Origin of the sequence: Bradyrhizobium sp. AUGA SZCCT0158 (assembly GCF_018130065.1) — a bacterium.
Lineage (GTDB): Bacteria > Pseudomonadota > Alphaproteobacteria > Rhizobiales > Xanthobacteraceae > Bradyrhizobium.
In genome coordinates, this window is the sequence record NZ_JAFCME010000001.1 from 227,333 (window position 1) to 629,030 (window position 401,698).

Genomic DNA, 401,698 nt, shown 5'->3' on the forward strand with positions numbered 1-401,698 from the left:
GACGCTGGGTTCCGTGCCATCGGCGTCCTCTATCAGGAGTTCGTTGTCCGCTGCCGAATAGAGGGCCTCGGTTCGGCTGTGCCGGACCTGGGTGACTTCCGTCGCATGCTGACGCGCGCCCGCGCCGGGCTCGGCTCCGATATGGCTGACGATGACGGCTGGCAGGATGTCTCGGTCCGCGCCTCCCTTCTGCCGGAGGATATGCAGGGCGTCTTCATGATGATCGCCCGCGCCGCGAAGGCAGGTTGGCCCTGCCCGGGCGATGCAGCGATTGCCCGCGCCTATGGCTCACATTCGTTGCGCCGTGCGCGGCGTCTGCTGACCTACATCGAGGAGCAGGGCCTCATCGTTTGCCAGCTCGATGGTGCAGGTCGGCGGATTGTGACGCTCGTCGAACTGGCCTGGGCGACGGCACCGGGCGACCCCAATGCCGAGGAACTGCCGGCGGAGCAAGGCTGCAGCCCGGCGCTATGATGTGACGGTCAAGCGCGCACTTAGAAGATACCAAGCCGTGGCGATCTCTTAAATCACACCGGCGATCCGTAACTCTTCGATTTCTGCGCTGCTTAATTCGAGCAGACCTTTGTAGATATCCTCGTTTTGGGCACCCAGCCCTGCGCCAAGCCAGCGGATCTCGCCGGGCGTTTCCGACAGCCGTGGCACGACGCCGGGAACCGCAATCTCGCCGGCGCGCGAGTCCGTCATTTGGATGTTACCCCGGGCGCGGTATTGCGGGTCTTCGAAAATATCCGCGATGCTGAAGATCAGACTGGCCGGCACGCCTCCCCTCGAACAAAGCGCAAGGACGCTATCGAGGTCGAGCGAGGCGACCCATTCGGCGACGATGCGGTTGACCTCGTCGCGGGCCGCCAGCCGCAGCGTCTGCGGACCATATCGCTCCGCCGAGGCCAGTTCCGGTTGCCCCATCGCTTCCGCCAGCCGCGCGAACATCTGGTCACTGGTGCAGGCGATCGCGATCCATTTGCCGTCCCTGGTCTGGTAGTGGCTGTGCGGGCAGACATTGACCGCGTCCGCGCCCATTCGCTCGCGCACATAGCCGAACTTCTGATAGGCAGGCGCAATCTCGTCGAGCACGCGAAACACCGATTCGTACAGTGCGAGATCAACGCATTGCCCCTCGCCGGTCGTTTTACGGGCTTGCAGCGCGACCAGTGCGCCGATGGCGCCGTACATGCCCGACATGTAATCGGCCAGCGAGGTCGAACCTGGAACAACGGGAATACCGCCGGGCTCACCGGCAAGGTAGGTCAGGCCGGAAAACGCGTGCGCGATGCGGGCAAAGCCCGGCTGCGTCCGCATCGGTCCATCCTGCCCATAGGCCGAGATGCGCACCAGGATCGCACCGGGATTGATCTTCTTGAGCTCGTCATAGCCGAGCCCCCATTTTTCCAACGTGCCGGGCCGAAAATTCTCGACGATGATGTCGCATTTCGCGGCGAGGCGCTTCAGCAGTTCCCGTCCGCGCCCGCTCCCGAGATCCAGCGTCACGCATTTTTTGTTGCGGGCTTCGGAGAGCCAAACCAGCGTATCGCCGCATTCGGTATTGGTTCCAAGACGCCGAAGCGAGTCGCCGGTCTTTGGCGGCTCGATCTTGATAACCTCCGCGCCGAATTCGCCGAGAATGGTGGCGCAATGCGGCCCCGCGATGAACGTGCCGAGGTCGAGGTCCCGGATCCCCTCAAGTGCGCTCACGGCTTTCGCCCGATGCTGGCTGCCCGGTCGAGCAGTTTCCTCGCCAACTTGATGTGCATGAGAGCAACCATCTCACCGCTCTTGGCCTTGAGCGCCGCGCGCCCTTCGTTCAACCGCCGCCATCACTTCAATGACCTCGTTGGCCCAGGCGATCTGTCCGGCGGTTGACGTCAGCATCTTGTGGCTCCAATCCATCATGGGGGCGCCGGAGAAGGGATAATTTTGATTTCTCGACAGCTTACATTACTCTTCAAAATTTCTCCAAATGGCCGATGGACATGGCGCTATCCGACGACGCGGGAAAGGACAAACTCGCAATATCGCTAACGTCGGCCAATGCACGAGATACCGTCGCCTGGTCTATCGCAACCAAATGCAGAATTCCGCAAGAAGAACTGTGTGTGCGATGGCTGACCAGTCCGGGCATCTCAGGCCTGACCGAGCAGCTTAGATCGGAGGACATCGCTTTCTGGCTCGCGGCAGTACATCCCCCTCATGACCAATGCACCGATGGATTGGGCACACTCAGCTTCGAGCAAGCTGCCGCGGTGCTCGACGGCGAGGAAGCCAGCCGCATGGTGCGCTTCGTGCACATTGAGGATCGAAACAGCTACCTCGCCGCACATGCCGGCGTCCGCCTTTTGCTGGGGAGCATTGTCGGGCAGGCCGCCGACGCCTTGCGGTTTCGACCGTCCGAGCACGGCAAGCCGATGCTCGTCAATGACGCGCCGAACATCGACTTCAGCCTCAGTCACGCAAGAGGTGTGGTCGCTGTCGCTGCTGCGCGTTCGCCGGTCGGTGTCGATGTCGAGCCATTGCGGGAAATTCCCGATCTGGATTCCGTGAGTGAAATCGTCCTGGCTCGCGAAGAGCGTGAGGTCCTGTGGAGTACCCCTGCCGCATTCCGGTCGCGGCTGTTTCTTCGCTACTGGACCCTCAAGGAATCCATACTTAAGGCAGCCGCGCTTGGATTCATCATTCCACCGCACTCGGTGATCATCGACGCAGGCCCATCACCCGCCGTTCTTTCGCTGCCAGCAGCGCTCGGGCCTGTCTCGCAATGGCGGCTGATAGCTCCCGCCGCCGAAGGCTAAGCTATCAGCTCGCGGCGCGAGATCGTCAAAAGCAGCGACTCGGCGATTTCCTGCGAACGGTTGGCCAGAACGGAGAGCAACGTGTCGCTCAGGCCGTGAGAGGCCTCGGAATATCCCTGGAGATGGATTTGCGGCCGAAACGCCGGGCTCGTGGCGAGCCTGTAATTGCGGTCGACAACGTCGTCATGGATATAGCGCCGTATCGGCTCCAGAAACGCGTGTGGCGTTTCCCTGTCATAGCCGGTCGCGAGGATAACGGCATCGTAGCAGGAGCGGCGGTCCCGACCGTCGAACTTATCGACCGTTCGGATTTCAATGCCTTCAACGGCCGCCAGCACTTTGGTGATTTCGCTGCGCGGATGCAATTCGATGCCCGTCGTGCCGCTGACGCGTTGCTGGTAGAGCAATCGATACAGCTGATCGAGCAGATCGGAATCGACCACGGCATAGTTGGTATTTCGAAAATTGCGAACGATCGCATCTCGGCGCTCGTCCGGCTGGGCATAGATAAAATCCGTGTAATCCGGGTTGAAGATTTCGTTGACGAACGGGCTGCTGTCGGACGGCTTCAACGCATGGCCACGAAAAATCAGGTCAATGTTCGCGTGCGGAAAACGGTTTCGAAGATCGACCGTCACCTCGACCGCGCTCTGCCCTCCACCGATTACGGCCACGCATGCCGCCTTGCCGCCGAGGCCGGCGGACTCGACCGTATCGAGGTAGCGGCTTGAGTGAAATAATCTGGAATCATCGGCGATTTTCGCGAAGACCTGCGGGATATTGGGCTTACCTCCCGCCGCCACGACCAGGTTCTTCGCAAGCCGCACCGTTTCACCGCCGGCGAAGTTGCGTGAATAGACCCGCAATGATGTCACCGACTGCCCCGCAGTTACGGGTTCGATGGCAACGACGGCTTCGCCGTAAGCCGCTTGTGATTTGAACTGCGCTGCCACCCACCGCAGGTAATCGTTGAATTCCGTCCTGCTCGGATAGAACGTCCGGCAGTTGATGAAATCCTGCAAGCGGCCGTGCTTGTGCAGATAGTTCACAAAGGTGAACGGACTGGTCGGATCACGCAACGAGACCAGATCCTTGAGAAACGAGATCTGCATATCGCTGCCCGGCAAAAGCATGCCGCCATGCCAGGTAAATTGGCGCTGCCTCTCGACAAAAAGAGGAGCGCATTTCAGGCGTGACCTTCTGGCGCACTCGTCCAGCGCGATCGCAAGCGCGAGATTGGACGGCCCGAATCCGACGCCAATGACGTCGTGCTCGATGGCAAGCTGGTGAGACATAAAGCTGCGCTCCGTTCGCGCGTTAGGCTGTGGGTGCCGGACCGGCCATAGCCGGTAGCCACAGCCGGTCACCAAAGAAGCGCTCGCGCTGCAGCATGACCAGGGTGGCCCGCTTGTGTGGGAAATCGAAATTCTTGATCTTCGCGAATCCCGAGAGTTCGAGGTTGCGGAGTTGTTGCGAATGCGCCGCCGCCGGCTCGCCGACGATCCGCTGCGTACGGCAATCATCCAGGAACATGTAGTGCATCAGCGACGGCAGCCACGCGCTGATGTAGCGGCGACCACGATAGGCGTCCTCTCCGACGACAACGTGCCAGCCGCGATCATAATCATCGGCATCGTAAAACGGCGCGATACGGTTTTCCTTGGCCCAATAGACCTCGAAATAGCCGAACGGCGCGTCGCCGAAGCAGCCGATCAGCGGCAGCATGTGCGGATCAGCCAGGATAGTGGACAGATACTTCCGATGCTTTTCGAGATCGCCGGCTTCGTCCCAGAAGGCGTCGACGCGAGGATCGTTCATCCAACGGTGCAGCAAATGAAGATCATCATTCAGATCCGCAACACGGAACGAGATGACCTCGGCGAGCCAGGGAATGAAGCGGGCATACACCATCCCCACCGGTTTTTGCGGACGTCGCGGATGCCGTTTGCCGTCCGTCATGACGTGCAGTTGCGGCATTGGCGGCCGCTCGGCATCGACCAGCCAGTTGTCACGACGCTGCATGACCAAATCCGGAAGCAGCACGAGGTTGCTTCCAGCCACGACAGCGATGCCATGGTCCAGCAGTTCACGCGCAATCGGTTCCGGGACCGAATCCAGAAAAACACGGTCGAGACCCGGGCGCCATCCGAACATTGCCTCTGCAGCCGCTGAAACCGCCCGCACCGCAAGTCGCGGATCGTCGGGAGCATCGAGCATCTTCAGATGATCCAGCTGCTCATCGAGACGCAGACGCATCATCGTGGCGCCACCAGCGACGACCTGCAGGTCCGCACCGTCTTGAAGGACTGTCGCGGCGGCGCGTGGCCCGACCGGAAACGCATGAGGATCTTTCGCGGAGCTCGACGCTTTGTTCATCCGGCACTCGTATTGACGTGATTGCTTTAAACAAGACGCGATCTTCGCTCACGCACGCGATGTAAATCACTCCCGTGCAGGATGACAAGGAATGCCAACGCACCCAGTTTAGATTCCTTACAAAACCAATGAATGACCAGGCCGGGACGTGGCATGCCTTGTTCAAGGCCAGCGCCGGTGGCGCCGAACTTAGATTCAAATTTTCCGAGAGAATAAATAGGTCTAAAGAGGCGCACCGGTTGGAACAGATGACGGCTCCATGACGTTATGGGCCTTCGCCTCGCCAGCGACAATCTTGCCATGCCGGAGCCGCACAAGGTGGTCCGCCGCGCCAAAATAACGGTCGTCATGTGAGATCACGATGATTGTCTTGCCCAGGCGCTTCAGGTCGGGCAGCAGTTCGGTGTAGAAGATGTGCCGGAACGCCGGATCCTGATCCGCCGCCCACTCATCGAACACCAGGACCGGCCGCTCCTCGAGCCAGGCATTCATCAGAGCCAGCCGCTTGCGCTGGCCAGTGGACAGATCCGTCGTCGTGAATACGCCATTTTCAACCGAAACCTTGTGCGCGACCTCCAATCGCTCAAGATACCGCTCCGCGATATCGGGCACCATTCCCGCTCCCTGCAAAAGATCTTCAAACAGGTAGTAGTCGGAAAAGATTGTCGTGAAGAGCTGCCGGTAGTCATCGCGGGTTTCCGTTACGACCGACAGGCCATCGCGAAGCACCGCGCCGCTCTGCGGGGCATAAAGGCCCAGCAGCAGCTTGATGAGCGTGGTTTTTCCGCTGCCATTTTCGCCGACAATGAAAACGATGTCCCCCTGTCGGATATGCAGGTCAATCGGCCCAAGCACGAAAGGATTGCTGCCGGGCACGGTGCGGAAGGCGTACGACACCCCACGGAGTTCGATTGATTTGATCCTGGCCGATGCTTCCGGTGCGGTCGAAGGCGCAGCCAGCAAATCCTGTTCAGGCGTGGAAAACTGTTCCGAGAGTTCGGCGATGCGGCGCATCGCCACCTGTGCGCGGCCGAGCGCGGGCAGAATGCCTATCACCTGGTCGATAGGACCTCGCATATAGAGCAGCACCAGCACAAAACCGCTGGAGACCGAGGCCGGACTGTCCGGCCAAAGGAATGGCCGCAGGGTCAGCGCCACGCCGATCACCACGAAGAACAGCATCGTACCGAAGGCCCGTGCGGTGACGAAAAGATTGATCGACTTGATCTGCACCGCGCTGATCTGGTCGACGGTACGCTGTAGCTTGTCGACGTACACGCGCTGCCGGCGTATGCGGTTCAGGCGCAATTCCTTCGCGCCCTCCGCGATCGCCCGGTAGTGCTTCTGCAACTCATCTTCCGAGTCGCGGGCGGCATTGAAGCCCCGAACCCCTCGCGTTCGCGCAAAGGCATGCACCAGCGAACCCAGGATGATGACCAATCCCGTGATCAGAAACAGCGGCCACGACAATACCGCCAGGTAGACCATGCAGCCGAAAGTGATGACGACAGACACGAAGAAGGACGAAAAGAAGAACGCGAAATCGCTGATCGTGTCTACGTCCTGGGTGAGAACCGGGATCAGGCGATGGGTGCGGTAAATCTCGAGTTGGTCGATCGGCGCCGCCAGAATCTTGGCCGCAAGCGACTTCCGCAGCTCGGCAATGATCCGCTGTCCGACATAGTTGGCGCTTATATCGGAACCGATCGAGCCAATCAGGATCAGCGAGCACAGGCCCGCAAAGGCAAAAAGCAGCGTCGCGACATCGCTCTGCGACGCATAGAGGCCGCGATTGACGACCGCTAGCAGCCCCGCAACGCTGCCGCCGCCGACAATACCGAGGACGACGCCGCCGAGCACGATCGGCCAATACGGCCGCAGGAGATGCAGTATCTGCGCGGTCAGGCCGCTTGGTGGGATCATCATGAGTGCCGCGCTGAATTAATGCTGGAGCGAACCTACACGGCCCGTGGTGGCACGGACAGCCGTGCCCGAGTGATGCGAATACATGATGGCAGCACCGCTATTCCAGTGCTTATTTTCCGGCCTTTTTCGATTGATTCTAATTTGTCATCGGTCACTCATTTAATAAAATGCGCGGGTAGTACTCCCTTTGCATCGCAGCCGAAGAGCGCGTAGGACATAGATCCGGCCGTCGTATCGGACCGCGATACCCGGAAAATCGAGCGCTCGCAGGCCAGCATCGGGCAGGCCCGACTGGAGCAGGCCCGACTGGAGAATAACTTTGGATTCGCTCGTTTCCGAAACCCGCATCCAGCTTGTCGATGCCGCCGGTCTCGCTGCCCGAATGATCGATCATTTGGCCGAGCATGACATCGCCTTCGAGGATAAGGGCGGCCTGATGGTGGCGAAACTGCCGTTTGGAACCAGCTCGCTCGCCGTCGAGGCCGAGACACTCAGGATACGCGTCGAGGCCAACGACAAGGGTCACCTCGAAATGCTGCGTTCGGTCGTAGCATCCCACGTCATCGAGTTCGCAGGCGATGAGGCACCGACGATCGTCTGGTCCGGCCATGAATCCGATGGCGGCACGTTGGCCAATTTCCGCGAGGTACGGCTCAAGGCGGCGATCGATCTCACGCCCCGCATGCGCCGGCTGACGTTCACCGGGGACGACATCGCACGTTTCCTGGATGACGATGACCTCCACGTCCGGCTGTATTTTCCACCGGAAGGCCTCGCCAAGCCTGAATGGCCGTGGCCTGCCGCGGACGGACGTATCATGTGGCCCGAACCGGACCGCAGGCCTCTCACCCGCTACTACACGCTCCGTCGCATCGATCTGCAGACCCGCGAGATCGACATCGATTTTGTGGTTCACGACCATGCCGGACCTGGCTCAGCATTCGGGCTCAATGCGCAAGCCGGCGCCATTTGCGGCATGGCCGGTCCTCTCGGGCGAGGTATTCGTCCGGCGCGCTGGTTTATGCTGGCGGGCGACGAAACCGCCCTGCCCGCCATCGCGCGCATCCTCGAAACACTGCCGGCGACGGCAACGGGCGAGGTCTTTGTCGAAGTCGCCGACCAACTCGAGGAAGTTCCGCTGGTCGCGCCAGCCGGCATGTCGGTTCGTTGGCTGCATCGCGGCGACCGTCCGGCCGGGACAACGCAATTGCTGGTCGATGCCGTCAAGGCCCTGCGATGGCCCGATCATCGCGAGGTCTTTGCATGGGTCGCCTGCGAAGCGCAGGCGCTGAAGGCGCTGCGAAACCATTTACGCGATGAGCGAAAGCTTTCCCGCGAGCAGCATCTTGCGGTCGCGTATTGGAGCCTGCGTCAGCCATGACATCCCGGCGTCCGATACGTGGACCGGCCGGGCTGCGTTCTCCTTGCATCACATAGTTTCCACCGGGCGCTTCCATGCACGCAGTTCTGCCAACCGAAACCGCCCCGGCGACGCGCGACGCGGCCATGCCCTTGTTCGAACTGGACCAGGTCAGCTTCGCGGTGGCGGGCCGCGCATTGCTCGAACCGCTGACTCTGACCCTTCCCGCCCGCAGCGTCGTCGGCCTGATCGGACACAATGGTTCCGGCAAATCGACCTTGCTGAAGATGCTGGCGCGGCAGCAGCCAAATTCCTCCGGTACGATCCGCTTTGAAGGGCGTCCATTGCGGGAATGGAGCGATCGCGAATACGCGCGAAAGGTAGCGTACCTGCCCCAGCAGACCCCGCCTGCCGCCGGCATGCTGGTCAAGGAGCTGGTCGCGCTGGGCCGTTATCCCTGGCATGGCGCGCTCGGCCGATTTGGCGAGACCGACCGCAAAAAGGTCGCGGAAGCCATGGCGCTCACCCACATCGAGGCGTTTGCGGACCGGCTCGTCGACACACTGTCAGGCGGCGAGCGCCAGCGGGTCTGGATCGCCATGCTGGTGGCGCAGGACGCCGAGTGCCTGCTGCTCGACGAGCCGATTTCAGCGCTCGACATAGCCCATCAGATCGAGGTTCTGTCGCTGGTGCAGAAGCTTGCCCGCGAGCGCAACCTCGGAATTGTCGTCGTTCTCCACGACGTCAACATGGCGGCCCGCTTCTGCGACGAGATCATCGCGCTGCATTCCGGCAAGTTGATAACCCGGGGCACGCCTGACAAGATCATGACGCCGGCCGAACTCGAAACCATCTACGGCATCCCCATGGGGGTGATGCCGGCTCCGGATCAAAGCCACCTCATCAGCTTCGCGCGATGAAGGGCCAGATCATCCGCCTTTGCATCGCAGCAGATCACGCGCGCCGCGGGCGCAATAGCCACACCAGATAAGGACCAGCGAGCATCATCGCGAAGATGCCGGCCGGCATCTGGAACGGGAATATCACCATCCGCCCTGCCCAGTCCGCGAACACCATCAGAGTGGCGCCAATCAGCGCAGCCAGCGCCACCTGATGCAGCGCGCGTTGCGCCCCCATCATCCGCGCCATATGCGGCGCGATGAAGCCGACCAGGCTTAGGAGCCCGACCATCAGGGTCGCGGTCGCGGTCAACAGCGCGGTCAGCAGCATGATGATGATTCGGCTCCGCGCCATGGATACGCCCACCGAACGCGAGGCCGCCAGACCGAGCGGCAGGATATCGAGCCAGCGCGACAACATCGGCACCATCGCCAGCAGGATGATCGCGGCGACGGCCAGTATCGCAGCCTCGGTCGGACCGATCTGATAGAGCGATCCCGCCAGCAACGACAGAAGCATGCCGATGCGCGGATCACCGGTCGCAAGCACCATGGCCATGATCGCGCCGAACGCCGCGCTCATGGCGACGCCGGCCAGCAGCACACGCTCCGGACTGAATTCGGACCGCCGGCTGAACAGCAGAACCAGCCCGAGCACACTGAAAGCACCGATCGCGCCGGCGGCAATCTGCGCCGCGCGGGTGTGGGAAGGCATCGCGTACAGGAGAACGAGCACACCCATCGCAGCGCCGTAGCTGATCCCCATCACCTCTGGAGCCGCCATCGGATTTCCGGTCATGCGTTGCAGCAGCGTACCAGCTACCGCCAGCGTGGCCCCCGCAGCCAAGGCCGACACCACGCGTGGCCAGCGCCACGGCAGAAATTCCTGGATGCCGGCCAGACCGCTCCAACCCCAGCCTTCTGAACCGACCCCGACGGCAAGCGCGATCCAGACCACGAGCAACAACAAGACCAGGCCGTACAAGATCACCCGCCAGGGATGTTCCAGCCGTGGTGGAACGGAGGGCGTCAGATTCCCGACCGGCGCGGTGGCCCGAAGCCGCGGCAGCAACAACAATAGCATTGGTGCGCCGATCAGAGCCGTGGCGGCGCCGGCCGGCATTTCGCGATAGCCGGGCGGGATCAGCAACACCAGTTCATCCGTCAGCCACAGCAGCAGCGCGCCGCAAAGCGGCGCCCAAATCAGCCGGTCGCGAAAACGGCGCGCGCCTGACAGCATAACGATGGCCGGCGCCGAAAGGCCCACGAAGCCCATTACGCCGACCACGCTTACAACTGAGGCGCTGAGCGCGATCGCGATGCCCAGCGCGCAGACCCGCGCGCCGGTCAAGCCGAGGCCGAGATTGCGCGCGGTCTCGTCATCGAAGCCAAGCAAGGTCAGCGGGCGCACCATCGCCGCGATCATGGCGAAGGAAATGATGAAACGCGGCGCCAGGAACAGGACGTTGTTCCAGTCCTGCTGATTGAGGAAACCCGCGCCCCAGATGAACAGGCCGATTAAATATTCGTGGTTGAGCAATATCAGGGCCTGGGTCGTCACCGCGCAATAATAAGCAACGATCAGCCCGGCAAGCACCAGCACGACCGGTGATAGCGCACGGCGCCAGGTGAGACCGAACACGCACAGAAACGCAGCGAACCCGCCCAGCAACGCAATCCATTCGCGGCCGAAGGTGAGCAGCGACGGCGCCCACAGGGTTGTCACGGACAGCGCGAGATAGGCGCCGTTCAGGACACCGAGGGTGCTCGGTTCGGCCAGCGGATTGCGCAGCACCTGCTGACACACCGTTCCTGCCAGACCCAGCGCTGCGCCAGCCAGCAGCGCCACCGCGATGCGCGGAAAGACCGTGTAATGCACCAGCATCTGCTGCGGATCGTTGATTTCGGGACGCCACAGCACCGGCAACCAAGCGCCCGCCGGCAGAAACCCCGATAGATGCCGCCATGTCAGCGCAGCCGCTGCCGCAAACAGCAATCCGATCAGCACCGCCGGATGCATCGCGCTCCCGGAGCGGGCGGGCAGCGCCTCAACCTTGCTCATTTTTTTCCTGCGGCAGACGTTCGGCGAGAAGGCGGGCGAAGCGCTCAGCTGCCGGCACGCCGCCATAGAAGAATTGATTTCCCAGCACCGTCAACCGACCCGACCGGAGGAACGGCAGGGTTCGCAACACCGGACTCGACGTGAGCAGAGCTTCGATATCTGCGACCCGTGAACTCATCAGGATCAGCCGCGCGTCCGGAACCGCCGCGAGCACCTCAAGGCCGACGTTGGTATGTCCCCACGGACCGCTCTGCCCGGTCCAAGCGTTCTTCAATCCGAACTGGTTCAGCACCTCCTGATAGAGGCTGTTCGGACCGAACACCAGCGCACGGTTGCGCGCGATCTCGCTGACGAGATACAACGGTTTTCCGCCGCGATTGCGAAGCTGCTCACCATACCTTGTCATCGCCGCATCGAAACGCGCCAGATAGGCTTCGCATGCGGCCTGCATGCCGATCCGCTGTGCGAGCTCCATCGTCGAACTGCGCGCTGTTTCCAGAGGATGCCGGCCGGGTTTGAAAATCGTGAAGATCTCGACCGGTGCGATCAGCTTGAGCCGGGGTATTGCGGCAGTGATACTGGGATCGATGATGATGATATCGGGCGCGAAACTCTGCAGCAGCTCGAGATTTGGCTCCGAGCGCAGGCCGATTTCCTGAACGCTTGACGGGACAGCCGGCTCGACGACGAGCCTGCCGTAGCGCTCGATCTCCGGGACCACGAGCGGCACGACCCCGAGCGCCAGCAGCGTCTGCGCACAGGCCCAGCCGAGCGCCGCAACGCGCGGCGCGGCCTGTGATGTTGCAGCTTGCGTTGCGCAAAGCGGCCAGTTGCCGAGCAGCACGCCCGCGCCAAGGCTCGCGCCGGCGGTGAGAACGGCGCGGCGTGACGGCCGGCGATCGGAGACATCTACAGACTTTTTGCTCATGGAAATTGGCTCAAAGAGCTCTTGCGGCCAAGGCCAGGGGACAGAAGACCATTATGACATACCTTCAACCGTCCTGTCCGTCCAAGCCCTGCCGCTGGGGCGCGAAACGCGTTTGCCAAGGCCTGCCCGATCGCAGCCTGCGCCTGCAAGGCATCGGCGACGACATTCCCCATCCGCAGAAATTCATGGATCATGCCCGGATAGATCTGGAGATCGACGGAAACGCCAGCGGCGCGAAGCCGTGCCGCATAGTCGCGCCCCTCATCGACCAGCGGATCATACTCGGCAAGCACGAAAAGCGCCGGCGCCAGCCCAGAGAGATCATGCGCGGCCAGCGGCGCAAAGCGCCAATCGTCGCGGTCGGAATCGTCACGGAGATATTGCCGGAAGAACCAATCGACGGTGTCTCGCTCGAGCAGAAAGCCAGATCCATACCGGTTATAGGAATCCGAATCTTGCCGCGAGCTCAGGCCTGGGTAGGCGAGAACCTGCAGGACGGGCTGCGGCAAACTCGGCTCGCCCTTGGCTGCGATTGCAAGTGCTGCGGCAAGCGTTCCACCGGCGCTATCGCCGCCAACAGCAACGCGGCCCGCGTCCAGCCCGGCCGCCTCCCCCTCGCGACCGAGCCAGGCCAGCGCATCGACCGCATCCTCGAACGCCTTCGGGAATTTATGCTCCGGGGCAAGCCGATAGCCAATCGACAGCACCGCCGCACCGCTAGCGACGGCGAGGCCGCGGCACAAGGGTTGGTGCGAATCTAGACTTCCGACGACAAAGCCGCCGCCGTGCATGTAAAGCAGAACGGCCGTGGGATTTTTCGCGTCCGGCTCCCGCGGGGCGTAGAGCCGCGCGGCGATGGCATCCCCATCGCGCGTCGGCAGGGAGAGCTGGCGTTCGAACGCCAGCGCCGGAGGGTCGACGTCGAGCAACGGCGAAGAAGCGTCGAAATCCGCGCGTGCCTGTATGGCGGTCAGTTGCGGAAACGGAACGCGTGCACCGCTTTCGGTCCCAAGCTGGACCATCTCGAGGAGCGCTGCGATATCGGGATCAAGGCTCATGCGATCGTTCACTCCGCCGGTTCCGGCACCTGGTCCTGCGACGTTGTCGATGTCGCCTCCGGAGCCAGCAGCGCGCAGATCTCATCGAGAAAATCGGCATCCCTGAGGATCGTAAAATGGTCGTCCCCAACAATGCCGCGGTCAACGGCGTTCGGGAGCTGCGCCTCCAGCCGATCACGCTGCGCAAGACGGCCTGACGTCCACCAGCACAATGGCGCGGCCGCGAGACGGTGCGGCGGTGCTGCGTTTTGGGTCAGGGTTTTCAGATGCCGCCCGACAGCGAAGGCGCTGGACAGGTCGTCGACGCCGAGCAGTGTGTCGTCCGGCAATGGTCCCTGCACCGCTTCCAGTACCTGTGCGGCCAGACGCCGGACGTTTTCGGACGTCTCCGGCATGCCGGCGCGTTTCGCCGCTTCCACATGCGGACGGATGCGGCCCGATGCAGCGTTCGGAACAACGGCCGACAGTAATCCCGCGAGATCATCGGCCCAGTGGTCAACGGTATCCTGCCGATCCGATCCGCCGTGTGTCCGCAGCACGAAGCTGTCGACCAAGGCAAGACGAACCACACGCTCACCGCTTCGTTCGAGTTCGGCCGCAACGAGCGTGACGAGAAGTCCTCCCAGCGACCAACCGATCAGGCTGTACGGACCGCGGGGCTGCACCTGCCTGATCTCGCGCGCATAATCCGCCGCCATCGCCTCGAGCGACCGGTCGCTCCACGAACTGTCGACAAGCATCCGCGATTGCAGCCCGATCACCTGCCGGCGTCCCTGGAGGCGCCGCGCCAGCGGTCCATAATCGAAGACGGTACCGAAACCGCCATGCACGCAGAACACCGGCTGCGTTCCAGAAACCGCAACGTTCAGTGGCAGCAACGCCGACGGCGCTGCTGCAGCGGCGGCACTGGTATCAGCCAGCAGCGCATGGATCGTCGGTTTTTGCAGGAGATCGCGAAGCTTGATCTCGATGCCAAAACTCTTGTCCTGACGGAGCCGGGCAACGACCTTGAGACTAAGGATCGAGTTGCCGCCAAGTTCGAAGAAATTGTCGGTGACGCCGACTTGCGGCAGCTTGAGTATATCGGCCCACAGACGGGCCATCGCGGTTTCCACCGCCCCCTGCGGGGCAACGAAGCTTCGCGCCGCGGTGTCGGGCGCCGGCAGCGCGCGCCGGTCGATCTTTCCGCTCGACATGACCGGCAGGCGGTCCAGCACCATGATCCGTGCCGGCACCATGTAGACCGGCAATGTCCGCCTCAGGAATTCGGTCAATCTGTCGACCAGCGCTTCGGCAGGCGCTCCCGACGCGTCCTTTGCCGCCTTCGGCGCGACATAGGCAACGAGCTGGCTTCCGGCAGCGCCCGGCAGCGCCACCACCGCCGCCTGCTCGATCTCCTCGTGACGAAGAAGCGAGGTCTGGATCTCGCCAAGCTCGATCCGGAAGCCGTTGATCTTGACCTGGTCGTCGCTGCGGCCGAGATACTCGATGGTGCCGTCCTCACACCATCGCGCCAGGTCGCCGGTGCGGTACAGCCGGGCGCCGGGCGCCGCTGCGAACGGGTCGGGCACGAAACGCTCGGCCGTCATGCCCGCTTTGCCGTGATAACCACGCGCCAGCCCAAGGCCTCCGAGATAGAGCTCTCCTGCGACGCCGGCGGGAATGATATTGAGCGAGCCATCGAGAATGTAGGCGCTGCGATCACCGACCGGCAGACCGATCGGCACGTAGGGCGTATCGCATTCGGCGTCGCCATCAACCTTCCAGACCAGCGGCGTGACCACGGTTTCGGTCGGACCGTAACCGTTGATCAGGATGCGCGGTTTCAGGACGCGCTTGACCTTGTCGAAACCCGCCTTCGGCATCGCCTCGCCGCCGAAGGAATACAGTTTGACCGGGGGCGGGTTGGCCGCCTGCTCGACCCACTCCGCGACCTGCTGAAGGTAGGCGGGCGGCAGGCCGATATGGCTGACGCCATGGGCGTGCAAAGCTTCGACGGTTTGCTCCGGCGTCCACAACTCCGCGTCACGCATCAGGAGCCGCGCGCCGTGCGACAGCACCGTCAACCAGCGCTCATGCGCGCCGTCGAAAGCCAGCGACAGGAAATGCAATTCGCACGAGTCCTCGTCGATCTCGTAGAGGCTTCCCGTGACGTGACAGTGCATCGCGAGCGGCCCGTGGGCAACCGCCACACCTTTTGGTGTTCCGGTCGAACCGGAGGTGTAGATCAGATAAGCGAGGTTTTCGGAGCTCAAATCCGGTTGCGGCGCATGGTCCGGACCCGCACCGAAATCGAATGTGGAAAGAGAAATCCTTTCGACATCGTCCAGGTCCTCTTCGAGCTGCCCCGTCAGCAGGAACGAAATCCCGGCATCGCGCATCACAAACCTGCGGCGCTCGGGCGGGAGCTCCGGATCGAGCGGAACGTACGCGCCGCCCGCCTTGAGGACGGCGAGCAGCGCGACCATCGTGGCTTCGGTTCGTTCGACCACGACGCCGACGCGCTGCTCGGGCTTGAGCCCGCGGCCAATCAGGTGATGGGCAAGACGATTGGCTTTGGTGTCGAGCGCTCCGAACGAGAGCACCTTGCCGCCGATGGTAAGAGCGGTTCGTTCCGGGTGACGCCTCGCATGTGCGCTGATCGCCTCATGCACCAGCGGCAACGCGACGGCAGACACCGCGTGGCGATTGCAGTTGTCGGCAAGACCGGCATCGACCGTCGTGACCGGATCGATGCTGCCGAGCAGCACCGACGCGTCCCGCGTCAGCGCCGCCAGCAGATGCTCGAACTGCAGCCTGAGCTGCTCGGCCTGCGCTGCCGTAAAATGGCTCGGCATATAGGTGTATTCGACCTGAAGCGTTTCCTCGACGAGCACCGACAGGTCCATCGGATAGTTCGTCACGTCGACATTCTTCAGGCCACCGAACTGCAGCGAGCCATCCCCCTTCTGCAGCATGCCGCGTTCAATCGGATAGTTCTCGAATACGATGATGCTGTCGAACATCGTCTGACCGCCGCGTCCGGCCCAGCTCTGAATGTCGTAGAGCGGCGTGTGCTCGAAATCCCTGATCGCGAGGTTACGATCCTGAAGCGCCCGCAACCATTCTCCGACCGTGCTTGCGTGCGACGGCGATTCGATCACGGGCAACGTGTTGATGAAGAGACCGAGCATCTGCTGCGATCCATCGAGGCCGGCCGGGCGACCGGCGACGGTGACGCCGAAAGTCACGGTCTGCTGACCCGTATAACGCTGCAGCAACAAGGCCCACACACCCTGGACAATGGTATTAAGCGTGATCCGCTCACGGCGAGCAAACGCCTTCAACTGCGCGGTCGCCGTCGCGCCGAGCCGCGTGTAACAGCGCGCGTGGCCGGAAGCCGGATGACGGCGAGAACCGAAGGCATCGGCGAGTTGCGTCGGCTCGTCAAAGGACTTGAGTTGTTCGCGCCAGAAGCCTTCGGCCGCTTGCGCGTCCTGCGCCACCAGCCACGCGATATAGTCGCGGTAATGCGTCGGGTTCGCCGCGGGCGACCCGCCGTAATAGCGCTCCAGCACCTCGCCGACAAAGCGCGCCGAGCTCCAGCCGTCCATCAGGATGTGATGATAGGTCCAGATCAAGCGATAGAAGTCGTCCTCGAGGCGCAGCAGCCGGACCCTTTGCAGGGGCGGCGCCGAGAGGTCAAATTCGGCAGCACGCTCGCCGGCCAGAGCCGCCGCAATGCGTTCGTCGGTAACGATTTGCCCGCGCCAGTCTTCCTGTTCGAACGGCGCGGCGGCGTCGCGATAGACGGCTTGCAGCGGCGATCCGGATAGCTCGCGCCACAGGAATCCGGTCCGAAGCATCGGATGACGCGCGGTCACCTCGCGCCATGCAGACCGGAAGCGTTCGGAGTCGAGCCCACGGATTTCAACACTGACCTGATTGACGTAAACGCCACTGCCGGCGTCGCGCAGGCTGTGGAACAGCATGCCCTGCTGCATCGGCGATAACGGGTAGGTGTCCTCGATCCGGCTCCAGTCGAGACCGAGCTTTTCGAGCTGTTCGCTGGTCAGGCCCGAGAGTGAGCCCCGCACCGGCGCCGGCGCTTCCATTGGTGGCCGGACTTGCCGGGAGACCGCTGCAAGCGTTTCGATCGTTTGATGCTGAAAGCAGTCCCGCGGCTCAATCAAGACGCCTTCGCGGCGTGCGCGGCTGACCATTTGCAGGGAAATGATCGAGTCCCCGCCGAGCTCAAAGAAGTTGTCTGTCACACCGATGTTGGGTTGGCGCAGCAGATCGGCCCAGATCGCGGCCAGCGTCGCCTCGGTTGGCGTGCGCGGCGCCACATGCTCGGCGGTGGCGAGCTGATCCGGCGCCGGCAGCGCCTTGCGGTCGATCTTGCCGTTCGGCGTCAGCGGCAATCGATCCAGTACCACAATCCGCGCCGGGACCATGTAATCCGGCAGCACCGATGACAGCGCGGTCTTGAGCGTCGATCCGTCCAGCGACGCCCCGCCGCTAACATAGCCTACGAGCTGGCGACCCGCGCCAGCCTCACGCGCCACCACCACGGCTGAGCGCACGGCGGCCTGCTCCATCAGCCGCGCCTCGATCTCGCCGAGCTCGACCCGGAAACCGCGGATTTTTACCTGGTGATCGGAGCGGCCGATATATTCAATCACGCCGTCGGCGCGCCACCGCGCCACGTCGCCGGTGCGGTACAGCCGTGCACCGGCAGGGCCAAACGGATCGGGAATAAAACGTTCCGCCGTCAGCGCGCCGCGCTGCCAGTAGCCCCGCGCAAGACCCTCGCCGCCGATATAGAGTTCGCCGGCAACCCCGACCGGCGCAAGGTTGAGATCGTTGTCCAGGATGCGCAGCGTGGTGTTGCCGATCGGTCCGCCCAGCATCGGACGGTCGTCCTGCGCATCGAGGCGGTGGCGGGCCGACCACACCGTCGTCTCGGTCGGACCGTACAGGTTCCAGACCTCGCCGGCCTGCGCCACCAGCCTTCGCGAAAGATCCGGCGGCAGCGCCTCGCCGCCGCACAGCACGCGGCAGCTTTTCGGAAGCTGTGGCCCGTCATGATCGAGCAGCATGCGCCAGGTCGACGGCGTCGCCTGAATCATCGTCACGCCTTGGGCTGTCACCAGCGCCTTCAGTTGACCCGGATCATGCGCGGCGGCACGATCCGCCAGCACCACGCGCGCCCCCAGCGTGAGCGGCAGCCATAGTTCCAGCACCGCTATGTCGAACGACAGCGAGGTCAGGCCGAGCACGCGGTCCTGCGGCGTCATTCCCGGCTGTTCCGCCATCGTCGCCAGAAAGTTCGTCACCGCATCGTGGCGGACCATCACGCCCTTGGGCAGGCCGGTCGAGCCTGAGGTGTAGATCACATAGGCCAGGCTCTCAGGGTGGACAGCGATATCGAGATTGCCGGCATCACGGTCCCCGCCTCTATCCTCCTCGTCGAGCAGCCACGCCTCGGCGCCGGTCTCCTTCAGCACTGGCGAAAACTGATCCAGCAACGACGTCTGCGTCAGCACCAGTCCTGCGCCGCTGTCGCGCAGCATGTGCGAAAGCCGCCCCGGCGGGTAATCCGGATCGAGCGGCAGATACGCCCCGCCGGCCTTCAGCACCGCCAGCAACGCTACCATCATTGCGACGCCGCGCTCCAGCGCCAGACCGACCACCACGTCCGTCCCGACACCGTAACCCCGCAACCCCCGCGCCAGCCTGTTGGCCCGCTTGTTCAGCTCGCCATAGCTCAGCTCCTCATCGCCAAACACCAGCGCGATCGAAGCCGGGGACCGGCGAACCTGCTCTTCGAACTGCGCGACAATTCCCCGGCGTGGTCGATCACGACGGGTACTGTTCATGCGCAAAAGCAGCGCCTCATCCGCAGGATCGTTCGCCGCGATCATGCCGGACGGTCGATCCGCATCGGCGCTCAACGCCTCCAGTAACCGCACGAAGGCGGCCTGCAGCCGCGCCACCTGGGCCTCATCAAAATGCTTGCGCTGATAGTTGAGCACCAGCCGCAGCCGCTCGTCGAGACCGACGCTCGCGAACAGCGGATAGTTGCTGGTCTCGGTGATCCTTGTCTCGCCGACACGGACGCGCTGGTTCTTCTCCTTCAGCGCGCTGTCGACCGGATAATTCTCGAACACCAGGATGCTGTCGAACAGCGGCCGTCCGGGTCGTCCCGCCAGGCGCTGGATTTCATAGAGCGGCGTCCAGCCGAATTCGCGCATGGTCAGATTGCGATCCTGCAGCTCGCGCAACCATGCGCCGACTTTCTGCTGCGGAGCGACGCTGTCGACGACCGGCAAGGTGTTGATGAACAGGCCCACCATGTCCTCGGAGCCTGCCAGTTCCGACGGCCGGCCCGACACGGTGACGCCGAAGCAGACCGTGCCCTGCCCGGTATGCTGGCGCAGCAATTGCGCCCATGCCGCCTGCACCAAAGTGTTCAGCGTCACGCGCTCGCGCGCCGCGAATTGCTGCAGCCGCCCGGTCAGCGCGACGTCCATTTCCAGCGCCAGCGCACCGTGACCCGTTGCTTCTCCGCTCGACCGCTCCGCCGAGCCATCCGAGAGGAAGCCCGCCTCGCCCCGCTCCGCCATCGCGTTCCGCCAGAAGATGGCTGCGGCGTCACGATCCCTGCTCTGCAGCCAGCCGATGTAATCCCGATAGCGGCGCTGCAAGGCAGGCAACCGGCCGTCGCCGCTATACTTCAACACTTCGGCGATCAGTCGCGCCGAACTCCATCCGTCGAGCAGGATGTGATGATGGGTCCAGATCAGCCAGTGACGGTCTTCGCCAAGACGGATCAGCCGGACCCGCTGCAACGGCGGCCGCGACAGGTCAAAGCCTTCGAGGCGTTCCTGGCACGAGACGTCCGTCAGGGCTGCATCCAGTGCGGATGGCTCCAGCACCGCAAGGCGCGCGCGCCAATCCTCCTCGATGAACGGCACCTCGGCGTGGCGATAGACCACCTGTTGCGCCGAACCCGACAGGTCACGCCAGACAAACCCGGTGCGCAGCACCGCATGGCGGTCGCTGACCGCCTGCCAGGCCAGACGAAGCTTGCCGGCATCAAGGCCGTGTATCTCGGCAGCGACCTGGTTGACATAAAGCCCGCTCTCGCCGTCGTGCATCGCATGGAACAGCATGCCCTGCTGCATCGGCGACAACGGATAGACATCCTCGATCTGGCGCCAGTCGAGCTCGAGCCGGTCGAGATCGGTCTGGCTGAGCCCGGACAACGCCACATCGGACGGCGTGATTCCGCAAACACCACTCGAGCAGTGATCGACCAGTTCCCGCAGCGCCGCGTTATACAACACGGCCAGCCGTTCGACCGTCTCGCGCCGATAGCGCTTGCGGCCGAAGCCGAATGACAGCCGCAACTGGCCCTCGCGCACCGTGCCGTTGACGCTGAGCCAGCGCCGCAGAGGGCTCGATGCACTCCGCGAGGAGCCCGCGCTTTCCGGCGCCATGGCGAACGCCTCTCCGGCGCCGCCGTCGATCTGGCCAAGATAATTGAACGTGATCTTCGGCTCGATCGCTCTCGACAGGGCCATGCGTTGCTCTTCCGAGCCGAGATAGCGCAACACGCCGTAGCCCAGCCCGCGGCCGGGAATGGCGCGAAGTTCTTCTTTTACGGTCTTGATCAACGACGACGGATCCTGCGAGCCGCCGGCCAGACGCACAGGAAACGCGGTCGTAAACCAGCCGACCGTGCGCGAGATATCGATATCGCCGAACAAATCCTCGCGGCCGTGACCTTCCAGCTCCACCAGGACATCGTCCTGACCGCTCCATCGCCAAACGGCGCGCGCAAGGCCGGCGAGGAGAAGGTCGTTTACTTGCGTGCGATAGGCGGAAGGCGCGTCCGTCAGCAGGCGTTGCGTCAGTTCAGCCTCGAACGACAGCGAGATTTCATCGGCGTCGGCGATGGTGTCGACACCGCCATGATCGTCGTCGCACGGAAAATCCGTAACTCCGCTGCGCTCCACCCAATAGGGCAGTTCTGCCGCGAGCTCGGACGACGCTGCGTAAGCATCGAGCCGGGCCCCCCACAGGGAATAGGCATGGCTCTTCGGCGGAAGCGCAACCGCGTTGCCTTGCGTCAACTGGCTGTACGCCGCCGCGACGTCTTCCAGCAGCACCCGCCACGACACGCCGTCGACCACGAGATGATGAATCGCGATCAGCAAACGTTGGCTGCCGTCGGCAACATCGATCCCGACCGCACGCAGCAGCGGACCATTGGCCAGCGACAGGCTCGCCTGCGCCGACGATGCAAGAGCCGTGACGGCTTCGCCATCAACAGCGCTTCGGACCCACAACAACTCAGCCATGTCAGGCGCAGCGCGGTGCTCCGCGCGCCACACGCCGTCCCTCGCTTCGAAGCGAAGCCGCAACGCGTCGTGATGGGCCAGCACGGCCGCTATCGCGCGTCCCATGACCTGCCAATCAACCCGGTCTTTTGGCCGTAACAGCACCGCCTGGTTCCAGTGATCGCGTTCTCCAACATCCTCTGCAAAGAACCGCATCTGGATCGGCAGCAATGGATGTGCGCCGACAATCAACCCTTGCTCGGCCCGCGTCTCGCTCAGTTGCTCGGCACGTGCCGCATACGCCAGGGCTTCCAGCGTCTGATGCTGAAACACATCGCGCGGTTCGATCAGGTAACCGGCGCGTCGGGCCCGGCTCACCATCTGCAGCGAGATGATCGAATCGCCGCCGAGTTCGAAGAAATTGTCGGATAGGCCCACAACAGGCCGGCCGAGCAGTTCGGCCCAGATCGCCGCGAGCGCCATTTCCGCCTGGATACGCGGCGCCTGGTGCTCCGAGCCGGTGCCGATCGTATCCGGTTCCGGGAGCGCACGGCGGTTGACCTTGCCGTTCGGCGCCAGCGGCAGCCGATCCAGCGTCAGGATTCGCGATGGCACCATGTAGTCAGGCAGCACGGACGACAGCGCCGCGCGCAAAACCGTCCCGTCAAGTTCGTCCGCCCCGCAAACATAGCCGAAGAGCTGACGCCCCAGTCCCACCTCGCGCGCAACCACCACCGCGGAACGTACGCCGGGCTGCTCCAGCAGCCGCGCTTCGATTTCTCCAAGCTCGATGCGGAAGCCGCGGATCTTGATCTGGTGGTCGGATCGCCCGACATACTCGACGGCACCGTCCGGGCGCCAGCGCGCCAGATCCCCCGTCCGGTACAGCCGCTCACCGGGACCGCCGAACGGATCCGGGATGAACCGCTCCGCCGTCAGGCCCTGGCGCTGCCAATAGCCGCGCGCCAGCCCGACGCCGCCGATGAACAACTCGCCCGTCACCCCGGCCGAAACCAGATTCAGCCCGGCGTCAAGGATGCGAATGGCCGTGCCCGGAATCGGTCGTCCGATCGGCACGCGTGCAGAGCCATCGTCACGGCAATTCCAGAACGTCGCGTTGATCAGGGCCTCGGTCGGACCATAGCGGTTGTCGAAGCGAACCCTGGGGAAGGCCGCGAGCACGCGCGCCTTCAACTCCGCCGACAAGGCTTCACCACCGGCAAACAGCCGCTTGAGTGTCACGCAGCGTTGCACCTCCGGCTCTGCGATAAAATGCTCGAGCATCGGCGGTACGAAATGCAGCGTGGTTACATCGTGGGCAACCACTGCGTTGATGAGAAGCCGCGGTTCGCGATGCGCACCCGGCGCGGCGATCGCAAGGCGAGCGCCAACGGTGAGCGGCCACAAGATTTCCCACACCGAGACGTCGAAGCTGAACGGCGTTTTCTGCAGCAGGGTTTCGTTGGCAACGAGGCGATACTCCGCCTGCATCCAGCCGAGCCGTGCGGCCAGCGCGCCATGCGAGCAGGCAACGCCCTTTGGCATGCCCGTCGATCCCGACGTGTACATCACATAGGCGAGACCGGCTGGATCAAGCGCAATGTCGAGATTGCCCTGCTCCGCTGCCCCGGCCTTATTCTCGGCGTCGATCGTCCATGCCTCCGCGGTCGCTTCGGCAATCACGGGCGCGAGGCGTTCAAGCAGCCGGCTTTGAGTCAGCACCAGCCTGGCGCCACTGTCCCGCAGCATATGCAGCAGCCGGTCAACCGGATAATCCGGGTCGAGCGGCAAATAGGCTGCACCCGCCTTCAGCGCCGCGAGAACGCCGACGATCAGCTCGACGCTGCGCTCCAGCGCGACACCGACCAGTTGGTCGCGACCGATACCGCGGTCCCGCAATTGTCGCGCCAGACGATTGGCGCGAGCGTTCAACTCGCCATAGCTGACCAGTTGATCGCCGAACATCAATGCGATCGAGGACGGCAAAGCAGCCGCGCACGCCTCGATCCGGCTGACGATCCCGCCGCCAAAATCCAGACTCTTGTCCAGCTCGATTGCGCCTTCACCCCAGGCCAGCACTTGCCGGGCCTCATCGGCATCGAGCCCGGTGAGTTCGCTAAGCGGTGCCGCGGCATCCGTCACGATCTGCGCGAGCAGGCGCGACAAACAGGCTTGCAAATATCTTATCTGGCCTTGGTCGAACCGGCCGCGGTCATACCGGAAACCGAGATTAATGCCGTCGGTCTTGGCGAATACCGCGACCGTAAGCGCATAATTGGTGATCGAGACCTGCTCGACCCGACCGAAGCGGGAGCCGCTTTCATTCTCGCCGCGCAGGGCCTCATCGATCGGATAGTTCTCGAACACCAGGATGCTGTCGAACAGCGGCCGGCCGGATCGTCCCGCCAGACGCTGAATCTCGTAGAGCGGCATCCAGCCATGGTCGCGCAAGTCAATGTTGCGCTCCTGCAGGTCGCGAAGCCAAGAACCGATTTCGGCTTGCGGATGTGCCTGATCGACCACCGGCAGAGTGTTGATGAACAGGCCGACCATGTCTTCGGACCCGGCGATCTCCGCAGGCCTGCCCGACACGGTCGCTCCGAAACACACAACGCGCTGCCCGGTATGACGCCGCAACAGATGCGCCCAGGCGCCCTGCAGGAGCGTGTTCAGCGTCACGCGCTCGCGCCTGGCAAACGCCTGCAATCCTGCGGTCAGATCAGCGGTGAGAAACAGTTCCAGCGAACCGTGGCCGGATGCGCCTGTGCTCGAAGGCCCCCCCAGCACATCCGCCAGGAAGGTCGGCTCGTCCAGCTCGGCCAAGGCGGTACGCCAAAACGCCGCCGACGCGTCACGATTTTGCCTTTGCAGCCAGCCGATATAGTCGCGATACCGTCCGCGCACCGCAGGCAATCGGCTGCCGCGTTCGTGCTGCAGTATCTCGGCCACCAGCCGCGCCGAGCTCCAGCCGTCGAGCAGAATGTGGTGATGCGTCCAAATCAGCCAGTGGCGGTCTTCCCCTAGTCTGATCAGCCGCACCCGCTGCAGGGGCGCATGCGATAGATCGAAACCCTTGATACGCTCGGTTTGCGACGCCTGTGCCAGCGCGGCCTCGAGTTCGCTGTGGTTCATGCTGGACGTCTGCTCGCGCCAGTCTTCTTCGACGAACGGCAACGTCACATGACGATACACCACCTGCTGCGCCGCGCCCGACAGTTCGCGCCAGGCGAAGCCGGTCCGCAGCACCGCATGCCGGGCGCTCACTTCCTGCCAGGCCGCTCGCAGCCTACCGGAATCGATGCCGCGGATTTCCAGGCCGACCTGGTTGACATAGTTTCCGCTTTCGCCATCGCGCAACGCATGGAACAGCATGCCCTGCTGCATCGGCGACAGCGGATAGATGTCCTCGATCTCTCGGCAATCGATCGTCGCACTGAGAATGTCGAGATCAACCTGGCTCAAACCGGAGAGTTCGACGTCCGACGGCGTAATCCCGCGCGCGCCCCCGGTGCAATGGTCCACCAGCTCACGCAAGGCTGCCGCATAGTGCTCTGCGAGGCGTTCCACCGTCGCACGCTGGTAGCGCTTGCGACCGAAACTGAACGACAGCCGCAACAGGCCATCCCGCACCTGGCCGTTGATGCTCAGCCAGCGGCCGAGAGGCGCGCTCGCACTGCGTGCGGCGCCGGCGCTCTCGGGCGCAACCTTGAACGACGCTCCCTCACCCAGGCTCGCATCGAACTGGCCGAGGTAATTGAAAACGATACGCGGCTCGGGGATTGCGGAAAGCGCGTGGCGCTGCGCTTCGGTGCCGAGATAGCGCAGAATGCCGTAGCCCAGCCCGCGCGCGGGGATCGCCCGCAGCTCTTCCTTAACGGCCTTGATGATCAGCGCAGCGTCGTCGTCCGAACCTCTAGGCAGGCGAACAGGGAACGCCGTGGTGAACCAGCCCACCGTACGTGAAATCTCTGTGCCCGCGAAAATATCTTCCCGGCCATGGCCTTCGAGTTCGACAAGAACATCGTCAATCCCGCTCCAGCACGATACCGCGCGCGCCAACGCCGCCAGCAGCAGATCGTTGACCTGGGTGCGGTAGGCCGACGGCGCCTCCTTGAGTAGCCGCGTCGTCAGGCCCGCGTCGAATGTCAGCGAGATTTCCTCGCCCTCGGCAACCCGATCGACGTCGCCGTGATCGTTGTCGCAGGGCAGATCGGCGTTGGGCTTGCGTTCGATCCAATACGGCAGCTCGGCAGCCAGCTCGGCGCTGTCTGCATGTGCTTTCAAGCGTGCGGCCCAGGACAAATAGGATTGGCTCTTTGGCGCCAATGCAACCGAGGCCGCGCCCTGTGCCATCTGGCCGTAAACTGATGCGACGTCTTCCAGCAGGACCCGCCACGACACGCCATCGATGACGAGATGATGCACCGATATCAGCAGCCGCTGGCTGCCGTCGGCAAGGTCCATTCCGACCACGCGCAACAGCGGTCCTTGCAATGACAGGCTCGCCTGAGCCGCTGACGCCAGCGCCGTCACCTCGGCCGCATCGCGTATGCCGCTCCGAATCCAGAATAGTTCCGAGGCTGGAGGCGCGGTATCATAGGCGGCCCGCCAGACATCGTCGATCTCTTCGAAGCGAAGGCGCAGCGCATCGTGATGGGCCACGATAGCGGCGACCGTGCGCTCCACGACCGCCCAATCCAGCCGCGACTGCGGCATCAGCAATACGGCTTGGTTCCAGTGATGACGTTCGCCGGCATCCTCGCCGAAGAACCGAGCTTGAATAGGCAACAGCGGTTGCTCGCTGCCCGCCAGATCCTTCTCGGGTTCGGTGGCCGGCATGGTCTGTTCCGTGCGCGCCGCCAACGCCAGTTCCTGCAATGTCTGGTGCCGGAAAACATCACGCGGCTCGATCAGCAGGCCGGCCTGCCGGGCGCGACCTACCATCTGCAGCGAGATGATCGAATCGCCGCCAAGTTCGAAGAAGTTGTCGTCGACGCCAATCAGGGGCTGGCCAAGGAGCTCCGCCCAGATCGCGGCAAGCGTCGTCTCCGTCGCGGTGCGCGGCGCGACGTGTGCGGCGGCGGCGTGCATTTCGGGGGCCGGCAAGGCCTCACGATCCACCTTGCCATGCGTGGTGAGCGGCAGACTTTCAAGTCTGATGATGCGAGCCGGCACCATGTAGTCCGGCAGCCCGTCCGAGAGTGCGCTGAGGATTGTCGTCTCGTCGGACGCGCCTTCACCACAGACATAACCGACCAGTTGCTGGCTTGCGCCGGCGTCGCGGGCAACAACGACGGCCGATTGCACGCCGGGCTGACGCATCAGCCACGCCTCGATTTCGCCGAGCTCAATCCGGAAACCGCGGATCTTGACCTGATGATCGGAGCGACCGAGATATTCGATCACGCCATCCGCGCGCCACCGCGCCAGATCGCCGGTGCGGTACAGCCGCATGCCCGGCGCGCCAAACGGATCGGGGATGAACCGCTCCGCCGTCAGCGCGCCGCGCCGCCAGTAGCCCCGCGCCAACCCTTCGCCGCCGATGAACAGTTCGCCGGTCACGCCGACCGGTACAATGTTCAGATCGGCATCGAGGACATAGGCCGACCGTCGGCCGACCGGGCGACCGATAGGCGCATAATTGCCCTCAATCTGTTCGCTGGCATCGACCTTCCACACCAGCGGCGTTATGACGGTTTCCGTCGGGCCGTAACCATTGATCAACGTCCTCGGCTTGAGCGCGCGCTTGACCTTGTCGAAGCCAGCTTTCGGCATCGCCTCGCCGCCGAAGGAATAGAGCGAGACCGGCGGTGGATCGCCGCGCCACTCAGCAAATTCGGCGAGCTGCTGCAGGTAAGCCGGTGGAAAGCCGGCGTTGGTGACGCGCTGCGTGCGCATGACGTCGAGCGTCTGCTCGGCTGACCATAGATTCTCGTCTCGCATCACCAGCGTGGCGCCGCAGGTCAGCGCGGTCCAGAGCCGTTCATGCGCACCGTCGAACGTGAAGGACAGGAAATGCAGTTCGCGGGAATGCCGGTCCATGTCGTAGAGCCCGGCGGTCAGCTCGCAATGCATCGCGAATGGCCCATGCTCGACCGCGACGCCCTTCGGCATTCCGGTCGAACCCGACGTATAGATCACATAGGCGAGGCTTTGCGCTGCCACGTCGATCGCAGGATCGCTCTCCAGATTCTGGTCAGGATCGTCGGCGTCAAGCAGCACAACTTCGACCCCGGATGGTTGCGAGGTCAGCACCCCGGCCGCATCCGTCAGCACAAAACGCACGCCGGCGTCGCGCATAGTGGCGAGCTGCCGCTTGACCGGGTGGTCGGGATCGAGCGGCAGATAGGCGGCGCCCGTCTTCAGCACGGCCAGCAGCGCCACGACGAGAGATGGCGAACGTTGCGCCGACAGGCCGACCAGATCGGAACCGACGACACCAAGACGGATCAGGCGGTGCGCAAGGCGGTTGGCGCGACGGTTGAGCTCGTCATACGGGATGACGTCGTCGCCAAAGACAAGCGCTGGCGCATCAGGTGTTTGCGCGGCGAAGCGGGCCACCGTCTGATGCACCGGTGTGAACGGGGGCGCCGAACCGGCATCTGCTCCGTTCCAACTCCTGATTTGAGTCAGCTCCTGCTCGCAAAGCAGCGCGATTCTGGCGATGCACTGAGAAGGTTTCTGAGCCATCGTCTCGAGGAGCGTGGTCCAATGCGCCGCAAGGCGTTCGATCGTCGCCGCTTCGAACAGAGCCGTCGCATAGGTGAAGATCGCCCGTATCTCCCCTGACGGCCCCTCCTCGCTATCGAGCGCCAGATCGAACTTGACGGTGTCGACATGGGGCTCGGTTTTCTCGATCTGCAGGCCGGTCAAGCCGAGCAAATTGTCCGATGCCCGGCGACGCTGGTGATTGTAGAGCACCTGGAAGAGAGTATTTTGGTTCAGGCTGCGCTTCGGCTGCAGCACCTCCAACAGCCGTTCGAACGGAAGATCCTGGTTCTCCTGGGCTTCGATCGTGGCTGCATGGACGGATACGATGAAGTCCGCGATTGTCGCGCGCCCATCGAGCTGCGTGCGCAGCACCTGGGTGTTGACGAACAGGCCGATCATCCCCCGGGTCTCGTCCCGGTGGCGATTGGCGACCGGCACGCCAACGCTGATGTCGGTTTGTCCAGTGTAACGATAGAGCAGCAGCTTGAAGCTCGCCAGCAGGACGGCGAACAGCGTCGTCTTTTGCGTACGCGCCAAAGCACGCAGGGCATCGGCGAGCGCCGGATCAAGCTCCATGCGAATTGCTGCCCCGGCGAGGTCGGGCTCCGCCGGCCGCGCCCGATCGATGGGAAGCTGCAGCACCGCAGGATGCTTGAGACGCGTCGTCCAGTAGTCGATCTGCCGGTCGCCGTCGACCGCGCTCATCCAGAGTCGTTGCCATTCGGCATAGTCGATATATTCAACATCGAGCTCCGGCAGCGCCGGCGCCCCGCCTCGCGCAACGGCCGCATACAGCTGCCAGAACTCGTCGACCAGCACCGCCATCGACCAGCCATCGGCGACGATATGGTGCAGGCTGACCACGACAAACCTGTCGTCTTCTTCCAGCGTCAGCACTACGACCCGCATGAGCGGGCCGGCCTCGAGATCGAAGGGTCGTGCGGCTTCCTCGCGCGCCAGCGGGTGAGCCTGCTGTTCGCGATCATGGCCATCCACCTTGACGTGCCTGATCTCGACCGGCTGCGGATCGAGCAGGATCTGCTCGGCTTCCCTGCCCTCCTGCCGAAACACCGTGCGAAGCGCGCTGTGCCTGATAACCAGCCTGTCGAAGGCCTGCTGCATCGCATGCACATCGAGTTTACCGCGCACCCGCACGGTCGCCGAGATGTTGTAGGCGGCGCTGTCCGGATCCATTCGCCACAGGAACCAGAGGCGCGACTGCGCAAAGGAAAGCGGTGCGCGCGTCCGTTGCTGGCGCGCAATCGGCAGCATGGCGAGGTTAACGCCCTTGGCTGCGAGCTGCGTCAGGAACGCATGCTGCTTGTTCGCATCCATGCGCATCAATCGCCGTGAGATGTCGGCAAGCTGCTGCTTCTGCGTGGTGGCGGGATCACTCATCGGAAAATTCGACTTCCTTCAACATGTCGAGCATCGCGGCGATGTCATCGCCGCGCTTGTCGACCTGAATCTCCGGGGCGAGGCCAGCCGCCATCGTCTCAACGGTCGTCATTTCAAACAGGCGGTTCAGCGGCAGATCATGGCCGAGATCGCGCTTGATGCGGCTGATGAGCTGGACGGCGGTGAGAGAATCCCCACCGAGCTCGAAGAAGTTGTCGGTCACGCCTATATTGGGCTGGCGCAGCAGATCGGCCCAGATCGCAGCCAGCGCCGCCTCGGTTGGCGTGCGCGGCGCGACATGCTCGGCAGTCGCAAGCTGGTCCGGCGCCGGCAGCGCCTTGCGGTCGATCTTGCCGTTCGGCGTCAGCGGCAGCCGGTCCAGCACCACGATGCGCGCCGGCACCATGTAATCCGGCAGCACCGATGACAGCGCGGTCTTGAGCGCTGAGCCATCCAGCGACGCCTCGCCGCTGACATAGGCCACCAACTGGCGGCCAGCGCCGACCTCGCGCGCCACCACAATGGCTGCGCGCACTGCGGCCTGTTCCATCAGCCGTGCCTCGATCTCGCCAAGCTCGATCCGGAAGCCGCGGATCTTCACCTGGTGATCCGAGCGGCCGATATATTCGATCACACCGTCGGATCGCCACCGCGCCACATCGCCGGTGCGGTACAGCCGTGCACCGGCAGGGCCAAACGGATCGGGAATAAAACGTTCCGCCGTCAGCGCGCCGCGCTGCCAATAGCCGCGCGCCAATCCCTCGCCGCCGATATAGAGTTCGCCGGCAACCCCGACCGGCGCGAGATTGAGATCATTATCCAGGATGTGCAGCGTGGTCTTGCCGATCGGACCGCCCAGCATCGGGCGGTCATCCTGCGCGTCGAGGCGATGGCGGGCTGACCACACGGTGGTCTCGGTCGGGCCGTACAGGTTCCAGAGCTCGCCGGCCTGCGTCACCAGCCGCCGCGAAAGGTCCGGCGGCAGCGCCTCGCCGCCGCACAGCACCCGGCAGCTTTGCGGAAGCGGTGGCCCATCGTGATCGAGCAGCATCCGCCAGGTCGACGGCGTCGCCTGAATCATCGTCACGCCTTGGGCTGTCACCAGCGCCTTCAGTTGACCCGGATCATGCGCGGCGGCGCGATCCGCCAGCACGACGCGGGCGCCCAGCGTGAGCGGCAACCACAATTCCAGCACCGCAATGTCGAACGACAGCGAGGTCAGGCCGAGCACGCGGTCCTGCGGCGTCATCCCCGGCTGTTCCGCCATCGTCGCCAAAAAATTCGTCACTGCGTCGTGGCGGACCATCACGCCCTTGGGCAGGCCGGTCGAACCCGACGTGTAGATCACATAGGCCAGACTCTCGGGGTGGATGGCGACGTCGAGATTACCAGCGCCATGATCCCCGCCTCTATCCGCCTCATCGAGCAGCCACGCTTCGGCGCCGGTCTCCTTCAGCACCGGGGCAAACTGCTCCAGCAGCGACGTCTGCGTCAGCACCAGTCCTGCGCCGCTGTCGCGCAGCATGTGGAAAAGCCGCTCCGCCGGATAATCCGGATCGAGCGGCAGATACGTCCCGCCGGCCTTCAGCACCGCCAGCAACGCCACCATCATCGCGACGCCGCGCTCCAGCGCCAGACCGACCACGACGTCCGTCCCGACGCCGTAATCCCGCAAGCCTCGAGCCAGTCTGTTGGCTCGCTGGTTCAGCTCGCCATAGCTCAGCGCCGCATCGCCAAACACCAGCGCGATCGAATCCGGGGACCGGCGCACCTGCTCTTCGAACTGGGCGTGAAGGCAACGGTCTCGCGGATACCCGGCGTCCGCCCGATTCCACGTATCGAGCAGGAGTTCGCGCTCCTCAGGCGGCAAAATGTCGAGTTGCCGGACGGGAAACTGCGGCCGTCGCTCCAGATTATCGGCCAGTTGCTCGAGCGCATGCTGCATCAACGCACAGACGCGTTCGGGCGACAGCGGATGGATCACTTGCGCCGTCAGACCCAGTGCCTGACCGTAATCCTCGACGGACAGCATCAAGGGATAGTTGGTGCGCTCTTCGCCGCCGAGCCACTCGATTCCGTCCACGCCCACGGCGGACTCACCCACGCATGAGTCGGCCGGCATGGCGTTATGGCGGTAGTTCAGGATCGAACTGAACAAGGGGGCCGGCGCCGCAACCTTGCTGCACCTTTGGGCAAGCGCCAGCGAGGCATGCTCATGCGCCATCAGTTCGGTGAGCCGGGCGTGCGCACGGCGAACGCTGTCTTCGACCGCGGTGCCATCGAGGTCGAGCCGCAGCGGCAATGTGTTGATGAATAATCCCATGGTGCGATCACCACCGGCGCCGGCATGCATGCGGCCAAACAACACCGTGCCGAACACGACGCGCTCGCGTCCGCTGCTCCGCGCCACCACCTGGCCCCAGGCGAGATGGCAGAGACTGGCTAGACTCACGCCCAGACGCCGCGCCTGAACCCGCAGCCGTCCGTTGAGCGATTGCGACAGCGTTCGCCGGGCTTCCGACACGCCACGGCCGTCGCCGTGCACCCTGTCCAAACCAAACGGCGTGGTCGGTTCATCGACATCTGACAGCATGCCGCGGAAAAAGCGCTCATGCCCGGCCGTCGCTTCCGCTCCCCGCGTCTGAGCCACGAGATTTCGGAACGGATACGGAGCCGGCAACTCATGACCACGCCCGGCCAATATCTGTCGAACTTCGTCATGCATCACTTCCAGCGTGGAATGATCGCCGATCAGGTGATGCAGCAGCACCAGCAGCAGCCAGCGATCCTTGCCGGGATCGCGGGCCACCGCAAAGCGCAACAGCGGCGCCTGGCCAAGATCGATCCTGCTCCGCCGCGGATCAAAACGCTGCGCAAGCTGTTCGTGCGCCGGGCTTTGGGAGTCCAGTTCGACCTCGGTGACAACAAGGAGAGCCTGTCGCCATACCACCTGCGCTGGCGTGGACAAGCCCTCCCATGCAATGGAGGTGCGGAGAATGTCGTGACGATCGATCACCTGCCGAACGGCTGCGAGATAGCGGTCGAGCAAATCGCGGTTTGCAAACGCCATCTGCCCGACCAGCAGATAAGGGTCGCCCTCCGCTGCCAGCAGATGGTGAAACAGTATGCCGTCCTGCAGCGGCGATAATCCGTAGATGTCCTGGATGTTGGCAACGCCACCGGGAACGTTCGCCGCGATGCGGTCGATGTCCGATTGCTCCAACGCGATCAGCGGCAACATGTCGGACGTGATCGCCGTCGCCTGCATCGGGATCACGTTGGCCGGCACGTCGGCCACGCCGCCGCCATCGAGGCTCGCGGCGAAATCAGCCAGCACCGGCCGGGCAAACAGCGTACGCACGTCCGCGCTGAGCGAATGCCGCTGCAACCGCTCCAGCATGCGGACTGCGAGCAGCGAGTGACCGCCGAGTTCAAAGAAATGATCGTTGCGCCCAATGCGCTCGACGCCAAGCAGTTCGGTCCAGGCCTTCGCAACGATTTCTTCGCGTTCGCCTAGCGGCGCTTCATAGTCGCGGCGCACGAAGGCATCGTCCTCGGGCGACGGCAATGCCTTTCGATCGATCTTGCCGTTCGGCGTGAGCGGCAACGCTTCCAAACGCACGAAAGCCGACGGCACCATGTATTCCGGCAAGCCGGCGCGGAGGTGGGCGCGCAGCGCAGCCGCCAATTCACCACCGTCATCATGCTGCGCTGCCGGCACCACATAGGCGACCAGCCGCTGGTCGCCGCCATGATCGTGGCGCGCCAGCACCACCGCATCAGCAACACCGGGGTGCCCGTTCAGCCGGAACTCGATCTCGCCTAATTCAATGCGGAAGCCACGGATCTTGACCTGATGGTCATTGCGGCCGAGGAACTCGATATTGCCGTCCGGCAAATAGCGCCCGAGATCGCCGGTGCGGTACATCCGCGCCTCTGCGTCACCGCTGAAGGGATCGAATACGAAGCGTTCCGCCGTCAGATCGGCGCGATTGAGATATCCGCGAGCGACCCCTGCTCCGCCGACATAAATCTCACCGATCGCCCCAAGCGGAACCGGCGCACCGAACCTATCCAGCAGGTAAACCTGCGTGTTCGGGAGCGGGCGACCGATCGGGATGACGCCGCCTTCGAAGTCCATCGGCCGCAACCAGGTTGTGGCGCAGACGGTTGTCTCCGTGGGACCGTAGCCGTTGAAAACGGCCACGCCCGAAGGAACGCCCTTGATCAGCTCGGCCCTGGGCAGTTCACCGGCGAGGACAAGCACCCGAAGTGATGCCAGACGATCAAGGTCCGTGCGCCCCTGCAGCAAGGCGGGCGGCAGGGTTGCGTGTGTAATGCCGTTGTGTGCCAGATAGTCCAGCAGTTCCGCCGCGTTGCGATGCTCTCGCGGGCCGAGCAGAAACAATTCGGCCCCGGAGCACAGGGCCATGACGACTTCCCAGGTGCTGGCGTCAAAGCTGAAGGAAGCGAACTGAACGACGCGGCTGCGCGCGGAAACTTCAAACAGCCCCCGTTGGGCCAGCGCCAGGTTCACCGCGCCGCGATGCTCGACCATCACGCCTTTGGGCGTGCCGGTAGAACCCGACGTATAGATAGTGTAGGCGAGATGACGCGATGTCAGGCCCACGACCTCCGGATTTGACTTCGCCAACCCGGCAATAACAGGCGCCCCCGCTTCCAGATCAACGATCTCGCACGCCGTTCCCGCGAGCGCCGCGCACCCGGCGTCGTCGCAAATCAACAGCTTTGGTTTTGCGTCATCGACGATCTCCCGCAGCCGTTCGGCGGGATAGGCGGGATCGAGCGGCAGATAGGCGCCGCCTGCCTTAAGTACGGCCAGCAGGCTGACGATCATCGCGATGCCGCGTTCGAGGCAGATCGCGACCGGCTGGTCCGGACCCACGCCCCGCCCGATCAGGTAACGCGCGAGCTGGTTGGCCCTCGCATCCAGTTCGCCATAACTTAGACGAATATCCTCGTGCACCAGCGCAGTCGCTTCAGGTGCCTTTCGGGCCTGCTCCGCAAACAGTTCATGGATACAATGTTCGGACGGGAACGGCGCAGCGGTCTGGTTCCAGCTCTTCAGAACGAGTTCGCGCTCACTGGCATCAGTCACATCGATCCGGTCGACGACCTGATCTGAATCGGCAACCATGGCTCGCAGTACGGCGAGAAGATAGTCGCGATGACGCTTGATGGTTGCTTCATCAAACAGGGCTGTCGCGTAATTCAGAGCCCCGATGATGCGGCCGCCGGCCTCGCCCAGGTTGAGCTCAAGATCGAACTTGACCTTGTTGAGCACCGTATCCGTGATTTCGGCTCTCAGGCCCGGCAGTTCAAACGCCGCCGACTCGTTGTTCTGCCAGGCGAACACGACTTGAAACACCGGGGCATGATCCAGACGCCGCGGCGGCTGGATGATCTCGACGAGTTGCTCGAACGGCAGATCCTGGTGATCCTGAGCCGCCAGCGCCGCACCGCGCACGCGGCTCAGTAGCTCCGCCACATCAGGCTCACCCGACAGATCGACGCGAAGCGCCAGCATGTTGACGAAGAAGCCGACCAGACCTTCGATTTCCCGCCGGTTGCGGTTGGCCGTCGGCGTACCGATCACGACATCGTTCTGACCCGATAGCCTCGACAGCACGGCCGCCCATGCCGCCAGCACTGTCATGAATACGGTCGCGCGATGAGACTGGCTTAGCCGCTTGATGCCATGCGCAAGTCCCGCGTCGATCTCGATCGGCAAGGACGCGCCGGCGATAGACTTGTTCGGTTGCCGCAGCCGATCGGTGGGCAGCTCGAGCAGCGCCGGAGCGCCCGCCAGCGCCTGCCGCCAGTGATCGACCTGCCGCTGCAATCGCTCACCCGCCAGCCACTGCCGTTGCCAGGCGGCATAGTCCGGATACTGAATCGGCAGCGCCGGCAGTGGATCGCCCTCGCCGGCCATGAAGGCGCGATACAAGGCGCCCAGCTCGCGCACGAGCACAGCAATGGACCAGCCGTCGGAAACGATATGATGCTGGGTCAGCAGGAACAGATATTCGCTCTCCGCGGTCCGGATGAGGCGACCGCGGATCAACGGCCCCTGGGAGAGATCGAAGGACGTATTCGCCTCATCGCGGCTCAGCCGCACAAGCACCTGCTCGCGCGCCGGATCGGCCCGTAAATCATGTACGAGCAAAGGCACGCCCTGGCCGGCAGGCAGCAGCTCGACGCTGGGCTGTCCGTCGACAACGCGAAAAATGCTTCGCAGGGATTCGTGACGCGCAAACAGCTGGTCCAGACTGCGACGCCAGGCGATGACGTCGAGATCGCCAACAAGGCGCAACGCGCCGCGAATGTGATAGTTGGTGCTGCTGCCCTCGAGCTGCGTCAGCAGCCAAAGCCGCTGTTGCGCAAAGGACAATGCCAAAGGCCCGTCGCGTGGCACCGCCGGTATCGCGACGGGTTCGCCCCTGTTGGCGTTCCGGCTCCGGTCCTTGGCCAACGCCAGGAGTTTTCTCAACCCTTCTGCATCCAGCTCCCGCAAATCGGGTTTCAATGAATCCGCCATTGTCACAGTCCCGATGCGATCAGATCGTGAAGTTCTTTTGCATCGAACTCGCGTTCGATCAGCCTGATCGAAACGATCCGGGCGAACTGGGCGAGTTCCGGATGAACGAACAGATCCGAAATCTGGATCGACACGCCGAGATCCTGCGACACCCGGCTGAGCAGCCGCACCGCAAGCAATGAGTGTCCGCCGAGCTCGAAGAAATGGTCATTGCGTCCAATCCGCTCGACGCCCAGCAACTCGCTCCAGATCTTCGCCAGCGCGATCTCGATTTCGTCCTCGGGCGCCGCATAGCGGCGCGCCGCTGCGTCCTCGTCTGGCGGCGGCAGTGCTCGCCGATCGATCTTGCCATTCGGGGTCAGCGGCAGTTGCTCGAGAACCACGATTACCGCGGGAACCATGTAGTCGGGCAGCATGGCGGACAACGCCTGGCGCAGCGCCTGGCGGTCCAACGCCCGCTCGCCGCTGGCGTAGGCGATCAGCTGACGTCCCGCCCTCGTCTCGCGTGTCACCACGACGGCGGCGCTTACGCCGCGCTGCTCCAGCAAGCGCGATTCGATCTCCCCCAATTCGATCCGGAAACCGCGAATCTTCACTTGATGGTCCGCGCGCCCGACATATTCGATCACGCCGTCAGCCCGCCACCGTGCCAGATCGCCGGTCCGATAGAGCCGCCCACCATTGCCGCCGAACGGATCCGGAATGAACCGCTCCGCCGTCAGCGCACCGCGCTTGAGATAGCCGCGCGCCAGCCCCACACCACCGATGAACAACTCTCCCGTTACGCCGGCGGGGACCATGTTGAGTTCAGCGTCGAGAATGTAGGCGGACCGGAGACCAACGGGCCGTCCGATCGGCGCGTATTGACCCGGCGTCAACGCAGCCTCGTCGACAGTCCATGCCGTCGGCGCGATCACGGTCTCGGTCGGACCATAGGCGTTGATCAGAAGACCGACATTGACGGCCCGACGAAACGCTTTGATTCCCGTATCCGACCAGGCCTCGCCGCCCACGATGCAGACTCTCAGCGAAAGGCGTCGGCCGCTATGCCGCAACGCTTCACTCAACTGGTCGACATAGGCCGGAGGCAGGAAGAGTACCGTGACCGAATGACGCTCGATTTCGCCAACCAGGTCGTCGATCAGCAGACCTGGCCTGGACGGCAAGACGAGCGACCCGCCTGTCATCAGCGGCACCAGCCACCTTTCGTGGGCAATGTCGAAATTGATCGAAGCCGACTGAAACTCCCGATCGCCCGAGTTCATGCCATACAGCCGGCCGATCGCCTCGCAATGCATGGCGAGCGGACCGTGCGAGACCGTCACGCCCTTCGGTGTTCCCGTCGAACCCGAGGTGTAGATCACATAGGCCAGGCTGTCCGGATGGATTTCGACATCGAGGTTGCTGACGTCATCACCGGCGCGCCACTGCTGCGGCTCATCGAGGCGCAAGGCCTCGACCCCGGTGTTGCGGAGCACCGGCGCAAGACGCTTGAGCGGCGCGCTTTCCGTCAATACCAACTTGGTCGCACTGTCGCGCAGCATGTGGGCGAGGCGATCGTCCGGATAGTCCGGATCGAGCGGAAGATAGGCGCCGCCGGCCTTCAGGACAGCCAGCAGCGCGACCATCATGTCCGGGCTGCGGGCCAGCGCCAGGCCGACCAGGCGATCCGGACCGATGCCCCACCGGCGAAGCCGTCGCGCCAGCCGGTTCGCGCGGGCGTTCAACTCACCATAGCTGACGGACGTCTCGCCCCACGCCAGCGCAACCGACGAAGGCGCCTGCGCGGCCCGCGCCTCGATCTGCGCGACGACGCCGATATGGGACGGCCGCGATGCCGCCAAGTTCGCGACGCCGCTCCAGTCCAGCAGCCGCCTTGCTTCATCGTTGTCGGGCAATCCGATATCACCCACCGGCCGCCCGGCATCGGCCACAACCTGCTCCAGCAATCCGTATAAGCCGTCTCGTAGACGCTGGATGCCGGCGCCGTCGAAACGGGCCCGGTCGTAGTTGAGCTCCAGATTGAGCGCATCCGCTCCGGCGAACACGGCAACCGCCAGCGCATAGTTCGTGGGCGTGACGTGCTCCACGCGTCCGAGACGAGGACCGTCCTCGCCGGTCTTCCGCAACGCCTCGTCGATCGGATAGTTTTCGAACACCAGGATGCTGTCGAACAGGGTCTGCCCGGCATGACCGGCCAGTCGCTGGATCTCGTATAGCGGCGTCCAGCCATGCTCGCGCAAGACCAGGTTCTGCTCCTGCAACTGACGCAGCCAATCGCCGACGCTGGCTTCCGGGCTTGGTGCGTCGACGATCGGCAGCGTGTTGATGAACAGGCCGACCATCTCCTCGGAGCCTGCCAGTTCCGCCGGACGGCCCGATACGGTCACCCCGAACGAGATTGCGCCTTGCCGCGAATGCCGCCGCAACAGTTGCGCCCACGCACCCTGAAGGAGCGTGTTGAGCGTCACCCGTTCCCGCTTCGCAAATGACTTCAGCCGTTCGGTCAGCTCGGCGCTTACCGCGAGCGCGATGCTGGCATGACCTGCGGCCTCCGGCACCATGCCGTTCGATGGCAGTGCATTCGCCAGCAAGGTCGGCGTATCCAGCTTTCCCAGCGCACCACGCCAGAACCTGGCTGCCGCTGCATGATCCCTGCCCTGCAGCCACGAGATGTAGTCGCGATAGTTGCCCTGCACCGTCGGCAGCGCGCCGCCGCTCATGTGCTGCAGCACCTCCGCAACCAGTCTCGCCGAGCTCCAGCCGTCGATAAAGATGTGATGATGGGTCCAGATCAGCCAGTGCCTGGCGTCATCGAGCCGGATCAAACGCACCCCCTGCAGCGGGGGGCGGGAGATATCAAAACCGCTTTCGCGCTCCCGGCGTGACGCGTCGGCCAGCGCGATTTCAAGCCGGCCGCTGCGCTCCAACGCCACCGCCCGATCGCGCCAATCCTCCTCGACAAAAGGCACCACCACATGACGGTGCACGACTTGTTGGGCCGCGCCCGACAGCTGCTCCCAGACGAAGCCCGTGCGCAACGCGGCGTGGCGGTCGCTCACTGCCTGCCACGCCGCTTTCAGCTTGCCGGCATCGAAGCCGAACAATTCGAGACCGACCTGGTTGACATAGACGTCGTCGACGCCGTCGCGGAGCGCGTGGAACAGCATGCCCTGCTGCATCGGCGAAAGCGGATAGATGTCCTCGATGCCGCGCAGATCCAGCGTCGTGCCCAGCCGGTCGAGATCGACTTGATTCAGGCCGGACAGCGCGACATCGGACGGCGTGAGTGCGGACGCACCGCTGCAGCAATGCGTCACCAGTTCGCGCAAAGCGGTCTCGTACATGTGCGCCAGCCGCTCGACCGTCTCCCGCCGATAACGTTTGCGCCCGTATCCAAAGGATAGAAGCAGACGTCCCTCACGCACCTGCGCCGTGATGTTCAGCCAGCCCCTGAGGCGAGCGGCATCACTTCGCGCCGCACCCGAACTCTCTGGTGCAAAGTCGAAGAGCGAGGAAGCACCCATGCTGCCGTCGAATCGGCCGAGATAGTTGAACACGATCTGCGGCCCGGCCAGCCGGCCCAGAGCGTGGCGTTGCTCCTCGGAACCGAGATAGCGCAACACGCCGTAGCCAATTCCACGGTTCGGGATGGCGCGAAGGTCTTCCTTGACCGATTTGATCAGCGCGGCGTCGTCGCGTGATCCATCATGGAGTCGCACCGGGAACGCTGTTGTAAACCAGCCCACCGTGCGGGAAACATCCGTCCCGGGAAAAATGTCCTCACGGCCGTGGCCCTCGAGTTCGACCGTCAACTCGTCGAGCCCGCCCCAGCGCGAGACGGCGCGCGCCAGGCTCGCCAGCAGCAGATCGTTGACCTGCGTCCGATAGGCGGATGGCGCTTCCTGCAGCAGCCTCGACGTCAATCCTACGTCGAGGACCAGCGACACCTCCTCCCCGTCCCTGACGAGGTCCGGACCACCATGATCATGATCGCATAACAGGTCGGCACCCGCTCCGCTCGTCAGCCAGAACGGCATTTCACCTGCAAGCGCCGGGGTGGCCGCATAGGCGTGCAGCCGCTCTCCCCACGACGCGTAGGATTCGCTCTTCGGCGGCAGCGAAACAGTGACCGCGCCATGCTTCAGCTGACCGTAAGCTGCGGCCAAATCTTCCAGCAAAACCCGCCACGACACGCCGTCAACTGCCAGATGATGAATCGCGATCAGCAATCGTTGACTGCCGTCGGCGAGATCCATGGCTGCCGCGCGCAACAAGGGACCGGATGACAGCGACAGACTCGCCTGCGCGGCGGACGCAATCGCCGCGACCTTCGCGGCGGCGTCGACATCCGTGCGAACCCACAGCAAGTCTGACGGCGCCGGCGCTGCGCCATATTCTGCCCGCCACGCGCGGTCTACCTGCTCGAAGCGCAAGCGCAACGCGTCGTGGTGATCCACGACCGCAACGAGCGCACGTCGCAGCACCTCCCAATCCAGCCGCGACTGCGGGACCAGCAGCACGGCCTGGTTCCAATGATTCCGGTTGCCGGCGTCCTCATCGAAGAAGCGGGTCTGGATCGGCAGGAGGCAGTGCCCGCCGGTTACCCGGTCGCTCCCCGCGCTGGGCTCCGCCTTCGACTTCTCACTCCTTGCGACAGGCACCGCTGTGATCGTCGCTACCGTCGCCAGGCGTGCGATGGCTTGCTGTCCAAAGACCTGTTTCGGCGTCAGACGAATGCCGCGCTTGCGGAGCCGCGCGATGATCTGCAGGCTGAGAATTGAATCGCCGCCGAGTTCAAAGAAATTGTCGTTGCGGCCGATTTGCTCTCGGCCGAGCACCTCGCGCCAGACCGCCGCGATCGCCTCTTCGGTCGCTCCCTCGGGGGCCGCGTAGTTCGCGACATCAGTGTCTTGATCCGGCTCCGGCAGCGCCTTGCGATCCGCCTTGCCGTTTGGCGTCAGCGGCAGGCGCTCCAGCAGAACGACCCGCGACGGCACCATGTATTCCGGCAGGACGGCCGCCAGTTGCTGCTTGATCGCCTCCGCCGTCGGCGCCGTGCCGGACCGGGGCACGCAGTACGCAACCAGTTCCTGCCGTTCGGCGCCTGCCCCGATGGCCCGGGCAATTACCACCGCGTCATCGATCTCGTGCAACACCTTGACCGCGCGCGCCACTTCGTCAAGCTCGATGCGGTAGCCGCGCAACTTGATCTGATCGTCGCCACGGCCGACGAACATCAACCGCCCCGACTGATCGCAGCGAACCCGATCCCCCGTCCTGTACAGCAGTTCCCCAGCCTGCCCGAACGGATTCGGCACGAAGCGTTCGGCGGTCAGGCCTGGCTGGCCACGATAGCCCCGCGCCAGCCCGGTACCTCCGAGATAGAGTTCACCGGTGGCCCCGATCGGCACCTCGTTCAGCGCATCGTCCAACACATGAGCGCGCAGATTGGCGAGCGGCAAGCCAATGGGAACTGGGCCCGTCTCACATGCAGGCTCGCATTCATGGGTAACCGCACCGACCGTCGTTTCTGTCGGACCATAGTGATTGAGAATTCGACATTGCGGCCGCAATTGACGGATTTCGCTCAGCAGCGCTGCGTCGCAGGCCTCCCCGCCGAGAATGAGGACATCGCGCGGCAGCAAATCGGCCGAGCGTGACGCCTGCAGCAGCCCGCGCAGATGGCTGGGCACGATCTTGAGAATGCCAACGTTGCCATCCCGCATCGCTTTCGCAAACAAATCCGCATCGAGGATGGCTTCCGGAGCCAATAGATTCAGCGTCGCCCCGGAGGCAAGCGCACCGAACAGCACGGTGTGACCGAGATCGGCCGCGACGGTAGAAACCATCGCCATGCTTGCACTCGGCGGCGGCTGCACGCGTTGCAGCAGGGCCTGGACATAATTGGCCAGCGCACCGTGCGAAACCGCCACCCCTTTGGGGGTCCCTGTCGAACCGGACGTGTAAATCACATACGCGGTCTGCGCCGGATGGATCGCACGATCCGGAAGCGCGCTCGGAAACTCTTCAGAGCTCGCCTCGGCGTCCGCCTCGAGCACGAGGCAATCGAGCGTAAGCGCCACGGCCCGCTTCTCACCAGCCGCCAACACGATCTCGATCCCGCCATCCGCCAGGATGCCTCGTACCCGTTCCACCGGCCATTTCGGATCAAACGGCACATAGGCTCCGCCGGCCTTGAGCACGCCGAGCAGCGCCGCCACGAAGGCCGGCGAACGCTCGATCCAGAGCCCAACAGGCGTTTCCCGTGTCACGCCCTCTGCAACGAGCATGCGCGCGATACCCTCCGACTTCCGCTCGAGGTCCGCGAAAGTCAATCTCTCGCTGCCGCATTGGACGGCAACCGCGGTCTGCCGATCGGCTGTCGACGCGCGATAAAGACTGATCACATCGATGAACCGGAACGCAGCAATCTGGCTTGGCACCACCTGCCGGTTCGCATCGTCGATGACGAAGTCCGACACAAGGCGTTCTGCGTCTTCCGCGATCTGGCGGAGCAGCGAGCCGAACTGTGTCGCCAGCCGCGAGATCGTCGCAGCGTCGAAGAGATCGGTGGCGTAGTTGAAGGTCGCCTTCATGCCATTGGCACCATCGACGATATCAAGTGCGACATCGAAGTGCGAGCCCGCGAGGTCCAGGATGTCGATCTCGGCGACCAGCCCTTCGACGCCCTCAAATCCGCCGGGCGCCTTCATATAGTTGAACTTCGCCTGGAACAGCGGGTTGTGACCGCCGCTGCGTTCGGGCCGCAGGCCGTCGACCAGCATCTCGAACGGAAGATCCTGATGGGAGAGCGCGTCGATTACCGCTCCCTTGACCTGTTGGAGCATGTTCGGGAACGTCGCTCCATCGACGATCTCGGAACGCAGCACCAGCGTATTGACGAAGCAACCGATCAAACGTTCGAGTTGTGCGTGGCGGCGTCCCGCGACGGGCACGCCGACGCGCAGATCGCTCTGGCCCGTATAACGGTACAGCAGCGCCTGATACGCCGCGAGCAGCAGCATGAAGACGCTCGCGCGATGTTTTCCCGCGATCTCGCGGAGCCGGGAGGCCAGCGCGCCGTCGATCGCAAGGCCGATCGTATCTCCGCCATGGCTTTGCGCCGCCAGCCGCGGCCGGTCATGGGGCAGGCCGAGCACCGGGTGCGTGTCACCCAGCTTTGAGCGCCAATAAGCCAGCTGCCGGTCCGCCTCACCTCCCGCAAGCCAATCACGTTGCCAGCCTGCGAAATCCGCATACTGAATCATCGGCACTGGCGGTGGACCGACGTCCTTCTGGATGAAGCTGCGATAAAGTCCAGCCAACTCCTGGAGCATCACGTCGAGCGACCAGCCATCGACGACAATATGATGGGCAAGCAGCAACAACTCGTGCGCGTCGTCTGCGAGCTGCAACAGAGCCGCCCGCAACAGCGGTCCATTGACGAGATCGAACGGTTTGGCGAGTTCGGATTGACCGATCCCCGCGGCATGTTCGGCGCGGTCGCCCGCGGGATATGAACGGAGATCCTCGTGCCGGATGCCAACACTCAGGGACTCGTGAACTACCTGTCTTGCGCGGCCTTCGTGCGCGACGAACGTGGTGCGCAAGACCTCATGGCGCTGAACGATTTCCGCAATCGCCCGCGACAAGGCGGCATGATCGAGCTTTCCTTTCAAACGGACCGTGCTGGCAACCGTGTAGGCCGTTCCGCCCGGGTCCATATTCCAGAGAAACCACAGCCGTTCCTGGGCATGGGACAAGATCCTGCGGCTTGCCGGCGCCGCCCGCTGGATCGGAGGGAGAGCCCGCCCCGCGCCCTCACCCACCAGAGTATCGATCCGCTCTGCGAAGGCTGCGAGCGTCGGCGCGTCGAAGAAGCTGCGCAATTCCAGCTCTACGCCGAAACGTTCGCGGATCGCGGCGGCTGTCTGTCCGGCCGTGATCGAGTTTCCGCCCAATACGAAGAAATCGTCTTCCCGGTGGACCGCCTGCAGGCCGAGCGCGTCGCGCCAGATCGACGCCAGGGCATGCTCGGTATCGCCCGCCGGCGCCGTCAATATGGTGCCATCGCGACGACGCCCTCTTTCGAAGACCATGAAACTGTCGAGCGTGTTGTCGGCCCAACGCGCGCTGCAGGCCGAACGCTGCAGCTTCCCGCTGGTCGTCAGTGGCATCCCCTGCGGATTCAACAGGATGATGACAGCCGGATATTCCTGAGCCTGTCGAAGCACAGCCTCGCCGATGGCCTGAGCAAGAGCCTCGGGATCGCTGCGCTTGAGAACGACACGGCTGAACTCGGCCGCGACACCAATGCTTTCCCGTCCGTCGATCTGGACCGCAAAAGCAGCCACCCGGCCGCTGCGAACCGACTCGACGTCGGCCTCCACCGCCTGCTCGACGTCCGTCGGATAGACGTTCTGACCGCGAACGATCAGGAGATCCTTGAGGCGGCCGGTGACGACCAGCGTGCCGTCTCGAATGAAGCCGAGATCTCCGGTGCGCAGCCAGCGCGTGCCATCCCGCTCGACGAATGCCTTGGACGTGGCTTCCGGATTATTCCAGTATCCGAGCGCTATGCTGGGGCCGGCGACCCAGATCTCGCCGACCTCGTCAGTCTCTGTGACCGCCGATCCATCCGTGCGCATGATGCACGTGACGTGATCACCAACCGTTTGACCGCAGGCTACGAGATCGGTGCCTTCATCGGCGGTCGCAATGCGACCTGCCGCGAGTGCCTCGGTATCGAGCGTATAGCTGACGGCTTTGGTCGCTCGGTTGCCTGCCGTCACCAGCAGCGTCGCCTCAGCCAGACCGTAGCAGGCGGTCAACGCGCGTCGATCGAAGCCGGCACGCTCAAATCGTTCACCGAATCTCTGAAGCGTGGTCTTGCGGACAAACTCGGAGCCGGAGAACGCGAATCTCCAACGGCCCAGGTCGAGCCGTCCGATCGTTTCATCGGAAACGCGGTCGGCACACAACGCGTAGGCGAAATCGGGCCCACCGCTGATCGTTCCACCGTGACGATCGATAGCCTCAAGCCAGCGTCGCGGCCGCTCGAGAAAATTGCGCGGCGACATCAAGACAGCTGTAAAGCCGGTGAACAGTGGATTCAGCAATCCACCGATCAGCCCCATGTCGTGATAGAACGGCAGCCAGCTGACGAACACGTCGTCAAGCGTTCCTGCTACGACGGCCTGGATGGCCTTCTCGTTAGCCGTTAAATTGGCGTGCGAGACGCAAACCCCCTTCGGTTGCGACGTTGACCCCGACGTGTATTGCAGGAACGCGACAGCATCCGCTGCTGGACTTGTCTCTCGCCATTCCGCAGCGAGTTCAGACGAAATCGCATCAACCTCGATAATCCAGACATTGGTCGGATCGGGGAGCGCCGCTTCCACGACATCACGCAGATTTGTTTCCGTCAGAATGAAGCGCGGCGTCGCGTCGCCCAGAATCCCGTTGAGGCGACCCGCATAACGATCGGCAGCACCCTCAGGCGGATACGCCGGAACCGCGATCGCACCCGCATACAGACAGGCATAGAATGCCACGGCATAGTCGAGCCCGCTGGGCAGGAGGATGACTGCCCGCTCGCCCGCGCAGCCCAATTGTTGCAATCGGGACGCGACGGCGCGAATCCTTGTATCGAGGGCGGCGAAAGTCAATTCGCCGGCGACATCATCCCCTTCGAGAAAGCGCAACGCCACCCGATCCGGACGCAACGCCGCGTGGCCGCGTAGACGTTCGACGAGATTGTCTTGATACATTGTCTCGAAATCCAGTCCGGAAATCCTCGCCTCGTGGGCAGCAAGGGACGATCAGCTCTGCCGATGCGCTTCGGCCATGGCGACGATCACCTTGCGCGGCCCCTTGAACGGCGCGCGCGCATGGGCGGTGAGCATGTTGTCGAGCATGACGACATCGCCGGCCTGCCAGGGGAAGCTGATCTTGTGCGCCTCCAGCACGTTGCGCACGGTGGTCAGCGTCTCGTCGTCGATTGGCGTCCCGTCGCCGTAGAACACGTTGCGCGGCAGTTCGACCTCGTCGCCGACGACGTCGAGCAAGCTCTCACGCACCTCCGGCTCGAGATTCGAGACGTGAAACAAATGCGCCTGATTGAACCAGACCCAGTCGCCCGTTACGGGGTGACGCGCCGTGCCCTGGCAGATCTGACGCGTCCGCAGCTCGCCGTCTTGCTTCCATTCACAGTCGATGTCATGGCGGGCGCAATAGGCCTCAACCTCCGACCTGGACTCGGTGCCGAACACCTGCTGCCAGTCGACATCGAGCCCGTTGCCGTAATTGCGGACATACATCACGCCCTTTTCGGCGAAACGCTCCCGAATGGCTGACGGCATGGCGCGATGGATCGCGCGGCTGTCGGCGATCGGCGTCTCGCCGCCCTCTTGTGCCCGCTGCATGCAATAGAACCAGATCTTCATCGGCCAATCCCTTGTATAGGCCTGCTCGTTATGCAGCGGAATATGCTGGTGCGGCGGGTATTCGGTGGACGTGTAGACGCCGGAAGTGACCTGCGAGCGCGGCGTCGATCCGAACTCGTAGCTGAGCAGCGGGTGGCCGAAATCGGCCGCGAAAGCCCGAAACGCGTCCGGGCCATCGAGGGAGAAGTCACGAAAGACGATGCCGCCGCAATCGGTCAAATGCCGGTCGACGGTATCGCGCAGCATCGGAAGCGCCGCGCCGAGCGGCTGCCCGGCCTTGTCGGCCTTCAGCAACAACGGAAGGCTCTTGCCCTCAACGAGTGGCAGGACGGAGAATGCGCTCATGATCCTTGCTCCAATGCGAACCCATCGACCGTCCGGATTGCCGGGCCAGGGCCGATCCGACCAGGTCGAGCAGTTCGGCTTGCTGCGTGTGAATGAAGAAGTGATGCCCCGGCAGCATGTCGAGCGCGAATTCGCCTGAGGTCTCCTGCTGCCAGGCTTCCAGCGATGTGCGGCTGGTCTCGTCGTCGATGCCGCCGAAGATGTGGACGGGACACGGCAGCGGACGCCGTGACCGATAGGTGTAGGCGCCACACATCAGGAAATCGGCGCGCAGCACCGGCAACGCCGACCGCATGAGTTCCGCATTCGCCAGCGCTTCGTCTGATGTCCCCTGAAGATTGCGCAGTTCGTTCAGCAGCGCTTCGTCGCTCAGCGGCAGGCGCCACTTGCTGCCGTCCCGAACGGCCGGCGCCTCCGTGCCCGATCCGAAGAAAATGGTCGGCGCCGGTGCGCCGCGATCGAGCAGACTGTGGGTGACCTCAAACCCAATCAACGCGCCGAGGCTGTGCCCGAACAACGCATAAGGACCATCAAGCCGGGCATGGATCTCCGCGGCCAGTTGCGAGGCGAGTGCGCGGGGATCCGTCGCCAATGGCTCGTCCATGCGCGCGCCGCGTCCGGGCCACTCGACCGGCCGGACGTCGATCCACGCCGGCAGCAGCGTGCGCCACCGTGCATAGAACATGGCGCTGCCGCCGGAGTAAGGCAGACAAAAAAGCCGCATCGGAAGACGGGCTCCGTTTGCTCAAGCCGACTTCTGCGGAGGAGCCGTTTCATCCATGAACTTGCGCAGCGTCAGCGGACGCATGTCGGTCCACACCTGCTCGATGTGGTCGAGGCATTCCTTCTTGGTGCCGGTCTTGCCGACTACCGTCCAGCCGTTCGGAATGTCCTTGAACGTCGGCCAGATCGAATATTGCTCTTCGTGATTGATGACGACGGTCAAGGTGACGTCGTCTCTGTCAAAAACCATCATGGCCGGCACCTTTCAGAAAAACGAAGCAACGGCGTCTGACTAGGTCAGAAGCAAATGATGGTCAAAGCAATATCGGCGACGCAGTTTTTAATAGCTCCAAAGTGGAGCGTTAGCGAAAAATACAACCTCCGCGCCGAGGATGAGCGCGTTCAACAACCGACTGATTTGCAAGGCGATCCCTATTTTTTGAATTCTAATCTTCCAAGCTGGAACATATTTCGTTCTTAAACGCGCGCGAACTCTCGGTATTTTCATCACCTTGTCATCAACTCCGCTGAATGCGAATGGGCAACATCCGAACAGGAAAATGCCGCCGCGGATGGGGTCCGCGACGGCACTTGTTGTCGGCGATGAGGGGCGACGCAGCGCTCAGAAGTTGAACGTCGTTGACAGGAGATAGGTACGCGGAGCCCCGAGGGATACGGCGCTGCTCACCGTGCGATAGGAGTTCCAGTACGCCTCGTTGAAGACGTTCTCGACATTGGCTCGAATGACGATCGGCTTGCCGTTCCAGGGAGACAGGAACGTGTAGCGCGCACCAAGGTCAACCCGCGTCCATGCCGGCAACTCCTGCGTATTCGCATCGTTGGCGAAACTCTCGCTGGTATAGATGACCCGACTCGTCAGCGTGAGCCCGTTCAGGAAGGGTGTGTCCCATTCGGTGCCGAAATTGATATTGACCGCCGACACACCGACCGGTCTTTTGCCATTATAGTTGAAGATAAATGCTCCGACCGAGGTCGATTGCCTGACCACTTCGCCGTCGATCAAGGTCACGCCACCCAGCACGCGGATAGCGGGCGTCACTTCACCGAAGACATAGAGCTCCATGCCGCGATTGCGCTGCTCGCCGGACAATTGCCTGGCAGGTAGGCGCCCCGGAACGGGAACCGCTATCGCGTTCGGGCTGGTGATATCGAACACGCTCGCCGTGGCGGTGATGCGGCCCATATCGATCTTGACGCCGGCCTCCATCTGCTTGGTCTGAGCGGGCGGGAGGATATCGCCGACGTTCGAGTAAGTCTGGGATCCAACGACGACTTCCGGCGCCTTAAGTCCTTCGATGTAGTTGGCGTACAGCGCGATGTTTTCCAGCGGCTTCACAATGACTGCATAGCCGGGACTCCAGGTCGGAACTTCAACGCTTGATGGGATGCCTGTTAGGCGGTTTAGACTGTCCGCGCCCGCCGTCTGCCGCCTGGCCCCAACGATGAACTGAAGCCTGTTGTTGAACATCGACATCGTATCGGCGATGCCGACGCTGGAGAGCTTGGTCTGGCTTTCCAGGTTCTGCGCGACGGTAGTGAAGTTCGGGTACGGGATCGCGACCGGGTTATACAGGTTTGAATTGACCGCTGCGCCCGCCCTGCCGAACGAGCTGTAGTCGCGCTCGAAGGCGGAGTAGTTTACCGTCACGAGGTGGTTCACGGGACCGGTGTCGACCGAAGCGCGAACCCCGACCTCGCCCGCATAATTGTCATAGACATCGCGTCCATTGAAGGGTGCGGCCGTCCAGGCGCCGTTGGCGGCCGTGATGCGCGGCGACGGATAGGTGTAGTCGATCTCGCTCTTGTGATAGCCAATTGCGCCATATGCGGTGACCGACTCGGTCAGGTCGGCTTCACCGCGCGCCATCGCGAACGCATCCCTGGGCTTCCATGTCGCCCAATCCGGCATGTAATTGGTGCCGGGCTTTGGTAATGCTGGAACCGGAATGGTGGTCGCAAACGGAGGGCTGGTAGTGAACGTCAGGAACCGCAGCGGCGGGTTCAGATTTTCGGCCTGATAACCGAGATCCGTGGAGAAGCGCACACGCTCGCCACGGTAATCCATATTGAGCACGGCATTGCCGACCTGGTCGGTCTGCCGGTCGAACGCGGTCTGTCCGCCTCCTCCACCGCCATTGAATCTGATTCCGAACTCCTTGTTTTCGCCGTAGCGCCGCGCCACATCGACCAGCGCTCCGACTTGAGACTTGGATATGTATCTGGTTGTCAGCTGCGTGATGTCGTAGTCGGGAGCGCTCTTCGTCACCAGGTTGATGCTTCCTCCGACGGCTCCTGCGGGCGGCATGCCGTTGAGCAGTACGCCCGGCCCCTTCAGAACCTCGACACGCTCAAGGTAATTCGCCGACGTTGAATAGAACGGCGCCAACCCATAGAGGCCGTCCATGGAATAGTCGCCGCTGTCGTAGTAGAAACCGCGAATATAGGCGCCGTCGATGCCGTTGCCGCTCGGCGTCTTCATCCGGACCGAGGGATCGTTGAGCAGGACGTCGCCGACAGTGCGCGCCTGCTGGTTCTGTATCGTCTGCGCGGTATAGCTGGTCTGGTTGAACGGCGTGTTCATGACGCCGCGATTGCCCAAAAATCCGAGTTGCGATCCCGTCGCCACCTGCCCGCCCGCATAGGGGGCTGGAGGTGCACCGAGAGCTCCGGTCGAAGGTGTCGGATACGGAACCGGTTCGACGCGGCGAGGCGCCGGCGCGGCGACGCGGCGTTGCACGCGCGACGTGGACGGTTGCGTTCTCCGTGCCGCGGGCCGCGCTCGCTGCTGCTGAGTCGGGGCATCCACCGTGACAGGCGGCAAGCTCTGCGCGAACGCTTTCTGACCACTGGCAAAATCGAGAGAAAGAGCAAGATAACTTACCGCGCCCAACGAAACAGCGCGCACAACATTTCTGGCCGCAATCTTATACGTCATACTTCCACCCCAAAGCCCATAAGCAGGTCCCTGAGGCCGTTCTATCTTCGCGAGTGGAAACAGCGAGTAGAAGCTATCTAAGGTAATGCTACGTGCGCACAACGGATTGCATCAGTGGCGATCGAGCAACACCGAATATTTTCGAGTCGTTCTAAACAATCGCACTGAGATTTTTTAACCGTTCTAAACTTGCAAGCTGCGCGCGAAGTCGAATGAAACAGTCGGACGTCGTCTCATCATCTCATCCCAACAAATTACGTAACGCACGGATGAAGACCCGCGAGCCGATTTCAATCAACTCGTCCGGAAAATCATAGTCCGGCTGATGCAGGCCGGGATGCCGCGTGCCCGCCCCCAGGAAAAACATCGCGGCCTTTGACCGGTAGTTGAAACGTCCAAAATCCTCCGACCCCCGCATCGGCAGCCCCTGCCCGGAATATTGCACGCCTTCTGCATCCAGCGCATTCCGGAGATGGACGACGGCCTCCGCGTCATTGATGCAATGATTGAACACGTCGCGATAGGAAATTTCCGCCTTCAGTCCTTCGCTTGCCGCGACGTCCCGGACCAGGCTTTCGGCCTGCGCGCGAAGAGCGTCCATTTTCGAATCGGTCAGCGTCCTGAGTGTCGCCCAGACCTCGGCCTGACCGGGCGAGATGCCGAACGCCGGTTCGCCCAACCTCGCATGGGTGACCGTCACCATTGAGAACTCCTCGTCGAGCGCCCCGCCCCGACCGAGCGCGCCGATCTCGCCCAATAGTCTGGCGATTGCGGCTTGCGGTGAAACACCGAGTTCGGGGCTCGACGCATGCGAGGTTCGCCCGGACAGTTTGATCTGCATACCGCGAGAGGCGCAGTTGACCAGCCCCTCGGCGATCGAAACTTGCCCGAGGGGAAGTCCCGGCAGATTGTGCAACGAGAACACAAAATCGGGCTGCACCTGCTCAAATTTCTCGTCGGCGAGGACGGCAGCGGCGCCAGACCCATCCTCTTCCGCCGGCTGGAACCCCGCGCCGGGTCCCAGATCGCGATATCCGCATCGGCGCCAACCGCGATCGAGCCCTTGCGCGGATGCAGATTGTAGATCTTTGCGGGCGCCGTCGCGGTGAGGTCGACGAACTTTTCGATTCCGAGGCGCCCCCTGGAAACCATGGCGTCAAACAGCAGCGGCAACCGGACTTCAAGGCCCGGCAAACCGTTCGCCACTTGTTTGAAATTCGGATTGGGGCCGGCCTGCAGTTTACCGGTTTCGTCGAACCGGTACGGCGCGTGGTCGGACGACACGGTCTGGAGATCGCCAAGCGCCAGCGCCTGCCACAGTGCTTCCTGGTCGGCGGCGCGGCGCGGCGGCGGGCTGCACATCCATTTGGCGCCCTCCACGCCGGGCTTGTCGAGATCATCGGCAGTGAGAAACAGATATTGCGGGCAGGTTTCCGCGAACACCTTCAGCCCCTGCCCGCGCGCATCGCGGATGACCTTGGCGCCTTCCGCCGTCGAGACGTGGAAGATCATGATCGGCTGGTCGATCAACGCAGCCATGCCAATCAACCGCGTGAACGCCTCCGCTTCGGAAACGCGGGCATGGCTGATAGCGTGATATTTCGGATGGGTATAACCGCGCGCGAGCAGCCGCTTCACCATCCAGGAAATGATCCCGTGGTTCTCGGCATGGGCGCAGAGCATCGCACCGCCGTCACGCGCCGCCAGCAGAATGTCGAGCAGCGGCTCGTCATCGATCTTCAGGCGATCATAGGTCATGAAGATCTTGATCGAGCCATGGCCCTGCTTGATCAATGCCGGCAGGTCCGTCTCCAGCGTTTCCTTTGTCGGATCGGCGATGATCATGTGAAAGGCGTAGTCGATCACCGCGCCCTTTCTAGCCAGCGCGTGATAGTCCTCCAGCACCTGCGGCAGTTTCATGCCGACGTGCTGGGCCGCGAACGAGATCACACTCGTGGTGCCGCCGAAGGCGGCCGAGACCGTCGCGCTCTCGAATGTATCGGCGTTCATGATGCCCGCGGCTGAAAGCTGTTCGATATGGGCGTGGCTGTCGACACCGCCGGGCAGCACCAGCTTGCCGCTCGCATCGATCTCGCGTCGCCCGGCCGGCAGCCCGCAGCCGACCGCGACGATCGTCTCGCCGGAAATGGCGACGTCGGCCTCGAACACGTCGCTGACGGTCGCGACGCGTCCGCCGCGAATAAGGAGGTCGTAGGCGGGCTCGGTCATGGCAAACTCTCCAGCAATTAAGTCCTTCAAATCCTAGGCCTTGCGCTCACCCCATAAAAGCATGGATCGTACCGTTACGCTGCCTTGCGCTTTCGCAGCAGACGGTAGACCATGCATCGCTGGATGGCATGGTCATTGCTTCCATTGTCATCCTGTTGCGCCGATCTCGCGGTATCAACGGACGCGTCACCCGCAGGAAAATACCATGTCCCGGCCCCGCATTCTCGTCATCAATCCCAATTCCAACCAGCTCGTGACACAAGGCCTGGAGCAAGCCTTGAAGCCACTCGACTTTGAAGGCGGACCGGAGATCGTCTGCGAGACCCTGGCCGAGGGCCCCTACGGGATCGAGAGCCAGGCCGACGTCGATAGCGTGGCGATGCCGCTGCGCCGGCTTGTCGAAGGCGACAACAGTTCGGCCGCCTTTGTCATTGCCTGCTACAGCGATCCGGGCCTGCATGTCTGCCGCGAAGCGACGGACCGGCCCGTTTTCGGCATCGCCGAATGCGGCGTGCTGACGGCGCTTGCGCGCGCCGAAACCTTCGGCGTCATTGCGATCGCACCGCGCTCGATTCGCCGCCACGTCCGCTACCTCAGGCAGATGGGATTGATGGATCGCCTGACGCGGGAGCGTCCGCTCAACATGAGCGTGGCGGAGACGGCGTCGGGCGAAGGAACGCTCGCGAAGATGATCGAGGTCGGGCGCGCGCTCAAGGACGAGGACGGATCCGGCGCCATCGTGATGGGCTGTGCCGGCATGGCGCGTCACCGAAGGCCGCTGGAACAAGCGCTCGGGATTCCCGTGATCGATCCGACGCAGGCGGCTGTGACCATGGCATTGGGTACGGTGCAGTTCTCGCATCAATGAGTTTAGTTCGACAGCTCACCGTTACGTGCAAGCCACCGCGCGGAGATGCCCGACATCTAGTTTTCCGGCGGCGGCACCGCGCCGGTGCGGCTGGTGATCAGGCCATAATGCTCAATGCGGCGGTGGTTGGCGAAGTTGAAGATGGTCTTCTTGCCGAAATCGGTGGCATCGAGGTCGCAAGGATACACCAGCAATTCATCTTCTTCGGTTTTCGCCTCGAGGACGATCTCTCCGTCCGGGTTGACGATCAGGCTGCCGCCGATCAAGGGGTGGCCATCCTCGACGCCGGCCTTGGCGACGCATACGACCCAGGTAGAGTTCTGGTAGGCACCAGCCTGTGCGGACAGCCGGTTGTGGAAGAGCCGCTTCTCGGGCCCCTCCTCGCGCTTCTCGGCATTGACCGAGGGTGTGTTGTAGCCGATCAGCACCATCTCGACGCCCTGCAGACCCATCACGCGGTAGGTTTCCGGCCAGCGCCGGTCGTTGCAGACAGCCATGCCGAAGATTCCGCCGAGCGCACGCCAGACGTTGAAACCGAGATCGCCGGGCTCGAAGTAGCGCTTCTCCAGATGCTGGAACGCGCGCTTCGTGTCGAACTCCGAATGACCGGGCAGATGGACCTTGCGGTATTTGCCGACAATTGTTCCGGACTTGTCGGTGAGGATGCAGGTGTTGAAATGATGCCCATCCGGCGTCAGTTCGGCGTAGCCAAAATTCATTGCGATCTTGTGGTGGGCCGCCCGTTCAAACAAGGGCTTTGTCGCCGCGTTCGGCATCTCGCGTTCGAACCAGGTGTCGATCTCAGCCTGGACCTCCATGTACCAGCGTGGAAAGAACGAGGTGAGGGCAAGCTCCGGATAGACGATCAGATCGGCGCCCCTCGCCTTGGCTTCATCCATCAGCGCGATCATGCGTTTGACGACGGTTTCGCGGCTGTCGGCTTTCTGGATCGGACCCAACTGGGCGGCGGCAACAGTGATGACGCGCATGGATACCTTTCTGAGCGCTTCCATTTAAGGCGGCGCTTGCATGAACATGAAGCAGCCTGTGAAGCTCGGAGTCCTATCCGGCTCAATCGAGCCATCAGTTAAAGTTTTGGTTCACACGAAGTCAATTCCGGAGACAGTCCTCGTGATGCACGTCAGTTCTGCGTTTCTGCTCGCCGCCCCCGCGACGCGCGCCAGCGCATGGTCGAGCGTGCCGTCACGGATCGGCGCCGGCTGCGTTCAGGCCGGTCGGGTCATGAAGCCGTCGAAGAATGTCGTGAGCGGCCCGTAGCCATCGAGCGGCAGAACGTGCGCCACGTACTGGTCTGGCCGTACGACCACGATGCATCCCTGTTCGCGATCGATGCCGCGCATCGTGAAGATGTCGTTGCCGCCTGTCAGGTCGGCGCAGAACATTTTTTCGTAGTCGCGAAGTCCATAACGCCCCTTCGCCGGCAGCAGGAAGGACGGCATCGCCTCGATGGCGAGCGCATGATGATCCTGCTGGAAAACCGCGCGAACATCGATCACCGAGTCGATGTCCTCGTTATCAGGGGTGAATTTCCGCACAGGAGAGTCCTGCGCCTCGGCGAGGAAGTCGCACAGGGCCCGGATGCCGGAGTTGGACGCGGCGGGATCCTCCGCGCCGGCAAAGGCAAAAATGCGCCAGCGGCCGTCCGCCCTGACCGTGTGGCCGAGGTGAACCGGCTTGGCGTCGGCCACACGGATGACCGGCGCCGAATGAAAGCGCATGCCAATCGTCAGCCCCTCGGCCAGATGCTGATGGGTTGGCTCGCCGGTCAGGATCGAGGGCCGGTAACGGGCCGCGGTTCCCGCGGTGTAGCGCCCGTGCCTCACGAAATAGCTCTGCGTCTCGGCCGGATCGAACCCCTTGCTCGACGCGAGCAAGGCGGCCCATTCGCGGTCGAAGTCGATCAGTTCCTTGGCGATAGCCTGGCGTTCGGCCGAATAGCTGTGCAGGAGGCTGGGTGCGCAGCGTTGCCGCAAGACCGAGGCCAGCTTCCATCCGAGATTGAAGCCGTCCTGCATCGACACGTTCATGCCCTGGCCCGCTTTCGGGCTGTGGGTGTGGCAGGCGTCGCCGGCGATGAACACACGCGGCAGACGTTTCGCAACCTCCGCTTCCGGCACGTCATCGAACTTGTCGCACAGGCGCTGGCCGATCTCATAGACCGACCACCACGGAATCTCCTTCACGTCGAGCGAATAGGGATTGAAAATGCGCCGCGCCGCCGCGATCAGGTCATCGGCCGTGATATTGCGGCTGGAAACCCGCTCCCCGGCATCGAGCTTGTCGAGTTCGATATACAGCCTGAAAAGATAGCCGCCTTCCCGCGGGATGATGATGATGCTGCCGTGGTTGGCGGACTGTATCAATGACTTGAAGCGGACATCGGGAAAGTCGGTGACGGCCAGCACGTCCATGACGCCCCAGGCATGGTTGGCGGAGTCGCCGCGCAGCGTGCGCCCGATGCTCGTGCGCACCGTGCTGCGCGCGCCGTCGCAGCCCACCACGTAGCGCGCCTTGATGGTCTCAATCTGTCCTTCGTGCGCCGAATCGAGCCGTTCGAATCTCGCGCTCACCTGATGGGGACCGGCATCGTCGCCGGAGGTGACCGCAGGGTCGACCTGAAGATCGAGCAGGCGCCGCGCATAATATGGCTCAAGCCGCGACGGCGATTTGCGCATGACATCAAGGTAGAAATCATGCACCCGCGCCTGGTTCAGGACGACATGCGGAAACTCCGACAGCCCGTCTTCGGTGTCCTGCACCCGTCCGCTGCGGACGATGTTGTCGGGCTGCGCGGGGTCGGGTTTCCAGAAGGTCGTCTCGTTGATCCAGCAGGCTTCCTTCAGCACACGCTCGCTGAAGCCATAGGCTTCGAACATCTCCATCGTGCGGCAGGCAACGCCATCGGCCTGGCCGCGGAGCAAAGGGCCCGGCTTCTGTTCGACGATGCAGGTCTTGATGTCGGGAAAGGCGGACAGTTGAGCCGCCAGCGTCAGCCCGGCCGGACCGCAGCCGACGATGAGGATGTCGACCTCCGCCGGAATGGCGCCGGCAGATCCTGACGCGACAACCCGTTGTGCCGGATCTTGAATCTCGGGGTCGCCGGGTTCGAATCCGTTAAGATGGAATTGCACAAAACCCTCCCCGCGCCTGACGCGACTTCCGGGCCGTTAGCTTGCCGGGCTCCAAAAAGCCGTTGCCGAATTTAATCAGTATGCTTATTATCAGTATACTTGTCAAGCGAGCGACCTGGAGGGTTTGGGTGACCGAGAACGACGACAAGCCGGGGCACCTGGCGCGCCGGTTCCAACAGATCGCGGTGGCGATCTTCCACGCCGCGGTCGAGGAAGCCGGCTATGACCTCACCCCCGTTCAATACGCAGCGCTCAGCACCATCGGGACGCAACCGGGAATCGATCAGGCGACGCTTGCCGGGTTGATCGCCTATGACCGGACGACCATCACCGGCGTTGTGGATCGGCTGGTGCAGAAAGGCTTGCTGGTTCGGCAGGCCAGCCGCACCGACAGGCGCGCCCACGCGTTGCAGATCACCGATGAAGGACATCGGACCCTCGACGGGATAGAGCCGGCCGTCGAAGCGGCGCAGCGAATCATATTGGCTGGCCTGTCCAATGCCGAGGCCGCGACACTCATGCGGCTCTTGCGCAAGGCCATCGCGGCCGGCAACGAATTAAGCCGCGCGCCGCAGCAAACGGCTTTGAGCGGTGCCGCCAGAAAGAAATAGCTTTCGTTCGTGAGGCGGCGCCGACGGGAAGCTCAGCTCCGCAATGCTGCTCACGGTGCCATTGCGGTCGAAGATCAGGCAGATTAATCGACGCCGGTCCTGAGGATCGCCAGCGCGAGGGCCTGGGCGCGAGGGACGATGCTGTCGAGCTCGAGATATTCCTGCGCGGTGTGGGCATTGCCGCCGACCGGGCCGACACCGCAAATCGTCGGGGTGCCGACGCTCGCGGTGAAGCCGGAATCGGCGCAACCGCCGGCGAATTCGCCAGCGACGTTGGGCAGGCCTGCGTCCTTCGCCGCCGCGCGGTAGCCATCGAACAGGATTTTCGACGTCTCACTCTGCACCACCGGCAGGAATTCGCCGTTGATGTGCAGCTTCGCCGTCGTGCCCGGCACCGTCGACGTGGCGATAATGGCCTCGATCGCCGCCAGCGTGGTGGCGCGATCGGCGGGATCGATGTAGCGCATGTCGATCTGACCCTCGGCATGCGGCGCGGTCGTGTTGACCGACTGGCCGCCAGCAACCAACCCGACATTGAGGGTGATGCCTTTTGCAAGGTCGGTCAAAGCATGGATCTGCACGATCTTGTGCGCGAGCTCGCCAATCGCGCTGATGCCTTCCGCAAAATTGCCGCCGGAATGCGCGGCCTTGCCCGATATCTCGAAGCGCATGAACACGCCGCCCTTGCGACTGGTGACCACGTTGCCGGTCGGCCGGCCGGGCTCGGAATTATACACCGCACGCGCCGCACGGCCTTCGCGCTCGATCACCGGGCGCGACGACGGCGAGGCGATCTCCTCGTCGGCGGTGAGCAGCAGCTTGATCGGGCACGGCGCGCCGCCGAATTTGTGGAATGCCGCGGCGACAAAGGCGTTGATCACCAGACCGGCCTTCATGTCGGCAACCCCGGGCCCATAAGCCCTGCCGCCCTCGATGGTGAACGGCCGGCGCGCCACCTCACCCTTGGGAAACACCGTGTCGCGATGGCCCATCAACAAGACAGGCTTTTCGTTGCTGCCCGGCTTCGTCACCAGCGCATGGACGGCATCGCCGAACACGTCATGAGGTTCGCGCCACGCCTCGATACCGTGCGCCGCAAAATGCTGCTCGAACCGTGCGCCCACCGCATCGACGCCCGCCTTGTCGTAGGAACCGGAATCGATGTTCACGGCGTCGCGCAGCAGATCGATCATGGATTGCTTTTGCGACGCGATCCATTCGGTGATCTGCGCTTCGGTGCTGGCGAGCATGGCAGTTCCTTCCAAGTTTCTTATAGCGCCATGGCGGCGGCGGCGTTCGACACGTCCGTCTTCCGCATCATCATCCGCGCAATCGCCTCGCCAATCACCACCGTGGTGAAATGGGTATTGGCGCGGCAATCGGACGGCATGATCGAGGCGTCCGCCACACGCAGCGCGGCGATGCCCTTCACGGTACCATCCGGATTCACAACGCCATTGGCGTCGTTGAAATCAGCCATGCGACAGGAACCGGCCGCATGCTGAATGTCGCCGGTGTCGCGACGGAGCAGCGCTTCGAGCTCCCCATTCGGCAGCGCCGCGGCCTGCGGCAGCGTGAGATCGGTGTCGATCAGGCGAATCCACTCGGCGATGTCGGCCAGCGCCGGCTGGGTGGTAAGCACGGCCAGCCGCTTCACGGCATCGACCATGCGCAGCAGGTCGCGGTCATCGGCGAGCATGTTTTCCTCGACGATCGGGTCGATCGACGGGTCGGTCGAAGCCAGCCTCAAATTGCCGCGCGAATAGGCGTTGAACAGCCCCGCACCGATGGCGCCGGGGTTGCCGATGCCGCGATGGTTGAAGGCGATCAGGATCATGTCGCGCTTGCCGCCATCCGCAAGCCCGGATGAATAGGTCACGCAGCAATTGGTATGACGCGTATCCGGGTCTGTCGGCCGAACTTCCTCGCGCAGCTTGATGGTGGCGCGAAACAGCGGATGGTCGAAGAAATGCTTGCCGACCGGCAGGTCGCGCTCGACCGCGATGCCCATCGCCTTCAGCTCGTCGGCCGGGCCGATGCCCGAACGCAGCAAGATCGCCGGGCTGTGAATGGCGCCGGCGCACAGCACGATCTCGCGTGCGCTGATTTCCAAACTGCCCTGCCCTTCGACGTGAACCAGCACGCCGGTTGCCTGGCCGTCCCTGATCAGGAGCCGATCGACCAGCGCATGCCCGCGAATTTCCAGATTGGCGCGGCCGCGCGCCGGCTCCAGATAGGCCTCATTGGTGGTGATGCGGCGGCTGTCGCGGCTGTTGATCGGATAGCAGGCGACGCCCTCGCCATCCGGTCCGTTGAGATCGGCACACCACGGATATCCCGATGCCAGCGCGGCGTCACGGAGTCCACGATCGATCGCCCCCCACTTCTCCGGCGGCGCGCGATAGACCGGCAACGGTCCGCCGCGGCCATGGCCTGCGCGGTCGCCGAACTCGAAATCGTCCTCGATGACCGAGAACAGCGGCATGACCTCTTTTGCGGACCAGCCGGTGCAGCCACCGGCCGCCCATTCGTCGAACGCGTCAGCCACACCGCGGATGGCGATCTGGCCGTTCATCATCGAACTGCCGCCGAGTCCCTTACCGCGCCAATAGAAGCGTGCCTCCTGCCCCGCCACCCGGCGCGTCAGCAGATTAGGCCACTGCCATTTCTCCTGATATTCGCGCTGGTGAATGATCGGAATTGGGTTCGGCGTCCGGACTTCCCAGGGCGCCTCATCGGCACGCCAGTCGAGGCCCGCTTCCAGCAGCAGCACGCGCCTGGCAGGATCCTCGGAGAGCCGGGCGGCAACCGCGGCACCGGCAGAACCGCCGCCGACTACAATGACGTCATACATGGCGTTACTTCTCGATGTTCCAGAAAATCGCAATCGCGGAGGGTACAAACCGCAGACTGACACGATAGCGGCGCTAAGCGAACTGTGCCACCTCAGCGTCGCTGGTTATAGACGTCAAGACATACCGCGCCCAGCAACACGAGGCCCTTGATCACCTGCTGGTAGTCGATCCCGATGCCGAGGATCGACATGCCATTGTTCATCACCCCCATGATCAGCGCGCCGATCACGGCGCCGGCGACCCGCCCGACGCCGCCATAGGCCGAGGCCCCGCCGATGAAGCATGCGGCGATCACGTCGAGCTCGAAGCCGACCCCGGCCTTTGGTGTCGCGGTGTTGAGCCTTGCTGCGAACACCAGGCCGGCGAGCGCCGCCAGCACACCCATGTTGACGAAGGTGAGGAAGGTCAGCCGTTCGGTCTTGATGCCGGAAAGCTTGGCCGCCTTTTCATTGCCGCCGACGGCATAGATCTGCCGGCCAATGGTGGTTCGCGCGGTGACGAAACCATAGAGCGCGATCAGCGCGATCATGATCACCAGTACGTTGGGGAGACCACGATGCGAAGCGATCAGATAGGTAAAATACATCACCACGCCGAACAGGACTGCGTTCTTGAGCGCAAAGAAAGCGGTGGGCTCGACCTCGACACCATGGCTGGCCCGGCGGGCGCGCGTCGTGACGCTGACGTATACCAGGCCAAGCGCCAGCACGGCGCCGATCAATAGCGAGGTCGGGTTGAGCGAGCCGGCGCCGGGGAACAGTTCAGGAATGAACCCGGAGGAAAGTTTCTGGAACGTCGGTGAAAACGGGCCGACCGATTGGCCTTGCAACACCGCCAGCGCCAGCCCCTTGAACACCAGCATGCCGGCCAGCGTGACGATAAAGGACGGAATCTTGAAATAGGCCACCCAGTAACCCTGTGCCGCACCGATCAGCCCACCGAGCGCGAGGCAGATGATCGCGGCTGGAATGAAATGCATGCCGTAACGTACCATCAGCACCGCGGCGATCGCGCCGATGAAGCCCGCGACCGATCCGACCGACAGATCGATGTGCCCGGTGACGATGACCAGCAGCATGCCGAGCGCCATGATCACGATATAGCTGTTCTGCAGCACCAGATTGGTGAGGTTGAGCGGGCGCAGCAGCGTGCCGTCGGTAACGACCTCGAAGAACAGCATGATCGCGAACAGCGACAACAACATGCCGTATTCGCGCAAATTGGCCTTGAGAAAGCCCGCATGCTTGCGCGCCTCGGGAAGCATCACGGTGTTATCGCTCATGGATGCGCCTCTCCCAATAACTTCTCTTCCAGTTTTCGTTCCAGGTCTCTGTCGACCAGTTGCTCGCCCTTGCGCACGATGACCCGCATGATTTTTTCCTGCGTCGCCTCGGCGTGATCGAACTCGCCGACAAAGGCCCCACCGTTCATGACGCAGATGCGGTCACAGATCCCGAGCAATTCCGGCATTTCCGACGAGATCACGATGACGGCCTTGCCGGCATCGGCCAGCTCGTTGATGATGCAATAGATCTCATACTTGGCGCCGATGTCGATACCGCGGGTCGGCTCGTCCAGGATCAGGATTTCCGGATCGGTGAACAGCCATTTCGACAGCACCACCTTTTGCTGGTTGCCGCCGGACAGGTTGCCGGACGTCTGATAGACATCGGAACAGCGGATGCGCATGCGGTTGCGATAATCGCTCGCCACCTGCAACTCCTTGATGTCGTCGATGACGCGGCCGGCTGCGACGCTATCGAGATTGGCAAGCGTGATGTTCTTGCGCACGTCTTCAGCGAGCAGCAGGCCGAGCTGCTTGCGATCCTCGGTGACGTAGGCGAGGCCAGCGTCGATGGCGCGGCTCACGGTCGAGAGGTCGATCTCGCGACCATGCAGCAAGGCGCGACCCGTGATGTTGCGGCCCCAGGAACGGCCGAACAGGCTCATGGCGAATTCGGTGCGCCCTGCGCCCATCAAACCGGCGATACCGACGATCTCGCCGCGGCGAACCTGAAAGTCCACATTCTTGATGACCTGCCGGTCGGCATGCTGGGGATGATAGACCGACCAATTCTCGACCTTGAACACCACCTCGCCGATGTCAGGCTCCCGCTTCGGAAAGCGATGCTCGAGGTCGCGATCCACCATCTTGCGGATGATGCGATCCTCCTCGACCGCACCCTGCTCACAATCCAGCGTATCGACAGTACGGCCATCGCGCAGCACCGTAATGCGGTCGGCGACGCGGGCCACCTCGTTGAGCTTGTGCGAGATCAGGACCGCGGACATGCCATGGGAGCGAAACTCGAGCAGAAGGTCGAGCAGCGCCGCGCTGTCGCTTTCGTTCAGGCTGGCGGTCGGCTCGTCGAGAATCAGAAGGCGCACTTCCTTGGACAGCGCCTTGGCGATCTCGACCAGTTGCTGCTTGCCGACGCCGATATCGGTGACCAGCGTATCCGGCGCCTCATTGAGCCCCACTTTCGCCAGCAGCTGCTGCGACCGCCTGTAGACCGCGTCGCGATCGATCATGCCGAAGCGCGACGGCGGATTGGCAATGAAGATGTTCTCCGCGATCGAGAGCAGCGGGATCAACGCAAGCTCCTGATGAATGATGATGATGCCAAGCGCCTCGGAATCGTTGATGTCGCGGAAGTGGCGCACCTGGCCGTCATAGATGATGCTGCCGTCATAGCTGCCATCGGGATAGACGCCGCTCAGCACCTTCATCAAGGTCGATTTGCCGGCGCCGTTCTCGCCCACCAGCGCGTGGATCTCGCCCTGCCTTACGGTGAAATTGACGTCGTCGAGCGCTTTGACGCCGGCGAAGGCTTTGCCGATACCGCGCATTTCAAGCAATGTGGTCATTCAAATTCCCTGGAACCGGCAGGAAGTAAGGGATGGCCGCGGCGTATGCCACGAAGACGCGCTTCGCGCTTTTGCCACGGCCATCCGCTTTGTCACAACTCGTCTTAGTTGATTTGCGCCTTCTTGTAATAACCGCCGTCGATCAGGACTTTCTCCCAATTGGTCTTGTCGACGACGACAGGCTTGAGCAAATAGGACGGCACGACCTTGACACCATTCTTGTAGGTGGTGGTGTCGTTGACCGTTACGGTCTTGCCGCTCAACGCCGCGTCCACCATGTCGGCGGTGACCTTGGCAAGGTCGCGGGTATCCTTGAAGATCGTGGAGTATTGCTCGCCGCGCAGCATCGATTTGATGGAAGGCACTTCGGCGTCCTGACCGCTCACGATCGGCATCGGCATATTGCCGCTGCCGTAGCCGACGCCCTTGAGCGACGACAGGATGCCGATCGAAAGGCCGTCATAGGGCGAAAGCACCGCGTCGACCCGTTTGGTGGTGTAGAACGCGCTGAGCAGATTATCCATCCGGGCCTGCGCCGTGGCGCCGTCCCAGCGCAGCGTCGAGACCTTGTCCATTCCCATCTGCTTGCTCACGACCACGAGCTTGCCGCTGTCGATATAGGGCTGCAGCACCGACATCGCGCCGTTGTAGAAGAAATAGGCGTTGTTGTCGTCGGGTGAGCCGCCGAACAGCTCGATGTTGAACGGGCCCTTGCCTTCCTTCAGCTTCAGCCCCTGCTCGATCGACTGCGCCTGCTGCACGCCGACCTGGAAATTGTCGAACGTCGCATAATAGTCGACGTTGGGGGTGTCGCGGATCAGCCGGTCATAGGCGATCACGGTAATGCCCTTGTCCTTGGCCTGCTTGAGTACATCGGACAGGGTGGTGCCGTCGATCGAAGCAATCACCAGTACCTTGGCGCCCTTGGTCACCATGTTCTCGATCTGGGAAAGCTGGTTTGGAATGTCGTCTTCGGCGTATTGCAGGTCGGTATTGTAACCGCGCTCCTTCAGCACCTTGACGATATTGTTGCCGTCATCGATCCAGCGCGCCGAAGCCTTGGTGGGCATGGCGATGCCTACAGTGGGCTTGGTTTGCGCGAGCGCGGGTTGCGCAAGGGCGACCGCGCCGAGCAAGACGGCCGATAGAGCAGATTTGAGTAGTTTCATGTTTTCACTCCCAGGTGTTGAGCGTTAATCGCCGCGTTATCAGCGGTTTGCTTTTGGCGCCGGTAACGTCTCGGCGCATCATTGGGGAACGTCGGGTCGGCGGAGACGTGAACGGATGATCGGTCACACCTTGTGGTTCCGCAAGTACATGCAGCGCTCATGCGCCGTATTGTGAAGCGACCCATCATGTGTGACCGAGCCTGATGCGAGGTTCCGGCCGCCCCCGTGCGCCGACGTCGAGAACGAAGGTTTGGCCGTGGTGCGGGTCGGCAGCCCTGGCATGCTCGTCCATGCCCTCCCAGGCCGTGGTGACCAGCAGCGAAGCGAAACTGCGTCCGACAAAGACCGGGCAACTCGGCTGCTTCGCCGGAATCCTGATGGTGCGGACCCGATCGCCCTCCGGGGTATAGACATCGATGCAGGATCCGCCCCAGCGCGCATTCCAGATCAACCCCTCGGCGTCGACCACGGCGCCATCCAGGCCGCCTACCCCGCCGCTGTTATCATAGAGTGTCTCGGGCTCTCCGATCGGCACCGCATTCGCCGGGTCGACGGCGACGCGGTAAAGGACGCCCTCGCTGCTATCGGTGAAATAGGCCGTGGCACCGTCGGGCGAAAAGCAGATCGCGTTCGGGATGGTAATGTCACCATAGAGCCGAAGCAGCTCGCCGCGGTAGAAGCGATAGATCGCCCCGGCTCCCTTTTCGGCGTTGAGGCCCATGGTCCCGATCCAGAGCGCGCCGCAGGGATGCACGCGTCCATCGTTGGAGCGGGTTGCCGCATTGTCCGCTTCGAGCGGCATATGAAGCGTGAGGCGGCCATCCGCGATATCGCGGACATAGAGGCCGTTTTCGGTCGCAAGCAACTGGCGCTGGTCGTCGATGAACGCCAGCACGCTGGCCATCAGCGGAAGCGCGTGCGAAGTGACCACGCCGGATGCAAGGTCGGCCCGAAACAATTGGCGCTCGATGATATCGAACCACCATGCGGTATCGGTCGCCGCATCATAGGCGCAGCCCTCGCCGAGATGACAATGCCAATCGCTCAGGATGCTGGTGCCGACTTCTTCCACGCGAGCTCCCTTATTCCCCTGCAACCTTACTCACCGAGAATCGATACAGCGACGTGTGACGATAGGTCTGCCCGGGATCGAGCCGCGCCGATGGAAAGTCGGGACGGTTTGGCGTGTCGGGATAGACCTGTGGTTCCAGGCAGAGCGCGTCGTACTGTCGGTGAATGCGGCCATACTTGCCGGTCACGGACCCGTCGAGAAAATTGCCGGAATAGAACTGGACGCCCGGCTGGTTGGTCCAGAGTTCGAGAACCCGGCCCGACTTCGGGTCTTCCACGCGGGCGGCAAAGCGCGGCTCGGTGGTCGCGCCGCCGGGCAGACAGAAATTGTGGTCGTAGCCTTGCCGAATCTGAACCTGTTCGGTCGCATCGCGCAGGCGGGCGCCGACCGGACAGGATTTGCGAAAATCAAACGGCGTTGCATCGACCTTGCCTGGCGCGCCCAACGGAATGCCGGCGGCACTGATCGGCAGATAGGAGTCCGCCGCGATCGTCAGATGATGATCGAGCACGTCGCCACTGGACTCGACACCTGCGAGATTGAAGAAGCTGTGGTTGGTCAGATTGACGTTCGTCGGCTTGTCGGTCACCCCTGAGAATTCGAGCGCGAGCTCGCTGCCACCGGAAATGCGATAGGTGGTCTCGGTTTTCAGCGTTTCGGGATAGCCTTCCTCGCCATCAGGACTGACATAGGACAGCGTCACGTAAGGCGCCGGGTCTTCACCCATTGCCGTGATGGTCCATGGTTTGCGATCGAAGCCTTGCAGCCCACCATGCAGCGCGTTGGCTCCGTCGTTGGTGGGCAACTGAAAGCGTTCGCCATCGAGTTCGAAGGTGCCGCCCGCGATCCGGTTGGCATAGCGCCCGACCGTGGCGCCGAGGAAACGCCGAACCGCGAGATAGCCTGCAAGATCATCGCGGCCAAGGACCACATCGGCAAGGCGCCCGGCCCGGTCAGGTACGAAGATGGACTGCAGCGCCGCACCATAGGTGATGAGGCGCACCTCGAAACCATCCGCACCGCGCAGCCGCACCATTTCGATCGCGGTGCCGTCCGGAAGATGCCCGAATATCTCGCGAACAGTCTTCGCTGTCTGTGATTGGCCTGTCTGCGTCACGTCATACCTCGATGAATGGTTCGACGTCGCGGCGCCGGCCGAGCATGAAGGCATCGGCGACATGGACCAACGGCGACAGATCGACATCGGACGCACCGCTTGCGATCAGTTCGACGAAGCGCCGATAGATGCCGAGATACTCCGCCTGCTGCTCGTCAACCAGGATATGGCCATCATGCGAGAGATGGCTGCCGCCGGAAGCGAGCGTCAACCACCCGGCGTCCGTCTCGACCCGGATATCCCAGATCTGCGGACCGGTCTGGCGCCAGTCGAATTCCGCCCGGATCGGAATCCCCGTCTCGTCCGAAAAGACGAGATCGGCCGCAATCGGCGCCGCGCGATTGCGCGGGAAGGACAACTCGGCTTCCGTCAGAAAGAACGGCCGCGGCAGGATGCGGGTCAGGATCGAAAGCGCGTTGATGCCGGGATCGAATACGCCAAGCCCGCCCGGCTCCCAGATCCAAGCCTGGCCGGGATGCCATACCCTGACATCCTCCTTCCATTCGACGACCACCGACTTGATCTGTCGAGCGCTGAGAAAATTTCTTGCGGGTTCGACGGCCGGCGCAAAACGCGAATGCCAGGTTGCAAACAGCGTTCGTCCGGTTTGCCTAGCCGCAGCGACCAGAGGATCGAGTTCACTGACGGTGGCGCCCGGCGGCTTCTCGAGCAGCACGTGCTTGCCGGCCTTCAGCGCAGCCGCCGCCTGCACATGGCGCACCTGGGGCGGCGTGCAGAGCGCAACGGCATCAATGTCGGGCCTGGCACCCAGCAGTTCGTCAAGCGTCGTAAAATGCGCGATCCCGTCGATCGAAGCATTGCGGCTGGCGATCGCCGCAAGTTCGATGCCGTCAGTGCCTGATATCGCGGGAATATGCTGATCCCTGGCGATCTTGCCGAGGCCGACGATGGCAATGCGAATGGTGGTCACGTCAGTTCTTCCCGACGTTCGAGGAACGATGTCAGCGGCTCACTTGCCCCAGCGCAGCACCAGCGGACTCAGCCGGTTCGCGATTTCCATCAGGCCCGCCCGCACGGCCGGATGCAGCGGTTGAAGCGGAAGACGAACGGTCTCGTGCCTGATGACGCCGCCTTCCTTCATCAGCGCCTTGCAGGCGATCAGGCCGCACTGGCGGTTTTCATAGTTGATCAGCGGCAGCCAGCGTTCATAGGCCGCAACCGCCTCGGCGCGGCGGCCGGCGAAATACGGATCGGTGATTTGGCGAATGCCGTCGGGATAACCGCCGCCGGTCATGGCGCCGGTCGCGCCGGCATCAAGGTCGGCCATCAGCGTAATCGCCTCCTCGCCGTCCCACGGACCTTCGATCGCCGCGCCGCCGAGCGCGATCAACTCGCGCAGCTTGGCGGCAGCCTGGGGCGTCTCGATCTTGAAATAGGCGATGTTCGCAAGCTCGCGCGCCATGCGGGCGAGAAAGGCCGCTGACAGGGCCGTGCCGGCGACCGGCGCATCCTGGATCATGATCGGAATCGAGATCGCATCCGAAACGGTGCGGAAAAACTCGTAGATGGCGTTTTCCCCGACCCGGATGGTCGCGCCATGATAGGGCGGCATCACCATCACCATCGCGGCGCCGGCCTGCTGGGCTCGCCGCGAACGTTCAGCACAGATGTGCGAAGCAAAATGCGTGGTCGTGACGATGACGGGGACGCGTCCCGCGACGTGGGTCAATACGGCGTCGAGCACCGTGTCGCGCTCGGCGTCGGTCAACACGAACTGCTCGGAGAAGTTGGCGAGGATGCACAGTCCCTGCGAGCCGGCATCGATCATGCAATCGACGGCACGTTTCTGTCCATCGAGATCGAGCCGGCCGTCGCCGTCAAACACCGTCGGCACGACTGGAAACACGCCCTTATAAGGTCGTTCGACGGTGGAAGCTGCCATGACCATTCTCCGCTTTCGCCTTAACCAGCCGCGCCGTGGCGGCGCAGGCCGTTGAAGATAACTTCCTTCATCGCCGCAGAGGCCGCCTCGGCATTCCGCTCGGCGATTGCGTCGACAATTCGTTCGTGGGCTGCGATGGTGAGTTCGCGCTCGCGCTCCTCGGTCGGCGCGCTCAGCCGAAACGACGCGCGCAATGCCGCCTCGATCACGGCGCCGATCGATCGCATGAACGGGTTGGCCGAACTGGTCGCGATGTCGAGGTGCAGCCGAAGATCGGCATCGGCGAATTCAATTGAATCAGAAGCAAAGCTGCGCATTTTTGCGATGCTGTCGCGCAGTTGAGCGACCACATCATCCGCCCGTCGCCCGGCGGCAAGGGCTGCGGCATGCGGCTCGACGGCGAGGCGGATGTCGGCCAGATCACGAAGAAACCGCTTGTCGATCCCGGCTTCGAGGTGCCAGCCGAGCACGTCGGAATCGAACATGTTCCAGGCCGAACGTTCCCTGACCCGCGTGCCGACGCCCGCCTTGGCGTTGAGCAATCCCTTGGCGGACAACGTCTTGACGCTTTCACGCAATACGGTGCGCGAGACGTCGAACATGGCAGTCAGCTCCGCATCGCGCGGCAGACTGGCGCCTTCCGGATAGCGGCCGACAATGATGTCGATCCCGATCGTCCGGGTCACTTCCACCTGGCTGAAATGACCGCGGCCCGGCGCAATCACAACCCGGTCGGACCTCATGACAGGTCTCGTGGAGTCATGGCTGGTTTCGCTCCCTAATCGTTGCGGACCGTCCCGCCTCTTCGGGCGAGATCAAGCTGTCGCGATGTCCCCCATGCCACAACCCCCGGGCCTTGTATAGCATATTATCATATTAGTATGACTTTCTTTGATCCCCTCTGTATCCGCAAGACCTCCGGTCCCTGTCACGGCCTTGCGCAAAGGTGCGCCGTTGGCGCCATGCCATGTCAACAGTTTCCACATCGTGGGTAAAAACTGAAAACTGTAGACACTGTAGCGGTGAACCGGTATGAACAGCGACCTGCGGGCAACCGCATCGTCGGTCGAAAAAAGCGTTTCGAACGCCCGCGCCGGACACCTGGCGCCACCGATGTCTTCAGCCAAAACACTGTGCGCCGTTGCATTTTTTCACGGCCAAACCGGCTTTCATCACTCCGAGGGAATCGACAGTGGACATTTGGAGCAGATCCATGCGCCGTACCGTGCTTGCGTTCGCAACGCTTCTTGCCGTGTGCGGCGTCGCAACGGCAGAAACATACCCCTCCCGTCGGATCACCGTGATCGTGCCGTTCGGCGCGGGCAGCGGCACGGACGGCGTGGCTCGGATTGTCACGCAACGGCTCGCCGAAATGCTCAAGACGACCATCGTGGTGGAAAACCGCGCCGGCGCGAGCGGCGCGATCGGTGCGGTCGCGACCGCGCGCTCCGCGCCGGACGGTTACACGCTGATGTTCGGCGGATCATCCACGCATGCCGCCAACCCCAGTCTGCTCAAATCCATCCAGTATTCCCCCAAGGACGACTTTGCGCCCGTCTCCCGTGTCGGCCTGTTCCCCTATATCCTCGTCGTCAATCCCGGGATCGAGGCCAAAAGCGTCGGCGAGCTGATCGCGCTTGCAAAGCAGAAGCCCGGCTCGATGTCGTTTGCCTATTCGAATGCGCTGGGCCAGCTTGCCGGCGAAATGTTCAAACGTCGCGCCGGTATCGATGTCCAGGCTGTGCCGTACAAGAGCAGTCCGGAGGCCATTACGGACGTCATTGCCGGTCGCGTTTCCCTGATGTTCAACGATGTGACTTCTACCCTGCCGCTGGCGCGATCGGGCCAGCTTCGCGCGCTCGTGACCATCACCAAGGACCGGACCAAGCTGCTCTCCGAACTGCCGACCGTACAGGAGCAGGGAGTTGATTTAGGAAATCTCTCCGCGTGGACCGGGGTGTTCGCCCCCAAGGGGACCCCGCCGGAGGTGGTTGAACAGCTGTCGGGGGCGCTCCGAGAAATTCTGGACGAACCCGCAGTCCGCCAACGCCTCGCCGAAATCGGCTTCGAAGCGCAGTGGCTCTCGCCGAAACAATTCGCCGAGCACGTGGCTGCCGACATCGAGCGTTGGGCAACGCTGACCAAAGAAGCCGGCATCGTACCTCAGTGAAGCCGACGATTCCGGTTATGACGGTAAGCCAGGCAGATCGAGACCGTTGGTCCTTGCACACTCGATCGCGGTCTCATAGCCCGCATCCGCATGGCGCATGACCCCCGTCGCCGGGTCATTCCAAAGCACCCGCTCGAGGCGGCGCGCGGCCTCCGGCGTTCCGTCAGCGACAATCACCATGCCGGCGTGCTGCGAATAGCCGATACCGACGCCGCCGCCGTGGTGCAGCGAGACCCACGTGGCCCCGCTCGCACAATTGAGCAGCGCATTGAGCAGCGGCCAGTCCGACACCGCGTCCGAGCCGTCGCGCATCGCTTCGGTCTCGCGGTTCGGGCTCGCCACCGAGCCGCTGTCGAGATGATCGCGACCGATCACGATCGGCGCCTTCAGTTCGCCGCGCGCCACCATTTCGTTGAACGCCAGGCCCAACCTGTGGCGATCGCCAAGGCCGACCCAACAGATCCGCGCCGGCAGCCCCTGGAACTTGATCCTCGCGCGGGCCATGTCGAGCCAGTTGTGCAGATGCTTGTCGTCAGGCATCAGCTCCTTGACCTTGGCATCGGTGCGGAAAATGTCTTCAGGATCCCCCGATAGCGCGGCCCACCGGAATGGCCCGACGCCGCGGCAGAACAGCGGACGGATATAGGCCGGGACGAAGCCGGGGAAATCGAACGCGTTCTTCAATCCCATGTCCTTCGCCATCTGGCGGATGTTGTTGCCGTAGTCGAGCGTCGGAATGCCCTGGGCGTGGAAATCCAGCATGGCCTGGACGTGGCCGACCATGGAAGTCTTCGCCGCCGCCTCAACTGCTTTCGGATCGGCCTCGCGCCTGGACGTCCACTCGGCAAGCGTCCATCCCTTCGGCAGATAGCCGTTGATCGGATCGTGCGCGCTGGTCTGGTCGGTGACGATGTCGGGCCTGACACCACGGCGCACCAGCTCGGGAAAAATATCGGCGGCGTTGCCGAGCAGGCCGACCGAGACGGGCTTGTTGCTCTGCGCCGCCTCCGCCATGATCGCGAGCGCCTCATCGAGCGTGCTGGCCTGACGGTCGAGGTAACCCGTGCGCAGCCGCATCTCGATGCGGCTCGGCTGGCATTCGACCGCGAGCATCGACGCACCGGCCATCGTCGCGGCAAGCGGTTGCGCGCCGCCCATGCCTCCGAGCCCTGCGGTCAGGATCCACTTGCCCGCGAGGCTGCCGCCGTAATGACGGCGACCCACCTCGACGAACGTTTCGTACGTCCCCTGCACGATGCCCTGGCTGCCGATGTAGATCCAGGAGCCGGCCGTCATCTGCCCGAACATCATCAAGCCCTGCTTGTCGAGCTCATTGAAGTGATCGAGCGTCGCCCAGTGCGGTACCAGGTTCGAATTCGCGATCAGCACGCGCGGCGCATCGGGATGGGTGCGGAAAATTCCGACCGGCTTGCCCGACTGAACCACCAGCGTCTGGTCGGCTTCGAGCTTGCGCAGTGACGCAACGATGCGATCGAAACTGTCCCAGTCGCGGGCTGCGCGGCCAATGCCGCCATAGACGACGAGTTCGCTCGGTCGTTCCGCAACATCAGGATCGAGATTGTTCATCAGCATTCGGAGCGGCGCTTCGGTGAGCCAGCTCTTGGCGCTGATCTCGGACCCCTGCGGCGATCGGATGACGCGGTCGTTGTCCAGTCGGCGGTTCATGACAGATGACCTTTCTCGGCAAGTCTTGTTCAGGCAAGTCTTGTTCAGCAAGTCTTGTTCAGGCAAGCATTGGAAACGGGTTGTTCTTGAGCACCGAAATCGCGGCTGATGGCAATGCACCGGCTGCGACCAGCGCTGTTGCTTTCGCAATGTCGTCGGCCATGTAGCGATCGCCACCGAGCGCCGGTACTTGCTCACGCAGCGTAGCAATCACCGCAGCAAGTGCCGGGCTGGTCGTATGCGGCGCGCGCAGCCCGATGCCCTGCGCCGCCACCAGCAGCTCGATGCCGAGAATGGTCGCAAGATTATCCGCCATGTCAGACAACCGGCGCGCGGCATGCGCGGCCATCGACACATGGTCTTCCTGGTTGGCGCTGGTCGGTGTCGAATCGATCGAGCAGGCCGCGGCACGTTGCTTGTTCTCGGCATAGAGCGCGGCCGCCGTCACTTCGGCAATCATGAAGCCGGAATTGATGCCGGGCTCCGGTGTGAGGAATGGCGGCAGACCAAAGTTCAACGCGGGATCGACCAGTGTCGCAATGCGCCGCTCGCTGATGGCGCCGATCTCGGACAAGGCCAGCGCGATCTGGTCGGCGGCAAAGGCAACCGGCTCGGCGTGAAAATTTCCACCCGAGACGATCTCTCCGGTCTCTACCAGCACCAGCGGATTGTCGGTGACCGCGTTGGCCTCGATCGTCAATGTGCGGGCGGCTTGCGTCAGCAGGTCAAGTACGGCGCCGGCCACCTGCGGCTGGCAACGCAGGCAATACGGATCCTGCACCCGCTCGTCGCCCTCCAGATGCGAGTTCCTGATGTCACTGCCCTCCAGCAACGCTGTCAGCGCCGCCCCGGCGGCGATCTGCCCGGCATGCCCTCGCAACTGCTGGATCTCGGCGCGAAACGGCGCTGTCGAAGCCATCGCCGCATCGACCGACAAGGCGCCGGTCACCAGCGTCGCGCAGAGCAGGCCGTGCGCGCGCAACAGACCCGAAATCGCATAGGCCGTCGAAAACTGCGTGCCGTTGATCAAGGCGAGCCCTTCCTTCGGCCCGAGCGTCACCGGCGCGAGGCCGGCGGAAGCCAGCGCATCAAGGCCCGGCATGACCTTGCCATCAATCAGCGCCTGCCCCTCACCGATCATGACGGCTGTCATATGCGCCAGCGGCGCCAGATCGCCCGACGCGCCCACCGATCCCTGCTGCGGCACCAGCGGATAAATACCGCGCGCCAGCATGGCCTGCAGTTGCTCGATGATGTCGCGGCGAACACCTGACGCGCCCCGCCCCAGGGAGACGATCTTCAGCGCCATCATGAGGCGCACGATCGGCTCCGGCGTCGGCGGCCCTACGCCACAACAATGCGACACGATCAGGTTTCGTTGCAGCAGCGTCGTCTGGTCCGGTGGAATTCGCTTCGACGCCAGTTTTCCGAACCCCGTATTGATGCCGTAAGCCGGAACATCAGCGCCCGCGGCCTTCGCAACGATGGCCGCAGCCGCCTCGACGCGCGGCAGAAAGGATGGATCGAGCGCGACGGCCTCGCCCGCAAGCACCTGCGCCAGTTCATCGAGGCCAACCATTCCCGGCGAAACAACAATGGATGCGACGCGGTCGCTCATCGTCCCCTCCACACCCTCGAATGCAACGGGTTGAAGCCCATCCGGTAGACGAGTTCGGCGGGCCGCTCGATATCCCAGATCGCCAGATCGCACCATTTGCCTGTTACGAGCGTGCCGGTCTCGCCGAGAATGCCGAGTGCGCGCGCCCCTTCCCGCGTCACACCGGCCAGGCATTCGGCAACATTCATCCGGAACAGCGTCGCGCCCATATTCATGGCCAGTAGAAGCGACGTCAGCGGCGAACTGCCGGGATTGCAATCGGTCGCGAGCGCCATGTTGACGCCGTGGGCACGGAACAGTTCGACGGGCGGTTTTGTGATTTCGCGAATGAAATAGAACGCGCCCGGCAACAGCACGGCCACCGTGCCAGCCCGCGCCATGGCCGAGGCGCCGGCTTCATCCGTGTGTTCCAGGTGATCAGCGGATAGAGCAGAGAATTCCGCAGCAAGGGCCGCTCCGCCGAGGTTCGACAATTGATCCGCATGCAGTTTGACCGGCAATCCCAGTGCCTTGGCCGCGCGAAACACCTGCGCCGTTTGATCGTCTGAAAAGGCGATGCCTTCCATGAAGGCGTCGACAGCGTCCGCAAGCCCGGCCTGCGCCACGGCCGGCAGCATCTCGCGGCAAACAAGCTCGATGTAGCGATCCTTGTCGCCATCGGCCTCCGGCGGCAACGCATGCGCGCCAAGAAAGCTGGTTCGGACGCTGACCCGGCGGTCGCGGCCCAACGCACGCGCGGCGGACAGCTGTCGCATCTCGGTCTCGGTGTTGAGCCCATAGCCGGACTTGATCTCCACTGTCGTCACGCCCTCGCCGATCAGCGAATCTAACCGCGGCAGCGCGCCGGCAACGAGGTCGGCTTCGCTGGAGGCCCGCGTCGCGGCAACCGTTGAGACGATGCCGCCGCCCGCCCGCGCGATCTCCTCATAGCTGGCGCCCTGCAGCCGCAGCTCGAACTCGTGCGCGCGGTTTCCGCCGAACACCAGATGGGTATGACAATCGATCAGTCCCGGCGTGATCCACCGCCCCTCGCAATCGATCCGCTCACTCGTGTCGGCGTCAGACGGAAAATCGGAACGGCTGCCGGCGAAGACGATGCGGCCATCCCGCGCGGCGATCACGCCGTGCTCGATCACGCCGAGGTCGGGCAGATCCTCCCTGATGGTGGCGAGTCGGGCATTATGCCAAATTCGATCAAAACGCTCGGCCATGCAGCATTCCCTCAAAGGCAGAAGCTTGACGGGACGATATGTCTATACATATTATCGTGCCGGTGTTCTGTCCAGCCGGTTTGGAAAACATGTCCACTCTGCATTTCGCGTCAGCGCTGCTCCCGTCCGGGTGGGCCGATGACGTGCAGGTGGTTGTGGCCGATGGGATCATCACCAGGATTACCGTCGGCGCGGCGCCGGAGGCCGACGACGAACGCCACCAGCTGGCCATCCCGGGAATAGCGAGCCTGCACAGTCACGCGTTCCAGCGTGGCATGGCGGGGCTTGCCGAAACACGCGGTAATACCGCCGATACCTTCTGGACATGGCGCGAGACGATGTATCGCTTCGCGCTTGATATGACGCCCGAAGACACCGAAGCCGTCGCAACGTTGCTCTATGTCGAGATGCTCGAGCAAGGTTTCACGCGCGTCGGGGAATTCCACTATCTCCATCACGACCACGACGGCACGCCCTATGCCAATCCGGCCGAGATGGCGACGCGAATTGCGCAAGCCGCCGAGGCCACCGGCATCGGGCTAACGCTGCTGCCGAGTTTCTACGCGCACGGCTCCTTTGGTGGCGCCGCGCCCCATGCCGGCCAGCGCCGCTTCATCTGTTCAGTCGACCAGTTCGCCAAACTGATTGCCGCCACAAGGCTGGCCGTCCGTGCGTTGCCCGGCGCCAATGTCGGCATCGCCCCGCACAGCCTGCGCGCCGTGACGCCGGACGAACTGGCGGCCATCGTGCCGTTGGCCGAAGGCGGGCCGATCCATATCCATGCCGCCGAACAGACCAGGGAAGTCGAGGAGTGCCTCGCATGGTCGGGCCGGCGGCCGGTCGAGTGGCTGCTCGAACAAGCGCCCGTCGATCGGCGCTGGTGCCTGATCCATGCGACGCACACCACCGCAACCGAGATCGCCGCGCTTGCCAAAAGCCGCGCCGTCGCGGGCCTCTGCCCGGTTACCGAAGCAAGCCTTGGCGACGGTACTTTTCCGGCGCGCGAATTCCTCGACGCCGGCGGCCGGTTCGGCGTGGGCACTGATTCCAATGTCCTCATCGGCGTCGCCGATGAACTGCGCCAGCTCGAATATGGCCAGCGGCTCAAACACCGCGAGCGCAATGTGTTGTCCGGCGGTCCCGGTATTTCGACCGGACGGGCGTTGTTCGACGCCGCGCTGGCCGGCGGCACCCAGGCGCTCGCACAGCCGACCACAGGAATCCAGGCAGGCGCACGCGCCGATATCGTCACGCTCGACACCGCGCATCCGTCGCTCGCCGGGCGCCATCGGGATGCGGTCATCGACGGTTGGATTTTTGCGGCCAATGCGGGGGCTATCGACTGCGTCTGGGCAGGCGGCAGCAAGGTCGTTGAAGGCGGGCGGCACCGGCTCCGCCAGAAGGCGCGCGAGACATTCAACGTTGCCGTGCGAAGGCTCGTCGCATGAGCCTCTCGATCGACCGCGACAAACACCAGACAGCCGACAAGCCGACGCTGTACAAGCAGATACGCCTCGACATCGAACGTCGCATCCTGACCGGTGAATGGCCGCCGGGTCACCGCATCCCGTTCGAACACGAACTCATGGCGCGCTATGGCTGCGCGCGAATGACCGTGAGCAAGGCGCTGTCGGAACTGGCGCAAGCCGATCTCATCGAGCGGCGGCGGCGGGCCGGCACCTTTGTGCGCCGTCCCAAATTTCTGTCAGCAGTCCTGACAATTCCCGACATCCGCGCGGAGATCACCGCGCTCGGCCGCAGCTATGGCTATCAGCTGATCCAGTGCTCGCGCCGCACTGCAAATGCCGCCGACCGCGCGCGTCTTGGTGTGCGGAAAACCGGGAAAGTGATCGCCATTGCCTGTCGCCACAGCGCCGATGGCGTGCCGTTCGCGATCGAGGACAGGCTGATCGATCTCGACGCGGTGCCCGAAGCCGCCACGGCCGATTTTGCGGTCGAACCGCCCGGCACGTGGTTGCTTCACCATGTCCCATGGACGGAAGCAGAGCATTCGATCAGCGCTATCGTGGCCGACGACAAGGCCGCAGCCGCACTGGACATTGCGATCGGTGCGCCCTGCCTCGTGATCGACCGCCACACCTGGCGCAGTGCACGGACACTGACGGCCGTGAGGCTCGTTTATCCGGGCGAGTCCCACAAACTGGTTGCCCGCTTCAAGGGCGGCTGAGAGGGATATCAATGCGCAGAAGGTCCGGCACAATTTATGCAACGCAAGTTACAAAGCAGGAATTACAAAAGCAGCAACGCTGCCGAACAGGTGAGCAAGACGCAATCCATGAACCAGAAAAGGGATACAGCCATGCTTAGTTTTAGAGTATTCGCCGCAACCGCGGCACTCCTGGTGTCCGCACCAGCCGTCGCACAGGACGTAAAGGTCGGCATCGGTATCTCCGGCTGGACCGGCTTTGCACCGCTCACGCTCGCAAACCAGGCGGGCATCTTCAAGAAGAACGGCCTCGACGTGACGATCAAGAAGATCCCGCAAAAAGATCGCCATCTGGCCATTGCGTCAGGTGACATTCAGTGCGCGGCGACCACGGTGGAAACCTGGATTTCCTGGAATGCCAATGGCGTCGCGACCAAGCAGATCTTCCAGCTCGACAAGAGCTACGGCGCCGACGGCATGGCAACACGAAACGACGTCGCCGCGATCAAGGATCTGAAGGGCAAGACGGTCGCCGCGTCCGCCCCCGGCACCGCCCCCTATTTCACCCTGGCCTGGATGCTCAAGAAGAACGGTCTCACGGTCAAGGACGTGACCGTGGTGAACCTGGAGCCCGCCGCGGCCGCGCAGGCCTTCGTGGCCGGCCAGAACGATGCGGCCATGACCTATGAGCCTTACCTCTCGACGGTGCGTGCCGCGCCGGACAAGGGCAAGATCATCGCCACCACGCTCGACTATCCGATGATCATGGACACGTTCGGCTGCACGCCGAAATTCCTGACCGAGAATCCAAAGGCCGCGCAAGCGCTGGCCGACAGTTATTTCGAGGCGGTGGCCCTGATCGAAAAGGATAAGGCCAAATCTTACGAGATCATGGGATCCGACGTGAAGCAGTCCGGCGAGCAGTTCGGCAATTCGGCAAAGTATCTGCGCTGGCAGGACAAGGCCGCGAACCAGAAATTCTTCGCGGGCGAGTTCCAGGCTTTCACCAAGGAAGCTGGAGAGCTGCTGCTCGAGATCGGCATCATCAAATCGATCCCGAAGACCGAAGACCTCTTCGACGCGAGCTTCATCAAGTAGACCAGGCGACGCCGCGACGGTCCCGCTTCACGAATTTGAAGCGGGACATTTCGCGCTCTGCGCTCCGCCTTGAGGATTAGCCTTTGATAAGACCCCTCGATCCCGTGACGTCGAAGCAGCGCGTGGCCTACGGCTTCGCGTTCTTCGTACTGTTCGTTGCCCTTTGGGCATGGGCCACGCTTGGCGGCTACGTGTCAAAAACGTTTCTCGCCAACCCGCTGACCATGCTGCAGGAAGGCTGGGAACTGCTGGTCAAGCATGGCTTCCTGTACGATATCGGCATGACGATATGGCGGGTGATCGGCGGCTTCGTGCTGGCGGCCATCATCGCGGTGCCGCTCGGCGTTCTGATGGGGGCTTACAAACCGATCGAGGCTTTTCTCGAACCGTTCGTCTCGTTCGCCCGTTACCTGCCCGCCTCGGCCTTCATCCCGCTGTTGATCCTCTGGGCCGGCATCGGCGAACTGCAAAAGCTGCTGGTGATTTTCATCGGCTCGATATTCCAGATCATCCTGATGATCGCCGTGAACGTCGGCAACACGAGGCGCGATCTCGTTGAAGCCGCCTACACTCTTGGCGCCGGCGACAGCGGTATCATCCGCCGCGTGCTGTTGCCCTCGTCTGCCCCCGAGATCGCGGAAATCCTTCGGCTCGTCCTGGGTTGGGCGTGGACCTATGTCATTGTCGCCGAACTGATCGGCTCATCCTCGGGCATCGGCCACATGATCACCGACAGCCAGGCGCTGCTCAACACCGGGCAGATCATTTTCGGCATCATCGTCATCGGGCTGATCGGCCTCGTGTCCGACTTCCTGTTCAAGGCGTTCAACGCCTGGCTGTTTCCATGGAGACTAGCGTGACCACGCTCAAGATCGATCAGGTCTCGCGCACGTTCCCTGCGCGCCAGGGCAATGCGCCGACGCGCGCACTGGAGCCGACCAATCTTGATGTCGGCAACAACGACTTCGTCACCATCCTTGGGCCATCGGGCTGCGGAAAATCCACGCTGCTGCGCATCATCGCCGGGCTCGACCGGCCGACCAGCGGTCGCGTCATTCTCGACGGGCAGGAGGTAACGCGCCCCGGCGCGGATCGCGGCATGGTGTTTCAGTCCTACACGTTATTCCCGTGGCTGACGGTGCGGGAAAACATCGCGTTCGGGCTGCGCGAGCGCGGCGTGTCTGAAGCGGAACGCGGCAAGATCGCCGATGGCTTCATCCAACGGGTTGGTTTGTCCGGCTTCGAAAATCACTGGCCAAAGCAGCTCTCCGGCGGCATGCAGCAACGCACGGCGATCGCGCGTGCGCTTGCCAACGATCCCAAGATTCTGCTGCTCGACGAGCCGTTCGGCGCACTCGATAACCAGACCCGCGTGCTGATGCAGGAAATGCTGCTCGGCATCTGGGAGCGCGACCAGAAAACCGTGTTGTTCGTCACCCACGACATCGAGGAAGCCATCTTCCTCGGCAGCCGCGTCATCGTCATGAGCGCCCGCCCCGGCCGCATCAAGGCCGAGATCGCGGTCGATCTGCCCCACCCGCGATCCTACAAGATCAAGACCGCGCCCGAATTCGTCCAGCTGAAGGAACGGCTGGTGGAGGAGATCCGTGCCGAGGCCTTGAAGGTGGCGGTTGATGCCTAGTATTCGCACCGTATCGCGTCATCCTGAGGTGCGCTCGGCGGCGCAATTGCGCCGCTGGCTTGCGCGCCTCGAAGAATGAGAAGCGCCCGCAGCCCATCCTTCGAGGCTCGCCCAGCGGTGCAAATGCACCGCAGGGCTCGCACCTCCAGCGACAACGGCGAAGCCGTTGCGCGGGGATGACGTGTACCGGACCGATCCAAAAGTTATTCCACCTCAACTGTCTTGATCCAGCCCAGCGCCGGCGCAACTTTTTCGGCGATCAGCTCGATCGATCGCAGAACGAATGGGTGCGGCGGGTCGACCGAATGCGCCTGAAACACAAGATCGGTCACCCGCTCCAAAATGCTGTCGGCGCGCAGCGAGGCGATGACATCATTAGGCGTCCCGACATGGGTATCGAATGCGGTGATCATGTCGCTCAACGCTCCCCCCGGCGGGGCATGGCCGCCGGCGATGAAGCTCGCGCGCGCACGCCGCAATCCGATGTCGGCCAGCCGCAGCGCCTCCTTGCGATCGTCGGCGGCGAAGATGCTGCGCGATGCCATGATCCGCGGCTCGCGCCCGGGCGGCAGTCCGGCGAGATAGGCGTCGATGATGGGGTTCTGAATTTCGGCGAGCGTCGCGTGCGGCGCTTCCCTTGATCGTGGCTGTGTTCGCGACAACAGCAAACCGTCGCCCGCTTTGCCGGCCCTCGTCCCGCCGCTGACGGAAAAGGTCGCCTGCCAGATCCGGTCGCACAGTTGCGGCCCCGGTGGATAGAGCCTATCGCCGCCGGCCAGCGGCCCGCCGGTCAAGGCGTTGCGGACGATGTCGAGATTGTCAGCAAAAATCTCCGCGCGTTGTCCACTGTCCAGCCCAAAGGCGGCAAAGGCTGACGGGTTTCCGCCGGTGCCGACACCAAGCTCAAAACGGCCGTTTGATAACAGGTCGAGGACCGCGGCGTCCTCCGCCACTCTTACGGGATTTTCCAGCGGCAGGGTAACGATGCCGGTACCGAGACGAATGCGGGATGTCTGTGCCGCGACGAAGCCGAGAAAAGCGAAGGGCGCCGGAAGCCCGCCCTCGCTTTCATGAAAATGGTGCTGCGCGATCCACGCGGAATCAAGACCTGCTGTTTCCGCGTGGACGATCTGCGCTGCCGCGAGGCGATATCGTTCCGCCGGACCCACGTCGTCGAGCAGCCGCGTGAAAAAACCCAATCGCTTCAAATTTGGCAGATGATTCATGAAGCCCTTCGAAGCGATCAGACCGGCAGCGCGTCGAGATGACACGCGGCCCACTGGTCGTCGGCAACCGCGCGAAGTTTCGGCTCCTCGGTCCGGCAGCGATCGAACACGTAGGGGCACCTGGTGTGGAATCGACAACCGCTCGGCGGATTGATCGGGCTCGGCACGTCGCCCTTCAGGATGATCGGGTTGCGGATCGCCCCGGGCTCCGGCACCGGCACCGCCGACAGCAACGCTCTGGTATAGGGATGCCTGGGCGCGGTGAAGATCTGCTGCCTGGGCGCCATCTCGACGATCTTGCCGAGATACATCACGGCGACACGGTGCGTCATGTGCTCGACGATCGCCAGATCGTGGCTGATGAAGAGCAACGCGAGGCCGAACTCGCGCTGCAGATCCTGCAGCAGGTTGACGATCTGCGCCTTGACCGAGACGTCGAGCGCCGAGACCGCTTCGTCGCAGACGATCAGTTCGGGCTCCGCCGCCAATGCCCGGGCGATACCGATGCGCTGGCGCTGGCCGCCCGAGAATTCGTGCGGCCGGCGGCCCAGCGCGTCACGCGGCAGGCGCACGGTGTCCATCAGCGCTGCAACCTTGGCGTCGAGTTCGGCGGAGGATTTGGCGAGACCAAAATTGCGGATCGGCTCAGCCAGGATGTCGCGCACGCGCATGCGCGGATTGAGGCTGGAGAACGGATCCTGGAACACCACCTGCACACGGCGGCGCATGCTGCGCAGGGCTGCGGGTGAAGCATCGTCGATGCGCTGGCCGTCGAGCACCACCTGGCCTGCCGTGATGTCGAACAGGCGCAGAATCGCGCGACCGACCGTCGACTTGCCGCAACCGGACTCGCCGACCAGCGACAGCGTCTCGCCGCGCGCGACCTCAAAGGACACGCCGTCCACCGCATAGACCCACTTGGATTTGCGGCTGAACAAGCCACCGCGGACCGGAAAATGCTTCTTGAGATCGTTGACCTGCAGCAACGGGACTTGCAGAGGGACTTGGAGCAGTGGCGCGTTCATGCTGCAGCCGCCTCCTTGGCGGCATAGTGGCAGGCAGCGATATGGCGGGGGCCCTTCTCTTCAAGACCTGGCGCGACCTGCCGGCAGAGATCGGTCGCCAGCGCGCACCGCCCCGCGAACACACAGCCCTCGATCCGTCCTTTGAGGCTGGGCACCTGGCCCGGGATTTCGGCGAGACGCCGCGCGGCCCCTGTCAACGAAGAGCCGAGCTTCGGCACCGCGCCGAGCAGACCCTGCGTATAGGGATGACGCGGCGAGCGGAACAGCTCGGCCACCGGCGCCTCCTCGACCTTGCGGCCGGCATACATCACCATGACGCGCTCGGCGATTTCGGCGACCACGCCGAGATCATGGGTGACCAGAATGATCGCCGCACCGACCCGACGCTTGAGGTCCAGCATCAACTGCAGGATCTGCGCCTGGATCGTGACGTCGAGCGCCGTGGTCGGCTCGTCGGCAATCAGAAGTTTTGGGTTGCAGGCCAGCGCCATCGCGATCATCACGCGCTGGCGCATTCCGCCGGAAAGCTGATGCGGATATTCGCGCACGCGCCGCACCGACTCCGGGATGCCGACCAGATTCAGCATCTCGACGGCGCGGGCCTCGGCGGCCTGCTTGTCGAGCCCCTGATGCATGCGCAGCGTCTCGCCGATCTGGCGGCCGACGGTCAGCACCGGATTGAGGCTCGTCATCGGCTCCTGGAAGATCATCGAAATGTCGTTGCCACGGATGTCGCGCATTTCGCGCTCGGAGAGTTGCAGCAAATTCTTGCCCTGGAAGCGGATCGAGCCTGCGATCTTGCCCGGAGGTTCGGGGATCAAACGCATCAACGACATCGAGGTGACCGACTTGCCGCAACCGGATTCGCCGACGATGGCCAGCGTCTCGCCTTCATTGACATGGAAGGAAACACCGTCGACGGCGCGGTTGATGCCCTCGGGGGTCCGGAAATGGGTCTGCAGATTTTCGACTTCGAGCAATGCCATTACAGGCTCTCTACAGGCTCTTGGCCATTCGCGGATCGAGCGCGTCACGCAGCCCGTCGCCAAGCAGGTTGACGGCAAGCACGGTGACGGACAGGAACGCAGCGGGAAAGAATACGATGTAGGGTTTGACCTGCCACAGCGCCCTGCCCTCGGCCATGATGTTGCCCCAGGACGGAATGGTGGGTGGTGTGCCGGCGCCGATGAAGGAGAGAATGGATTCCACGATCATGGCGCTGGCGCAGATATAAGTCGCCTGGACCAACATCGGCGCCAGCGTGTTGGGCAGGATGTGGCGCAGGATGATCATCGGCGTTCGTGTGCCGGAAGCTATCGCGGCGTCCACATAGGGCTGCTCGCGCAGCGACAGCACGACGCTGCGCACCAGGCGCGAGACGCGGGGGATTTCCGCTACCGTGATCGCCAAAATCACGTTGCCGACGCTGGCGCGCGTCAGCGCCATCAGCGCAACCGCAAGCAGGATCGGCGGGATCGACATCAGCCCGTCCATGAACCGCATGATGATGCCGTCGGCCCATCGTACGAACCCGGAGACAAGGCCGATGGCGAGACCGGCCAGCGAGGCCAGCACCGCCACCGAAAGACCGACCGTAAGCGAGACCCGCGCCCCGTAGATCACGCGTGAATAGATGTCGCGGCCGAGCAAGTCAGTCCCGAACCAGTAGTCCGCGGAAGGCATGCGCGTACGCTTGGCGGGCGCGATCGCGGTCGGATCGACGGTCCCAAGCCAGGGCGCCAGCACTCCGACCAGGACGAGACAGAGCAGCAAAGCACTGCCGATCGCCACCGTCGGATGGTTGCGCAGGAAGCCGAGCACGCCGCGCCGAATTTTGACCGGCGCCAGCAGGTCCGGCAATTGCGGCGCGACCACAAGGCCCGGCGGTATCCGTACCGTGCTGGTTTCCAGGACGGTCAATAGCGGATCCTCGGGTCAACCAGGGTGTAGGTGACGTCGACCATCAGATTGACCAGCACATAGAGGAAACTGAACAGCAGCACGATGCCCTGGATGACAGGGTAGTCGCGGCGCAGGATCGCGTCGATCGTGAGCCGGCCGAGGCCCGGAATGGCGAACACGCTTTCGGTGACCACCGCGCCGCCGATCAAAAGCGCGATGCCGATACCGATCACCGTCACGATCGGAACCGCCGCGTTCTTCAGCGCGTGAACGAACAAGATGCTGCGCTGGTCAAGGCCTTTGGCGCGGGCGGTGCGGACATAGTCCTGCTGCAGCACCTCGAGCATCGACGCCCGGGTAATGCGCGCGATCAGCGCGATGTAGACGCTGCCAAGCGCGAGCGACGGCAGGATCAGGTTCTGGAACCATGGCCAGACGCCATTGGACAGCGGCGTATAGCCCTGCACCGGAAGCCATTCGAACTGCAGCGCGAACACGTAGGCGAGGACATAGCCGACGACAAAGACGGGAAGCGAGAAGGCGAACACGGCAAAGGCCATGATGGTGCGATCGATCCAGCTTCCCGCCTTCCATGCCGCCATCACGCCGAGCGGCACCGCGACAAGGATGGTCAGGACAAGCGTAATCGCCATCAGCGAGAGTGTCGGCTCGATGCGCTGCGCGATCATCTTGGAGACCGGCAAATTGGTGAAGATCGAGGTGCCGAGATTCCCGTGCAAGATGTCCCATAGCCAGCTGCCGAACTGGACAAGGAACGGCCGGTCGAGGCCGAGGCTTTGGCGTATCCGCTCAACGTCGGCGGGGCTCGCCTGGTCGCCTGCAATCACCGCGGCGGGATCGCCCGGCGCGATATAAAGCAGGCTGAAGACGAACAGCGCGACGATCCCCATCACGGGCAAGGTCGAGAGAATGCGCCGCAGGATATACGAGAGCATGTCGGATTACCGCGCCGTCATGCGGTCTTCGACACGCCCCAGAAGAACGGCAGCGGCCCCTTAGCGATACCGGAGACGTTCTTGCGCCAGGCCGTATAGGTCAGGAAGAAGCCGGTCGGCGCATACACGACGTCCTCGAGCGCTGCGCGATTGAGACGACCGACCGCAGCCTTCTCGTCGTCGAGACTCTTGGCATCGAACCAGTTCGTGACTTCCTTTTCCACGTTCGGGCTCGTCGGCCAGCCGAACCAGGCCTTTTCGCCATTGGCGCGGATGGCAGTGTAGGCGGAGGGATTGATGCAGTCCGCTCCGGCGTGCCAGGAGTGAAACATCTGCCAACCGCCCTGGCCCGGAGGGGTCTTCTGGGCGCGGCGGGAGCCGACCGTACCCCAATCGGTGGCGACGAAGTCGACATTCATGCCGAGGCGCTTCAACAGATCTGCCGTGACATCGCCTTGTGCCTTGGTGACCGGTTGATCCTGCGCCACGACGCATGTCACTGGCTGGCCGGCATAGCCGCTCTCGGCCAGAAGCTTCTTGGCCGCATCGAAATCGCGCTTGCCCTTCAGGATCTCTCCGCCCTCCTCGGTGTAAAGCGGCGTATCCGGCGTGAAGAAGCCCGGCAACGTCTTCCATAGCGCGGTGTCGTCGCCGACCACCGCACGCATGTAGTCTTCCTGGCTGAGTGCCATCAGCACGGCCCGCCGCGCCTTCACATTGTTGAATGGCGGATGCAAATGGTTCATCCGGAACGAACCGATATTGCCAAGGGGATCAGCGATGTCGACGCCGATGTTGCGGTTCCTCTTGAGCGTCGGCACCAGATCGGAGATCGGATTCTCCCACCAATCGACCTCGCCATTCTGCAGCGCGGCCGCCGCGGTGGCGGGATCCGGAATCACCACCCATTCGACGCGGTCGACCAGCATCTGCTTGCCGCCGGCAAGCCAGGACGCCTTCTCCTGCCGCGGCACGTAGCCGTCGAACTTCTCGAACACTGCCTTGGCGCCGGGCACCCACTCGCCCTTGACGAATTTCATTGGCCCGGAGCCGACATAGTCGCCGATCTGCTTGAACGGATCGGTCTGCGCCAAGCGCTCCGGCATGATGAAAGAGCAAGGCGAGTTGTTCTTGCCCAGCGCCAGCAGCATCTTGGGATAGGGCTGCTTCAGCGACCATTTGAAGGTCCTGTCGTCGACGGCCGTTAACTCGTTCTGGATTGCCTTGAGCATCAGCCCCATGGGATCGCGCGCCGACCAGCGCGTCAGGCTCGCTACGACATCCTTGCTCAGCACCGGCTCGCCGTCGTGGAACTTCAGCCCCGGCCGAAGCTTGAAGGTCCAGACCAACCCATCATCGGACACCTGCTCGGACTCGACCATCTGACGTTGCGGCTGCAGTTTGGCGTCGACGCCGTAGAGCGTGTCCCACACCATCGCAGCGGCATTGCGCACCACATACTGGGTCCCCCAGATCGGATCGAAATTGGCAAGGTTGGCCTGCGGCACGAAGCGCAAGGTACGCGCCGCAGCGCCCTGGGATAGAGCCGGCATCGAAAGGCCGCCCGTCGCCGCCAGGCTGCCCACCCCGGCCAATCCCTTCAACACAGTCCTGCGATCCATCATGCTCTCCCAGTCTGGCGTTGTTGTGGTTCCGCCCGTTTCAATGGCCGAGGGTTCGGCGCAAAGGAGGTGAAGAAGTGAGGTGAAAGGGGCCGGTCAAACCGATTGTGATCTGTCCCTGTTTTCTTGCAAGTGATGTGCCAGTGCGTCCTGCTCATTCCGTCGCCGGGCCCTCGCCCAGCATGAAGCAGAATGCCTTTTCAAGCGATCATATTTTTGAGCGATTATGTCCATTTATGGCTAGCTCTGGCCCGCGAGCTCCCTGAACTTCTCCGACGGTTTCGGGTGCCACCAGCGACCGCCAATGACGACACCTTCCGACACGATCTTGCGGTCGCCGATCAGATGCTCGCCGATGACGTCGACATAGTCAAACTGGCCTTGCGCGATCGAGATCAAGGTGGCGTCTCCGGCGCTGCCCGGCTTGAGGCTGCCAAGTTCGGGACGCCGCAGCGCCATCGCGGCATTGACGGTTGAAGCGGCAACCACGTCCGGGAGCGGCATTCCCATGCACAGGAACTTGGACATGGTCGTTACCTGATCGAAAGCTGGGCCGTCGATGCACAGCAGATGGACATCCGAAGAGATGGTGTCGGGATAGAAACCGTTGGCGAGCATCGCCCGTGCAGTCTTGAAGGCGAAGGAGCCCTTGCCGTGGCCGATGTCGAACAACACGCCGCGTTCGCGCGCCTCCAGCACCGCCCTTTTGACCGTGCCCTGGGCCGTGGCCGGCGTATTGGGAAACGGCCGGAATGCATGGGTGAGAACGTCGCCCGGACGCAGCCGCGCGAGCACCTCCTCGTAGCTCGGCGGCGGATGGTCGATATGCGCCATCAGCGGCATGCCGACCTGTTCGGCGACCTCAAGCGCGATGTCGAGCGGCACGATCCCCGAGGTACCGGAGGCGTGGAGACCGACCCGCACCTTGATTCCGACAATGAGATCACGGTTTTGATCCGCCACCGTGGCGGCGTCGATCGGATTCATCAGCCGGAGCTCTTCGCTCTCGCCGACCATAACCCGATGCGAGAAGCCAAAAATGCCGGCGTGCGAAACGTGCAGATAAGCGAGAATGCGGACCTGGCTCGGCTCGATCACATGCTTGCGGAAACCTGCGAAATTCCCCGGGCCGGCGCTGCCGGTATCGACCGCCGTGGTGACGCCCGACGTACGGCAGAATTCTTCGGCGTCGATGCCGAGCGAAGTGCCGCCCCAATAAACATGGGTGTGCAGATCGATCAGACCCGGCGTGACGATGTAACCCGACACGTCGCGCACATCGGTGCCGGGATCGGCCCTGAGCTCGCTTCCTACCATCGCCACCTTGCCGCCGGCGAAGGCGACATCCGTCACCGCGTCGAGTTTTTGCGATGGGTCAATCACCCGGCCGCCGCGCAGGATCAAATCGAAAGGCATGTGATCTCCTCAAAACACTGTGAAAGCTTTATCAGCCCTCAACCCCAAAGACTCCGTCGATCAGATTGAGGCCGAGCAGAAACTCTGAACTGAGATGGGTGCGCGTCAGCGGTTCGACGACAATGCCGCGCGCCAGCAACGCGGCCTCGCTGCGTCGCGCTTCGACCGCCTGCCCGATCGTGACAGCCGCGAATCTGAACACCGCTCCCGGTCGCGCCTGCGCCAGCCGGCCAAGATCGGGACCGATGATGGTGGCAATCTTCGGATAACCGCCAGTGGACTGGCGATCGGCCATCAGAACGATCGGACGGCCGTCTCCCGGCACCTGGATCGCTCCCATGGCGATCCCGTCGGACACGATGTTGTAGCCACGCGCGTGCGTCAGTTGGGGTCCGTCCAGGTAATACGCCATCCGATCGACCTTGGCGGAGACGGTCCAGGGCCCGGCGAGAAAGGCGGATATCTGGTCGTCGGCGAAAAAGTCGTGTTGGGGGCCGAGGACCACGCGAATGGTGTCGAGGGGACGGTCGAGCCACGGCGCTACGATGGCGCTGATCGATGGCTGCGACGAACCGGACCGCTCGATGCCGAGACGATCGCCCACCGCAAGCGCGCGACCGTTCAGGCCGCCGAAGCCGGTGCGCGTGTGGGTGGCGTGAGAGCCCAGCACCTTTGGCACGGCAAAGCGGCCCGCCACCGCCAGATAGCACCAGGAGCCGCGACCGCCGGCGCGAACTTTTAACACCGCGCCTTCTTCCAGGTTGAGAACCACCGCCGGCGGCAATGGCCTGCCGTCGAGGTTGAGCGAGAATTCGCCGCCGGCGACGGCGACACGGAGCGCTCCGGATTCGGCGGTCACTTCTAACCCACCGACGGATACTTCGATCGCCGTTGCGCCCGCAGAATTGCCGACCGCAAGGTTCGCCGTGGCATGCGCCAGCGGATCCATCGGCCCTGCAGCGGTGACACCAAAGCGCAGGTAGCCGTGCCGGCCGGCGTCCTGCAGCGTCGCACCCGGCCCGCCCGACAGGATGCGAAGGATCGCCTCCGAAGCGTCAGCCCTCATGTGGCACGCTTGCGGGCAACGATTTCGCCGCCCCCGGCGCGTTGCGCCAGATCGCGAAATGTCGAAAGATCGATCGGTTCGAACCGCACGAGATCGCCGGCCCGGATCAGAAAGGCATCTTGGCGTTCCGCGGCATAGAGACGCTCCGGCGTTTGGCCGATGACATACCATCCGGTCGGCATCACGAACGGCACAACGGTGCCAAGACCACCTCCGATCGACACCGCACCGGCCGGATGCGGCGGTCTTGGTGTCGCGCGGCGCGAGATCTTTAGCTGCTCGGGTACGCCGCCGAGATAGATTTGGCCAGGCGTGAAACCACACATATAGACGCGATACGTCGCCTTCGTATGCAAGGCGACAGCGTCATCCCGCGTGAAGCCGAGAATCTGGGCAGCCTCGTCGAGATCCTCGGCCAGCGCGGGATCGTAGCAACAAGGCAACGTCCAAATGGTGCCCTCGCCCCGCCATTCGGCAAGACCCGTCATGAGACGGCGCACAATGGCAACCAGCGTTTCCCTGTCGATCCCAAGCGGATCATAGTGAAGCATCAGCGAGCGATAGGTCGGCACGAATTCACGCGTTCCTGCCGGAGGATCGGCACGCAAGGCCGCGTCGAGGGCGAGCACCCTGTCGTTAATCACGGGATCAACGGTGTCACCGAATTCGACGACGAGGGCGGCTTCCCCCGCGTCGAGAAAGCGCGGATCGATCGGCAGTGTCATGCGGCCATCGGCTTGAACGGCTTCAGCGTAACACCGGCCTTTTCCAATCGCTCGCGCACGAGGCTGGCGGTCGCAACCGCATGATCGGAATCGCCATGAACGCAGATCGAACGGATCGGCGTCGGCAAATGCTTGCCGCTTGCGGTGATCACCGCTCCGGCCTGCACCATCGCGAGCACGCGCGCGGCAGCTTCTTCCGCGCCTTCGATCATTGCGCCGGGCTGGCCGCGCGGGATCAATTGCCCGGTTTCGGTGTAACCGCGGTCGGCATAGATCTCCTGATGGATTTCAAGACCCGCGGCTTCACCGGCCGCGACCAACTCCGTGACGGCGATGGCCAGCAATGCCAGATTGGGGTCGACCGCCCGAACCGCCCGCGCTACCGCGTCCGCGACGTCTCGTTCCTCGCAGGCGATGTTGCCGAGCGCGCCGTGGGTCTTCACATAGGTGATGCGATGACCGGCGTAAGCCGCAAGCGCCATGGCCGCCCCGATCTGGTAGGCGATGAGCCGCTCGATCTCGCCGTTCGAGAACGGCAGACGGCGGCGACCAAAACCCCACAGATCCGGAAACCCGGGATGGGCGCCGACCACGACGCCGCGCTGACGCGCAATGGCAAACGTCCGCGCCATCACTTCGGGATCGCCGGCATGAAGCCCGCAGGCCACGTTGGCCGAGGTGACAATGGAGAGCATGGCCTCGTCATCACCACAGCGATAAGTCCCAAAACCTTCGCCGAGATCGGAATTGAGATCGACTGACGGCATGGTGGTCTCCTGGCGTTGTCCGCGAACGAAGAGCACCTTCGCTGCGAAACACGATATCGTAAAGTCGGGAGGCATCGACCGATGGCGATATCTGCCCTGCAATGCTGCCGGGGCATAAAAACAGGCATCGCGGCACCGCACCCAAAAGGTTAACAGGCCGGAAAGGCCTCCGTGGCGCGTTCTGACCGCCGTTGTATTCGGCCGAAACTTGATTATATTGCTATCTCAGCTGCAACCGCTGCTGATTTTAACGTTGGCGTGACTGGGCCCGTCTTAATCTAGGCGGGCCGTCGCCGTTTCAGGGTTCGTAGCGATGACTCGTTCCAATCGGGTTGACCATATTCGCATCACCTCGCACCCGGCACCGGGTGCCAAACTCAACTTCCCCATCACCTGGGGTGCTGCCAGCGCGCGTGAACGCGGACCAATCATCGGCACCGTGTCGCGCCCGCAGGACCGCAACGTCATCGGCACCCATGGCGGCTCCTATTCAGTCTATCGGGCACTGGCCGTTTCCTCCGGTGCGCTCGACCCGATCCGGCGTCCGGATCTTACCAACACCCACCCCGCCGAGATCATCGGGCCGTTTCCGCAATGGTCGGATCCGCAGAAAATCGTTTCGCTGGATCCGTGGGGGCATCTCGCCGCCGAAAATTTTGCAACCGAAATCGCCGAGGGCATCGATATCCGCCCCAGCATTGCCATCACGCGGGCGCGTCTCGATCTGCCCGAGTTGCAGGACGCGATCAAAGCCGGACGGCTCAAGCACGACGGCGAATTCGTGCACAAGAATGGCAGCGTCTCCGTGGTCAAGATCGCGATCGACCCGGTCTGGTATCTGCCGGGCCTGGCGGAACGCTTCGCGACCACCGAAAACAATCTGCGGCGGCAATTGTTCGAGCAGACCGCCGGCATGTTTCCCGAGCTGGTGACACGACCCGATCTGCAGGTTTTTCTGCCGCCGATCGGCGGCACCACGGCCTATCTGTTTGGTAACGTCAGCAAGCTGCCGGACCACCGCACCAGGATCACCTGCCGCGTGCATGACGAGTGCAACGGCTCTGACGTGTTCGGTTCGGATATCTGCACCTGTCGCCCGTACCTCATTCACGGCATCGAGGAATGCGCGCGCGCTGGCCAGACCGGCGGTCTCGGCATCATCATCTACAATCGCAAGGAAGGCCGCGCGCTCGGCGAGGTGACAAAATTTCTGGTCTATAACGCGCGCAAGCGTCAGGAAGGCGGCGATGCCGCGGCGCAGTATTTCGAGCGCACCGAATGCGTCGCCGGCGTGCAGGACGCCCGGTTCCAGCAATTGATGCCGGATGTGGTGCATTGGCTCGGCCTGAAGCGGATTGACCGCTTCGTATCCATGAGCGACATGAAGCACGATGCGCTGACCGGCCAGGGCATCGAAATCGTCGAGCGTGTGCCCATCCCCGACGACATGATCCCGGCCGACGCGCATGTGGAAATCGCGGCAAAGAAAGCCGCCGGCTACTACACGCCCGAGCCGCAGGAAAGTCCGGACAATCCGGTCGGCCGCCCGCTCGAAAAATATTGAGGACGGCAGTGTCCCCTGCAAACCCGGAGACGTCGGCTGCATTGTCATTGCTGAACGCCGGCGCGGTCCGTGAGCGGGCGCATCGCATGCTCGCAATCGGCCTTGACGACAAGCTGCCGAATTTCCGTGTTCACCTCGATCGCATGGACAGCGCCGTCGATTTGGTGCTGGAGACCACGCGCAAGGCCTATCCCTCCTTCGACGTTCCCTTTCATTCGCGCTGGCGGCACTTCGTCACCGATGGGGACAATCGCTGGGCCGATATCGCCGGCCGAACCAAATGGCCCGGTCGGGCGGCCCGCGCCCGGGCCGAATTCGATCTGGCGATCGTCAGCGTCTTCCTCGATGCCGGCGCCGGGCCGGCATGGCGCTACCACGATCCGAAAACCGGATCTGACATCGGCCGTTCGGAAGGATTGGGGCTCGCCAGTCTTGCGATGTTCGCGGGCGGCGCTTTCTCCGCCGATCCGCAGGAGCCGCTGCGCGCCGATGGCGAGATCCTTGCACATCTGGCCGTCGCCGATCTCGAGCGTGGCATGCAGGTCTCGGATACCAATCCGCTGGTCGGAATGGACGGTCGCGCGGAGCTATTGCGCCGGCTGGGCCGGCTGGTGACCTCGAAGCCGGATGTGTTCGGCAGCCAGGACACGCCGCGCCCCGGCGTCCTGTTCGATCGATTGGCGAAGCTCGCCTACGGCGGAAAGCTTCCCGCGCCAACCATTCTTGCGGAGTTGCTGCAACAGCTCGGCCCAATCTGGCCATCGCGGCTGACGCTGGGCGGAATCCCGCTCGGCGACTGCTGGAAGCATCCAGCATTGACGACAGCGGATGCGACAAACGGACTTGTGCCGCTGCACAAGCTCTCGCAATGGCTGGCTTACTCCCTGATCGAGCCGCTGCAAACGGCCGGCATCACCGTGACCGATATCGATGGCCTCACCGGCCTTGCGGAGTATCGCAATGGCGGACTGTTCGTCGATATCGGCGTGCTCGCGTTTCGCGATCCGGAATCCGCGCAAAGGGAACACGAGGTCGCGTCACCGCTGGTCGTGGAATGGCGTGCGCTGACGGTAGCGCTGCTTGACCGCGTCGCCGATCGCTTGCGGCATCGGCTCGGGCTCGATGCCACCTCGATGCCATTGGCAAAAATTCTCGAGGGTGGCACCTGGGCGGCAGGCCGATTGCTGGCGCGCGAACGCCGCGCCGACGCTTCGCCGCCGGTGAAAATTATCAGCGACGGCACTGTTTTCTAGATTTGGGATTAGCAACATGGACGGCGTCACGATCGTTAGTCACCCGCTGGTACAGCACAAGCTGACGCTATTGCGGAGAAAAGACATTTCGACCAAGTCGTTTCGCGAACTCCTCAAGGAGATCGGGATGCTGATTTGCTATGAGGTCACGCGTGACCTGCCGCTGGCCGACGTCGAAATCGAAACGCCACTCGCACACATGAAGTCGCCGCAGATCGCGGGCAAGAAGCTGGTGTTCGCGCCGGTACTGCGTGCCGGGGTCACCTTTGCGGAAGGCATGCTCGATCTGGTACCGACCGCGCGTATCGCGCATATCGGTCTTTACCGCGAACCGGAAACCTTCGTTGCCGTTGAATATTTCTTCAAGGCCCCGAGCGATCTGCATGAGCGGCTGGTGATCGTGATCTCACCGGTACTGGCAACGGCGAACTCCGCCGTCGCCGCGATCGACCGGCTGAAAGAGCGCGGCGCCAACGACATCAGACTGGTGTGCCTGATCGGCGCACCGGAAGGCGTCGAGCGCGTGCGCGGCATTCACCCGGACGTTCCGATCTGGCTCGCCGCGATCGACCAGGGGCTAGACGAAAACGCCTACATTGTGCCCGGTCTCGGCGATGCCGGTGACCGTGCCTATGGCACCAAATAGGCTGATAACCGGAAGCTACGCGGCATCGGCCAACAGGGTCCGGACGATCGGATGATTCCGGTCGGCCAGGCCGTCGATGACGTTGAAATGGTGGCGGCCGGGTTCTTCGACCGTGCAGGTCTGCGCGCCGAGCCCGGTCCAGATGTTGGCAAGCAGGGCGTTCTGGCGGACGAATTCCGGGCGCTCCGCGCTGCCGACCCAGCAGGTCACCCGGGCACCGGGCAAAGGCCGCAACAGCGCGGGGCTTTCGGTTTGCGCTTCGGCGGCGTCGATCCGCAGCTCGGCATTCATCGCGGTCTTCAGCATCGGGCGAAGGTCATGGACGCCCGAGATCGAGACGGTATTGCGGATGCGCGCGCGGGCGACCTCCGACAGCGGCGAAGTCGCCGAAATCATGCGCGTGACCAGATGACCACCGGCGGAGTGGCCCGTCAGGAAAATCGGGCCTTCCACCATCGCGGCCGCCTGCACGATCGCGGCGGCAATTTCGCGCGTAATATCGGCCACGCGAACCGCCGGACAAAGCGTGTAGGAAGGCATCGCCACGGCATAGCCGCTTTCGACGGCGCCGCGCGCGAGGTGTGACCAAAAGCTCTTGTCGAGGGCGCGCCAGAACCCGCCATGGACGAAAACGACGAGGCCCTTTGGTTCGCCCTCGGGACGGAACAGATCGAAGCGGTTTCGCGGCCGCTCGCCGTAGCTGATATCAAGCGTCGCGCGGCCACGCCCCCCTAGTTCATCGCGATAGGTTTGGGCGGGTTGCACCCAGGCCGCCGGCCAGCGTTCGCCACCGGGGATGTTGGGGCCATTGGCGTAGGCGTCGTTCCAGTCGGAAATCTGGTGAAAGATCATGCGGGTCGGTTTCCGTTTGGTCTTGAGTAGCCGGAAGAGGCGCCTACGATCAGGATTCAGTTCGACGACATCTACTCACATCGGCCGCCCGCAGGACAAGTCCAAAAGTACTTTAGACATATAACTTATGGGCTTGAAACAATTCGCCGCCATGCGAGTATCCGCCGCCTGCGAACGAGGCCAATGATGACCGATTTCACGCGAACGCGATCCCTGTTCCATATGCCTGATGGCGTCATCTATCTCGACGGCAACTCGCTCGGTCCCCTGCCCGTCGCGGCGACCGATCGCGTCCGCGGCATGATGACCGAAGAATGGGGAAAACAGCTCATCAGGGGCTGGAACAGCGCCGGCTGGATGGCTCAGCCGCGCCGCATCGGCGACCGTGTCGGCCGGCTGATCGGCGCGCCCGAGGGCACTGTGGTGATCGGCGACACCCTGTCGATCAAGGTCTATCAGGCGCTTGCCGCCGCGCTCGAACTCAATTCCAGCAGGCGGGTGATCCTGTCCGACAACGGCAACTTTCCAACCGATCTCTACATGGCAGAGGGTCTGCTCAGATCGCTCGACCGGGGATACCAGCTCAAGATCGTCTCCCCCGAGGAAGTCGAAGACGCCATCGACGGGGCGATTGCGGTGCTGATGCTGACCGAGGTCGACTATCGCACCGGCCGCCTGCACGACATGAAGGCACTGACGCAGAAAGCGCACGCCGCCGGCGCATTGACGGTCTGGGACCTCGCCCATTCCGCGGGCGCCATTCCGGTCGACGTGTCAGGCGCCAAAGCCGATTTTGCGGTCGGCTGCACTTACAAATATCTCAATGGCGGTCCCGGCGCGCCGGCCTTCATCTATGTCGCACCTGACCATGCCGACACGGCGCGGCCGGCGCTTTCCGGATGGCTGGGGCATCAGGCGCCGTTTGCCTTCGATCTTGATTACCGGGCCGGCGCCGGCATCGAACGGATGCGGGTTGGAACGCCTCCCGTCATTGCGATGGCCGCGCTCGACGCCGCGCTCGATGTCTGGGAGGGCGTCAGCATGAGCGAGGTCCACAAGGCGTCGATCGCGCTGGCCGATCTGTTCATCCGCGAAGTCGAAGCCCGTTGTCCAGAGTTGACGCTAGCCTCGCCACGGGACGGCAACAAACGCGGCAGCCAGGTGTCGTTTCGCCACGCCAACGGCTACGCGATCATGCAGGCGCTGATCGCGCGCGGCGTGATCGGCGATTTTCGGGCTCCCGATGTGATACGCTTCGGCTTTACGTCGCTCTACATCGGCGAGGCCGAGGTTCGCGCGGCGGTCGATGCGATCGAGGATGTCGTGAACAATCGCCGCTGGGATGCCGCGGAGTATCGCAAAATGGCTGTCGTGACATGACTGAGAAACCCATGACCGAAAAGCCTTTGGACCCCTCCGGCGAGGGCGCCCAGATGTCGTTCGACGGGCGGATGTCCTACAGCGACTATCTGCATCTGGAACGCGTGTTGGACGCGCAGGAACCGCTTTCGGATGCGCATGACGAACTTCTGTTCATCATCCAGCATCAGACCTCCGAACTCTGGATGAAGCTGGCGATCCACGAGATCCGCTCCGCCATCAAGGCGATCCACAACGACGAGCTTCAGCACGCCTTCAAGGTGCTGTCGCGCATCGCCCGAATCTTCGAACAACTCACCGGTGCCTGGGACGTTTTGCGGACGATGACGCCGAGCGAGTATACCGAATTTCGCGGTCAGCTCGGTCAATCGTCGGGCTTCCAGTCGTACCAGTACCGCGCGATCGAATTCCTCGCCGGCAACCGCAATGTTGCGATGCTCGGTCCTCATGCCCACCGCGGCGACATCGTCGCGAAGCTGGAAGAAATTCTCGGCGAACCCAGTCTCTATGACGAAGCGTTGCTTCTGCTGGCGCGCAACGGCTTCGACATCGGCGAAGATGCGCAACGAACGGATTGGCGCACGACGCGGACCGCGAATGACAAGGTGCTGGCTGCCTGGAAGACCGTCTACGCATCTCCCGACAAACACTGGATGCTGTACGAGCTGGCCGAAAAGCTGGTCGATTTCGAAGACTACTTCCGCCGCTGGCGCTTCAACCACGTCACGACAGTCGAGCGCGTTATCGGCCTGAAGCGCGGAACCGGCGGCACGTCGGGCGTATCCTATTTGCGCAAGATGCTCGAGGTCGAACTTTTCCCGGAACTTTGGAAAGTGAGAACGGAGCTCTAGGGACGCCATCGCGGCCAGGCCCGCAGGCCTCCCGTCATCCTGAGGTGCGCGCTCTTGCGCGCCTCGAAGGATGAACGCGGCCCGTGGCCCATCCTTGGAGGCTCGCCCAGCGGTGCAAGTGCACCGCAAGGCTCGCACCTCAGGATGACGATCGCACTAATCCAAATCTCATCCAGTTCCTACCCCAGCTTCGGATGCGTCATGAATTCCTCGATGATCTCGGCGGGCGGCTTGACGAATTCTCCGGCACGGCTGACGCCGAGGCCGGTGAGACGGCGAAGTTTGACCGCCATTTCCGCCATCTTCACCACGATCGGGATGCCGTTGATAACGGGCGCGCCGTCGATCGCGTGATTGCGGAGCGCGGCAAACAGCAGCATCGGGATGCCACCGCCCGGGATCAGCACTTCGACGCCCTTGGCCACCAGTGGCCGCGCCTGTTCGGCGAACAGCTCTTCGACCTCACGCGCCAGCGCTTCCGATTCATAGGCCTTCAGGATCTGTCCGGGCTCGAACGTCATGGCGTGGGTGCCCGCAACCCGGCGTTCCAGTCCGTATTTGGTGATCTGGTGGTGAAACCAGGGAATGTAGCGCGGATTGATCGTGATGATGCCGCTGCGCTGCCCGAGCTGGCAGCCATGGAGCATTGACGATTCGCCGAGTGCGAGAACCGGAATATCGACCACGGAGCGCGCTTCGTAGAGACCGGCGTCCTGGAAGTGGCCGATCACGAAGGCATCGTATCCCTCGCGTTCAGCCCGCACGGCATTGCAGATCACTTCCCGCGCGCAACGAAATTCGACGATCGCGTGGGCATAGGAATCGTGCGGCGTAATGCCCTTGATGTCGATCGTCGTACCCGGCTCGACGATGTCATCGAGATGTTTGCGCAAACGATCCCAGTAGGTCTTGCCGTTCTCGTAGTCGACGTAGCTCTGATACCAGATGCGGATCGGCTTCATGGCAGGCGTCTCCTTCCGCGCGCGTCCCTAAGGACGACGCGGCGTTTGATGAATGCGGCGCGATCGTCGGGGCCGTGGCTCAGGCCAGCAGCTTCCACGCCCCCTTCTCGAGCGTGACGATGACCCGTGCGCGTTCGTCGACACCGGAATTGTCGTTCTGGGTATAGTTGTAGACGCCATGCGAGCCCACCACGTCCTTGGTGCGGTAGAGCTCATCGCGCAGCGCCGCGCGGAAGGCGGGCGTGCCGGGCGGTGTCGTTGCTAGCGCGCGCTTGGCCGCGGCGGCGAAGACCAGCCAGCCGTCGAAGGAATAGGCCGAGAAGGCATCGGTCGAGGCGACGTTGTTGGCTTTGAGGTGTGCGGCGCGGAATTCCAGGCCGACCTTCTTCACCGGATTGCTGTCGGGCAATTGTTCGGCGACGATCACCGGCCCGGTTGGCGCCAGAACGCCTTCGACCGCTGCGCCGCCGACCCGGATGAAGTCAGGGTTGATCAGGGCATGCGTGCCATAGATCGGGCCGCGAAAACCGCGCTCGCGCAGCGCCAAAAACGGCAGCGCCCCCGGCGTTCCCGAACCGCCGGTCATGACGGCATCGGGTTGGGCGGCGATGATCTTGAGCGTTTGCGCGGTCACCGTGGTATCGGGACGCGCATAGCGCTCGTCTGTCAGGATCTTGATGCCAATGGGCGCGGCCGTCTTGGACAGCGCGTTGTAGACAAGATCGCCCCAGGCGTCGCTGAAGCCGATATAGCCGAGGCTCTTGATGCCGGCTTTTTGCATTTGCGCAACCACGGCCGCGACCATCAACGGCGGCGGTTGCGGAATCGAAATCGCCCAGAAGCCGCCGTCGCCCTTGCCCGCTGTCGGCGGAAGCGGCGAGATGGAAACGAACGGCACCTTCTGCTCGCCGGCGACCGCCGCCATCGCAACCGATCCGGGCAGGCCTGATGTCCCGATCAACAGATCGACCTTTTCTTCTTCGACAAGCTTGCGGGCGTTTCGGGTTGACGCCGACGGATCTCCGCCATCGTCCATCTGGACCAGCCGGATCTTATGACCTTCGATCGTGTCGAGGTAAGCCATGGCGGCGGCAATGCCCCTTGAATAGGGAATGCCGATGGAGGCGCCCGGTCCGGTCTGCCCCGTCACGAAACCAACGGAGATGGGAGCGGATTGCGCCCGAAGGATCGCGGGAGCCGCGACGAAACCGGAGAGTGCTGCACCGCCGATGAGAACGTTTCGGCGCGAAATCATCTGTCTGCTCATCGTCGCTACCTCCTGTTGGGCCGCCGGTCAGTCGACGGGGGCCGGGCTACTGAAGAAGTGAGAGACCGGAGCGATGGCAGGCCGCCGGCGGCATGGCCGCCGGTTCATCCCCGCGTCGTGGCTTGATTTATTGTTCACAGCCGCGCCATCCGCCATTCCGGACAAAAATTGTTTTAGACATAAAATATAAAAGCGTGCAGTATGGCCTCAGTCAAGAGGCAATTCACATGATCAACTTACCGATTAAAGTTGCAATTCATGCCTTATGGCCGAAGGCCGAGGGTGTCGCCGATCTGGCTCGAAAGGATCGTGCTGGCCTGATCGTAGAGTCCGGTCATCACGTGCAGGATCGAGGTCGCCTGCTGCAAAGCGTCCTGGGTACCGGACATGCTGCCGACCAGACGCACCAGGGTGTCGCGCCGGTGCTGCAGATAAGCGTCGACGATCGCACGACCGGACTCGGTCGGCACGTAAGTGGTGTTGCGGCGCGAGGCGCCATTGCTCGCTTTCTCGATAAAACCCAGCGAAAGCAGCTTTTTCAGTCCGTATTGCAGATTGGCAAGATCATCGCGATGCAGAAGCCGCGCCACATCGCTCAGGCCCTTCGGCGTGCCATTCAGATGAAGCACGTGCAGGATCGAGGCCTCGGTGCCGCCCAGCGCGTTCGTTGGCATGGCGCCCAGACAGTCGCGCCGCCAGCGCGCGAACGCCGAACCGAAGTGCCAGGCGGCATATTCGAACGCATTCACGGTCTGCTCGATCGGCGAAATCTCGGCGACCGGCTCGGTGACCACTGCCGCTATTTGCGCCGAAACTGCTTGTTTTTTGGCCACAGAATGCCTCCTCAAATATCAATTTCAAACGGCAATTTAATTTATTAACCTGACTAATCAAGGTGCTGGATCGCATGACGACTGAAATCGCCATCATTCTGCTGCTCGATGGGATCGCCAATGGCGCCATCTATCTGCTGGCTGGCCTCGGCCTCGTGCTGATCTTTTCGGTTACCCGCGTCGTGTTCGTGCCGTTCGGCGATATCACGGCGTTTTGCGTGCTTTCGATCGCCGCGTTCGAACTTGGCCGGGTGCCGGGCACGATCTGGGTGGTCGCGATCCTGGCCGTCATCGCAACCGTTGTCGATGCCGCCGGTCATTACCGATCCGGCGAACACGCGCGGATTCCACGTTCAATTTTCTTGTATGGCCTGCTGCCGCTTATTCCCTGCGTGCTGGCCTGGGTCGCCGCATCCTACGCCCTGCCCCAAGTGGTGCAGATCGTCCTTGCGCTGGTGCTCGTGCTGCCGATCGCGCCGCTGCTCGACCGCATTGCGTTCCGGCCCGCCGCCGATGCTTCCGTGCTGGTCCTGCTCATCATCGCGCTGGCCGTCCATTTCGCGATCAGCGGACTGGGCCTGATGGCCTTCGGCGCCGAGGGTTTCCGCATTCGGCCATTGGTCAATGGCATCTACAGCTTTGGCGGCGTCATCGTATCGGCGCAGGTCTTGCTGATGCTGGTCACCGCCGCCCTGCTCAGCCTGCTGTTCTTCCTGTTCTTCGAGCGCTCGATGTCGGGCCGGGCGCTGCGCGCGACCGCGGTCAACCGCATCGGCGCGCGGCTCGTCGGTATCCGGCCGGCACGTACCGGTACGATCGCCTATTTCATCGCCTCGCTGCTTGCCGGCGTCTCCGCCATCCTGATCGGCCCGACCACGACGATCTATTACGATTCCGGTTTCATGATCGGGCTGAAAGCCTTTATCGGCGCCATCATCGGCGGCTTCACCAGCTATCCGATCGCAGCGCTCGGCGCCGTGTTCGTCGGCATCATGGAAAGCTTCGCCTCGTTCTGGAGCAGCTCCTACAAGGAAGTGATCGTGTTCGGCCTCTTGATCCCGGTGCTGCTCTGGCAGTCCTGGAAGTCGGCCGGGCATGCCGATGAAGAAGGCGAGGAAATGGAAATGCCCGATGCGATCGCGCTGAGCGCGCCGCTTCGCATCGGCCTGATCAGCGCCACCGTCGTCGCCCTGCTGATCGCCCCTGCACTGCTCGGCAGCTTCGCCATTACGCTCCTCAACTATATCGGCATCTCCGCGCTGGTCGCGCTCGGGCTGGTGTTGCTGACCGGCATCGGCGGCATGACGTCTTTCGGGCAAGCCGCCTTTGTCGGCATCGCGGCCTATGCGACGGCCTGGGCGACCGTGACGCTCGATTTGTCGCCGTGGCTAGGATTGCTGCTGGCGCTGGCAATGACCGGGCTTGCGGCGCTGGCGATCGGCGCGCTGACGCTGCGGCTCGGCGGGCATTTTCTCTCGCTCAGCACGATCGCCTGGGGCATCTCGATCTATTTCCTGTTCGGCAATGTCCCGGGCCTCGGGCAGAACACCGGCATGGCCGGCATCCCACCGATCACCATCGCCTCGATCTCACTGATTTCCTCGCAAGCGATCTTCTATCTGATCTGGCTGATGGTCGGGCTCGCCATGCTCGCGAGTGCCAACCTGCTCAATTCCCGCGAGGGCCGTGCAATCCGAAGCCTTCGTGGCGGCGGCGTTCTGCTGGCAAGCATGGGCGTCAACATCTTTCGAATCCGCCTTGTCACCTTCGTGATCGCGGCGCTGCTCGCCGGGCTGGCCGGCTGGCTCTATGCGCACATGAACCGGTTCATCAGCCCGGCCCCGTTCGACGTCAAACCCGGCATCGAGTATCTGCTGATGGCGATGGCGGGCGGTGCCGGCCATATCGCGGGCGCGGTTGCCGGTTCCGCCTTGATCACGCTGCTCAAGAACTGGTTGCAGGATGTGCTGCCGCTGGTGACGAAGAACCCGGCGCAATTCGAGATCATCGCTTTCAGCATCCTCCTTGTCCTGCTGCTGCAGAATGCCCGCGGCGGCCTCATTGCGTTCATCGCCAAACGCCTGCCCAAGGGCACGCGCCCGCCGCCCGCGGCCGCCGAGGCGATGCCGCGCCGCGCACTGCCGGAAAATGGCACGCTGATTCTGAACGTCGAGAACGCCGTGAGGACGTTCGGCGGACTGACCGCCGTCAACAAGGTCAGTTTTGATCTCAAGGCCGGCGAGATCCTCGGCCTGATTGGTCCGAACGGCGCCGGCAAGAGCACGATGTTCAACCTGTTGACCGGCGCGTTGCAGGCCAACGCCGGCCGGATCAGTTTCCTGGGCCAGGACATCACGTATCGTCCGCAGATGGAAATCGCGCGCATGGGCATCGCGCGCACATTCCAGCATGTGAAGCTCCGGCCGAACATGAGCCTGATCGACAACGTCGCGCTCGGCGCCTATGCGCGCACCGCGACCGGCTTCCTGAAGAGCGCGCTTCGCCTCGATCGCACTGAGGAGCGGCGGACGCTGCACGAGGCCCAGCGCCAATTGCAGCGCGTCGGCCTCGGCGACAAATCCTACGAACTCGCCGGCAACCTTCCGCTCGGCGGCCAGCGTATCCTGGAAGTCGCCCGCGCGCTGGCGGCCGATCCCGTGCTGGTGGTGCTGGACGAGCCGGCCGCAGGCCTGCGACCGCCCGAGAAAGAGGCGCTGGCCAAGGTGTTGCGCCAGATTCGCGACGAAGGCGTCACGATCCTGACCGTCGAGCATGACATGGATTTCGTCATGGGGCTGGTCGACCGGTTGGTGGTCATGGAGTTCGGCTGCAAACTGGTCGAGGGAAATCCGGCAGCGGTTCGCGCCGATCCGAAGGTGCAGGAAGCCTATCTCGGAGGCGTATTATGAGCGCGATGCTTGAGATTTCAGATCTTCATGTCGCTTACGGCAAGGTCGAAGCCGTGCGCGGCGTGTCGCTGTCACTGCAGAGAGGCCAGATCGTCACGGTGATCGGGCCGAACGGCGCGGGCAAGACTACCCTCCTTGCAGCCACCATTGGCCTGCTGCCATCGCGCGGCCGGCTCATCTTCGAAGGCCAGGATCTGTTGAAGCTCGACGTCGAGGCGCGCGTCGAGCACGGCTTCTGCCTGGTGCCCGAGACGCGGGAGTTGTTTGGAGAGTTGACGGTCTACGACAATCTCGTGCTCGGGGCCTACCCGCGCCGTTCGGATCGTGCCTTCGTCGCCCGCGCGCTCGACGAGACCTATGGGCGTTTCCCGCGCCTCGCCGAACGGCGCGCGCAACGTGCCGACACGCTGTCCGGCGGCGAGCGCCAGATGCTCGCGCTTGGCCGCGCGCTGATGTCGGCGCCGCGGCTCCTGATGCTCGACGAGCCCAGCCTCGGCCTCGCGCCGCTGATCGTGCGTGACATCCTGCGCATCGTATCCGGTCTGCGCGATGCCGGGGTCTCGATCCTGCTGGTCGAGCAGAATGCGAAGGCGGCACTCGAAATCGCCGACTACGGCTATGTGCTGGAAACCGGCGAGATCGTGCTCGACGGTGAAGCCGCCAGCCTGCTCGGCGATGCCCGCGTGCAGGCAACTTATCTTGGCGGAGGGCATTGACCGCCATGGCAAACCGCATCGCAAGTTACGACGGGGTCGCCGTCGCGGTCCCCGTCACCGTGCCCTATGAGCGTTTCTCCATCCGTGGCGCGCACTGGTTCATCGCCCGCGCGCTCAAGGCCCTGGTCGATGGCGCCGGGATTTCCAAGGACGAAATCGACGGCCTGTGCGTGGGGAGTTTTACATTGGCGCCCGACAGCGCCGTCGGCCTGACCCAGCATCTCGGCCTCTCGCCGCGCTGGCTCGATCACGTGCCGATGGGCGGCGCTTCCGGCATTGTCAGCCTCCGTCGCGCCGCGCGTGCCGTTCAGGCGGGTGACGCCGAGATCGTCGCCTGCATCGCCGGCGACACCAACCACGTCGACAGTTTCCGGCTCAGCACCGCGACCTTCAGCATGTTCGCGCAGGATGCGGTCTATCCCTATGGCGCAGGCGGACCGAACACCAGTTTTGCCTTCCTCACCGCCTATTACATGCGCACCTATGGCGCGAAGCCTGCGGATTTCGGCAAGCTCTGCGTCGCGCAGCGCTCGAACGCGTTGCAATTTCCGCATGCGCTGTTCAAGAAGCCGCTGACGCTGGACGAGTATCTTAACGCCCGGCCGGTGGCCGACCCGCTTCGGCTGTTCGATTGCGTGATGCCTTGCGCCGGCGCCGAAGCATTTCTTGTCATGAGCGAGGACCGCGCACGGCGCCTCGGATTGCCGCACGCGCGGCTGCGAGGTGCCATCGAACGGCACAATGCCTTCCCTGACGATCCCGTGCAGCACCGCGGCGGCTGGGCAATGGACCGCGATCGCCTGTACGAAAGCGCAGGCGTCGGGCCTCAAGACATCGACCTGCTCGAGGCCTATGACGATTATCCTGTCATCTGCGTGCTACAGATCGAGGATCTAGGATTCTGCGGCAAGGGCGAAGGGCCCGACTTCATTCGGCGCAACACGTTCGAGGCGAACGGCAGCTTTCCCTTCAACACCTCGGGTGGCCAATTATCTGTCGGCCAGGCCGGGGCCGCCGGCGGCACGCTCGGGATCGTCGAAGCGCTCCGGCAGGTCACGGGACAGCCGCTCGGCGCGAAGGTCGATAACGCCCGTCATGCGCTCGTCTCCGGATTCGGCATGATCAACTTCGACCGGGGACTATGCACCGGCGCCGCCATTCTCGCCGCAACATGATTGGAACTTGATGATGAGTGAAACAATCAAACGGCCGAAGCGCAAGAATCCAATTCTAAAGACGCGCGCGCCGACGCTGCCGCCGGATCGCCGCAGCCGCATTGCGCTCGGCCTCGTTCGCGGCGCAGCCCTTGGCAACCTCGAACTGCAATGCTGCGCGGCCTGCGCCGCCGTGCAATATCCGCCGCGCGAGGCCTGCGTTCGCTGCCTGTCGGCCGAACTCGAATGGACCGTGATGAGCGGACGCGGCGAACTCGTCAGCGAGACCACGTTGCATCATTCCCAGGAATTGTTTTTTCGCGAACGCATGCCCTGGCGGCTTGGACTGGTCCGTCTGGCCGAAGGTGTCAGCCTCGTCGTCCATCTCGACGCGCGCTGCGGCCCGGCGCCGTCGCCGGTCATCGTGGAGGCCGTGCTCGACCGCGCCGGCCAGGCCGCGCTTGTCGCCAAGCCGGATGGCGGCAATACCGCACTTGCCGACGAGCCAAAACTGCGCAACTTCACGTCGGATCCAAGATTCCGCAAAGTGCTGGTCACCGACGCCAAATCGCCGGTCGGCCAAGCCGTCGTGAAAGCAGTGCTCGAAGCCGGCGCCGATCTCGTCTGGGCCGGCCATTGCGAACCCTGGAAGAACCCGCCGGGCTGGCCCGCGATCGCCGAACTGCCCAAGGTGACGCTGGTCCCCCTCGATGTCACCGACACCAAATCGGTCAATGAACTTGCCGCCGAACTCGGCTTCAAGGTCGATATCGTGATCAACACATCAGAGCATCATCGCACGTTTGGCATTTTCGGCCGCGCCGGTGTCGAAACCGCACGGGCGGAGATGGAGACTAATTGCTTCGGCCTGTTGCGGCTGGCCCAGGCGTTCGGTCCGGTGATGCAGTCACGCGGCGCCGATGGCGAAACCAGCGCGGTGGCCTGGGTCAATCTGCTGTCGATCTATGCGCTGTCCAATTTTCCGCAGCACGCGACCTATTCGGCATCGATGGCCGCGGCCCTTTCGGTGGCGCAGGCGCTGCGCGCCGAAATGCGCACCGCCGGCATCAGGGTCGTCAACATCTTTCCGGGACCAATCGACGACGAATGGAATCAACTGCTGCTGCCGCCAAAATTGGCGCCATCAGCAGTCGCCCGCGCCATCGTCGGCGCGCTCAAGGGATCGGTCGAGGACGTCTATCCCGGCGACATCGCGCAGGACTGGCTCGCCCGTTTCCGCGACAATCCCAAAGCACTGGAACGGGAGCTTGGCCGATGAAATCGAACGATCCAGCGCCCGGCCCTGAAATCCTGGCGGACTTCACCGCAGCACTCGCGACCGGCGCGATTCGCATCATCGATCTCACGCAGACGTTGGGTCCGGATTTTCCGAGCATCGTGATGCCGCCCGAAATAGGCCAAAGCCGCGCCTTCCGCATGGAAGAGATTTCGCGGTACGACGAACGCGGCGGCGCCTGGTACTGGAATAATCTGTCCTTTGGCGAACATACTGGCACGCATTTCGACGCCCCGATCCACTGGGTCTCGGGCCGCGACCTTCCCAACAGCTCTACCGATACAATCCCGGTTGCCGATTTCATTGCGCCCGCCGTGGTGATCGACTGCTCGAAGGAATCCGCACAGGATGCCGACTTCCTGCTGACGCCGGATTTCATCAAGGCCTGGGAAGCTGTGCACGGCAAAATCCCGCCGCGATGCTGGGTGCTGATGCGCACCGACTGGTCGAAGAAGAGCGATCCGGCGGCCTATCAGAATTTCGACGAGACCGGGCAGCACACGCCCGGCCCCGATCCCGACGCCGTGCGCTTTCTGCTCAACGAGCGCGATGTTCTCGGCTTCGGCACCGAAACCATCGGCACCGACGCGGGCCAGGCGGCGCATTTCCTGCCACCCTATCCGTGCCACTACTACATGCACGGTGCCGGACGCTATGGTCTGCAATGCCTGACCAATCTCGACCTGCTGCCGCCAACAGGAGCCTCGCTGATCGCGCCGCCGCTGAAGATCCAGCAGGGCAGCGGCAGCCCATTGCGCGTGCTGGCGCTGGTGCCTTCAAATCCTGCGGGAGCGCCCCGCCCATGAGCCTCCGTGCGCCTGGCATGATTGAGCTGCCACCGGAAGATCGGACGCTGCCGCGCATGCTCGAAATTCAAGCCGGCCGCCACGGTGACCGGACGTTGCTGTCGTGCGCAAACGATTCATGGACCTTTCGCGAGGCGCGCTACATCGCTGCCGGCCGGGGCGCGACATTGCGCGCGGCGGGCATTGCAGCCGGTGACCGAGTGGCGATCCTCTGCTCCAATCGCCTTGAGATGCTGGAGATCGTTTTGGGCTGCGGCTGGATCGGCGCCATCGCGGTCCCAATCAACACCGCGGCGATGGGACCGCAGATCGGTTATTACCTGTCGAATAGCGGCGCGCGGCTGTTCGCGATCGAGGCGCAATTCGTCGAACGCCTGGTCCATGTCTCCGAAGGCATGGCCTCGCTTGGTTCGCTCTGGGTGATCGGCGGCGATGCCCCGCCCAAGGGTGCAGCGCCGTTGATGGAGGTCATGCCGCCGCGCGCCGCCGCGATTGCGGCCGCGCCCGTCAGCCCCGGCGACACCCTTGCGATCATCTATACCAGTGGCACCACCGGCCCATCCAAGGGCGTGATGTGCCCCCATGCGCAATATTACTGGTGGGGCATCCACTCCGGCCGCATTTTTGGCCTGACGGCAGACGACGTGCTTTGCACCACCCTGCCGCTGTTCCATATCAATGCCCTCAATACGTTTGCGCAGGCGCTCCTCAGCGGCGCGCGGATGGTCCTCGAACCGCGCTTCTCGGCCTCCGGCTTCTGGCCGGCTATGATCCAGAGCGAAGCAACCGTGATCTATCTGCTCGGCGCCATGGTGCCGATCCTGCTGGCGGGTGAACCGCGCGCGGACGAGCGCGGACACCAAATCCGCACCGGGCTCGGACCAGGGGTTCCTGCTAACCTTGGCGCGACGTTCACCGCGCGCACCGGGGTTACGCTGCTCGAAGGCTACGGTTCGACCGAAACCAATTTCGTCATCGGCGCATCGGCGGAAACACAGAAGCCGGGAACCATGGGCCGTATCGTCGACGGTTTTCAGGCGCGCGTCGTCGATGTCAACGATGTTGAACTGCCGGATGGCGAGGCCGGTGAACTGGTGCTGCGCGCCGACGAGCCGTTTGCGTTCGCGAGTGGCTATTTCGGCATGGCCGAGAAGACCGTGGAAGCCTGGCGGAATCTCTGGTTCCACACCGGCGATCGGGTCATCCGTGACGAGAACGGCTATTTCCGGTTCGTCGACCGGCTCAAGGATGCGATCCGCCGGCGCGGCGAGAACATCTCGTCCTATGAGGTTGAGCAGGTGCTGCTGGCTCACCCTGATATCGAAATGACGGCGGTCTTTCCCGTGTGCTCGGAACTTGCCGAGGATGAAGTGATGGCCGCGATCGTGGTGCGGCCGGGAGCCGCGATCCCGCCCGTCGAACTGATGCAATTTTGTGCGCCGCGGCTGCCCCGTTTCGCAGTGCCCCGCTTCATCGATTTTGTTGCGGACCTGCCGCGGACGGAGAACGGCAAGATCCGGAAATACGAGCTGCGCGAACGCGGCGTGACCGCGTCGACCTGGGATCGCGAAGCGGCCGGCTACCGGCTGAAGCGGGGTGCCGTGTAATGCATAATTATTTGACACTTAAAATATGTCGGCTTAGCATTTTGGCCGATCTTCCGCCGTCGCTTGAGCCGAAGGAAATGCGTCATGGCTGAACGCTCTTTCGCCCGTGAAGTTCAGGACCTCAAACTGGGCAACGGGGATATCTTCCATGGCGAAGGCATTCTGGCGATCACCAAGGCGCTGCTGCAATCCGGCGTCGGCTATGTCGGCGGCTACCAGGGCGCACCGATCTCACATCTGATGGACGTGTTGGCGGATGCGCAGGACATTCTCGGCGATCTCGGCGTGCACTTCGAAACCTCGGCGAACGAGGCGGCTGCAGCCGCAATGCTTTCCGCCTCCGTGATGTATCCGATCCGCGGCGCGGTGACCTGGAAATCGACCGCCGGCACCAACGTCGCCTCCGACGCGCTGTCCAATCTCGCCTCCGGCGGCGTCACCGGCGGCGCGTTGATCGTGATCGGCGAAGATTACGGCGAAGGCTCCTCCATCATGCAGGAGCGCAGCCACGCCTTTGCGATGAAATCCCAGATCTGGCTGCTCGATCCCCGCCCCAACCTCGAATCTATCGTCAAGGCCGTCGAGGACGGATTTGAGCTGTCGGAAGCGACCAACACGCCCGTGATGCTGGAAGTGCGCATCCGATCCTGCCATGTCCACGGCCGCTTTGCCGCCAAGGACAACAAGCGCCCGGCATTCACGATGGCGCAGGCGCTGGAAAACCCGCGGCGTGATACCAACCGCATCGTGCTGCCGCCGGCCTCCTACATGCACGAGAAGGAAAAGATAGAGCAGCGCTGGCCGGCCGCGGTTTCCTTCATCAAGGCGCGCAAGCTCAACGAAGTCTTCGAGGGCGATATCGATGACGTCGGCATCATCCTGCAGGGCGGCATGTATAATGGCGTGATCCGCGCGCTGCAGGGGTTTGGCCTGGCGGACGTGTGGGGTAACACCCGCATTCCGCTCTACGTCATGAACGTGACCTATCCCTTGATCGACGATGAGCTGATCGCCTTCTGCCAATCGAAGCGCGCGGTGCTGATGGTCGAGGAAGGACAGCCTGACTACATCGAACAGGCCCTGCATAAGGTCCTGCGCAAGGCCGATGTCCCGACCAAGATCTACGGCAAGGGCGAGTTGCCGATCGGCGGCGAGTATACCGCAGCCGTAATGGCGGCGGGTGTTCGTAAATTCCTCACCGCTGCCGCGCCCGAAGTGCTGCCGGACCATATCCGCGCGCCAAACGATCCATCGATCCTGGCCCATGACAAGATCAAGGCGCTGGCTGAAGTGGTGCCGGCGCGCCCGCCCGGCTTCTGCACCGGTTGCCCGGAGCGACCGATCTTCGCCGCGATGAAGCTCGTCGAAAAGGACCTCGGCCCGCATCATGTCGCGGCCGATATCGGCTGCCATTTGTTCTCGATCCTCCCGCCGTTCAACATCGGCGCGACGACGATGGGCTATGGGCTTGGACCGGCCTCGGCATCCGCGTTCAATGTGAAGGCGGACAAGCGCTCGATTTCGATCATGGGTGATGGCGGTTTCTGGCACAACGGCCTGAGCAGCGGCATCGGCAATGCCGTCTACAACCAGCATGACGGCGTTATCCTGGTGGTCGACAACCATTATACCTCGGCCACCGGCGGCCAGGACATCCTGTCGTCCCGCGCCGACAACAAGTCGCGCTCGACCAACCACCCGATCACCGAGGCAGTCAAAGGCATCGGCGCCAAATGGGTGCGCCAGATCGACCGCACCTATGACGTCGGCAAAATGCGCGACACGCTGAAGGAAGCGCTCACCAGCACCGACAAGGGACCGAAGGTGATCGTCGCCTCCTCCGAATGCATGCTGAACAAGCAGCGCCGGATCAAGCCGCTGTTCAACAAGGCGGTGAAGGGTGGCGAGCGCGTCGTGCGCGAGCGCTTTGGCGTCGACGAGGACGTCTGCACCGGCGACCATGCCTGCATCCGGCTGTCCGGCTGCCCCTCGCTTTCGGTCAAGCACACCAGCGATCCGCTGAAGGACGATCCGGTCGCCGCGATCGACAATAGCTGCGTCGGCTGCGGCAATTGCGGCGAGGTGGCCGAGGCCGCCGTGCTGTGCCCGTCATTCTACCGCGCCGACATCATCCACAACCCGACCGGCTTCGATCAGTTCATGGCGAAGCTGCGCGGCGGCGTCATCGGATTCCTGCAGCGACGCCGCGACCGTCGCCGTCTCGCGCTGGTTTGAGGGCATGGCCGGATGAACATCATGCTGCAGCCCCCCGCCATCGACCTGACCCGACCGCTTTCGATCGCCGTGCTCGCGATGGGCGGCCAGGGCGGCGGCGTGCTGGTCGACTGGATGGTGGCGCTGGCGGAAAGCCAGAACTGGATCGCGCAATCCACCTCGGTGCCGGGTGTCGCCCAGCGCACCGGTGCGACCATCTATTATCTCGAGATGATCCCTGCCCGCGCGGACGCCGCCTACCCGGTGCTGTCGCTGATGCCGGTGCCCGGCGAAGTCGACGTCGTGGTCGGCGCCGAGCTGATGGAAGCCGGCCGCGCCATCCAGCGCGGTCTCGTCACACCAGACAAGACGACATTGATCGCCTCGTCGCACCGTTCGTTCGCGATCCAGGAAAAGCTGGTGCCCGGCGACGGCATCAGCGATTCCAGCAAGGTTTATGAGGCCGCAGAGGCCGCCGCGAAACGCTTTATCGCCTTCGACATGGCCGTGCTCGCAGACAGCACCGGCAGCGCCATCTCCGCGGTGCTGTTCGGTGCGCTTGCCGGCAGCGGCGCGCTGCCGTTCGGCCGCGAGGCTTATGAAGCAACCATCCGCGCCGCCGGCATCGGCATCGAACCGAGCCTGCGCGCGTTCGCGGCGGGTTTTGAGCGCACGCAGGCGGATGCCGCATCCGCGACACCGCCCGCGCCGCCCAAGCCTGCTTCAGCGGGCAAGCTCTATCCAACGCTCGCATCGGTCGGCGATGCCGCTTTCGATGCACTCGTCGCCGACGCCCGGACGACTTTCCCGGCGTCCCTGCACGGCATGATCGCCGCAGGCTTGCGCAAGGTCGTCGATTTTCAGGACGTCGGCTATGGCCGGGAATACCTCGACCTCGTCGCAGGCTTTATGCGCCTGGAACGCGGTAGCGATCCTGCGCTGACGCGGGCGGCGGCAAAACATGTCGCCGTGGCGATGGCCTATGATGACGTCATCCGAGTCGCCGACCTCAAGACCCGCGCGAGCCGTTTCGAACGCGTCCGCAGCGAGGTTCTCGCAAAGCCCGATCAGCTCGTCTACACTACCGAGTTCATGCATCCGCGCATGGAAGAGGTCTTGGGCACGCTTCCCGCGGGCCTCGGCCTCTGGCTCGAAGGCAAGCCTGGCCTGTGCAAGACGCTCGATCGCGTGGTCAATCGCGGGCGGCGCGTGCAGACCGGGACGGTGCGCTGGTTCTTGCCGCTCTACGTGCTAGGTGGCCTGAAGCGTTTTCGTCGCGGCACGCTGCGTCATAAGCGCGAAGTCGCCCATCGCGACGCCTGGCTCGATCTCGCCCGCACGACCGCCGCAAAGGATTACGAGCTTGCCGTCGCCATTCTCGAAGCGCGCCGGCTGGTGAAGGGTTATTCCGACACCCATGCGCGCGGCGCCTCGAAATTCGACAGGGTGATTACGGTTGCACCGCGTCTCGCCGGTCGCGCGGATGGTGCGCAATGGCTGCAGCGCCTTTGCAAGGCCGCGCTATCAGATGAAGAGGGCAAGGCGCTCGACGGCGCGCTTGCCACGGTTGAAACCTTTCTGTGATTGATACGATGGACCAGTTCGACCTCACCGTGACCGATATCCACGCGGAAACCGCATTGATCCGCGCGGTCAAGATCGCCCATCCCCACGGCGAGCCGCTGCCCTCCTGGGAGGCCGGCGCGCATGTCAAAGTACGCCTGCCCGATGGCAGCGAACGCTCCTACTCGCTGATCAACACCTCGCTCGATCCGGCAGCGACCACGCGCCCGCACGCCTACCGGCTCGGCGTGCGGCTGGAACAGCCGAGCCAGGGCGGCTCCAAATTCATGCACGCGCTCAAGGTCGGCGACGTCCTCTCGGTCGCGGCGCCCCGTAACAATTTTCCGCTGGAGCCGGCGTCGAAACCGGTTGTGCTGCTCGCTGGCGGCATCGGGGTGACGCCCGTGCTCTCGATGGCAACGACGCTCACCGCCAGCAAGCATCCCTACCGCTTCATCTATGCCGGCCGCTCGCGCGACCAGCTCGCCTTTCTCGGCGAAGCCGAAGCGCTATGCGGCGAACATTTGACCGTTCACTCCGACGACGCCAGCGGCATCTTCGATGTGAAGCGCCTGATGACCTCGCTGACCTCTGATGAACCGCTGTATGTCTGCGGACCCAAGCCGATGATCGATACCGCGATCCAGAGCGCCAAGGACCTCGGCTGGGCCGATGGTCGCCTGCGGTTCGAGATTTTTGCCACCGCCGTTCCCCTCGCTGGTGACCAACCCTTCGAGGTAGTTCTGAACAGTTCCGGCAAGACCTTCCTTATTCCGCCCGACAAGACCATTCTCGCGGTGCTGATCGAAGCGGGCGAAGATCCCATGCACGACTGCCAGCGCGGCGATTGCGGCATCTGCCAGGTCAGCGTGATCGAAGGCACGCCGGACCATCGCGACTATATCCTGACCGATGCCGAGAAAGCGGCCGGCAAACTCATGCAAATCTGCGTCTCGCGGTCGAAAAGCCCGCGGCTCGTGCTCGATCTTTGATTCCGAAGGAGGTGTTGATGGCCAGATATCGCGGAAATCTCGAAGCAATCAAAGGCCTCGTGCGCGAGACCGAGGTGCATCGCGACGTCTATATCGACGAAGAGGTGTTCCAGCTCGAAATGGAGCATGTTTTCGCCAACACCTGGGCCTATGTCGGCCATGACAGCCAGGTGGCGAAACCGGGCGACTATTACGGCACCACCATCGGCACCCAGCCGATCCTGATGGTGCGCCACACCGACAACACCGTGAAGGTGCTGCACAACCGCTGCCCGCACAAGGGCACCCGCATCACCACCGAATCCTGCGGCAACACCGGAAAGTTCTTCCGCTGCCCCTATCACGCCTGGAGTTTCAAGACCGACGGTTCGCTGCTCGCGATCCCCCTGAAGAAGGGTTACGAGAACACCGGCGTCGAGCAGAGCCACGCCGGCCGCGGCATGAGTCCGGTCAAACACGTGCATAACTATCGCGGCTTCGTATTTGCGAAACTCAGGGATGTCGGCCCCGGCTTCGAGGAATTTTTCGGCGACAGCCTGTCGAGCTTCGACAACATGGTCGACCGTTCCCCGGCCGGCCGGCTCGAAGTCGCCGGCGGCGTGCTGCGCTACATGCACAATTGCAATTGGAAAATGCTGGTCGAGAATCAGACCGACACGTGCCATCCCATGGTGGCGCATGAATCTTCGGCCGGCACCGCGATCGAGGTGTGGAAGAACGCGCCGCCCGGCGCCAAGAAGCCGATGGCAGTGGAGATCTACGCACCGTTCATGGCGCCCTACGAGTTCTTCGAAAACATGGGCATCCGCGTCTGGCCCAACGGCCACGGCCATACCGGCGTGCACCACTCGATCCATTCCGACTATTCGGCGGTGCCCGGCTATTTCGAGAAGATGGCGGCAGCCCATGGTGAGGAGCGCGCCAAGGCGATCTTGGGCGAGAACCGCCACAACACGGTGTATTTCCCCAACATCATGATCAAGGGCCCGATCCAGCTGGTGCGCGTGTTCAAGCCGATCGCGGCCAACAAGACGCTGGTGGAGAGCTGGACCTTCCGTCTCGTCGATGCGCCGGACATGCTGCTGGAACGTACCTTGATGTATAACCGGCTGATCAACGCGCCGACCTCCGTCGTCGGCCATGATGATCTCGAAATGTACGAGCGCGCCCAGGAAGGCCTGCATGTCGATGCCAACCAATGGGTCAATCTGCAGCGGCTCTACGACCCCTCCGAAACACCTGATACGACGGCCGTCACCAACGGCACCACCGAATGGCAGATGCGGAACCAGTTCCGCGCCTGGTCGAAATTCATGACGATGTCGATGTGAGTGCTGCCATGACCGCGCCCACCGACCAGCAGCTAATCGATTTCGTCGTTCGCGAAACCCGCTTGATCGACCAGCACCGGTTTGAGGAATGGCTCGACCTGTTCGCCGAGGACGGTTTTTACTGGATGCCGCTCGAATGGGGCCAGACCGATCCACGGCTGACGACGTCGCTGATGTACGAGGACAAGCTGCTGCTCAAGATCCGCGTCGAGCGGCTCAAGGGCAACCGCACCTTTTCGCAGAAGCCCAAGAGCCGCTGTCATCATGTTTTGCAAACGCCGCAGGTCGACAGCCGCAACGAGGCAGCCAACGAATATGTCACGTGGACGCCAATGCATTATGTCGAAACGCGCCTCGACCAGCAGGATCTTTACGCGGCCTGGGCCACGCACACCTTGGCCGTGGTGGACGGCGCGCTCAAGATCAAGCTGAAGCGGGTCGACATCGTCAATTGCGATGCCGCATTCGGCAACATCCAGCTATTCATGTGAGACGGTGATGCAGCTCCCGATCGAGTCTCCGGCAACCGTCTTCGAGGCTTTCGCGCGCGCCGCGGCGAGCTACGGTGACAAGCCATTTCTCGCCGTGCTGCCCGAAACGGCGCAAGCCTATGGGATGGCGGCCGGCGAGATCAGCTATGGCGAGGCGTTCGCGGGGATTGCGGCGCTGACCGACGCCTATCGGGCCAAGGGCTATGGCCGCGGTCATCGGGTCGGCATCCTGATGGAGAATCGACCCGGCTTCTTCCTGCATTGGTTTGCGCTCAATGCGCTCGGCGTGTCGCTGGTGCCGATCAATCCGGACATGCGCGCAGCGGAGCTGGAATATCTGATCGGCCATTCCGAGATCGTCGCGGCGGTCGTGATTGCATCGCGTAAGGACGATGTCGCGGCCGCAGCCAAGGCGATCGGCCGCGACATTCCTGTCGTCGGGCCGGATGACGAACCGGCGGCGATCCACGCCTCGGCGCCGCAGCCCGGCGCACCCGATCGCGACACCGAGTGCGCCCTGCTCTACACGTCCGGCACCACCGGCCGGCCCAAGGGTTGCGTGCTGCCGAACGAATATTTTCTCTATGCCGGTCATTGGTACGCCACCGTCGGCGGCTTGATCGCGCTGAACAACGGCTCCGAGCGGATGCTGACGCCGCTGCCGGTGTTCCACATGAACGCGATGGCCTATTCCGCGATGGCGATGGTGACTACCGGCGGCTGCCTGATCGTGCTCGACCGCTTCCATCCCAAGAGCTGGTGGGCGAGCGTCAGGGACAGCCGCGCCACCATCGTGCATTATCTCGGCGTGATGCCGCCGATGCTCATGAGCGCGCCCGAAAGCGCCGACGACAAGCGCCATGGCGTGCGCTTCGGTTTTGGCGCCGGCGTCGACAAGGCGCTGCACGATCCCTTTGAGGCGCGGTTCGGCTTTCCGCTGGTCGAGGCCTGGGCCATGACCGAGACCGGCGCCGGCGCTGTGGTCGTCGCCTCCCAGGAGCCGCGCCACACCGGCACAAGCTGCTTCGGCCGCCTCGGCGCCGAACTCGAGGCCCGCATCGTTGTTGAAGGCGGCGCGGACGCCGGTGTCGACGAGCCCGGTGAACTTCTCGTGCGCCACGCCGGCGCAGCACCGCGCTACGGCTTCTTCCGCGAATATCTCAAGGACGCGGAAGCCACCGCGGAGGCCTGGGATGGCGGTTGGTTTCACACCGGCGACGTGGTGCGGCGCGGTCCGGATGGGGCGTTTCATTTCGTCGACCGCAAGAAGAACGTGATCCGCCGCTCCGGCGAAAATATCTCGGCGGTCGAAGTCGAGAGCGTGCTGATGCAGCACCCGGCTGTGAGGCAGGTTGCGGTGGCACCTGCCCCGGACCCGGTGCGGGGCGACGAGGTCTTCGCCTGCGTGGTGAGCGAGGGATCCTCCCCGGACGCCGCGGCACGCAAGCAGATCGCGGCCGATCTCGTCGCCTGGAGCCTGAGCCGCCTCGCCTATTACAAGGCGCCCGGCTATGTCGCGTTTGTGTCGGCGCTGCCGCTGACCTCGACGCAAAAAATCCAGCGCGGCGCGCTCAAGGAGTTGGTTGCGGCGACGATCGGTTCTGATCGGTGCATCGACACCCGATCGCTGAAGAAGCGGCCGGTGCAGAAGGCGGGATGAGGAAATCATGAGTGAGAGCAACGTCGCCATCGTCACCGGCGCCAGCGGCGGCATCGGCCGGGCCATCGCCGAGGCGATGCTGGCTGCGGGTTACCGCATCATCTCGCTCGACCGGCGCCTGCCGGATTGGACGCACGCCAAGCTGGAGCCGGTTCTGGTTGACCTGTTCGATCCGAAGGCGACAGCGGACGCTGCCCGGGATGTAACTGCACGGCATGATGTTTCGCACATCGTTCACAATGCCGGGATCATCCGGCCCAACCTGATCGAACAGGTAACGGTCGACGACATCGCAGCGCTCAGCCAGCTCCATCTCGGCGCGGCGCTGACGCTGGTGCAGGCCGCCTTGCCTGGCATGAAACAACGGCATTTCGGACGCATCGTCCTGATCGCCTCGCGCGCCGCGCTTGGCGCTGCCACCCGCACCGCCTATTCGGCGACGAAATCCGGCATGTTCGGCATGGCGCGGACCTGGGCGCTGGAGACGGCGGCTCACGGCATCACGGTCAATGTGGTGGCTCCTGGACCGGTCGAGACCGATATGTTCCACGAGGTCATTCCGCAGGGCAGCCCGAAAGTCGATCAACTCGCCCGCTCGATCCCGGTCGGCCGCATCGGCCGGCCGAACGATGTGGCGCGCGCCGTGATGTTCTTTGCGAGCCGCGATGCCGATTTCATCACCGGCCAGTCGCTTTATGTATGCGGCGGCGCCAGCATCGGATCGATCGCGCTCTAGATTTTTTTCACGCGCGGGGAATGGTCAAGGGCCGCGACTCCCGCGTCTGCGCCGCGAGGCGAACCGCGGCATTGGCGGCGCCAAATCCTTGATAATCCCGCCGCTGGACGATCTCGAAGAAAAACCGGTCATCGAAGGTGTGGGTGTAGACCTGGAAGAACTCGCCGTCGCCTTCGCGATCGTACAAAATCTGATTGTCGCGTAGCGCTGTCATCGTCGCGGCATCGAGATCGTATTTGGCTTCGATATCGTCGTAATAATTGTCCGGAATCTTCAGGAAATCCGCGCCGCGCGCGCGCATATCCGCGACAGCCGTGAAAATGTCGCTGCATGAAAATGCAATGTGCTGGACCCCGGAGCCGAAAAATTCGTTGATGAATCGGGCCGACAATGTCCGCGTGGCCGATGAGCCGTTCAGGATCACCCGCAGGCCCTGATTGCCGTTGATCAGCGCCTGGCTCTGCACCAGCCCGACCGGATCGGCGATCTCCATCTGCGGCAGGCGCTGCAGATCGAGTATGCCGGTGTAGAACAACAGCCAGGACAGCATCTCGTCATACGGCATCGACTGCGAGATATGGTCGACCACCTCGAGACGGTCGCTCGCGGCATCGCTGCGCAACGCTTCGAAATCGGTGTCCCAGTTCTTGCCCGCCGCCTCCAGAAAATACAGCAGGCTGCCGCCGACGCCCCGGATCGCGGGGATCTCGAGCTCACCTGGCCCGACCGGCTGATAGAAGGTGAGCGCCTTCAGCGCCTCCGCGCGGGCCATGGTTTTGCCGGCGTCGTCGATGTCGACCGCGATGGCGCAGACGCCCGGGCCGTGCGTGACGTAGTGCGAATGAGCAAAGCCGTCCGGTTCGCAATTGATGACCAGCTCGATATGACCTTGCGACCAGCGTTCGACATCCTTGCTGCGGTGGGAACCGGTTTTACGAAAGCCGAGCTGGCCGAACAACGCCGAAAGGCTCCTTGCCTTGGCTTCATCGACGGCGAATTCGACGAAGCCTACGCCGCGGCTCTGCGCTTTGGGCTGCAGCCTCCCCGTCGACGCTTTGGACGAACTCTTGGCCAGCTCATCCTCCAGCAAGATCAGCGAACGCAGCCCATCGGTCGCGGTGCGGACCGGCGAGCCCGAGCGAAACTGATCGTTGAATATTTCCAGCGACAGCGGGCCGGCGTAGCCGGTCGCGGCCACAGCGTCCATGAAGGAGCCTACCGGCAGGTCGCCCTGCCCCGGAAAGCAACGGAAGTGCCGGCTCCAGGACAATACGTCGAGACCAAGCTTCGGCGCGTCGGCAAGCTGAACCAGGAAGATCCTGTCCGCCGGAATCGAGTGGATCGCGCTAACCGGAAATCCCGGCGCCAGCGCGTGGAAACTGTCGAGAATGATCCCGATCGACTTGTGATCGGCGCGGCGTACGATTTCCCAGGCGTCGCGATAATCATTGACGTGGCGGCCCCAGGCCAGCGCCTCGAAACCGACGCGCAGGCCGTGCGAAGCCGCGAGTTCGCCAAGGGCGCGGAAATCCGCGGCGGCGCGGTCGATTCCTCCCAGGGACGCTGGTGAAACATTGCTGCAGATCAGCAGCAAGTCGGTCCCCAGTTCCTGCATCAGATCGAACTTGTGTGCGGCGCGCGCGAAGTTGCGGGCACGCTGCGGTTCGGGCATGCCCTCGAAATCCCGGAACGGCTGGAACGCGCAAATTGAAAGGCCGAGGTCGCGGCAGAGCTGCCCGACGTCGCGGGGGCTGCCGTTGAATGTCAGCAAATCATTCTCGAAAATCTCGACGGCATCGAAGCCGGCGCCAGCAATCGCGCGCAACTTTTCGTCGAGCGAGCCGCTCAACGAAACCGTGGCAATCGAGCGTTTGGTCATGCGATTAGCTCCGGAAGGTCCCAGGCGCGTCCCGAGGGCCGCACGATAGAGCTAAAGCATCTTCTTTTTCAACCATTTGGACCAATTGTTAGCTCTGGTCTCCGATAACTTTCACTGATTCTCAGCGGACCTATGGCGAAAGCGCCGCATACCGGTCCCGCAAGTCGATGCGCCGCCCGGCGGTAGCAGCCTCGGCGATCGCAAGCGTTGCGAGCAGGGACCGCGCGCCATCCTCGACCGGCTGCAACGAGGATGCGGTGCCGCGGATAATGTCGCGGAAATGATCGAGCTGCGCGACATAGGGATCGATCGTTGGCGCGTGGAGGCGCTGGGCCTGGATCGGCTTGTTCCAGTCCTGTGCGTCGCCCGCCTGCGTCCATTGCACGAGTTCGGGAAACTCGATCGCACCGCGACGGCCCATGAAGCGGTAGCTGCTTTCGCCGCTGAACGGGAATTCCGGCGCCTCACCCAGCCCCTGCTCCGTCGTCCAGGGGGAGACGGCGCTGTCGCTGATGAAAAAGGTGCCGAGCGCGCCATTGTCGAATTCTATCAGCGCGGCGGCGCTATCCTCGACCGCGAAGCCGCGCTGGCGATTCGATGTGATGGCTTCGACGGCGACGATTTCGCCGACAGTGTAGCGCAGGAAATCGATCTCATGGATCAGGTTGATCAGGATCGGGCCGCCGCCAGCCTCGCGCCGCCACGGCGCGATCTTGAAGTAGTCCGCCGGCTTGTGCGTCGCCCAGATCGCCGAGACCCCGACGACATCGCCGATCCGTCCGTCCCGCAGCAGCGCTTGCAGCGTCTTGACCGGAAGATGATGGCGGCGGTGGTGCCCGACCAGCGATTTGACACCGCCCTTTCGCACTTCCGTGATCAAGGTGGCCGCGGTCTCGAGCGTATCGGTGACCGGCTTCTCGATCAGGATGTGAATGCCCCGCCGGGCGCATTCGATACCGTACTCGGCATGAAGCTGGTTGGGCGAGGCGATTATCACGGCTTCCGGCCGCGCCTCGTCCAGCAACTGGCGGTAATCCGCGAAGACTCGCGTGTTGGGGTGCTCGGCGGAGACCGCATCGGCATTCACGTCCGCGATGCCGACCAGCTCGTAATCTTGCCGCTCGGCGAGCTTGCGCAGATGCTTGCGCCCGATCAGCCCCGCGCCGATCACGCCGATCGTGATGTTCTTCATCTCGCTATAATCCCAGACGATCGCGGATCCGGCCCGTCATCACCACGCTCTTGACCGCCACCGGCCACAATGCGTGAAAACGAATGGGTTTCAAGCCCGTGATCGGCATGTCGATCTCGGCCTTCTCACCGCCGATCAGCCGTTTTGCCAGTTGTTGCCCCATCGCGGTTGCGAGCGCGACGCCGCGGCCATTGCAGCCGAGGTAGGCCAGTGCACCCGCGCCGGGTTCGTGCACATGCGGGTAATGATCCGGCGTCATGGCGAGGCGGCTGTTCCAGCCGTGCGTCCAGCGCGCGCCGCGGATTCCAGGCCAAAGCCGTTCCGCGTAATGCATGAGGTATGAGACCGGCGCCGGATCCTTGATCCACTGCATCGGACCGCGGCCGCCCATCAGCAGGCGGTTCGACGCATCGATGCGATAATAGACGGTGATATGCCCGCTTTCGTACAGCACCGACCGCGTCGGCATGATTTTTCGCGCGACCTCATCTGGCAAAGGCTCGGTCGCGGCGATCGAGCTGAACACCGGCACGATGGTGCGGCGCAGGTCGGGCCAGAGATCATCGGTGAAACCGTTGGTGGCGATCAGGACCTTTTCGGCGCGAACCACCCCGCGCGGAGTTTCGATGCGCCATCGTCCGCCCTCGCGCCTAAGCGACGTCGCCGGGGTCTGGCCGTAAACGGCAGCACCAGCAGCCATCGCCGCCCGCGCCAGACCGCGCGCGTAGCTCAGCGGCTGCACGTCGCCGCCGCGCGCGTCCCGCATTGCCAGCAGATAGCGGTCCGTCCCGGTCGCTTCGCGGACGGCGTCGCGGCCGAGCACCGTAACCGGCATGCCGCGCCGGATGCATTGCTCAGCTGATATCTCGACACCCGCGGTACTGGACGGATGATAGGCCGCGCGCAGCGTGCCGTTCTGCCGTGCCTCGCATTCAATGCCGAGGCGGCGGATCAGGTCGAGCGTGAATACCGGCGTGTTGTAGCTGAACGCGATCATGCGCCGGCCGAGATCCGTGCCAAACGTCGCCTCGACCGTATCGGGATCGAGCTTCAGTCCCGGATTGAGCTGGCCGCCATTATTGCCCGATGCGCCCCAGCCGGGCTGCTGGGCTTCGAGCACGATCGCATCGGTTCCCGCTTCAGCAAGATGCAGCGCGGTCGATAATCCGGCGAAGCCGCCGCCGATGATCGCGACCGACACGTTTTTATCGACATCGAGCGGCGGCGTCGGGACCGGCGCAACGGCGGTGTCCGCATAGAGGCTCGGCGGCAGGGCAAGGGGATGGTGGGTCACGGTCATCAGGTCCGGCAAATTCGTTTCACAGGGGATGCAGCACGCGGTGCAGGAAATCCTGGGTCCGCGCGTGCTGCGGCGCGTTAAGCACGGACTTCGCCGCCCCCTGCTCGACGATGACGCCGCCGTCGATGAACAGCACGCGATCGGCGACGTCCCGGGCAAAGCCCATCTCATGGGTGACCACGACCATGGTCATGCCGTCATCGGCGAGCTTGCGCATGACGCCGAGCACCTCGCCGACCAGTTCAGGATCAAGGGCGGAGGTCGGCTCGTCGAACAGGATCGCCTTGGGCTGCATCGCCAGCGCGCGCGCAATGGCGACGCGCTGTTGCTGACCGCCGGAAAGCTGACCCGGATGGGCGTCGGCTTTCTCGGCAAGGCCGACCTGCGCCAACAGCGCCCGGCCGCGCTCGAGCGCCTCGGCCGGCGGTTCCTTTTTCACATAGATCGGTCCTTCGACCACGTTCTCCAGCGCGGTGCGATGCGGAAACAGGTTGAAGCGCTGGAACACCATCGACACCTGGGTTCGGATCGCGACGATCGACGGCGCCTTGTTGTCGACCTTTGCCCCCTCCACCAGGATCTCGCCGGAATCGTAGCTTTCCAGGCCATTGATGCAGCGCAAGATGGTCGACTTGCCGGAGCCTGACGGACCGATGATGCAGACCACCTCGCTCTTCTCAACCGAAGCTGTAATGCCCTTGAGTACCTCGTTGGAACCAAAGCTCTTATGAACGTTGCTGAGCTCGATCATTTGCGCTTCGCCTTGTTCTCGAAATGGCGAACCAGCAGGATCAGCGGGATGCTCATGGTCAGGTACATCAGCGCGACCAGCGTGAACACGCTGGTGTTCTTGAAGGTCGAGGAAGCGATCAATTTGCCCTGCAACGCCAGTTCAGCGACCGTGATGGTGGAGGCCTGCGAGGAATCCTTCAGCATCATGATCATGACGTTGCCATAGGGCGGCAGCACGATCCTGACCGCCTGCGGCAGCACCACGCGGCGCATGGTCAGCCACCAGCCCATCCCGATGGTCTGCGCCGCCTCGATCTGCCCCTTGTCGATCGCCTCGATGCCGGCGCGGAAATTCTCGGCCTGGTAGGCCGAATAGGCAATGCCGAGCCCGATGATCGAGGCCTGCAGCGCCGTCAGCGCGACGCCGAAGTCGGGCATCACAAAATAGAGGTAGAACAGCAGCACGATGATCGGGATGCCGCGGATCACGTTGATCAGGCCGGCGCTCAATCCGGTCAGGACCCGGATGCCGGAGACCCGCATCAGGGCCCATAGCAGGCCGAGGACGGTCGACAGCAGCAGCGAGCCGATGGTGACAACGACCGTCAGCCAGACGCCCTGCAGCAGGATCGGCATGAACTCGACGGCATCGCGCAGGAAATTTTGCATCAGTTCATCAAGCGTTGCCGGCTAAGCCTGTCAGGACGCCTCAATCAGGACGCTTTGGGCTTGAGACCCCATTTGTCGAGAATCTTGTCGAGGGCGCCATTGGCCTTGAGCTTGGCGAGCGAGGCGTTGATCTTGCCGAGCAGTTCCTGGTCGGTCTTGCGGACCCCGATCGAGACCGTGCCGACGGTGACCGGCTTGTAGGAATCCACCAGCCGGACTTCGCCAAACGCGCCCTGCTTCAGATTGTAGGCGAGGATCGGGAAGTCGGCGAAGCCGGCCTTGAGGCGGCCCGCATTCACATCACGTAAGATATCCGGAATGGTGTCGTAGACCTTGACCTCGCTGAACAATCCCGTCTTCTTCAACGCATCGACGAAGGCCGTTCCGACCTGCGCGCCGACCACCTGGCCCTTGAGATCTTCCTGCGAGGCATAGTTCTTGGCGTCGGTCTTCGGCACCACGAGACCCTCGCCATAGGTGTAGACGGCCTCCGAGAAATCGATCACTTCCTTGCGCGCTGCGGTGGCGAACATCGCCGCCGAAATGATGTCGATCTTGTTCGACGTCAGCGACGGCACCAGCGCGGAGAATTGCATCGGTTCGATCTGGACCTGGAAGCCGGCGTCCTTGCCGATCTCCGTGATCAGATCGACCATCACGCCCTGAATGCTGTTGGACTTGGTTTCGAGGAAGGTGAAGGGCACGCCGGTCGGGGTCGAGCCCACCTTGAGCACCTGCTGCGCCGACAAAGGCGTGGCGGCGGCAAGGACGAGCGCCGCGGTCGCGGCCTGAACGAGACGTTTGAAAAGCATCGTACCCCTCAACTGTTTGGGCACCGGGCGGCGAATGTGCCTCATCTCAACAAGCCAGTTGCAGGTTTCGCCGTCCAAGCCTATTTTCACAACCATGAAATTATGGACACATTGCCCGGAATTGCGCAAGCGGGATTTTCATACACATGAAGGACACGGTTTGACGTGAGCGGCGGCAAGCGCATGAGCAAGAAGGCCGTCAAGGCCGAGCCGGCGGTGGACGTCGCGGTCGGGCAGCGCATCCGTGAGTTGCGGCGAAGCCGCAAGCTGTCGCTCGAGACGATCGCCGCCCGCACCGATCTGTCGATCGGCTTTCTCAGCCAGATCGAACGCGGCCTCTCCTCGCCTTCGCTGCGGGTGCTGGCGACCATCGCCGACGTGCTGGGCGTCGGCATCGCCGGCCTGTTCGGCCCCAAGGACGCCGCCGGAAGCGGCTCGGAAGCCATCGTCACCCGCGAACCGCAGCGCGCCGAGTTAAATTTGTGGCGCACCGGCATCTCCAAGCAGTTGCTCAGCCCGTCGGGTTCGGAAGGCCGTCTCAATCTGTTTCTGGTCCACATGGAGCCCGCCGGCAGCACCGGCGACGAATTGTATACCCATGACGGTGAGGAAGCCGGTCTGGTGCTCGAGGGTGAAATGAAACTCACCGTCGATGCCGAAAGCTGGACGCTCAAGACCGGCGACAGTTTCCGTTTCGCCAGCCGCCGCCCGCACCGGTTCAGCAATCCGTCCAGCAAGGCCAAGGCGGTGGTGCTGTGGGTGAATTGCGTCTCGGCGGTGTGATAGATCCGCCGTCATTGCGAGGAGCAAAGCGACCAAGCAATCCATTCTTCGTGCGCCGCAAGATGGATTGCTTCGCTTCGCTCGCAATGACGGGGATAGTGCGCCTTCACACAACGCTGTCATACCCCGCGCATGCGGGGTATCCAGTACGCCGCGGCCTCTCGGTTCTATCATCACCGTCTCTGGAATACTGGGTCGCCCGGTCAAGCCGGGCGATGACAGCCGGGTGTGCGTTTACGATCTCGCGACGCAAGGCGCCCGAGTCTTGCTGAAAATCTCCCGCCCTCCTCATTCAGAGGGCGCAGGGAATGCCGGATGCGCGCTGCACCCGCGGTCTCATGTGCGATTGTGCTAAAGAAGCTGCACATGAGCATACAGGGCAGCGGAGAACATCCGACATTCGCTGCGCAATGGCTTTACGGCTTATAACGCGCTCTCCCCGGTGAGACGGCCTCTATTGCCACCGTCGTCCCTCGGAAGCGTTAGCTCCCTTAAGGACTTGACGCCGTTACGGGCGCCAGGACCACACGCTTTCGCCGTACGCTTCAGACGCGACCGTCAATCGCAACCTCAGCGTCCACCGCGACCCGCCCCTCGTCGTGACGACGGCCGATGCCCCTCTGAGTGGGACGGGATGGCGATAGATGCGCACTGATTTGGGTCAGATGGAAAGAAAAATATTTTTGATTTGCAGAAATTTTGCACTTGACACGACTTCCGTAAATCAGAACTGATTTGCCCGTCGGGTTGTTTTGTCGCACCCCGCTGTCATTGCGAGCCACCGAGTCGCAATGACGGGATGGACGGCTTTAAGCCCGCAGCCCGCAAATATCCGACGATCGAAAAATCCGGCGTGAGAGTCAGAAAGCGAACGGAAGCCCCGGCGTTAGTCAGTCATATCTTGATCAGGCAGGCGCGAGGCGGACATCCGCCGCAGCACCTTCGGGAAGCCGCCTCGAAGCTCCAAACGCAAATCCGATTGCTGTTGACGACCGTTCCGTTTGAAAGGATGAAAACACGTGAAAAATACCACTATGAAAGCCGAAGCGAACACCGATACGCCGAATGCGAAGGTCGAAACGAACGAAAAGAAAAACTTTGACGGCTCGCTTTTCACGATGCCGGGAATTTTCCGCGGGATCGCCGAGCAGAGCATGTCGCGGACAAAGGAAAGCTACGAGAAGTTACAGGCTGCCTCGGGGGAGATAGTCGACATTCTCAGCGAAACCTATTCGACCCACGCCAGGACCACCGCAGATTGCGGGATCAAGGTGATCGAGATCGCGGGCGCCAACACCAACTCCGCTTTCGATTTTCTCTCCAAACTCATGGACACGAAGTCGCTCTCGGAAATCGTGCAGTTGTCAGCCACGCAGAGCCGCAAGAACTTCGAAGCCACGTCCACGCAGAACAAGGAACTTTGGCAGCTCGCACAGAAAGTCGCGACCGAAACGGCCGAGCCGATCAAAAAGCGCCTCACCAGGGTCCTGCAGAAAGCCTCCTAAGACGAACTTCCCAGGCCGCCGGATCGGCTGGAACAAGCGCCTCCGCTGAGAAGGGGTGCGCCCAGCCGACGGCGAACGGACACGTTGCTGCGACACAACAGCCAAGGGAGAAACAAGATGGGTATCATCATGATCAAGTGCCCTCAAACGGGACGCGAGATCCCGACGGGCATCAAAGCGGATCGCGAAAAATTTCGATGCAGCGTGGTGTTCTTCGCGCGCACCTTCTGCTCACTGTGCAAAGCCAATCACGAATGGTTCGCCAAGGATGCCTGGGTCAAGGATGCCTGGGTCAAGGAAGCCTTGGTGTACGAGCCATGCGAGGTGGCTGACATCAATGGCCTCTTGGCCGCGGGCTAGTCCCATGCGTTCGCGGGTGCCGCTGGGCGACATCCACCTTGGCCAAAAGCGGATCTGGCGCGCGGACGATCTTGTGTACCGGCGGGATGCGAGGCTCCATTCCTTCAGGCGAAACGATGCTATCGATTCTGCGGCGCATGACCTCGTAGCACTCGCATGCCGCAGCTTCGAGCCGCGGTCTGTCAATCTCGATCAAGCCCCGCTGATTGGATCGGATGGCATGCGACTTCCGGAGCTTCTGCACGACATGCGTCACAGTCGTTCGACGTACGCCAAGCAACTCCGCAAGCGCCTCCTGCGTCAGCGGCAGGAAATCACCGTCGACCCGATCGTGGATGTGGAGCAACCACCGGGCCAGGCGGGCCTCGACCGAGTGCAGTGCGTTGCAGGCGGCCACATGCTGCAATTGCGCCAATAGCACCCTGGTGTAGATCTGGACCGCGTCTCTGATCGCGCCGCTGCGGCTGAGCGCCGCCTGAAATCTTGCCGGAGAAATTTGCAACGAGGTTCCGGCCACCCGGACGACCGCGGTGATCGGAGAGCGGGTAGGTCCCAGTGCGGACAGGATGCCCACGGCGCCCTCATTCCCGACGAGCGCGGTTGCCACCGTTTGTCCGTTTGGCATGTCCATGATGAACGCGATCGTCCCGCTGAGGGGGAAATAGATCTGTTCAACCTGGTCCCCCGATCGAAGCAGCACGACGTCACGCTCAGACGACACTTTGCGGAGGTAGGGCGCGAGCAAATCAAAATCTGCCGCCGGCAACGCGGCTAACAGTCGATTACCTACCCTGGTAGTGGGCTCCATCACGGGAAAACTCCTCCCTCGACGGACCGCGTCTCTGCGCAGACTACTCCTGGCACCAGCCTGCGCAAGTAGCAGATTGGGCCTAGGTTACCAGAACCTGCTGTGCCACATAAGGTTCCAGTAACCCGAATGCGCAGAGCGATATCTCCATCTTCCCACACGGCCCCCCGCATGTGCGGGCTACGCGCTAAGGGCGGCTTTTCCTGTCGTCATTGCGAGCCAAACGAAGCAATCCATAGCGCGGTTGGCGGAGGCATGGATTGCTTCGCTTCGCTCGCAATGACGGCGAAGAGCACCGTCCCCTCACCCAAACCGGTGATCGTATCTCGTGAGCGCCAGCTCCTTCACATCGATATCGGGCTTGCGGCCCGAGAGCATGTCCGCGAGCACCCTCCCCGAACCGCACGCCATGGTCCAGCCGAGCGTGCCGTGGCCGGTGTTGAGATGCAGGTTAGCGTAGCGCGTCGGGCCGATCACCGGCGGACCGTCGGGGGTCATCGGCCGCAGGCCGCTCCAGAAGGTTGCCTTGCCGATGTCGCCGCCGCGCGGGAACAGATCGGTCAGCGAATGATCGAGCGTCGCCCGCCGCGCCGCGTCGAGCTTATTGGAATAGCCTGAAATCTCCGCGGTGCCGCCGACGCGGATGCGGTCTCCCAGCCGCGTGACCGCGACCTTGTAGCTCTCGTCCATCACGGTCGACACCGGCGCGCCGTCGGCATCGACCACCGGCACCGTGATCGAATAGCCTTTGACGGGATAGACCGGGACGGAAATACCGAGCGGTTTGAGCATCCGCGTCGACCAGCTTCCGAGGGCGGCGACATAGGTGTCGGCCTGCAACAAGCCTGCGCTGGTGACGACGCCGGTGATCCTGCCGCCGTCGGCGACCAGCCGCTCGATGGTGGTGTTGAATTTGAACTGCACGCCGAGCTTTGCGGCCTCCACGGCGAGCGCCTGCGTGAACATGTGGCAGTCGCCGGTCTCGTCCTGCGGCAGCCGCAAGCCACCGACAAACTTGTCCTTGACGGCCGACAGCGCCGGCTCCGCACCGATGCAGCCGTTGCGATCCAGCACCTCGTAGGGAACGCCGTATTGCTTGAGCACCGCGATATCGCCACCGGTGCTGTCGAGTTGCTTCTGCTTGCGGAACAGTTGCAGCGTGCCGAGGCTACGCTCGTCATATTTGATGCCGATCTCGGCGCGCAGCGCGCGCAGGCAGTCGCGGCTGTATTCGGCGATCGGGATCATCCGGCGCTTGTTGATGGCGTACCGCTCTTCGGTGCAATTGCGCAGCATCTTCAGGCCCCAGATCCACATGACAGGATCGAGCTTGGGCCAGATCACCAGCGGGCCATGCCGCATCAGGAGCCATTTGATCGCCTTGACCGGCACGCCCGGCCCCGCCCAGGGCGAGGAATAGCCGGGCGAGACCTCGCCTGCATTGGCAAAGCTGGTTTCAAGCGCGGGATGCGGCTGACGGTCGACGACCGTGACCTCATGGCCGGCTTTGGCGAGATAATAGGCTGACGTGACGCCGATGACGCCACTGCCGAGAATCAAAACTTTCACGATCCCTCATGCTTCTGCCGCGGCATCGTTCGATCACCGCACGATAGTCGATGCCGCAGTTGGAGCAAGGATCAGGCCACGCGCTTGATCGCGTCGCCGAGGATCGACACCATTTCGTCGATGTGGCTCTTCTCGACGATCAAAGGCGGTGACACCGCAAGGGAGTCGCCGCTCTGGCGCAGATAGAGGCCGTTGTTGAAGCAATCGACCATCAGATCATAGCCGCGCGCGCCCGGCGCGTCCTTGCGCGGCGCGACTTCGATGGCGCCCATCAGGCCGACATTGCGGATGTCGATCATGTTCGGCAGGCCCTTGAGCGAATGCAGACCCTCTTGCCAGTAATCGGCCATCGAGGCGCCGCGCGTCAGCAGCCCCTCGTCCTTGTAGATGTCGAGCGTTGCGATACCGGCCGCGCAGGCCACCGGATGCGCCGAATAGGTGTAGCCGTGGAACAGCTCGATCTGGGCCTGCGGCCCCGTCATCAGCGTGTCGTGAATCTTGCGGCTGGCGAACACCGCGCCGCAGGGAACGGTGCCGTTGGTGATGCCCTTGGCGGTCGTCATCATATCAGGCGTGACGCCGAAATAGTTGGCGGCGAACGGGGTGCCGAGGCGGCCGAAGCCGGTGATGACTTCGTCGAAGATCAGCAGGATGCCGTGCTTGTCGCACAGGGTGCGCAGCCGCTGCAGGTAGTTCTTCGGCGGCGGCAAAACTGCGGTCGAGCCAGGTACCGGCTCGACGATGACGGCGGCGATGGTCTCGGCGCCATGGAGCGCCACCAGCCGCTCGACATCGTCGGCAAGTTCGGCGCCGTGCTCGGGCTGGCCCTTGGCGAAGGCGTTGCGGGCGAGATCGTGGGTGTGGCTGATATGGTCGACACCCGGCAGATGGGTCGCGAACGCGCGGCGGTTGTTCACCATGCCGCCGACCGACATGCCGCCGAAACCGACGCCGTGGTAGCCGCGCTCGCGGCCGATCAGGCGCGTACGCGTCGGCTGGCCGGCGGCGCGCTGATAGGCCAGCGCGATCTTCAGCGCGGTATCGACCGATTCAGAGCCTGAATTGGTAAAAAAGATTCGATCGAGCCCGGTCGGCGCGATCTCGGCGAGGCGCTCGGCGAAGTCGAACGCCAAGGGATGGCCCATATTGAACGAGGGCGCGAAATCGAGGTTCATCAGCTGGCGCTCGACGGCAGCTGCGATTTCCTTGCGGCCGTGGCCGGCGTTGACGCACCAGAGGCCCGCCGAACCGTCGATCACCTTGCGGCCGTCGATGGTGGTGTAATGCATGCCCGAGGCGGAGGCGAACAGCCGCGGCTCGGCCTTGAACTGACGGTTGGCCGTGAACGGCATCCAGAACGATTCGAGCTTCACGGTGTTGGGAATCTGGTGAATCGTCATGGGTGGGCTCCTGTGCGGTTTCCCTACCCGACATCATGTTGATGATGTGCAGCAAGTCCTTTTCTGATACCATCCAAGCCATTGAATTTGCTGGGGGCGTTGGGTATTATTCGTTCGATCCGCAACACACTCAACACCCCAAACCACCCCTTGAGGCTGCGATGAGCATAGATGTCGGCGAACGGTTACGCTTCGTCCGCGCCCGCAACAAGATATCGCAACGTGAACTCGCCAAGCGTTCGGGGGTGACCAACTCGACGATCTCGCTGATTGAATCCAACCAGATGAACCCGTCCGTCGGCGCGCTCAAGCGCATCCTCGACGGCATACCGATGGGGATGGCTGAATTCTTCGCGCTGGAGCCTGACCAGCCGCGCAAGGCGTTTTACCGCGCCGACGAATTGAGCGAGATCGGCAAGGGCAAGATTTCCTTTCGCCAGGTCGGCGACAATCTGTTCGGCCGGAGCTTGCAGATCCTGAAAGAGCGCTACGAGCCCGGCGGCGACACCGGACGCATTCCGCTGGTGCACGATGGGGAGGAAGGCGGCATCGTTCTGTCGGGCCGGCTCGAAGTGACGGTCGATAGCGAGCGCCGCATCCTCGGGCCCGGCGACGCCTATTATTTCGAGAGCCGCCGGCCGCACCGGTTTCGCTGCGTCGGCGCCAAGCCGTGCGAAGTGATCAGCGCCTGCACGCCGCCGACATTCTAAGAGAGCAACATCAATAGCTGGCGGCCATCAGCTTCAGGCGCGGGTAGAGCTTGTCGATCGCGACGATGTCGCTGCGCATTTGCGCAATGATCCAGTCCCTGATCTCGACAGCAACGGGGCGGATCGGCCGGTTGCGCGGCGTGACGAGTTCGCAGACCCGGCGCGTGCTGACGAGTTTCGCGGACGCCGGCACCAGCGCGCCGGTCAACAGCCAATGCGCGACGACCGTGATCCAGCCGAGCGTCACGCCCTGCCCGAGCAGCGCCGCCTGCACCACGACCGCGTAATCCGAAAAACTCAGCGCCTTGGCGGGACCGGATGCGCCGGTGAGCGCGCCCGGATATTGCCGCACCCAGTCTTCCGGCGTGTCGGCCAGCTTGATGATGGTGCGCCCTTCGGCAGCCTTGCGCGCAACATTGGTGTCGCGGTAGCCGGGGCTGCAGATCGGCAGCATGACTTCCTTCATCACAAGCGCCCCGTTGGTCTCGGGATCGTCCTGGTCGCGAAACCGCATGCCGACGTCGACGTTCTCGACCGCGCCGCGCAGCGAGCCCGAGATCAGCTGGAACCGGAGATCGACGTTCGGAAACGCGCGCTGCAGCTTGTCGATGCGCGGCATCAGCCAATGGTTGGTGAAGGCCGAAGAGACCGACAGCGTGACGGTTTCGGTGCCCCGGCGCCGGCGCTCGATCTCGACCAGGCCGCTCTCGATGCTGCGAAAACCATCCGTTACGCGCCGATAGAGCAGTTCGCCCTCTTCCGTCAGGGTCGCGCCCCCGGCGCTACGGTCGAACAGGCGGACCCCGAGATAATCCTCGAAACGTCCCAGCATGCGGCTCACCGCCGGCTGGGTCACGTTCAGCTCGGCCGCCGCCGCCGTGAAGCTGCCGTTGCGCGCGGCGGCGTCGAAGACGAACAGCGCATTGCTGGAGGGCAGCATCCGGCGAAGCTCAGGCATAACCTCAGATTATGATGCGAGTGATAATTTGGCAATTGCCCGGCCGCCCTATTTTTGATTGCCTTGCCAATCAAGGAGGCCTGCCGGGAAGCGGAGCATTCCGAGCAAACCGCTGGGGGAGATTGCCCCTGTCGCGCGGGAAGCGTCCGCCTATAAATTGAGATCATGCCAGTTCAACCCCCTTGGCCTTGCGGCAGGGGCGCCGGGAAGCCGCATTCATGCGGCCAGCGGCGAAGCGCAACAGGAAGGTCGTTCATTGGGCAGCGGTGGCGAAAGCGTCGAAATCAAATCCGCGAGCAAGCACTATGGCGCCGTCGTGGCGCTCGACAATGTCACGCTGAGCGTCGCGCCGCGCGAATTCGTCTCGCTGCTCGGGCCATCCGGATCCGGCAAGACCACGCTCCTGGGCCTGCTCGGCGGCTTCATCCAGCCGACTTCAGGTTCGATCCATTTCGGCAAGCGCGACGTCACGCTGGAGCCGCCGCACAAGCGCAACATCGGCGTCGTGTTCCAGAACTACGCGCTGTTTCCGCATATGAGCGTCGGCGAGAACGTCGCCTTCCCGCTGCGCGCGCGGCGGCTGCCGAAGGCCGATTGGCCGGCGAAAGTGCGCGGCGCGCTCGCCATGGTCGGCCTCGCCGGTTACGAGGAACGCGGCGTGGCGCAGCTCTCCGGCGGCCAGCGCCAGCGCGTGGCGCTGGCACGCGCGATGATCTTCGAGCCGCGTTTGATCCTGATGGACGAGCCGCTTTCCGCGCTCGACAAGCAGTTGCGGGAATCGATGCAGATCGAGCTGCGCCAGCTCCACAAGCGCATCGGCGCCACCATCATCTACGTCACCCACGACCAGCGCGAGGCGCTGACGATGAGCGACCGCGTCGCCATTCTCAGGGATGGCCGCCTGATCCAGATCGACCAGCCCGCGCGGCTGCACGATCATCCGGCGGATTCCTTTGTCGCCAGTTTCATCGGCGAGGCCAGCCTGCTGCCGGTCCGCCGCATCGATGCCGGCAGCGTTGCGCTCGGCCCCGCCACCCTGCGCAGTGCCCGGCCGATCCCGAACGGCGATGGGCTGATGCTGGCGGTGCATAGCGAAAAGCTCTTGATCGACGACGGCGCTGATAATGCCGCGCTCAACCGCCTCACCGGCACCGTCACCGACGTCGTCTACCAGGGCGAAAGCCTGCGCATTTTTATCGCCCTGCCCGACGGCACCGCACTGAGCCTGCGCCAGCCCAGCCATCACGAAGCCTATCGCCGCATCCCGCCGGTCGGCGGCCCCCTCACCGTGACCCTCCATCCGGAGGACACCATCATCGTGCCGAAGGCCGCGGAATGAACGTCCACCAGCAACGCAGTTCCAACACCAGAGAAGAAACGCCCATGTCGTTCAGCAATTTCAAGGTTCTCACTTTCGATGTCGTCGGCACCCTGATCGACTTCGAAACCGGCGTGCTCGACGCCGTCCGCAAGATATCCGGAAGGAGCGCCGCTGAACTCAGCGACGACAAGATCTTTGCCTCCTACAAGCGCGGGCGCGATGCGCATCCGGAGCGCTCCAGCGAAGTGATGTTCGACGTCTACCGCTATCTCGCAAAAGAGCTCGGGCTGCCGGCCGATGATGCGGCCTGCGATTCCTTCCAGCTGGCGGTGCTGCGCTGGCAGCCGTTTTCGGATTCAGTCGAGGCGCTGAAGCGCCTGCGTACCAAATTCCGGCTGGTGGCGATGACCAATGCCGATCGTGTCGCGCTGTCCTGCTACGCCCACGCGCTCGGCGACCCCTTCGATGACACCGTCTGCGCCGACGAGACCGGCGTCGCCAAGCCGAACCCGGAATTCTTCGCCTACAACAAGGGACGGCAATCGGCCTTCGGCTACAAGCAGTCCGACATCCTGCATGTGGCGCAGAGCCAGCACCACGACATCGGGATCGCGCGAAAACTCGGCTATAAAGTGTGCTGGATCGAGCGCCGCCAGGGCATGGCGGGATTCGGCGGCACGCCCGAAGTGCCCGTTCTGACAAAACCCGATTTTCATTTCGCCACCATGAAAGCCTTCGCCGACGCGGCGGTCGGGCACTGAGGGGCACGCGGCGATGGCTGAGGTCTGGACCCCAATGGCATCGGCGAACTCGCTGTGGGCGAGCACGGCGACGCCGTTGCGGACCTTTCCTGTGCTGTCGGGCGAGGTTCAGGCTGACGTCGTCATCATCGGCGCCGGCTATACCGGCCTCTCCGCTGCGCATCACATCGCCAAAAGCGGCCTCGTGCCTGTTGTGCTGGAGGCCAACCGTCCCGGCTGGGGCGCCAGCGGACGCAATGGCGGCGTCATCACCGCAAAATTCCGGCAATCGTTCCGCGGCATCGATGCGGCCCACGGCCGCGCGATGGCCAAGCGCATGTACGAGATCGCGTATGAATCGACCGAGATCGTGGAGGAACTGGTTTCGGAATTCGGCATCACCGCAGCGCGGCTGACGCGGACCGGACAGGTCAAGGCCGCGCACAACCATGCGACGCTCAAAGCTGCGATCGACGAAGCCGAATGGATGAAGCGCGAGATGGGCGATGCGGAGGTCCGGATCCTCGACGCCCATGAAGTGCGCGAGGAAACCGGCTCAAAGGCGTTCGTCGGCGGCGTGCTCAATCCGGGTTCCGGCGGCATCCATCCGCTGAATTATCTGCATGGCCTCGCCGAAGGGATCGCGGCGCGCGGTGTCGCGATCTATCAGGAAAGCCCGGCGCTGCGGATACGGCGCGAGAACGGGCTTTCCATTGTCGAAACACCCGAAGGCGCGGTGCGCGCGCGGCAAGTCATCATCGCCACCAACAGCTATTCCGACCTGACCGACGCGACGCGCCATATGCAGCACACCGTGGTGCCGTTCCGCAGCGCCATCATCGCCACAGACCGGTTGCCGCATAACCTCGCCGGCAGCCTGATGCCATCAGGGCGAACCTATACCGAGACCAAGCGGATGATGCGCTGGTTCCGCATGGTCGACGATCGCGTGATCTTCGGCGGCCGCGGCGCCTTCGGCAAACAGGATTCGGAAGCTGCGTTCGACGCGCTGCGCAAGGCCATGGTCGGCATCTTCCCGGAACTGAACGACACGCCGCTGGCATTCAAATGGTCGGGCCTCGTCGGCATGACGCTGGATTCGATGCCGCATATCGGCCGGCTCGACGACCACACCCTGTTCTCGATGGGCTACAACGGCGCCGGGGTCGCGATGTCCAGCCTGATGGGGCGTTATCTCGCGGCCTTCGTGCGCGGCGAACAGCCGGATGTCGGCCTGCTCGATGCACGCCGCCTCAAGGTCATTCCATTTTATCCGCTGCGCGAACCGGCCGTCCGAATGGTCGCCGGCTGGTACCAGTTTTTGGACGCGATCGGGCAATAGCAACGCAAAGGCCCGGTCATAACAGGAGGGAACGGAAGATGGCAGTTGCATCCAACACAGGACTACGCGCGCTGTTCGGCGCAGCGCTCGGGCTTTTGGCGTCAACCAGCATTGCGGCCAACGCCGCCGAGCAGATCACCTTCGTGTCGCAGGGCGGCGCCTATCAGAAGGCGCAGACGGTTGCGATCCTCGATCCCTCGGCCAAGAAGCTCGGCATCACCATCAACCAGGACAGCATTCCCGATGCCTGGCCGGTGATCAAATCGCAGGTCGCAAGCGGCAAGCCGATCTGGGACGTGGTTGACGTGCCGACCGGCTATTGCCTGCGCGGCGGCGAACAGGGACTGATCGAAAAACTCGATTTCTCGAAGATCCCCAACGCGGCCGCGATGCCGGAAGCCTATCGCAACGCCTATTCGGTGGCGTACGAGTTCTATTCGAGCGTGCTGGCCTACAGCCAGAAGAAATATCCTGATGGAGCTGCGCCCAATAGCTGGGCCGACTTCTGGGACGTGAAGAAATTCCCCGGCCGCCGCGCGCTGCGCAACCACCCCATTGCGACGCTGGAAGCAGCGCTGATGGCCGATGGCGTCGCACCCGACAAGCTCTATCCGCTCGACGTCGACCGCGCCTTCAAGAAGCTCGAGGAGATCAAGCCCAACATCACGGTGTGGTGGACCTCGGGCGCGCAATCGGCGCAGCTCTTGAACGACGGCGAGGTCGACATGGTGATGGCCTGGAACGGCCGCGTCAGCGCGCTGACCAAGGAAGGCGCCAAGGTCGCCTATACCTATAATCAGGGCATCCTGCAGAGCACCTCGCTGTGCATCCTCAAGGGCGCGCCGAATCTGGCGACCGCGGTCAAGTTCCTCAACGAGGCGGTCGATCCCGTCCATCAGGCCAATCTGCCGCTGCACATCGATTACGGCCCGGCGAACCCGAAGGCGTTCGATACCGGCGTGGTCAAGCCGGAGCGCGTCGCGCAACTGCCGAGCGCGCCCGACAACGCCAAGAAGCAGGCGCTGATGTCCTATGCGTGGTGGGCGTCGCCCGAAGGCGAAGCCGCCGAGAAGCGCTGGGTCTCCTTCGTGCAGAAATAGGCGAAAATAATCCGGAGCGGAGTTCGGCACCCCGCTCCAGCCATCCGGCCATGACAGGAAAACCGCATTGATCCATTCCACACCAGACCTCTCGTTGCGCCACCATCGCCGCGAACAGGGCCTGATGCTGGCATTGGCGTCGCCGGCGCTGCTGGTGATCCTGCTCTTGATCGTACTCCCGGTAGGCTGGCTCGCCTGGCAGTCGATCTATCATGACGGCTTCACGCTGGAGAACTATCGCCGCATCTTCAGCGAAGCCATCTACTGGCGCAGCTTCTCGCTGACCTTCCAGATCAGCCTGCTGGTGACCGTGCTGGCGCTGCTGCTCGGCTATCCCATCGCCTATGCCGCGAGCGTGGTGCCGAAGGGATGGAGCGTATTGATTCTCGCGCTGGTGATTCTGCCGTTCTGGACCAGCGTCCTGGTGCGGGCCTATGCCTGGCTGGCGCTGCTGCAACGCACCGGGGTGGTCAACCAGTTCCTGCAATATCTCGGGATTATCGACGAGCCGCTGGCGCTGGTGCACAACACGTTCGGCACCGTCGTGGCGACCGTGCATATCCTGCTGCCGTTCATGGTGCTGCCGCTCTACGCCACCATGCAGAAGATCCCGCACGATCTGATGCAGGCGGGCGCCAGCCTCGGCGGCAGTCCGTCGCATAATTTCTGGCGGATCTTCCTGCCGCTGTCGCTGCCCGGCGTGCTCGCCGGCACCACGCTGGTGTTCGTGCTGTGCCTCGGTTTCTACATCACGCCGGAACTGCTCGGCGGCGGCCGCACCGTGATGGTGTCGCTGCTGGTCAGCCGCAACGTCGAGCTCTACGACCAATGGGGCGCCGCAAGCGCCGTCGGCGTGGTGCTGCTGGTCAGCGTTCTCGTCATTTTCCTCATCGTCGGCCGGTTCATCCCGCTCGACCGCATCCTGGGGCAAAAATGAAGACGTTCTCGCTCCCCCGCATCGTCTTCGTCGTGTTCTGCGCACTGGTGCTGCTGTACCTGATCCTGCCGGTGCTGATCATCGTGCCGATGTCGTTTTCGAGCACCCGCTTCCTGACCTTCCCGCCGCCATCGCTGTCGCTGCGCTGGTACGAGGAGTATATCGGCAATGCGGCCTGGATGCAGGCGACCCGCGTCACGTTTGCTGTGGCCGCCCTCACCGTCCTGATTGCAACGCCGCTCGGCGTCGCCGCGGCCTACGCCATCAGCAATTCGAAAATGCGCCTCATGCGCATTGTCCACATGATGCTGATGCTGCCACTGGTGGTGCCGATCATCATCACGGCGGTCGGCATCTTCTTCGTCTATGCCAAAGTTGGACTGGTGGCGACGATGTCGGGACTGGTGCTCGCCAATGTCATGCTCGGCCTGCCCTATGTCATCACGTCGGTGGTGGCGGGGCTGCAGAGTTTCGATCCGGCGCAAGAGATGGTGGCGCGCAGCCTCGGCATGAACCGATTGCGCAGCTTTTTCGCCGTCACGCTGCCGCAGATCAAGGCGAGCGTGCTGACCGGCGCGATCTTCGCCTTCATCTCGGCGATGGACGAGACGGTGGTCGGCCTGTTCATATCAGGCGGCCAATACCAGCCGCTGACAAAACGGATGTTCACCGCGCTGCGCGACGAGATCGATCCGACGATAGCCGCGATCAGCACGCTGATGACCGCGGCCTCGTTCCTGCTGGTGCTGATCGCCAGCACCCGGCAGAAGAAGAGCGGCTGACTGCGTGAGGTCGGCCGTCGCCGTTAGCGTTTCGGCGGGTGCGAGAAGACCATCGACATATCCTCGAACTCCTCGATCGGGAGCTTGTTCGCGGCGGTCGAAGAGGAATGTTGCGGCGATGACACCAGACCGGTTGTCCCGGTGGCGCGATGGCCCCATAGCGAATGCGAGGGCAGCATGGTGATCGCGGCGGCAAGAATGGCGACTGCAATGAATCCAGAAAGCATCAAACGGTTCATGGCAAACCTCCGTTAGGAGAAGCCCACCCCACGTGTCCCTTAGCGTGAAGCCCGACGCGCGGATGTGAACTGCGTCACAGACGGCGTTCACGCTTTCTCTAGCGCACCCTGACGCGCTCGGGGAATTGTACCAAGACGGCACGGTCGTGTTCGAAGCCGATGGACTGCACTGGGCCCCGTTACCGTCAGCGCCATGGCAGATTTCACTGAGGGACGAGATCAAGGTTCCGGCCTTGTTGCCAAACAAGGATCTAGGAGGATGTGATCGGCATCGCGCCGTCGGTATCCGCCCCTCACGATAATCCTGTCACCGGTCTCCATGCCATTGGACTGGTAGGTCACGCACATAATCCGGACATCGGGCGGAGAACACAGCACGAGATACCACAACACTCCATCTGTCTTTACCGCCGTGAGACTGCCGGCTACGGAAAGATCGATCCGGTAGTCGAGCTCCGGAACGCCATCCGACATCGGCCTCACCTCTCTGCACTCGGCGGCCATCCGCGCAGGCTGGTCCGCCTCCGAGAATGCGGGCCGCCTGGTGAACATCCGGTCCGACGCAAGCGATGGAACCGAACTCGGCATCACAAGGCATATGGCGACGACGGCTATCGATAGTGCGCCGGTCGTTTTCGCGGAGAGATTTGCCGGCATTCCGCACCTAGCCCGGTCTCATCGCCGCGACGGCGCGCGCGATCGAAGCTATGGTGGCGTTTTGTTGCGCGCTGGGAACGTTGGCGCCTGTCAGATAGGCCGCGACGATGATAGGGGCGCCGTCGGGAGGCCACACCACGGCAACGTCATTGTTCGTGCCGTGGTCACCGGCGCCGGTCTTGTCGCCGACACGCCAGCCTTTCGCAAACCCTGCGCGCAATCGTGTATCGCCAGTCTTGTTGGCAACCAGCCATGCCGTCAATTGCTCGCGCGACGTAGCCGACAGCGCCGCAGTCCCAAGGACGAGCCTCTCGAAATTCGAAGCCATCGCATTCGGTGTCGTGGTATCGCGGGGATCGCCGGGCAGCGCCTGGTTGAGCGAAGGTTCGTCCCGGTCGAGCCGCGTGACCTGATCGCCGAGCCCTCGCGCGAAGGCGGTCAACCCGGGAGGTCCGCCGATGCTGGCGAGCAGCAGGTTGCCCGCAGTGTTGTCGCTCCGTGTCATCGCCGCGTCGCAGATTTCAGCGAGCGTCATGCCGTCGCCCCCGACGTGCTTTTCGGTCACAGGTGAGTACACCACGATTGCGGATGCGTCGAAGGTTATGCGCCGCATCAGTTGCTCCTTCCCGGCATCCACCCGCGCCAGCACCGCCGCGGCCGCCAGCGCCTTGAAGGTGCTGCACATCGGGAAACGCTCGTCGCCCCGGTGGACATGACGCGCACCCGTTGCCGTTTCCAACACACAAACGCCGAGCCGGCCACCGCTCTCGCTCTCCAGACGCTTGATCTCGGCGATCAGTCGTTGATCCGCGGCCGCTGCGCGTGCCGCTTTTGGTAAGCCGCCCAGATCAGCGGCTATCAGTGCTGCGCCGAAGCCAAGGTGGAACTGTCTCCTGCTGATCATTTCGAATCCCTCCGGGTTGTGGGCAGGAACGTGCCCAGAAGGCCCTGTCTTGACAAACGATCAGTTTTGAATGCAGGCATTAGAAAAACTAGGGTCGAACGAATGCGCCGCAGGACGAAGCTTTCACACCTTCCGCTGAATGCGTTACGAGCCTTTGAGGCGACGGCGCGCAACCTGAGTTTCACCCGTGCCGGCCTTGAACTCCGCGTAACGCAGGCCGCCGTCAGTCAGCAGGTGAAAGCGCTGGAGGACAGGCTTGGCGCCCAGCTGTTTCGCCGGTTACCGCGCGGCGTCGCGCTGACCGACGAAGGGCAAGCACTGCTGCCCAGCATCGTCGAGGCTTTCGGGCGGCTCAACGAAGCGGTCAATCGTTTTGAAGACGGTCGCTACCAGGACGTCATCACGATCGGCGTCGTCGGCACCTTCGCGTCGGGATGGCTGCTGCCGCGGCTCGACACTTTCAGGAAGGCGTATCCGCGGATCGACTTGCGTCTATTCGCCAATAATAATCGCGTCGACATAGCGGGCGAAGGCCTCGATTACGCCATCAGGTTTGGCGACGGCCTCTGGCACGGTACGGACGCGGCCCACCTGATGGGGGCGTCGTTTACTCCGTTCTGCGCGCCGGCACTGGCCCGCAGGCTGAGCCGGCCGGCCGATCTCAAACGCGAGGTGCTGCTGCGTTCCTATCGACAGGACGAATGGTCGCGCTGGTTTGCCGCGGCGGGACTGCTTAGTCCCGTCATCAAGGGAATGGTGTTCGATTCATCGATCACGATCGCAAGCGTTGCAGCGCGCGGTACCGGCGTTGCGTTGTTGCCGGCGGAGATGTTTCGGGACGAGGTCCGTGAGCGGCGGCTGGTACGTCCGTTCAAGACCGAAGTGACACTCGGCGACTACTGGATTACGTCGCTGCATTCCCGGCAACCATCATCTGCGATGCTCTCGTTCAAGAACTGGTTGCTTGAAACGATTGCAGCGAAAGCGGAAACTCCGACCCGGAACACCCGTAGCCGGTAGTGGTGCGCACGCCGCCTCCTGGCCCTGCAGCCGCGGTCGGCGGGCAAGGCGTGACGAGTGTTCCCTAGCGCTTCGTGGCGCGCTCCAGGAACTGCACCAAGGCGGCACGGTCCTGTTCGGAGCCGATGCGCTGCTCGGGCATCTTGGTCCCCGGCGTGTAGGCCGCAGGCCCGATCTCGAACAATTTCGAAACCGTCTCCGGCGTCCAGACGATATCGAGCCGCTTGAGCGCGTCGGAGAAATCATAACCCGGCAAGGTCGCGATGCGCCGGCCGAACAGACCGGCCAGCGTCGGCCCTGCCCGGTTGGCCTGATCGGCGCCGAGCGTGTGGCAGGCTATGCAGGCACGAAAAATATCCGCGCCGCGGTCGCCGGCATACGCGGCCAGCGGGTCTGCGGTGTGTTCAAACAGCAAGGGATCGACGGGTTCTCCGGTCACCGCGTTCCAGCGGCGGATGGTGTTGTCAGCACCGCCGGTAAGCAGCGTTCGACTGTCAGGCAGAAACGCCACCGACCAGACCGGCAGCCCCGGACCTACCAATGTGCGCGCGAGATTGCGCGTCTTGCGATCGATCACCGCGACCGCGCCACCAATGCCGGCGGCTGCGACCCACGCGCCGTCGAGCGAGATCGTCATCGAGATCACGGGCCTCGGGCCGGCTTCAACGTCACCGGCGCGCGCACCGTCGCTGCCCAGAAAATACAGTCTACCGTCGGCGCCTCCGACCGCGATTTCGCCATCACGGCTGATCGCTACCGCATTCAGCGGGGTCGGCATCGTAATGACTGATGGCGGCGACGTGCCCGCCAGCGGCCAGATGCGAACGCTCTGATCGTAGCTGACGCTGACCAGGGTGCGGCCGTCGGGCGCGAAGGCGACGCCGTTGACGTTCTGGGTATGCCCTTCCAGCACGCGCGGCGCGCCGCCCGCGAGCGGCCACAGGCGCACCGTTTGATCCCACGACACGGAGGCCAATGTTGCGCCGTCAGGCGAAACCGCAAGGGCTGCGATCGGCGCGATGTGGCCTTCCAGCACCGCATCGGGGCGGGTTTTGCCGGCGGTCCAGATCGCAATGCGCCCATCGGCGCCCGCGGTCGCGGCCCGACCATCCCGGAGCAACGCCACCGCATTGACGGCGTCGGCGTGGAAACGGAGCACCTGCTCAGCCGCATTCGATGTCAGCGACCAGCGGATCGCGGTTGAATCGAAGCTGCCTGAAATGGCGCTCGCACCGTCAGGTGAAAGCGCCAAGGCCCGCACCGGCCCGCCATGGCCGCGCAACTGCGCGTGGGCGGCGCTGGTTCCAAGCGCCGGCAGGACCAGCAAAGCGGTCCAGGTCAGCGCTACGAGGCGGCGGATGGTGTGAGCACGGAGCATTCGCGGCGATCGTTTCGTCCGTTCGTGTCGCCGTCAAGGCAGCGAGAGAGGATCAACGCATGCCCGGTCTGTCGCGGTCGAGGGCCTTGGCCTGGAGCTCGTCGAGATAATCCTGAAAACGCCGCTCGGCGTTGATGCCGAGATCGTGGAGGAACGCCCAGGAGTAGATGCCGGTATTGTGCATGTCGTCGAAGCCGAGCCGCACGGCGTAATTGCCGACGGGATCGACGGAGAGAATGGTCACGTTGCGCTTGCCGCCGACTGTCTTGCGCTGCGCTTCGGAATGCCCCTGCACCTCGGCGGACGGACTGGTCACCCGGAGCAGTTCGGCCGACAGGTTGAAATCGGCACCGTCGTCAAAGCTGACATGAAGGGCGCGGCGGTCCTTCACCAGCCGGATTTCCACCGGCCACGCCGCAGCTGCCTTAGCTTCCTTGGGCGCGTTCAACATCCGATCCAAAAATCAGTTCGGCCCGATCAGATTCTTGCCGGGATCACCGACCCGCGCCCCGCTGGTGGTGTAGGCAACCGAACTCGACTGCTGAATGGTGTCGAGCACGGACGACACACCGAACGCGGCGATCGCCGCAAACGCCAAAGCCGCCAGAAAGCTCTTCATCGTATTTCCCTCGAACTGCCCTGTGCTCGCATCGTCATTCGGCCGGCACGGCGTGCGTGCCATCTTTCGACGGCGCGCGCCCTTTGGCCTGCTCCTCCGCGACCCAGAGCGCGTGATGCTCCTTGGCCCAGTTGAGATCGACCTCGCCGGTGCCCATCGCATCGAACGCGCCCTCCATCCCGACCGAACCGATATAGATGTGGGCCAGCATGGCCGCGATGAAAAGCATCGCAACCACGGCATGGATCACGGTCCAGAACTGCAACGCCGTGACATTACCCGGGAGATACGGGAACAGCAGGTACCAGCCCGACACCGACATCAGCACGCCGCCGATGATCACGATCCAGAAAATGCCTTTCTGTCCGGCATTGAATCGTTTGGCCGGCGGATGCTTGCCGTTGGCCAGAATGCCACCGCCCTGTTTCAGCCATTGCCAGTCGAGCTTCCCGGGAATGTTATCCTTGATCCAGATCAGGAACATGATCGCGAGGCCAAGCATGAACGGAAACGCCAGATAGTCGTGCGCGATCTTGGCCCAGCCCGACATGGTCGCAAACGCCTCGGCACCGAACAGCGGCATGACCAGCACCCGCCCGAAGCTGATGTTGAGGCCCGACAGCGCCAGCACGATGAAGCAGCTCGCCGTCAGCCAATGGGTAAAGCGTTCGAAGCTCGCAAAACGAAGGATCTTGGTGCCGGAAAAACCGTGATCGACGCGAATCCGGCCGCGCACCATCAGGAAGATCGCCAGCAGCACGATCATGCCAAGGATGGCGACGCCGCCGATGATCGGCAGCTTGCTGCGCTGGAAATCGCGCCAGTCGCGGCCCGCGGGCTGGATCAGGCTGGAGGCCATGGTATCCGGGATCGATATCCGCCCGGTGATCTTGTCGCCCTCCTTCAGCGCGTTCAGGAGTTTGTCTTCCTGAACCGCTTCGGCAGTCGGCTTGAACGTCAGCTGCGCGGCTGCAGGATGCGCGAACACAAAGAGCAACCCGATGGCAGCGCATAGCGCCCGGATGTGTGAAAGAGAGCTTGGCATAGGCCCGTGACCTTCCCGTTTCTCGTGACATGTGCGCCGCCGCGCGCCGCGCGACGGCCAAGGCATCAGCCGGTCGGTGAATCCGCGTAAGCCGTTTTCCAGCCCCACATGCCCGAACCGTAACCGCGCTTCATCACGCGCTCCTTGTAGATTTCGGCGATGATGGCGCCGTCGCCGGCGAGCAGCGACTTGGTCGAGCACATCTCGGCGCAGATCGGCAGCTTGCCTTCGGCCAGACGATTGGTGCCGTATTTGGCGTATTCGGCCGGGGTGGAGTCCGCTTCCGGGCCGCCCGCGCAATAGGTGCACTTGTCCATCTTGCCGCGCGAGCCGAAATTGCCGACTTTCGGGTATTGCGGCGCGCCGAACGGGCACGCGTAGAAGCAATAGCCGCAGCCGATGCACAGGTCCTTGGAGTGGAGCACCACGCCGTCGGCGGTGGTGTAGAAGCACGACACCGGACAGACCGCGGCGCATGGCGCATCGGTGCAATGCATGCAGGCCATCGACACCGAGCGTTCGCCGGGCTTGCCGTCATTGATGGTGACGACGCGGCGGCGATTGATGCCCCACGGCACTTCATGTTCGTTCTTGCAGGCCGTCACGCAAGCGTTGCATTCAATGCAACGATCGGCATCACAGAGAAATTTGACGCGAGCCATGATCTATTCTCCCCTCACGCCGATTGAATCTGGCACAGGGTCACCTTGCCCTCGTGCATGCCGGTGACCGGATCGTAACCGTAGCTCGTGATCGAGTTCACGCTTTCGCCGAGCACGATCGGATCGGCGCCCTTCGGATATTTGCTGCGCTGGTCGACACCCTGGAACCAGCCGGAGAAGTGGAACGGCATGAAGGCTACGCCCTTGCCGACGCGGTCGGTGACCAGCGCCTTGACGCGAGCCTTCGATGAGTTCTCCGGGCCGTAGACCCAGACCCAACCGCCATCCTTGATGCCGCGTTCCGCAGCATCTGATGTGTTGACCTCGACGAACATGTCCTGCTGCAACTCGGCAAGCCATTTGTTCGACCGGGTTTCCTCGCCGCCGCCTTCATATTCGACCAGACGTCCGGACGTGAGGATGATCGGGAATTGCTTGGCAAGCCCCTTGTCCACCGCGGCCTTCTGAACCGAAAAGCCGAGATTGGCCATCCGGAACTGACGGCCGTCCGGGCGCGTCGGGTATTTGGCGACGAGTTCGGGGCGAGAGGTGTAGATCGGCTCGCGATGAACCGGCACCGGATCCGGCAGATTCCACGCCACCGCGCGGGCCTTGCCGTTGCCATAGGCCATCACGCCGTGTTCAAGCGTGACGCGGATGATGCCGCCCGACAGGTCGACGGCCCAGCCGACACCGTCGGGGTTGTTGCCGCCGATCTTGTTGATCGTCGCCAGTTCGGCCGCGGTGAGATCCTTGTCCCAGCCGAGCTTCTTCAGCACGCCGTAGGTAAACTCCGGATAGCCGTCGGTGAGTTCCGAACCCTTGCTGTAGGAGCCTTCCGACAGCATGTTGACGTTCTTCACCGAACCGTCCGGCTGCTTCTCTTCATAGACGACGCCGAACCGCGCCCGGAACGTGCCGCCGCCGTCCTTGGCGTGCAGGTTGGTGTTGTAGAGCGTATGCGTTCCCGGATGCTTGATCTCCGGCGTGCCCCAGCACGGCCACGGCAGGCCGTAATAGTCGCCGCCGATTTCGGGCTCGTCGGCCTTGGCGCGCAGGGTCACCAGGTCGAACTTGCCCTGGTTCTTCATGTGCGCCTTCAGCCGCTCTGGCGACTGGCCGGAATAGCCGGTCGAGAATCCGCCGCGGTTGATTTCGCGCAGCAGCTCTTCCGGCGATGGACGGTTGTTCTCCACCTTGAGGTTCTTGAACATCGGATCGGCGAAGCCGAGCTTCTTGGAAAGCAGGTAGATGATCTCGTAATCGTCCTTGGATTCGAAGATCGGCTTGACGATCTGCTCGCCCCATTGCAGCGAGCGGTTGGAAGCGGTGCGCGAGCCCGAGGTTTCGAACTGGGTGCAGGCGGGCAATAGATAGGTGCCGTTCTTGCGCTCCGAGATCGCCGCGAACGTGGTCGGATGCGGATCGGCAACCACAAGCAGTTCGAGCTTCTCGAGGCCCTTCACCATCTCGGTCATGCGCGGGATGGTATTGCCGCCATGCCCCATGATGACCACGCCCTTGATGGCATCGCGTTGATCGACATCATCAGGATTGGCCAGCGTCGCATCGAACCAGCGGGTCCACGGGATGCCCGGCAGTTCCATGTTCTGCTTGCGGGTGCGGGCCGGACGGCCCGCCTTGGCCGGCACTTCGTCGAAGCGCGCCTGCAGATAATCGTATTCGACCTCCCAGACCCGCGCCCAGTGCTTCCAGGCGCCCTCGACCAGGCCGTAATAGAGCGGCAGCGTCACGATATCGAGGCCGATATCGGTGGCGCCCTGCACGTTGCAGTGGCCGCGGAAGATGTTGGCGCCGCCGCCGAAGGTGCCGACATTGCCGGTCGCCAGCAGCAGGTTGCAATAAGCCCGGACGTTGGCGGTGCCGACGGTGTGCTGGGTGCCGCCCATGCACCAGACAAAGGCCGACGGCTTTTGCTTCGCAAAGGTCTCGGCGACTTTCTTGACCTGTTCGCCGGGAATGCCGGTGACGCGCTCGACCTCTTCCGGCGTCCACTTGGCGACTTCGGCGCGGATCTGGTCCATGCCGTAGACGCGCTGCTTGATGTATTCCTTGTCTTCCCAGCCATTGGCGAAGATGTGGTGCAGCATGCCCCAGATGACAGCGATGTCGGTGCCGCTGCGGAAGCGCACATATTCGGTGGCGTGGGCTGCGGTCCGGGTAAAGCGCGGATCGAGCACGAAGACGTTGGCGCGGTTGATCTCCTTGCCGGTCAGGATGTGCTGCAGCGACACCGGATGAGCTTCGGCGGCATTCGAGCCCATGAAGACGATGGTCTTCGAGTTGCGCATGTCGTTGTAGGAATTGGTCATCGCGCCGTAGCCCCAGGTATTGGCGACGCCGGCGACGGTGGTCGAATGGCAGATGCGGGCCTGGTGGTCGATGGAGTTGGTGCCCCAGAACGCCGCGAATTTGCGGAACAGATAGCCCGCTTCATTGGAGAATTTCGCGGAGCCGAGCAGATAGACGGAATCGGCGCCGGACTTGGCGCGGATTTCCATCATCTTGTCGCCGATCTCGTTGATGGCGACGTCCCACGATATTTTCTGCCATTCGCCGTTGACGAGCTTCATCGGGTACTTCAATCGGCGATCGCCGTGCACGAGTTCGCGCACTGAGGCACCCTTGGCGCAATGCGAGCCGCGGTTGATCGGGCTGTCCCAGGCCGGCTCCTGGCCGACCCAGACGCCGTTCTGTACTTCGGCGATCACGGTGCAGCCGACCGAACAATGCGTGCAGATGTTCTTTCTGATTTCCGTCGGCTTGCCCACAATCTTTGGGCCGGCCTCTGCCTTGCGCACCGAACCGAGCGGCATCAAGCCGAGCGCGGCGCCGGCGCCTGCAGCCAGACCGGACCGGCGCAGGAACGTGCGGCGGTCGAGAACCCCCGAAGCCAGGCCGGCGGCGACACCCTGCAAACGCGCCTTGCCTGCGGATCCGTCTTTTCGCTTCATCAACATGTGCGTGGTCCCATCAATAGCGGTTGACGCGGTAGAAATTCTTGACGTGATCGGTTTCCTTGTAGCGGGCCTTGACGCGCTCGCCCTGCGCCTCGTCCGCGACCGCCTCGCCGCCCGCCAGCGGCACCACGGCCGCTGCAGCGACTGCCGATCCGCCCATCATGAACAAGCGGCGACGATCGAGCCCCTTGGCATCGAGCAGCTTGTCGGCCGGCGCCTTGTCGGATGGTTTGCTCATCGCGGTCTCCTCCACTTCAAACGTTCGATTGCCTTTGCGCGTCACTCGGACAGCGTGAAGGCCTCGGCTTCCAGTTCCATAAACACGCGGCCGACGCGGCCGACGGCACGGTAGAATTTGGCGGTCCCGGACATCTCCAGATCGACGAACATCCGCGCCGCCCACGGCTTGAGATGCCGGTCGAAGAAGCGCGCCTGTTCGGAGAACTCCGCCTCGAAGTCGCCGCGCGCCAGGCCTGCCATCACCTCAAGCAGAATCGCGATGTGGTCTTCCGGCTCGCGCGAGGGGCCGGCACGCTCGATGCCGAGCAGGTCCAGGTCTTCGCGGACGCGCGCCAGCGGGCGCTCGTGCAGGAAGCCGGTCAGGTAATAGGAGGCATAGGGCAGCAGTTCGCCGCGCCCGAGCCCGATGAACAGGTCGAAGAATTCCTTGCTGGCGGCGCGGTCGTCCACAGTTGACGCGACCACGGCGAGTTCGACATGCGCCATGCCGAGATCGGAGGCGTCGCCCTTCAATTGCGCGACCCGCGCCAGCGTGCCCGCGTCCGGCGCCTTGCCGAGCAGCAGCGACAGCAAGCCGTATTCCGCGGCGCGCAGCTGATCGATCTCGTCGACTTCCGGTTTCGATGACACGTTGGATAATCCGTTGACGGACACTTGGGCCTCGGATGATCCGTAGAGATCGGGGCGAAGCACGGAACGCTCGACGCGCGTCAAGGCCTCGACCGCGAGAACCCGCTCAGCGGGAATCCGCGACCATGATGAAACCGAAGGCTGCGCAATGCCGATCGCTCGCGCTAACGATGCGACGCCACCCGCTGCCCTGATTGCCTGTTCCAGTCCGGCGTCACGCATGGTGAACCCGACTTCTCCCCAGCCTCACGCCCAGTGTCCCGTGTCCCGTATCGAATGCCTCTTAATCGGGCATACAATTTAGAACTGGAATTATTCCAGTCCTAAATTTGTATCATAGGCGTTGCCTATGTCTCGAAAACTTTTGTCTAAACAACAGGTTTTGCCGAGCCATGGCGTCGCACCGGCTGTTGCGGTGCAACAGAACCGGAGGCCACGGAGACCGGCTCCTGCACTGGTTCGAGGCCGACTGGCTCGTCGGCGCTCGAATGATTCGGCTCCGCGGGCTCCGGCTGACCGCTCAATCTCAGCGGTTGATCCGGTAGATCAGGCTTTGGCTGGCCGGAAGATTCAGTTTCCTTGGCAATCTCCGCCGGGACCTCGGCGGCAGCCGGCGGCTCGGCCGGGGCCTGATTCGCAGTGCCCATGATCTGGGTGACCATCCGGGCGATATCGATGCCCGTGCCGAGTTCGCTGTTGCCCGGCACGCCGCCTGGCGTGTTCCAGTCATAGGCGTATTCCAGCGCGGGATTGACGTAGTTGCGGATCGCGGGATCCAGCGCCCAGGATTTTCTCAAAGCCGCATTGCGCAGATGTTCGGGAACGCCCTTGCGCAGAAACGCGGTGATATCGGTTTCCGCCGTCAGTTCATCGAGCGATGGCAGGCTGGAGAGATCGAACTCTTCGGGAGCCGCCTCGGCCTCGGTCGCCGGAGCAGCAGCGACTTCGGCATCGGCAACGGGCGTTTCGCGCTCGGGCTGCTTTATCTCTTCCTTGGCCTCCTGCTTGCGCTGCGACCATCGCGCCAAAAAGCCCTTGTCGTCACCCTGGTCCGGAGCACTCATGTGCGCCCTGTCCCTTCGTCCGGGCCGCGATCCAGCCTACGATTCTCTGGGCCGGGCTGGCGCTCGCCGCCGGCACGATCGCGCTTGCGTTTGTGGAACACCCGCTCGACATGAAACTCATCGACAAAGGCGGCGATCCAGGCCGCGATCTCCGCAGGCATCGGAACCGTGCCGATGACGTCGCAACCGCTTTCGAAGATCGCCTCCCCTTCGGTCGGATCGGCCGTCACCTTGGTCAGTTCGAGTTCGGATCCGCCGGCCTGTCGCCGCAGCGCGATCCAGATGCGCGGTTCGCCGTCGGCGAGATTGTCGCGGTAATTGGCGGTGTCGGAACTGAACAGGTCGATGCTGGCGGCGCCCGCGTAATACATCGTCGCATCCGGTTCAGTGGACAGCACGGTCCATGGCGCGGTTGCCGGCACCTCGTCGAGCACCATCGCCGGCGACCACATATGATCGATCCATGGATTATCGACGGCGCGGCGCCGCACCACCACACCCACTTCGCGGGATGCGGTCATCGCCATGCGCGATCCTCCGTGCACCAGCCGATCATGCCACATTCGCCTTTGGCGCAAGCGGCAGCCCGGCGACCAGATTTTGCGGCTTCAGCCGGACGACCTTGTCCGCCCCCATCGCCAGGATGAGGTAAACCGGTTTGCTGCCGACGCGTTCATCCACCAGCCGCGTATCCGCAATGGTCAGACGCATCAGCGCGACGATGCGCTCGGCGGCGTTGGCGTTCACCGACGTGCCGTTCCACAGCGCATTGCCGATTTTAGTGCCTTCGCTGTCGAGACCGACAAACCAGCGCCAGTCGCGGTCTTCGATCGAAGGAACCGTCTCGACGCTGACGGCAACGCCGAGCAGATGGGCGATCCATCGCTCGATCACCCGGCAAAGCCCGGCGCGCGCCTTCGGATTGCCGCCGATGTTCATGACCATCGCATGCGCATCCGAACGCGACCAATATGTCCAGGCGTTCTCGTCGTCCATCACATCCATCTCGCCGAACGCCTTTGGCGGCGCCAGCATCGCCGTGAGCGGCGACGCATGCAGGTCATGTTCTGCCTGTTGCTGCGCCTCGACGATTTCGGCGTCCGCAAGCAACAGCGTGCCCTCATGAAACGCCGCCTGCTGGCTGCGATAGAACAGTTCGGCCGCGCGCAGCATGTAGGGATCGTCGCAGCCTTCGAGCGCGTTGCGCAGGATCAGATGGCAGAGCTGCGAGACAAAAATCGGCGGCAGGTCGCCGGCGCCATTGCGGGCCAGGTTGATATAGACCGCCTCGAGTGACGGAGCCGCGACCAGCCGGTCGCGAAAATTCATCATAAAGGTCCAGTTCTCGCGCGCATCGGGATCGGCGAGCGCGGCGATATCGGCTTTCGAAACCGAACGGAGCGGATCGGCCAACAGGCCCGCGTGCAGGTTCCGCTCGGCTTCGCAGGCGTCCTCCGGCGGCATCAATTCGGGCCGCGCCAGATAGGCCATGATCAGTTCAGGCGTCGCGATCAACCCGCCGTGATCGGCGCGCCGCGTCAGATGATGGCCGGACGCTACCCAGAATTCTCTCATTTGCGATTTCCGGTTTTCTGTTCAGTTCCCATCAATCCCAGCAGATCGACCTCCTCGGCAGGTTCATCGTCGCCTTCGATCTCATGAAAGGTAAAGGCGCTGGCATGCGCGTGCAACCGGTCGGCATCGCCCGCGGCTTCGCGCGGCTTGAGGGTGCGAAAGCGCTCGCGGATTTCACCATCCTCGATGCTGCGTTGCACGGCGAGCAAGGTCTGCGCCGGGTGATCGCACAGCGAAGCCGCAAACGCGACCTCTTCTTCGGCGGCGCCGCGCGCGACTTTCAGATCCGGCGCGCCGAACTTCTCCAGCAATTGCGCCGCAAGCCGATCGACCACGGCTTGCCGCTCCGCTTCCGTCGCCTCGGTCACGATCGCCAGCGTCGACCATCCCAGACTTTCGATCCCGAGAAATCCGGAGCGCAGCGCCACGCGCTGCTTCTGGGCGAGATCAGCCGGATCCTGGTTCCAGAACACGAACACGCCGGAAACCGCCCATTCCCCGGGTTCCGCAGCACGCTCGAATACGAACGTATCCGATGGGTCGAGCCTGATGGTTCGCGGCAGCTTCAGCATGTCAGCCTCATCCGAACTTCGGACCGCGCAATTGCGGATCATACCAGTCCGCTTGCGCCAGCGCATCCACGAGGCTGGATCGATCGGGCGGCCCGCTGCCGGCCGGCAGCTTGACCAGCAGATCGCCGTTGACGTCGATGGCCCTGATCTCACCGGCTTTGCGCCTCGGAAGCCGCTCCAGATAATCCCTGGCGATGGCCTCAAAACCGCGCTCGTTCCAGCGGTCGAACGCGGTCATCAGATGGCGGGCGAAGCTGCCGATGATCGCGTCGGCATCGACCATCTCAAAGCCTGCGCCCAGCATCGAAACGCCGGCCGCGGCCTGCACCTCGTCGAGATGCACCATGTCGGCGGCGCGCAGGATCACGCCGAAAACCAGCCAGTTTGGCACGTCGGTTTCCGCGCAATCGGCGGGCCAGCCGAGCCGCGCGCCGCCCAGCAATCCCGCGTCGAACCGGATTGCATCGGGCCAGTCGAAGCTTACATCCCGTTCGGGCGGGCAATGCGCCGCGATGGCGTCCGCCAGCGCGTTCATGCCGGCGAACAACGCCCGGCGCGCCGATTTCAAGGGTTCGTCGGGTTCGAGTACCACGGCGAATTCGACCAGGTCGTAGCGCCGCACCCAGACCAGTGTTCCGGCGCCCGCTTCGGCCGCGATTTCGCATCCATGGGCAAACGCGTCGCCGAGTTCGCGTAACGCGACCAAAGTATAACCGGGGGGCAGATCGGGTGCCTGATCCACTTCCCCGCGACGCGACATCATCGAAAAGCTCATCCTGCGTTGCTGTGCTAAATTGCTTTGCAATCCGCCGGTGTATGCTATCCCCCTTGGGCTCGCAACACGAGCGGAACCAGAAAGCGAACCGTGCGATGCGCGCCGGTTCAGGAAGTTAACGATGGCTACCGTGGCGTCTCATCTTCTGATTTGCAGTTGCGAGAAGACCATGCCGCTCGACGTGCCGGCGATCAACCGTGGCTGCGCCGGGAAGATCACGCAAGCCAACCAGCTCTGCGGCCTCGAACTCGAACGGTTCAAGCAAGCGCTTGCCGACGGCGCCCCGATCACGGTGGCCTGCACGCAGGAAGCGCCGCTGTTCCGCGAAGTCGCCGAGGATTTCCCGCAAGCACAACTCACCTTTGCCAACATCCGCGAAGCCGGCGGCTGGTCGAATGATGCGGCGGCGGCCGGTCCGAAAGCTGCGGCGCTGATTGCGGCCGCGCAGGAAGAAATGCCGCCGATCTCAATGGTGACGCTGGAGAGCAGCGGCGTCGCGCTGATCTATGGCCGCGACGAAGTCGCCATCGACGCCGCGCAGCGCCTCGCCGACCGTCTCGACATCACCGTGCTTCTGTCAAAACCCGGCGACGTCACCCCACGCCGGAGCAACGAGTTTCCGGTTCTCAAGGGCACGATCCGCAATGCGCGCGGTCATCTCGGCGCATTTGAGCTCGGGATCGACGATTACGCGCTGCCGCTGCCATCTTCGCGCGCCAAGCTCGTATTCGGCCCGGCACGCAATGGCGCGACGTCGACCTGCGATTTGATCCTCGATCTCAGCGGCGGCACGCCGTTGTTTCCCGCGCACGAACTGCGTCCGGGATATCTGCGCGCCGATCCGCGCGACCGCGCCGCCGTCGAGCGCGCGATTGCGGATGCGGGCAACCTGGTCGGCACCTTCGACAAGCCGCGCTTCATTCAGTTCGAGGAAGCGCTGTGCGCCCATTCGCGCTCCGGCATTACCGGATGCACGCGCTGCCTCGATCTCTGCCCGACCGGAGCGATTACGCCGAACGGAAAGGCGGTCGCGATCGACGCCAATGTGTGCGCCGGCTGCGGCGCCTGCGCCTCGGTGTGTCCGACCGGTGCGGCTTCATATGCACTGCCCAGTGCAGACGCGCTGATGCGGCGATTGCGCACGCTGTTGCAGACCTATCGCAAGGCCGGCGGCAGCAACGCGATCGTGCTGTTCCACGACGGCGAGCATGGCGACGCGCTGATCGACGCGTTGGCAAGGTTCGGCGCCGGACTGCCGGCCCATGTGCTGCCGCTGCGCGTCAATGAAGTGACGCAGCTCGGACCGGAGAGTATCGCCGCGGTGTTCGCCTATGGCGGCTGCGGTGTCGCGATCCTGACGCGCGGCAAACCCAGGCATGATATTGCCGGACTGCACCGGACCGCCGGAACATCCGACACCGTGGTTGCCGCACTCGGCTTCGGCGCGGGCCTCGTGCGTATCCTCGAGACCGACGACCCGGACCAGCTGCGCGCGATGCTCGATGCGGCGCCAGGCGGCGTTGCGACGCCAAAGCCGGCCGGCTTCGTGCCGCGCGGCGCCAAGCGCGGCGTGCTCGAAACGACGTTTCGCGAACTTCACCTCGCGGCACCCGCGCCGGTGGATAGCGTCCCGCTTGCGCCGGGCGCGCCGTTCGGCGGCGTCAATCTCAATGTCGAAGGTTGCACGCTCTGTCACGCCTGCGTCACCGCCTGCCCGACCGGCGCGCTGTCGGACAACCCCGACCGCGCCATGCTGCGCTTCACCGAGAGCCTGTGCGTGCAGTGCGGGCTTTGCGAAGCGACCTGCCCCGAAAAAGTCATCACGCTCGAGCCGCGGCTGGATTTTGCGGCATGGAACGCGCCGCTGCGCGTTCTGAAGGAAGAAGAACCCTTCAACTGCATCGCCTGCGGCAAACCGTTCGGGACCAAAAGTTCGATAGAACGCGTACTGGCAAAACTCGGCGAGAAGCACTGGATGTTCCAGGGCGCCAACGCCAAGCGGATCGATGTCATCAAGATGTGCGCGGATTGCCGCGTCGAAGCCGTGGTCAATGAGGGTTTTGACCCGCACGGGGCGCCGCAACGGCCGCCGGTGATGTCGACGGAAGACTATTTGCGCGCGCGCGATGGCAAGAAGGGCGATCCCGTTGGATCGTAAGGAGCCCGCCGTGTCCGCCACCCAGCCAGCCCCTGCAGCACGCGCAACCTCGCGCGCGTCAGGCATTCCCGGCGTGAAGCACGTCATCGCGGTCGCGTCCGGCAAGGGCGGCGTCGGCAAATCCACCACCGCCTGCAATCTCGCACTCGGTTTTGCCGCCATCGGGCTGAAAGCCGGCATTCTCGACGCGGACATTTATGGTCCATCGCAGCCAAAACTGTTCGGGCTGCGCGGCAAGCCGCGCCAGGTCGGCCCGCGCATGCTGGAGCCGCTGGAGCGGTTTGGCGTCAAGGTGATGTCGATCGGCTTTCTAGTCGAGGAAGACCTCGCCATGATCTGGCGCGGGGCGATGGTGATCTCGGCGATCACGCAATTGCTGCGCGAGGTGGCGTGGGGCGATCTCGATATTCTGGTCATCGACCTGCCGCCGGGCACCGGCGACGCGCAGCTCACCATGGCGCAGCAGGCGCCGCTGGCGGGCGCAGTCATTGTCTCCACACCGCAGGACATCGCGCTGATCGACGCGCGGCGCGGCATCGCGATGTTCGAGAAGGTCAACATCCCGATCCTGGGTCTGATCGAAAACATGTCGGCGTTCTGCTGCCCGGCCTGCCAGAAGCTCACGCCGATCTTCGGCCATGGCGGCGCACGGCAGGACGCCGAACGGCGCGGGATTCCGTATCTCGGCGAGATACCCCTCGATATCAAAATTCGCGAGACGTCTGACGATGGCCGCCCGGTGGTCGCGACCGAACCGGACGGCGTTCATGCGCGCCACTACATCGCGATCGCCCGCGATGTCTGGAGCACGATCACGTCAGGCGCAGCAAGCCGGCCGCCGCCTCGCATTATCATTGAGTGAACGAAACGGCGCTTGATCGCATCGCAGCGCGAATGCTGGCGGCGCCGCGATTGTGCCGCGCAGATTTTCGAGATACGAAAGCGTTATATTTTCTTCGAGATATTTAAGGGAGAAATATCGTGCGCTTATTGAGAAATTTTGGATTGATGACCGCGATCCTCTTGTTAGCTCTCACCGCCAACGGACCCGCAGCCCATGCCGACAGCTTGAAGGAAGCCACGGCCGCGTTTGCAAAAAAGCAATATGCGGCGGCGATCAAACTGTTTCGTCCGCTCGCGGAAAAGGGCAACGCCATCGCGCAATACAAGGTCGCGGTGATGCACCGGATGGGCCTCGGCGTTCCCAAGAGCGAAAAGGAAGCGCGGAAGTGGAGCCGGCTCGCCGCCAAGCAAGGCAACCCCCAGGCCCAGACGTTGCTCGGCAGCCTCTACTACAAGGCCAGCGGCGAGGAATCGCCCGACACCGTCCGCGCCTACATGTGGTATGAAGTGGCGGCTGCGCAGGGCAATGCCGAGGCCAAGAAGGATCTCGCTTTGCTCACCAAGGAGCTGACCCCGCAGCAGGTCAGCGAAGCGCGCGACAAGGCGCAGAAATGCAAGTCGTCCGGCTACGAGCAGTGCGATTGAGCGAACGTACTTCTCACGACAGGTAGGCCGGCATCATCCTCGCGCTCGCCGCTAGCGAAGGCAGCAAGAGCATTCGCGAAGCGTCGATGCGCTCATCCCTTCGGTTTGGAATCCGGCGGGCAATCCTTTCGGACCACCATGGGCTTGTCGCCGCTTTGCACCGTCGGTGCGGCCGAATTGGCGCCGCCGGCGTCGGGAAGGATCGCGCTCTTTCCAACTGCCATTGAATTCGACGTCTTTTCGTCGCCGTGTCCCGAGGTCGCGGAGCCCGTTGTCGAGCAACTGGTCTCCGGCTTTTCGCTTGACGGCGTCGTCGATTGCGCGGCCGCAGGTCCGATGACCAACGATCCCACGAGAATTGCTGCGGCAGCACGAATCATTTTGCTCTCCCATAACCAAAAGGTTCTCGAAATTCGGAAGACAAACGTTCAGCGACAGCGATAGTTCCCCGGCGCCAGCCCCTTTCAGAATGGCAGCGCGACGTCGCACTTGATCTCCTTGAGGATGACATTGGTGCGGACGTGACGGATGCCCGGAATCTTGAACATGAACTCGTCGAGAAACCGGTTATAGGCGGCCATGTCGGCGACGACGACACGCAGGTGATAGTCGGCATCCCCCGTCGTCGCAAAGCACTCGAGCACCTCGGGGCGCCGTTTCACGCGCGCGACGAACTGGGTGACGAAGTTCGTGTCGTGGCGATCGAGCGACACATGCAGAATGGCTGAAGTCAGGAAGCCGGCCCGCTCGCGGTCGACCAGCGCCGCATAGCCGGTGATGACGCCGGACTCTTCGAGCGCCCGCACCCGGCGCCAGCACGCCGACGGCGACATGCCGACGTCGTCGGCGAGATCCTGGTTGCTGCGGCGGCCGTCTTTCTGGAGATGGTTCAGCAGCCGTCGATCATGTCCTTCAATCATGCTGGGCTCTCCTTTGGACTGCGGTGACAAAGTATACCGAATGACAGGTCGTTTCTGGTAGTTTCTACCATAATAGACGGAAATTTCGAACAATCAGGACAATTCTTCCGCCTGATCGGGTCGACACTTTCACCGACCTGACACGGCGGGAGGCCGACATGACCCAGACCCTGACGACAGGCAGAGACCTCGACGATTACGCCTTGATGGACCGATACACGCGCCAGAGCGGGCGTGTGCTGCTGACGGGCACGCAGGCGCTGGTGCGCATCCTGCTCGACCAGCGCGACCGCGATTCTGCCGACGGCATCAACTCGGCCGGATTCGTCTCCGGTTATCGCGGTTCGCCGCTCGGCGGCGTCGATCTGGAACTCTGGCGCGCGAAAAAACTCCTGAGCGAACGGCGCATCGAATTCCTGCCCGCCGTCAACGAAGACTTGGCCGCCACCGCCGTGCTGGGATCGCAGCAGGTCGAAACCAACCCGGCGCGCGAAGTCGATGGCGTGTTCGGCCTCTGGTACGGCAAGGGCCCCGGCGTCGACCGATCCGGCGATGCGTTGAAGCACGGCAATGCCTACGGCTCCTCGCCGCATGGCGGCGTGCTGGTCGTCGCCGGCGACGATCATGGCTGCGTGTCGTCATCGATGCCGCACCAGTCGGACGTCGCCTTCATGGCGTGGTTCATGCCGACGCTTAGCCCGTCGAGCGTGGCGGAATATCTTGCCTTTGGTGAGTACGGTTACGCGCTGAGCCGGTTTTCCGGCATGTGGGTCGGCTTCAAGGCGATCTCGGAAACGGTCGAGTCCTGCGCCTCGGTCGAATTGCCGGCGCGCCGCCTGTTCAACCCGCCGGCATTCGAACCGCCCGCCGGCGGCCTGCACTACCGCTGGCCGGACCTTCCCGGTCCGCAGATCGAGCAGCGGCTGGAAGCCAAGAAGAACGCGGTGCTGGCATTTGCCGCCGCTAACCCGATCGACCGCAGGATCTACGACATCCCCGACGCCACCTACGGCATCGTCACGACAGGCAAGGCTCATCTCGACCTGATGGAAGCGTTGCAACTCCTGGGGCTCACCGAATCCGAATGCCGGCGGCTTGGCATCGACATCTACAAGGTCGGGATGGTGTGGCCGCTCGCACATCACGACGCGCTGGAATTCGTCCGGGAGAAACGCGAGATCCTCGTGATCGAGGAAAAGCGCGGCATCATCGAAAGCCAGTTCAAGGAATATTTCTACGACTATCCCGGCCACAAGCCCGAACACATGGCCGGCAAGAGCGATGAAAACAATGACCCGCTGGTGCCCTGGGTCGGCGAATTGTCGCCGCGGCTGCTGGCGCCGATCGTCGCCAAGCGGCTTGACCTGATCTTTCCGGGCCTCAACCTCGCATCGCGCGCCGAACGCCTGCTGCGCCCAAGTGCTGACATCATCAACATATCAGGCGCGACCCGCACGCCCTATTTTTGTTCGGGCTGTCCGCACAACACGTCGACGAAGGTGCCTGCGGGATCGCAGGCGCTGGCCGGCATCGGCTGTCATTTCATGGCGAGCTGGATGGATCGCGATACGAGTTCGTTGATCCAGATGGGCGGCGAAGGCGTCAACTGGATCGCCTCCTCGCGCTTTACCGGCGGCAAGCACGTGTTCCAGAATCTCGGCGAAGGCACCTACTATCATTCCGGATCGATGGCGATCCGCCAGGCGATCGCCGCCAAGACCAACATCACCTACAAGATCCTGTTCAACGATGCGGTCGCGATGACCGGCGGCCAGCCCGTCGACGGACCGATCAGCATTCACTCCATCGCCCACGAAGTTCGTGCCAACGGCGTGGCGCGGATTGCGATCGTGTCCGATGCGCCCGAACAATTGCATGCGAGCGATTTTCCCAACGGCGTAACCATCCATCCCCGCGCGCAGCTGGACGCCGTGCAGCGCGAACTGCGACAGATCGCCGGCGTATCCGTGCTGATCTATGAGCAGGAATGCGCCACCGAGCGGCGGCGCAAACGCAAGCGCGGCCAGGCGCCCGAGCTGAAAAAGTTCGCCGTCATCAACGATCTCGTCTGCGAGGGCTGCGGCGATTGTTCCGTCGAGTCCAACTGTCTCAGCGTCGAGCCCAAGGAGACGCCGTTCGGCCGCAAGCGCCAGATCAATCTCTCGACCTGCAACCAGGACTTTTCCTGCGTCAACGGCTTTTGCCCGAGCTTTGTCACGGTCGAAGGCGCGACCCGCCGCAAGAAACAGGGAGCGGGCATCGACGCGATGGCCCGCACGACGGCGCTTCCTGAACCAAGCCTCCCCTCCCTCGAGAAACCGTTCAACCTGCTGGTGACCGGCGTCGGCGGCACCGGCGTCATCACCGTCGGCGCGTTGATCACGATGGCGGTGCATCTGGAGGGCAAGGGCGCATCGGTACTGGATTTTACCGGATTCGCGCAGAAATTCGGTCCGGTGCTGAGTTTCATCCGGCTCTCAAACAAACCTGAAGATATCCACCAGGTCCGGATCGATCAGGGCGCCGCCAACGCGTTGATCGGATGCGACATCGTGGTGAGTTCATCGCCGAAGGCGTCCGGCACTTACGGACCTGACATGCGGGCGATCGTCAACACCGCCGAGATGCCGACCGGCGACATCGTGCGCAATCGCGATGCCAGCCTGGAGGCAGCGGCGAGACTTCGGCACCTCGAGCGCGTCGTCGGATCGGACAATTTCAGGAGTCTTGACGCGAACCGGCTATCCGACGCGCTGTTCGGCGACACGGTCTTTGCCAATGTGATCATGCTCGGAGCGGCGTGGCAGCAGGGCCTGGTGCCGGTGAGTTCGGCGGCGCTGATGCGCGCGATCGAGTTGAATGGCGTTGCGATCGAACAGAACAAGCAGGCTTTTGCCAGTGGGCGCCTCGCCGCAGCGGATCGTGATTTTGTGACGTCGCTATTTGGGCAGGCCAGAAAGGAAGAGACGCTGGACGAAGTCATCTCTCGCCGTGTCGAGTTCCTCACCGCCTATCAGGATGCAGCCTATGCCGATCGTTACCTCAAATTCGTCGGTCAAGTCCGCGCCGCCGAGGAACGTCACGTAGCCGGCTCGCAGGCGCTAACGACCGCCGTCGCGCGGTCCCTCTTCAAGCTGATGGCCTACAAGGACGAGTACGAGGTGGCGCGGCTGCACATGGAGACCGGGTTTCAGGAAAAGCTGCGGCAGGAGTTCGAAGGCGACTTCGCGATCACGTATCATCTGGCGCCGCCGGTGCTGTCGTCCGGAAAGGACGCCCGCGGCCGGCCGCTCAAGCGTCAATTCGGGCAATGGATCCAGACACCATTCCGGATTCTGGCGCGGCTCAAATTCCTGCGTGGCACGCCGTTGGACGTGTTCGGCTATACGCACGAGCGCCAGATGGAGCGTGGCCTGATCGACTGGTACGAAAGGCTCGTGACCGATCTCACCCCCTGGATTTCACCTGACACCATCGAACGCCTGGCCAGGATCGCAGCGGCACCGATGGACATTCGCGGCTATGGCCCCGTGAAGCTGGAAGCGGTGGCGAAAGTACAAAAGGAGACGGAGGATTTGCTCCGTCTCCTGAAGTCGTCGTCACCTGAACGTCGCGCGGCCTAGCGGGCTTCTTCGAAGCCGGCGAGAACGGAGGTCAGGTTGGCACCGAGAATGTCGGAGAGGTATCCGCCTTCCTGAACGAAGACGGTCGGAAGCCCGAGCCGCGCGATGGCGGCGCCGATGCGCCGGAATCCGGCCGTCGTCACAGCAAGCCCCGCGAGCGGATCGTGCTCCGACGCATCGAGACCGAGTGCGACCACCAATGCACCTGGTGCGAAGGCATCGATGGCTTTCTTTGCAATGCCAAGCGACGCCATGTAGCCGTCATCGCCGGTGCCGATCGGCAGGGGAATATTGAGGTTGGTGCCGAGACCTGGACCCGCGCCGCGCTCGTGCGCATAACCCCAGACGAACGGATAGTAGGAAGTGGGATCGGCATGGATCGACACGGTAAACACGTCCGGCTGTTCGTAGAAAATGCCCTGCGTGCCGTTGCCGTGGTGAACATCGACATCGAGGATGACAACACGCTCATGCAGCTGGCGCAGATGCGCCGCTGCAATCGCGCTGTTGTTGAAAAAGCAGAAGCCGCCGGCCATATCGCGGTAGGCGTGATGGCCGGGCGGACGGCACAGCGCGTAGGTCGCGTCTTCACCGTCCATAACGAGCTGAGCCGCCGTCGTTGCCACATCCGTAGCCGCGCAAGCCGCAGCAAAGGTACCCGGACCGATCGGAGCTGCAGTATCGGCGGTATGCCAGCCGAGCCGGCCGACGATATGGGTCGGATAGGTTGCGGCATGGCGCACCGGATGGATGTTGGCGATCATTTCCGGACCGGCATTGCCGAGCGCGGACCAGGCCTCCCAGGCTTCGGCGAGAAAGCCGAGATATTCCGGACTGTGAATCCGTGCGCGCGGGCCCTGCCCGAATAGTGTGGGCGCAACCAGTTCGTGCTTGCCGGCCTTCAATCCTGCGAGCAGCCGGTCGGCGCGTTCGGGCTGTTCGGTGGTGCGCTGGACGACGCCGCGCACCAGAAAGAATTGCGGATCGTGGCTGCGGTGCAGTTCAGTGTAGACGGCCTTCACGCGGATACTCCTGTTTCCTGTCAATGAAATCTGGCGCGCACCAGCGTGCGCCGCCGGTTAAGCGGGAATCTCCCGCACGAGTTTTCCGACTTCGCGCCACGCATGACCGATGTGATAGTCGATATGCGCCACGATGCGTTCGGGATGGCCTTGTTCGATGGCAGCTAGCACGGGTTCGTGTGTCCGGGCGATTTCATGCGGATCGTCGTACAGCCGGCCGATCAGGCCGATCACCATGCGCATTTCCGATGCGAGATCGTCGAACAACCGCAACAGCCGCCGGTTCGCCGCGATCTCACAGATCAGGCGGTGAAAGCGGTAGTCCTCCTCGACCTGCCTTGCGGGATCCTCCAGATCAGCGGTCTGGTGCAGCACGTCGATCTGCCGTCGCAGCATGTCGCGCGTCTCCGGCGTGAGATTGCGCGCGGCGAGCACGGCCGCGTGCCGCTCGACGCACAGCCGCAAGTCATAGATGTCGTCGATATCGTCGGCGGCGAATTTGCGCACGAAGAAGCCGCGGCGCGGACTGGCCACCAGCAGTCCCTGCTGTTCCAGCAGCCGCGCGGCCTCACGCACCGGCGCCCGACTCACGCCAAGCTCCCGCGCGATCCCCGCTTCAACGACTTTGGAACCCGGCGCCAGCCGGCCTTCGACCACCGCCTGGGTCAAAAGACGGGCGACCTGACCGACGAGATCGGTGTCGGCGAGGGCGGGCAATCCGACCGGCGGGGACAATGTGCGCATCAAAATGGGTCCATTTTGGCCGGTTCTTATCCGATTTTGGTCGGTTTTACCACTTGTACATAATTTAAGCGTCGATTGTCGACAGTTTAGTCTTGTCATGAGCCTAGTTGCGATGCAACCCTTGGACCTGTTCAAAAAGGGTGCATTCCAATAATGACAGCGCACGTACCGCCCCCGGCCATCAAGGACGGAACCCGGCAAGCCCGAATCGATCTCGCCGCCGCCTACCGGCTGATTCACCGGCTCGGCCTCGACGACAGCATCTACACCCATATCTCGGCCCGGCTGCCGGGCAGCCATGACCGCTTTCTGATCAATCCCTACGGCCTGCGGTTTGAAGAGGTCACCGTGTCCAATCTGGTCACCGTCGATATCGACGGCAACGTCATCGACGACCCGATGGACCTCGGCATCAACCCGGCCGGATTCACCATTCACAGCGCCGTGCATGCGGCGCGCACCGATGCGGCCTGCGTGCTGCACACCCACACCGTCGCCGGCGTCGCGGTGTCCTGCCAGAAGCAGGGACTGCTGCCGCTCAATCAATGGTCGATGCAATTCACCGACCGCCTCGCCTATCACGATTATGAAGGCATCGCGCTCGATCTGGATGAGCGCGAGCGCCTGGTCGCCGATCTCGGCGACAAGTTCGTCATGGTTTTGCGCAACCACGGCATGCTCACCTGCGGCCGTTCCGTCGCCGAAGCCTTCAAGCTGATGCACAATCTGGAGCGCTCGTGCCGCGCCCAGCTCGCGGTCCAGGGCGCCGGCGCCGAGATCGTGCCGCTCTCGGAAAGCGTCGCCCGCAAGACCGCCGGGCAATACGCGACGTTCTACGACAGCATCGAAGTCCAGGGTTTGCCGGACATCGAATGGACCGCCTTCAAGCGGATGCTGGAACGGTCAGATCCGGACTTCATGAACTAGCCCCCACTCAAACTTCAACGCAACGCGCGCCGCTCAGGCGATCAAGAGAGAGATGTCATGCTGAAGCAATTTGTTATGGGTCTCGCTGTGGTAGGCGGCCTTTCCGGAGGCGCCCTTGTGCTCTCCAGCACAGCCCTTTCCAGTAAAGCCTTTGCGCAAGAGCCGAAGGCCGGCGGCGTCGTCAATGCCGTGATCCAGCCCGAACCGCCGGGCCTGATGATGGGCATCGTGCAGAACGGCCCGACCCAGATGGTATCAGGTAACATCTACGAAGGCCTGCTTCGCTACGGTCCGAAGCTGGAGCCGCTGCCGGGTCTCGCCGAAAGCTGGAGCGTCAGCGAAGACGGCAAGATCTACTCGTTCAAGCTCCGTAAGGGCGTCACCTGGCACGACGGCAAGCCGTTCACCTCGGCCGATGTCGTCTTCTCGATCGAATTCCTCAAACAGACCCATGCTCGCGCGCGCGGCAACCTGGCTCAGCTCGACAAGGTGGAAACTCCAGACGATTCCACCGTCGTGTTCACGCTGAAGCAGCCGTTCGGACCGTTCCTCGGCATCTTCGAAGTCGGCTCGATGCCGATGATTCCAAAACACATCTATGAAGGAACCGACTTCAAGACCAACCCGGCCAACAATACGCCAATTGGCACCGGCCCCTTCATGTTCAAGGAATGGCAGAAGGGCTCGTTCATCCGGCTGGTCAAGAACCCGAACTACTACATCAAGGGCAAGCCCAACCTCGACGAGATCTACTGGCATGTCATTCCCGACGCCGCGGCGCGGTCGGTGGCGTTCGAGACCGGCAAGGTCGACGTGCTGCCGGGCGGTTCGGTCGAGAATTTCGACGTTCCGCGTCTGAGCAAGCTCAAGAACGTGTGCGTCACCGGCGCAGGGTGGGAATTCTTCAGCCCGCATTCCTGGCTGTGGCTCAACAACCGCTCCGGCCCCACGGCCAACAAGAAATTCCGTCAAGCCGTGATGTTCGCGATCGACCGCAACTTTGCAAAGGACGTGATCTGGAACGGCCTCGGCAAGGTCGCGACCGGTCCGTCCGGCTCCTCGATCAAATACTACACCGACGCGGTGTCGAAATACGATTTCAACCCGGCGAAGGCGAAGGCCCTGCTAAAGGAGGCCGGCTACAATGGCGAGAAGGTTCGGCTGCTGCCGCTGCCCTATGGCGAAACCTGGCAGCGTTGGGCCGAAGCCGTGAAGCAGAATCTGCAGGATGTCGGCATCAATATCGAAATGGTGGCGACCGATGTCCCCGGCTGGAACCAGAAAACCGCCGACTGGGACTATGATATGGCCTTCACCTATCTCTATCAGTACGGCGATCCCGCGCTCGGCGTCGGCCGCAACTACGTCTCGAGCCAGATAACGAAGGGCTCGCCGTTCAACAACGTCGAGGGCTATTCGAATCCGGAGATCGATCAGCTGTTCGCGGACGGCGCCGTCGCCTTCCCGGATTCCAAGCGGGCGGAGATCTACACCAAGGCGCAGAAGATCCTGACCGACGACGTGCCGGTGGCATGGCTGCTCGAACTGCAGTTCCCCACCATCACCCGCTGCAACGTCAAGAACCTCGTCACGACCGCGATCGGCGTCAATGACGGTTTCCGCGACGCGTGGATCGAGAAATAACGCCCTGACATCTGGGCCGCGGCGGCGCTTCGCCGCGGCCGGATACTCCAACACCACGCCTTTAACGCAGCGGAAATCCACACGATGCTCGCATTCATTGCCCAGCGCATTGGCAAGGCCGTCATCGTCCTCTTGGCAATCGTCGTCCTCAACTTTTTCCTGATCCGGCTGGCGCCGGGCGATCCGGCGCTGGTGATGGCCGGCGAAGCCGGCGCCGGCGACCAGATCTTCCTGGCGCAGCTCCGCGAAAAGTTCGGCCTCGACCAGCCTTTGCCGGTGCAACTGTTTCTCTACGTCAAGGGCATCATCAGCCTCGATCTCGGCTTTTCGTTCCGCCAGCAAATGCCGGTTTCAAAGCTGATCCTCGACCGGCTTCCGGCCACCCTGCTGCTGACCGGCACCGCGTTCGCGATCTCGCTCGCCTTCGGCGTCCTGTTCGGAACGCTGGCGGCGCGCCGCGCCGGCAGCTGGACCGATACCGCCATCACGGTGCTGGCGCTGATCTTCTACGCCACGCCGCTATTCTGGGTCGCACTAATGGCGATCCTGCTGTTCTCGGTCACGATGGATTGGCTGCCGAGCTTTGGCTACGAAACCGTCGGCGCGAATTACACTGGCCTCGCCCACGTGCTGGACGTCGGCGCGCATCTGATCATGCCGGCGACCACGATCGGGCTGTTCTTCATGGCCACCTACGCCCGCATGACCCGCGCCTCGATGCTCGAGGTCAAACGGCTCGACTTCGTCAAGACCGCGCGCGCCAAGGGTTTGCGCGATGCCGTGATCCAGCGCCGCCATGTGCTGCGCAACGCGCTGCTGCCGGTGGTGACGCTGGCGGGATTGCAAGCGGGCACCCTGGTCGGCGGCGCCGTGCTGACCGAAACCGTGTTCGCCTGGCCCGGCATCGGCCGCCTGATGTACGAGGCGCTGCTGCAGCGCGATTACAACCTTTTGCTCGGCGTCTTCGTCGTTTGCTCGGCGATGGTGCTGGCCTTCAACCTGATCACCGACCTGATTTATCGTTCGGTCGATCCCCGCATCGAGTTTGCCGCATGAGACAGTTTTGGCGAATGATGCTCCGCAATCCCGGCGGGCTGATCGGCCTCGTGATCCTGACGATTGCGATCGCGGTCGCGGTGTTCGGTCCCCTGCTGTTCCCCACCTCGCCCTGGCGAATGGTGCAGCGGCCGTTCCTGCCGCCGTTCACGCTGGCCGGCCTGCCGCTCGGCACCGACGCGCTCGGCCGCGACGTGATGGCGGGCATCATCTACGGCGCCCGCGTCTCGCTGCTGGTCGGGCTCGTCTCGACGCTGGCGGCGCTCGCGATCGGCGTTCCCGTCGGCGCGGCGGCCGGCTATTTCGGCGGCCGGATCGGCGACGCCCTGATGCGGTTCACCGAATTCTTTCAGACGGTGCCGAGCTTTGCGCTCGCGATCGTGCTGGTCGCGGTGCTGCAGCCGTCGATCGTCTCGATCGTGATTGCGATCGCCATCGTCAGCTGGCCGCCGGTGGCGCGGCTGGTGCGCGGCGAGGTGCTGTCGCTGCGCACCCGTGAATATGTCCAGGCGGCGATCGTGACCGGGCAGACCAACAGCTGGATCATCTGGCGCGAGATCCTGCCCAACGCGCTCTCCCCGGTGATCGTATTGGCGTCGCTGATGGTCGCCACCGCGATCCTGCTCGAATCCTCGCTGTCGTTTCTCGGCCTTGGCGATCCCAATCTGATGTCGTGGGGTTACATGGTCGGCGCCGGCCGCACCGTCATTCGCCAGGCCTGGTGGATCACGGTGTTTCCCGGTGTCGCCATCCTGATCTCGGTGCTGGCGCTGAACCTAATCGGCGAAGGTCTCAACGATGCGCTCAACCCGCGTCTCAACAAGGACGGGCGCTGAGCATGTCTGACGCCGCCGTAGTCATCAAAGACCTCAAACTGGCACTGCCGCCTGGCAGCGACCGCGCTTACGCCGTGGACGGCGTGTCGTTCGAACTCACCGCCGGCAAGATCCTTTGCGTCGTCGGCGAATCCGGCTCCGGCAAGTCGATGTGCGCGCATGCGCTGATGGGCCTCTTGCCCGACACCGTGATCGCCGAGGCCGGCGAGATTACCTTTGGCGGACAAAACCTGCTGACCCTGGACCCGGATGGCTGGCTGGGCTTGCGCGGCCGCCGGGTGGCCATGGTGTTTCAGGAGCCGATGACGGCGCTCAACCCCTTGATGCGGATCGGCGACCAGATCGCCGAGATGTTCGAGGCGCACGGTCTGTTGACGCCGAAGGAGCGAAGACTGAAAGCGGTGAGCCTGCTGCGCGAGGTCGGCCTTCCCGACCCCGAACGCAGCGTGCGCGCCTATCCGCACCAGCTCTCGGGCGGTCAGCGGCAGCGCGCGATGATCGCGATGGCATTGGCGCTCGAACCGGCGGTACTGGTAGCCGACGAGCCGACAACCGCGCTCGATGTCACCACGCAGGCGCAGATATTGAAACTGATCCGCGACCTGCAGCGCAGCCGCAACATGGCGGTGATGTTCATCACCCATGATTTCGGCGTCGTTACCGATATCGCCGATCGCGTCGTCGTGCTCCAGCACGGCAAGGTGGTCGAACAGGGCGCAGCCGACGACGTGCTGCAGCGTCCGCAACATCCGTATACAAGGGCACTTCTCGCCGCTGTCCCAAAACTGCAGCCGCCGGCGCGTGCTTCCCGGCTCGACCGGCCGAAGGTGGTCGAGGTGATCGGGATCGAAAAAACCTATGTCAGCGGCGGCGGCTGGTTTCAGCCGACGCGCAGCGTCCAGGCCGCCAAGGAAGTCAGTTTTGAGATTTTTCAGGGCGAGACGCTCGGCCTGGTCGGCGAATCCGGTTCCGGCAAATCCTCCATCGCGCGCCTGATCATGCGCCTGATCGAGCCGGATGCCGGCACCGTGCGGCTCGGTGAAACCGACCTGACGCGCATCAACGGCAAGGCGCTGCGCGAGCAGCGCAAGCGCATCCAGATGGTGTTTCAGGATCCGTTCGCGTCGCTCAATCCGCGCCGCAAGGTCGGCAACATCATCACCGATGGCCCGATCGCGCACGGCGCGGACCCTGCGGCCGCGCGAGCGCGCGCCCATGAACTGCTGGGTCTGGTCGGCCTCAATGCCAGCGCCATGGAACGTTTTCCGCACGAATTCTCCGGCGGCCAGCGGCAACGGATCGGGATCGCGCGGGCGCTGGCGCTCGATCCGGAGATCCTCGTGGCCGATGAAGCCGTCTCCGCGCTCGACGTCTCCGTGCAGGCGCAGGTTCTGAACCTGCTCGAAGACCTCAAGACGCGGCTTGGGCTGTCGATGCTGTTCATCACCCATGATTTACGGGTGGCAGCGCAGATCTGCGACCGCATTGCGGTGATGCAGCGCGGATCGATCGTCGAACTGAGATCAGCCGCAGCGCTGTTCTCCTCTCCCGAGCACCCCTATACGCGCGAACTTCTTGCCGCGGTGCCCGGCCAGATATCATCTTCCAAGGCGGCGTGAACGATGCGTTGTGCGCTTGTCAGCAGCAGCCTGGATATTCGCGGTTACCTCGGCACAGAATTCGCTCGCATCGCCGATCGCATCGAAATCGTCGATCATCGCCGCAACGGGTCCGACGCGGACATCAGCCTTGCGATCGCATGGCACCCGCCAGCCGATGCCTTCGAGCGTTATCCGAACCTGAAGGCGGTCTGTTCGATCGGCGCGGGCGTCGACAATATCGTCGCCTGCCCGAGCCTGCGGCCGGATATCGACGTCGTTCGCATCGTCGATCCCCTGCAGGCGCAGACGATGTCAGGCTTTGTCATCTGGCATGCGATCTCGCATCAGCGGCGTTTCGCAACTTATCTGGCCCAGCAGCGTGACGGAATTTGGAAGCGCCTCCCGCAGCGTGCCGCGCAGGACGTGCCGGTCGGCATCCTCGGTTACGGCGAAATCGGCCAGCGCGTTGCCGCCGACCTTGCGCAGCTCGGTTTCCCGGTCATGGCGTGGAGCCGGACGGCGAAGCCGACGCCCGCCTCCGTTCGAGGTTTCCATGGCCCCGCCGGCCTCGCCGCCATGCTTGGCGAAACCGAGGTGCTGGTGAACCTGCTGCCGTTGACGCCGGAGACCCAAGGCATTCTCAGCGCCAAACTGTTCGCCCGCATGCGCCGCGGCGGCTATCTCATCCAGGTCGGCCGCGGCGAGCATCTGGTCGATGCTGACCTGCTGGCCGCCTTGGAAAACGGTCAGCTCGACGGCGCCGCACTCGACGTGTTCGCGGCCGAACCGCTGGCGCCGGCGCACCCGTTCTGGCATCATCCCAAAATCGTCGTGACGCCACACGACGCCTGTGAAGTCCGGGTCGAGGCCGTTGCGACCACGGTCGTCGCAACCGCCGATGCGATACAAACCGGCCGACGGCCGCCGAACGCCATCGACCGCCAACGCGGCTATTGACCGGTCGCGCGCCCCAAAGGATCACGGCCTAAAGGACACTGCGGTGCCAGACTCCTCTCCCGCGATTGACGCGGCACATCCGATCGATGGCCTGCGCGCCGCATCAAGCATTCCGGAGACGCTTGCCACGGAACTGGCGGCCGAACATTACGGCCTGCCCGTCACGGTGCGTCGCCTCGACAGCGAGCGCGATCAGAATTTCCGGCTGCGGACGCCGGACGGACGCGAATATGTGCTGAAGATCGCGAACCCCACAGAGGATCGCGCGGTCACGAATCTGCAGACCGAAGCCCTGGTTCAGCTGGCCGCCGCCGACCCCGGCCTGCCGGTGCCGCGCATCTTCCCGGCGTTGAACGGCGCAACGGAACTCGAGATCGGCTTCGACGACGGTTCGACGCGGGTGGTGCGTCTCCTGTCGTTTCTTGCCGGAACGCCCTTCCACACCGTCGAGAGTTCAACAGCGCTGCGGCGCGACCTCGGCCAATGCGCCGCGCGGATGGCGCGGGGGCTTCGCGACTTCCGGCATCCCGGCGCCAATCACAAGCTGCTGTGGGACCTTCAGCACGCCGCCGAATTGCGTCCATTGATCGACGCCGTCCCGGCCGACCGACGCACTCTCGTCGAGCGCACCCTGGATCGGTTCGAGACGCACGCCCTTCCCGTGCTGTCCGGCCTGCCCAAACAGCCGCTTCACAACGATCTCAACCCGCACAACATCGTCGTCGATTCCGCCAACAGCGAGCGGATCGCCGGAATCATCGACTTTGGCGACATGACGTCGACCGCCCGGGTCGTCGACCTCGCCGTGACAGCGGCGTACCAGGTCGTCGATGGCAGCGATCCGCTCGCGCCTGCCTGCGACATGATCGCGGCCTACGATGCGGTCACGCCGCTCGAGCCCATCGAATTCGAGATATTGTTCGACCTGATCGCGACGCGCATGGTGATGACCATCGTGATCAGCAGCTGGCGGGCCATCCGCTATCCCGGGAATCGGGACTATATTCTGCGCAACAATCCGGCGGCCTGGGGCAGACTGCAGCGAATCGCTGGTATTCCCCGGGCCCAGGCCCGGCAGCAAATTCAGTCTGCCTGCAATTCGGAGTAAGACAGATGTCTATCGACGAGACCGCTTCGACAAATGATCTGATCGCGAGGCGCAAGCGGCTGCTCGGACCGGCCTACCGGCTGTTCTACGAACAGCCCGTGCAATTCGTCCGCGGCGAAGGCGTGTGGCTCTACGATCCCGCCGGCAATGCCTATCTGGACGCCTATAACAATGTCGCGTCGGTCGGACACTCGCATCCCCACGTCGTGCAGGCGATCGCGCGGCAGGCCGCGGTGCTGAACACGCACACGCGCTATCTGCACGAGACCGTGCTCGATTATGCCGAAAAACTGCTCGCCACCTTCCCGGCCGGGATCAGCCAGATCATGTTCACCTGCACCGGCAGCGAGGCCAATGATCTCGCGCTGCGCGTGGCCCGCACCTGCACCGGCGGCACCGGCTTCATCGTGACGGAAACCGCCTATCACGGCGTCACCAGCGCGCTGGCCGAGTTGTCGCCTTCGCTTGGGCTGCCGCTGGCGAAGGACAGCCACGCCCGGCTGGTGCCGGCGCCGCGCTCCGCCGGCGACGACACCGGCGAGATTTTTGCCCGGCACGTGCGCGGCGCGCTCGATGACATGAAGAAAAACGGCATTCGCCCAGCCGGACTGTTGGTCGATACCATCTTCTCCAGCGACGGCGTGTTCGCGGACCCTGCGGGCTTCCTGCTCCCGGCGGTCGAGGCGGTGCGCGCGGCTGGCGGCATCTTCATCGCCGACGAGGTGCAGCCAGGTTTCGGCCGCACCGGCGAGCAGATGTGGGGCTTTGCCCGCCACGGCCTCATTCCCGATCTGGTCACGATGGGCAAACCGATGGGCAACGGCCATCCGGTCGCCGGTATGGCGGCGCGCCCGGAAGTGCTGGCCGAATTCGGCTCGCGCTCACGCTATTTCAACACCTTCGGCGGCAATCCCGTCTCGGCGGCCGCCGGCATAGCCGTGCTCGAAGTGATCGAGTCCGAAGGCTTGCTGGCGAATGCGCAGCGCGTCGGCGGCTATCTGCGTGATCAGTTTCGGCAGCTGCAGGCGCGCCATCCATTGATTGCCGAAGTACGCGGCGCCGGATTGTTCTTCGGCGTGGAGCTGCGGCATGGCGGACCGGCCGGCCCGCCGGCCGCGAGCGAAACCGCCGCCATCGTCAACGCGCTGCGCGAGCGGCGCGTACTGATCAGTTCGGCGGGACCGCAAGCCAATGTCCTCAAGATCCGGCCGCAGCTGGTGTTCAGCACCGAGCACGCCGACATACTGATCGAGCGGCTCGATCAATCCTTGCAGGCACTCGACAAAACCTGACGTTAGAATCCGGCCGCGCTGCCATCCTTGCGGCAGTCGGAGCCGGCGATCAGCGAACCCGTTGCCCGGTCGCGCCAGATGATCTGCCCGCTGCCGAGCGGAACGATCGGCCGGCTGATCTTGTGCCCACGCTTCTGCAACTCGGCCTCGATGACCGGCGAGATACTCTGTTCGAGGTCCAGTACGTCGTCGTGGCCAAAACTGCGGGGCACATCGAGCGCTTCCTGCACGTCAAAGCCGCGGTCGATGATCCCGGTTAATAGTTCGACGTGCCCCATCGACTGGTAGTGCCCGCCCATCACGCCGAACGGCGCCACCGCCTCGCCGTCCCGCATCAGCATGCCCGGGATAATCGTGTTCATCGGCCGCTTGCGCGGAGCGACGCAATTGGGATGCCCCTGTTCGGTGTTGAACGTGAAACCGCGGTTGTTGAGCATCACACCGCTTCCCGGCGCCAGGATGCCGCTGCCGAACGCCTCGAACAGCGAATTGATCAGCGACAGCGAATTGCCGTCGCGGTCGACCACGCATAGATAGATGGTATCCTTGTGCGGCCGCGCCGGAAACAGCACCGGCGGCTTTGCCCTGTTCGGATCGATACGGCGGCGCGCCTGATCGCGCCATTCCGCCGACAGCAGATACTCGACCGGCGTCTCGACTTGCGCTGGGTCGCCGAACAGCGCATCGCGGTGCAGATAGACCTGCTTGCTGGCCTCGGCAAAGATGTGGATGCGGTCGACATCGGACATGTTGCCGATGTCGTAGCTCGAGAGCACGTTGAGCATCATCAGGGCGGCAAGTCCCTGCCCGTTCGGCGGACATTCATAGACCTGATAGCCGCGATAGTCCGTCGACACCGGCGTGACGTATTCCGGCTGCGCGCTGGCAAAATCGTCGAGCGTATGCAGACCGCCGATCGAGCGCAGTTTTTTCACGATGTCTTCGGCCACCGCGCCCTGGTAGAAACCAGCCTCTCCCTTTTCCGCAACCAGCCGCAACGTCGCCGCAAGCTGCGGATTACGCATGCGCGCGCCGGCGACCGGCGCCTTGCCATCGACCAGGAAGGATTTCGCGGTGTCGGGATCCCTGGCCGCGATGCCGGCGTTGCGCGCCCAGTCCCAGGCGACGCGGGACTGCACGATGTAGCCTTCTTCGGCGAGCTTGATCGCCGGCTGGAGGATTTCACCAAGGCTGCGCGTGCCGTGGTCCTTCACCAGTTGCGCCCAGGCGCCGATCGCGCCGGGCACCATCACCGCATGCGGCGAATGCTGGGTGATCGATATCTTGCGCTCGCGATACCATGCGGCCTCCGCCGCCGCCGGCGAGCGGCCGGAGCCGTTGAGCGCAATCGGCGTCGCACGTCCCTTCGGGGCATAGAGCGCAAAACAATCGCCGCCGACGCCTGTCATCATCGGATCGACCACGCATTGCACGGCGACCGCCGCGATCCCGGCATCGATGGCATTGCCGCCGGAGCGAAGCATTTCCAATGCCACCAAGGTCGACATCGGGTGCGACGTGGCGGCGGCCGCCTGCGCGGCATAGACCGGCGAGCGGCCGGGGAAGAAAAAATTACGCAATTGAGAAACTCCTTCAGGGCATGATCCCGAAAAGTGGAATCCGGTTTTCGGAAAAGATCATGCCCTCTTATCTTGAGAGGTTAAAGAGACCGGACGGCTCTAAAACCGTGCGAGGCCGCTTCCAGCGCCGCATCGATATCAGCGGCCTGGTGGGCTGCGGACAGGAACATGTTGTGCACGGGATGGAAGAATGCGCCATGGCGCAAGGCCGCCGAACAGAACGCCCGCCCCTTTTTCACATCCGGATCGGCGTCGAACAGCATCAGCGGCATTTGCGGCGGACCGCTCTGACGGATCGCGATGCCGTGCTGATTTGCCAGCGACGCCAGCCCCTCACGCAGCCGCAGGCCCATAGCGCGGATATGGCCGGGGACATCGGTTTCCCGTGCGATACGCAGCGTGGTTCGCGCCGCCGCCATCGCCACCGTGCCGCACCAGAATGATCCCGTGACGAACACTTTTGATGCCGCCTCGCGGAATTTATCATTGCCGGTCACCGCCGCCAGCGCGTAGCCATTGGCGATGGCCTTGCTCCAGGCGGCGAGATCAGGGCGCTCGCCGAGCGCCTCCCAGCTTCCCCTGACATCGAGCCGCAGCCCGGTGCGCACCTCGTCGAGAACGAGCGCGGCACCGGTGGCGTCGCACGCGGCACGTGCAGCGGCGGCGAATTCGCGCGTCGGCAATTCGAGATCGCGGGCGATATCGTGTCGAAAACCGGTGACCAGGATCGCGGCAAGATCCTTGCCCGCTTCATCGACCGCCGCCTGCAGGCTCGCGACGTCGTTGTATTCAAAGTGCAGCAGATGCGCACGGTCTTCGCTGGTGACGCCGGCCACGCTCGGCGAACACCAGGGCAACGCGCCGTGATAGCTGCCCTTGGCGACCAGCACCTTGCGCCGACCGGTGCCGGCCCGCGCGATCGTCACGCAAGCCGTGGTCGCGTCACCGCCGTTCTTCTGGAACATCGCCCAGTCAGCATGCGGCACCATCGCGACGAAATCTTCGGCCAGATCCACCATGACCTCGCCCGGCCCGTTCAGACAATCGCCGAAGGCGGCCTGCGCCTCGGCCGCCGCCTGCACTTCGGGGTGGCGATGGCCGAGCAGCACCGGTCCCCAGCTGCACATGAAGTCGATATATTCGCGCCCGTCGACGTCGCGCACCCGGCATCCCTCGGCGGAGGCGAAGAACTGCGGATAGCCTTCCGGCAGCCGCGCGGCGTTGAGATGTCCCCACATGCCGCCGGGCACCACGCGCTGGGCTCGCGCCCGCAACATCGCATCCGCGCTCTGTGTTTCGCTCAATACCGCTGCTGGCTTGTTCATGGCGTCCTCTTGGTGTGCGCTTGTTGTTTTTCTCGGCGGCCGCAGACGTGGCGCCTCCCCGCTTCGATGAAGGGAGAGACTCCATCCCGCCATCAAAGCATCGCACGCGAACAACGGCAAGATGCCGGCGAAATGCGTGCCCGTCGGGCATGGCTTTGCATGCGCGCATGCGTATGATGCGTCCGCCGCAAGAACAACAAATCAGAAAAGCTCGGGAGCGCCCTGTGACCGCAACCACCACCCGGATCAACCCGGCCGATCACCTGCCGGACTATGTCAGCCCGGCGCAGGTGAAGGGGCTGCTCGGCCCTGTCGACATCTGGCGCGATGCGTGGGGCATCCCGCATGTCCGCGGCAGCACCTTTCAGGATGCATTCGCCGGGCTCGGGTTTGCGCAGGCGCAGGACCGGCTCTGGCAGATGGAGGCATTGTTGCGGCGTGGCACCGGTCGATATGCCGAATGGCTCGGCGCCCGCGCTGTTGCCGGCGATGTGATTGCCCGGCAGATGAATGGCGACGCCGCCTCGCGCCGTGACTATGCCCTGCTCGGCGACGAGGCCAAGGCAATGCTGGTGGCGTACGCGCGCGGCGTCAACGCCTTCATCGCGTTGCGCCGATGGCCGGTCGAATACAAAATCCTCGGCTGCGAACCTGTCGCCTGGGAGCCCTGGCATTCCATCGCTGTCATGCGGCAGATCGGGTTCCTGATGGGATCGGTGTGGTGGAAGCTGTGGCGCGCCGCGGCGCTGCCGATCGTCGGCGCCGACAACATCGCAAAACTGCGCTTCGATGATGGCGGCAGCGATCTGCTGTGCGTGCCGCCAGGCGTCGAAGGCAAAAGGCTGGCGGCTGCGCTTGCCGATCTCAAGCCCGGCATCTCAGCGCTGCTGGCGACCGCCCAGGAGCAGATGGGCGCCGAGCTCGATGGTGGCAGCAACAATTGGGCGATCTCGGCCGAGCGCACCGCGACCGGCCGGGCGATCGTCGCCGGCGATCCGCATCGAATATTGGAGATGCCGAACATGTACGCGCAGGCGCATCTCGCCTGCGACGAGTTCGACGTCATCGGCCTCACCGTCCCCGGCGTGCCCGGTTTCCCGCATTTTGGTCACACAGCCAACGTCGCCTGGTGCGTGACGCATGCCTTTGTCGACATCCACGATCTCTATGTCGAACAATTCGACGCCGACGCCCGCCACTATCGCTTCAAAGGAGAGATGCTGCCCGCGACGCAGCGCCCTGAAACCATCAAGGTGCGAGGCGGCAATGACGTTACGATCAACGTGGTCGAAACCCAACATGGGCCGGTGATCGCGGGCGACCCGACAAAGGGCACCGCGCTGGCGCTGAAATCCGTGCAGTTCGCGGTGCCTGATTCGTCGTTCGACTGTATGGTGCGGATGCTGCGCGCCAAGTCGGTCGAGCAACTATACGAAGCGACGCGCGGCTTTGCGCTGTTGGACCATAATGTCGTTGCCGGCGACACGTCAGGCAAAATCGGCCATCGCGTGCGCGCCTTGGTGCCGAAGCGGCCGCGCTCCAATGGCTGGCTGCCGGTGCCGGGCTGGACCGGCGAGCACGAATGGGACGGCATGGTGCCGTTCGAAGACATGCCGCATACGATTGCGCCGGATAAAGGAATGATCGTGACCGCCAATAATCGCGTGGTGGAGCCCGAGCGCGAACCTTATCTCTCGACCGACCCGATGCCGCCGCACCGCACCCGCCGCATCTGGCTGCGGCTCAAGGAATTGAAGCGGCCCTCGCCCGAGCAGATGCCGGCCATTCACCGCGACCTCCTGAGCATTCCCGCCATCGAAATCCGCGAACGCCTTCGCTCGATCGGGCTGCCGGCGCAGACGAAGCAATTGTGCGACCTGATCCTCGGCTGGGATGGCGAGATGCGCGGAGACTCGGTCGCGGCCGCGGCGTATTCCGCCGTCCGGCTGGAGTTGACAAAGCTCGCGCTTCGCCGATCGGGCCTCGACAAGACCACTGAGAGCGATTTCACCAAGGTGGCACCGGGCCTGTTTCCGGAAGTCCAGTTCTGGTGGACGCTGCCGCAACTGCTGCGCAGCAATGACGAGAGTCTATTGAAGGGCGCGACCTGGAATGAGCTGCTGCGCGAGGCTGTGGTCACGGTGTCGAAGAATGCGCCGACCGCCGATTGGGGCACGCTGCATACGCCAAAGCTCAAGCACGCACTCTCGGTCGCTTTCCCGGATCATGCCGGCCAGCTCGACAAGGATTGCGCCAAGATTTCCGGCGACAATGATTGCGTATTCATGGCGGGATATTCGATGAAGTTCGGCTTTCAGGCCACCTCGTCTGCACTGTCCCGCTACGTCTTCGACGTCGGCGCTTGGAACAACTGCCGCTGGATCGTCTTCCATGGCGCGTCGGGCCATCCGGCCAGTCCGCATTACGCGAACCAGAACGCGACATGGGCAAAAGGCGAAATGGTGCCGATGCTCTACGACTGGGAAGCAATCAAGCGCGGGGCGAGTTCGCACCAGATGCTCAGCAGGAGTTGAAGGCTTGCTCAGCAAACTTCGTCATGCCCGGGCTTGACCCGGGCATCCACGTCTTGGCTCTCACGAAGCAAGAAAGACGTGGATGGCCGGGCATAGCGAGCGGAAGCGACGCCGTCCTTCAGACGGCTATGCCCGGCCATGACGAAGGAGAAAGTTACCGCGGCACCACGGCCGTCGCCTCGATCTCGACCCGTGCGGCCTTCTCGACAAGCCGCACCACCTGCACCAGCGCCATCGCCGGGTAATGCGCGCCGAAGATTTCGCGATACACTTTTCCGAGCGCTTTCAGGTTCGCCAGATACTCCTCGATGTCGACGACATACCAGGTCAGGCGCACCAGGTGTTCGGGCTTCGCGCCTCCCTCCGCCAGGATCGCGAGTATGTTCTCCAGCGTCTGGCGCACCTGTGCGATGAAGCCATCGGCCAGTACGTTGCTGGCGTCCCAGCCAATCACGCCACCGGTCACGATCAGGCGTCCGTCGGCCGCCATGCCGTTGGCGTATCCTTTCGGCACCGGCCAGCCGCTCGGCTGCAGGATCTGCAGGCCCGAAGCCGGCCCCTCGCCCTTCGCCACCGGCAACACCGCCAGCGTGGGCCCTTTTTGCGTGCTCACAAAAATCTCTCCATCACTTCCAGATTGTTGTTTGACGCGTCTTCTTTAGCGAACCGGTATCCACTTCGCTCGAAAACGCTATGCTATTCACTCCGCGGCCATGCCCGCCGAGGCGGGATTGGCCTGCGCCATCTGCCGCAGCGCGAACCGCTGTAATTTTCCGGTGCCGGTCTTGGGCAATTGTGCGACGAACTCGATCGCGCGCGGATATTTGTACGGCGCGATCTCGCGCTTGACGTGCTCCTGCAACGCCGCCACCAGCGCCATATCGGCATCGAAGCCGGAGGCGATCACGATGTAGGCCTTGACGATCATGCCACGCGCTTCATCGGGCGCGCCAACCACGCCACACTCTGCGACTGCGGGGTGTGTCAGCAACGCTGCCTCGATCTCGGGACCTGCGATGTTGTAGCCGGAGGAAACGATCATGTCATCCGAACGGGCGACGAACGACAAGCGTCCCGACTCGTCGCGCACGAACGAATCGCCGGTCAGATTCCAGCCGTCGCGCACGTAATTCGATTGCCGCGAATCCGCCAGATAGCGGCATCCGGTCGGGCCGCGAACCGCCAGCTTGCCGACCGTGCCTGCCGGCAACTCCTTCATGTCATCGTCAACGATCTTGGCCTCGTATCCAGACACCGGGCGTCCCGTCGTTCCCGCGACGGCCTCGCCGACCCGGTTGGTGATGAAGATGTGCAGCAATTCGGTGCTGCCGATGCCGTCGAGAATTGGCTTTCCGGTCTTGCGGGTCCAGCTGTCGAACACCGGCGCCGGCAAGGTCTCGCCGGCCGACACGGCCAGCCGCAGCGACGACAAATCCGCGCCCTTGTCCATCGCCGCCATCATCGCGCGATATGCCGTCGGCGACGTAAAGCAGATCGTGGCCTTGTAGGCCTCGATGATCTTGACCATCTCGGGCGGCGAGGCGTTTTCCAGCAAAGTCGCTGTCGCGCCGAACCGCAGCGGGAAGATCGCAAGGCCGCCGAGGCCGAACGTAAAGGCCAGCGGCGGCGAGCCGACGAAGACGTCGTCTTCGGTGACGTTGAGGACTTCCCGCGCATAACCATCGGCCACGATCAGAAGATCGCGGTGGAAATGCATCGTCGCCTTCGGCTCGCCGGTGGTGCCCGAGGTAAATCCGAGCAGCGCGACATCATCCCGCCCGGTCTTGACGGCGTCGAAGCGGACCGGCTTGTTGAGCGCCACCCTGTCGAGCTCGGCGTCATGGTTTGACGTGCCGTCGAAATTCACCACCTGCTTGAGAAACTTGCTGGTCTTGGCGCAGGCAACCAGTTCGTCGGCGATGCGGCTGTCGGTCAGTGCCAGCGCGATCTCGGCCTTGTCGACGATCTTGGTCAGTTCGCCGGCACGCAGCATCGGCATCGTGTTGACGACGACGGCGCCCGCTTTGGTCGCCGCGAGCCACGCCGCCACCAAAGCCGGGTTGTTGCCGGAGCGGATCAGCACGCGGTGGCCGGGCTTGACGCCGTAATTCTCCACCAGCGCATGCGCCAGGCGGTTCGACCAATCGGCAAGTTCCTTGTAGGTGCGCTGGCGGCCATTCCCGATCAGCGCAGTGCGATCACCGAAGCCTCTCTCGACGATCCGGTCGGTCAGTTCGACCGCGGCATTGAGATATTCGGGGTATTGGAATTCCGGCCGGTCCAGAACCAGTTCCGGCCATTGGTCCGGCGGCGGCAGGTTTCGCCGCGCGAAATCGTCGACGTGCCCCGATGGGCCAAGGTCTAAAGTTCTACCTGACATTTCCATCGCCCTCGCGTTCGGGATGAAAGGCTTGTGAAGACCGTCCGGCAGTGCTCCATTGGCAATCATTTTATACTTAAAGTAATTTGGCGCAAGGGCCCAGATCAGGGCTGCTCCACTCTTTTTTGGAAGCCGGCGCGCGCCGCCAGTTCCCGGCTGCGCCTACGCCGTCCGCGCCTTCGCGGATTTTTGCGCCGAGGCCTTGGTCTTGGCCAGCAGCCGCATCAATTCGCGGACATCCTTCGGCGTCAGATCCCCGAAGATGTCGGCGATCCATAGTTCATGCTCGGCCGCCATCTTGCGGAACTCGGCACGGCCGGCCTTGGTCAGGCGGATCACCTGAACGCGGCGATCGGCATCGGAGGTGCGACGGTCGAGGTGACCGGATTCGACGAGCCGTTCGACCAGCCCGGTGACGTTGCCGTTCGACACCATCATCCGCTTCGAGACGTCGGACAGCGTCATGCCGTCGGGCACCTTGTCGAGCTGGGCCATCAAATCGAAGCGCGGCAGCGTCACATCGAAGCGCTCGCGCAGACGGCTGCGAACCTCGCCTTCGATCAGGGTGGTACAGGTCAGAAGGCGGAGCCACAGCCTGATTTCATCCCCGTGATCCTCGGGGAGTTCGACCGCCTTGGTCTCTGAATCAAGCATCATGACGCCATCTTGTCCGATTTGCGTGTGCGGGGGAATCCGAACCAAGCGCAGCTTGCTATCATGGTCCAGATTTCTTTAGGGTTCAAGCATTTGGCGCGCAGCTTGCATGGCTTTCTTACATGGATTCTTATTTGCGGGCTTGTTGCTTGCGGCGGCCGTCATCCTCAGAATAAGCTGCTTTGCAAGAAGCGATTTGTGGTGGTTTCGGCTGCGGCCGAATGAAGGAGCAGTCATGATGCAGCCGTTGAAATTGGCGGGACCCAAGTTAGCCTTGCTTGCGGTCTTGCTGAGTGTCGCCGCAGGACAAGCCGCGGCGCAGGAGAAGATCAAGATCGGCGTCATCGTGACGTTATCCGGCCCTCCGGCGGCGCTCGGCCAGCAGGTCCGCGACGGCTTTGCGCTCGCGGTAAAGGACCTCGGCGGCAAGATGGGCGGCAAGGACGTCGAAGTCGTCGTGGTCGACGATGAACTGAAGCCGGACGCGGCGGTGACCAAGGTCAAGGGCCTCCTGGAACGCGAAAAGGTCGATTTCGTCGTCGGCCCGATCTTCTCCAACATCCTCCAGGCCATTCACAAGCCGGTCACCGACAACAAGACGTTTCTGATCAGCCCGAACGCGGGTACTTCGACCTATGCCGGCAAGGAGTGCAGCCCGTTCTTCTACGTCACCTCCTACCAGAATGATCAGGTCCATCAGATCCTCGGCAAGGTCGCTCAGGATCGCGGCTACAAGCGCGTCTATGTGCTGGTGCCGAACTATCAGGCGGGCAAGGATTCTGCCGCCGGATTCAAGATCGACTACAAGGGCGAGATCGTCGAGGAAAGCTATCTGCCGCTGAACACCTCCGATTTCCAGGTCGAGCTGACCAAGATATCCTCCTCGAAGCCCGACGCGCTGTTCACGTTCATGCCGGGTGGCCTCGGTGTCGGCCTCGTCAAGCAATACCGGCAGGCCGGTCTCGCCGATCGCATTCCGGTCCTCTCCGCCTTCACCGTCGATGAATCGACGCTGCCGGCGCAGCAGGACGCCGCCGTCGGCATGTTCGGCGGCTCGAACTGGGCACCCAATCTGGACAATCCGCAGAACAAGAAATTCGTGGCCGGCTATGAGGCGGCCTACAACATCGTGCCCGGCACCTACGCCTTCCAGGCCTATGATGCCGCGATGCTGATCGACAGTGCCGTCAAGGCGACGAAGGGCGATCTCGCCAACAAGGACGCGGTATCGGCGGCACTGAAGAAGGCCGACTTCACCTCGCTGCGCGGCGATTTCAAGTTCAACGTCAACGGCTATCCGATCCAGAACTTCTACCTCACCAAAGTGGCAAAGCGCCCGGACGGCAAGTTCCAGACCGAGATTGTCGAAAAGGTGTTTTCGAACTACGGCGACCGCTACGCCAAGGATTGCACGGCGGCTAAATAAGCGGCGGTTAACAAACGCTGGAAGGAAACGACATGATGAAAACCGAAATCGCCGGGATTACCCGCGCCAACGAAGGCATCCAGGGAATTTCCTGGAACATCCTTGGCCAGACCTATGTGCCGAAAAGCGTCACCGAGCATTCCTTCTCATGGCATGCGACGTTCCCGCCCGACACTTTCGTGCCGCCGCACATCCACCCCGATCAGGACGAATATCTCTACATCCTGGAAGGCAAGCTCGACTTCTTCCTCGACGGATCAGAGACGCAGGCCTCGCCGGGCGATCTGGTGCGGCTGCCGATGGGCAAGCCGCACGGCATCTTCAACAAGTCCGGCCGGACCTCGAAGGTGCTGTTTTGGGTCTCGCCGACGCGGCGGCTCTATGACCTGTTCTGGGGCATCCACAACATGAAAGAGCAGACGCCCGACGCCGTCGTGGCGCTGGCGGCCGAGCACAACATCCACTTCCTGCCGCCGCCCCCGGGGGCGTGAGATTGTCGTGCCCCGCCACCGGGTCGGCCGAATGGCCGCCCGATGACAGGCTCCGGCGGGGTACCCAGTACGCCGCGGCTTCTCGGGTCTATCACTAGCGTCACTGGAATACTGGATCGCCCGCTTTCGCGGGCGATGACAGTTGAACGTGTGGGGGCTAGTGAACCTTACCGCACCGCCGCCAGCGACGGCGCGGCAAAGCCCGCCTTTGACGCATAGCCGCGTACGATCGCTTCACGCTGGCCGTAGCTCAGCACCTTCTCGATATCCGTAAAACCGTCGGGCGCCAGTTGCTCGACCGCGTCGATGACGCCTTCCGGGCCGCCGCGGCGGTTCGCGCGCACGATCTCTGCCGTCATCGGCAGCCGCTTCTGCTCGTAGGCCAGCAGCGCCTGGCGCGGATGCTCGGCATGGGCCAGCGAATCCGCCAGCGCCCGTGCATCGAGGATCGCCTGCGAGGCGCCGTTGGATCCGACCGGATACATCGGATGCGCGGCGTCGCCGAGCAGCGTCACCCGTCCCCAGGTCCAGTATGGCAAGGGATCGCGGTCGCAGCAGGGATACTCATAAAATTCCGGCGTCGCCGAGATCAGGTTGCGGACGTCGACATGCGGCACCGAGAACCGCGCCACATGCGGCATCAATTCCTCGCGCTTGCCCGGCCGCGACCAGTCCTCGCGGCGCGGCGGCTGTGCGTTGCCTTCACCAATCCTGACCATCACGGCCCAATTGGTCAGCCGGCTGGCGGGGCTCGATCCTTCCGCGATCGGATAGACCACGACTTTGGCATTCAATCCGCCGGCCACGATCATCGAACTGCCGGTCAGAAACATCGGCCAGTCGCGTGCGCCGCGCCACAGCATCAGCCCGTTCCAGCACGGCGGCCCCTCGTCCGGAAACAGCATTTCGCGCACGCGCGAATGGATGCCGTCGGCCCCGATCAGAACGTCGCCGCGTGCGGTCTTGATATGCGCGCCGGTACGGTCGAAGAAATGCGCGATCACGCCGCCTTCGTGCTGCGCGAACGCGCCAAGCCGGCAGCCGGTGTGGATCGTCTCCTTGCCGAGCCGCTCCTCGACGGCGCGATGAATAACGCTCTGCAGGCGGCCGCGATGAACCGAGAATTGCGGAACGTCGTGACCGGCGCCGAGGCCGCGCGGCTCGCGCCAGACCTCCTGGCCGTGACGGTTCAGATAATACAAATCATCGGTACGAACAGCGGCCGCATCCAGCCGGTCCAGCAGCCCTAAGCCAGCGAGTTCGCGGATCGCATGCGGCAGCGTGTTGATGCCGACGCCGAGCTCGCGAATGCTGTCCGATTGCTCGAACAATTCGCAATCGATGCCGCGGGCGCGCAGCATCAGCGCGGTGGTGAGGCCGCCGATGCCGCCTCCGACGATGATCGCCTTCATCCGCTCAAACTCCACTCAACTCTGTCTTCAACCTCGCCCCGCTTGCGGGGAGAGGGAGTAAGGAGCGTGCCATCCAGCCTATTCGGCCGCAAGCGGCTTTGTCGCCTCGGCCTTGAGCTCGGCGCGGGTTTTCGGCTTACCCTTAATTTTGAGGTCGTCGAAATCCTGCCGGTCGCGGACGGAGTTGCGGAAAATCTGCTCTTTTCCGGGGAGATATTGCGGCGGACAGGCGATATCGGAGGCGCCATACCAGGCCGCCGCCCGTATGGTGAAGGAAGGATCAACCAGATGCGGCCGGCCCAGCGCCACCAGGTCGGCGCGGCCGGCGGCGAGGATGGTGTTGACCTGATCCGACGTCGTGATGTTCCCGACGCACATGGTCGCAACCCTTGCCTCGTTGCGGACCTGTTCGGAGAACGGCGTCTGGAACATGCGGCCGTAAATCGGCTGCGCGTCGCGCACGGTCTGTCCGGTGGAGACGTCCACGAGATCGACGCCGGCCTCGCCGAACGCGCGCGCAATCGCCACCGCGTCGTCGCCGGTGACGCCGCCCTCCGCCCAGTCGGTGGCGGAGATGCGCACCGACATCGGCTTGTGCACTGGCCACGCTGCGCGCATCGCCTCGAATATTTCGAGCGGATAGCGCAGCCGGTTTTCGAGCGTACCGCCATATTCATCCGTGCGCGTGTTGGTCAGCGGCGAGATGAAGCTCGCGAGCAGATAGCCGTGCGCGCAATGCAGTTCCAGCATGTCGAACCCGCAGGCCTCGCCGCGCAGCGCGGCGGCCACGAACTCCGCCTTGACGCGATCCATCGCTGATCGGTCCATCTCGCGCGGCACCTGGCTGTCCGGGAAATAAGGGATCGGCGACGCCGACAGCGTGTCCCAGCCGCCCTGCTCGAGCGGCCGGTCCATGCCCTCCCACATCAGCTTGGTCGCGCCCTTGCGGCCGGCATGGCCGAGCTGCAGGCAGATCCTGGCGGCTGAATTGGCATGAACGAAATCGACGATCCGCGTCCAGGCGGCCTGCTGCTCGTCGTTCCACAGCCCGGTGCAACCCGGCGTGATCCGGGCGTCGCGGCCGACGCAGGTCATCTCGGTGAAGATCAAACCCGCGCCGCCGATCGCGCGCGAGCCGTAATGCACCAGATGGAAATCGCCTGGCACGCCCTCCTCGGCCGAATACATGCACATCGGCGACACCACCGCGCGGTTGGCCACCTCCATCTCGCGCAGTTTGAACGGCTGGAACATCGGCGCGACAGGTTTTTCGATGTCGACATCAAACCCTTTGGCGCGGACGGTCTTTGCAAACGCCTTGTCAACCTCGCTGACGAAGCCCGGCGCACGCAGCGTGAGATTATCGTAGGTGATCGCCTTGGCGCGGGTCATGACGCCGAACGCGAACTGCACGGGATCGAAATCCCAGAAACGGTCGACATGTTCGAACCAGACCAGCGACACGTCGGCGGCGTGCTGGGTCTTCTCGACCTCCTCGCGCCGGCCCCGCTCGTAGGTCTGCAAGGCTGCATCGACCGTCGGCGCCTGCGCCATCGCCTCTGCGAGTGCGATAGCGTCTTCCATTGCAAGCTTGGTGCCGGAGCCGATCGAGAAATGCGCGGTCGCCTTGGCGTCGCCGAGCAGCACCATGTTGTCCTTGACCCAGCGCTCGCTGCGGATCATCGGAAAATTGCGCCACATCGAACGGTTGGTCAGCAGCTTGTGGTCGCCGAGGAACCAGCCGAAGATTTCCGCCATGCGATCGGCGGATTGCTGCTCGCTCAGGCCTTCAAGACCGGCGCGCGCAAACGTCTCGGAATCGGTCTCGAAGATCCAGGTCGAGCGGCCGGTTTCATATTGGTAGGCGTGGGCGATGAACGGGCCCCACTCGGTCTCCTGGAAAATGAAGGTGAAGGCATCGAGCGGCCGGGTCGATCCCATCCAGGCGAACTTGTTGGAACGCAGGTCGATCTCGGGGCGGAAATGCTCGATGTATTTGTCGCGAAAACGGCTGTTGATGCCGTCGGCGAGCACGATCAAATCGGCATCGGCAAAACGGGTCTCGTCGTCGACATCGGTTTCGAACAATAGCGTTACGCCGAGTTCGCGGGCACGTTCCTGCAGGATCAAGAGCAGCATGCGGCGCGAACAGCCGCAAAAGCCGTTGCCCCCCACCCGATGCACGGTGCCGCGGAAATGCACGGCGATGTCATCCCAATAAGCGAATTCCTGGGTGATGCGGCGGTAGCTCGGCGGGTCGTACTTTTCGAAGTTGTCCAGAGTGGCGTCCGAGAACACCACGCCGAAGCCGAACGTGTCGTCGGCGCGGTTGCGCTCGTACACCGTGATCTCGGCCTGCGGCCGCTGCTTCTTCAAAAGGATCGCGGCATAGAGACCCGCCGGCCCCCCGCCGATTATCGCCACCTTCATCAGCGCCTCCGAAGCAAGCTAACGGGCCATCTGGAAATTACTTTAAACCTAAAGCATTTTTCAGGCAAGCCCCTCGCAACGCAAACGACCTCATCCTGAGGAGCGGCCTTTTGGCCGCGTCTCGAAGGATGGGCCGCGGGCTATCATGGTTCGAGATGGCGCGCTGTTGCGCCTCCTCACCATGAGGAAAAAGAGTGGAGCTCAATTCCCCTGGAACACCGGCGACCGCTTGTTGGAAAACGCCTCGAATGCCCGGGCAAAATCCTCCGTGGTCATGCACAGGGCCTGCGCGACGGCTTCCGCCTCGATCGCCTCCTCCACCGACATCGCCCATTCCATCGCCAGCATGCGCTTGGTCATGGTGTTGGCGTAAGTCGGCCCATCCGAAACCTGCTTTGCCAGCGCTTGCGCCTGCGCCAGCACCTGGTCGGGCGCCACGATCCGGCTGAAGAAGCCCCAGCGTTCGCCCTCCTCCGCGGTCATGAAGCGGCCGGTGTAGAGAAGTTCCGACGCCCGCGACTGGCCGATGATACGCGGCAGGATCGCACAGGCGCCCATGTCGCAGCCGGAGAGACCCACCTTGTTGAAGAGGAAGGCGACTTTGGCGCCTGATGTCGCCATGCGCATGTCCGAGGCCATCGCGATGATTGCGCCGGCCCCGGCGCAGATGCCGTCGACAGCAGCAATGATCGGTTGCGGACAGGCGCGCATCGCCTTGACCAGATCGCCGGTCATCCGGGTGAACGCCGTGAGGCCCTTGGTATCCATCTGCACCAGCGGGCCGATGATCTCAAAGACGTCGCCGCCCGAAGAGAAGTTCCCGCCGGCGCCTGACACCACGATGGTCTTGACTTCCTCGTCCATCGCACAGGCGCGGAAGAAATCGGTCAGTTCCCGGTAGCTGTCGAAGGTCAGCGGATTTTTCCGCTCCGGACGATTCAGCGTCACGGTGGCGATCTTGCCGTCGACCTCAAGCAGAAAATGCTTCGGCGAATATTCTGATAGTGGCAGCGTGACGGGGTTGGCGGGTCTGCTCATGGGATCTCCCTTGTCTTGCTATTCGTCACTGCGAGCCACCGAGTCGCGCGAATGCGCGCCCGATGACAGGCTCCGCGAAGCAATCCATTCTTTCTTTTTGCGGCGAGATGGATTGCTTCGCTTCGCTCGCAATGACGGTTTCAATTTCAAACTTCGCCGCCGGCGACGGCGACCGCCTGTCCGGTGATCGCGCCGGCGCCCGCGCCGCACAGCCACAGCACGGCATCGGCGACTTCCGACGGCGCAACGAGACGCCCTTGCGGATTGTGCTTCGACAGTTCGGCCACCGCCTGCTCACGGCTGCGGCCGGTCTTCTTGATGATGTTGTCGATCGAGCCCTCGAGCAGATCGGTTTCGGTGAAGCCGGGACAGATGGCATTGACGGTGACGCCGCTCTTGGCCGTTTCCAGCGCCAGCGAACGGACCAGACCGATCACCGCATGCTTTGCAGCACTGTAAGCGCTGACATAGGCGTAGCCCTTCAGGCCGGCGGTCGAAGCGATCGCGACCACCCGCCCCCGGCGGCGCTCCAGCATGCCGGGCAACACGGCCTGCGTGGCATGCACCACGCCCATGAAATTGACGTCCATCATGCGCTGGAACAGCGCCGCATCGGAGCGGCCGAACGGCGCGGATTCAGCCGCGCCCGCATTGGCGATCAGGATGTCGATCGGCTGGCGCGCCGCGGCCTCCGCAATGGCTGATTTCACCGAAGCTGCATCGGCGACATCGGCGGTTACCACGAACTGCGCGGCGCCTGACGCAATCGCTTCATCCAGCGTGGCGCGATTGCGGCCGAGCACGGTGACGACGGCGCCGGCCTCGGACAGGGCTGCGGCGACCGCGCGGCCAATACCCCGCCCGCCGCCGGTGACGAGCGCATGCTGGGAATGCAACGGTTTGGACATCGGTCGGCCTCCCGGGAACTGACCCCCGACATTTATTTTAAACTTCAAGCTTTTGCAAGGAAGCAAGTAAGGAAGCATTCTTTGCCTGCCCGCACGCGCTTGACAGAAGGCGATCCGGGGGTAGCGTCGCCGCGTAACCACACAGGGGTCAGCAACATGGCGGCGCTCGAAAAAGGCATCACGCAGAACGGCACCGGATATTCCGGCAAGACCTGGAACATCCTCGGGCAGGTGTATTTTCCCAAGGCGGTAACGGACTCCACCTTTGCGTTCGAGACCAACAGTAATCCCGGCCAGTTCGTGCCGGTCCACATCCATCCAACCCAGGACGAATTCATCCTGGTGCAGGATGGCATGCTCGACCTGAAACTCGATGGCGTCTGGGTGCAGGCCAAGGCCGGCGATCTGCTCCGGCTGCCGCGCGGAATTCCGCACGGTTATTTCAACAAATCGGACAGACCGGCGCGGGCACTTTTCTGGGTTTCACCGACCCAGAAGCTGGAAGCACTCTTCAACCAGTTGCACAATCTCAGCGATGTCGCCGAAATCGTGCGCATCTCGGCCGAGCATGAAGTGAATTTTCTGCCGCCGGAAGCCAACGACTAAAAATCTGCGCGAACTTTAGCTGGGCCCCCAGGGCGACATCGAACATCTGCGCCAGACGTGACGCGACGGGTATCCGCGACCCGCAGCTTCGCGCGGGCTCTTAAGTTTTCAGATTGACGTAAGAGGCCTTAAGCCCCGGCAGAAGGCAGGCTGGCAGCGGCGATCGCGACGATCTGGGCCAGCCGACGTCCGATCCGGGACGGCGCGTTGCGCAGAAATTGTTGTACCTGTCGCATCTCAATCTTCCATCGGCGCCCGGCGGAACGGTCGTTCCCAAAACGCGGCGCCTCCTGGAAAATGGTCGTAACGGGCTAACTAGTCGAGATACCTGGGAAAATAGCAACGCCCGCTTCGTGCGGCAGCCGTTTGGCAGTAGAATTATTGCCCTGATCGAGCCGACCGCGGGGGAAATTTTCTTCCCCTCTTTCGGGGTCATAACCCCGTGATGCCGCTGTCGACCGCCAGGGTCTGCGCATTCACGTAAACGCTCTCTTCGGACATGAAGAACAGCGCGGCATAGGCGATCTCCCATCCTGTCGCCATGCGCCCAAACGGTGCACCGGCAGCGCTCCGCGACGGCCGGCCCGCGCTGGTGTGGCGCCCGAGCGGGGTATCGACGAGACCCGGGCAGATGATATTGGCGCGGATGCCGCGCCTTGCCCCTTCCCGCGCGACATTGCGCATCAGGCCGCCGAGCGCCGCCTTCGACGTATCGTACGCGATCAGCCGCGAGCCCGAGCGAAGCCCTGCGATCGACGAGATGAAAACGATCGATGAGCCCTCGGCGAGATGCTTGAGGGCCTTGCGGCAGCAGAGCATCGGGCCGCTCAGATTGACCGCCAGCGTGTCGTTCCACTCCCTCAAGTCGACGCCGTCGAGGCCGAGCGCACCGACGCCGATTCCGACGTTGAGCACCATGCCATCGAGACCACCGAGGCCGTCGATCGCCTCATCAACCATTCTGTTCACATCGGCCTCACGCGCGATGTCGGCCTCGATTGAAAAGGCGCGGCCGCCTTCGGCGGCGATACGCGTGACCGTGTCATCGGCGCTCGCACGATGAATATCGGCGACCGCGATATGCGCCCCCTCGCGCGCAAACAGCAGCGACATCGCCCGGCCGTTGCCGACCGGATCGGTTGCGGCGTCGAATGTCCGCTGCCCGCCGCCGACCACCAGTATCCTGCGGCCCTGAAGGCGCCCGCGCCCCGGCGCCTCGCCGGATGACTCCGGGCTGAGCGGGCGAACGTAGCGCGGTTTCTCGGTCATTGCCTTATCTCACGTCGATTTCAGGGCGCCCTATTTCGGTGCGAAACCAAACGTCTTCTCGAAGCGTTTGGCATAGGCTGGCCAGACCTCGGGGTTGACGATGCGCGGCGGCCGCTTGCCGTCGAGCGCGTCGAGGATCTGTTCGGCGGCGATCCTGCCCATGTTGACGCGGGCTTCCCTGGTTACACCTGCCGTATGCGGGCTCGCCAGCACATTGTCGAACTGCAGCAGCGGATGTTCCGGCGGCGGCGGCTCCTTGTCCCAGACGTCGAGCCCGGCACCGGCGATACGCCTGTCGCGCAGCGCGTCGTACAACGCGGCCTCGTCGTGAATGAAGCCGCGCGCGGTGGTGATGAAGAACGCGTGCGGCTGCATCAGCGCAAACTGTTTCGCGCCGATCATGCGGCGATTGTCTTTGGTCAGCGGGCAGGAGATCGAAACGAAGTCCGAACGCCGCATCAGATCGTCGAGCTCGACCTTCTCGGCGCCCCGCGCCGCAACTTCCTCTGCCGTGAGATAGGGATCGTACGCGATCACCTTCATGTGCAGCAGGCCCTTGCAGAGTTCGGCGATGCGGCGTCCGACATTGCCGATCCCGACAACGCCGATGGTCTTGCCCTGCGCTTCGTTGCCGATCAGCGCATTGCGATTGACATTGGCCTCGCGGCGCAGCGCACGGTCGGATTCGAGGATGCGCTTCGACAGCGTCAGCAGCATGCCAAGCGCGTGCTCGGCCACGGAATTGGCGTTGCCGCCGGTCTGGTTGACCACCAGCACGCCGGCCGCGGTGCAGGCATCGACATCGACGGGGTCAAAGCCCGCGCCGTTGCTGGAGACGATGAGCAAATTCGGCGCCCGCTTCAGAAGATCCGCATGGGCATGGAAATGCGGCGCCAGTTCATCGCGCGCCGCCCCGATCTGATAGGCGTGCGCCGCAGCCAGAATCGGCGCCGCGACGGATTCAGGGCTCTCGTTCTCAAGCTTGTCGAGCCGTACATCGGCCCTGGCTTTCAGTATCTCGGTATAGATCTCGTGGGCGAGATATTTGACGTAGAACACGCGCTTGTTGTTGACGGTCATCTTGTTGTGCAACTTTCAGTTCGGGAAGTCATAGAGTTTGGCGGGATTGCTGACGAGGATGCGCTGCTGCGTCGCTTTATCAGGCGTCCACATCTGAAACAATTCGAGAAGGTGTCCGGCGTCGGGCATTTCTCCCTCGACCCGCGGATGCGGCCAGTCGCCGCCCCAGACCAGGCGCTCAGGGTTTGCCTTTACCAGCGCTTCGTGGAACGGCCGCGCGTCGGGATAGTCAGGCGCGTCCTGGCTGAGCCGGTGCGCGCCCGACAATTTGGACCAGCACCAGCCCTCGCCGACCGCACGCAACAGGCTCTGGAAACCCTCGGTGCCGGTGCCGGCGCGGGCATCGGTGCGGCCCATGTGATCGATCACGACAGGCAGGCCGATCTTTTTCAGGATCGGGATCGTCTGCGGCAGATCCTTGACGTCGATCCAGAGTTGCAGATGCCAACCGAATTCCTTCATGAGCGGCGCGAGTTTCTCGGCCTCCGTCAACGGCACGCCGCCGCGATAGTGCAACTGGCCGTCGCGGAAGAAATGATTGAAACGCAGGCCTCGGACGCCGGCCGTGTGCCAGGCGCGCAATTCGTTCGGCGAAACGTTGGCATCAGCCACCGCCACGCCGCGCAGGCGGTCGGGCTCGCGCTTCAGCGCATCGAGCATCGCCGAGTTGTCGCGGCCGTGTGCACTGCCCTGCACCAGCACGCCACGCGCAAAGCCGAGCGTGTCGAGCATGCCGAGGTATTTCTCCAACGGCGCGTCAGGCGGCGTGTAGCTGCGATCATCAGCGTAAGGAAAGCGATCCGATGGGCCGAATACATGGGCATGGGTATCGCAGGCATCAGGCGGCAGCGGCGCCTTGGGACGACTGACGGGACGCGGCGGCAGGCAGGCTGGAATCATCTTGAGCACCACATCGTTATTCCGCCTTTATCCGGCCGCCTTGATGATCGGCTCCCACTTCTCGTAGTCGGCACGGATCCTGGCTTGGAACTGTTGCGGTGAGCTGCCGATCGGCAATGCGCCGAGCTTGCCGAGGCGCTCCTTCACGGCCTCCGTGTTCAGGGCAGCAACGAAATCACGGAAGAGTTTTGCCAGCACATCGGGCGGCATGTCTGATGGTCCGAGCAGGCCCCACCACACGCCGGTGTCATAACCCGGCACGGCTTCCGACATGCTGGGCACGTCGGGCAGGAACGGCGCACGCTCGGCGGTGGTGACGGCGAGCGCGCGCAGCGTGCCGGCCTGGAGTTGCCCGACCGATTCCGGGCCGTTGTTGAACGACATCGGAATTTGTCCGCCGAGCAGATCGTTGATCGCGGGCGCGCCGCCCTTGTAGGGAATGGCGTTGAGATCGACCTTGGCGAGACTCTTCAGGAGTTCGCCGGCCAGATGCGTCGACGTGCCGGTGCCGGCATGGGCAAATGAAAGACTGCCCGGCTTCGCCTTCGCCGCCTCGATCACATCGGCGAGCGTCTTGAACGGTGAATCGGCGCGCACCAGCAGGATATTGGGCGACGACGCCAGCAGCGAAATCGGCGTGAAGTCCTTGAAGGTGTCGTAGGGAATTTTGGAGTACAGCAACGGATTGGTGGCGTGGCCGCTCGCGACCATGATCAGCGTATAGCCGTCAGCCGGCGAGCTCACGACCGCCTGCGAGGCAATGACGCCGCCGGCGCCCGGGCGGTTCTCGACCACAACCGACTGGCCCCATTGCTTGGACACCACCTCGCCCAGCGTGCGCGTCAGCACATCGACGCCGCCGCCCGCGGGATAGGGCACGAGAATACGCACGGGCTTTGAAGGAAACGACTGCGCGGATGCCGCGCCGGCAGCAGTAAGCATCGCTGCGGCAACCACAGCCATCCGGAACCAACTTGCCACGGCAGCCCTCCCGATGTTCTCGTTATCTCACATTGTCGCATGCCGGCGTGCTTGAGCCATCGCCAAGTCTGCAGATCACGGTAACGATGAAGGCATGTTGACAATCCCGTCCACGACGTCAAGTTTCGGCGCGGCAAAAGCTGCGCGACGGCACCATGTCGCGAACGCGAATTTTCGGAAGATCGAGGGAGAAGACAGTATGACGGTTGCGGAGGAAAAAACCTCGCCCGAGATCTCGCAGGAGAAGAGCTGGCACGGCATCGTGCTGCAATCGCTCAAGCGCAACGATATCAGCCTGGTGCCCTATGTGCCCGATCGCATCCTGACGACGCTGATCAAGAACCTGCATGCCGATCCGTTTTTCACGACCTTTCCGACCGCGCGCGAGGAAGAAGCCGTCGGCATCGTCTCCGGCGCCTGGATGGGCGGGCGGCGCGGCGCCGTGCTGATGCAGACGTCAGGCTTTGCGACGCTCGCCAACGTGCTGGCCTCGCTGGCGATGCCCTACCAGATCCCGCTGATCATGTTCGTGACCGAACGCGGCACGCTCGGCGAGTTCAACTACGGCCAGTCGCTGGTGTGCCGCACCATGCGCCCGGTGCTGGATTCGCTTGCGATGGAGCATCACACCTGCACGCGGCTCGACGAGTTCGAGTTCATCTGCGACCGCTCGATCAAGCAGGCCATCACCACACAGGCGCCTGTGGCGCTGATCCTTTCGCCGCTTTTGACCGGCGGCAAGACCTTCGACAAGTGAGCGATCTCATGAACAGCACCCCTGCCCGCAATACCAAGGTCATGAACCGCTTCGATCTCACCTCGCGGCTGGTCGCCAGGCTGAAGAACGAGGAAGCCGTGGTCGGCGGCATCGGCAACACCAATTTCGACCTGTGGGCCGCCGGGCATCGGCCGCAGAATTTTTACATGCTCGGCAGCATGGGCCTCGCCTTTCCGATCGCGCTCGGCGTCGCGCTGGCGCAACCCGAACGCCGCATCTTCGCGCTCGAAGGCGACGGTTCGCTGTTGATGCAACTCGGCGCCCTGTCGACGATCGCAACGCTGGCGCCGAAGAATCTGACGATGGTGGTGATGGACAACGGCGTCTACCAGATCACCGGCGCGCAGCCGACGCCGGGCGCTGTTGTGGCCGACATCGTTGCGATTGCGATCGCCAGCGGCCTCGGCAACAGCGCCTGGGCCGCCGACGAGGACGATTTCGAGCGCCTCATCGATCAATCCATGTCCACCGCGGGGCCGACCCTGATCGGCGTGCGCATCGACGACAAGCCGGGCGTCGGCACCACCCGGCGCGATCCGGTGCAGATCAGGGAGCGCTTCATGCACGGGCTGGGGGTGAGGGAACCGCTGTAGAAATGGGCATTAACCACACGGCATTGTGGCTGTTCGCAGGTGCAATATTCGCGTCCCGATCGTGCTAAGCCGAGGCCATGTCAGTCGCCCTCAAGTTGTTCGCCTGGTGTCTTGCCGCAGCCGTAACCTTCGCAACCCTGGGCCCGCCGGGATACCGTCCGCACGCCAGTATTCTTGGACAGGACGGCGAGCATGCACTTGCCTTTGTCCTGATCGGGCTCGCGTTCGGCCTGGCCTACACGCGCAACCGCTTGCTCACGGCGGCCGTCGCCGTCGGGCTGACCGGCCTGATCGAGATCCTGCAATTCTGGGCGCCGGGGCGGCACGCGCGGCTGGAGGATTTTCTGGTCGACGCGCTTGCAGCCTGCGTTGGGCTCGCGGCTGCGGCGGCCTTCGATCTGGTCGTCAAGCGCACGCAACGATCGAGCGCAAGCGCGTCCTGACGGCCGGAGCGTCCTGACGGCCGGAGCGTCCTGACGGCCGGAGCGTCCTGACGCAACAATCCCCGCGGGAGGAATGCTCCCGCGAGGATCGATTGCAAGCGGCTCGCTTAGTCGATGATCTTGATCACCCGGCGCGTGCGCGGCTCCACGATCACCCGGCGATCATTGACGACCGCATAGCGATATTCGGTGTGGCTCGGCACCGTGCGCAACTCGACGGTCGGCGGCAGCGGCTCGCCGACCACGACGCGCTCGCGCACCACGACCGACGGCGCGCGTTCGGCCTGGATCGACGTGATCACGGCATTCGGAATTTCCAATCCAAGGCCTACGGCCGCACCCACGGTGCCGCCAACGACCTCGCCGACCGGACCGCCGACCTGGCCACCCGCCCGGGCGCCGTCCTGCGCGCCCTGAACGGTGGTGGATTGGGCGAACGCCGCGCCCGATGTCAGCAGCGACGCGGCAATGAGCGAAACAGCAAGACGATTAATCATTATATCCTCCAGTGAATTTGATGGTGCGTTTCAACCATTGGAGGCATCAGATGTTCCGGTTCCACGCGCGCAATAACGGGCCACATGGAACAGGAAGTTCCCGGATCAGGTTCCGCGTTCGATCAAGTCTTTCCGATCTCGTGGTTAGCCATCATCTCGAGCGCCTTCACCATGCCGGAATGATCCCACGCCTTGCCGCCATGCGCGGCGCAGGAGCTGAACAATTGCTGCGCGATCGCCGTGTTCGGCAGGGATATGCCGAGCGAGCGCGCGCCTTCGAGGGCGAGGTTGAGATCCTTCTGATGCAGTTCGATGCGGAAACCCGGATCGAAATTGCGCTTGATCATGCGCTCGCCATGCACCTCGAGAATCCGCGACGAGGCAAAGCCGCCCATCAGCGCCTGCCGCACGAGTGCGGGATCGGCGCCGGCGCGCGAGGCGAACAGCAAGGCTTCGCCGACCGCCTCGATCGTCAGCGCGACGATGATCTGGTTGGCGACCTTGGTGGTCTGGCCATCGCCATTGCCGCCGACCAGCGTGACGTTCTTGCCCATCTTGTCGAACACCGGCTTCATGGTGTTGAACGCGCGCTCGGGCCCACCCACCATGATGGTCAGGCTCGCGGCCTTGGCGCCGACCTCGCCGCCGGAAACCGGGGCATCGAGATAATCGGCGCCGAGCGCCTCGATCTTTTTGGCGAATTCTTTGGTCGCGAGCGGCGAGATCGAACTCATGTCGACCACGATCTGGCCTTTTGAAATCCCCTGGGCGACGCCGCCGTCAGCGAACAACACCGCTTCGACATGCGGCGTGTCCGGCACCATGATGATGACGACATCGGATTTTTCCGCGACCTCCTTGCCCGATTTGCAGGCCACGCCACCCTCAGCGACCAACTCAGGCGGGAGCGGCGCGACGTCGTGCAGGAACAGGCGATGGCCGGCAGTCTGGAGATGCTTCGCCATCGGGCGACCCATGGTGCCGAGGCCGATAAAGCCGATATCGATCATTTGGATTTTCCCTTGTTATTGACCAATCAGGTATCGAGCGTCAGGGCCGCGTGCCAGCCGAGGCCGTCGACGGTCGTCGTCCGCGGTTTATACTCGCATCCGACCCAGCCGCGATAGCCGATCGAATCGAGATGCCGGAACAGGAACGGATAATTGATTTCACCGGTGCCGGGCTCGTTGCGGCCCGGATTGTCGGCGAGCTGGACATGGGCGATGCGCGGCAGATGCTTCTGCAGGCTGCGCGCGATGTCACCTTCCATGATCTGCATGTGGTAGATGTCGTACTGCACGAACAAATTGCTCGATCGAACGTCTGAAATGAGCTGGATCGCCTGTTCGGTACCGTTGAGGAAAAAGTCGGGGATGTCGATCGTGTTGATCGGCTCGACCAGAAGCCTGATCCGTTCCCTGGCCAGCGCGTCGGCGGCAAACCGCAGATTGCCGATCAGCACCTCGTTCAGCTCGCGCGCATCGGCCCCACCAGGCGCGATGCCGACCAGGCAATTGAGCTGACGGCAATCCAGCGCCCTGGCGTAATCGATGGCGCGCGCGACGCCGTCGCGGAATTCCTCGACCCGGTCAGGAAAAATCGCGATGCCGCGCTCGCCCGCCGCCCAATTGCCGGCGGGGAGATTATGCAGCACCTGGGTTAGCCCGTGCTGCTGCAATTGCTCGCTGAGCTCGGCCTTGTCGAAATCATAGGGAAACAGATATTCGACGCCGCTGAAGCCGGCGGCCTTGGCCGCCGCAAAGCGATTTGGGAATGGCAGTTCGCCGAACAGCATGGTGAGGTTGGCGGCAAATTTGGGCATCGTCGATATCCCCCTTAAGCCGGCAACAATGTGCCGGATGTGCTCGACTTCGCCGGCGCATCGTCCAGCGGCAGATCGAGCACTTCCTCGAACTCGATGATGTTGTCGATCTCGGTGCCCATGGAAATGTTGGTGACGCGTTCGAGGATGAACTCGACCACCACAGGCACCTTGTGCTCCGCCATCCATTCGCGCGCGGTCGCGAACGCCGCCTGGGCGTCGTGCGGATCGGTGACGCGGATCGCCTTGCAGCCGAGGCCCTGCGCGACCGCGACGTGGTCGACGCCGTAAACGCCGAGCTCCGGCGCGTTGATGTTCTCGAACGACAACTGCACCTGATAATCCATCTCGAAGCCGCGCTGCGCCTGGCGGATCAGGCCGAGATAGGAATTGTTCACGACGACGTGGATGTAGGGCAGCTTGAACTGCGCGCCGACCGCGAGTTCCTCGATCAGAAACTGGAAGTCATAGTCGCCCGACAGCGCCACGATTTCACGGGTCGGATCGGCGGCGCGCACGCCAAGCGCCGCTGGCAATGTCCAGCCGAGCGGGCCGGCCTGCCCGGCATTGATCCAGTTGCGCGGACCGTAGACGCCGAGGAATTGCGCGCCGGCAATCTGCGACAGGCCGATCACGCTGACGTAACAGGTGTCGCGGCCGAACGCTTTGCTCATCTCCTCATAGACGCGCTGCGGCTTGATCGGGATGTCGTCAAAGCGGCTCCGGCGCAGCATGGTGCGCTTGCGATCCTGGCATGCGGCCGGCCAGGCCTGACGATCCCGGAGCTTGCCGTCCCTGCGCCATTCCTTGGCGACGGTGACGAATAGTTGCAGTGCCGCCTTGGCATCAGACACGATGCCGAAATCCGGATTGAAGACGCGGCCGATCTGCGTCGGCTCGATATCGACATGCACAAAGGTGCGGCCCTTGGTGTAGGTCTCGATCGAGCCGGTGTGGCGGTTGGCCCAGCGGTTGCCGATCCCGAGCACGAAGTCCGATTGCAGCATGGTGGCGTTGCCGTAGCGGTGGCTGGTCTGCAGCCCGACCATGCCCGCCATCAGCACGTGATCGTCGGGGATGGCGCCCCACCCCATCAGCGTCGGCACCACGGGAACGTTGACGACTTCCGCAAACGCCACCAGCAATTCGGACGCGTCGGCATTGATGACGCCGCCACCCGCCACGATCAGCGGCCGCTCCGCGGCATTGAGCATCGCGAGCGCTTTCTCGATCTGCTTGCGCGTGGCTGATGGTTTGTAGACCGGCAGCGGCTCATAGGTCTCGTCGTCGAACTCGATCTCGGCGAGTTGCACGTCGAGCGGCAGGTCGATCAGGACAGGCCCGGGACGGCCCGAGCGCATGATGTGAAACGCCTGGCTGAACACGCGCGGCACCAGCGCCGGCTCACGCACCGTCACCGCCCATTTCGTCACGGGTTTTGCGATCGACTCGATATCGACAGCCTGGAAGTCTTCCTTGTAGAGCCGCGCACGCGGCGCCTGCCCGGTGATGCACAGGATCGGGATCGAATCCGCGATCGCCGAATAAAGCCCGGTGATCATGTCGGTGCCGGCCGGACCCGAGGTGCCGATGCAGACGCCGATATTGCCGGCCTTGGCGCGGGTATAGCCTTCGGCCATGTGGGAGGCGCCCTCGACATGGCGCGCCAGGATGTGGCTGATCGAACCGCGCCGCTTCAGCGCCGAATAAAGCGGATTGATCGCCGCACCCGGCACGCCGAAGGCGGTCACCACGCCCTCTTTTTCGAGGATACGTACCGCGGCATCGATCGCTCGCATCTTCGCCATTTTGCACCTCGCTTGACCGTGTTGCTCTGGCGCGATCATCACGGCTGCCATATTCGATCTCAACGACATCGCTATTGTTTCCCGCGATGTGGAATGGATGGAGAAATGCACAGTGGATCAGATGGTTGGGGGAGATGCGCGGTGAAATCCCCACGCGCGTGTTGTCATCCCCGCGCATGCGGGGATCCAGTACGCCGCGGCTTCTCGATTCAATCATCAGCGTCTCTGGAATACTGGGTCGCCCGGTCAAGCCGGGCGATGACAGCTGGGTGTGTGTTCGCATTCTCGCGACGCATTGCGCCCGAGCTTTGCCAGAAACTTCCCGCCCTAAATACAGAGGGCGCAGGGAAGACCGGGTGCGCGCTGCACCCGCCCTTCTGAGTAGGACGGGATGGCCAAACATATGCACTTGATTTTCATTCTGGTAAACAGAAATATTTTTTATTTCAGGGCTTGACATCATTTCTGACAATCGGAACTGATTTGCCGCGGCTGCGCCAAGGCTACGCCGGGCGCAGCCGTCGGGCAAAAGGTGAGCATTTCTCGGTGCCCTGCGCCTCCTTGCCGTACGCTTCAATGCTGTCGAAATTGACGGGCGCAGGACGCAGCCACCTTCCACAAACCGCCAACTGCCGATACACTGCCCCGGCGCTACCTGGAGTGGAAAGGACGTACGATGACCGATGTCCCCGTCAACGCCGGTACCAAGTCAAGCAGCGTCGAACCAAGCCTTCACAGGGTCATGGGCCCCTGGCTGCTCCTCCTGTTTATCGTCGGCGACATTCTCGGAACCGGGATCTACGCGCTGACGGGCCAGGTCGCCAAGCAGGTAGGCGGGGTGGTCTGGCTGCCCTTCGTGGTGGCATTCGTGGTCGCGCTGGTGACCGCCTTCAGCTATCTCGAGCTGGTCACGAAATATCCGAAAGCGGCGGGCGCCGCCCTCTATACCCACAAGGCTTTCGGCATCCATTTCATCACGTTCATCGTTGCGTTTGCGGTGATGTGCTCGGGGATCACCTCGGCATCGACGGCTTCCCGGGCGTTCGCCGCGAACATGTCGCATGCGATGGGGCTCGGTCTGACCGGTTTTGGCATCACCGTCACGGGTCTTGCTTTCATGGCGGTCGTTGCCGCGGTCAATTTCCGCGGCGTCGGCGAAAGTGTGAAGGCCAACGTGGTGCTCACCTGCGTCGAGCTGACCGGCCTCTTGATCATTATCGTCATCGGCCTTTGGGCCATCGGCCTCGGCCAGGGCGACGTTTCGCGCGTGATGCAGTTCCGCTCCACCCCTGATGGCGGCATGTTCTGGCCGGTGATCGCGGCGACCACGCTCGCCTTCTTCGCCATGGTGGGCTTTGAAGATTCGGTCAACATGGCCGAGGAATGCAAGGATCCAACGCGTCACTTCCCAAAGGTGCTGCTCGCGGGCCTGGCGATTACCGGTGCCATCTATGTGCTGGTCTCGATTTCCGCGATCACGCTGGTGGCTCCCGAGCAATTGGGCGAAGGCGAGACTCCGCTTCTGCAAGTGGTTCAAAAAGGCGCGCCCAATTTCCCGCTCTGGATTTTCGGCTTCATCACCATGTTCGCGGTGGCGAACAGCGCGCTCATCAACATGCTGATGGCCAGCCGACTTGTGTACGGCATGAGCCGCGAGCATGTGCTGCCGCCCACCCTCGGCAAGGTGCACGCGACGCGGCGCACGCCCTATGTCGCCATCGGCTTCACGACGCTGCTGGCCTTCGGACTGATCACCTTCGTCGGCGGGGTGCCGGCGCTCGGAGGCACCACGGCGCTGCTTTTGTTGTGCGTGTTCACGGTGGTCAATGTTGCGGTGCTGGTGCTTCGGCGCGACCGTGTCGATCATCAGCATTTCCGCACGCCGACCATTCTCCCGATCCTGGGGGCGGTGTTCTGTGCTTTCCTGACCGGTCCCTGGACCGGCCGTGACCCCGTGCAGTACCGCGTCGCCGGCGTCCTGCTCGCAATCGGCGTCGTGCTCTGGTTCGTCACCATCATGGTCAATCGGGCAACCGGGGTGAGGCGAGCGGACCCGGATGCGGTAAATCTGGGTCGCGGTGGACCCGTCAACTGAGCGGGCGCGCCTTCGACGATTTGCGGATCCGGCCGCTGCGGCCGGAACCGGCTTCGCCGACCATGCCGAGCATTCACGGCTGGAAAGAAGGCATTCGCACACCTACATTGGCGGTGGCCAGATCGAAATGAAGGATGACCCGATGTCGGCGATGCCGGAAGTGAAATCCGCGGACCCAAGCATCGAGAAAACCGTGATCAGCACCATCGTGCTCGGCTTTGCGGCCGACCCAATGACGCGGTGGGTTTGGCCCGACGCGTCCGAATATCTCAGGGTGATGCCGCGATTCGTCAAAGCCTTTGGCGGCCGCGCATTCGACCACGGCACAGCCGACATCACCGAACACGCTCGCGCCGCCGCTTTATGGCTGCCGCCGGGCGTCGAGCCCGACGAAACGGCGATGGACGCGGCCATGGAAGGGGCGCTGCGAGCGGAGATCGCCGAGGATGTTGGCGCTGTGATGAAGGCCATGGCCGAGCATCATCCGCACGAGCCGCATTGGTACCTGCCCGTGATCGCCGCCGATCCGAAATGGATCGGGCAAGGGCTCGGCGCGCTATTGATGAAACACGCGCTTCGACGCTGCGACGAGCAGGGCACCGCCGCCTACCTCGAAAGCTCGAACCCGCGCAACATTTCCCTGTACGAACGCCACGGCTTCAAGATTATCGGCAGGATACAAAGCGGCGCTTCTCCCGCATTGACGCCAATGCTGCGGGCGCGGCGCTGAGCCCACAGTGCGGATTGGTTCAACGGATCCGCGTACACCCCGCACAGTTCGTGACGTGGATCACACCCTCGGCTGAGCGCCCGTTCTACCCTCCCCGGCACGGTGGATGAGGCGTCCATCGGTTGAGAGGAGATCAACGGATGCAAAACGATCACGAGTTGAACATCGACGAGTTGTCCGCGGTGTACGGAGGCATGGCTACGTCCAGGGACGGCTCGCTGCCCTATCCAAAACCTTCGCCGGTGGATCAGCTCATCAAGTGGATTCTCGGCATGTTCAAATGACAACGGTCCCGCGGAGCGGACTGAAGCAACAGTCCGCTCTGTGGCCCTCGGCCGGGCTTCACGGCGTCATCCCGTCGATCGCTGGTTGGGCTGCCGGTTGCGGCGGCCCATTTCCTGGTTTCCCCCACAACGCTTTTGCACATTCAGCGCGAACGTGATCACCGCCCCTGCCCACGGTGGCGCGGCAGCGTGCTAGCGTTGCTCCGGCACCGCCGGAAACTGTCGGAGGAAACCCTTGATGGGCAAGCGGATCAGTCGCTGCATCGAACTGCTCGAGCAGGATCAGGCGATCTATTATGACGGCCCGCACAGCGGCCATGTGCTGACCCATGCGCAGGGCCGCATCGATGCAGGGACCTGGGCCGACTACATGAATGTCGGCATGGAGCACGGCGCCTTCGATATGGCCGGCCTTGCCGAGTACATGCGCGGCATGGTCGATGCCGGGCCGACACGTTCGGGGCACCGCACGCCGACTGTCATCGTCGAGGCGCCGGTGAACGGCATCGACGCCGCGCATGTGCGTTACAACGCCTGGCAGTTCCGCCAGATCCTCGGCCGCGGCGTGCATGGCATCCTGCTGTGCCAGGCGGAAACCGCCGACGCGGTGCGGGCCTTCGTGGAATCCTGCCGCTATCCGCACTACACTGATGGCGTCGATCCCGAAATCCCCTCGCCGTTGGCACGGATGGCGGGAGCGATACGCGCAAGAGACGGCGGCACCGACGCCGCCGGCCGCAAGCTGCTCGGCATCGGCACGCGGGGGCGCGGATCGGAAACCACGGCGGCACCGGTGTGGGGCCTGTCGACCGAAGAATATATGGAACGCTGCGATACCTGGCCGCTCAATCCGAAAGGTGAACTGCTGCTGGGGGTGAAGCTGGAAAGCCCCGAAGGCGTCGCCAATTGCGAGGAGATCCTTGGCGTGCCCGGACTGGGATTTGCCGAGATCGGCCCGGGCGACCTCAGTCTTTCGCTCGGCTATCGCGAAATTCCTCGCGAACCCTTTCCGCGGGAAATGCAGGCGGCGCGCGACCGCATTCTGGCGGCCTGCCGCAACAACGGCGTCGCGTTCCTGCAAGGCTGCACGGCTGATAACATCACGGCACGGATTGACGAGGGCGTACGCGTGATCGCAGGTCATAGCGAGGCCGCCGCGATCAAGGGCCGGGCACACCAGAACCGAAAGTTGCCGGTGTAGCGCGTCGAGCGGATTGGAGCGGCGCCAGGATCACGCCGGAGGGCGGGCTTTCGGCAACGGCCCCATGCGGGCAAGCACCTCGTTCGGCACCCCGTAGAGCTTGATCACGTGGTCGATCTTGTTGAGACCGCAGGCCTCGCGCTGCACGACGAAGAGCCAGAGCGCATATCCCGCCTGTTCGACGAGACCATCGCGGATTTTTCGATCGGTGTCGGCGGTCCGCGGACATGCGGCAAGCGCCGTCAGCGCGGCCTCGAGCCGCCGTCCAAGCCGTCCGAGCGCTGACGCCCTCTCCTCGGCGATCTCGTATTGGAGCGTTGCGAATCCGGATTGAAGTAAATTCAACGCCATAGCGGCGCGCTCCGAAAGATGGCCTGCCAACTAGCTCTTATAATATTGGCCGGTACGGGGCCGTTCAAGACAGGCGCGCCCCTAATCCTCGTTCGCCTTGAACCGGCCCAGCCCCTGCATCACGAACGGCGCCACCAGCGCGATCAGCGCGATGCCGAGCAGCGTCGCCGACATCGGGCTTTGCAGCAGCGCCATGGGATCGCCGAGGCTGATCGACATCGCGCGGCGCAACTGGCTTTCGGCGATCGGCCCCAAGATGAGACCGACCACGACAGGCGCGATCGGAAAATCGAACCGGCGCATCAGGAAGCCCATCACGCCAAAGCCCGCCAGCATCGACAGTTCGACCACCGACGGTTTTGCTGCGATGGTGCCGGTGGTCGCAAACACCAGAATGCCGGCGTAAAGCCACGGCTGCGGAATCGCGAGCAGTTTCACCCACAGGCCGACCAGCGGCAGGTTGAGCACCAGCAGCATGACGTTGGCGATGAACAGGCTGGCGATCAGGCCCCACACCAGATCGGGCCGCTCCGCGAACAGCAGCGGTCCCGGGTTCAGGCCGTATTGCTGAAAGCCCGCCAGCATCATCGCGGCGGTAGCCGAGGTCGGAAGCCCCAGCGTCAAGAGCGGCACGAGGGTGCCGGCGGCGGATGCGTTGTTGGCGGCTTCCGGCCCGGCGACGCCTTCGATCGCGCCCTTGCCGAATTCCTCGGGGTGTTTCGACAGCCTCTTTTCAGTTGAATAAGACAGAAAGGTTGGAATCTCCGCGCCGCCGGCGGGCAGCGCGCCGATCGGAAAACCGAACATGGTGCCGCGCAGCCACGGTTTCCACGACCGTTGCCAGTCCTCTTTGGTCATCCATAGCGAGCCGCGCACCGGCTCGAGCTTTTCTTCGGAGTGATGACGGCGCGAGACGACGTAGAGCGCCTCCCCCACCGCGAACAGGCCAACCGCCAGAGTCGTCACTTCGACGCCGTCGAGCAGTTCGGGGATGCCGAAGGCGAGCCGGGGCTGGCCGGTGAGCTTGTCGATGCCGACGAGCCCGAGCGTCAGCCCGATGAACAGGCTGGTCAGTCCGCGGATCGGCGAACTTCCGAAGGTTGCCGACACTGTGACGAAAGCCACGCACATCAACGCAAAATAATCTTCCGGCCCGAAGTGCACCGCAAAGTCGACCAGCCAAGGCGCCAGAAAGGCGAGACCAATGGTGGCGATGGTGCCGGCGACAAACGAGCCGATTGCGGCGGTCGCCAGTGCAGGCCCGCCGCGGCCGGCCTTGGCCATCTTGTTGCCCTCCAGCGCGGTCGCCATCGATGCGCTCTCGCCGGGCGTGTTGATGAGGATGGCGGTGGTGGATCCGCCATACATGCCGCCATAATAGATGCCGGCGAACATGATCAGCGAACCGCCGGGATCGAGCTTGTAGGTCACCGGCAGCAGCAAGGCGACGGTGAGCGCAGGCCCTATGCCGGGCAACACGCCAACCGCGGTGCCGAGCAGCACGCCGATCAACGCATAGAGCATGTTCATGGGCTGGATAGCGACAGCCATGCCGTTAGCGAGTGCGACGAAGGCGTCCATCAAAAAAGCCTTTCCAGCGGGCCGGCGGGAAGGCTCAACGTCAGCAGGCGACTGAAGGCGACATAGATCAGGGTGGTCATTACGAAGCCGATGGCGAGATCGGCGAGAATGGCGCGCCGCCCGAAGGCCGTCGCCGTGGCGACGAACAATGCCGTGGTCGCCGGGATAAAGCCGCCGCCAAGACCGATGATGGCGATCAGCAGCGCCAACCCGCCGAGAATCAGCCACACCGCTTTGGTATCAGCACTCTCGCGTGCCGGCAGATTGCCGCGCAGCGCCTCGACCAGATTGCCGATCGCGAGAATGCCGAGCCCCACGGCGATGACAACAGGCATCACGTGAGGCCCCATGCCGTAGGGATTGTTGGATTGCAGCTGGCTCGCGTCCCACACCAGCACCGCGGCCAACGCCGCGAGCGCGAGCGCAATGACAACGCCCGCGGAGTCGATGCGCCGCGGCGCCGAACCCTGCGACCCGCTATCCGACGTCATGATTTGACGAGGCCGACCGACTTCAGCACGTCGGTAACGCGCACCGTTTCCTTCTTCAGGAAATCCGCGAACGCGTCGCCGGAAAGATAGGCGTCATCCCAGCCCTTCTGCTTGAGAACCTCTTTCCAGGCGTCGGACTTGACCATCTTCTCCACCGCATCGCTCAGCGTCTTCTTCTGTTCCGCCGTGATGCCGGGAGGCGCCATCACCGCGCGCCAGTTGGCCAGCACGAGGTCGATGCCCTGCTCCTTGAAGGTCGGAATATCGCTTCCGGGAAGACGCTTTTCCGAGGTCACGCCGATCGCACGCAGTTTGCCGGACTTGATCTGACCGTCATATTCGCTCATTCCCGAAATGCCCGCGGTGACCTTCCCGCCAAGGATGGCCGCCAGCGACTCGCCACCTCCGGAAAACGGAATGTAGTTGACCTTCTTGGCGTCGGCGCCGACGGCGCCCGCGAACAATGCAGCCATCACATGGTCGACGCCGCCGGCCGAGCCGCCGGCAAAGGTGACCTTGGCGATATCGGCCTTGAGCGCGGCGGCCAGATCCTGCGCCGTCTTGATCGGCGAACTCGCCGGCACGACGATGACCTGGATCTCCTCGGTGAGGCGCGCAATCGGCGTCACCTGCTCGAGCGTGACCGGCGATTTGTTCATGGCGAGCGCGCCGACCATGACGAAGCCGTTCACCATCATCTGGTTACCGTCGCCCTTGGCGCCGTTGACGAACTGCGCGATGCCGACGCTGCCGCCCGCACCGGCAACATTGGTGACCTGGACGCTGCGCGCGATACCGGCCGCGACAAGCGCCTGCTGCATCGCCCGGGCGGTCTGATCCCACCCGCCGCCGGGCGCTGCGGGCGCCATCACCTTGAGTTCGAGCTGCTGCGACAGCGCCGGGCTGGCTGCCGCGAGCGTCAGCGCGACCGCCGCGCCGATGAGGCGCGTATAAAACGGGATCATGGGAGTTCCTCCAGGCTGATGCGGATGGCTACGCATTTGCCGCATCGTGTCATTTCGTCGCATATCAGCCGGAAAAGCCGCCGCTGTCCAGACGGACTGTTCGCCGTCGTGATGTTCCGCAGCGAAAACGTGGGGCGGTATTGTCTGCGACCGGCCAAGACATCCGGCGGCGTTTTCGCCAAAACTTCCGCTGCTCAGGCCGGTTTCGCCACCGGCATCACGCCCCCGAGCGCCAGCGTCAGTTCGGCCGCCACCTCGCGCACGGTCTGGCCCAGCGACGGCAGGCGATCGTCGGTGAGCCGGCTGGTCATGCCGGACACCGAGATTGCGGCCAGCGGCTCGCTGCAATCGTTGTAGACCGCGGCGGCGATGCAGCGCAGGCCCATGCAGGCTTCCTCGTCGTCGATGGCAAAACCCTGGCGGCGGACTTTTTCGAGCTCCTTGAACAGATCGCTCGGCCGCACGATCGACTTTTCGGTCAGGCGCGGCATGCCGTGATGGCGGATGATCGCGTTGACGTCCTCGTCGGACCAAGTCGCGAGCACGGCCTTGCCGACGCCGGACGCTACCATCGCGACGCGGCCGCCGACTTGTGTGAGTGACCGCATGATCTCGCGGCTTTCCATCCGCGTCAGCACGACGATGAACTCGTCATCGACGACGGCCAGATTGGCGGTCTCGCGCGTCAGGTCGCGCAATCTGCGCAAGTAAGGCACGGCCTGCGCGGAAAAATTGCGGCGCCGGGCAAAGGTCGCGCCGACCGTAAAGGCGCGCGCGCCGACATGCCATTTCGATTCGGTGCGGTCGAACTGCACGAAGCGCCGGCTTTCCAGCGTCGACAGCAGCCGGTGCACGGTCGAGGTCGACAGCCCGGTGCGGATCGCAAGATCGCTCAGGCGATAGCCCTCGTCGTCTTCGGCAAGCGTTTCGATGATCGAGAGCGCGCGATCGACGGACTGCACGCCGCCGTCCCTCTGTTCGGCCTCACTGTCCGGGCCTGATTTCGGCTCGAGTGGTTTGCGCCGGATCACGTTTCGCTTCATCGCGACCTGCATCCATCCGTAACGTCAGACTGCTAGCGCGTCGGTCGGCAAGTTCCGTAGGCTTCGTTCGTCAAATAGAAATGCCGCTTCGGCGAACCGAAGCGGCATGGATCGTTGCTCTCAGAGCAGGCCCGCGCCGCGCGCCCACTTATACTTGGCGCCCAGCACTTCGACCGGCAGTTCGGTCGAGTACGCATAGGCCGGGATGCCGTTCTGGTAGAGATATTCGGCGGCCTCCTCGACTTCGACATCGCCGGCGAGCGAGGCGACGATCGGCTTCACAAAGCCCTTGGCCTCCATCTCCTTCTTCACCTCGACCATGTTGCGGGCGAACACCATCGGCGGCGTGACGATGGTGTGCCAGTAGCCGAGGATCAGCGAGTGAATGCGCTCATCCGACAGGCCGAGCTTCACCGTGTTGATGTAGGTGATCGGCGGTTCGCCGCCGGTGATATCTACAGGATTTCCTGCCGCGCCGAACGGCGGGATGAATTTGCGGAACGCCGCGTCGAGATCCGGCGGCATCGCCATCAGCGACAGACCATTATCCACACAGGAGTCCGACAGCAGCACGCCGGAGCCGCCGGCGCCGGTGATGATGAGTACGTTTTCGCCCTTCGGCGTCGGCAAGACAGGCATGCCGCGCGCGAATTCGAGCAGTTGGCGCAGACTGCGCGCGCGGATCACGCCGGATTGCTTGAAGACGTCCTCATAGATCTTGTCGTTGCCGGCGAGCGCGCCGGTGTGCGACGACGCGGCCTTGGCGCCGGCCGAGGTGCGGCCCGCCTTGAGCACCACGACCGGCTTCTTCTTGGAGACGCGCTTGGCGGCATCCGCAAAGGCGCGGCCGTCCTTCAGGTCTTCGCAGTGCTGGGCGATCAAATTGGTGTTGGGGTCCTGTTCGAAGAAGGCGAGCAGATCATCCTCGTCGATGTCGGACTTGTTGCCGAGACCGACGATCGCCGAGACGCCCATTTTCGCCGAGCGCGAAAAGCCGATGATCGCCATGCCGATGCCGCCGGACTGCGACGACAGCGCCGCATGGCCCTTGACGTCGTAAGCGGTGCAGAACGTGGCGCAGAGGTTCGACCAGGTATAGTAGAAGCCGTAGATGTTCGGCCCCATCAGGCGGACGTTGTACTTCTTGCCGACCTCGACGATTTCAGCCTGCAACTCGGGTGCGCCGGCTTCGGCAAAGCCCGACGGAATCAGCACCGCGCCCGGAATTTTCTTCTCGCCGCATTCGACCAATGCGCCGGCGACGAACTTTGCCGGGATCGCGAACACCGCGGTGTCGATCACGCCGGGAACGTCCTTGACGCTCTTGTAGGCCTTGTAACCCAGGATCTCGGCGGCCTTCGGATGGATCGGATAGATATCGCCTTTATATCCGCCGTTGATCAGGTTCTTCATCACCGAGTTGCCGATCTTGCCGTCCTCGGCGGAAGCGCCGATCACGGCGACCGCCTTCGGCTGCATGATGCGGTTCATCGCGGTGACGATTTCTTCGGTCGGGCGCGGCGCCGGACGCGGCTTGTAGTCGAAGTCGACGACGATACGCACGTCGGCGGCAATAGCGTCGTTCTTGGTGGCGAATACCGGGTTGAGATCGAGTTCGACGATTTCGGGGAAGTCGCTGACGAGCTGCGACACTTTGACGATGACTGCGGCCAGCGCCTCGCGGTTGACCGGATCGCCGCCGCGCACGCCCTTCAGCATCTCATTGGCCTGGATGCCGTCGAGCATCGACAGCGCGTCGTCCTTGGTGGCGGGCGCCAGGCGGAAGGTGATGTCTTTCAAAACTTCGACCAGTACGCCGCCGAGGCCGAAGGCCACCAGCTTGCCGAACGATCCATCGGTGATGGAGCCGACGATGACCTCGGTGCCGCCGGCCAGCATCTGCTGAACCTGGATGCCCTCGATCTTGGCGTCCGCCTTGTACTTCTTGGCGTTGGCGAGAATGGTCTCGTAGTTCTTTTCCGCGTCGGCAGCCGACTTGACGCCGACCATGACGCCGCCGGCCTCGGTCTTGTGGAGAATGTCCGGCGAGACGATCTTCATCACGACCGGGAAACCCATGTCGGACGCGAGCTTGGCAGCCTCGGCCGCGGATTTGGCCACGCCCTCCTTCGGAACCGGAATTCCGTAGGCATCGCAGACCAGTTTGCCCTCCGGGGCCGTCAGGCTGGTGCGCTTATCGGCCTTCACCGCATCGAGAACTTTGCGGACCGCATCTTTGGGATTCGACATGGACTTCCTCCTGGGGCATATTTTATGGCATTTGGTATGCCAGCGACGAGATTGTCAAGCGGTCCGGTGACCTGGAAACGCTGAAAACACGGGCAACTTGACATCCTGGTATTTGGTATGCCAAAAATATTATGGCAATTCCCTGCTACAACACGTCTCCCACTGGAGGAGACGAATCGTGCCCGCACGCAAACAACCCAAGGCGACGCCTGCAATGGCTGAAGCAGATATCGCAATCGTCCGGATTGCACCTGAGACGAGCTTCAAGAACAAGGCCTATGAGGCCTTGAAGGAAGCTATTCTCAAGATGGATATCTATGCGACGCCCGAGCAGGTGATGCTCGATGAACGCGCGTTGTCCGAACGCCTCGGCGTCAGCCGCACCCCAATTCGCGAAGCCATCGCGATGCTGGAACAGGACGGTTTCGTCAAAACCGTGCCACGCCGCGGCATCGTCGTGGTCCGCCGCACCAAGACCGAGATCGTCGACATGATCCGCGCCTGGGCGGCGCTCGAGAGCATGGCCGCGCGCTTGATCACCACCACCGCGCGCAAGAAAGACATCACGGCGCTGCGCGATTTCTTCAAGGACTTCGGCAAGGACCGCCTGCCGCAGGACCATGTCGAGGAATATTCCAAGGCCAATATCGCCTTCCACCAGGCGCTGATCTCGCTGTCGGAATCGCCGGTGCTGGTCGATATGACCAACGACATCCTGCTGCATGTGCGCGGCTACCGGCAATTGACGATCGGCCGCACCGATCGAACCGCGACCTCGCTGCCCGAGCATCTGGCCATCATCGAAGCGCTGGAAGCGCGCGACACTGAACTTGCCGAAAAGCGCGCACGCGATCACACGCTGGGCCTCGCCGCCTATGTCGAAGCGCACGGTCAGGAACTGTTTAGTTAGAGAATTGTCCAGTTAGACCAACTTCACAGCAGAAGACGATCAACTCGTCCGAACCACACACGATCAGGGAGAAAGTGGAATGTCCGTAACCGCAGCCAAGAGCATCGATACCAATCAAGCCGAGCGTGAGCTTACCGACGGCTTTAATCTCATGATCGATGCGCTGAAGCTCAACGGCCTTACCACGATCTACGGCGTGCCCGGCATTCCGATCACGGATTTCGGCCGCATGGCGCAGGCCGCGGGCATTCGCGTGATCTCGTTCCGCCACGAACAGAATGCCGGCAATGCCGCCTCTATCGCCGGCTACCTGACCAAGAAGCCCGGCGTCTGCCTCACGGTTTCGGCGCCCGGCTTCCTCAACGGCCTCACCGCCCTCGCCCACGCCACCACCAACTGCTTCCCGATGATCCTGATCTCCGGTTCGTCCGAGCGCGAGATCGTCGACCTGCAGCAGGGCGACTATGAAGAGATGGATCAGCTCGCGATCGCAAAGCCGCTGTGCAAGGCGGCGTTCCGCGTGTTGCATGCCCAGGACATCGGCATTGGCCTGGCACGCGCGATCCGCGCCGCGGTCTCGGGCCGTCCGGGCGGTGTCTATCTCGATCTGCCCGCGAAATTGTTCGGTCAGGTGATGGATGCCGAGGCCGGACAGAAGTCGCTGGTGAAGGTGATCGACGCCGCTCCGGCGCAGATCCCCGCCCCGTCAGCGGTGAAACGCGCGCTCGACGTTCTCAAGGGCGCAAAGCGTCCGCTGATCATCCTCGGCAAGGGTGCGGCCTACGCGCAAGCCGATGATGAGATCAAGAGCTTCGTCGAGAAGAGCGGCATTCCGTTCCTGCCCATGAGTATGGCCAAGGGACTGTTGCCCGACACCCATCCGCAGTGCGCGGGTGCGGCGCGCTCGACCGTTCTGAAAGACGCCGACGTCGTGATGCTGATCGGTGCGCGTCTCAACTGGCTGTTGTCGCACGGCAAGGGCAAGTCCTGGGGCGAAGCGCCGAAGAAGTTCATCCAGATCGACATCGAGCCGAAGGAAATGGACTCCAACGTCGAGATCGTCGCCCCCGTAGTCGGCGACATCGGCTCCTGCGTCTCTGCGCTGCTCGAAGGCATGGGCGCGAACTGGGCGGCGGCGCCTTCCGACTGGACCGGCGCGGTGACCAAGAAGCGCGAAGAGAACGTCGCCAAGATGGCGCCGCGGCTGATGAACAACAACTCGCCGATGGATTATCACGGCGCGCTCGGCGTGCTCCGAACCATCATCAAGGAACGGCCCGACGCCATCCTCGTCAATGAAGGCGCCAACACGCTCGATCTCGCCCGCGGCGTCATCGACATGTACCAGCCGCGCAAGCGCATCGACGTCGGCACCTGGGGGGTGATGGGCATCGGCATGGGCTATTGCATCGCCGCCGCGATCGAAACCGGCAAGCCGGTGCTCGCGGTCGAGGGCGACTCGGCGTTCGGTTTCTCCGGCATGGAGGTCGAGACCATCTGTCGCTACAACCTGCCGGTCTGCATCGTGATCTTCAACAATGACGGCATCTATCGCGGCACCGATGTGAACTCGGTCGGCTCCGATCCGGCGCCCACGGTGTTCGTCAAGGGCTCGCGCTACGACAAGATGATGGAAGCGTTCGGCGGTGTCGGCGTCCACGCCACCTCGCCGGATGAACTGAAGCGCGCGGTCAACGCCGCGATGGATTCCGGCAAGCCGACGCTGATCAACGCGGTGATCGATCCCGCGGCCGGCTCCGAGAGCGGCCGCATCGGCAACCTCAATCCGCAAAGCGTGCTGAAGAAGAAATAATCCGATTTCCACCAATCCATCCTGCGCGTTGCAGGGCATACAGAGTACGGAGCAAGCAATATGACAAAGGCGCTCGAGGGCGTTCGCATTCTCGATTTCACCCACGTTCAGTCGGGTCCGACCTGCACGCAGTTGCTGGCCTGGTTCGGCGCCGACGTGATCAAGGTCGAGCGTCCCGGCGTCGGCGACATCACGCGCGGCCAGCTGCAGGACATTCCCAATGTGGACAGCCTGTATTTCACCATGCTGAACCACAACAAGCGCTCGATCACGCTCGACACCAAGAACCCGAAGGGCAAGGAAGTCCTGACCGCGCTGATCAAGAGCTGCGACGTGCTGGTGGAGAATTTCGGCCCCGGCGTGCTCGATCGCATGGGTTTCCCCTGGGAGAAGATCCACGCCATCAACCCGAAGATGATCGTGGCCTCGATCAAGGGCTTTGGCCCCGGACCTTACGAAGACTGCAAGGTGTATGAGAACGTCGCGCAGTGCACCGGCGGTGCGGCGTCGACCACCGGCTTCCGCGACGGCTTGCCGCTGGTCACCGGCGCGCAGATCGGCGACAGCGGTACCGGCCTGCATCTGGCACTCGGCATCGTCACCGCGCTCTATCAGCGCACCGTCACCGGCCAGGGCCAGAAGGTCACCGCCGCGATGCAGGACGGCGTGCTCAACCTCGCGCGCGTAAAACTGCGCGACCAGCAGCGCCTCGCCCATGGCCCGCTGAAGGAATACAGCCAGTTCGGCGAAGGCATTCCGTTCGGCGACGCGGTGCCGCGCGCCGGCAACGACTCCGGCGGCGGCCAGCCCGGCCGTATCCTCAAGTGCAAGGGCTGGGAGACCGATCCCAACGCCTACATCTATTTCATCACCCAGGCGCCGGTGTGGGAGAAGATTTGCGACGTGATCGGCGAGCCGAGCTGGAAGACCCACGCCGATTACGCCAAGCCGCCTGCCCGGCTGTCGCGGTTGAATGAGATCTTCGCCCGCATCGAGCAGTGGACGATGACGAAGACAAAATTCGAGGCGATGGAAATCCTCAACAAGGACGACATCCCCTGCGGCCCGATCCTGTCGATGAAGGAGATCATCGAGGACCAGTCGCTGCGCGCGACCGGCACCGTGGTCGAGGTCGATCACCCGACCCGCGGCAAGTATTTTTCGGTCGGCAATCCGATCAAGATGTCGGACAGCCCGAGCGAGGTGACGCGCTCGCCGCTGCTCGGCGAGCACACCGACGAGATCCTGCGCCAGGTGCTCGGCTTCAGCGATCACCAGGTGGCCGAGATCCACGACTCCGGCGCGCTCGATCCGCCGCGCAAGCAGGCGGCCGAATAAGCCGCCCTTTCCTTCCGAAAAAAACCAAGGCCGCCGGTTTCCGGCGGCCTTTTCGTTATTCGGAACCTCGATACGTCATTCATGTTGCGATGCAGAAGCCTGATTGCTGCTATGCAAATAAATGCGTTGTTTCTGGCATCTGGTATACATAAATGCGGTGGAGATGACGAAGCGGAGCCGCTCCGCGAAAGAGAAAAGGGGACCAAATGTCCAAGACCGCCTCCATCGGCCTCATGCCCTCCAACACATTCTTCGGCCGCCTAATGGCCTCCATCGACCGCCTGCTGACCGCGAGCTCCGGCATCGCCATTCGCAACGGCGACCTCCCCCGTTTCGGTCTCTGAGCCGCTAAGGCGCAGTATTGACTGCATTTTCAGGTTCGACCACTTCAAGTTTCCTCCCAGACTAAAGGCCCCGGTTTTCCGGGGCCTCTTTTTTGACGCCTTATCTGGCGCCCCCGTAAGCATTCCGGGTCAAGGCTCCAACTGCGACAAATCGCCCGAGCTATGCTTTGGCGTCACTATTCGTTTGCAGTATTGGCATATCGCATACCAATATGTCTCCCAAGCGTTCCGGCCCAACAACGAACGGAGGCGACAGGAGGATGGCGGCAGGCGCTACGGCGCCAAGGCAGCGACATACGCAGGCGGTGCCGCGGTTCGCAGTTCACACTTATCCGAAAGACGCGGATGCTGCGCCGAGAGGTCAGGCCTACAATTCAGTTTCGCCTGCAACCCTGACCTGCAATGCCATCTGACCAAACCTCGTGAGATAACCGAACAAGTGGGGAAATCCGGGCTGGATCAGAAGTGTTGAGTTAAGAGTTGAGTTAAAGACAAAGCCGGCAAAGAACGGCGCTTTTAAATTTTACGGGGAGTACGCCAAATGAAGCATTCTGTCTTGCATACCGCGTTAGCCGCGATTGCCATCTTCGGCGCGGGCAATATGTCCGCCTCCGCCGCATGGGAGCCGGTTCGCCCGGTCGAGTTCATCGTACCCGCCGGCACCGGCGGCGGCGCCGACCAGATGGCCCGCACCATCCAGGGCATCGTGACAAAACACAGCCTGATGAAGCAGCCGATGGTCGTCATCAACAAGTCAGGTGGCGCCGGCGGCGAAGGCTTTCTCGACGTCAAGGGTTCGGGAAACAATCCCCACAAGATCATCATCACCCTGTCCAACCTGTTCACGACACCGCTTGCGACAGGCATCCCCTTCAACTGGAAGGACATGACGCCGGTCGCGATGCTGGCGCTCGACGAGTTCGTGCTGTGGGTCAACGCCGAGAAGCCCTATACCACCGTCAAGGACTACGTCGCTGCCGTGAAGCAGGCGCCTGCCGGCGGCATGAAGATGGGCGGCACCGGATCGAAGCAGGAAGACCAGATCATCACGGTCGCGCTCGAGAAGGCTATCGGCACCAAATTCACCTACATTCCCTACAAGGGCGGCGGAGAGGTCGCGGTCCAACTGGTCGGCAACCACGTCGATTCAACGGTCAACAATCCGATCGAGGCAGTGGCGCAATGGCGCGGCGGCAAACTTCGTCCGCTCTGCGTGTTCGACGGCAAGCAGATGACCTATGACGAAGTCGTCGCGGACGGCAAAGGCTGGAAGGATATTCCGACCTGCAAGTCGCAGGGCCTCGACATCGAATACCTGATGCTGCGCGGCATCTTCATGTCGCCCAAAGCCACCAAGGACCAGGTCGAATATTACGTCGAGCTGTTCAAGAAGGTGCGGGCTACGCCGGAGTGGCAGGACTTCATGAAGAGCGGTGCCTTCAACACCACCTTCCTGACCGGGGCTGAATACGCCAAATGGGTCGAGACGGAAGAGAAGCGCCACGAAGCCTTGATGAAAGAGGCCGGTTTCCTCGCTGCTCCCTGAAACCGAGCTTAGTCACGTCGCGTACGCCGGCCAATGCGCAGCGCATAAAGCGCTGCGAACCCAGAACCGTGATTCCGGATGGAGTTTGAATGACCACGAATAGCCCGCACGCCGGCCCGACCCACAAGGCCGTGGAAGCCGGCGTTACGCTGCTGATCGCGTTGTTCGGCGCGATCGTCGTCTACGGCAGCCTGAAGGCCGGAATCAATTGGGGCGCGGAGGGACCGCGCGCCGGTTTCTTCCCGTTCTACATCGGGATCTTCATTATCGCCTCCAGTGCGATCAATCTCTGGAACGGGCTGCGTGACGGAGACGACGCGCTGTTTGCGGAATGGGGACAGCTGCGCCAGGTCCTGAGCGTCGTCATACCGACCGCGATCTATGTCGGCGTGATGCCGTTCAGCGGCCTCTATCTCGCTTCCATCATCTTCATCGGCTGGTTCATGCGATGGCTCGGCAAGTACAGCTGGCCCATTGTCGCTGCCGTGGCGCTCGGCATGCCGATCGCTACCTACCTGATTTTCGAACGCTGGTTTCTGGTTCCGCTGCCCAAGGGACCGATCGAGGAATGGCTTGGTCTCTAGAGCATGATCCGGAAAAGTGGATACCGGTTTTCCGAAAAGATCATGCTCAAATAAAAGCAGAAATCCCGTGTCGTTGGAATTGTCATTTCATTAGCTCACGCTAGCAGGACTTGAAGCATGGAAGAACTCGTCAATCTTTTTCACGGCTTTGCGGTCGCCCTGCAGCCATTCAACATCATGGTGATGATCCTGGGCATCGTGCTCGGCGTCATCATCGGCGTGCTGCCGGGATTGGGCGGCGCCAACGGCGTCGCGATCCTGCTGCCGCTGACCTTCAGCATGCCGCCGACATCGGCGATCATCATGCTGTCCTGCATCTACTGGGGCGCGTTGTTCGGCGGCGCCATCACATCCATCCTGTTCAACATACCCGGTGAACCCTGGTCGGTGGCGACCACGTTCGACGGCTATCCGATGGCGCAGAAGGGCAAGGCCGGCGAAGCGCTGACCGCCGCCTTCACCTCCTCGTTCGTCGGCGCGCTGTTCGCCGTCGTCATGATCACGCTGGTCGCGCCGCTGGTCGCAAGTTTTGCGTTACGCTTCGGTCCAGCGGAAAAATTCGCGGTCTACTTCCTGGCGTTCTGCAGTTTCGTCGGCTTGAGTAAAGAGCCGCCATTCAAGACCATCGCCGCGATGATGATCGGCTTTGCGCTGGCGGCCGTCGGCCTCGATTCCATCACCGGACAATTGCGGCTGACATTTGGTTCAACCGAGTTGCTCAACGGCTTCGACTTCCTGATCGCCGTCATCGGCCTGTTCGGCATCGGCGAGATCCTGCTGACCATGGAAGAGGGTTTGGCCTTCCGCGGCGGCAAGGCGAAGATCGACCTGCGCGTCGTCCTGCAGACCTGGAAGGAAATGCCGAAGTACTGGGTGACGTCGCTGCGATCCTGCCTGATCGGCTGCTGGATGGGCGTGACGCCCGCAGGTGCCACGCCGGCGTCGTTCATGAGTTACGGCATCGCCAAGCGGGTCTCCAAGAACGGCAAGAATTTCGGCAAGGGCGAGATCGAGGGCGTGGTCGCGCCGGAGACCGCGGCGCATGCGGCCGGTACCGCGGCATTGCTGCCGATGCTTTCGCTCGGCGTGCCGGGATCGCCGACCGCGGCCGTGCTGCTCGGCGGCCTCCTGATCTGGGGCCTGCAGCCCGGCCCGATGCTGTTCGTCGAGCAGAAGGAGTTCGTCTGGGGTCTGATCGCCTCGATGTATCTCGGCAATCTCGTCGGCCTGATCGTCGTGCTGACCTGCGTGCCGATCTTCGCCGCCATCCTGCGCGTGCCATTCAGCATCATTGCGCCGCTCATTCTGGTGCTGTGCGCGATCGGCGCCTATTCGGTCCACAGCTCGACCTTCGACGTCGTGCTGATGCTGGTGTTCGGCGTGGTCGGCTATCTCCTGAAGAAGTGCAACTATCCCCTCGCCCCGCTCGTGCTTGCCATCGTGCTCGGCGACAAGGCGGAGGAAGCCTTCCGGCAATCGCTGCTGGGCTCGCAAGGTTCGCTCGGCGTGTTCTTCTCGAACTCGCTGGTCGGCACGATCATGGTGCTTGGACTGATCGCGCTGTTCTGGTCCGCGATCCAGGAAGGCTATAGCCGCTTGCGTCCCCATTCGGTCGCCTGAAGGCTAAAAATACCAGACACAAAAATTTTCTGACCCTTCAAAGCCGCCGGATCGCCACGCGATCCGGCGGTTAAGTCTTTTTATATGCAGCATTTTCTAAAAGGAGTGAGGAAAGAAACATCCACGAAAAAATCGACTAGCCTGCGACATCTCGTCAACATTTCTCTTGCCTACTGGCATATCGTATACCAATCTCCTCCTCAGAGCTGTCGGGCGATAGAACAGCGCACATAGGAGGAATGATGACGGACACGGTTCACGAAGCGGCCCCCGGGGTAACCCGCGTCAGCGATGCGTACCGCTGGTCGCAATTGGCGATCGGCGTCGCCGCCATGGTGATGATCGCGAACTACCAATACGGCTGGACGTTCTTCGTCCCCGACATCCAGCAAAAATTCGGTTGGGATCGCGCGTCGATCCAATGGGCGTTCACCCTCTTTGTTTTGTTCGAAACCTGGCTGGTGCCGGTCGAAGGCTGGTTCGTCGATAAATACGGCCCGCGCATCGTGGTTCTCGTCGGCGGCGTCCTCTGCGCCGTCGGCTGGGCGATCAACGCGCAGGCAGAAACACTCAACGGCTTCTATCTCGGCATGATCATCGCGGGCATCGGCGCCGGTGGCGTCTACGGCACCTGCGTCGGCAACGCGCTGAAATGGTTTCCCGACAAGCGCGGCCTCGCCGCCGGCATCACCGCGGCCGGCTTCGGCGCCGGCTCCGCGCTGACGGTCGCCCCGATCCAGGCGATGATCAAGGATTCCGGCTTCCAGACCACCTTCCTCTATTTCGGTCTCGGACAAGGCATCATCATCGTGCTGCTCGCCTTCCTGATGTTCGCGCCGAAAGCAGGGCAAGTCCCGGCCGTGATCCAGAACGCCAACGTGATCCAGAGCCGCCGCAACTATGCGCCGACCGAGGTGATCCGCCAGCCGATCTTCTGGCTGATGTATTTCATGTTCGTGATCGTGGGCGCCGGCGGATTGATGGTCACCGCCAACCTCAAGCCGATCGCCGTCGACTGGAAGGTCGACAGCGTACCGGTGACGCTGATGGCGGTAACGATGACCGCGGTGACGTTCGCCGCGACCATCGACCGTGTCCTCAACGGTCTGACCCGGCCGTTCTTCGGCTGGATCTCCGACATGATCGGCCGCGAGAACACCATGTTCATCGCCTTCGGCATGGAAGGCGTCGGCATCTGGGCGCTGTACATGTGGGGCCACGATCCGATCTGGTTCGTGCTGCTGTCGGGCTTCGTGTTCTTTGCCTGGGGCGAGATCTACTCGCTGTTCCCCTCGACCTGCACGGACACGTTCGGTGCGAAGTTCGCGACCACCAATGCCGGCCTGCTCTATACGGCGAAGGGCACGGCAGCCCTGCTGGTGCCGATCGCAAACTACATGCAGCAGTCTTCCGGCACCTGGGACAGCGTGTTCATCATCGCGGCGGGCGCCAACATCCTCGCCTCGCTGCTGGCGATCTTCGTGCTCAAGCCGTGGCGCAAGATGGTGGTCGCGAACGCAAAGGCGTCCACCTAACCTGCCCTACCCGACCCGACGACAAGCGCGCTCATCCCCCGGGATGGGCGCGCTTTTGTTATTGAGGACATCCGGTCTGGTATACCTGAGACTATTTCAGTCCACCGAGCCAACCCGTGCCGGCTGTCCGGCGCCGCACCCTGCGCTCTAAAACGTCAACAATACTGCCTATTTCTATTGACATGTCTTACCAGCGACCTGCCCTTTTCCGTGTTGACTTATGGTATTATGTATACCAGAATTGCGCATAATCCACCCCAAGGAGGTTGCCATGCAAGTCGGAGATATCCTGCGCAAGAAAACCGCCCGTGTCGCGACGGTTCGCATGAACGAGACGGTTGCCATCGCCGCGCAACTGATGCGCTCCAGCAATATCAGCGCGCTGGTGGTCAAGGATGTCGTTCGCACCGAGGGCAATACGGCGGTCGGCATGTTCACCGAACGCGACGTGGTTCGCGCGATCGCCGAGTACGGTGCCGCCGGAGCCAATCTCAAGGTTTCGCAATTCATCTCGGTGCAGCAGCTGGTGTCGTGCAGTTCGCAGGATTCGCTCGAGCACGTTCGCCATCTCATGAACAAGCACCACATCCGCCATGTGCCGGTGCTCGAGAATTACAGCCTGATCGGCGTCGTCAGCATCCGTGACATCTCGACCGCGTTTGACGAGGAAGCCAACGCTCAGCTGGCCATTTCGGCCTGACATTCGTCCTGGGCCTTCGCGGCAACGCGCCGGTCCGAGACGACTTTGCACCGGCGCCCGCTTGACGCCGGAATTGTCAACCATTTGGCTTTTGCGAAAGACCCCATGAAAATCTGTATCTACGGCGCCGGTGCGATCGGCGGCTATCTCGGTGTGCAGCTTGCGCGCGCCGGCGTCGATGTCAGCCTGGTGGCGCGCGGCGCCCACCTTGCCGCGATGCGCGCCAATGGGCTCAAGCTTCTGATCGGCGACGAGGAGCGCGTGGTGCATCCGCGCTGCACCGACAATCCCGCCGATCTCGGGCCGCAGGATTACGTCATCATCTGCCTGAAAGCGCATTCGATCACCGGCGTGCTGCAAGCGATGCAGCCGCTGCTCGGACCGCATACGCGCGTCGTCACCGCGGTCAACGGCATTCCCTACTGGTATTTCCACAAGCATGGCGGCGTCCATGAGGGTTCGACGCTGGAGAGCATCGATCCCGGCGGCCGGCAGTGGCGCGAGCTGACGCCGCAGCGCGCGATCGGCTGCATCGTCTACCCCGCGACCGAGATCGAGGCGCCCGGCGTGATCCGCCACGTCTATGGCGACCGCTTCCCGCTCGGCGAGCCCTCCGGCGAGGCGACCTCCGACGTGCAGCGGCTTTCCGACGCGTTCGTCAAGGCCGGGATGCAGGCGCCGGTGCTGGATCGGATCCGCGACGAGATCTGGCTCAAGCTGTGGGGCAATGTCTGCCTCAACCCGATCAGCGCCCTCACCCACGCCACGCTCGACGTGATCTGCTCCGATCCGGCGACACGCGCGCTGTCGAAGGCGATCATGATCGAGGCACAGACCATTGCGGAAAGTTTCGGCGTCAATTTCCGCGTCGACGTCGAACGCCGCATCGAAGGCGCCCGCAAGGTCGGCGCGCACAAGACCTCGATGCTGCAGGATCTCGAACGCGGCCGCCCGATGGAGATCGATCCGCTGGTCACGGTGGTGCAGGAAATGGGACGGCTGACCAGGATCCCGACGCCGGCGCTCGACGCGGTGCTGGCGCTGGTCGGCCAGCGCGCCAATATCGCGGGGCTCTATGACGGCAATGTCCGCCCGGCCGAAACCAATGCTCCGGCCTTCGCATGACGAAACGGGTGAAGCTGCTGTGTGATTGTAATGCCGATGGACTTGCGATAAGCACGGCCGCTCCTCGCCCGAAGGAGCTGCCCCAAGGCTTGAAGGTTTAAGGCCTCCTGCGTTTCCCCGCCGCCAGGCGCGACGGAAATTCTTGAGGCCAGGCGTGGGACGAAACATCAAAGCAAAACCCAGCATAACCGGTGGAAGAGAGAGAGTATGGCGCGCAACATTCTGATCCTTGGAGCTTCCTACGGCTCGTTGCTGGGAACAAAGCTATTGATGGCCGGTCACAACGTGACCCTGGTTTGCCGGAAGAAGACGGCCGAACTCATCAATCGCGAGGGCACTGAAGTTCGCATCAAGCTGCGTGACGAGAAGGCGCACCGGGTGATCTTTTCGCGCGACCTGCCGGGCAAGCTGGACGCAGTCACGCCTGGCGAAGTCGACCTGACCCGTTACGACCTGGTTGGCCTTGCGATGCAGGAGCCGCAATACACCAACCACACCATCCGGGTTCTGATGATCAAGATCGCCGAGGCGAAGCTGCCTTGTCTGTCGATCATGAACATGCCGCCGCTGCCCTATCTCAAGCGGATCCCCGCACTGGCGGACATGGACCTCGAAGAGGCCTACACCAACGCGCTGGTCTGGGAGCGCTTCAAGCCGGGACTGGTGTCGCTCTGCTCGCCCGACCCGCAGGCCTTCCGCCCGCCGGACGAGGCGGCGAACATTCTTCATGTCGGCCTGCCGACAAACTTCAAGGCAGCGGCATTCGAAGACGAGAAACACAATCAGCTGCTGCGCGAACTGGAAGCCGACATCGATGCGGTGAAACTGGATGGCCAGGACGTTCCGGTCAAGCTCAAGGTGTTCGACTCGCTGTTCGTGCCGCTGGCCAAATGGTCGATGCTGCTGACCGGCAATTACCGCTGCATCACGCCGAACGAGCCGCAGTCGATCCGCGACGCGGTGCATGGTGATCTGAAACTGTCGCGATCGATCTATGACCATGTCGACGGCATCGCGCGGCGTCTCGGCGCCGACCCGATCGATCAGGTGCCGTTCGAGAAATATGCCAAGGCGGCGGAAAGCCTGCTCAAGCCGTCATCGGCGGCCCGCGCGGTCGCCGCTGGCGCGCCGTTCATCGAGCGGGTCGACTTGCTGGTGAAGCTGATTTCGCATCAGCTCGGCGCGCCCAACGCCGAGATCGACAACACGGTGCAGGTGGTCGATCAGAAGCTGAGCGAGAAGATCGTAGGGAGCGGATCCGGCTCGGCCTGATCGGCGCCATCACGGTTCGAGAATAGCGCCGTTGTTTCCTATCGGTGCGGCAAGCGCCATCATGTCGGGGTCGCCCTTGTGATTCAAGAAGCGACTTCGCTCGGTCGGCTTAGGCGACACCGATCAGCGCCGGCCATGCCTTCATGGCGTCGTGGGCGATCCGCATGAGCGTTGCGCGGGTCGCGCCGTCCCGGGCTTGAATAGCCATGCCTTGCTGCACCGTCACGTAGAAAGTCGCCACTGCGCGGGTGTCCATCTCGGCCGGCAGTTGCCCCGCCGATACGGCCAGCTTCAAACGGGATTCCAGATCATCGATGTTGGCGGCGCGGTCGTTGCGCAGCCCCTCACAGAGCCCTTCATTGGCCGCAGCCGGCGTGAGGCCCGACAGCACGACCATGCATCCGCGCGGTTTCCCGCGCCGGGTGAAGGTCGTGGCACTGGTGGTGAGATAGGCCTCCACCGCATCCCGGATTACGGGGGCGGCGTCCATCGCTGCGAGGATTTCCGGACCCTCGGTGGCCTTGTAGTGTGTCACCGCTTCCTGGAAGAGCGCTTCCTTGGAGCCGAACGCCGCATAGAGGCTGGGTGACGCAATGCCCATCGCGCCGGTCAGATCGGAGATCGAACTCCCTTCGTAGCCTCGCGCCCAAAACACTTCCATCGCGCGCGCCAGCGCTTTCTGGCGATCAAAACCCCGAGGCCGGCCACGATCGGCCATGGATGCGATCCTTTTCTGTATCGATCGCTATATATTTCATTTGACAGCGCCCGTCCAGTGAGACAGGCTCCATTTCTGTAACGATCAACACAGAATGGATAACGCATGTCACGTCTTGAAGGAAAGCGCGCGCTTGTCACAGGCGGCAGTCGCGGAATTGGCGCTGCGATCGCCCTGCGCCTGGCCGATGAAGGGGCGGATGTCGCCCTCACCTACGAGAAGTCCCGCGATCGCGCCGAGGCCGTGGTCGCCAAGATCGAGGCGCGCGGCCGAAAGGGCCTCGCCATCGCCGCGGACAGCGCCGATCCGGTGGCGGCGAAGTCCGCCGTCGACCGCGCCGCCGCCGAACTGGGCGGGCTCGACATCCTGGTCAACAGCGCGGGCATCGTCCGAGGATATGGCCCGATCGAGACCTGGACGCTCGAGGATATCGACCGCACCTTGGCGGTGAATGTCCGCGGGGTCATCCTCGCCACCCAGGCGGCCGCGGCCCATCTGTCCAAGGGCGGCCGTGTCATCACCATCGGCAGCAATCTCGCCGAGCGGGTGCCTCAGCCGGGCATCACCCTTTATGCGGCGTCGAAGTCGGCCCTGCTCAGCTTCACCCGTGGCCTCGCCCACGATTTGGGCCCGCGCGGCATTACCGTGAACCTGGTTCATCCCGGCTCGACCGATACCGACATGAATCCTGCGACGGGCGAAGGCGCTGATTTCCAGCGAAGCCGGATGCCCATCCCGGAATACGGCAAGCCGCAGGACATCGCTGGTATTGTCGCGTGGCTCGCCAGCGAGGAAGGCCGGTTCGCCAACGGCGCCGGGTTTACCGTCGACGGCGGAGCCAACGCGTGAGCCGGGCGGCGAGCGATCACAAGGCGCTCCGCCGCACCGTTCCCTTGCTGGCGTTGGTCACCGCGATTGTCGTGGCCATCGAGTTCGTCGTGGTCGGTCTTCTGCCGTCGATGGCTCGTGATCTCAGGATCAGTCTGGCCGCCGCGGGCGGACTGGTGTCGGCCTTCGCGCTTTCGGCTGCGCTGCTGGGACCGCTGCTCACCCTGGCCGCCACGCGTCTTCAGCCGCGTCGCAGTCTGGCCGCGGTCGCGACGATTTTCGGGGTTGGCAATCTCTTGGCCGCCGCGGTTCCGAGTCACGGGCTCCTGCTGGCAGTCCGGATTGTCGAAGGAGCAACCCTGCCGGTTTTCGTGAGCGTCGGCGCCGGCGTGATCGCAATCCTCGCCAGCCCGGAGCGCCAAGGTCGCGCCATCGCACAGGTGAACATCGGCACTATCGCCGGCCTCGTCTTCGCGGTTCCCGCCGGGGTGGCGCTGGGGACATCGGCGGATTGGCGAACTGTTTTCGCAGGCCTGGGTGTCCTGGCGCTGGCCGGCGCCGTCGCCCTGGCGATCGGCCTTCCGACCGTCTCCACCTCATGCCGGCCCAACGTCGGAAAGCAGGCGACGATCCTGCGATCGCCGCTCGTCCTCGGTCACCTCGTTCTCTCCGCGACGGTGTTCGCGGCCATGTTCGCATCCTATGCCTATCTGGCTGCGATCCTGGAGATTGAAGCCGGCTACCGCGGCGCGCAGGTTGCGATGCTGTTGATGGGATTCAGCGCCATAGGTCTGATCGGCAATGCCATCGGCGGCCGCGTGGCGGACAGGCGACCGATCGAGGGCACGGTGGCGGCGCTCCTGGTCGTGACCTTCGCCGTGTGCGCCATTTCGGTGGCTGGCGGCCACAGCTGGTTGTTCCTTCCGCTGCTGGCGCTCTGGGGCGCGGGCCACGCCGCCGGATTCGTCCTCTGCCAGGTCCGCGTGATGTCGGCCGCCGACGAGGCCCCGGCCTTTGCGATGTCGCTCAACATCGCGGCCTGCAATCTTGGGATCGCTGTCGGCGCCGTGACCGGGGGTGCCCTGATCGAGGTTTCTGGCCTGAGAATGTTGGGAGTCGGCACCGCAGTTTTCGCGGCCTTGGCCGTTAGCTCGGCGGTGATCATCCAACGGATCGACCAGTTGCGGCGCGCGGCATCTAAGGTGCAAGCCGGCAGCTAAGTTTCGTCAGCTAGGCGCGGAAAGATCGTCAGCGAAACTCGTCATGCCCGGCCATAGCGGTCTGCCTTGCGCAGACCGCGTAAACTTGTCTGCGCTGCCGGGCATCCACGTCTTCGATTCACGCGATCAAGAAAAACGTGGATGGCCGGCATAGGCGAGCAGAAGCGACGCCGTCCTTCAGACGGCTATGCCCGGCCATGACGAAAAGTGGGTCACGCCCTTAAAAAATCGGCGTCGGGTACGGCTGGCCGATCCAGGGATTCCAGGTGACCGTTCCCGGGGGATAGCCGCCGAACGGGGGCTGCGTCGTGCAGCCGATGATGACGATCTTGTCGCCGAAGAGGCCGCCGCCGATGCGGCCGCCGCTGACGGCTTCGAGTTGCGCGAGGCTGAGGATTTCGCAGTCAGCGCCCGTGTTCTGATTCAGGGAATTGCTCATGATCATCCTATCCGTTCGCTAGAGTGGTTGATGTTCCGGGCATAAGCGGCCCGTGATTGCAACTTGCTCCAGCGCTCCCGGACGTACCGTGATTTTGATCACCCAGAAATTGGCAACGCCCGCGCCCCAATCGTCGCAGCGAAAGGATGTCCGAATGTTCCGCTCTGCGGAAACGACAGCGCGCTTTTGCATGCTGGCGATGCCCTGACCCGCGCCCGCCGCCGGTAGACTTTTACACCTGCTGACGGCATCCTGCCGCTCGAAATCCAACAAAACCGCGCGTGGCTCCGCCCGCGCCCGGAAAACAAAGGGCAGGACATGATCAAGACGCGGTTCACCGAAATGTTTGGCGTCGAGCACCCGATCGTCCAGGGCGGGATGCAATGGGTCGGACGGGCCGAACTCGTCGCGGCCGTCGCCAATGCCGGCGCACTCGGCCTGATCACCGCGCTGACGCAGCCCACCCCGGAAGACCTGACCAAAGAAATCGCGCGCTGCCGCGACCTCACTGACAAGCCGTTCGGCGTCAACCTCACCATCCTGCCCGCGATCAAGCCGCCGCCTTACGCGGAATACCGCCAGGCCATCATCGAGGCCGGCATCAAGATCGTGGAAACCGCCGGCAACAAGCCGCAGGAGCACGTCACCGAATTCAAGAAGCATGGCATCAAGATCGTCCATAAATGCACCAGCGTCCGCCACGGGCTGTCGGCGGAGCGGATGGGCGTCGACGCGCTTTCGATCGACGGCTTCGAATGCGCCGGCCATCCCGGCGAGGACGATACCCCGGGCCTGATCCTGATTCCGGCGGCCGCCGACAAGATCAAGATTCCGATGATCGCCTCCGGCGGCTTCGGCGACGGCCGCGGCCTGGTCGCAGCGCTCGCGCTCGGCGCCGAGGGCATCAACATGGGCACGCGCTTCATGTGCACCAAGGAAAGCCCGATCCACCAGCTGGTGAAGGAGCGCATCGTCGCCAATGACGAGCGCGAGACCGAGCTGATCTTCCGCACCATGCGCAACACCTCGCGCGTCGCCAAGAACGTGATCTCGACCAAGGTGGTGCAGATGGAAAGGGAAGGCGCAAAATTCGAGGACGTGCGCGAACTCGTCGCCGGCGCGCGCGGCAAGATGGTCTACGCCAGCGGCGATGCCGATGAGGGCATCTGGTCGGCCGGCCAGGTCCAGGGCCTGATCCACGATATCCCGACCTGCGCCGAACTGGTGTCGCGCATCATGCGCGATGCGGAAGCCATCATTCGCAGCCGCCTCGAAGGCATGATGTCGGGCGCGTCGCGTCAGGCGGCGGAGTAGCGCGGCTGCTCGCGGCGAACTCGGTCACCTCTCCCGCTTGCGGGGGACCAAGGACGGCGCCTCCCCCGCAAGCGCGGGAGAGGGAGAAGAAAGAAGAGCCCCATGAAAGCCTATGTCTACGGCGCCAACGGCGCTGAAATCACCGACGTCGCAAAACCCTCGCCGAAGGGCACGCAGGTGCTGGTCAAGGTCAGCGCCTGCGGCCTCAACCGCGCCGATCTCGGCATGACCAAGGGCCATGTGCATGGCGCGGCCGGCGGCGTCGGCACGGTGCTGGGCATGGAATGGGCCGGCGAAGTCGCCGAGCTCGGGCCTGACGCGAAAGGCGTCAAGGTGGGCGACAAGATCATGGGCTCGGGCGGCGCGGCGTTCGCCGAATACACGCTGGCCGATCACCGCCGGCTGTTCCGCGCGCCCTCCAACATGAATTTCGAGGAGGCCGCTACGCTTCCCGTCGCGCTCGCCACCATGCACAACGCTGTCGTGACGTCAGGCGCGCTGCAGGCGGGTCAGACCGTGCTGATCCAGGGCGCCTCCTCCGGCGTCGGGCTGATGGCGATGCAGATCGCAAAATACAAGGGCGCCAAACTCGTGATCGGCTCCTCCACGGATGCGATGCGCCGCGGCCGGTTGAAGGAATTCGGCGCCGACCTCGCGGTGGATTCCTCAGATCCTGGCTGGGTCGATGAAGTGCTCAAAGCGACCGGCGGCGAAGGCGTCGACCTGATCGTCGATCAGGTCTCGGGCTCGGTCGCGAACCAGAATCTCAAGGCCACCAAGGTCAAGGGCCGCATCGTCAATGTCGGCCGGCTCGGCGGCACCCATGCCGATTTCAATTTTGACCTCCACGCCGCGCGCCGCATCAACTATATCGGGGTCACCTTCCGCACACGCACCATCGAGGAAGTTCGCGAGATCTTTGACGAGGTCCGCAAAGACATCTGGCCGGCGGTGGAATCGCGCAAACTGCAGCTGCCGATCGACAAGGTTTTTCCATTCGCCGAGATCGGTGCGGCGTTCGCGCACATGGAAGCCAATAAGCACCTCGGGAAGATCGTGGTGACGCTGTAGTCTCGTGTCCCGGACGCAGTGCAGCACGCAGTGCTGCTCCGCAGAGCCGGGACCCACGCACCAATGGACCCCGGCTCTGCAGCGCATCACCATAGCGCGTCGAAGACGCGCGTAAACGCGCTGGTGGTGCTGCGCAGCGTCCGGGGAACGCAGGCAATCACCCCTCAGGATGAGGGTGGCTTGCTAGACTAAAGCGCCCGAATCAAATCGCCGGAGTGGCGATCCTTTCCTTCAGTTCGGTGCAGGTCTTGCGGACCTCCGCCGTCATCAGCGAACAGTCCTCGATCTGAACGAAGATGCGCTTGGCCTCCTCGCGGTAGCGGGCTGCGGTTTCCCTCATCTCCTGGGTCACGGCGAGCGCATCGCGGGTCATCGCCTCGCATTGCTTGACGCGCTCGATCAGTTCCGCGCCCATCGCCTCGATGTCTTTCGCGGCAGCTTCGTATTCGCGGACAATGGCTTCCGCCGTGAGCTTGCCGATTTCCGTGGCTCCCTCGCGGTGCTCGACATAATGAGGCATCGACGCGTTGTCCGCCATCGACACGGTCGGCTCATGCACTCTTGGCGGCGTGAAAGTGACAGGCCGCCGCTCGTGGACCGGCGGACTTCTTCGAAACTCCGCTTCGATTTCGCCCTCCAGGTCAATGACGCTGGAGACCCTCTCAACTATAGACTGTACCATCACTACTACTCCCTTTGTCCAAAAGTGAGTCTTCGTAATCGAGTTTAATCAGACTCCACCTCTTTGGGCGCTGTGCGCCCGCGCTCTTGCTTGAGGGCGAAGAGATTATCGCCAAAATTCAGGCAGTTCTACTGCAACGGATGTCTTTTGTTCACTAAATGTTCCTACCCCTGAATTGCCACTACGTTGCTCAACTTGGGTTTCGGCGGCACTGGATTTGCAGAAGCGCCTGCGCTCGCCGCGGATGCCTTGCACGCAGGGCGTGACCTCGGCGGCACGCGCTTCCCGGTTGCCGGACACCGCCGACCGGCGGCAAACCGCGCCCGACGCTGCCGCAGGGAACCACACCACGGGCAAGACATTGACCTTCCATGAAAATGGCCAAGGCAATCCGGCAGCAGGCAGCCACCGCGGAGCGCGTCGCAGCGAACGCCGTTGACGCCTATGTCGCCGACCAGATGAAATCGCTGGCGCACGCCTTTCGAGCCCAGGCCGAGATCATCAAGAGGAAGCAGAAGAAAAAGAAGAAGAAATGAGCTTTTCCATCAAGGCCAAGTGCCAGCACGGCGGACTGATCCATCACAGGAAGACCGCAGAAGCTGCGCTCAAGAAAGCGCGGGAAATGTCGCGTGCCGGCTGTTATGACATCTGCATCACCACGCCCGAAGGACGGGACTACCACTCGTCCGAGTTCGCGGACCTGCCTCGCACGCCCAAAGAGCGAGCCGTTCGGAAATCGCATCCCACTCACAGGCCGGATACGCCGTGATGCGCCCGGGCCTGATTGACTCCGATCCTCAGGCTTGCGCGCGGCGATAAGGAACCAATTGCCGGCGGATCGATTGGCTGAGAATGATCCGGAGTTCAAGACATGACCGATGACGCCCCCACCCAGCCGTTCATTTACGAAGGCCTGGATCCGATCCCTGATCCCAAATCCACAATCGAGGAGGTCTCTGACGCCGTCAAAGGCGCGGCCAGCCGGGTCGGCGACGCCATCGAGTCCGGCCGAAAACCCGGCATGCCGCTAAGCATCCTTAGCAACATTGCACGTGAAGCTCCGCTCGGATCTCTCCTGGTCGCCTTCTTGCTCGGCGTCGCGGTAGCCCGGCGACGGTGAGGAGAAGGTCATGGCCGACAAATCGACCTTTACCGCCGACGAATGGAAAACGCTGTTGGAAAGCGTGATGGCACCCGGCCTTGCCGTAACGGCGGCCGAGCCAAGCGGGCTGTGGGGCCTGCTCCAGGAGAGTTTCGCAAGCGGAAAAATGCTGGCGAAGACGAAGATGGACACGGGCTCCAACCCGCTGATCAAGGCCGTGGTCGATGATTTCGCAACAAGCGAGGGGCGAGCCGTGGCGCGCGACGGCTTGAAGGAAAGTCTCAGCGGCAAAAAACCCTCCGAGGTCAAGACGGCCTGCATCGAAATCCTGCAGAAAGTCGACGGCGTCCTGAGCGCCAAGGCACCCGGCGACGCGGCTGCGTTCAAGAACTGGTTGCGCGAAATCAGCCAAAATGTCGCCGAGGCATCCACCGAGGGTGGATTTCTCGGTATTGGCGGTGTCGTGGTCAGCGATACCGAGAAGGCGACGCTTGCCGAAATCTCCAGCGCGCTCAAATTGGCGAGCTAGGCATCTCAATTGACCCGTTTGACCAACGGGCATTCGCTATTCGCCAGGTCGGAGTAGACCTCGCCGCTCGGAACCTTTTCAAGCACGTTGTAATATTCCCAGGGCGCTTTGACCTCCGACGGATCCTTGACCTGGACCAGGTAGAAGTCGTGCACGAGCTTGCCGTCCTCGCGCACCTTCGCGCCTCTTGCGTAGAAATCGTCAACCGGCATTGAACGCATTTTCTCCAGCACCGGATCCGTTGCATCGCCGCCAACCGCCGCGACGGCTTTCAGATAATGACTAACGCCTGAGTAGACCGCCGCTTGCGGTGCCGTGGGCATTGTGCCGCGCAGCTTGAAGAAGCGTTGGCCGAAGGCTCTGGTCTCGTCGTTGAGCGCCCAGTACCACGCCGTGAGAGTCGTCAGGCCTTTTGCGATCTTCGGGCCCATCGCATGAACGTCGGTGAGGAACATCAGCTCGGCCACGGGCTTTTGCTTGCCGGTGTTCATGCCGAACTCGTTCCATTGTTTCATCAACGTCACCAGCTGCTCGCCGGCATTGGCGAAGGCGATGGCCTTGGCCCCGGATGCCTGGGCCTGCAGGATGAAGGAGCTGTAATCCGCGGTGCCGATCGGGTGATACACGGCACCGAGCGACTTGCCGCCTGTTGCCGCGAGCACGCGCTGCGACTCCATCACCATGTTCTTGCCGAACGCGTAGTCGGCCGCAATGAAGAACCACGTATCGTAGCCTTGGGCGACCAGCGTACGGATCGGCCCCGACACCAGATTGTAGGAATCGTGCAGCCAGGCCAGGCCGTTTCGCGAACATTGCTTGCCGTTGAGTTCGGTGGTCGCCACGGCCGAATAGACCGCAATCTTGTTCTTGTCGCGGGCCAGTGACTGGATGGCGAGGCCAACGGCCGAGTTGGACACGTCGGCGACCATGTCGACGCCATCGACGTCGAACCATTTCCGGACGATGCCGACGCCGATATCAGGCTTGTTCTGGTGGTCGGCGGCTATGATCTCGACCTTGATCGACGGCACCAATTTCCCAAAATCTTCCGCCGCCATTTTGGCGGCAGCGATCGAACCTGGTCCGCTCAAGTCAGACAAGGGCCCGGTCTGGTCATTGATGATGCCGATCCGGACGACGCCACCGGAGAGTTCGGCCGCGCGCGCGACCGGGAAAGATCCGATCATTGCCCCGCAGAGCAAAGCAGCAGCGGCCTTGAACATCATTCTTCCCGGGTTCACGCGGCCGTTGCAAATCATGCGAGTATCTTTCCCAAAAATGGCGCCAAGTTTCCGGCCGTCTAACCGCTCATGCAGCCGTCATTGCTTTCGATTTGAGCTTCAAGGCGGCCTTCTGGACCGCCGCCGCGCGCTTGCGAAGCCAGGGTTCGGCCTCAAGGCGCATTTGGGAAAGCATCTCGGGCGGCGCATTCTGCACGGTGATATCGAACGGCGGCTGCGGTTGGTATTCCAGCATGAGCTGGAGTTTCTTCGCGACTTCTTCGCCGCAGAGCTCCGATGCTACCTGGAAGCCGAAATCAATTCCGGCGGTAACACCACCGCCGGAAATCCGGTTACGGTCGATCACGACGCGTTCGTCGACCGCGATGGCGCCAAAGGCGGCAAGCTGCTCACTCATCAGCCAATGGCAGGCCGACTTGTATCCGTCGAGCAGGCCGGCGGCGCCGACGATCAGGCAGCCCGCGCAAACCGACGTGACGTAGCGCGCCGATCCACCCTTGTCGCGAACGAACGCAATGACCTCATCATCGCCCAGAAAATCAACCAGCCCCGGGCCGCCACCGATGCAGAACACATCCAGATCCGGACAGTCGGCAAAAGTCGTGGTCGGCAGCAGCGGCAGGCCGACGTCGCTGATCACAGGCTCGATGCGTTTCCAGAGCAGATGCATGCGAACGTTCGGAAGGCGGGCAAAGACTTCGAAAGGTCCGGTGACATCCAGCTGGGTCATCCCGGGAAAGAAAAGAAGTCCGATCTCGATCGGCTTGCCAGACATCGTGCACCCTCTGTTGAACAAGAGGATGTTGACAGGCGAGGCCGTTTGCCGAAATGTCATAATACACGCATTTCCTGCCAAACTCACGAAGAGATTGCCTGACAAGGCCCGCTCATGGCTTCGACCGCCCGCCGTCTGGTCTTCGTCCTGTTCGAGGATTGCCTGCTGCTCGACTTTGCCGGGCCGCTGCAAGCCTTTGAGCTTGCCTGCGAAACATCAGAGGCCGGCCGTGCGCCCTATGTCTGGCAGATCTGCTCGTTAAGGGGCGGTCCGGTCAAAACCTCGTCCGGCCTGGAGGTGATGACATCAGCCCTCTCCGACTGCGACCACACTGATATCGACACCCTCATCGTCGGTGGCGGCCCCGGCGTCCATCGTGCCGCGGCGAATTCCGCGCTGATCGACTGGTTTCGTATCGCGGCGCCGAACGCAAGGCGTGTCTGCTCGGTCTGTACCGGCACCTTTGTTCTGGCTGCTGCCGGCCTGCTTCACGGGCGGCGCGCGGTCACCCATTGGGGCTCCTGTGAGATGCTGAGCGCGCAATACCCCGACGTTTCGGTGTTGGTCGATCCGGTCTTTGTTCACGACCGCGGAGTCTGGACATCAGCGGGTGTGACGGCAGGCATCGATCTGGCGCTCACCTTGCTGGAGGATGATCTCGGCCACCGCGAAGCCATGCGCATCGCACGCCGCCTGGTCGTGTTCCTGAAGCGGCCCGGCGGGCAGGCGCAGTTCAGCGTGCCGCTGTCACTGCAATCGTCCGAGGACACGGCGTTCGAAAATATCTCGACCTGGATGCAGGACAATCTCCGCCGCGATTTGCGCGTCGAGAGTCTGGCCGAACGCGTGGGCATGAGTCCCCGCACCTTCGCACGCGTGTTTCGGCAAAAGACCGGCCGCACACCCGGCAAGGCCGTGGAAGAGCTTCGCGTCGAGGCGGCCCGCAGGGCACTGGAAGAATCCGCAGCCCCCATCAAGGAAATCGCCGCGCGCGCGGGATTTCAAAGCGAAGAGCATTTGCGGCGGGCGTTTCGGCGGAGGCTGAACGTGTTGCCGCAGGATTATCGGGTGCGGTTTTATCGGGGGCAGAGGCAGTAGTTGCGCGTATGGCGGAATAGCGTAGCGCAATCCTTCTTGCTTGAAAATGCAGCGGCGGATTTCTCCTTCGGCTAATCCGCCCTCCACGCTCACCTCTGTGCTCGACGGCCCCGAGCGCAAAACCCTGTTTTGCCTGAGCGCCGCGACGTCGCACGAAGAATCGCGGCAACGGAAGTCGTCGTCACGAATCGATGTGGTTGCGGTGGAAGTGGCGGGTGCGGGTAGTCCCTGAGCGTCGACGGGACTTCCGCGTCAAGCCATGTGGCGCAATAGCAACACGCCCTGGGAAACGCCCTTCATGACGCCCGTTGGTCGCTCCAGTTGTCCGAATCCATTCGTCGGATGCGCCGCGTCTGCTTAAGGTCGGGATACCGTAAGCTCATCACAGCTTCCGACAAGGGCCGCCATGTCGGAAATCGTTGAAACGCGTGTTACGCTTTGTGCCGATGCCGACCGGCCGCATTGGGCACGGCGCTTCAGGGCGCGCGCGACACGACCGGGCTTTGGACGCGTCAGCATCGTCGGGCTGCTGCTGGCCCTCTTGCTTACCGTCTTCGGCTCGCAGGCCGCACTGGCGCAGGTCGCCGATCTTGCCATGACGAAGACGGTGTCCGATCCGACCCCGAACGTCGGGGATGTGGTGAGCTTCACGGTCACCCTGAGCAATGCGGGACCGGACGCTGCCACCAACGTCAGTGTGCAGGATCTGCTTCCCGCCGGCCTGACCTTCGTGAGCGCCGCTCCGAGTCAGGGAACCTATGCATCGGGTAGCGGTATCTGGGACGTGGGTTCGGTCGCGGCCGGCGCGCCGGCAACACTGCAATTGGTGGCCACCGTTGCCGGCGCCGCTGCGCAAACCAACACGGCGTCGATCGCAGCCTCCGATCAGTCCGACCCCAACGGCGGGAATAATTCCGCGTCCGCGACGGTCACACCGCAGACCGCCGATCTGTCGCTCACCCACACGGTGTCCAATCCGAGCCCGATCGTCGGGGATGTGGTGACGTTCACGGTCACCCTGGGCAATGCGGGACCGAATGTTGCCACCAACGTCAGTGTGCAGGACCTGCTTCCCGCCGGCCTGACCTTCGTGAGTGCCACTCCGAGCCAAGGAACCTACAGCGACCTTACAGGTATCTGGACAGTGGGAACGGTCACGCCCGGCGCACCACAAACACTGGCGTTGCAGGCCACCGTCACCACCACCAATCCGACCACGAACACGGCGACGATCTCGCAAAGCGATCAGTTCGATCCCGCGACCGGCAACAATGCCGCGGGCGCAACGGTCACGGCGCACAACGTCAACGCCGACCTGTCGGTCACCAAGTCCGCCCCGGCGACCATCCAGCCGGGGCAGAACATCACCTACACGATCACGGTGAGCAATGCCGGGCCCGAGCCGGCCGCCACCGTTACGGTGAACGACACACTGCCCGCGGGCCTAACCTTCGTGAGCGCCACGCCGAGCCAGGGCACCTTCGCCGCCGGTGTGTGGACGGTGGGAACGGTCGTCACCGGCACTCCGCAAACGCTAACGCTCACGGCGACGGTCAACGGGGCGCTGGCTGTCGGCACCGTCCTGACCAACGTCGCCACCGTGGCGAGCGCCACGCCCGATCTGAACGCCGGCAACAACAGCGCGAGCGTGTCGACGACGGTGACCACCTCCGCAGCGACGACGACGGCATTGACGTCTTCGCTCAATCCGGTCGCGTTCGCTCAAGCCGTGACGTTCACTGCCACGGTTTCGGCAGGCGGCGCGACAGGCAATGTCACGTTCAGGGATGGCGCGACGGTGCTGGCCACCGTGGCGCTCGGCGGAGCGGCGACGGCAACCTTCACCACCTCGTCGCTAGCCGTCGGCGCGCATGCGATCACCGCGACCTATAATGGCGATGTGAATTTCCTCGCCAGCACATCGCCCGTGCTGACGCAGTCGGTCGGCACAGCGGCCACGGCGGCGGCGCTGGCGTCCTCGCTCAACCCGAGCGAATTCGGCAAACCGGTGACGTTCACCGCCACGGTCACCAGCAGCGCGGGAACGCCGACCGGCACGGTGATTTTCAGCGACGGTGGCGTCGCGATCGGCACCGCCACGCTGGCGGCCGGCATTGCGTCCCTGACGACCTCGACGCTCACGGTCGGTTCGCACACCATCACGGCGAGTTATGGCGGTGCCGCGACTTTCGGTCCCGCGACGTCACCGGCACTGAGCCAGACCGTCAACACGCCCGCGGACAGCGTGAAGCTGCGCGCGTTGCAGGTTTTGGTGACGCCGATCGTGGCCCAGGTTTCCGGGCAGGCGATCTCCGGCGCCGTCGACAGCGCGATCGGCGAGGCCTTTAGCGGCGGCGGCGCCTTCATCTCACCGAGCGCCAGCGGTGTGCGTTTCAATTTCGCCGCCGATCCCGACGCGCAGCCGGCGAATGGCTCCCTCCGTTCCACCGATCCCTTTACCGGCGCCGGCGGGACATTGGCCAACAATGGACGAAGCTCCCAGCCGGGCCAGCCTGCGCGCATCGAGGACGCGTTCAATGCGATCGGCTATGCGCCGTCCACCAAGGCGCCGCCGCTCCGTGTCGCCGAGCCGAAGGAATGGCTGGGCTGGGCCGAAGTGCGCGGCGCGACGCTCGATCGCTGGGGCAGTTCGTCAGCCGTGCCCGGCGCCACCGTCGTCTACGGCAACCAGATGAACCTGCTGGCAGGTCTGACCCGCAGGTTCACACCCAACTTCGTCGCCGGCGTACTCGGCGGCTACGAGACCTTCGACTATCGTTCCGATGCGCTCTCGGGCCGGCTGAAGGGCGACGGCTGGACCGTGGGCTCCTATCTCGGCTGGAAGATAACGCAAGGCATCCGCTTCGACGCCGGCGTCGCCTATTCGGGAATCGGCTTCGACGGCACGGCGGGCACCGCCGCCGGATCCTTCACCGGCCAGCGCTGGCTGGTCACGAGCGGGCTCACCGGCACTTACAGCAGTTACGGTTTCCAGATCGAACCATCGGCGCGCGTCTACGCGTTGTGGGAACATGAAAACGCCTACACCGACACGCTCGGCACCCTGCAAGCCGCGCGCGACTTCTCGACCGGCCGCGCCAGCGCCGGCACCAAGCTGGCCTATCCGGTCGCGTGGTCGGGTGCGACGGTCCTGACGCCTTACGTCGGCCTCTACGGCGACTACTATTTCAAGAGCGACAGCGTCGCACTGGTCACGCCGGGCGCGCTGCCGTTTGTCGTGCTCGACGGCTGGTCGGCGCGCGCTGTTGGCGGCGTGACGGCGCGGTTCGACAACGGCGCGCAACTCGCCATCGGCGGCGAGCGCAGCGGCCTCGGTGGCAGTTTCGGGCTCTGGACCTATCGCGCGCGGGCATCCCTGCCCTTCGGTGCGCGCTAGAAAAGCGAGTAGCCCGCATGCGCGCATGCGGAATCAGCGCGACACAATACCCGGATATCTCGCGTTGCTCATCCGGGTTACAGGCCACTCCAATACTGTTATGCGAGGCCTCGGCAGCCCCGCAGCAACAATTTTCCGTTTTCCAGAAATACCCCTTGACGCCACCCCCAAATCACCTGCACACCTTCACCCATCCCGTCCCAATGAGAGGGGCGCTCGCGATCGTCACGAACGTGGGACGGGGTGCGGTGGACGCGGCAGCGTCGCGCGCGACAGGTGACTGCAGGGTGAGATGAACCTCATGAGCGGCTCACGGCGCGCAAGACGAGCGATGCCAACGCCCGAATGGACCTGAAAGCGAAGACGGGCCGTGCCCGGCGAAGCCAAAGGCGAAGACGGGAATGCTGCGTACGGCAAAACCGTGTGGTCCTGGCACCCGTTGCTGGTGTCAAGTTTGCGAAAGGCAAGTCGAACCCGACCGGGTCTCGATGCGCCGTCAATTCGCAGACGACGGTGACAAAAACGAACTCGTCGCCGGGGAGAGCACGGCATAAGCCGTAAAGCCATTGCGCAGGGAATGTCGGATCGCCTCCGCTGCCCTGTATGCTCGTGTGCACTTTCCTTTGTGCTAACCGCACACGAGACCGCGGGTGCAGCGTGCATCCGGCATTCCCTGCGCCCTCTCTTGAGAGGGCGGGAAGAATTCAAGCAAGACTCGGGCGCAATGCGTCGCGAGATCGCGGAGCCATATGTTGTCGTCGTCCCGGCGAAGGCCGGGACCCATAACCACAGGGAGAAGTTTTGCGAAAAGTCTCTGCTACCGAGGCTTCACCGAGAGATCACGCGGTATGGGTCCCGGCCCCCGTGCGCAATTGCGCACTAGGCCGGGACGACAGAACGGGTAAGCCTTCGCATGTCAGCTCCTTCAATTCAGAACAATTCGCAACAAACCTGCTTCTGCAAACCAGTTGCGACTAGCGCTGTGGATGGGCGCTTGATGTTGACGGGCGCCCTGCTAAACCGCCGGTCATGACACTGACCCACGCCCGCGTTTCCAACCTCAAGACCAACGTCGCCGCGATCTCGATATTCGCCAGCGCCGGCATGGCCGCGGCGAAATTCGCGGTCGGGATTGCGATCGGCAGTCTGGCGCTGATCTCGGAGGCCCTGCACTCCTCGGTCGACGTGATCGCGACCATCATCACCTGGCTGGTGGTGCGCGTCTCCGACCAGCCGGCCGATGCGGAACATCATTACGGCCACGGCAAGTTCGAAAGCCTGTCGGCGCTGTTCGTCATCGCGCTGCTCTATGTGCTGGCCGGCGGCATTTTGGTGGAATCCTGGAGCCGGCTGCGCGACGGCGCGCCGCCGCCGACGCTCTCGGCCATTCCCTTCGTGGTGCTGGTGATCGACATCGGCGTCAATTTCTGGCGGGCGCGGGCGCTGCATCGCACCGCGCGCGAAACCAAGAGCCAGGCGCTGGCCGCCGACGCGCTGCATTTTGCCTCCGATGTGCTGGGTTCGACCGCCGTCATCATCGGCCTGGCGCTGACCGGCTTCGGCTATGCCTGGGGCGACACGGCGGCGGCGATCGCGGTCGCCGTGATGATATCGCTGCTGGGCTTGCGGCTGGGACGATCGACCATCGAAACGCTGCTCGACCGCGCCCCGGAAGGCGCGGCGGAGAAAGCCTCCGCGGCGATCCGCGCCGTACCCGGCGTGGTCGGTGTCGAACGGCTGCGCGTGCGCATGGTCGGGCCGACCCATTTCATCGACGCCATCGTCAACGTGCCCCGCACCTACCCGATCGACCGCGTCGAGGCCATCAAGCGGATCGCGCAGGCGGCGGTGAGCCAGGCGCTCGGCGACGCCGATTTGACGTTCACCGCGGTGCCGGTGGCGCGCGACAATGAGAGCGTGCGCGAGCGCATCATGGTGATCGCGCGCAATTCCGGCCTCGCGGTCCACCATGTCACGGTGCACGATCTCGGCGGCCGGCTGACGGTCAGCATCGACCTCGAGGTCGACGGCGACATGGTGCTATCAGCGGCGCACGACATCGCCCATGAACTGGAGCGCAGCATCCGCGAGGATTTTGGCGAGGATGTCGAGGTCGATACCCATATCGAGCCGTTGGAACCGGAACTGCCCCACGGCACCGACGCCTCACCCGAACGGGTGGAAGTCATCAAGGCGGCGCTGACGGGTTTCGCGGCCAATGGCGCCATCCACGACATTCATAATGTGCGGGTGCGCGACACCGACGCCGGCGAAATCGTCAACTTCCATTGCCGCGCCGCGCCCTCGATGAGCGTCATCAAGGTGCATGAGAACGTCGACGAGATCGAGCGCGCGCTGCGCCGCGCCTTCCCGACCATCAAGCGCGTGATCAGCCACGCCGAACCGCCTTATGAGTGAGTTGGGCGTACTAATACGGACGCGTTCCTGTTTCGGACTCTTTTTGGAGTCCCCGATTCCCCGTTGGACAAGATTTATTTGATATTAACGAATCGTTGACTCTCGACAGCCCGGGAAAAACGGATTCAAATCGCTGTGATTCGGAAGTCGAGGGCTCTTCCGAAACGATGTGCAAAAATGAATTTTCGGTGGGGGTCTATTAGCATGGCGCGCGCGCATGCGGCGAACGCGTGTGTCCAATCCGATTCGATCAAGGGATTGGCGCAATCGATCGCTAAACCGGCTTACCACAGGCTGCTGATCGCCGAACCGGCGCTGCGACGCGCCGTGCCGACCCTGATCATCGCCTTTCTGATCACGATCTGCCTCGGCGCGGTCGTGCAAGTGATCGACCAGACCCGGCAGAAGCGCGCCGCCATGAAGCGCGACCTCGCCGCCGTCACCGACCTCATGGCCGAACGCATCGATCGCCTCGCCTCGGTCCGGCAGGATCGCGCGCTCACCATCGACCGGCTGCAGAGCCTGCTGCCCGAACTCATTCCCTCCTGGGGCAACGCGGCCGGCCGCCATTTCATCATCACCGGCGTGGAGCATCGCGTGCTGGCGCGGATTCCGGTCGAGGGCCTCAGCGGAAGCGACCGCGTGCTCGACGTGATCTCCACCGCGCAACTGCTCGCCGCGCCGGCTCAGCAGGGCGTCATCAACGACATGACGCTGCCGAGCGGCAACGGCGCGCTGGCGATTTCGCGGCTGGTCAAGGCGCTGCCCGGCCAGGTCATCGTGATCCAGGAGAAGAACGATCCCTTGTGGGGATCGGACGCGGCGCTGTCGATGACGCTGTCCGCCACCACCGGCTTCGTCGTGCTGATCCTCGGCTTTGCCTTCCACTGGCAATCGACCCGCGCCCGCGAAGGCGACCTCATCAATGACGCGGTGCGCGGCCGGATCGACACCGCGCTCAACCGCGGCCGGTGCGGCCTGTGGGACTGGGACCTGTCGCGCGGCAGGATTTTCTGGTCGCAGTCGATGTTCACGATGCTCGGCCTCGATTCCCGCAACGACCTGCTGACGTTCGGCGAAGTCAACGCGCTGGTGAAATCCGACGACATCGATCTGTTCGCGATCGCCGACCAGCTGATCTCCGGCAAGCTCGACCATATCGACCAGACCTTCCGCATGCAGCACACCGGCGGTCACTGGATCTGGCTGCGGGTCCGCTGCGAACTCAGCCAGTCCGCCGCCGACTCCGGCCTGCATCTGATCGGCATCGCGGTCGACATCACCGAACAGAAGAGCCTCGCCGAGAAAACGGTCGAGGCGGATTTGCGGCTGCGCGACGCGATCGAGACCATTCCGGAAGCCTTCGTGCTGTGGGATGCGGAAGACCGCCTGGTGCTCTGCAACTCGCATTTCCAGCGCCTGCACAAACTGCCGGACTCGGCGGTGACATCAGGCACCTCCTATGAAACCGTGATCGAAGTCGGCAGCATGCCGGAGGTCCGCACCAGACTGCAGGAGACCGGCGCGCAAGCGCCGGGAGCGCGCACCTTCGAAGCCCAGCTCGACGACGGCAGCTGGCTGCACATCAGCGAACGCCGCACCAAGGACGGCGGCTACGTCTCGGTCGGCACCGACATTACCCGCATCAAGGAACACGAGCAAAAGCTGGTCGAGAACGACGCCCGGATGCGCGCCAACGTGCTCGATCTGAAGCGCTCGCAATCCGAACTCGCCGACCTCGCCGAGAAATACTCGCAGGAGAAGACCCGCGCCCAGGAAGCCAACCAGGCAAAATCAAAGTTCCTCGCCAATATGAGCCACGAACTGCGCACACCGCTGAACGCCATCATCGGTTTCTCCGAGATCATGGGCAGCGGCATGTTCGGCGTGCTCGGCTCCGACAAATATCAGGAGTACTGCCACGACATCCTGACATCGGGAAAATATCTGCTCGAGGTCATCAACGACATCCTCGACATGTCGAAGATCGAGGCCGGCCGCATGAAGCTCGACCTGGAGCCGCTCGATCTGTCGAACATCCTGGCGGAGTCAATGCGCGTGGTCTCGGGACGCGCCGAAGACAAGCATCTGACACTGGACGCCGACATCGAAAGCACCATCTCGGTCATGGCCGATCGCCGCGCAGTCAAGCAGATCTTCGTCAACCTGCTGTCGAACGCCGTCAAATTCACCCCCGACGACGGCAAGGTCACGGTGCGCGGCCAGGTGCTGAACGACTCCATCGTGCTGATGATCGCCGACACCGGCATCGGCATCGCCCCGGACTCGCTGCGCCGGCTCGGCAAGCCGTTCGAGCAGGTCGAGAGCCAGCTGACAAAAACCTATCAGGGATCGGGCCTCGGGCTTGCCATCGCGAGATCGCTGACCAGCCTGCACGGCGGAACGATGCGGCTGCGCTCCAAGCTCGGCACCGGAACGGTGGTGCGGATCACGCTGCCGCGCGAGCCGCATGCGCCGAAAGCGAAGCTGTCGGTCGCGGCCTAGCCGGCCCTCAAGCCGATTCCAGCGTCGGCGCGACTTCGCGGGCGATCTGCACCAGCGCTGCGATCAGCGGCGTCATCGGATCGCGCTGCGGGATCACCATGCCGATGCTGTAATCAACCACGGGATCGACGATCGGAATGCTGCGGACGGTATCCGCGAGCCCCAGCGTCTCCGCCAGCTTCGCCGGCATCACGCTGGCCCAGCGTCCGGTCTTGACGTGGGTATAGAGCACCAAGAGCGAGTTCGACGTCAGCGTCGGCATCGCCTCGGCGCCGACCGACGTCAGCGCGCGGTCGATGATGCGGCGGTTCTGCATGTCCGGCGTCAACAGGCACAGCGGCACCTGGCCGACTTCTTTCCACGTGACCTGCTTGCGATCGCCGAACATCGCATCGGGCGCCGTCAGCAGGCGGTAGCTCTCGTTGTAGAGCGGGATGGTGCGAACCTTGCCGATCGGCTCGTTCTCGATATAGGTCAGCCCGGCGTCGACCTCGAGATTTTCGAGCAGCCCCAGCACCTCGGCCGAGGTGCATGAGCGGATCTGGAAACGCACATCGGGATGGCGCGCGCGGAACGGCGTGGTGAGCTGCGCCACCATGCCGAGCACGGTGGGGATGGCAGCCAGCCTGATCTCGCCGGAGAGCTTGTCCTTGAGGCTGTTGATCTCCTGCCGCATGGCGCGGGTATCGCCGACGATCCGCCGCGCCCAGTCGAGCGTGCGTTCGCCCTCGGGCGTGAAACCCTGAAAGCGCGAGCCGCGCTGCACCAGCATGACGCCGAGGATTTCCTCGAGCTGCTTGAGGCTCGTCGACATGGTCGGCTGGGTGACGCCACACGCCTCGGCGGCGCGTCCGAAATGCCGCTCCTTTGCGAGCGCCAGCAATAGTTCAAGCTTATCGAGCAAGAAGGCCTCAGTGAATCTGGTCGGTTAACCCCATGGTCCGGCGGTGACAAATACCATGGCCGCCGCTGGACCCATACGTCAAAAGCCTAACTCCAATCACGCGGTTTCGGCGCTCATTGGAGACTGATATCGCCCGATTTTCAGGGCTTATTAGGCGAACGGCATGGAACGGGTTCCCAGAAATTTGGAACAATTCCAATTACGATCAGGACGCGGGCTGGCCGTCTTTCGCCTGCCCTCGCCCCTTTCAGCCGGAGTGCGACCCACGGCCTCAGGTCCGGTACCGGACATTGCCTTGCGCCCCCGGCAGGCCGCAACTATTTATGGTCATTGAACTTCGGCCGACCGACTTGGCCTCGCCGCGTTGCGCGCGTGACTGACGAGGCTCTGCCCACTCTCGAACAAACATCGTCGGGCCCCTTAGCGGGTCTTAACCGGTGGATGCGATCATCGCCTCGTCCATCAACCGTGAGTCATGCCCGGCAACGGCCGGCATGCGCCAGGGAGCCAAGTACGCACTTCATGATCGACAAGCCAGACAATGCCGACGCCCAAACCGCCGATGCGCATGACGACATCATGTACCCGTCCGCGCTGCCGTTCATCGTGCTGCACCTCAGCTGCTTTGCCGCGTTCTGGACCGGCATCACCTGGCAGGCCGTCGCGATCTGCGTGACGCTGTACTGGCTGCGCATGTTCGCGATCACGGCGGGATATCACCGCTACTTCTCGCACCGGTCCTATGCGACCAGCCGCCTGTTTCAATTCGTGCTGGCGTTCCTGGCCCAGAGCACCACCCAGAAGAGCGTGCTGTGGTGGGCCGCCAAGCATCGCCACCACCATCTGCATTCCGATACGCAACATGACGTACATTCGCCCCGCCACAAGGGTTTCTTCTACAGCCATGTCGGATGGATTTTTTACCGGCAACACGACCTGACCGATCTGGTCAAGGTCGCCGATTTTGCGGCCTTTCCGGAATTGAGGTTCCTGCACCGGTTCGAGCAGCTGCCGAGCGTGATCCTCGCGATCATCTGCTTCCTGATCGGTGGATGGTCCGGCCTCGTGATCGGTTTCGTCTGGAGCACGGTGCTGCTCTATCACGCGACCTTCTGCATCAATTCGCTGGCGCATGTTCACGGCCGCAAGCGCTACGTCACCGGCGATGATTCCCGCAACAACTGGCTGCTGGCGTTCTTCACCATGGGCGAAGGCTGGCACAACAACCACCACGCCTACCAGAGCAGCGCCCGCCAGGGTTTTCGCTGGTGGGAAATCGACGTCACCTTTTACATGCTGAAGGCGCTGTCATTCGTTCGCGTCGTCCGGGACCTGAAGACGCCGCCCGCGGAAGTGCTGCGCAACGAGCAGCGGCTCGGTTCGCGCGTCATCAATCGCGCCGCCGATGAACTCGTCGCCTGGTTCAATCCCGAGCGGATTGCGCTCGCCGTTTCGTCGGCGCTGCATTCGTCCGAATTGGTGGCGTTGCAGGAGACGCTGAGCCAGGCCCGGTCGCAAACGGCCGAGATATTGGCGTCGTTCCATCCGAGGATTCCAACGCGCGACGAATTGCTGGCGCAGGCGCAGGCGATGTTTGCGCGCACCCGCTCGCTCGACGAAATCGTCGATCGCGCGCACCAGCTCTTGCTCGGTGCGGTCGGCTCGCAGCTGATTGCGGTGCCGGTGCGGGCGTAGGAAAAAGCGGCGGAATGGCTTCCGCCCTCGCCCGTTGGGCTACGGCGTTACAAGTGCCATTCCGCCTGCGAGCCATTCAAACTATCAGAATTGCAAACTATCAGAATCCAATGGGGCCGAGCGCCCTGACTGAATCCATGGTCAAATAGCCGGGAAACGGTTTCCACCAATCCGGCGCACCGGTGCCGGTGCCGCTTGTGGCGGTGGACGCAGGCACTTTGTCAAACGCCGATTTCAAGCCGCCTCCGCTGATCACACCCAATTCGTCGATGCTCAGTTCATGATTGACCTTGGTCATGGCAAGTCTCCATCCGTTGGCGCAAGCGATCACCGCTCGTCATGAGCGCAACCTATGCCGGCTAAGCAAACCTCTTCCGTGACTGTCGTCACGTCATTGAAAAGCGGCAATCTAAGCGATGGGTGCGCCAGGTCGCTTCGCTTGCCCTGCGAGTCTGATTTGAATTTCAAATAGCCCGCCACGTCATTGCGTTTCTCAGCTCTCTCAACTCGTCGTCCCGGCCTTGAACCGGGACCCATAACCACCGGCCAAAATTATCTCAGAAAATATCAACTCCAACTTTCCAAAATCGAGAAGCCGCGGCGTATGGGTCCCCCGATGCGCAATTGCGCATCTGAGCTCAAGGCCGGGACGACGAGGATATAGTTTCGCATTCTCGCGACGCATTGCGCCCGAGCTTTGCCAGAAATTCCTTACCCTCTTCAATTCAGAGGGCGCAGGGAATGCCGGATGCGCGCTGCACCCGCGGTCTCGTGTGCGATTGTGCTAAGAATGCTGCACACGAGCATACAGGGCAGCGGAGAGCATCCGACATTCCCTGCGCAATGGCTTTACGGCTTATGACGCGCTCTCCCCGGTGAGACGGCCTCTATTGCCACCGTCGCCCTTCGGGAGCGTTAGCTCCCTTAAGGCTTGACGCCGTTACGGGCGCCAGGACCACACGCTTTCGCCGTACGCATCAGCCGCGACCGTCAATCGCAACCTCAGCGTCCACCGCGACCCGCCCCTCGTCGTGACGATGGCCAACGCCCCTCTGAGTGGGACGGGATGGCTATTGATGTGCAGGTGATTTGGGGTCGGAAGAAAGGGAAATATTTTTGACTTTCGGAAATTTTCCGCTTGACACGATTTCTTCTAATCAGAAGTCATTTGGACTTTCGCCTGAGGCTACACCGGGCACGGCCGGCGGTTGATTGGTCGCCGCTCTCTCCACCGTCATTGCGAGCCAACGGGTCGCGCGAATGCGCGCGCGATGACAGGCTCCGCGAAGCAATCCATGCCTCGGCTTGGAGCGATATCGATTGCTTCGCTCCGCTCGCAATGAGAGCGGCGTACAACATCACGCCGTCATTCCGGGTTCGCGCTTGCGCCCGCCCCGGAATGACGGGGCAGTACCTGCCTGCTACATACCCATGATCGCGATATCCTTCACCGTGCCGCTGACACCGGCGATCTTGGCGGCCTCGGTTGCCTTGCCGGTGGCGAGGTCGACGCTGTAGAGCGTGCCGTCGGCCATCAGCCAGGCTTCGTTCTTGCCCGAACCGTCGGACCAGATGTCGAACGCGACGTTGCTCGGCTTGATGCCGAGCTTTCCGATGGCGCCGAGCACGCCATCGTTCGGCGGCGCCTGCTTGATCAGGCCGCCGATGGTGGCATCGATATTGAACAATGCCGTTTCCTTGGCACCCTTCACCGAATTGGTGTAAGCGCCGGCGACGATGTTCGGCTTCTCGCCCTTGTGCATGTCGGCATCGGCATATTTGTGATCGCCGTCCTTGGTCACCTTGCCGTCATCGACATTGGCGCGCAGGTTCATGCCATCAGCACCCATCACGCGCAGGCGATCCGCCACCGGGTTGAAATCCACCGTCGCGGCCACGCCCTTGGCGAGCGTGGTGTCGAGCTTGGACTTCGTCGTGGCCTTGCCGTCCGCCGCAATGGTCACCACGGTTCCGTCGTCGACCAGCCCATAGAGCAGGCCATCGGCCGGGCGCACGTCGATGCCGACCAGCGCGCCGGAAATGCCGGACACCTTGACGGAACCGGTGGCTTTCTTCTGCGCGGTATCGACCATGGCAATGGTGTCACCGCCGATCAGCGCGGCAACCTGAGCTGCATTGGCGGCGGCGGACGACAGCAGGATTGCGGCCGAAGCTGCGAAAATCGAGCGAATAATCATCGAAAACTCCCTGTGTTCTTTACGGCCCTCTCGGGACCAACACAGCGGATACCGGCGGCGCCGGCGAAACGGATGCAGGGGCCTGAAAATAAATTTCTGACCGTGCATCCAAATGCCGCACGCGCCGGTACAACAACTATGCAAGGGCATAGACATGACTGGAAATGGCACCATCACCGCAGGTTCGCGCCACCCTGCCCCATCAGACCAGGAGCGCGAGTTGCAGCTTGCCGCGGCATTGGCGCGCTGTGCCGCCGGCGACCGCGCGGCGCTGCGGATGATCTACGACAGCGAAGCGCCGCGCATGATCGGCGTCGCCCGCCGCATCCTGTTCCGGCAGGACCTGGCGGAGGAAGCGGTGCACGATGCCTTTATCCGGATCTGGCGCGGCGCCGCCGGGTTCGACCCGCATCGCGGCAGCGCCCGCGGCTGGCTCTATGCGGTGGTGCGCAACCGCGCCCTGAGCATCCATCGCGATGAACACCGCTATGAAACCTCGGATGAAAGCGCTGAGAAGATCGACTGCGAAGCAACCCTGTCGCGCATGCCGGAGACCAGCGCACTGCGTCGCTGCCTCGAGCGGATCGACCGCCCGCGGCGCGACGTGGTGGTTCTGGCCTATGTCCACGGCATGAGCCACGGCGAGTTGGCGGGAAAGCTGCGGGTTCCGCTCGGCACGGTCAAGAGCTGGGTGCGGCGCAGCCTGTTCGCGTTGCAGGAGTGCATGGGATGACCGAGCCCAATGCCGATGACGCAATGGCCGCCGATTATGTGATGGGCCTGCTGGAGGGCGCGGAGCACGCCACGGCCGAGCGGCGCATCGCAACCGACGACGCCTTTGCCCGGGCCGTCAGCGCGTGGCGCGAACGGCTGGCCGATCTCGATGCCACCGCCGACGAAACTCCGCCGAGCCCCGCCCTGTGGCAGCGGATCGCGGACGCGACAAAGGCCGAACCGATCTACTCACCGCCCTCCGCGCGCGCGGCACTGCGCGGCGCCACGCTCTGGAATAACATCCGGTTCTGGCGCGGGGCCGGCATCGGCGGCGTCTTCGCCGCACTGCTGTTCGCCGCGATCATGGTCGGCGCATTGATCACGTCGCGCCAGCTCCGCAACGACATGATCGCGCTGGCGCAGCGCAAGCCGATCTACGTCGCCGTGCTGGTGAACGACGCGACGAAGGAAGCCGGCGCTATCGTCAACACTTTTGCCAATGGCCGCGTCGAGCTCATTCCGCTCCGCCCGATCGATGTTCCCGCCGGCCGCACGCTGCAGGTCTGGACCTTGTGGGATCGTACGATCGGCCCGAAATCGATCGGCCTCACCGGTCAATCGCGCACGCTGCAGCTCGACCTGGGATCGCTGCCGGAAACCGTGCCGGACCAGCTGTTCGAGATCACGCTGGAGCCGGAAGGCGGCTCTCCGATCGGCCGGCCGACGGGGCCGATCCTGTTCAAGGGCAATGCGGCGCGGGCGTTGTAGCGTTTGGAGCCGTCAGCGCGTAGCACGAAGGGCAGATTTAAGCCGAAGGCGCAATCCGTCGAAGAGCAAAAGGGCAAAGGCGGCAGAATACGCTACGCTATTCCGCCCTACGAACTCTCGTAAGAAACCCGCTAGCGGCTTTCTTCCTATCGTCGCCGACGGTGCTTGTGTTTCGGAGGGTCTGTTCCGGTCATTGCCCGATACCACGCGGCGTCTGACTGCGCGTGCGCTTTGGCGGCGGCAAAATCCGATTGTCTACGGTAGAACTCACTCAGGCTAAGGTAACAATCGGTGCGCGCCGGTCCGCGCGGCATCGCTTCGCAGTTCGCCTGCGCGTTCGCAACGCCAGGAACGCCCGCCAGCAAGATTGCTATGATACGTGCAGTCCAATTTGCCATGCCTCCTCCAAGCGCTTAGCCGCGTGTGAAGGTTCTGTGTCCGCTTTATCTTTACAGCCCGTACAGGGCGGATTTAAGCCGAAGGCGCAACCGCCGACCAGCAAAAGCGGCGGATTGCGCTACGCTAATCCGCCCTACAAACCGCCACCTACCAACGCCAGAAACACCCGCCTCACCTCGGCCTCCGTCTCCCTTACCCTCGCCTGCAGCGTCGAGAAATCCGGGGTGTCGCCGGCGCGCGCCATCACGCGCTGCAGGTTTTCACCTGCGGTTTCCGGGTTGAACTTGCCGTTCACGCACAAACGCAAAATCTGGGTCAGGTCGTGATAGAGCCGCGTCGCGGAGCGCAGCACTTCGGCTTCGGCTTGCGGCAGCACGCCTGAGCGCGCTGCGTTGTCGAGCACCTGCAGCGTCGAGACGCTGAGGATTTCGGGCTTCTCGGCCGCATAAGCCAGCTGCAGATATTGCGCGATGAAGTCGATATCGACGAGACCGCCCGCGGCCAGTTTCAGGTCCCAGATGTCGTCCTCGCCCTTTTCCAGCGCGATCGCGCGCCGCATGTCGGCGACGTCGCCGGCGGTGCTGGCGGGATCGCGCGGCCGGACCAAGACGCCGCGGATGATGTCCTCGATCTTCTTGCGGAACGCGGGCGATGCCGAGATCACCCTCGCGCGTGTCAGCGCCATGTGCTCCCAGGTCCAGGCTTCGCGTTCCTGATAGTCGGCGAATGAATCGATCCGCGACGCCACCGGGCCGGCGCGGCCCGAGGGGCGCAGCCGCATGTCGACGTCATAGAGCACGCCGTAATTGGTCCGCGTCGTGAACGCCGAGATCAGGCGCTGGGTCAGCCGCGCAAAATACTGCGCGCCGTGCAGCGACCGTTCGCCGTCGGAATCCGGATGCTCCTCGTCGAAATCATAGAGCAGGATCAGATCGAGATCGGAGGACGCCGTCATCTCGCGGCTGCCGAGCCGGCCCATCGCGAGGATCGCGGTCTCCTGCCCTTTGATCCTGCCATATTGGGTCGCGAACTGGTCGGTGACGAGGCCATGCACGGTGTGCACGATGCCTTCGGCCACATCAGCAAAGGCGACGCTGGCCTGCTGCGCCGACACGGTACCTGAAAGAATGCGCGTGCCGATCAGGAACAGGCTTTCCTGGCCGAACAACCTGAGACGGTCGAGGAAGTCCTCGTAGGAATCCGCGTCCTTCAATGTCGTCGCGAGGCGTGCGGACAATTCCTTCTGGTCCGGCATCGCGCCGAAGAAGCGCGGGTCGATCAGCCCGTCCATGATCTGCGGCTGGCGCGCCAGCATGTCGCCGAGCCGCGGCGCCGCGCCGAGGATCAGCGCCACCAGTGCAACGAGATCGCGATTCTGGCTCAAGAGCGAGATCAACCGCCCGCCGCGCTGCAAGGCGCCCAGGAAGCGGTCGAATGCCGCCACGGCATCGTCGGGGTCCTCGGCATGCGCGAGGCCGTCGATCAGGCCGGGGATGAATTCGATGAACGCGCTCTTGGTGGCCTCGTTACGCAGCCCGCGATAATCGCCGGCTATCCATTGCTGCAGCGTGCCGGCGACCATGACCGGCTTCTTGAAACCGAGCGAGCCGAGATGGTCGAGCAGCCGCTTGTCTTCTGGACCCGCGCCGTAATTGACGTCGGGCAGTTTCACGGTGCCGGTCGGGTCGCCCTCGAACAGCTTGCTGTAGTGCCCCTGCACGATGTTGAGGTGCCCTAGCAGATCTTTCGCGAAGGCGGCGCGGCTTTCATAGCCGAAGAAGTTTGCAAAACGCGCCACGGCATCGGGATCGTCCGGCAGCGCATGGGTCTGCTCGTCGGATATCATCTGCAAGCGGTGTTCGACGCGGCGCAGATATTCGTAGGCGATGGTAAGTTCTTCCAGCGCCTGGAACGTGATCCAGTTGCTGGTCGCCAGCACCTGCAACGCCTGCAGCGTCGGCCGCACCCGCAAATGCGGATGCCGGCCACCGGCAATCAATTGCTGGGTCTGGGCGAAAAATTCGATCTCGCGGATGCCGCCGCGGCCGACCTTGACGTTATGGCCCTCGACCGAGATCTCGCTCTGACCGCGATAGGTCTGCATCTGCCGTTTCATGTCGTGGACGTCGGCAAGCGCGGCGAAGTCGAGATGCTTGCGCCAGACAAACGGGGCCAGTTCGGCAATCAGCGCCTCGCCGGCCTTGGGATCGCCGGCGCAGGGCCGCGCCTTGATCATCGCGGCGCGTTCCCAGGTGCGCCCTTCCCGCTCGTAATAATGCAGCGCCGCGTCGGTCGACATCGCGACCTGCGTCGAGGCGGGATCGGGCCGCAGCCGCAGATCGACGCGGAACACATAGCCGTCGCCGCTGCGCTGCTGCAGAATTCGTGCGAGCGCCTGCGTGACGCGCACGAAGAACGGCGCCGGTTCGATGTCGCCGACGAGCGAGGTCGCTGCCGGATCGAAGAACACGATCAGGTCGATGTCGCTGGAATAGTTCAATTCGCCTGCGCCCATCTTGCCCATCGCCAGCACGATCAGGCCGCAGCCTTCCTCGGGCTTGTCAGGGTTGGCCGCATTCATCCGGCCGCGCACGACTTCCTGGCGGAGCAGGAACCGCAACGCCGCCTGCACTGAAGCGACCGCGAGATCGGTCAGCGCAGCCGTCACCCGCATCACCGGCCAGACCCCGCCGATGTCGCACAGCGCGGTCATCAGTGCGGCTTCCGCCTTCATGCGGCGCAGCAGATGCATCACGTCGGCTTCGCTGGCCGCATTGAATACGTCGTCGGTGGTTTTCGCGATCAGCGAGGTAAGGTGCGACTCCGGGTCGCACGCCAAGAGGCGGATCAGCCGCGCGGCGTCGGCGCGGATCAGGTCGAACAGATAGGGCGAGAATTCCGCAGTCCCGAGCAGGATGCGCCGGGCGAACGGCTGCGTCAGCACGGCCTCGAGCGCAGCCGACTGCGCCGGCTCCAGTTCGGAGAGCCAGGCTGAAACGATCTGTTCGGCATTGCTGGAAGCGGAGACATGCGGCCCGTCCACGAAGCGTGCGGCGAGGCCCTGTCCTTCCGCGTTGCCCGGCGCGGATGAGTTCATGCCACCTTCTGTGGCACATCCGGCGTTTGAGCCGCAAGCCTGTCACCGGAGGCCGCGCGCGACGGAATGGCCAGCGTCGCGACCAGGCCCGGATGCGCATCGCCGAGCCGCAGTTCGCCGCCATGCAGGGTTGCCACCGCTGAGGCCAGGCTGAGGCCAAGGCCGGAACCGGGCAGCGTCCGGCTGGCTTCCAGCCGCACGAAGCGCTCCACCGCATGCTTGCGGTCGCCCTCGGGAATGCCGGGGCCGTGATCGGTAACGCTGAGCAGCACGGAATCGCCCTCGCGCCGCGCCTCGATCAGGATTTCTTTGGAACGTGCCGCCACGGCGGCGTCCAGCGGCTGCACCGCAGGGTCCGGCTTGCCGTATTTGATCGCGTTCTCGACGAGATTGGCCAGCGCCTGGCTGATCAGCTCGCGGTTGCCGTGCAGGGCTGAGGGTGCCGCCTTGACGCGCAGGGTCAGGCCGTCGTCCTCGGCCAAGGGCTCATAGAGTTCGTGGATGCCTTTGGCGACGTCGGCGGCGTCGAAATCGTCCATGTTGCCGCGCGCCTGCCCGGACTCGGCGCGTGCGATCATCAACAGCGCATTGAAGGTGCGGATCAGGCCGTCGGATTCCTCGATGGTGCGTTCCAGCGCGGCGCGGTATTCGGCCTCGCTGCCGGAGCTCGCCAACGCCTCCTCGGCGCGGTTGCGAAGCCGCGTCAGCGGCGTCTTCAGGTCATGAGCGATGTTGTCGGAGACTTCCTTCAGGCCCATCATCAGGGCCTCGATCCGCTCCAGCATGGCGTTGAGGTTTTCCGCCAGACGATCGAGTTCGTCGCCGCTGCGCCCGACCGGCAGCCGGCCGGAAAGATCGCCGGCCATGATGCGCCGGGTGGTGCCGGTCATGGCGTCGATGCGGCGCAACACCCGCCGCGCCACGAAGATGCCGCCGCCGAGGCCGAGCACGATGACGACCAGCAGCGACCATTGCGCGGCCTTGGCGACGATGCCGAACAGCCGCCTTCGCTCATCGAGATCGCGGCCGACCAGCAGCCGAAAACCGTTGTTGAGTTGGGTGACGCGAACCAGCGCGCGATGGTGGGCGGTGTCCTGCTCGTCGAGCCGGCGGTACGCCGTCTCGGACCAGCCTGAGGAAGCCATCACGCCCGGAGAGAGCGATTCGACATTGCCGCCGAACGCCGTTCCCGCCGGCGTGGTGACGAGATAGAGGTTGGCGCCGGGCCGCAGCGTGCGGCGACCGAGCGTAAGGGCAAGGCCCTGCAGACCGCGGCGTTCGTAGATGGTCTCGATCTCGGCGATCTCGGCATTGACGGTCGCGGTGATCTGCTCGTTGATCATCCGCCGCGTATTCCAGGCGAAGTAACCCAGCAACGAGGCGGCAAACAGCGCAAACAGAAACAGATAGACCAGCGTCAGGCGAAACGCCGTGGTGCGGATCAGTTTACCGAATGCCGTCACGGATCATGTATCCGGCGCCGCGGATCGTATGCAGCAAGGGCCGCTCAAAACCCTTGTCGATCTTGGAGCGCAGCCGCGAGATATGCACGTCGATCACGTTGGTCTGCGGATCGAAATGATAATCCCAGACGTTTTCCAGGAGCATGGTGCGCGTCACCACCTGCCCCGCATGTTTCATCAGATATTCGAGCAGGCGAAACTCGCGCGGCTGCAAGGTCAGTTCGTCCTTGCCGCGGGCGACGCGGTGCGACAGGCGGTCGAGTTCGAGATCGCCGACCTTGTAGGTGGTCTCTTCCGCTGGACCGCCATGGCGGCGCGACAGCACTTCGACACGCGCCAGCAGCTCGGCGAATGAATAGGGCTTTGGCAGATAATCGTCGCCGCCGGCGCGCAGGCCCTTGATGCGGTCATCGACCTGGCCGAGCGCAGAGAGGATCAGGACCGGCGTGCGGTTGCCCTTTTCGCGCAAGCTGCCGATCAACGACAGGCCGTCGCGCTTCGGCAGCATGCGGTCGACCACCAGCACGTCGTAATCGCCGCTGTCGGCGAGCGACAGCCCCTCCTCGCCGTCACTGGCGAGATCGGCGATATATCCGACTTCACGGAACGCCTTCACCAGATAGTCGGCGGACTCGCGGTCGTCTTCGATGATCAACAGGCGCATTTGGGAGGCGGTTGCGGTCTGAGAAGCGGTTGTGCTCACGTTGTGGGCCTTTTCTCACCATGGCGCGTGGCGCATGCCGATGCAAGGCAACGGGGAACCCGCGCAATTATTTGTGTTTGAAAGTCAAAAAAGCGGGCGGCGAGGCTGGGGGACCCCGCCGCCCTTTTCCCTTCCGACAGAGGGGGGCGTATTCCATCGAAAGGTAGCTGGAGGGAGCGAGTTTTGCACCCGCTCCCCGGAAGGAGCCGTCGGCGGGGGCGACTGTTGCCGGCGAAACCCTCCATCTCGTATTTAACCCTTCGCTACGGGCACTGCCACGAACCGCGACGAACCGCCGCTCTTCACGCGCATGAGAACGCTGCTCTTGTTGTCGGTGCGCGCGGCGTTGATCGCATCACGCACTTCGCCAGCGGTAGCGACGCTCTTGCCGGCCACTTCGAGGATCACATCGCCTTCCTTGAAGCCGCGCTCGGCCGCCGCACTCTTCGGGTCGACCTCGGTGACCACGACGCCTTCCTTGCCGGCGCCCGCCACGCTGTTGGCGGGGGCAACCGTCATGCCGAGCTTCGGCACGTCAGTTCCCTTGTTCGGCTTGGCCTTGTCGCCATCGTCGATGCTGGCCTTGGCCTCAACGGTGTTCGGCAACTGGCCGAGCGTGAGGTTGACGACCTTGTCCTGGCCCTTATGCAGCACGTTGAGCTTAACCGCGGCACCCGGCGCCAATCCGCCGATGGTGCGGGCGAGTTCGCGCGCATCCTTGACCGTCTCGCCGTTGACCGCGGTGATGACGTCGCCGGATTCGATGCCGGCCTTGGCCGCCGGACCGTTGGCCTGCGGTTCCGCCACCAGCGCGCCTTCCGCCTTTTTCAGGCCGAGGCTGTCGGCGATATCAGCGGTCACCGGCTGGATCTGGACGCCGATCCAGCCGCGCGCGACGGAGCCCTTGTCCTTGAGCTGGGCGACCACGCTTTTTACCGTGGAGGCGGGAATCGAGAACGCGATGCCGACGCTGCCGCCGGACGGCGAATAGATCGCGGTGTTGACGCCCATTACCTCGCCGGCGGTATCGAATGCCGGTCCACCCGAGTTGCCCTTGTTCACGGGCGCGTCGATCTGGATGAAATCGTCATACGGACCGTTGCCGATGTCGCGGCCGGAAGCCGAGACGATGCCGGCGGTCACGGTGCCGCCGAGGCCGAACGGATTACCGACCGCGAGCACCCAATCGCCGATCCGCGGCTTGGAGTCGGACAGTTTAGCGAACGGGAAGTCGGTGCGGCCGGCGACCTTGATCAGCGCGAGGTCGGTGCGCGGATCGGTGCCGATCACCTTGGCGGTGTAGCTCTTGCCGTCGTCCATCGTGACTTCGACCTTGTCGGCGCCGTCGACGACGTGATTGTTGGTCACGGCATAACCGTCAGGCGAGATGAAGAAGCCGGAGCCCTGGCCGGTCACCGGGCCACGGCCGCCACGCGGGTTACCACGCAGGCCGGGCGGCAAACCATCCGGTCCACCGAAGCGGCGGAAGAAGCGCTCCATCGGCGAGCCCGGCTGGAACGGCGTGTCGTCGTCCCGGTTGGCGCTGTCGTCCTTGTCCTTGCTGGCAACCTTCTCGGCGATGTTGATCTTGACCGAAATCACCGACGGCTTCACGCGCTCGACGATGTCGGCAAAGCCGATCGGCCGCTCAACCTTGCGGACTTCATTGTTCACCTGCGCGTGCGCCGCGCTGGTGAACACATCGACCGGGCCCGACGAAGGGCTGAAACCATAAACCGCGGCGCCGAGACCGGCGACGACAGACGCCATCAGCGCGAATTTGCGCGCCGAGAACAGGGAGCGGCGCGGAGCGCCGTAGGACGGAAGCGAGGAAAGATCGACGGGACGTTCAGTCATTTTCAGAAATCTCCAGATCCAGAATTCGACGGTGCGGGGGCGAGCACCTGACAGGACGGAAGATGGGGTCTGGCGCCTTACCGCGCGCTGGCGAGGGAATTAAACTTTTGTAATGGAGGCGGTTATGGCTGCGGCAGTTTAGCGCAGGCAATCCAAGGGCTTAGCGGGGCGGAATGTGGCGTTTTTGGAAGGTGACAGCCCCTGCCCGGTCCGGAAAAAACCGGACCCCGTTCCGCATCTCGGAACTCTAAGTAAATCGCTACCTGCGCACCGCACAAATGAATGCGTTTCTCGCTCCTGCTGGGCCCTCAGGTCTTCAGCTTCAAGCGGCCCATGAAATCGCGTTTGCCGAGCGGAACGCCGTTGGTGCGCAGGATGTCGTAAGCCGTGGTGGCGTGGAAATAGAAGTTCGGCAACGAGAACGACATCAGGAAGCCTTCGGCCGTGAACGGCAATTTGCGATCGCCGAGCGCGAAGATGACGTCGCGGCCAGCGAGCGCATTGACCGCTTCCGGCGTCAGCGCCGACAAGGCGTCGCGGGCCTGCGTCACATGCGCCTGCAAGCCGGCGAAGTTGAACGGGGTTTTGAACGACGGCGGATTGAAGAGGCCCTGCTGCACGCCCTCGATGGCGCCGCGGGAATGCTGGACCACGGAAATGATCTGGAAGCGGAACGGCAGCATGTCCGCCGCCAGCCGCGTCTCGACGATCGCTTCCGGATCGATGTTGTTCTCTTCAAAATGGCTCAGCGCGCGGTCGAGGAAGCCGCTGACCGCGCCGAGGGTTTGCAGATAGTTCGCCACGCTGGCGTCGTAGAGCGAAAGAACCATGTCGGTTTCCCCGGGGCGTTTTTTGTTACCCAGAGGTTTTAGCGGAAACTGCTCCGCTTGCAATCGAGGATGCCCAAGGCCGGCTTTCCGGCGAGGTTTCCGCCGCAATCAGGCGCTCCGGCAGGCGTCTTTATCGGACGTCAGCGTGTGCCGTCGATACCCATGTCATCGAGACGGGACTGAGGCTTCCCGCGCTATCCTGGACGGCGGGCGCGATCAAGTGCGACCTGCAGCAAACGATCTACGCTGCTGAGCTGGTCCAGTCGCAGCAACAGCAACTTGTTCATCAAGTCCAACTGATGCTGAAGCCTCTCACGCGCCTCGCAATCCTTGAGGCCTCCAACGACGCCCGCAAGTGTCTCCAGTCCTCGCTGCATTGTATCGATGCCCTGACGCAGCGTTTCGCACGTACGCTCGGTCCGGGCAATTTCAGCTTTTGCTTCCTTGAAAGGGTCGGCGTCGGCCCCATTGGCATCGGCAGATGTTTCAGCAATGTTGGCTGAGTTATCCAACGGTTGAGTTGCAGATGGCACCACCCTTGCCTTCATTTCCAAGCGGACAATATTCTGATTGTCCGCCCTCGGGGTCGAACGGGTCATCACGCCGCCCGCACCGTGCTGAGGAAATTACCTACCTCGAGCCTGAGGCGGTTGCTTTCGAGGGAAAGCGATTGCGCCGACGCAAGCACCTGCGACGAGGCAGACCCGGTTTCGTTGGCGCCGCGTTGCACGTCGGTCACGTTCGAAGCCACCTGCGTGGTGCCCTGCGCTGCCTGCTGAACGTTGCGGGAGATCTCCTGGGTCGCCGCGCCCTGCTCTTCGACAGCGGACGCAATGGTCGCCGATATCTCCGAGATCCGGCCAATCGTTCCGCTGATCTCCTGGATCGCCGCCACCGAGTCCTGCGTCGCGGTCTGAATGCCGGCAATCTGGTGACTGATCTCGCCGGTCGCTTTCGCCGTTTGCTCGGCGAGCGCCTTGACCTCGGATGCGACCACCGCAAAGCCGCGTCCCGCCTCTCCGGCCCGCGCCGCTTCGATGGTGGCGTTCAGAGCCAGCAAATTGGTCTGTCCGGCAATGGTATTGATCAGTTCGACGACATCGCCGATCCGGGTAGCGGCCTGGGACAGCGCATGGACGCGATCATTGGTCGTTTGTGCCTGCTCCACGGCGTCGCCGGCAATCCTGGCGGCTTCCTGCACCTGGCGGCTGATCTCGTTGACCGACGAGGCCATCTCCTCGCTGGCGGACGCCACCGATTGAACGTTCGCCGATGCTTCCTCCGAAGCAGCCGCAACCATGGTCGAAAGCTCCTGGGTATGCTCCGCGGTCCTGGTCAGCGTATTGGCCGCAGCTTCCAGTTCGGTCGACGACGACGACACCGTCTCGATGATCTCGCCGACTGCGTTCTCGAACTGGTCGGCGAGCTTGTACATGTCGGCCTTGCGCTGCTCGACGGCTCGCCTCTCCGCGTCCGCCTGCTCGGAGCGCAGCCGGTCGGCCTCGATCATGTTGTCCTTGAAGACCTGCACCGCGCCCGCCATTTGGCCAATCTCGTCGGTGCGTTCGACCCCCGCCACGCTCACCGATGTGTCGCCGGTTGCGAGCTTTCCCATCGTTCCCGTGATCACCTGGATCGGCGTGGCGATCGAGCGCGCCGTGAAAAGCGCAATGATCGCGCCGGCCGCGAGGCCCACTGCAAGCAGCCCCCACAGCGTCGCCGTCAGGAACGCTATGCTCGCCTGTACCGCGGACGCCTCTTCGGCGAGCATCTTCTTCTGGTTGGTCTTGATGCCTCCTGAGCGGGTACCGTCAGCCCCCTTGGGTCCGTCAAGCAAATCGAGAATCTTGAGCGCGCGAGGCGCCGCCTCCGTGACGAGAATTGCGACGGGCACGTTCCAATGCGCGGACTCCCGGATCCCGAAGATCTTCTCGTAAAGCGGTGCAAATTCCGCTCGCGCCTTGCTGATCTTGTCGAACGAAGCCAGCTGACCGGCGCTCAAGAGGCCTTTCTGGACACTGACGGCGGCAAAGCCCTTTTCGAACAGTTCCCAAGGCTTGACGAATTTCTCCTTGTCGCTTTTGTCGCCCGACAACAGATAGGTGCGAAGTTGGGCCGTGGCGGCCGCGAAATTGCCGCGCGTATCGGCCATCGCCTTGAGCAATTTCTTCCGTTCGGGCGTTGCTTCCAGGGTGTCCTCCTCGTTGATCATCCTGGTGATCTCCGAGAATATGGTCTCGGCACGAGGACCCGCTTCGGTCAGCAGGACCTTGGTCGCCGGCAGCGCGTCGGTGGTGAAGGCGATCGCTTCGGCCTTGTCCTGGGCCGCGCGAAACTCCGCGAGCAATGCCTTGGCCTCGGACCATTTGCGCTGGTTCTCGGGGTTGGTGAAATGCACAGCCTTGTTGTCGAAGGCGGCGACGGTGCTGTCCAGTTCCTTCCACATCGCCATGCGATCGAGCTTGCCCTGCGGGTTGCCCGTCAACAGGTAGCCGCGCAACGTTGCCAATGTGGAATAAAGATTGCCAACCATCTCGGTGCTTTCGAGTGCCACCGGGGTGCGCAGGTTCACCATGCGATCGACGATCGTGGAGACCCCGCCGACGGCAAATACCGTGTATCCAACAGCCGTGGCGATGATCGCGCAAACGGCTGCAAAGCCAGCGATAAGGCGACCGCGGATGCGAAGTCCTGAAATGAATGGCATTAATGGATATCTCCAAATTTATGCTCAAATCCGACGCCGTGCGGTTTGAAATCAGACTTGCCCGTTCGCGACGAATTCCGTCGTCCTCTGCATGTCCTTTCCCGGGTGCATCGAAGCGCAAGGCGTATCGTTAACGAAAATAATTGGAATGCCGTTAAGCAAAATTTCACCAATGCGGTGGGCGCGTTACAAAAAATGCGCACGCGCTGCGAAACAAGATGCAAAAATTGCAGTTTGGCGGGTGATTTACGCCATGCAACTACAAATTTTTTCCACCCTGGCGATATAGGAAGAAGGCGTCGCAATGCGGCGACGAACTTGAACACTCGAACCCAGGATCGGAACAGCGGTTCCGAACGTCCGCGCGCCAGGCGGCGCGCGCCGCAATGCGAACGTGCACATGCGGACCTTCTGCAATTATCGCGGCCGGACGCCGGGCTTGCCGACTTGCGGAAACAGCAGTTCCACCCCCGCATCCGATAGTGCTTTGCGGAACACTTCCAGCGATTCGTCGGATACCGGCAAAGCGCCGTCATATTCTTCCAGCCGCCGCACCACGCCGGGCGACACGCCCGCCTGCTCGGCAAGCCGCCTCACGGACCAGTTCAGAATTCCCCTCGCTGCGCGCATTTGAGCGCCGGTGAGTCGGGACGGCGGGGCGGTGAGACCCAACACTTTCTGGTCATGCACATCGGTGGACACGCCCATCCACTCCTGAATGCCGCCCTCCGGATTCAGGATCGGCACGGCGCTGCATCTGAACCACCGGTAAGAACCGCCGGGTTGCAGCAAACGATGCTCAACCTTGTAAGGCCGCCCGGTCTCGACCGCGACCGACCAGCTTTTCAGCGCGGCATCGCGCTCTTCTTCATGCAACAGGTCGACCCAGCCATTCCCGTGAACCAGCCGCGGCCCGTCTTGCCCCGCTGCTTTCCAGTTCGGCAGCGAGGTGATGCGGCCGTCGGAACTCGCGGTCCACACCAGACCTTCTATCGCCTTGATCAACGCATCGTGGCGTTCGATGCCGGCCCGGAGTGGCTGCAACGTTTCGTAGTGCTTGGTAATGTCGAGCGTAACGCCGATTATCCTGGCGGGCTCACCGGCCTCGTTGAGCAACATCTCGGCCTGGTCGTGAACCCAGCGCAGCCGGCCATTCGGCCTGATGATACGAAGGTCGCGATCGAGCGGCAGACCGTCGAGCAGCATGTCGCCGACGTCACGCCTCAAGGAGCGATCGTCGGGGTGAATTCTCTGATTGAATTCCTCAAGCGACGGACTAATCACGCCGGGATTCAGTCCCAGCAATTCATGGAAGCCGCGCGACCAAAGCATCTGCCTCGTTAAAACGTCATAGCGCCAGATCCCCGCACCAAGCTTCTCTTCAAGAAACCGAAAAGTGTCAGTCGCCCCGAGGTCGCCCTCGAACTGGCTCAATCTTAAATTCCTCTGCAACTATTCTAACAGGTATCAGGATAGCACAATCATTCGAACCTCGACACGGTATTTCTACCACTAATTGAACATGGTCGGATTGCAATTTTACCAGTCGGACTTCTTTGCAGTCGAAGTGCGACCTCCCGCCTCACCCATCGGGCGCGCAGGCCGGTCACCACGAAAATGTTGGTGTGATGTGTCGGCTATCGGACAGAGGACACCCGGGAATGGTTGCCGAGGTCCCCTGCGTTCGGGCTCGAGACCAGCAGAGGCACCTCTCGCCGCAACTAAATCGGCTTGTCCGGTGAGGAGTTCGCAGCGATCAGCCGCTCCAGGCGGGCCTCTTCCTCGGCCGTCAGCTTGAGCAAGCCTTGATCTTCCCTGCCCGGGAATCTCGAACGGCGCCGGCTGTAGATCCATAGCGCCAGTCCGCCACCCCCGAGCGCCAGCGGCGGCAACAGCCACAGCACCAGCGTATGCGGGTTGAACCGCGGCCGCAGCAGCACGAATTCGCCGTAGCGCGCTACCAGGAAATCGATCACCTGCGAATTGCTGTCGCCGGCCGCAATCCGCTCGCGTACCAGCAGCCGCAGGTCACGCGCCAGCGGCGCTTCGGAATCGTCGATCGACTGATTCTGACATACCATGCAGCGCAGCTCGCGCGACAGGTCGCGCGCGCGGGCTTCCTTGCCCGGGTCCGCCATGATCTCGTCGGGCTGCACCGCGTAGGCCGCCGGGCATCCGATCAAGAGAAACGCGGCAAATGTGCAGACCAGGAGCGCTTTCAATGGATCACTCCGCGGCCTGCAACGCTCGCGAAGCCTTCGCGGGCTTGGGCGCGCCGACGCGCAAGCGCCGATCCGACAGCGACAGCAGGCCGCCAAACGCCATCAGCACAGGGCCCCACCAGATCAAGAGCACCAGCGGCTTGTGATAAATGCGCACCGCGACCGCGCCTTCGTTCGTGCTCTCGCCGAGCGAGATGTAGAGCTGGCTGGCGCCGCGCGTCAGCAGCGCGGCCTCCGTTGTCGACGATCCCCGCGTCGTGAAATTGCGCTTCGATGGCGACATCACACTGAGCTTCTCGCCGTCGAGACGAACCGTGAACTGCGCGATCATCTCGCGATAATTCGGTCCCTGCCGCTGCGTGACGCCGTCGAGCTTCAATTCGTAACCGGCAACCCGGGCGACCTCGTTCGGCTTCAAGGTGCCGATATATTCGCTGTTCCAGGTGGTCTCGCAGACGATCCCGATCAGGGCCACGCCGACGCCGGCATGCGCGAACGCGGTGCCCCAGGTCGCCCGTGGCAGGCCGCGCGCGCGTTGCATCGCGGTCGCAAAGGGGGCGCGAAACAAGGCCGTGCGCTCGGCGAGATCGCACATCGCACCGGCGATGACGAAGATCGCAAGCCCGATCGCAAGCGGTGCAAAGGTGCTGCCGCCGTAAGTCCACGCATAGGCCACCGCAATCGCGACCAGCGCGGCGATGCCCGCCGCCGTCAGGCGCTGCGCCGCGCCGAGCAGGTCGCCGCGCTTCCACGCCAGCAGCGGCCCGAACGACATCGCCATCATCAGCGGCACGAACAGCGGCCCGAAGGTCAGATTGAAGAACGGCGCGCCGACCGAAATCTTGTCGCCGGTCAGAACCTCCAGCGCCAGCGGATACAGTGTTCCGACGAACACCGTCGCGCAAGCCGTGGTCAGGAACAGATTGTTGAGCACCAGCGCGCCTTCGCGCGAGATCGGCGCGAACAACCCGCCCTGCTTCAGCGTCGATGCGCGCCAGGCATACAGCGTCAGGCTGCCGCCGATGAAGAAACAAAGAATCAAGAGGATGAACACGCCGCGCGTCGGATCGGTCGCGAACGCATGCACCGACGTCAGCACGCCCGATCGCACCAGGAAGGTGCCGAGCAGCGACAGCGAGAAGGTCAGGATCGAGAGCAGGATGGTCCAGACCTTCAGCGCATTGCGCTTCTCCATCACGACAGCGGAATGCAACAGCGCGGTGCCGGCGAGCCACGGCATCAGCGAGGCATTCTCGACCGGATCCCAGAACCACCAGCCGCCCCAGCCGAGTTCGTAATAGGCCCAGTACGAGCCCATCGCGATGCCGAGCGTCAGGAATATCCACGCCACCAGCGTCCAGGGCCGCACCCAGCGCGCCCAGGCCGCATCGATCCGCCCCTCCATCAGGGCCGCGACCGCAAACGAAAACGAAATCGAGAAGCCGACATAGCCGAGATAGAGCATCGGCGGATGCACGGCGAGGCCGATGTCCTGCAGCACCGGATTGAGATCGCGGCCCTCGATCGGCGGCGTGGCGATGCGCAGGAACGGGTTCGAGGTCATCAGGATGAACAGATAGAACGCGGCCGCGACCCAGCCCTGCACCGCCAGCACATGGGCGCGCAGCGACAGCGGAAGATTGTTGCCGAACGCCGCGACGAGACCGCCGAACAGCGCCAGGATCGCCACCCACAGCAGCATCGAGCCTTCGTGATTACCCCAGACGCCGGTGATCTTGTAGAGTAGCGGTTTGGTCGAGTGCGAATTCTCGAACACGTTGGCGACGGAGAAATCCGATGAGACATGGAGCATCACCAGCGCCGTGAACGACACCGCCACGAACAGCAACTGCGCCAGCGCCGTGGAGCGCGCGACGTTCATCAAGGCGACATCGCCCCAGCGCGCGCCGGCGACCGGCACCGTCGACTGGATCAGCGACAGCGCCAGCGCCAGCACCAGCGCGTAATGTCCGGCTTCCGCGATCACTTAGGCGCCCCCTGCGTCGGCGCCGCCGAAGCGCTCGGCTTGGCGCCATAATCGTCCTTCCAGTGCCCCTGCTTCTTCAGCGCGTCGGCGACATCCTTGGGCATGTAGGTCTCGTCATGCTTGGCGAGCACGGTGTCGGCCCTGAACACGCCCGATGCGTCGATCGCGCCCTCGGCGACGACGCCCTGCCCTTCACGGAACAGGTCGGGCAGGATTCCCTTATAAGCAACCGGCAGCACGGCACTGCCGTCGGCGACGCTGAAATTCACCGCCAGATTGTCGCCGCGCACCAGCGATCCCGGCTGCACCAGGCCGCCGAGGCGGAAGCGCTTGCCGGCCGGAATCTGTTTCTCGGCCGCCATCGAAGGGGTGGAAAAGAACACGATGGAATCGCGCATCGCGTTCAGCACCAGCGCCGCCGCCACCGCGAGCACCGCGAGCGAACCGCCGATCATGGTCAAACGCCGCTGCTTGCGCGTCATGATAATCCTTTGGTTCCCTGCATGATGGGTTCCATCATCCGTCAAGCCCGAGAGTCTTCAGGCCTTCATTGAGCTGGCGCAAGCGTTCGGCATCGTTGGCAACCGCCTGACGTGCATCGCCCAGCGCGCTCACCGCCTTGTCGCGCTCGCCCATCACCATATAGGCCCGCACCAGCCGCAACCACCCCTCGACATCGTCGCCGTTCTCTTTCAGCCTTGTGGCGAGGCGGTCGACCATGCCGCGGATCATCGCACCGCGGTCGGCCTCGTTCATGTCCTTGGCCGCCGCCATCGCTTCATTCGACAGCGTCGGAGCAGCCGGACCGCCGACCCGCACCAGTGCGGCCTGAACCAGCGGTCGCCACGGCGCATCGGCCGGCGCCTTGGCCAGCATCGCGCGCCAGATCGCGGCGGCGTCGGTACGACGGCCATCCTGCTCGGCGGCAAGCCCGAGGAAATAGCCGGCTTTGGGCTCGTCGGCGTTCAGCGCCGCCGCGCGTTCGAATTCCGCCTTGGCCTGCGAGGTCACGACGCCGCCCGCCGAACCGGTCAGGGCTTCGCCGAGATCGGACCGGCGCTCGGCGCTGTCGCCATTGTAGGTGATCGAATTGCGCAGCGCGCGGATCGCATCGTCGTAGCGGCCGAGCCGCACCAATGCCGGGGCCAGCACGCTCCAGCCGCGGCCGTCGGTCGGATTTTTTTCCAGATGCGCCTCGACCTGCGCGATCAGATTGTCGATCGGCTGGTTGGCGTCGGGGGCGCGGCTGCGGCTGGCGAGCGGGAAATCGCCGAGCTGCGGCGATCCCAACGAAAGGTAGAACGCGACCGCCGCGACCGGCAGCCCCACCAGCGCCAGAACGGTCGAGGACCGGCGTAGTCTGAGGTTCGCCTGTGCCGGCAGGTCATCCCTGCCATCCGCGGCCGCCAGCAGGCGGCGGCTGATCTCGACGCGCGCGGCTTCGGCTTCCGAGGGCCCAATCAGGCCGGCGGCGACATCGCGATCGATCTCGGCAAGCTGGTCCCTGTAGACGGCAGCCTCGCTGCCACCAGCAGGCGCCGCCGAACCGCGGCTCAACGGCCAGAGCACGGCAAAGATCGCCGCGACCGTCATCAGCGCGAACACAAACCACAGCGTCATCAAGCGGTTCCCGGGCGGAAACGGCGCCCACGAAGCAGGCACCGATGCGCCGCTTTACACCACCGGCGGCAAGCCCGGCAATTGACAATTGCGGCAGAAAAACCGGGGAAACCGGACCGATCGCAGCCTCGATCGCGTGGGCGCCGCCGGGTCAGCCGGCGCGACGCACGAACCAGCGAGAAACTTCGCGCAGCTCCTGCAAAACCCGAAGAGCGACGCGTGAGTCACGCCACCCACCCCGAGCGCCGGATTCGTCGCATTATTTCAATCATAAATTGAATATCTATAACAATACACTCGGCCACGCAGGTGCCTGCCTTTTGATCCTGGCGAACGAAAAATCTGGCAGGTCCGTCAAAACGTTCCGCAGCCGCCGCAGGCTGCGTCAGCAAGCTATAGCATTTGCACCAATACGTAGGCGATGCTACACAATGGGGTGAATACGTTAATTCCCAGCCCCTTAGAGGCAAAACCGATGCGATCCTGGAAAGCTCTTCGACGCGACGCCCTTCCCTTTGGCCTTGTTGGAATTCTGGATGGCCCGAAGGTTCGCCGCGGCGCCGCGTTGCTTGCGCTGCCGTTCTTGTTCCTGTCGCTTCCGGCCTCCGCACAGGATGGAGTGGACAGAACCGCGATCGCGGCCGCGCTGCTGCCGCGGGATCTCAGCCCCTGGGGCATGTTCATGCAGGCCGACATCGTCGTCAAAGCCGTGATGATCGGCCTGGTTTTTGCGACGCTGGTGACCTGGACGGTATGGCTGTCGAAGACGATCGAACTGATCAAGGCGCGCCGTAACGCGAAGAACGCCTTGCGCGAACTCGCGAGCGCCAGGAACGTTGAAGACGCCGTGCGGCACGTGCCCGAGGGGGCGGTTGCCCAATTGCTCGAGGGCGCGATGGCGGAACTGAAACTGAGCACCGATCGAATGGACAAGAAAGGGATCAAGACCAGAGTTGCGTCCCGGCTTCAGCAGATCGAGGCGGCGGCAAGCCGGCGCATCGGGTTCGGCACCGGCGTGCTGGCAACCATCGGATCGACCGGTCCCTTTGTCGGACTGTTCGGAACGGTGTGGGGAATCATGAACAGCTTTATCGGAATCTCGAAGTCGCAAACCACCAACCTCGCGGTGGTCGCGCCGGGGATCGCCGAGGCGCTGCTGGCGACGGCGCTCGGGCTGGTCGCGGCGATACCCGCCGTGATGATCTACAATCTGTTCGCGCGCCAGATCAGCTCGTATCGCGCGCTGCTCGGGGACGGATCATCGGAGATCACTCGCCTCGTTGGCCGTGACCTCGACGGCGGCGCCATACTCGTCCGGCGGCATCTCGCAGCGGCGGAGTAGCGGCGATGGCTGTCAGCGTTAATCAGAGCAATGGCGATCTTGCGGAAGTCCATGAGATCAACGTGACACCGTTCATCGATGTCATTTTGGTCCTGCTCATCATTTTCATGGTCGCCGCCCCCCTCGCAACCGTCGATATCGCGGTCGACCTTCCGGCCTCGAATGCGCAGCCGCAGCCGCGGCCCGACAAGCCGGTCTATCTGACGGTCAAACCGGATCTCTCTTTGTCCGTCGGCAACGAGACCGTCGGCCGGGCCGCCCTGCCTGGCGTGCTCGATGCGAGCACCAACGGTCATAAGGACAGCCGAATTTTCCTGCGCGCCGACAAGCTCGTCCCATATGGCGAGGTGATGCAGGTGATGAACATGCTGCGTGCCGCCGGCTATCTGAAAGTCGCCCTGGTCGGCCTGGAGCAAGCCTCATCGCCATGATGCAGCTTGCGGCCGAAGATCGTTCCGACCTGCAACGCTGGATGTTGAGCGGCCTTGCGGTGTTGTGCGTCTACGCCGGTGTGACGGCCACGCTGGCGACCTGGCGCTATCCGGACGACACCGCGGCGGCCGAGCCTTCCGGCGCGATTGTGGTCGACCTTGCACCGTTGCCAGCAGCGCCTTCGACCACACCATCCGATGTCGCGCCCGGCCCGGAACAGGTGATGTCGGAGGCGCAGCCGGTGGCAAAGCCCGAGGTCACTCCACCAGATGAAACGCCCGAGCTGCCTCCCGCTCCCAATCCGGATGCAGCGGTGGCGCTGCAGAGCAAACCGCAGCCGGAGGTGACGCCGCAGCAGCAGGCGGCGGCCGCCACAACATCGGCACCCGCGGCAGTCCCTGATCGCATCGCGCCGGTCGCGGTGGCGCCCACACAGGGCGCGCCGAATGTGAAAGACTCGGAAGCCGCGGTGACATGGCGAACCAAAGTCCTCGCCTTGATCGAAAAGAACAAGCGCTATCCGGAAGCCGCGCGGCCGCGGCAAGGGACGGCACGCGTGTCGTTTGCGCTCGATCGCAAGGGAATGGTGGCCAACGCGCGCGTGATCGAAAGTTCGGGCTCCAGCGCGCTCGACGAGGAAGCGGTCGCGCTGCTCAAGCGCGCGGAGCCTTTTCCGGCACCGCCCGCAAATTTTCCGGGCGATTCTGTTGTCGTGAGGCTGCCGATCCGCTTCACCGTGAAATAGCACGGGCTGCAGATACCAGACGTCCGCGACGGCGGCGTCAGGAACCAGGCGTCGGTGAAGCCGAGTGGGCCGCCTGCCTTGCTCTAAAATTCAGGCGGCCCCGCCGACCATATCAATTGTCCTGCCCCACGGCAGAGGCCATAGCCAGCTGAACAAAGTATGAGCAGACGTATTTGAAGGTCTTATGACAGAGGCCGCCAACCATGCGGCCTCTGTCAACCGCCATTTCCGCGCGGGCTTGCGCGATAATATCGGGATCAATCCGCAACGATGGCGCCGCCGGCGCCGAACTTGTAGTTCACGCCGACCCTGACGCCATCACTGGTCACCCTGGTGTTGGAGTCGAACGCGACCGCTGTGTTGGCGGCGGTGGCCGGCGTGGAACGCACCGAACCGAAATCCATGTGAAGATATTCAAGCTTGCCGGTCCAGTTGCCCGCGAGGCGGGTCTCCAGACCGCCGCCGACGGCCCAGCCAAACCGGTAGATGTCGGTATTCAAGGCTGCCGTCGTCGCGGCACCGGCATTGTCGAAGCCTGAGACAGACGTCGAGGTCGTTATCTTGCCGAACGGAACGCCTGCGGTGGCGTAAGCAATCAGGCCCGGTGTAACGAGCATTCCGACGCGCCCGCGAACCGAGGCGACCCATCCCAGATGGTAATCCAGGCTTGCCGTCACGGGTGCGTCGAGCGGAGCCAGCGCCGCGTTGCAGATATTGCCGGGACATGTCGTGGTGTTGCGTCCGCGCTGATTGCGGTATTCGAAATCGCCTTCGATGCCGGCTACCAATCGGCCGGATATCCAGTTGTAACCGGCCTGCCCGCCAATACTCGCAGTGCCGCGCGTGGAGAACAGGCGGCCGCCGTCAAACGGCAGGCCGGTCGCATCCTCGCTGAATACCGCGCTGGTAACAGCCCTGCCGCCGACATACCCGACATTGCCGCCAGCATAGATGCCCGCCCAGTTCCAGGCCGCGTCGAGCATTCGCGGCGATTTGTAGTGCATGTCGCCGCCCGGCCCCCGCGCCATCCCGAAAGACGAACCCGGCGCTCCGCTCGGCCGGTCGACACCGTATTTGACGTTGAGGAAGAGCTTGAAACCGCGTCCGGGCTGCAGGATCTCGTCCTTGTGGAATTGAACGGCGTTGCGAATGTTGGCGTTGAGCAGATTGTCGCCAACGATGCCGGTGGCGACCTCGACCGCTCCCCACGGCGAATCCTTCCAGAACTGCCGATTCTCCAGCTGCACCTTGAGCAAATCGTATCCGCCGGTCGTCGTATCGAACTGCGAAACGTCGTTCTGTGCGAAGGCGTGCAGCAGGCCGACACGGGCGAACCAGCTGTCGTTCCGCCAATAGGCGCCGCCGCCGAGCCGCATCGGCGGGATGCGCGGAACATTGCTGCCGTCGGTGAACGTCGCGCGCACGACATCGAATTGTCCGTCCACACCAAATGTGCCGTTGGCGAGCGGTGCGACGTCCCATTGCCAGGCCAGTTCGCCGCCGCGAAACGTCGCGTCGCGCTGATCGTAATTGACCTGGATGTAATCGGTGCCGGCGCCGCATGTGGCAAACGTTTCCTGGCAAAGGATGCCGGTGGCGCGCGAAAAGATGAACTTGTCGTACGACGTGTAGTAGGCATTGGCGGCGAACCTGAAATCGCCGGCGATGCGCTTCAGGCCGATCTCCGCCGACTGCGCCGTCTCGATTCCCAGGTTCGGATTGCCGATCTTGAAGGTCTTCTCCGAACCGTCAGGACCTTGCGCGAACAATTCAAGCGCGCGCGGCGCGCGTTCGATCCGCTGCAGCGTCAGGCTCGCGACCAGGTAGGACGGAAGATCCTTGATGATGCCGAAACTGACGCTCTTCGGCATGAAGTCGAGCCTGGCCGCGGCCCTGCCCGGTTCATTGGGCGGCGGCAGAAATGTCGGCGGGAAAGTGAACGCCGTTCCCTCGACATCGACGCCCTCGATGCGCCCCGCCAATTGCGTGCGCAGCGTGTCGGTGTGTTTTACTTCATTGAGGAAATACGCCGCCGCGGTTCTGGTCTTGGCGGGAAGCAGGATCGCCTGGCCTTCCGTATCCAGTTGCTGGTAGGCGCCCTGCGCACCGACAATGCTGGTCAGCGCACCTATGGGCGTGGCGAATGCCGCCGATTCAAGCTCGATCTTGCCCTCGGTCTGCCTGTTCTTGAATGTGGCTGCAATCCCCTCGTATCCGGGACCGGCGAGCACCGTCTCGTCGTGCCGGTACTCCGAATATCCGGTCCAGTACCTGACGGCGGCAAGCGCGGCCGCGTCCGGCCGATACTCGCCCTTGCTGGTAATCTTGGTCTGCTCGAGATCGTTGTGCTGGCGCGCGGCCGCGGTCGCGATACCCGGAACAAAATAGTCGCTGGTGAAGCGAGAGACGGCGATGCCGGCATAGCCGCCGTCGAACAAATAAGAACCGCCGACCGCCGCTCCCGCACTTTGCGAGGCTGAATTCGGTTGTCTGCCGTTGCCGACCGGCGCGGGATTTGGCGGAACGAGGTAGGGATAACTCGGGATGCTGTAATCGCTGGAGGAGCGCCCGTAGATGTCGGCGTGAACGGCGGCGTTGCGACCGCCGGCATCCAGCAACAGACCGCTTTCCCATCCCTTGTTGACGCTCGTCACGCCCGATCTCAGTTCCGCGGCCACCCCACCCACTGGAGCGGCCGTCGGAATCCGGTTGTTGTTGACGTCGACCACGCCGCCGACGGCCTGCGAGCCGATCCGGAGCGCACCCGGTCCGCGAACCACATCGACCCGCTGGATCGCGAGAGGATCGATCGGTACGGCGTGGTCCTGCGCGATATCCGACACGTCGACCGCACCGACACCGTTCTCCTGAATCCGGACCTTGGCGTCCGACAAGCCACGCAGAATGGGGCGGGCGGATTCGGTGGCGAGGCCCGCGGAAGTCGCGCCGGGCATGTTGGAGAACAGGCTGCCGAACCCGCCATTGCTGCTGCCGGTCTGGATTTGATTGCTGCCGATCGTCGACAACGGCGCAAACGGCGGATTGAAGGGCGAGGCAGGCGCGGCCGCCGGGGCGGGACCAGGCAGCGCCGCGACGGTCCGTGAAGGCCGGCCGGGCTCGGAGCGCCCTGCCCGCCGGGCCGGCTTGGGCTGGCGGCCCTCCACGGTCACCTGCGGCATGTCGATTTCCGCCGGGTCGGCGGGCTTGTCTTGTGCTCCGGCCGCAGTTGCCGGTTGCGGCGGTGCCGTCTGCGATTGACCGGCATCCGCCGGGGCTTGCCCCGTTGCCGGGGCTGCCGGCGCCGATGGTTCGGCAGGCGCCTGAGGTGCGGCCGGCGACGCCGATGGCGCAGGCGTGGCCGTCTGCGAGAGCGCCGCAGCCTGGCTCAAACATACCATTGCAAATGCAGACGTGCCCAGAAGGGCCATTCGTGTCGCGCGCATCTCGTCCCCAACCTTCATCGCGCTACAGGAACCGGTCCGGATAAGCTGCGACCTTAAAACGTAGGTAAGGCTACATGTTAATGTTGCCCCATTAACTGTCAAGACGCTGCGCCCGGTCGTCGCAAGCGTGCGCCGGCCTGTTGCGGATTCGCGACATGCCGCCAACTTGCAATGTGCTCGGCAGCACGCCATGGTCGGCCTCCTCTCGATGGATTCGCCTGGAAAGGTGCCGTGTTGCGCAAGCCCTCGACAGACCGGGCCAAATCGATGCAGCCGCTCCCCACGGAGCAAACGCAGGCGCGCCGCTTTGTAAAAGCGCGCTCGGCGCGCTCGACCGCGGTCCTGGAAGATTATGTCGAACTGATCTCCGACCTGTTAGGCACGACCGGCGAGGCGCGCCCGACCGACATCGCGCGCCGGCTGGGCGTGTCGCACCCGACGGCCATCGACACCATCGCGCGACTAAAGCGGGAAGACCTCGTTACCGCCCGGCCCTATCGCGGGGTTTTCCTGACCGAGAAGGGCGAGACGCTCGCCAAGCGCGTCCGCACGCGTCACCGCCTTGTCGTGGATGTCCTGCTGGCGCTGGGCGTTCCCCAGGAGGCGGCCGAGGGCGATGCCGAGGGCATCGAACATCACGTGTCGGATGTGACGCTGAAGGCGTTCGCCGAATTCTTGCGCGCCAACAAGGATCGCCGCAAGGTGTGAGGGTGCAGAAGCGGGCTTACTTTGTTGGCGCTACTTTGTTGGTGCGCACTTCTGTTCGACGATTACGCCTTCTGCAGTGGTCGATTGATAGGTCGGGCTCCAAATGCGCAAGTCACCGCTTTCCCAATTTAACGTCCCTTTCAGCGCCCAAGCTCCCAGATTGTCTTTCTTCCAGGCCGAACACGGCACCGATGCCAGGTCCTGCGGCCAACTGGAGACCGAATAGACTGGTTTTGGCTCGCGCCCATCGGGTTGGGGGTCATACTCATCAGCCGCCGTGCAGGCACTGTGCGCGACAGTGATGACTAGAACGATCAGGACGCTTCGGAGCATCATTCATCCATTCCTTCTAATCACACCAACTAAGTCCACCGTGCTGTCGGAGCAACATTCCTAAACCTAAAGCGGGATGGAGTTAGGTTGAATCGATTTGGGATTCCCAAATCAGTAGGTTTCTGATTCACCATGCTGGCTGGACGGAGGCCAGCATGGATGGGCAAACCTTATTCTCTGGATCTTCGCAAGCGTGTCGTGTCCGCGATCGAGGGCGGGATGTCCCGCAATCAGGCGGCCAAGCAATTTGGGGTCGCGATCAGCACAGCGATCGGTTGGATGCGGCGGGTCGAGGATACTGGCAGCGTTGCTCCGGGCCAGATGGGTGGTCATAAGCCGAAGGCGGTTTCGGGAGACCATGCCGTTTGGCTGTCGCAACGGATCAAAGACGGCGATTTCACCATACGGGGGCTCGTTGCCGAGCTTGCCGGACGCGGCCTGAAGGTCGACTACCACTCGGTGTGGGACTTCGTGCATGCCGAGAAGCTCAGCTTCAAAAAAAAGCGTGGCGGCTGGCGAACGCGATCGGCCCGACGTGGCGCGGCGGCGCCTCCAATGGACAAAGTATCAAGGTCGTGTCGAAGCTGAGCGACTGGTCTTCATCGACGAGACCTGGACGCGGACCGATATGGCTCCCTTGCGGGGATGGGCGCCGCGCGGGCGCAGGCTTTACGCCAAGGTTCCCCACGGCCGCTGGAAGACCATGACCTTCCTGGCGGCCCTGCGCCATGACCGGATCGATGCGCCATGGTTTATCGAGGGACCGATCGATGGCGTGAGCTTTCGCACCTATGTCGAGAAGGTTCTTCTGCCCGTCCTTCGACCCGGCGATATCGTCGTTTTGGATAATCTCGGCAGCCACAAGAGCAAAGCAGTTCGCCAGCTCATCCGTTCGGTCGGCGCCAAACTCTTCTTCCTGCCAAAATACTCACCCGACCTGAACCCGATCGAGCAGGTCTTTGCCAAGCTCAAGCATCTGGTCCGCAAAGCTGCCGCGCGAACTGTCGACGCGGTCTGCGCCGCAATCGGCTGCGCACTCGATGCCTTCACCTCAGAGGAATGTGCCAACTACCTCAAAAACTCAGGCTATCGAACCTAATGCCATCACGCTTTAGAGCCCCGTTCCGATTCCATCGGAACGGGGCTCTGGTTGATGCGCGCCGATCCGGCGGCGATCAATACCGGTAGTGGTCCGCCTTGAACGGGCTTTCCGGCTTGATGCCGATGTACTCGGCCTGGTCGGGCCGGTTCGGTCAGCTTGACGCCGATCCTGGCAAGATGCAGCCTGGCCACCTTCTCGTCCGGGGCAGCACGCCAAGTTGCAACCGGCTTCAGGTCGCCGCAGCGGCGACGTGCGCGGTATCGAAATATTCATAGAATTCGACCGCCTTGCCGTCCCGAAAGCGCCAGAAATCGACCTTGGGCGTGTCCGCAACCTTTCCGGTTTTCTTGTTGGTCCAGGCGCACGAGCCGCGCGCGAACACGACATCGCCCTGCGCAACGTATTCGTCGATCGTGTAGCGGATCATCTCCCAATCGGCCAGGAGCTGGCTGAAATAACCCTGCAACACCTCACGGCCGTTATATTGCCTTGCAAACTCCAGCGGCGCCGCACCGCGGGGAATCGAATCCCAATTGATGCTTGGATCGCAAATGCTCAACAGTTGCTCGACGCTGCCGCCTTTGCTCTCGTGCCACTGGCGATAGGCGTCCTTCAAAATCGCGACGTTGGCTGCTTCGTTTGACATGATTTTCCCTCCGCAATGTTTTCGGCCTCTGAAAAGAAAGTCTGGAGAGTGGGCCGCCCGCTTCCACAGTGGCGGGCTTGTTATGCTTCTACCTCAGATCGTAGCAGGGGTCGTGCCATGAAAAAAGCCCCGGATCGCTCCGGGGCTTTTTGTCGCGTATGCGGTTGGATCAATACCGGTAGTGGTCCGCCTTGAACGGGCCTTCCGGCTTGACGCCGATGTACTCGGCCTGGTCGGGGCGCAGTTCGGTCAGCTTGACGCCGATCTTGGCGAGATGCAGCCGGGCCACCTTCTCGTCCAGCGACTTCGGCAGCACGTAGACTTCCTTCTTGTACTTGCCGTCCTTGTTGTTGGCGAACAGTTCGATCTGCGCCAGCGTCTGGTTGGTGAAGGAGGCCGACATCACGAAGCTCGGATGGCCCATGGCGTTGCCGAGGTTCACCAGGCGGCCTTCCGACAGCAGGATGATGCGGTGGTTGTCGGGGAAGGTGATCTCGTCAACCTGCGGCTTGATGTTGTCCCACTTCAGGTTCTTCAGACCCGCGATCTGGATCTCGTTGTCGAAGTGGCCGATGTTGCAGACGATGGCGCGATCCTTCATCGCGCGCATGTGCTCGATGGTGATGATGTCCTTGTTGCCGGTGGCGGTGACGAAGATGTCGGCGCGGGGTGCCGCGTCTTCCATGGTCACGACCTCGTAGCCCTCCATCGCCGCCTGCAGTGCGCAGATCGGATCGACTTCCGACACCATGACTCGGCAGCCGGCCTGGCGCAGCGACGCCGCCGAGCCCTTGCCGACGTCGCCGAAGCCCGCGACCATCGCAATCTTGCCGGACATCATGACGTCGGTGCCGCGGCGGATGCCGTCGACCAGCGATTCACGGCAACCATAGAGGTTGTCGAACTTCGATTTGGTCACGCTGTCGTTGACGTTGATCGCCGGCCACAACAGCGTACCGGCCTTCTGCATGTCATAGAGACGATGCACGCCCGTGGTGGTCTCTTCGGAAACGCCCTTGATGCTCTTGGCAATCTCGGCGAAATAGCCCTTCGGCTTTTCCTTGAGCTGCTTCTTCAGCAGCGCGAAGAAGACTTCCTCTTCTTCCGAACCCGGCTTGTCCAGGAACTTGGTGTCGCCGTTCTCGGCACGCAGACCGAGATGGACGTACATGGTGGCGTCGCCGCCGTCGTCAAGGATCATGTTCGGGTGACCGCCACCGTGCCAGTCGAACAGCTTGGCGGTGTAATCCCAGTATTCGGTAAGGCTCTCGCCCTTGACGGCAAACACCGGAATGCCGGCGGCTGCGATCGCCGCCGCCGCGTGGTCCTGCGTCGAATAGATGTTGCAGGAGACCCAGCGGATGTCGGCGCCGAGTGCGGCCAGCGTCTCGATCAGCACGCCGGTCTGGATCGTCATGTGCAGGGAGCCCGCGATGCGCGCGCCCTTAAGTGGCTGCTTCGGGCCGTATTCTTCGCGCGTCGCCATCAGGCCGGGCATTTCGGTCTCGGCCAGCGAGAGCTCCTTGCGGCCGAAGTCGGCGAGCGAGATGTCCTTGACGATATAGTCGGTAAAGGCAGGCTTCTTGGCGGCGGCGGTCATGTGTTGATCCCTTGAAAAAGCTTATTCCGAAAAGCGCGAAAGGCTTTCCGGAATAAGCAGGACGATTACGGAGAAAATCAGAACGCGCCCTTCAGCGCGGACACCAGATCGGTTTTTTCCCAGGAGAAGCCGCCATCCTTTTCCGGCGCGCGGCCGAAATGGCCGTAGGAAGCGGTGCGGCGATAGATCGGCCGGTTCAGCTTCAGCGTGCGGCGGATGTTGGTCGGGGTCAGCCGGAACAGTTGCGGCAGCACCTTTTCGAGCTTCTTTTCATCGACCTTGCCGGTGCCGTGGGTTTCCACCAGCAGCGACATCGGATCGGCGACGCCGATCGCATAGGCGACCTGGATGGTGCAGCGATCGGCAAAGCCGGCCGCGACGACGTTCTTGGCCAGGTAGCGCGCGGCATAGGCAGCGGAACGATCGACCTTGGTCGGATCCTTGCCGGAGAAGGCGCCGCCGCCATGCGGCGCGTAGCCGCCATAGGTGTCGACGATGATCTTGCGGCCGGTCAGGCCGCAATCGCCGTCGGGACCGCCGACCACGAAGTTGCCGGTCGGGTTGACCAGGAAGTCGGAGGACTTCTGCGGCATCCAGCCCTTCGGCAGCGCCGACTCGACTTCATGCGCGATCATGTCCTTGATCAGGCCGGGCGAATACTTCTTGCCGTTGCGGCTCTTCTCGTTGTGCTGGGTCGAGACCACGACCTTGGTGCAGCCGACCGCTTTGCCTTCGACATATTTCACCGTGACCTGGCTCTTGGCGTCGGGCTGCAGGTCGAACAGCTGACCGCTGCGGCGCTTGTCGGACAGCACTTTCAGAATGCGGTGCGCGAAGAAAATCGGCGCGGGCATGAAGCTGCCCTTTTCGTAGATTTCGCTCTCGTTGCAGGCATAGCCGAACATCATGCCCTGGTCGCCGGCGCCTTCTTCTTCGCCGCTCTTCTTTTTCTTGGCATCGACGCCCATCGCGATGTCGGGCGACTGGCCATGCAGCAGCACCTCAATGTCGGCGCCGTGATAGGAGAAGCCGTTCTGGTCGTAGCCGATGTCCTTGACCACGCCGCGGGCGATCTCGGAGATCAGTTCGCGATCGACCACCGAGACGCCGTGGATGTCGCGGAACAACTGGCCACGGCCCTCGCCCGCAATCACGATCTTGTTGGTCGTGCACAGCGTCTCGCAGCCGAGACGGGTATTGACCGCACTGTCGTCGGCAATACCGAGCTTGACGTCCTTCTCGAGGAAGGCATCAAGGATCGCATCGGAGATTTGATCCGAAACCTTGTCCGGATGGCCTTCGGAAACCGACTCGCTGGTGAACAGATAAGACGCGCGCATCAACAACCCCTTGTTTCCGCCTGATGTCGGCGGGCTCTCTTTGTCATTTATCCCGGAATGTCAGTCGCGACGGCGCGAAATGACGTAGGATTCGTCGTAAAACCAAAGCCCATTATGCTTGCGCAGAACTTCTCTGGTGGCATCGAGGGTTCGGCCGTTTTCGGTCATTTCCGTCAACCGTTCATCTTCGATCTGGGCGACATACACTGCCGCGTTCCACGCTGCAAAGGCCGTCGAGGTTCCGATCGAGCCGGTGACCTCGTTGGGCAGCGCTTCCATATCATAACGGAAGATGGAACGGTTATCGGCGTAGGCATTAAAATTGAGGTCGCGCCCGGCTGACCCCAGCTCGTATTTCACGGTGCGCAATAGCTCATGACGGCTCACCGCGAAAGGATTTTCTCCGGGCCACACCGCCTGGATGATTTCCAGCCCCGGATCCTGCCCGTGGGAGTGAATTCCGATCAACCGGCCACCGGCCCGCAGCGCCCGCGCCAGCGGCGCGATGATCCGCTTGGCGCGGAAATTCACAGAGGATTTTGCCCGGTATGGCTGGGATGCAATGACGAGGTCGAAATTGGCCTCGGTTCGGCCCGCCCGGGGGATGATCGAATCAAGCAGGAACCGGTGGTCCTCCCGGTAAACCACCAGCGCCACTGGCCGTTCATAGATCGGCATGCCCGATGTGGGGCTGACATTGGCCCGCCAGTTCTGCTCAAGAAATGGGCCTAATGCGGCGATCTGGGTCTCGAACTCGCCCGACGAGGCCCCCTGCAAGGCCACCTCGTGCCAGATCATGCCCGCGGCCGCCGCAGGCGAAGCCGGCGTCAGCCAGGGCGCCTCGGCGTAGTACATGTTGGTGAGCACAAAAACGGTCGCGGGATGCTCGAACAACCGGTCCGGGACCTTGTCGAGCGTCAGCCGGACGTCCTCCAGGCTGAGTTCCTTGCCGGCGATATAGAACGGCATATGGGGGAAGCGGCCGTGCATCGAGCGCATCACCCGCGCCAGCACCGTGCCGTCGCCGACGCCGGCATCGAACACCCGCAGCGCCGGCGGCCGCGGATGCAGGCTCGACAGCTCCAGCGCCACCCGGTCGGCGATCACCCGCTTTTCGCTGCAGGTATGGACGAACAACAGATACTTCTGCCGGTTCTCGAAGAAGCGGAAATTGCCCCTGGGGTCGCGCTTCTCGGGCGGCACTTCGATCCCGCGCGGCGGCGGCAGCCCGCCCGGCGTGGAAGCGGCGATGTAGGCCTGGATCCGGTCCAGCGTGTCGATTGTGATGCGCTTGCCCTCGCGCAGGCGATGCACCAGCTTGCCGTCATTGACGGCCCGGCGGCCAAACGTCGTCTCCGCCATGTCGGCCTGGCGGCAGAACTCCGATATCTGGCTGAGAATCTTGTCGTTTTTCATCGGGTGGCAGTTTGGGACGGAGCGGTGGGCAACGGCAGGTGACCGGGACGTCCTACCACCATCTGCCCACCGGGGAAAGGTGCGCTTCCGGGCCGGCCGGCATGAACCGCCATCCCGGATTTCGCCACCAAGACGTGGGATGCAACCCGTTGATGGTGAGGACCAATGCGCCGCGCGATCCTGACGCTGACCTTGCTCGCAGCCGCCCTGTGGTCGGCGCCCTCCCTCGCCCAGTCCCGCAAACAACTCGGGCCGCTCTGCACCACCGACACCACACCGGCCGATCAGATCATCGATGCCTCAACAAGATCATCGCGCTGAAGGTGTTGTCCGGCGAGAAACTCGCGGGGATCTATTTCTGGCGCGCGGTCGGCTGGAACAAGAAGGGCGACTACCTCAAGGTCATCGCCACGCCAGCGAGGCGCTCAGGCTCAAGCCTGATATCGCGATCTACAATCTGCGCGGCTCGGCCTATTACGACAAGGGCGAATACGATATCGCGATCTCGGACTTCAACGACGCGCTGCGGCTGGGGCTAGCGCACATCCCGGATCAGGCTGCACCACGCGGCAAGGTTGCGTTGCGGATCATAGCTCGTGGCGAGCCGCTCGCGAAGCCTGCCTGACGGAGAAGTGAAGACGCTTGGTTTGGCGCAGGTCGCCGTCGCACCCCTCACAAGAATGTACTGCACCGGCTAACGGCTGTGCCGGAGCAGCCTCTCCGCCTCTTCGATTTCGGGGAGATCCTGCGCGGCGTCGAAATCAATAAGGAGTGGCCCGAGCAGTTCGGATACGGGCGCCGTTCGACCATTCCTGATGTAGAAGCGCGCCAGGCCAAGCGCGCTGCGCAATTCGAAAGTCTTGGTCTGCTGGCGGCGGGCGATTTCAAGCGCCCTGTTGAAGGCATCTTCGACCCTGGAAGCATTCGGCGGGTCGCAACGGAGCAGCAGTTCTCCGTGGGCACGATGCAGTTCGGCATCGAGCCAATGCTGGCCCGATTGTTCCGTCCAGCCGATCAGTTCGCGCACAATTTCCAGACCGGTCTGAAGTTGCCCCGCTTCCGCGTTCGCCAGGGCAACATGCATCCCCCAGAACGGCTCACAAAGGTAGCAATCATTTTCATGCAGCAGGGTCCAGCCGCGGCGCATTTCGCTCAATCCCTCCACCTGTTCGCCGGCGCGCCACTTTGCAAGGCCGTTCAGGTAGGTCCCGGCGGCCACATACAACGGCATGGTATGTTCGCGGGCGAGAGCGAGGGCAAGGATGGTCTCTGTTTGCTGCAACATGCCTGCGCACAGTCCGTCGAAGACGGCTTTATGAACGAGTGCATTGGCCTGCGACAGCGCCCGCTTTTCGCCCGGGACGCTCACCGCTGCCGCGGCGAGCCGGCGCGCACGATCGATCTTCCCGATCGGCCAGAGCACCAAGGCAAGAAACCTCATGATGACGAACGGCAGGTCCAGCGTTGACGCCCTGAAGGTTTCGGGGTCAGGCTCGGCGCCGTAGATTGCGAGGGCCCGCTCAAGATGCACTTTCGCATTCAGGTAATCGCCGCCGAACCAACAGGTCACCCCGCGGGTGCAATGGGAGAGGACTGCAGCCACCGGCGATTCCGGTCGCCGGTCGGCGGCGCTGACGATTGCTTCCACCAATTCCCGCATCGGCGCGATCTCGCCGTGAGTGAGGCAGGCATTGAACAGGCCCGAATGGATCGGCGCCAGTTCGACCGGATCATTGATGTCAGCTGCGAACTGCCGGGCGCGCGTCCATGCGGCCACCGTTTCGGGCGCGCTGTGCCCAAGGCTTCCGCGCAGCGCGCGGCTATAGGCAATCTGGAGGTCGAGCCGGCTCATGATGCGGCCCGGCTCGCCCGGCAACCCATCGGCGATCGCGACGGCCTTGCCGAGATGGGCGACCGCCTCAGAATAGGCCGAGCGTTTCAGCGCCTGCTGGCCAGCCTTGCGCCACCAGCCGAGGGCCACCTCGCCGAGCCCCGCTTCGGTGAAGTGGTAGGCCAGCACTTCCGGCTCGGTTTCGGCGATGACCGGAAAGCCGTCGCGCAGCACATCGCCGATATGCTTGTGGAGCTGCAGTCGCCGGCTCTTGAGCAGGCTCTCGTAAGCCGCTTCCTGAACCAGCGCGTGCTTGAAGCTGTAGCGTGCTTCCGGCGGCGTGCCGCGCCGCATCAGCAGCTCGGCCTGTTCGAGCTGCGCCAGCGCGGCGCTCAATGTCAGATCATCGCGACCCGCCACAGATCGCAGCAGCGTATACGAGAAGTCGCGGCCAATGGCAGCGCCGATCTGCGCCACCTCCTTGACCGGCGCCAGCCGGTCGAGCCGCGCCATCAGCGAGTCCTGCAGCGTCGCGGGAATGGCGAACGACGGGAACGGACTATCGAGCCGATAGCGCCCGGCATCTGCCACGAGCAGTCCGGACTCCAGCACCATCTCGGTCAATTCCTCGACGAACAGCGGGATGCCATCCGTCCTCTCGATGATCTGCCTCATCATCTCGTCCGGTAGCTGGCGACCGACGGTCACCTGCTCGACCAGCGCGCGCGTGTCCCGCCGGTCAAGCCGATCGAGCCGCAACAGGCTGACGTTGGGAAGCCCCACCCAGGGCGGCTCGAACTCGGGCCGAAAGGTCAAGAGCATGAGTATCGGCAATCCCCTGATCCGGTCGACCGTGAGATCGAACAGCTCGAGCGTCGTGGCGTCGGCCCAATGCATGTCCTCGCAGACAACCAGCACAGGCTGCTGCCGCGCCAGACCCTCGACCTGATCGAGCAGGGCTGCGAATGTCTGTCGCCGCTGCTGCACCGGATTGAGGCCGAGCGGCGGATAGCGCTCGCCGGTTGCGATCGAAAGCAGAGCGGCGATCAGCGGCGTCGCCTTGGCCACCTGCTGCGTTCCAAGCGCCAGCATTGCCTCGAGCTTGTCGAGCTTTTGCTCCGGCGTGTCCTGCGACCTGATGCCGGCAGCGCGCTCGAGTTGAGCGACAAAGGGATGAAGCGCACTGTTGGTATGGTAGGGCGAGCACTGATAGCGCACCCGGCGGTGGGTCCCCAACGCAGGGTTCTCCAACAGCGTCGCGACGATGCGCGACTTGCCGATCCCGGCCTCGCCGGAAATCAGGACCACCTGGCCCTGGCCCTGCCACGCCAGCTGCTGGCGCGAGAGCGCGAATTCGATCTCCGCCTTGCGGCCGACAAAGCCGATCGAGCGCACGGTTCGCACCGCCTCGAAGCGGCTCTCCGATGCCGCTCCGCCTTCGACCGCCCAGACCGCGATGGGCCCGTCGATGCCCTTGACCTCGCGGTGACCGAGACTGCGAAACGTGAACAGGTCGCCAAGCAGTTGGCGCGTCGAAGCCGCAACGACAACCGCCCCGGGCTCCGCCAGGCCCTGCAGCCGCGCAGCGACGTTCGGTGTATCGCCGACCATCGCCTGCTGCTCTGACGCGCCTCCGCTGATGAGGTCGCCTACCACCACAAGTCCGGTCGCGATCGCGACCCGCACCTCAACGCGCTGTATCGCGCGCGTTTCGAGCGGCCCTATTGCGGCGGTGATGTCGAGCCCCGCCCGCACGGCGCGCTCCGCGTCATCCTCGTGTGCAACGGGATAGCCGAAATAAGCGAGTATTCCATCGCCCACGAACCTGGCGATAATGCCGTCGTAAGTGGCAATGACCCTTGCGCAGGCAGCCCGATAGGCGCGGATCACCTCCCACATGTCCTCGGGATCGAGGCGCGCCGAAAGCGCCGTCGAACCGACCAGGTCGCAGAACATGACGGTGAGGTGCCGTCGTTCGGCATCGCGCCGGATCGCCGGCTCGGCGACCAGTTCGGCTTGATTGAGTTCGGCAATCGCGCGCAGCATTTTGCGTCGATGACCGAGCAGGACTCCCAATCTTTCGAAGTCCTGATCCGTCAGTTCGGGAAGGACACCAAGATCGATGCCGTTCTCGGCAAAACGCAGCGCGTATTGCCCAAGCCCCAGCTTCTCAAGCCAGTCCGCAATCTGCTGCATTGGCACCACCCACTGTCTGGTTGGCGGTCTGACCAATATGGACCACGGTAACGAAAAAATTATTGCACATTTTTCCCGGATCGCACGTCTTGTTTGCGGCAATTCGGCGGCGGCCGGCCTTCGCTCGTTCTCTAGCGTCCTCAGTCCAAATCTCCGCTACTCAAGAGAGTATTGACAGGATGCAAACGGCTGGATTGCTGGACACGCGCACGCGACGACAGCGAGGAACCCGTTCGCAGCGTTCAAAAATTCAGACGGGTATGGACGTTGCGCCGGTTTGAGCGGATCGGCGAGCCGGCGACATAAGACCCGCCGAGATCTGCGCCATATCAAGCATCGGCCAACGAACGATCAGGTACCACGTTACTCCGGAGAAAATTTTTGAGCGCCGGACGATGACGTGGCCTGCGCGCCGGCAGCATGTCGACGATGTGAAGTGTCTCACACAGTGGTGCATTGGCAGGTGCTAGAAGTTCGACCGGTCCCAACGGCTGCTGTCATGAGCGACATCAGATTTTTCCGGGGACCCGAGGGCACTCAATAGCGCCCCCGAGGAAGCGGCGCAGATTCACGGTCCGGCCATGTAGCGGCAACCTGGATTGCGCGAGCCAGGTCAAAACGCATTCAACTAAACTGCACACGCAACCGGATTCCACTGATCCGGGCCGAACGTCGTCAAACGCGTTGATGCAGTCGAGACTACCTCACGCTGGACGATTGCTGCGTCGTCGGTGACGCGGTCTGCTCGTCGCGTCGTCCCGCAGGCACCTTTTGGAAAGGTAGCAACATGAAAATGGCCAATGCAAATTTCGACAGGTCATCCGGCGCGAAGACGACCGGGTTCGCTCCTGCTGCTCTCATCAAATCGGCGCATCTCATTGAACGAATCGGACTCGCCGCGATTGGCGGCTCCTGCGGCTTGTACGTCGCCGCAGCATTAATGCGCCGGCAAAGCGAACTGCCCTTGAGTGTCGGGATCGTCCTGTTGATGATGCTCTTTGGGGCTTTCAGCTTCTACGTCGGCATCGATCTGCCTCGCCGTTCTGCCCGAAGATCAGCCTCGATCCAGCGGCAACGATGGAGCCCGGATACTGTGGTCGAGATCCTGAGCGCGGTCGGAATATTTCTTGCCGCGATTGCGACGTTTGCGTCCGTCGGCATCATCATCCTCGACGAGACGGTGTCCGACGGATGGCTGGCTTTCATCGGAATCAGTTGGATGACCGGCTCTTTGTTGCAAATCGCTGCCGGCATCATCGCCCGCAGCTACGGCACGGCCGAAAATGCCGGCAAGTGATTTCCGATTGCAGTTGGAATGCGCAGGCTGGCTGCGACGCAGGCCGACGCAATTGACCCATAGCAGCCATTTGCAATTCAAGACCGATCGGTCTATATATACGGCCATGGCACGCCAATCCCCAATGCAGTCGCCGCGTGGCCGGCCCCGTGGTTTCGACACGGAAGCCGCTGTCGAGCGTGCGATGGGTGTGTTCTGGTCGCGCGGCTATCACGGCACGGCGCTTCCGGACCTGCTGCGAGCGACGAAGCTTTCGCGCGGCAGCCTTTATGCCGCCTTCGGGGACAAGCACGCGCTCTTTCTGCGGGCGCTCGATCGCTATATCGCCGACGCGCTTGCGCGGATGGACGTCGAACTCGGTCCGCGCCATGCGCCGGTTGACGGCCTGCGGACCTTCCTTGCCGGTTATGTCGACCGCACCAGCGGCTCAAGCGGTCGGCGCGGATGCCTGCTGGTCGCCACAGCCATGGAACTGGCTGGCCACGACGGAGATGTCGAAGGTCGCATCGGCGGCTTCTTCAAAGCCATGGAGGCCAAGCTCGCTGGCGCACTCTCGCGCGCGAAGGCGGCCGGCGAACTGGCCGCTGGTGTTGAGCCTGCAAGTGCCGCGCGGATACTGGTCTGCTTCGTCGAGGGACTTCGGGTGGTCGGCAAAACGGGACCAACGCGCACCACGTCGCAAGCCACGGCCGACGCCCTTCTCGACCGCTTCATCAGGTAGCTCAGCCATGGACGCACTCCGGGTTACGCGCGCCTATATCTGGACTGTTTGGTCTAAAAATGAGGATGCCATGTCTGCCATTCAGATCGCCTGCGCGGTGCTGGTGCCTCTCATCTGGGGCTATCAGTTCGTAGCTATCAAAGTGGGCGTGGTGCAGTTTCCGCCACTTTTCTTCCTCGGACTGCGCTTCCTCGCCATCGCCCTGTTGCTGATCCCCTTCGTCACAAGGCCGACACGTCAGGAGTTCGGCTCCATCGCTGTCATCTCGGTCTTCCTGGGTGGACTGAATTTCGGCTTGTTCTATGTGGGGCTGGGGCTCGGTTCAGGCAGCATGTCTGCGGTCGCCTATCAACTCACGACGCCCTTCACCGTGCTGTTGGCCTGGCCACTGCTTGCGGAGAGGCCGTCGCTGATGACGTCCGCAGGGGTGTTGATTGCCTTCGGCGGCGTGGTCGTGTTGGCCGCCGGGCCGGGCCTGTCCGCAAATGCGTTACCGATCCTGCTGGTGGTGGGGGCAGCCTTCGCGTTCGCGGTCGCCAACGTCCTGACCAAGCGCCACGGCCCGTTCGATCCCTTGATGTTGACGGGGTGGTCGTCACTTTTCACGGTACCGCAGGTCATGTTGATGTCGCTGTTCCTTGAACATGGACAACTGACGACCCTCGTCACGGCGGACGAACGTGGCTGGATGGCGCTCGCCTACACTATTTTCATCGGAGGAATCGTCGGATTCGGCCTTTGGTTCTGGCTGATCGCCCGTTGCACCATGGCCCGCGTGGCGCCATTCGCCCTGCTGCTTCCGGTCTTCGCCTTGATTTCGAGCGTGTTGTTCCTCGGCGACCGCGTGACGCCGACGCTGGCTATCGGGGCGCTACTCGCTATCTCGGGCGTCGCCATCACGCAAGTGAGACCGATCGCTCGACCACATGCGTCGCCCCGTTTGCAATAGCAAACTGGATACGACGGATGCGACGAAATAGCCCGACGGGCAAATCACTTCTGATCGTCGGAAATCGTGTCAAGTCGATAATTTCTGATAATCGAAAATTTCTCTTTCCATCTGACCCAAATCAGTGCGCATCTATCGCCATCCCGTCCCACTCAGAGGGGCGTCGGCCGTCGTCACGACGAGGGGCGGGTCGCGGTGGACGCTGAGGTTGCGATTGACGGTCGCGGCTGAAGCGTACGGCGAAAGCGTGTGGTCCTGGCGCCCGTAACGGCGTCAAGTCCTTAAGGGAGCCAACGCTTCCGAGGGACGACGGTGGCAATAGAGGCCGTCTCACCGGGGAGAGCGCGTTATAAGCCGTAAAGCCATTGCGCAGGGAATGTCGGATGCTCTCCGCTGCCCTGTATGCTCGTGTGCAGCTTTCTTAGCACAATCGCACACGAGATCGCGGGTGCAGCGCGCATCCGGCATTCCCTGCGCCCTCTGGATTGAAGAGGGTAAGGAATTTCTGGCAAAGCTCGGGCGCAATGCGTCGCGACAATGCGAAGGTGTGTTTGGATAATGGTGCCAACAACAAACACCACCGTCGTCCCGGCGAACGCCGGGACCCATACGCCGCGGCGCATCGGTCAGAGCGCCGGCGTTAGAGACCTACTGCAAACAATAACCGCCGCGGCGTATGGGTCCCGGGTCAAGCCCGGGACGACGTGGGGAGAGAGCCGGGACGACGCGGAGTTATGGAGCTACTTCCCCCACACCTCGTTGGCGACATCGACCGCGAGCTTCAGCTTGGCCCACTGTTCTTCCTCGGACAGGATGTTGCCTTCCTCGGTCGAGGCGAAGCCGCATTGCGGCGATACCGCGAGCTGCTCGAGCGGCGCGAATTTTGCGGCCTCCATCAGCCGGCGCTTGATGTCTTCCTTGTTCTCGAGCTCGCCGAACTTCGAGGTGATGACGCCGACCACGACCACCTTGTTGCCCTTCGGCAGATAGCGCAGCGGTTCGAAGCCGCCGGCGCGGTCGGAATCATATTCCAGGAAATAGCCGTCGTAATTGGTGCCGGCCAGCATGGTCTCCGCGACCGGCTCGTAGCCGCCGGAGGAAATCCAGGTCGAGCGGAAATTGCCGCGGCAGACATGGGTGGTGACAATCATGTCGGCCGGCCGCTCGGCCAGCGCGTAGTTGATGACGCGGGCATAGATCTCCTGCAGGCCATCGGGATTGTCGCCGCGCTCGCGCGCCTTCTGCAACTCGTCCGGCGAGCAGAGATAGGCCCACACGGTGTCGTCGAACTGCAGATAGCGGCAGCCGGCGTCATAGAACGCCTTCACCGCCTTGCGGTAGGTCTTGCCGAGATCCTCGAAGAAAGGTTCGAGATCGGGGTAGACGTCCTTGGAGATCGCCTTGCGGCCACCGCGGAAATGCAGCACCGCGGGCGACGGGATCGTCATCTTCGCGGTGACATGCGCGGTGTCGCAATGCTTCTTCAGGAACTTGAAGTGATCGAGCATCGGATGGTTGTCGGGGAAGTCGAGCTTGCCGATGACGCGGATGGCGTCATGCCGGGTCTGGACGCCGGCGAACTGGATGCCCTGGTCGGGATGAAACAATTCGCAGCCGGTCAGATGGCTCAGGAAATCGAAATGCCACCAGGAACGGCGGAACTCGCCGTCAGTCGCGAGCTTGAGGCCGAGCGAGGCCTGCTTGTGCACGACCTTTTCGATTTCCATGTCCTCGGCCTTGCGCAGGTCCTCGGCCGTGATCTCACCCTTCTCCAGTTTGGCGCGCGCTTCCTTGATGCGCTGCGGCCGCAACAGGCTGCCGACCTCGTCGGCACGGAACGGGGCTTTGGTTCGCTGCATGGTCTTACTCCCAGGAATTATCTAGTGTGCGGCGGCGCCAGCGACGCCAAGATAGCGTTCGAGTACCGCAGGATCGGCCTTCAGGGCGCTGGAGGCCGCATCATGGACGATCGCGCCGCGTTCCAATATCACAACCCGGTCGGCCAACCCCAGAATCTTTTGGGCATTCTGCTCGACAATAATCGAGCAGATGCCCCCCGCGCGGGTAATGGTGCCGAGCGCCCGCAGCAGTTCCTCGACGATGATGGGCGCCAGCCCCTCGGTCGGCTCGTCCAGCAGCAGCACCTTCGGATTGAGCGTCAGCGCCCGGCCGATCGCCAGCATTTGCTGCTCGCCGCCGGAGAGCTGGTTGCCGAAATTACTGCGGCGTTCCTTCAGCCGCGGAAACATTTCGTAAACCCTGTCGACGGTCCAGGGTCCGGGCTGGGCCACCGCGGTCATGTTCTCTTCCACCGTCAGCGAGCGGAAGATGTTGCGCTCCTGCGGCACCCAGCCAATGCCGGCGCGCGCCCGCTGGTCCGGCCGCATCGGGGTAATGTCGAGCCCGCCAAGCGCGACAGTGCCGCCAAAACGCCGGGTGATCCCGACGATCGAATTGATCAGCGTGGTCTTGCCGGTGCCGTTGCGGCCGAGCAGCGCCAGCACCTGGCCTTCGCCTAATGTCAGCGACATCCCCGGCAGCACCACCGCTTGCCCGTAGCCGGCGCGCAGGTCGTTGATGGCGAGCAAATCAGACATCAGCAGCCTCGCCGAGATAGACCGCCTTGACCTGGGGATTGCGCGCCACCTCGTCCGGCGGGCCCTCGACCAGCATGGCGCCGTTGACCAGCACCGAAATCCGGTCGGCGAACGAAAACACCAGATCCATGTCGTGCTCGATCAGAAGCACCGTGACGTCGCGCGGCAGCGCGGCGACGGCTGCCAGGATATCGTGGCGCTCGCTCTCGGGCACACCGGCGGCGGGCTCGTCGAGCAACAGCACCCGCGGCTTGGTCGCGATCGCGACCGCGATCTCGAGCAGGCGCTGCTTGCCGTAGGGCAGCGTCGCGGTGAGTTCGTTCATGACGTCGAGCAGGTGAAAGCGCGACAGCGTCTCGGCGACCTCCTGGTTGACGTCGCCCCGCGTCCCCATCCGCCGCCACCAGTCGCCGCCGCGGCCGAGCCGTTCGGACACCGCAAGCCCGATGGTCTCCAGCGGCGTCAAATCGGCATAAAGCTGGTTGATCTGGAAGGTGCGCGACAGCCCGCGCAGCACCCGCTTGTGAACCGGCAGATCGGTGATGTCGTTGCCCTCGAGCAGGATGCGCCCGGCATTCGGCTGCAGCACGCCGGTGAGCAGGTTGATGACCGTGGTCTTGCCGGCGCCGTTCGGCCCGATCAGGGCATGGCGGGCGCCCTGCTCGACCCGCAGCGACAGGTCACGCGTGACCTTGAGGCCCCCGAATGATTTTTCCAGCCCCTTGGTTTCCAGCGCGATCGTCATGGCGCGTCGCTTTCGGGAACGGCCACGACGGCTTTGCGCCCGGCGATTTTCCGGATCACGAGATTGGGCAGCCACAGCGCCCAGCGATGCATGCGGTCGCGGCCGACCAGCACGATCACGACCAGCACGAGGCCGATCCAGAACAGCCAGTATTGCGGCGTGATGGTGGAGAAGAACTCCTGCAGCATCTTGAAGACAACAGCGCCGATCAGGCCGCCATAAAGATAGCCGGTGCCGCCGAGCACCAGCACCAGCATCAGATCGGCCGATTTTTCGAACGCGAACACGTCGAGCGAGGCCAGCGCCGTGGTCTGGGTGAACAGCGCGCCGGCAATGCCGGCGTAGAACGCGGCCAGCGTATAGATCGCGATCAGGCGGCGGTTGACCGGCACGCCGATGGCGGATGCCCGCAGCGGATTGTTCTTGATCGCGCGCAGCGACAGGCCGAACGGCGAGTTCACCACCCGGCGCGCGAGCAGGAACAGCAGGAACAGCACGATCAGCGAGTAGAAGAAGCCGGTCTTGCCGAACATGTCGAAGGCGAAGAGCCCAAGGATCGGCGCCATCTCGATGCCCTGCAGGCCGTCAGTGCCGCCGGTGATGTTGGAGAAACGCTCACCCAGCGCTTCCAGCAGCAACGCGATCCCGAGCGTCACCATCAACCGCGTCAGGTCGACGCCGCGGATCACTAGGAAACTGGTGAGAAAGCCGAGCACCATGGCGACGAGGCCGGCCGCGACCAATGCAATCACCGGTTCGGTGATGATGCCGTGCAGCGCCAGCAGCCCGGCACAATAGGCGCCGACGCCGAAGAAGGCGGCATGGCCGAGCGACACGATACCGGCATAGCCAAGGATCAGATCGAGCGACAGCGCGAACAGCGCCAGCCGCAGGATGTCCGTCATGATCAGATAGCGCGACGGAAACAGGAATGCGCAGGCCAGCACCAGGACCCAGAACGCGATTTCGCCTCCGCGCCAGCGGGAGCGGGCCATGGCATGAGACGAGATTTCGGGAAGCGCGCTCATATCGGCTCACCGCGCCGCGGTGCGGCCGAACAGACCGTTCGGGCGCCAGATCAGGATCACGATCATGATGGTATAGATGACGAACGGCCCCATCTTGGGCACGTAATATTTGCCGGCGACGTCGCCGATGCCGAGCAGCAGCGAAGCCAGAAACGGCCCGGTGATGCTGGAGGAGCCGCCGACGGTGACCACGATCAGGAAGTAGATCATGAACTTGAGCGGAAAATACGGATCGAGGCCGAGAATTTCGGCGCTGAGCGCGCCGCCCAGACCGGCAAGTCCGCAACCGAAGGCGAAGGTAAAGGCAAACACCTGCGGTACGTTGATGCCGAGGCCGCTGGCGGCACGGGGATCATCGACCGCCGCGCGCAAACGGCTGCCGAACCGGGTTTTCGCCAGGATCAATTGCAGCCCAACCGTGAGCAGGCCGCAGATCACGATGATCATCAGCCGGTAGCGGCCGATGCCGACGCCGAAGAAATCGAACTGGCCCTCGAGCGCCGCCGGCAGCTTGATGAAGATGCGCGACGATCCCATGATGTAATCGACCGACGCCACCGACATGAAGGTGAGGCCGATCGTGAACAGCACCTGGTCGAGGTGGCTTCTGGTGTAGAGATGGCGGTAGAGCGTCCGCTCCAGCGCCACGCCGATCACGGCACTCACGACAAAGGCGACCGGCAACGCCGCAAAGAACGGCCAGCCGGAATTGTTGACCAGGACGGCGCAGACATAACCGCCGGTCATCGCGAACGCGCCATGGGCGAGGTTGACGAAGTTCATCAGCCCGAGCGTGACGGCAAGGCCGCAGGCCAGCACGAACAGCAGCATGCCGTAGGCGACGCCGTCGAACAGGATGGTGAAGAGCGTGGTCATCTTGAATACACTGGTCTAAGTAAGAGCCCCTCACCCGGATCGCTGCGCGATCCGACCTCTCCCCGCAAGTGCGGGGCGAGGTTTAGTGCGGAGCAAGCCGTACGTCCTATCATCGCTTCGCTAGAACGAAGTAGATCCCGCGAATGCCGCTCTGCTCCCTCGCCCCGCTCTTGCGGGGAGAGGGTTGGGGTGAGGGGCAGGCCACGGGCGCGAAACTCACTTCTTCGTCTTGCCGGAATCCTTGACCGCCTCGAAGGTCGCGAATTCGACGTTGTAGAGTTCACCGTCGACCTTCTCGACCTTGCGGATGTAGATGTTCTGGACGATGTCGCGGGTTTCCGGATCGATCGAGATCGGGCCGCGCGGGCTCTCCCACTTCATGCCCTTCATCGCCTCGATCAGCGCATCGCCGTCGGTCTTGCCGCCGGTCTTCTTCAGCGCCTCATAGATCAGATGGATGCCGTCATAGCCGCCCACCGCCATGAATCCCGGGCGCTGGTTATAGGCCTTCTTGTAGGCTGCGACGAAATCCTTGTTGGCGGCCGACGGGTGCGCGGCGGAATACAGATGCGCGGTGACGGTGCCGAGCGCCGCATCGCCCATGCCGTTGAGCAGGTCGTCATCCATCACGTCGCCGGGGCCGATCACCTTGATGCCCGCCTTGTCGAGGCCACGCTCGGCATACTGCTTCATGAAGTTGCCGCCCTGCCCTGCCGGCACGAACACGAACACGGCATCCGGCTTGGCATCCTTCATCCGCTGCAGAAACGGCGCGAAGTCCGGATTTTGCAGGGGCACCTTGACCTCTTCGACGATCTCGCCGCCGCCGGCGGTGAAGTTCTGCTTGAAGAAGTTCAGCGCATCGTTGCCGGGCGCGTAGTCGGAGGTCAGCGTTGCGACCTTCTTGATGCCGTTCTTGGCGGCCCAATCACCGATGATGGTGGAGGACTGCGCCAGCGTAAAGCTGGTGCGCACGATATAGGGCGAACGCTCGGTGATGATCGAGGTGCCCGCCGCCATCACGATTTCCGGGACCTTGGCCTGGGTGGCCAGCGGCGCCGCGGCAAGGGCTGCCGGCGTCACGCCGAAGCCGGCGATGAAACTGACCTTGTCGTTGACGATCAACTCCTGGGCGAGGCGCTTGGTGTTGTCGGGGACCGCGCCGTCATCCTTCAGAATGACCTCGATCTTCCTGCCGGCGACGGTATCGCCCTTCTGCTGCATATAGAGCTTGACGGCGTTGTCGATCTGCTTGCCGGTCGAGGCCTGCCCGCCGGTCATCGGCAGGATCAGGCCGATCTTGACGGCATCCTGCGCCTTCGCGGGTATAACAGCCAGCACACCGGCAACCGCGCCAGCGGCCAGCAGCAATTGACGACGAATAGACATGAATTTTCTCCCCCTGATCGATCTTGTGCCTTGAGCCGAGTCCCCGGCCCTTGCCTCACCATAACCCAAATTTTCGGCCGGGTAGCGCCACGACATGGCGTCTCACCGCGGCTTGTTGTCAATCGGACGAAGGGCGCGTTTCCTTGGACGGGCACGTCCCCCGGGGCGGTCCTGCGTCAGGTCGCGGGCTGTATTATAACACCGTCTTCGCTTCGAGACCCACCGGCCGGCCGAGCGCCTCCGGCCTTCGTTCCATTTGTACATTTGTACAAATAAAATGTTGCTGTCAACAAATAAGCGGCAGGTCGTGTCCGCCGCAAGGCGGCCTCAAATCCATCATCCTTTAAAGGTCTAATGAGTAACCTGCCGCCCATGTCGATCCGTGCCCGCCATATCCTCGTCCTCGTTGCCGTCGCGTTCGCAGGCTGCTCGCTGAGCGGCTGCGGAACCATCAACGAAAAAATCTCGGCCGGGGTCAGCGACGCCATTCCGGCCTGGGCCGGCGGCGTGCCGGCGGACGCACCACCGCGGCCGGGCACCGCGAAGTACGACGAGTTCATGAGGGAACGCGAACGGAAACGGCTGCTGCCCGCCGCAGAACGCGGCGAGGAAGCAAAGCCTGCTTCATCGTCGCAGGACGCAATTCGCTAACGGGACGATAGCAGAGCGGCCGTCCGCATCGTCTGCCGGATCGGCCACCCGCTCCTCGTCGACCGCAAAATACCAGCTGCGAACCTTGGCAACAATGATGACGTGATCCCTTCAGTTCGAAGCCCGAACGGCGTAGGGTGACTCGGCATTTCGACGCCCACGGCATCGATGTCCATTTCAGTGTGGTATCAGCCCAAATGGGTGCGGGACCGCTCTAACAGCAGATCAAACGATGTGAGTTGCATGGCTTCCGCAACGACTACCGCGCGCCCGCGCTTGCTATACGTGGTAAACGAAGACTTCGCGTTTTTGCTCAACCGGCTGCCGATGGCGAGAGCTGCGCGCGCCGCGGGCTATGAAGTGCACGTGGCCACGCGTGTCGATAAAGGCGCAAGCGCCATAGAAGCAGAGGGCTTCACGCTTCATAGGATACCATTCCGCCGGGGCGGATTGTCTCCATTTGCTGCAGTTCCGACCATCGCTGCGCTTCGACGGCTTGAAAGCAAGATCAGGCCGCAGATCGTTCATCACTCCGGCCTGCAATGCTGCGTGTATGGATCGATTGCAGCCTTGGGACGAAAAATCCCGCTTGTCAACGCCATTACCGGCCTGGGCTACATCTTTACTTCGGTAACCTGGCGAACAGGGCTTCTGAAACGAAGCATGGCTATTCTCCTTCCGTGGCTCTTCAACAGGAAGCAAAGCGTCGTTCTCGTCCAGAATCCCGACGACCTGTCCGCCCTCGAAAGCCTCGGAATAGAGCACGGTCGAACGATCCTGATCCCCGGATCCGGTGTCGATACAGATGTGTTGCAGCCACTGCCGGAGCCGACTGGCCCAATTACGATGGGCTTCGCCGGGCGCTTGCTAACCGACAAAGGAATTCGGGCGCTGGTAGCCGCCCACGGCATTTTGCGAGAACAAGGTCACGATATAAACCTGATCATTGCCGGTAATCCCGATCCAGCCAACCCCGCCTCCGTCCAAATTGAAGAAGCGTGGGAATGGAGCCAACGGCCGGGGATTACCTGGCTTGGACACATCGAAAATATCGTCTCGCTTTGGCGGCGCTGCCATTTTGCCGTCTTGCCGTCGCATCGCGAAGGCCTGCCCATGAGTCTGCTTGAAGCAGCAGCCTGCGGCAGAGCGATGATCGCCACCGACGCTCCGGGCTGCCGTGAAGTTGTCATTCATGATCATACCGGCGTCCTGGTGCCTATCGAGGATCCAATAGCACTTGCTGCGGCGATCCTTGGCCTGGCGAACTCGTTCCAGCTTCGCGACCGTTACGGACAAGCTGCGAGAAAGCTCGTCGTCGAAAAGCTGTCAGCCAAAATCATCGGGGACTCCGTCGTCGAACTCTACGACGAGCTAACGCGAAATCGGCACCAGCATCGGGCGCCAGACAATTCGATACTGCCTGGTCTCCAGGTGCAGAGTGCTGGGAAAATCCTGCTCGTTTCTCAGCATTATGCCCCGTTTCCGAGCACGACCTCGGCCTATATGACCGAGATTGCCGAGGAGTTGGCTCGCGACTGCGACGTCACCGTTCTGTCGGGCTCGCCCGGCTCCAACTCGAAGGCGCCCCCGAAGTCATCCTTCCCCACAATTATTGAGATAAAGAGCTGGTGGCCGGGAAAATCAGCGCTGGTTTCAAGATCACTTGCCGCAGTCCTGTTCGCATTACAGGTGTTCTTTGCCATCCTGAAGCACGCCCGCCGCGAGGACGCCATCCTTTGCGTTACGACGCCTTTCACAGTTCCGTACGCCGTAACTGTAGCAGCGAGGCTCCGCAAAATTCCCGCGGCACTTATTATTCATGACTTCTATCCGGACACGCTTGTCATGGCCGGCATTCTGCATCCCCGCTCTATAGTAACCAAAATCATGCGTTGGGCGAACTCTGTCTTGTTCAAATGGCTCGACGCTGTCGTCACCATCGGGCGCGATATGAATGTGCTGTTGATGGCCTATCCACGCATGCAGCCAAGCAAGATCGTCTTTATCCCAAATTGGCCAACGCTGCCCATTCAACATCGAGTCGTCACCGAGAATTCCTTTCGCGTCCGCTGCGGAAGCAAATTTCTGGTGGCCATGTCCGGAAACGCGGGATTCACTCACGATCCCAACTCCGTGTTCGAAGCTGCTCGAATACTGGAACACAATACGGACATTCACTTCCTGTTTTCGGGCGAGGGCGTCGGCTGGACCACATTGAAGAAAAGGCAGGCGACGACGCCCCTGCGTAACGTCACTTTGATTGAGCGCGTGCCCGAAGCGGAGCTGGAAGAATTCCTGTCGGCCGCCGACATTTGGATAATCCCGTATCGTAAAAACAATACCGGCGTGTCCGTACCAAGCCGGATCTATAATCTGCTCGCTGTGGGACGACCGGTGATAATCTGCTCAGAGCCGGATGCGGAGGCTGCTCTTCTGGTGCAGGAACATGATTTGGGCTGGGTGGTACAACCCGAAGATCCAGCCGCAATTGCTCGCACCGTCGAGTTTGCAGCTTCGGCCGCGGGCAATACCCAAGAGAAGGGACGGCGGGCGATCGAGATTGTCCGTAACTATGCACGACCAACCGCGTTGAATTCATACCGGCAACTGATGCGTCGGCTTCTGAACAAGCACGCTGCTGTGTCTAATGAATGATGAGATCACTCGCAGCTGTCGGGACAAATCCCCGAACGCCAACGCCCCCGAAAGCATGACTTTTAGCTGTTGACTCTCGTAGAGGTTTATTCCTTATCCAGAGAATGCGCTCCAATCCGCCATTCGAAACCTTTCACTCCAAGGCACGCTCGTTATGACTAAAGGTCTGGTTCTGGTAACGGGCGGAAACGGATACGTGGGCCGGGAGTTGGTGCGTCAGTTGATCGCCCAGCGAGATTGCGAAGTCCACGTACTGGACAATATGGCCAGCGGTGAACATCGTCTGGCGCAAATGGACGAGCAAGCTTTCGTACTGCACCGGCAGGATATCCGGGACACGGATGCGGTTTCGGAATTGCTCAGGACGATACGGCCGTCGATAATCTATCATTTGGCTGCAGTTCATTTCATTCCAGCGTGCGAAGCCGAGCCCGGGAATGCGGTCGCAATCAACGTGGCGGGAACCGTCAATCTGCTGAACGCAACTCCGGCCGGGACCAAGTTCGTCTTCGCTTCATCGGCCGCCGTCTACCGACCGTTGCCCGACGCGCATCTGGAACGCGACGAAGACCTCGGCCCGGTCGATGTCTACGGCTACACAAAATTGCACGGCGAGCATTTTGTCAGGCATTACCACAACCAAAACAAGGTCCGCGGCATCATCGTCAGACTTTTCAACGTCGTCGGGCCCGGTGAGACCAACCCGCATCTCGTACCGGCGATCATCAGCCAGCTTGCTTCCGGTAACCGCCAACTCGCGCTGGGAAACCTGTTTCCGCACCGGGATTACATCGACGTCAGCGACGTTGCTTATGGATTCCGCGCGCTCGCCAGGCACGATGCTTTCGAGGGCGGTCCGCTGATTTCGAATCTTGGCACCGGAAACACGCACTCCGTGGGTGACGTCGTCGCGACGATCGGGACCGCGGCCGGAGTGACCGTCGATGTTCAGCAGGACCCGCTTCGTGTGCGTGCTGTTGATCGTCCGATGCTGAAGTCGTCAACTCAGAAACTGAGGCAGATTACCGGCTGGGCCCCGTCCATCTCACTTGCCGAAAGCATGCATCGCGCATGGACAAATCGGATGGAGGATAGACTAACGTGACGGCCACCAAGCTGCGCGTTGGCGCGGTCGTCGTCACGCCACCGACGTTCAAGGCAAGCGGAGGGGTATCGGCTGCGATCCAACTAACCGAGAGAATCGCAAAGCAGATCGACAGCGCGCTGTTGCTGATGGCCGAGGATAATGGCGAAACCGTCGAGAACGGTCTGCGCATAGTCCGTCAAAAGGCGGCAAATTCCCTGCTGCCCCTGCGGCGTGTCCTGCCGCGGCAAGCCGTCACTCTCGCATGGCGAGCGAATATCAAGCCATGGCTTCGCCAGGGACAGTTCGATGTCGTTCATTTCCACAATCCTCACCCGCCCGGTGCTCTCAAAGCTGCTGCGCAGGCCTGCAAAGACCTCAAAATCCCCTACGTGATTTCAACGCACGGCTTCATCGAATTCAACGAATTCTCACAAGGCTTCGGTGCCCCTGCCTGGCAAAAGCCATTGCTGGAACTGCTGGTGCGTCGACCGGTCGTACACGTGGCGCAGAACGCGGCGAGAGTCCTGATGCTCTCGCCTCAGGAGGAACCCGTTCTATCCGGCATGGGGGTGCATCCTCGCAATCTTCGCGTCGTATCCAATGGCGTGGACCCCTACTTCACGATTCCTGTTTCAGAAGCAGAGCGGCAACGACTGGTCGCACGCTTCGCTCTTCCGACCGATCGTCCTCTGATGCTGTATGTGGGTAACCACACGGCAAACAAGGGCCTGGACGTACTGCTCAGAGCCCTGCCCCTGATGCGCGAAAAGGCTGTGGCTGTTGTCGCCGGTGCTATCCGCTCGCAGAAGGAGCATGCGCAGCTCCTTGCTGACAACGGCATGCCTGCTGGCAGTGAAAAGATTCTATTCACCGATTTCATCACCCGCGAAGAACTGCGCGCCCTCTATCAGAGCGTCGACTTGTTCGTCTTTCCCTCGCGCGCCGATACGCTGCCGCTTGTCATTCTGGAAGCCATGGCCAGCGGCCTGCCGGTCGTTTCGACCTTGATTGGCGGAATTCCATTCGAAGTTTCCGCCGACACAGGGATCCTGATGAAGCCCGGCGATCCCGCAGCACTCGCTTCGGCGCTGGACCGGCTGTGTGCCGACCAGCCACTCCGCAAGGCGATGGGCGATGCCGGGCGCGCACGTGTCACTCAGCTCTTTAACTGGGAGAAATCGGCAGAACAGGCCGTGGCTATTTACGAGGAAGTCGTTTCCAACAAGACGTCGCAATAGTTCTTAGTGAGAGATGGCCGACATCGGCTTCATCGCTCCGGCTTGTATCCCACAAACGAATAGAGTCGACCGGGCCGGTTGTCGAATTGTTCGGCGATCAACAGCATGAACCTGAACATGCGGTCATGACTCAGAAGCGCCCGCCAGCCCGGGACAGGAAGCCTGGCCGAAAGCCGTGAGACGACAGCCGATCGCAAGCTCTCAAATGTGTAAGGGAACAAGTTGATCGGGCTTGTAAGGGGCGGAAGTATCTCGAGCGGCTCAAAGCCGGCAGTGCGCAACGCGCCAACGTAGCGATCAAGACGAAAGGCGTTCTCACCGCCATAAAGCCGATGCAGCGGATGCTGGTCCAAGAAATTCTGAAGGTCGGAATCACGACTAATGACATGTTCGCGGGCGGCAACAGCAATGCCACCCGGCTTCAGTACGCGATAGATTTCACGGCATGCACCTTCCAGATTGGTCGTGTGATGAAGCACCGCTCGCGCAAACACGACATCGAAGCTCGCATCGGCAAACGGCAACCGCTCGGAAACTTCCTCGACAATATCAATGGCAATTCCGGCATCGTGCGCGAGCATGCGTATCGCTGCTGCGCCAACAATCTTGCTTGGATCCGGTTCAAGGGCCGTGACCGCGAAGCCATCACGGGCCAGTGCGTAGCTGGCGATACCACGGCCAGCTCCGATATCGAGCGCTCGGCCACGACGACCATGCAATATTTTGGAGACCGCGCGCCACTCCTCCGATGCATGGTAACGAGCCGCCGCATCCACCAATGGGTCATCGTAGTATGCGTCGCGCGCAACTTGCTGCTGCTCGGGTTGATTTCGAAACCAGACGACCGCCTCTTCCCAGGACGACAGCTTGGGATCAGCGCTCATCGGGCGACAGCTCCCTGACAACGACCGCAGGGTTTCCCGCCGCGATCGAGAACGCCGGCACGTCCCTAGTGACGACCGCCCCGGCCGCGACGATCGCACCCTGCCCAACGGTGACGCCGCGCAGCACAAAGGCACCAGCGCCTATCCAGGCGTCGTCGTGAATCGTAACAGGCTGCTCGCCCAACTCCAGCTTACGCGGATGACCACGCTCGAATATTTCCCTGGCCTGCTGGTGTCGTTGCGAGGCTTGCAGCGGATGCGTAAGGTTATCGAATATATTGACGGAATGGGAAATCAGAACGCGATGTCCGATTTCGATCGATACCGCGGACCAAATGCGGGTTCCGTCTCCCACATAGCACCAATCGCCCAGCACAATTTTCCCCCCGTGCCCGAACGTCATCAACTCGCCGCGCACAAACGTATCGCTGCCAATCAGGATACGATCGGAGTCGCCGGCGGCATTTTTAATGCGCGCCGCTTGACTGAGGCGCGACCTGGCACCGACCCTGCAGGTTGCACGCCCCAGGATCTGCTGGGCTAGACGGTGAAGGTTCATGTAGTTCAACTGCGCTATTGGCCGGGAGTAATTAACACGATCATAACCGCCCGACGAGATCAACAAAGCTCTTCCATTGCAATGGCTTACTGTAAGAGGCGGTGACCCTTTCGCGACCGAGCGAGGCAATCCTCGACGATTCATCACAGTCCGCCAGCCGCTCCTCAATGAGGGTAAGCGCTTCCTCGGGCGAGCCATAGGTCGCGATTGTGACGCCAGGTTCCATCGCCTCTGGGTACCGCCCGTCATCCGACACCAGCAAGGCACCGCATCCCATGGCCTCGAAGCATCTCATATTGCCACGATCCGCTCCCGCCATATCGATCGCGCCGTTGAGCACGATCTTGGATCGCCCGATGAGATCATAGAGCTGCCGTCCGAAGACCGGCGGCTTGGCAATTTTCGATATCGCGCGAGGTCGGCGATGCTTCTTCAGGGGCGGCAAGAACCCGAGCGCGGTCTCGGCGAGCCGCGTCAGACGCGATGCGTCAAGGCAGAACACCACGTTCCGTCTCACGGCGAGTGCAGCGACCCGCTCCAAAATGGCCGCACGACGCGAATGGTGTCGCGAGTAACCGCCAACGAACAACACGTCGATAGGTCGGTCGCCGCGACCATACTTATCCATCAGCGGGTCAATCGCCGGAAAAAACGGCGCAACATTGCAGCCTTTCCGTCGCCAGTCATCAAGAATGGAGGGGAAATTGCTGACCACGGCATCGTAGGCCGACAGATCGACACCACCCGATGGCGCAGCACGCCAGCATACGGCTCTTCTTACACACCCGGGCAGCTTGCGAACAAAGCTGCTGCTGTAGCGGATCGGATCCAGATTGTAGAACACCTCAGCGCGATGATGCTCGATCTGCGCCAGGAGAATGTCCTCCGGCGCGCTCGCCGACGCCATCCCGTGCTCGCGCGCCCAGTACGTCTGCAGCGTCTTGTCATTGGCATTGGTAAAGAATGCATCGGGCGATCGGTCAATGACCGGCTGGAGGAAATGCAACACACCGAACCTGTCGTCCAGGAACACGCGCAGTCGATCGTCGAAGCTAACGGCCCCGGCCGCAAGACCATCAAAATGCTGCAGGTAAGATGGGTAAAGAGCGCTATTCTGAAATAACCGCATTCAAGGGTCCGCCAAAGGATGCCATGAGATAGCAAACTGCACACGAATAACAACACTCAACGCGTCTGTAGCTCAGACGCCCAACCGACCATTGGTTCGCCCACAGTTGACACCCCCATGTGCTGCTGCGAAATAGGCCAGTTCTCGCTTCAGGCGGCGGGTATGCGAGACCGGAATAGCGTATGAGCAACAAGAATACCGTGGGCCACCAGATCGAAACAGAGTCGATCTATTCCAACGCGGAGTATCTCGCGCACAATCCCACTTGGCATGCCGAGGATTCAGCCTGGAAGGCCGCCAAGATATGCAGCACCCTGCGCAGGAACAATCTCAATCCGTCCCGGATTGCAGAAATTGGCTGCGGCGCGGGCGAGATCCTGGTGCAGCTCAAGACCCTTCTGCCCGAAAGCACTTTCGTCGGCTATGAGATGTCCGGGCAAGCCTTCGAGCTGGCGCGAAAGCGCGAACGTCCCGGCTTACACTACGTCAACACTAATATGCTGGACGAAAACGTCCACTTCGACGCCCTGCTGTGCATTGATGTATTCGAGCATGTCGACGACTATATCGGGTTCATCAAATCGATCCGCAGCTACGCTGATTACAAGATTTTTCATATCCCGCTGGATCTATCGGTCTTCGCGGTGGCGCGGAGAGATACGCTGCTGGACGCGCGGCGGCGCGTGGGGCACCTGCACTATTTCACCAAGGAAACCGCGATCGAGACCATCAGGTATTGCGGCTACGAAATAATCGACACCGATTTCACCGCGCGAGCAGTTGAACTTGATAGCGGCAGGTTACGCACCAACCTGATGAAGCTGCCGCGCGCGCTGTTATCAAAAGTCTCGCCGGCTCTTGCCGCCCGTATTTTGGGAGGCTGGTCGCTGATGGTGTTGGCTAAATAGACTTCAGTACCGGGGGAGCCGACAGAATTCCACAATCCGAGAAGAAACGAGCAGGAGTGAGGGGATTGGAAATACTATTCTCTTTAAAAACGTCATCCCGGCAGGCGAGCCAGTACCCATTTCATATGGAGATAGGGCCAAATTCGTCCCGCCGACTCCCAATCCCAAGACCTGTCACGATTCAACTTCAAAACTGCCTTCTCGAACGCCGGTTCATCAACCAGTTCCGTGAAGGCCTCAACCTTCTTTGCCAGCAAGGATGCGGTCCAGGAAGAAAGCGGACCGTTCAACCATTCCGGCATCGGCGAATTGAAGCCGATTTTGCGCTTTGCGGTCCGGATTGATTCCGGCATGCAGCCGGCCATGGCTCGACGCGCAATCAACTTCGAGTATCCGTCGGCGTACTTGGCTTCTTCCGGAAGAGCAACCGCATAGGTCACCAGCCGCCAATCCAGAAAAGGCATCCGCACTTCGATCCCGTGCGCCATCGACAGGCGATCGAAGTTGCGCAGGATTGTCGGCAGAACGGTTCCATGGAGCATACGATAGAGCCTGCGATTGAAGGAACCCCACTCGGTCGGCAAATGGTCCTCATCGCCAACCACCGCGAATCCCCGCGGCAGCGAGGAAAGCCCGCCTCGCAGAAAAAAATGGCCTCGTCGCTTGAGTAGTGCCGCGCGCGCGAAATCCACGGCGTTTGACAAAAACCGCCAGCGCTCCATGATGCCAGAAACAACGTTACGCATCCAAAACGCCCCCGTACCACCCGCCTGCAGATAGCCCCCCATCAATTCATCGGCACCATGGCCATCGAGCGAAACAAGCACTTTCTGGCGACGCAGTTCCCGATAGATCAACCAGACGGCAGTTGGCAGACCAATGTAGACCTCGTCCATGTCTTCGAGCACACGATCGAAATCCCGCAAGGCGTCGTCATCACCGATCTGCAGTATCGTGGGCTCAACACCTGCCCAGGCAGCGGCTTCCTCGGCCTGTGGTCGCTCGTCGTTGGGGGATCCCGGAAACGACGCGACAAAGGCGTGCCGCCAGGCATGATTGCCACGCGGCCCCATCCCCTTCTTCTCGGCTTCGGACATCGTGCAAATGATGGCAGAGGAATCGAATCCGCCGGACAGGCAGGTGCCAATCGGCACGTCACTGCGCATGCGCAAAGCCACGGCATCTCGAAAAATCTGTCCGAAACGTTCGACCCGCTCGGCCTCAGTGGAGGGTAACTGAGGCAGATGATCCAGCGTACGCCACCAACGCGTAACGCTGGTACGGCCGCCCCTGATCCAAAGATGGTGCCCTCCCTGCAACCGCTTGATTTCCCGGTGCAGGGTCCGCTCGCTTCCCTCTATGCCAAAGGCATCGACCATGATCCGGCGCGCAGCATCTGCATCAATGTCGGTAGGCACCAATCCGGATCGAACAATGGCGCGCATTTCCGACGCAAACACCAGGCGGCCGTCCGAGATCGAATAAAGCAATGGTTTGATGCCGAACCGGTCGCGGGCGAGGAAAACGTCGCCAGATACCTTGTCCGCGATCGCCAGTGCCCACATTCCGTTGAAGCGCAGGAGCATGTCCGGTCCCCACGCCTGCCAGGCGGCGAGGATAACTTCGGTATCGGACTCGGTGCGGAACGGGACGCCCGCAGCTTGCAACTCTGCCCGCAATTCGAGGAAATTGTAGACCTCGCCATTATAGACGATGACAAAACGGCCATCCCCCGAATGCATCGGCTGATCGCCACGGGCGCCGGGGTCGATAATCGCTAAACGCCGATGTCCGAGCGCGATCCGCTTGTCATCGCTGAACCAGAATCCCGCACCATCGGGACCGCGGTGAGCGATCAGACCGGTAATTTTCTCGATGGCAGATGGAGTGACAGCTTCGCCGCGCAGATCGACGATACCAGCAATACCGCACATGAATCAGAAGCTCCGCGCGGGAAGAAACCGCGTTACGATGCGATACAGATCCCGCCGGCAAATTGCTCCGTAGGGGCCGATGCTGGAAACGGCAATGACCGCCATCAGGATCGCCGCGGCCGAAAGAACGTAATAGCCGGCAACCTCCCACAAAGCGGCACCCTGATCTATCCCATAGGTCGTAATCCAGACCCGCAACAGGATTGCACCGACGACCCCTACTCCAATCGGCATCAGGACAAAATGCCAAACCCGCAACCCGATATCCGGCAAGGCGAAACTCCGCCGCAGCAGCAGCGTCATGAAAACCATCTGGGCCAGTGCGCCGGCACATGCACTCCAACCCGCCGCCGGCCATCCAAAATAGGGAAGCGCCACCGCACTGGTTCCGAGGGTGAATAGCGCGGTGACCAGCGATATCGCGGCGTTCGCGCGTGTCCTGCCCTTCGCCATGAGATAGAATGTGAAAACGTTGGTGCCGCTGCCAAGGATGCCTGCCAGAGCCAGTACGATCAGCACGCGCTGGCCTTCGGCGGCAACTTCCGGGCCGGTCCACAGGTACAGCACATTACCAGCCACAGGAATGAGAGCTCCGAGCACCGTTACGGCCAGCACGTTCAGTATCCATGATGCACGAAAAAACAGGTCGCCGACGCGCTCGTCGCTCTCGCCCTGCAATGCACTGAAGAATGGAAACAGAATCTCGCCGATCTTGAGAACACCAATGTAAATTGCTTCCTCCGCGCGCAGCGCGATCGAATAGTATCCGACGTGCTGCGGCTGAAGAAACATGCCGAGCAAATAGCGTTCTGCCTGTCCGGCGACCAATCCACCGCCCTGCGCCAGCGCCTGCCATTTGCCGATGTGCAGGAGAGTTACCAGTGATCTGGAATGCAGCGCCGGAAACGCCACCACATCCGGGCACAGCAGCCGCGCCAGCACCATCGACAGCAGCAAATTGACTGCAAAACCGATCATTTGACAGGCCACGAAAGTCGACGCCTGCGGCCAGTGCGGGATCAACAGAAGCATTGAAAGTGTCGACGCCACGCTGCCTGCGACGCTCACGAGAGCCAGCCGTGCGTAATCTTGATGGGCCGTGAACAGCGCCAGACACACGCCGGCGATGCACTGAAAAAGCCACCCCACCGCACCGAAAGCGAACGCAGCGAAAAGATCGTCCACCAGGTCACCGCCCAGCTGAAAAACGCGCTGCGCAAAGGCCGGGCCGACGAGCCAGAAAAGGCTCACAAGTGGAATTCCGACCGCCAGGCTGAGAAACATGGCGGTTGCAAAAAACTGTCGGGTCTCATGGCGCGCTGCCGTGGCGAGCGTTCGGGCAAATTCGCGCGTCGACATCATGGCGAGAGAGCCGCTGAAAATGAGCGCTGGCGCAATGGTGGCGACGACAAGCCCCGCCACCCCGAAGGATGCAACGCCCAACCTACCGACGACAAACGGCAGGATCAGCAAGTTCAACCCGACGCTGACGAGGAATGCCATGGCATTCCAGGTCGAATTTGCCAGCAGTCGGGAACCGCTTTTCATGAGAAATGCGCAGCCATTTCATAATCGATATCGCCTGCACCACGCAGCACGACTAACCGAAGGCGCGAATGAGATCGACCACGGTCTTCTGTTGCGGCGCCGTGATCTCCGCAAACATCGGCAACGACAAGATCCGGCTTTGAGCCCGATGCGCATTCGGAAACTGCTCTGGACGATGCTCCAATCGTCCATAGGCCTCCAAAAACGGAAGAGCCACCGGGTAGTTGACGGCGGTTTGCACGTTGTTTGCGCTCAGGTGGGCGGCGAGCTTGTCGCGTTCCGGATGCTGGATGGTATAAAGATGATACACATGGGTGCGATCCGGAGCGACCTGCGGGACAACAATGTCTTCGATCTGATTGAGGCCGGCATCATAGACCATTGCCGCCGCCTGCCGAGCCTGCGTCCACCGAGTGAGATGCGGCAACTTTGCCGAAAGAATAGCGGCCTGCATGCCGTCGAGACGACTGTTGATCCCCTCGATGCGATGCTGATGTTTGACAAGGCCACCGTGTCGCGCCAACACTGCCATTCGTTCGGCAAGATCCGGGCGACCGGTAACAACTGCGCCAGCGTCTCCCATCGCTCCGAGATTTTTCCCGGGATAGAACGAATAGGTCGCAGCGTCCCCGAACGTGCCGACTTGTTGGCCTCGGTATTCGGCCAGATGAGCCTGAGCGCAATCTTCGATCACCCACAGTTTGTGTCGACGCGCGATCTGCATGATCGCGTCCATGTCGGCCGGCTGACCGTAAAGGTGGACTGGAATGATTCCCACCGTCCGCGGCGTAATGGCATTTTCGATCGCGGCCGGATCGATCGTATAGGTGCCGGCGTCAGTGTCACAAAAGACGACGTTCGCGCCGGCATGCGTAATCATGGCCGATGTGCTGATCCAGGACCACGCGGTCGTAATCACCTCATCGCCGGGCGAAACTCCCAAAGCCCGCATCGCGATGTAAAGAGCGTCCGTGCCGTTTGCGCAAGACACGCAATGGGGGGCGCCGACGGCGGCCGCAAACGCAGTTTCGAAATTGTCGACATATGGACCACGTATGAAGGAGCTGTCACGAATGACGGCGGCGATCGCGGCATCGATTTCCGACTTGATGCTCTCATATTGCAGATGGAGGTCGGCGTAGGGCACGGCCATGGGATGGAGCCTCATTTCGAACCAGTCGCTGTCAATGGCGCCGAATCAGACGCGCCGGATTTCCGGCGTAGGATCCGGGCAACGTAATGTCCTTGGTAACGACCGCGCCAGCCCCGATCACGACATTGTCGCAGATCTCAACCGGAAGAATTGACGCTCCCGATCCGATCGATACGCGATTTCCGATTTTCGTATGGCGCCACAACTCTTTGCGGCCTCGCGCCGGGCCACCCGTCGAAAACGTGTCGTTGATGAACATCACCCCGTGACCGATGAAGCAATCGTCGCCGATCGTGACAAGCTCGCAAACAAACGCATGGGACTGAACGCGCGTTCGCGATCCAATCCGTACTGATTTCTGGATTTCGGTGAAGGGACCGATAAAGCAATCGTCGCCAATTTCGCAACCGTAAAGATTGCACGGCTCGACGATGCTGACGCGAGCACCGAATACCACGTCACGCACGCCCACCTGTCGGATTTCGGGCTCATTCATGGCAGTTCGCCGAGGCGGCATAATTGCGGGGCAAACTTTAAAGAAACTTCTTTGCCGGTCTCGATGGATTCATACAGCGCAGATATCAGTTCAAGGCTCTTGCGACCCTGAAGGCCATCGACAAGCGCGGGACTCTGATCGTTGAGGCATTTGACGACATGTTCGTAATAGGCCTGGTGGCCAAAACCATAGACGTTTGGCGGATTAACCGAGAACCTTTCAATAACCTCTCTGTCTGAATCAAGCTCCTTTGAGAACTGCCAGTGCCGGATCTTGTTGACGGCAAATCCCGCAATTTCAACGGCTCCCCCCTCACCGAGTATTGACAACGAGCCTTCGAGATCCGTTGGCCTGACTGCCGTTGTCGCCTCGATGATTCCGAGCGCACCGTTCTTGAACTTGAGCGTCGCCACTGCAGTGTCTTCGGCTTCGATGTTCACCAGCGCGGTTGCCGCCCGGGCGTGTACGCTGACCACGTCGCCGAAGAACCACTCGAGCATATCAACATGGTGACTTGCCTGGTTGGCCAGAACGCCTCCGTCGTATGCCCAGGTTCCACGCCATTTATCCTGATCGTAATAGGCCTGATCACGACACCAGCGCACCCTTACGGTTCCCAGGATCAAGCGTCCGAAGCGACCGGCCTCGAGCGCTTCGCGAGCCTTTATCACGGGGACATTGAACCGGTTCTGCTTCACCACGAACAGCTTGACGCCGGCAGCATCGCAGGCGTTCATCATGACATCGGCGTCTTCGAGCCGGAGCGCCATCGGCTTTTCGACGATGACATGCTTGCCGGCCTTGGCAGCGGCAATGGCGTGAGCGGGATGCATCCCGCTGGGCGTCAGCACCGAAACCGCCTGCATATCCTTGTGGTTCAGAAATTCATCAATGCTGTAGAAGGCCGGCACGCCAAACCGCGAGGCGACCTTGTCGGCCCGCTCGCGCACGACGTCGCAGACTGCAACCAATTTGGCCCCAGCGATATGGCCGCCGCCAAGTAGATCAGCGTGACGCTTTGCGATACGCCCGCACCCCAGCAAGCCAAATTTGATCACTGATCACCCAATTTGCGGTTCGCCACGAAGAGCTTTCGAAGTCAATTTTGGGCTATTCGATCCCGTGCGACGCGGGCATCGCAAAATCAACTTGCCCACCCCGCCGAACCATTTTCTTCGGATAGCCGAAGCCGCTATGTTTTTCAACAGCTTGCATTGCTTTGAGGCTCCTGGTTGCAGAATTGCGGCTCGGGCCAGGCGTGACCGCACCGACATCGGATGGGCGAAGGACCTGCGACGCAAGGCACCTTTGGCAACCTGCCGACGCGCCATGGGGCAAGCGCAACAACGGTCTCATTATACCACGCCACACCGCTCCTGTACGAAGGTTCCTCATAACATCTTTAAGTTGTATTAATTGCGTAACTCTATCGCTGACGCGATTTCAAGCCTGGATCGCTCCTTCCGCCCTATGCCGCGAAATGTGACCGGTCTATACCGGCTGAAGAGCGGAACAACGGAGATAACTCTCGACCATCGGCCGGTCGCGGGTGCCTGACTTCTGGGAGCGGTATGAACTTGCTAGGATTGGATGAACCAGCTGAACACAACAAAACTGAGACGAAGAGTCTGGTTATAGGAGCCACCGGCCTTGTCGGCGGCTACATCGTTGAACGCCTGGTCCGCGGCGGTCAACGACCCCTTGCCTTGTCAAGGGCCCCGCAGGATGGGACGGGAATCGACTGGTTTTTAGGTGACCTTGAAAAACCTGAAGCTTTCAAGTTTCCAGAATTTACGACCCTGTTTTGCACGGCAAGTGCTGCACTGTTGTGCAGCGCTCTCCCCTATCTATTGAATCCTTCCCTAAAACGAATTGTTGTCTTCACCTCGACAAGCGTCATTACCAAGATTGACAGCGAGATTGCTTCCGAACGAGCAACCTTGACCAGGCTGGCCGAAGCGGAGCGCAACATCGCCAGTATCTGCTCACAGGCCGGCGTTGAATGGACAATTTTGCGGCCGACACTCATCTATGCCGAAGGGCGGGATCGCAATATTACGCCGCTGTCGCGGCTTATTCGGAGATTTGGCTTCATGCCCCTTGTCGGGGGAGCGCAGGGTTTACGGCAGCCTGTGCATGCGGAAGACTTGGCCATCGGCGCGGTCTCTGCAGCATTGAGTCAAGCTGCGGCGAACCAGATATACTCGTTGCCCGGCGGCGAAACCCTCACCTACCGCGAGATGATCGGTCGAATTTTTGACGGCATGCGGCTGCCGCGACGGACACTCTCAATACCACCTGTCTTGTGGCGGGCAGGATTTGTCGTCGCCAAGCCGTTGTTCCCAAGCGCTAACGCCGCGATGGGCATCCGGATGATGAAAGATATGGCCTTCGATTCAACGCCTGCGGTACGCGACTTCGGATGGAAGCCGAGAAATTTCTTTCCGGTCTTCGACTAGGTCGAGTGGCCGGATAGCTCGCTCATCAGTCGCCAAATACCACGGTCTTCCGACCGTTGAGGATCACACGATCCTCGAGGTGATGGCGTATCGCGCGGGCCAGCACGCGCCGCTCGATATCGCGGCCCTTGCGCGAGAGATCTTCCGGCGTATCGCGGTGGCTGATGCGCTCGACGTCCTGATCGATGATCGGGCCTTCATCGAGGTCGCGCGTCACATAATGCGCGGTCGCGCCGATCAGTTTGACGCCGCGCTCATGCGCCTGGTGATAGGGCCGAGCGCCTTTGAAGCCCGGCAGGAACGAGTGGTGGATATTGATGCAGCGGCCCGAAAGCGCTTCTGACATCTCATCCGAGAGAATCTGCATATAGCGCGCCAGCACCACGAGGTCGGTGCCGCTGTCCTGCACCAGTTTCAGGACCGCCTGTTCCTGTTCGCGCTTGGTCTCCTTGGTGACCGGCAGATAGTGGAACGGGATCTTGCCGAAATCGAGATTGTCATAGGTCTCACGCGGATGATTGGAGACGATCGCGGTCGGGATCATCTGAAGTTCGCCGGTGCGCCACCGATAGAGGATATCGACCAGGCAATGATCCGATTTGGAAGCCAGCAACATCACCCGGCGGCGGTTGGCGCGATCGCGCATCTGCCAGTCCATGCCAAAGCGGTCGGCGATCGCGGTAAAGCCGGTCTGCAACGCCGCCAGTTCGACCGCGAGGTCCGCGGCGGTGAACACCACCCGCATGAAGAATTTTTTGGTTTCGATATCGTCGAACTGCTGGGCGTCCAGAATGTTCTGCCCGTTATGGGCGAGAAAGGTCGACACCGCGGAGACGATGCCGGGGCGGTCGGGGCAGGATAGAGTGAGGACGAACTGATGGTCGGGCATGGCGCGGACTTGACTACAATTCAGGCAGAGGCGTGGAACACTTGTTAGCGCCCTCCTCTATCACCACCAACCGGCTTGCGCCAATCCGGAAACCGGGGTCATGATGAACAAAGCACAACGATCGGCGTTGGAGCGAGGCCATGGCTGATAGACTGAACGGCTACCGTATCCTGATCCTGGAAACGCGCGAGGAAGCGCAGTTTTCCCGCCTGCTTACCGAGCAGGGCGCGGACGTGCTGCAATGTCCGATGTTCACCATTCACGACGCGCCCGATCCGGCGCCGATCGAGGCCTGGATCAAGCGGTGCGTCGACAAGCCGTTCGACGATCTGGTGCTGATGACCGGCGAAGGCCTCCGCCGCCTGATGAAAGTCGTGCGCCGCATCGGTCTCGAGGAAGAATTCGTGGCGGCGCTCGGCAAGGCCCGCAAATTCGCGCGCGGCCCCAAACCAGGCCGGGCGCTGCGCGAAATCGGGCTGGAGCCGCAGATGACGACGGAGAAGCCGACCTCCGAAGGCATCGCCGAGATGCTGTCGCGCATCGACCTGTACGGCCACCGCCTCGGCCTGCAGCTCTACCCGGACAAGGATCACAGCGTCCTGATCGGCGCGATCAAGGCGCAGGGCGCCGAGGTCGATACCGTGCTGCCCTATGTGTATGACGCGCAGGCCGCCGACGCCAACATCGTCACCGCCATCGACGAGATGGCCGAGGGCCGCATCGACGCGATCGCGCTGACCAATCTGGGCCAGGTCCGCCGCCTCGTCGAAGTCGCGCGGGCGCGTGGCTGTGAAGCGCGGTTGCGCGAGGGGCTGGCGCGTACGCCGATTGCTTCCGTGGGACCCGTGGTTTCCGACGAACTGAAATCCCACGGGCTGCGCGCCGATATTTCGCCGGCCGACGATGCCTACTTCATGAGGCCGCTGATATCGGCAATGGCGGCGGCGCTCGGCAAGACCCCGCCGCGTGCGACGGCTGCGAACTAGCCGCATCGTCGCAACGACGGAAATCACTCGGCCGCTTGCTTGGATTCGTTCAGATAGGCCTGATAGGCGAGCTTGAGGCCGTCCTCGAGCGTGGTGCTGGCGCGCCAGCCGAGCTTGGCGAGCCGGCCGCTATCGAGCAATTTGCGCGGCGTCCCGTCGGGCCGCGAAGTATCGTAACTGATCTCGCCGGTATAGCCGACGGTCGCGGCAACGAGCCGGGCGAATTCGGCGATGGTGATGTCGTCGCCGAGGCCGATGTTGACGAGCTCGCCGCTGGAATAGGTTTTCATCAAATGGATGCAGGCGTCGGCAAGATCATCGACATAGAGGAATTCCCGCCGCGGCGTGCCGGTGCCCCAGACCACGATGTTCCTGGCGCCCGAAACCTTCGCCTCGTGGAAGCGGCGGATCAAGGCAGCGACGACGTGGCTGTATTCGGGATGATAATTGTCGCCGCGGCCGTACAAATTGGTCGGCATCACGTTGATGAAATCGGAGCCATACTGGCTCCGATAGGCTTCGACCATCTTGATCCCCGCGATCTTGGCAATCGCGTAGGGTTCGTTGGTCGGCTCCAGCAGTCCCGTCAGCATGGAATCTTCGTGCAACGGCTGCGGGGCCAGCTTGGGATAGATGCAGGAGGAGCCGAGGAACATCAGTTTCTCGGTCGCGTTGACATGGGCAGCGTGAATGACGTTGGTCGCGATCACCAGATTGTCGTAGAGGAATTCGGCCCGCAGCGTGTTGTTCGCGACGATGCCGCCAACCTTTGCCGCCGCCAGAAACACTGCTTGCGGGCGCTTGGCGGCGAACCATTGGTTGACCGCGGCTTGGTCGCGCAGATCGACTTCGGCGCGCGCGATCGTCAGCAGTTCGACGTCTTCCTGTACGAGCCGGCGCACCAGCGCCGCCCCGACCATGCCGCGGTGCCCGGCGACGAAAACCGTCTTGCCCTTCAGCTCAAACGGAACTCTTGCCATTGGCAACCTCTCGTCTTGCGGCCGCAAGATCGCCTGCGACCATTTCCTTGACCAACTGGGCGAACGGCGTCTTCGGCTTCCAGCCGAGTTTCTCCCGCGCCTTGCTGGCATCGCCGATCAGGAGATCGACTTCGGTCGGCCGGAAATACATCGGATCGATGCGCACGACGATCTTGCCGGACTTCTTGTCGATGCCTTGCTCATCGACCCCCGCGCCGCGCCATTCGATGGTGCGGCCCACTTCCGCGAACGCCAGTTCGACGAATTCGCGTACCGAGCGGGTCTCTCCGGTCGCAAGCACGAAATCGTCTGCTACATCGACCTGCAGGATCTTGTGCATGCCTTCGACGTAATCGCGCGCATGACCCCAGTCGCGCTTGGCCTCGAGATTTCCGAGATGCACCACTTCCTCGAGGCCGGCCTCGATCCGGGCCACGCTGCGCGTGATCTTGCGCGTCACGAATGTTTCGCCACGGATTGGGCTTTCATGATTGAACAGGATGCCGTTGCAGGCGAACATGCCATAGGCCTCGCGGTAATTCACCGTGATCCAGTAGCCATAGAGCTTGGCAACGGCGTAGGGCGAGCGCGGATAGAACGGTGTGGTTTCCTTCTGCGGCACTTGCTGAACCAGGCCGTAGAGCTCCGAAGTCGACGCCTGGTAGAACCGCGTTTCCTTTTCCATGCCGAGGATCCGGATCGCCTCGAGCAGGCGCAGAACGCCAATGCCGTCGGCATTGGCGGTATACTCCGGGCTCTCGAAGCTGACGGCGACATGGCTTTGCGCGGCGAGGTTATAGATCTCCGTTGGCCTGATCTGCTGCATCAGCCGGATCAGATTGGTGGAGTCGGTCATGTCGCCGTAATGCATCAGGAACGGCACGTTGCCGGAGTGCGGGTCCTGGTAGAGATGGTCGACCCGCGCCGTATTGAACGAGGACGAGCGGCGCTTGATGCCGTGCACGGTGTAACCGAGACCAAGTAGATACTCGGCCAGATAGGCACCGTCCTGGCCGGTGACGCCCGTAATCAGCGCGACGCGCTGCTTCGAATCTTGAGCCGCCATATTCTCTCCAACACCCCGGCGCCGCCTCAAGGCAGCGCGAACGCCCGTAAGCCCCGGTCGCCGGACACCCCAACCCTTCCGGCTACAGTCCGCAGGGCCGGCAAAGCCCCTCGCAGCCCCAGCCCAGCCGAACCGGACGCGCAAGGGGCTTCAACCACGCGGCGCAGGCCATAGCATCCGGCCCCGGCGGAGTCTAATCCTAAAACCGTTTGAAATCAGACCTTTAGGCGCCCGGTGCGGGCTGGCCCACCCGATAAACCTATTCCAGTTAAAAACACGACCCGGTGCGCGGATTTCCGGCGTCACTCGCCATAGCGGCGCAACCGATCGAGATCGATGATGGTCACGCCGCCATATTCCAGCCGGAGCAGGCCTTCCTTCTCCAACCGCTTCAGACACTGGTTGGCATTTTGCCGGGAGATACCCGACAACGCCCCGATTTCCTCCTGCGTGATCTCCAGATGGGGCGTGAGGTCGGGATACAGAATGGGATTGAACAGGGAGGCGATTGAACGCGCCAGGCGCGCGGTCGCGTCCAGCGTGCGGCCGTATTCGAGCAGCCCGATGAACTGCCCCAGACGCTCGTTGAGTTGCCGGACCAGGAAGCGATTGAATCCGACGCTGTTCTCGAACAGCCAGATGAAGGTCGTTCGGTTCATCATCGCCAGACGCGTGTCGCGCAACGCCACCACGTCGTAGCGCCGGGGCTCGTTCTTGAGCACGGAGCCTTCGCCAAACCAGGCGCCTGCCGTCAGGCCGGCAAAGCTGGCGGCCTTGCCGCCGCGGGATACGATCCCCATCCGGGCAAGACCCGTGACAACGCCGGTCCAGTATTCGAAGGGGTCGCCGCGCATGAAGATGAATTCATTAGCGCGGTAGGATTTTTCGACGATGCCGGCGCGCGCGATGTCGATCTCACGTTCGTTCAGCTCGCGTGACCAGGACGCGATGCGTTTCAGGGAATCCGGGGCAATCATGATCTCATCGACTCATCGCCTGCGACCTTTGCCTTCATCATATTGCGCCGCAACAACAACCCCAAGTCCCTACCAGGCTCCATGGGAGCGGAAACCTGCCGCATGACGACACGATCGAAAATTGCTGACCAATTGTCAGGCACATGACATTTCAACGCAACGCTTTCCACTATTGAGGGCCACCTCGCATCAGCCGGCTGATGGCCCAACCGGGCGATCGGACGAGGCGCGGGAGCGGTCGGGACTTGCGGGTGCGGCGTTACCGCGCATGTATTCCTGCCAACCGGCAGGTCGAACGCCTCGCGGCGCTCGGCATTAGTCGGATGGCCTCGCAATAGCCGCCGATGTAGGATCGCGAGAGCGATTGAACGAAGAGATAGAGATAAAGAGCGCTGCCTAAGCGCCGTATCTGGAGGAAATGAGTGGCTTACACGTTGGAAGTGCGCGGCGTGTCGTTGCGCTTTGGCGGCGTCCGCGCGCTGACCGAAGTCAGCTTCGGCGTTAACGATGGCGAATTGTTTTCGATCATCGGCCCGAACGGCGCCGGCAAGACCTCTATCGTCAATTGCATTTCGGGTCGCTACAAGCCGACCGAAGGCCAGCTGTTCTATCGCGGCCAGGACATCACAGGTCTCAATCCCAACGCGCGGCCCCGGCTCGGCATCGGCCGCACCTTCCAGAACCTGGCGCTGTTCCACCATATGAGCGTGCTCGACAACATCATGGTCGGGCGGCACCATTTGCTGAAGAACAATTTCATCACGGGATCGCTGTACTGGCTGACCGGCGCGCGGCGCGAGGAACTCGAGCACCGCCGCAAGGTCGAGGAGATCATCGACTTCCTCGACCTGCAGTCGGTGCGCAAGGCGACCGCCGGCACCCTACCCTACGGCTTGCGCAAGCGCGTCGAACTGGCGCGCGCCATGGCGTTGGAGCCGCAACTCATTTTGCTCGATGAACCCATGGCCGGCATGAACTTCGAAGAGAAGGAAGACATGGCGCGCTACATCGTCGATCTCAACGAAGAGTTCGGCATGACGGTGATGATGATCGAACATGACATGGGCGTGGTGATGGATATCTCCCACCGCGTCATGGTGCTGGATTTCGGCCGCAAGATCGCCGAGGGCGACCCTGCCGCCGTGCTGGCCGATCCCCATGTCAAACGCGCTTATCTCGGTGAAGAGGACGAAGCTCTGGTCGATCCGGACGACACCCCGGCGGAGAGCGCGGCATGATGGATTACGCCGGACGCGCCGCAAAGGCCGACACCTATCCGAAGCTGCTCCGCCTCAACGCCAAGGAGCACGCGGGCGAGATCGCGCTGCGCGAAAAGGATTTCGGGTTGTGGCGCGTCTTCACCTGGAACGACTACCAGACCCGGGTGCATGATTTCGCGCTCGGCATGGTCGAACTCGGGCTCGGACGCGGCGACGTCATCGGCATCATCGGCGACAACAGGCCGGACTGGATGGCCGCCGAGATCGCCACGCACGCCATCGGCGGCATGAGCCTTGGCCTCTATCGCGACGTGCTGGATGAGGAAGCCGCTTACTTGTTGAGCTATGGCGAAGCCAAACTGGTGTTCGCCGAGGACGAAGAACAGGTCGACAAGCTGCTGGCACTTGCTGAGCGCGTGCCCAACCTCAAGCACATCATTTATTCCGATCCGCGCGGCATGCGGAAATACGACGACCCGCGCCTGATGGAAGCGGAAAAACTTGTCGCGATGGGGCGCGACCGCGCCGCGCGCGAGAGCGACCTCTATGATCGCCTGGTCGACGCCACAAAAGGCGAGGATGTCGCGATCCTCTGCACCACGTCGGGCACCACGGCCAATCCCAAGCTCGCGATGCTGGCCGCCGGGCGGGTGCTCAGGCATTGCGCGACGTATCTCAGCTTCGATCCAAAGGGGCCGGATGACGAATACGTCTCGGTGCTGCCGCTGCCCTGGATCATGGAACAGGTCTACGCCCTCGGCAAAGGGCTGCTCTGCCGGATGAAGGTCAACTTCGTCGAAGAGCCTGAGACCATGATGCACGATTTCCGCGAGATCGCGCCGACCTTCGTGCTGTTCGCGCCGCGGGTCTGGGAATCGATCGCGGCCGATGTCCGTGCCGGCGTGATGGACTCCTCGCCGCTCAAGCAAAAGCTCTATGACCTCGGCATGAAGGCGGGCCTGGCGGCGCTGGCCGACGGCAAGCAGTCCCTGCTCGCCGACCAGTTGCTGTTCCGCGCCTTGCGCGACCGCCTCGGTTTCACGCGGCTGCGCTCGGCCGCCACCGGCGGCGCGGCGCTCGGGCCGGATACGTTCAAATTCTTCCAGGCCATGGGTGTGCCGTTGCGCACGCTCTACGGCCAGACCGAATTGTTGGGGGCCTACACACTGCATCCGGCCGGCAAGGTCGATCCTGACACGACGGGCGTGCCGATGGCATCCGACATCGAGATTCGCGTCGACAACCCCGACGTCAACGGCGTCGGCGAAATCGTGGTGCGTCATCCCAACATGTACCTCGGCTATTACAAGAATCCGGAAGCCTCCGCCGCCGACATGAAGGATGGATGGATGCATTCCGGCGATGCCGGTTATTTCAACGACAACAGGCAGCTGGTGGTCATCGACCGCATCAAGGACCTCGCCGAGACTTCGCGCGGCGAACGCTTCTCGCCGCAATATCTCGAGAACAAGCTGAAGTTCTCGCCCTACATCGCCGAGACCGTCGTGCTCGGCGCCGGCCGCGACGCGCTGGCCGCGATGATTTGCATCCGCTACTCGATCATTTCGAAATGGGCGGAGAAGAACCGCATCTCGTTCACGACCTACACCGACCTCTCCTCGCGCTCCGAAGTGTATGAACTGGTGCGCAAGGAGGTCGAATCCGTCAACGCCACGCTGCCGCCGGCGCAGCGCATCTCGCGCTTCCTGCTGCTCTACAAGGAACTCGACGCCGACGACGGCGAACTCACCCGCACCCGCAAAGTTCGCCGCAGCGTCATCAACGAGAAATATGCCGGGATCATCGACGCGATCTATGGCGGCAAGCGCGACATTCCCGTCGACACCGTGATCCGCTTCCAGGACGGCACCACCCAGCGCATCCGCACCACGCTGCGGGTGGTCGATCTCGGCACCAACGCACCGCTCGCGGAGGCCGCGGAATGAAGATGTTGTCATTCAATGGCGCCGCAAATCTGGTCGTCATGCGCGGGCTTGACCCGTGCATCCATCTTCTTCCGAAGAGCCCTTTTAGTCGATGGATCGCCGGGTCAAGCCCGGCGATGACGAACTGCAAGTCCGGTGAGACCGCATGAACACCCAGCTCCTGATCCAGCTTCTGGTCAACGGCCTCGTGGTCGGCACGCTCTATGGCGTGGTCGCGATGTCGTTCGTGCTGATCTACAAGGCCACCCAGGTGGTGAATTTCGCGCAAGGCGAGTTGCTGCTGATTGGCGCCTGGGTGTGCTGGTGGCTGCTTACGAAATACCAGGTGCCGTTCTATCTGGGCATGCCGATCACGCTGGTGTTCATGTTCCTGTTCGGCATCGCCATCCAGGTGGTGATCCTGCGCCCGATGGTCGGTGAACCCATCATCTCGGTGATCATGGTGACGATTGCGCTGTCCACCGTGTTCTCCGCGCTGATGAAATGGATGTTCGGCGTCAATCTGCAGCCGTTTCCGCGGGTCTTCACCACCCAGAACGTCAACATCCTCGGACTGCAGGTGCAGACCGTCTATTTGATGAGCCTTGCGGTGTCGCTGGCGATGATGGTGGGCATGGCCTGGTTCTTCCGCCTGTCCAAATACGGCCTCGCGATGCGCGCCACCGCGTTCAACCAGCAGGTGGCGCAGTCGCTCGGCATTTCCGTGAAGAGCGTGTTCGCGATGGCCTGGGCGATCTCGGCAACGGTTTCAGCGGTGGCCGGCGTCGTGGTGGCGGTCGTCAACGGCGTCTCAGCCGGACTTTCGGCCTATGGCGTCAAGGTGTTTCCGGCCGCGATCCTCGGCGGCCTCGACAGCGTCGGTGGCGCCGTGCTCGGCGGCATCATCATCGGCCTCCTGGAGAACTTCGCGCACTTCCTCGACAGCGAGTATCTGCACTGGGGCAATCTGTACGAAATCGCGCCGTTCTATGCGTTGATCATTATCCTGATGATCAAGCCGTATGGCCTGTTCGGCACCAAAGACATCGAGCGGGTGTAATCCATCATGGCAACCCAGACCCTGATCCCCGCCGGCGATTTCCGCACCACCTATGCGGCGGATACCACCGTGTTTCCGACCAGGACCAGCCGCAACGCGATGATCGTCGGCATCATCCTGATCTGCTTTGCGCCGCATGTCCTCAACGAATACACCCTCAGCCTGCTGATCCAGATCGGCATCTTCGGCATCGCGGCCCTCGGCCTCAACATCGTGGTCGGCTTCACCGGACAGATCTCGATCGGCCATGCCGCCTTCTTCGGATTCGGCGCCTTTACCTCCGCCTATCTGTCGAACCGGTTCGGCATCCCGGTGTTCTTCTGCATTCCGCTCGCGGGCGTGGTTACGGCAGCGGTCGGCCTGATCTTCGGGCTGCCCGCGGCGCGCCTGAAGGGACTCTATCTCGCGATCGCAACGCTGGCCGCGCAATACATCCTGCTGGATTTCTTTGCGCGCGCCGAATGGTTCACCGGCGGCAGCGTGCCTGCGAGCGCGGAGCCGTTCTCGATCTTCGGCTACTCGCTGCGCGGCGACAAGAAATACTTCTACGTCGTGCTCGCTTACGTCATCGTCTGTTATCTCCTGGTGACCAATTTGATCCGTTCGCGCGACGGCCGCGCACTCGTCGCGGTGCGCGATCATTATCTCTCCGCCGAGATCATGGGCATCAACCTTACCAAGTACCGCACGCTGTCGTTTGGCCTCGCCGCCTTCTTTGCCGGCGTCGGCGGCGCGCTCTATGCGCATTACAACCAGGTGGTCTCCAACGAAGGTTTCGGCATCGACCGCTCGATCATTTTTCTCGCGATGATCATCATCGGCGGCATCGGTTCGGTCATGGGCACGCTGATGGGCACGGCCTTCATGGTGCTGCTGCCCGAATCGATGGAATGGCTCAGCGTCGCGCTGCGCGACAGCCCGATCGACCAGTTCCTCGGACTGAAGAACAACATCGCTTTCCTGCGCGAGATGGCCATCGGCATCATCATCATTATCTTTCTGGTCTTTGAACCAGACGGACTCGCGCACCGCTGGCGACGCATCAAGGCTTACTGGAAACTCTACCCGTTCTCGCATTGAGGTAGGAACGGGACCGACGACAAAAGACCTCAACAAAAGACCGGAGGAAGTATAATGACGATGAAGATTTTATTGAGCACCGCTTCGCTTGCGCTCCTGCTCGGCGCTACTTCAGCCAGCGCGCAAGCCCCGATCTCGCTGGGCCATCTTGCCGATTATTCGGGCGCCACGTCCGACGTCGGAACGCCGTTCGGACAGGGCGTCGCCGACACCTATGCCTGGATCAACAAGACCGGCGGCATCAACGGCACCCAGGTCAAGGTCGATACCGTCGACTACGGCTATCAGGTGCCGCGCGCGATCGCCCAGTACAAGAAATGGTCGGGCGCCGACAAGGTTGCGGCCATTCTCGGATGGGGCACCGCCGACACCGAAGCCCTCACCGGCTTCCTCGCCGAAGACAAGATCCCCGACATCTCGGCATCCTACGCCGCAGCGCTTTCGGACCCGACCGGCGCCGGCGGCAAGGCCAAGCCCGCACCCTATAATTTCTTCTATGGCCCAAGCTATTCGGATGCCGTTCGCGGCATGCTGACTTGGGCTGCCGAAGACTGGAAGGCCAAGGGCAAGCCGGGCAAGCCGAAATTCGTCCATATGGGCGCCAACCATCCCTATCCGAACGCGCCCAAGGCCGCGGGTGAAGCCATCGCGGCTGAACTCGGCTTCGAGCTGCTGCCGCCGATCGTGTTCGCGCTGACGCCGGGTGACTACAGCGCGCAGTGCCTGACCTTGAAGAGCTCCGGCGCCAACTACGCTTACCTCGGCAACACCGCAGGCTCGAACATCTCGGTCCTGAACGCCTGCAAGGCCGCCGGCGTCGACGTCCAGTTCCTCGGCAACGTCTGGGGCATGGACGAGAATGCCGCCAAGGCCGCCGGCGCCGCCGCCGACGGCGTGGTGTTTCCGCTGCGCACCGCCGTGGCCTGGGGCGGCAACGCCCCCGGCATGAAAACCGTGATGGACATCTCCAAGATGTCCGACGCGGGCGGAACCGCCTATCGTCCGGTCCACTACATCGCCGGCGTCTGCACCGCGCTCTACATGAAGGAAGCCGTCGAATGGGCCGCCAAGAACGGCGGCGCCACCGGTGAGAACGTCAAGAAGGGCTTCTACCAGAAGAAGGATTGGGTGCCGGCCGGCATGGACGGCGTCTGCAATCCGTCAACCTGGACCGACAAGGACCACCGCGGCACGCTCAAGGTCGATCTTTACCGGATGAAGGTCACCGGTGCGACCGACGCGCCGCTCAACGACCTCGTCAAGAACGGCGCGATCAAGCTCGACAAGGTGAAGGTCATCGACCTGCCGCGCAAGGCCGAATGGCTGGGCTGGTAAGCTACACAGACGTCATGGCCGGGCGAAAGCGCGAAGCGCGTCTTCGCGCTAGATGTCCCGGCCATCCACGTCTGACTTTCAGTTGGCGACAGAAGACGTGGATGCCCGGGACAAGCCCGGGCATGACGAACCTAGCAAATGACACAACTCAAATGACCCAAACTGCCGAAGCTGATCGTGCTCCAAACGCCGCCGCTGCTACCGCGCCGCTGCTCGACGTGCGCAACATCGAGGTGGTGTACGACAACGTCATCCTGGTGCTGCGCGGATTGAGCCTCGAAGTGCCGAGGGGAGCGATCGTGGCGCTGCTCGGCGCCAATGGCGCCGGCAAGTCGACGACGCTCAAAGCGATTTCCGGCCTGCTCAAGACCGAAGACGGCGAGGTCACCCGCGGCGAGATCGTGTTCGACGGCGAGCGCATCAACGGCATCGATCCCGACAAGATCGTCCGCCGCGGCATCTTCCAGGTGATGGAGGGCCGCCGCATCATTTCAGACATGACGTCGGTGGAAAACCTCAAGCTCGGCGCCTTTACCCGCACCGACAACGAGGTCGGCGCCGACATCGACATGGTCTTCCGGTATTTCCCGCGCCTCAAGGAGCGCACGGGGCTCGCCGGATACCTCTCCGGAGGCGAACAGCAGATGCTGGCGATCGGCCGCGCGCTGATGGCGCGCCCGAAGATGATCCTGATGGACGAGCCGTCGATGGGGCTGTCGCCGCTGCTGGTCAAGGAAGTGTTCGGGATCATCAAGGAGATCAACCGCGACCTCGGCGTCACCATCCTCTTGGTGGAGCAGAACGCACGCGCGGCGCTCTCGGTCGCGAGCCACGGCTACATCATGGAACAGGGCAAGGTGGTGCTCGACGGCTCGGCCGACGAATTGCGCGACAATGAGGATGTGAAGGAATTTTACCTCGGCGGCGCCGGCGACCAGCGCAAGAGCTTCAAGAACCTGAAGAGTTTCAAGAGACGGAAGCGGTGGCTGTAACAGCCGTCATACCGGGATGCGCCTCTTGGCGCAGGCCTCAGATGCGCACTTGCGCATCGAGGAATCCATACTCCCGATCGTAGTTATGGATTCCGGGCCGCGCTTCGCGCGCGACGGAATGACGAAAGAAAGACTGACTCATGACCGACTATTACGACGCCCTTGAAACGCGTGAGCCGATCCAGCGTGAGGCGGAGTTGTTCTCGCGGCTGCCGGACGTGCTGCGCCGGGCGATGGCAGCGCCTGCCTACGCCGAGCGCCTGAAGGGCATCGATCCGGCTTCCGTGAGCGACCAGGCCGCACTGGCGCGCCTGCCGGTGCTGCGCAAGTCCGAGCTCCCTGCCCTGCACAAGGCCGCACCGCCCTTCGGCGGGCTCGTGGCGGGCCTGCCGGGGTCGTTCGGACGGTTGTTCACCTCCCCGGGGCCGATCTTCGAGCCTGAGGCTATTCATGCCGACCCCTGGCGCGGCGCGCGGGCGCTGTTTGCGGCCGGCTTCCGACCCGGCGACGTCGTACTCAACACCTTCAGCTATCACCTGACGCCCGGCGGCTTCATTTTCGACGCCTCAGCGCGGGCGCTGGGCTGCGCCGTCATCCCGGCCGGCCCCGGCAATACGGACGCGCAGTTCGAGCTGATCGAGGCCTATCGGCCGGTCGGCTACAGCGGCACGCCAGACTTCCTCAAGATCCTGCTGGACGGCGCCGCGAGCGCCGGGCGCGACGTCTCCTCGATCAGGCGCGCACTGGTGTCGGGCGCCGCCTTTCCCAAATCGCTGCAGGACGAAGTCAAGGCGCGCGGCGTCGATGCCTACCAGGCGTTCGGCACCGCCGACCTCGGCCTGATCGCCTTCGAGACTGCGGCCCATGACGGCATGATCGTGAACGAGGACCTGATCTTCGAAATCGTGCAGCCCGGCACCGGCGATCCCGTCGCTCCCGGTGACGTCGGCGAGATCGTCGTCACCTCGCTCGATCCGCACCACCCCTGGATCCGGCTCGCGCTGGGCGATCTCACGGCAGTGCTGCCAGGGACAAGCGCCTGCGGGCGCACCAATATGCGCATCAAGGGCTGGATGGGGCGGGCCGACCAGACCACCAAGGTCAAGGGCATGTTCGTGCGGCCGGAACAAATCGCCGAGATCGGCAAGCGCCACCCCGAACTCGGACGCTTGCGCCTCGTCGTGACGCGATCGGGCGAAAGCGACCTGATGACTCTCAAGGCAGAAACAGCCAGTCCGAATGCTGGCCTCATGGGAGCGGTTGTCACAACACTCCGAAACGTAACTAAACTCGGAGGTATCGTGGATTGGGTCGAGCCTAAGTCATTGCCGAATGATGGAAAGGTGATTGTCGACGAACGCAGCTAACGCGAAGCACGTCAACCGACAACGTTTGCATCCGAAACGAGGCGGACGACGGCTCATTTAATGGCAGGGAACGCTTCAGGCAGTGGAGATGGTTCGCCTCCCAGGCCCCGGGTTCGGAAAAATGCGAAAAGTGCTACGCAACAAGGCCACGCCAAGGGCGTTTGCGATCTGTCTACTGGCGGCGACAATCTTTCCGCCGGATTCGGATCGTCTGCTTCGGAAAGGTCATTTCGCCATGGCCAAAGCTATCGCTTCGGATGAAAAGCCTGGCGCTGCAGCCAAAAATACCATGCCACCCGCACGCGATCCCAAGCTGGCGGTGGAGGAGGAATATCAACTGGCGCGGCGACGGAACACGGTTGAGGCGCTGGAGCTCTTCATCGCAAGGCATCCGGACGATCCTCTGGCAGCGAAAGCGCGAACCGATCTGCGCCGGCTGTCGCGCTAGAGAGGGATGAGATCAGGGCTGACAACAAGCCATTTTGTTCTCGTGCCGCGGACGCAACGCAGCACCAATTCGACGAGCCGGGGCTAAGGCTACTTTGCATGAGGTTGTTTTCGCGATTTTGTGTCCGGACCGTGCGGTGCACCGCCCCCATAGCGCGTCGAAGACGCGCGTGAACGCGCTGATGGCGCGTCGAAGACGCGCGTGAACGCGCTGATGGCGCGCCGAAGACGCGCGTGAACGCGCTGCGCCGGGTTCGAGGCCTGCGTGTGCCGGCAACGACACGCTATGCATCCCGGCGCAGACACCATCCGCGATGATGGCATGACAAGCCCATCCATTTCGCCGATAATTTGACCTCGACCAATTGTTGGCTGGAGACTCCTTGATGCCCTCCCCGCGCGCCTCGCAGGCCCTTTCCCGTTTCACCGTCCTCGACCTGACCCGCGTCCGTTCGGGGCCGACCTGCGTACGGCAGCTCGCCGACTGGGGCGCCAACGTCATCAAGATCGACGCGCTGCTGGAGGATGCGGCCGGCGAACAGCCGGGTGGTCCACGCCAGGGCTCGGACTTCCAGAATTTGCACCGCAACAAGCGGGCCATGACGCTCAACCTGAAGGATCCGAAGGGCCTCGAGGTGTTCAAGCGCCTTGCCGAGAAGGCGGACGTCGTGGTCGAGAACTTCCGGCCCGACGTCAAAGCCAAGCTCGGCATCGATTACGATAGCCTGCGCAAGATCAACCCTCGGATCGTCTATGGCAGCATCTCCGGGTTCGGGCAGGATGGCCCCTATCACAAGCGGCCGGGCTTCGATCAGATCGCCCAGGGCATGGGCGGGCTGATGTCAGTTACCGGCGCCCCCGGCGAGGGCCCGATGCGGGTCGGCATTCCCGTGGCCGACCTCACTGCCGGGCTATTCTGTGCCCTTGGCATCCTCACGGCGCTGCTCGAACGCGATGTCTCCGGCGAAGGCCAGTGGGTGCAGACCTCGCTGCTGCAGGCCCAGATATTCATGCTGGATTTCCAGGCCGCACGCTGGCTGATGGAAAAGGACGTGGCCAAACAGGCTGGCAACAACCATCCGACGAGCATTCCGACCGGCGTCTTCAAGACGTCCGACGGCTATATCAATATTGCCACCACCGGCGGGCGGATCTGGGAGCGCTGCGCGCAGGCGATCGGCGCGCCTGAACTCCTCACCAATCCCGACTACGCCACCTCTCCCGCACGCTCGAAGAACCGCGACGCGCTCAATGCCGCCATTGGGAAGCTCACCGAGAAGAAATCCACCGAGACTTGGGTCAGCGAACTCAACGCCGCCGGCGTGCCCTGCGGCCCAATCTACTCGATTGACCAGATGTTCGATGACGACCAGGTCAAGCATCTCGGCATCGCGCAGCACGTGCCCAACGACGAAAACAGGCACATCCAACTGGTCGGCCAGCCGATAACTTTGTCGCGGACGCCAAGCAGCATGGCGGCACGTCCGCCGGAGTTCGGTGAACAGACCGAAGAAGTGCTTACCGAATTCGGTTTCGGCAAGGAAGAGATCGCCGATCTCAGGCAACGCAAGGTGGTCTGAGCGGCATCAGAACGCCTGGAACTCACCACACGAAAAAGCCCCGGAAAACCGGGGCTTTTTTAATTCCTGGCGTTCTGTCGCTCAGTACTTGGCGACGACGGGAGCGGCCGTGAAGTGGTAGTTGATGCCGACGCGGGCAACATGGTCATGGAACTTGACTGTGGTCTGGTTTGCCGTTCCGCCGAAGTAGGTCTTCGAGCCGAAGTCCATATAGAGATATTCGAGCTTCGCCGACCAGTTCCTGGCGAATTTCTTCTCAAGACCGGCTCCGACTGTCCAACCCACACGCGTCTCACTGCCGGACACCGTGGCTCCGGTGACCGTGAACGGTGCGCCGATGGTGACGTTGCTGTTGCCGTCGAACAGCTGGAAGACCCCGGTAGGCGTCGTCGCCGCCTTGACCTCACCAACCGCCAGACCGCCTGTCGCGTACAGCAACAAACTCGGGTCAACGAGGACGCCGCCACGGGCCCTGAAGGTTGCAAACCAAGGCAAGCTCGTGGTGGTGTCGGCGAACAAGGTTGCACCTATGTTGCCGACTCGGATCGATCCGAGTTGATCACGCGATCCTCCGCGTTCCCCCGTGCCCTGGATGTCAGCTTCAAGTCCGACCACCCAGGTGCGATCCAGCTGCCAATTATAGCCGATCTGCGCGCCACCGAGACCGCCATCGACATTCTGCCCAAACGTGGTGATCCCAAGCGGTGCACCCGGTTCGAACGTGTTACGCGCCCTGCCCCAGCTGTAGCCGCCATTGAGACCGACATAGAACCCAGTCCAGTTGTAGCCGGGATCGACGATCACGGGAGCCTTGGTGTACGGCCGCGGGGCCAGGTCGGCAGCGAATGCGCTTGTCGTGAGCAGCGAAACAATCGCGGCGCTTGCAATCAGAATGCGATTCATCGGGATTCCCAAAATCTGAAATTGAACTTGGAACCCACCATACAGCGAGATGTTCCCGTAGCCTGTTACCCGTCAGCAACAAGCCGACATAATCGAGTTCCATTGAGGAACCGGCGCAGGCCACGGTGAACAAACGCTGAATCAGCCCCAAAGATATGGACTAAGCGGGGCTTTTTGCCGTTCTCATCAGCCGGGTGACGCTCCCAAATACCTTGTCGAGGACAGGCCAGAACAGGAGAACGATCGCCAGTGTTGTAATCGAGCCAACCAAGCCGTTCGACCAGAACACCTTCATATTGCCGCCGGATCCGATCATCGACAGGCGGAACGCATCCTCGGCGCGGTTACCAAGTACCAGCGCCAACGTGAACGGTGCGAGCGGAATTCCGATCTTCTTGAACACGTAGCCGACGACGCCGAAGCCAAGCATCAGCCAGATGTCGAACATCGCATTCTGGATGGCATAGGCACCGATCGCGCAGGACACCACAATCATCGGCGCGACCGCTGCGAACGGCACCCGCAGGATCGAGGCAAAGATCGGCACCGTCGTCAGCACCAGCACAAGACCGACCACGTTGCCGAGATACATCGAGGCAATCAGGCCCCAGACGAAGTCCTTGTGTTCGACGAACAACAAAGGCCCGGGGTTGAGGCCCCACACCATCAAGCCGCCGAGCAGGATGGCCGCAGTGCCGGAGCCGGGAATACCGAGCGCCAGCATCGGCAGCAGTGCTGCGGTGCCCGAGGCATGCGCTGCCGTTTCCGGCGCAAACACACCTTCGATGCGGCCCTTGCCGAAACCGTCCGGCTCCTTGGAAAAGCGCTTGGCAAGATTGTAGCCCATGAACGAGGCTGCAATCGCGCCACCCGGCGTAATGCCGAGCCAGCAGCCGATGAACGACGAACGAAACAGCGTCACCCAATATTTCGGCAGGTCTCTCCAGACCGACAACACGACGCGCAGACTGATCCCGGCGGCGTGTCCGCGCAACGCGAGGCGCTCTTCCATCGTCAGCAGTATCTCGCTGATGCCGAACAGGCCGATCACCGCGACCAGAAAATTAATGCCGCGCAAGAGGTCAGTCGAACCAAAGGTCATGCGCAACTGGCCGGACACCGTGTCCATTCCAACGCCGGCGAGCAGCAGACCGAGCGACATCGAAATGACAGTCTTGTGCTTGGCCTCGCGGCCAAGCCCCACAAAGGAGCAGAAGGTGAGCAGATAGACCGCGAAGAATTCAGGCGGGCCGAACTTCAGCGCAAAGGACGAGATCATCGGCGCCAGAAACGTGATCAACAGCACCGCCACCAGCGAACCGATGAACGAGGAAGTAAACGCCGCAGTCAGCGCTTCCGCAGCCCTGCCCTGCTGCGCCATTGGATAACCATCGAAGGTGGTCGCGACCGACCAGGCCTCGCCGGGAATGTTGAACAGGATCGACGTGATGGCGCCGCCGAACAGCGCACCCCAATAAATGCAGGACAGCATCACGATGGCCGAGGTCGGATCCATCGTGAAGGTCAACGGCAGCAGGATCGCCACACCGTTCGGTCCGCCAAGTCCGGGCAGCACGCCGACAAAAATGCCGAGCACCAGCCCGACCATCATCAGGACGAGCGTCTTCCATGTCAGCAGGACGGCAAAGCCGTGCATGAGTAGACCGAAGGCTTCCATCAAACTACCTGCGATCTACTATCGGCCGAGGGCCGCTTCGAGCGGGCCCTTTGGCATGATGACGTCAAACGCGATGTCGAAGGTCACGAACATCACAGCGGTGAACACGAAGGCGGTCAGCAGCGATTTCCACAAGGAGATCTTGCCGACCACGCGCATGAAGGTCGAGATCAGCAGGAAGCTCGCGACATAGAGTCCGAGAAATTGCATGGCCAGACAGAACAGCAGCGTCGGTACGAACACGGCCATGACGCGGCGAAGCTGGGCCCGCGTGACGAAAGTCTCGGCGGCTTCCTTGCGCGACAGGAAAGCGGTGACAAGACCATAAAGGCTGGCACCACCGAGGATCACCGAAAGATAGAACGGAAAATAACCGGCCTGCGGGCCGGTGGAGTCCCAGGCGGCGCCGGTGCGCCAATTGTCCCATCCGAGCGTCAGCGCCAGCGCCAGAAGGAGCAATGACACCACGACGTCGACGATGCGGACGCTCGTCACGACAGGTGAATTGATCTCCGGCGCGGTCGGATCGTCGACGACGATTTCGATGTTGGTATTGGACATTGGATGTGATCTATCCCGGCTAACTGACGTGGCATACGGGATACAGTGCTGGCGTTGCCCGCGTCAATGTAACTTCAGCGAATGCTCTGGCTTGACGCGTTTCCTCAACGCGAACCGGCTTCCACAAACCGCTATCGGAACCGATCAGGAAACGTGCTCGCAAGTGCAGCACGTTCAGGCCTCAGCACACCACGCTCGGTGATCAATCCAGTTACCAGCCGTGCCGGCGTGACGTCGAAGGCATAATTGGCGACCGGCGATCCCGCAGGCACCACCCGCACCGTTTCGATTCGCCCATCGGTGGTGCGGCCGGTCATGGTCGCGACCTCATCGGAAGCGCGCTGTTCGATCGGAATCTGCTTTATTCCGTCGTCGATACTAAAGTCGATGGTCGGCGACGGCAGCGCAACATAGAACGGCACGCCGTTGTCGTGCGCGGCAAGCGCCTTCAAGTAGGTTCCGATCTTGTTGCAGACATCGCCATTGGCGGCCACCCGGTCGGTTCCGACAATGGCCAGATCGACCATCCGGTGTTGCATCAGGTGGCCACCGGTGTTGTCGGCGATCACCGTATGCGGGACACCATGGTGGCCAAGTTCCCACGCCGTGAGGAAAGCGCCTTGATTGCGGGGTCGGGTTTCGTCGACCCAAACATGGACCTTCAGGCCACGATCATGCGCGAGGTAGATCGGAGCCGTCGCGGTACCGAGATCGACCGTCGCCAGCCATCCAGCGTTGCAGTGCGTCAGGATGTTGACCGTCTCACCCGGCTTGGTCGCGGCAATCGCTTCGATCAGCGCCAAACCGTGCTGTCCTATGCCCTGATTTATCGCGACGTCCTCCTCCGCGATTTCAGCGGCACGCTTGTAGGCCGCCGCGACACGTTCTGACGGCGGCAAGGGCCGCAGCAGCCCGTGCATTTCATCGAGCGCCCATTTCAGGTTGATGGCCGTCGGCCGGGTCGCGATCAGCATCTTGTAGGCAAGGTCAAGCGCGGCATCGGAGGCATCGGCGCGCATAGCCTGCGCCATGCCATAAGCGGCGGTTGCGCCGATCAGGGGCGCGCCGCGCACCAGCATGGAACGGATGGCTTCGCAGGCGTCCGCCGCACTCGTCATCCGCGCGACGACGAAATCATGCGGCAGCCGCCGCTGGTCGATCGCCCCGACCGACCATCCATCGGGCTCGAGCCAGATACTGCGAAAATGCCTGCCATCGACCTTCATGAACGCAACACCCTGCCGGCCACCGCGTCGAGCTTCCTGAGCAATTCGGGATCTCGCGCTTCCGGCGCCGTGATCAGCGCGGTATCGAGGGCCCGATCCGAGCCGATCGGACACGGTTCGTGCTCGCGCGGGAAATCCCTGGCAAGGCGCGCGACCAGGCCCTTGGCCTTTTCGGCATTCGAGTTCAGCACGCGAATGATATCCTGAACCGTCACGGCGTCGTGCTGGGGATGCCAGCAATCGAAATCGGTAACCATCGCCACGCTGGCGTAACAGATCTCGGCCTCACGGGCGAGCTTGGCTTCCGGCATGTTGGTCATCCCGATCACCGAATAGCCCTGCGTCTTGTAGGTCAGGCTCTCAGCAAGGCTGGAGAACTGAGGGCCCTCCATACAGACATAGGTGCCGCCTTGCACGGCCGCGATGTCCTCGGCCTTGGCGGCCTCCGCCAAATGCACCAACAGGCGTGGTGACACCGGATGAGCCATCGAGACATGGGCAACGCAGCCTTTGCCGAAGAATGAACTTTCGCGCTTGTGGGTGCGGTCCACGAACTGATCGACGAGCACGAATGTGCCGGGTGGCAGATCCTCCCGGAACGAACCACAGGCCGAGAGCGAAATCAGGTCGGTAACCCCTGCCCGTTTCAGGACGTCGATATTGGCGCGGTAGTTGATGTCCGAAGGCGACAGAACGTGCCCTTCGCCATGCCGAGGCAGAAATACGATCGGCAGCCCGGCGATGACACCGTGCCTGACGGGCGCAGAAGCCTCGCCCCATGGGCTTACGATTGCCTCGTCGCGGACATTTTCCAACCCCGGCAGATCGTAAATGCCGGATCCGCCGATAATGCCAAGCACGGCATTCGTCATGATTGCTCCCAGAATGTTTCCCGGAGCGACCGCTCCGGCTTGTTCCCAGCACCCTTGGATGTTCGACTATACTGCGGCGCAATAATCAACCATTGTTCGCCTACTGCAAAGGCCCTCTGACAGGGCTCGTGATTTGACGGCGCCACGCCGCAGCGATCAGGAGAAAGTGGATGTCGGCCACCAGCGAGCGGAAAAAGCGCCAATCCATTATCGACGCCTGCCGCAGCATGAATGCGCTGGGCATCAATCAAGGCACGTCCGGGAATATCAGCCTGCGGCATGACACCGGCATGCTTATCACGCCGACCAGCGTGCCCTATGAAACGATGCAGCCGGAGCAGATCGTGTTCATGGATCTGGATGGTTCATTCGACGCCGCGCAGCGACCGTCGAGCGAGTGGCGGTTTCACCTCGACATTCTCAGGGCACGGCCCGAGGTCAACGCGGTGGTGCATGCGCACCCACCCTATTCGACGATCCTCGCGATCATGGGTCTGGAAATCCCGCCGATCCATTACATGATCGCGGTCGCCGGCGGCGACACCATCCGCTGCGCGCCCTATGCGACGTTCGGCACACAGGAACTGTCGGAACACGCCGTGCGGGCACTCGAGGACCGCCTGGCCTGCCTGCTGGAGCATCACGGCATGATCGCCGTCGGACCTTCACTGTCGAAGGCAATGTGGCTTGCGGTGGAGGTCGAAGCGCTGGCGCGGCAATATCACGGCTGCCTTCAGATCGGCACACCGCGGTTGCTTCCCAAAGCAGAGATCAAGAACGTACTCGGCAGGATCGCTGGATACGGTCCTGCCGGAAAATAACGCGCTAGGGCCGGCTTACTTCGCCACGAAACCGGCTTCGTTCATCAGCGAGGTGTTGAGCTTGTCATCCTCCTCGAGGAACTTCACCATGTCCTTGCCGGTTAGGAAGATCGGCTTCAGCGCCTGCTTTTCCATGTATTCCTTATACTCGGCGGTCTGTGTCACCTTCTGGAACAGGTCGACATAGAACGCCTGCTGATCCGGCGTGACCTTGCCCGGAAGGAACATCGCACGCAGCATCAGATACTGCACGTCGAGCCCTTCTTCCTTGCATGTCGGGATGTCGTTCCAGGATTGCGTCTCGGTGACCTTGGTCTTGTAGGCGATCCGCTCCTTGTCGAACACGCACAGCGCGCGGACCTGGCCGGCCCGCCAGACCTCGAGATTTTCGGACGGGTTGTTGACGTTGGACTCGGTATGGTTGCCGACCAGTTGCGTCGCGGCTTCGCCACCGGATTTGTAGGGCAGATAGGAGAACTTCGCGCCGGTCCTCTGCTCCATGAACACGGTGAGCACGTGATCCTCGCGCTTGGAGCCTGTCCCGCCCATCTTGAACGGCGAACTCGCAGCCTTGGCAGCGGCAACGAATTCCTTCACGGTTTTCGGTCCGGCGGCATTGTCCCACAACACAAACTGATCGAGCGCGACCACCGACACCGGTGTGAGATCGCGCCAATTGAAGGGAATCTTCGCCGACAATGGCAGCATGTAGATTAGCGAGTAGGCGATCAGCACCTTGTTGGGGTCGCCGTCACTGGACTTCATGTACATCAACGCTTCGGCACCGGACGCTCCGCCCTTGAGCGAGACCACCATCGGCTGCTTCATCAAATTATTCTTCTGGATCGCCGCCTGCATCATGCGAGCCATCTGGTCGGACGCGCCGCCGGCACCTGCTGCGACTACGATTTCAACCGGTTTGGTCGGCTCCCAGGCAGCGAACGCCGGCGCGCTGACGATCATAGCCGCCAGGGCGGCCGTGGCTTTCAGAATCTGTCCCACGTTTTTCTTCCCTATGTCTTTGTCTTAATTATAGAAACGATAGCATACACAGAACCATTGTGCGGATTTAACTGCGCCAGTTCAAGTCGAACCGCCCCACACTGCCTATTACTTTCGCATGAGCAAAGCAAAGTACGTCGTGGGCGATACGAAACCCCGATCGTGACCAACCCGAACCAAGCCTATTTGCCCTTCCAGTTCGGCGTTCGCTTGTTGAGGAACGCATCCATTCCTTCGCGAAAATCCTCGCTCATATAGGCGCGCAGGATCAGATCCCGGCCCTCCTCGCGCGACAGCGTGCGGCGAATACGGAGCACCGCTTCCTTGGCGGTTTCCATCGTGATCGGCGCATGACTCGCGACGAGCTTGGCGGTTTCATCGGCGCGGCGCTGCAGCGTCGGAACGTCAGGCACCACTTCGTTGAGCAGACCGAGCGACAGCGCCTCCGGGGCCTCGATCAGCCGCGCTGTAAAAATCAGGTCCTTGGTCCGCGCCGGCCCGACCAACGCAACAACCCGGCTGATATTGGACATCGACAGGCAGTTGCCCAGCGTGCGCGCGATGGGAAAGCCGATGCGCGTCGCTGCGGTGCCGATCCGGATATCGCAGCAGGCGGCAATCCCGGCGCCGCCGCCGGTGCAGGCACCGGCGATGGCCGCAATCGTCGGCACCCGGACCTTCTCTAATGTACCCAGCACGCGATCGATCCGCTCCTCATATTCGAGTGCGTCCTCCGCGGTCTTGAAGGCACGGAACTGCGAAATGTCGGTACCCGATGCGAACGCCTTTTCTCCCGTGCCGGTCAGGATCATGGCCTTGATCGAGCGGTCCTGGTTGACGCTCTCGCAGATCGCCGCCATCTGCTCGTACATTGCAAAGGTCAGCGCGTTGCGCGCCTGCGGCCGGTTGAACGTCAGCCGGGCGATACCGTCCTCGACGGAATAGAGCAGGTCTTCAGTTGCAGCGACCGGTGCGTTCATCACAGTTCTTTCCGTTCTTTTCGTTATTGGGTCGAGACCGGTTCAGGCGACGGCGACCTTTGGCTTGGAAACGACATCGCGACCCTTGAGCACTTCCATCGCCGCCAGCACGCCCCCGCCACGGTGCGGCACCTTGGCGAGATCGAGACCCATCTCGACACCCGAGAGCGTGCCCATCAGCATCAGGTCGTTGAAGTGGCCGATATGGCCTATCCGGAACACCTTGCCCTTGATCTTGTTGAGGCCGGTGCCGAGCGACATGTCGAAGTTTTCCAACACCACTTTGCGGAAATGGTCGGCGTCATGGCCTTCCGGCATCACCACGCCGGTCAGCGCCGGCGAGTGTGCGCCCTGTTCCTGGCACTGCGTTTCCAGGCCCCAAGCCTTGATGGCCGCGCGCGTCGCGGCACTGTGGCGCTTGTGGCGCGCGAACACATTTTCCAGTCCTTCTTCTTCGAGCATCTTGATCGCTTCGCGAAGCCCGAACAGCAGATTGGTTGCCGGCGTATAGGGCCAGGTGCCCGCCTTGTTGATCGCGATCACTTCCTGCCAGTCCCAATAGGAACGCATGGCCGGATTGGCCTTCGCGGCCGCGAGCGCCTTTTCCGATACGGCGTTGAAGCCGAGACCCGGCGGCAGCATCAGTCCCTTCTGTGACCCCGCGACCGACACGTCGATGCCCCAGGCGTCGTGCTCATATTCCAGTGAGCCGAGACCGGAAATGGTGTCGACCATCAGCAGCGCCGGATGCTTGACGCGGTCGAGAACCTTGCGGACTTCGAGCGGATAGGTGACGCAGGCCGTCGAGGTCTCGTTGTGAACCACGCATACGGCCTTGATCTTGTGCGCCTTGTCGGCCGACAGCTTCGCCTCGATCTGCTCAAGGTCGGCGCCATGACGCCAGTCACCGGGCAGGAAATCCACTTCGAGCTTGAACTTCTCGGCAATACCGCGCCACAGCACGGCGAACTGCCCGGTCTCGGCCATCAGTACCTTGTCGCCGGGCTGCAGCGTGTTGACGAGGGCGGCCTCCCAGGCACCGGTGCCCGACGACGGGTAGATGATCACCGGCTGTTTGGTGCGGAACACCCGCTGCATGGCCGCCAGCACCGCGTGGCCGATCTCGGCGAATTCGGGACCCCGGTGATCCATGGTTGGCATGTCCATGGCGCGCAGAACCCGGTCCGGCACGTTGGTCGGTCCCGGAATCTGCAGAAAATGCCGTCCAGAGTGCACAGTCATGGGGCGTCCTTCCCGGTCTTGTCTTACGAGTATTGGCTTCACGAGCCGCTCGAATATCACCATTCGGCGGGCTTGTCCCCCGCCCGGCGGGGCCCGTCAATGCCCAAGAGGCAGGGCTTTGCCTTGCCAAGGCGGACCCCGGCAGGCAAGAGACTGAGGTGCACTCACGAGACCAAGGCAATGGCGGCAACAGGGGCCGAAAAGTCACAAAATTCGGCTGAAAACAGCGCCCTCGCCGTGCGTCTTGCTCGCGAGATTACCGGCGACGTCTTCTTCGACGCGTTCAACCGTGGCCGCTACGCGACTGACGCCTCGTTCTACCAGATGATGCCCCTTGGCGTCGTGGCCCCCCGGACCATGGACGAGGCGTTGCGGACGCTGGCCATCGCAAGGGACGCCGGCCGAATCGTCACCCCGCGCGGCGGCGGCACCTCACAATGCGGCCAGACCGTCAATGAGGGGATCGTCGTCGACTTTTCCAAATACCTGAATCGTGTCCTCTCGCTCGATGTCGAAAATCGAACCTGCGTTGTCGAACCCGGCATCGTGCTCGACGACCTCAACCGCCAGCTCAAGAAGCACGGGCTTTGGTTCCCGGTCGACGTCTCGACGGCGTCGCGCGCCACCATCGGCGGCATGGCCGGCAATAATTCCTGCGGCGGCCGCTCGCTGCGCTACGGCACCATGCGCGACAATACGCGGTCGATGGATGCGGCGCTGGCTGACGGCACGCGGCTGCATTTCGGCGAAGTGCAGCGCGATCTCGCGGGCGTGAATTCATCCGATAGCGGGCTTGCGCTGTTCCGCGACATGCTCGATCTCGGCACGCGCGAGGCAGCCGAGATCGCCGAACGATTTCCGAAGGTGCAGCGGCGCGTCGGCGGGTACAATCTCGATGCGCTAGTACCGCGCAACGCGGCGAATAACATGGCGCACCTGCTGGTCGGCTCCGAAGGCACGCTCGCCTTCACCACGCAGGTCGAGCTCAAGCTATGGCCTGTTATCCGCAACAAGGTGCTGGGCGTCTGTCATTTCGGCAGCTTCTATGAGGCGATGGACGCGGCCCAGCATCTGGTGAAGCTGCGCCCGATTGCCGTGGAACTGGTCGACCGCACCATGATCGCGCTGGGCCGCGAGATCGCGATGTTCCAGCCGATCATCAGCACCGCCGTGCGGGGAGATCCCGATGCGGTGCTCATCCTGGAATTCGCCGAGGAAGATCAGGCTGAAAACCAGCGCTGCCTGAAACAGCTCGTCGAACTGATGGCCGATCTCGGCTTCGGTTGGGACAAGCCGCAGCGCAAATGGGGCGGCGTGGTTGAAATCACAGAACCCGCGCTGCAGACCGGCATCGCCGAGTTCCGCGCCGCAGGTCTCAACGTGATGATGTCGATGAAGCAGGAGGGCAAGCCGGTCTCCTTTGTCGAGGATTGCGCGGTGCCGCTGCCGCATCTTGCCGACTATACCGAACGCCTCAACGGCATTTTTGAAAGGCACGGCACCCGCGGCACCATGTATGCGCATGCCTCCGAAGGCTGCCTGCATGTGCGTCCCGTGCTCAATCTGAAGCTGGAGAAGGATGTCAAGGCGATGCGCGCCATCGCCGAAGAGACCTTCGAGATGGTGCGCGAATACAAGGGCTCGCATTCCGGCGAGCACGGTGACGGCCTGGTCCGCTCCGAATTCCATGAAGCGATGTTCGGTTCACGCATCGTTGCCGATTTCAGAGAGGTCAAGCAGCGCTTCGACCCGGACAATGTCCTCAATCCCGGCAAGATCGTCGATCCGCCCAAAATGGACGACCGCTCGCTGTTTCGCTATCCGCCGGATTATCGTATCGGCGAACTGAAAACAGCGCTCGATTGGTCGGCCTATCCCGGCGCCGGCGGCGGCTTCCAGGGCGCCGTCGAGATGTGCAACAACAACGGCGCCTGCCGGAAGCTCGAAGGCGGCGTGATGTGTCCGTCCTACCGTGCGACCCGCAACGAGAAGGACGTCACCCGCGGCCGCGCCAATACGCTGCGACTGGCGATCTCCGGTCAACTCGGACCGAACGCGCTGGCTTCCGACGAGATGATGGACACGCTGAAACTCTGCGTCTCCTGCAAGGCCTGCCGCCACGAATGCCCGACCGGCGTGGACATGGCCAAGATGAAGATCGAGGTGCTGGCGGCACGCGCGGCAACATACGGCCTATCGCTGCGCGATCGGCTGGTTGGATATCTGCCCCACTATGCCGGCCTCGCGTCCCGCCTCGCCCCACTTGCCAACTGGCGCAACGGCAGTCCGCTGCTGCGCAAGCTGTTTGAAAAATTCGCCGGCATCAGCGCGCAACGCGCCCTGCCCGCATTCCGGCGCGATGTATTCCGAGCCGATGCCGAGGCCTTTGGGCCGGAGAGTGGCCGCGAAGTCGTGCTATTCGCCGATACGTTCAACCGTGCCTATGAGCGGGAAAATCTCGATGCCGCGCTACGCGTGCTGGTTGAAGGCGGATACCGCGTCCACATCCCAAAACCAGCCGATCGCGTCAGGCCGCTGTGCTGCGGGCGCACCTTCCTCTCTGCTGGTCTGGTCGACCAAGCGCGAGCCGAATTGGACCGGCTAGTCGCAACCTACGCGCCGTTCGCCGCGCGCGGCGTACCGATCGTCGGCCTCGAGCCGAGTTGTCTCCTGACGCTGCGCGATGAGCTGCTTTCCTTGCGCTCCGATAACGACGCCAAGAGCATCGGCGCGCATGCGCTGCTGTTCGAGGAATTCCTGGTTCGCGAGGCGGAGGCCGGCCGTCTGCGGCTGCCGCTTGGTTCGATGCCTGCCAAGGCGCTGGTTCACGGCCACTGCCATCAGAAATCATTTGGCGCATTCAAGCCGGTCGAAAAAGCGCTTCGCCTCGTGCCCGACCTGAACGTCGAGATCATCGAGTCCAGTTGCTGCGGCATGGCCGGCGCCTTCGGCTATGGTGCCGACACCTACCAGGCATCGATGGAAATGGCCGAGCTCTCACTGCTGCCGGCTGTCCGCGGCGCCGACCAGACCACACTAATCGTCGCCGACGGCACCTCGTGCCGGCATCAGATCAAGGATGGCAGCGGGCGATCAGCCCTTCACGTCGCGCGTGTTCTGGCGATGAGCCTCGACCGTGCAAAGTCCAATTGACCTCTCTCCTCCCATGCAAAGGAACCGACCCATGGCTGAACTCACCCTCGACGTCGCCCGCAAGATCCTTGATGCCGCCCTTGCCAAAGGCGCCGAGAAAAAGCTGAAACCGCTGGTCATCACCATTCTCGATGCTCGCGGTTGCGTCAAAGCCACGGCAGCGCAAGACGGCACCAGCCTGATGCGGGCCGAAATCGCGCACGGCAAGGCCTATGGCGCCCTTGCGCTGGGCATGGGCTCACGCGCGCTGTTCCAGCGCGCGCAGGAGCAGGCCTATTTCGTCAGCGCGATAAACACCATGGCACAAGGCCGTCTCGTTCCGGTGCCCGGCGGAGTGTTGATCCAGGACGGCGGTGTTCTGCTTGGCGCCGTCGGTGTCAGCGGCGACACCTCGGACAATGACGAGGTTTGCGCCGTCGCTGGTATTGAAGCTGCGGGGCTTAAGGCTAACGCCGGATAAGTGCAGGCCGTCACAGGCCGAACACCATCAGAACGAATGAGGCGTCCAGGAAGCGACTTCTCAAAGCGCGCTCGATATCTGTTGCCTAGGCGCAACATGCCTGAAGCGATTGTCAAAACCTGCCCTGGTCGCATTGATCGGGGTTCCGACTCCGATACCATCAACTCATATTTTAGCAATTTCCTACGATGGGTTTGGGGGCTGACGTGCTGGGAATGGGGAATGCGCGCCGCTCCGAGCGGCGGCTTGGGAGTTCGAATGCCGCTTGGGCGCTGGCGCTCGGGTTATGCGCGAGCCTTTTGGCGCCGGCAGCCGCGCTCGCTTCAGCAGGATGTGATGCCGTAAACGGTGGCACGCTCAATTTTGCGAAAACTCCGGGCGGCACCGTCAATAGTCCGCCCGTCAATGCTGCTTTTTCAGCCGGCGAAAAGTTGACATTGACCGTTACTAATCCGGGCAATGCTGCTTCTCTCAATACGCCAAATTCGCTGGTCCTGAGGCTGGGCGCCGCGGCAGTGAACGGCAATTCGATTGCCAATGGAACGACACTGAGCCTGACCGCGAACGGCACCGAAGTGTTCGCACAATCGGGCGTCGGCGAGACCGCAGCCGCCAACATAACCATTGCCGTCGTCTGCCAGGCCGTAGCGGCTGCAACGACGACGACAGTGACCTCATCGCTCAATCCATCCGCCGTCGGCCAACCCGTCACCTTCACCGCTACCGTCAGTGGTACCGGCGGCACACCGACAGGAACGGTGAACTTTCTCGACGGCGGCGCCGTGATCGGTAACGGCGCACTCGCAGGAGGCGTCGCAACTTTCACGACCGCGAACCTTGCGCAGGGAAACCACAGCATCACCGCCGCCTACGCTGGTGCAGGAAGCTTTACCGCGAGTACGTCGGCGGCTTTGACTCAGGCGGTCGGCGGCACGGCCGACAGCGCCAAATTGCAGGCGTTGCAAGCGATGGCCACCAAGGTGGTCGCGCAGAATTCCGGTTCGGCGATATCGGGCGCGGTCGACAGCGCCATATCGGAGGGTTTTGGCGGCGGTGGTCCGCCCGCCACTGTCAGTGGTGCAGGCGTTCGCTTCAATTTCGCGGCTGACCCGGACGGAAAGCCGGATACCATCGCGCATGCCGCGGATCCATTCAGCGGCTCGTTAGGGACGGCGCGCAGCTTTGCACCGGAACAACGGGATCGCGAGAACGATGCCTTCGGCGCGCTGGCCTATGCCGGCGGTTATGCCAAGGCACCACCGCGTCGGGTCGAACAGCGGGATTGGTATGGCTGGGCGGAAGTCCGCGGCGCCCATCTGGATCGTTGGGGGACCGGTGGATTGGGCGTGGTGACCGGTGCCTCATTGCTCTCAGGTGATCAAGTCAACCTGCTGGCAGGCGTTACCCGCAAGCTGACGCCGAACTTCCTGATCGGCGTGCTCGGTGGCTACGAGACCTTCGATTATCGATCCGACGCGCTACAGGGACGGTTGAAAGGCGATGGTTGGACGGTTGGTTCGTACCTGGGATGGATGCTTGCGCCAAACATTCGCTTCGACGCGGCGTTCGCCTATTCCGGCATCGGCTATGACGGCAGCGCGGGCACTGCCTCCGGTCAATTTGGCGGACAACGCTGGCTGCTCTCCAGTGGACTGACCGGCACTTACCAAAGTTGGGGCCTGCAGATCGAGCCCTCCGCGCGGATCTATGCATTGTGGGAGCACGAGAATGCCTACAGAGATACGCTTGGTACCCTGCTGAGTGATCGCAACTTCGCAATCGGCCGCGCCAGTGGCGGCGTGAAGCTGTCCTATCCCGTGGCCTGGATATCGACAGCCACACTGGTCCCCTATGTAGGAGTCTACAGCGATTACTATTTCAATTCGGATAATCTGACGCTGGTTGCGGCCGTGCCCGCAATTCCTGTCATCAATGTGTTCGATGGCTGGTCGGCGCGCGCAATTGGCGGGCTGGCTGCAAAGTTCAACAACGGAGCACAGGTTGCGATCGGGGGTGAGCGTAGCGGCATCGGAGGCAGTTTCGGCCTCTGGACCTATCGCGCACGCGCCTCCGTACCGTTCGGAGCGCGATAGCGCTGACCGACACTCACTCCACGATCAGCGGTCGTGCGGATAGCCGAGAAGCTTACCGCCCCGGCCATGAGGGTTTGCGCTTCTCGCCGAACGCCTTGAGACCTTCCTTGGCGTCTTCCGTCATGGCCAGCAAGGCGATCTGGCTTTCGGTGTAGGCGATGCTTTCGTCGAACGACATCGAAGCGATGGCGCGCATGGCATATTTGCCGCGCCGGATCGCGGTCGGCGATTTGTCGACGATACGGCTGATCAGCCATTCGACCTTGGCGTCGAGCTCGGCTGACGGCACCACGTAATTCAGCAGCCCGGCGGCCTGAGCCGTCTTGGCATCGAACGGTTCGCCCGTCAGTGCCCACTCATTGACGAGGCGCGGCGGCGCCATCGATTGCAACAGGCTCATCACCTGCATCGGAAACACGCCGACCTTCACTTCGGGCAGCCCGAAGATCACGTGATCGGCGGCCACCGCCATATCCGTCATGCACAGCAGGCCCATGCCGCCGGCCATGCAAACGCCCCCTACCCGCGCAATCGCGGGCTTGGTGGCGTTCTGCGACAATCGCAACAAATCGGCGTAGTCGACATTCGGCCTGGAAAAATCCATCGCGAAGGCGGCGCCGCTGTTCTGCAGGTCGGCGCCGGCGCAAAACGCCTTCTCGCCCGCCCCCGTCAGCACGATGACGCGCACTTCCTTGTCGTCATGGGCGTCGCGATAGCCCTTCCCAATACCGGCGACCACGTCGGCATTGATGGCGTTGCGCTTGTCCGGCCGGTTGATGGTAATCCAGAACGCCTGTCCGCGCTTCTCGCGTATTACGCTGCTGTTGTCGGTCATTGTTCCGCTCGCCCTGTTTGCCATGGATTGGCGAACATTTGCGGCAGGATGGCAGGAAACTGCAAGCGGGATTTAGGCCGCGGGTGCGGCCTTCTTCACCCAGACCTTGTTGTCATGGAACGCCGCGCCCCCCACGGGCGCAACCGCCTCGGCTCCGGTCAGCATGTTGATACCACGACCGCCGATATGCGCCTTGTTCGGCTGGATGGATTCCGCGATCAGGACGCCGCGCCGAACCCCGTCGAACAGCTTTACCGTCAGATTGGTCTCGCCTCTGACATTGCCCAGGGTGACGACCTCTCCGTCGGCGAGCCCAAGCTCCGCGGCATCGTCGGGATGCATCATCACCGAGGGCTTGCCCTCGCGCGCGATCGAAGATGGCGTTTCGTTGAAGCTGGTGTTGAGGAAGCTGCGCGCGGGACTGGTGGCGAGACGGAACGGATGGGCCTCGTCCGCTTCCTCGATAATGGTCCAGTGGTCCGGCAGCGATGGCATCTGCGCCCACGGCCCCAAACCGGCGTTGCCGAAAGGAGGGTTCGCCCAGTCGGCCTTGAAGTGAAACTTCTTGTCCGCATGCGCAAAACCGTCGAGGTAATGCGAGGTGCGGAAATCTGGCTGGAGGTCGCGCCACAGATCCGCCTCCAGAGCCGCGATATCGCCATGGCCGCTCTTCTGCAGCGTCGCGTCGATCAGTTCGCGCGGCGACATCGTAAACCCGGGATGCACCGCGTTGAGCCGACTGCCGAGGCCCTGCAACACCTCGTGGTTCGAACGGCACTCGCCGGGCGGATCGATCAGCTTGGCGCCGACCGAAATATGCTGATGGCCGCCACCGTAATAGAGATCATCGTGCTCCATGAACATGGTCGCCGGCAGCACGATGTCAGCCATGTTAGCCGTCTCGGTCATGAACTGCTCGTGCACCACCATGAACAGGTCTTCGCGCGCAAACCCCTGGTGCACCAGCGCCTGCTCCGGCGCCACCGTCATCGGGTTGGTGTTCTGGATCAGCATCGCCTTGACCGGCGGCCCGCCCTTCAAGGCTTCCGCGTCGCCGGTCAGGATACGTCCGATCTGCGACTGGTCGAGCCAGCGGGTGGTACGGTCGAGCGCGTCGTGGCCCTCGATGATGGATTCATCGAACTTCCAGATCGCAAAATTGTTGAAGAACGCGCCACCGCCCTCATGTTGCCAGGCGCCGGTTACCGCCGGGATACACAACGCCGCATGCATCTGCGCCGCACCGTTGCGGCTCCGGGTAAAGCCATAGCCGAGCCGAAAGAACGAACGCTTGGTCTGACCGACCAGGCGGGCGAACGCCTCGATCTCCTCGACCGGCACGCCCGAGATGGACGATGCCCACTCCGGCGTACGGGTCGCAAGGTGCGCTTCCAGTTCATTCGGGCAATCGGTGTAGCGATCCATATATTCGCGATCGGCGTAACCTTCCCGGAACAACACGTGCATGACGCCGCAGGCGAACGCGCCGTCCGTGCCGGGCTTAAGCAGGATCTTGATGTCGGCCTGCTTCATGGTGTCGTTGTTGTAGACATCGATCGCCGCGATCTTGGCGCCGCGCTCCTTGCGGGCACGCATCGCATGCGTCATCACGTTGACCTGGGTGTTCACGGGATTGGTGCCCCAGATCACGACGAGGTCGGACGCGCCCATTTCGCGCGGATCGACGCCGGCGATCTTGCCGGTGCCGATGGCAAATCCGATACGGGCGACGTTCGCGCAAATCGTGGAATAGAACCGGGAATATTTCTTCACATTGGCAAGACGGTTGATGCCGTCACGCATCACCAGGCCCATCGTGCCGGCGTAATAATACGGCCAGACCGATTGGGCACCGAACTCCTTCTCGGCCTGATCGAAACGCGCGGCGATTTCGTCGAGCGCTTCGTCCCACGATATTCGCGCAAACTGTCCGGAACCCTTGGATCCAGTGCGGCGCATCGGATGCAGCAGCCTGTCGGGGTGATGGATGCGCTCGGCATAGCGGGCGACCTTGGCGCAGACGACGCCGGCAGTGTAGGTCTGCTGCTTGGAGCCACGCACCCGGCCGATGCTGCGGCCGTCGATCACCTCGATATCGAGTGCGCAGGCCGATGGGCAATCATGCGGACAGGTGGAGTGGCGGATGTCGACCTTGGCATGCTGGTTCATGCCCCGATAGGTAACATCAAAATCCGCCGTCGCCGAGTAGCTTTATCGGCGGGCACACCAGCGAAAACAGCAAATAAGCCATGCATCAGGCGTCGAGGGCCCCCCTTTCGCGTGGAGCGCGGTGCCTCCGCCAGCGCGTTCACGCGCCTTCGATGCGCTATCGGCGCACACCGCAGGGGCCCGAAACACAAAATCGCGAAAACAACCCCATGCAAAGAAAACAACCCTTTGCAAAGTAAGAGAATAACCGGCACCGGACACCCCAGAGAGCTACGATTGACACGCCGGGCACATCAGTGACACTTCTTCATCATCCCCCAATTTTGGCAAATGCACGCCCGGCGCGCGGCGCAATAGTGCGGCTTGCGTCAAGAGCAGCCGACCGGCTAGGCCGAGCACTCATAAGTCGCCATGTCCGCTTAGCCCCAGAAGCGGCAGAAAAGCAGACACTGGAGAACCGCCGTTTAGTGCCAAACGCAGACATTTTTTCCTGAGAACCGCAATTCGGCGGGCGGCCGCTGTTTGCGAGGTTCTTCAGTCGTTGGACAAATTGCGCGGACGCTGCCAGCCGCTCCTCGCCCCGTAGCTCAGCGAGCCACTCCGGATCGTCACCCTCATACAGCAGCATGTCTGAGATGAGCGGGGTCTTTGCGAGCACATCATGGCTGCTGGCCGGCCGCGCTTCGTACGCGTCAAGCTGCCGCCATGCTTCGAGGCGACGTTCGAGCCGGGCGCGGAAATCCTCGCGCACCCTCGCCTGGAGCTCGTCCGCCGTGTAGGTGCGCCAGCCCAACGACCGCATCATCTCCTTCATTCGCAGGACATGCTGCGCCGCCTCGGCCTTGGTCGGCGCGACTCCCGGATAGTCGCCGAACTTGAAGTCGAGATAATCTTCGCCCTTGTTGCGAAGGCACGCGAACATATGGTGGAGCCCCTCGAACAGGCCGATCTCGCGGGTGCCGGTCCGCATCCATTCAAGGTGGGCCAGCATGTGGTGGGCGACGGTCGCGAATTTGTCGTCCGCCAGCGCCTCGACGAACGGCCGGTGCAGAGCAAGGTCGCGTTCGAGCTGAGCGCCGATCTCGACCGCCGGGGGATCGTATCTGAGGTCCTGCGAGGCGCGATCGACAAACACGACATCGTCCGCTCGAATGTCGACGTCTCCCATGATCCAAATCTTGTCGCCGCTGCCCTTGCGCCGCCACCAAGGCACAGTCCTGCTCTGAACCATCCCTCGCGTTCCATCGGGCAGCAGTGCATTTTTCGCCCGAAGGGGGCTCGGCGCCGTGCCCCGGGAGCAATTCCAGTAGACCACAGCAACGCTATGTCGCGTGTGGCACTCGAACTGGTTAGGATCTGTCACGATTGGCGTGCGCGTATCGGCCGAAAAACCAGCCCATGGCGAATACTTCCGGTCACGCAGCGGCTCGCCGATCCATCGCCAGATAAGCTTCGAATGCCACAGGCGATCAAGCCATCTCTGCAGCATCCAACAGGGGACGGTGCAACATGCTGTAGCGAAGCTGCTCGAGCAGCGTCAGGTCAAACTGCAGAAAGCGCTGATAAGGATACCTGCGCATGTCGCCTCCTCTCGGCCTGCGGCGAGCATGCGGGATCAACGTTAAATCGGTTTTAAACTTTGAGGCGCCCGGCGCGTCATGACCGATGCTTAGTTTTACATCCGCTCGGTCCGCAGGTCCGGCGGTCGGTCGATGTCGCGATTTTTTAGAAGTGTTTTATAGATAGCTTCGAAGGTTAGCTTCGGGTCAACAGCGGAAGAACTCGAAGTGAGCATAACGAGTCCGCTTTCAAGGGTGTAGCTGCCGCGATCACTGTGCGGGACAGGCCGCGCCCGACTTCACCCAGGCCTCGACCAGCGCGCCGGCCTGTTTTTGCGTACCGGGCGCGGGGCTGCGGCCAACGCCCGGAGACCAGGCCCAGCCGACGAGCGTATCTGCGCCGATGTGATCGATCAGATCCTCGGGCTTGCGACCGCCGTTGCGCGCGGGATCCTTGAGCTGCGTACAAATCTCGGCAACCGTCTTGCCCTCCCATGCCATTTCGCGCGGCGCGAGGTGCCATTCCGGGTGACCCGGCATGCGACCGGGCTCAAAGTTCGCATTCTGATGGCAAATCGAGCAGCGCATCGCCGGAAGGCCGTGGCCATCGATGCCGCGCGCGACTGGTGGCTGATGCAGGCGGCTCTCATCGCCTTGCCGCGGACGGTCAGTGGCCGGATGGCAATTGGTGCAGCGCGGATGGGTGAGCACTTTGCCGAGTTCAGTGAACATCGCCGCCGATCGCGCGTTCGTATCGGCAATGGATGCGAAGCTCTCGGGGCTGGCAAGGTGCTGGGGCGCGGTTTCGGAAACCGCGTAGCCCGCAAGCATGTTCGTCGCTACGGTGGCGATAGAGACGAGAAGCTGAAACCGCAGTTTCGATTTCATGTCGCCTGGTCCTCGCGTCCGGTCATTGGGTCGCCACAAGATAGCGCTTGGAATCCGCGAGGATCACGTCACGTACAGCCTCATGATATTTGACATAGCCGGTGCAACGGCAGATGTGTCCGTCGAGTGCTTCCGCAATGGTTTTTTCGAGTTCCGCGCGCGCGACCGGCGCCTTCGCCAGACGCTCCAGCAGCACCTGTCCCTCGTTCAGGAAACCGGCGGTGCAATAGCCGCACTGGAACGCGAAGTGTTCGACAAACGCCTTCTGCAGCGTCGTAAGCTCGCCATTCTTCGCATGTCCCTCGACGGTACGAATAGCCTTGCCGTCGAAACTCACTGCCGAAACGACGCAGGTCGGGCTGGTAAAACTCGTTCCATCGAGGTTGTCGATGATGACGGCGCAGCTCAGGCACTGCGCAGCGCCGCAGCCGAACTTGGTGCCGGTCATCCCGAGATACTCGCGCAGGAAATCGTTCATCGAAAGATCGTCGCGAACATCTGTTGGGCCGTGCGCGCGGCCATTGATGGTGATGCTCAATTTGGTCACGCGAGCACTCCCTTGAGCAGGCCGGCGGTCACCGGCAGGGATTGGAAACGGCGGCCGGTGGCGTCGAAGATGGCGTTCAGGATCGCCGGCACCACCGGAACCATCACGACTTCCGCCATGCCCTTCGGCGGCTCGTCCGGCGTCAGCGGCGGCAATATCTCGGTTTCGAGGTCATGCAGCGGCAAATCCGATCCGCGCGCCACAAGATACTGCCCGAGATTCCACTGGCCGTTGCCGGGACCACCCTCGTAGGGTGGCAGGTTCTCCAGCAACGCATAACCAACGCCCATCGCAAAGCCGCCTTGCGCCTGGCCCAGCACCACTTCGGGCACCAATGCGCGGCCACATTCAAATACGTTGTAGGCCTTGGCGATACGCAGCACGCCGGTCGCGCGCTCAATTTCGACGCGGACCAGCGTTCCGCACATCGAGGTGTAGGTGTTGCCGCTCTGGTTGTTGACGGCTGGCGGGAATCTGACGCTGACCCGATCGATCCGGGCGAACTTGCCGCTACCCTTCCGTACCGCCAGCGCATCGATTTCGGCGCGATATTGTTCGCCGTTAAGCGGAAAGCGCGCACGCGACCACTCCCAGCGGGAGAAGCTGTGCGCCATGGCGCCGGTCACCAGATTGCGTGCATGCGCCTTCGCGGCCAGTGCCGGCAAGGGCAGCGCGGCAAGACCGGACATAACAAGCTGCCCGTCTTTCCATTGCGCCTTCGCCCAATCCTTGGCGCGCGGGTCGGTCGGAGCGATGTTCCACAATTCAAGCGCCGCCGGCCACAGGCCGAAGCGGAAGATGACACGCGCCGCCTCGGCCGCCGAATGGGTTCCAACATGCGCGCCGACCGAGGCGCTGGTCGCCGTACTGATCGCGGGCACCCAGCGCGGGTCTTTCTCTGCCCGATCCTGCGTCTTCTGATCCATCGTGTAGGGATCGCCCGACGTGACCAGCCCGAGGACATCATAGCTATCGACGCGTGCCACCGAAACTTCGTCGGCGACTATGCCGAGATGGATCGCGACCCGGTTGGCCAGCGCCGTGCCAATACCATTGCCCATCTCGACATGGTCGCAATAGATCGTAATCCGGCCTTCGGGCGAGAGTTCGACACGCCCCAGCGAACAGTCGGCGCCGGCGCCGTAGTCCTTGGTCACACAGGCGAGCCCGGTGCCAACGAGGGTGCCAGGGCGCGCTGCCGCCTTCTGCTGCGCGCGCTGCTGCCAGATCGGATGCTTCTCGAGCTTGTCGAGCATTTCCGTGGTGCGGACCGAGACGCTGTAGCGATTGCCGCACATGGTCCGGCCGTCGGGCTTGAGCGCGTTGCGGCGCCGGAATTCAATCGGATCGAGCGGCAAGGCAGCTGCGACTTCGTCGATCAGCACTTCCAGCGCGGTCATACTCTGCAGCGTGCCGTAACCGCGCATCGACCCGGCCGTGACGCCACGGGAATGCACCACAACCGTGGTCACATCGACTTTGGGAATGTCGTAGATGCCGATCGCTGCAGTCGCGGCAACGGTTGCCACGTTGACAGAAAAGTTCGCAAGGCCACCGCCATCGAGCACATGGTCGGCGGCGAAGGCCGTGATCTTGCCGGTGCTCCGGTCGACCCCGATCCGGGATCGCATCTTGAAGGGATGGCGTTTGATGCCGCCCTGAAACTGTTGATAGCGATCCTGTGCGAGCCGGACTGGACGGCCGGGAAAGAACATCGCCGCCAGCGCCACATAGAGGACGAACGGGGTGTGGTCGCGGCCGCCGAAGCCACCACCGACATAGGTGAACTGGGCATTGATGCGCGCCGGCTTGAACGGCGCGCTCGCCTTGCCGAGCATATGCTCAATCGCTTCAGCTGCCTCGTAGGGAGACTGCACGCCAAGGACGAGTTCCAGGCTTTCGCTTTTGTTGTTGTACCAGGCGATGCCGGCTTCCGGCTCGAGAAACATCGGATCGACGGATTGGGTTTCGAACTCGCGATCCAGCATCAGCAGATTGGAATTTTTCGCTGCGAGTTCGCTTCGAATTTGTTCGCCATGGACCGCGGCCTTGGAGTACGGCGCCGGCGTGTCCTTTGCGAGCGGCGACCACACCGGGAGTGGCGAGATCTGGGAGCGTCCCGGGCTGACCCAGCCCGCCTGGATCGGCGAATAGACATCGGGCGCATCGGGCGTTGGGCCGGCCACCCGCGTGAACCGATAGGCACCGTAGCTTGGTATCGCGACCGGGCCGGTCTCTTCGCCGAACTTGACGAAGGTCCCGTCTCGCAACGCCAGCCGCGCCCGGTCGAAGGCGTCAAACGTCTCGAAGATCAACAGCGCGACCGGCTGCCCCAGATAGATCGGCGTCTTGCCGACCGGACAGAACAGATCGCCGGTGTAGAATGCTGGAACGCGGGTGCCGATTTTGTCGAGGTCCGCTGCGGTCACGACCATTGACGGCTTGAGCGCGCCGCTCAGCCGCGCGAGATCCATTCCGACATAGACATGCGTGGCGTCTGGCGCGCGAACCAGGATCGCGTGCGAGGTGCTTTGCGGCCAGCCCGGCAGGTCGGACGCGCGGAAATCAGACGCGTAGAGTTTCGCGCCGGTGACTTTGGCGACACCGTCGATGCGGCCAGCACCATTGGCCGCCGGGTTCCAGCCCTCGCGTCCCGGGAGTGAGGCACGAGGGGGCAACCCAGCCGCTTCCGCCGACCCCAGGCGTGACAGGCTGAGCGCGATGCCGCTCGCCGACACCCATTTCACAAATTCGCGCCGCGAAGGCCGCATGTTCCTACCTGTCGGTCAACACTATCGGAACTACTTCAGATCGGCGATCGACGCGGGACCCGGCCCGGTTGTCACCAATGTCGGCCATTGCTTGGAGCCGAACGGAACGACGGGCGGCAGGAACGGCGTCATGCCGCGCTTGCCGGTTTCCGCAACGATCGCGACACGCGCGTCGCCCCCCATCAGCTCGTAGTCCATCAGATGATAGTTGCCAAAGAACAGCGAACCGACCGAGCGATCCGCAATGATGCGGGTCAAGGATTCCAGCATGTCCGCCGGCGTCGTCGTGAACGAAACCGTCTCGATCAGCAGCAAGCGGCTGTTGATCGCGTCAGGACCGAAGAATTGCGCCAGGATGCTGAACAGAACGTTGTTCTGGCGAGCCACATAGATTGTGTTGCTCGCGGCATAGGTCTTGTCCCAGTCGGCGCCGAGTTGCTTCTTCCAGTCCGCCAGCACCGTCATCCAGTGCCCGACTTGTGTCTGCGCCGCCCAAGCCACGTTCTTCGCCAGATACGGCGCCTGCTTCTTGCCGAAGGCTTCGAGCGCGGCGAACGGCACGACGCCCTTGGCGACGCACTCGTCCATGAACGCGAGGTTGTTCTGCAGGATGGTCCGATTGTTGTCGCGCCAACCGGGTTCCATCGGTGTGGCGTCGAGGCCATCGAGCGCCGATTGCATGCGGCTGCGATAGGCCAGCATCGCCCCGCGCCAGGATTTGTCATCGGGGTTGTCGACATAGGGGCCGACGACCTGGGCCAGCGCCATCGTGCTGTGGCCGACCGATTTCAGCAGTTGATAGACGATCGGCACCTGCGGCGCATCCATTGGCGCCATCCCCGGCCGGTGCAGGATCATCCGACCGCCGGCGCCCGAGAACAGGGCGAGAATCACCGGATGCTTGTCCAGGATGTTCTTTTGGAAGATCTTTGCTGCATTGCCATAAAGCTCGAACATGCCGGTGTTGAGCGCCAGCATATCCCTGGTCGCGATATCCGAGACGGTTGCAGCCGATTTACCCGAGATCGGCGCCATATAGGCCGGAAGGGTCTGGGCATTGGTGACGGCGCTACTGCTGGCGAGCAGTAGGGCAGCAACAGCCATGCAGGGGAAGAACTTCATGTCACGCTCCTCGCGACGGGGTGTTCTGGATCAGCAATCAGTTTCCCACTCTCAATGATTCTATTTGCGTTGGCCACGCCAGCGTTGCGTCGATGATACAGATGGTTGCGGCTTGATTGATGCAAAACGTCAAATAGGAACGTCAAATAGGACGAGGCACTTCCGAAAGGGGCTGGGGATCAATGGGTTCAAACAAACCAGCAGCGCGACGAATGTCGCATCTGAAGGTACTGGCGGTCACCGCGCGGATCGCTAGACTTCCCTGAAGCCAGATTGGGCCGGCAACAGGCCAAGCAGAACAAGGCTGGGTTCGGGAGGTTGAAATGATCCGCTTGAGATTGGCGCTTGCCCTGGCGGCAACGCTTTTCGCGGCACAGACCGTTCTTGGGACAACAGGCCTGGCGCAGGACTATCCCTCAAGGCCAGTCCGGGTGATCGTCCCGTTCGGCGCCGGTGGCCCTGCCGACGTCACCGCCCGCCAGATCGGCAGTATCCTGCAGGAAAGCTTCGGCCAGCCCTTCGTGATCGAAAATCGTACCGGCGCCGGCGGCGTCATCGGCACGGTCGAGGCGGCCAAGTCACCGCCTGATGGTTACACGTTGCTGATGATGTCGAACACCCAGACCGCCAATGAGTCCCTGGTGCCGCAGCGCAAATATGAGCTGATGCGTGATCTCGCGCCGATTGCACCGGTCAACTACTCTGACCTCGTAGTCGTGGTTCACCCTACGGTCCAGGCGAAGACGCTGCAGGAATTCATCGCGCTAGCCAAATCGCAATCCGGCAAGCTGAATTATGCGTCGTCCGGCCAGGGCACGCCGTATCACATGGCCGGCGAGCTGTTCAAAACCATGGCCGGCGTTGATCTCGTGCATGTGCCCTACCGCAACAGCGGCGAGGCGCGTAGCGGCGTGATTGGCGGCCAGGTGCAGATGATGATCGACGCCGTTCCGACGATGGCGCCCAATGTCGCGGAGAATCAAGTACGCGCGCTGGCGACCACCGGCAAGACGCGCTCCACGGTGCTGCCCAACGTGCCGACGACGATCGAGGCCGGCGTTGCCGGCTATGAGGCGACCATCTGGCTGGGATTGATGGCGCCGGCAGGAACGCCAAAGGCGGTCATCGACAAGATCAATATCGCCGTGAACGCCGCGGTGAAACGGCCGGATATCGTCAAGCTCTGGACCCAGCAGGGCGCGGTTCCCATGGCGATGACGCCGGAAGAGTTCGACAAATTCCTGCGCGGCGATATTGTGAAGTGGGCTGAGGTCGTCAAGAAATTCGACAAGCCGCAATAACAACCGCCAGCCAGGGTGTTCGCCCGATGCCAAGCGTTCGATTTCGCCTTAATGGCGTCGAGACGGATGTCGACGCTGATCCCGATCGGTCGCTGCTGGACATTTTGCGCGGGCAGCTCGGCATGACCGGATCGCATTTCGGCTGCGGCGCGGGTGAATGCGGCGCCTGCAACGTCATGCTCGGCGACCACGCCGTGGCGGCCTGCGATACGCCGCTGTGGTCGGTGGCGGACAAGGACATCACGACCATCGAGGGCTTGGGAACGGCTGAGCGACCGCATCCGCTGCAACGGGCCTTTATCGCCGAGCAGGCGCTGCAATGCGGTTATTGCGTCTCCGGAATTCTCATCAGCGCGGCCGCGCTGCTGAAACGAAATCCCGCGCCCACCAGCCGCGAGGTGAAGGAGGCGCTCGACGGTAACCTTTGCCGTTGCGGCTCGCATAATCGCATGGTGCGGGCGGTGCTGCGCGCAGCCGACGAGATGGCGGCGGAATGAACCAGCCAGCGCCGAGCCCGTCCTCGCCCAAATTGCCGGTGAATCTCGCGGCAAACCCGAACCTGTCATCCTGGTTGAAATTTTCGCCGCAGGGACAGGTGACGGCCTCGCCGGGCAAGGTGGAGATCGGGCAAGGTATCGTAACGGCGCTGGCCCAGATCGCCGCCGACGAACTCGACATCGATATTTCCCGCGTGCAGATGATCCGCGCGTCGACCGCTGTCAGCCCCAACGAGGGCGTGACTTCAGGCAGCCTCTCCGTGCAACAATCGGGACGCGCGATGCGGCATGCCTGCGCCGAGGTACGCCAGATCTTTCTTCAACTGGCATCGGAACGGTTGGGTGTCGACATCGCCTCGCTCGGTGTCGAGGACGGCACCATTTCCGGGCCGGGCAATGTCACGACGAGCTATTGGGAGCTTGCGGAAGAAGTCTCGCTCGATCGCGACGCGACGCCCGATGTGAGACCGAAGCCGCCCACACGCCGCGCCCTCGCCGGAAACTCGGTGCAGCGGATCGACATCCCCGACAAGGTATTCGCGCGACCGCGCTTCATTCACGATTGGGCACTGCCGGAAATGCTGCACGGCCGCGTGTTGCGGCCGCAGAACGCGCGCGTGAAACTCACCGGGCTAAAAGACGACAGCGTCCGCGCGATGGCCGGCTTCGTCGCGGTGGTGCGCGATGGCAGTTTCGCGGGCGTCGTCTGCGAAACCGAGCATGGCGCGGAGGCAGCGCTGCAAGCCTTACGCAAAGGGGCGGTCTGGACCGACGGTGAGCCCCTGCCCGATGAAAGCGATTTAGCTGCATTCCTGAAGGCCGAACCCTCGGAAACAACGATCATCGATAAGCGAACAGCATCGTCGCCCGGTGCCAAGAAGCGGACCCTTCAACGGCGATATACCCGCCCCTATATCGCTCACGCCTCGATCGCGCCCTCCTGCGCCATGGCACAGTGGAATGGCGACCGCGTCCACGTCTGGACCCACAGCCAGGGCGTCTATCTCCTGCGCACCGATCTGGCGCTGGTTCTCAAATTGCCGGCCGAGAGTATCATAGTGGAGCATCTGGAAGGCGCCGGCTGCTACGGACACAATGCGGCCGACGACGTTGCGCTCGACGCTGTGTTGCTCGCCAAAGCCACCGGCGGCCGGCCGGTTCGAGTGCAATGGTCGCGCGAAGCCGAGATGTCGGATGCGCCGCTTGGCGCGGCCATGGCGATCGAGATTGAGGCCGATCTCGACGCAGCGGGCGAGATCATCGACTGGCGCCATTCCATCTGGAGCAACGGCCATGTGGCACGGCCGGGGCGCGCGGCGCAACCGGCGCTGCTGGCGGGATTCGAGCTGGAGAACCCGTTTCCGCGGATGATCTCGACCAATCCACCGCAGGCCAATGGCGGTGGCGGCGATCGCAATGCCGTACCGCTCTATGACTTCCCATCATGGCAGATCGAAAGCCATCGCCTGACGACGATGCCGATCCGCACCTCCGCGCTGCGGACGCTGGGCGCGCAGGGCAATGTATTCGCAATCGAATCCTTCCTCGATGAGATCGCCGCCGAGCGCGGCGAAGATTCGGTCGCGTTCCGACTACGTCATTTGGGGGACGAGCGGGCCAAGGACGTGATCGGCGCTGCTGCAAGGCGCGCCCGGTGGAAGCCGGAGAAGCAACCCGGCATTGGCTACGGCATCGCCTTTGCCCGCTACAAGAACACCGGCGCCTATTGTGCCGCGGTCGCCGAGATCGAAAGCGCCGAGGATATCCGCGTCCGGAAGCTCACTCTGGCGGTCGATGTCGGCGAAGCCATCAATCCCGACGGCGTCATCAACCAGATCGAAGGCGGTGCGATCCAGGCCACCAGCTGGGTGTTGAAGGAACGCGTCCGCTTCGACCGCGAGCGCATCACCAGCACCAATTGGACGGAATATCCGATCCTTCGCTTCAGCGAAGTGCCGGAGGTTGAAGTCGAACTGATCCAGCGGTCTGAGATGGATCCGGTCGGCGCCGGCGAAGCTGCCCATGGCCCGGTCTCGGCGGCCATTGCCAACGCTGTGTTTGACGCGCTCGGCGTGCGCGTGCGCCATCTTCCAATCACGCGCGAAAGTATCATCGCTGCCATGGAGCAGGCCCCGTGAGCAACCTGAACATCCTGAGCGGCGGCGCAGCACAGGGACTGGTCGGCAGCCTGGCTTCGACATTCAAGGCGCAGACCGGCTTCGATATCGTGGGCGAGTTTGGCGCGGTTGGCGCCATGGCCGACAAATTGCGCAAGGGCATACCGGCCGACATCGTCATTTTGACCGCAGCGATCGTCGCCAAGCTTGCCGAGGAGAAGCTGGTGGTCGCCTCGTCGATCGCAAATGTCGGCTTGGTAGAGACCGCCCTCGCCGTTCGCGCTGGCGATCCTCGGGTTACGGTCAAGGATACCGTAGGCTTACGCGAATGCTTGCTTGCATCGGATGCGATCTACGTGCCGGACACGGTAGCCTCGACCGCCGGCATTCATGTCGCGAAGGTTCTGGTGCAACTCGACATCACCGACGAAGTCGCCGCACGGCTCAAGATTTTCCCGAACGGCGCGACCGCCATGCGCGAAATGGCGGCTTCCGATGCGCGACGTCCGATCGGCTGCACGCAATCGACCGAGATCATCAGCACCAAGGGCGTCAGCCTGTCCGGAACTCTGCCACCCGGCTGCGAACTCGCGACGATGTACACAGCTGGCATCGCTACCAGGGCCGCCCACGCTCCCCAGGCGCAGGAATTGATCGGCTTGTTGATCGGCGCAGGGCAACAAGAACAACGCGAGCGCGCAGGCTTCATCAGAGGCACGACTTAACAGCTTCTCCGAAGGGTATCCTAACGTGAAGATCGTCGACCTCAGCCGAGAACTCTATCACCGCACGCCGAGCTATCCGGGCCACCCACCTGTCATCCACGGCGTCTGGAAAACGCACGAAGAATCCCTTGCCGAGTCCGACAACGTGCACGGACTTGCATCGATGTTTATCTCAATGGTCGATCACGCCGGCACCCACATCGATGCACCCCGGCATTTCGGCAAGAGCGGCATACCGATCGATCAGTATCCGCTGGAGAAATGCATCGTGCCGGGTATCTGTCTCGATCTGCGCCACATCGGGCCGCGCGTGGAGATCACTCCTGCCGATCTCGAGGCCGCCGTGACAAAGGCCGGCGTGCCGGTACCGAGGGGTGGCACCGTGCTGCTCTGCACCGGCCATCACGAACGCACGTTCCCCCGCAAGGAATATTCGAGCGATAATTCTGGTGTGAACGTCGCCGCGACCGAATGGCTGGCACAGCAGGGCGTCGTGCATTTTGGCATCGACTCGATGCGGCCCGGTCCCGAAGGCGACGTGAACGCGCTCGTTCACAAGGCCTGTCTCGACCTCGACATCACCCACATCGAGAGCTTGTGCAATCTGGAATCGCTGCTCGGTAAAGGCCGGTTCACCTTCATCGGCCTGCCGATGAAGTGGCGCGGGGGCACCGCCTCCCCGATCCGCGCTGTGGCCGTGTTCGACCTGTAAAAACAATATCGCGAAACGCGCCGAAGAATTGGCCGGCTGCACGCCGCTATTCGCCTTCGTCGCCAGATCCGGCTTCGGCCAAAGCCTGCAGCGGCTCGGCCTTCAGTACAACGATCGCGCCGTGCTCGAGCCGCACCCAGTCGCGCGCCGCCCACGCCCGCAACTGCTTATTGATGCTTTCTCGCGTCATACCGACCATCTCGCTGATTTCCTGCTGGGTAATCGCAATGGTTCGGCCCTGCGGTTCAAGCTTGTGTTTCTCGGTTAAGCGAAGCAGCGCGCTGGCCAACCGACCCGGCAAATTTTGCAGGATGACCTGTTCGACCTGATCGCTGGTCCAGCGAATCCGCGTGCACAACAGTTCGATGAACTTCATCGCAAGCCCCGGCTGGCTGCGCACGAAAGGAATGAACTCGCGCCGGTCGATCGTGAAGAGCTCGCAGGCGGTGTTCGCAGTCGCGTCTGCCGAGCGGACAGAGCCGTCAAGCAGCGCGATTTCGCCAAAAATCTCCCCCGCCCCGATCAGGTTCAGGATTGCATTGCGGCCATCGGGCGACGAAATACTGATCTTCACCGTGCCGGAGATAACGGCAAACAGGCTGTTGCCGGGATCTCCCTTGGCGAAGATCGTCGCTCCCCGCTTCAGCGTGACGTGTTTGGCGTAACGGCAGAGTTGATCGAAGGCTTCGGGCTCGAGGTCGACAAAATAGGGATGCTTGCGCAAAACTGACAGTTTGCTGCTCGAAAATCCCTGAGCTTCACCCGTCCTTTGTTGAGGCACGCCAGTCAAACTCCAGAAACTGTTCGGGATGTAGCTCTTCCGTAATCAACGCCGGTTGGCTTTTCAACCGGAAAGCATCCTACTGCGTCGATTTGGCGGCCAAAACACAAAGGCAACCCAGGCATTAACGCTCCGATAACCCTGGAACGGGCGATCGGATAGTACGGCCATTGAGCTATCCCGTCACGCGGAAATAGCCGGACGCCATTGAGGCACCAGTTTCGGCCTCTAACGGACCTCGCCGGCGCTACGCTGCTCCGATCGCTTCGCTCCGGCGGCTTATTCGTTCGCGATTCCCATTTCCTTGATCACGCGCGCGTATTTGGCAAGCTGATCACGCGTCATGACACGCAACTCTTCAGACGAACTGCCGCGCACCGCAAATCCCAGCTCCTCCAGCTTGCGGCGTACCTGCCTTCAGCGCCTCGGCGTTCAACCGAGCGATGATCGCCTTCGGCGTGCCGGCAGGCGCAAGAATCGCAAACCAAGAATTGAAGAAGAATCCTGGCAAGCCGGATTCAGAGACGGTCGGCACGTCGGGGAATTGCGCCAATCTTTTCTCGGTAGTCACTCCGATCAGTTTGAGCTGGCCGCCGCGCACCAGGGCAGCAACCGTGCCGATCCCCTGGAAGCCGACTGGAATCTGACCTGCGGCGACATCGGTGGCAGCTTGCGTTGCGCCCTTATAGGGCACGTGAGTCAGCGATATGCCGGCCGCGGAAGCAAACATCGCCATGGCCAAATGCTGCGGGCTTCCCGGGCCACCCGAGCCATAATCGATCTTGCCAGGCGTTGCTTTCGCGGCTGCGATCAGATCCGCCGCGCTCTTGAAGCTGGCCCGATTGCTGGTGACCAGCCCCCACTCCACGGTTGCAACCAGCGATACCGGTTCGAAATCCTTCAATATGTCCCAGCGCATCTTGGACTGCAGGTTGGGCACCATAGTCATGACGCTGTCGTTGAAGCCGCCGATCGTGTAGCCGTCCGGTTCAGCCCGCGCGACCTGCTCCGCCCCGATCATCCCTGAAGCGCCAGGCTGATTCAGGATCACGAATTGCTGGCCCATATTGTCGGCCATTTTCTGCGTCACGATCCGCGCCGCAACGTCGACGGCACTCGCTGCAGCCAGCGGCACAATCATCTTGATGGGCCGGTCCGGATAGGATGTCTGTGCGATTGCATGGGAGCTCAGGAGCAGTGCGAGCGCCGAAATCAACGAATGGAGCAGGCGCTTCATGATTCTCCGCAGGCGGTCAGCATCTGGATATGGGCCACATCTTCCGGAGAATGATTGCTCCTCCACATCCAGCTTGGCAATCTGGTCGGCAACGAAATGAAGAATGAGCCGGTGCATCAATCGACATGCGAGGCAAGAAGGATGGCCCGGCACGAGGGAAGCTGTCGATGGCGGAACGATAATTTTGAGAAACGCCGCCGAAGGGTAGGCTTAAGAGCCTCCTAAAGCAGTTTCCCATCTGGCCCGAAAAACGGGTGCGGACCATCAAACGCCCCAATCGGCACCTGATGAGTGACGATGCTGCCGAAGTCCTCGCCCGGAAACCAGCTGTGGAGGTGAAAGGCCGGCGGCTCCACCTTGAACGAGGGCCCGCGGAGCTCAGCAAGGTCAAGATCGACCGCGTGGTTCGGCGCCGGACAGATCGTGGTCGGCACGCCCGCAAACATCGTCAAGGCCGCACGGTGAATATGACCGGTCGCGATGAGTTGCACACGCGGATGACGCCGAACGATGAGGGCGAGTTCGCTCGAGTTGAGGAGATTCTGGCGATCCATGTGCCAGATACCGGCCTTGAACGGCGGATGATGCAGAAACAGCAGCGCTGGCCGATCGGGTGAAGCCGCCAGTGCCGCGTCAAGCCAGCGCAGCGTGGGCTCTTCGAGTTCGCCATGCGGCTTTTGGTGTACGCTTGAGTCCAGCAGCAGCAGATCCAGCCCCCCGATCTCAATCCTCTGATTGAGCGCCCCGGACGCCAAGGCATATGGAGCGGAGGGAAACGCATCGCGCATCAACTGACGCGAGTCGTGATTGCCGGGAATGCCGGCGAATGGGAGTTTCAATGGCGTCAGTAGCCGCTTGAGGTGCTGATATTCCTCAGCCGTCGGCGAATCTGCCAGATCACCCGATATCACCACAAAATCAGGTGCCGGCTGAAATTCGTTCAACGCCGCGACGCAACGCTCCAGGGCCCTGGCAGTATCGACCCGGCCATAGGCGAGCGAGCCTGGCGGCTTGATATGCAGATCGGAAATTTGGGCGATACGAACCGGTTTTGGCGACATTGGCGTTCTCAACTTTCGGACGGCAGCAAACGAACGGCTTCCGGCGAAATCAACAGCCCGACCCGTTCGCCGGCCTTGGCTTGTACCGTATTCGGCGCATCAACAGTAAATAGCCTGTTGGATACACCGCTTATCACCAGTCGTTGCCGGTCGCCAATAAAGCTGACGCTGTCGATGACGCCGGAAAGCGGAGCACGCCCCGTCTCCACTACGCGGATCGTTTCGGGACGAATCATGGCGACCGCCGCCGGCATACTTGCACCGCCCCCAATCCCCTGCCGCCCGCCCGGCAAAACAAGATGACCGTTCTCGATCGGCGCCTCAATGATGTTCGCGGCACCGATGAATTCGGCCACGAAACGGCTTTGCGGCGTGAAGTAGATCTCGCGCGGCGTACCGATCTGGGCGATCGTCCCCTTCTGCATGACGACAACGCGATCGCCGAGTTCCATCGCTTCGGCCTGGTCGTGCGTTACATAAATTGTGGTGATGCCAAGCGCGCGCAGCAGGCGGTTGAGCTCACCGCGCAGCCGGTCGCGCAACGCCGCGTCGAGCGCCGTCAGGGGCTCGTCAAGCAGCAGGATGCCCGGTCGGATTGCAACTGCTCGCGCCAGCGCCACGCGTTGGCGCTGTCCCCCGGACAGCTGATCGATGCGGCGATTCTCTAGCCCGGAAATGTTGGTCAGCGCGACCAGTTCGGCGACGCGCGCCGCACGCTCCTTGGCCGGCACACCGCGGATTTTCAGGCCGTAGCCGATATTGTCAGCTACGCTCATGTTAGGAAACAGCGCGTAGGACTGGAACACCATGCCGACGTTGCGCCGTTCGATCGGCACCGACGTCATATCCTTGTAGTCGAACAGTACCTTACCGCCGGCATCAGGCAATTCGAGTCCCGCGATGATGCGCAGCATCGTGGTCTTTCCGCATCCGGACGGACCAAGCAACACCAGCGTCTCACCACGCGCAATATCGAGCGTCGCGGGCTCCAGCGCGCGCGTACCATCGATAAACGTCTTGCCGCAAGCCTCAATACGCACCGACGCGCCATGTCCTGCTGACGCGTTCATCTCTTCTGTTCCTTCTCGGCAAAGAATTGCATGGCCACCAACAGCGGGATGATCATTACGAAGAATATCAACGTATAGGCCGACGCGACCTCGAGCCGCATCGAGGCGTAGCTGTCCGCAAGCCCGATGGGCAGCGTCTTGGTCAGGGGTGTATGAAGCATCCAGGTCAGGTTGAATTCGCCAAGCGAAAGCGTCACCACCATCAGGCTGCCGGCAAGTATCCCCGGCACGGCATTCGGCACGATCACGTCGCGGAAGCGCCGCCACGGTGATGCGCCGAGCGACGCCGCACCTTCGTCGAGCGTCTTGATATCGACCGTTGCAAACACCGCCATCACTGATCGCACCATAAAGGGCATGGTGAAAATAACATGCCCCACCAGGATAAAGAGCCAAGAACGGCGGAAGTCGCTGAAGCCTTGGTAGGTGAGCAGCAATGCCAGGGCAATTGCCAGGCCTGGTATCGCCAGCGGCAGCGTGATGACCTCCTCGACGATGCGCGACAGCCGCCCTCCCCGCACGTGCAAGGCGTATGCTGCAGGAACACCTATGATCAGCGTCACCGCGAGGGTTGCAAAGGCGATCACGAATGACAGCAGGATAGTGCCGGCATAGAGCTGCCAGACCTGGACAACCCATTGCAGGGTTACGCCGGACTCGATACCGCGAAAATAGTTCACGGTAACGCCGGCGGAAATCGACAGGATTGCGGGCACCACCAGGAATGCGGCGACGATTAATGTAAAAATCAGCTGGCCGGTGAAGATCAGACGATCACGCATGGTTCATCCAGCCGCCGCAACTGCGCTTCCGCTGAAGGAGCGGGCGAGCGCCAGGATGAACCAGGTGATGATGCCGAGCCCGACCGACAGCGCGGCCGAAGTCGAAAAATTCGCGGCCAGCGTGAACTCGGTATAGATCAGCATCGGCAGCACATCGATGTTGGTCGCCAACGTAAACGCGGTACCGAACGCGCCCATCGCCGTCGCAAAGGCAATCGCACCGGAAGCGACGAAGGCCGGTGCCAGCGCCGGCAACACCACATCGCGCTGCACCGCCCATGGACTGGCCCCCAACGAACGGGCTGCCTCTTCCAAACCAACATCGAGCTTCTGCACCGCGGCCATGATGGTGAGGATGACGCGCGGGATCGAGAAATAGAGATAACCGAGGAACAGCCCGTAGATCGAATAGGCAAAGACCAGCTTTTCGCCAAGCATGCGGTTGGAAAGATCACCGATCAGCCCCTGGCGCCCGGCGAGCAGGATGATCAGGAAGCCGATAACCACACCGGGAAACGCCAGCGGAAAGGTCAGCATCGCAATCAGTACGGCGCGGCCGGGGAAGCGATGCCTCTGCAAGAACATTCCAGCAATCGTCGCCACGATCAGCGTCACAATGGTGGTCGCAGCCGCCAGCACGACCGTATTGATCAAGGTCGCGCGGTAACGCGGCTCGGTCAGGATCGCCAGATAGCCCGCGACGCCTTGCGGACCTTCCGCCCCGGTCACGACCAGCCGCGCCATCGGGAGCAGAAAAAACGCCGCCGTCACCACCGCAAGCGGCAGCAGGCACAACCAGACAAAGGATCTATGCGACATCAGCAGAAGGCGCCCCGGAGCTTCAGTTCTGACGAATCAGAACCGAAGCTCTACTTTATCGACGCGTTTTCTTCACGCGAACCGGTACCCACTTCGCTCGAAAACGCTCTAACCGGACGCCATATTGCCTCAGCGAACCTCGGCGAGATAGCGGTCGACGAAGCCTTTTTGCATGTTTTCCATCTGACCCCAGTCGACATTTTTAGCGCGAGTGTAGTCGCTGTCGGGCAGGAACTTCTTCTTCACGGCCTCAGGCAGATCGATCGGCCGCGCGGGACGCAGATAGGCGTTGGTCCAGATCGCCTGCCCCTTGTCGGACAGAAGATAGTCGAGAACCTTTTTGGCCTTGTCCTTGTGCGCCGCGTTCTTGACGAGGCCAACGACGTAAGGAAAAACCACAGAACCTTCGCAAGGGATCACAAATTCGAAATTGCCTTTCTCCGAGTACTTCGCGCGATAGGCGTTGAAATCGTAATCCAGCAGGATCGGCATCTCGCCCGAAACCACACGGGCGTAGGAAGTCTGCTTGGGGACGATCGGGTCATTCTTCCTCAACTCCTTGAAGAAGCTGATTGCGGGATCAAAATTGGCCGCCGAGCCTCCAAGCGCCAGGTTGATCGCGACTGCACCGACATACCCGACCGCGGCTGAAGACGGGTCGAGATAGCCGACCATACCCTTATAGGCGGGCTTCAGGAGGTCCTTCCAGCAGGCCGGCACCGGCTTGCCGCCAAGCGCATCCTTGTTCACGAACAGGCCAAGCGTGCCCGAATGAATCGTGGTCCAGAAGCCATCGGCATCCTTCAGACCGGCTGGGACCTGATCCCAGTTGGCGGGCTTATAAGGTTCGAGGGCATCCTGCGCCTTGGCCTTCATGCCGAAGGTAACGCCGAAATAGCCGATATCGCCGACGGGGTTGCTCTTCTCGGCCAGTATCTGCGCCAGCGCCTGACCGGAGTTCTTGTTGTCGTGCGGAATATCGTAATTGAGGTCGGCCTTGATCGCCTTGAGCATGGAGGCCCAGTCCGCCCATTCCGGGGGACAATTGTAGCAGATGACGTCGGCCGCTTTGGCGGATTGCCCAGGCGCGATCAGCGATAGCGCCAGCAAGGCAAGAACAAGGCGGACGCTCTTCATGGAAAACTCCGATTTAGTGAGGCCGTGAAAGGATTTCAGCACCAACCGGGGACCAAGTACAGGCCGCGGATGAAGGATTTGCGACAAACCGTTTTGCTATGCAGCAAACGATGCCCCGCCGCTTCCGGCATCCGGCAATTTCGTCCAACTGCGATTTCCGATAGGCTCGGGCGTGAGAGGATCCGCTGCATGTATCAGCCCACTGGCGTCAGAACTTCGCCCAAACTGCTCATCCCTGATCGCATGAAAGCCTGGGTTCTCGGCGACCCCGATCAACTCGCTTTGCGGGAGAAACCGGTGCCCGTTCCCGCACGGGCTGAGGTCCTGGTCCGGATCGATGCGGTTGCGATCTGCGCGACCGACCTTGAGATCATTCATACAGGCTCGCCGGCGAGCATTCAGGGCGGCCTGCCCTTCAATAAGGATTTTACGCCGGGCCACGAATATATGGGCACCGTCGCAGCTCTCGGGCCTGACGTCGACGAGTTCGAAATTGGGGAGCGTGTTAGCGTGGAGATCCACGCTGGTTGCGGCCGGTGCAAACGATGCCGCCAAGGCATGTACACCTCGTGCCTGAATTACGGGAAGCCCGAGAAGGGTCACCGTGCCAATGGATTCACTACCGATGGCGGTTTTGCGGAATATGCCGTCAACCACATCAATACGCTGGCGCGGGTGCCCGACACCATGAGCGATGCGGAGGCAACGCTGGTCGTCACCGCCGGCACGTCGATGTATGGCTTGACCGAGTTGGGAGGGTTGGTCGCCGGTGAGAGCGTCGTGGTGATCGGACCGGGCCCGATTGGACTGCTCGCGGTGGCGGTTGCCAAAGCGCTCGGCGCCAGCCCGGTGATCCTGACGGGAACGCGCAACAGGCGGCTGGCGATCGGCAAGGAGCTCGGCGCAGACCGCGTGATCAATATCAACGACGAAGACGCAGTCGAGATCGTCAAACAACTAACCGGCGGTATTGGCGCCGACTATGTGGTGGAATGCGCCGGGAATGAGACGACAATCAATCAAGCTATTCACATGACCAATCGTGGCGGAAAAATCTGCCTTGCGGCGTTTCCGCATGATCCCGTCACGATGGATATCGCGCATCTCGTAAAGAACAACATCTATGCCTATGGCATTCGCGGCGAAGGCCGCAGCGCGACCCGCCGCGCTATGGCGCTGATGGCAGAACAACGCTTCGATGCGACGAAAATCCACACGCACACATTTCCGCTGGCCGATCTGCCGACTGCGCTAAGATACGCGCGTGAGCGTGTTGACAATGCTATCAAGGTGGTCGTTACCAATCCGAAAGCGAGCTCGATCGCGAGCGCAGCAGCCGAGTGAACACTGGTTTAGCTCGTCGTTCGTCAGATTCGGCCCAGTGCGGTCAGGATAATTTGGGGCGTCAGCGGAATTTCCGTAACGATCGTCCTAAAAGGCCTGAGCGCGTCATTCACGGCATTGGTCACCGCAGCCGCCGCTCCCGCCGTTCCGGCCTCGCCGGCGCCTTTCGCGCCTAATTCCGACTCCAGCGTCGGCGAGACCACGTGGCCGACATCAATATCCGGCATTTCGCCGGACATAGGCACCAGATAATCGGCCATGTTGGCGTTGGTGAGCTGGCCACGTTCATCATAAACGCATTTTTCGAACAGCGCGGCGCCGAGGCCCTGCACCACCCCGCCCCTGATCTGTTCGTCGACCAGCTGCGGATTGATGATCGTGCCGCAGTCCTCGACCACCCAGTGCTTCAACAGTTTGACAAAGCCGGTGTCGGTATCGACCTCCAGCCACGAGGCCTGAACACCATTGGTAAAGGCGAAGGGATATTCGCGCGGAACAAAATGCCGTGTCGCCATCAGCTCCGCCTGAATGCCCGGCGGCAGCGTATCGGGGCGAAAATAAACGATCCTTGCCAATTCACTCAGTTCAATGCGCGGCGCGCCATCGCTGACGTTCACAACGCTGTTATTGATGATGTCGAGTTCGCCGGGTGTGGATTGTAGGATAGCGGCAGCGACATCAAGGATGTTTCTGCGCAGGACTTTGGTAGCCTGAAGTGCCGCCTCACCGCCGATGCCGGCGCCGCGCGAGGCCCAGGTGCCACCTCCATAAGGCGTGTTGTCGGTATCGCCGAGGATGACGCGAACGCGATCCATCGAGACACCGAGCACGCTTCCGACGATCTGGGCGGTGAGCGATTCCGATCCCTGCCCCTGCTCGGTGATGCTGGTTTGGCAGACCACGGCTCCCTGGGCATCGAGCCGCAGCGCAACGCCATCCTGCGACGATATCTTGGCCCCACCGACGCCATAGAATGCCGCGCTGGGATTGGTGACTTCGATGAAGCTGGCGATGCCGATACCGCGATGAATGTTTCTGGCTCGCAACGTCGCCTGTTCCGCGCGCAGCGCGTCATAGTCCATCATCTTGATGAGTTTCGCCAACGCGGCATGATGCGACAGTTGCTCGAAACGCAAACCTGAAGGCGAAGCACAGGGGTAAGCGTCGTCGGCAATCAGGTTGCGGCGGCGAATTTCGACGGGATCCATGCCGATCTTCATCGCCGCCAGATCGACCAGACTCTCGGTCACCGAGCAGGCGATCGGATGCCCAACCGCGCGATATTGACACATGACGTTCTTGTTCTGGAAGACGACGCGGGCACGGGCGCGGTAGTTCTTGGTCGCATAGGGCCCACCGACCAGGTTGACGACCTGATTGGCCTCGATGGCGCTGGTTCGCGGATACATTGAATACGGCCCGATACCCGTAAGATCGTCGATCTCGAACGCGGTGATGGTACCATCGCGTTTAACTCCGATCTTTCCCTTGCAGCGATGGTCGCGCGCATGGATGTCGGTGTTAAAACTCTCGACCCGGTCGGCAACGAATTTGACCGGCCGCCGCAGCAGTTTCGACAGTGCGTAAGTCGCCATTTCGTCGGCATAGATGTGGACCTTGATACCGAAGGAGCCGCCAACGTCCTTGCAGACCACGCGGACCTGGGACTCCTGAAGACCGAGATGCAGCGCCGCAATATTCTGCACCATATGCGGGGCCTGCGTTCCCTGATAGATCGTCAGCCGCGCTTCGGCTGCGTTCCAGTCAGCAACTACCGAACGCGGCTCCAGCGTCACGCCGGTGTGCCGCCCAAAAATGAATTCTGCTTCCACCACCTCGTCGGAGGCAGCAAAGGCCGCGTCGACGGTGCCTGCATCATGATTACGCTCGAAGGCCAGATTGTCGCCGAGCGCGGGATGGATCACAGACGTTGTGGGGTCGAGCGCAGTTTGCATGTCCGTCACAGCGTCGAGTTCCTCATACGCGACGGCGACATGTTCTGCCGCATCCTCGGCAGCGGCGCGGCTAGTTGCGATGATTGCAGCGACGGCTTCGCCCTGCCAGCACACCCGATCAACCGCGATCGCGCTTTGCGGCGCGGATTTGAGACCCTTCAAGTGCGAAAGCACCCCAACCCACGGTGTGATGACCGCAGCAATTTCCTGGCCCGTGACGACGGCAATTACACCCGGCATGCGTTTTGCCGCTGCTCCGTCGATACCGGTGATTCTTGCATGCGCGTGCGGCGACCGCAGGAACACAACATGCGCCATGCGCGGCAGTTCGATGTCGCTGACATATTGCCCGCGTCCCTGCATCAGCCGGTCGAGGTTCGGCCGCGGCACGGTCTTGCCGATATAGGAGTTCGGCCGGTCGAGCACCGAAAACGCGTCGCGATTCTCAGGTGCACGCGTCATGGCGCGCGTTCCGCGCGCAACCGCGCTGTCGTCTCAATCGCATCGACAATCGCTTGATAGCCGGTGCAACGGCAATAATTACCGGAAAGGTGCTCACGAATCTCTTCGCGATCTGGCACAGGAGTCTGCTTCAGCAGATCCTGCGCCACCATCAACATTGCCGGTGTGCAGAAGCCGCATTGCAGGGAGTTGCGATCGCGGAACGCAGCCTGCAAATCCGCGATTTCACCGCTGTCGGATAACCCCTCGATCGTTTCGACCGATCCTTCTTGGGCCTGCACCGCCAGTATCAGGCAGGAGCGCGCGATCTCGCCATTGAAGCGCACCGTGCAGGCACCACAAACCCCGTGCTCACACCCGACATGCGTGCCGGTCAACTTCAGATGCTCACGCAGGAAATCCGCCAGGTTCAGTCGGGGCAGCACATGGGCCTCGACGCGCTCGCCATTAACCTCGAGTGAAATGGGCACAGGGGTCACGCACGTGCTCCCTCACGCAGATCGGGGCGGGAAAGCAGCGTGGCCACACAACGAGAGAGCAAGACCTTCGCCAGATGCCGCCGCATAGCAGGGGTTGCCTGCTGATCCTCCTGCGGATCAAGCTCTTCGCTGAGCGCCGCGGAGGCACTGGCCAATACCTCCGATGTGACTGCGACGTTCACGAGATTCTCGGCGGCCTTGGCGAGCAACGGCCGATCGCCAACGGCGAAAAAGCCAAGGCGGAGATCAGCGAACTGGTCACCTTGAATAATCGCCTGCGCGGCCAAGCCGACAATGGCATAGTCACCTTGACGGCGGGCAAATTCATGGAAGAAGTGCGCGGAATCTTTCTGCGCGACAGGCAGTTCGACGGCAACCAGCAATTCCTGTGGCGAAAGTGCAGTCTCATAGATGCCGGTGAAGAATTCTTGAGCAGGGATTCGCCGCTCGCCCTGTGGCCCGCAAACAATGACGGTCGCGCCCAGTGCCACCATGCAAGCCGGCAATTCGGCAGCCGGATCCGCGTGCGCAAGGCTGCCGCCGAGCGTGCCGCGGTTGCGGATCGCCGGATGCGCGACATGAGAGGTAGCGTCCCTCAACAGAGGAGCATGGGTCGCGATTTCGGGAGATCCCAGGACGTCCACGTGACGCGTCAGCGCACGAACCGTTAAGACGTCGCCTTTCACAACTATCCCGCGAAGCTCAGCCAATTCACCGATATCGACAATGAATTCGGGGGAGATCAGGCGCAGATTCATTGCCGGCATCAGGCTTTGGCCGCCGGATAACACCTTGGCCTTGTCGCCATACGCAGCCAGCAACTCCAGCGCATTCACAACGCTGGTAGCGCGGGCGTAAGCGAAAGCCGAGGCTTTCATTTCGACGCAACCTCCCCCGGGCAGCATATCGTCATTTTCTTTGGATTAGACGGCGACAATTTTCAAAGGTCAAGTTTGTTTATCGAGTGATTATTTCGGTGCCTGCAATATTGGGACTTGTTATCATGTTGCGGTCGAAGCAGGTTTCCCACCAACCGAAACGCCTGCCCTTGGGGAGGAGCAGACCATGAAGCTTGGGTTCTTCACGATGCCCATCCATCCTGTCGACAAGGATTGGCGGCTGTCTCTCAAGGAGGATCGCGAAGCCTTCCTGTTGGCCGACGAACTCGGGTACAGCGAAGCTTATGTCGGCGAGCACGTCACCGATAAGGCCGAGAACATCACTTCCTGCATCGCATTCATCGCCTGGCTTGCCGCGGCGACCAAGCAAATCAAGCTTGGTACCGGCACCATCAACATGCCGAACACCCATCCGGCAGCGCTCGCAGCCTCGATCGCGATGCTCGATCACATGCTCGACGGCCGCCTGATCTTCGGTATTAGCCCCGGTGGGCTACTGTCCGACGCCGAAGTCTTCGGCAATCTCGGCGCAGATCGCAACGCGATGTTCCTGGAGGCGATCAATCAGGTCCTTGATATCTGGGCAAGCGAGCCACCGTATAACCTCCAGGGCAAGTACTGGAATGTATCGGTACAGAAAACCGTGATTGAGGACATTGGTCAGGGCTTCATCGCGCGCCCGCTACAACGACCGCATCCGCCGATAGTGGTGACGGCAGTGGCGCCGTTCTCGAAAGGTGTGACCGAAGCCGCCGCACGTGGCTGGGATCCGATTTCGGCGAACTTTCTGATGCCGGCTTGGGTCAAAAGCCATTGGCCGAAATACGTTGAAGGCTGCGAACGCGTCGGCCGCCCCGCGGAGACGGCGAACTGGCGGGTCGCCAAAAGCATATTTGTCGCCAAGGATGCCGCCACGGCAAAAGCCTATGCCACGGATCCGAACGGTCCATATGTCTATTATTATCGCTCGCTATTCACCAAGTTGAAGCGTGGCGGCCGTATCGAACTGTTCAAAACACGCCGCGATCAGCCCGACGAGGAAGTGACGCTCGAGTCGATCGGCGACAAGCTCATCATTCACGGCACACCCGATAGCGTGGCCGACCAACTGCTGGCTCTTCAGGAGGAGACCGGGCCCTTTGGTACGCTGCTCTATGCCGGCAAGGACTGGAAGGATCGCGAGCTTGGACGTCAGTCGATGATCCTGATGGCCGAAAAGGTCATGCCGCGCATCAATACGGACATGTCCGGCAAGGCGTCCGGATAGGTCAATTCAGTCAAGGAATCTGCCGTGGCTCTCAGTGATCGTATCCCCTATCAGGCCCAGATCGACCGACCGAAGTTGACGCTTCCCGGCGGCAAGAAGCTCGCAGTGTGGGTGATTCTCAACGTCGAGGAATGGCGGATCGAGAACGCGATGCCGCGGACGGTGCTGAGCCCGCCGATGGGACAACCGCTGCTGCCTGACGTGCCGAACTGGTCCTGGCATGAGTACGGCATGCGGGCCGGCTTCTGGCGACAGTTCAAGGCGCTGACCGACCGCAAGATGCCGGTAACGCTGGCCCTGAATGCCAATGTCTGCAATTCCTATCCGCGCGTTGCGTCCGCCGCGCTCGAAGCCGGCTTCGAGTTTATGGGCCACGGATTCCAGCAGGGGCCAATGCACAAGCTCGACAATCAAGCCGATGCGATCAAGCGCTCCGTCGAAACAATCGCAGGATTTACCGGCAAATCACCGCGATCATGGGAGAGCCCGGGCCTCACCGAGACCGAGGAAACTCTCGATCTTCTGCGCCTCAACGGCATCGAATATCTGGCGGATTGGGTAATCGACGATCTGCCGCAGGATATCGCCACGCCCCACGGCACCATAACGACTATTCCCTATTCGGTCGAAACCAACGACATCGTCGTCCATGCACTGCAACATCAGCCCTCCGAGCAATTCCTGAAGCGTGGCATGGATCAGTTCGACCGGCTCTATCTCGAAGGCGAATCGAACGCGCGGATCATGGCGATCTCGATCCATCCCTATATTACGGGGGTCCCGCATCGCATCAAATATCTGGAAGCGCTGCTGGACTACGTCATCAGCCATGACGGCGTGGCACTGATGACCGCAAGCGAGATCGGCGACTGGTATCGCGCGGAAACAGCTGGAAAATGACGGCTGGCTTATCCTGCCACCCTGATTGGTGCGCGGCGGACGTCCGGCGAGGATTCATTAACCCGCTCGAAGCCGGCCAGAAAGACATCCAGCGCATCGCTGATGATGCGATCCTTGTCTTCGAGCACCGACGATTCGTAGATGTATTTGCGGACGCCGTAATAGAAGATTCCACCGTGGAAGACCCAAGCCAGTTCAAGTTCGGTCGCACTCGGCTTGTTTTGCACGATAAGCCCGGCCTCATGACGGCACTCCCGGATGATCCGGGTCAGGATCTTGTCCTTGACCATGCCGACATACCAGCGATTGATGTCGAGGCCTTTCAAGCCCGAGTAGAGATAGATGCGAAGCCATTTCCGGGTGAAGATCGCGTCGGTATAGGCGCGATAGAATTCCAGCAGCCGGTCGCGAATCGGCCGTGAGCGGTCGGTCCTTCTTCCGAGAAAAATTCGGTCGCCTTCGCAAGAATTTCCCGGCGACGATCGTCGGGCGAGAGGCGCCTTTGCTTGGTGCCAGCACGTTTGGGCTTATCTTTCCTGATCATCAGGATTTGCCGTCATCGCCGGCAAGGAAGCGGCCGAATCCGCCGCGTGCAAACAACAGGGGCTCCTGCCCATTATAAGTATAGGCTTCGACGGCTCCCAGGAAGATGATGTGGTCACCGCCGTAATATCGATTGGCGGCACGGCACTGAAAACTTGCGACGCTGTCAGCAAGCACCGGCGCGTTGCCGAGTCCTGGCGTCCAGCTCACGCCGGCGAACTTGTCGGCGGAGGATTTTGCGAATTGCGAGGCCAATGTCTGCTGAGAAGCACCGAGAACATTGACTGCGAAATGGCTGGCGTTCTGGAAGATGGTCAAGCCCTGCGAGAACATGCCGAGGCTCCACAGGACCAGCGGCGGATTCAGCGAAACTGAGGCAAAGGAGTTACAGGTCACGCCATATGGCTTTCCGTCAGCCGCCATCGCTGTAACAATAGTGACGCCGGTAGCGAACGTACCGAGCGCATTTCGAAAATCCCGGGGATCGATCGCCGAGTTGTCGCTGGCGAACTCGTTAGCGGGATCGGCTGGATGTTTGGGTGCGTCGGACATCCACCTCGCCTCAGAGCGTCAGGTTTTCGGACGGCAGGCCAAGCGCTACACGTCCATAATTGGTTCCCGCCGCATCGAAATTGAACGCGAGGTGCGAATTCACCGCGTGGGCATCGCGAAACTGCCGCTGCAACGCACCTGACGTAAACAGACTGCGCGCGCCGCTTGCAGCAAACAGCAGCGACACGGCGTCAGTGCAAAGGTTGACCGAAAATGCGCCGTCACGCCTCAATCGTGTCTTGTCTGCTATGTCCGGAACGTGACCACGTCGAGCATCCGCCATCGCATCGATGCAGTTCGTGCGCATGACCAGCCGCGCCGCGTCGATCTTGGCGGAGGCTTCCGCGATCTTGATCTGGGTCGTCTGCATATCGCTAAGCTTGGCACGATTATAGGTCGAGGCGCGATGACGTGCGAATTCGACATAATCATTCAAACAGGCCTGTGCATTACCCAGACCGACGCCTGATAATACATAAGGGAACAACGAGAAAACCGGCAGCGCATAAAGGGCGTTTGGATTGATCGCACTCCCCGGGGTTGGCCCGCCGGTAAGATCGCTGACGGCGACCGTCATCTGCTCCGCGACGAAGGCGTCCGTGACGCTAACATCGTTCGATCCGGTCCCGCACAGACCGGTCGCGTTCCAGGTATCGTTGATCTTGTAGTCGCTCTTGTTGAGCAGGAATATCCGGTATTCGATGCCGTCGGCGTCATCGTCGGATGAAACCACGCTGGCGAGCATGTTCCAATCGCAGGATTCGACGCCTGAGGAAAACGGCCAGTGGCCGTTCAGCACATAACCGCCAGCGACCTTTCTGGCGCGGCCGGCTGGAAAGATGAATGACGAGGCGATCAATGCATCGGCGTCCTTGTTCCAGACGGCGTCCTGCGCATGGCGGTCAAACATGCCCAGCATCCAGTGATGGCTTGCAAGGTTGGCAAAATTCCACGCTACGGACGCATCCGCCTGCCCCAGCGCATCGGCGCAATCGACCAGTGCAACATAGTCGAGTTCGGAGCCGCCGACGCGTTTGGGCTGCACGATCCGGAACAGGCCGGCATCGTGTAAATCTCGCTCGGTCTCCGGTGGCAGGCGCCGCAGTTCTTCGGTCCTGGCAGCACGCTCCCGCAGCTTCGGGATCAACGCTCTGGCGCGCGCGACGATAGCGGCATAGCTGCCCGTACCCGGTCCCGCGAGCGAACTTGCATCTGGCCTGCGGCCGTCCCCTGGCATTGGCGTTTCCTTGCCCAACCCGTCGTTGCGAACTGGAAGCGGTTGAGCCTGGCCAGTCTACCGCCTCACCGCCAATGATCAAGGCGCGCGGAATACGGCTCTTCCGCCAAATGGGGCTGCTGCAACCTATGCATCGTGCTAACAACGAAAAGAGCCCGGCGGCCGTCAGGCCGCCGGGGCGAGGAGTACTTCGAAAGAATGCTGGACGCTGGCTATCCAATGAGCTTGCGCCAATAAAGCGTATTTGGCCAAGCCCATGGGACTGGCGGCTGAAACAGCCGGTAACCCTTGCTGCGCAACCAATTGACGTGAAACGCCAGCACCTGCCCCACGGATTCGTAATAATCCAGGATCCGAATTTCGGCTCCCACCCATTGCACGATCCAGATCGTGAAAGCATCGGCCGTCGCGCCTGAGCCGCCGATGTCGATGAAGGCGCGCAGCGGCAACAGCGGATCGGCCGAGACCTTGCCGATCCGTCCGTCGCTGCGCGCCTGCGACAGCATCCCGGCGAAGTATGCGCCCTCGAACGCGCCGATGTAGTCGCCCTCCCAGATGTGGTCATAGCGATCCGGATAGAGCGACAAATCGAGTTGCCGCTCCTCCTCCAGCACGGAGGGAAACCAGGGATTGTCACGCCAGCTCGCCTTGATCACGCACGCACCCGGCGGCTTGCGCGTCCGCAGGAAATCGTCGATCGCATCAGACTTCCGGCGCGGGTTCCAGCTCGCCCACAATTCCGAGCGTTCGGCGCGGATCGTCGGTCGCAGCAGCGACAGGCTGCGCGCGCTCAGATTCTGAGCCTCGTCGATCCAGGCAACGCGAAACCCCTCAAGCGATTTGATGGAATCCGCAGTGTGATCCTGCATCCCCCGAAAGATGATGATGCCGTCTCCGGGCGTTTCGATCTTGTCGCTGTAGAGCTTGAAACCGCTGCCGACGCCGAGCGCGGCGATCTTGCTCTCGATCAACCGCTTGCTCGACTGCGCCAACGTCCGTTGCGCCTCACGAATGCAAACCGCGAGCGTGCCGCGCTCGGCCTGGCAGGTCTCGACCAGAAGCTCGCCAAAAAAATGCGATTTTCCGGAACCCCTGCCGCCAAAGGCTGCGCGGTACCTGCTGGGCCGAAGCAACGGCTCAAATACTTTCGCCGTGGGGATCGTCAGGGTTGACGATGAGCCGCTCGATCCGTTCGGGAGGCTTTTTCGAACCGTCATTACCGCTCTCCGATGGTTGCATGGCTTTGCCCCAGCCGCGATCGAGGACGGCGTTGGCCGCCGAGACGCGCGCCGCAGGCGTCGCATCCTTGCTTTGCATGATTTTGACCAGGACGTTGATGGCCGTCTTGGTGTGGCTCCGTGCCAGTGAGCGGATGTCTGCCAAGGGTCTTCTCACCGCGTCTCGTCATGATCCGCCGTGACGTATTCGCACGGCGTAAGATCGGTCGGGTCCGCCGCAGGCTCGTGCACCGCGGAGCGGAACGCGATTGTCGGGAAATCGGTCTGTTCATGATCATGCCTGGGGCGAGGGATGAACTGGATGATTACGGCACTCATGACGGATCCTCCCATACCGCGATTGCAATCAGGCCGATCAGCGCGAGCGATATCAGATATGCGGTCATCGGCTTCTCTTAAGGAAATAAAATGCGCGGCATGATCGCTGGCGTGCAATCATTTCGGGCGCGAACCGTATCCCTGATACAGGGGCCGCTTGCGGTCGTGACCTTGGCCACGCCGCACGCCGGCACGTTCGCGCGTGCCGGCTAATGATGATCTCAAAGGTTCGAACGGCGGCGCGCCCGCGACGCCTCAGGCGACGGGCGTTGGGAGTTGGGGCGTCGTGACAAGCGGCCGCCGTCCGATTGGAAAATTTTCAAACAAAAAGCCCGCGGCGGATTTCTCCGCCCGGGCTGTGCACGATTTTCGCGATGATGATGATGTGCCGGTGATTTGCCCGACGTGTCAAATGTTTTTCAAGCCGTCAATCAATTGCAGAAAATCAGGGAGCGTCGATGCGATAGGCCTCGCCTGACAACAACGCGCGAGCCGACGGAATTCTGGTCTTCGAGATTATCGCTGCTGGGCGGCAAGCAAAAGCGCGAGCAGCCCGCCGGGCGGCGGCTGATCCGGATTGTCAGGATCGATGCCCGAAAGCGCTGCGATCCGACCTGCAAGGCCGCCCATCGGGCTTGGACTGACTGAGGGAGCGAGGGATGCTCCCGGCGCGCCACGCTCGAATATGGGAGCCTCCGGTTCGTTGGCGCTCAGCTCGTTCAGATGTTGAATGTGCTCCAGCAACGTGGAGGCCGTTGGATCCTGCGATTGCCCCAGCCTGGACGAAGAGCTGCCGCCACTGGCTGCGCGGGACAAGGCATCGTTTCCGCTGACGAAGGCGTTTCGGCGTTGCGGCGGCGGCGCCGCTCGCATCGGATGCGGCGGACCGAGGCCCGCCAGAGGCGCGGCCCAGTCGGTGCGGCTGCTAGACGCGTTCAGTTGATCGGGAAGAACGAACTGCGCGGCCGGAGCGCCGGTGTCGGATACGGACGCTGGCGGCGGATTGCCATCCCGCCGGTTGACATACCGTATCGGCTTGGTGCCGACGCCAGGCGCTTCGGAAAAGTAAGTCGATCCCCGGATCGGCGGTAGTGTCATCCACAACGGCATCGGCTTGTCGTTGAATATTCCGGGTGGCTTGCCGGGGTCAGCCTGCGGCAGGGGCAGGTTCGGATTGCGCGGCGTAATGCCGGCAGGCGAAGAGGTCCAATTTCCGAAGCGTTCGCGCGGCGGCTCATCAGCAATCATCCGTTCGAGGTAGCGAATAGGACGGCCCCCTAAGATATTGCCCTTGCCCTCCGAAACATCAACAGGCGCTGAGCAAGGACCAATCGGAGCTTCGAACGGCTCGTTCAACCCTGGAGTAAAGAAATCCAGAAGTTCACCCGCAGGACCCAACGGATCACGCGCCACACCTGTTGCGGGTGGGAGCTCACCAGCTCGCAAGGCCGAGGCAGCAAACGAATTGCTGTTCTGATGCTGGCCACGGTAAGCGATCCCCGCGCGGTTGACGCCATGCGCAAAGATCTGCATTCGTGCGAGATGACCGCTGAGATCATCGCCCTCAGCAATTATTTCATAAGGAGCGCTTGGATCGTCGCTCTTCTCTTTCTGTCTGTCGAACACGCTCCGGTCGCGAACCATCGCAATTCATTCTACCGAAACTTGACGGGGCGCTTCCCGTCCGAAATATCTCTCGAATGACGTTGCTCGCCTTTTCCAGTCCACCCAGTTCTCCAAATTCCGGCGTTGCTTCAACAACAACGTGCTTGATTAACTCGCCGGATAGACTCGTGCGCTCATAGTGGATCGCCGTGTGAAAGCTTCCCGGAGCTCCGGTCGGGGTATACGTGACATAGATTCGATCTGCCATGATCGCAACTTCTCCAGCTGCGCTGTTAATGAATCTCTAGTCAAGAAAACGGAGGGTGACGCGAGCTAATCCAGGGCGAAGTAGTTTCCCCCGTATTTTTGTCTAGCTCGAAGTAGATCGTCCAGTCGGAATTCTGAAAAGTGATACCGTATGCCGTCGAGTTTTCGGAAAGCGGCGTAAAGAATCTTGACGTCCTTGCGATCGCGATGACTTCGTCAGCGCGACACCCCGTTCGAGGCAGGTATCTCCTGATCGCAGCCCAAATGAACCGTTGCTGAATGGTTTGCGCAAGCAATTCATCGATTGACTCGACAAATCGCTCCAGTTTTTGTGTACACAATGTGGCGCGCGGTTGTCCCGGTCCTCGCGGCGACTTCGGTGTTGCACCTGGAAGAAATAGGCTTACGCTGGAATTGGTCTCGTAGCGCTTCAGTTCGATATCCGCACCATCGACGCTTGCACATCCGAAATTGGCGACGGACAAACCCGCTCGCCAGCTCAGTTGCAGGATGAGCGCAGAATCATGCGTGAGCAGGACGATGGATGAATGATCATCGTCGTTGAACACATCCGCCGGCCCGCCGGCGGCCCGAAGCGCGGCTTTGAATTCGGTGTCCTTGGCGGCAAACCACTGCTGCGCATCCTTCAGGGCATGAACGTAATCCCCGGTGAAACACACCTTGAGGAATTTTGGATTCTTCACCCGAAGACTCGAAACGCCGACCTCGAATTCCTCGTCGAGATCCGACAACTTCGAAACCGAGATCCTGCTGACATTGCTGTCGCGATAAGAAGAATATAGAAGAAACCCGAACACGAGAACCGTTCCATAAAGGGCCAGCAAGACGATCGTTCTGACTATAATTTGATCGACAGTTAGCGGGATAAGCGTTCGAGATTCGAATGCCATGACAGGCCCCCAACGCACCAGACAGTGATCGAGTAAAAGTCACTCGACAGAGGAGCTAGGGGTTATCCTGGTTCTTTTCGCGCGCTTTCTCATTAGCTTCCGCTAAAAATTTCAGGATATTCTGTGCAGGCTGCTTGTCCGACACGACCAGTCCAGCCTCTTGACTGTCGGAAAATCCGTCAGCTCGTGATCGCTCCTGAGGTGCAGGACGAACTGGATGACATCGGCGCTCATGAAGGGACCCACACGGCGATTCCAATCAGGCCGATCAGCGCGAGCGATACGCGGTCATCGGCTTATCGCTGAAATAAAATGTGCGGCATGATCGCTGGGGTGCAATCATTTCGGGCGCGAACCGTATCCCTGCTACAGGGGCCGCTTGCGGCCGTGGCTTCTGCACCACGCCGCACGCCGGCACGTTCGCGCGCGCCGGCTGATGATGATTTCAAAGGTTCGGACGACGGCGCGCCCGCGACGCCTCAGGCGACGGGCGTTGGGAGTTGGGAGTTGGGGCGTCGTGACAAGCGGCCGCCGTCCGATTGGAAAATTTCAACAAAAAAGCCCGCGGCGGATTTCTCCGCCCGGGCTCTGCATGATTTTCGCGATGATGATATTCAGCCGGTGATTTGCCCGACGTGTCAATTGTTTTTTGGACCGTCAACAAATTACCGAAAATGCGATGCAACAGGTTGGATAATTTGAAACTTCCCCGCGGATAGCATCGCTGCAAACGAAAAAGCCCGCCGCCGATTTACCGGCGCGAGCTTTACGATATCGGCGATGATGACGGTGTGCCGCTGATTTGCCCGACGCGTCAAGTGCAAAATTGATCCGGTGCATCGACATTCAAATGGGAGCATTGGGCGCAGGGCACCAGCCAACGCTCGATCAGATCGCAAGGAGGCCGTTGATGTATTTCGTCGCTACCGTGCTCGCGATCCTGTCGGGCCTGTTCTATGCGGCAAGCCATAACGAGATCGGCTCGCTCGGCGTCACGATGTGTCAGTACGGCAGTTCGTTTTGTGCCAACCCGCTTCTCGTCCTGGTGGGAGCGGGGCTTGCTGCCGTATGGGGCGCGTTCGTCAGCGTACGCTGACGCGCCGGTCACGAGCCCGATTTCGCGATGATGATTTTCTGCCCCTGATTTGCCCGACGTGTCAAACGCGACATCAGGATCGCCGCATCAAGAGCTGCCCGAACGACTGTTCGTCAACGGGATCGGCTATCGGTACCTCTGGAGCGAACGGGCCGCAGCCCCTGCAAGGCAGCATCGAGCCATTCGTGTTTCACGCCATTCTGCATAGGAAGCATGCAGTTCACGGGCCATTTTCCGTAATCTCCCGGATTGATTGCAGCGGCAAAGAATTGTCCCTCAGGATATTGACCCAGCACGGGGCAGATCGTGATTTACAAGGACGTGGAATACAGCGTCACGGCCACCAGCGAGCCGGATGTCTGGCAATGGCGATTTCAGATTGGCGGGCAGACCGTGGCCGGCAAGACGAGGACGCGGCTGATTCATATGGCCGAGCGTCGTGTTCACATGAGAATTGACGCTGCCCTCAGGGTTTCGCACGGCGAGGATCAACCTGCCGACTAGTTATCCCCGGACCGCACGGGGTTTGCCGGCTGCACGGGCTTCGGCCCCGGCGCATCGGGCTCCAGTTGCGGTTTGGGTTCGGTCGGCATCACCGTTGCGCCGGCCGCCCGGGCGGCGTCGCCTGTGGTGCTGTAATGAGCCTCCGCGGCCGTTTGCACCTTGGGCTTATTCCTTGGGCCGTAATCAGCGATCAACATGCTGAACCCGCCAACACACGCGACTGCAATCGCGACCGCCAAAGGTGCGCCGCCGTGGCGTGTCGTATGGCTTTCCTTCGAATGATTGTTCGCCATTTCAGAATTCCGGATTGATTGCTGTGTCAGAATCAAACCCCGGGGCGGACGATTGTTCCGCCTCAGACCGCTCTGTTGCGGAACCGTGGCGGAACAAATCGTTTACTCGCGCATTTCCAGCATGCTGAACAGATTTCAAAGTTTAAAGTGAGTGTCGACAAGTGAGCATCGAGACACCTCCACCGTTGCAGCCCAACATGGCCGAACGCGCGATTGACACCGCGACCGATGTATCGCGCACGATCACGGATGTGTCTGCGGCGCTTCAGGCCGCGGTCGATCGTCTAGCCGAGGCGATCGCAACGGCACGGCAACCCGGCAAGCCGCTATCCACCGTCAGCGCAATTACCCGGGAAGCGCCCCTCGCGAGTCTGTTCGTTGCGTTCCTGTTCGGAGTCGCGATAGCGCGCCGGCGGTAGCGGATGCCGTTCAGAACTTGCCTTTGGTCGCGTCCTTGGCGGCCGACATGACACCACCGCTGATCTGCCTCATATGCTCGCCAGCATTGGTGAACTGGCTTCGCAGGAATTCGGACTGAATCCGCATCGCTTCCTGGAGGTCGGTCGCATGAACCAGCTTTCGGGCGTGCTCGAATGCTGCCTTCATGTTCTGTTCGGTGAACGATAGCGCCTGCTTCGAAATCTCCGTCCCTGGCCCCGGCATCGACGTCATCGACTTGCCGGCGGCATCGAAGAACATGCCGAACGCCTTTTCTGCCTGATCGATGGTTTTTTCGGCCAGATCGCGCAGCTCGGCCGGAACTTCGAGTTTCGGTTCAATCATGATCGCCTCTCCAATGTCGTCTCCGGGAGGTTAGCATAGTTCAGGGCGGCGTCTGCGCCGTATTGGCCGGCGCCGCCCTTTCGGGGGCGCTATCCATGCGCCTCCGCAAAGGAGTTATTTCCTACCCCGACCCGTAGCGATACGGGCTAGCGTACCCGATTCCAATCATGTCAACAGTGTGGCATAGTGATTCGGGGGCTCGAGTTCGACGGTTTGTGGCGTTGCGTCGCTCTCGGGGACATGGGGAACAAATGCTGCAAACATTCCGGCCGACGCCAACCTGCACGCGCTTTCAAACCAGCATAGAGATGCCCTGCATCAAATGCGGCGCGCAAATGAGGCTGGCCACGATCGAGCCACGCGATCAAAGTTACGATGTGCTGACCTATCGATGCACCCCATGCGACTCGGGCGAGAGCTTTCTGAAGGCCCGCTAGATCGGGTCACAGCACGGCAGCCCCTGCCTCCGTCAGCACCGGCCCCTCTTCTCGTATCTCAATCAGACCGAGTTCGGTCAGAACGTGCAGATCTTCGTCGCTGACAGGCGACATTTTCAGCCGGCCGGCCTGAATGTCCCGCAGCGTCCAACGAAGGCCAATAGCCTTTTCGAGGCTGAGTTCAGAGAAAGGATTGTCCACCATTCCCTTTCGACTATTGGTAGATTTCGATCAGATTTTGGCTGCATCGCGGCAGCTTCTTGCGCACCGGCTCAGCTCATGCCGACAATCAGCGCCGGCCTCTCTGAGAATGGAGGTTCACTGTGCGCCGCGCAGGCCTTGAGCAGAGCCGTCGCGAAAAAAGACCCCGCTCGCGCGTCTACGCGGCAAATTCGTCAGGACGCCATCCGCCCAAATCGGCCCGCAACTCCGTGCTCAGTACCGGTAGGGTTCAACATCCAGCAGCGGAAATGCGCTGAACACGCTCGGCAGGTTGGTCGGCATCGCCGCATGCAGATAGGATTTGTCGAGCTCTGCAAGGCTGGTGACGCCGAGCAATCCGAGACACCGGATCACTTCATCCTCCAGCAATTCCAGCATCCGAACGATGCCGGACTCTCCCGCGGCGGCGAGCGCCCAGCATTGCAGGCGGCCGATGCCGACGAGATCGGCACCCAAGGCGATCGCCTTCACGATGTCGGTGCCGCGGCAGAACGAGCCGTCGACCATGATCTTGGCGCGGCCGGCAACGGCGTCGACGATCTCGGGCAGCACATGCATCGAGCCGCGGCCATGGTCGAGCTGGCGTCCGCCATGGTTCGACACATAGATCCAGTCCACCCCATGATCGAGCGCGATGGCGGCATCTTCCGCGGTCGCTATACCCTTCAGCACGAGCGGAATTTTATACTTGTCCTTGATCAGCTTGACGGTCCGCCATTCCAGCCCCTTCTGGAAGTCGCCGCCCGTAGCGCGAATCCGGCTTTCGCGGACATAGCGCTTGGCGATATCGCGTTCGCGCCGGCTGTAATGGGCGGTGTCGACCGTCAGGCAAAACGCGGCATAGCCGTTTTCGATCGTGCGGCTGACGGTATCTTCGACAAAGGCATCGTCGCCGCGAACGTAAAGCTGAAAGATGCGCAGCGCATCGGGCGCTGCTTTTGCCGTAGCCTCAAGCCCGGGCTCGGAGACCGAACTGAGCATATGGGCAGCGCCGAACGTCCCGGCTCCCCGCGCCACCGCAGCACCTGAATCGGGATCGAAAATCTCCAGCGCACCGACGGGCGCGATCATCACCGGCAGGCGTAACTTGCGGCCAAATACCTCGGTCGACGCGTCGACCTGGGCGACATTGCGCAGGACCCGCGGCCGGAATGCGATCTCGTCGAGGGCCATGCGGTTGCGGCGCATGGTCGTCTCGGTCTCTGAGGCCCCGACGATATAGTCCCAGGCGTTCTGGTTCAGCCGGGCCCGGGCTTTGCGCACGAATTCGTGGAGATTCTGGAATTCTTCGCCGCTGGCACCGAGTTCGACGTTCCTCGCCGGCCGGATGGGTGTCCCATCATTCATGCTGTTTCTCTCCCGTTTTGGCGGCACATTAGCCGCAGACAAATGGGAAAAGCTACCGCTTTGAACGGCTTAATCCGGTGCTGGAACGGGAGGCTGCTATTCGCTGGCGAGGTACATCGGCTTGGAATGGAAAATTCCCGCGCCCGAGACCTGGGAGGCAATCAGGAATGCCGCCATCACGGCCGGCATGCTGATGAATCGCAAGAATTGATCAATTGAAAGCATGCTGGTCGTCCCCAAGGTGCTTGTGAGGCGCGTTCAATCCGCCCATCGCGTCGTCTGCTGATCGCCCGTGAAAAGCTGGTCGGTATAGGCCGCGCCGGAAACCGTGAGCAGCGCAAGAATCGAAATGATGGCCAGCGTTTTCATGTCGTCACGGTCGATTTGGATTGTGGCCAAAAACGTCAGAGCTTGGCGCATTTTGGGGACTAACACAGGGGAACTTCGTGGCCGCTGGGCCCCGGCGGCGCCGCTCAACCGCCCGAAAACCGGCTCCTGTATTCAGTGGGCGATACGCCGAGGTGGCGCAGGAACGCGCGGCGCATGCGTTCGTCATCGCCGAAGCCGGCGCGTTTGGCGACCTCGATCACGCCACCGACCTGCCTGCTTTCCAGCAACAGACGTGCGGTTTCCACCCGCAGCGCTTCGACACCGCTCGCCGGCGTCATTCCGGTGCGGCTGGCATAGGTGCGAGCAAAAGTCCGAGGCGTCATGCCGGCCTTCGCGGCGAGTGTTTCGACCCTGAGATCGCTTGCGATATTCTCGATGATCCAGGCGTGCAACGCGCTGAACCGCCCTTCGACGTCGGAAGCCTGCGCCGCGAGCACGGTAGAGAATTGGCTCTGGCCGCCGGGCCGCTTGAGAAACACCACCAGCCTTCGCGCAACGTCGAGCGCGGTGGTGTGGCCGAAATCCTCCTCGATCATGGCGAGCGCCAGATCGATGCCGGCGCTGACGCCAGCCGATGACCAGACCCGCCCGTCCTTGACGAAGATCGCGTTCGGCTCGACGCGGATGTTGGGGAAGCTGTCCTGCAGCCTCGGGCAATAGCGCCAATGGGTTGCGGCGCGCTTTCCGTCCAGCGCGCCGGTCCAGGCCAGCGCGAACGCCCCGAGACACACCGATGCCACCCGGCGTGCCTTGGGCAGCGCCTGCGAAATCCACTGCATCAGCCGGGCGTCGTCGCGAATATCCCAAATACCGGGGCCGCCCGGGATCACCAGCGTATCGACCTGATGCGGCCGGACGCTGTCGATCGCGGCGGTATCCACCATCATCCCGACGTCTGTCGGCACCAACCCGCCCGAGGCTGACAGATAGGACAAGGAATAGCCCGGACCAGGCAACTCGATCGCCGCCAACTCCGCGAACACCTGGGCCGGACCGGAGATATCCAGCAGGGTCACGCCCGGAAAGGCGACGATCGCGATACGCCGCGTGGATGGCGTTTCACGCGGTGCGGGGCGTCGGGGTTTGGCAGATTTCGAGGGCATATTGTCCTTTAAGCCATTCGAGGCTCGCCTGTATAGCTCAGGGGCGTAACTGGAGTTCGGCGATGACGCGAAATCTGGGCAGCCGGTATCAGGCGATCAAATCGCCCTGGACAGACTACGCGGTCTACAGCTTCCCGGATGCATCAAGCGTTGCAGCCTCCGACCGCCAACCGCTGATGGACGCGATGAACGGCATCATCGCCGTCAACTGGAAAGCCAGCGAGCCGCATTGGACGGCGGACGCCTCCCCGTTCGACAGCAAGTTCAGCCTCATTCTGGTTTTTAGCAGCTCAGGACTGGCCGCGTTTTCAGTCTATCGCGTGCTGAGTATCTCCAGTGGACTCGCAATCTATCGCAGTGGAACCGAAGTGCTCCCCGCCCATCAGGGCCTCGGGCTCTACGGCTTTTTCACCTCGGAAGTTCTGAGGCGCTCAGGCGCCGCCGAGAAGGGTGACAGCGTGCTCTATGGATGGCGGACGCGAAATCCCATCGTATGGGCCGCCAATGCCAAGATCTGCGAGAAGGTTGCCCCCTCGCTGCTTGGGGACGCGCAGGACCCCGCATTGCAAGCGGCCTGCATTGAGATGTGCTCCTCGCTGTACCCCGGCAAGCTGCTGGAACTGCCCGGCATGATCATGCGGGGCGCCTACGGCCACATTAAGCACCACCGGCAGGACTATCATGGCGTGGCTTCGCTGGTCGACGCCGCGATGTCCCGTGTGATTCCCGATACGGCCGATGCCCTGTTCTCGGTCGGATACGCGAGGGTATGATGTCGATGCCCGGACAACAGGCCATCATCGCACCGGTCTCGCGGTTTACCGATCGCGCCTATCTGGCCTGGGCAGCGGTGGCCATCGCCTACGCCATCGCGTTCCTGCAGCGCGTGTCGCCGCAAACGGTCAGCCTGAACCTCATGCACGACTTCAGCACCGACGCCGCCGGCGTCGCGATGCTCGCCTCCAGCTACTTCTGGGGCTACACCTTGATGCAGATTCCGGCGGGTCTTCTGGTCGACCGTTACGGCGTCAAGCGCGTGGTGCTGTTCAGTATGGTGGCATCCTCGCTCGGGAGCGCTGCGTTTGCGCTGGCGCCGAATATGCTCGACGTTTTTGCGGCGCGCCTCGTCATCGCTTGCGGCGACGCGCTGGTATTCACGGCGCTGTTGAAGCTCGTGGCGCAGAGCTTCAGCGACGAGCGGTTCGGCGTGATGTCAGGCATCTCGCAAGTGTCCGGCTACGTCGGCGGGGTCCTCGCGACGACGCCGCTCGCGGCCGCGGTAACCGGCTTCGGCTGGCGCGCGTGTTTCCTGTTCATTGCCGCCGTCGGATTGGCCAACCTTGCCTTCGCCAAGGTCGTGCTGAAGCCTGATCCGGTGTCGCGCAGCAACAAGACGTTGAAGAGCGTCGTTGCGGCCGCCGGACAATCTCTGACCCAGCTCGCCAACTGGGGCTGCGCCATGACTTTTGCCTCCCACTTCGCCGTCGTGACGACTCTGTCGGGCGTCTGGGGCATTCCGATGGTGGCGCATTTCTTCAATATCTCGCCGACGGCGGCCGCCACTCCCCTGCTCGCCTTCATGATCGGTAACGCGGTCGGCTCGATCTTTCTCGGTCACATGGCTGACCGCGCAGCATCCGCGCTCGACACCGCGCTGATCCGCATCTGCGTGCTGCGGATGGTGCTGATTGCAATGCTGCTGCCGCCGATCGCACAGGCGTTCGGCCTGATCTACGTTACCATCGTGTTTACGGCGCTCGGACTTGTCGCCGGCGGGACGGTGCCCCTGGTGCTGAAATGCACCAAGAAATTATACACATCCGACCTTATCGGCGTCGGCGCGTCCGTGAACACGACGGCCGCGGGAATTTTCGCCGGCGCGGCACAGCCCGTCATCGGGTTCGCCATGATTGCCGCCAGTCCGCTTGCCGCCAGCGGCGGCATGCAAGGCGCTGCCGCGATCGGCGACGCCGGTTACGGCATGCTTATCGGAATTCTGCTGCTCATGTCGCTGCCGGGTATCGCCGGACCGTTATTGATGAGGACCAAATTGATAGTTCGCTAGACGTATTGAACGTAAAGGGGCCGTTATGGAGTGTTTGTTTTTGAGAAAAGAGGAAGTCGCTTCGAAGTATGCGGTGAGCAGTTGGCAAAGCGTCATGTTCTCCGAATTCGAAGCCCAGATGAGCAGCGAAGCGAGACCTTTTCCCTGCATTTTCGGCGTGACCGGCCATCGGCAGGACCAGTTGCGCTATCTGTTCCTCGATCCCTACGACGTCGAGATCCTAGGGGTCCAACTCGCACAATACGTCTCCGAGTCCAGATCCTACGGTCCCAACACTTCCTTGATCGTATTCACCCGGCCCCGCCCGGTGCAGACGCTTGACGCCTATTACCGCAAGATGTGGCTGACGCTCGACCAGTTGGCGCGGCTCGACAAGAGTCCATGGCCGGCGGAGATCCCCGAACAGATCGATCATCCAATGTGGGAGTTCTCATTCGCCGGAGAGCCAATTTTCGTGGTGTGCACGACGCCGGCACACGTGATGCGGCAAAGTCGCCGGTCGAGCGCCTTCATGCTCACCTTCCAGCCACGATGGGTGTTCGAGAAGATCCTCGGTAGCGAAAAGGCCACCAACGCCGCGTTTGCCGAAGTACGCAAGCGGCTCATTCCCTACGACAATGCAAGCCCCTCACCGCATCTCGGCCGTTACGGTGCGGCCGACGGGCGCGAGTACCAGCAATACTTCCTGCATGACGATAACGAATCCGGAGGAGGCTGTCCCTTCGCCAAGCTCGCGCAGAGCAAACCGTCTCAAATCGAAGACAAGGAGCAAGCGGCATGACCCAAATCATTGCAAGTCAGAAAACCGAGTTCGCTATCGATCCCGTCATCCTGAACCTGCTCCCCGAGCAAGGCAGCATCGAATTGCAGCATGACGCCGCGGGCAAGGTGCATCGCTTTCACACCCATCCGGTAGATGAAATCCTCGTGATCATTAGCGGCCGGCTGAATTTCACGTGGGATGGCGGCGAGCGCATCGTCGGCGCGGGCGATACCATCCACCTGCCCGCCGGCACGCTCCACCAATCCGAAGCGCTGGAGGGCGGCGCCGTCTACGCGATCGCGACCCGTCCACCGGCGGCGAATAATTGAAGCAAGGCGCGCATGCAATGGGGGTCACGACAATGAGGGATCGTTAGACAAGGGGTCCGCCGCCACCCGTTCGACCAGCTCGATGATTTCGGAACGCTGACCGGACGGAAGTTTCACGAAAGCCTTCAACAGTCGCAGGCTTTCGATCGTTTCGCTCGATGGAGCTCCGAGTTTCTTCTGCAGCTCTGCAACATAAGTGGGATTTTTCATCTCGCACCTTAGAAGAGGAACAGGAATGGCATATCCAGGTAAACGTGAGGGCTTGGCCCAGAAAGTAGATACTGCTGCGCAAGAAGCCGAACGGCTCGGCCTGACGACGGCGACCCTGATACTTCGCATGGCTCGCCTGGAAATCGATCGCGCGGAGCCTGAACAGGTTGCAACTATGCCAAAAAACAACCTGCGCAGCAAGCCGAACTGAACGGCCGAAACGGCCCGATTCAGCGCGTCGAGAGCGTCGGCGGAAAAATGTGCGGTGCCGGGACCGGTCCGAATGGATCAGCCCCCGCACCGGAGACACGATTGAAACGCGGGATTGAAACGAAAGGCAGCCGATCAGCCGGTATTACCGGTCTTTCCAAAAGCCCCCGCCTCGGCCAAATCAGCGATACGGCGGTCATCATATCCCAGCGTCTTGCGCAGCACTTCCTTGGTGTGCTCGCCGAGCAGCGGCGCAGCGACGGGATCGATCGTGGGCGTGAGGCTCATATTGAGCGGCGTTTCGATGTTGGGCACTGAACCAGCGGTCGGATGCGGGATGTGGCTGAGGCGATCGCGGTCGCGCACTTCCGGCGCGTTGAAGCCCTCCTCCACGGTGCGCAGATAGCCGACCGGTATGTTCGCCTTTTTCATCTTCGCCATCCAGTTCTCGAGCCGGTCGCTGGCAAAAACGCCGGCAATGATGGCGCGCAGCTTTTCCTTGTTGGCCGTTCGGTTTTTCCGGTGAGCGAACTCAGGGTCGGTTACGAGGTCGGGCCGTTCCAGCACTTCGGTCACAAGGCGGCGGTACAGCCGGTCGTTGGCACAGGCCATATAGAGCGGCCCGTCGGCGGCCTGATACACGCCGACCGTCGGTGAGCCGTTCGGTGAATTGCCGAAACGACCAGGGTTCTCGCCGCTGATCAGGTACGCCATGCCATAAAAGCCGGTCATCGCTACCGCGGTGTCGATCAACGCCACCTCAACCTGCTGGCCACGGCCGAGCCGGTCGCGCGCGATCAGAGCCAGCAAAATCGCGTTGCACGCCGACATTCCCGTCGCCATGTCCACGATCGGCGGGCCGGTTCGTACCGGCTGAGCATCCGGAAAGCCATTCAGCGACATAAAACCGCTTTCGGCCTGTGTGATCGGATCGAACCCGGGGCGCAGGGCGAGCTCTCCCTTGCGGCCATAGGCCGAGATCGAGCAATAGACCAGTCGCGGATTGGTCGAAACGACGGATGCATAGTCGAGGCCGAACTTCTTCATCACGCCGCCAGAGAAATTCTCCACCACGACGTCCGCTTTCGCGATCAGTTCGCGCGCGACCTCCAGCGCCGCCGGATTGGTGAAATCGAGCGCAATTCCGCGCTTGTTGCGGTTGAGACTGAGGAAGGCCGCACTCTCGCCGCCGATTTCCGCATGTTCATAATGACGCGTATCGTCGCCGCCATCCGGATTTTCGATCTTGATCACCTCGGCGCCGAAGTCGGCCAGCGTTTGCGTACAGGCGGGCCCTGCAACAACACGGGTGAAATCGACGACCAGCAGACCATCGAGGGCGGTCGGTTCGCCCTTGGCGCGCGGCGTGCGCTCCGGCAATTGCGGTCTGGCAGTCATGTCGGGCATTTCCTCGTTTTATTTTGCCTGGCGGAACAGATAGCCATCGCCGCGAAAGGCGTTTCAAGGCCTTTTACCGGAAGCCCATAGGTAACGCCAAACCCCGAATTTGCAGGGCGGGACCTGCCTCTCACATAGCTCTCTCCAAAAGCGAACGCCGCCCGATCCGGGTCTACCCAGGGATCGAGCGGCGACGCTTCAAGGCGATTGCACGGCGAACCCGGTTCGCCACGTCGTTCCCGTTATGGAAAGCTCATTCTCTCATTCGGGAACGGCTTGACCGGAACCACCCAACTCGGCGGGAAAGTCCTTCAGCTTGGGTAAGCCATCACGCATCGGCAGCACGGTCTCGGCATAATTGATATGCACGCCCGGCGTAAAACGGAGCGTCGGGAGCGTCGCGGCGAAGACGTCGACGAGCCCTAGCGTAGGATGGTTCGTCATCAGATGCCCGCCACACTTCGCGCAGTATTTGCGTTGGCTCATCGGTGTCTTCTCGAATGTCGCGACGTGCTGCTTGCCCGAAGTGATCTCCACCGCTTCCGGCTTCCACAGCGTAAAGGCATTCACCGGCCCGCCGGACCACGACCGGCACGAGCTGCAATGGCAGTACCCCATGCCCTCCGGCGAACCCGTCACCTGCACTTCGACCGCACCACAGAAACAATTTCCCGTATGCTTCATAGCCTCTGTCTCCTTACAGACAATTGAAGGTCCAATCGGATCAATTTGCGCCACTGGAACAGCATCGATACCCGCTGTTTGTAATGAAGATAGTCGTTGTCAAGCATGTCGACGAGGTCGCTCATCGAGCAATATCCCGATGAAGATGTAGGCCGTGGTCACCGCCGCGAACAACAGATGTCCGACGCTCATGGTGGGGGCCGCCCAGAACGCGATGATGAAGCCGAGATAGATCGGATGCCGCGCGATATTGTAGAGCAGCGGCGTCGGGAGGGTCGGTGGCGGCACCTGCCGACCGGTCAGGCGGTTGGTGACCTGATCCAGTCCGAACAAATGATTGCTCAGGACCGTGCTGGTGAACACGATCACCCAGCCGACAAATGACAATATGGCCATCGTTGCGGCCATTTCGGGCTCCTCGATCTGCCAGACGACGGCCGGAATCGGCCGCCATTGCCAGAACAGCAGCAGGAGCGGTCAGGCTGGCGAACAGCACATAGGTGCTGTGCTCGAACGGTTTCGGGAAAACTGCGTCCACCATGGTTTAAGGCCCTTATGGGCCATCACGCCGTGTTGAATGGCAATCAGCGACAGCAAGGCGAGATTGACGGCGATTGCTTCAAAAACGGGCGAATTCGCGCCGGTATCGATGGCCTTCGGCACGACCAGGTCCGATACGAACCCGACCGCATACAAAATCGTGAAGAGAAATGTGAAATAGGCCACAGCGCCGAACAGAAATGCAGTGAACTTGAGCATTCGATTTGTCGGCATGACGGAGCCAATGGCTCGGGCTTCGGACATGACATGAACTCCGTGGAGAGCAATGGGATCGCGACTTCGGTTTTTGCAGAATGGCTGAAACACGCCGACAAGACTTTGCCTGACGCTTGATCTCTCCATGAGATGGACTTGATTGTTTGTTGAGAATGGATGCGACAACGCACGTGAAATTTGAATTCGACAAGTACGCTCTGGACACCAATCTTCGCGAGTTGCGCCGCGACGGCGAGTTGGTTGCGATGCAGCCGCAAGTGTTCGACCTGCTGGTTCATCTGTTGAAGCATCGCGATCACGTCGTCAGCCGGAACGATCTCATCGCGCTGGTTTGGGGCGGTCGGACCGTGTCGGACTCAACGCTCGACAGCCGCATCAACGCCGCCCGAAATGCCATCGGCGACTGCGGCAAGGAGCAACGGCTGATCCGGACAATTGCGCGAAAGGGTCTTCGCTTCGTTGGAGCCGTGAACGGGCATGTGAATGGCGTTCATCCGACCACCGAGCCAGCGAAAATGGCTGCCGAACCGGCCCCCGCGCCATTGCCGTTACCGGATCGACCGGCGATTGCCGTATTGCCGTTCGACAACATGAGCGGCGACCAGGAACAGGAATACTTCTCTGACGGGATCAGCGAAGACATCATCACCGCGTTGTCGAAATTGCGCTGGTTCTTCGTCATCGCCCGCAACTCGTCGTTTTCCTACAAGGGCAAGGCGGTGCACCTGAAGCAGGTCGCTGCCGAACTGGGGGTGCGCTACGTCCTTGAAGGCAGCGTGCGCAAGAGCGGCGATCGCGTGCGCATCACCGCGCAGCTGAACGACACTGCGACCGGCAGCCACGTCTGGGCAGAGCATTACGACCGCGATCTGGTCGACGTATTCGCCGTGCAGGACGAGATCACCGACGCCATCGTCGCGGCGATCGAGCCGCAGATCTATGCCGCCGAAAACTTCCGCAGCCGGCGCAAACCACCAAACAGCGTGGATGCGTGGGACCTTGTTATGCGGGCGCTGTCGCATCATTGGCGCGTGACGCGCACGGACAGCGCCGCCGCTCAGACGCTCCTGGAACAGGCGATTGCGATCGATCCGAATTACGGCCAGGCGCTGGCCTTGATCGCCACCAACCACATGTTCGGCGTGCATCTGGGCTGGGCGGACATCACGACCGTCGCACCCATCGCCGAGCGCGCCGCGCTCGCAGCCATCGCTGCCGACAGCGAGGATGCGTGGGCGCATACCGCGCTCGCCAGCGTCTATTTCTCCACACGTCGCCTCGACCACGCGCTGGCCGAATTTGAGCTGGCGCTGCAGCTCAACCCGAACTTCTCGCTGGCACAAGGATACTACGCATTGGCGCTGTCCTATTGCGGGCGATGGCAGGATTCCCATGCAGCCGCGCAACGCGCCATCCGCCAGAGCCCGCGCGATCCTTCGTCCGCGATCTATTACGGCGTCGCCGCCTATGCCCAGTTCGTCGGCAGGAACTATGGCGAGGCGATTTCGCTCGCGCGCGAAGCGACCCGCCAGCGCGGCGATCTCAGCGGCGCCTACCGCGTGCTGACGGTGGCCGCCGGTATGGCCGGGAAGATCGACGTCGCCAAAGCTGCACTCGAGGAGCTGCGGCGGACCCAGCCCAATATCTCACTGGCCTGGATTGCGACGCAGCTGCCCTGGAAGCTCGAGGCGGATCGGGAGCATTATTTGGAAGGTTTTCGCCGCGCTGGGCTGGAATAACCTTCATCGCGGGGGCGTTTTTGCCGGATTGGCTGTTGCAAACCCGTAGATCAGCGCCAGCCGGTCGAGGCATTCGCAGAACCGGCGTGCGAAATAGTCTTTCCAGCGCTGCGTGCGCAATCCCCGCCTCTGCCCGACCTGCTCCATGGTCAAGCCGTGAACCAGGACGTCATGCACCAGCGCCGAACCATCGGCCCCCAGCTCGCGCTCGGCGCGATTGAGCCGCAGCACGGCCTTGCGCTGCCCCTCCGTGATCGGCTCCCGCATCTGCCCACCATCCACGTACTCCCTGGTCGGATCGACGGCGCGCGGGCCGCGTTCGGCTCTCTCCCAATCGCTCTGAAAGGCCCGCCCGCCCTGGTACTGCGCCTCGTCGATCTGGTGATGCGAATGCAGACGGGCAAGCGGATCGTTGCGGATGGAGCGCAGGGTAACGATCTTCTCACCCGGCTCCAGCGCCAGGGGATTGTCGACCTCGACGGTCGCGACCTCGGCGTTGCGTGGCAAATCCTGGGATTTCCGGTCATGTACCTGTGCAGGGTTATACGGTTTGTTCCGTTTGGCTCTCGGCATATCGGATGATCTCCTTACAGGGACGGTGGGATTTGGATTGCGCCCGGAAGAACCTGGCGTTGCTGTTCATGCCGTCTCAACCAGCTTGAGCAAGACAGTGCACGCCGTGCGTTCCGATGGCGTGCCGGGGCCGCGGCTCAAATGAAAATGCGGTGTGCAGTAACTCGAGCCGGGCCGGCGTGGATGACCGCAGAAGGTGATGGCTTCGCCCTCTTCGTCCCCGCCGTAAGGGTAGCGGCAATCGCCGCGTTCCAGTTCGATCAGGGAAAGATGACGCGGATCGATCCCGACACAACGCAGTTCGACCGGCTTCGTCCCTCTAAACGGTGGCACCGGCCATGGAAACCTGGGCGATGTCGACTTTACCAGGTGAATTTCGCCCGGCCGGTCTAACCGCGGCTGCCCGCATGGGGACGATTCGGTCCGATGGTTCCAGGCGAGCCCCATCCGCTTGGCACGGCTCAGCACCGCATTGCGCGAGTAAGCTGTGTTGAATTTCCTGTTGATAGCTGCCGCGATCCGGGCAAAGGACAAATGCAGGGCAAAAAGCTCCCGCAGCGCGCCCGAGTGCTCGGGCGCCCAGTCTGTTGGTTCCATTACCGAATTTCCTGTTTCTTTGAACGCCGCCCCGACGCCTCCATCTATTTCCGATATTCCGAACGAAAAGTCAAGCTTGATTTCTGGTTATCGTAACTGCTAGTGTTTCCGAAATTCGGGAAAGGAAGAACCATGCTGGACGTCAAAATGATCGAACGGGCACTTGAGAGGACAGGCAAGAGCAAGGGGGGCTTGGCGGAGGCCATGGGGGTTCGTGCGGGCGCAGTCTCGGAAATCCTGTCCGGGATACGGCTGATCAAGGCATCCGAGATCGGTCCGATCACGGAGTATCTCGGGCTGAATTCGGTGCCGATCATGGGCCGGGTCGGCGCCGGCGCAACGATCGAGCCGGAACACGAACAGGTGCCGCCGGAAGGCCTCGGCGAGGTCGAACTGCCCTTCCCGATGGCCGAAGAGACCATCGCCTTTGAAGTTGCAGGCGATTCCATGCTGCCAAAGTACGAAAATGGCGACGTTATCGTGGTTTTCCGCGAGCAGCGCCATCCGCTGTCGAGCTTCTACGGCGAAGAGGCTGTCGTGCGCCTGAAGACCGGCGAGCGCTATTTGAAGACGATCGAGCGAGGAAAGTCCTCACCTCTGGTCAATCTCAAGAGCTTCAACGCCAAGCCGATCACGGGCGTGAAACTCGAATGGATCGGCGAGATCTGCGTCACCCTGCCGCGGGGCCAGATCGAACGCCTGCGCAATAAGGCAGCTGCGAAGACACGCAAGGCCGGGAAGGCAAAATAGCGGACGGGATGCCGGAGAAAGGGAGCGATTCGGAAGGTTAAGGCCGTCAGGTGATTCGGCCGACCGGCCTTCGGGAACAGGGCCACATTCGCCTTGGTTGCTGCTTTTCCGAACTTTTGCTTGACTTTTCCGGTTTTCAGAAATACTGTAGTCATCCGTTCCAGGGTGACTGACAGATTGCCAAGCATGCAGTATTTCGTCGTGATGATCGATTACGGCCGTCGCGGCCGTGAAGCCATTGTCGATCCTGAAATTACCCGGCGCGAGGTCATCTCGCGGATTGCGTCGGGTGAATACAGGAACATCAGCTTCGTCCATGAAATCGTCGATTCCTCCGTCGAGGACATCACCGCCGACATTCTGAACGAAGCCGCGCTTCCCGATATTGCCGCGGCAAGCGTCGATCTGCAGGCCGACCAATTCGACCACCAACGCGACCTGCGAAAACATGAAACCGTCTGAACTCGCGCGCCCCTATTCCGTCGTCAAAATAATGTGATCATTAACGGGCTTTGATCGCCGCCGGCTTCCTTAAATATTCTTCACGCAAAGTCTACTCGGCCGGCGCACGCAATTGCGCTACATAACCGATTCGATTTTCTCCGGCTTGCAAAGTTCTTACGCTCCATGTTTCCGTCAATGAAGGTCGAGATTGCCGCACGCGACGGCGATCCCAGGCTCAGTCTGCTGCTTGGTATCGCTGCCTGGTTCATATTTCTGGATCACATTCCGCATAACGCGGTCAGCGTGTTGACCCTGCGGAATTTCGGATTCAGCGGCGCAACCGACCTGTTCGTGTTTGTCGGCGGCTATACCGCCGCGATCCTCTATGGAAAAATGATGCTGGAGCGCGGTTTCCTGGTCACCGCTACCCGCATTTTCAGGCGCGTATGGCAGTTATACGCCGCCTATGTCGTCCTGTTCGTGATCTATATCGACTTGATCGGATACGTCGCCAGGAAATCGGCGGCGCCCGAAATCATCCACGAATTCAATGTCGCCGGAATCCTCGGCCACACGATCCGGACATTGATTTACGGCCTGCTGCTCCAGGCCAAGCCGCTCAACCTCGATGTGCTGCAGCTCTTCATCGTTTTGATGGTGTTCTTTCCGTTCGTACTGTTCGGAATGTTGCGCCGGCCGAACGTGACGGCAGCCGGGTCGATCGTCCTTTACCTCGCCGCCCGCAAATTCGACTGGAATCTATCCTCATTTCCAGACGGGCACTGGTATTTCAATCCGTTCTCCTGGCAGTTGCTGTTCGTGCTCGGCGCATGGTTCGCGTTGGGCAGCGCGAGGCAGATGCGGGCGATTCGTTCGTTCCAGGATCTTTCGATCCTCCGCATACTGGCTTTGCTCTATCTCTTGTTCGCGTTGATCGTGACAGCAACGGGAAACGTGCCGCAGTTGGCTGGAATCGTCCCTGACGCCGTGCTCAATTTCTTCCTTCCAAATGAAAAGGAAAATCTGGCCCCTTACAGGGTACTTCATTTCCTCACTCTTGCATTCCTCTTCTCGCTCGCGGTCCCGAGAGACTGGCATGGATTTCAACGGCCAGCCCTGCGGCCGATCGTGAAGTGCGGGGAAGAATGGTTGCCTGTCTTCTGTGCCGGTGTCTTCCTTTCCTTTGCAGGGCATTTCTTCCTGATCACGGGACCGAATTCGCTCGCCATGCATTTCCTGGTCAGCATCGCCGGAATCGCGATCATGGCGGGCGTTGCCTATTACGCGTCGTGGTCCAGGCGGCAGGACTACAAACCTGCATTTGGCTCGCGATATTGACCAACGGGGTGATACCCTCAATCCAGCGGGAACGTGCGCTTCAGCCGTGCCTCGCTGTCGCGCAGCGTTACCGAATCGAGTTTTCCTTTGGAAGATGCCTCCTTGGCGCAGGCAAAGATCCGATAAAACTGCGTACCGTCGAAGGCGACCAGCAGCAGATCGACGCCGGCATTGAGCGCTTCCACCACCGCTGTGCAGACATTGTTCTGATAGATCGCGCCCATCACCAGATCGTCAGTCATAATGACGCCCTGATAATTCCACATCTTGCGAACGATGCCGTCAACCACAAGCCGGGAATGCGACGCCGCGCGGTCGGGATCAACAGCGGTCAGCGTCACATGCCCGATCATTAACTGCGCCCTCGAGCCCGCCAGCACATCCCGAAACGGCCGCCAGTCGGACGCTTCGAGCTCGGCCAGAGGTGTGTCGAGACTGGCACTGAAGTGATGGGTATCGGCGCGAACCCGACCCAGTCCCGGAAAGTGCTTCACGGTCGCGCCGACGCCAAAGGCCTCAAGCCCATGCACATAGGACTTGGCGATGTCGGCCACGATGGCCGGGTCGTCTGAAATCGCGCGCTGGCCGATCAGCGTGTTGAAATCGAACCGGTTACGCTTCGCGTCGGGCCGCAAATCCAGCACCGGCGCCAAATTGAGGTTGACGCCAAGCGCCGCCAGTTCCTGTCCATGAGTTCGCCCGAACGCCTTCGCTTTCTCGGCGCGAATATCCGGCGGAAGGCCCGCCAGCGTCGAGAGCGCAGGCAATTTGGTCAAGGGCGGCGACAGATGCGAGACGATGCCGCCTTCCTGGTCGGCGGCGACAATCAATGGCGGCAGGCCGGCGGCACGTCGTTTTTCCTGAAGCGCCGAGATTTCAGATTTCAGCGTCGCCGGCGCTCTTCGCAGATTGTGTTTGGTGATGTAAATGCCGGCGATCAGGCCTTTCTCAGCCAAAGCAGCCACTTCAGGGAATGATGAATACCCCACCATGAAATGCTGGCCGAGGCTACGCGCCTGCGCGGCATCGGTCTGCAGAACGTTTCGCTTGCGCAACTCGAAAGAAGCTTGCGCGCACAGCATTGACAGCGGCGGCAGGCACCACAGCAGGACCAGCAGTTTTCCCGCGATCCCTCGCCCGCGCCAGTAACCGCCATAAATCAGGCAGGCGAGAACGCCAACACTCGCCACGACAAGAACGGTATTACCCGTACCACGCAGCGCAATCAGATAAGGATCGTTCTTGTTCGCCGCGACGAAAATGAAAGCCAACCCCGCGAACCAGACCAGGCCGACGCCGATACGTTTGATGATTTGCATGAAGGACGATGCTGTGTGCGGGTGTGACAGGCGAGACCATCGCCGTATCAAACTTGTTATTGCTGCGCGAGCGCATAAGCGTGGCTGCACGGAAACTGCATAAGAATCCTGAAGTCTTGCAGACGGCCTTCCCGGCATTTGCACAACGGCCGCGCATAGCTCGTCTTGCAAACCGGTGACGACCCTCGAATGTCGATTCCTCCACGTCTAGCCAATGATGGTTGTTGGCTCTGTGAGCCTCCCTCGACGGCGCTGGTCTGCAGTTTTTCCCTCCAGACAGGCAGCGCAACGATGGCTGAATTCTCCACGCCGGCACCCCATGCAGGCTCTGTTCGCGAAAATACTTTCCCAATCAAGCCGGCCGTTGCTCTGGCTCTCGCGGCGTTGGCCGACTGGTTGTTCTACGGTCAGCGAACCGGAATATCCGCTGTTATCTTCGCCATTGCGCTAACCGGCGGCGCGCTGCTCGCCAATTTCACCAGGCTAAACAAGGCGCAGGCTCTGCTTGCGGGCCTCCTTGTGCTCGCCAGCCTCATCCCGGCCGTCGAGGAATTCAATGCCGCTTCGCTCTTCTTCATTGTCCTGGCGATTGGCATCGGCCTCTCGCTGGCGACGAATCGCAAATTGACCGGTGTCGGCGAGCAAGCCGCCGCGCTCTGCGACCTTTATCTGGTCGGTCCATTCAGATTGATCCGCGACGCCATCAGCGCGTTCAATCTCCCGGCGCTGACGGCGGGTTTCACCGTGTGGCTCATTCCGGTGGTTCTCGGGGGCGTTTTCGTATTGCTGTTCGTATCGGCCAATCCGCTGCTTGAGAAATGGATCAGCCTGCTGAACCCCGGCAGCGCCACCTCCTATATCAGCCTGGGACGGGTGCTGTTTTGGACGGCCGCTTTGTCGCTCGTTTGGCCCTTTATCCACGTCCGGTGGCGCCGCAAGTCCGAGGTGCCGGCCGATCTGACCGTGGCAGCAACCGAGGCGCAGGAGAAGCCGGTTCATGACGTCGACTTCTTCGGTGTGGCGACCATCCTGCGTTCGCTGATCCTGTTCAATTTGCTGTTTGCAGTTCAAACCGCCCTGGACGTGTTCTTTCTCTGGGGCAACGCGACGCTGCCGGCCGATATCAGCTATGCGGCCTATGCGCATCGGGGCGCCTATCCCCTGATTCTTACGGCGTTGCTGGCTGCGGGATTCGTACTCATCGCGATGAGACCCGGCGGCCCTGCCGAGCAGTCGAAGGTGATCCGCCCGCTGGTCTATCTCTGGGTCACACAGAACGTCCTGCTGGTTGCGTCATCCATCCTCCGGCTCGATCTCTATGTGCAGACTTACCTGCTGACCTGGTGGCGTGTGGCTGCCTTCATCTGGATGCTGCTTGTCGCGTTCGGACTGTTGCTCATCGTTGCCCGCATCAGGCTCAATCGTTCGAACGATTGGCTGATCCGCGCGAACCTCATCACTTTGACCGCAACGCTCTATGTCTGTTCGCTGGTCAATTTCCCTGCCATCATCGCTAATTACAATGTCGATCATAGCCGCGAGGTCTCGGGCAAGGGTCTCACGGTCGACATCAACTATCTGTTTCACCTCGGCCCTCAGGCCTTGCCCGCCATCGACAGGGCGATTGCCCTCCGCAGCTTCGATCCAAACCTTGTTTTCCGCCGCAACTACCTTGTAGAACAGCATCGCAACGATTTGGCTTCCTGGCGCGCCTGGGGTTTTCGGAGCTGGCGGCTCCAGCGTACTCTGGACGCCCAGAAGAGTTCGACCGCAAGTTGACGACGACCTTTGTCCGGAGAGACGTTTGACACACCGTATCCTCATCGTCGATGACGACCTGCATATTCGCGAAGTCATCCGGGTCGCGCTTCGGAAGGCCGGGATGACCGTGTTCGAGGCGCGGGACGGCAAGGAAGCTTTGACCCGCTTCGCCGCCGACAGGCCGGACCTCTTGATTCTCGATATCGGCATGCCGGAATTCGATGGATTGGATGTCTGCCGGGAGATCCGAAAGTCATCGGACGTTCCGATCCTGTTTCTGTCGGCACGCGACGAAGAGATCGACCGTGTGCTGGGCCTCGAGATCGGCGGCGACGATTACGTCACCAAGCCTTTCAGCCCACGCGAACTCGTCGCGCGGGTGAATGTCATCCTGCGCCGCACCTCACAGCGTGGGTCGGACACCAAGGCAACAGCGGCGCTTTCCCAGGGCGGGCTGCTGGTTGATCCGGAACAGCATGTTGCGGCGTTCGCCGGTACACCGCTTCGCCTGACCGCCATCGAATTCGGGATCCTCAGGGCTTTTCTGACCAGGCCATCGGTGGTCTTCAGCCGCGAGCAGATCATGAATGCCGCCTATCAGCTCAATATCCAGGTGTCGGACCGCACCATCGACAGCCATATTCGCAATATTCGCGCCAAGCTGGCCGCGGTGAATTGCGACAATGTCATCGAGACCATCCACGGCGTTGGCTTCAAGCTCGGCCGATGTGAGCCGCACGCATGACATCACGGGCCGGCGAGAAATGGCGGCCGTCGGTCGGAATGATCATTTTTGCCGCGTTGGCCGCGGTGGCCGCCTTGCCTCTGGTCGGACTGTTCTTCTTTCGGCTCTATGACAACCAGCTTATTCACCAGACCCAGGCCGAGCTGATTGCCCAAAGCCGGGTGTTGGCCGCGGTCTATGCGCGGGAGGTGGAAGCCCGCCTCAATGCCGGGGTCGTCCTGGGCGCTGAACTCCCGCCCGAAGCGCGCCCCGTTGCGGACGACAAGATGACGCCAATCCGGCCGGCACTCGACCTTGCCGCCGGCGCCGACCTGCTGCGGCGACGGCCCGACGCGCTGCCGGCCGGTGCTCCCGCATCTCAGGCTTACGTCGAGACCGGGGCCCGGCTGATGCCGATCATCCTGGAAACGCAGAAGGTCACGCTTGCGGGTTTCCGGATTCTCGATCCCCGCGGCGTCGTGATCGCCGGCCGCAACGAAGTCGGCCAGTCGCTGGCGCATATCGAAGAGGTGGCGACGGCGTTGCAGGGACAGTATCGCGCCGCGTTGCGGATCAGGGTCCCCGACAAGCCCCCGCCGCCAATCTACTCGTTCAGCCGCGGCGTCGGCGTTCACGTATTTTCGGCCATGCCCGTGGTCGTCAACAACCGCGTCGCCGGTGTGATCTACTTGTCGAGGACGCCCAGCAACATCTTCGACCATCTCTATCAGGAGCGCGGCAAGTTCATTCTTGCCGGCTTCGCCGTCATCTTCGCCACCGTGATCATCGGCCTGGTGTTTTCCCGCACCATCACCCGTCCGATGCGCGAACTGGTCGAGCGCGCCGCCCGTATCAGTCGCGGCGACCGCGACGCCTTTCGGCCGCTGGCGCATTACGGCACCCGCGAGTTTGCCCAGCTGTCGCACAGCTTTCTCGACATGGCCGAGCAATTGTCCAGGCGGTCGGACTACATCGCGACCTTCTCGTCGCATCTCACCCACGAACTGAAGTCGCCGCTGACCTCGATCAAGGGCGCCGCAGAACTCTTGCTGGATTCGCTGCAGAGCGAGACCGACAATCTCACTCGGATGGAGCAGAAGAATTTCGTATCGAATATTCTGGGCGACACCGAGCGCCTGGAAGCGATGACGCAGCGGCTGCGCGAACTGGCGCGCGCGGAGACCGTGCCGCAGAACGAGCACGCCGAATTGAGCCAGGTCATCAGTGGGCTGAAGAGCCGTTTTCCCACCCGTGCGATCGACGCCACCGGCTGTCTCGAACGTTCGATCGGCATGTCCAGTGAGAAGGCACTCATCGTCCTTTCGCATCTGACCGACAACGCCATTCGTCACAACGCTGGGATTGTGCGGCTGGCGGCGGTCGATGAAGGTGCCACGGTCAAGATGATCGTGAGCAATGACGGCGATCCGATATCGGAAGCCAACCGGGAGAAGATATTCGACGCGTTCTTCACCACCCGCCGCGACACTGGCGGCACCGGAGTGGGGTTAGCGATCGTCCAGGCCGTGATGGCGAGTCACGGCGGATCGATCCGGCTGTTGCCATCAGACAAGGACGTCGCGTTCGAGCTGCAGTTTCCCGCCGCTTAGTTTATTATTGACGCGTTTTCTTCACGCGAACCGGTATCCACTTCGCTCGAAAACGCTTTAGACCCGCTCGATAATGATCGCAGGCGCCATGCCACCGGCAGCGCACATCGTCACCAGGCCGCGCCTGAGGTCGCGCCGCTCGAGTTCGTCGAGAACGGTGCCGATCAGGATCGAACCGGTCGCGCCGATGGGGTGACCGAGCGCGATTGAGCCACCATTGACGTTGACCTTGTCGCGGTCGAGCTTGAGATCGCGGATGAATTTTTCGGCGACGACGGCGAACGCCTCGTTGATTTCGAACAGATCGATATCATCGAGCGTGAGGCCTGCCTTGGCCAATACCTTGCGCGCCGCCGGCACCGGCGCATTCAACATCAAGGTCGGAGAGTCTCCCATGTTCGCCATCGCGACCACGCGCGCCCGCGGCTTCAAGCCATGCGCCTTGGCATAATTCGGTGAAGCCAGCAGAATTGCCGCCGAGCCGTCGACGACGCCGGAGGAATTGCCGGCGTGGTGCATGAAGTTGATGTCGAGATCGGGGTACATGTCCAGAATGAGGTTACGATAGGTCGTGCCCTTGTCGTCGAGCGGATAATCCGCCACCGCGGTAAAGGCGGGCTTCAGTCCCGCAAGGCCTTCGAGCGTGGTCTGCGGGCGCGGATATTCCTCGTGATCCAGCGCAAGGGTGCCGTCCTCGCGGAAAACCGGCACGAGGCTCCTGTCGAAATGACCGCCCTTGATGGCGGCGGCCGCCCGCTTCTGGCTCTCCAGACCAAGTTCATCGACGTCCTGACGCGAAATACCCTCCAGCGTCGCCACCGCATCGGCGCAGACGCCCTGATGCGACTGCGGGTGCCGGGCGCGCAGACGAAGATTGCCATTGTCCATCATGAACGGCCCCTCGCCGCGGCGGCCCTCCATGGACATCATCTCGGTGCCGCCGGCGATCACGAGATCCTCGGAGCCCGCCATGATCGCGTTGGCCGCCATGTTGACGCTGGTGATGCCGGAACCACAGAACCGGTCCAGCGTGACGCCGCTGGCGCGCACGTCATAGCCGGCATCCAGCGCCGACATCCGACCGAGGTCGCCGCTCTGCGCTCCGCGCTGGGAACTGGTGCCCCAGATAATGTCGTCGACGTCAGCGGTATTGATGCCGGTGCGGTCGGCCAGCACCCGCAGCACGGTGGCGCCGAGTTGCTGCGGATGGATACCGGCGAGCGCACCCTTGCCGGCCTTGCCAATGCCACGCGGTGTCCTGCAGGCGTCGATGATCAGCGCGTCAACCATGGTGTTTTCCTCGGAACATTTTGTTGGGCACATTTGCCGCCGGTCTAGCCGCAAAGTCAATTCACGCCGCGGGTCTGGGGCCATGCACTTCGGGTAGAGGCGCCAGTCCACCATAGCGCTCACGCTCTCTGCTCGTCGTCCCGGCCTTGAGCCGGGACCCATACCGCGTGATGCTCATTGTTGCAGAAGGTATTTGACACTTGCGTTCTCACCGATGGGCCGCGGCGTATGGGTCCCGGCTCAAGGCCGGGACGACGGCGGTGTTTGTTGTGCGACCATCATCCAAACGTGGCTTCGCATTCCCGCGACGCGATGCGCCCGAGCTTTGCCAGAAATTTCCTTACCCTCGAAAATAGAGGGCGCAGGGAAGACCGGGTGCGCGCTGCACCCGCGGTCCCGTGTGCGGTTTGCACTAAGTAGGCTGCACACGAGCATACAGGGCAGCGGTGAACACCCGGCCTTCCCTGCGCAATGGCTTTACGGCTTATGCCGTGATCTCCCCGGAGACGAGTTCTTGGTTGACTC

General features: G+C 62.6%; 331 protein-coding genes and 5 pseudogenes (1 of these 336 only partly in view). 144 read left to right on the forward strand and 192 right to left on the reverse strand.

Annotated elements, in window-relative coordinates; all coding sequences use genetic code 11:
• On the forward strand, positions 1-474 hold the final stretch of the coding sequence (locus JQ574_RS01090; RefSeq protein ID WP_212208267.1) for an ATP-binding protein. Its footprint begins 1,032 nt before the window's first position; the window shows 474 of its 1,506 coding nt (coding positions 1,033-1,506); its start codon lies beyond the left edge, outside the window; it ends in the stop codon at positions 472-474.
• A 48-nt stretch (positions 475-522) separates the two neighbouring features.
• Here JQ574_RS01090 and JQ574_RS01095 read toward each other — a convergent pair whose 3' ends face one another.
• Positions 523-1,713 (reverse strand): CaiB/BaiF CoA-transferase family protein, encoded by a 1,191-nt coding sequence (locus JQ574_RS01095; protein WP_212208266.1) that lies wholly within the window; start codon positions 1,711-1,713, stop codon positions 523-525.
• A 278-nt stretch (positions 1,714-1,991) separates the two neighbouring features.
• On the opposite strand from JQ574_RS01095, the gene JQ574_RS01100 reads away from it, so the two are divergent.
• On the forward strand, positions 1,992-2,807 hold the full coding sequence (locus JQ574_RS01100; RefSeq protein WP_212383179.1) for a 4'-phosphopantetheinyl transferase superfamily protein: 816 nt from the start codon (positions 1,992-1,994) through the stop codon (positions 2,805-2,807).
• Here JQ574_RS01100 and JQ574_RS01105 read toward each other — a convergent pair.
• The 3 genes from JQ574_RS01105 to JQ574_RS01115 all read right to left on the reverse strand — a co-directional run bounded on the left by JQ574_RS01105 (position 2,804) and on the right by JQ574_RS01115 (position 7,106).
• Entirely contained in the window at positions 2,804-4,102 is a 1,299-nt protein-coding gene (locus tag JQ574_RS01105; protein ID WP_212208264.1) for a lysine N(6)-hydroxylase/L-ornithine N(5)-oxygenase family protein, read from the reverse strand. The two genes, JQ574_RS01100 and JQ574_RS01105, sit on opposite strands and share 4 nt — an antisense overlap.
• 22 nt (positions 4,103-4,124) lie before the next feature.
• Entirely contained in the window at positions 4,125-5,183 is a 1,059-nt protein-coding gene (locus JQ574_RS01110) for a GNAT family N-acetyltransferase (RefSeq protein ID WP_212208263.1), read from the reverse strand.
• A 222-nt stretch (positions 5,184-5,405) separates the two neighbouring features.
• A complete protein-coding gene (locus JQ574_RS01115) occupies positions 5,406-7,106 on the reverse strand; it encodes a cyclic peptide export ABC transporter (protein WP_283813672.1) in 1,701 nt (566 codons plus the stop codon).
• A 322-nt stretch (positions 7,107-7,428) separates the two neighbouring features.
• Between JQ574_RS01115 and JQ574_RS01120 the strand changes: the two genes are divergently transcribed.
• Positions 7,429-8,490, forward strand: a complete 1,062-nt coding sequence (locus tag JQ574_RS01120; RefSeq protein ID WP_212208261.1) for a siderophore-interacting protein — start codon at positions 7,429-7,431, stop codon at positions 8,488-8,490.
• 74 nt (positions 8,491-8,564) lie between these two features.
• Positions 8,565-9,389 carry an ATP-binding cassette domain-containing protein gene (locus JQ574_RS01125; protein ID WP_212208260.1) on the forward strand — a complete coding sequence of 275 codons (825 nt, stop codon included), beginning with the start codon at positions 8,565-8,567 and terminating at the stop codon, positions 9,387-9,389.
• Positions 9,390-9,423: 34 nt separating this feature from the next.
• On the opposite strand, the gene fhuB is transcribed toward JQ574_RS01125, so the two are convergent.
• The 12 genes and pseudogenes from fhuB to hydA form a co-directional block, all read right to left on the reverse strand.
• Positions 9,424-11,430, reverse strand: coding sequence for a Fe(3+)-hydroxamate ABC transporter permease FhuB (gene fhuB, locus JQ574_RS01130; RefSeq protein ID WP_249119008.1), 2,007 nt, complete (start codon positions 11,428-11,430; stop codon positions 9,424-9,426).
• Positions 11,417-12,274: an ABC transporter substrate-binding protein gene (locus JQ574_RS01135; RefSeq protein WP_212208259.1), complete on the reverse strand. Its 858-nt coding sequence runs from the start codon at positions 12,272-12,274 to the stop codon at positions 11,417-11,419. The genes fhuB and JQ574_RS01135 overlap by 14 nt, the downstream gene beginning before the upstream one ends.
• Positions 12,275-12,354: 80 nt before the next feature.
• Complete coding sequence (locus JQ574_RS01140; protein ID WP_212208258.1) at positions 12,355-13,416, reverse strand: alpha/beta hydrolase; 1,062 nt, start codon at positions 13,414-13,416, stop codon at positions 12,355-12,357.
• Between the two features lie 8 nt (positions 13,417-13,424).
• A complete protein-coding gene (locus JQ574_RS01145; protein WP_212383182.1) occupies positions 13,425-29,852 on the reverse strand; it encodes a non-ribosomal peptide synthase/polyketide synthase in 16,428 nt (5,475 codons plus the stop codon).
• Complete coding sequence (locus JQ574_RS01150) at positions 29,845-36,411, reverse strand: non-ribosomal peptide synthetase (RefSeq protein ID WP_212383186.1); 6,567 nt, start codon at positions 36,409-36,411, stop codon at positions 29,845-29,847. The genes JQ574_RS01145 and JQ574_RS01150 overlap by 8 nt, the downstream gene beginning before the upstream one ends.
• Positions 36,412-36,413: 2 nt before the next feature.
• On the reverse strand, positions 36,414-46,184 hold the full coding sequence (locus tag JQ574_RS01155; RefSeq protein WP_212383189.1) for a non-ribosomal peptide synthetase: 9,771 nt from the start codon (positions 46,182-46,184) through the stop codon (positions 36,414-36,416).
• Positions 46,185-46,235: 51 nt separating this feature from the next.
• Positions 46,236-47,204, reverse strand: coding sequence for a TauD/TfdA family dioxygenase (locus JQ574_RS01160; protein ID WP_212208255.1), 969 nt, complete (start codon positions 47,202-47,204; stop codon positions 46,236-46,238).
• Positions 47,173-47,928, reverse strand: a complete 756-nt coding sequence (locus tag JQ574_RS01165; protein ID WP_212208254.1) for a thioesterase II family protein — start codon at positions 47,926-47,928, stop codon at positions 47,173-47,175. The genes JQ574_RS01160 and JQ574_RS01165 overlap by 32 nt, the downstream gene beginning before the upstream one ends.
• 21 nt (positions 47,929-47,949) lie before the next feature.
• Positions 47,950-48,180 (reverse strand): MbtH family NRPS accessory protein, encoded by a 231-nt coding sequence (locus JQ574_RS01170; RefSeq protein WP_212208253.1) that lies wholly within the window; start codon positions 48,178-48,180, stop codon positions 47,950-47,952.
• Positions 48,181-48,549: 369 nt separating this feature from the next.
• Positions 48,550-50,985, reverse strand: a complete 2,436-nt coding sequence (locus JQ574_RS01175; RefSeq protein ID WP_312014645.1) for a TonB-dependent siderophore receptor — start codon at positions 50,983-50,985, stop codon at positions 48,550-48,552.
• Positions 50,986-51,124: 139 nt separating this feature from the next.
• On the reverse strand, positions 51,125-51,907 hold the full coding sequence (locus JQ574_RS01180) for a M20/M25/M40 family metallo-hydrolase (RefSeq protein ID WP_212383253.1): 783 nt from the start codon (positions 51,905-51,907) through the stop codon (positions 51,125-51,127).
• Positions 51,892-53,112, reverse strand: a pseudogene (gene hydA, locus JQ574_RS01185) (dihydropyrimidinase); the annotation flags it as partial. The pseudogene hydA and the gene JQ574_RS01180, both read right to left, overlap by 16 nt.
• A 205-nt stretch (positions 53,113-53,317) precedes the next feature.
• On the opposite strand from hydA, the gene JQ574_RS01190 reads away from it, so the two are divergent.
• A complete protein-coding gene (locus JQ574_RS01190; protein WP_212383192.1) occupies positions 53,318-53,980 on the forward strand; it encodes an aspartate/glutamate racemase family protein in 663 nt (220 codons plus the stop codon).
• Positions 53,981-54,036: 56 nt separating this feature from the next.
• Here JQ574_RS01190 and JQ574_RS01195 read toward each other — a convergent pair whose 3' ends face one another.
• Together JQ574_RS01195 and JQ574_RS01200 are read right to left on the reverse strand one after the other, a co-directional pair.
• Positions 54,037-54,969 (reverse strand): N-carbamoyl-D-amino-acid hydrolase, encoded by a 933-nt coding sequence (locus JQ574_RS01195; protein WP_212205876.1) that lies wholly within the window; start codon positions 54,967-54,969, stop codon positions 54,037-54,039.
• A 237-nt stretch (positions 54,970-55,206) separates the two neighbouring features.
• Complete coding sequence (locus JQ574_RS01200; RefSeq protein ID WP_212205874.1) at positions 55,207-57,132, reverse strand: FAD-binding monooxygenase; 1,926 nt, start codon at positions 57,130-57,132, stop codon at positions 55,207-55,209.
• Positions 57,133-57,260: 128 nt separating this feature from the next.
• Here JQ574_RS01200 and JQ574_RS01205 point away from each other — a divergent pair, with 128 nt between their 5' ends.
• Positions 57,261-57,743 (forward strand): MarR family winged helix-turn-helix transcriptional regulator, encoded by a 483-nt coding sequence (locus JQ574_RS01205; protein ID WP_212205867.1) that lies wholly within the window; start codon positions 57,261-57,263, stop codon positions 57,741-57,743.
• A gap of 83 nt (positions 57,744-57,826) precedes the next feature.
• Here the strand turns inward: JQ574_RS01205 and JQ574_RS01210 are convergent, their stop codons facing one another.
• The 10 genes from JQ574_RS01210 to JQ574_RS01255 all read right to left on the reverse strand — a co-directional run bounded on the left by JQ574_RS01210 (position 57,827) and on the right by JQ574_RS01255 (position 69,470).
• Positions 57,827-58,993: a M20 family metallopeptidase gene (locus JQ574_RS01210; protein WP_249119009.1), complete on the reverse strand. Its 1,167-nt coding sequence runs from the start codon at positions 58,991-58,993 to the stop codon at positions 57,827-57,829.
• 20 nt (positions 58,994-59,013) lie between these two features.
• Positions 59,014-60,597: a GMC family oxidoreductase gene (locus JQ574_RS01215; protein ID WP_212205865.1), complete on the reverse strand. Its 1,584-nt coding sequence runs from the start codon at positions 60,595-60,597 to the stop codon at positions 59,014-59,016.
• Between the two features lie 92 nt (positions 60,598-60,689).
• Complete coding sequence (mmsB, locus tag JQ574_RS01220) at positions 60,690-61,880, reverse strand: multiple monosaccharide ABC transporter permease (protein WP_212205846.1); 1,191 nt, start codon at positions 61,878-61,880, stop codon at positions 60,690-60,692.
• On the reverse strand, positions 61,877-63,466 hold the full coding sequence (gene mmsA, locus JQ574_RS01225; protein ID WP_212205844.1) for a multiple monosaccharide ABC transporter ATP-binding protein: 1,590 nt from the start codon (positions 63,464-63,466) through the stop codon (positions 61,877-61,879). The genes mmsB and mmsA overlap by 4 nt, the downstream gene beginning before the upstream one ends.
• Positions 63,467-63,570: 104 nt before the next feature.
• The gene (gene chvE / locus JQ574_RS01230) at positions 63,571-64,635 is read right to left on the reverse strand and encodes a multiple monosaccharide ABC transporter substrate-binding protein (protein ID WP_212205842.1); all 1,065 of its coding nucleotides are present in this window, start codon (positions 64,633-64,635) and stop codon (positions 63,571-63,573) included.
• 184 nt (positions 64,636-64,819) lie between these two features.
• Positions 64,820-65,707: an SMP-30/gluconolactonase/LRE family protein gene (locus tag JQ574_RS01235; protein WP_212205840.1), complete on the reverse strand. Its 888-nt coding sequence runs from the start codon at positions 65,705-65,707 to the stop codon at positions 64,820-64,822.
• A gap of 10 nt (positions 65,708-65,717) precedes the next feature.
• Entirely contained in the window at positions 65,718-66,824 is a 1,107-nt protein-coding gene (locus tag JQ574_RS01240) for an aldose epimerase family protein (protein ID WP_312014644.1), read from the reverse strand.
• Position 66,825: 1 nt separating this feature from the next.
• Positions 66,826-67,755 (reverse strand): Gfo/Idh/MocA family protein, encoded by a 930-nt coding sequence (locus tag JQ574_RS01245; protein ID WP_212205838.1) that lies wholly within the window; start codon positions 67,753-67,755, stop codon positions 66,826-66,828.
• A gap of 39 nt (positions 67,756-67,794) precedes the next feature.
• Entirely contained in the window at positions 67,795-68,733 is a 939-nt protein-coding gene (locus JQ574_RS01250) for a dihydrodipicolinate synthase family protein (RefSeq protein ID WP_409363374.1), read from the reverse strand.
• A 14-nt stretch (positions 68,734-68,747) separates the two neighbouring features.
• Complete coding sequence (locus JQ574_RS01255) at positions 68,748-69,470, reverse strand: FadR/GntR family transcriptional regulator (protein ID WP_212205828.1); 723 nt, start codon at positions 69,468-69,470, stop codon at positions 68,748-68,750.
• 470 nt (positions 69,471-69,940) lie between these two features.
• Here JQ574_RS01255 and JQ574_RS01260 point away from each other — a divergent pair, with 470 nt between their 5' ends.
• Complete coding sequence (locus JQ574_RS01260; protein ID WP_212205826.1) at positions 69,941-70,897, forward strand: tripartite tricarboxylate transporter substrate binding protein; 957 nt, start codon at positions 69,941-69,943, stop codon at positions 70,895-70,897.
• Between the two features lie 15 nt (positions 70,898-70,912).
• Here the strand turns inward: JQ574_RS01260 and hutU are convergent, their stop codons facing one another.
• From hutU to hutI, 3 genes are read right to left on the reverse strand one after another with little or no spacing between them, the layout of a single operon-like run.
• Positions 70,913-72,583: a urocanate hydratase gene (gene hutU / locus JQ574_RS01265; RefSeq protein ID WP_212205819.1), complete on the reverse strand. Its 1,671-nt coding sequence runs from the start codon at positions 72,581-72,583 to the stop codon at positions 70,913-70,915.
• Between the two features lie 58 nt (positions 72,584-72,641).
• Positions 72,642-74,201, reverse strand: a complete 1,560-nt coding sequence (hutH, locus tag JQ574_RS01270; RefSeq protein WP_212205817.1) for a histidine ammonia-lyase — start codon at positions 74,199-74,201, stop codon at positions 72,642-72,644.
• Positions 74,198-75,412, reverse strand: coding sequence for an imidazolonepropionase (gene hutI, locus JQ574_RS01275; protein WP_212205815.1), 1,215 nt, complete (start codon positions 75,410-75,412; stop codon positions 74,198-74,200). Before hutI ends, hutH begins: the two co-directional genes overlap by 4 nt.
• An 89-nt stretch (positions 75,413-75,501) precedes the next feature.
• Between hutI and JQ574_RS01280 the strand changes: the two genes are divergently transcribed.
• From JQ574_RS01280 to JQ574_RS01300, 5 genes are all read left to right on the forward strand, one after another.
• Positions 75,502-76,860 (forward strand): formimidoylglutamate deiminase, encoded by a 1,359-nt coding sequence (locus JQ574_RS01280; RefSeq protein ID WP_212205813.1) that lies wholly within the window; start codon positions 75,502-75,504, stop codon positions 76,858-76,860.
• Positions 76,857-77,600 carry a histidine utilization repressor gene (gene hutC, locus JQ574_RS01285; protein ID WP_212205811.1) on the forward strand — a complete coding sequence of 248 codons (744 nt, stop codon included), beginning with the start codon at positions 76,857-76,859 and terminating at the stop codon, positions 77,598-77,600. The genes JQ574_RS01280 and hutC overlap by 4 nt, the downstream gene beginning before the upstream one ends.
• 132 nt (positions 77,601-77,732) lie before the next feature.
• Entirely contained in the window at positions 77,733-78,677 is a 945-nt protein-coding gene (locus JQ574_RS01290; RefSeq protein ID WP_212205809.1) for an ABC transporter substrate-binding protein, read from the forward strand.
• A gap of 86 nt (positions 78,678-78,763) precedes the next feature.
• The gene (locus tag JQ574_RS01295; protein WP_212206010.1) at positions 78,764-79,537 is read left to right on the forward strand and encodes an ABC transporter permease; all 774 of its coding nucleotides are present in this window, start codon (positions 78,764-78,766) and stop codon (positions 79,535-79,537) included.
• Positions 79,534-80,319, forward strand: a complete 786-nt coding sequence (locus tag JQ574_RS01300) for an ABC transporter ATP-binding protein (RefSeq protein WP_212205806.1) — start codon at positions 79,534-79,536, stop codon at positions 80,317-80,319. Before JQ574_RS01295 ends, JQ574_RS01300 begins: the two co-directional genes overlap by 4 nt.
• Before the next feature lie 203 nt (positions 80,320-80,522).
• Here the strand turns inward: JQ574_RS01300 and JQ574_RS01305 are convergent, their stop codons facing one another.
• From JQ574_RS01305 to JQ574_RS01350, 10 genes are all read right to left on the reverse strand, one after another.
• Complete coding sequence (locus JQ574_RS01305; RefSeq protein ID WP_212205804.1) at positions 80,523-81,545, reverse strand: putative FMN-dependent luciferase-like monooxygenase; 1,023 nt, start codon at positions 81,543-81,545, stop codon at positions 80,523-80,525.
• Between the two features lie 17 nt (positions 81,546-81,562).
• Positions 81,563-82,543, reverse strand: a complete 981-nt coding sequence (locus JQ574_RS01310; RefSeq protein WP_212276052.1) for an ABC transporter ATP-binding protein — start codon at positions 82,541-82,543, stop codon at positions 81,563-81,565.
• Between the two features lie 23 nt (positions 82,544-82,566).
• On the reverse strand, positions 82,567-83,556 hold the full coding sequence (locus tag JQ574_RS01315) for an ABC transporter ATP-binding protein (protein ID WP_212205802.1): 990 nt from the start codon (positions 83,554-83,556) through the stop codon (positions 82,567-82,569).
• 10 nt (positions 83,557-83,566) lie between these two features.
• On the reverse strand, positions 83,567-84,490 hold the full coding sequence (locus tag JQ574_RS01320; RefSeq protein ID WP_212205800.1) for an ABC transporter permease: 924 nt from the start codon (positions 84,488-84,490) through the stop codon (positions 83,567-83,569).
• Positions 84,487-85,428, reverse strand: coding sequence for an ABC transporter permease (locus tag JQ574_RS01325; protein WP_212205798.1), 942 nt, complete (start codon positions 85,426-85,428; stop codon positions 84,487-84,489). The genes JQ574_RS01320 and JQ574_RS01325 overlap by 4 nt, the downstream gene beginning before the upstream one ends.
• A 17-nt stretch (positions 85,429-85,445) precedes the next feature.
• Positions 85,446-87,050: an ABC transporter substrate-binding protein gene (locus tag JQ574_RS01330; RefSeq protein WP_212205796.1), complete on the reverse strand. Its 1,605-nt coding sequence runs from the start codon at positions 87,048-87,050 to the stop codon at positions 85,446-85,448.
• A 240-nt stretch (positions 87,051-87,290) separates the two neighbouring features.
• Positions 87,291-88,466, reverse strand: coding sequence for an amidohydrolase/deacetylase family metallohydrolase (locus tag JQ574_RS01335; RefSeq protein ID WP_212205794.1), 1,176 nt, complete (start codon positions 88,464-88,466; stop codon positions 87,291-87,293).
• A 31-nt stretch (positions 88,467-88,497) separates the two neighbouring features.
• Positions 88,498-89,532 (reverse strand): biotin-dependent carboxyltransferase family protein, encoded by a 1,035-nt coding sequence (locus JQ574_RS01340; RefSeq protein ID WP_212205792.1) that lies wholly within the window; start codon positions 89,530-89,532, stop codon positions 88,498-88,500.
• Positions 89,529-90,257, reverse strand: a complete 729-nt coding sequence (locus JQ574_RS01345) for an allophanate hydrolase subunit 1 (protein WP_212205790.1) — start codon at positions 90,255-90,257, stop codon at positions 89,529-89,531. The genes JQ574_RS01340 and JQ574_RS01345 overlap by 4 nt, the downstream gene beginning before the upstream one ends.
• Complete coding sequence (locus JQ574_RS01350; protein WP_212205788.1) at positions 90,254-91,024, reverse strand: LamB/YcsF family protein; 771 nt, start codon at positions 91,022-91,024, stop codon at positions 90,254-90,256. The genes JQ574_RS01345 and JQ574_RS01350 overlap by 4 nt, the downstream gene beginning before the upstream one ends.
• A gap of 313 nt (positions 91,025-91,337) precedes the next feature.
• Between JQ574_RS01350 and JQ574_RS01355 the strand changes: the two genes are divergently transcribed.
• The 3 genes from JQ574_RS01355 to upp are packed head-to-tail and all read left to right on the forward strand — an operon-like array spanning position 91,338 to position 94,487.
• On the forward strand, positions 91,338-92,588 hold the full coding sequence (locus JQ574_RS01355; protein WP_212205786.1) for a GTP cyclohydrolase II: 1,251 nt from the start codon (positions 91,338-91,340) through the stop codon (positions 92,586-92,588).
• An 8-nt stretch (positions 92,589-92,596) separates the two neighbouring features.
• Positions 92,597-93,841, forward strand: a complete 1,245-nt coding sequence (locus tag JQ574_RS01360; RefSeq protein WP_312014642.1) for a URC4/urg3 family protein — start codon at positions 92,597-92,599, stop codon at positions 93,839-93,841.
• Between the two features lie 16 nt (positions 93,842-93,857).
• Complete coding sequence (gene upp / locus JQ574_RS01365; protein WP_212205784.1) at positions 93,858-94,487, forward strand: uracil phosphoribosyltransferase; 630 nt, start codon at positions 93,858-93,860, stop codon at positions 94,485-94,487.
• Between the two features lie 15 nt (positions 94,488-94,502).
• On the opposite strand, the gene JQ574_RS01370 is transcribed toward upp, so the two are convergent.
• Positions 94,503-95,339, reverse strand: a complete 837-nt coding sequence (locus JQ574_RS01370) for an alpha/beta hydrolase (RefSeq protein ID WP_212205782.1) — start codon at positions 95,337-95,339, stop codon at positions 94,503-94,505.
• A 186-nt stretch (positions 95,340-95,525) separates the two neighbouring features.
• On the opposite strand from JQ574_RS01370, the gene kynU reads away from it, so the two are divergent.
• Positions 95,526-96,719: a kynureninase gene (gene kynU, locus JQ574_RS01375; RefSeq protein WP_212206000.1), complete on the forward strand. Its 1,194-nt coding sequence runs from the start codon at positions 95,526-95,528 to the stop codon at positions 96,717-96,719.
• An 11-nt stretch (positions 96,720-96,730) separates the two neighbouring features.
• The gene (gene kynA, locus JQ574_RS01380) at positions 96,731-97,570 is read left to right on the forward strand and encodes a tryptophan 2,3-dioxygenase (RefSeq protein ID WP_212205993.1); all 840 of its coding nucleotides are present in this window, start codon (positions 96,731-96,733) and stop codon (positions 97,568-97,570) included.
• 179 nt (positions 97,571-97,749) lie between these two features.
• Here the strand turns inward: kynA and JQ574_RS01385 are convergent, their stop codons facing one another.
• From JQ574_RS01385 to JQ574_RS01395, 3 genes are all read right to left on the reverse strand, one after another.
• A complete protein-coding gene (locus JQ574_RS01385; protein WP_249119012.1) occupies positions 97,750-98,532 on the reverse strand; it encodes an aspartate/glutamate racemase family protein in 783 nt (260 codons plus the stop codon).
• A 79-nt stretch (positions 98,533-98,611) separates the two neighbouring features.
• Positions 98,612-99,799, reverse strand: a complete 1,188-nt coding sequence (locus tag JQ574_RS01390) for an ABC transporter substrate-binding protein (RefSeq protein ID WP_249119013.1) — start codon at positions 99,797-99,799, stop codon at positions 98,612-98,614.
• A 263-nt stretch (positions 99,800-100,062) separates the two neighbouring features.
• Positions 100,063-100,632, reverse strand: a complete 570-nt coding sequence (locus JQ574_RS01395) for a winged helix DNA-binding protein (protein WP_212205780.1) — start codon at positions 100,630-100,632, stop codon at positions 100,063-100,065.
• Between the two features lie 74 nt (positions 100,633-100,706).
• On the opposite strand from JQ574_RS01395, the pseudogene JQ574_RS35820 reads away from it, so the two are divergent.
• From JQ574_RS35820 to JQ574_RS01465, 14 genes and pseudogenes are all read left to right on the forward strand, one after another.
• Positions 100,707-101,684 (forward strand): annotated as a pseudogene (locus JQ574_RS35820) (branched-chain amino acid ABC transporter permease); the annotation flags it as partial.
• Positions 101,685-101,756: 72 nt separating this feature from the next.
• Complete coding sequence (locus JQ574_RS35825) at positions 101,757-103,541, forward strand: ABC transporter permease subunit (RefSeq protein ID WP_212205982.1); 1,785 nt, start codon at positions 101,757-101,759, stop codon at positions 103,539-103,541.
• Positions 103,538-104,257, forward strand: coding sequence for an ABC transporter ATP-binding protein (locus JQ574_RS01410; RefSeq protein WP_212205778.1), 720 nt, complete (start codon positions 103,538-103,540; stop codon positions 104,255-104,257). The genes JQ574_RS35825 and JQ574_RS01410 overlap by 4 nt, the downstream gene beginning before the upstream one ends.
• 5 nt (positions 104,258-104,262) lie before the next feature.
• A complete protein-coding gene (locus JQ574_RS01415) occupies positions 104,263-105,432 on the forward strand; it encodes a thiolase family protein (RefSeq protein ID WP_212205776.1) in 1,170 nt (389 codons plus the stop codon).
• 10 nt (positions 105,433-105,442) lie between these two features.
• Positions 105,443-106,690, forward strand: coding sequence for an SDR family NAD(P)-dependent oxidoreductase (locus tag JQ574_RS01420; protein WP_249119015.1), 1,248 nt, complete (start codon positions 105,443-105,445; stop codon positions 106,688-106,690).
• A complete protein-coding gene (locus JQ574_RS01425) occupies positions 106,687-107,514 on the forward strand; it encodes a cyclase family protein (protein WP_212205772.1) in 828 nt (275 codons plus the stop codon). Before JQ574_RS01420 ends, JQ574_RS01425 begins: the two co-directional genes overlap by 4 nt.
• Positions 107,515-107,531: 17 nt before the next feature.
• Positions 107,532-109,121 (forward strand): ATP-dependent acyl-CoA ligase, encoded by a 1,590-nt coding sequence (locus tag JQ574_RS01430; RefSeq protein ID WP_212205770.1) that lies wholly within the window; start codon positions 107,532-107,534, stop codon positions 109,119-109,121.
• An 84-nt stretch (positions 109,122-109,205) separates the two neighbouring features.
• Positions 109,206-111,356, forward strand: coding sequence for an indolepyruvate ferredoxin oxidoreductase subunit alpha (locus tag JQ574_RS01435; protein ID WP_212205768.1), 2,151 nt, complete (start codon positions 109,206-109,208; stop codon positions 111,354-111,356).
• A 21-nt stretch (positions 111,357-111,377) separates the two neighbouring features.
• Positions 111,378-112,919 (forward strand): indolepyruvate oxidoreductase subunit beta family protein, encoded by a 1,542-nt coding sequence (locus tag JQ574_RS01440; RefSeq protein ID WP_249119016.1) that lies wholly within the window; start codon positions 111,378-111,380, stop codon positions 112,917-112,919.
• 8 nt (positions 112,920-112,927) lie between these two features.
• A complete protein-coding gene (locus JQ574_RS01445) occupies positions 112,928-113,890 on the forward strand; it encodes a PDR/VanB family oxidoreductase (protein ID WP_212205765.1) in 963 nt (320 codons plus the stop codon).
• Positions 113,891-113,907: 17 nt separating this feature from the next.
• Positions 113,908-115,221, forward strand: a complete 1,314-nt coding sequence (locus JQ574_RS01450) for an aromatic ring-hydroxylating dioxygenase subunit alpha (protein WP_212205762.1) — start codon at positions 113,908-113,910, stop codon at positions 115,219-115,221.
• A gap of 8 nt (positions 115,222-115,229) precedes the next feature.
• Positions 115,230-115,712, forward strand: a complete 483-nt coding sequence (locus JQ574_RS01455) for an aromatic-ring-hydroxylating dioxygenase subunit beta (protein ID WP_212205760.1) — start codon at positions 115,230-115,232, stop codon at positions 115,710-115,712.
• Between the two features lie 7 nt (positions 115,713-115,719).
• Entirely contained in the window at positions 115,720-117,372 is a 1,653-nt protein-coding gene (locus JQ574_RS01460) for an AMP-binding protein (RefSeq protein ID WP_212205758.1), read from the forward strand.
• Between the two features lie 7 nt (positions 117,373-117,379).
• Positions 117,380-118,108 carry an SDR family oxidoreductase gene (locus JQ574_RS01465; RefSeq protein ID WP_212205756.1) on the forward strand — a complete coding sequence of 243 codons (729 nt, stop codon included), beginning with the start codon at positions 117,380-117,382 and terminating at the stop codon, positions 118,106-118,108.
• Positions 118,109-118,115: 7 nt separating this feature from the next.
• On the opposite strand, the gene JQ574_RS01470 is transcribed toward JQ574_RS01465, so the two are convergent.
• The 6 genes from JQ574_RS01470 to JQ574_RS01495 all read right to left on the reverse strand — a co-directional run bounded on the left by JQ574_RS01470 (position 118,116) and on the right by JQ574_RS01495 (position 124,692).
• A complete protein-coding gene (locus JQ574_RS01470; RefSeq protein WP_212205754.1) occupies positions 118,116-119,987 on the reverse strand; it encodes a bifunctional sugar phosphate isomerase/epimerase/4-hydroxyphenylpyruvate dioxygenase family protein in 1,872 nt (623 codons plus the stop codon).
• Between the two features lie 130 nt (positions 119,988-120,117).
• Entirely contained in the window at positions 120,118-121,179 is a 1,062-nt protein-coding gene (locus tag JQ574_RS01475) for a Gfo/Idh/MocA family protein (protein ID WP_212383195.1), read from the reverse strand.
• A 4-nt stretch (positions 121,180-121,183) separates the two neighbouring features.
• Complete coding sequence (locus tag JQ574_RS01480) at positions 121,184-122,479, reverse strand: FAD-binding oxidoreductase (protein ID WP_212383198.1); 1,296 nt, start codon at positions 122,477-122,479, stop codon at positions 121,184-121,186.
• Between the two features lie 19 nt (positions 122,480-122,498).
• The gene (locus tag JQ574_RS01485; RefSeq protein ID WP_192734428.1) at positions 122,499-123,230 is read right to left on the reverse strand and encodes an amino acid ABC transporter ATP-binding protein; all 732 of its coding nucleotides are present in this window, start codon (positions 123,228-123,230) and stop codon (positions 122,499-122,501) included.
• Entirely contained in the window at positions 123,227-123,880 is a 654-nt protein-coding gene (locus JQ574_RS01490) for an amino acid ABC transporter permease (protein WP_192734427.1), read from the reverse strand. Before JQ574_RS01490 ends, JQ574_RS01485 begins: the two co-directional genes overlap by 4 nt.
• Positions 123,881-123,924: 44 nt before the next feature.
• Positions 123,925-124,692: an ABC transporter substrate-binding protein gene (locus JQ574_RS01495; RefSeq protein WP_212205746.1), complete on the reverse strand. Its 768-nt coding sequence runs from the start codon at positions 124,690-124,692 to the stop codon at positions 123,925-123,927.
• A gap of 183 nt (positions 124,693-124,875) precedes the next feature.
• Between JQ574_RS01495 and JQ574_RS01500 the strand changes: the two genes are divergently transcribed.
• The 3 genes from JQ574_RS01500 to JQ574_RS01510 all read left to right on the forward strand — a co-directional run bounded on the left by JQ574_RS01500 (position 124,876) and on the right by JQ574_RS01510 (position 127,340).
• Positions 124,876-125,475, forward strand: a complete 600-nt coding sequence (locus JQ574_RS01500; RefSeq protein WP_212205744.1) for a cupin domain-containing protein — start codon at positions 124,876-124,878, stop codon at positions 125,473-125,475.
• A 1,034-nt stretch (positions 125,476-126,509) separates the two neighbouring features.
• Entirely contained in the window at positions 126,510-126,980 is a 471-nt protein-coding gene (locus JQ574_RS01505) for a phasin (protein ID WP_249119017.1), read from the forward strand.
• A gap of 117 nt (positions 126,981-127,097) precedes the next feature.
• Entirely contained in the window at positions 127,098-127,340 is a 243-nt protein-coding gene (locus tag JQ574_RS01510) for a hypothetical protein (RefSeq protein WP_212205742.1), read from the forward strand.
• Here the strand turns inward: JQ574_RS01510 and JQ574_RS01515 are convergent.
• The 3 genes from JQ574_RS01515 to JQ574_RS01525 all read right to left on the reverse strand — a co-directional run bounded on the left by JQ574_RS01515 (position 127,315) and on the right by JQ574_RS01525 (position 131,117).
• Positions 127,315-128,148, reverse strand: a complete 834-nt coding sequence (locus JQ574_RS01515; protein WP_212276140.1) for a Crp/Fnr family transcriptional regulator — start codon at positions 128,146-128,148, stop codon at positions 127,315-127,317. The genes JQ574_RS01510 and JQ574_RS01515 overlap by 26 nt on opposite strands.
• 303 nt (positions 128,149-128,451) lie before the next feature.
• The gene (locus tag JQ574_RS01520; protein ID WP_212205740.1) at positions 128,452-129,717 is read right to left on the reverse strand and encodes a D-amino acid dehydrogenase; all 1,266 of its coding nucleotides are present in this window, start codon (positions 129,715-129,717) and stop codon (positions 128,452-128,454) included.
• Between the two features lie 71 nt (positions 129,718-129,788).
• A complete protein-coding gene (locus tag JQ574_RS01525; RefSeq protein ID WP_212205731.1) occupies positions 129,789-131,117 on the reverse strand; it encodes an aspartate aminotransferase family protein in 1,329 nt (442 codons plus the stop codon).
• Positions 131,118-131,278: 161 nt separating this feature from the next.
• Between JQ574_RS01525 and JQ574_RS01530 the strand changes: the two genes are divergently transcribed.
• Positions 131,279-131,827 (forward strand): cupin domain-containing protein, encoded by a 549-nt coding sequence (locus JQ574_RS01530; RefSeq protein WP_212205729.1) that lies wholly within the window; start codon positions 131,279-131,281, stop codon positions 131,825-131,827.
• A gap of 10 nt (positions 131,828-131,837) precedes the next feature.
• On the opposite strand, the gene JQ574_RS01535 is transcribed toward JQ574_RS01530, so the two are convergent.
• Entirely contained in the window at positions 131,838-132,785 is a 948-nt protein-coding gene (locus JQ574_RS01535; protein WP_212205727.1) for a LysR family transcriptional regulator, read from the reverse strand.
• A 256-nt stretch (positions 132,786-133,041) separates the two neighbouring features.
• Here JQ574_RS01535 and JQ574_RS01540 point away from each other — a divergent pair, with 256 nt between their 5' ends.
• The 6 genes from JQ574_RS01540 (at position 133,042) to JQ574_RS01565 (ending at position 139,007) form a co-directional block, all read left to right on the forward strand.
• Positions 133,042-134,124: an ABC transporter ATP-binding protein gene (locus tag JQ574_RS01540; protein ID WP_212205725.1), complete on the forward strand. Its 1,083-nt coding sequence runs from the start codon at positions 133,042-133,044 to the stop codon at positions 134,122-134,124.
• Between the two features lie 44 nt (positions 134,125-134,168).
• On the forward strand, positions 134,169-134,867 hold the full coding sequence (locus JQ574_RS01545; RefSeq protein WP_212205723.1) for an HAD family hydrolase: 699 nt from the start codon (positions 134,169-134,171) through the stop codon (positions 134,865-134,867).
• Positions 134,868-134,880: 13 nt separating this feature from the next.
• Positions 134,881-136,188: an FAD-binding oxidoreductase gene (locus tag JQ574_RS01550; protein ID WP_212205721.1), complete on the forward strand. Its 1,308-nt coding sequence runs from the start codon at positions 134,881-134,883 to the stop codon at positions 136,186-136,188.
• Positions 136,189-136,226: 38 nt separating this feature from the next.
• Entirely contained in the window at positions 136,227-137,288 is a 1,062-nt protein-coding gene (locus tag JQ574_RS01555; RefSeq protein WP_212383200.1) for an ABC transporter substrate-binding protein, read from the forward strand.
• A 124-nt stretch (positions 137,289-137,412) separates the two neighbouring features.
• Positions 137,413-138,225 carry an ABC transporter permease gene (locus tag JQ574_RS01560; protein WP_212205976.1) on the forward strand — a complete coding sequence of 271 codons (813 nt, stop codon included), beginning with the start codon at positions 137,413-137,415 and terminating at the stop codon, positions 138,223-138,225.
• Positions 138,222-139,007 (forward strand): ABC transporter permease, encoded by a 786-nt coding sequence (locus JQ574_RS01565; protein ID WP_212205717.1) that lies wholly within the window; start codon positions 138,222-138,224, stop codon positions 139,005-139,007. Before JQ574_RS01560 ends, JQ574_RS01565 begins: the two co-directional genes overlap by 4 nt.
• 23 nt (positions 139,008-139,030) lie before the next feature.
• On the opposite strand, the gene JQ574_RS01570 is transcribed toward JQ574_RS01565, so the two are convergent.
• Both JQ574_RS01570 and bla read right to left on the reverse strand, forming a co-directional pair.
• A complete protein-coding gene (locus JQ574_RS01570; RefSeq protein ID WP_212205715.1) occupies positions 139,031-139,246 on the reverse strand; it encodes a hypothetical protein in 216 nt (71 codons plus the stop codon).
• Positions 139,247-139,910: 664 nt separating this feature from the next.
• A complete protein-coding gene (gene bla / locus JQ574_RS01575) occupies positions 139,911-140,807 on the reverse strand; it encodes a class A beta-lactamase (RefSeq protein WP_212205713.1) in 897 nt (298 codons plus the stop codon).
• Positions 140,808-140,909: 102 nt separating this feature from the next.
• On the opposite strand from bla, the gene JQ574_RS01580 reads away from it, so the two are divergent.
• Positions 140,910-141,827: a LysR family transcriptional regulator gene (locus tag JQ574_RS01580; RefSeq protein ID WP_212205974.1), complete on the forward strand. Its 918-nt coding sequence runs from the start codon at positions 140,910-140,912 to the stop codon at positions 141,825-141,827.
• Positions 141,828-141,891: 64 nt separating this feature from the next.
• Here JQ574_RS01580 and JQ574_RS01585 read toward each other — a convergent pair whose 3' ends face one another.
• The 13 genes from JQ574_RS01585 to JQ574_RS01645 all read right to left on the reverse strand — a co-directional run bounded on the left by JQ574_RS01585 (position 141,892) and on the right by JQ574_RS01645 (position 153,356).
• Positions 141,892-143,205, reverse strand: a complete 1,314-nt coding sequence (locus JQ574_RS01585; protein WP_212205711.1) for a c-type cytochrome — start codon at positions 143,203-143,205, stop codon at positions 141,892-141,894.
• A 52-nt stretch (positions 143,206-143,257) separates the two neighbouring features.
• The gene (locus tag JQ574_RS01590; protein WP_212205709.1) at positions 143,258-143,656 is read right to left on the reverse strand and encodes a gamma-butyrobetaine hydroxylase-like domain-containing protein; all 399 of its coding nucleotides are present in this window, start codon (positions 143,654-143,656) and stop codon (positions 143,258-143,260) included.
• Between the two features lie 12 nt (positions 143,657-143,668).
• The gene (locus JQ574_RS01595; RefSeq protein ID WP_212205707.1) at positions 143,669-143,824 is read right to left on the reverse strand and encodes a hypothetical protein; all 156 of its coding nucleotides are present in this window, start codon (positions 143,822-143,824) and stop codon (positions 143,669-143,671) included.
• Between the two features lie 34 nt (positions 143,825-143,858).
• Positions 143,859-144,869, reverse strand: a complete 1,011-nt coding sequence (locus JQ574_RS01600) for a formate dehydrogenase subunit gamma (RefSeq protein ID WP_212205705.1) — start codon at positions 144,867-144,869, stop codon at positions 143,859-143,861.
• Between the two features lie 65 nt (positions 144,870-144,934).
• Positions 144,935-145,531: a formate dehydrogenase FDH3 subunit beta gene (gene fdh3B, locus JQ574_RS01605; protein ID WP_212205702.1), complete on the reverse strand. Its 597-nt coding sequence runs from the start codon at positions 145,529-145,531 to the stop codon at positions 144,935-144,937.
• Positions 145,532-145,545: 14 nt separating this feature from the next.
• Entirely contained in the window at positions 145,546-148,512 is a 2,967-nt protein-coding gene (locus JQ574_RS01610; RefSeq protein ID WP_212383203.1) for a formate dehydrogenase subunit alpha, read from the reverse strand.
• Positions 148,513-148,525: 13 nt separating this feature from the next.
• Positions 148,526-148,750 (reverse strand): hypothetical protein, encoded by a 225-nt coding sequence (locus tag JQ574_RS01615; RefSeq protein ID WP_212205698.1) that lies wholly within the window; start codon positions 148,748-148,750, stop codon positions 148,526-148,528.
• Between the two features lie 41 nt (positions 148,751-148,791).
• Complete coding sequence (locus tag JQ574_RS01620) at positions 148,792-149,604, reverse strand: Cro/CI family transcriptional regulator (protein WP_212205696.1); 813 nt, start codon at positions 149,602-149,604, stop codon at positions 148,792-148,794.
• Positions 149,605-149,750: 146 nt separating this feature from the next.
• On the reverse strand, positions 149,751-150,446 hold the full coding sequence (locus tag JQ574_RS01625) for a DUF3306 domain-containing protein (RefSeq protein WP_212205687.1): 696 nt from the start codon (positions 150,444-150,446) through the stop codon (positions 149,751-149,753).
• Positions 150,443-150,973, reverse strand: a complete 531-nt coding sequence (locus JQ574_RS01630) for a DUF3305 domain-containing protein (RefSeq protein WP_409363373.1) — start codon at positions 150,971-150,973, stop codon at positions 150,443-150,445. Before JQ574_RS01630 ends, JQ574_RS01625 begins: the two co-directional genes overlap by 4 nt.
• A 25-nt stretch (positions 150,974-150,998) precedes the next feature.
• A complete protein-coding gene (locus JQ574_RS01635) occupies positions 150,999-152,021 on the reverse strand; it encodes a DUF6352 family protein (RefSeq protein WP_212205685.1) in 1,023 nt (340 codons plus the stop codon).
• Positions 152,018-152,593 (reverse strand): DUF6505 family protein, encoded by a 576-nt coding sequence (locus JQ574_RS01640; RefSeq protein WP_212205683.1) that lies wholly within the window; start codon positions 152,591-152,593, stop codon positions 152,018-152,020. Before JQ574_RS01640 ends, JQ574_RS01635 begins: the two co-directional genes overlap by 4 nt.
• 7 nt (positions 152,594-152,600) lie before the next feature.
• The gene (locus tag JQ574_RS01645; RefSeq protein WP_212205681.1) at positions 152,601-153,356 is read right to left on the reverse strand and encodes a biotin/lipoate--protein ligase family protein; all 756 of its coding nucleotides are present in this window, start codon (positions 153,354-153,356) and stop codon (positions 152,601-152,603) included.
• A gap of 181 nt (positions 153,357-153,537) precedes the next feature.
• Here JQ574_RS01645 and JQ574_RS01650 point away from each other — a divergent pair, with 181 nt between their 5' ends.
• The 3 genes and pseudogenes from JQ574_RS01650 to JQ574_RS01660 all read left to right on the forward strand — a co-directional run bounded on the left by JQ574_RS01650 (position 153,538) and on the right by JQ574_RS01660 (position 157,014).
• Entirely contained in the window at positions 153,538-155,526 is a 1,989-nt protein-coding gene (locus JQ574_RS01650; RefSeq protein WP_409363376.1) for a 4Fe-4S binding protein, read from the forward strand.
• Positions 155,527-155,530: 4 nt separating this feature from the next.
• Positions 155,531-156,388 (forward strand): annotated as a pseudogene (locus JQ574_RS01655) (Mrp/NBP35 family ATP-binding protein); the annotation flags it as partial.
• A gap of 119 nt (positions 156,389-156,507) precedes the next feature.
• Positions 156,508-157,014 carry a tetratricopeptide repeat protein gene (locus JQ574_RS01660; protein ID WP_312014640.1) on the forward strand — a complete coding sequence of 169 codons (507 nt, stop codon included), beginning with the start codon at positions 156,508-156,510 and terminating at the stop codon, positions 157,012-157,014.
• Between the two features lie 92 nt (positions 157,015-157,106).
• Here JQ574_RS01660 and JQ574_RS01665 read toward each other — a convergent pair whose 3' ends face one another.
• Together JQ574_RS01665 and JQ574_RS01670 are read right to left on the reverse strand one after the other, a co-directional pair.
• Positions 157,107-157,394, reverse strand: a complete 288-nt coding sequence (locus JQ574_RS01665) for a hypothetical protein (protein ID WP_212205675.1) — start codon at positions 157,392-157,394, stop codon at positions 157,107-157,109.
• Between the two features lie 84 nt (positions 157,395-157,478).
• Positions 157,479-157,934, reverse strand: coding sequence for an Lrp/AsnC family transcriptional regulator (locus JQ574_RS01670; RefSeq protein ID WP_212276120.1), 456 nt, complete (start codon positions 157,932-157,934; stop codon positions 157,479-157,481).
• A 158-nt stretch (positions 157,935-158,092) separates the two neighbouring features.
• Here JQ574_RS01670 and JQ574_RS01675 point away from each other — a divergent pair, with 158 nt between their 5' ends.
• The gene (locus JQ574_RS01675; RefSeq protein ID WP_212205671.1) at positions 158,093-161,557 is read left to right on the forward strand and encodes an indolepyruvate ferredoxin oxidoreductase family protein; all 3,465 of its coding nucleotides are present in this window, start codon (positions 158,093-158,095) and stop codon (positions 161,555-161,557) included.
• Here JQ574_RS01675 and JQ574_RS01680 read toward each other — a convergent pair.
• Positions 161,554-162,579: a histone deacetylase family protein gene (locus JQ574_RS01680; RefSeq protein WP_212205670.1), complete on the reverse strand. Its 1,026-nt coding sequence runs from the start codon at positions 162,577-162,579 to the stop codon at positions 161,554-161,556. The two genes, JQ574_RS01675 and JQ574_RS01680, sit on opposite strands and share 4 nt — an antisense overlap.
• Before the next feature lie 57 nt (positions 162,580-162,636).
• A complete protein-coding gene (locus tag JQ574_RS01685) occupies positions 162,637-163,323 on the reverse strand; it encodes a GntR family transcriptional regulator (RefSeq protein WP_212205668.1) in 687 nt (228 codons plus the stop codon).
• 153 nt (positions 163,324-163,476) lie between these two features.
• Here JQ574_RS01685 and JQ574_RS01690 point away from each other — a divergent pair, with 153 nt between their 5' ends.
• The 8 genes from JQ574_RS01690 to JQ574_RS01725 all read left to right on the forward strand — a co-directional run bounded on the left by JQ574_RS01690 (position 163,477) and on the right by JQ574_RS01725 (position 172,744).
• The gene (locus JQ574_RS01690) at positions 163,477-164,250 is read left to right on the forward strand and encodes a class II aldolase/adducin family protein (RefSeq protein ID WP_212205666.1); all 774 of its coding nucleotides are present in this window, start codon (positions 163,477-163,479) and stop codon (positions 164,248-164,250) included.
• A gap of 57 nt (positions 164,251-164,307) precedes the next feature.
• On the forward strand, positions 164,308-165,894 hold the full coding sequence (locus JQ574_RS01695) for an ABC transporter substrate-binding protein (RefSeq protein WP_212205664.1): 1,587 nt from the start codon (positions 164,308-164,310) through the stop codon (positions 165,892-165,894).
• 84 nt (positions 165,895-165,978) lie between these two features.
• Positions 165,979-166,950 carry an ABC transporter permease gene (locus tag JQ574_RS01700; RefSeq protein WP_212205662.1) on the forward strand — a complete coding sequence of 324 codons (972 nt, stop codon included), beginning with the start codon at positions 165,979-165,981 and terminating at the stop codon, positions 166,948-166,950.
• Positions 166,947-167,786 (forward strand): ABC transporter permease, encoded by an 840-nt coding sequence (locus JQ574_RS01705; protein ID WP_212205660.1) that lies wholly within the window; start codon positions 166,947-166,949, stop codon positions 167,784-167,786. Before JQ574_RS01700 ends, JQ574_RS01705 begins: the two co-directional genes overlap by 4 nt.
• Before the next feature lie 2 nt (positions 167,787-167,788).
• Positions 167,789-169,405 (forward strand): ABC transporter ATP-binding protein, encoded by a 1,617-nt coding sequence (locus JQ574_RS01710; RefSeq protein WP_212205658.1) that lies wholly within the window; start codon positions 167,789-167,791, stop codon positions 169,403-169,405.
• 3 nt (positions 169,406-169,408) lie between these two features.
• On the forward strand, positions 169,409-170,344 hold the full coding sequence (locus JQ574_RS01715) for a glyoxylate/hydroxypyruvate reductase A (RefSeq protein ID WP_212205656.1): 936 nt from the start codon (positions 169,409-169,411) through the stop codon (positions 170,342-170,344).
• Positions 170,286-171,452: a phosphotransferase gene (locus JQ574_RS01720; RefSeq protein ID WP_249119019.1), complete on the forward strand. Its 1,167-nt coding sequence runs from the start codon at positions 170,286-170,288 to the stop codon at positions 171,450-171,452. The genes JQ574_RS01715 and JQ574_RS01720 overlap by 59 nt, the downstream gene beginning before the upstream one ends.
• 5 nt (positions 171,453-171,457) lie before the next feature.
• Entirely contained in the window at positions 171,458-172,744 is a 1,287-nt protein-coding gene (locus JQ574_RS01725) for an aspartate aminotransferase family protein (protein ID WP_212205652.1), read from the forward strand.
• A gap of 2 nt (positions 172,745-172,746) precedes the next feature.
• On the opposite strand, the gene JQ574_RS01730 is transcribed toward JQ574_RS01725, so the two are convergent.
• The gene (locus JQ574_RS01730; protein WP_212205651.1) at positions 172,747-174,324 is read right to left on the reverse strand and encodes a gamma-glutamyltransferase family protein; all 1,578 of its coding nucleotides are present in this window, start codon (positions 174,322-174,324) and stop codon (positions 172,747-172,749) included.
• An 80-nt stretch (positions 174,325-174,404) separates the two neighbouring features.
• The gene (locus JQ574_RS01735) at positions 174,405-175,649 is read right to left on the reverse strand and encodes an aminotransferase class III-fold pyridoxal phosphate-dependent enzyme (protein WP_212205649.1); all 1,245 of its coding nucleotides are present in this window, start codon (positions 175,647-175,649) and stop codon (positions 174,405-174,407) included.
• Between the two features lie 224 nt (positions 175,650-175,873).
• On the opposite strand from JQ574_RS01735, the gene JQ574_RS01740 reads away from it, so the two are divergent.
• The gene (locus tag JQ574_RS01740; RefSeq protein ID WP_312014639.1) at positions 175,874-178,183 is read left to right on the forward strand and encodes a penicillin acylase family protein; all 2,310 of its coding nucleotides are present in this window, start codon (positions 175,874-175,876) and stop codon (positions 178,181-178,183) included.
• A 154-nt stretch (positions 178,184-178,337) separates the two neighbouring features.
• Here the strand turns inward: JQ574_RS01740 and JQ574_RS01745 are convergent, their stop codons facing one another.
• From JQ574_RS01745 to JQ574_RS01755, 3 genes are all read right to left on the reverse strand, one after another.
• Entirely contained in the window at positions 178,338-178,796 is a 459-nt protein-coding gene (locus tag JQ574_RS01745; protein WP_212205646.1) for a RidA family protein, read from the reverse strand.
• An 87-nt stretch (positions 178,797-178,883) separates the two neighbouring features.
• Positions 178,884-180,563 carry a benzoate-CoA ligase family protein gene (locus JQ574_RS01750; protein WP_212383205.1) on the reverse strand — a complete coding sequence of 560 codons (1,680 nt, stop codon included), beginning with the start codon at positions 180,561-180,563 and terminating at the stop codon, positions 178,884-178,886.
• 162 nt (positions 180,564-180,725) lie between these two features.
• Positions 180,726-181,220, reverse strand: coding sequence for a MarR family winged helix-turn-helix transcriptional regulator (locus tag JQ574_RS01755; protein WP_212205643.1), 495 nt, complete (start codon positions 181,218-181,220; stop codon positions 180,726-180,728).
• A gap of 232 nt (positions 181,221-181,452) precedes the next feature.
• Between JQ574_RS01755 and JQ574_RS01760 the strand changes: the two genes are divergently transcribed.
• Entirely contained in the window at positions 181,453-182,643 is a 1,191-nt protein-coding gene (locus tag JQ574_RS01760; protein WP_212205641.1) for an ABC transporter substrate-binding protein, read from the forward strand.
• Positions 182,644-182,678: 35 nt separating this feature from the next.
• Positions 182,679-183,134, forward strand: coding sequence for a cupin domain-containing protein (locus JQ574_RS01765; protein WP_192734381.1), 456 nt, complete (start codon positions 182,679-182,681; stop codon positions 183,132-183,134).
• Positions 183,135-183,301: 167 nt separating this feature from the next.
• Here JQ574_RS01765 and JQ574_RS01770 read toward each other — a convergent pair whose 3' ends face one another.
• The 4 genes from JQ574_RS01770 to JQ574_RS01785 all read right to left on the reverse strand — a co-directional run bounded on the left by JQ574_RS01770 (position 183,302) and on the right by JQ574_RS01785 (position 188,922).
• Positions 183,302-184,546 (reverse strand): flavin-dependent oxidoreductase, encoded by a 1,245-nt coding sequence (locus tag JQ574_RS01770; RefSeq protein WP_212205639.1) that lies wholly within the window; start codon positions 184,544-184,546, stop codon positions 183,302-183,304.
• Positions 184,547-184,624: 78 nt separating this feature from the next.
• The gene (locus JQ574_RS01775) at positions 184,625-186,976 is read right to left on the reverse strand and encodes a bifunctional salicylyl-CoA 5-hydroxylase/oxidoreductase (protein WP_212205637.1); all 2,352 of its coding nucleotides are present in this window, start codon (positions 186,974-186,976) and stop codon (positions 184,625-184,627) included.
• 201 nt (positions 186,977-187,177) lie between these two features.
• Entirely contained in the window at positions 187,178-188,014 is an 837-nt protein-coding gene (locus JQ574_RS01780) for an enoyl-CoA hydratase family protein (protein WP_212205635.1), read from the reverse strand.
• A gap of 146 nt (positions 188,015-188,160) precedes the next feature.
• A complete protein-coding gene (locus tag JQ574_RS01785) occupies positions 188,161-188,922 on the reverse strand; it encodes an SDR family NAD(P)-dependent oxidoreductase (RefSeq protein WP_212205633.1) in 762 nt (253 codons plus the stop codon).
• A gap of 156 nt (positions 188,923-189,078) precedes the next feature.
• Here JQ574_RS01785 and JQ574_RS01790 point away from each other — a divergent pair, with 156 nt between their 5' ends.
• Positions 189,079-189,528, forward strand: coding sequence for a cupin domain-containing protein (locus JQ574_RS01790; protein ID WP_212205631.1), 450 nt, complete (start codon positions 189,079-189,081; stop codon positions 189,526-189,528).
• A gap of 432 nt (positions 189,529-189,960) precedes the next feature.
• Here JQ574_RS01790 and JQ574_RS01795 read toward each other — a convergent pair whose 3' ends face one another.
• The 4 genes from JQ574_RS01795 to JQ574_RS01810 are packed head-to-tail and all read right to left on the reverse strand — an operon-like array spanning position 189,961 to position 193,740.
• Entirely contained in the window at positions 189,961-190,797 is an 837-nt protein-coding gene (locus tag JQ574_RS01795; RefSeq protein ID WP_212205628.1) for an SDR family NAD(P)-dependent oxidoreductase, read from the reverse strand.
• A 30-nt stretch (positions 190,798-190,827) separates the two neighbouring features.
• A complete protein-coding gene (locus JQ574_RS01800) occupies positions 190,828-191,877 on the reverse strand; it encodes a hydroxyacid dehydrogenase (protein WP_212205626.1) in 1,050 nt (349 codons plus the stop codon).
• Between the two features lie 15 nt (positions 191,878-191,892).
• The gene (locus JQ574_RS01805; RefSeq protein WP_312014638.1) at positions 191,893-192,789 is read right to left on the reverse strand and encodes an amidohydrolase family protein; all 897 of its coding nucleotides are present in this window, start codon (positions 192,787-192,789) and stop codon (positions 191,893-191,895) included.
• A 15-nt stretch (positions 192,790-192,804) separates the two neighbouring features.
• Positions 192,805-193,740: a tripartite tricarboxylate transporter substrate binding protein gene (locus JQ574_RS01810; RefSeq protein WP_212383257.1), complete on the reverse strand. Its 936-nt coding sequence runs from the start codon at positions 193,738-193,740 to the stop codon at positions 192,805-192,807.
• 217 nt (positions 193,741-193,957) lie between these two features.
• Between JQ574_RS01810 and JQ574_RS01815 the strand changes: the two genes are divergently transcribed.
• The 3 genes from JQ574_RS01815 to JQ574_RS01825 all read left to right on the forward strand — a co-directional run bounded on the left by JQ574_RS01815 (position 193,958) and on the right by JQ574_RS01825 (position 195,572).
• On the forward strand, positions 193,958-194,515 hold the full coding sequence (locus tag JQ574_RS01815) for a thiamine pyrophosphate-binding protein (RefSeq protein WP_212205624.1): 558 nt from the start codon (positions 193,958-193,960) through the stop codon (positions 194,513-194,515).
• Between the two features lie 8 nt (positions 194,516-194,523).
• Entirely contained in the window at positions 194,524-195,129 is a 606-nt protein-coding gene (locus tag JQ574_RS01820) for a thiamine pyrophosphate-dependent enzyme (RefSeq protein WP_212205622.1), read from the forward strand.
• Between the two features lie 77 nt (positions 195,130-195,206).
• Positions 195,207-195,572, forward strand: a complete 366-nt coding sequence (locus tag JQ574_RS01825) for a VanZ family protein (RefSeq protein ID WP_212205620.1) — start codon at positions 195,207-195,209, stop codon at positions 195,570-195,572.
• Between the two features lie 107 nt (positions 195,573-195,679).
• On the opposite strand, the gene JQ574_RS01830 is transcribed toward JQ574_RS01825, so the two are convergent.
• From JQ574_RS01830 to gcl, 4 genes are all read right to left on the reverse strand, one after another.
• Positions 195,680-196,069 carry a DUF1236 domain-containing protein gene (locus JQ574_RS01830; RefSeq protein ID WP_212205618.1) on the reverse strand — a complete coding sequence of 130 codons (390 nt, stop codon included), beginning with the start codon at positions 196,067-196,069 and terminating at the stop codon, positions 195,680-195,682.
• 122 nt (positions 196,070-196,191) lie between these two features.
• A complete protein-coding gene (locus JQ574_RS01835) occupies positions 196,192-197,079 on the reverse strand; it encodes a 2-hydroxy-3-oxopropionate reductase (protein WP_212205610.1) in 888 nt (295 codons plus the stop codon).
• A 26-nt stretch (positions 197,080-197,105) separates the two neighbouring features.
• Positions 197,106-197,891, reverse strand: coding sequence for a hydroxypyruvate isomerase (hyi, locus tag JQ574_RS01840; RefSeq protein ID WP_212205608.1), 786 nt, complete (start codon positions 197,889-197,891; stop codon positions 197,106-197,108).
• A gap of 14 nt (positions 197,892-197,905) precedes the next feature.
• Positions 197,906-199,699 (reverse strand): glyoxylate carboligase, encoded by a 1,794-nt coding sequence (gene gcl, locus JQ574_RS01845; RefSeq protein ID WP_212205606.1) that lies wholly within the window; start codon positions 199,697-199,699, stop codon positions 197,906-197,908.
• A gap of 676 nt (positions 199,700-200,375) precedes the next feature.
• On the opposite strand from gcl, the gene JQ574_RS01850 reads away from it, so the two are divergent.
• From JQ574_RS01850 to JQ574_RS01865, 4 genes are all read left to right on the forward strand, one after another.
• Positions 200,376-201,794, forward strand: a complete 1,419-nt coding sequence (locus JQ574_RS01850) for an APC family permease (protein ID WP_249119020.1) — start codon at positions 200,376-200,378, stop codon at positions 201,792-201,794.
• A complete protein-coding gene (locus tag JQ574_RS01855; RefSeq protein WP_409363372.1) occupies positions 201,778-202,524 on the forward strand; it encodes a GNAT family N-acetyltransferase in 747 nt (248 codons plus the stop codon). The genes JQ574_RS01850 and JQ574_RS01855 overlap by 17 nt, the downstream gene beginning before the upstream one ends.
• Before the next feature lie 140 nt (positions 202,525-202,664).
• On the forward strand, positions 202,665-202,808 hold the full coding sequence (locus tag JQ574_RS01860) for a bacteriocin (protein WP_212205604.1): 144 nt from the start codon (positions 202,665-202,667) through the stop codon (positions 202,806-202,808).
• 238 nt (positions 202,809-203,046) lie between these two features.
• On the forward strand, positions 203,047-204,009 hold the full coding sequence (locus JQ574_RS01865; protein WP_212205602.1) for an aldolase/citrate lyase family protein: 963 nt from the start codon (positions 203,047-203,049) through the stop codon (positions 204,007-204,009).
• A gap of 30 nt (positions 204,010-204,039) precedes the next feature.
• Here the strand turns inward: JQ574_RS01865 and JQ574_RS01870 are convergent, their stop codons facing one another.
• From JQ574_RS01870 to JQ574_RS01895, 6 genes are all read right to left on the reverse strand, one after another.
• A complete protein-coding gene (locus JQ574_RS01870; RefSeq protein WP_212205600.1) occupies positions 204,040-204,360 on the reverse strand; it encodes a DUF6665 family protein in 321 nt (106 codons plus the stop codon).
• Between the two features lie 81 nt (positions 204,361-204,441).
• Positions 204,442-205,941, reverse strand: coding sequence for a tripartite tricarboxylate transporter permease (locus JQ574_RS01875; RefSeq protein WP_212035298.1), 1,500 nt, complete (start codon positions 205,939-205,941; stop codon positions 204,442-204,444).
• Positions 205,941-206,432, reverse strand: coding sequence for a tripartite tricarboxylate transporter TctB family protein (locus JQ574_RS01880; RefSeq protein WP_212205598.1), 492 nt, complete (start codon positions 206,430-206,432; stop codon positions 205,941-205,943). Before JQ574_RS01880 ends, JQ574_RS01875 begins: the two co-directional genes overlap by 1 nt.
• Entirely contained in the window at positions 206,429-207,397 is a 969-nt protein-coding gene (locus JQ574_RS01885; RefSeq protein WP_212205596.1) for a tripartite tricarboxylate transporter substrate binding protein, read from the reverse strand. The genes JQ574_RS01880 and JQ574_RS01885 overlap by 4 nt, the downstream gene beginning before the upstream one ends.
• A gap of 194 nt (positions 207,398-207,591) precedes the next feature.
• Complete coding sequence (locus JQ574_RS01890) at positions 207,592-208,440, reverse strand: IclR family transcriptional regulator (RefSeq protein WP_212205594.1); 849 nt, start codon at positions 208,438-208,440, stop codon at positions 207,592-207,594.
• 120 nt (positions 208,441-208,560) lie between these two features.
• Positions 208,561-210,690, reverse strand: coding sequence for an acetate--CoA ligase family protein (locus JQ574_RS01895; RefSeq protein ID WP_212205592.1), 2,130 nt, complete (start codon positions 210,688-210,690; stop codon positions 208,561-208,563).
• Positions 210,691-210,904: 214 nt separating this feature from the next.
• Between JQ574_RS01895 and JQ574_RS01900 the strand changes: the two genes are divergently transcribed.
• The 11 genes from JQ574_RS01900 to JQ574_RS01950 all read left to right on the forward strand — a co-directional run bounded on the left by JQ574_RS01900 (position 210,905) and on the right by JQ574_RS01950 (position 223,477).
• Positions 210,905-211,600 carry a GntR family transcriptional regulator gene (locus tag JQ574_RS01900; RefSeq protein ID WP_212205936.1) on the forward strand — a complete coding sequence of 232 codons (696 nt, stop codon included), beginning with the start codon at positions 210,905-210,907 and terminating at the stop codon, positions 211,598-211,600.
• A gap of 79 nt (positions 211,601-211,679) precedes the next feature.
• On the forward strand, positions 211,680-213,413 hold the full coding sequence (oxc, locus tag JQ574_RS01905) for an oxalyl-CoA decarboxylase (RefSeq protein ID WP_212205590.1): 1,734 nt from the start codon (positions 211,680-211,682) through the stop codon (positions 213,411-213,413).
• A 60-nt stretch (positions 213,414-213,473) separates the two neighbouring features.
• A complete protein-coding gene (gene frc, locus JQ574_RS01910; protein WP_212205580.1) occupies positions 213,474-214,751 on the forward strand; it encodes a formyl-CoA transferase in 1,278 nt (425 codons plus the stop codon).
• Positions 214,752-214,957: 206 nt separating this feature from the next.
• Positions 214,958-215,095 (forward strand): hypothetical protein, encoded by a 138-nt coding sequence (locus JQ574_RS01915; RefSeq protein WP_212205572.1) that lies wholly within the window; start codon positions 214,958-214,960, stop codon positions 215,093-215,095.
• A gap of 541 nt (positions 215,096-215,636) precedes the next feature.
• Positions 215,637-216,641, forward strand: coding sequence for a tripartite tricarboxylate transporter substrate binding protein (locus JQ574_RS01920; RefSeq protein ID WP_212205570.1), 1,005 nt, complete (start codon positions 215,637-215,639; stop codon positions 216,639-216,641).
• A gap of 89 nt (positions 216,642-216,730) precedes the next feature.
• Positions 216,731-217,225 carry a tripartite tricarboxylate transporter TctB family protein gene (locus tag JQ574_RS01925; RefSeq protein ID WP_212205568.1) on the forward strand — a complete coding sequence of 165 codons (495 nt, stop codon included), beginning with the start codon at positions 216,731-216,733 and terminating at the stop codon, positions 217,223-217,225.
• Between the two features lie 117 nt (positions 217,226-217,342).
• Positions 217,343-218,845, forward strand: coding sequence for a tripartite tricarboxylate transporter permease (locus JQ574_RS01930; protein ID WP_212002217.1), 1,503 nt, complete (start codon positions 217,343-217,345; stop codon positions 218,843-218,845).
• A gap of 242 nt (positions 218,846-219,087) precedes the next feature.
• Complete coding sequence (gene oxlT / locus JQ574_RS01935) at positions 219,088-220,380, forward strand: oxalate/formate MFS antiporter (RefSeq protein ID WP_212205566.1); 1,293 nt, start codon at positions 219,088-219,090, stop codon at positions 220,378-220,380.
• Between the two features lie 271 nt (positions 220,381-220,651).
• Positions 220,652-221,080 (forward strand): CBS domain-containing protein, encoded by a 429-nt coding sequence (locus JQ574_RS01940; protein WP_212205564.1) that lies wholly within the window; start codon positions 220,652-220,654, stop codon positions 221,078-221,080.
• Between the two features lie 105 nt (positions 221,081-221,185).
• Complete coding sequence (locus JQ574_RS01945) at positions 221,186-222,205, forward strand: 2-dehydropantoate 2-reductase (RefSeq protein WP_212205562.1); 1,020 nt, start codon at positions 221,186-221,188, stop codon at positions 222,203-222,205.
• Between the two features lie 207 nt (positions 222,206-222,412).
• Positions 222,413-223,477, forward strand: a complete 1,065-nt coding sequence (locus JQ574_RS01950) for a ketopantoate reductase family protein (protein ID WP_212205560.1) — start codon at positions 222,413-222,415, stop codon at positions 223,475-223,477.
• A gap of 109 nt (positions 223,478-223,586) precedes the next feature.
• On the opposite strand, the gene JQ574_RS01955 is transcribed toward JQ574_RS01950, so the two are convergent.
• Complete coding sequence (locus tag JQ574_RS01955; protein ID WP_212205558.1) at positions 223,587-224,195, reverse strand: TetR/AcrR family transcriptional regulator; 609 nt, start codon at positions 224,193-224,195, stop codon at positions 223,587-223,589.
• Positions 224,196-224,300: 105 nt separating this feature from the next.
• On the opposite strand from JQ574_RS01955, the gene JQ574_RS01960 reads away from it, so the two are divergent.
• Both JQ574_RS01960 and JQ574_RS01965 read left to right on the forward strand, forming a co-directional pair.
• Positions 224,301-225,044 carry a 3-oxoacyl-ACP reductase family protein gene (locus JQ574_RS01960; protein WP_212205556.1) on the forward strand — a complete coding sequence of 248 codons (744 nt, stop codon included), beginning with the start codon at positions 224,301-224,303 and terminating at the stop codon, positions 225,042-225,044.
• Positions 225,041-226,243, forward strand: coding sequence for an MFS transporter (locus JQ574_RS01965; RefSeq protein WP_212205554.1), 1,203 nt, complete (start codon positions 225,041-225,043; stop codon positions 226,241-226,243). Before JQ574_RS01960 ends, JQ574_RS01965 begins: the two co-directional genes overlap by 4 nt.
• Positions 226,244-226,463: 220 nt before the next feature.
• On the opposite strand, the gene JQ574_RS01970 is transcribed toward JQ574_RS01965, so the two are convergent.
• The gene (locus tag JQ574_RS01970) at positions 226,464-226,682 is read right to left on the reverse strand and encodes a hypothetical protein (protein ID WP_212383207.1); all 219 of its coding nucleotides are present in this window, start codon (positions 226,680-226,682) and stop codon (positions 226,464-226,466) included.
• A gap of 318 nt (positions 226,683-227,000) precedes the next feature.
• Between JQ574_RS01970 and JQ574_RS01975 the strand changes: the two genes are divergently transcribed.
• Both JQ574_RS01975 and JQ574_RS01980 read left to right on the forward strand, forming a co-directional pair.
• A complete protein-coding gene (locus tag JQ574_RS01975; RefSeq protein WP_212205552.1) occupies positions 227,001-227,996 on the forward strand; it encodes a nitronate monooxygenase family protein in 996 nt (331 codons plus the stop codon).
• A gap of 102 nt (positions 227,997-228,098) precedes the next feature.
• Complete coding sequence (locus JQ574_RS01980; protein ID WP_212205550.1) at positions 228,099-229,067, forward strand: zinc-binding dehydrogenase; 969 nt, start codon at positions 228,099-228,101, stop codon at positions 229,065-229,067.
• A 202-nt stretch (positions 229,068-229,269) separates the two neighbouring features.
• On the opposite strand, the gene JQ574_RS01985 is transcribed toward JQ574_RS01980, so the two are convergent.
• A complete protein-coding gene (locus tag JQ574_RS01985) occupies positions 229,270-229,749 on the reverse strand; it encodes a hypothetical protein (protein ID WP_212205548.1) in 480 nt (159 codons plus the stop codon).
• Positions 229,750-230,120: 371 nt separating this feature from the next.
• Between JQ574_RS01985 and JQ574_RS01990 the strand changes: the two genes are divergently transcribed.
• The 4 genes from JQ574_RS01990 to JQ574_RS02005 all read left to right on the forward strand — a co-directional run bounded on the left by JQ574_RS01990 (position 230,121) and on the right by JQ574_RS02005 (position 231,380).
• Positions 230,121-230,285: a hypothetical protein gene (locus tag JQ574_RS01990; protein WP_212206015.1), complete on the forward strand. Its 165-nt coding sequence runs from the start codon at positions 230,121-230,123 to the stop codon at positions 230,283-230,285.
• A complete protein-coding gene (locus JQ574_RS01995; protein WP_212205546.1) occupies positions 230,282-230,518 on the forward strand; it encodes a hypothetical protein in 237 nt (78 codons plus the stop codon). The genes JQ574_RS01990 and JQ574_RS01995 overlap by 4 nt, the downstream gene beginning before the upstream one ends.
• Before the next feature lie 102 nt (positions 230,519-230,620).
• Positions 230,621-230,869 (forward strand): hypothetical protein, encoded by a 249-nt coding sequence (locus tag JQ574_RS02000; protein WP_212205544.1) that lies wholly within the window; start codon positions 230,621-230,623, stop codon positions 230,867-230,869.
• A 10-nt stretch (positions 230,870-230,879) separates the two neighbouring features.
• Positions 230,880-231,380: a hypothetical protein gene (locus JQ574_RS02005; RefSeq protein WP_212205542.1), complete on the forward strand. Its 501-nt coding sequence runs from the start codon at positions 230,880-230,882 to the stop codon at positions 231,378-231,380.
• A 5-nt stretch (positions 231,381-231,385) separates the two neighbouring features.
• On the opposite strand, the gene JQ574_RS02010 is transcribed toward JQ574_RS02005, so the two are convergent.
• The gene (locus JQ574_RS02010) at positions 231,386-232,567 is read right to left on the reverse strand and encodes an ABC transporter substrate-binding protein (RefSeq protein WP_249119021.1); all 1,182 of its coding nucleotides are present in this window, start codon (positions 232,565-232,567) and stop codon (positions 231,386-231,388) included.
• 121 nt (positions 232,568-232,688) lie between these two features.
• A complete protein-coding gene (locus JQ574_RS02015) occupies positions 232,689-233,501 on the reverse strand; it encodes a DJ-1/PfpI family protein (RefSeq protein WP_312018256.1) in 813 nt (270 codons plus the stop codon).
• A 9-nt stretch (positions 233,502-233,510) separates the two neighbouring features.
• On the opposite strand from JQ574_RS02015, the gene JQ574_RS02020 reads away from it, so the two are divergent.
• From JQ574_RS02020 to JQ574_RS02035, 4 genes are all read left to right on the forward strand, one after another.
• A complete protein-coding gene (locus JQ574_RS02020) occupies positions 233,511-234,494 on the forward strand; it encodes a GlxA family transcriptional regulator (RefSeq protein WP_212205538.1) in 984 nt (327 codons plus the stop codon).
• A gap of 406 nt (positions 234,495-234,900) precedes the next feature.
• A complete protein-coding gene (locus JQ574_RS02025; RefSeq protein ID WP_212205536.1) occupies positions 234,901-237,891 on the forward strand; it encodes an Ig-like domain repeat protein in 2,991 nt (996 codons plus the stop codon).
• Positions 237,892-238,920: 1,029 nt separating this feature from the next.
• On the forward strand, positions 238,921-240,309 hold the full coding sequence (locus JQ574_RS02030) for a cation diffusion facilitator family transporter (protein ID WP_212205534.1): 1,389 nt from the start codon (positions 238,921-238,923) through the stop codon (positions 240,307-240,309).
• 204 nt (positions 240,310-240,513) lie between these two features.
• Positions 240,514-242,814, forward strand: a complete 2,301-nt coding sequence (locus JQ574_RS02035; protein WP_212383209.1) for a PAS domain-containing sensor histidine kinase — start codon at positions 240,514-240,516, stop codon at positions 242,812-242,814.
• Positions 242,815-242,821: 7 nt separating this feature from the next.
• Here the strand turns inward: JQ574_RS02035 and JQ574_RS02040 are convergent, their stop codons facing one another.
• A complete protein-coding gene (locus JQ574_RS02040) occupies positions 242,822-243,718 on the reverse strand; it encodes a LysR family transcriptional regulator (RefSeq protein WP_212205530.1) in 897 nt (298 codons plus the stop codon).
• A gap of 522 nt (positions 243,719-244,240) precedes the next feature.
• On the opposite strand from JQ574_RS02040, the gene JQ574_RS02045 reads away from it, so the two are divergent.
• Entirely contained in the window at positions 244,241-245,413 is a 1,173-nt protein-coding gene (locus tag JQ574_RS02045) for a fatty acid desaturase (protein WP_249119022.1), read from the forward strand.
• Between the two features lie 100 nt (positions 245,414-245,513).
• On the opposite strand, the gene JQ574_RS02050 is transcribed toward JQ574_RS02045, so the two are convergent.
• Positions 245,514-245,711 (reverse strand): hypothetical protein, encoded by a 198-nt coding sequence (locus tag JQ574_RS02050; protein ID WP_212205528.1) that lies wholly within the window; start codon positions 245,709-245,711, stop codon positions 245,514-245,516.
• 1,123 nt (positions 245,712-246,834) lie between these two features.
• Positions 246,835-247,611, reverse strand: coding sequence for a DUF4394 domain-containing protein (locus JQ574_RS02055; RefSeq protein ID WP_212205526.1), 777 nt, complete (start codon positions 247,609-247,611; stop codon positions 246,835-246,837).
• 154 nt (positions 247,612-247,765) lie between these two features.
• On the opposite strand from JQ574_RS02055, the gene JQ574_RS02060 reads away from it, so the two are divergent.
• Both JQ574_RS02060 and JQ574_RS02065 read left to right on the forward strand, forming a co-directional pair.
• The gene (locus JQ574_RS02060) at positions 247,766-248,344 is read left to right on the forward strand and encodes a sigma-70 family RNA polymerase sigma factor (protein WP_212205525.1); all 579 of its coding nucleotides are present in this window, start codon (positions 247,766-247,768) and stop codon (positions 248,342-248,344) included.
• Positions 248,341-249,093 carry an anti-sigma factor domain-containing protein gene (locus tag JQ574_RS02065; RefSeq protein ID WP_212205519.1) on the forward strand — a complete coding sequence of 251 codons (753 nt, stop codon included), beginning with the start codon at positions 248,341-248,343 and terminating at the stop codon, positions 249,091-249,093. The genes JQ574_RS02060 and JQ574_RS02065 overlap by 4 nt, the downstream gene beginning before the upstream one ends.
• A 532-nt stretch (positions 249,094-249,625) precedes the next feature.
• On the opposite strand, the gene JQ574_RS02070 is transcribed toward JQ574_RS02065, so the two are convergent.
• From JQ574_RS02070 to ccmI, 12 genes are all read right to left on the reverse strand, one after another.
• On the reverse strand, positions 249,626-252,589 hold the full coding sequence (locus JQ574_RS02070) for a bifunctional [glutamine synthetase] adenylyltransferase/[glutamine synthetase]-adenylyl-L-tyrosine phosphorylase (protein WP_212205517.1): 2,964 nt from the start codon (positions 252,587-252,589) through the stop codon (positions 249,626-249,628).
• A complete protein-coding gene (locus JQ574_RS02075) occupies positions 252,586-254,052 on the reverse strand; it encodes a HAMP domain-containing sensor histidine kinase (RefSeq protein ID WP_212205515.1) in 1,467 nt (488 codons plus the stop codon). The genes JQ574_RS02070 and JQ574_RS02075 overlap by 4 nt, the downstream gene beginning before the upstream one ends.
• Positions 254,036-254,716 carry a response regulator transcription factor gene (locus tag JQ574_RS02080; protein WP_192734724.1) on the reverse strand — a complete coding sequence of 227 codons (681 nt, stop codon included), beginning with the start codon at positions 254,714-254,716 and terminating at the stop codon, positions 254,036-254,038. Before JQ574_RS02080 ends, JQ574_RS02075 begins: the two co-directional genes overlap by 17 nt.
• A 291-nt stretch (positions 254,717-255,007) precedes the next feature.
• Entirely contained in the window at positions 255,008-256,612 is a 1,605-nt protein-coding gene (locus JQ574_RS02085) for a Do family serine endopeptidase (RefSeq protein WP_212205513.1), read from the reverse strand.
• A gap of 308 nt (positions 256,613-256,920) precedes the next feature.
• Positions 256,921-257,442 (reverse strand): DUF1993 family protein, encoded by a 522-nt coding sequence (locus JQ574_RS02090; RefSeq protein ID WP_212205504.1) that lies wholly within the window; start codon positions 257,440-257,442, stop codon positions 256,921-256,923.
• 194 nt (positions 257,443-257,636) lie between these two features.
• Positions 257,637-258,041, reverse strand: a complete 405-nt coding sequence (locus tag JQ574_RS02095) for a hypothetical protein (RefSeq protein WP_212205502.1) — start codon at positions 258,039-258,041, stop codon at positions 257,637-257,639.
• A complete protein-coding gene (locus JQ574_RS02100; RefSeq protein WP_212205500.1) occupies positions 258,041-260,149 on the reverse strand; it encodes a methyl-accepting chemotaxis protein in 2,109 nt (702 codons plus the stop codon). The genes JQ574_RS02095 and JQ574_RS02100 overlap by 1 nt, the downstream gene beginning before the upstream one ends.
• 417 nt (positions 260,150-260,566) lie before the next feature.
• Positions 260,567-261,583: a PAS domain-containing protein gene (locus tag JQ574_RS02105; protein WP_249119023.1), complete on the reverse strand. Its 1,017-nt coding sequence runs from the start codon at positions 261,581-261,583 to the stop codon at positions 260,567-260,569.
• Positions 261,584-261,870: 287 nt separating this feature from the next.
• Positions 261,871-262,371 (reverse strand): cytochrome c-type biogenesis protein, encoded by a 501-nt coding sequence (locus JQ574_RS02110; RefSeq protein ID WP_212205490.1) that lies wholly within the window; start codon positions 262,369-262,371, stop codon positions 261,871-261,873.
• A gap of 4 nt (positions 262,372-262,375) precedes the next feature.
• Positions 262,376-264,358 (reverse strand): heme lyase CcmF/NrfE family subunit, encoded by a 1,983-nt coding sequence (locus JQ574_RS02115; protein WP_212205488.1) that lies wholly within the window; start codon positions 264,356-264,358, stop codon positions 262,376-262,378.
• Positions 264,355-264,840: a cytochrome c maturation protein CcmE gene (gene ccmE / locus JQ574_RS02120; RefSeq protein WP_192734309.1), complete on the reverse strand. Its 486-nt coding sequence runs from the start codon at positions 264,838-264,840 to the stop codon at positions 264,355-264,357. Before ccmE ends, JQ574_RS02115 begins: the two co-directional genes overlap by 4 nt.
• A gap of 34 nt (positions 264,841-264,874) precedes the next feature.
• Complete coding sequence (ccmI, locus tag JQ574_RS02125) at positions 264,875-265,978, reverse strand: c-type cytochrome biogenesis protein CcmI (RefSeq protein ID WP_212205479.1); 1,104 nt, start codon at positions 265,976-265,978, stop codon at positions 264,875-264,877.
• A 475-nt stretch (positions 265,979-266,453) separates the two neighbouring features.
• On the opposite strand from ccmI, the gene exbB reads away from it, so the two are divergent.
• The 3 genes from exbB to JQ574_RS02140 are packed head-to-tail and all read left to right on the forward strand — an operon-like array spanning position 266,454 to position 268,497.
• On the forward strand, positions 266,454-267,320 hold the full coding sequence (gene exbB, locus JQ574_RS02130) for a tonB-system energizer ExbB (protein WP_249119024.1): 867 nt from the start codon (positions 266,454-266,456) through the stop codon (positions 267,318-267,320).
• 5 nt (positions 267,321-267,325) lie between these two features.
• The gene (exbD, locus tag JQ574_RS02135) at positions 267,326-267,751 is read left to right on the forward strand and encodes a TonB system transport protein ExbD (protein WP_192734306.1); all 426 of its coding nucleotides are present in this window, start codon (positions 267,326-267,328) and stop codon (positions 267,749-267,751) included.
• Positions 267,748-268,497 (forward strand): TonB family protein, encoded by a 750-nt coding sequence (locus JQ574_RS02140; RefSeq protein WP_212205470.1) that lies wholly within the window; start codon positions 267,748-267,750, stop codon positions 268,495-268,497. Before exbD ends, JQ574_RS02140 begins: the two co-directional genes overlap by 4 nt.
• Positions 268,498-268,754: 257 nt before the next feature.
• Here JQ574_RS02140 and JQ574_RS02145 read toward each other — a convergent pair whose 3' ends face one another.
• Positions 268,755-271,676, reverse strand: coding sequence for a TonB-dependent receptor domain-containing protein (locus JQ574_RS02145; protein WP_212205468.1), 2,922 nt, complete (start codon positions 271,674-271,676; stop codon positions 268,755-268,757).
• A gap of 495 nt (positions 271,677-272,171) precedes the next feature.
• Here JQ574_RS02145 and mntR point away from each other — a divergent pair, with 495 nt between their 5' ends.
• On the forward strand, positions 272,172-272,648 hold the full coding sequence (gene mntR, locus JQ574_RS02150) for a manganese-binding transcriptional regulator MntR (protein ID WP_312014637.1): 477 nt from the start codon (positions 272,172-272,174) through the stop codon (positions 272,646-272,648).
• Between the two features lie 30 nt (positions 272,649-272,678).
• Here mntR and JQ574_RS02155 read toward each other — a convergent pair whose 3' ends face one another.
• Entirely contained in the window at positions 272,679-272,984 is a 306-nt protein-coding gene (locus JQ574_RS02155) for a hypothetical protein (RefSeq protein ID WP_212205464.1), read from the reverse strand.
• 156 nt (positions 272,985-273,140) lie between these two features.
• On the opposite strand from JQ574_RS02155, the gene JQ574_RS02160 reads away from it, so the two are divergent.
• Positions 273,141-274,080, forward strand: a protein-coding gene (locus JQ574_RS02160) for an IS630 family transposase (RefSeq protein ID WP_409363454.1) whose coding sequence is annotated in 2 segments (ribosomal slippage) — positions 273,141-273,476 and positions 273,478-274,080 — 939 coding nt in all. Because the reading frame shifts where the segments join, the coding sequence is not laid out codon by codon here.
• 76 nt (positions 274,081-274,156) lie between these two features.
• On the opposite strand, the pseudogene JQ574_RS02165 reads toward JQ574_RS02160, so the two are convergent.
• The 5 genes and pseudogenes from JQ574_RS02165 to JQ574_RS02185 form a co-directional block, all read right to left on the reverse strand.
• Positions 274,157-274,283 (reverse strand): annotated as a pseudogene (locus JQ574_RS02165) (adenosylhomocysteinase); the annotation flags it as partial.
• A gap of 29 nt (positions 274,284-274,312) precedes the next feature.
• A complete protein-coding gene (locus tag JQ574_RS02170; protein WP_212210135.1) occupies positions 274,313-274,729 on the reverse strand; it encodes a nuclear transport factor 2 family protein in 417 nt (138 codons plus the stop codon).
• A gap of 169 nt (positions 274,730-274,898) precedes the next feature.
• Positions 274,899-276,329 (reverse strand): adenosylhomocysteinase, encoded by a 1,431-nt coding sequence (gene ahcY, locus JQ574_RS02175; RefSeq protein ID WP_211999007.1) that lies wholly within the window; start codon positions 276,327-276,329, stop codon positions 274,899-274,901.
• 77 nt (positions 276,330-276,406) lie between these two features.
• Entirely contained in the window at positions 276,407-277,669 is a 1,263-nt protein-coding gene (gene metK, locus JQ574_RS02180; protein WP_212210133.1) for a methionine adenosyltransferase, read from the reverse strand.
• A gap of 60 nt (positions 277,670-277,729) precedes the next feature.
• A complete protein-coding gene (locus JQ574_RS02185) occupies positions 277,730-279,085 on the reverse strand; it encodes a hypothetical protein (RefSeq protein WP_212210132.1) in 1,356 nt (451 codons plus the stop codon).
• Between the two features lie 165 nt (positions 279,086-279,250).
• Here JQ574_RS02185 and JQ574_RS02190 point away from each other — a divergent pair.
• A pseudogene (locus tag JQ574_RS02190) lies at positions 279,251-279,620 on the forward strand (tetratricopeptide repeat protein); the annotation flags it as partial.
• Between the two features lie 159 nt (positions 279,621-279,779).
• Here JQ574_RS02190 and JQ574_RS02195 read toward each other — a convergent pair.
• Positions 279,780-283,112 (reverse strand): adenylate/guanylate cyclase domain-containing protein, encoded by a 3,333-nt coding sequence (locus tag JQ574_RS02195; RefSeq protein WP_212383213.1) that lies wholly within the window; start codon positions 283,110-283,112, stop codon positions 279,780-279,782.
• A gap of 787 nt (positions 283,113-283,899) precedes the next feature.
• Between JQ574_RS02195 and JQ574_RS02200 the strand changes: the two genes are divergently transcribed.
• The 3 genes from JQ574_RS02200 (at position 283,900) to JQ574_RS02210 (ending at position 286,079) form a co-directional block, all read left to right on the forward strand.
• A complete protein-coding gene (locus JQ574_RS02200; protein ID WP_249119025.1) occupies positions 283,900-284,409 on the forward strand; it encodes a hypothetical protein in 510 nt (169 codons plus the stop codon).
• Positions 284,410-284,533: 124 nt separating this feature from the next.
• On the forward strand, positions 284,534-285,130 hold the full coding sequence (locus JQ574_RS02205) for a TetR/AcrR family transcriptional regulator (protein WP_212383215.1): 597 nt from the start codon (positions 284,534-284,536) through the stop codon (positions 285,128-285,130).
• A 70-nt stretch (positions 285,131-285,200) separates the two neighbouring features.
• Complete coding sequence (locus JQ574_RS02210; protein ID WP_212383218.1) at positions 285,201-286,079, forward strand: DMT family transporter; 879 nt, start codon at positions 285,201-285,203, stop codon at positions 286,077-286,079.
• 740 nt (positions 286,080-286,819) lie between these two features.
• Here JQ574_RS02210 and JQ574_RS02215 read toward each other — a convergent pair.
• From JQ574_RS02215 to JQ574_RS02240, 6 genes are all read right to left on the reverse strand, one after another.
• The gene (locus JQ574_RS02215) at positions 286,820-287,938 is read right to left on the reverse strand and encodes a cobalamin-independent methionine synthase II family protein (protein WP_212294280.1); all 1,119 of its coding nucleotides are present in this window, start codon (positions 287,936-287,938) and stop codon (positions 286,820-286,822) included.
• A gap of 21 nt (positions 287,939-287,959) precedes the next feature.
• Positions 287,960-288,676: an ABC transporter ATP-binding protein gene (locus JQ574_RS02220; protein WP_212210127.1), complete on the reverse strand. Its 717-nt coding sequence runs from the start codon at positions 288,674-288,676 to the stop codon at positions 287,960-287,962.
• Positions 288,669-289,421 carry an ABC transporter ATP-binding protein gene (locus tag JQ574_RS02225; RefSeq protein WP_212210126.1) on the reverse strand — a complete coding sequence of 251 codons (753 nt, stop codon included), beginning with the start codon at positions 289,419-289,421 and terminating at the stop codon, positions 288,669-288,671. The genes JQ574_RS02220 and JQ574_RS02225 overlap by 8 nt, the downstream gene beginning before the upstream one ends.
• Positions 289,418-290,449, reverse strand: a complete 1,032-nt coding sequence (locus JQ574_RS02230; protein ID WP_212210125.1) for a branched-chain amino acid ABC transporter permease — start codon at positions 290,447-290,449, stop codon at positions 289,418-289,420. Before JQ574_RS02230 ends, JQ574_RS02225 begins: the two co-directional genes overlap by 4 nt.
• Before the next feature lie 6 nt (positions 290,450-290,455).
• Complete coding sequence (locus JQ574_RS02235; protein WP_212383221.1) at positions 290,456-291,325, reverse strand: branched-chain amino acid ABC transporter permease; 870 nt, start codon at positions 291,323-291,325, stop codon at positions 290,456-290,458.
• A 216-nt stretch (positions 291,326-291,541) separates the two neighbouring features.
• Positions 291,542-292,714: an ABC transporter substrate-binding protein gene (locus JQ574_RS02240; protein ID WP_212210123.1), complete on the reverse strand. Its 1,173-nt coding sequence runs from the start codon at positions 292,712-292,714 to the stop codon at positions 291,542-291,544.
• A gap of 372 nt (positions 292,715-293,086) precedes the next feature.
• Between JQ574_RS02240 and JQ574_RS02245 the strand changes: the two genes are divergently transcribed.
• The 4 genes from JQ574_RS02245 to JQ574_RS02265 all read left to right on the forward strand — a co-directional run bounded on the left by JQ574_RS02245 (position 293,087) and on the right by JQ574_RS02265 (position 298,345).
• A complete protein-coding gene (locus JQ574_RS02245; RefSeq protein WP_212210143.1) occupies positions 293,087-293,365 on the forward strand; it encodes a hypothetical protein in 279 nt (92 codons plus the stop codon).
• A gap of 243 nt (positions 293,366-293,608) precedes the next feature.
• Complete coding sequence (locus tag JQ574_RS35630; protein ID WP_312018257.1) at positions 293,609-296,020, forward strand: glycosyltransferase; 2,412 nt, start codon at positions 293,609-293,611, stop codon at positions 296,018-296,020.
• Positions 296,021-296,174: 154 nt separating this feature from the next.
• The gene (locus tag JQ574_RS02260) at positions 296,175-297,125 is read left to right on the forward strand and encodes an NAD(P)-dependent oxidoreductase (RefSeq protein WP_212383224.1); all 951 of its coding nucleotides are present in this window, start codon (positions 296,175-296,177) and stop codon (positions 297,123-297,125) included.
• Positions 297,122-298,345 carry a glycosyltransferase family 4 protein gene (locus JQ574_RS02265; RefSeq protein ID WP_212210121.1) on the forward strand — a complete coding sequence of 408 codons (1,224 nt, stop codon included), beginning with the start codon at positions 297,122-297,124 and terminating at the stop codon, positions 298,343-298,345. The genes JQ574_RS02260 and JQ574_RS02265 overlap by 4 nt, the downstream gene beginning before the upstream one ends.
• Before the next feature lie 29 nt (positions 298,346-298,374).
• Here JQ574_RS02265 and JQ574_RS02270 read toward each other — a convergent pair whose 3' ends face one another.
• From JQ574_RS02270 to JQ574_RS02280, 3 genes are read right to left on the reverse strand one after another with little or no spacing between them, the layout of a single operon-like run.
• Complete coding sequence (locus tag JQ574_RS02270; protein WP_212383227.1) at positions 298,375-299,229, reverse strand: class I SAM-dependent methyltransferase; 855 nt, start codon at positions 299,227-299,229, stop codon at positions 298,375-298,377.
• Entirely contained in the window at positions 299,219-299,788 is a 570-nt protein-coding gene (locus JQ574_RS02275) for a DapH/DapD/GlmU-related protein (RefSeq protein WP_212294361.1), read from the reverse strand. Before JQ574_RS02275 ends, JQ574_RS02270 begins: the two co-directional genes overlap by 11 nt.
• 40 nt (positions 299,789-299,828) lie before the next feature.
• Positions 299,829-300,917 (reverse strand): glycosyltransferase, encoded by a 1,089-nt coding sequence (locus tag JQ574_RS02280; protein ID WP_212383229.1) that lies wholly within the window; start codon positions 300,915-300,917, stop codon positions 299,829-299,831.
• A gap of 182 nt (positions 300,918-301,099) precedes the next feature.
• Here JQ574_RS02280 and JQ574_RS02285 point away from each other — a divergent pair, with 182 nt between their 5' ends.
• Entirely contained in the window at positions 301,100-301,825 is a 726-nt protein-coding gene (locus JQ574_RS02285) for a bifunctional 2-polyprenyl-6-hydroxyphenol methylase/3-demethylubiquinol 3-O-methyltransferase UbiG (RefSeq protein WP_212294274.1), read from the forward strand.
• Positions 301,826-301,917: 92 nt separating this feature from the next.
• Here the strand turns inward: JQ574_RS02285 and asnB are convergent, their stop codons facing one another.
• The 5 genes from asnB to JQ574_RS02310 are packed head-to-tail and all read right to left on the reverse strand — an operon-like array spanning position 301,918 to position 308,014.
• The gene (gene asnB / locus JQ574_RS02290) at positions 301,918-303,759 is read right to left on the reverse strand and encodes an asparagine synthase (glutamine-hydrolyzing) (protein WP_212383231.1); all 1,842 of its coding nucleotides are present in this window, start codon (positions 303,757-303,759) and stop codon (positions 301,918-301,920) included.
• Positions 303,760-303,762: 3 nt separating this feature from the next.
• Positions 303,763-305,307, reverse strand: coding sequence for a lipopolysaccharide biosynthesis protein (locus JQ574_RS02295; protein ID WP_212383233.1), 1,545 nt, complete (start codon positions 305,305-305,307; stop codon positions 303,763-303,765).
• 52 nt (positions 305,308-305,359) lie between these two features.
• Positions 305,360-306,460 carry a DegT/DnrJ/EryC1/StrS aminotransferase family protein gene (locus JQ574_RS02300; RefSeq protein WP_212383235.1) on the reverse strand — a complete coding sequence of 367 codons (1,101 nt, stop codon included), beginning with the start codon at positions 306,458-306,460 and terminating at the stop codon, positions 305,360-305,362.
• Positions 306,461-306,491: 31 nt separating this feature from the next.
• On the reverse strand, positions 306,492-306,956 hold the full coding sequence (locus JQ574_RS02305) for an acyltransferase (protein WP_212210114.1): 465 nt from the start codon (positions 306,954-306,956) through the stop codon (positions 306,492-306,494).
• Complete coding sequence (locus JQ574_RS02310; RefSeq protein WP_212383237.1) at positions 306,953-308,014, reverse strand: Gfo/Idh/MocA family protein; 1,062 nt, start codon at positions 308,012-308,014, stop codon at positions 306,953-306,955. Before JQ574_RS02310 ends, JQ574_RS02305 begins: the two co-directional genes overlap by 4 nt.
• Before the next feature lie 513 nt (positions 308,015-308,527).
• On the opposite strand from JQ574_RS02310, the gene JQ574_RS02315 reads away from it, so the two are divergent.
• Positions 308,528-309,415, forward strand: a complete 888-nt coding sequence (locus JQ574_RS02315; protein ID WP_212210112.1) for an SDR family oxidoreductase — start codon at positions 308,528-308,530, stop codon at positions 309,413-309,415.
• Positions 309,416-309,440: 25 nt separating this feature from the next.
• Here JQ574_RS02315 and purU read toward each other — a convergent pair whose 3' ends face one another.
• Entirely contained in the window at positions 309,441-310,304 is an 864-nt protein-coding gene (purU, locus tag JQ574_RS02320) for a formyltetrahydrofolate deformylase (protein WP_212210111.1), read from the reverse strand.
• A gap of 140 nt (positions 310,305-310,444) precedes the next feature.
• Here purU and JQ574_RS02325 point away from each other — a divergent pair, with 140 nt between their 5' ends.
• The gene (locus tag JQ574_RS02325) at positions 310,445-311,290 is read left to right on the forward strand and encodes a uroporphyrinogen-III synthase (protein WP_212383239.1); all 846 of its coding nucleotides are present in this window, start codon (positions 310,445-310,447) and stop codon (positions 311,288-311,290) included.
• Between the two features lie 23 nt (positions 311,291-311,313).
• On the opposite strand, the gene JQ574_RS02330 is transcribed toward JQ574_RS02325, so the two are convergent.
• From JQ574_RS02330 to JQ574_RS02340, 3 genes are all read right to left on the reverse strand, one after another.
• The gene (locus tag JQ574_RS02330; RefSeq protein WP_283813665.1) at positions 311,314-312,270 is read right to left on the reverse strand and encodes a GDP-L-fucose synthase; all 957 of its coding nucleotides are present in this window, start codon (positions 312,268-312,270) and stop codon (positions 311,314-311,316) included.
• Positions 312,251-313,336, reverse strand: coding sequence for a GDP-mannose 4,6-dehydratase (gene gmd, locus JQ574_RS02335; protein WP_212210109.1), 1,086 nt, complete (start codon positions 313,334-313,336; stop codon positions 312,251-312,253). The genes JQ574_RS02330 and gmd overlap by 20 nt, the downstream gene beginning before the upstream one ends.
• Positions 313,337-313,638: 302 nt before the next feature.
• Positions 313,639-314,313 carry a Crp/Fnr family transcriptional regulator gene (locus tag JQ574_RS02340; protein ID WP_192737874.1) on the reverse strand — a complete coding sequence of 225 codons (675 nt, stop codon included), beginning with the start codon at positions 314,311-314,313 and terminating at the stop codon, positions 313,639-313,641.
• Positions 314,314-314,735: 422 nt separating this feature from the next.
• Between JQ574_RS02340 and JQ574_RS02345 the strand changes: the two genes are divergently transcribed.
• The 9 genes from JQ574_RS02345 to JQ574_RS02385 all read left to right on the forward strand — a co-directional run bounded on the left by JQ574_RS02345 (position 314,736) and on the right by JQ574_RS02385 (position 325,319).
• On the forward strand, positions 314,736-315,551 hold the full coding sequence (locus tag JQ574_RS02345; RefSeq protein ID WP_192737875.1) for an ABC transporter ATP-binding protein: 816 nt from the start codon (positions 314,736-314,738) through the stop codon (positions 315,549-315,551).
• The gene (locus tag JQ574_RS02350; protein ID WP_212210108.1) at positions 315,548-317,479 is read left to right on the forward strand and encodes a long-chain fatty acid--CoA ligase; all 1,932 of its coding nucleotides are present in this window, start codon (positions 315,548-315,550) and stop codon (positions 317,477-317,479) included. Before JQ574_RS02345 ends, JQ574_RS02350 begins: the two co-directional genes overlap by 4 nt.
• Positions 317,480-317,624: 145 nt before the next feature.
• Positions 317,625-318,518, forward strand: coding sequence for a branched-chain amino acid ABC transporter permease (locus tag JQ574_RS02355; protein WP_211997460.1), 894 nt, complete (start codon positions 317,625-317,627; stop codon positions 318,516-318,518).
• Between the two features lie 6 nt (positions 318,519-318,524).
• Positions 318,525-319,598 carry a branched-chain amino acid ABC transporter permease gene (locus JQ574_RS02360; RefSeq protein ID WP_212210107.1) on the forward strand — a complete coding sequence of 358 codons (1,074 nt, stop codon included), beginning with the start codon at positions 318,525-318,527 and terminating at the stop codon, positions 319,596-319,598.
• Between the two features lie 54 nt (positions 319,599-319,652).
• Positions 319,653-320,933, forward strand: coding sequence for an ABC transporter substrate-binding protein (locus tag JQ574_RS02365; RefSeq protein ID WP_212210106.1), 1,281 nt, complete (start codon positions 319,653-319,655; stop codon positions 320,931-320,933).
• 152 nt (positions 320,934-321,085) lie between these two features.
• Positions 321,086-321,925, forward strand: a complete 840-nt coding sequence (locus JQ574_RS02370) for an ABC transporter ATP-binding protein (protein ID WP_212210105.1) — start codon at positions 321,086-321,088, stop codon at positions 321,923-321,925.
• A gap of 140 nt (positions 321,926-322,065) precedes the next feature.
• On the forward strand, positions 322,066-323,292 hold the full coding sequence (locus JQ574_RS02375) for a phenylacetate--CoA ligase family protein (protein ID WP_212210104.1): 1,227 nt from the start codon (positions 322,066-322,068) through the stop codon (positions 323,290-323,292).
• 130 nt (positions 323,293-323,422) lie between these two features.
• Positions 323,423-323,740, forward strand: a complete 318-nt coding sequence (locus JQ574_RS02380; RefSeq protein ID WP_212210145.1) for a hypothetical protein — start codon at positions 323,423-323,425, stop codon at positions 323,738-323,740.
• Between the two features lie 385 nt (positions 323,741-324,125).
• Positions 324,126-325,319, forward strand: a complete 1,194-nt coding sequence (locus JQ574_RS02385; RefSeq protein WP_212210103.1) for a CaiB/BaiF CoA-transferase family protein — start codon at positions 324,126-324,128, stop codon at positions 325,317-325,319.
• Between the two features lie 81 nt (positions 325,320-325,400).
• On the opposite strand, the gene JQ574_RS02390 is transcribed toward JQ574_RS02385, so the two are convergent.
• The 5 genes from JQ574_RS02390 to JQ574_RS02410 all read right to left on the reverse strand — a co-directional run bounded on the left by JQ574_RS02390 (position 325,401) and on the right by JQ574_RS02410 (position 330,559).
• Positions 325,401-326,222 (reverse strand): outer membrane protein, encoded by an 822-nt coding sequence (locus JQ574_RS02390; protein ID WP_212210102.1) that lies wholly within the window; start codon positions 326,220-326,222, stop codon positions 325,401-325,403.
• A 160-nt stretch (positions 326,223-326,382) separates the two neighbouring features.
• The gene (locus JQ574_RS02395; RefSeq protein ID WP_212210101.1) at positions 326,383-327,900 is read right to left on the reverse strand and encodes a tripartite tricarboxylate transporter permease; all 1,518 of its coding nucleotides are present in this window, start codon (positions 327,898-327,900) and stop codon (positions 326,383-326,385) included.
• Positions 327,901-327,918: 18 nt separating this feature from the next.
• Complete coding sequence (locus JQ574_RS02400; protein WP_212210100.1) at positions 327,919-328,461, reverse strand: tripartite tricarboxylate transporter TctB family protein; 543 nt, start codon at positions 328,459-328,461, stop codon at positions 327,919-327,921.
• Positions 328,462-328,592: 131 nt separating this feature from the next.
• The gene (gene mtnA, locus JQ574_RS02405) at positions 328,593-329,687 is read right to left on the reverse strand and encodes an S-methyl-5-thioribose-1-phosphate isomerase (RefSeq protein WP_212210099.1); all 1,095 of its coding nucleotides are present in this window, start codon (positions 329,685-329,687) and stop codon (positions 328,593-328,595) included.
• Complete coding sequence (locus JQ574_RS02410) at positions 329,684-330,559, reverse strand: S-methyl-5'-thioadenosine phosphorylase (protein WP_212210098.1); 876 nt, start codon at positions 330,557-330,559, stop codon at positions 329,684-329,686. Before JQ574_RS02410 ends, mtnA begins: the two co-directional genes overlap by 4 nt.
• Positions 330,560-330,729: 170 nt before the next feature.
• Here JQ574_RS02410 and JQ574_RS02415 point away from each other — a divergent pair, with 170 nt between their 5' ends.
• Positions 330,730-331,380, forward strand: coding sequence for a class II aldolase/adducin family protein (locus JQ574_RS02415; RefSeq protein WP_212210097.1), 651 nt, complete (start codon positions 330,730-330,732; stop codon positions 331,378-331,380).
• Between the two features lie 15 nt (positions 331,381-331,395).
• On the opposite strand, the gene JQ574_RS02420 is transcribed toward JQ574_RS02415, so the two are convergent.
• The 3 genes from JQ574_RS02420 to JQ574_RS02430 all read right to left on the reverse strand — a co-directional run bounded on the left by JQ574_RS02420 (position 331,396) and on the right by JQ574_RS02430 (position 334,604).
• Positions 331,396-332,343: a tripartite tricarboxylate transporter substrate binding protein gene (locus tag JQ574_RS02420; RefSeq protein ID WP_192737919.1), complete on the reverse strand. Its 948-nt coding sequence runs from the start codon at positions 332,341-332,343 to the stop codon at positions 331,396-331,398.
• 221 nt (positions 332,344-332,564) lie between these two features.
• The gene (locus JQ574_RS02425) at positions 332,565-333,362 is read right to left on the reverse strand and encodes an enoyl-CoA hydratase/isomerase family protein (RefSeq protein WP_212210096.1); all 798 of its coding nucleotides are present in this window, start codon (positions 333,360-333,362) and stop codon (positions 332,565-332,567) included.
• A 42-nt stretch (positions 333,363-333,404) separates the two neighbouring features.
• Positions 333,405-334,604: an alanine--glyoxylate aminotransferase family protein gene (locus tag JQ574_RS02430; RefSeq protein WP_212210095.1), complete on the reverse strand. Its 1,200-nt coding sequence runs from the start codon at positions 334,602-334,604 to the stop codon at positions 333,405-333,407.
• 180 nt (positions 334,605-334,784) lie between these two features.
• On the opposite strand from JQ574_RS02430, the gene JQ574_RS02435 reads away from it, so the two are divergent.
• The 3 genes from JQ574_RS02435 (at position 334,785) to JQ574_RS02445 (ending at position 340,310) form a co-directional block, all read left to right on the forward strand.
• Entirely contained in the window at positions 334,785-337,757 is a 2,973-nt protein-coding gene (locus JQ574_RS02435; RefSeq protein WP_212210094.1) for an FAD-binding and (Fe-S)-binding domain-containing protein, read from the forward strand.
• 31 nt (positions 337,758-337,788) lie between these two features.
• Positions 337,789-338,217, forward strand: a complete 429-nt coding sequence (locus JQ574_RS02440; RefSeq protein ID WP_212210093.1) for a heme-binding protein — start codon at positions 337,789-337,791, stop codon at positions 338,215-338,217.
• 215 nt (positions 338,218-338,432) lie between these two features.
• Positions 338,433-340,310 carry an Ig-like domain repeat protein gene (locus JQ574_RS02445; RefSeq protein ID WP_249119026.1) on the forward strand — a complete coding sequence of 626 codons (1,878 nt, stop codon included), beginning with the start codon at positions 338,433-338,435 and terminating at the stop codon, positions 340,308-340,310.
• A gap of 52 nt (positions 340,311-340,362) precedes the next feature.
• Here JQ574_RS02445 and JQ574_RS02450 read toward each other — a convergent pair whose 3' ends face one another.
• From JQ574_RS02450 to JQ574_RS02480, 7 genes are all read right to left on the reverse strand, one after another.
• Positions 340,363-341,145 carry an enoyl-CoA hydratase/isomerase family protein gene (locus JQ574_RS02450; RefSeq protein ID WP_212210091.1) on the reverse strand — a complete coding sequence of 261 codons (783 nt, stop codon included), beginning with the start codon at positions 341,143-341,145 and terminating at the stop codon, positions 340,363-340,365.
• A gap of 72 nt (positions 341,146-341,217) precedes the next feature.
• The gene (locus JQ574_RS02455) at positions 341,218-343,314 is read right to left on the reverse strand and encodes a molybdopterin oxidoreductase family protein (RefSeq protein ID WP_212210090.1); all 2,097 of its coding nucleotides are present in this window, start codon (positions 343,312-343,314) and stop codon (positions 341,218-341,220) included.
• 310 nt (positions 343,315-343,624) lie between these two features.
• Positions 343,625-344,482: a hypothetical protein gene (locus JQ574_RS02460; RefSeq protein WP_212210089.1), complete on the reverse strand. Its 858-nt coding sequence runs from the start codon at positions 344,480-344,482 to the stop codon at positions 343,625-343,627.
• A 661-nt stretch (positions 344,483-345,143) separates the two neighbouring features.
• Positions 345,144-345,761, reverse strand: a complete 618-nt coding sequence (locus JQ574_RS02465) for an Isoquinoline 1-oxidoreductase subunit (RefSeq protein WP_212210088.1) — start codon at positions 345,759-345,761, stop codon at positions 345,144-345,146.
• A gap of 22 nt (positions 345,762-345,783) precedes the next feature.
• Positions 345,784-346,308: a (2Fe-2S)-binding protein gene (locus JQ574_RS02470; protein WP_212210087.1), complete on the reverse strand. Its 525-nt coding sequence runs from the start codon at positions 346,306-346,308 to the stop codon at positions 345,784-345,786.
• The gene (locus JQ574_RS02475) at positions 346,305-349,079 is read right to left on the reverse strand and encodes a xanthine dehydrogenase family protein molybdopterin-binding subunit (protein WP_212210086.1); all 2,775 of its coding nucleotides are present in this window, start codon (positions 349,077-349,079) and stop codon (positions 346,305-346,307) included. The genes JQ574_RS02470 and JQ574_RS02475 overlap by 4 nt, the downstream gene beginning before the upstream one ends.
• A gap of 30 nt (positions 349,080-349,109) precedes the next feature.
• The gene (locus JQ574_RS02480; RefSeq protein ID WP_212210085.1) at positions 349,110-350,201 is read right to left on the reverse strand and encodes a hypothetical protein; all 1,092 of its coding nucleotides are present in this window, start codon (positions 350,199-350,201) and stop codon (positions 349,110-349,112) included.
• A gap of 323 nt (positions 350,202-350,524) precedes the next feature.
• Here JQ574_RS02480 and JQ574_RS02485 point away from each other — a divergent pair, with 323 nt between their 5' ends.
• The 5 genes from JQ574_RS02485 to JQ574_RS02505 are packed head-to-tail and all read left to right on the forward strand — an operon-like array spanning position 350,525 to position 355,553.
• Positions 350,525-351,502 (forward strand): tripartite tricarboxylate transporter substrate binding protein, encoded by a 978-nt coding sequence (locus JQ574_RS02485; RefSeq protein WP_212210084.1) that lies wholly within the window; start codon positions 350,525-350,527, stop codon positions 351,500-351,502.
• 26 nt (positions 351,503-351,528) lie between these two features.
• On the forward strand, positions 351,529-351,999 hold the full coding sequence (locus JQ574_RS02490; RefSeq protein ID WP_212210083.1) for a (2Fe-2S)-binding protein: 471 nt from the start codon (positions 351,529-351,531) through the stop codon (positions 351,997-351,999).
• A complete protein-coding gene (locus JQ574_RS02495; protein WP_212210082.1) occupies positions 351,996-354,137 on the forward strand; it encodes a molybdopterin cofactor-binding domain-containing protein in 2,142 nt (713 codons plus the stop codon). Before JQ574_RS02490 ends, JQ574_RS02495 begins: the two co-directional genes overlap by 4 nt.
• The gene (locus JQ574_RS02500; RefSeq protein WP_212210081.1) at positions 354,134-354,841 is read left to right on the forward strand and encodes a substrate-binding domain-containing protein; all 708 of its coding nucleotides are present in this window, start codon (positions 354,134-354,136) and stop codon (positions 354,839-354,841) included. Before JQ574_RS02495 ends, JQ574_RS02500 begins: the two co-directional genes overlap by 4 nt.
• Before the next feature lie 25 nt (positions 354,842-354,866).
• On the forward strand, positions 354,867-355,553 hold the full coding sequence (locus JQ574_RS02505; protein WP_212210080.1) for a cyclase family protein: 687 nt from the start codon (positions 354,867-354,869) through the stop codon (positions 355,551-355,553).
• 46 nt (positions 355,554-355,599) lie between these two features.
• Here the strand turns inward: JQ574_RS02505 and JQ574_RS02510 are convergent, their stop codons facing one another.
• The 7 genes from JQ574_RS02510 to JQ574_RS02540 form a co-directional block, all read right to left on the reverse strand.
• The gene (locus JQ574_RS02510; protein WP_212210139.1) at positions 355,600-356,334 is read right to left on the reverse strand and encodes a Crp/Fnr family transcriptional regulator; all 735 of its coding nucleotides are present in this window, start codon (positions 356,332-356,334) and stop codon (positions 355,600-355,602) included.
• Between the two features lie 358 nt (positions 356,335-356,692).
• Positions 356,693-357,688: a tripartite tricarboxylate transporter substrate binding protein gene (locus JQ574_RS02515; RefSeq protein ID WP_212383241.1), complete on the reverse strand. Its 996-nt coding sequence runs from the start codon at positions 357,686-357,688 to the stop codon at positions 356,693-356,695.
• A gap of 104 nt (positions 357,689-357,792) precedes the next feature.
• A complete protein-coding gene (locus tag JQ574_RS02520) occupies positions 357,793-358,632 on the reverse strand; it encodes a phosphodiesterase (protein ID WP_212210078.1) in 840 nt (279 codons plus the stop codon).
• An 8-nt stretch (positions 358,633-358,640) separates the two neighbouring features.
• Positions 358,641-359,702, reverse strand: a complete 1,062-nt coding sequence (locus JQ574_RS02525) for an ABC transporter ATP-binding protein (protein WP_212210077.1) — start codon at positions 359,700-359,702, stop codon at positions 358,641-358,643.
• Complete coding sequence (locus JQ574_RS02530; protein WP_212210076.1) at positions 359,699-360,484, reverse strand: ABC transporter permease; 786 nt, start codon at positions 360,482-360,484, stop codon at positions 359,699-359,701. The genes JQ574_RS02525 and JQ574_RS02530 overlap by 4 nt, the downstream gene beginning before the upstream one ends.
• A 3-nt stretch (positions 360,485-360,487) precedes the next feature.
• Positions 360,488-361,303, reverse strand: coding sequence for an ABC transporter permease (locus tag JQ574_RS02535; protein ID WP_212210075.1), 816 nt, complete (start codon positions 361,301-361,303; stop codon positions 360,488-360,490).
• Positions 361,304-361,432: 129 nt separating this feature from the next.
• Positions 361,433-362,440, reverse strand: coding sequence for an ABC transporter substrate-binding protein (locus JQ574_RS02540; RefSeq protein WP_212210074.1), 1,008 nt, complete (start codon positions 362,438-362,440; stop codon positions 361,433-361,435).
• A gap of 69 nt (positions 362,441-362,509) precedes the next feature.
• Here JQ574_RS02540 and JQ574_RS02545 point away from each other — a divergent pair, with 69 nt between their 5' ends.
• Positions 362,510-363,784: a zinc-dependent alcohol dehydrogenase gene (locus JQ574_RS02545; RefSeq protein WP_249119028.1), complete on the forward strand. Its 1,275-nt coding sequence runs from the start codon at positions 362,510-362,512 to the stop codon at positions 363,782-363,784.
• Between the two features lie 23 nt (positions 363,785-363,807).
• On the opposite strand, the gene JQ574_RS02550 is transcribed toward JQ574_RS02545, so the two are convergent.
• From JQ574_RS02550 to JQ574_RS02560, 3 genes are read right to left on the reverse strand one after another with little or no spacing between them, the layout of a single operon-like run.
• A complete protein-coding gene (locus JQ574_RS02550) occupies positions 363,808-366,201 on the reverse strand; it encodes a xanthine dehydrogenase family protein molybdopterin-binding subunit (protein WP_212383243.1) in 2,394 nt (797 codons plus the stop codon).
• Positions 366,198-366,680, reverse strand: a complete 483-nt coding sequence (locus JQ574_RS02555; protein ID WP_409363417.1) for a (2Fe-2S)-binding protein — start codon at positions 366,678-366,680, stop codon at positions 366,198-366,200. Before JQ574_RS02555 ends, JQ574_RS02550 begins: the two co-directional genes overlap by 4 nt.
• Positions 366,677-367,558: a xanthine dehydrogenase family protein subunit M gene (locus tag JQ574_RS02560; RefSeq protein ID WP_212210071.1), complete on the reverse strand. Its 882-nt coding sequence runs from the start codon at positions 367,556-367,558 to the stop codon at positions 366,677-366,679. The genes JQ574_RS02555 and JQ574_RS02560 overlap by 4 nt, the downstream gene beginning before the upstream one ends.
• 187 nt (positions 367,559-367,745) lie before the next feature.
• On the opposite strand from JQ574_RS02560, the gene JQ574_RS02565 reads away from it, so the two are divergent.
• Both JQ574_RS02565 and JQ574_RS02570 read left to right on the forward strand, forming a co-directional pair.
• Entirely contained in the window at positions 367,746-368,846 is a 1,101-nt protein-coding gene (locus JQ574_RS02565) for an LLM class flavin-dependent oxidoreductase (RefSeq protein WP_212210070.1), read from the forward strand.
• Positions 368,847-368,870: 24 nt separating this feature from the next.
• Complete coding sequence (locus JQ574_RS02570) at positions 368,871-369,746, forward strand: polysaccharide deacetylase family protein (RefSeq protein WP_212210069.1); 876 nt, start codon at positions 368,871-368,873, stop codon at positions 369,744-369,746.
• An 8-nt stretch (positions 369,747-369,754) separates the two neighbouring features.
• On the opposite strand, the gene JQ574_RS34810 is transcribed toward JQ574_RS02570, so the two are convergent.
• The 8 genes from JQ574_RS34810 to JQ574_RS02610 form a co-directional block, all read right to left on the reverse strand.
• Positions 369,755-370,036: a hypothetical protein gene (locus JQ574_RS34810; RefSeq protein WP_249119029.1), complete on the reverse strand. Its 282-nt coding sequence runs from the start codon at positions 370,034-370,036 to the stop codon at positions 369,755-369,757.
• Between the two features lie 253 nt (positions 370,037-370,289).
• Positions 370,290-370,841, reverse strand: coding sequence for a flavin reductase family protein (locus JQ574_RS02580; protein WP_212210068.1), 552 nt, complete (start codon positions 370,839-370,841; stop codon positions 370,290-370,292).
• A gap of 10 nt (positions 370,842-370,851) precedes the next feature.
• Positions 370,852-372,078, reverse strand: coding sequence for an acyl-CoA dehydrogenase family protein (locus tag JQ574_RS02585; RefSeq protein WP_212210067.1), 1,227 nt, complete (start codon positions 372,076-372,078; stop codon positions 370,852-370,854).
• A 212-nt stretch (positions 372,079-372,290) separates the two neighbouring features.
• Positions 372,291-373,211 (reverse strand): PBSX family phage terminase large subunit, encoded by a 921-nt coding sequence (locus JQ574_RS02590; protein ID WP_249119030.1) that lies wholly within the window; start codon positions 373,209-373,211, stop codon positions 372,291-372,293.
• A gap of 4 nt (positions 373,212-373,215) precedes the next feature.
• A complete protein-coding gene (locus JQ574_RS02595) occupies positions 373,216-373,461 on the reverse strand; it encodes a hypothetical protein (RefSeq protein WP_249119031.1) in 246 nt (81 codons plus the stop codon).
• 8 nt (positions 373,462-373,469) lie between these two features.
• Positions 373,470-373,634, reverse strand: coding sequence for a hypothetical protein (locus JQ574_RS02600; protein WP_212210064.1), 165 nt, complete (start codon positions 373,632-373,634; stop codon positions 373,470-373,472).
• 516 nt (positions 373,635-374,150) lie between these two features.
• A complete protein-coding gene (locus JQ574_RS02605) occupies positions 374,151-375,278 on the reverse strand; it encodes a hypothetical protein (protein ID WP_212383245.1) in 1,128 nt (375 codons plus the stop codon).
• A gap of 269 nt (positions 375,279-375,547) precedes the next feature.
• On the reverse strand, positions 375,548-376,417 hold the full coding sequence (locus JQ574_RS02610) for a hypothetical protein (protein ID WP_212210062.1): 870 nt from the start codon (positions 376,415-376,417) through the stop codon (positions 375,548-375,550).
• Positions 376,418-376,729: 312 nt separating this feature from the next.
• Between JQ574_RS02610 and JQ574_RS02615 the strand changes: the two genes are divergently transcribed.
• The 3 genes from JQ574_RS02615 to JQ574_RS02625 all read left to right on the forward strand — a co-directional run bounded on the left by JQ574_RS02615 (position 376,730) and on the right by JQ574_RS02625 (position 378,017).
• Positions 376,730-377,119 carry a hypothetical protein gene (locus JQ574_RS02615; RefSeq protein WP_212210061.1) on the forward strand — a complete coding sequence of 130 codons (390 nt, stop codon included), beginning with the start codon at positions 376,730-376,732 and terminating at the stop codon, positions 377,117-377,119.
• Positions 377,120-377,327: 208 nt separating this feature from the next.
• Positions 377,328-377,513 carry a hypothetical protein gene (locus tag JQ574_RS02620; protein WP_192738654.1) on the forward strand — a complete coding sequence of 62 codons (186 nt, stop codon included), beginning with the start codon at positions 377,328-377,330 and terminating at the stop codon, positions 377,511-377,513.
• A gap of 306 nt (positions 377,514-377,819) precedes the next feature.
• Positions 377,820-378,017, forward strand: coding sequence for a hypothetical protein (locus JQ574_RS02625; RefSeq protein ID WP_212274803.1), 198 nt, complete (start codon positions 377,820-377,822; stop codon positions 378,015-378,017).
• On the opposite strand, the gene JQ574_RS02630 is transcribed toward JQ574_RS02625, so the two are convergent.
• Entirely contained in the window at positions 378,014-378,310 is a 297-nt protein-coding gene (locus JQ574_RS02630; RefSeq protein ID WP_212210060.1) for a hypothetical protein, read from the reverse strand. The two genes, JQ574_RS02625 and JQ574_RS02630, sit on opposite strands and share 4 nt — an antisense overlap.
• Positions 378,311-378,507: 197 nt before the next feature.
• Here JQ574_RS02630 and JQ574_RS02635 point away from each other — a divergent pair, with 197 nt between their 5' ends.
• Complete coding sequence (locus JQ574_RS02635; RefSeq protein WP_249119032.1) at positions 378,508-378,729, forward strand: hypothetical protein; 222 nt, start codon at positions 378,508-378,510, stop codon at positions 378,727-378,729.
• A gap of 10 nt (positions 378,730-378,739) precedes the next feature.
• Here JQ574_RS02635 and JQ574_RS02640 read toward each other — a convergent pair whose 3' ends face one another.
• The 6 genes from JQ574_RS02640 to JQ574_RS02660 form a co-directional block, all read right to left on the reverse strand.
• Positions 378,740-379,093: a phasin gene (locus JQ574_RS02640; protein WP_192738658.1), complete on the reverse strand. Its 354-nt coding sequence runs from the start codon at positions 379,091-379,093 to the stop codon at positions 378,740-378,742.
• Between the two features lie 443 nt (positions 379,094-379,536).
• Positions 379,537-379,734 (reverse strand): hypothetical protein, encoded by a 198-nt coding sequence (locus JQ574_RS02645; protein ID WP_212210058.1) that lies wholly within the window; start codon positions 379,732-379,734, stop codon positions 379,537-379,539.
• Positions 379,735-379,965: 231 nt separating this feature from the next.
• On the reverse strand, positions 379,966-381,099 hold the full coding sequence (locus JQ574_RS02650; RefSeq protein WP_212210057.1) for an alpha-hydroxy acid oxidase: 1,134 nt from the start codon (positions 381,097-381,099) through the stop codon (positions 379,966-379,968).
• A gap of 96 nt (positions 381,100-381,195) precedes the next feature.
• Positions 381,196-381,324 carry a hypothetical protein gene (locus JQ574_RS35435; RefSeq protein WP_283813666.1) on the reverse strand — a complete coding sequence of 43 codons (129 nt, stop codon included), beginning with the start codon at positions 381,322-381,324 and terminating at the stop codon, positions 381,196-381,198.
• Between the two features lie 33 nt (positions 381,325-381,357).
• Positions 381,358-381,519 carry a hypothetical protein gene (locus JQ574_RS02655; RefSeq protein ID WP_212210056.1) on the reverse strand — a complete coding sequence of 54 codons (162 nt, stop codon included), beginning with the start codon at positions 381,517-381,519 and terminating at the stop codon, positions 381,358-381,360.
• A 53-nt stretch (positions 381,520-381,572) separates the two neighbouring features.
• Complete coding sequence (locus tag JQ574_RS02660) at positions 381,573-382,592, reverse strand: GlxA family transcriptional regulator (RefSeq protein ID WP_212210055.1); 1,020 nt, start codon at positions 382,590-382,592, stop codon at positions 381,573-381,575.
• A 62-nt stretch (positions 382,593-382,654) separates the two neighbouring features.
• Between JQ574_RS02660 and JQ574_RS02665 the strand changes: the two genes are divergently transcribed.
• The 4 genes from JQ574_RS02665 to JQ574_RS02680 all read left to right on the forward strand — a co-directional run bounded on the left by JQ574_RS02665 (position 382,655) and on the right by JQ574_RS02680 (position 385,749).
• Positions 382,655-383,365 (forward strand): hypothetical protein, encoded by a 711-nt coding sequence (locus JQ574_RS02665; protein ID WP_212210054.1) that lies wholly within the window; start codon positions 382,655-382,657, stop codon positions 383,363-383,365.
• Entirely contained in the window at positions 383,362-384,657 is a 1,296-nt protein-coding gene (locus tag JQ574_RS02670; RefSeq protein WP_249119033.1) for an MFS transporter, read from the forward strand. Before JQ574_RS02665 ends, JQ574_RS02670 begins: the two co-directional genes overlap by 4 nt.
• 118 nt (positions 384,658-384,775) lie before the next feature.
• On the forward strand, positions 384,776-385,438 hold the full coding sequence (locus tag JQ574_RS02675) for a YqcI/YcgG family protein (protein WP_249119034.1): 663 nt from the start codon (positions 384,776-384,778) through the stop codon (positions 385,436-385,438).
• Positions 385,435-385,749, forward strand: a complete 315-nt coding sequence (locus JQ574_RS02680) for a cupin domain-containing protein (protein ID WP_212210052.1) — start codon at positions 385,435-385,437, stop codon at positions 385,747-385,749. The genes JQ574_RS02675 and JQ574_RS02680 overlap by 4 nt, the downstream gene beginning before the upstream one ends.
• Positions 385,750-385,773: 24 nt before the next feature.
• On the opposite strand, the gene JQ574_RS02685 is transcribed toward JQ574_RS02680, so the two are convergent.
• Complete coding sequence (locus JQ574_RS02685; protein WP_212210051.1) at positions 385,774-385,959, reverse strand: hypothetical protein; 186 nt, start codon at positions 385,957-385,959, stop codon at positions 385,774-385,776.
• A 25-nt stretch (positions 385,960-385,984) separates the two neighbouring features.
• Between JQ574_RS02685 and JQ574_RS02690 the strand changes: the two genes are divergently transcribed.
• Positions 385,985-386,170, forward strand: coding sequence for a hypothetical protein (locus JQ574_RS02690; protein WP_212210050.1), 186 nt, complete (start codon positions 385,985-385,987; stop codon positions 386,168-386,170).
• Positions 386,171-386,304: 134 nt separating this feature from the next.
• Here the strand turns inward: JQ574_RS02690 and JQ574_RS02695 are convergent, their stop codons facing one another.
• The 4 genes from JQ574_RS02695 to JQ574_RS34820 form a co-directional block, all read right to left on the reverse strand.
• Complete coding sequence (locus JQ574_RS02695; RefSeq protein WP_212210049.1) at positions 386,305-387,567, reverse strand: CaiB/BaiF CoA-transferase family protein; 1,263 nt, start codon at positions 387,565-387,567, stop codon at positions 386,305-386,307.
• A 261-nt stretch (positions 387,568-387,828) separates the two neighbouring features.
• Entirely contained in the window at positions 387,829-388,251 is a 423-nt protein-coding gene (locus tag JQ574_RS02700; RefSeq protein ID WP_212210048.1) for a GFA family protein, read from the reverse strand.
• Between the two features lie 99 nt (positions 388,252-388,350).
• Positions 388,351-388,659: a hypothetical protein gene (locus JQ574_RS34815; protein ID WP_249119035.1), complete on the reverse strand. Its 309-nt coding sequence runs from the start codon at positions 388,657-388,659 to the stop codon at positions 388,351-388,353.
• A 69-nt stretch (positions 388,660-388,728) separates the two neighbouring features.
• On the reverse strand, positions 388,729-389,055 hold the full coding sequence (locus JQ574_RS34820; protein WP_249119036.1) for a hypothetical protein: 327 nt from the start codon (positions 389,053-389,055) through the stop codon (positions 388,729-388,731).
• A gap of 125 nt (positions 389,056-389,180) precedes the next feature.
• Here JQ574_RS34820 and JQ574_RS02710 point away from each other — a divergent pair, with 125 nt between their 5' ends.
• Positions 389,181-390,767 (forward strand): winged helix-turn-helix domain-containing tetratricopeptide repeat protein, encoded by a 1,587-nt coding sequence (locus JQ574_RS02710; RefSeq protein ID WP_249119037.1) that lies wholly within the window; start codon positions 389,181-389,183, stop codon positions 390,765-390,767.
• A 3-nt stretch (positions 390,768-390,770) separates the two neighbouring features.
• On the opposite strand, the gene JQ574_RS02715 is transcribed toward JQ574_RS02710, so the two are convergent.
• Together JQ574_RS02715 and JQ574_RS02720 are read right to left on the reverse strand one after the other, a co-directional pair.
• A complete protein-coding gene (locus tag JQ574_RS02715) occupies positions 390,771-391,340 on the reverse strand; it encodes a DUF6456 domain-containing protein (protein ID WP_212210046.1) in 570 nt (189 codons plus the stop codon).
• A gap of 66 nt (positions 391,341-391,406) precedes the next feature.
• On the reverse strand, positions 391,407-391,937 hold the full coding sequence (locus JQ574_RS02720) for a GcrA family cell cycle regulator (protein ID WP_212210045.1): 531 nt from the start codon (positions 391,935-391,937) through the stop codon (positions 391,407-391,409).
• Positions 391,938-392,069: 132 nt separating this feature from the next.
• On the opposite strand from JQ574_RS02720, the gene JQ574_RS02725 reads away from it, so the two are divergent.
• The 3 genes from JQ574_RS02725 to JQ574_RS02735 all read left to right on the forward strand — a co-directional run bounded on the left by JQ574_RS02725 (position 392,070) and on the right by JQ574_RS02735 (position 394,469).
• Positions 392,070-392,687, forward strand: a complete 618-nt coding sequence (locus JQ574_RS02725) for an XRE family transcriptional regulator (protein WP_212034764.1) — start codon at positions 392,070-392,072, stop codon at positions 392,685-392,687.
• 186 nt (positions 392,688-392,873) lie between these two features.
• The gene (locus tag JQ574_RS02730) at positions 392,874-393,149 is read left to right on the forward strand and encodes a hypothetical protein (protein WP_212210044.1); all 276 of its coding nucleotides are present in this window, start codon (positions 392,874-392,876) and stop codon (positions 393,147-393,149) included.
• Between the two features lie 165 nt (positions 393,150-393,314).
• On the forward strand, positions 393,315-394,469 hold the full coding sequence (locus JQ574_RS02735; protein WP_212210043.1) for an OpgC domain-containing protein: 1,155 nt from the start codon (positions 393,315-393,317) through the stop codon (positions 394,467-394,469).
• Between the two features lie 17 nt (positions 394,470-394,486).
• On the opposite strand, the gene JQ574_RS02740 is transcribed toward JQ574_RS02735, so the two are convergent.
• Positions 394,487-395,788, reverse strand: a complete 1,302-nt coding sequence (locus tag JQ574_RS02740) for a glycoside hydrolase family 3 N-terminal domain-containing protein (protein WP_212210042.1) — start codon at positions 395,786-395,788, stop codon at positions 394,487-394,489.
• Positions 395,789-395,977: 189 nt separating this feature from the next.
• On the opposite strand from JQ574_RS02740, the gene JQ574_RS02745 reads away from it, so the two are divergent.
• Genes JQ574_RS02745 through JQ574_RS02755 form a run of 3 tightly spaced genes read left to right on the forward strand, consistent with a single transcriptional unit; the run spans position 395,978 to position 399,883 of the window.
• Positions 395,978-397,567 carry a DUF4173 domain-containing protein gene (locus JQ574_RS02745; RefSeq protein WP_249119038.1) on the forward strand — a complete coding sequence of 530 codons (1,590 nt, stop codon included), beginning with the start codon at positions 395,978-395,980 and terminating at the stop codon, positions 397,565-397,567.
• A 25-nt stretch (positions 397,568-397,592) separates the two neighbouring features.
• Positions 397,593-398,294: a response regulator transcription factor gene (locus JQ574_RS02750; protein ID WP_212210041.1), complete on the forward strand. Its 702-nt coding sequence runs from the start codon at positions 397,593-397,595 to the stop codon at positions 398,292-398,294.
• On the forward strand, positions 398,291-399,883 hold the full coding sequence (locus JQ574_RS02755) for an ATP-binding protein (RefSeq protein ID WP_212210040.1): 1,593 nt from the start codon (positions 398,291-398,293) through the stop codon (positions 399,881-399,883). The genes JQ574_RS02750 and JQ574_RS02755 overlap by 4 nt, the downstream gene beginning before the upstream one ends.
• A gap of 57 nt (positions 399,884-399,940) precedes the next feature.
• Here the strand turns inward: JQ574_RS02755 and JQ574_RS02760 are convergent, their stop codons facing one another.
• Positions 399,941-401,173, reverse strand: a complete 1,233-nt coding sequence (locus tag JQ574_RS02760) for an acetyl-CoA C-acetyltransferase (protein WP_212210039.1) — start codon at positions 401,171-401,173, stop codon at positions 399,941-399,943.
• Between the last annotated feature and the right edge of the window lie 525 nt (positions 401,174-401,698).

Excerpts from the sequence above, each read along its gene's own strand:
- JQ574_RS01100 (WP_212383179.1), top strand. The coding sequence starts at position 1,992 with ATGGCGCTATCCGACGACGCGGGAAAGGACAAACTCGCAATATCGCTA.
- JQ574_RS01105 (WP_212208264.1), bottom strand. The coding sequence starts at position 4,102 with ATGTCTCACCAGCTTGCCATCGAGCACGACGTCATTGGCGTCGGATTC.
- JQ574_RS01110 (WP_212208263.1), bottom strand. The coding sequence starts at position 5,183 with ATGAACAAAGCGTCGAGCTCCGCGAAAGATCCTCATGCGTTTCCGGTC.
- JQ574_RS01115 (WP_283813672.1), bottom strand. The coding sequence starts at position 7,106 with ATGATCCCACCAAGCGGCCTGACCGCGCAGATACTGCATCTCCTGCGG.
- JQ574_RS01125 (WP_212208260.1), top strand. The coding sequence starts at position 8,565 with ATGCACGCAGTTCTGCCAACCGAAACCGCCCCGGCGACGCGCGACGCG.
- fhuB (WP_249119008.1), bottom strand. The coding sequence starts at position 11,430 with ATGAGCAAGGTTGAGGCGCTGCCCGCCCGCTCCGGGAGCGCGATGCAT.
- JQ574_RS01140 (WP_212208258.1), bottom strand. The coding sequence starts at position 13,416 with ATGAGCCTTGATCCCGATATCGCAGCGCTCCTCGAGATGGTCCAGCTT.
- JQ574_RS01145 (WP_212383182.1), bottom strand. The coding sequence starts at position 29,852 with ATGAGTGATCCCGCCACCACGCAGAAGCAGCAGCTTGCCGACATCTCA.
- JQ574_RS01150 (WP_212383186.1), bottom strand. The coding sequence starts at position 36,411 with ATGGCGGATTCATTGAAACCCGATTTGCGGGAGCTGGATGCAGAAGGG.
- JQ574_RS01155 (WP_212383189.1), bottom strand. The coding sequence starts at position 46,184 with ATGTATCAAGACAATCTCGTCGAACGTCTACGCGGCCACGCGGCGTTG.
- JQ574_RS01160 (WP_212208255.1), bottom strand. The coding sequence starts at position 47,204 with ATGAGCGCATTCTCCGTCCTGCCACTCGTTGAGGGCAAGAGCCTTCCG.
- JQ574_RS01165 (WP_212208254.1), bottom strand. The coding sequence starts at position 47,928 with ATGCGGCTTTTTTGTCTGCCTTACTCCGGCGGCAGCGCCATGTTCTAT.
- JQ574_RS01170 (WP_212208253.1), bottom strand. The coding sequence starts at position 48,180 with ATGATGGTTTTTGACAGAGACGACGTCACCTTGACCGTCGTCATCAAT.
- JQ574_RS01190 (WP_212383192.1), top strand. The coding sequence starts at position 53,318 with ATGTCCCGGCCCCGCATTCTCGTCATCAATCCCAATTCCAACCAGCTC.
- JQ574_RS01195 (WP_212205876.1), bottom strand. The coding sequence starts at position 54,969 with ATGCGCGTCATCACTGTTGCCGCCGCCCAGTTGGGTCCGATCCAGAAA.
- JQ574_RS01210 (WP_249119009.1), bottom strand. The coding sequence starts at position 58,993 with ATGCTCGCCAGCACCGAAGCGCAGATCACCGAATGGATCGCGTCGCAA.
- JQ574_RS01215 (WP_212205865.1), bottom strand. The coding sequence starts at position 60,597 with ATGTATGACGTCATTGTAGTCGGCGGCGGTTCTGCCGGTGCCGCGGTT.
- mmsB (WP_212205846.1), bottom strand. The coding sequence starts at position 61,880 with ATGAGCGATAACACCGTGATGCTTCCCGAGGCGCGCAAGCATGCGGGC.
- mmsA (WP_212205844.1), bottom strand. The coding sequence starts at position 63,466 with ATGACCACATTGCTTGAAATGCGCGGTATCGGCAAAGCCTTCGCCGGC.
- chvE (WP_212205842.1), bottom strand. The coding sequence starts at position 64,635 with ATGAAACTACTCAAATCTGCTCTATCGGCCGTCTTGCTCGGCGCGGTC.
- JQ574_RS01250 (WP_409363374.1), bottom strand. The coding sequence starts at position 68,733 with ATGGTCATGGCAGCTTCCACCGTCGAACGACCTTATAAGGGCGTGTTT.
- JQ574_RS01255 (WP_212205828.1), bottom strand. The coding sequence starts at position 69,470 with ATGAGGTCCGACCGGGTTGTGATTGCGCCGGGCCGCGGTCATTTCAGC.
- JQ574_RS01260 (WP_212205826.1), top strand. The coding sequence starts at position 69,941 with ATGCGCCGTACCGTGCTTGCGTTCGCAACGCTTCTTGCCGTGTGCGGC.
- hutU (WP_212205819.1), bottom strand. The coding sequence starts at position 72,583 with ATGAACCGCCGACTGGACAACGACCGCGTCATCCGATCGCCGCAGGGG.
- hutH (WP_212205817.1), bottom strand. The coding sequence starts at position 74,201 with ATGAGCGACCGCGTCGCATCCATTGTTGTTTCGCCGGGAATGGTTGGC.
- hutI (WP_212205815.1), bottom strand. The coding sequence starts at position 75,412 with ATGGCCGAGCGTTTTGATCGAATTTGGCATAATGCCCGACTCGCCACC.
- JQ574_RS01280 (WP_212205813.1), top strand. The coding sequence starts at position 75,502 with ATGTCCACTCTGCATTTCGCGTCAGCGCTGCTCCCGTCCGGGTGGGCC.
- hutC (WP_212205811.1), top strand. The coding sequence starts at position 76,857 with ATGAGCCTCTCGATCGACCGCGACAAACACCAGACAGCCGACAAGCCG.
- JQ574_RS01290 (WP_212205809.1), top strand. The coding sequence starts at position 77,733 with ATGCTTAGTTTTAGAGTATTCGCCGCAACCGCGGCACTCCTGGTGTCC.
- JQ574_RS01305 (WP_212205804.1), bottom strand. The coding sequence starts at position 81,545 with ATGAATCATCTGCCAAATTTGAAGCGATTGGGTTTTTTCACGCGGCTG.
- JQ574_RS01315 (WP_212205802.1), bottom strand. The coding sequence starts at position 83,556 with ATGGCATTGCTCGAAGTCGAAAATCTGCAGACCCATTTCCGGACCCCC.
- JQ574_RS01325 (WP_212205798.1), bottom strand. The coding sequence starts at position 85,428 with ATGCTCTCGTATATCCTGCGGCGCATTCTCTCGACCTTGCCCGTGATG.
- JQ574_RS01330 (WP_212205796.1), bottom strand. The coding sequence starts at position 87,050 with ATGGATCGCAGGACTGTGTTGAAGGGATTGGCCGGGGTGGGCAGCCTG.
- JQ574_RS01335 (WP_212205794.1), bottom strand. The coding sequence starts at position 88,466 with ATGCCTTTCGATTTGATCCTGCGCGGCGGCCGGGTGATTGACCCATCG.
- JQ574_RS01340 (WP_212205792.1), bottom strand. The coding sequence starts at position 89,532 with ATGAGGGCTGACGCTTCGGAGGCGATCCTTCGCATCCTGTCGGGCGGG.
- JQ574_RS01345 (WP_212205790.1), bottom strand. The coding sequence starts at position 90,257 with ATGACACTGCCGATCGATCCGCGCTTTCTCGACGCGGGGGAAGCCGCC.
- JQ574_RS01350 (WP_212205788.1), bottom strand. The coding sequence starts at position 91,024 with ATGCCGTCAGTCGATCTCAATTCCGATCTCGGCGAAGGTTTTGGGACT.
- JQ574_RS01355 (WP_212205786.1), top strand. The coding sequence starts at position 91,338 with ATGACTCGTTCCAATCGGGTTGACCATATTCGCATCACCTCGCACCCG.
- upp (WP_212205784.1), top strand. The coding sequence starts at position 93,858 with ATGGACGGCGTCACGATCGTTAGTCACCCGCTGGTACAGCACAAGCTG.
- JQ574_RS01370 (WP_212205782.1), bottom strand. The coding sequence starts at position 95,339 with ATGATCTTTCACCAGATTTCCGACTGGAACGACGCCTACGCCAATGGC.
- kynU (WP_212206000.1), top strand. The coding sequence starts at position 95,526 with ATGACCGATTTCACGCGAACGCGATCCCTGTTCCATATGCCTGATGGC.
- kynA (WP_212205993.1), top strand. The coding sequence starts at position 96,731 with ATGACCGAAAAGCCTTTGGACCCCTCCGGCGAGGGCGCCCAGATGTCG.
- JQ574_RS01385 (WP_249119012.1), bottom strand. The coding sequence starts at position 98,532 with ATGAAGCCGATCCGCATCTGGTATCAGAGCTACGTCGACTACGAGAAC.
- JQ574_RS01390 (WP_249119013.1), bottom strand. The coding sequence starts at position 99,799 with ATGAGCAGACAGATGATTTCGCGCCGAAACGTTCTCATCGGCGGTGCA.
- JQ574_RS35825 (WP_212205982.1), top strand. The coding sequence starts at position 101,757 with ATGCCCGATGCGATCGCGCTGAGCGCGCCGCTTCGCATCGGCCTGATC.
- JQ574_RS01410 (WP_212205778.1), top strand. The coding sequence starts at position 103,538 with ATGAGCGCGATGCTTGAGATTTCAGATCTTCATGTCGCTTACGGCAAG.
- JQ574_RS01415 (WP_212205776.1), top strand. The coding sequence starts at position 104,263 with ATGGCAAACCGCATCGCAAGTTACGACGGGGTCGCCGTCGCGGTCCCC.
- JQ574_RS01420 (WP_249119015.1), top strand. The coding sequence starts at position 105,443 with ATGATGAGTGAAACAATCAAACGGCCGAAGCGCAAGAATCCAATTCTA.
- JQ574_RS01425 (WP_212205772.1), top strand. The coding sequence starts at position 106,687 with ATGAAATCGAACGATCCAGCGCCCGGCCCTGAAATCCTGGCGGACTTC.
- JQ574_RS01430 (WP_212205770.1), top strand. The coding sequence starts at position 107,532 with ATGATTGAGCTGCCACCGGAAGATCGGACGCTGCCGCGCATGCTCGAA.
- JQ574_RS01435 (WP_212205768.1), top strand. The coding sequence starts at position 109,206 with ATGGCTGAACGCTCTTTCGCCCGTGAAGTTCAGGACCTCAAACTGGGC.
- JQ574_RS01440 (WP_249119016.1), top strand. The coding sequence starts at position 111,378 with ATGCTGCAGCCCCCCGCCATCGACCTGACCCGACCGCTTTCGATCGCC.
- JQ574_RS01445 (WP_212205765.1), top strand. The coding sequence starts at position 112,928 with ATGGACCAGTTCGACCTCACCGTGACCGATATCCACGCGGAAACCGCA.
- JQ574_RS01450 (WP_212205762.1), top strand. The coding sequence starts at position 113,908 with ATGGCCAGATATCGCGGAAATCTCGAAGCAATCAAAGGCCTCGTGCGC.
- JQ574_RS01455 (WP_212205760.1), top strand. The coding sequence starts at position 115,230 with ATGACCGCGCCCACCGACCAGCAGCTAATCGATTTCGTCGTTCGCGAA.
- JQ574_RS01460 (WP_212205758.1), top strand. The coding sequence starts at position 115,720 with ATGCAGCTCCCGATCGAGTCTCCGGCAACCGTCTTCGAGGCTTTCGCG.
- JQ574_RS01465 (WP_212205756.1), top strand. The coding sequence starts at position 117,380 with ATGAGTGAGAGCAACGTCGCCATCGTCACCGGCGCCAGCGGCGGCATC.
- JQ574_RS01470 (WP_212205754.1), bottom strand. The coding sequence starts at position 119,987 with ATGACCAAACGCTCGATTGCCACGGTTTCGTTGAGCGGCTCGCTCGAC.
- JQ574_RS01475 (WP_212383195.1), bottom strand. The coding sequence starts at position 121,179 with ATGAAGAACATCACGATCGGCGTGATCGGCGCGGGGCTGATCGGGCGC.
- JQ574_RS01480 (WP_212383198.1), bottom strand. The coding sequence starts at position 122,479 with ATGACCGTGACCCACCATCCCCTTGCCCTGCCGCCGAGCCTCTATGCG.
- JQ574_RS01485 (WP_192734428.1), bottom strand. The coding sequence starts at position 123,230 with ATGATCGAGCTCAGCAACGTTCATAAGAGCTTTGGTTCCAACGAGGTA.
- JQ574_RS01490 (WP_192734427.1), bottom strand. The coding sequence starts at position 123,880 with ATGCAAAATTTCCTGCGCGATGCCGTCGAGTTCATGCCGATCCTGCTG.
- JQ574_RS01495 (WP_212205746.1), bottom strand. The coding sequence starts at position 124,692 with ATGCTTTTCAAACGTCTCGTTCAGGCCGCGACCGCGGCGCTCGTCCTT.
- JQ574_RS01500 (WP_212205744.1), top strand. The coding sequence starts at position 124,876 with ATGAGCAAGAAGGCCGTCAAGGCCGAGCCGGCGGTGGACGTCGCGGTC.
- JQ574_RS01505 (WP_249119017.1), top strand. The coding sequence starts at position 126,510 with ATGAAAGCCGAAGCGAACACCGATACGCCGAATGCGAAGGTCGAAACG.
- JQ574_RS01510 (WP_212205742.1), top strand. The coding sequence starts at position 127,098 with ATGGGTATCATCATGATCAAGTGCCCTCAAACGGGACGCGAGATCCCG.
- JQ574_RS01515 (WP_212276140.1), bottom strand. The coding sequence starts at position 128,148 with ATGGAGCCCACTACCAGGGTAGGTAATCGACTGTTAGCCGCGTTGCCG.
- JQ574_RS01525 (WP_212205731.1), bottom strand. The coding sequence starts at position 131,117 with ATGACGATTCACCAGATTCCCAACACCGTGAAGCTCGAATCGTTCTGG.
- JQ574_RS01530 (WP_212205729.1), top strand. The coding sequence starts at position 131,279 with ATGAGCATAGATGTCGGCGAACGGTTACGCTTCGTCCGCGCCCGCAAC.
- JQ574_RS01535 (WP_212205727.1), bottom strand. The coding sequence starts at position 132,785 with ATGCCTGAGCTTCGCCGGATGCTGCCCTCCAGCAATGCGCTGTTCGTC.
- JQ574_RS01545 (WP_212205723.1), top strand. The coding sequence starts at position 134,169 with ATGTCGTTCAGCAATTTCAAGGTTCTCACTTTCGATGTCGTCGGCACC.
- JQ574_RS01550 (WP_212205721.1), top strand. The coding sequence starts at position 134,881 with ATGGCTGAGGTCTGGACCCCAATGGCATCGGCGAACTCGCTGTGGGCG.
- JQ574_RS01555 (WP_212383200.1), top strand. The coding sequence starts at position 136,227 with ATGGCAGTTGCATCCAACACAGGACTACGCGCGCTGTTCGGCGCAGCG.
- JQ574_RS01560 (WP_212205976.1), top strand. The coding sequence starts at position 137,413 with ATGCTGGCATTGGCGTCGCCGGCGCTGCTGGTGATCCTGCTCTTGATC.
- JQ574_RS01565 (WP_212205717.1), top strand. The coding sequence starts at position 138,222 with ATGAAGACGTTCTCGCTCCCCCGCATCGTCTTCGTCGTGTTCTGCGCA.
- JQ574_RS01570 (WP_212205715.1), bottom strand. The coding sequence starts at position 139,246 with ATGAACCGTTTGATGCTTTCTGGATTCATTGCAGTCGCCATTCTTGCC.
- bla (WP_212205713.1), bottom strand. The coding sequence starts at position 140,807 with ATGATCAGCAGGAGACAGTTCCACCTTGGCTTCGGCGCAGCACTGATA.
- JQ574_RS01580 (WP_212205974.1), top strand. The coding sequence starts at position 140,910 with ATGCGCCGCAGGACGAAGCTTTCACACCTTCCGCTGAATGCGTTACGA.
- JQ574_RS01585 (WP_212205711.1), bottom strand. The coding sequence starts at position 143,205 with ATGCTCCGTGCTCACACCATCCGCCGCCTCGTAGCGCTGACCTGGACC.
- JQ574_RS01590 (WP_212205709.1), bottom strand. The coding sequence starts at position 143,656 with ATGTTGAACGCGCCCAAGGAAGCTAAGGCAGCTGCGGCGTGGCCGGTG.
- JQ574_RS01595 (WP_212205707.1), bottom strand. The coding sequence starts at position 143,824 with ATGAAGAGCTTTCTGGCGGCTTTGGCGTTTGCGGCGATCGCCGCGTTC.
- JQ574_RS01600 (WP_212205705.1), bottom strand. The coding sequence starts at position 144,869 with ATGCCAAGCTCTCTTTCACACATCCGGGCGCTATGCGCTGCCATCGGG.
- fdh3B (WP_212205702.1), bottom strand. The coding sequence starts at position 145,531 with ATGGCTCGCGTCAAATTTCTCTGTGATGCCGATCGTTGCATTGAATGC.
- JQ574_RS01610 (WP_212383203.1), bottom strand. The coding sequence starts at position 148,512 with ATGTTGATGAAGCGAAAAGACGGATCCGCAGGCAAGGCGCGTTTGCAG.
- JQ574_RS01615 (WP_212205698.1), bottom strand. The coding sequence starts at position 148,750 with ATGAGCAAACCATCCGACAAGGCGCCGGCCGACAAGCTGCTCGATGCC.
- JQ574_RS01620 (WP_212205696.1), bottom strand. The coding sequence starts at position 149,604 with ATGCGTGACGCCGGACTGGAACAGGCAATCAGGGCAGCGGGTGGCGTC.
- JQ574_RS01625 (WP_212205687.1), bottom strand. The coding sequence starts at position 150,446 with ATGAGTGCTCCGGACCAGGGTGACGACAAGGGCTTTTTGGCGCGATGG.
- JQ574_RS01630 (WP_409363373.1), bottom strand. The coding sequence starts at position 150,973 with ATGGCGATGACCGCATCCCGCGAAGTGGGTGTGGTGGTGCGGCGCCGC.
- JQ574_RS01635 (WP_212205685.1), bottom strand. The coding sequence starts at position 152,021 with ATGAGAGAATTCTGGGTAGCGTCCGGCCATCATCTGACGCGGCGCGCC.
- JQ574_RS01640 (WP_212205683.1), bottom strand. The coding sequence starts at position 152,593 with ATGCTGAAGCTGCCGCGAACCATCAGGCTCGACCCATCGGATACGTTC.
- JQ574_RS01645 (WP_212205681.1), bottom strand. The coding sequence starts at position 153,356 with ATGATGTCGCGTCGCGGGGAAGTGGATCAGGCACCCGATCTGCCCCCC.
- JQ574_RS01650 (WP_409363376.1), top strand. The coding sequence starts at position 153,538 with ATGCCGCTCGACGTGCCGGCGATCAACCGTGGCTGCGCCGGGAAGATC.
- JQ574_RS01665 (WP_212205675.1), bottom strand. The coding sequence starts at position 157,394 with ATGATTCGTGCTGCCGCAGCAATTCTCGTGGGATCGTTGGTCATCGGA.
- JQ574_RS01670 (WP_212276120.1), bottom strand. The coding sequence starts at position 157,934 with ATGATTGAAGGACATGATCGACGGCTGCTGAACCATCTCCAGAAAGAC.
- JQ574_RS01675 (WP_212205671.1), top strand. The coding sequence starts at position 158,093 with ATGACCCAGACCCTGACGACAGGCAGAGACCTCGACGATTACGCCTTG.
- JQ574_RS01685 (WP_212205668.1), bottom strand. The coding sequence starts at position 163,323 with ATGCGCACATTGTCCCCGCCGGTCGGATTGCCCGCCCTCGCCGACACC.
- JQ574_RS01690 (WP_212205666.1), top strand. The coding sequence starts at position 163,477 with ATGACAGCGCACGTACCGCCCCCGGCCATCAAGGACGGAACCCGGCAA.
- JQ574_RS01695 (WP_212205664.1), top strand. The coding sequence starts at position 164,308 with ATGCTGAAGCAATTTGTTATGGGTCTCGCTGTGGTAGGCGGCCTTTCC.
- JQ574_RS01700 (WP_212205662.1), top strand. The coding sequence starts at position 165,979 with ATGCTCGCATTCATTGCCCAGCGCATTGGCAAGGCCGTCATCGTCCTC.
- JQ574_RS01705 (WP_212205660.1), top strand. The coding sequence starts at position 166,947 with ATGAGACAGTTTTGGCGAATGATGCTCCGCAATCCCGGCGGGCTGATC.
- JQ574_RS01710 (WP_212205658.1), top strand. The coding sequence starts at position 167,789 with ATGTCTGACGCCGCCGTAGTCATCAAAGACCTCAAACTGGCACTGCCG.
- JQ574_RS01715 (WP_212205656.1), top strand. The coding sequence starts at position 169,409 with ATGCGTTGTGCGCTTGTCAGCAGCAGCCTGGATATTCGCGGTTACCTC.
- JQ574_RS01720 (WP_249119019.1), top strand. The coding sequence starts at position 170,286 with ATGCGATACAAACCGGCCGACGGCCGCCGAACGCCATCGACCGCCAAC.
- JQ574_RS01725 (WP_212205652.1), top strand. The coding sequence starts at position 171,458 with ATGTCTATCGACGAGACCGCTTCGACAAATGATCTGATCGCGAGGCGC.
- JQ574_RS01735 (WP_212205649.1), bottom strand. The coding sequence starts at position 175,649 with ATGAACAAGCCAGCAGCGGTATTGAGCGAAACACAGAGCGCGGATGCG.
- JQ574_RS01750 (WP_212383205.1), bottom strand. The coding sequence starts at position 180,563 with ATGTCAGGTAGAACTTTAGACCTTGGCCCATCGGGGCACGTCGACGAT.
- JQ574_RS01755 (WP_212205643.1), bottom strand. The coding sequence starts at position 181,220 with ATGATGCTTGATTCAGAGACCAAGGCGGTCGAACTCCCCGAGGATCAC.
- JQ574_RS01760 (WP_212205641.1), top strand. The coding sequence starts at position 181,453 with ATGATGCAGCCGTTGAAATTGGCGGGACCCAAGTTAGCCTTGCTTGCG.
- JQ574_RS01765 (WP_192734381.1), top strand. The coding sequence starts at position 182,679 with ATGAAAACCGAAATCGCCGGGATTACCCGCGCCAACGAAGGCATCCAG.
- JQ574_RS01770 (WP_212205639.1), bottom strand. The coding sequence starts at position 184,546 with ATGAAGGCGATCATCGTCGGAGGCGGCATCGGCGGCCTCACCACCGCG.
- JQ574_RS01775 (WP_212205637.1), bottom strand. The coding sequence starts at position 186,976 with ATGAAGGTGGCGATAATCGGCGGGGGGCCGGCGGGTCTCTATGCCGCG.
- JQ574_RS01780 (WP_212205635.1), bottom strand. The coding sequence starts at position 188,014 with ATGAGCAGACCCGCCAACCCCGTCACGCTGCCACTATCAGAATATTCG.
- JQ574_RS01785 (WP_212205633.1), bottom strand. The coding sequence starts at position 188,922 with ATGTCCAAACCGTTGCATTCCCAGCATGCGCTCGTCACCGGCGGCGGG.
- JQ574_RS01790 (WP_212205631.1), top strand. The coding sequence starts at position 189,079 with ATGGCGGCGCTCGAAAAAGGCATCACGCAGAACGGCACCGGATATTCC.
- JQ574_RS01795 (WP_212205628.1), bottom strand. The coding sequence starts at position 190,797 with ATGACCGAGAAACCGCGCTACGTTCGCCCGCTCAGCCCGGAGTCATCC.
- JQ574_RS01800 (WP_212205626.1), bottom strand. The coding sequence starts at position 191,877 with ATGACCGTCAACAACAAGCGCGTGTTCTACGTCAAATATCTCGCCCAC.
- JQ574_RS01810 (WP_212383257.1), bottom strand. The coding sequence starts at position 193,740 with ATGGCTGTGGTTGCCGCAGCGATGCTTACTGCTGCCGGCGCGGCATCC.
- JQ574_RS01815 (WP_212205624.1), top strand. The coding sequence starts at position 193,958 with ATGACGGTTGCGGAGGAAAAAACCTCGCCCGAGATCTCGCAGGAGAAG.
- JQ574_RS01820 (WP_212205622.1), top strand. The coding sequence starts at position 194,524 with ATGAACAGCACCCCTGCCCGCAATACCAAGGTCATGAACCGCTTCGAT.
- JQ574_RS01825 (WP_212205620.1), top strand. The coding sequence starts at position 195,207 with ATGTCAGTCGCCCTCAAGTTGTTCGCCTGGTGTCTTGCCGCAGCCGTA.
- JQ574_RS01830 (WP_212205618.1), bottom strand. The coding sequence starts at position 196,069 with ATGATTAATCGTCTTGCTGTTTCGCTCATTGCCGCGTCGCTGCTGACA.
- JQ574_RS01835 (WP_212205610.1), bottom strand. The coding sequence starts at position 197,079 with ATGATCGATATCGGCTTTATCGGCCTCGGCACCATGGGTCGCCCGATG.
- hyi (WP_212205608.1), bottom strand. The coding sequence starts at position 197,891 with ATGCCCAAATTTGCCGCCAACCTCACCATGCTGTTCGGCGAACTGCCA.
- gcl (WP_212205606.1), bottom strand. The coding sequence starts at position 199,699 with ATGGCGAAGATGCGAGCGATCGATGCCGCGGTACGTATCCTCGAAAAA.
- JQ574_RS01850 (WP_249119020.1), top strand. The coding sequence starts at position 200,376 with ATGACCGATGTCCCCGTCAACGCCGGTACCAAGTCAAGCAGCGTCGAA.
- JQ574_RS01860 (WP_212205604.1), top strand. The coding sequence starts at position 202,665 with ATGCAAAACGATCACGAGTTGAACATCGACGAGTTGTCCGCGGTGTAC.
- JQ574_RS01865 (WP_212205602.1), top strand. The coding sequence starts at position 203,047 with ATGGGCAAGCGGATCAGTCGCTGCATCGAACTGCTCGAGCAGGATCAG.
- JQ574_RS01870 (WP_212205600.1), bottom strand. The coding sequence starts at position 204,360 with ATGGCGTTGAATTTACTTCAATCCGGATTCGCAACGCTCCAATACGAG.
- JQ574_RS01875 (WP_212035298.1), bottom strand. The coding sequence starts at position 205,941 with ATGGACGCCTTCGTCGCACTCGCTAACGGCATGGCTGTCGCTATCCAG.
- JQ574_RS01880 (WP_212205598.1), bottom strand. The coding sequence starts at position 206,432 with ATGACGTCGGATAGCGGGTCGCAGGGTTCGGCGCCGCGGCGCATCGAC.
- JQ574_RS01885 (WP_212205596.1), bottom strand. The coding sequence starts at position 207,397 with ATGATCCCGTTTTATACGCGCCTCATCGGCGCGGCGGTCGCGCTGACG.
- JQ574_RS01890 (WP_212205594.1), bottom strand. The coding sequence starts at position 208,440 with ATGAAGCGAAACGTGATCCGGCGCAAACCACTCGAGCCGAAATCAGGC.
- JQ574_RS01895 (WP_212205592.1), bottom strand. The coding sequence starts at position 210,690 with ATGTCGAATCCCAAAGATGCGGTCCGCAAAGTTCTCGATGCGGTGAAG.
- JQ574_RS01900 (WP_212205936.1), top strand. The coding sequence starts at position 210,905 with ATGGCTGAAGCAGATATCGCAATCGTCCGGATTGCACCTGAGACGAGC.
- oxc (WP_212205590.1), top strand. The coding sequence starts at position 211,680 with ATGTCCGTAACCGCAGCCAAGAGCATCGATACCAATCAAGCCGAGCGT.
- frc (WP_212205580.1), top strand. The coding sequence starts at position 213,474 with ATGACAAAGGCGCTCGAGGGCGTTCGCATTCTCGATTTCACCCACGTT.
- JQ574_RS01915 (WP_212205572.1), top strand. The coding sequence starts at position 214,958 with ATGTCCAAGACCGCCTCCATCGGCCTCATGCCCTCCAACACATTCTTC.
- JQ574_RS01920 (WP_212205570.1), top strand. The coding sequence starts at position 215,637 with ATGAAGCATTCTGTCTTGCATACCGCGTTAGCCGCGATTGCCATCTTC.
- JQ574_RS01925 (WP_212205568.1), top strand. The coding sequence starts at position 216,731 with ATGACCACGAATAGCCCGCACGCCGGCCCGACCCACAAGGCCGTGGAA.
- JQ574_RS01930 (WP_212002217.1), top strand. The coding sequence starts at position 217,343 with ATGGAAGAACTCGTCAATCTTTTTCACGGCTTTGCGGTCGCCCTGCAG.
- oxlT (WP_212205566.1), top strand. The coding sequence starts at position 219,088 with ATGACGGACACGGTTCACGAAGCGGCCCCCGGGGTAACCCGCGTCAGC.
- JQ574_RS01940 (WP_212205564.1), top strand. The coding sequence starts at position 220,652 with ATGCAAGTCGGAGATATCCTGCGCAAGAAAACCGCCCGTGTCGCGACG.
- JQ574_RS01945 (WP_212205562.1), top strand. The coding sequence starts at position 221,186 with ATGAAAATCTGTATCTACGGCGCCGGTGCGATCGGCGGCTATCTCGGT.
- JQ574_RS01950 (WP_212205560.1), top strand. The coding sequence starts at position 222,413 with ATGGCGCGCAACATTCTGATCCTTGGAGCTTCCTACGGCTCGTTGCTG.
- JQ574_RS01955 (WP_212205558.1), bottom strand. The coding sequence starts at position 224,195 with ATGGCCGATCGTGGCCGGCCTCGGGGTTTTGATCGCCAGAAAGCGCTG.
- JQ574_RS01960 (WP_212205556.1), top strand. The coding sequence starts at position 224,301 with ATGTCACGTCTTGAAGGAAAGCGCGCGCTTGTCACAGGCGGCAGTCGC.
- JQ574_RS01970 (WP_212383207.1), bottom strand. The coding sequence starts at position 226,682 with ATGAGCAATTCCCTGAATCAGAACACGGGCGCTGACTGCGAAATCCTC.
- JQ574_RS01975 (WP_212205552.1), top strand. The coding sequence starts at position 227,001 with ATGATCAAGACGCGGTTCACCGAAATGTTTGGCGTCGAGCACCCGATC.
- JQ574_RS01980 (WP_212205550.1), top strand. The coding sequence starts at position 228,099 with ATGAAAGCCTATGTCTACGGCGCCAACGGCGCTGAAATCACCGACGTC.
- JQ574_RS01985 (WP_212205548.1), bottom strand. The coding sequence starts at position 229,749 with ATGGTACAGTCTATAGTTGAGAGGGTCTCCAGCGTCATTGACCTGGAG.
- JQ574_RS01990 (WP_212206015.1), top strand. The coding sequence starts at position 230,121 with ATGAAAATGGCCAAGGCAATCCGGCAGCAGGCAGCCACCGCGGAGCGC.
- JQ574_RS01995 (WP_212205546.1), top strand. The coding sequence starts at position 230,282 with ATGAGCTTTTCCATCAAGGCCAAGTGCCAGCACGGCGGACTGATCCAT.
- JQ574_RS02000 (WP_212205544.1), top strand. The coding sequence starts at position 230,621 with ATGACCGATGACGCCCCCACCCAGCCGTTCATTTACGAAGGCCTGGAT.
- JQ574_RS02005 (WP_212205542.1), top strand. The coding sequence starts at position 230,880 with ATGGCCGACAAATCGACCTTTACCGCCGACGAATGGAAAACGCTGTTG.
- JQ574_RS02010 (WP_249119021.1), bottom strand. The coding sequence starts at position 232,567 with ATGATCGGATCTTTCCCGGTCGCGCGCGCGGCCGAACTCTCCGGTGGC.
- JQ574_RS02020 (WP_212205538.1), top strand. The coding sequence starts at position 233,511 with ATGGCTTCGACCGCCCGCCGTCTGGTCTTCGTCCTGTTCGAGGATTGC.
- JQ574_RS02025 (WP_212205536.1), top strand. The coding sequence starts at position 234,901 with ATGTCGGAAATCGTTGAAACGCGTGTTACGCTTTGTGCCGATGCCGAC.
- JQ574_RS02030 (WP_212205534.1), top strand. The coding sequence starts at position 238,921 with ATGACACTGACCCACGCCCGCGTTTCCAACCTCAAGACCAACGTCGCC.
- JQ574_RS02035 (WP_212383209.1), top strand. The coding sequence starts at position 240,514 with ATGGCGCGCGCGCATGCGGCGAACGCGTGTGTCCAATCCGATTCGATC.
- JQ574_RS02045 (WP_249119022.1), top strand. The coding sequence starts at position 244,241 with ATGATCGACAAGCCAGACAATGCCGACGCCCAAACCGCCGATGCGCAT.
- JQ574_RS02050 (WP_212205528.1), bottom strand. The coding sequence starts at position 245,711 with ATGACCAAGGTCAATCATGAACTGAGCATCGACGAATTGGGTGTGATC.
- JQ574_RS02055 (WP_212205526.1), bottom strand. The coding sequence starts at position 247,611 with ATGATTATTCGCTCGATTTTCGCAGCTTCGGCCGCAATCCTGCTGTCG.
- JQ574_RS02060 (WP_212205525.1), top strand. The coding sequence starts at position 247,766 with ATGACTGGAAATGGCACCATCACCGCAGGTTCGCGCCACCCTGCCCCA.
- JQ574_RS02065 (WP_212205519.1), top strand. The coding sequence starts at position 248,341 with ATGACCGAGCCCAATGCCGATGACGCAATGGCCGCCGATTATGTGATG.
- JQ574_RS02070 (WP_212205517.1), bottom strand. The coding sequence starts at position 252,589 with ATGAACTCATCCGCGCCGGGCAACGCGGAAGGACAGGGCCTCGCCGCA.
- JQ574_RS02080 (WP_192734724.1), bottom strand. The coding sequence starts at position 254,716 with ATGCGCCTGTTGATCATCGAAGACGACCGCGAGTCCGCCGACTATCTG.
- JQ574_RS02085 (WP_212205513.1), bottom strand. The coding sequence starts at position 256,612 with ATGACTGAACGTCCCGTCGATCTTTCCTCGCTTCCGTCCTACGGCGCT.
- JQ574_RS02090 (WP_212205504.1), bottom strand. The coding sequence starts at position 257,442 with ATGGTTCTTTCGCTCTACGACGCCAGCGTGGCGAACTATCTGCAAACC.
- JQ574_RS02095 (WP_212205502.1), bottom strand. The coding sequence starts at position 258,041 with ATGACCCGTTCGACCCCGAGGGCGGACAATCAGAATATTGTCCGCTTG.
- JQ574_RS02100 (WP_212205500.1), bottom strand. The coding sequence starts at position 260,149 with ATGCCATTCATTTCAGGACTTCGCATCCGCGGTCGCCTTATCGCTGGC.
- ccmE (WP_192734309.1), bottom strand. The coding sequence starts at position 264,840 with ATGACGCGCAAGCAGCGGCGTTTGACCATGATCGGCGGTTCGCTCGCG.
- ccmI (WP_212205479.1), bottom strand. The coding sequence starts at position 265,978 with ATGACGCTGTGGTTTGTGTTCGCGCTGATGACGGTCGCGGCGATCTTT.
- exbB (WP_249119024.1), top strand. The coding sequence starts at position 266,454 with ATGCGATCCTGGAAAGCTCTTCGACGCGACGCCCTTCCCTTTGGCCTT.
- exbD (WP_192734306.1), top strand. The coding sequence starts at position 267,326 with ATGGCTGTCAGCGTTAATCAGAGCAATGGCGATCTTGCGGAAGTCCAT.
- JQ574_RS02140 (WP_212205470.1), top strand. The coding sequence starts at position 267,748 with ATGATGCAGCTTGCGGCCGAAGATCGTTCCGACCTGCAACGCTGGATG.
- JQ574_RS02145 (WP_212205468.1), bottom strand. The coding sequence starts at position 271,676 with ATGCCGCAGGTGACCGTGGAGGGCCGCCAGCCCAAGCCGGCCCGGCGG.
- JQ574_RS02155 (WP_212205464.1), bottom strand. The coding sequence starts at position 272,984 with ATGATGCTCCGAAGCGTCCTGATCGTTCTAGTCATCACTGTCGCGCAC.
- JQ574_RS02170 (WP_212210135.1), bottom strand. The coding sequence starts at position 274,729 with ATGTCAAACGAAGCAGCCAACGTCGCGATTTTGAAGGACGCCTATCGC.
- ahcY (WP_211999007.1), bottom strand. The coding sequence starts at position 276,329 with ATGACCGCCGCCGCCAAGAAGCCTGCCTTTACCGACTATATCGTCAAG.
- metK (WP_212210133.1), bottom strand. The coding sequence starts at position 277,669 with ATGCGCGCGTCTTATCTGTTCACCAGCGAGTCGGTTTCCGAAGGCCAT.
- JQ574_RS02185 (WP_212210132.1), bottom strand. The coding sequence starts at position 279,085 with ATGAAAAACGACAAGATTCTCAGCCAGATATCGGAGTTCTGCCGCCAG.
- JQ574_RS02195 (WP_212383213.1), bottom strand. The coding sequence starts at position 283,112 with ATGCAGCAGATTGCGGACTGGCTTGAGAAGCTGGGGCTTGGGCAATAC.
- JQ574_RS02200 (WP_249119025.1), top strand. The coding sequence starts at position 283,900 with ATGAAAATGGCCAATGCAAATTTCGACAGGTCATCCGGCGCGAAGACG.
- JQ574_RS02205 (WP_212383215.1), top strand. The coding sequence starts at position 284,534 with ATGCAGTCGCCGCGTGGCCGGCCCCGTGGTTTCGACACGGAAGCCGCT.
- JQ574_RS02210 (WP_212383218.1), top strand. The coding sequence starts at position 285,201 with ATGTCTGCCATTCAGATCGCCTGCGCGGTGCTGGTGCCTCTCATCTGG.
- JQ574_RS02215 (WP_212294280.1), bottom strand. The coding sequence starts at position 287,938 with ATGCAGCGAACCAAAGCCCCGTTCCGTGCCGACGAGGTCGGCAGCCTG.
- JQ574_RS02220 (WP_212210127.1), bottom strand. The coding sequence starts at position 288,676 with ATGTCTGATTTGCTCGCCATCAACGACCTGCGCGCCGGCTACGGGCAA.
- JQ574_RS02225 (WP_212210126.1), bottom strand. The coding sequence starts at position 289,421 with ATGACGATCGCGCTGGAAACCAAGGGGCTGGAAAAATCATTCGGGGGC.
- JQ574_RS02230 (WP_212210125.1), bottom strand. The coding sequence starts at position 290,449 with ATGAGCGCGCTTCCCGAAATCTCGTCTCATGCCATGGCCCGCTCCCGC.
- JQ574_RS02235 (WP_212383221.1), bottom strand. The coding sequence starts at position 291,325 with ATGACCACGCTCTTCACCATCCTGTTCGACGGCGTCGCCTACGGCATG.
- JQ574_RS02240 (WP_212210123.1), bottom strand. The coding sequence starts at position 292,714 with ATGTCTATTCGTCGTCAATTGCTGCTGGCCGCTGGCGCGGTTGCCGGT.
- JQ574_RS02245 (WP_212210143.1), top strand. The coding sequence starts at position 293,087 with ATGTCGATCCGTGCCCGCCATATCCTCGTCCTCGTTGCCGTCGCGTTC.
- JQ574_RS35630 (WP_312018257.1), top strand. The coding sequence starts at position 293,609 with ATGGCTTCCGCAACGACTACCGCGCGCCCGCGCTTGCTATACGTGGTA.
- JQ574_RS02260 (WP_212383224.1), top strand. The coding sequence starts at position 296,175 with ATGACTAAAGGTCTGGTTCTGGTAACGGGCGGAAACGGATACGTGGGC.
- JQ574_RS02270 (WP_212383227.1), bottom strand. The coding sequence starts at position 299,229 with ATGAGCGCTGATCCCAAGCTGTCGTCCTGGGAAGAGGCGGTCGTCTGG.
- JQ574_RS02275 (WP_212294361.1), bottom strand. The coding sequence starts at position 299,788 with ATGAACCTTCACCGTCTAGCCCAGCAGATCCTGGGGCGTGCAACCTGC.
- JQ574_RS02280 (WP_212383229.1), bottom strand. The coding sequence starts at position 300,917 with ATGCGGTTATTTCAGAATAGCGCTCTTTACCCATCTTACCTGCAGCAT.
- JQ574_RS02285 (WP_212294274.1), top strand. The coding sequence starts at position 301,100 with ATGAGCAACAAGAATACCGTGGGCCACCAGATCGAAACAGAGTCGATC.
- asnB (WP_212383231.1), bottom strand. The coding sequence starts at position 303,759 with ATGTGCGGTATTGCTGGTATCGTCGATCTGCGCGGCGAAGCTGTCACT.
- JQ574_RS02295 (WP_212383233.1), bottom strand. The coding sequence starts at position 305,307 with ATGAAAAGCGGTTCCCGACTGCTGGCAAATTCGACCTGGAATGCCATG.
- JQ574_RS02300 (WP_212383235.1), bottom strand. The coding sequence starts at position 306,460 with ATGGCCGTGCCCTACGCCGACCTCCATCTGCAATATGAGAGCATCAAG.
- JQ574_RS02305 (WP_212210114.1), bottom strand. The coding sequence starts at position 306,956 with ATGAATGAGCCCGAAATCCGACAGGTGGGCGTGCGTGACGTGGTATTC.
- JQ574_RS02315 (WP_212210112.1), top strand. The coding sequence starts at position 308,528 with ATGAACTTGCTAGGATTGGATGAACCAGCTGAACACAACAAAACTGAG.
- purU (WP_212210111.1), bottom strand. The coding sequence starts at position 310,304 with ATGCCCGACCATCAGTTCGTCCTCACTCTATCCTGCCCCGACCGCCCC.
- JQ574_RS02325 (WP_212383239.1), top strand. The coding sequence starts at position 310,445 with ATGGCTGATAGACTGAACGGCTACCGTATCCTGATCCTGGAAACGCGC.
- JQ574_RS02330 (WP_283813665.1), bottom strand. The coding sequence starts at position 312,270 with ATGGCAAGAGTTCCGTTTGAGCTGAAGGGCAAGACGGTTTTCGTCGCC.
- gmd (WP_212210109.1), bottom strand. The coding sequence starts at position 313,336 with ATGGCGGCTCAAGATTCGAAGCAGCGCGTCGCGCTGATTACGGGCGTC.
- JQ574_RS02340 (WP_192737874.1), bottom strand. The coding sequence starts at position 314,313 with ATGATTGCCCCGGATTCCCTGAAACGCATCGCGTCCTGGTCACGCGAG.
- JQ574_RS02350 (WP_212210108.1), top strand. The coding sequence starts at position 315,548 with ATGATGGATTACGCCGGACGCGCCGCAAAGGCCGACACCTATCCGAAG.
- JQ574_RS02355 (WP_211997460.1), top strand. The coding sequence starts at position 317,625 with ATGAACACCCAGCTCCTGATCCAGCTTCTGGTCAACGGCCTCGTGGTC.
- JQ574_RS02360 (WP_212210107.1), top strand. The coding sequence starts at position 318,525 with ATGGCAACCCAGACCCTGATCCCCGCCGGCGATTTCCGCACCACCTAT.
- JQ574_RS02365 (WP_212210106.1), top strand. The coding sequence starts at position 319,653 with ATGACGATGAAGATTTTATTGAGCACCGCTTCGCTTGCGCTCCTGCTC.
- JQ574_RS02370 (WP_212210105.1), top strand. The coding sequence starts at position 321,086 with ATGACCCAAACTGCCGAAGCTGATCGTGCTCCAAACGCCGCCGCTGCT.
- JQ574_RS02375 (WP_212210104.1), top strand. The coding sequence starts at position 322,066 with ATGACCGACTATTACGACGCCCTTGAAACGCGTGAGCCGATCCAGCGT.
- JQ574_RS02385 (WP_212210103.1), top strand. The coding sequence starts at position 324,126 with ATGCCCTCCCCGCGCGCCTCGCAGGCCCTTTCCCGTTTCACCGTCCTC.
- JQ574_RS02390 (WP_212210102.1), bottom strand. The coding sequence starts at position 326,222 with ATGAATCGCATTCTGATTGCAAGCGCCGCGATTGTTTCGCTGCTCACG.
- JQ574_RS02395 (WP_212210101.1), bottom strand. The coding sequence starts at position 327,900 with ATGGAAGCCTTCGGTCTACTCATGCACGGCTTTGCCGTCCTGCTGACA.
- JQ574_RS02400 (WP_212210100.1), bottom strand. The coding sequence starts at position 328,461 with ATGTCCAATACCAACATCGAAATCGTCGTCGACGATCCGACCGCGCCG.
- mtnA (WP_212210099.1), bottom strand. The coding sequence starts at position 329,687 with ATGAAGGTCGATGGCAGGCATTTTCGCAGTATCTGGCTCGAGCCCGAT.
- JQ574_RS02410 (WP_212210098.1), bottom strand. The coding sequence starts at position 330,559 with ATGACGAATGCCGTGCTTGGCATTATCGGCGGATCCGGCATTTACGAT.
- JQ574_RS02415 (WP_212210097.1), top strand. The coding sequence starts at position 330,730 with ATGTCGGCCACCAGCGAGCGGAAAAAGCGCCAATCCATTATCGACGCC.
- JQ574_RS02420 (WP_192737919.1), bottom strand. The coding sequence starts at position 332,343 with ATGATCGTCAGCGCGCCGGCGTTCGCTGCCTGGGAGCCGACCAAACCG.
- JQ574_RS02425 (WP_212210096.1), bottom strand. The coding sequence starts at position 333,362 with ATGAACGCACCGGTCGCTGCAACTGAAGACCTGCTCTATTCCGTCGAG.
- JQ574_RS02430 (WP_212210095.1), bottom strand. The coding sequence starts at position 334,604 with ATGACTGTGCACTCTGGACGGCATTTTCTGCAGATTCCGGGACCGACC.
- JQ574_RS02435 (WP_212210094.1), top strand. The coding sequence starts at position 334,785 with ATGGCGGCAACAGGGGCCGAAAAGTCACAAAATTCGGCTGAAAACAGC.
- JQ574_RS02440 (WP_212210093.1), top strand. The coding sequence starts at position 337,789 with ATGGCTGAACTCACCCTCGACGTCGCCCGCAAGATCCTTGATGCCGCC.
- JQ574_RS02445 (WP_249119026.1), top strand. The coding sequence starts at position 338,433 with ATGGGGAATGCGCGCCGCTCCGAGCGGCGGCTTGGGAGTTCGAATGCC.
- JQ574_RS02450 (WP_212210091.1), bottom strand. The coding sequence starts at position 341,145 with ATGACCGACAACAGCAGCGTAATACGCGAGAAGCGCGGACAGGCGTTC.
- JQ574_RS02455 (WP_212210090.1), bottom strand. The coding sequence starts at position 343,314 with ATGAACCAGCATGCCAAGGTCGACATCCGCCACTCCACCTGTCCGCAT.
- JQ574_RS02460 (WP_212210089.1), bottom strand. The coding sequence starts at position 344,482 with ATGGGAGACGTCGACATTCGAGCGGACGATGTCGTGTTTGTCGATCGC.
- JQ574_RS02465 (WP_212210088.1), bottom strand. The coding sequence starts at position 345,761 with ATGAAATCGAAACTGCGGTTTCAGCTTCTCGTCTCTATCGCCACCGTA.
- JQ574_RS02475 (WP_212210086.1), bottom strand. The coding sequence starts at position 349,079 with ATGCGGCCTTCGCGGCGCGAATTTGTGAAATGGGTGTCGGCGAGCGGC.
- JQ574_RS02480 (WP_212210085.1), bottom strand. The coding sequence starts at position 350,201 with ATGAAGTTCTTCCCCTGCATGGCTGTTGCTGCCCTACTGCTCGCCAGC.
- JQ574_RS02485 (WP_212210084.1), top strand. The coding sequence starts at position 350,525 with ATGATCCGCTTGAGATTGGCGCTTGCCCTGGCGGCAACGCTTTTCGCG.
- JQ574_RS02490 (WP_212210083.1), top strand. The coding sequence starts at position 351,529 with ATGCCAAGCGTTCGATTTCGCCTTAATGGCGTCGAGACGGATGTCGAC.
- JQ574_RS02495 (WP_212210082.1), top strand. The coding sequence starts at position 351,996 with ATGAACCAGCCAGCGCCGAGCCCGTCCTCGCCCAAATTGCCGGTGAAT.
- JQ574_RS02515 (WP_212383241.1), bottom strand. The coding sequence starts at position 357,688 with ATGCACCGGCTCATTCTTCATTTCGTTGCCGACCAGATTGCCAAGCTG.
- JQ574_RS02520 (WP_212210078.1), bottom strand. The coding sequence starts at position 358,632 with ATGTCGCCAAAACCGGTTCGTATCGCCCAAATTTCCGATCTGCATATC.
- JQ574_RS02525 (WP_212210077.1), bottom strand. The coding sequence starts at position 359,702 with ATGAACGCGTCAGCAGGACATGGCGCGTCGGTGCGTATTGAGGCTTGC.
- JQ574_RS02530 (WP_212210076.1), bottom strand. The coding sequence starts at position 360,484 with ATGCGTGATCGTCTGATCTTCACCGGCCAGCTGATTTTTACATTAATC.
- JQ574_RS02535 (WP_212210075.1), bottom strand. The coding sequence starts at position 361,303 with ATGTCGCATAGATCCTTTGTCTGGTTGTGCCTGCTGCCGCTTGCGGTG.
- JQ574_RS02540 (WP_212210074.1), bottom strand. The coding sequence starts at position 362,440 with ATGAAGAGCGTCCGCCTTGTTCTTGCCTTGCTGGCGCTATCGCTGATC.
- JQ574_RS02545 (WP_249119028.1), top strand. The coding sequence starts at position 362,510 with ATGAAGGATTTGCGACAAACCGTTTTGCTATGCAGCAAACGATGCCCC.
- JQ574_RS02550 (WP_212383243.1), bottom strand. The coding sequence starts at position 366,201 with ATGACGCGTGCACCTGAGAATCGCGACGCGTTTTCGGTGCTCGACCGG.
- JQ574_RS02560 (WP_212210071.1), bottom strand. The coding sequence starts at position 367,558 with ATGAAAGCCTCGGCTTTCGCTTACGCCCGCGCTACCAGCGTTGTGAAT.
- JQ574_RS02565 (WP_212210070.1), top strand. The coding sequence starts at position 367,746 with ATGAAGCTTGGGTTCTTCACGATGCCCATCCATCCTGTCGACAAGGAT.
- JQ574_RS34810 (WP_249119029.1), bottom strand. The coding sequence starts at position 370,036 with ATGGTCAAGGACAAGATCCTGACCCGGATCATCCGGGAGTGCCGTCAT.
- JQ574_RS02580 (WP_212210068.1), bottom strand. The coding sequence starts at position 370,841 with ATGTCCGACGCACCCAAACATCCAGCCGATCCCGCTAACGAGTTCGCC.
- JQ574_RS02585 (WP_212210067.1), bottom strand. The coding sequence starts at position 372,078 with ATGCCAGGGGACGGCCGCAGGCCAGATGCAAGTTCGCTCGCGGGACCG.
- JQ574_RS02600 (WP_212210064.1), bottom strand. The coding sequence starts at position 373,634 with ATGAGTGCCGTAATCATCCAGTTCATCCCTCGCCCCAGGCATGATCAT.
- JQ574_RS02605 (WP_212383245.1), bottom strand. The coding sequence starts at position 375,278 with ATGGTTCGCGACCGGAGCGTGTTCGACAGACAGAAAGAGAAGAGCGAC.
- JQ574_RS02610 (WP_212210062.1), bottom strand. The coding sequence starts at position 376,417 with ATGGCATTCGAATCTCGAACGCTTATCCCGCTAACTGTCGATCAAATT.
- JQ574_RS02615 (WP_212210061.1), top strand. The coding sequence starts at position 376,730 with ATGTGCGGCATGATCGCTGGGGTGCAATCATTTCGGGCGCGAACCGTA.
- JQ574_RS02620 (WP_192738654.1), top strand. The coding sequence starts at position 377,328 with ATGTATTTCGTCGCTACCGTGCTCGCGATCCTGTCGGGCCTGTTCTAT.
- JQ574_RS02630 (WP_212210060.1), bottom strand. The coding sequence starts at position 378,310 with ATGGCGAACAATCATTCGAAGGAAAGCCATACGACACGCCACGGCGGC.
- JQ574_RS02635 (WP_249119032.1), top strand. The coding sequence starts at position 378,508 with ATGGCCGAACGCGCGATTGACACCGCGACCGATGTATCGCGCACGATC.
- JQ574_RS02640 (WP_192738658.1), bottom strand. The coding sequence starts at position 379,093 with ATGATTGAACCGAAACTCGAAGTTCCGGCCGAGCTGCGCGATCTGGCC.
- JQ574_RS02645 (WP_212210058.1), bottom strand. The coding sequence starts at position 379,734 with ATGGTGGACAATCCTTTCTCTGAACTCAGCCTCGAAAAGGCTATTGGC.
- JQ574_RS02650 (WP_212210057.1), bottom strand. The coding sequence starts at position 381,099 with ATGAATGATGGGACACCCATCCGGCCGGCGAGGAACGTCGAACTCGGT.
- JQ574_RS35435 (WP_283813666.1), bottom strand. The coding sequence starts at position 381,324 with ATGCTTTCAATTGATCAATTCTTGCGATTCATCAGCATGCCGGCCGTG.
- JQ574_RS02655 (WP_212210056.1), bottom strand. The coding sequence starts at position 381,519 with ATGCGCCAAGCTCTGACGTTTTTGGCCACAATCCAAATCGACCGTGAC.
- JQ574_RS02660 (WP_212210055.1), bottom strand. The coding sequence starts at position 382,592 with ATGCCCTCGAAATCTGCCAAACCCCGACGCCCCGCACCGCGTGAAACG.
- JQ574_RS02665 (WP_212210054.1), top strand. The coding sequence starts at position 382,655 with ATGACGCGAAATCTGGGCAGCCGGTATCAGGCGATCAAATCGCCCTGG.
- JQ574_RS02670 (WP_249119033.1), top strand. The coding sequence starts at position 383,362 with ATGATGTCGATGCCCGGACAACAGGCCATCATCGCACCGGTCTCGCGG.
- JQ574_RS02675 (WP_249119034.1), top strand. The coding sequence starts at position 384,776 with ATGAGCAGCGAAGCGAGACCTTTTCCCTGCATTTTCGGCGTGACCGGC.
- JQ574_RS02680 (WP_212210052.1), top strand. The coding sequence starts at position 385,435 with ATGACCCAAATCATTGCAAGTCAGAAAACCGAGTTCGCTATCGATCCC.
- JQ574_RS02685 (WP_212210051.1), bottom strand. The coding sequence starts at position 385,959 with ATGAAAAATCCCACTTATGTTGCAGAGCTGCAGAAGAAACTCGGAGCT.
- JQ574_RS02690 (WP_212210050.1), top strand. The coding sequence starts at position 385,985 with ATGGCATATCCAGGTAAACGTGAGGGCTTGGCCCAGAAAGTAGATACT.
- JQ574_RS02695 (WP_212210049.1), bottom strand. The coding sequence starts at position 387,567 with ATGACTGCCAGACCGCAATTGCCGGAGCGCACGCCGCGCGCCAAGGGC.
- JQ574_RS02700 (WP_212210048.1), bottom strand. The coding sequence starts at position 388,251 with ATGAAGCATACGGGAAATTGTTTCTGTGGTGCGGTCGAAGTGCAGGTG.
- JQ574_RS34815 (WP_249119035.1), bottom strand. The coding sequence starts at position 388,659 with ATGGCCGCAACGATGGCCATATTGTCATTTGTCGGCTGGGTGATCGTG.
- JQ574_RS34820 (WP_249119036.1), bottom strand. The coding sequence starts at position 389,055 with ATGTCCGAAGCCCGAGCCATTGGCTCCGTCATGCCGACAAATCGAATG.
- JQ574_RS02710 (WP_249119037.1), top strand. The coding sequence starts at position 389,181 with ATGGATGCGACAACGCACGTGAAATTTGAATTCGACAAGTACGCTCTG.
- JQ574_RS02715 (WP_212210046.1), bottom strand. The coding sequence starts at position 391,340 with ATGCCGAGAGCCAAACGGAACAAACCGTATAACCCTGCACAGGTACAT.
- JQ574_RS02720 (WP_212210045.1), bottom strand. The coding sequence starts at position 391,937 with ATGGAACCAACAGACTGGGCGCCCGAGCACTCGGGCGCGCTGCGGGAG.
- JQ574_RS02725 (WP_212034764.1), top strand. The coding sequence starts at position 392,070 with ATGCTGGACGTCAAAATGATCGAACGGGCACTTGAGAGGACAGGCAAG.
- JQ574_RS02730 (WP_212210044.1), top strand. The coding sequence starts at position 392,874 with ATGCAGTATTTCGTCGTGATGATCGATTACGGCCGTCGCGGCCGTGAA.
- JQ574_RS02735 (WP_212210043.1), top strand. The coding sequence starts at position 393,315 with ATGTTTCCGTCAATGAAGGTCGAGATTGCCGCACGCGACGGCGATCCC.
- JQ574_RS02740 (WP_212210042.1), bottom strand. The coding sequence starts at position 395,788 with ATGCAAATCATCAAACGTATCGGCGTCGGCCTGGTCTGGTTCGCGGGG.
- JQ574_RS02745 (WP_249119038.1), top strand. The coding sequence starts at position 395,978 with ATGTCGATTCCTCCACGTCTAGCCAATGATGGTTGTTGGCTCTGTGAG.
- JQ574_RS02755 (WP_212210040.1), top strand. The coding sequence starts at position 398,291 with ATGACATCACGGGCCGGCGAGAAATGGCGGCCGTCGGTCGGAATGATC.
- JQ574_RS02760 (WP_212210039.1), bottom strand. The coding sequence starts at position 401,173 with ATGGTTGACGCGCTGATCATCGACGCCTGCAGGACACCGCGTGGCATT.